Here is a 458,747-nt window from a genome sequence, read left to right as displayed (position 1 = left end):
GGTGTCGCCGTCGACCATGCAGTCGATCCGCTTGGCGTGGCCGCAGATCGTGAAGCGCGCCGATACCGCCTTGCCGCCCGACAGCGCGGATGCGGCGGCAGCGGCGGTCGAGGCGGCGCTCGCGACGCTTGCAGCGGTGGCGAGGGTACCGGTGGTGGGGGCGCCGGGGGTGGCACCGGCCGCGGTGGCTGTCGCGGATGACGCCTCCGCGCTCGGAGCGTCGGTGGCCCCGCCCCAGCCGCCGGGTACGCGGAGATGTCCGGCGGGCCAAGCGATGCCGAAGCCGGTCGGCCATTCGACCTTCAGCCCCGGCGGCACGAGCGCGGACCAGTCGATCTGGCGGATCACCGGCATCATCAGCCCGAGCAGCACGCCGTAGAACACCAGGCGAAGTTGCAAAAGGACGCTCGGCGCCGGTCGGCGGGCCGATCCGCCGCGGCGCGGGGCGCCTGCACGATCGCCGCTCAGCAACCGCATGAAATCAAACACATACTCCATCGTCCCTCGCGCGTACGCGCGCGCGCGACGATGTCACCCTCGCCGCAGGGTGGGTTGCGGCAAGCGGAGTCGGAAACAAGGCGAACGCATCGTGAACATCGTGCGAGCCAAGTCCGTGACGATCGTCGGGAGAAGCAATCGCCGCGCCTTGTGAGATGCACGGGGCGAAAAGCCCGGGATTCCGTCCTGCCTCACAGTCCGACTTGCCGAGTTCGGCGCACGTACCGCTCATATCCAGTTCCGCGCCGCGACGTACGGGCTGGCCAGCAACCGCCCTTCTACGCTGGTCATGCGAGCGCCTGCACTTCCACCATGTCCCGTCTCGCCGGGAAAACGCCGGACACACGAAGGGCAGGAAATGGCCCTAGCCACTCCCCGCCCCCGTTACGCGTCCAGCTTGTACCTCTTGCGAGGCAAAGGCTTAGAAGTGCGTGATGATGCCGAGCATCGGACGGAAGCTCTGCGCGTCGCCGAAGGTGTTGACCTCGGCGCGGATGCGGAAGCCTGCGTTACCGGTGATGCCCTTCAGGCCGATGCTCTGCGGACCGACTTCGGCGCCGATGCCGTAGGTGATCGCGCTGTAGTCACGGCTGGTGTCGCCACCGTTGGTCGAGCGTGCCGAGAACTTGTCGAAGTTCACCCACTGGTAGCCGACCTTGCCGTAGATCAGGCCGCTGTCGCCAGCGCGGAAGCCGAAACGGCCTGCTGCGCCATATTCCCAATCGATGTTGCCTTCGATGCCCTTGATCACGTTGCCTTCAGCGCCGACGAAAACCGGGCCGAGCGGCACGTTCACGCCGAGCACGCCCTGGACCAGCGAGCCCGACGGACGATAGTTGTTACGCAGCGTGTTGTCGGCGTTCAGCGCCTGCGGGATGCCATGGCCGCGCTCGTTGTCGAACTGCTCCCAACCGCCCATGATGCCGAAATACGGCTCGATGCCGAATGCCTTCGAGCCGTCCGGCGCTGCTGCCTCACCGGGCTGCGCGCTGTTGTCGGTGGGGGCCGGCGCCGACATGTCCTGCGCGAAGGCGGGAACTGCGACCGTTGCAGCGGCGAGGGCGATTGCCAGGGAAAGCTTACGCATGTGAATTTGACCTTATACCGTGTTGTTGCGTGGATCGCCGACTGCACGGTGCGTCGGGTCGGTCCAGGCAAGTCGAAACAGGCCGGCGGGCACATGGTTGCACAAAAAACGTCACATTCAGGGAACTGTTCGGCTGTGTTGCGTAACAGCAACGGTTCCTGTCAGTTTGATGAACGAACCATGGCGCTTTCGGTCAGGTATGGGTCGAAATACAGCGGAAAAGTGGCAAAAAACAGTCGCCACGCGCGTTAAGGCTGTCCGTTCACAGACCGGTGAGATGCGTTGTGCGATGCAGCATGAATGGGGTTTTCGCGTCTTTTTCGCAGCCGCTGGGCAGCGCTGTTCTGGTCGGCAGGGGTCCTGTGGACCGCCTATGACATAGCCAACGACGCCCCCGAACCGCCGACGAACGCGGACTCGGGAACTGTAGCCACGCAACCAACCGATGCGGCCGGCGCAGCCTTCGACGCCCACGATCTTGCCGTGCTGGCGAACGCGGGCGGATAACGACGCGCCCAGCCGGAGCGCGTCGTACAAAGGTCAGGGTTTCAGCGCGACGTCGTCGGCATCGTCCAGGTCTTCGTCGTCGTCGATGCTGCCATCGTCGAGTTCGTCCTGAACGTCGTCCTCGTCCATGTCGTCCTCGTCCATCGTGACGGACGCGTCGGTCTCGCCGACTTCCTCCGAGTCCATCTTGGTCTCGTCGATCGACTCGTCATCGGTGTCGTCCTCGCCCAGATCGGGTTCGAGATCGGTCAGGATGATACCGTCGCTCGGCCCGTTGCGCGTGGCTTCGAGGATTTCGGCGCGCTGGCTCTCGTCATAGCCTTCTTCGTCATAGCCGTCGTCGCCCGAACCGGCACTCGGCACCTGATGTCCGCCCATGGTCACACTCCCTCGTTCCAGGACGCCCGCGTGTTGCGGGCCTACCGGATGCGAACGGTGGACGCGTGCGGTGGTTCCTTCAAGCGCGCGTGGGCGCCGTGGACGCAGGGCGGAACAACCGGCCCCGCTCGGTGACCAGGATCGCAAGGAGCGCGGCGAGCCCTGCGATCAGGAATCCGGCGACCAGCGGCACCGTCGTACCGTTGAACGCCTGCCCGATCAGCGCACCGATCACCGCGCCGACGGTCACGCTCAGGAATCCCTGCACGCTCGACGCGGTGCCGGCGATCCGGCCCATATTCTCCATCGCCATCGCCGAGAAGTTCGACGTCGCCAGCCCGAAACACCCGAGCGTCAGCGCCTGGAAGACCGCAAAGCTGACGAGCGTCTCGAACCCTATCTCGATCGCGAACAGGTGGACGAGCGACACCAGGATCAGCACCGACAGCGCGCCGTGACTGATCAACCGGGTCCCCAGCCGCATCACGATGCGCGAGTTGAGCAGGTTGCACGCCGCCATCGTCACCGAGGTCGTCGCGAAGATCAGCGCGAGCAGCGTCGGCTTTTGGAACACGTCCGCCATGATCTGCTGGATCGAATTGAGATAGCCGTACAGCGCGCCCATCAACGCGGTCGAGGCGAGCGTATAGCCGAGCGAATTGCGGTCACTCAGCGTCAGGCGCCAATCGCTCAGGATTCGCCCGGGCGTGATCGGCAGCACGTTCTCGGGCGCCAGCGTCTCGGGCATCCGCAGATAGAACCACACGAGCACGCCCAGCGTCAGCACCGCCACCGTCCAGAAGATCGCGCGCCAGTCACCGAACTGGAGCACGGTCCAGCCGAATGTCGGCGCGAGGATGGGCACGATCATGAACACCATGAACGCGATCGACATGACCCGCGCCATCGCCCGTCCATGATAGCAATCGCGGACCAGCGCGATCGTCGCCACGCGCGCCGCTGCGATCACCGCGCCGCCGAACACCCGCGCCGTCAGCAGCAGCGCGAAGCTTCCTGCGGTCGCGCACGCGACGTTGGCGATGATGTAGAGGACCAGAGACCAGAGCAGGACGGTCCGCCGCCCGAACCGATCGGCGAGCGGCCCGTGGACGAGCTGTGCGACGCCGAAGCCGATCACGAACGCCGTCACGACGAACTGGCGGCTGTTCTCGGACGCGACGCCGAGCGAGTCGCCGATCGCCGGCAGCGCGGGCAGCATCGAGTCGATCCCGAGTGCGGTGAGCGACATCAGCGAGGCGACGAGCGCGACGAATTCGACGAAGCCGATCGGCGCGCCACGCATCGCTGGCGCGTCGGAGTGTTGGTCCTGGGTCTGCATGATGCCAGCGCCTTTACCCGCTCGGGCGATCGCGCGAAACCCGCTAACCATCGCAATACGTACCGGCAGTACAGCTCGGCAGCACAGGATTGTGGATCGCGACGCACGTCTTATCTGTATTACGATACCAACACACTCGGGAGATTGCCATGTTCCGCCCCCTGATTCTCGCCACCGTCGGCGTGCTCGCCTTGTCCGGCTGCGATCGTTCGAACGAGGGGGCATCGGTGTCGATCAATGCCGATGGCGGCAACGTCCTTGGCGCGATCGACGGCGAGACCGGCGAGATGAAGATCGACGTCCCCGGCTTCCAGGGCTCGGTGAAGCTGCCGAAGATCAAGATCGATACCGGCGATTTCGATCTCAACGGCGTGCGACTCTATCCCGGCTCGTCGATCAAGACTTTGAACATCGTCGGCAACGACAACACCGGCGGGCTCCGCGTGGCCTTTGCCAGCCCCGCCACACCCGCCATCGTCCGCGACTGGTTCGCGCAACGGCTCGGCAAGGTCGGCTATCAGGTCCATCCCGAAGGCGCGAACCTGATCGGCACGACCGACGAGAACAAGCCCTTCCGCCTCGAACTCGCCCCCGACGGCACGGACAAGGCGACCGGCACGATCGTCATCAGCGGCTAACCCGGACACCCCGCCGTACCTTAACCCAGGCATTTGGCACGACACCCCCGATCCCCTATATTGGGCACAACCCCAAACCGGACACGAACCCCATGCTCGACACCCCCGCCGCCCAGGTCCCGACGCTCAGCCTCGCCACGCAGGACACCGACCCCGAAGGCTTCGCCGCCGCGTTCGGTGAATCGTTCGAGCGCTACGGCTTTGCGATCGTCGCCGATCACGGCATCCCCGCCGACCTGATCGAGCGCGCCTGGGCCGAGACGAAACTCCTGTTCGACCTGCCCGAGGACGAGAAGCGCGGCTATTTCACGCCAGGCGGCGGCGGCGCGCGCGGCTATACGCCGTTCAAGACCGAGATTGCCAAGGACGCCAAGGTCGTCGACCTGAAGGAATTCTGGCACGTCGGCCGCGAACTGCCCGAGGGCCATCGCTACTCGGACACGATGGCGCCCAACGTCTGGCCGACGCGCCCGGAGGGCTTCAAGCCGGTCTTCCTCGAACTCTTCGCCGCGTTCGATCGCGCCGGCGACAAGCTGCTCTCGGCGATCGCCCGCCATCTGAAGCTCAAGCCCGACTGGTTCGATCCGGCGGTGAGGGACGGCAATAGCATCCTCCGCCTGCTCCACTACCCGCCGATCCCCGCCGATGCGGAAGGCGTTCGTGCCGGCGCGCATGAGGATATCAACCTCATCACGCTGCTGCTCGGCGCCGAGGAAGCAGGGCTCGAACTGCTCGACCGCGCGAACGGTCGCTGGCTGTCGATCAAGCCGCCCGAGGGCGCGATGGTCGTCAACGTCGGCGACATGCTCCAGCGGCTGACCAACAACGTCCTCCCCTCGACCACCCACCGCGTCGTCAACCCGCCCCCCGAACGCCGCGGCCATTCGCGCTACTCGATGCCCTTCTTCCTGCATCCCGCGCCGGACTTCCTGATCGAGACGCTGCCGGCCACGATCACGCCCGACAACGTGAACCGCTATCCGACGCCGATTACGGCGCATGATTACCTGTACGAGCGGCTGGTCGAAATCGGCCTGATCAAGAAGTAGGAGGGCCATATCGATCCTCCCCCGTCAGGGGGAGGTGGCTGGCACTTGCCAGACGGAGGGGGAGGATAGGGGTAACCGCCGTTCCGCTTCCCTCCCCCTCCGTCACCTGCGGTGCCACCTCCCCCTGGCGGGGGAGGATTGAGATAACGGGCACGCCCAGCCCCCTGCGCTTTCCGTCTCAACCCCGGCTTCCTTCTCCACCCCGGCGGAGGCCGGGGCCCAGTTGGAAAGGTTGCAGTAACGATACGCACTGCTTCATTATCACCGTCCCCCAACTGGGCCCCGGCCTCCGCCGGGGTGGCGCCTGTGACAGGCCTGGGATAGCTCCCCCAAACGCCCCACCGCTTTTCCCACCACCTGATACCCAACAACCACGCTTCGCCCATTGGTCCGCGCCCCCGCATCCGCTAGACCGCGCGCGATGCCCCATCTCTATCTCGTCGACGGCTCCGGCTATATCTTCCGCGCCTATCACCGGCTGCCACCGCTCACCAACAAGCATGGCGAGCCGGTCGGCGCGGTCTATGGCTATACCACCATGCTGTGGAAACTCGCCGACGAGGTCCACGCGGCGGACGGCCCGACCCACATGGCGGTCATCCTCGACAAATCGTCCAAGACCTTCCGCAACGATCTCTACGACAAGTACAAGGCGCAGCGGCCGCCCCCGCCCGAGGATCTCATACCCCAGTTCCCGATGATCCGCGACGCCACGCGCGCCTTCTCGCTGCCGTGCATCGAGACCGAGGGGCTCGAGGCGGACGACATCATCGCCTGCTACTCGAAGGCGGCGCTCGCGCAGGGCTGGTCGGTCACGATCGTCTCGTCCGACAAGGATCTGATGCAGCTGATCGAGCCCGGGCTCGACATGTACGACACCATGAACAACCGCCGGCTCGGCCCCGAGCATGTCGCGGAGAAGTTTCACGGCGTCACGCCTGCGCAGCTCGGCGACGTGCTCGCCCTGATGGGCGACAGCGTCGACAACGTCCCCGGCGTCCCCGGCGTCGGACCCAAGACCGCGGCCAAGCTGATCCTCGAACACGGCGATCTCGAATCCGTGCTCGCCGCTGCCGACGGCATGAAGAAGGGCAAGCTGCGCGACAATCTGATCGAGCATGCCGAGATGGCGCGCCTGTCGAAGATACTCGTCACGCTCAAATGCGACGTGTCGCTGCCCGAGCCACTCGAAGACCTCGAGCTCAAGGGCATCCCCGACGCACCCCTGCGCGCGTTCCTGGAGCATCACGGCTTCAAGTCGCTGATCGCAAAGCTCTCCGCGGTCGCCGACGCGCCAGTCGCCGAGTCGCCCGTCGTCGCGGACATGGACGACGACGAGCCCTGCAAGCACGACGATTACGAGACCGTCGTCGACGAGGCAGCACTCGATCGCTGGATCACCGTGGCGAAACATCAGGGCTGGATCGCGATCGATACCGAGACGACCGGGATCGACGCTACGCGCGCCGATCTGGTCGGGATCAGCATGGCGCTGCATCCGAACCTCGCCTGCTACGTACCTATCGCGCATGGCGGGACGGATTTGCTCGCGGAAAACCCGGTCCAGCTCGATCGCGCACTTGTGCTCGCGAAACTCAAGCCGTTGCTCGAGGATCCGAGCATCCTGAAGATCGGCCACAACCTCAAATACGACATGATCGTACTCGGCCGCGCCTACGCGTCCACCGGTGGCGTGCAGATCGCACCGTTCGACGACACGATCGTGATGAGCTTCGATCTCGACGCTGGCCTTCACGGCCACGGCATGGACGAACTCGCGACCACGCATCTCTCGCATAGCTGCATCGCGTTCAAGGACGTGGTCGGCACCGGCAAATCGCAGCGCACCTTCAACGAAATCGATCTCAAGACGGCGACCCATTACGCTGCCGAGGACGCAGACGTGACGCTACGCCTGTGGCGCCGGTTCAAGCGCCGCCTGCCGGCCGAGGGCTCGACGCGCGTGTACGAGATGGTCGACCGCCCGCTCGTCCCCGTCATCGCGCAGATGGAGATGCACGGGATCAAGGTCGACGCCGCCAAACTGTCGAAGCTCTCGACCGAGTTCGCGAGCCAGATGGCCAGCCTCGAAACCGAGATCCACGCGCTCGCCGGCGGCCCGTTCACGATCGGCAGCCCCAAGCAATTGGGCGACGTGCTGTTTGAGAAAATGGGCATCAAGGGCGGCCGCAAGGGCAAGTCCGGCGTCTATTCGACCGACGTCACCGAACTCGAGCGGATCGCCGGCGACAAGGACTCCCCGGGTGCAGTGATCGCCCGAAAAGTCCTCGACTGGCGGCAATTGTCGAAGCTGAAATCCACCTATACCGATGCGTTGCAGGCGCAGATCAACCCGGCGACGGGCCGCGTCCATACCTCGTACAGCCTCACCGGCGCGCAAACCGGCCGCCTGTCCTCGACCGATCCGAACCTCCAGAACATTCCGATCCGCACCGAGATCGGCCGCCAGATCCGCGACGCGTTTGTGGCCGAGCCCGGCAACGTCATCCTCGCCGCCGATTACTCGCAAATCGAGCTGCGGCTCGCGGCGCACATGGCCAACGTCCCCGCGCTGAAGCAGGCGTTCGCGAACGGCGACGACATCCACAGCCTCACCGCGCAGGAGCTGTTCGGCGAGGTCAATCGCGACACGCGCGGCCGCGCCAAGACGATCAACTTCGCGATCCTCTACGGCATCTCGCGCTGGGGCCTCGCCGGCCGGCTCGATGTTTCGGCGGACGAGGCGCAGGCGATGATCGACCGCTATTTCGATCGCTTCCCCGGCATCTCGACCTACATCGTCGAAACGACGGAGAGCGTCCGCGCGACCGGCTACACCACGACCCTGTTCGGCCGAAAGACCCACTTCCCGCGCATCCGCTCGAAGATCCAGCACGAGCGCCAGGGCGCCGAACGCGCCGCGATCAACGCACCGATCCAGGGCACCAGCGCCGACATCATCAAGCGCGCGATGGTCCGCATGGGCCCGGCCTTGCTAGAAGCGGGCCTGCCGAACGTCCGCATGCTCCTCCAGGTCCACGACGAACTCGTGTTCGAATTGCCGGAAGGCGATGTCGAGGCGGCCAAGCCGGTGATCGAACGCGTCATGGCCAACGCCGCACAGCCTGCGGTAATGCTAGACGTACCGCTGGGCATCGAGATCGGCACAGGTTTCAGCTGGGGCGCAGCACATTGAGCCGGTCTTCTCCGTCATGCCGGGCTCGTTCCGGCATCCACCGTTCCGCAAACTCGCCGACCTATAGTCACGCGGAACCGTGGACCCCGGAACACGCCCGGGGTGACGGAGGCTATTGGCAGTGACCGCAGCCACGCAGGATATCGACACGCTCGCCAAGGGCGGTCGGACCAACATCGCCGGCTTTGTCCTGCGCCTTGCCGCGCGCATCCCCTTCCTGTTCATCGCCGGCCGCATCTACGGCCCTGACCTTGTCGGCCGCTTCGCGATCGCGGTCGTCGTCGTCGAACTCGCGGCGCTTCTTGCCACGCTCGGCCTCAAGCGCGGCCTGGCCCAGGCGCTCAGCAGCACCGATCGCCCCCACGCCAACGTCGTGTGGGACGCGATGGCGGTGGCATTCGTTGCCTCGCTTATCGCCAGCGCAGTGCTCTGTACGTTCCCGCAGATCATGTATCCGAACAGCGCGATCACCGGGCTCGACCGGTTCCTGCCGCTGATCATCGTCGCGATCGCCTGGTCCGACGTCAGCCTCGCGGCGCTCGCCTACCGGCTCAACGTCAAGGCCGCGGTCACCGCCCGCGCGGTCGTCGAGCCTTGGACGATCTCGATCGCCGCCTGGGCGTTCTCCTATTTCACGATCCGCGACGGCCTCGTGCTCAGCTACGTCGCATCAATGACCGCGGCGCTGATCGCGAGCCTCGTGCCGTTCGTGCGCAGCTACGGCATCCCCCGAGGCTGGTCGCCACACCTGCGCCCGCTCTACGCGCTCGCCCGCGCCAACGTGCCGCTCGCCGGTGCCGACATCCTCGAATGGGGCAGCCGCAACGTCGATCGCTTCATCCTCGGCGTGATGTTCGAGCCGAAGGTCGTCGGCATCTATTACATGGCGCAACAGGTCGCCTCCCTGCCGCAGAAGCTCAAGACCAGCTTCGACCCGATCCTCGGCCCCGTCATCACGCAGAGCCTCGCGATCAACGACCGTGCCGCCATCGCCAACCAGGTCCGCCAGGTCGCGTTCTGGATCATGGCCGCGCAGGGCGGGCTCGCGCTGATGGGCTCGATCCCCGGTGAAGCGGTGATGGGCGTGGTCGGGCCGCAGTTCGTCGCCGGCACCGCCGCGCTCGCATTCCTGCTGACCGCCGAAGTGCTCGCCTCGACCGGCGCGGTCAGCGAATCCGCGCTCGTCTACATCGCGCGCCACCGCAATCTGATGATCTCGGCAGCAATGCTCGCCTTCCAGGTCGGCCTCAGTTTCACGCTGATCTTCACGATCCGCGCGCTCGGCTATCCGGTCAATTACCAGGCAGCAGGTCCGGCAATCGCGCTGATGTTGTCGGTAGGCGTGACCTCGATCATCAAGGCCAGACTGCTCGGCCATCTGCTCGGTGCGAAGGTCTCGCCGTGGCGCTGGCCGCTGGTCTGGGCGGCCGGCGCCGCGATCCTGGTCGGCGGTGCGTTCACCGCGCTGCCCAAGCGTTACGAATGGGTCGAACTGGCCATCGGCGAACCCGCGATCGCCGCGACCTATCTCTACATATTGTGGAAATATGCGTTCGGCCCAGCCGACCGCGCGCTGTTCAGCAAGAAGCCCGAAACCGTCGAGGCCACCCTACCGCAGCCGGGAACGGCGGTCCTTTAGGGCGTCAATATGCGCGGGCGACGGCGAACTCGACCGCCTCGACCATCGCGTCCTTGGCGGCACCGTTGGCGAAGCCGCCGATCGAGTCGATCGCGCGCTGGCCATAGTGACGCGCCCTGGCAAAGGTGTCGTCGATCGCGCGGGTCGAGCGGATCAGGCGGACAGCCTGTTGCAGGTCGGCATCGCTGTCGCGGCGGCCTTCGACCGCATCCTTCCAGAACGCGCGATCCTCGGCCGAGCCGCGCGCATAGGCGAGGATCACCGGGAGCGTCATCTTGCCCTCGCGGAAATCGTCGCCGGCATCCTTGCCCATCGTGTCGGCGTCGGAGACATAGTCGATCGCGTCGTCGACCAGCTGGAACGCGATGCCGAGGTTGCGGCCATACGCGTCGAGCGCGGCTTCCTCGGCTTCGGGTCGATCGGCGACGACCGCCGAAATCCGGCAGGCGGCGGCGAACAGCGCGGCGGTCTTCGCGCCGATGATGTCGAGATAGCGCTCCTCACCGAGATCGACGCGGCGGGCGGCGGTAAGCTGGTTGACCTCGCCCTCGGCGATCACCGCGCTGGTCGACGACAGGATCTTCAGCGCCTTGAGGCTGCCCGCCTCGACCATCAGTTCGAAGCTGCGGCTGAACAGGAAATCGCCGACCAGCACGCTCGCCGGGTTACCCCAGATGATGTTGGCGGTGCGATTTCCCCGGCGCAGGTCCGAGCCGTCGACGACGTCGTCGTGGAGCAGCGTCGCAGTGTGGATGAACTCGACCGCCGCGGCGAGCAGGTGATGCTGCGTGCCGGCATAATCGATCAGCTGCGCGCTCGCGAGCGTCAGCATCGGCCGCATCCGCTTGCCGCCGCCCGCGATCAGGTGACCGGCGAGTTCGGGGATCAGCGGGATCTCGGACTGCATGCGGCCGCGGATGACCGCATTGACCTGATCCATGTCGCCAGTGACGAGCTTGACCATCGGGTCCAGCGAGGGCTGGGACTCGGGATTGGGACGTACGGTTTCGAGGCGGTGGACGGTGGCGCTCATCTTCCCGAGCCTCTGACGCCTATGCCCCTGCAAAGCAACCCTTGCCGACCCTCGGCGTGCCCCGACTCGCCCCAGTCTGCCTTGCGACACCTTGCCGATCCGGCCGCGTCCTCGCAAAAGGCGCCCCGAACCAAGGAAAGGGCACGTAGAGTGGCTGACGACCTGTTGACCGGATACCGCCAGAGCATCGACAATATCGATGCGGCGCTGATCCACATGCTCGCCGAACGCTTCAAGGTGACCCAGGCGGTCGGCCGGCACAAGGCGACGCACGGCCTGCCCCCGGCCGATCCCGGCCGCGAGGAACGCCAGATCGCCCGGTTGCGGCATCTCGCCGCGGAGGCTCAGCTCGATCCGGAATTTTCCGAGAAGTTCCTGCGCTTCATCATCGACGAGGTGATCCGTCACCACGAGCGTCTGGCACACGAGCCGGGCTGAGGACGAGAAAATCCGCATCGCTCCCCGCCCTTTCGGAGAGGGGAGCGATGCGTGAAGAAAACGTCATTTCGGCTCCACCTGTCGATCATCCGCCTGGGTGCAACCGGTTGCGAATGACGTGGCCCTCCCGATTCCTGCTCGTGCTAGTGCTGCTCGCGATCGGCGCCACCGGCTTCATGGGCTGGCTCGGCTATTTCGGCGGGCCGCTGTTCGTCGATGTCCCCGCCATCACGACGCCGAGCAAACCCCAGCGCCGGTTCGCCGCCGTCCTGCTGACCGGCGATCTCGGTTACAAGATCGGCATGGCACCCCAGATCGCCCGACGGCTCGCGGCGGACGGCGTGCCGGTCGTCGCCGTCAACATGCTCAGCTACATGCGCAAGACCCGGACGCCAGCGGACATCACGGTCCTGATCGCCCGCGCCGAACAACGGGCGCTGCGGCTCGGCCAGGCCGACCGGGTCGTGCTGATCGGCCAGTCCTTCGGCGCGGACATGCTGCATGTCGGGCTGGTCGGGCTGCCCGCCGATCTGCGCCGGAAGATCGCCCGGGTCGCGCTGATCGTGCCCGAGAACACCGTCCAGTTCCGTGCCTCCCCCAGCGAAGTGTTCGATTACTGGACGCCGACGACCGATGCGCTGCCTACGGCGCGCCGGCTCACCTGGGCAGCGCTGCTCTGCGTGCAGGGTGTCGAAGAGGCGGAGAGCCTGTGTCCGTTACTGACCCAAGCCAATGCGCGGCGAGTCGCCTTGCCAGGCGGGCACCCGCTTCACCGCGACGCCGATGCGCTCTACGACGTGCTGTCGCGGTTCGTATTCGCGGATTGAGGATCGACCGATGGTTGCTGCAGTGTTGGCGCCCGCGATAATCGCGGGGAGTCCCCTTCCCGCGCCCGCGGTGGAAGGCGTCCGGCATGATCCGAAGAATAGCGTCGCGGTGAAGGGTGATCTGATCCTATGCCCGACCAAGACATGGCGGCACGGTTGACGCGCGCGAACCGGATCCGCGTTTGGATCGTGCATCGCCGCGGCACGCTGATCGCGCTGGCCGTACTGCTCGTCGCGGTGCTTGGCTTCGCGGCGATCCACAAGCTGACCGCCGAGATCCGCCTGTCGGAGGTCCGCGCGGCGTTCGCGGCGCTTGGCTGGCCCGAATTGTCCGCATCGATCGCGCTGACGGTCGTCAGCTATATCGCGCTCACCTTCTACGACACGATCGCGCTCCGGGTCATCGGGCACCCTCTGCCGTGGCGCACTGCGGCGGTCGCCTCGTTCACGAGCTACACGATCAGCCACAATCTCGGCCTCGCGATGCTGACCGGCGGGTCGGCGCGCTACCGCGTCTACAGCCGCGCCGGGCTCGACGAGGCGGCGGTGGCCCGCGTCGTGCTGATCGCGGGCGTGACGTTCTGGGCGGGGGTGATCACCGTCGCCTGCCTGTCGATGGCGATCCATCCGGGGATGCTGCCGATCGTGAAATGGACGATGCCGCCGTTGCTGGAGCGCGCGATCGGGATCGGCATCCCGCTGGCGATGCTGGCGATCGTGCTGTGCTATCGGCAGGGCGGATCGATCGGACTGCTTGGCTGGCGGCTGCCCTTGCCCAACGCGCGGCAGGCACTGGCGCTGGTGCTGGTGTCGACGGTCGACTTGGCGGCGGCGAGTGCGGCGCTGTTCGTGCTGCTGCCGAACGCGTCGCCCGATCTCTATCCGGTGCTGTTCCTCGGCTATGCGGTGGCGATCGTCGTGGCGCTGATCAGCCACGTACCAGGCGGCCTCGGCGTGTTCGAGGCGGTGATCATCGCGACGATGCCGCAGGACAACGCGACCATCCTCGCCGCCCTGCTCGCCTACCGAATCATCTATTACGTCGCGCCGCTGATCCTGGCGGCGGTGCTGCTCGCGTTCCACGAGGGCCGGCAATGGCGCAAGCGCCCTCGCACGCCGGATCAGGCGCGCGGCGGCCCCGATCCGCTCGCGATCGCGCTGCCGCTCGCGCCTTTGCTGCTCGGCGTGCTCGTGTTCATGAGCGGTGCGATGCTGCTTGTCTCGGGCGCGCTGCCCGCTGCGCCCGGCCGGATGGACGCGCTGGCGATGATCCTGCCGCTGCCGATCAGCGAAATGGCGCATGTCGCGGCCAGCCTCGTCGGCGTCATGCTGCTGTTCGTTGCGTTGGGGCTGTACCGGCGACTCGACGGCGCGTTCTGGGCAGCGCGGCTGCTGCTGGTCGCGGGCGCGCTGCTGTCGATCGCCAAGGGCCTCGATTACGAGGAGGCGGCCGTCCTGCTGCTGACCGCCGCGGCGCTGCAATGGACGCGCGGTGCGTTCTACCGGCGGACGCGGCTGACCGCCGAGCCGCTGTCGCCCGAATGGCTGGTCGGCGTCGGCGCCGCGATCGGCCTGTCGGTGCTGATCGGCTTCTTCGCGTACCACCGCGTCGGCTATTCGAGCGATCTGTGGTGGCGGTTCGAGACCGACGCCAACGCCTCGCGCTTCCTGCGCACGAGTCTCGCGGTCGGCCTGCTGCTGATCGGCGCGGCGATCTGGCGGCTGTTCGCGGCGGCGCCCGTGCCGATGGTGCACGACGTGCTGCCCGACGACGTCGCCAAGGCTGCGCTCGCACACGCCGACCGGACCGACGCCATGCTCGCCTTCACCGGTGACAAGCGCTTCCTGGTGTCGGACAGCCGCGATGCGTTCCTGATGTATCAGGTCAAGGGCGCGAGCTGGATCGTGATCGGCGACCCCGTCGGCCCGGCCGAGGCGTGGTCCGAACTGCTCTGGGCGATCCGCGCGCGCGCCGATGCCGCGCAAGGAAGGCTGCTGCTGTACCAGATCGGCCTGCGGATCGTGCCGATCGCGATCGAGATGGGGCTGAAGCTCGTCAAATACGGCGAGGAGGCGACCGTCGAGCTGGGCGGCTTCACGCTCGAGACTCCCGACATGCGCAGCGTCCGCAAGGCGAGCCGCGTCGCCGAACGCGCCGGCGCCGCGTTCGCGGTCGTGCCCGCCGCCGAGATGCCCGCGATCATCCCCGAATTGCAGGCGATCTCCGACTGGTGGCTGGCCGACAAGGCGCACACCGAAAAGAGCTTCAGCGTCGGCCGGTTCGAACCCGGCTACCTGACCAAGTTCGACTGCGCGGTGGTGCGGATCGAGGGACGGATCGTCGCCTTCGCCAATATCTGGGCGACGCCGAACGGCCAGGAGCTGTCGGTCGACCTGATGCGCCACGCGGAATCGATGCCGCAGGGGGGGATGGATTTCCTGTTCACGCGGCTGATGCTGTGGGGGCACGAGCATGGCTATCGCAATTTCTCGCTCGGGATGGCGCCGTTGTCGGGGATCGAGGCACGGCGGCTGTCGCCGGCCTGGTCGAAGGTCGCGGCGTTCCTGTTCCGCCACGGCGAGCGCTTCTATGGGTTTGCCGGGCTGCGCGCGTACAAGGAGAAGTTCCGGCCGAACTGGACGCCGCGCTACATCGCCTCGCCGGGCGGCACGTCGCTGTTGCGCGGGCTCATCGATTTGCAGGCTTTGGTGAGCCGGTAAGGCTTGCTAGGGCTCGCCTATGAGCTTCCTCCTAGCAATCGAAGGCGCCGACGGCGCGGGCAAGGCCACCGCCTCGGCATTGGTGGTCGAGCAATTGCGCGCCGCCGGTCGCACCGCCGAGGTCGTGTCGTTCCCGCGCTATGCCGAGACGGTCGGCGGCTGGGCCTTGGGCGCGATGCTGGCGGGCACCCTGCCGCGCGGCACGTCGCCCAAGGCGGCGGCGGTGCTCTATGCGCTCGACCGGATGGAGTCGCGCGATCACCTGATGGCGACGATCGCGGCGAACGACGTGGTGGTGTTCGATCGCTATATCGCGTCGAACATGGCGTATCAGGCGGCGCAGGTATCCGCCGACGAGGCGGACGCGATGATGACGTGGATCGCCGAGCTCGAGACGGGATCGTTCGCGCTGCCGACGCCCGACCTGTCGGTGTATCTCGACACCCCTGCCGCGATCGCCCGCGGACTGATCCTGAAGAAGCGCAAGCGCTCGTACACCGACGACGCGTTCGATGCGTACGAGGCGGATACCGGGCTGCAGGACCGTGTGCGGACGAACTATGCGGCGATGGCGCAGGCCGGGTTGCTCGGACGCTGGGCGACCGTGTCGACGGTGGCGGCTGGGGAGTCGCGCTTACCGGCCGAGATCGCCGCAGAGATCGTCGCGCTACTCGACTGAGGCCTTCCTTCCCCAAATTCCACCCCGGCGAAGGCCGGGGTGGTGTTTGAACACGCGCGCCAGCACGCCTTTTTCTTACCCACCCAAAAATACTGCATTGCAGCATTTCTAAACGTCATTACTTAGCACGCTAATGACTTCTCCCCGCGCCCGTCTCGAATCCGCCTATGCCCGCACGCTGATGCCGCTCGCGCGTCTGTGGCGGCAGGCGGCGGATCGGGCGCTCAGCGACATGTGCGTGTCGGCCTCGACCGGCTGGGCGCTGGTCCAGGTAGGACGGCTCGGCGACGACGTCCGCCAGACCGATCTTGCGAACGAACTCGACGTCACGCAGGCCTCGCTGGTCCGCTCGATCGACCAGATGACCGCCGCCGGGCTGGTCGAGCGCCACCGCGATTCCGCCGACGCGCGCGTCAGCCGCATCCGCCTGACCGACCGCGGCCGCACGCTCGTCACGACGATCGAGACCAAGTTCGCCACGCTGCGCCACGAAATGCTCGACGGCGTATCCGACGACGACCTCGCCACCGCGCTGCGCGTTGCCGACCGGCTCGGCGCGCGTTTCCAGGCGGATCGCGCGCGATGATCCTCGCGCGGTTCGGCAGCAAGGAGGCGCTGTTCACGGTCAAATGCTTCGTCGCGGCGATGCTGGCCTATTACATCGCGCTCCGGATCGGCCTGACTCGGCCCTATTGGGCGGTCACGACGTCGTACATCGTCGCGCAGCCGCTGGCGGGCGCGGTGCTGTCGAAGGCGGTGTTCCGCGTCGCCGGCACCGTGCTCGGCGCGGTCGCGGCGGTGGTGCTCGTCCCTAATCTGGTCAACGCGCCCGAACTCCTGTCGCTCGGCCTCGCGCTGTGGCTCGGCCTGTGCCTCTACATCTCGCTGCTCGACCGCACCCCCCGCGCGTATCTGTTCCTGCTGGCAGGCTATACCGCGAGCATCATCGGCTTCCCGTCGGTCGCGGCGCCCGGCGCGGTGTTCACGACGGCGGCGTTGCGTGTGCAGGAGATCACGATCGGGATCCTCTGCGGCAGCCTGGTCCACGGCTTCGTCTTTCCGCAGACCGTGACCGCGACGTTACTCATGCGGATCGACGCGATTCTCGGCGACGCCGAGCGCTGGTCGCGCGATTCGCTCGCGGGCGAGTCCGACGCGCAGCTCAATCGCGACCGGCGCCGGCTCGCGCTCGACATCAACGAGCTGCACCAGCTCTCCATCCATCTGCCGTTCGATACCGCGCGGCTGTTGCCGCGCGTCCGCACGCTGCGCGCGCTCCAGGCAGAACTGTCGATGCTGCTCCCGCTGGCGAGTGCAGTCGACGACCGGATCGTGGAGCTCAGGCGCGGTGCCGATGCTCCCCGCCCCGAAGCGCTCGCGCTGATCGAGGACGTCCGCGCATGGCTGCGCGATCCGCTGCCGCTCGCCGAACGGGCCGAGACCGCCAACGCGCTGATCGCCCGCGCCAAGGCGCTCGAGCCGTCCGTCGGGGACACGCTGATCTGGCGCGATGCGTTGCGGCTGAGCCTGCTCGCACGGCTCGCCGAGCTGGTCGACGCGCATCGCAACGCGCGCGACCTGCGCGACCAGATGCGCTCGCCGTCCCGAACGCCGGTCACCCCCGCCGTCACGCGGCTGCTGGCGCGCACCACCAAGCGCCCGCTCCACCGCGACCGCGGCATCGCGCTCCGGGCGGCCCTCGGCACGATCGCCACGATCCTTCTCGGCTGCATCTTCTGGATCGGTACCGGCTGGGCAGACGGCGCAGGCGCGGTGCTGATCGCCGGCGTGTGCTGTGCGCTGTTCGGCAACAGCGACAATCCGGCCCCGGCGATCATGGCGTTCTTCTACGGCACGATCCTCGGGCTTGCCGTGTCCGCGGTCTACGCCTTCGCGATCCTGCCGCGGGTGACCGATTTCGTCACGCTCGCCGCGGTCCTCGCACCACCGATGCTGATCGGCGGGATGTTCCTCGCGCGGCCGGCGACGTTGCTGGTCACTCTCGGCGCGCTGCTCGGCGGATTGAACACGGTCGGATTGAACGACCGCTTCGGCAGCGATTTCAGCGCTTTCATCAACGGCGGCATCGCGCAGCTGGTCGGCACATTGTTCGCGGTCGTCACGGTCGGGCTGTTCCAGACGGTCGGCGCGGATACCAGCGCACGGCGGCTGATCCGCGCGGGCTGGCGCGAACTGGCGACACGCAGCGACTCGCCCGGGCGCCCCGACGCTGCCGGCTGGATCGCGCGGATGCTCGACCGCATCGGCTTGCTCGCGCCGCGCCTGGCGTTGCAGGGCGAGGATCCCGGCAAGCCGCTGCTCGATGCGCTGACCGATCTGCGCGTCGGCGTCTCGGTCGGCGAACTGCGCCAGTTGCGGCTCGACGGTACGCCGGACGAGACCGCGATGATCACGCCGGTATTGCGCGGGATCGGCCAGCACTATCGCGCGCTGCGGCCTGACGAGCCGGCGCCGCCCGAACCCGAATTGCTCGCCGGGATCGACACCGCGTTGGCCGGGTTCGCGAGGAGCACGCCCGATCGCCACCGCACCGGCGTGTTGGCTTTGACCTCGCTCCGGCGCAACCTGTTTCCCCGAGCGCCAGCCTATGGAGCGACCGCATGACCGGCGAAATCTCGATCGGCGGTGTCTTCCTGCCGAGCATCCTGTTGCTCGCAGTCGCCGCCGTCCTGCTGACCGCAATCGCGACTCGCCTCCTCGCCTTCGCCGGCGCGTACCGCATCGTGACCTATCGGCCGCTCGTCGACCTAGCATTGTTCATCCTCATCCTCGGGCTGCTCGCCCTGCTGACCGGACCTTCCGCATGACCTCCTCGCGTTTCAAATCGCTGCTCGCCCCGCTTGGGCGTTCCGCCGTCACGATCGTCATCGTCCTGCTGGCAGTGCTCGTCGGGATCTGGCTGTGGAAGCGGTACGAGACCGATCCGTGGACGCGCGACGGCCGGATCCGCGCCGATATCGTCCGCGTGACGCCCGACGTCGCGGGGCTGGTGACTCAGGTCGCGGTGCACGACAACCAGGCAGTAAAACCCGGTGACATCCTGTTCGTGGTCGATCGCCCGCGCTTCCAGCTGACGCTCGCGCAATCGGACGCGTCGATCGCAAGCGCGCGCGCGACGCTGCTGCAAGCGCGGCGAGAGTCCCAGCGCGATCTGGCACTCGGCGATCTGGTCGCCAAGGAAACCCACGAGCAGAACGTCGCGCGCGTCGCCACCGCATCCGCATCTCTCGCGCAAGCTCAGAGCGCCCGCTCGACCGCCGCGCTCAACCTCGCGCGCACCACGGTCCGCGCGACGGTTCACGGCATCGTCACCAACCTCGATCTCCACCCCGGCGACTATATCGCGACGGGCGCGCAGGCGATGGCGCTGGTCGACACCGATTCGCTCCGCGTCGAGGGCTATTTCGAGGAAACCAAGCTCGGCAGCATCCATGCCGGCGATCCGGTGATCGTCCACCTGATGGGCGAACCGCAGGCACTGCACGGCCGCGTCGACAGCATCGCCGCGGGCATCAACGACAGCGAGCGGACGAACACGACCAACCTGCTGCCCAACGTGAACCCGACGTTCAACTGGGTCCGCTTGGCGCAGCGCATCCCGGTGCGGGTGAAGCTCACGCATGTGCCGAAGGGCGTGCAACTGATCGTCGGCCGCACCGCGACGGTCACGGTGCAACCGCGCGTTCAGCCGGGGGCCCAGACGGGGGCAACGTCGTGATGCGCGCGCCCGCTAGCCTCACCCACTCCGTCACCCCGGACTGGTTCCGGGGTCCACGGTCCCGCGTACTCACCGCTATCGATCATGCGGAACCGTGGATGCCGGAACGAGCCCGGCATGACGGAGGTTCGCGTTCGCGCTCCACCACGATATTCGCGCTGGCCGCCGTAACCTGTCTCGCGGCCTGCACGACCGCCGGCCCGAACTACGCCCTCCCCGAAGCCGCGGTCGTCAACCGCCCCTCCGCACAAGGCGCATTCGACAGCGGCAAAGAAAAGGCGTTCGCCGACACCCCGCTCCCCGATCACTGGTGGCAACTCTACGGCGACACCCGTCTCGACTCGTTCGTCACCGAAGCGCTCGCCGCCAACACCGACCTGCGCGCCGCCGACGCCAATCTCCGCCGCGCGGATGCGGTCGTCGCCGAGGTCGCCGCGGGGCGTACATTGTCGACCGCGCTAGGTGGCGGAACGTCGCTCGACCGGCCCTACACGACCGGCGGCAATTTGCCCGGCACGCTTGACTACAACCTCGGCATCACGCTCGCCTACCCGCTCGACCTGTCGGGCCGGATCCGTCGCGGGATCGAGGCCGCGCAAGGCGACGCCGAGGCAGTCACCGCCGCGCGCGACAATGTCCGCGTCACCGTCGCTGCCGAAACCGCGCGCAGCTATGCCACCGCGTGCACCGCCAACATGGTGCTCGCCGCGAACACCCGCATCCTCACGCTGCAACGCCAGACGCTCACCGTCACGCAGCGGCTGCAACGCGGCGGCCGCGGCACCGCGTTCGACGTGACGCGCGCGCGGACCGCGGTCGACCAGAGCGAGGCGCTGATCCCGTCGCAGGTCGCGACGCGCACCGCCGCGCTGTACCGGCTCGCAACGCTGATGGGCCGCGCCCCCGCCGATTATCCCCGGGACGTCGAGACCTGTGCCAAGCCCCCCGCGCTAGATCGACCGCTGCCGATCGGCGACGGCAGCGCGCTGATCCTGCGCCGCCCCGACATCCGCCAGGCCGAGCGCTCGCTCGCCGCCGCCACCGCGCGGATCGGCGTCGCCACCGCCAACCTCTATCCGCAGGTCAGCCTGGGCGGGTCGGCCGGGTTCACCGGACCGGTGTCGTCGCTCGGCTCGACCAACGCGTTCCATCTCGGGCTCGGGCCGCTGATCAGCTGGAGTTTCCCCAACCGCCCGGTCATCCGCGCGCAGATCGCACAAGCCGGCGCCGCGGCGGATCAGGCGCTCGCACAGTTCGATTCGACCACGCTCGAGGCGCTGCGCCAGACCGAGACCGCGCTGTTCGCCTATGCCCGCGAAGGCGACCGCAACGCGGCGCTGCGCCGCGCGCAGGCGAGCGCCGCGCGCGCCGCCGATCAGGCCGGCACGCTCTACCGGTTCGGCCGCACCGATTTCCTGTCGCTGCTGACCGCGCAAGGCGCGCTGACCACTGCGCAGGCGAACCTCGCCGCGTCCGACGCGCTGCTGGTCGATCGCCAGGTCGACGTGTTCAAGGCGCTCGGCGGGGGGTGGCAGGCTTGAGGCTGCGCCGCCGCGGGCTGGCGTCGATCAACAGCGAAGTCCGCGACGGCATCATGCCCGCCGCCGACACCATCGCGCGCGTCGCCAAGGATCCGGACGCGCGACCACACACCCCTAGCAACTACCGCATCACCGCGCTGATCATCGCCTGCGCGCTGTTCATGGAGCAGATGGATTCGACCGTGCTGGCGACCGCGCTGCCGACGATGGCACGCGATTTCGGCGTCCCCGCGACCAGCATGAGTTCGGCGCTGACCTCGTATCTGCTGGCGCTTGCGATCTTCATCCCCGCCAGCGGACGCCTTGCCGACCGGTTCGGCTCGCGCACCATCTTCCGCGCGGCGATCCTGATCTTCGTCGGCGGATCGATGCTGTGTGGCCAGGCAACCAGCCTGCCATTCATGATGGGCGCGCGCTTCCTGCAAGGCTTGGGCGGCGCGATGATGATCCCGATCGGCCGCCTCGTCCTGCTCCGCAGCGTCGCCAAGGAGGACATGGTCCAGGCGATGTCGTGGTTGATCATGCCCGCGCTGATCGGCCCGATCCTCGGGCCACCGGTCGGCGGCGCGATCGTGACGTATCTCGACTGGCGCTGGATCTTCTACCTCAACGTGCCGATCGGCCTGCTCGGCGTGGTGCTGGTGACACGCTATATCGGCGAGGTGCGCGAGGACAAACCGGCACGGTTCGACGTGCCCGGCTTCCTCCTGTCGGGCGTGTCGCTCGGTTGCCTGTTGTTCGGGTTCGAGATGACCAGCCGCACCGGCGAACTTGCGCAAGCGGTGGGGCTGATCGCGATCGGGCTGATCGCCGGCGTCGCGTACGTCCGCCATGCCAAGCGACGCAGCGACCCGATCCTCGATCTGTCGCTGATGCGGATTCCGACCTTCCGGCTGTCGGTGATCGGCGGCTCGCTGACCCGTATCACGCAGGGCGCGCAGCCGTTCCTGTTGCCGATGATGCTCCAATTGGGCTTCGGCATGACCGCAGCGGCCAGCGGCGCGATCACGATCGCCGGCGCGATCGGCTCGCTGATGATGAAGAGCCTCGCACCGCGCATCCTGCGCCGCTTCGGGTTCCGCAACAGCCTGATCGTCGGCGGTCTCTGCGCGAGTTCGGGCTATGCGGTCGCCGGCCTCTTCCGCCCCGACTGGCCGATCCCCGCGATCTTCGGCGTGCTGATGCTCTCCGGCTTCTTCATGTCGTTCCAGTTCTCGGCGTACAATACGATCGCCTATGACGAGATCCCGTCGTCGCGGATGAGCAGCGCGACCAGCTTCTACGCCACGTTCCAGCAACTGATGCTGTCGCTCGGCATCTGCGTCGGCGCCGCGTCGCTGCATGTCGGGATGCTGGGCACGGGGGCGACGCGGCCGGCGCTCGCGAACTTCACGCTGGCGTTCCTGGTGGTGACGGCGGTGTCGGCGTCGGCGACGATCTGGAACCGCCGGTTCGCGGTGGATGCGGGCGCTGAGTTGAGCGGGCATCGGGCCTAACCCGTCATCCTGACGAAAGTCAGGATGACGTGGGGGCCGGCAACGACGGTCGCGACAGCACCGAGACATGCTCGCCGGGCTCGACGAACATGCCGTGCGACTCCGCCCAGCGACCCGCCTTCTCGCTCGCGGTCAGCATCGTCAGAAACGGGCTGAGCAACAGCCCCAGCGTCACCGGCGCGAGCCACGCCGCGGTGATCGGCGCGAACGGCGTCACCGCCAGCAGCGCGACGCCGACCCCGACATGCCAGCGATAGCGCGGCATCACGTCCGCCAGCGACAGCTCATGCGCATCGCGGTTCTGTGGCGCCCAGCCGGACTTGCGCCCCATCAGGATCCCGGCAAGATCCATCGTCTGCGTCAGCGCGATCACCGGCGCGGACAGCATCGAGAACGGCACGTCGATCAGCACCGACCGGACGATCCCGCGCCGCCCGCCGAACCCCTCGCGCCGCTCTGCATTCGAGACCGCCCAGATCACGCTCAACACCTTGGGCCCGAACAGCAGCAACAGCGTCACCGCCAGCACCTGGAGCGAGGTCTGCGCCTCGACGATGTTGCGCTCGCCGATCAGCGCCTGCACGACGCTCGTCGCGATCATCAACAGCCACACCGGCGAGGTGATGAACGCCGACGCGCCCATCAGCAGTTGCAGCCGGCTGACCCAGTGAAACCCAGACGACGTCAGCAGGCTGAGATGCTGGATATTACCCTGTGCCCACCGCCGGTCGCGCACCGCCGCATCGATCAGCGTCGGCGGATATTCCTCGAACGTCTCTTCGGTCATCAACATGTGGACACGCCAGCCGCGCCTGCGCAGCAGCGCCGCCTCGACCATGTCGTGGCTCATGATGACGCCGCCGAACGGCGCGCGCCCGGGCAGGTCGGGCAGCCCGCAGCTGGACGCGAACGCCTCGATCCGGATCAGCGCGTTATGGCCCCAGAAGGTCGCCTCCGACCCAGACCACCAGACGAGCCCCGCGGTCGAGATCGGGCCGTACAAGCGGCTCGCGAACTGCATCCAGCGCTGGAAGAACGTCACGCCGTTGATCACCGCGGGCACGGTCTGGAGCAGCGCCACCGCCGGCCGGCGTTCGAGCACCTGCGCCATGCCGATGATCGTGTTGCCGCCCATCAGGCTGTCCGCGTCGAGCATCAGCATATAGCGATAGCCGCCGCCAAACCGCCGGATCCACTCGGCGACATTGCCCGGCTTGCGGCCGACATTCACCGTGCGACGCCGGTAGTAAAGCTTGCAGTCGAGCGTCGGCGCGAGCCGCTGCCACGCCGCGACCTCGGCAGCCTCCGCCGCTTCGCCCGAGTCGCTCAGGATGAAGATATCGAACCGGTCGGCGACACCGCCATCGGCGATCGCGCGCGCCATCCACGCGATCCGTTCGAACACCGCATCGATGTCCTCGTTGTGGACCGGCATCAGGATCGCGGTGCGGCCCTCGAGCGGTTCGGACTGGCGCGGCGTCGGCACGAACCCGGGATGGCCGCCGGTCATGAGCAGCACGAAACCGATCGCGGCGTTCATGAAACCGAACGCGATCCACGCGAACAGCGGGAAGAACAGCGCCAGCAATACCCCGTCCCACAGGCTGAGCCCGTCGGCGAGCAGCGATTCCTGCACCGCCGACGACGCTGCGGTCGCCAGCAGGCCGGTCATCAGCACCAGCATGATCCGGCGCGCGAGGATATCGTCGGGCGAAATCACGCGGCCCTCCCCCGGTTCGGGCGCGGACCAGGGCGGCGGCGGGCCGTCAAACCGCTGCGCCGGCATCTCGATCGGCGACTCGCCGGGCATCATCGACGGCACCATGCCAGGAAGCGCAGGCATCAGAAGATCGGCGTCAGGACGGTTTCGCTGAGCGCGCGACCGCTGCGCGTGAGGAACAGCCGGACATCGGCGGGCCCTTGCGCGTCGGGGGCAACGTCGGCGGTCACGCGCCAACGGTTTTTCTGGCCGACCACCGGATACGCGGCATTGCTGAGCAACTTGCCGCGCACCACGTCGATCTTCGCGGTCACGCCGCTCTGCCGGTCGAGCCCGGCAAGGCCGTCGCCGAGGAAATCGACCACCAGCTTGCGCGCGCCCTTGATCGCCTCCGCGCCCGGTCGGCCGGCGACGCCCTGCCAGCAATCGACGACATGCGCGGTCGCGGCGACCGCGGTCGGATCGGCCGACTTCCACGACAGCGTATAATCGAACTGCAACCGCTGCCCCGCCTTGGCGGGCGCGGCGGGCGTCCAGAACGACACGATATTGTCGACCGTCTCGCTGCTGGTCGGGAACGCGTACAGCATCACCGCGCCCTTGCCCCAGTCACCCTGCGGCTGAATCCACAGGTTCGGCCGGCGATCGTAGAACGCGCCGTCGTCCTGGTAGTGATCGAAATTCCGGTCGCGCTGGATCAGCCCGAACCCCTTCGGCGCCTGGTCCGCAAAACTGTCCAGCGTATCGTGCGACGGATTGTTGAGCGGCCGCCAGATGCGCTCGCCGGCGCCGGTGAGCAGCGCGAGGCCGTCCGAATCGTGGATCTCGGGTCGCCAGTCGACCGCAGCGGCGCGGTTGCCTTCGCCGTACCAGAACATGCTGGTCGCCGGTGCGACGCCGAGCCGTTCGATATCGCGGCGCAGATTGAGGACCGACGAGACCTGCTGCTCGACGCCTGCCCCTGCGACGTGCCGCGACTGGAACCGGTAGGCGCCGGTCACGCTGACGCCGTCCATCAGCGCGTAGATCGTATAGGCATCGTTGCCGGTGCGCTCGATCCAGAATTCGGTGAAGTCGGGAAACTCCTCGCGGCCGGGCAAGCCGGTGTTGATCGCAAGCCCACGTGCCGACAGGCCGTACTGATCCTGCGACCCGGCGGTGCGGAAATAGGACGCGCCCTGAAATGCCATCCAGTCGCTGGTGCCGCCCGGCGCCATCGCGCGGAAGCCGGCGATGCCGAGCGCGGCGGCGTGGCCCTCTTCCGCCTCGAACAGGTCGCGCGAGAATTCGATGCGTCGCGCCTGCCCACCCTCGACGACGTTGATCGCGACCGGCATCGGCGCATAGCGGCCTAGCGGGAACAGGCGGATGCCGCCGGCGAGCGTCTTGTCGGCGCGGAACCGGATGCTGCCGACCTTGTCGTAATCGATCGCGGCGGCGGCGGCGACCTTGGCCGGCGCGCGGTACGGCTTGGTCGCGAGCGTCGCTGCACGTTGCTGAAGCGCCTCCCACGAAAACGGCTCGGCCTTGCCAGGCGCGGCGCGCATCGCCGCGGCGGCCTGCGGGAGGACACCCAACAGACCCAGCGCGGTCATTACTTCGCGTCGACCGATCATGCGGAGTGCTCCCTAGTCATCATGCTGCAACGCGGTAGCATAAGGACTTCGCGCGCGCGCGTCGACAGGTCCCACCACGGGCGCGCCCTGTCGCTCGGCGCGTTGCCAGCGGGCGCTGACCTGGATGCGGTCGTGGATGTGGTGGCCAACGATCGCCAGCATCGCACCCGCACTCGCGCAGAGGAAGCCGATCGTGGCGAGCAGGAACGCGAGTACGCTGATCGGAGGGTGAAGGCGGGCGAGCGTGTGGATCGCGGTGACGGCGACCGCGAGCAACGGGATGCCACTCGCGCGGAGGCTGAGGTCGGTGCGGAGGCGGCGGAGGTCGGTCATGCGACGCCTGAGCTATCGCTAGCCGCATAAGCGTTCGAGATTGATTCCAAGGGAGAGCCATAGTGTTCGCGTAGTGCGCAACCCCGTCATCCCGGCTAAGCCCGGGACCTCGCGCGGCAGGGGCGACCTGTTACGGGGAGATCCCAGCTTTAGAGTGATGGTGTGGGACCAAATTACCAGCGAACCGACCGCTCCCTTGTTCTCCCGCGAAGGCGCGAGCCCGGTCTGGGTCCCCGCCTTCGCGGGGAAACATGCTACCTCCCGTCAAATGCTCACTGATCGACGAGAAGCCGGTATCCAATGCCGAGTTCGTTCGCGATGACCGTGCCGACTCCCCCCGTTCCCTCCAGCTTCTGGCGAAGGTTGCGCACCACGATGCGGAGATACTCGATCCGACGATCGTGATCGGTCGGCCACGCCGCCTCCAATATCCGCTGGTGCGTCACGACCCGCCCGGGATGCGCAGCCAGCGCCGACAGCACGTCGAACTCCTTCCGCGTCAGATGCGCCTCCTCGTCCCCACGCCGAACGAGGCGGTGCTCGAAGTCGATCTCCACCCCGTGCGCATGCAGGATCGTCGGCCGCGACGTCGCCTCGCCGCGTCCCCGCAACGCCACGCGCAAGCGCGCGAGCAGTTCCTCGGTATCGAACGGCTTGGTCACGTAATCCTCGGCCCCCAGATCGAGCGCCGCCACCTTCTGGTCGGTCGCCTCGCGCGCCGAGACGACGAGGATGATCGGATCGCCAAGCGTCTTCAACAAAGGCACCAGTTCCAGCCCGTCACGGTCGGGCAAACCCAGGTCGAGCAACACCGCGGTCAACGGCCGGCTCCCCGCGATCCGCAGCGCCTCGCGCGCATCGACCGCCTCCTCGACACCGTAGCCGGCGCGCTCCAGCGTATTCTTCAGCAGCCTGCGGATATGCAGCTCGTCGTCGACGATCAGCACCGTCTGCCCGCTCATACGTTGGCTCCGTCGGCGTCGCGGACGAGCAGGGTCGCGGGGAAGCACAGGCTGAACTGCGCGCCCGTCAGGTCTTCGCGGTTGCTGGCTTGCGCGGTCATCCCCATCGCTTCGGCGAACGCCTTGACGATCGCAAGTCCCAACCCCGTCCCGCCGACCGCCCGGTCGGAGCCCTCGAGGCGGCGGAACGTCTCGAACACCTCCTTCTCGCGACCCGGCGGCAGGCCCGGCCCCTGGTCGATCACCGACAGCCGGAGCACGCCGAACCGGTGTTCGCCCCGCACCACGATCGGCGTGCCGGGATCGGCATAACGGCCGGCATTGTCGAGCAGGTTGAGCAGGCAGTGGTGGAGCAGTTGCGGATCGACGCGCACCAGCGGCAGGTTCGGTGCGACGTCGAGTTCGATCGCATGCCCCTCCAGCACGCGCTTGGTATCATGCACCGCCCCGGCCACCGCATCGGTCAGGTCGGTGGGCTCCAGCCGAAGCCGGAGCGCCCCCGCCTCGACCCGCGCCATGTCCAGCAGATTACCGACGAACCGGTTGAGCCGCGCCGCCTCGGTCTCGATCGTGTCGATCAGCTCGGGCGTGACGCCGCGGTGCAGTTCCGCCGCCGCCGCCATCACCGACGTCAGCGGCGTGCGCAGATCGTGGCTGACCGACGACAGCAACGCCTGCCGCAAGCGATCGCGCTCGTGCACCGCATCGACGTCGCGCATCTCGACCTCAAGCCGCGCGCGTTCGAGCACCAGCGATGCTTGGTCGACCAGACTCATCAGCAGCGGCAACTGGTCCGACCGCACCGGATCGCCCCCCGCCTCGCGCGCGAGGCCGAGCACTGCCAGCGTCCGTTCGCCGGAACGCAGCGGCTGGAAGAACCACTCCGACGCTGCCAGCGTGCCCGACCCGCGTCCGGCCGGGGCGCCGGTATCATACGCCCATTGCGCCGCGGCCATCTCCATCGTCTCGAGCCGGTAATCCGCGCCATTCGCCGCCTGAACCGCGAGCCCCGGATTCTCTGCGACGAGGATCACCGCGCGCACGCCGAACAGCCGTCCGACTTCGTCGCAGATCGCGCGGGCCAGCGCGACCGGCTCGTTGAGCGACGTCAGCTGGCGCAGGAACCCGGCGAGCGCGGCGTTGGTCCGCGCGCTGGCCGCAGCAATGTCGGCCTGCGCGCGAACCCGAGACGTGAGCTGGCTCGTCACGAAGGCGATGCCGAGCAGCACGAGGATCGAGATCACGTTCTCGGGATTGTTGATCGTCAGCGTGCCGGTCGGCGGCAGGAAGAAGAAGTTGTACGCGACCGACGAAGCGATCCCCGCGAACAGCCCTGTGCGCAGGCCGAACAGGCTCGCCGCCGCCATCACCGGCAGCAGGTAGAGCAGCGCGACATTGCCGAGGTTGAGGATGTGGAACAGCGCGCTCGCCACCCCGGTGACGCCCGCCACCATCGCCGTCGTCCAGCCGTACCCAGCCCGGCTACCCCAGCTGCCGACGCGTTTGCCGCTGCCGGGTGAGGCTGTGCCCGTCTCCATCGGCAGGACGTGGACCGCGACCCCCGGCGTCTCGCGGACGATCCGGTCGACGACCGAGCCGTGGCGTAGTTCGAACCACCGCGAGCGGCTCGACTTGCCGACCACGAGCTGCGTGGCGCGCGCCTCGGTCGTGAAGGTCTTCAGGCCGTCGACCACCGATGTCGCGGGAACCGTCGCGACGTCGCCACCGAGCTGCGTCGCGAGATTGAAGACCGCGGCGAGCTGGCGGTGCTCGGCCTCGCCGAAACTCTGTGCGCGCGGCGTCTCGATATACACCGCGGTCCACGGCGCGTGCATCGCGTCGGCGACCCGCTTGGTCGCGCGGACGAGGCCGAGCGCGGCTGGCAGTTCGCTGATCGCGACGACGATCCGCTCGCCGCCCGCCCACGTCCCGCCGACGCCGAGCGCGCGGACATGTTCGAGCATCTGCGCATCGACGGCTTGCGCCGCACGCCGCAACGCGAGTTCACGCAGGGCCGAGAGGTTCGATTTGGAGAAGAAGTGCGACAGCGCCCGCGTCGCTTCGTGCGGCAGGTAGACCTTGCCCGCCTTCAGGCGCTCGATGAGTTCATCCGGAGGGATGTCGACGACCTCGATCTCGGCCATCTCGACGATGCTGTCCGGCACCGTCTCGCGCACCCTCACGCGCGTGAACGAGGCGACGACGTCGTTGAGGCTCTCGATATGCTGGATGTTGATCGTCGAATAGACGTCGATCCCGGCGGCGAGCAGTTCCTCGACATCCTGGTAGCGTTTCGGATGGCGGCTGCCCGGCGCATTGGTGTGGGCGAGTTCGTCGACCAGCACGAGCGTCGGCGCGCGCGCGAGGATCGCGTCGAGGTCCATCTCGTCGAGCATGCGGCCTTCGTAGAGGATCGCCTTGCGCGGGACGATCTCATGGCCCCGCGTGAGCGCTTCGGTTTCGACGCGGCCGTGCGTCTCGACCACGCCGATGACGACGTCGACACCCGCGCGGCGGCGTTCGGCGCCCTCGGAGAGCATCTCATAGGTTTTCCCCACGCCGGGCGCGGCGCCGAGGAAGATCTTCAGACGGCCGCGACCCTCCTGCGACGCCTGTCGCAGAAGGGCCTCGGGAGAGGGCCGTCCGTCGTCGTTCAACGTCCCGCTTGCCGACCTAGGGCGTCGAGGGCGCGATTGAGCGCGAGCACGTTGACGCGCGGTTCGCCGAGGATCCCGAGCAGCGGGCTATCGACGTTCGCCGCGACCAGCGCGCGAACGCGGTCGGCCGGCAAGTTACGGATACGGGCGACGCGGGCGACCTGCGCATAGGCGGAGGCCGGCGACAAATCGGGGTCGAGACCCGAGCCCGAGGCGGTGGCGAGATCGGCGGGCAGCGGCCCGGTCACGCCTTCCGCGCGACGCTCGGCGACGTCTGCCTTGGTCCGGTCGACGAGCGCCTGGCTGGTCGGCCCGAAGTTCGAGCCCGACGACGCCAAGCCGTCATAGCCCTTGCCGGCGGCCGAGGGGCGCGTCTGGAAATAGCGGTCGCTCACGAACGCCTGCCCGACCACGGTCGAACCGATCGCCTTGCCGTTCTCGACGACGAGGCTGCCGTTCGCCTGGGCTGGGAAGAGGGTCTGTCCGATCCCGGTCATCGCGAGAGGATAGACGATCCCGAGCAACAGCGCGAACAGGATCGTCATGACGAACGCGGGACGGAGCGCGGAGGTGATGTCATTGGTCATCGTGCAATTCCTTGTATCCCCGCGAAGGCGGGGACCCAGTCTGGGCTCCCGCCTTCGCGGGAGAACATGTCTTTTGGGGTGAGGTCGGCATTCCACCCACCTCCGTCACCCCGGACTAATTCCGGGGTCCACCGTTCCGCGAACTCACGACGTAGTGGCTGCGAGGGAATGTGGATGCCGGAACAAGCCCGGCATGACGGAAGGGGCGCAGGCATCACGCCAGCCCCAGCGCACCGACCAGAAGGTCGATAAGCTTGATCCCGACGAACGGTGCGATCAGCCCCCCCAAGCCATACACGGCCAGGTTGCGCGCCAGCAGCGGCCCCGCCGCCATCGGCTTGTACGCCACCCCCTTCAGCGCGAGCGGCACCAGCATCGGGATGATGATCGCGTTGAAGATGATCGCCGACAGGATCGCGCTCTGCGGCGAGCCCAGCCGCATCACGTTGAGCACGCCGAGCCCCGGATAGAGCGCGACGAACATCGCCGGGATGATCGCGAAATACTTCGCCACGTCGTTCGCCACCGAGAAGGTCGTCAGCGCCCCGCGCGTCATCAGCAGCTGTTTGCCGAGCCCCACGATCTCGATCAGCTTGGTCGGATCGCTGTCGAGGTCGACCATGTTGCCCGCCTCGCGCGCGGCCTGCGTGCCGGTGTTCATCGCCACGCCGACGTCTGCCTGGGCCAAAGCCGGCGCGTCGTTGGTGCCGTCGCCGCACATCGCGACCAGCCGCCCGCCCTGCTGTTCCTTGCGGATCAGCTCGAGCTTGTCCTCCGGCGTCGCCTGCGCGAGGAAGTCGTCGACGCCGGCCTCGGCCGCGATCGCCGCGGCGGTCAGCGGGTTGTCGCCCGTGATCATCACTGTGCGGATACCCATCGCGCGCAGTTCGCCGAAGCGTTCGCGGATGCCCGCCTTGACGACGTCCTTGAGGAAGATCGCGCCGAGCAAGCGACCATCGCGTGCGACCGCCAGCGGGGTGCCGCCAGCACGCGCGATCTCGTCGGTGATGCGGCGCAGTTCGGTCGCGGCGGCGGTCGTCCCTGCCCCCGGATTGGCCTTCAGGATCGAGTCGACCGCGCCCTTCTGGATCAGCGAACCCCCGACGATCACGCCCGAGATACGCGTCTGTGCGGTGAACGGGATGACCTCCGCATCGCTCGGCAGGACGTTCGTCGTGACGCCGAACTTTTCGCGTGCCAGCACGACGATCGAGCGGCCCTCGGGCGTCTCGTCGGCAAGGCTCGCCAGCAGCGCCGCCTCGGCCAGTTCCTCGTCCCGCGTGCCGCCGACGCTGCGGAACTCGCTCGCTTGACGGTCGCCGATCGTGATCGTGCCGGTCTTGTCGAGCAGCAGCACGTCGATATCACCCGCCGCCTCGACTGCACGCCCCGACTTCGCCAGCACGTTGAAGCGCACCAGACGGTCCATGCCGGCGATACCGATCGCCGACAGCAAGGCGGCGATCGTCGTCGGGATCAGCGTGATCAATAGCGCCGCGAGGATCGCGACCGGCACGCGGCCGCCCGCATAGCTTGCGAACCCGGGAATCGTGCCGACCGCGATCAGGAAGATGATCGTCAGGCCGACGAGCAGCAATGTCAGCGCGATCTCGTTCGGCGTCTTCTGCCGCTCGGCGCCCTCGACCAGCGCGATCATCCGGTCGAGAAAGCCTTCGCCCGGATTGGCGGTGATCTTCACGCGGATCTCGTCGGAGATGACGCGCGTGCCCGCGGTGACGGCGGAGCGATCGCCACCCGCCTCGCGGATTACCGGTGCACTCTCGCCGGTGATCGCCGCTTCGTTGACCGAGGCGACGCCCCAGACGACTTCGCCATCGGCCGGGATCAGGTCGCCCATCGTTACCAGCACGATGTCACCGGACCGCAAAGCGCTCGCGGGAACGGACTCGACCTGGTCGCCCTTCATGCGGCGGGCGGTCAGTTCCGCCTTGGTCGCGCGCAACGACGCGGCCTGCGCCTTGCCGCGGCCTTCCGCGATCGCTTCGGCGAAGGTGCCAAACAGGACGGTCAGCCACAGCCAGATGACCAGCTGTATCTTGAAGCCGACCGACAGCCCGTCGCCACCGACATTGACGAGGATCGTCAACAGCGTGGCGACCACGGCGGTGACGAACATCACCGGGTTGCGGACCAGCTGCCTCGGGTCGAGTTTCCGGAAAGCGTCGCCGATCGCCGGGATGATCAAGTCGGCCGTGAACAGCGACTTGGTAGGGGTGCGTGCCATTTTGGCTTGTCCCGTCAGAAGGTTTTGCCGCTGATCATCGCGAGATGATCGGCGATGGGACCGAGCGCGAGGCTCGGCAGGAAGGTCAGGCCACCGACGATCAGGATGATCCCGACCAGCAGGCCGACCCACAGCGCGCCCGTCGTCGGGAACGAGCCCGTGCTTTCCGGCGTGTGCTTCTTGGCGGCGAGCGACCCGGCGATGGCGAGCATCGGCACGATGATGAAGAAGCGCCCGAGCCACATCGCGACCCCCAGCAACCCGTCGTAATAGGGTGTCGCGGCGGTCAGGCCGGCGAACGCCGAACCGTTGTTCCCGACGCCGCTGGTGAAGGCGTAGAGGATCTCGGTGAACCCGTGCGGCCCCTTGTTGAGCGGCCCCGCGAGCCCGGCCGGCAATACGGCGCTGAGCGCGGTGAAGCCGAGGATGACGAGCGGCAGGATCGCGATCGCCAGCACCGCCAGCTTCACTTCTCGGGCTTCGATCTTCTTGCCGACATATTCGGGCGTGCGGCCGACCATCAGGCCTGCGACGAACACCGCGAGGATGGCGAACAGCAGGAAGCCGTAGATGCCGGCGCCGACGCCGCCGACGACGACCTCGCCGAGCTGGATGTTGAGCAGCGGGATCATGCCGCCGAGTGCTGTGAAGCTGTCGTGCATCGCGTTGACCGCGCCGCATGATGCCGCCGTCGTGACGACCGAGAACAGCGCGGACGCGGCGATCCCGAAGCGGACCTCCTTGCCTTCCATGTTCCCGCCCGCGACGCCGATCTGGTGGAGGATCGGGTTGCCCGCGGCTTCCTGCGCATAGGTCACGGTGACGCCCGCGAGGAACAGGATCAGCATCGCCGACAGGATCGCCCAGCCCTGGCGCGTGTTGCCGACCGCCTTGCCGAACGTCCAGGTCAGCCCGAAACCGATGACGAAGATCGACAGCATCTGGATGAGGTTGGTGAGCGCGCTCGGGTTCTCGAACGGATGCGCCGAGTTCGCGTTGAAGAAGCCGCCACCGTTGGTCCCGAGCATCTTGATCGCTTCCTGGCTGGCGACCGGGCCGAGCAGCAGCGACTGCTTCGCGCCCTCCAGCGTCTGGATGTCGACGACGCCCGCGAGCGTCTGCGGCACGCCGCTGGCGATGTAGACGAGCGTGAGCACGATGCAGAGCGGCAGCAGCAGGTACAGCGCGACGCGCGTCACGTCGGCCCAAAAATTGCCGATCGTCGTGGCGGACCGCCGCGCAAAGCCGCGGAAAAGCGCGAACGCCAGCGCGATGCCGGTCGCCGCCGACAGGAAATTGTGGATCGCCAGGCCGAACATTTGGGCAAAGTTCGACATGGTGGATTCGCCACCATAGCTCTGCCAGTTGGTGTTCGTCGTGAAGCTCACCGCGGTGTTGAACGCGAGGTGCGGCGCGAGGCCCGCTAGGCCCTGCGGGTTACCCGGCAACACGCCCTGAAGACGCAGCACCGCGTAGGTCAGCGCCATCAACGTCGCGTTGAAGAGCAGCATGTGCAGCGCGTAGCGACGCCAGCCCTGCTCCTGCTTCGGGTCGATACCGGCGAGCTTGTAGAAACCGGTCTCGACCGGGCCGAGCACCGCGTGGATCGGTGTGCGTCGGCCTTCGTACAGCGCGAACAGCCACAGGCCGACGGGTTTGGTCAACGCCAGCAATATGCCGACGAAGCCGAGGATCAGAATCCATCCTTCGAGTGTCATTGCGACGCGCTCCTAAAAGCGTTCGGGGCGGATCAGCACCGCCACGAGATAGAAAAGCAGCCCGAGCGCGACGATCGCGGCGAGCCAGAGGTCGAGGGTCATGATGTTTTCCTCACGGGCTCAGGCTTTGTCGCACAGGCGGACATAGGCGAGCGTCGCCGCCACCAGCCCGATCATGATCGCGATCCAGAGTAGGTCCTGCATGGCTCGGGTCCTTTCAGAACGCGGCGGTAAGGGAGGCGACGATCGTGCCGTCGGCGATCGATCCGGTGCCGTCCTGCCCATGCGAGAAGCTCGGCTGGAGATAGGCGGCGCTGCGGCGGGTGATGTCGGTGTCGACATAGCTGACGTTGAGCGTCAGGTTTCGATACGTGGCGTCCGCACCGAGCGACCAGTCCCAGTAATCGCCGGTCGGTGTCACGCTGGTCGCGTTGGGGCCAAGGCCGTCATTGCCCCAGCTATGGCCGATATGCGCCTTGGCGGTCAGCGGCGTGCCGGGAATCGCAAACGCGCCGTCGCCGGTGAGGTACAGGTTGTCGGTCTTGGCGCCGGGGTTCGTGTAGACGCCCGCGACGGCATCGGCGCCGGTGCGATACCATTTGCCGAGCGCCTGCTGCTTCGGCGCGTAGAACGCGCTCGCGGTCAGCGTCGCCGGGCCGGTCGTGCCGCTCAGCTTCACATAGGGTTCGGGATAGTCGGTCTTCGAGGCGCCGCCCGGATACATGTACCACGTCAGCCCGACGTCGAGCGTCGCGTTGTCGGCGAGCTTGTGCTTGTAGCCCGCGATCAGGTCGAGCTCCATGTTCGAGCCGCCAAACGTGCCCCAGCCCGACAGGTTCGAACCCCAGGCGCCGACATACACGCCGCTCTGGTGCGCGATCGTCAGCCCGCCCTGGATCGCGCCGTTCTTGTCCGATTGCGACACGCCGCGCAGGCGGTAGTCGGTCGCCAGCGTCACCGAACCGCTGACGGTGACGGGAGCGGGCGGCGCGGTGTCCTGCGCGAACGCGGGTGTGGCGAGGCCGGCGACCATGCCGCCCGCGATGAAAAGGCCGGCGACGAAACGAAGACTGTGCATTGCTATCCCCATGCGCGACCCTGCCGAATGGAATGGCGGGCGTATCGCGAGGACTGGCAATTAGGCGGCGTGCGCGTAGCAATTCGAGATCGATTGCCGCGCCACGCATATGTTTAGCGTAGTATTGTCGGAATTATTCGGGAGCGCGGCCCTGTTTCGCCGCCGCGCTTACAACCCCTCGCCGCCGACCCATTGCGCGTTCGACAGGCGCCGCGCGAGGTCCCAGCTCTGGACGCGGATATCGGGCACCGCGACGACTTCCCACAGGCCACCGCGGGTCATCGGGCCGATGCAGTGGATGCGGTCGTCGGGCGTGCCATCGGCCCGGATCGCGCGCGACTGCGCATCGACGTCGACACCGAGCCGCAGCGGATCGGGCCGGATCGCGCCCACCGCGATCAGATGTCGGATCAGCGGCTCCTCCGACCGCAACAGGTCGCCTTGCGGGCCGGTGCAGTTCACGATCCGCGCAGCCTGTGTGACGACCGGCTCGCTCGTGCCGCGCGGTCGCCACGTCAGCTTTGCGCCGCGTCCATCGGCTTCGGCGGAGACGATCTTGCCAGCCGCGAACGTCAATTGTCCGCTGGCGACGAGTGCCTCGACCCGCTCGGCGACACGCGGCGCGAGGCGGTGGCGGTGGACGTCCCAATAGGGCCGCAGATGCCGCAGGAACCGCCCGCGCATCTCCTGCGAGGCGGCGGCCCACAGCATTTGCGTCACCGGGCGAAGCTCGTCGACTGCGCAGCGCCACCCGGCGTCGGCCGCGCGCGCGCGGACGTGACGGACGAGGTCGGTCAGCCCGCCCTGCGGCTTGTCGGCGACACCGCGATGCGCTGGCGCGCCATCGACATGGCAGCGCGGCGACAATCCGCGGCGCGACATGGCGAGGATATGGCCCGCAAACCCCTGCGCATCCAGCAGCAACGCCGCGTCGATCGCGGTCAGCCCGGTGCCGACCAGCACGACCGTGTCGGCTGCGCCCAGTCCCTCGGCAAGGTCGGCTGCCCAGGGATCGGCGCAGTATACACCGGTCGGCAGCGCGTCGGGCTTCAGGCCCGGCGGTGTGTGCGGCGGCAGATTCCCGAGCGCGAGCACCGCGGTATCGGCGGCGATTTTCCGCCCATCGGCCATCGTGAGCGTGACACCGTCGCCGGTCACCGGCTCGATCGCACAGACCTCGCCCTCGACATGGACGAGCCTTCCGTCCGACCCCGCGATCGCCGCATCGAGCAGTTCGCGCAGATAGGCGCCGTACGTGGTGCGGGGCACGAAGGTCTTGCGGTCGCCCTTGCCACGCGCCTCCAGCCAGCGGACGAAGTGATCGGGATCGTCGGGCAGCGCGCTCATGTTGCCCGCGCGGACGTTGAGCAGATGATCCGGATGCGCCGCGCTATACGCGACCCCGCGCGCCAGCTGCCGGTCGCGCCGCTCGATCAGCGTGACGCGCGGCCCCGCGTGCCGCATCAGATTGACCGCGAACAGCGCGCCAGAGAACCCGCCGCCGACGACCACGACATGATCCTCGGGCCCTGCGATCCGCGCCAAGGTTGCTGATTGGTCCATCTATTCGCTCACCCGCTCTATCGAGTAGCCCATGCCCGATCGGAGCCGGCTAGCCCAGCCCTTGGCGACGGGCTGCTTCACCGTCCTGACGAACGTCAGGATGAAGGATTTTCAAGCCGCGCGCGCCTTCTCCGTCATGCCGGACTCGTTCCGGCATCCACGGCTCCGCGTGGGCGAAGCCGTCAAGTTTGCGGAACCGTGGACCCCGGAACGAGTCCGGGGTGACGGTGAGAGGTGTCTATCCGTCAACTTCTCCACCCCGGCGAAGGCCGGGGTGGTGCCTTACTTTGATGTCGCCCCCCTTACGGCCGGAACGCCCCGATCCCGGCGATCGCCATCTTCGGCTGGTCCGTCGCCACCCGCGTGAAGCCCAGCATCAAGTACCGCGCCTCACGCGCCTTTGCGAAGGTGATGCGCTGCGTCGCCCGCGCATAGGCGATGTTGCCGAACTCGCCCTCCTCGGCCGGCGTCCAGGTCTTGCCGTCGGCGCTCGTCTCGACGCGGTAGCGCCCCGGCGGCCCCGCATCGGGCAGCGCGTGACGCGTCGGCGTCAGGCTGAACCCGGCGACGGTCTCCGCCTTGCCCATGTCGATCATCAGCATGACCGGGCTGGTCTGCGTCGCCGCGGGCGTCGTCCAGACGGTGGCGAGATCGTCGTCGAGCACCGCCTCGGCGCCGGCCAGCGGCGGCTTCACCGCATTCGCCAGCGACATCGCCTTGGCGGGATCGAGCGACGCCGGACCGCCTTGCGTCGCCGCCGCGATCGTCCAGCCGGTCTTGGCGATGATCTTCGACCCCGTCGCCTGCGATGCCTCTACCGCGACCGGCGCAACGGCCAGGAACAGCGAAATCTCGGTGATCGCTGGGCACGCCGGCGCCTCGACGATCCGCAACCGCACGCGCCGCGCGGTGACGGGCTCGGGCAGGCGGACGATCCGCTGCGCACCGATGCACTCATGCGCCGCAACCTCGCGCCACGCCCCCTTCGCGTCTGCCACGTCGATCGCGAACTTCGTCACCCGCACGCCTAGGTCGAGCGCCTCGCGGATGCGGATCAGGTCGAAGCGACGCCCCGGCGGGAGGTCGAGCACCAGCGACGGCGTCTTCACCGCATCCGGCGTGCTCCAATAGGTCTCGCGATTGCCGTCGAGCACGTTGCCGGGCGCGAACCGTGGGCCCCGCGAAGGCCCGCTAGCCACCGCGCCCTTCGCCAGATCGGTCGCGAAGCTCGCGCGCAACGCATCCCCGAACGATTTCAGCGACGCGAGATCCGGTTCCGCGATCAGCCCGCGGCGATCGGGCGGCAGGTTGAGCATCATGTTCGTCCCGCGCCCGACCGACTCGTCGTGGAACTGCATCAGCCGCTGCGGCGACTTCACCTGCAGATCCTCGTCGGCATGATAGAACCAGCCCGGCCGGATCGACGTGTTCGTCTCCGCCGGCCACCAGAGCGGCGCACCGCGCACGCCCGAATTGCCCTCGCTCTGGACGTACGGATGGTTCGGCATCGTCGGCCAGCACGGATCGCCCGCGCGCCCATCCTCGTTCCCCACCCAGCGGATATCCGCGCCGAGCGGATCGAAGGTGCACGCCATCGGCTGCAATTTGTGCACCAGCGCGATGATCGACGGCCAGTTGTAATATTTCGGCGCATCGATCTTCCGCGCCTCGCGCGCGCCGCCATAATAGCCGTCGCCGCCGTTCGCGCCGTCGAACCACACCTCGAACAGCTCGCCGTAATTGGTGCACAGATCGGTCAGCTGCGCCCGGAAATACTCCACATAGGCAGGCGTCCCATAATCGGCGCGGTTGCGATCCCACGGCGACAGATACAGCCCATAGGAGATCCCGCCACGCCGACACGCGTCGCCCAGTTCTCGGACGATATCGCCCTTGCCGCCCTTGTACGGGCTGTTGCGGATGCAATGCTCGGTCAGCTTGGTCGGCCACAGGCAGAAGCCGTCATGATGCTTGGCGGTCAGGACCAGCCCGGTCAGCCCCGCGCTCTTGGCCGCCGCGACGATCTGGTCGGGATCGAACGCGGTCGGGTCGAACAGCTTGGGGTCCTCGTCGCCATAGCCCCATTCCTTGTCGGTCCAGGTGTTGAGCGTGAAGTGGACGAAGCCATAGCGTTCGCGCTTGTGCCACGCGAGCTGACGCACGCTCGGCGTCGCGCCCCAGGGCTTGGGCGCACCGACCGGTGCGGCGGCACTCGCCCGCCCAGCGGCAGCGGTGGCAAGCGTGCCGGCGATCAACGCACGGCGATTGAGATCGAGGGTCATCGCGAAACTCCGGGAGAAACGGGGGGCCGGTCGGCAGGCGCACGACCGAAATCACGGTTGGGTGTGTCGCCCATTTCGAACACGAGCCGCCCGCCACGCACGATATCGGCATGCGCGATCCAGCTTTTCGTCCAGGGACGGCCGTTCCACGTCACCGACTGCACATAGGGCCGATCGGCGGCATTACCGCGCGCCTCGACGACCAACGTCTTCCCCGCGCCCACCTGCATCTCGGCCCGGTCGAACAGCGGCGAGCCCAGCACGTAATTCGCGCTCACCGGATCGACCGGATACAGCCCGAGCGCACTCAGCACGAACCACGCGCTCATCTGCCCGCAATCGTCGTTGCCGATGATGCCGTCGGGATCGTCCTTGTACATCTCGGTCAGCAGCCGCCGGACCATGGCTTGCGTCTTCCACGCCGCGCCGCAGTACGCGTACATATAGGCGACGTGGTGGCTTGGCTCGTTGCCATGCGCATACTGCCCGACCAGCCCGGAAATGTCGGGCGGCGCGTCCTTGGGAAGGATCGACGGCGCGTTGAACAGCCCGTCGAGCTTGGCCTCGAACTGCGCATCGCCGCCCATCGCCGCGATCAGGCCGTACACGTCGTGCTGGTTGAGAAACGTCGCCTGCCAGCCATTGCTCTCGGTATAATCGCGCCACTTCGACGCATGGCCAAGCGCGATCGGATCATAGGGCGTGGTCCACGTCCCGTTCTCGAGCTTGGGCCGCGCGAAGCCGATGCTGGAATCGAACACGTTGCGCCAGTTACCGCTGCGCTTGCGCAACCGTGCGGCATCCGCGCTCGCGCCCGCCGCGTCCGCCAGATGCGCTGAGGCGTAATCGTCATACGCATATTCGAGCGTGCGCGAGACCGACTCGAACACCGTGTCCGCGGGCACATAACCGAGCGTGTCGTACGGCTTGATCCCCAGGCTGTTGTCCATCGTCGGCATCGCGAAATCGAACGACCGGCGCCGCACGTTCGGCCACGCCGCGGCATAGTTGGCGGGCACGCCCTTGGCGCGCGCCTCGGCCATCACCGACACCGAATGCCAGCCGATCATGCACCCCGTCTCGACGCCCTGGAGCGGCCAGACCGGCGGGCCGTACGCGCTCTGCTGCGTCTGCCGGATCAGGTCGCCGACCAGTTCGGCGGTCCGCGCCGGCTCGATCAGCGTCAGCAGCGGATGCAGCGTGCGATACGTGTCCCACATCGAATAGGTGCTGTACGCGCGGTCCTTCGTGGCACCGTCATGCACCTTGCGGTCGAGCCCGACATAACGCCCGTCGACATCCGAAAACAGCGTCGGCGCCAGTTGCGCATGATACAGCGCGCTCGCCATGATCGTGCGCTGCGCCGCCGTGCCGCCCTCGACGCGAACGGCATCGAGCGCCGGCGCCCAGCTTTTGGCCGCATCGGCACGATAGCGGTCGAAATCCCAATGCCGCGCCTCGGCCGCCAGGTTCTTGCGAGCCCCCGCGACGTCGACCGCGGAGATGCCGGTGCGGATCACGACCGGCGCGGCGCCCGCATCGTCATAATGCAGCACCGCCTTCACGCGCTTGCCCGCAACGCCCTTCGATCCCGCCGCCTGCGCTATGTCGCCATCGCCGTAGAACACGATCCGGTCGGGTTTGCGCGACAGCTGCATCGCGAAGTGGATCCGCCGCCCCTTCGCCCAGCGGAACACGCGCCGGCTGCCGGTCAGCATGCCCGCCGCATCGACGTTCAGCGACGCATCGTCGATCAGCACGCCGTTGTCGGTCTTGTCGAGCACAAGGTGCGACAGGTTGACGAGGATATGCCCCGCGCCCGCCGGGAAGACGTGGCGCTGGATCCCGGTCCGCTCGGTCGCGGTCAGCTCCGCGCGCACGCCCGATTCGAGCGTCACGCGGTAATATCCCGGCTCGGCATGCTCGGCCGAGAAGCGCTGGCGATACCCCGCATCAGGCTCAGCCAGTGTGCCCGGAATCAGCTGCACCGGCCCCCGCGTCGGCACCACCAGCACGTCGAGCATGTCGCCGATCCCGGTGCCCGACAGATGCGTGTGGCTGAACCCCATGATCGACGTGTCGGTGCGGTGATAGCCCGAGCACGCATCCCAGCGCTCGACATCGGTATCGGGGCTCAGCTGCACCATCCCGAACGGCAGCGTCGCGCCGGGATAGGTATGGCCGTGCCCGCCGGTACCGACGAACAGGTCGGGCGCCGTCGTCTTGAGCGGCGAAGCAGCGAACGATGCGCGCGCGGTGAGTGCGAGCGCGCCCGTCCCGGCGAGCAACGTGCGGCGGGTCAAGTTCATGCGCGGGCTCCCAGAAGCGCGGGGTTTTTGGCGGCGGTGTCGACGATCAGCTCGCCGAACAGCCCGTTGGCCCAGGCGAACCAGTCGCGCGTGAATTTCGCGCCGTCGTCCTGATTGAACGATTCATGCATGAACCCGGTGCCGCCATGCGTCGTCTTCAGCGCGGCGAGGCTGCGCGCGACGGTCGCGTCGTCACCCGTCTCCAGCGCGTTCAGCCCGTGCATCACGATCGCCATCGGCCAGATTTCGCGCAGGCCCGTATGCGGGCTGCCGATCCCTTCGGCCGCCTTGCCGCGGAAGAAATACGGATTGTCCATGCTCCATGCCCGCGCCGCCGTGCGCCGCCACAGCGCATCGTCGGGCTTCACCGCGCCCAGATAGGCGAGCCCCGACAGGCTCGGCACGTTGGCATCGTCCATGAAGATCGCATTGCCATAGCCATCGACCTCATACGCCCAGACCGGCTGGCCGTCGGGCCCCCGCATCGTGCCATGCTGCCGCAACGCCGCCTCGACCTCGTCTGCGAGCGACGTCGCATCCGCCGCGAGCGCCGTGTCGCGCCGCACGCGCGTCGCGAGTTCCGCCAGCTGGCGCAGCGCGCGCACCGCGAAGATGTTCGACGGGATCAGGAACGGCAGCGTGCACGCATCGTCCGACGGCCGGAATCCGCAATGGATCAGCCCGACCGGCCGCGACGGTGGGCCATAGCCGTCGAGCATCATCGTCTCGCCCGGAATCGGCGACGATCGGCGGAAGCGATACGGCCCCGGGCCGTCCTTGCGCTGCTGTTCGCGGAACGTCCGGATCGACGCGCGCGCGCCGTCTGCCCACAGCGCGTCGAACGGCGCGACGTCGCCCGTCGCCTGCCAATAGGCATGCGCGATCCACATCGGATAGCAGAGCGAATCGATCTCCCATTTCCGCTCACCGACGCCCGGCTTCATCACCGTATCGTCGTGCAGCGACCAGCTCAGATCGGTCTTCGCCGACGGGTCGTGCATGAACGCGTTGGCATAGGGGTCGATCAGGATGCACCGCGCCTGTCGCGCGATCAGCCCGCGGAACAGCGTGCGCAACGCCGGATCGCGCTTCGCCAGCGGCAGATAGGGATGGACCTGCGCCGAGCTGTCGCGCAGCCACATGCAGTCGATATCGCCGGTGATGACGAACGCGTCGGGCTTGCCGTCGACGCTCCCCATGAACACCGTCGTGTCGAGCGTGTTGGGATAGCAATTGCCGAACAGCCAGGCGAGTTCGGGATCGCCGATCTTCGCCGTGACGCGCGCGATCTCAGCCTCGACCGCGCGGCTGGTGTAGCGGCGATCGGCGAGCTTCGGGCGCTTGCTGACGAACGACGGCGCCGCAGCGCGCAGCGGTCCGGCCAGACCGAGCGTCGCGGCGCCGGCGATCAGCATGCGCCGGTCGATCATGGTGGAGTCGATCATTTCGGCAGGTCCTTCGTGCCCGTCACGGTAAAGACGGTATCGACGCCCGGCCCGTCGCCGGGCTGACCGCCACCGATATGCAGCCGGTATTCTCCCGGCACGACGCGGCGATTGCCCGCCGCATCCACGCTGCTCATCCCGCGCGGGTCGATCGTGAACTTCACGCGCGCCGTCTGCCCGGGCTTCACTGTCTCGCGCCTGAACCCGACGAGCTGACGTTGCAGCACGGGATCGTTGAAGCGCGGTTTCACCGCCGGTTCGGGCGGCACGAGATACGCCTGCACCACTTCGTCGCCGCCGACCTTGCCCGTGTTCTGCACCGGCACCTCGACCGTGAAGCTCTCGCCCGCGACAATCGTGCTGCGCAGCAATTTGGGTGCAGCATAGGCGAACTGCGTATAGCTCAGCCCGTGGCCGAAGCCCCACAGCGGCGTGCCCGTGAAGTAGCGATAGGTCCGCTCGCGCATGTTGTAATCGATGAACGCGGGCAGATCGCGCGTCTTCGCGTAGAAGGTCACCGGCAGTCGCCCGCCGGGATTGTTCGTGCCCGTCAGCGTATCGGCGATCGCCTGACCGCCCGCCTGCCCCGGATACCAGCCGACCAGGATCGCGTCGGCATGCGCCTTCGCCCAGGTCATCGCGACCGCGCTGCCGGTCATCAGCACGACCACCAGCGGCTTGCCGGTCGCCTTGGCGGCCTCGAGCAGTTTCACCTGCGCGGCGGGCAACCCGATATCGGTCCGGTCGCCACCCGAGAAGCCGGCCACCTCGATCTGCAACGCCTCGCCCTCGACCGCGGGCGACAGCCCGACGAACGCGACGATCGCATCGGCATCCTTGGCGGCCGCAACCGCTTCGGCGACCTGCGCGTCGGCCGGCGCGGTCCAGGTCAGCCGCAGCCCCTGATCCTCGCCGCTATGCGCCAGCTCGACGCGGATCGCATGACGTCCCGCGGTCAGCGTGATCGGTGCCTCGACGTTCTTCCCGCTGCCGTCATCGTCGGCGACCAACTTGCCATCGATCCACAACCGCGAGGGATCATGCCCCTTGCAGTCGAAGCAGCGCGGCACGTCGAGCCGGAACACATAGTCACCCGACGCCGGCGCGGTGACCGTGCCGGTCCAGCGCACCGAGAATGCGGTCGGATCGATGCCCGGCGCAGGCGCGGTGCGATCCCAGTCGAAATCGATCGTCCGGTCGGCGCGCACGACCGGCGTCCCCGCGAAATCGCTCCCCCGGAAATATTCAGCCCGCAGCGACAGCGCGGTGTCGGGCACCGGCACGGGCACGCCCTCGGCGATGCTCGACCCTTGGGCATAGCGCACGCCGCCGAACGCCGTCCGCAGCGCGGCCAGCGGCGTCACCGGCGCGGCGGCGGTGCCGTGATAATTCGCCTCCAGCACGTCGATGCTGTCCGCATTCGGCCCGATCACCGCGATTCTGGCAGACGGTTTCAGCGGCAGCACGCCGTTGTTCTGGACCAGCACCATCGCCTTGCGCGCCGCCTCCAGCGCCAGCGCGCGGTGCGCGGGCGTGTCGAATTCGGTCGGCTTGATCCTGTCCCACGGGCTCGTCGCGCCGAACGCGCCGCCCAGCATCCGCCGCACCGCAAACGTCCGCGTCAAACTCGTGTCGAGCGTCGCTTCGGGCACCAGCCCCCGCCGCACCGCATCGCCGAGCGCCGCGTAGGTCCGCCCACAATTGAAATCCATCCCCGCCGAGATGGCCGCCGCGGAGCCGCTTGCCGCATCGGGCCGGTAATAATGATAGTTGGAGATATTCCCGACCGCGTCGCAGTCCGACACGATCAGCCCCTTGAAGCCCCAGTCCTTGCGCACCGTCTGGTTGAGCAAAGGCTCCGAAGCACACACGGGAACCCCGTGGATCGCATTATACGCGCACATCGTCGACAGCGCTTTGCCCTCGGTCAGCGCCATCCGGAACGCCGGCAGGTACGTCGCCTCCCGGTCGTGCGGCGAAATGTCGACATCGAACCCGTCCCGTCCCGCCTCGGGCCCGCTATGCGCCGCCAGATGCTTCGGCGTGGCAATGACCTTGGGATGCGCCAGATCCGGCCCCTGCAACCCGCCGATGAACGCGATGCCCAATCGCCCCGTCAGATACGGGTCTTCGCCATAGGTCTCCTGCCCGCGCCCCCAGCGCGGATCGCGGAAGATGTTGATGTTGGGCGACCAGATCGTCAGCCCCTGATAGCGTTCGCGATCCCCCACCGGCAGCGCGTTGGACTTAGCCCGCGCCTCGGTCGAAACGACATCGCCGACGCGCCGGAGCAGCGCCTCATCCCACGTCGCGGCCAGCCCGATCGCCTGCGGAAACACCGTCGCCACGCCGTTGCGCGCGAGCCCGTGCAGCCCCTCGTTCCAGTAATCATAGGCGGGCAACTGCAACCGCGGGATCGCCGGCGCGACGCTCTGCAACTGCGCCGCCTTCTCGTCGAGCGTCATGCTGCGCACCGCCGGATCGACCGTCTGCGCGAGCGCGGACGACGCGAGCAGCAGGCCGATCGGGGCAAGCGCGAACCGCATCACGACTTCACCGCCGCAACGCCCGCCAGTGTGCGGACCGTCAGCGCACGCCGCAGCGCCGCCTCGGACACCTTCGACGCAATCGTCACCCTGATACTCTCCCCCGGCAGCAGATCGAACGCGTTGTCCGACGGCGTCGCCTCGACCTTGCCGAAGTCGAGCCACACCGCGCGCGCCAGCTTGCTCGCGGTCAGCGTCAGGCGATTGCCCTCCCATGTCGCGGTGAGCCCCGGATCGGGCAATGTCATCGCCTTGGGCGCCGCCGACACGAGCGTGCGCGACACGACGCGATTATCCACGACCAACTCGGCCACTGCGATCGTCCGCGCCGGATCGCCGCCCGCGAACAGCGTCGCATCGGGCAGCGTCGCGACCGGGGTCGAAGACAAGGGCGCCACCGTCGCCGGCGTCTCGGTCTTCGCCAGCACCTTCCCGTCGACGTCGAGCGTCCGCACCCGCCATACCGCCTGCGTCGGCGTCGTCGCGTCGGAGATCAGGCTGACCTTCGTCGATCCGTCCTTGCGCTCCGCCGCGATCGCCAGCGGCGCGTAGAAATGCCGCGCCCGGAATTGCAGCGCCTTCCAGCGGCCGTAATAATCGATGCTCGACCACGACGCGCCCGGCCAGACGTCATTGATCTGCCAGAACAGCGACCCCATCGTCACCGGCCGGCACGCGCGGTGATGCAGCGCGGCGATCTCGATCCCCTCGGCCTGCATCACCTGGCTCAGATACACGAAGTCGGCGAAGTCGCGCGGCTCGCGGTATTTTTCGCGGATGTAGAACAGCAGCCGGTCGTTGCCTTCGCCCTTCAAGAACTTCTGGTGCGCCTTCATCACCGGCGAGGTGGGCGAGAAGTCCGCATCGGTCGCAAACGTCCGGATCGTCTTCATCTCGGGCATCGACTGCAGGCCGTATTCGGACATGAACCGCGGACAGCTGTCGAGATACGCCTCGACCGGTTTCTTGCCGCCCCACACGTCCCAGTAATGCCGGTCGCCATCGCCATCGATGTCGGGCTTGTCCTCGTAATTGCTGCTCGGCGAGCCCGGCCAATAGACCGCATCCGGATCGCGCCGCTCGGCGGCGTCGCGCAGCACGCGGTCGAAGATCACCGCCATGCCGACGCCGATCCGCTCCTGCTCGTCCGCCCCGACCGTCTTCTTGTACGCGATCCGGTCCGACCAGTTCGCCCAGCCGCTGAGCACTTCGTTGTTACCCGCCCACATCACGATCGAGGGGTGCGCCTGGAGCCGGTCGACCTGCTCCTCCGCCTCGATCCTGACGGTCTCGCGGAACTCGCGGTCGGGCGGCGTGACCGAGCCGCCGAACATGAAGTCCTGCCACACCATCAGCCCCATCTGGTCGGCAATGTCGTAGAACGCGTCGTCGAGATAATAGCCGCCACCCCACACGCGGATCATGTTCATGTTCGCGTCGCGCGCGCCGGCCATCACCGTGCGGATCTGGCTCTCGGGAACGCGCGCCGGAAACATGTCGAACGGGATCAGGTTCGCCCCCTTGGCGAACACCGGAATACCGTTGACGACGAACGCGAACCCACGCCCCTGCGCATCCTTCTCACGGCGCAGTTCGACGGTGCGCAGGCCGGTGCGGCGCTGTGCGGTGTCGATCGTCGCGCTACCGTCGGTCAGCGTCGCCTTCACCGTGTAAAGCGGCTGCGCACCATAGCCCGCGGGGAACCAGCGCTGCGGATTGGCGATGCTCACGGGCACCGCAACATGGCTCGCGCCTGCCGCAACGGTGACGGTCCGCGCCGCCTGCGACACCTGACCGTCGGGCCCGGTGACCGCGACCTGCACCGTGACCGGACGCTCCGCGCCCGCGACCACGTCGAGTTCGGCCGACAGCCGCGCCTCGGTCCTGGTCAGCGCCTCCTGCGTCACGCGAAACGCCTCGATCCGCGCGTCGTCCCACGCCTCGATCCGCGCGGGCCGCCAGATCCCCTGCGCGACGATCCGGGGGCCCCAGTCCCAGCCATAATGATATTTCGGCTTGCGGATATAGGGCGAGGTCTGCTTGCCCATCGGCTCGTCGCCGAACACCGAATCATATTCGCCGGGCAGCGGGTTCTTCGCCTTCAGCACCATCGGCTGCAACGTCCGGATCGGTGAACGGAAGGTCACGAGCAGCGCGTTCGCACCGGGCTTCAGCACCGCCTTGACCGGCACGCGCCAGCGGCGGTGCGCATTGTCCGCGGCGAGCAGCTTCGTCCCGTTCAACCGCACCTCGGCAAACGTATCCAGCCCGTCGAACACCAGGTCGATATGGTCGCGCGCAAGCTGCTCGGGCGTCATGCGCAAGGTCGTGCGATACTGCCAGTCGGTCAGCCCGACCCACTGGATCTTCGCCTCGTTCAGGCCCTTGTACGGATCCGGCACGATCTTCGCCGCCATCAGGTCGGTCTGCGCACTGCCCGGCACGGTCGCGCGTAACCAGCGTGCCGCCTTCGGATGCGCGTTGGCCGCAGCCGTGTCGGCCGGATCGATCCGCATCGACCAGCCGCTGTCGAGCACGACGCTGGTCCGCGGTGCGGCCCAGGCGGGGGTGGCGGCGCTCGCGAGCAGGAGAAGTACAGTCCAACGCATCAGTTCGTCTCCGTCAGCTGCATCGATTCCACCGCGTAGATCGGTGATTCGAGCGACTGGGTAAATTGCAGGCAAAGGTCGGCGTCACCCTTCCCCTCGGGAAGTTTGCCGCGGAACGTCATGCGGTTGGGGCTGGTCGCCGGATCGGGCAGCGGGAAGGTCGCCGCGATCGTCCCCTTGCAGCCGCCCGCGCGCACGACGAGTTCGCCGTAGGTCGTCACCGCATAATGCGGCACCAGCTTGGCCGCGTCGTGCGCCAGCCCGTAATGCCGGGCGAGCCGCGCGACATCGACGCTGAATCCGCGCGCCACGTCGAGCGGCGCGGCCGGATACATCGTGCACGAGTCGAAGATGTTGATGTTGTACACCGGCGCCAGCGCGGTCGCCTCCGCAGTCAGCGGCACGCGCAGGTTGAGCGAGCCGCCCGGGCACGCCACCATCTCCGAATTCGACCGGCGCAACAGCGCGGCACGGCTCGTCTCGAACAGCCGCGGCGTGGCGGTCGGGCGCCCGTCGCTGGTGAAGGCGGCGGCGCGGACGACGACGCCCGGCTTCAGCGACAGCGGCGACGCATAGGCCTTCGATCGCGCGGTCGGCGCCTTGCCGTCGAGCGTGTAGCGGATCGTGCCGTACCCCGCCTGCGTCGCCAGCGTGACCGGCACCTTGCGTGTCCGCAACGCATCGCCGCGCGTGCCCCGCACCACGAAGTCGACCGCGAACGCGCTGTCCGCCGCCGCGATCCCGGCCCGCGTATACCGCCCCATCTGAGGCTCCAGCCGCGCGACGAAGCTTGCATAGTCCTGCGTGGTTTTCGGCGACCATGTACGCTCGGCCAGCGCCGACAGTCGCGGGAACGTCGCGTGCTGCAACTGTTCGGGCGTCACGAAATACTCGCTGAACGCATTGATCTGCGCGCCCATCACATGCTGCGCCTTGTCGGGTGCGAGGCCCTTCGGCTCGGGATCGTATTTATAGAGATCGGCGAGCGTCACGATCGCATCGCCGCCCGAGATCCGGCCCGCCGGCTCGTCGCTACGCGTGCTCTGCAAGCTGTCGAGATACAGCGTGGGCGCGGGACTGAGCACCACGTCATGGCCTTGATTGGCGGCCTCGACCGCGCCCTTCTCGCCGCGCCACGACATCACCGACGCGGACGGCGGCAACCCGCCCTCCAGAATCTCGTCCCAGCCGATCAGCCGGCGCCCGTGCGTCGCCAGATACTCGCCGAGCTGGTCGATCATCCAGCTCTGCATCTGCATCTCGGTCTTCAGCCCGAGCGTCTTCATCTTGGCCTGCACCGCGGGCGAGCGTTCCCACTGGTCCTTCACCGCCTCGTCCCCGCCGAGATGGATGAACTGCGACGGAAACACCGCCATCAATTCGTCGAGCACATGCTTGATGAAGGTCATGCTGCGATCCTCCGGGCTGAACAGCCACGGGTTCACGCCCCAGTCGTGGCTGACCGCAGGACGATCGCCGAGCACGCCGACCTCCGCCGGATAGGACGCGACCGCCGCCTGCGCATGGCCCGGCAGGTCGATCTCGGGGACCACCGTGATCGCGCGGTCCTTCGCATAGGCGACCAGCGCCTTCAGCTCGGCCTGCGTGTAGAAGCCACCGACCCTGGGCCCCGGCGCGCCACCGCTCGACGGCGGCGTGCGCCAGGCGCCGATCCGCGTAAGATCGGGATAGCGCTTGATCTCCATCCGCCAGCCCTGATCGTCGGTCAGATGCAGATGCAGCACGTTCATTTTCTGCGCGGCGAGCTGATCGACCATCGCGTACAGCGTCGCCATCGGCACGAAATGCCGCGCCGGATCGATCATCAGCCCGCGCCACTTGAAGCGCGGCGCGTCGCGGATCGTCATCGCCGCCAGCACGACCGGCTTGCCGAACGCCGCGTCGGGGCTGAGCAACTGCGCCAGCGTCATCGCGCCGTGGACGAGCCCCGCATCGCCGCTCGCCGCGATCGTCACGCCGTTCGTGTCGACGCTCAGCGTGTAGGCCTCGTCACCCACAACGCTCGGATCGCGCACGAAGCGGATCGGGCCGGTGCCGGCATCAGTAGCAAGCGACAGCCCGCGGACGACCTTGACCTGCTGCACCAGCAACCGCGCCGCGGTCTTCGCGCCCGCATCGCCGGCGACAATGCCCGCGCCGTCACCGATCGTCAGCGCTCCCGCCCGCATCTCGATCGAGGCCGGCGCAGGAATCAATGGGGCAATCAGCTTCGGCCCCTCGGCCAGCGCCGCGGTGGAGGACATCAGCAGTGCGAGCACCAAAGGGCGGAAACGGATCATGAAGGAGCCTTCGGCAATTGCGCAGGGTCTGGCGGATACGCGGCCGACCCCGCCTTGAACGGTTCATAGTCGCGGACGACGCCGCCCGCGCGCGCGCCCTCCGCGGTCAGGATATCGACCGTCACCGTGACGGGCGACAGACGACCGGGCCACGACGCGGAAACCTTAGCGGTGCCACCCGGCGCGATGACCGGCAGTGCCGCCTCACCCTCGCCTAGCAGCACGCGGTCGCCGCCCATCGCGCGCCAGTGCAGCCGCGCACCGATCAGCGGATAGGACGGCAACGCATCCTTCGCGGCGCCCATGACGGTCGCGGTGAACCCGGTCGGCGTCTCCCCCGCCATCGTCAGGTCGACGGTCGCCGACACCGCGCGATTGGCCGCCTCCCACGCGAAATAGCTCGGGCGACGCTGGCGATCGGCATCGACCAGCCCGTGATCGACATAGCCGTCCGCCAGCCCCGCGAAGAGGTTCTTGTTCGAGCGGTAATCCGAATAGCTCCAGAAAATCGCGCCGCCGACCCAGGGCCGCGTCGCGAACGCCGCGAGCTGATCCTTAAGGTTCTCGGTGCGCGCCACATCGGCACTGGCGCTGTCCTTCGAGAACGGCCCCGGCCAGCCGAACTCCGATATCACCAGCATCCGGTCCGGATACGCCTTGCCGAACGCATCGAGCCACGGACCGACGCCAGACGCCGCGCCGCTCCAAGTGCCGAAATAGGCGTTGGCCATCACGAAGTCGGCCTCGACCAGCGCGGGCACGCGGACCGGCCGGATCGCGATCTCGGAGTCCGCGAAGGTCACGAAACGGCCGGGATCGATCGCGTTGATATGCGCCTTCATCGCCTTGACGAACGCCAGCCCCTGCGGCGTCGCGGCCTCGCTCTCGTTCATGATGCTCCAGGCAAGCACGCTCGGATGGTTGCCGCTCTCGGCGATCATCTCGGCCATCATCGCCTTGGCGCGGACCAGCAGCCGCGGGTCGCCCAATTGCGCCGCGGTCATCTGCCAGATCGGGATTTCGGGGATCAGCAACATGCCGGCGCGGTCGGCGGCGTCGAACACGCTTTGCGGCTGCGGATAATGCACCGGCCGCGTCAGCGTGACGTGCAGCGCGTTCAGGTCGCGCATGTCGTGCAGGATCGTACCGCGCGTTTCGGCGGCGCCTTCCCACGGCGAATCCTCATGCCGCGTCACCCCGGTCAGCCGCACCGCGACGTCGTTGACGTACAGCCGCCGATCGCGGATCGCGAGCGTGCGCAGGCCGACGGTATCTTCCCGCCGATCGAGTAGCACGCCGCGCTCGTCGCGCAGTTCGGCGACGATCCGGTACAGCTTCCCCGCACCGATCTGCCACCGCTCCGGCTTGGTGATCGTCAGCGCGGCATCGGGCGTCGCAGCCGAAGACGCCGCAACCGCCAGATCCTTGGACGCCCGCGCAACCTCACGCCCGTCCGGATCGATCGCGACTGTCGTAAGCGAATAGCGATGCGCCTTGGTATCGATATTCTCGATCGCGACACCGCTCGTGACGGTCGCGCTATCGGCGCGCAAAACCTGGCGAATGCGCTGGCGCCGGATCAGCCCGCCCTCGGCGATCCGCAGCGACACGTCGCGCGTGATCCCGCCGCTATGCCACCAATCGTACCAGACGTTCCCCGAACCCTGGAGACGCATCGCATAACCCGGAATCGTCGCGAAGCCCGGCCGATCGTCGGCAGACACGACGATCCGGTTCGCGCCCGGCTTCAACACCTTCGAAACGTCGAGATCGAACGCGGTATGCCCGCCCTCGTGGCTGCCGACGAGCGTCCCGTTCACCCACACCCGCGCGGCATAGAATACCGCGTCGAAATGCAGTTCGAGATGCTTGTCGACGATCGCCTCGGGCACAACCAGCGTCCGCGCATACCAGCCGACGCCCTCGGCACCCGCACCGCGCGACAGCGGCCAGCTATGCGGGACAACGACGCTTTCGGCCCCCGCCGGATCGGCTTTCAGCCATGCCGGATCCAACACTGCCGGGTCGGCCGGCGCATCCTTCGCCAACCAGAAACTCCACCCCGCATCGAGGTCGGTTTGTTCCGCCGCGGCGGGCATCGGCACCAATAGCGGCACCAGCATCAGGACGGCCGAGGCGAACCCGACACTCCAGTGCCCGATCCGCTGCAACCCTGTCCTGATCCGTCCCGATATCATGCGTGGCAGTGTGCTTCCGTCAAAAGGGGGAGTCTAAAGAAGGGGGCGCGCCGATCCCGACGCGCCCCATATTACATCCTGAACGATACCGACGCGACGAACGTACGGCCGTTCTTGTAGAACGCCGTCGGCCGATCGCGCGAGCCGCTATACTGGGTATAGGTCGAGTCGAGCAGGTTCTGCGCATTGACCGTCAGCGTGACCGCCTTGGTCAGGTTGAAGCCGGCCGAGAAATCGAGCTGGCTGTACGGCGCGACCATGTCGATCGAGTTCAGGCGGCCGATCGCGCGGAAATACGACGACCGGTAGTTATAGCTCAGTCGCGCCTGGAACGGCCCGTTCTCGTAATACGGGATCACGTTGACGGTGTGCTTCGACAGATAGGGCAGGTTCAGCCCCTCGTCGGTCGAGCTCTCGGCGTAGGAGTAGTTCGCCTGCAGGCCGAAGCCGTGCCAGATCTCGCCCTGTGCCGAGACCAGCGCACCGTTGACGTTCGCGTTGCCGCCGTTGAGCGGCTGCGACACGAGATAGGACGCATTGCTCTGCGTCAGTTCGTTGAAGAACGTCTGGCGGCTCAGCCCGTTGAGGATGTAGTCCTTCACCTCGCGACGGAACAGTTCGAGCGACAACAGCGTCCCTTGGCGCGGATAATATTCCGCCGACAATTCGTAGTTGGTCGACTGATACGGCTTCAGGTTCGGATTGCCGCCGCTCGCATCCAGCGTGATGTCGTTGCGACCGACCGACCCGCCAAGCTGCTCATAACGCGGACGAGCGATCACCTTGGCGACGCTGCCGCGGAAGATCAGCTGCGTGCCCGCTTCATAGGCGACGTTCAGGCTCGGCAGGAACTTCAGATAGTCGTTCTCGGCCCGCTGCGGCACGATCGTCGGCAGGCTGCCGTCGGTGCCGGAGACCTGGTTGGCATAGTTCGACACGTTCTTGGTGTAGACCAGACGACCGCCGATGTTGCCGCGGAAGCCGCTCTGGTCGAAGTTCAGCTGGACGTAGTTCGCCGCGACCGTCTCGTCGACGATGTACGACGCGGTCGGCTTGGCGACGGCGACGTTCACCGAATTGGCGAGGATGTCGATCACGGTCTGCTGCGACAGGTTGATGTACTGGGTCGCGTTGCCGGTACCGCCGGTGCCATCGAACGTGCCGTTCGGCGTCGTCATCGTATCGACGCCGAGGCTCGCCAGCGTGTAGTTCGAGGTCGAGTAGTTGTTGAAGCCGCTCGCGTTCAGGCGGTTGCGGTGATCGGTGAACTTGCCGCCGATGCGGATGTCCTTGAACGGCCCCGCCTCGAACGGAATGACCGCGTCATAGCCGGCGTAATAATCGCGATCGATCGTCTTGGAGAAATCGATGCCGCCCGCGCGTGCCGCGTTCAGCTGCGTGCCGTTGACGATCACCGGCGCACCGTCGATTGTCTGGAGCTGCGGGCTGTTGCTGCGGCGATAATTGGCGGGGTTGGTCAGGTCGCCGACATAGTCGACGTTCGCGCTGTCCGAGGTAAAGCCGTAGCTGTACGGAAGGTCGGTCCGCACATCGAGCAGATATTCGGGATTGCGCCCACCGATCGCCTTGCTCCAGCCGGCCGTCGCCGACACGCTCGCGCCGCCCGGACCTTCCCATTCGCCGACGAAGTTGAGGTTGTCGGTGGTCAGCTTGGTCTTGCGGATCAGCAGATCGAGCTGTGCGCTCTGGCTGTTCGCCGAGGCCGCACCGAAGCTCGCATTGGTGACGACGCCGTTCGCGAGCGTCGCCGACTGGAGAACGTCGCCGCTCCACGCGCCGGGGATGACGTACATCGACTGGCTGGAGTTGTTGTAGTTGCCGTCGATATGCAGGCCGTTGAGCGTCAGCGTGATGTCGTCGGTCGGCTTGGCCTGGACCGTGCCGACATAGCTGATGCGCTTACGCTGCTGCGTGAAATACGCGTAGTTGATGCCGAACGGCGATACCGCGTTGGCGAGATCCTGGCGCGTGCCGCCGGTGATCGTCGCATTCGGATTCTTCAGGACGGGCTGCCCGCCCGCGTCGAGGACCAGCGCGTTGTTCGTATCCTTCTGGAAGAAGCGGTCGCCGGCATTCTCGAAACCGAAGAATTCCACGCCGGCGCGGGTCAGGTTCTGCTTGTCGTAGGTGACGGCGCCGAGCACGCCGAACGTGCCGCCCTCGTTGTGCCAGCTGTACAGGCCCGACGCGCGGACGTTACCCTTGTCGGCACGGTCGTTATACGAATAGCCGCCCGACGCGAAGATCGAGTTGGCCGGCGTGTCGAGCGGACGGCGCGTGCGGACGATGACCGTGCCGCCGATGCTGCCTTCTTCGATACGTGGCTCGGGCGACTTGTAGACCTCGAGGCGCTCGACGAGTTCGGGCGCGAGCAGCGAATAGTTGAAGGTACGGCTGGTCGGGTCGTTGTCGTTGCCGCCCCAGTCGGCCGAGGCGACCGCGTGGCCGTCGAGCAGCATGCGGTTCAGCGCAGGGTCGGTACCGTGGATCGCGACCTTCTCGCCCTCGCCGAAGCGACGATCGATGCTGACGCCGGGAACGTGCGACAGGGATTCGGCGACGTTGCGGTCAGGGAACTTGCCGATCGCCTCGGCGCTGATGACGTCGACGATCGCGTTGGCCTGACGCTTCACCGCGATCGCGCTGCGCAGGCTGCCGCGGATACCGGTGACGACGATGTCCGCGCCGGTTTCGTCGGCGACGGGCGCGTCGGGGGTGACGGTCTGCGGCGCTGCGGCGGCCTCAGCCGCTGGCGCGGCGACGGGATCCGCCGCTGGCGCGGTCGCGACCTGCGCGAACGCACTCGGCGTCGCGGCGACGAGGACGACTGCGCTCGAAGCCAACAAAATCTGCTTACGGAAAATCATTGTCAAAGCCCCTTCCCTTAGACGCCGCAGCGCCACCCCGACGCACGCCGCGCCCCTTTGATCACCCGCCGCTTGGTACTGTTTTGGTTATTATGTGAGCAGCTTGGCAGGACAACCGTATAACCAATTTGATTGAGGAATCCATCGGAAATTACAATTTGGTTACCAATCCGATGCGCGCGCGACCCGTTGCTTTTCTCGTTATTTTAGAATGCCTTACGGAATTATCGCGCCGAAAAAGGCACCCCGGTGGCATTCTGTCGCCCCGGACCACTAATACCATTTCTTGCCGACCCTTGCGCTTTTGGGGATTGAAGCACGTGATTCGATCGGCCAAACGTAATATTATTGCTGTTCGCTGAAGGCCGCCTGATGACCCTCGAAATCTGTGTCGACGATATCGCGGGGCTGGATGCGGCCGTCGCGGGCGGCGGCGACCGGATCGAGCTGTGTGCCGCCCTGGCGCTCGGCGGTCTGACCCCTTCGCCTTCGCTGATCGCGGCCGCGACGGCCATCCCGATCCCCGTCCATCTGCTCGCCAGACCCCGCGAAGGTGGCTTCCACTATACCGCGCGCGAGGCGGCGATGATCGCGGCCGACATGACCGCCGCCAGCGACGCAGGGCTTGCGGGCGTCGTGATCGGCGCGAGTCGGGCGGATCATACGCTCGATCTCGATCTCCTCGCGGCGCTCGTCACGCATGCCCGTACATTGGGTACGGCGCGCGGCGCACCGCTATCGCTGACGCTGCACCGCGCGATCGACCTGTGCGACGACATGCCTGCAGCACTCGACGCTGCGATTGCGCTTGGTTTCGATCGCGTCCTGACGTCCGGGGGCGAACCGAAGGCGATCGATGGTCTTGCGATGCTGACCGCGCTGCATCGTCGCGCCGCGGGCCGCATCGGCATTCTCGCCGGCAGCGGCGTCGACGCGGGCAACGTCGCGGAAATCCTCGCGACGGGCATCGGCGAGGTGCACGCATCCTGCGGCAGTCTCGTCGCTTCCGAAGGCGAGGACGGCGCGTCGGAAACGGCCGCGCGCGAACGCCGGTTCGGCTTTGCAGCGGCCGGGCGTCGCCATACCGACGTCACCCGCGTACGAAATCTCAAGGCCGTACTTCGCAACACAGTCGGTCAAGTCACTTGAACAATACCAATACATAACGTATCCAAGATCGGTTGCCGGGCCATTCTCGTTTCGAGGCCCGCTCCGGCATCATCGAAAGTCGCCTTCATGTCCTTTTCAACGAGCATTGGCAGGTTCCGGGATGGCAATCCCGCGCCGTTGTATGTCCAGCTTCAGCAGTTGATCCGCGATGCGATCAACCGCAACGTGCTGGCCAAGGACGACGCGCTGCCGGCCGAACGCGATCTTGCGATAGAATACGACGTGTCGCGCATCACCGTCCGCAAAGCGATCGGCGGGCTGGTCGAGGAAGGTCTGCTCACCCGCCGCCGCGGCGCAGGCACGTTCGTCGCCACTCGCGTCGAGAAGAGCTTCTCGAAGCTGTCGTCCTTCTCGGAGGACATGCAGTCGCGGGGCCGGACGCCGAGCAGCGCGTGGGTCAGCCGCACGATCGGCATGGTGACGCCGGAGGAATCGCTCTCGCTCGGCCTCTCGCCGGGTTCGGCGGTCTACCGGTTCCAGCGCATCCGCTACGCCGACGACACGCCGATGGCGCTCGAATATTCGACGATCGCTGGATACTGCCTGCCGACCATCGATGCCGTTCAGGACTCGTTGTACGAAGCGCTCGAAGCGGCGGGCAACCGTCCGGTGCGCGCGCTGCAACGCCTGCGCGCCGTCCACTTCAGCCCGGAGCATGCCAAGATGCTCGGCGTCGATGCAGGCCATGCCGGCCTGTTCATCGAACGCCGCGGCTTCCTGCGCGATGGCCGGGCCGCCGAATTCACCCAATCCTATTACCGTGGCGACGCCTACGATCTCGTCGCCGAACTCAACGACATCTGACGCCGGCGCACGGGCGCCGGCCGGGGGGCATACCGTGACCGAGATTACCACTGCGACCACCGCGTCGTCGCCGACGCTGATCTCCAATGCGTCGCCGCCGACGCTGATGTTCAGCGAAGCCGCCGAAGCTGCCGACGCCGTCGCGCGGCTGCTCGCCGCCAACCGTGAGGCGCTGACGGCACTTGGCGAGCGCCTCCGCGCCGCGCCTCCCGCGGTGGTCGTCACCTGCGCGCGCGGGTCATCGGATCATGCAGCGACTTATGGCAAATACCTGATCGAGACGCTGCTCGGCGTGCCGGTCGCGTCGGCCGCTCCGTCGGTATCGTCGGTCTATGCCGCACCGATGGCACCCGGCACCGCATTGGTGATCGCGGTGTCGCAGAGCGGCCGCAGCCCCGATCTACTCGCTACCGTGTCCGCCTATCAGACGGCCGGCGCGCATGTCGTCGCGTTCGTCAACGACGAGACGTCGCCGCTCGCCGAGATGGCCGACACGATGATCGCGCTGAAGGCGGGGCCAGAGCGCTCGGTCGCGGCGACCAAATCCTATATCTGCGCCCTCGCGGCGTTCGCGGCGCTGACCGCGGCCTGGTCGCAGAACGACGCGCTGACCAAGGCGATCGATACGCTCCCCGACATGCTCACGCTCGCATTCGGCGCGAACTGGACGTCGGTGGTCGATGCGCTGGCCGACGCCAACAACCTCTTCGTGATCGGTCGCGGCTATGGCTACGGCATCGCGCAGGAAGCGGCGTTGAAGCTCAAGGAAACCTGCGCGCTCCACGCCGAGGCGTTCAGCGCCGCCGAGGTCCGCCACGGACCGATGGCGATCGTCAACGACGGCTTCCCGGTGATCGCGTTCGCCACCTCCGACACGGCCGGCGACGGCGTGCGCGAGGCCGCGGCGGAGTTCCGCGCACGCGGCGCGGTCGTCTGCCTCGCCGATGCGAAGGCAAACTGCGAAGCCGATCCGGCCGCCTATACCGGTCACCCCGCAATCGAACCGATCCTCATGATCCAGAGCTTCTACCGCATGGCCAATTCCCTGTCGCTGCGTCGCGGGCTCAATCCCGATGCGCCACTGCATCTCAGCAAGGTCACGAAGACGGTATGAGCGGGAACGGTATGCGCATGCACGGCATGAACGAGTCCCAGTTCCACGTCGTCAACGGCATCGTCGTCACGCGCGACGGTCTGCTGAACGGCGCGACGATCCGTGTCGTCGGCGACCGGATCGCCTTGATCACGCCGCTCGAGCGGGTCGCGTCCGAGGCGATCGACCTCGACGGTGGCTGGCTGGTCCCCGGCTTCGTCGACACGCAAGTGAACGGTGGCGGCGGCGTGCTGCTCAACGACCAGCCGACCGTCGAGGGCATCGCCGCGATCGGCGCCGCGCACATGCCCTACGGCACGACGGCGTTCATGCCGACGCTGATCAGCGACACGCCCGAGGTGATCGAGGCGACGCTCGACGCGATGGACGCCGCGATCCTGGCGGGCGTGCCCGGCGTGGTCGGCGCGCACATCGAAGGGCCGTGCATCAACCCCGCACGAAAAGGCATCCACGATCCGGCCAAGTTCCGGCTGCTCGACGACGCCATGATCGAGTTGCTGATCCGGCCGCGCAAGGGTCAGGTGATGGTGACGCTCGCCCCCGAACTGACCGACGCGGCGTCGATCGCGCGACTGGTGGCGGGCGGCGTGATCGTCAGCGCAGGCCATACCGACGCGGACTATGAGACGATCGTCGAGGCGATCGGCGGCGGCCTGACCGGGATCACCCACCTGTTCAACGCGATGTCGCCGCTGCTGCACCGCGCGCCCGGCGTCGTCGGTGCGGCGCTCGACGATCGCCACGTCTATTGCGGGCTGATCGCCGACGGTCTGCACGTCCACGATGCCGCGCTGCGTCTCGCGCTCAACGCGCGGCCCAACGACCGGCTGATGCTGGTCAGCGACGCGATGCCGTCGGTCGGCGCGGTCGACAAGGATTTCCGCCTGCAGGGGCGACTGATCCATGTCGAGGAGGGCAAGTGCTTCGGCGAGGACGGGACGCTCGCCGGCTCCGATCTCGACATGGCCGGCGCGGTCCGCAACTTCGTCGCGCGCACGCACGCCGAAGTGCCCGTCGCAGCAGCGATGGCGGCGACCAATCCCGCCGCGTTCCTCCGCCTCGGCCACGAGCGCGGTGCGCTCGCCCCCGGGTTGCGCGCCGACTGGGTCGTCCTCACCGCCGATCTGATGCCCGCGGGCACATGGATCGGCGGCCAACTGGTCGCAGGCAGGACGTAAAGCCATGAAGCCTATCATCCTGACGTCGCCCCTCCAGGGCTGGGCATCGCCACTCGAGGCGGTTCCCGACCCGGTCTTCGCCGAACGGATGATGGGCGACGGGATCGCGGTCGATCCGACCGGCGATTGCCTGTACGCGCCGTGCGATGCGGTCGTGCTGAGCGTGCATGCCAGCGGTCACGCGATCACGCTGCGCACACCGGAAGGCGCCGAGATCCTGATGCATATCGGGCTCGACACGGTCGGGCTTGGCGGTCGCGGGTTCACCCCGTGTGTTGTCGAGGGTGCGACGGTGCAGCGGCTCGATCCGCTGATCCGCTTCGATCTCGACCTGCTGGTCTGCGAAGCGCGCGCGGTCATCACGCCGGTGATCGTGACCAATCCGGAGCGTTTCACGATCGTCCGCCGCGAGACCGACCGGTTGGTCGGCGTCGGCGAGGCGATGATGACGCTCGAACCCCGCGATTCCGCCGATGTGGCCGTGGTCGAAGGCGATACGGTCCGCCGCACGATCGTCGTGCCCTTGGTCCACGGCATCCACGCCCGGCCCGCCGCACGCATCGGCGAGACCGCGCGGAAGTTCGTCTCCGAGGTCAAAATCTCCAAGGACGAGCGCGACGGCAATGTCCGCAGTCCCGTGGCGCTGATGGCGCTGGGGGTAAAGCTCGGCGACGAGATCACGCTCGCAGCCACGGGCCCAGACGCAGCCGACGCGCTCGCCGCGATCGGCGACCTGATCCTCGGCGGCATGGGCGAGAAGGCCGGATCCGGTGCGGCTCCCGCCCCGACCGCCCCCCTGATGCCCCGCGAAGGCGGGGGTCCAGGACCCAGCAGCGCCACCGCTCGTGGCTCCTGGGCCCCCGCCTTCGCGGGGGAACAAGCAGCTGTCCGAAAACACGTCGCGACCCTGCCCGCGGATGGCCGCCTGCCCGGCGTCACCGCCTCCCCCGGCATCGCGATCGGCCAGGCCGGGCTCTTCCGCCTCGCCGAGATCGCCGTCGTCCACCAAGGCGCCGACCCGACCACCGAACGCGCCGCACTCGACGCAGCGCTCGCCACCGTCGCCACCCGCCTCGCCACCAAATCGGCCACCGCGACCGGCGCCGAACGCGCGATCCTTACTGCGCACGCCGCCCTCCTCGACGACCCCACGCTCACCGACGCCGCTTACGCCGCGATCGCCAGCAGCGACAGCGCCGCCTATGCCTGGCGCACCGCGATCCGCGCGCAGGCCGATACGCTTCACGCAACCGGCGACGCACGCCTCGCCGAGCGCGCCGACGACATGCTTGATCTCGAGCGCCAGCTGCTCCGCGCACTCGCCGGCGAGGATCTCGACGAGCGCCTGAGCTTCCCGCCCGGCACGATCCTGTTGGCGGACGATCTGCTCCCCTCGCACCTGCTCGGCCTCGACACCGCATCGATCGTCGGCTTCTGCGTCGAGCGCGGCGGGCCGACCTCGCACGTCGCGATCCTCGCCGCGACGATGGGCCTCCCCGCACTGGTCGCGGTCGGCCCGGCGCTTGCCGAAATCGCTACCGGCACGCCGCTGATCCTTGATGCTGGCGCCGGTCTGCTCCACGTCGCCCCCGAGCCTGAGACGCTGGCAACCGCACAGACCGCGTACGACGCGCAGACCGAACGCCGCCGCGCAGCCCTCGCCAACGCCGCGCGCGAATGTCGCACGCAGGACGGCGTCCGCATCGAAGCCTTCGCCAATCTCGGCTCGGCCGACGACGCCGAAGCCGCGGTCCGTAACGGCGCAGAAGGCTGCGGGCTGCTCCGCACCGAATTCCTCTTCCTCGAACGCGACAGCGCGCCGAGCATCGAGGAACAGACCGCCGATTACCAGCGCATCGCCACCACGCTCGACGGCCGCCCATTGATCGTCCGCCTGCTCGACATCGGTGGCGACAAGCCCGCGCCGTATCTTCCGATCGCCGCGGAAGAGAATCCCGCCCTCGGCCTGCGCGGCATCCGCGTCGGCCTCGCGCACCCCGAGATGCTCGACGCACAGCTGCGCGCGATCCTAGCGGTCCGCCCAGCCGGCCAGTGCCGCATCATGGTGCCGATGATCGCGAGCCTCGCGGAACTGCGCGCCGTCCGCGCCGCGCTCGATGCCGCCGCCGCCGCGATCGGCCACACCGATCACGTCGCGCTCGGCATCATGATCGAGACGCCCGCCGCCGCGATCACCGCCGACCTGCTTGCCAGCGAGGCCGACTTCTTCTCGATCGGCACCAACGACCTGACGCAATATGCGCTCGCGATGGACCGCGGCAATCCGGCGGTGGCGAGCGACCTCGACGGTCTCCACCCTGCCGTCCTCCGCCTGATCGCGCGCACCTGCGAAGGTGGCGCGGTCCACGGCAAATGGACCGGCGTCTGCGGCAGCCTCGCCTCCGATCCGCTCGCGGTGCCGATCCTGATCGGCCTCGGCGTCACCGAACTCTCGTCCGCGCCCGCACTCGTGCCCGAGATCAAGGCGCTGGTCGCGACGCTCACGATCGACGCGTGTCGCGCGCATGCCGCGGCCGCGATGACCTGTATCTCAGCCGCGGACGTGCGAACGCTCGCCCGGGAGTTCCACCCATGAAGTCGCTGCTCGAAGCCCTCCAGCCGCTCGGCCGCGCGCTCATGCTGCCGATCGCGGTGTTGCCCGTCGCAGGGCTGCTACTGCGTCTCGGCCAGCCCGACCTGCTCGACATCGCAGTGCTCAGCGCGGCAGGTGATGCGATCTTCTCCCACCTAGGCCTGCTCTTCGCGATCGGCGTCGCCACCGGCTTCGCGCGCGACGGCAACGGTGCCGCGTGTCTGGCGGGCGTGGTCTGCTACCTCGTCTCGACGCAGGGCGCGCAGGCGTTGATGACCGTCCCCGCCGACGCGCTAAAAGGCTTTACCGGCGACGCGGTCGCGATGGCCACCGCGGCGTGGAAGGCCAAGGCGATCGCCCGGCTCGACGTGCCGATCGGCATCCTCTCGGGCCTGATCGGCGGCAGTTTCTACAACCGCTTCTCGACCATCGCGCTCCCCGAATACCTCGCCTTTTTCGGCGGCCGCCGGTTCGTGCCGATCGTCAGCGGCGTCGCGGGCCTTGTGCTCGGACTGATCGTAGGCCTCGGCTTCGGCGCGCTGAGCGCTGGCATCGACGGCCTCAGCTACGGCATCAGCGGCGCGGGCGGCTTCGGCCTGTTCGCGTTCGGGCTCCTTAACCGCCTGCTGCTCGTTACCGGGCTGCACCATCTGCTCAACAACATCGTCTGGTTCGTCGCCGGCGATTATAACGGTACCACGGGCGATCTCCGTCGCTTCTTCGCGGGCGATCCGACCGCGGGCGCGTTCATGGCCGGCTTCTTCCCGGTGATGATGTTCGGCCTCCCCGCCGCCTGCCTCGCCATGTACCACGCCGCGTTGCCAGAGCGGCGCAAGGCGGTCGGCGGCATGCTGCTCAGCCTCGCGCTCACGTCCGCGCTGACCGGCGTGACCGAGCCGATCGAGTTCAGCTTCATGTTCCTGGCGCCCGTGCTCTACGCGATCCACGCGGTGCTGACGGGCGTGTCGATGGCGTTGATGAACGCGCTCGGCGTGAAGCTCGGCTTCGGCTTCTCCGCCGGGCTGTTCGATTACGTGCTGAACTACGGCAAGGCGACCAAGCCGCTGCTGCTGATCCCGGTCGGCCTCGCCTATGCCGCGATCTACTATGTCCTGTTCCGCACCGTCATCAAACGCCTCGACCTGCCGACGCCGGGTCGCGAGCGCGATGCGCCGGTAGCGGCCGCTATGATCGCCAAGAGCGAACGGGGTGCCGCCTTCGCCGAAGCACTCGGCGGGGCCGCCAACCTGACCAGCGTCGGCGCCTGCACGACCCGGCTACGGCTGATCGTCGTGAACCAGAAGCACGTCGACGCGGCCCGTCTCAAGGCGCTCGGCGCACGCGGTCTGATCCGCCCTTCGGCCAACGCACTGCAGATCGTGCTCGGCCCGATCGCCGATTCGGTCGCAGTCGAAATCCGCGACGCGATCGCAGCGCCGATCGAGGCGACTAGCCCTCCCCCTTCGGCCGCAGCACCGGCAACCGCCGCCACCAACGACGTCCGACTGACCCCCGCCACCGTCGCCGCACTCGGCGGTGCGGAGAATGTGGAGGCGGCCAGCCAGCACGGCACCCGCCTGCGGATCCGCCTGAAAGATGTCGACCGCGCTTCGACCCCCGCACTCGAGGCGCTGGGCATCCACGCGATCGCACGGCCGGCGCCCGGCCTGCTCCACCTGCTGCTGGCCGGGGACGCCGACGCGGCGATCATCGCAGTCTGACCGCGCGCCCTGTCGGCATCCCCGGTCTGGAGGATGCCGACAGGTTATGAACCCGGGCGGTCAGGCGGCGAGTGCGTCCAGCAGCGCCCGTGCGGCGGCGGCCGACGAACCGGGGTTCTGCCCGGTGATGAGCAGGCCGTCCTGCACCACGTACGAGCCCCAGTCCGGACCCCGCGAATAGACGCCGCCCTTGGCCGTCAGTTCGTCCTCGACGAGGAACGGCACCACGTCGGTCAAGCCGACTGCATCCTCTTCCGAATTGGCGAACCCCGTCACTGTCTTGCCCTCGACCAGCGGACGACCGTCGGCGGTCTTGACGTGACGCAGGACACCCGGCGCATGGCACACGAGCGCCACCGGCTTGCCGGCCGCGAGCGTGGTTTCGATGAGATCGATCGAGGTGGCATCCTCGGCCAGGTCCCAGAGCGGGCCGTGCCCACCGGGGTAGAACACGGTGTCGAAGTCGGTCGCCGAGACGTCCGCCAGTTTCACGGTGCTGGCCAACGCCGCCTGGGCCTCGCCGTCCGCTTCGAAGCGGCGCGTGTCGTCGGTCTGGCTGTCGGGCTCGTTGCTCTTGGGATCGAGCGGCGGCTGCCCGCCCTTGGGCGAGGCCAGCGTGATCTCGGCGCCGGCATCCTTGAAGATGTAATAGGGCGCCGCGAGCTCCTCGAGCCAGAAGCCGGTCTTGCGTCCGGTGTCGCCAAGCGTGTCGTGCGACGTGAGTATCATCAGGATCTTCATGCGATGTCCTTGCATATCTTGGAGCGGCCAAGCCGATGGATGATACCTAGGCATCATTAGACCGGTCGTCTAGTAACAATCTTGAGTCGATTACGTTCCTTTGTTCTTGTGTGACGGCCGATGCAAGCAGCGCAGCGACGCCAAGCCGAAGATTACTAGACGATTGGTCTATGGCTCGATAGGGAGTGCCATGGTACCTTCAGAACACGAACCCGGCTCACGATCGACGATCCTGGCGGCGGGCCAGAGGATCATGAGCCGCAAGGGCTTTTCCGCCGTCGGCCTGACCGAAATCCTGAAGGAGGCGGGCGTCCCCAAGGGGTCGTTCTACCATTATTTCGCTTCGAAGGACGCATTCGGCGAGGCCATGCTCTCGGCCTATTTCGAGGGCTATCACGACGACATGGACGTGCTGTTCGCCAAGCCCGGCCTGACCGCGGCGGAGCGACTGATGCTGTATTTCGCGGCATGGCGCGAGACCCAGGGGGCGTTCGAGTGCCAGGGGCGCTGCCTCGCCGTGAAGCTGGGTGCCGAAGTCGCCGATCTGTCCGAGCCGATGCGCCTCGCCCTGAAGGCCGGGACGACCGGCATCGTGGCGCGCATGGCCGAAGCGATCGAGGCCGGCGTGGCGGACCGCTCGCTCTCCACGGTCGAGCCACCGGCCGAACTCGCCGCATCGCTCTATCATCTGTGGCTCGGGGCCAGCGTGATGGTCAAGATCGTCCGCACGCAGGATCCGTTCGAGACCGCGCTCAGAACCACGCGTCGGTTATTGGGTATGACGCTCCCGCCCCGATAACCCGGCGACCGCGTCGGCATACGAACCCGATTGACCGGCGGCGGCGGCAACCGATCCGCGAACCGGAACCGATCGCCGCGATCCGTCATTCACATGGCCTTCGCAGCGTTTGCGACCTAGGCGAACCCGATGACCGACAAAACCTCCGCCCCCTTGATGCAACCCGGCGAATTCATCGCCTTCGTCGCGGCGCTGATGGCGGTCAACGCGCTCGGCGTCGACCTGATGCTGCCCGCGCTCGCGGATATCGGCCATCAGCTCGGCATCGCCACCGCCAACCACCGGCAATGGATCATCACCGCGTACATGCTCGGGTTCGGCGCTGGCCAGCTCGTCTACGGTCCGTTGGCGGATCGGTACGGGCGCAAGCCGATCCTGCTGGTGACGCTCGCCGACTTCGTCGCAGCCAGCATCTTCGCCGCCGGATCGCAGACCTTCGCCGCGTTGCTCGGCGCCCGTGTCCTCCAGGGGCTGATGTCCGCCTCCACGCGCGTGCTCGCCGTCGCGATCGTCCGCGACCGCTATTCCGGACGCCAGATGGCGCGCACGCTGTCGGTGGCGCAGATGATCTTCTTCCTCGTGCCGATCATGGCGCCCAGCCTCGGCCAGCTGCTGCTGGCGTTCGGTCCGTGGCGGTTCATCTTCTATGCCCTGGCCGGGTTTGCGGCGCTGGTACTCGCCTGGTCCGCTATCCGGCTCGGAGAATCACTGCCGGTCGACCGTCGGACTCCCTTGTCGCTCGGCGCACTGCGCGCCGCCTACACGCTGACGCTGACGAACAGGTTCTCGGCGGGATATGCGGTCGCCGCGTCGATGACCTTCGGCGGCATCATCGCCTTTGTGTCATCGGCCCAGCAGATCTTCGTCGACGAGTTTCATGCCGGCGAGCGTTTCACCATCCTGTTCGCGGTCTGCGCCTTTTCGATGGGGTGTGCATCGTTCGCCAACAGTCGGCTGGTCGAGCGCCTGGGGACGCGACTGATCTCGCAAGCCGCGGTATTCGCGCTGATCGGCCTGTCGCTGCTGCATATCGGCGTGATCGCGACCGGGCTGGAATCGCTGTGGACCTACATGCTGTTCCAGGCGCTGAGCATGACCTGTATCGGCCTGTGCGGCTCCAATTTCGGTGCCATGGCGATGGAGCCGGTAGGGCATATCGCGGGGACCGCCTCGTCGATCCAGGGGTTCATCACCAGCGTCGGCGCAGTGATCGTCGGGTCGCTGATCGGGCAGTCCTATAACGGCACCACCTATCCCCTGGCGATCGGATATCTCGCGATCGGCCTGGGTGTCCTGGCGGTCGTCTACGCCGTCGAAGGCGGCAAACTCTTCCGCGCACGCCACGCCGGCGCCGAGCAGCCGCCCACGCCCTAGACCGACACTCCTTGCCCTACGGCGCTCTTCCGCCGACCATAAACGAAGTAGAGCGCCAGCCCGGCGGCATTCCAGATGACGAAGCGCACGAGCGTCGACGTCGGCAAGCTCGCCAGCAGATACAGGCAGCCGAGCACGGTCACCGCGCCGACCACATACGCGGCCGGGCAACGGAACAGGCGCGGCAGATGCGGCGCGGTGCGGCGCAGCACCATCAGGCACACGCCCACCGAGATGAACGCGATCAGCGTCCCCGCATTGGCGAGTTCGGCAATCTCGTCGAGCCGGAAGAAGCCCGCGACCGCGGCGATCGACAACCCGGTCAGCAGCGTGATCAGCGTCGGCGATCCGGTCCGCTTGCTGACCTTGGCGAGACCGCGCGGGAGCAGGCCGTCGCGCGCCATCACGAAGAAGATCCGGCTCTGCCCGTACATCATCACCAGGATCACCGACGGCAGCGCGATCACCGCCGCCAGCGCGATGATCTGCGCCGCGAACGGCTGGCTCAACTGGCGCAGCACCAGCGCGAGCGGCTCGGGCGAATTGGCGAGCTGCGTGAACGGCACCGCGCCGATCGCGCTGACCGCCACCGCCATGTAAATCACCGTGCAGACCAGCATCGAACCGACGATGCCGATCGTCAGGTCGCGCTTGGGATTCTTGGTCTCCTCCGCCGAGGTCGCCACCGCATCGAAGCCGTAGAAGGCGAAGAACACGATCGCCGCGGCCGCCATCACGCCGCGCTTGTGCCCGCCGACCTCGGTCGATCCGAAGCCGTAGGGCATGAACGGGTGGAGGTTGTCGGCCTTGAACGCGGGCGCCGCGTAGATCACGAACACCGTCAGCGCGACGAGCTTGATCAGCACCAGCACGATGTTCAGCGTCGCGCTCTGCCGCGTCCCGAGGATCAGCATCCCCATCACGCCAAGCGACACCAACACCGCCGGCATGTTGACGAGCCCGCCGCCATGCGGCCCGACCAGCAACGCTTGCGGCAGGTGGATCCCCGCCGCCTCGATCCAGCCGACCAGATAGCCCGACCAGCCGACCGCGACCGTCGAACACGCCAGCGAATATTCGAGGATCAGGCTCCAGCCGACCACCCAGGCGATACCCTCGCCCAGCGCGGTGTAGCTGAACGTGTACGCGCTCCCGGCGGCGGGGATCAGCGTCGCGAGTTCGGTGTAGGCGAGCGCGGCGCACGCGCAGATCACGCCGCAGATCACGAAGGCGAGGATCACGCCCGGCCCCGCGCGTTCGGCGCCGACGCCGACCAGCGTATAGATCCCGGTGCCGACGATCGCGCCCACCCCGAGCGCGATCAGATGCGGCCAGCTCAGCGTCTTGGCGAGGCTGTGTTCCTGGCTATGGGCTGACGATTCGAACGATTTACGCGGTCCAAACATGCCCATCCCCGGTTGTGATCTCTAGTCGCGCGCTGTTACGAACTGGAAGCGCAGGTCGGTCAGCGTCGATTGAATATGGCTGGTCAGCAGCGTCAGCATGCGATCGTCGTCGCGCGCGAGCCATGCGTCGAGCAACTGGCGATGCTCGAGATGCGCGCGATCCTCACGCCCCGCCGGCCGCAGATGCGCGACGACATAGCGCTCGGCGAGGATCGCCAGCCGCTCGACCATCTGCGTGGTCAGCAGGCGACGGCCGGGCCGGACGAGCGCGGTGTGGAACACGCGGTTGCGGATCGCGACCTCAGCCAGCCGCTCGCTCGCGGCGTTGTCGAGTTCCTCAAACGCAAGGATGGCGATCGCGCGATCCGAATCGTTCGCGACGGTCGACGCATAAGCCGCCGCCTGCGGCTCGATGCTGAGGCGGAGCGCGAAGATGTCGTCCGCCTCGTCCGCCGACATCGGCTGGACCGAATAGCCGCGATTGGCGTGGCTGGTCAGCAGGCCCTCCTGCTCGAGCCGCGCAAGTGCCTCGCGCAGCGGGATCTTGCTGACCCCGAGTTCGGTCGCCAGCGCATCCTGGCGGATCGCGGTATGCCCCGCGAGCTTGCCCGTGACGATCTGTTCGCGGACGATCTCGAACACCTGTTCGGACAGCGTGCGGACGACGATACTCATAGGAAGAAGGCTCCGGGGGCAGAAGTGCTGCACCAGCATAGCCTACACTTCATGAAAAACGGCTCACGAAACTTGGAACCCTTCCCAGAAGGCATCCTCGCGGTCGATCCAGATCGTGTTGAACCCCGTCGCGACCGCCGATCCCTCGATCGACGGGATGATCGCGGGGGTGTCGCCGAGCGTAGTCTCGGCCTCGACACGGCCGATGAAGCGGCTGCCGATATAGCTTTCGTGGACGAACCGGTCGCCGACCGACAAACGCCCCTTGTCGGCGAGATGCGCGAGCCGAGCGGAGGTGCCGGTGCCGCACGGGCTGCGGTCGATCGCCTTGTCGCCGTAGAATACTGCGTTGCGGCCATCCGCGCCGTCATGGCGCGGCACGTCCGCCCACAGCACGTGGCTCACGCCGCGGATCGTCGGGTCGAGCGGGTGGACGGGTTCGAACTTGGCCCGCACCGCCTCGCGAACGCGGCCGCTGAGCGCGATGATCTCCGCGGCACCCAGGTCGTCGAGGCCGGTATAGCGCCCCTGCCGCTCGACGATCGCGTAATAATTGCCGCCATAGGCCACGTCGATGACGAGCGGCCCGATCCCCTCGATATCGACGGCGATCCCGCGCGCCGCGACGTAGGACGGGACGTTGGTGATCCGTACCGACGTCACCTTCGCGCCCCGCGTCTCGTAGGCAACGTCGATCACGCCCGCCGGCACCTCGATCCGCAACCGGCCCGGCACCGCAGGCTGGATCAGCCCGTGTTCGAGCCCGAACGTCACCATCCCGATCGTGCCGTGCCCGCACATCGGCAGGCATCCGCTCGTCTCGATGAACAATATGCCGATATCGGTGTCGTCACGCGTCGGCGGGTAGAGGAACCCGCCCGACATCATGTCGTGCCCGCGCGGTTCGAAGCAGAGCCCGGTCCTGATCCAGTCGAACCGGTTCAGGAAGTCCTGCCGCCGCTCCGACATCGACGCCCCCTTCAGCAACGGCGCCCCGCCCGCGACGAGGCGGACCGGATTACCGGCCGTGTGGCCGTCGATGCAGAAGAAGGTGTGGCGCATCAGGCCGAGAGCGTCGGGCGCGTCGCCGCGGCCTGCTCGACCATCGCGATCACCTCGGCCCGACGCGCACCGATGAGCGGATAGCGCGGTGGCAGGACGCGTTCGGAGCCACGCCCCATCACTTGCTCGGCGAGCTTGATCGACTGGACCAGGTCATGCTCGGCATCGAGATGGAGCAGCGGCATGAACCAGCGATAGATCTCCATCGCCTTGGCATGATCGCCGCGCTGGAACGCGTTGACCAGCTCGACCGATTCCCGCGGAAACGCGTTGGTGAGTCCGGACACCCAGCCCTGCGCTCCCAGATACAGCCCCTCGAGCGCGACGTCGTCGAGCCCCGCGAACAGCACGTACCGATCGCCGAACGCCGTCTTCACGTCGGTGAAGCGCCGCGTGTCGGGCGCCGATTCCTTGACCGCGACAATGTTCGTCACGTCGACCAGCGCCGCGAGCACCTCGTTGTCGATCTGGGTCCGGTACGCGGGCGGGTTGTTGTACAGCATGATCGGCAGGCCGACCGCATTTGCGACGCCCTTGAAATGCTCGACCAGTTCGTGCGGCTTGGGCACATAGACCATCGGCGGCAACAGCATCAGACCGTCCGCGCCGACCTTCTCGGCGGCTTGCGCATACCGCACCGCGCGGCGCGTATCATATTCCGAGACGCCGGTGATGACCGGCACGCGGCCGTCGACCGCCTCGACGATCGCGGTCAGCACTTCGACCTTTTCATCATAGTCGAACGAGTTATTCTCGCCGACCGTGCCGAGCGCGATCACCCCGGTCACACCGTCGCGGATGAGATCGTCGACGACACGTTGCGTATCGGCAAGATCGACCGTCAGGTCCTCGCGGATCTGAGTCGTTACGGCCGGAAATACACCCTTCCACTCGACGGACATTCTGTATCGACCTTCCTGCGTTTCAATATATATACCGTATACGAAACTGATTGATGCGGTGCAACAGGAGAATAGGTTGAAAACGATCGGTATAGTGGGAGGCGGCGTCGTCGGCTTGAGCTGCGCCGTCGCGCTCCTCGATCGCGGGCACGGCGTGAATGTGTTCGACCCCGACGCCGATTACAACGCCGCATCCTGGGGCAATGCCGGGCATATCGCGGTCGAGCAGGTCGAGCCGCTCGCCTCCCCCGCCGCGCTGCGCTCGGTGCCGAAGCGCGTGTTCAGCGTGGGTGGCGCGCTAGGTTTGCCCCTGTCGATGGCGGGACGCTGGCTGCCGTTCGCCGCCCGGCTGATCGCCGCCTCGACACCGGCGCGTTTCGCCGCTGGAACCGCCGCGCTGACTCCGCTGCTGGCGGGCGCGATGCCGGCGTGGCGCGATCTGGTCGAGACGCTCGGCGCGCGCGACCTGCTCCGCGAGGACGGGCATATCGTCGTGTGGGATACGCCGACCAGTGCGCAAATTGGCCGCAAACGCTGGTCGCGCACCGCGATCGGCACCGCCCGCATCGCTGACGCGGACCCGGCCTTGCTCCGCCGGCTGGGCTTTCTGGCCGATCCGGTCGGCGGCGCGATCCGCTTCTCGGGCAGCGGCCAGATCGCCGACCTGCGCCGGCTCGCCACGACGCTCGAAGCCTCGGTCGAGGCGCGGGGCGGTCGGATCGTCCGCCAAGCCGCAGCGCTGGCGGAAGACGGCGACCGGATCGTCATCGTCGGGCATGATGTTGATCGCGTACTCGTGACCGCTGGCGTCCGCTCGCGCACGCTGCTCGAACCGCTCGGCTACCGCGTACCGATGATCGCCGAGCGCGGCTATCACATCCGCGCGCGCGCCGACGGCTGGCCCGCAGACCTGCCACCATTGGTGTTCGAGGATCGGTCGATGATCGTCACGCGCTATGCCGATTGCGTGCAGGCGGCGAGCTTCGTCGAACTCGGCGATCCCGACGGCCCGCCCGATCCGCGCAAATGGGACCGGCTCGAGCATCACGTCCGCACGCTCGGCCTGCCGATCGAGGGGCCGTTCGAGCGCTGGATGGGCGCCAGACCGACGCTGCCCGACTATCTTCCCGCGATCGGCCGCTCGACGCGCCACGCGAATCTCGCCTATGCGTTCGGGCATCAGCATCTCGGGCTCACGCTGGCCCCGGTGACCGCGACCCTCGTCGCGGCGATGCTCGCGGACGAGACGCCCGCGGTGCCGCTCGCCCCGTTCGACCTCGACCGCTTCGGCAAAAAAGCCCGCTTCAGTCAGAAAGGACATCACGCATGACCATCGGCGGATCAACGATAGCCGACGAACTGTCGACCATTGCCCCCTGGGCGACCCCGGCGCCGCGCATCACGTCGACCGAACGCGCCGCCCGGCTCGACAAGGCGCGCGCGCTGACCGAGGCGGCGGGCGCCGACGCGATCCTGATCGGTGCGGGGGCGAGCCTGCGCTATTTCGCCGGTATCCCGTGGGGCGCGACCGAGCGGCTCGTCGCGCTGCTCCTCCCGGTTAAGGGCCAGCCGATCCTGATCTGTCCGCGCTTCGAACAGGGTTCGCTGGAGGCGGCGGTCGAAATCGACGCCGACCTGCGGCTCTGGGAAGAAGACGAGAGCCCGTACGCGCTTGTGGTCGACGCCGTCGACGGCACGCTGCTGATCGACCCGCAACTCCCCTACGGCATGGCGACCGCGCTCGCCGCCACCGGCCTCGATCTCGGCGACGGCGCCTCGGTGATCGACGCGTGCCGGATGATCAAAAGCCCCGCCGAAATCGCGCTCCTGTCGCAAGCCAAGGCTATGACGCTCGACATCCAGCGCCGCGCCGCGCGCATCCTCCACCCCGGTATCGCCGCCAGCACGGTGATCCGCTTCATCGACGAGGCGCATCGTGCGATCGGATCGTCGGGCTCGTATTTCTGCGCGGTCCAGTTCGGCCGGGCGACTGCCTTCCCGCACGGCATCCCCGGCGACCAGCTGCTCGAAGACGACCAGCTCGTGCTGATCGACACCGGCTGCCAGGTCGAAGGCTATCATTCCGACATCACGCGGACGTATGCGTTCGGCACCGTCGGCGACGAAGAGCGCGCGATCTGGGACATCGAACACGAAGCGCAGGCCGCGGCATTCGACGCGGTCCGGCCCGGCGTGCCATGCGAAGCGATCGACGCCGCGGCCCGCGTGGTGCTGGAGAAAGCCGGGCTCGGCCCCGACTACCGCCTCCCCGGCCTGCCGCACCGCACCGGCCACGGCATCGGCCTGTCGATCCACGAGCCCGCCTATCTCGTCCGCGGCGACCGCACGCCGCTCGCGCCCGGCATGTGTTTTTCAAACGAACCGATGATCGTCATCCCCGACCGCTTCGGCATCCGGCTCGAGGATCATTTCCACGTGACGGACACCGGCGCGGCGTGGTTCACCGAGCCGCAGCCCTCGATCTACCGCCCGTTCGGCTAGGGGTTCGACAGTCGCTGTTTCCGATCCTCCCCCGCAAGGGGGAGGTGGCTGGCACTTGCCAGACGGAGGGGGCGGTAGGCGACGACCTCGGTTGCGTGTCCTCCCCCCTCCGACGCCTACGGCGCCACCTCCCCCTGGCGGGGGAGGATCGTTGCGGTTCGTCCGCATGACGGACGCCCAGCCAGCGCTCACTCCTCGTCGGGATACGGCCCCTTGCCGCCCGCCGCGATCAACTGGTCGGTGCGCGCCTCGATCACCGGCACCGGCACCGATCCCATCTCCAGCATCGCGTCGTGGAACGCGCGGATGTTGAACGTCGGCCCGAGCGCAGCCTGCGCCTTCTTCCGCGCGGCCTGGAACGCCATCTGTCCCATGTAATAGGACAAGGCCTGCCCCGGCCACGCGATATACCGATCGACCTCGGTCTCGATCTCGTGGTTCGACAGCGCGGTATTGTCGCGCAGATAGTCCTGCGCCTGCTTCCGGCTCCAGCCCTTCGAATGAATCCCCGTATCGACCACCAGCCGCGCCGCGCGCCAGGCCTGGTAACTCAGCATCCCGAACAGGTCATACGGGGTCTCGTACATCCCCATGTCCTCGCCGAGCGTCTCGCAATACAGCGCCCAGCCCTCGCCATAGACCGACAGATACGTATCGCGCCGGAACGCCGGCAGCGTCTTGTTCTCGGATGCGAGCGGCATCTGGAACGCATGCCCCGGTGCGCTTTCGTGCAGCGTCAGCGCGACCTGCGAATAGAAGGGCCGCGACGGCAGGTCGTAGGTGTTGACCAGATAGATCCCCGGCCCGCCGCGCCCGCCGGTGTAGAATGGCGCGATTTCGGGCGCCACCGGCTTGATCGCAAACCGGCTGCGCGGGAGGTGGCCGAACCACTGCGACGCCTTGCCGTCGAACGTCTTGGCGATCCATGCCGCGCGGTAGAGCAACTCGTTCGGCGTCTTGGGATAGAATTGCGGATCGGTGCGCAGGTGGTTGAAGAACGCCTGCAGGTCGCCCTGGAACTTCACGCTGCGCATAACGCCTTCCATCCGGCCGCGGATCTTGGCGATCTCGGCAAGCCCGAGCGCGTGGATCTGTTCGGGGGTGATGTCCTGCGTGGTGTATTCGCGGACCTTCGACATATAATAGGCGTGACCGTCGGGCAGGTCGTACGCGGCGAGGCCCTCGCGGGCATGCGGCATATAATCGGTACGCAGGAATTTCAGCAGCGTCGCATAGGCCGGCACCACCGCCTGCGAGATCGCCGCCGCGCCTTCGGTCCGCAACGTCGCCTGATCCGCCGCGGAGATCGTCGGCGGGAAGCTCTTGAACGGTTCGTAGAACGGCGAGTCCTGCGGCGTCTTCGCCTCCGCCACCTGCGCGACGCCGATATCGCGACCCGTCAGCGTCACGCGCGCCGGCGTGAACCCGCGCGCGAGCCCGGCGCGCATATTGCCCGTCTGCTGCTCGAAATAGCGCGGAATCTGGCGCATGACGGCGATGTAGTCGCGATAGTCCTTCACCGACTTGAAGGTGCCGCGCGCGCTTTCCGCGACATCGCCCCAGAAGCTCGTGTCCGCGGTCAGTGGCTTCTCGTAATCGCGATAGCGTTGCTCGGTCAGAAGCGCGTCGATCTGCTGCGCATAGACCGCATAGTTGATGCGATTGGCGGGCGACAGGCTGGCCGGCGTGATCGCCGCGAGTTGCCGCGACACGGCGGTCCAGCGCGCGAGCCGCTCCGCCTGCGCCTTGGGCCCGACATCAGGCAGGCGCGCCGCCGCGGTCGGATTGTCCTCGCCCTGCGCCATCTGGAGTTGCCGCCACGCATATTCGGATGTGTAGAGCGCCTTGAACCGGGCATCGGCCGAGGTTGCTGCGGCCGTCTTCGGCGGCTTGGCGGGCACGGCACCGACCGCAGTCGAGCTGAGCGCAAGCAACAGGATCACAGCCTTCATCGTCATTCTCCCGGCACCAACGCCATAATGTCCTGGTAGAGCGCCGCCGGAATGACCACGCCCTCGGTCACGCTCCGTGCCCGCGCGGCATAGCGCCGCTGCGACGGCAATCGCGCGCCCTGCCCCTCGATCGCCGCGAACATCGTCTCCGCGCGCGCCAGATGTTCGGCCACCGCGTCGCCGAGGAACCCGGCGGGATCGATCGCGAGGATCAGCTCGCCCCCGATCGGCGATCCACCGCGCCCGGCATCGGCGGTCAGCGACTCCCGGCTCGTCATGTCGCCGATCAACGGCCCCGCGAGCAACTCGACCATCGCCGCCAAGGCCGATCCCTTGTGTCCGCCGAACGTCCGCATCGCGCCGTCCAGCACCGCCGCCGCATCGGTGGTCGACTGCCCGCCCGCGTCATAGCCCCAATCGTCGGGCACCGGCTTGCCAGCGCGGCGGTGCAGCTCGATCTCACCGCGCGCGACCGCACTCGTCGCGAAGTCGAACACGAACGGAGGCCCGCCGGGTCGCGGCCAGCCGAACGCGATCGGGTTGGTCCCGAACACGGGGTCTGTGCCGCCCGCGGGCGCGACCCAGGCGTGGCTCGGCGTCACCGCCAGCGCGACCAGCCCCTCGTCCGCCAACGCCTCGACCTCGGGCCAGAGCGCCGCGAAATGCACCACGTTGTTCAGCGCGAGTGCGGCGATACCATAGCCCCGCGCCTTCCTCGCGAGCAGCGGCCGTCCCCGTTCGAACGCGAGCTGCGCGAACCCGCCGCCGCCATCGACGCGGACGAGCGCGGGTGAGGGTTCGCTGACCACCGGATCGGCATCGACCGCGACGACGCCCTTGGCGACGCTGTTCGCCGCCACCAGCAGGCGGTAGATGCCGTGGCTCGCGCAGCCGTCGCGCTCGCCCGCGACCATCGTCTCCGCCACCGCCTCGGCATGCGCGCGCGACAGGCCCGTCCCGAGCAGAACCTTCCGCGCCAACGCCCGCACCTCGTCGAGCGTCATCCGCACCCCGTCTTCCCGCGCATCGGTCATGCGAAGACTCCCCGGTTCTCCGTCATGCCGGGCTCGTTCCGGCATCCACGGTGCCGCACAATCGATAGGATTTGGTTCGCGGAACGGTGGACCCCGGAACCAGTCCGGGGTGACGGAGTGGGTTTTAAGGCCGTAGCAGGCCTCAAGCGGTGATTGTCGATCAGCCCTGACACGTCGCTCACGCTGCGATCCCGGGCTTGGCCGTGACCATCCTTACCCCGAACACCGGCCCTGCCGACGACCGGTCATGCGGCACGAACCGCACCTTCACGCTCGCCTTGCCCTTGGTCAGCGCGATCGGTAGCGGGTAATCCACGTCGAAGAACTTGCCGGGCTGGTCCGCCTCGAGATGCTGCGTCGCCACCTTCACGTTGTCGACCAGGATGTCGAAATCGCGCGCGCGCTCGTCGCCCCAATAGGTCGCCTGCAACACCAGCGACCCGGAGCGCGTCTTCAGGGCGAACTCGAAATACCCGCCCGACCGCGCATCGCGCCCGTTCCGCCCGCGATAGCTCACCGGATACGAAATCTCCGACGTCAGCGCGTGATCGCGTTCGGGCTGCATTTCGCCGAGATGCATCACGTCGACCGACCGCGCGGCGATATCCTTCAGCCGCGCCTGCTCGGTCAGGAACGCCGCCTCCTGCGTCTTCCACGCCGCCTCGCCGAAGCACTTGAAATACACCGCGCTGCGCCGCTCATACTGGCTGTAGAACGGCACGAAGTTCAGATCGCCCGGCCGGATGATGCCGCGCGTGGCATAGGTCGCGTTCGTCCCCGCGACCGGCGCGAACGCGGCGAGCAGGTCCGCGCCGACCATCGCCGGATCCGCCTGCTCCCACTTCGCCGCATTCGGGCCGAGATCGGCGGCCATCACCATCGGCCCGCGCAGGACGGCGACCGTATCGACATCGCCCGGCGCACTCTCCAGCCGCAGATCGAGCGGCACGGCGATCGCGACCACGTCGCCCGCCTTCCATGTGCGCTCGACGATCGCATAGCCCTTGGCCAACACCGGCTCGACCGCCGCGCCGTTGACCGTCACCGTCGCGCGCCCGCTGGCCCAGCCCGGTAAGCGCAGCGCGATCGGGAAGCGCCCGGGCTTGGCGAGTTTGGTCAGCGTCAGCCGCGATTCCGGCTCGAACGGATAGCGCGTGTCGAGCGTCAGCATCGCGCCGCGCGCCTGCCACCGCGCCTCCGCCGGGATGTAGAGATTGACCAGCAGCGTGCCGTCGCCCTCCCAGAAAATCGCCTCGCCGTGCTTGGCATGGCTCTCCATCCCGCTGCCGACACAGCACCAGAACGCGTCGTCCTTGGGCGTCGAAAACTCGCGCGCGGTGCCCGTCATCAACGGCGTCATATAGCTGAACCCGGCATCCTTCGGATTCTGCGCGGCCATCACGTGGTTGAGATGCGCACGCTCGTAATAGTCGAACAGGGCGCCGTCGGGCGCCCAGCCGTACAGATGCTGCGTGAGCTTGAGCATGTTGTAGCTGTTGCAATGCTCGCACGTCTGCTCGGTGATATGCGTCGCGATCGTGTCGGGCGCAGAGAAATACTCGCGGTCGGCATTGCCGCCGATCACATAGCTGTGGTGCTGCGTGACGGTGTCCCAGAAAAACCGCGCGGCCTTGGCGGGCGCGGACTTGCCGTTCAGTTCGTGAATCCGCGCAAGGCCGATCAGCTTCGGCACCTGCGTATTCGCATGGAAGTTCGCGAGCTTGTCCTCGCCCGCGACCATCGGATCCAACACCTTGCGGTCGTACAGCCGCTCCGCAACGTCGAGCCATTTTTTGTCACCGGTCCGCGCGGACAGTTCGGCATAGCTCTCGTTCAGCCCGCCATATTCGCACCCGAGCAGGGTCTGCATCTGCGCATCGTCGAGCGTCGCGAACACTTTCGCGAAATAGGTCGCGAGGCCGGTCGCCACCGTCAGCGCCTGCGTGTTGCCCCACGCGCCGTGCACGTCGAGGAGCCCGGCGAACACCTTGTGGACGGTATAGAGCGGCGACCACGATCCGTTGAGATCGAACCCGCCCGACTTGATCTCGCCGCGCATCACCTCGGGGAAGATCTCCTCGCCGTCGACGATGGTGCCGTCCTTCCGCTTGCGCCCGAGCGCACCGACATAGCCGGTCCCGCGCTTCGCCTGCGCCCGCGCCAGTTCGGCGACGATGTAATCCGCCCGCGTGCGGCACTCGGCGTCGCCGGTCTGCGCGTGCATCAACACCAATGCGGTCAGGTAATGGCCGAGCGTATGGCCGGCGATCGTGTCGCTCTCCCACCCGCCGTAGATCGGCGCCTTCGCCGACAGCCCGGCATAGACCATGAAATTGTGCAGCAACCGGTCCGCGCTCAACCGCAACAAATAGCCGCGATTGACCTCGACCGCGGTCGCATAGGCGGACGGCAGCAACCGCACCGAAGACAACGGCAACGGCTTGGCGCGCAACGGCAGCGCAGTCGTACCCTTGCCAAACGCCTGTTCGCCCACCGACAACAGCGTCACCGCCGTCGTCCCCATCAATACGTCCCGGCGGCTAGCGAACATCTTTATCTCCATTCGGATATCGTATACTATACGTCTAGTGGAGCGTTGCAAGTGACACTTTATCGTAACCTTTGAACCAGCGAGCACCGTCATGACCGCCTTCCGCCTGCTAGCGCTGCTTCTCGTCACCACCGCGACGCTCCCGATCGACGCTCAGCCCAAGCCCGCCAAACAGACCTACCGCCCGATCGCCCAGACCGCGATCCGCACCCCCGCCTTCCGCTTGGCGCTCCGCACCGACACGCAGACGCTCGCCCGGCTCTCGCCAATCGCGGACCCCGGCTTCGACTTCGTCCCCGGCGCGCGCGAAGCCGAGCGTGCGGGCGACGGCTATGTCCATATCGGCGACATCCACCTGCGCGTCCGCACACCCGGCGGCGCCTGGACCGACTTCGCCTCCGCGCAGCACCGCAAGGCCATCCGTCGCCTGCCCGCGACTGGCACGACGCTCGCCGCCGCCGACATCACCGCGTCGCTCGGCCCCGCCAGCCCCATGCGCGTCGAGCGCCGCTGGGTCGACGACCACGGCGTCCTCGCGCTCCGCTTCACGCTGACCAACACCACGAGCGCCCCCGTTGAGATCGGCGCACTCGGCCTGCCGATGGTGTTCGACAACATCATCACTGATCGCAGCCTCGAACAGGCGCATGCCCAAGCGAGCTTCGTCGACCCGTATATCGGCCGCGACGCCGGCTACCTCCAGGTCACCCGCCTCAACGGCGCCGGCCCCGCACTGCTGGTCCTCCCCGAAAAGGGCACCCCGCTCGAAGCCTATCGCCCGATCCTCCAGGCCGGCGCGGCACCCGCCGGCGACATCTTCACCGACCGCAGCAAGCGCAGCCAGACCTCCGAAGGCTTCTACGACTGGACCGTCGCGAGCAAGGCGTTCGCGGAGAAGGAATGGGCCAAGGCCGGCGCGCAATGGAACACGCCGACCAGCATCATGCTCGCCCCCCGTGCCAGCCGCACGATCGGCGTCCGCTTCGTCACCGCGCCCTCGATCGCCGCGATCGAGGATACGCTCGTCGCCAACCGCCGCCCGGTCGCGGTCGGCATCCCCGGCTATGTCGTTCCGACCGACCAGGACGCCTCGCTGTTCCTCAAGACGCCGCACCCCGTCGCGAAGATCGAGAGCCTTCCCGTCGGCGCGCTCACCGCAACGCCCACAACCAGCGCAAAAGGCTGGGCTCGCTACACCGTCCGCAGCAAGGGTTGGGGCCGCGCGAGCTTGGCGATCACCTACACCGACGGCAGCGTCCAGACGGTCAGCTACTTCATCACCAAGCCGCTCGACCAGACGATGGCCGATCTCGGCCGTTTCTCGACGACGAAGCAATGGTATGAGGACAAGGCCGATCCGTTCGGGCGCAACCCCGCGATCCTCACCTATGACCGCGAGGCCGAAAAGGTGGTCACGCAGGACCCGCGCGTCTGGATCTCGGGGATGAGCGACGAGGGAGGCGCCGGCAGCTGGGTCGCGGCGATATCCAAGCAGCTCGACAATCCCGACCCCGCCGAACTCGCCAAGCTGCAACGCCTCGTCGACGAGACCATCCAGGGCGACCTGCAAGTCGCGGACGGCCCGCACGCGGGCGCGGTGCGCAAGAGCCTGTTCTACTATGATCCCGCCGCGCACCCCGGCTATTACGACCCGACCACCGACTGGAAGACCTGGACCTCCTGGTCGAAGAAGGACGCCGGCGATCTCGGCCGCGCGTACAACTACCCGCACGTCGCGGTCGGCCACTGGGTGCTGTACCGCGTCGCGCGCAACCATCCCGGCATGGTCACCGCGCATCCATGGCGCTGGTATCTCGACCACGCCTATCAGACGACCACCGCGATGATGCGCGACGCGCCCTATTACACGCAGTTCGGGCTGATGGAGGGCGACGTGTTCGTCGATATCCTGAAGGACCTGAAGCGCGAAGGCCTGACGGCGCAAGCGACCGAGATGGAGCGCCTGATGAAGAAGCGCGCCGATCACTGGCGCACGCTGCGCTATCCGTTCGGCAGCGAGATGGCCTGGGATTCGACCGGCCAGCCCGAGGTCTACGCGTGGATGCGCTATTTCGGCTATCAACCGCAGGCCGACGTCACCGAGAAGGTCATCCTCGCCTATGATCCGACGATCCCGAGCTGGGGCTATAACGGCAATGCGCGGCGCTATTGGGACTTTCTCTACGGCGGCAAATACCCGCGGATCGAGCGCCAGATCCACCATTACGGCTCTGCGCTCAACGCCGTCCCGCTGTTCGACGCCTACCGCGCCGATCCGACCGACCTGCGGCTGCTGCGCATCGCGTACGGCGGCATGATGGGCGGCATCACCAACATCGACCGCGACGGCTTTTCGTCCGCCGCGTTCCACTCCGCGCCCGACATGATGCGCTGGGACCCGTATAGCGGCGACTATGGCATGGGCTATTACGGCCACGCGATCACCGTCGCGAGCTATCTGGTGAACGATCCGACCTTCGGCTGGCTAGGCTTCGGCGGCACTGTCGAGCAGGGCGCAAGCGTGGTCAGCATCGCCCCCAAGGACGGCGCCCGCACCCGCCTCTTCATCGCGCCTGCCGGCCTTTGGGTCACGCTGGAAGCCGGCAAGATCGCGCGCGCGACCTATGCACCGACAAGTGGGGCGGTAACGCTGACCCTCGATCCGGCAACGCCGTCCTCGCCGACGGCGCGCATTTTCGTCGAGACGACGACCAAGACCGGCCGCCACTACGGGATCGCTGGCGGCACGATCGAACGCGGCGGCTACACAGTCTTACTGAGATCGACACCGTCCGAGTTGATCCTCCTACCTCGGTGAACTTCCGTCGTCCTGGGCTCGACCCAGGATCCAGAATCAAGCAGCACGCCGCTCAGTGGCTCTGGATCCTGACTTTCGTCAGGATGACGTGAGTTGCGTCAGGATGACGGACGCGCATTCCAATCCGGCGTCCCCTCCCCCGCCAGATTCCGTACGAAAAATCCGAACTGCCGCCGCGCGACATAATCGATCGGGCCAGTCGAGCGCCCGACGCTATGCTCCGCACCCGGCACCACCAGCAGCTCGAAATCCTTGTCGGCGCGGATCAGTGCGTCGGCGACCTGCATCGTCGAGGCGGGGTCGACATTGCTGTCCTGCTCGCCGACAATCATCAGCAGCTTGCCGGTCAGTTGCGCGGCGTGGTCGACGCCCGACGCCGCCGCGTAGCTCGCATCGACCGGCCAGCCGAGCCACTGTTCGTTCCAGCTGATCTTGTCCATCCGGTTGTCGTAACAGCCGGCATAGGCCACCCCGACCTTGTAGAAATCGCCGTGGAACAACAGCGCGTTCAGTGTGCTCTGCCCGCCGGCCGACGCGCCGTAGATCCCGACCCGGCCGACATCGTAGGACGGGTCCTTCGCCGCCATCGCGCGGTGCCAGGCGATCCGGTCCGGAAAACCGGAGTCCGCGAGGTTCTTCCACGCGACGTCGTGGAACGCCTTCGAGCGGTTGGCGGTCCCCATCCCGTCGATCTGCACGACGATGAAGCCGAGATCGGCCTGCTCCTGCATCCCGATGACCTTGTCGCCACCGGAATGGAACCCGAACGGCCAATATTGCTTGGGCACGAAGCTGTCGTGCGGCCCGGCATAGATGTTCTCGATCACCGGATAATGTTTGCGCGGATCGTAATCGCGCGGGCGGACGACGACGCCCCGGATGTCGGTATTGCCATCGCGGCCCTTGGCGACGAACGTCTCGGGCGGCCGAAACCCCGCCGCCCGCAACGCGCTGTCGTCGCCCTTCGTCACCGTCGCGATCAGCGCGCCGTCGCTCGACCGGTGGAGTTCGCTGACCGTGGGCAGGTCGACGCGCGAATAGGTGTCGACGTAGAGCGTCCCGTCGGGCGAGAAACGCGCGTCGTGATCCGCCTTGGCAGGCATCAGCGCGGTCAGATGGCTGCCGTCGAAATCGATCCGGTAGACATGGCGGAAATACGGATCCTCGCCCGCGTTCATCCCGCTCGCGGAGAAGACGATCTGGCGCTTGGCGTCGTCGACGTCGACCACGTCGCGAACGACCCAGTTGCCGGTGGTGATGCGGTTCTTCACGGCGCCGGTGCGGCCGTCGATCAGGTACAGGTGGTTCCAGCCGTCGCGCTCGGACGCCCAGACGATCTCGCGACCATCCGCGCCGACATCGTGCGCGTAGCGGCGATCGGCATAGAAGAAGGTCTTGGCATCCTCGGTCACCGCGGCATGCGCGGCGCCGGTTTTGGCATCGACCGCGATGACGCGCGCCTGCCCGAAGCCGCGCCGGACATAGTCGAACGCCACGCTGCGCCCGTCGCTCCGCCAGCGCGGGCGTGAGAGTTGGTACGGGTTGGGGAACAGCGCATCGTCGATCACCATCTGCTGCCGCGTCGCGACGTCGAACAGCACCGGCCGCTCCTGATCGATCGCGTCGCCGGGCTTGGGATAAAGCTGGCTCCGCAATTTCGGCTGGAGCTGGTCGCGGGGCGACGATTCGACGCGCAGCACGTGCCGCTGATACCCCGGCCGGACGCGGTAGATCATGATGTGACGGCTGTCCGGCGACCAGCGCAGCGTCTCGGGATCGTAGAAATCCCCCGCGGTCCCGTCGACGCTGAGCGGCACGACCGCCACATCGCCGGACTTGCGCACGACGAGATTGTCGCCCTGCACGAACGCGGTCCATTTGCCGTCCGGCGAGACGTTCGGCGAATTGTCCGCCGGCACCGCCATGTCGCGGACCACGCCAAACCCGCGCGGCCGGCTGCGATCGACCTCGGCGGCGCAGCGGTACGTCACGATCCCACACTGCCACCGCGTTTCGTCCAGCGAGAACGCGATCGCCTTGCCGCCCTCCGCATAGTCGAACTCGGCAAACGGCAGGTGCATCGGATCGACCGGTTCGTGCCTCGCCTCCCCCAGCGCGATGGCGAGCTTTGCCGTATCGAACGCCGGAGACTTGGCGAGCGTCTGCGCGTCCACCGTCTCGAACGCGAACCCGCCCGCCACCGTCTTGCGGTACGAAAAGCGCCGCCCGTCCGGTGTCCAGTGCGCCGGCCACGCCACCTCGCGCGTCAGGTCCTGCCACGCGCGGCGCAGTGCGATCGACCGCCGGAACGCAGCCCCGTCGGGCGCGGCCTGCGCCACCCCGGATGCGCAAACCAGCAGCACCGCAGCGGCGCGCGAAAAACGACGTGAAACAACCATCAACGATCTCCGGCCTTGCCGATCAACGGCAGCATCGCCGACGCCAGGCCCTCGCCTCGCGCCTCCAACCGGACCGGCCCGCCCCGCTCGCCCGCCTGCACCAGCGCCATGCACAGCCCGTTGAACGCCGAGCGCGATGTAGCGTGATCCGGCTCCAGACTGCGCGGATCGCCGTTGCCGACGCCGAGCAGCTTCGCATCGCCCGACAGCGTGAACGACACGCGGTTGGACGCGGTCGGCATCTCGCGCCGTTTCGCATCGAGGATCGCCACGCGGACGACCGCCACCTCACCCGGCGCCAACTGCCGCCGATCGCTCGACAGCCCGATCCGCGCCGGCGCGCCTGTCGTCTCGCGCGCTGCACGCATGATGCGCTTGCCGTCGCGGTAGCCATGCGCCTCGATCCGGCCGGGCGCATAGGCCACCTGCCATTCGAGATGCGTGTTCTTCGCCACCGTCTTTCGCTCGAGGCTGCGGCCGTTGACGACCAGCTCGACCGCCTCGCAATTGCTGTGCACCCACACCGAGACCGGCTGGCCCTCGCGCCCCGCCCAGTTCCAGTGCGGGAACAGATGCAGCACCGGCTCGCCGCTCCACCAAGCGCGATAGTAATAGTAATTGTCCTTGGGGAAGCCGCACAGGTCCATCTGGCCAAAGTTCGAGACGTTCTCGGGCCAGCGCTCGAACGGGGTGGGCTCGCCGCGATAATCGAACCCGGTCCACACGAACCCGCCACTCAGGAACGGCCGCGCGTCATAGAAACTCCACCATGTCTCGGCTGTCGTCGCCCAGCGCGGAAACTCGCGGTCGTACGCGGGCACGAAACCCTGCTTGTCGTCGCGCGCATATTCGCCCCGCGTCATCACCGTGCTGCCCGTCTCGGTCCCGATCATCGGCATGGCGGGATGCGCGGCATGATACGGGTCGATCGCGTCGAGGTAATAATTGCACCCCATCACGTCGAGGACACGCGACGCCCCCTCGCCGAACTTCCCGTTAAAGCCTTCCGTGACAGGGCGCGTCCCGTCCAGTTCGTACACCTTGCGCTTCATCGTCTCGGCGATGCGCGCGCCTGTCTCGGTGCCGCGGTGGATCTCCTCGTTGCCGATGCTCCACAGGATGATGCTCGGATGGTTGCGCCCCTGCCGGACCATGCGTTCGAGCTGGCTCAAACCCTCCGCGTTGCTCGACATCTGCCGCGTCTCGTCCATGAGCAGGATGCCCATCCGGTCGCACGCATCGAGGATCGCGGGCGACGGCGAATGATGCGTCGAGCGATAGGCGTTGCTGCCCATCGCCTTCAATTGTTCGAGCCGCCAGACGTGCAGGCTGTCGGGCACCGCAAAGCCGACCCCGGCGTGATCCTGATGGTTGCAGGTGCCCTTGATCTTCACCGGCTTGCCGTTGAGAAAAAAGCCCTTATTCGCGTCGAAGCGGATCGTGCGAATACCGAAGGTGCAGGTGTCGCGATCGACCACCACGCCGTCGACCAATATCTCGCTGACGAGGGTATAAAGATGCGGCGTCTCCAGCGACCAGAGCGCGGGCGTGCTGACGCGCGTCTCCTGCTCGGTCGTCATGCTACCCCAGGCCGGCAAGCCGAGCGGGTCCGCGAACAGCACCGCGGCGGTCTTCCCGTCCGGACCGATCACCATCGAGCGAACCCTCGCCGCGCACGCAGGGCCGTCATTCTCGATCTCGGTCGCGACCCGTACCGTCGCGCCGCCGGCCTCGACCGAACAGCGCACCGTCGCACCCCAACGCCGGACATGCGTCGGCGCGGTCTTCACCAGCCGGACGTCGCGGTAGAGCCCCGCCCCCTCGTACGACCACGCCTCGCCCAGACTTACGTCACAGCGGACAATCAGGATATTGTCCTCGCCCGGCTTGGCGAAATCGGTGACGTCGATCTCGAACGGCGCATAGCCGCTCTCGTTCGATCCGACGACGAAGCCGTTGAGGATCACGATGCAGTCGCGCGCGACCCCGTCGAACTGGAGCAGCAACCGCCGCCCCGCATCCGCCTTGGCGAGCGGGACGACGCGCCGATACCAGCCGACGCTGGTCGCCGGCCACATCCGCCCGACCGGCTTGAAACCCTGGAACGCACCGGTGCGATCCGCGTCGCTTCCCGCCGGACCGAACTCCGCGAACGGAAGATCGACCGCCCAATCATGCGGCAGAGTCACCGCCTCCCAGGCGCTATCGTCGAACTTCGGTTCGGCGACAGGCGTGCCGACATCGCCCGATTTGCCATAGGTGTCGTGCGAACGGCCGAAGCCGAAATCCTTCACCGGATCGCTCGCATGGCCGAGATGGAACCGCCATCCCGTCCCGAGCGAAACGATCTCCCGCGGCCCGACCGGGCGCGCGGCTGACGCCGCACCGGTCGGCACCGCAGGAACGATCGCGGCCAGCGCCGTCACGCCGCCCGTCTTCAAGACGTCGCGGCGGACCAAGGTCGTCATGTCATCACCCCAACCGTCACCGTCAGAAATTCACCGTAGCCCCGACGAACATCGTCCGCCCCAGCGTATCGTACACGCCCGGATAGGTGTTGCCGTTGCCGAACGACGACAGGATGCCCGCTGCGATCGCCGGCGGATCCTTGTCGAACAGGTTGTTGACGCCCGCCCGCAACTGAAGCCCCCGACCGACCGCGACGGTGCCGGCGAGATCGATGTAATTATACGCGGCGATCTTCTTGTTGATGATGCTTCCGGTGCCTTGAAGGAAGCTGTTGTCGGACAGCGACGACAGCGTGACCGCATCGGTATGGCGCCACGACACCGATACCGATGCGCCCTCCGGCATCTGCCACGTCGTTCGCATCGCATGCCGCCATGTCGGGTTGGGCTGGCCGCAGGTATAGCCGTAAAGCCCCCTGCAGTCGTAGCTGCCCAGACCCGCCAGCGGTTCGGCGGCCTGCTCGATCAGGCGTGTGCCGACCAGATTGAGGTTGATCTTGCCGAGCGCGCCGATGCCGACCGTATAATCGGCGGTGATGTCGACGCCGGACGTTGTCAACGATCCGGTATTGTAGGTCGTCGACACGATATAGCCGTTGGTCCCGAAGATCGCGCCGGACCGCGGATCGCGCGTGAATAGTCCGCAATAGAACGGATCGCCGCCCGCAACGCACTGGCTGATCGCGAGCGAAGGATCGACCGAGCTGATATAGTCCTTCACCTTGACGTGGAAATAATCGACGGTCAGCGTGAAGTTGCGCACCATCCGCGGTGTCAACACGATCCCCGCCGTATAGGTATCCGCCTTTTCGGGCTTCAGCGCGACGTTCCCGCCGAACTGTGCCGAACACGTGTCGGACGGACACTCGATGATGCTGCCATATTGCGCCTGCGTCACGCCCGTCAGGCGGCACACATCGAACGATGCGGTCGGCGATGCGCCCGAGCATGGATCCTGTGCGGCGACGTTGCCGATCGACCGAGATCCGAACAGCTCGCCGATATTGGGCGCACGGATCGCGCGATTGTAGCTGAATCGAAGACGCGCATCCTCCGACGGCGCCCAGCTCGCTTCGCCCTTGTAGGTCCAGACGTTGTACTTCGACTTCAGCCCGGTCGATTGCTGGTCGTTGCGATACGCCGAATAGCGAAGGCCGCCGTTGATCGTGAGCGCATGCGCGAACGGCAGGTCCTGCAGGATCGGAATTTCGATCTCGCCATACGCTTCGTTGACGGTGATGCGGCCATCGGAGTCGGTCGCGCCACCCTGTTCGGCGACGGCGTCCGCGGTGTAGTTCAGAGTCTCGCGCCGGCGCTCCGCACCCAACGCGATGTTGACGCCGCGCTTGGCCCAGGGGCTGGTGATGCCGAACGTGCCGAGGTCGCCGTTGACGTTCGCGGAGATCACCGTGAGCGCATTGCGCGACGCGGTGTTGCTCTCCGAGAACAGATAGGCGGCCTGCGTGTCGGTGATGGCATTGGGCTGGAACACGTTGATGGGGATGCAGGCCGGATCGCTGCCGTCGATCACCGAACGGCAGGTCGCCACGCCGTTGACGTTGACCACGTCTAGCGCGCGCTGCGCCTTCACGTTGTCGACGTTGTTCATGTACGTTTCGTTGAACTTCACCAACGAATGCAGATAGTTCACGTCGTACTGAAAGCCGTGGCCGAGATCGCCGCGCACACCGGCGGAATAGCGGTAATCCTGGTGGCGAAGGTCGTCGCGACGCGACTGGCCATCGCCGAGCCGGTAGCCGATCAGCGTGTCCTGCGTCGTCCCGGTCCCGGCGCCCGCTCCGCATAGCGACTGCTGTTGCGCCGCGCTCATCAGCGGATTGTCGCACGGCACGGTGAAGCTCGTTCCCAGGAACAGCGCGGACGGTGCGACCTGCGAGAAGGTGTGATCCTTCATGTACATGAAGCTGCCATAGACCTCGGCGATCGGCGCGATCTCGAACTTGGCGAATGCGCCGCCGATGTAGCGATCGTCGGAACGCTGGAGGTAGTTGGTCGGCGAGTAGTTATAGGCGTAGGCGGACGTGTAGGGCACCCAGTTCTGCGTGCCGTTCATGTTGTTGGTCAGCGTCTTGCCGGCATTCGGCCCGCCCAGTGGCGCAAACGTACCATAGGTCGAATTGCTCGACCCGCCGCAGACCAGACCGGTCCCGGCGTCGTCGGCCTGGTTCAGCGCGCACGCGGACACGTCGCGATTGGCCTGGAGGACGGGATCGGTGTGACGATATCCACCATAGACGGTGATGTTGCCGCGACCGTCGGCGAAGTTCTTCCCATAGGCGGCGTTGATATCCTGCTTGCCGCCATCCGCGACGCGGCGCGGTGCATTCGCATACCCCGCCGCCGAGACGATATCGCGTACCCCGCTATTGTCATTTGTATGAACGCCGAGACCCGATTGGACATCGATGCGAAGGCCATCGAGATGATCCTTCAGCACGAAATTGACGACGCCCGCCACCGCGTCGGACCCGTACACCGCCGACGCACCGCCGGTCACCACATCGACCCGGTCGATCAGCGCGGACGGCACGAAGTTCAGATCGATCGCCTGCTGCGGCAGCAGTCGCTGGCCGTTGAGCAGGATCAGCGTCCGGTTCGACCCGAGGTTGCGCAAGTTGATGTTGGCGGTGCCGTCCGATCCGTTCGAGACGTTCTCGTTCGCGTCGGCGGTAAACTGCGGCAGGCGGTTCAGCACGCTCTCGACGTTGACCGCGCCCTGATATTTGATCTCCTGGTCGGTCACCGACGTGATCGGGCTGTTGCTCTGCAGATCGGGGCGTCGGATGCGCGTGCCGGTGACAACGATCGCGCCATCGGCGGTCGAATCGGCGCTCGTTTCCGGTCCCGGCCCCGGCTCCGGAGTGACCTGCGCGTACGCCCCCGACGAAAGCAGCATGGCAACCATCGCCCCGATCCGCGAGTGCCGCCGAAATTTCTCAACATAAAATGTCATGGGTGCCCGCGCTCCTGTTTCGATGTTGCGCGCAATCCATCACGACACCGAAACTAAGTCAAATATAATATACGATATCCTATATTTGATTTGAGCACGAAGCGTCGGCTCAGGACGCTAGGCCGCCGCATCGGTAAGGCCACGCACGCTTGCAAGCGGGCGGATTGGGATGCGGGGTCCGCCGGGCACTCCGTCCCGGCTCACCGCATGGTCTCAAGATCGAGGGGGCGCCGCTTTTCTGGAGTCCAGTTTCCAGGACAATGCCCAGATTGCGAAGCCGCCAAGCGCCAGCGCGGTGCCGACCCAGCCGGTCGAGGGCAGGCCATAGCCTCCCGCGATCGCCAGACCGCCGAGCCACGGCCCGATCGCGTTGGCCGTATTGAACGCCGAGTGGTTGAGTGCCGCCGCCAGCGTCTGCGCGTCTTCCGCCACGTCCATCAGCCGGGTCTGGAGGATCGTCGACAGCCCTCCGCCACAGCCGATCAGCAGAACCACCGGCAGCATCGCCCACAGATGCGGCGTCGCCGGTGCATAGAGCGCCAGTGCGCCGGCGCCGAACAGCAGGGTTATTCCCGCCGCGGGCATCAGCGCAACGTCTGCGGCTTTCGCGCAGACCAACGTGCCGATCGTCATGCCGACACCGAACAGCGCGAACGCGACCGGCGTGAAGGCGGACGACACGCCCGTCACCTCGGTCAGCGTCGAGGCGAGATACGTGTAGACGCAGAAGATGCCGCCGAATCCAACCGCACCGATCGCGAGCGTGAGCCACACTTGCCCGTTGCGCAGCGCCGCCAGTTCGCCGAGCGGGCTAGCATCGCTGGCCGGGCGCAGGACCGGCGCGAACCGGACCAGCATCGCCACCGTCGCCGCTGCGATGATCGCGACGATCCCGAATCCCCAGCGCCAGCCAAACCACTGACCGATACCGTTGGCGAGCGGCACGCCCGCGATCGTCGCGATCGTCAATCCGAGCATCATCCGCGATACCGCACGCGACCGCTTCTCGCGCGGCACCATCGACGCCGCGACCAGCGATCCGACCCCGAAATACGCGCCATGCGGCAGGCCGCTCAGGAACCGGGCGAACAGCATCAGGTGATAGGTCGGCGCGAGCGCGGACAGTCCGTTGGCGATCCCCAGAAACGTCATCAAGGCGATCAGCAGTGTCCGTCGCTCGATCTTCGCCGCCAGCACGGCGATCGTCGGCGCCCCCACGACCACGCCGAGCGCATAAGCACTGATGACGTGGCCCGCGGTCGGCTCGTCGATCCCGAGACCCCGCGCGAACTGCGGCAACAGGCTCATCGCGGCGAATTCTGTGGTGCCGATCGCAAACCCGCCGACGGCGAGCGCGAGCAGCGCCATGCGCGTATCGACTGGTTTCATGCGGAGGTGGCTTTCGTAAATCGGTGCGGCAGCAACATGCTGCGCCGCAACATACGCCTCCTATCAGCCCGGCCGACGCATTTTGAACAAGGAATCCTCCGTGATGGCAAAGTAATCCGCGGGGCCGCCGCCGCGCAGGATCGGTTGTGCGCGGGCGGTCTGGTACACGCCGTCCTCCAGCATCGCGGAGTCGATGTGGATCGCGACCGCTTCGCCGAGCACCAGCCACTGGTCGAGCTCACGGCCTTCCTTGGTTTCGAGTCGGATCAGTTGGGTGAGCCTACATTCGAACTGCGCGCGGCTGGCGGCGACGCGCGCCGGCTTCACCCTGGTCGAGGGTGCCATGTCGAGCCCGGCCAGCGCGAACTCGTCGACATCGGCGGGCACGGTTGCCGAGGTCGCGTTCATCGCCTCGCCGAGATCGCGGGTGACGAGGTTCCAGACAAACTCGCCGGTCGCCTCGATATTGGCGACGCTGTCCTTCCAGCCCATCGACGAAAAGCCGATGATCGGCGGGTTATAGTTGAACAGGTTGAAGAACGAATAGGGCGCGAGATTGGGAACGCCGTCCGCCGACACCGTGCTGACCCAGCCGATCGGCCGCGGCGCGACGATCGCGTTGAGGGGATCGTGGGGCAGGCGGTGGCCATTTGCGGGTTCGTAAGAATGCCATTCGGTCATAGGCTTATCCCTGCTATTGAACGCTTCGACAGGCTAGAGCGAAGACCGAGCATGAACGATCCCATCACTACCCCCAAATCCGTCATGGTCGTCAAGCGCCACCGTCTGGCGACGCGCATCTGGCACTGGGTGACGGTGGTGACGATGTTCATCATGATCGGGAGCGGCATCGGCATCCTGAAGGCGCATCCTCGACTGTACTGGGGCAAATACGGCGCGAATTTCGATACCGCCTGGACGACGCTGGACCAGTGGCCGGGATGGGTGGTGACGCTCCTCAACCTGCTGACGATCCCGGCAAGCTACAACCTGGCCATTTCGCGGCGCTGGCACCTGTTGTTCGCGCTCGTCCTCTCGTTCGCGCTGCTCGGGTTCATGATCGTCAGCCTAATCAACAAGCATTTCCAGCGCGATCTCCGCGTCCGCGCCAGTGAGCTTTCGCCGCGCGAAGTGGCGCATGACGTAAAGGAGCATCTCGCCTTCCGCTTCCATGATCCGAAGCGGCCGGGCGCGTACAACATCCTCCAGAAGCTGTCCTACGTGGCGACGATCTTCGTGCTGATCCCGGTGATGATCCTCACCGGGCTGGCCATGTCGCCCAACATGGACGCCGCGTGGCCGTGGCTGCTGGATATTTTCGGTGGGCGGCAATCGGCACGCTCGATCCACTTCATCGCGGCGACCGGGCTGGTGCTGTTCATCATCGCGCATCTCGCGCTCGTGATCCTCGCGGGGACGTGGAACGAGGTAAGGTCGATGATTACCGGGCGCTGGGCAGTTCCCGCGCATGCCGAGGAGGACGTCGCATGAGCACGATCATCACCCGCCGTACGGTCGTAACCGGTGCCGCGATCGGCGCGGGCGTGCTGCTGACGGGGTGCGACAAGATCGCCGCGAACCCGGAGGCGCGAAAGATCCTGTTCATGGGCGAGGACATGAATCGCGGACTGCAACGCGCGCTTACCAACCGCAACGCGCTCGCACCCGAGTTCAGCCCTGCGCAGATGTCGCCGATCTTCCGATCGAACGGCACGCGCGATCCGGGGACGGCGGACTATACCGCGATGGTCGCCAACAATTTCGCGGACTATCGGCTGAAGGTCGGCGGGCTGGTCGATCGGCCGCTGTCGGTGACGTTGCCGCAACTCCGCCAGATGCCGTCACGCACGCAAATCACGCGGCACGATTGCGTCGAGGGCTGGAGTGCGATCGGCAAGTGGCATGGGCCCAAGCTCGGCGCGCTGCTCCAGGCCGCCCGGATCCGCGACACTGCCCGTTACGTCGTCTTCACCTGCGCCGATCTGTACCGCGGCACGCCCTATTACGAGTCGATCGACCTGATCGACGCGTTCCATCCGCAGACCATCCTCGCCTGGGCGCTCAACGACCGCGTCCTCGACGTCGCGCATGGCGCGCCGGTCCGGCTCAGGGTCGAACGACAGCTCGGCTACAAGCACGCGAAATACGTCATGGCGATCGATGCGGTCGCCAGCCTCGCCGGGATCGGCAAGGGCAAGGGGGGGTATTGGGAGGATAACGTTGATTATGATTGGTACGCGGGCATCTGAGCCGCGGCGGGGGTAGCGCAATTCCGTACCAGTCATTAGCTATTGCACCATGGCTCTTTTCGATCGTTTCCTGGCCCGGCAGGTGAAAACCGGCGAACTCACTTTGGTCCATGCGGACGGCACGACCAACCATTTCGGCAAGCCCGACCCGGCCTATAATCCGGTCACGATCCGCCTGACCGAGCCCGGTGTCGCCGGCGCGATCGTCCGCCATCCCGCGCTGGGCGCGGCGGAAGCGTTCATGGACGGTCGCCTGGTGATCGACCGCGGCGACATTCGTGATCTCGTCAATCTGCTCAAAGGCAACAGCCCGTGGGAACTTGGCGGCGGCCTCAACCCGTCGTTGCCGATCAAGCTGCTCGGCAAGGTCGTCCACCGGGTCGACCGGGTGAACATGGCGCGTCGTTCGAAGAAGAACGTGGCGCATCATTACGACCTGTCGGACCGACTGTACGACCTGTTCCTCGATGCGGACCGGCAATATAGCTGCGCGTACTTCACCGATCCGGCGAACAGCCTGGAACAGGCGCAGGACGACAAGAAGGCGCATATCGCCGCCAAGCTGGCGATCCAGCCGGGCATGCGCGTGCTCGACATCGGTTGCGGCTGGGGCGGGATGGCGCTGTACCTGCATGCCAAGACCGGCGCCGAGGTGCTGGGTGTCACGCTGAGCGAAGAGCAACTGAAGGTCGCGCGGCGGCGTGCGGAAGAGGCCGGGGTCGCCGACAAGGTGAAGTTCGAGCTGATCGATTACCGCGCGCTGTCGGGCACGTTCGACCGGATCGTCTCGGTCGGGATGTTCGAGCATGTCGGCCCGGCGCACTACAAGGCGTTCTTCCGCAAATGCCGCGACCTGTTGACGCAGGACGGCGTGATGCTGCTCCACACGATCGGCCGGATGGGCGGGCCGGGCGTGACCGACACGTTCACGACGAAGTACATCTTTCCGGGCGGCTATAATCCGGCGCTGTCGGAAATCGTGAAGGGATATGAAGGGCTGAAGTTCTTCCCGACCGATATCGAGGTGCTGCGCGTCCACTATGCGCTGACGATCGACCACTGGTACGACCGGACGGTGGCGGCGAAGGACGCGATCGTCGCGTTGTACGACGAGCGATTCTACCGGATGTGGACGTTCTATCTCGCGGGTGCGGCGGCGGCGTTCCGGACCGGGGGCATGGTCAACTACCAGATTCAGCTGTCGAAGAGCCGGATGACCCTGCCACTGACGCGCGATTACATGCTCGAGGGCGAGCGGGCGTTGCGGGAAGCCACTGCCGTTCGTCCTGAGTAGGGACTGAGCGAAGCCGAAGACCCGTATCAAAGGACTTGCCCCAATCGGACCAGTCCTTCGATACGCCGCTTCGACAAGCTCAGCAGCTACTCAGGACGAACGGAGTTCTCTGGTACTTCTTCCTTCCTGTTCCCCCGCGCAGGCGGGGGTCCAGGGTCAAGCAGGGATACGGTACTTAGCTGGGCTCCCGCGTCCGCGGGAGAACAGTGTCGCTTGGGATAGGCTGCTCAGCGCGGCCCCTGCACCTCCGCCTTGGCGGCAGCACGCTCGTCGCCGCCGATCTTGCCATCCTTGTTCGCGTCATACTTGGCGAACGTCGCCGCGAGCAGTGCCTGCGCCTCGCCTTGCGTCACCTTGCCGTCCTTGTTCTTGTCCGCGCTGGTGAACCACAGGTCCGCGAGGCGCTTGGCGTGGACCGGATCCGGCCGGCCCGGTCCGACCTTCATGTTGCCGATCCGTGCCTGCACTTCGGCGCGCGTGAGGACACCGTCCTTGTTGGTGTCCGACGCGGCGAATTCGGTCTTGAACTTGGCGGAAGCAGACGCGCGGGTTTCCTGCGCGAGCGCCGGGGTCGCGAGACCCGCGAGAACGAGAACGGTGAGCGTTTGGCGTAGCACGGTTGCGTAAACTCCAGAGGATTTGCGGCGCGAATAGACCGGTTCGGTTGTACGCGCCATGAACGCCATAGTTGCAGGGTCCGGATGCAGGGCGCGGTTGCAGGCGCCGGTTGCATGAAGGGGTCCCAGCGCATAGGGGCGCGGGCATTGGATATTGCCGAAGGATTCTGCCCGTGACCGATCAGATCAATCGTCCCGCCGGCGACGCCGGCATCAATCGGGTCGTGCTAGCCTATTCCGGTGGCCTGGATACCAGCGTGATCCTGAAATGGCTCCAGCAGACGTATAACTGCGAAGTCGTGACGTTCACCGCCGATCTGGGCCAGGGCGAAGAGCTCGAGCCGGCGCGTGCCAAGGCCGAGATGATGGGCGTGAAGCCCGAGCACATCTTCGTCGACGACCTGCGCGAGGAGTTCGTCCGCGACTACGTGTTCCCGATGATGCGCTCGAACGCGCTGTACGAGGGGCTGTACCTGCTCGGCACGTCGATCGCGCGGCCGCTGATCGCCAAGCGCCAGATCGAGATCGCCAAGATGGTCGGCGCCGATGCGGTCAGCCACGGCGCGACCGGCAAGGGCAACGACCAGGTTCGCTTCGAGCTCGGCTACTACGCGTTGTCGCCCGACATCAAGGTGATCGCACCGTGGCGCGAATGGGACCTGACTAGCCGCACCAAGCTGATCGAGTTCGCCGAGCAGCACCAGATCCCGGTCAGCAAGGACAAGCGCGGCGAGTCGCCCTTCTCGACCGACGCCAACATGCTGCACACCTCGTCCGAGGGTAAGGTTCTCGAGAACCCGTGGGACGAGGTCCCCGATTACGTCTATTCGCGCACGGTAAACCCCGAGGACGCGCCGGACACGCCCGAGTACCTCACGATCGATTTCGAGCGCGGCGACGGCGTCGCGATCAACGGCGAAGGCATGTCGCCCGCCACGTTGCTGTCGACGCTCAACGAGTACGGCCGCCGCCACGGGATCGGTCGTCTCGACCTGGTCGAGAACCGCTTCGTCGGCATGAAGAGCCGCGGCATGTACGAGACGCCGGGCGGCACGATTTATCAGCTCGCGCATCGCGGCATCGAGCAGCTGACGCTCGACCGCGGCGCCGCGCACCTGAAGGACGAGCTCGCGCCGCGCTATGCCGAGCTGCTGTACAACGGCTTCTGGTTCTCGCCGGAGCGCGAGATGCTGCAGGCGGCGATCGACCACAGCCAGTTGAAGGTGTCGGGCACCGTGCGCCTGAAGCTGTACAAGGGCGGCGTGTACGTCGTCGGCCGCAAATCGCCGAACTCGCTGTATTCGGAGAAGGTCGTGACGTTCGAGGACGACCAGGGCGCGTACGACCAGCGCGACGCGGAGGGCTTCATCAAGCTGAACGCGCTGCGCCTGCGCCTGCTCGCACGGCGGGACCGATAAAACTCCGCCCCCCCCCCGCTGAGCCGGGGGGGGGACAAGCGCCACCAACGGTATCGCCAATAACCCTGTTCTCCCGCCTTCGCGGGAGAACGGTGAAAGCGCGAACCGGTGCGTTAACCACGCCTTAGGCGTCGTGCTCCATACATCCCGCACCTTGTGGGAAAAGCCTGGATGCCGAACACACCTGTCGACGTCGCGATCATCGGAGCCGGCCCCGCCGGGCTCACCGCGGCGTACCTGCTCGGCAAGGCGGGCTATTCCGTCACCGTGATCGAGAAGGATCCGGTGTATGTCGGCGGGATCAGCCGGACCGTCGAGCATCACGGCTTCCGGTTCGACATCGGCGGACACCGGTTCTTCTCGAAATCGCAAGCGGTGGTCGATCTGTGGAACGAGATCCTGCCGGACGACTTCATCGAGCGCCCGCGGATGAGCCGCATCTACTACGAGGGCAAATTCTACAGCTATCCGCTGCGCGCGTTCGAGGCGCTCGGCAATCTCGGCATCTGGCGCTCGACGCTGTGCATGGCGAGCTACGCCAAGGCCAAGCTGCGCCCCAAGGCGAACGTCCGCAGCTTCGAGGATTGGGTCATCAACCAGTTCGGCCGCACGCTGTATTCGATCTTCTTCAAGACCTATACCGAGAAGGTGTGGGGGATGCCGTGCGACACGATGTCGGCGGACTGGGCAGCGCAGCGGATCAAGGGCTTGAGCCTTGGCGGGGCGGTGCTCGATGGGCTCAAGCGATCGCTGGGACTGAACAAGCGACCCAACGACGGCATGCAGACCAAGACGTTGCTGGAGAGCTTCCGCTATCCGCGGCTCGGGCCGGGCATGATGTGGGATGCCGCGCGCGACAAGGTCCTCGGCCACGGCGACACCATCCTGATGGGGCATGCGCTGAAGCAACTCGCCGAGGATGCCAGCGGCCGCTGGCGCGTCACCGCGACCGATCGCGAGGGCAAGAGCGTCACCATCAACGCCGGCCATGTCATCAGCAGCGCCCCGATGCGCGAACTGGCGGGGCGTTTGCACCCGTTGCCGACGACCTTGCCGCAGGCGAGCGCACTTCGGTACCGCGATTTCCTTACGGTCGCGCTGATGATCAAGTCGCCCGATCTGTTCCCCGACAACTGGATCTACATCCACGATTCGAAGGTGAAGGTCGGACGGGTCCAGAACTTCCGCAGCTGGTCGCCGGAAATGGTGCCCGATCCAGATATCGCGTGCGTCGGGCTCGAATATTTCTGCTTCGAGGGCGATGGTCTCTGGGCCTCGAGCGATGACGACCTGATCGCGCTGGCGACCAGGGAGATGGCGATCCTCGGACTCTGCGATCCGGCGCACGTGACGGGCGGCGCGGTGGTCCGGCAGGAGAAGGCTTACCCCGTGTACGACGAGGACTATCGCGACAATGTCGACGCGCTGCGCGAGGAGATCGAGACGCGGCATCCGACGCTGCACTGCGTCGGGCGCAACGGGATGCATCGGTACAACAACCAGGATCACGCGATGATGACTGCGATGCTGACCGTGCGGAACATCCAGGCCGGCGCGCGCGTGCACGACATCTGGAGCGTCAACGAAGACGCGGAATATCACGAGGCGGGGAACGAAGGCGAGCAGACGGGCATCGCTGCAGCGCTGGGGAGCGTGCGAGCGGTGCCGGAGCGCTTGAAGGCGGCGTGACGGGCTGTTTCTTCGTCATATCGGTGTGATCGGTGCGGGGCACTCCCGATAAGCCCTCCCGGCGAAGGCCGGGGTCCAATTGGGAAGGTCGCAGTAACCGTGCGGGTTCCCCTAGTTGATCACGCTCCCCACTTGGGCCCCGGCCTCCGCCGGGGAGGTGCAAGTGGGGGTGCCGTGGCTGCCGGGGCAGTCGTTGGAACGGACATCACATGACGGACACGACATCGCCCCCGGAAGCTGATCTGCAGCCCCCCAGCCTTTGGCCGACCATCCTAGGCGGCTGGTCGCTTGCCGCGCTCGTTCTCTGTCTAGCCTCCGCGGGCGCCATCGCGACGCTGCGCTTTCCCGATCCCGACGATGCGATGCGGCTGCTGGAAGTGCGCGACTGGCTTGCCGGGCAGAGCTGGTGGGACGTCGGCCAGCACCGACTGAACGGCGGCGACTTCGCGATGCACTGGTCGCGCCTCGTCGACCTGCCGATCGCGGCGGCGATGCTGGTGCTCGATCCGTTCTTCGCACGCGACACGGTCAACCGGATCGCGATGACGGTCGTGCCGCTGATCACGTTGCTGGCGCTCATGGCGCTGGCGGCCGAACTGACGCGGCGGGTGAGCGACGTGGATCGCGCGAAACTCGCGCTGTTGCTTGCGCCGCTGTCGATTCCGATCGCCTATCAGATGCGGCCGTTGCGGATCGATCATCACGGCTGGCAGGTCGTGCTGGCGGTGGCCGCGACGACGCTGCTGGTCGGACGGGCGACCGCGCGGAGCGGCATGCTGGCGGGACTGGCGCTCGCAAGCCTCGTCACGATATCGCTGGAGGGCCTTCCCATCGCGGTGGCGATCACGGCGGTCGCCGCGCTCGCCTGGGCATGGCAGCCGGACCGCCGAAACTTGTTACGCGCGCTTGCCGCGACCTTCTTCGTCGCCGCGCTTGCGCTGCACATCGCGACCCGCGGACCCGGCATGTTCGCGCAGGCCTGCGATGCGCTTTCCCCAGCTTGGCTGGCCGCACTCGGGGTCGCCGCCGCGTCGCTCATTGCCGCAACGTTTCTCGACAACCGCCCGCTGTTCGTTCGGGTTGCCGTCCTCGTTGGCGGCGGAGCCCTCGCGCTGGCATTAATAAAACTGATCGCACCCGACTGCCTGCGCGGCCCGTTCGCGACGCTCGATCCGCTCGTCTACCGTCTCTGGTATCTCAACGTAGCGGAAGGCCTGCCGATCTGGCGACAGGCGCCGGCATGGGCGTCGATGACGATCGGCTTTCCGATCGTCGGGCTGATCGGGACGGTTCTCGCCTGGCGTCGCGCGGAGGGCGCGGTGAAAACTCGCTGGGCGATACTGCTCGCCATCCTCGGTTTTGCGAGCGCGCTGTCGTTGCTGGTGATGCGAACCGGTGCGACCGCGAACGCCCTGGCGCTTCCGGGGGGCGCCTGGGCCTTGCTGGCGATGCTGCAACGGACGCGTCGCATCGGTTCAGTATCATTACGCACGCTGGCGACCGCGGGCGCCCTGCTTCTAGCTTCGCCGGGTCTCGTCGCCGGCGCGCTGTTCGCCGCCTTACCCGGCTCGACGTCGCATCCGTCTACCAGCAAGCCGGGCTACCCCGCCTGCCACAGCGTCGCAGATGTCCGCGCGCTGGCGCGACTGCCAGCGAGCACGCTTTTTGCGCCGATCGACGTCTCGCCGGAGATCATCACGATGACGCATCATCACGCGATTTCAGGCGGCTATCATCGCAACACCGGCGCGCTCCACCGCGTCATTGCGGGATACACCGATACGCCCGCCGCAGCGCGCGCGGAAATCGTGGCGAGCGGCGCGACGTATCTCGTCGCCTGCCCCGGTGCGATCGAAATGGATATCTATCGCGAAGAGGCGCCCAACGGCTTGTGGGCAAGGCTCGATCGCGGCGAACGGTTCGCCTGGCTGACCCCAGTGCCGATCACCGGATCGCCGGTTCTTGCATGGCGAGTTAACAACTCATCGCGCACACCCTTGTCTGGAACGCCCGTCCGCCCCTAGGGTCGGATGGTATGAACATTCCGGGGGAAAAGCTGCACTGGTGGCAGACGCGGGGCTTTGTCGTCGCGGTCGCGCTTGCGTCGATGATACCGCTGCTGTGGCCGGAGATTCCGCCGCTCGTGGACCTGCCCGGCCATATGGGGCGCTACCGCGTCCAGCTGGAGATCGGCGAAAATCCTTGGCTTTCCCAGTGGTATGACTTCCATTGGCAGATGATCGGCAACCTCGGGATCGACCTTTTGATCGAGCCGCTCGCGCCGATCTTCGGGTTGCAGCTGGCGGTGAAGCTGATCGTGATGGCGATCCCGGTACTGACCGTCACGGGCCTGTTGTGGATCGCACGCGAGGTTCACGGGCGAATCCCGGCGACCGCGCTGTTCGCTTTGCCGCTTGCCTACAGTTATCCGTTCCAGTTCGGATTCGTGAATTTCGCGCTGGCGATGGCGCTGGCGCTCAACCTGTTTGCGCTGTGGCTGCGGCTGGGGCGGCTCAAGCGCGAGCGGCTGCGCGCGATTATCTTCGTGCCGATCTCGTGCCTGTTGTGGCTGTGCCATACGTTTGGCTGGGGCGTGCTGGGCGTGCTCGCCTTCTCCGCCGAGCTCATTCGCCAGCACGATATCCGCCGCGACAGCGATCCCAAGAACTGGGCGCATGGCTGGTTCTCGGCGTTCGTCCGGGCGGGGCTGAACTGCCTGCCGCTCGCGTTGCCGATGGTGATGATGGTGGTGTGGCGGTCGGGCGATCATGTCGGCGGGAAGACGCAGGACTGGTTCAACTGGCGCTGGAAGATGAACTGGATCACGATGGTCCTGCGCGATCGGTGGATGGCGTTCGACATCGCATCGGTCACCGTGCTGTTCGTGATCCTGTTCCGCGGCGTGCGCGACCAGACGATCGAATATTCCCGCAACCTGGGTCTGTCGGCGCTGTTCCTAGCGCTGGTCTATGTGCTGTTGCCGCGGATCGTGTTCGGATCGGCCTATGCGGACATGCGCTTGGCGCCGTTCGTGCTGGCGATCGCGGTGATCGCGCTGCGGCCGCGGCACGGGCTGTCGTTGCGCGGCGCCGCTGTGCTCGCGGTGCTGGGGTTTGCGTTCTTCGGGGTGCGGCTGGCGGGGACGACGGTCAGCTACCTGATGTACGATCGCAGCTACGATCAGGCGATCGCGGCGATCGATACGGTGCCCGAGCGGGCTCGCGTCGTGTCGTTCGTCGGGCGGCGGTGTCGCGACGATTGGGCGTATTCGCGGCTGGAGCATGTCCCGGCGTTGCTGCTAGAGCGGCGGCTCGCGTTCACCAACGACCAATGGTCGATGGCCGGTGCGCAGTTGCTGACGACGAACTACGCGGCGGCGCGCGGCTTTGCGCATGATCCGTCGGAGATCGTCAGCGACATCAAGTGCCGCGGACAGTTCTGGCGGCCGATCTCGATGGCGCTGGAGAAATTCCCGCGCGATGCGTTCGATTATGTCTGGCTGATTCATCCGCCGAAGTTCGATCCGGCGCTGGTGCGTGACCTGACGCTGATCCGCCGCGACGAGACCAGCCTGCTATACCGGGTCAACCGACCCCTTAGCCGCCCCGCCGGAACGGAGTAAGCTCGCCGAGATACTCCTGCTGCTCGGCGACGGCTTCGCGTTCGCGGACGAGATAATCGGCGATCGCGCGACGAAAGTTCGGGTCAGGAATGTAGTGCGCGGAATAGGTCGCAACCGGGGCGTAACCGCGGGCGAGCTTGTGTTCGCCCTGCGCGCCCGCCTCTACGGTCTGTAAGCCTCGCGCGATGGCGGCGTCGATCGCCTGGTAATAGCAGAGCTCGAAATGGAGAAACGGCACCTCCTCGGTCGCGCCCCAATAGCGGCCGTAGAGCGTGTCCGCGCCGATCAGGTTGAGCGCGCCCGCAATCGGCACATCGTCACGCTCGGCAAGGATCAACAGGATCTGGTCGCCCATCGTCTCGCCGATCTGGTCGAAGAATGCGCGCGTCAGGTAGGGCTGGCCCCATTTGCGGGCGCCGGTGTCCTGATAGAACACCCAGAACGCGTCCCAATGCTCGGACGTGATCTCGGCGCCGGTGAGGTGGCGGATAGTCAGCCCTTCGACGGCAGCGGCGCGCTCCTTGCGGATCGCCTTGCGCTTGCGGCTGGCGAGGACGGCGAGGAAGTCGTCGAAGCTGGCGTACCCGTCGTTCTTCCAATGGAACTGCGTGCCCTGGCGGATCAGCCAGCCTGCGGACTCGAATAGCACCACTTCGTCGGGGTCGATGAAGGTGGCGTGCGCGGAGGACAGCCCGCTCTGGTCGGTCACCGCTTCCAGTGCGGCGATGAGCGCGGGGGCCTGGTTGCGATCGCCGAGCAACAGGCGTGGGCCCGGGACAGGGCTGAACGGCGCGGCGATCTGGAGCTTGGGATAATATTGCCCTCCTGCCCGTTCCCACGCGTCGGCCCAGCCCTGATCGAAGACGTATTCGCCTTGGCTGTGGCTCTTGGCATAGGCGGGCGCGATCGCCGCGGGCTTGCCGTCGGGCCCGTCGACCACGACCGGCAGTGCCTGCCAGCCCGAGCGGCCGCCGACGCTTTTCGACGCTTCGAGCGCGGAGAGGAAGGCGTGGCCGACAAACGGGTTGGCACTGCCGGCGCAGGCGTCCCAATCCTCGGCCGCGATCGAGGAGACACCTTGGGCGATGCGAGCGGTGACGGCGTTCATTACCGTCTAGGTAGAGACGCCGGGGCGCGCCTCCAAGGTGGTCAGGCGGAAACCTGCACGATCGCGTCGATCTCGACCGCCGCACCGAGCGGGAGGACGGCAACGCCGACCGCCGAGCGCGCGTGCTTGCCGCTATCGCCGAACAGGTCGACCATCAGCTCCGACGCGCCGTTGGCGACCTTCGCCTGATCGGTGAAGTCGCCGGTCGAGTTGACGAACACGCCGAGCTTCACGATCCGCTCGACACGGCCGAGCGTACCCAGCGCCGCTTTCATCTGCGCGACGAGCATGAGCCCGCAGAGCTTGGCCGCCTCCTGCGCGTCTTCGCGCGACACGTCGTCGCCGACGCGGCCCTTGACGAGCGCGCCGTCCTTGAACGGCAACTGGCCCGAGATGTGGAGCATGCCGTTCGCCAGCACGGTCGGGACATAGGCGGCGACGGGCGCGGCAGCCTGCGGAAGGGTGAGGCCCAGCTCTTCGAGCTTGCGGTCGATACGATCGGTCATGACGGGGTATCACCACAGGGGTGGGGGATGGGTCAAGTGGCCCCTCCGCTAAGCCCCTTGGTTCGAACCGACTTTCGTTCAATCCTTCCCTGCAGGGGGAGGATCGAGGCGGTCAGGCGTCCGCAGCCACGCCCGTTTCGAACCGCGCGGCGATCCAGTCCGCGGCTTCGCGCCAATCGTCGATTCGCGCATGGGCGTGGTCCGCTTTCGGGACCGTCACCGCGAGCGTCGGCTCCGAGACCATGTGCAGCCGATGCACCCCCGGCGCGTGCTTCGCGACCGACTCGTGATGCACCGCGAGATCGTCCACGAACACGGTGACTGGCGCCCCATATTCCTCGACCAGTCGCGCCACCGGCGTCCCCTTGCCGCCTTGGTTGCACTCCACCCGGTGGGCGATGCCGAACTTCGCGAGCTGGTCGATCCGCGGCTGGCGACATTCGTCCTGCAGGTTGGTGAGGATGACGATGTCCGCTACCTGCGCCAGCCGCTCCAGCGCTTCGACCGCGTGCGGCACCAAGGTCTGGCGATGCATTTCACCCGGGAAGAACTCGCTCAGCATCGCCCACATATCCTCGCGCGACGGCGGCGGGCCGCCATCGCGGCGCGTCATCGCGGTCGAGAAATCGCCGTGCTGGATCGCGAAGTCGATATCGTGGCGCTCGTCGAGCCAGACCCCGAAATGCTTGACCATGTGCAACAGCACTTCGTCGCAATCGCTGATCAGCAACGGCCTCATGCTTCAAGCTCCCCCTGATCCAGTTTGGCATGGGCGCGGACCAGCGCCTCGGGCTTCACGCCGAGCGATTCGGCGCATGCGATCAGGTCGGGCTCGTGGTTTTCGAGGAAGCCGAGCGCCGCGGACAGCACCGTCGGATCGCTCGCCCGTGCGCGCAGGTCATGCGGCTCCAGGCCGGTCACCGACAACAGTCGCATCGCCCGGTCGGGCTCGACCAGGGTCCATACCAGCGCGCGCAAGGCGAGCGCTTCGGCGTCTTCGTTTGAATCGCGGTCGCGCATTGCCTATCGTGCCCTCTTTCCGGATAAGGTGCGGCGGTGACAAAGAAGGTGCTCGTTGTCGAGGACAACGAACTGAACCTCAAACTATTCTGCGATCTGCTGCGCGCGCACCAGTTCGCCGTCGAACCCGTGCGCGATGGCCGCGAAGCCGTTGCGCGGGCGCGCGATTTCACGCCCGACCTGATCATCATGGACATCCAGATGCCGCATGTCACGGGGTACGAGATCATCCTAGAACTGAAGGCCGACGAGGCGCTCAAGGCGATCCCGGTGATGGCGGTGACGGCATATGCGGGGCGCGAGGACGAGGAGCGAATCCGCGCGGCGGGGGCGGATTCGTATGTCTCCAAGCCGATCAGCCTGGCGCGGTTCATGGATGCGGTCGGGGCTTTGGTTTGAGGTAGGGTACGTCTCGCCACCCGCTGATCCCGAACTGCGCCGTCCGCACACGCCGCTCCAGCGCGTTGACCCCAAACCCGCTCGTGCTGAGTAGCGACCGAGTAGCTGCGCCAGCAGCGTATCGAGGGCGCGTATCGAAGCATGGGTTCCACGCGCCAACCAGTCCTTCGATTCGCCGTCTCGATACGCCGCCTTTGGCGACTACTCGACAGCTACTCAGGACGAACGGGAGGGGACGAGCGGACGGCTGGAGGAAGAAGCAACCACCCCGTCACCCCAGCGAAAGCTGGGGTCTCCCCGTTTCAGGCGCGCCCCCGCGGCGGGAGAACCCAGCTTTCGCTGGGATGACGGGCATAGGAACTGAACCACCAACGCCAAAAGCCGCGGGGGCTGCCCGCGGCTTTTCGGATCGCTGCAATCAGACGACGGTCGAAACCGCCGACCGGATTACTTGATCTTGGCTTCCTTGAACTCGACATGCTTGCGCACGACGGGATCGTACTTCGAGAAAGAGAGCTTCTCCGTCTTGGTACGGGGATTCTTCTTGGTGACGTAGAAGAAGCCGGTGTCAGCAGTGCTGAGCAGCTTGATCTTTACGGTGGTCGGCTTGGCCATGAGCCCAATTCCTATGGCTTGAAAATGCGAAAGCGGCGAACTGACGCCGCCGCTCCATCAAGGGCGGCGCATGGCGGACGCCTGCGACGAAGTCAAGCTTTACGCCCTCCCGGACGGTCAACATACCGCATTTAACCCGCTATTCACTACCCGAGGCGCTATATGTCGACAGACAAAAGGGAGCGGGGATCATGGGGCAGGCGCTGAGAGTCACCGAGATCGATCGAATCGACGATATGATCGCGGTAAAGGCCGACCTCGCCGCGCGAATCGCCGCGATCGACATTCGAGCCCCCTATTCCCGCCCCTGCGACATCGCCACCGAGATCGATGCGATCCGGGTGATCGCGCACAGCAACGGCCTCAACCCAGCCGTCACCGTCGCACACTTCGTCGACTCGGCGCTGTCTCGCGGCGAACATGGCGCGCTGGTCCATGGCTGGCTGGCGATCCTGCGCGACGCGGTCGGTTGCGAGCGGCAGGACGTCCAGGCGTGCCACGCGTTCGCCGCCGCCTGTTCGGTGCGCCTTGCGGGATAAATCATGGACGCCTTGATGGCGGCGCTCGTCGCGGCGGCGCTGGCGCAGGTCGGCGATCGCACCGCATGGCTGGCCGCGATGCTGTCGGACCGTCACGGCAGGCCGGGGCTCGTCATCGCGATGGCGGCGCTCGCGCTGCTCGCCGCGAGCGGTCTCGCCGCCGCAATAGGCGCCGTGATCGGCCCCAAGCTCGCGCCCAACGCGCAACACCTCATGCTGGCGCTCGCGCTGCTGTTGCAGGGCGGCGGGTCGTTCTTCCCCGCCAAGTCACCCGACCGGCTCGATCGCTGGCGGATCGGCGCGACCGCCACGGCATTGCTCGGCCTCTTCATCCTGGCATTCGGCGACGGCGTGCAGTTCATCGTCCTGACGCTCGCCGCTCGGACGCCCGTTCCTGCCCTCGCCGCGATCGGTGCGACGATCGGCTCGCTGGTTGTGATCGTCCCCGCCGCACTGATGGGCGAGGCCGCATGGCTGAAACTGCCGCTGAGGCCGCTGCGCATCGCCATCGGCATCGTGTTCGTGATCTTCGGGATCGTCCTCGCGCTCGGCGCGCTGCGCCTGATCTGATCTGATCTGATCTGATCTGATCTGATCTGACGGGCGGGCGGGCGGGCGGGCGGGCGGGCGGGCGGGCGGGCGGGAGCAATCCGGCGTTCGGATCGTTTACGCAACGACTTTCAAAAACCGGAGCTAGACATGGCCGACATCAATCCCGCCCTCGACACCCCGACCGACCTGCCGAGCAACAGCACCAAGTCCGTCGCCGACGCGCTGAACGCCGCGCTGGCCGATTGCTATGCGCTGTATCTCAAGACCAAGAACTTCCACTGGCACATGTCGGGGCCGCATTTCCGCGATTACCACCTGTTGCTCGACGACCAGTCCGCGCAGATCCTCGGCATCACCGACGCGATCGCCGAGCGCGTCCGGAAAACCGGCAACACCACGCTGCGCTCGATCGGCGACGTCTCGCGTCACCAGACGATCGCGGACAACGACATGGCGTTTGTCGGCCCGACCGAGATGCTCGCCGAACTGCGCGAGGACAATCTTACGCTCGTCGAGCAGTTCCGCATCGTCAAGGATGCCGCCGACGCGGCCAAGGACAATGCGACCAGCGGCATCGTCGACGAGTGGACCGACCACGCCGAGGAGCGCGCCTGGTTCCTGTTCGAAGCCAGCCGCAAAGCCTGATCGTTACAGGCCAGGAACAAACCCGTCGTCGCACCGGTTAAGTGACCTTATCGTAAACTGGAGGCCGCCATGCTGAAGCTCGCAATCACCTTTCTCGTCATCGGCGCCGTTCTCGCGCTACTCGGCTTCGGCGGCATCGGCGGCGCGTTCATCGGCATCGCGAAGATCCTGTTCTTCATCGCGATCGCATTGTTCGTGATTTTCCTCGTGCTCGGCCTGCTCGCCGGCAAGGGCATCAAGAACGCGATCGACTGACGCGACTGCCTCGAACGCATGACCACGACCGCCGTCGGGCCCGCCCGACGGCGGTCGTTTCATCTGCATCCCTTAGGGCGGCAGAGGCGTTGAACGGGGATGCACGCTTTCGCCGCCCTGCTCGATTCGCTCACCTACACCCGGTCGCGCAATGCGAAGCTGAAACTGATTGCGGACTATCTGCGGGCGACGCCCGATCCGGACCGCGGCTGGGCGATGGCGGCGCTGACCGGTGACCTTGATCTCAAGGGCGTGAAATCGGCGGTAATCCGCGGGCTGATCGAGGAACGCGTCGATCCGGTGCTGTTCCGGATGAGCCGCGATTATGTCGGCGATACCGCGGAGACGGTGGCGCTGCTCTGGCCCGAACCGACGGTTCCGGTCGACCCCACTCCCTTGTCGATAACCGACGTCGTCGAGCGCTTGGCGGCCTCGTCGCGTGCGGATGCTCCGGCGGCGTTGGCTGACATGCTCGACCGTTCGGATGCGGAGGAACGGTTCGCACTGCTCAAGATGGCGACGGGCGCGCTGCGGATCGGCGTGTCGGCACGGCTCGCGAAGACCGCGCTCGCCGATGCGTTCGGGCTCGACGTCGATGCGGTGGAGGAGGTCTGGCACGGACTCGATGCGCCGTATCCGAGCCTGTTCGCCTGGGCCGAGGGGACAGGCGAGCAGCCGACGCCCGCCGACGTGCCTGTGTTCCGCCCGTTCATGCTTGCGCACGGGCTGGAGGAGTTGCGCGTCGATCTCGCCGACTATGCCGCCGAATGGAAATGGGACGGCATCCGCGTCCAGATCGTCCACGTCGCCGGCGAAACGCGCCTCTACAGCCGCACCGGCGACGACGTGACCGGCAGCTTCCCTGAGATCGCCGCCGCGTTCCGGACGCCGGGCACGGTCGATGGCGAATTGCTGGTGAAGGGCGAGCATCAGGGCGGCACGCTGGAGGAGGGCGGCGGTGCTGCCAGCTTCAATGCGCTCCAGCAAAGGCTTGGGCGCAAGACCGTGTCGGCAAAGATGCTGGCGGAGTATCCCGCGTTCGTCCGGCTGTACGACCTGCTGATCGATGGTGACGAGGATTTGCGCACGTTGCCATGGACCGACCGCCGCAAGCGACTCGAAGCGTTCATGCCGCAACTCGATTCCGAGCGGTTCGATCTCAGCATGGTCATCGCGGCGGACGATTTTACTGCGCTGGAGGCGATCCGTGCCACCGCCCGCGATTCGGCGATCGAAGGCGTCATGCTCAAGCGTCGCGACTCACCGTATGTCGGCGGTCGTCGTGCCGGGCTCTGGTACAAATGGAAGCGCGATCCACTGACCGCCGACTGCGTGATGATGTACGCGCAACGCGGCTCCGGGCGGCGCTCGTCTTACTATTCGGACTACACCTTCGGCTGCTGGACCGAGGACGGCGAACTGCTCCCCGTCGGCAAGGCCTATTCCGGGATTACCGACGAGGAGTTGAAGATGCTCGACAGCTTCGTCCGCAACCATACGCAGAACCGGTTCGGCCCGGTGCGCGAGGTGGAAAAGACGCTGGTGCTGGAGATCGCGTTCGATTCGCTGCACGATTCCAAGCGCCACAAATCGGGCGTGGCGATGCGCTTCCCCCGGATCGCGCGGATCAGGACCGACAAGCCCGCGGCGGAAGCGGACCGGATCGAGACGTTGAAGCGGATGATTACGTAATCCGCGCGTCATCGAAGCACGCGACCTGACGGGCTATCGCACCCGATCTTGGTACGCGTAAGGACGGTCCGGTGAAAAGTTCGCGACATCCCCGTACGGTAGCGGCACGGCCTTGGCGGCGCGGCGCGTGGGTGACAAGCATCGTCTCCGCGATCGTCGTGCTGTTCGTCTATCTGGCTGGCTATTTCGATCGCGATCCCGTGCATGTGTATCCCGCCATCGGTGTCCACACTTCGGGCGCACCGCCGGTCGCGGTGGTCAATTTCTCAGGCGACATGGGGCTGCGCTTCCTGCTCGGTGCATCGACGTCACGGGGGCTGACGGAGCACGGCTTCCCGGTCGTCGGGATCACGACGCCTGCATTGTTCGCGCGATCCCGGACGCGAGGCGAACTGGACGCGATCGTCGCGGACGGTATTCGGACGGCGCTGGCACGGACCGGGGCGAAGCGGATCGTCGTAATGGGCCAGTCGTACGGCGCGGACATCGTCCAGACCGGGCTGGCGGACCTGCCGCCGTCGTTGCGCGCTCGGGTGGCGGCGATCGTGTTGATCCTGCCGGGGGATACGGTCTTCTACCGCGCCGATCCGTCCGGGCTGCTGTACGATCATGGGAAGCCGGACAGCATGGGGGCAACGACCGGTAACCGGCTGACCTGGGCGCCGCTCACGTGCATCTATGGGATCGAGGAAACGGACAGCCTGTGCCCGCTGCTGTCGCCGACGAACGTGCGGAAGGTCGGGATGCCTGGCGGGCACAACATTCGCCACGATGCGGACGGGCTTCTGGCGCACGTGCTGGCGGCGATCCGGGCGGTGGCGCCATAGGCTGGGCGGGGAGTTTAGGGAGGGTAACACGGACCTGATTCCGGGCCGGTTACGCCAAGTCCCGTCATTCAAGTTCCGTCACACCAAATTCCGTCATCCCAGCGAAAGCTGGGATATCATCGTGTAGGCCATGGCGCCCGCCAAACCAGGATACCCCAGCTTCCGCTGGGGTGACGGATGAGGGCGGGGTGACGATTGGCCGCTGGAATAACGCGTATAGGCTGGACGAACGGAAGCAGGTGACGGGCGAGGGAGGCTGTTGGGTGAAGGATCTCGCGCCTCCCTTGTTCTCCCGCGAAGGCGGAAGTCCAGTCTGGGCTCCCGCCCTCGCGGGAGAACAAGGGAGCCGGGCAGCGTCTAGTGTCGAGACACCCCATCGCTCACTGCGGTGCGGTGGCGATCTTGATCTCGAATAGCGTCGGCCAGTATTTGCCCGTCACGAACAGCCGATCCGCCTTGGCGTCCCAGGCGATGCCGTTGAGCACCGCTTCGCGATCCGTAGCCGCGACTTCAGCGACCAGCGGGCGCAGGTCGATCACCGCGGTCACCTTGCCGGTCTTGGGGTCGATGCGGACAAGGAACCCGGTGTGCCAGACGTTCGCCAGCAGCGCGCCGTGGACATATTCGAGCTCGTTGATGTCGCGCAGCGGCCGCCCGTCGATCGTCACCGCCACGCGGCGACGCTCGGCCAAAGTCAGCGGATCGCGGACGATGATGTCGGAACTGCCATCGGACTGGAGCAGCGAAACGCCATCGCTTGTCAGCCCCCAACCCTCGCCGGTATAACGGTTCTGCCCCTTGGGCTTCAGCGTGCGGACGTCCCAGCGATGAGCGATGCCGTTATGCCAGGTCAGGCTGACGAGCTGGTCTTTCCATAGCGCGAGGCCCTCGCCGAACTGCGCCGGATCGATTCGCGCCCTCGCGAGGATCTTACCATCCGTTAGCGAGACGCGGCGGACGTCGGATTGCCGCTCCTGCCCCGTACTCTCGTACAGCGCACCGTCATGCCATAGCAGTCCTTCGGTGAACGCGGTCCGATCATGCGGATAGCGCGCGACGATCGTCGCCGACAGCACGGGGACACGCGTAGGCGCCGGCGCGGCAGGCGTGGCGGCCTGCCCGGCGCGCGCCGCGGACGAATAGAAAGACGATGAAACGAAAACGGCCGGCCCCGCCAAAGCGAGACCGGCCGCAATCGTTATCCTACCGAACACGGTACGGATCAGCATTCTGAAACGGTCAGCTGGATCAGCCGCCTGCACTCAGGTTTACCGCTGCATACTTGCCGCGACGATCGACCTCAAGCTCGAACTCGAGCTTGTCGCCCTCGTTCAGCGTCGCCATGCCGGCGCGCTCAACGGCCGAGATGTGGACGAATGCGTCAGGCTGTCCGTCGTCGCGCTGGATGAAGCCGAAGCCCTTCATCGCGTTGAAGAACTTGACCGTACCGGTCGCCTTCTCGCCGGTGAGCTGACGCTGCGCGCCACCTGCACCACCGTCACGGTCGCGATCGCCACCACGGGGCGCGCCCGGGCCGGCATCACGGTCACGCGGCGGGCCGCGATCGGTGACCGCCATCGGCTCGCCGTCGATCTTCAGATCGGTTGCCGAGATACGGCCACCGCGATCGACGAGCGTGAAGCCGAGCGGCTGACCCTCTGCGAGCGCGACCATGCCGGCCTGCTCGACTGCGCTGATGTGGACGAACACGTCCTCGCCGCCGTCATCGCGAACGACGAAGCCGAAGCCCTTCTGCGCGTTGAAGAACTTTACGACACCGGTGCCTTCGCCGACAACCTGGGGGGGCATGCCGCGACCACCGCCGCCGCCGCCGCCGCCCGAGAAGCCGCCGCCACCGCCGCCGCCGCGGTAACCACCGCCGCCGCCGCCGCCGCCGAAGCTGCTACCGCCGCCGCCGCCGTAGCTGCTGCCACCGCCGCCGCCGTAGCTCGAACCGCCGCCGCCGCCATAGCTGTTGCCGCCGCCGAACCGGTCGCCGCCGCCACCAAAGCTGCTGCCGCCGCCGAACTCGTTGTCGCCGCCGCCGAAGCTGTCGCGCTTATCGCGGCCACGCCCGCCACGGTTCCCGCGGCCACCTTTATCGAAACCCATAAGCTCTGTTCGTCTTCCCGGTTCGCCCGCAAATTTCTCAAAACCCTTGTGCCGGACGACGAACGCGGGTTTTCCAGCGCGAAACCTTTTGCGCCTTGAGGGGACCCTTAGCGCAAAATACAAGCGGTCGCGAATAGAATCTGATGCGACGGCCAGCGAATTGGACCGATACTGACGCAGGTGTCGCTCGTCGGCCACGACTCGTCGCACCCGGAGCGTGCAAGCCATCTTATCGCCCGATTCGATGCGGCACCGTATGACAGAGCCATTGAGCGTTCAGCCGCGGACCGCTACGGCGCTCGGCATGACAGTTTATCTCCACGAAGGCGACATCCCCGCCGATCTGTTCGCGGCCGGTGCCGCGATCGCCGTCGATACCGAGACGATGGGGCTCATCACCCCGCGCGATCGGCTGTGCCTGGTGCAGCTGTCGGACGGTGGCCCCGACGAGCATCTCGTCCGCTTCGCCGCGGGCGCCGGCTATGACGCCCCCAATCTGAAGGCGCTGCTGGCCGACCCGGCGCGCGTGAAACTGTACCATTTCGGACGATTCGATATCGCCGCGGTCCAGCATTATCTCGGCGTCGTCGCGGCACCGGTCTATTGCACCAAGATCGCGTCCCGGCTGGTGCGGACCTTCACCGATCGCCACGGCCTCAAGGAACTGGTCCGCGAGTTGCTCGGCCAGGATATCTCGAAGCAGCAGCAATCGTCCGACTGGGGCAGTCCAGAACTGTCGGAGGCGCAGAAGGATTATGCCGCGTCCGACGTCCGCTTCCTCCACCGGTTGCGGACCGAGCTCGACAAGCGGCTGATCCGCGAAGGCCGGATGGAGCTCGCCCAGGCCTGCTTCGACTTCCTGCCGACGCGCGCCGCACTCGATCTCGCCGGATGGCCCGAGATCGACATTTTCGCGCACGCATGATCCCCGCGTGATCGACGTTCCGCCGCCTTCTCCGGTCGCCCGCCGTGCACGCACCGCGCGGCAGGACTGGGCCGCGCCCGGTGGCAGCCACGATCGCTTCGTGGCGATCGCCCGCGTCGCGCTGCCGACCGCGATCGGCGTGCTGGCGGCGTTCCTGGTGATGGCGCCGCTGACCGCGGGCGGCGACGTGTCGTTCCTGCTCGACAAGAACAAGGTCGACGTCGCGCAGGAGCGGATGAAGATCCAGGCGGCACGCTATCGCGGCGAGGATTCGAAGGGCCAATCCTTCACGCTCGACGCGAAATCCGCGATCCAGAAGAGCTCGGCCGAACCGATCGTCGAGCTCAACCAGCTCGCCGCGCAGATCCAGCTGACCGACGGCCCCGCCAACATCAAGGCCAACACCGGTCGCTACGACATGGACACCGAGAAGGTGCAGCTGTTCGGCCCGCTCAACGCCACGGCTGCGGGCGGCTACGACCTCAAGACGACCAACGCGACGATCGACATGAAGGCGCGCACGCTCGAAAGCGGCGGCGCGGCGACCGGCACCGTCCAGCAAGGCACGTTCAGCGCGAACAAGCTGCGCGCCAACCTTGAAGAGCGCACTGTTACGCTTGACGGCAATGCCCGCTTGCGGATCATCCCCAGAGGGCCGAAATAGCTGCCATGCGCGCTTCCCAAATCCTTGCCGGCCCGATCCTTCTCGGGATATCCGCCGTCCTGCTCTCCACGACCGCGGTCGCGCAGCAGTCGCACGATTCAAACGCCCCGATCGATTTTGGTGCGGATCATATCGAGCTGCAGGACAAGGCGAACCGCGCCATCCTGTCGGGCAATGTCGCGGTCAAGCAGACCGATATGACGCTGAACTCGGCGCGGATGACGGTCGCCTATACCGGCCAGGTAATCGGTGGGAACCCGCAGGTCTCGCGGCTCGACGCGTCGGGCGGCGTCACGGTCAGGCGACCAGACCAGACTGCCAAGAGCCAGTACGCGATCTACGACCTCAACAAGCGCGTGATCACGATGCTCGGCGCGGTGACGCTCAACCAAGGTGGCAACGTCGTCAATGGCGGGCGCCTTACAATGAATCTCGACACCGGTCGCGCGGTGATCGACGGCTCGTCGGTCGGCGGCAGCACCGGCGCGACCACCGGTGGCGGCACCGTGACGCAGTCGGGCGGACGCGTGACCGGCACCTTCTCGGTCCCCAAGCGCAACTGATCGCTCAAGCGTGTCCGCGGGGGCTTCCCTCCGGCGGCGCGCTCATGCATGTTTCCTGCCAACCTCTTGCCGCCAACCTCCAGCCGGAGCGCCGGCGACTGACTTTTGCGAGGGCCTGATCCCATGGACGCCACCACGCTGCCCCCGATCGAAGCGGTAGAGCCGATCTCGGAGCCGCCCGTCAGCAACGGGCTGCAGGTCGTCTCGATCGCCAAGTCCTACGACAAACGTGTCGTGCTGACCGACGTGTCGGTCACGGTTGGCCGCGGCGAGGTCGTCGGGCTGCTCGGCCCGAACGGCGCGGGCAAGACGACGTGCTTCTATTCGGTGATGGGTCTCGTGAAGCCCGATTCGGGCCGCATCATGCTCGACGGCGAGGACATCACGAAGCTGCCGATGTACCGGCGTGCGATCCTGGGCCTCGGCTATCTGCCGCAGGAGACGTCGATCTTCCGCGGCCTCACGATCGAGAAGAACATCCTGACCGTGCTCGAGCTGTCCGAGCCGGACAAGGCGGCGCGTCAGCGGAAACTCGATACGCTGCTCGAGGAGTTCGGGCTGACCCGGCTGCGCGCGGCACCCGCGATGGCGCTGTCGGGCGGCGAGCGGCGGCGTGCGGAAATCGCCCGCGCGCTTGCGGCCGATCCGTCGATCATGCTACTCGACGAGCCGTTCGCGGGCATCGATCCGATCTCGATCGCGGATATCCGTGATCTGGTGAAGGACCTCAAACGCCGCGACATCGGCGTGCTGATCACCGACCACAACGTCCGCGAGACGCTCGAGATCGTCGACCGCGCGTATATCATCTATGACGGCCGGGTGCTGTTCTCGGGCTCGCCGGAAGAGCTGGTCGCGGATGCGAACGTCCGGCGCCTGTACCTCGGCGAAGGCTTCTCGCTTTAAGCCTGAACGATATTCAATTTTTACGATCCTCCCCCGCTAGGGGGAGGTGGCGCCAAAGGCGTCGGAGGGGGAGGACATGAAACACCGGTTGGCTCTTACCGCCCCCTCCGTCAGGCTATGCCTGCCACCTCCCCCTTGCGGGGGAGGATTTGAACTCACCTTGGCGTCATGAGCCTCGTCCCTCGCCTGGACATCCGCCAGTCGCAGTCGCTGGTGATGACCCCGCAGCTCCAGCAGGCGATCAAGCTGCTGGCGCTGTCGAACCTGGAGATCGAGGGGTTCATCGCCGAGGAGGTCGAGCGCAACCCGCTGCTCGAAGCCAGCGCCGCCGAAAATAGCGATGCACCGGACCGCGAGCCTGTCGCCGAAGTCCGCGACGAACGCGTCGCCGCCGACGAACTCGTATCGGGCACCGGCTCGGGCGACGAACCGACGCTCGACGTCGACTACGCCACCGAGAGCCATCAGCAGGACAGCGTGGCCGACGGCGGCAGCGGGATGGACGGCGCGCTCTCGATGACCGGCGCGAGCGCAAGCGGCGTCGGTGGCGAGGACGGCCCCGATCTCGACGCGTTCCCCGATACCAGCCTCAGCCTCGCGGATCACCTGCTCGCCCAGGCCGGCCCGGCAATCCCCCACGAAGACGCGTTCATCGCCGCGCACCTGATCGACCAGATCGACGAGGCGGGCTATCTGACCGTGTCGCTGCTCGATATCGCCAACCGGCTCGGCGTGCCGCTGGTGCGGGTCGAGGGCGTCCTGGCGACGATCCAGACGTTCGATCCGACCGGGGTCGGTGCGCGCGATCTCGCCGAATGCCTGACGCTGCAGGCGAAGGAGGCGGACCGCTACGATCCGTGCATGGCATTGTTGATCGCCAATCTCGACCTGCTCGCACGTGGCGAGCTGACCCGGTTGAAGCGGATTTGCGACGTCGACGACGAGGACATGGCGGACATGATCCGCGAGCTACGCGGCTACGATCCGAAACCCGGCTGTCGCTATGGCGGCGAGCCCGCGCAGTCGGTGACGCCGGACCTGTTCGTCGCGCGCACCAAGGCGGGCTGGGCGATCGAGATCAACGCCGCCACCCTGCCCCGCGTGCTGGTCAATCGCAGCTATTATACCGAGCTGTCGGGCGGGCAGCAGGACAAGGCGTCGAAGGCGTGGCTGAGCGATTGCCTCGCCAGCGCGAACTGGCTGGTGAAGGCATTGGACCAGCGCCAGCGGACGATCATCAAGGTCGCGACCGAAATCGTGAAGCAGCAGGAGGCGTTCTTCCTGAAGGGCGTCTCGCATCTCCGCCCGCTGACGCTGCGGCAGGTGGCGGACGCGATCGAGATGCACGAATCGACCGTCAGCCGCGTGACGAGCAACAAATACGTCTCGTGCGCGCGCGGGCTGTACGAGCTGAAATACTTCTTCACGAGCGCGATCCAGTCGGCGGATGGCGGCGAAGCGGTGTCGGCGCAGGCGGTGAAATCCGCGATTCGCGCGCTGATCGATACCGAGGGCGCGAAGATCCTGTCGGACGACACGCTGGTCGAACTGCTCAACGCGAAGGGCTTCGACATCGCGCGCCGGACGGTGGCTAAATACCGCGAGGCGCTGGGGATCGGCAGTTCGGTGCAGCGCCGCCGCGCGAAGGCGCTGGAGGGGGTGCGATAGCTTCCCGCCTCGCAATCCTCCCCCGCCAGGGGGAGGTGGCTGGCCCTTGCCAAACGGAGGGGGAGGTAAGGAGCCACTTCCGCTCCGTGTCCTCCCCCTCCGTCGCCTTCGGCGCCACCTCCCCCTGGCGGGGGAGGATCGCGAGAGCCGGCGTATAGTCCGGTGTGCGGGGACAGTTAGTTCGGCCCTTGCCCCGAACCCTCCGCGCTCGAAACACTGGCCCCACCCGGCGGCGTCGAGCTCCGTGCCTCGCCAACCGCCTGGTCGTACCAGGACGCCAGATCCGCCTTCATCTGATGCAGCGCCGCCGGATTGAGATACGTCATGTGTCCCGCGGGATAGTAGCGAAATGCCAAATTCCGCTGCCGCGCGGGATCGAGCATCATGTGATTGAGATCGTTCTCCGTTCCAAAAAACGGCGTCGCCATATCGTAATAGCCGTTCATCGACAGCACGTTGAGATACGGATTTTCGCGCATCGCCGCGGCAAGGTCGACAGCGGTATTTGGGTTGTTCTGCGACTGGCCGCCACGACCGGGGGCGTCATGCTTCCAGTTCCACGTCCAGCCCGGCGCGTCGCGGGCGCTTAGGCGGTAGGGCATCTCGGTCTTGTAGTTGAGCGTGTGCGTCACATAGTCGTTGAAGGTCGCGATGAACGCGCCCGCGATCGCGGTGTCCGACGCGTCGGTCTCGGGCCGCTCGCCCGCCGCATCGCTGTCGACGCCGGTATAGCGCGAATCGAACCGGCCGAGCGTGAGCCGCTGATCGCGCAGCAGCTCCTTCTGGAAGCGGGCGAGATCGATCCGGAGGTTGGCGCGCTTGATGAAGTCGGGCGAGATGCCGATCAGCTGGCTCATCCGCGTGGCGACCGTATCGCGTTCCGCATCGGAGATCGTCTGCCCCTTCGACAGCGCCGCCGCATAAGGCCCGGTGGCGAACGCACGCGCCTCGGCGACGATCGTCGCGACGTCGGCGGGGCGGTTCTGCAAGCGGTTGTGATACCAGGCGCTTGCCGCATAGCTCGGCAGGTAATTGAGATAAATCTCGTCGAGCCCCGGCTGGCGATACCCATAGTTCATGATCGACGACAGCAGCACGACCCCGTTCAGCGCCATCCCGCGATCCTGCAACTGATACGCCAGCGCGCCCGACCGCGTCGTGCCGTAGCTCTCGCCGAACAGGAACTTCGGGCTGTTCCAGCGGCCATATTTGGTCGCGTAGCGCAAAATGCCCTTGGCGAACGCATCGGCATCCTCGTCGACGCCGTAGAAGGCCGACGGCTTGGTATCACCCAACGGCCGCGAATAGCCGGTGCCGACCGCGTCGATGAACACCATGTCCGTCTTGTCGAGCAACGTGTCGGGGTTGGGTCCGAAGTCGTAGGGCGCGGGCCGGATATATTCGGGGTTGGCGGTGCGCAGCCGGACCGGCGCGAACGACCCCATGTGCAGCCAGAAACTGGGCGATCCGGGTCCGCCGTTATAGAAGAAGGTGACCGGGCGCTTCGTGCCAGGCTTCACCCCGTCGAGCGTGTAGCCGGTGTAGAACAGGCTCGCGGTCGGCTTGCCCTCGGTATCGCGCAGGGTCAGCGTGCCGACGGTCGCGGTATAGCCGAGCGACTTGCCGCCGACCGTGACGCGGCCTTTCGTCTTGACCTCCTGCTCGGCGACGGGGGGATTGGCGTAATCCGCCTCCGCCTCGGCCTTCATCCGCTCGGCGTTGGTCTCGACCTTGTCCTTCTTCGGCGCGTCCTGCGCGATGGCGGTGGTCGAAAGCGCGAGCAGTAGCAGAGCGGCAATATTGGTCGAACGGGCCACGGATCATCCTTGCGACAGGGGCAATGCCCTATTCTGCCGGTTGGGCCGTAAAGCGCAAGCCTGCGGATCCAATCCTCCCCCGCAAGGGGGAGGTGGCGCGAAGCGACGGAGGGGGAGGACTCGGAACATCGGTCGTCCCTTACCGCCCCCGCCGTCTGGCAAGCGCTAGCCACCTCCCCCTTGCGGGGGAGGATTCGGGGCTCAGTCGTCCTCGTCCTCAAACCCCACCAGCGCCAGCGCGCGGGCCTTGATCTGGCGGGTCATGCACCAGTGAACCAGTGCGTCCTCGCGGCCATGCGTGACCCAGACTTCCTGTGGCGCGATCTCGGTCAGCGTGGTCGTCAACTCGTCCCAGTCGGCGTGATCGCTCAGGATCAGCGGAAGCTCGACGTTCTTCTGCCGCGCCCGCCCCCGTACCCGCATCCATCCGCTCGCCATCGCGGTGATCGGATCGGGCAGCCGCCGCGACCAGCGATCGTTGAGGGCGCCGGGCGGGCACATCACGACGTGCCCCGCCATGTCCGCCTTCTTCGCATCCGCCACGGGGAGGAGTTCGCCGAGCCGCACGCCGTGCTCGGCATACAGGTCGCACAGCTTCTGCAGCGCGCCGTGGATGTAGATCGGTGCCGTATGGCCGCGCTCGCGCAGTTCGGCGATCACGCGCTGCGCCTTGCCGAGCGCGTAGGCGCCGACGACGACGCAGCGATCGGGGTTGGCGTGGAGCGCCGCGATCAGCTTGTCGATCTCGTCGCCGGTGTCGGGGTGTCGGAATACCGGCAGGCCGAACGTGGCCTCGGTGATGAAGACGTCGCATTTGACGGGTTCGAACGGCGTGCAGGTTGGGTCGGCGCGGCGCTTGTAATCGCCCGAGACGACGATCCGTTCGCCACGATAGTCGAGCACGATCTGCGCGGAGCCGAGGACGTGGCCGGCGGGCACGAAGCCGATATCGACCTCTCCCATCTTGATCGTCTCGCCGTACGTGACCGGGTTGCCGGATTGCGGACCATAGCGCGCGTCCATGATCGCGAGCGTTTCGGGGGTGGCCCAGACCGCCTCGTGACCGCCGCGCGCGTGATCGGCGTGGCCATGCGTGACGAGCGCCTTTGCGGTCGGGATCGAGGGATCGATCCACGCGTCGATCGGCTTGACGAGGATGCCGTGCGGATGCGGTTCGAGCCAGTCGCCAAGTTTTGCCATGGGGGAGTAACGCGTGACGTAGGGGTGCGGTGCCGTGAACCTCGGCCTCGGCCTCGGCCTCGGCGTGATGCCGTGACCCGTAGTCCTCGTCAGGCCGGACTGGCTCCGGCATCCACGCCTCCCGACAATCGAGAGCGGTGAGGTGGCGGAACGGTGGACCCCGGAACGGGTCCGGGGTGTCGGAGTGGCGGTGGGGTCTGTCATCCCCCTGTCTAGGACGCGCCGGAGTCGACGTTGCGGGCTCGTATTGGCGGCAAACAAACGTTCCCCCCCGCCAGGGGGAGGTGTCGCCGCAGGTGACGGATGGGGAGGATTCGGGGCAGCGGTTACCCTTTCCGCCCCCTCCGTCTGGCAAGTGCCAGCCACTTCCCCCTGGCGGGGGAGGATCGATCGGTTACCGCCGCCCGCCGACCTTGATCGTCGCCAGAATCGCGTCCATTCGCGCCGCGGCCACCGCCTGAGGCGGTGCATTCCGACCCGCGGGCGCCGCCGCCTTTACCGCGTAGGTGATCCGGTCGATCGCATAGCACGCACCGTTGATGACGCTGCGGAAGTTGGTCGCGTTCACCTGCTGGCTCATGCCCGCGTCGCCGTTGGTGTAGACCGTCCAGCGGTGGCCGCCGAGCATGCGGTTGGGAAGCCGCCTCGCATGGCCGGCAACCAGACCCTCGGTCCCGCATTTGGCGACCACGCTTGCGGTCCGGCTGAAGCCGACCTGAAGCATCTCGGTCACCTGCCCTTGGCCGTCGGTCGGCTTGGCCACCTGCCAGAAGCGGACGATGCCGACGCCGCGGCCGACCGGCGTACCATCCCACATCTGCCGCCAGCCGCTGTTCAGCAGCGTTCGCCCCGCAAAATTGCGCGTCGGCATGACGATCGACGGATAGGACAGACGCACCATGCCACCCGCGCCAACGAACGACTTGGTGGCGGCGGTCGCATTGGCGAAGGGCAGGAACGCGAGCAACGACAGGGGCATCATATAGCGTAGCAACGACAAGAGCGGTCTTTCGGAAGAGGGACGTAGTCAAATCGCTGGACCCGAGCATGTGGTCCATAGCGGTGCGGCGCGTTGCCCCCATATGACGACGATGCGTGAACAGGCCGTGAGCGACCTCCCCCCTCCCTTGGAAAACTGGTTCGAATCCCGCGGCTGGCGGCCGCGGCGGCATCAGCGCGAGATGCTGGACGAAGGACGCGCGGGGCATCATGCGCTGCTGGTGGCCGCGACCGGCGCAGGAAAGACGCTCGCCGGGTTCCTGCCGACGCTCGCCGAACTGATCGAGGCGCCGACCAGCGGCCTGCACACGCTCTACGTCTCGCCGCTTAAGGCGCTCGCGGTCGACGTGCAGCGCAACCTGCTGACGCCGATCGACGAAATGGGCGTCGATATCCGTGTCGAGACGCGCACGGGCGACACGCCCTCCGACCGCAAGGCACGGCAGCGGATCAAGCCGCCGCAGATCCTGCTGACGACGCCTGAGTCCTTGTCGCTCTTGCTGAGCTACCCGGACAGCATCACGATGTTCGACACGCTCCGCACGATCGTCGTCGACGAGGTCCACGCATTCGCGACCGGCAAGCGCGGCGACCTGCTCTCGCTGTGCATGGCGCGGCTCCAAAAGATCTCGCCAGGGATGCGCCGCGTCGCGCTGTCGGCGACGGTGGCGGATGCGGACGGCTACCGCGCGTGGCTCGCGCCCGACGGCGATATCGACCAGGTCACCCTCGTGCGCGGCGAGCCCGGTGCGGATCCCAACATCGCGATCCTGCTGCCCGAGGGGCGCGTGCCATGGTCGGGGCATTCGGGCCGCTATGCCGCCGCGCAGGTGATGGCCGAGATCGAGGCGCACGAGACCTCGATCGTGTTCTGCAACACGCGCAGCCTCGCCGAACTCATCTTCCAGGATCTGTGGAAGGTGAACGCGAACAACCTCCCGATCGGCGTGCATCACGGCAGTCTCGCCAAGGAAGCGCGACGGAAAGTCGAGAACGCGATGGCCGAGGGCAAGTTGCGCGCGCTGGTCGCCACGTCGAGCCTCGACCTCGGCGTCGACTGGGGCAATGTCGATTGCGTGATCCAGATGGGCGCGCCGAAGGGATCGTCGCGGCTGTTGCAGAGGATCGGGCGCGCGAACCACCGGCTCGACGAATCGTCCGAGGCGATCGTCGTGCCGGGCAACCGGTTCGAATATCTCGAGGCACGCGCGGCGCTCGACGCGGTCGAGGCGGGCGAACTCGATTCGGACATTTTCCGCGTCGGCGCGCTCGACGTGCTGGCGCAGCATGTGATGGCGTGCGCGTGCGCGGCGCCGTTTCGCGAGGCCGATTTGCTCGACGAGATCCGCTCCGCACTGCCCTATTCCGCGCTGCCGACCGAGACGTTCGAGCGCGTGCTGCACTTCATCAGCGACGGCGGCTATTCGCTGAAGGCGTATGACCGGTTCAAGCGGCTGACCAAGGACGCGGACGGGACGTGGCGCGTCAGCCATCCCAAATTCATCGGCCAGCACCGGCTTAACGCGGGAATCATCGTCGAGGCGACAATGCTCAACGTGCGGTTCGGCAATGGCCGCGTGCTGGGGCGCGTCGAGGAGGCGTTCGCGGCGCAATTGAGCCACGGCGACACGTTCTTCTTCGCGGGGCTCAGCCTGGAGGTGATGAAGATCGACCTCGAGGACCTCGTGGTGCGCGCGACGTCGAAGCCCGCGCGGATTCCGACCTATGGCGGCAGCCGGATGCCGCTGTCGACCAACCTAGCCGACCGGGTCCGCGGGTTCCTGGCGCATCCGGGCGACTGGGCGCGGTTCCCCGACGACGTGCGCGAATGGCTGGAGATGCAGGCCTATCGTTCCGTGATGCCCGAGCCCGGCCAGCTGCTGGTCGAGACGTTCCCGCGCGACGGGCGGCATTACATGATCGCCTACAGCTTCGAGGGCTGGAACGCGCACCAGTCGCTCGGCATGCTGATCACCCGACGGATGGAGACGCAGGGGCTCAAACCGCTCGGCTTCGTCGCCAATGATTATGCGCTGGCGGTGTACGGGCTGGAGAAGATCGTCGATCCGGCGGCGCTGTTTTCGGCGGATATCCTCGAGCATGAATTCGTCGAATGGGTGCAGCAATCGCACCTGCTCAAGCGCGCGTTCCGCGAGGTGGCGGTGATCGGCGGGCTGGTCGAGCGGCAACATCCGGGCAAGCGCAAGACCGGCAAGCAGGTGACGTTCTCGACCGACCTGATCTACGACGTGCTGCGCAAATACGAGCCGACGCATCTGTTGCTGGAGGCGGCGTGGGCGGATGCGCGCGCGCGGATGACCGATGTCGGGCGGCTGGCGTCGCTGCTCGACCGCGCGGCGGCAACGATGGTGCATGTCGATCTGGAGCGCGTGACGCCGCTGGCGGTGCCGGTGCTGACGCTGATCGGGCGCGAGAAGGTGGCGACCAGCGGGTCGGACGATGCGCTGCTGATCGAGGCGGAGGCAATGATCGCGGATGCGATGCGCCCTGATTGAGCCGGGTTTGATCCTCCCCCGCCAGGGGGAGGTGGCTGGCACTTGCCAGACGGAGGGGGAGGTAAGGGCAAACCCCTGTTGCGTGGTCCTCCCCCTCCGTCGCCTTCGGCGCCACCTCCCCCTTGCGGGGGAGGATTTTGGGATGGCTCAGCTCATGCCCGACAACGCCAAGCAAACAGTTGCACGCTCCCAATAACCGCTGCCGCCCTGTTCTCCCGCGAAGGCGGGAGCCCAGTCTGGATCCCCGCCTTCGCGGGGAAACACACTTACGATAACCGTCATGACATTCGGGGCCGTCCGCCGCTAACAACGGTAGTTGCGCACACATTGGAATGAGCGCAGCATTTGCAGCATGCACAGGTGGCTAGCCCCTCTATTGCTGGTAATTTCCGCCCAGGCCCGCGCCCAGGACACCGCCCCGCCGCAACAATATGCTGCACCCTCGCCAAGTGCAGCATCAGCAGCAGAACCCGACCCCGCCACGCTCCTGTTCGCCGAAGACGAAACCCGCATGACGGTCCCCGTCACGATCGCCGGCGCCGGCCCCTTCCCCTTCGTCGTCGACACCGGCGCGCAGCGCACCGTCATCTCGCGCGAACTTGCCGCCACGCTCGGCCTCGCTCCCGGCCGCACCGTGCGCGTCACCGGCATGACCGGATCGGCCAACATCGCCACCGTCATCATCCCCTCGCTCAAGGTCAGCGTGATCGGCAGCGCGCCGATCGAGGCGCCGGCGATCGCCGCGCAAAATCTCGGCGCGCTCGGCCTGCTCGGGATCGATACGTTGCAGGGTCGCGCTGTCTCGATCGACTTCGACACGCGGACGATGACGGTGACGCCGTCACGGCGCCGGTCGACGCGCGAGCGTGCCGACCGCGACGAGATCGTCATCCGCGCGCGCAGCCTGTTCGGCCAGTTGATCGTCACCGATGCCTATTGCAACGGCGTGCGCGTCCGCGTGATCCTCGATACCGGATCGTCGGTCAGCATGGGCAACGCCGCGCTGCGCCGGAAGGTCGCGCGCAAGGGCACCCGATCGCAACCAGTGGCGCTGACCGGCGTCACGGGGGAAACGGTGGTTTCCGATTACACGACGATCGAGCGTATCACGATCGCCAGCGTGACTTTGGGGGGGCTGCCGATCGCCTTTTCCGCGGTCGATGCGCCGCCGTTCCGCCAGTTTGGCATGAGCGGAAAGCCGGCGATCCTGCTGGGCATGGATGCGCTGCAACTGTTCCGCCGCGTCGACATCGATTTCGCCAACCGTGAAGTCCGCCTCGCCGTCCCGCGCGACACGCGCCGCAACTGAGGTTGCGCGATCGAAACTTCCCTGCGACGTTCGCGACATATACGATCAAGGGGGCGATAATGCGCGTAACGAATTGGCTGGCCACGGCAGCGATACTGACGACACCGATTGCCGCGCAGGCGCAATCCCGGCCCGACCAGAAGGCGTTTTTCGGGCTGTACAAGGAACTGGTCGAGACCAACACGACACTGTCCGCGGGCAGCTGCACGCAGGCGGCGGCGCAGATCGGCGCGCGGTTGAAGAGCGCCGGCTATGCCGATGCCGACATCACCTATTTCTCGGTGCCCGAGCATCCCAAGGACGGCGGGCTGGTCGCGGTGCTGAAGGGATCGGATGCGTCGTTGAAGCCGATGCTGCTGCTCGCGCATCTCGACGTGGTCGAGGCCAAGCGCGAGGATTGGGTGCGCGATCCGTTCAAGCTGGTCGAGGAAGGCGGCTATTATTACGCGCGCGGCACCGTCGACGACAAGGCGCAGGCGGCGATCTGGTCCGACGCGATGATCCGCTTCAAAACCGGCGGCTACACGCCAAAGCGCACGATCAAGCTCGCGCTGACCTGCGGCGAGGAGACGACGTTCGCATGGAACGGCGCGGAGTATCTGGCGAAGTCGAAGCCAGACCTGATCGCGGCGGAGTTCGCGCTGAACGAGGGTGGCGGCGGGCGGCTCGACGACACTGGCAAGCGCCAGTTGCTCGCGATTCAGGTCGGCGAGAAGGCCGCGCAGAACTACACCTTCCTCGCGACCAACCCCGGCGGGCACAGTTCGCAGCCGACGCCCGAGAACGCGATCTACGAACTCGCCGACGCGGTAAAGGCGGTGCAGGGCTATGAATTCCCGGTGACGTTCACCGACACGACCAGGGCGTTCTTCACGGCGAGCGCGAAGGCGATGCCGGGCGAGATGGGGACTGCGATCACAAAGCTGCTCGCCAACCCCACGGACAAGGCGGCGGACGCGATCGTCAGCCGCGACAAGGCGATGCACTCGACACTGCGCACGACCTGCGTCGCGACGCTGCTGAACGCAGGCCATGCCGAGAACGCGCTGCCGCAGCGTGCGACGGCGAACATCAACTGCCGGATCTTTCCGGGGGAGACGGTGGAGGGCACGCTCGCCAAGCTGAAGGAGCTGGCGGGGGCCAAGGTAACGGTCACGGCCAACCAGCCGGTCCGCCCGACCGCGATTCCGCCGACGCTCGACCCCAAGATCATGGCGCCGGTGACCAAGGTGGCGGCGAAGCACTTCCCCGGCATCCCGATCCTGCCGATGATGTCGACGGGCGCGACCGACGGCATCTTCTTCGAGGCGATCGGGATCCCGGTCTACGGCGTGCCCGGCGTGTTCATCGACAAGGACATGGGCGGCATCCACGGCCTCAACGAACGCATCCGCGTGGCGTCGCTGTATGACGGCCGCGATTACCTGTTCGATCTGGTGAAGGCGTTCGCGGGGTGAGTGTCCTGTCCCTCGCCCCTTCGGGGAGAGGGACATTCTGGTCGTCACATTCCCCCCCCGTCACCCCGGACTAGTTCCGGGGTCCACGGTGCCGCGAACCCCATTCTATGGAGAGTGTGCCACCGTGGATGCCGGAACCAGTCCGGCATGACGGAGGATGCGGTGGACGATCCGCCTCGAGGCGCGCGGCGACACCTGCCGTCAGCTTACACCGTGACCTGTTCGCCCAGCTCCAGCACCTTGCCGGGCGGGATCTTCAGGAAGTCGGTCGGGTCGCTCGCGTTGCGCTGCAGGAACATGAAGATCCGGTCCTGCCAGGGCGGCATGCCCTTCTCCGCATCGGGCTTCAGCGTGTTGCGGCCGATGAAGAACGAGGTGCGCATCGGGTCGAGCCCCAGCTGCTCGGTCTTGTTGCCGACCCCTAGGTCACGCGGCACGTCCGGGGACTCCATGAAGCCGTAGGTCAGGACCACGATCGAGAAATTCTCGTCGACGCGCTCGACCTTTGCTCGGCTCGCCTGATCGACGAACGGGCGGTCGGCGGTGCGGATGCTGCAGATCAGGTTGCGCTCGTGCAGCACCTTGTTGTGCTTGAGGTTGTGCAGCAGCGCGCCGGGCGTCGCGTGCGGGTTGGCGGTCAGGAACACCGCGGTGCCCGACACCCGCTCGGGTGGGCGTTTTTCGAGCGCGGCGGCCAGATCGCTTAGCGGAATGCTCTGCCGCTTCTCGAACGCGCTGACGATCTTCTTGCCGCGCACCCAGGTGAAGATGACCAGCCCGATCGCGGCGGCAATGACGAGCGGGACCCAGCCCCCCTCGATCACGCGCAGGATGTTGGCGCCGAAGAAGATCAGGTCGAGCGTCAGGAACGGCAGGATCGCCGCGAGCGCCAGCGGGCGCGACCAGTTCCAGCGATGCCGGACGACGATGTACGCAAGCAAGGTGGTCACGACCATCGTGCCGGTCACCGCGATCCCGTACGCCGCGGCCATCGCCGACGACGTCTTGAACTGCACGACCAGCACCAGCACGCCGATCAGCAGCAACCAGTTGATCGCGGGCAGGTAGATCTGGCCGGCGAACACCGCCGATGTCTGACGGATGCGCAGCCGGGGGAGCAGACCGAGCTGGATCGCCTGCTGCGTCAGGCTGAACGCCCCGGTGATCACCGCCTGGCTGGCGATGACGGTCGCGAAGCCGGCGAGGATGATCAGCGCGGGGCGAAGCGATTCGGGCGCCATCAGGAAGAACCAGTCCTGGTTGACGAACGGAATGCCTTGGCGTGCCGCGTCCTCGAGCTTGGCGAGCGCGAACGCGCCCTGCCCCAGATAGTTGAGCGCGAGCGCCGGGAAGACCAGGAAGAACCAGCCGATGCGGATCGGCAGCTTGCCGAAATGGCCCATGTCGGCCGTCAGTGCCTCTGCGCCGGTCACGGTCAGGAACACCGCGCCGAGCACGAACAGCCCCGTGACGCCGTGCGTGGCGAGGAACGAGACGCCATAGGTCGGCAGGAACACGCGGACGATCGAGGGTTCATCAGCGATGTGCCAGATACCGAGTGCCCCGATCGATACGAACCAGAGGATGCAGACCGGGCCGAACAGCTTCGACACCTGCGCCGTGCCGCGCGCCTGGAGCAGGAACAGCGCGATCAGGATGCCGATCGTCAGCGCGCGGACGACGCCTTCGCTGAAGATATGCGCCGCGCTCGGGATCGTCCGCAGACCCTCCATCGCCGACAACACGGAAAGAGCGGGCGTGATGATCGCATCGCCGTAGAACAGCGACGCGCCCGCCGCCCCGAGCACGATCGCGATCTTCGACCGCATGCCGAGCGCACGGCGGGCGAGTGCTGCGAGTGCCAGCACGCCGCCCTCGCCCTGGTTGTCGGCACGCATCAGGAAGATGACGTATTTGACGGTGACGACCAGGAACAGCGACCACAAAGCGAGGCTCAGCACGCCGAGGATCTCGGACGGATCGATGCCGCCCGCGGACGTCTGGCCGAGCGCCTCGCGGAACGCATACAGCGGGCTGGTGCCGATATCGCCGAACACCACGCCGATCGCGCCTACCGTCAGCGCGGCCAGTGCGGGATGCGGGTGGAGATGCGCCGCCGACAGGTCGGCGGACGTTTCGGGCAGTGCGGCAGTGTCGGGTGTTCCGGCTGCGGACGACATGGCGCGAGAAGCGCTCCTCATGGAGGGACGGGTCCTCGAGGGACGGGGCGCTTTACGCCGATTGGGGACATGCGCAAGTCCTGCCCTGTTTGAGCCCTGATCGGCGCGATGGTCGCTTGCTTCATGGGCAGCGCGGCGGCATGGCGGGCGGATGGTTCCCTTTTCGTTCGGCGGACACGCGCTCATGGCGCTCGCGCAGGGAGCGCTGTTCTGGCCCGCCCGGCAGGCGCTGCTGGTCGCCGACCTGCATTTCGAGAAGGCGAGCTGGTTCGCCAAACGCGGCCAGATGCTGCCACCCTATGATTCGATCGCGACGCTCGCCGACCTGACCGCGCTGGTCACGGCGACCGGCGCGCGCGAGGTCTGGTGCCTAGGCGACAGTTTCCACGACAGCGACGGGTGCGAGCGGCTGCCACAGCGGGCGCAGGACATGCTGCGGACGCTGACGGATGGCACGCGCTGGACGTGGATCACGGGCAATCACGATCCGGCGATCCTCGATCGCTGCGGGGGCGAGGTGGTCGACGAGGCCATCGTCGACGGGCTGGTGCTGCGCCACGAGGCGGACCCGGCGGAGATGCGGCCGGAACTGTCTGGGCATTTCCACCCCAAGCTGCGGTTGCGCGTGCGGGGAAAACCGGTGGCGCGGCGGTGTTTCGTGGCGACGCCGACGAAGCTGATCCTGCCGGCATTCGGGTCGCTGACCGGGGGGCTGGATGTTGACCATCCGGAGATCGTACGGGCGGTTGGCCGCGGGGCTCAAGCGCTGGTGCCGGTTGCGGATCGGATGTTGAGCTTTCCGGTCGCGGCGTGACAGTTGCGGTAGGGCGGCACCACCCCGGCGAAGGCCGGGCCCGAATTGCGAGCCGCGCGTAACGGATCGCTGACGACCGTTACTTTAGCCTTTCCAATCGGGTGCCGGCCTTCGCCGGGGTGGACGCTGCGACTGTGTACTGCCTCAGTTGGAAATCGTCGGAAAAGCCGCGCGGAAGGCGGCGACCTTCGGCTTGTCCCACATCACGATGTACGGATGCGTCGGGTTCCGGTCGTAGAAATTCTGGTGATACGCCTCAGCCGGATAGAACGTACCGGTCTCCAGCTTCGTCACGATCGGCCGTGGAAAAGCGCGGGTCTGGTCGAGTTGCGCGATGTACGCCCGCGCGACCTGCGCCTGCGCCGGCGATTGCGGGAAGATCGCCGATCGATAGCTGGTCCCGCTGTCCGGCCCCTGCCGGTTCAACGTCGTCGGATCGTGCGCAATCGAGAAATATACCCGCAGCAATGTACCGTAGCTGACGACGCGGGGGTCATAGGCGATCTTGATCGCTTCGGCATGCTTGGTCGTTTCGGCGGACACCTGATCGTAGGTCGCGGTCGCCTTCGTGCCGCCGGCATACCCGGCAGTGACGGACTTGACGCCCTTCACATGCTCGAACACCGCTTCCATCGTCCAGAAGCAGCCGCCGGCCAGAACAGCCGTCTGTAGACCGGGGGCGGCGGGAAGGTCCGTCTTCACCGCGGGAATGACGACTGCCCGGGCGCCTTGCGCGGGACCGGTGACCATAAAAGCACCGGCGATACCGACGGCGGCGAGCGTGGCGAGGAGCGGCTTTTTCATGTTTGGATACATGGGGTTACCGCTGCGCTTCGCTAGGTCTCTGGTAAGATTAGCGGGCTGTGGAAACGCTGTGCTCGAAATGGCTGGCGAAGGTCTGGCGCGCTTCGGCGGGCTGGAGCGCGAGCAAGCCGATGGCGCCGAGGACGAAACCGCCGCTGAACTGCCAGAAGAAACTCGACTTTACGATGCTGCGCATGATGCGATCCCAATGAAACCAAGTGACGACACCGACCGGGTGGGCCGATGTCAGCTACGTACCGGCATGTCGTAGAGATGCCGGTTATCTACAATGTCGTTTTTAGAAACTCTCGATTAACGCGCCGTGGCCGATGCGTTCATCTTGCAGCAGGCATCGTCCGGCAGGATTGCAGGGAGATGTCACCACGTGTCTCGAATGTTGCGCGAACATAGAATCCCCCCCCGCCAGGGGGAGGTGTCGCCGAAGGTGACGGAGGGGGAGGACACGACACGGCGGTTTCTCCTTTCCTCCCCCTCCGTCTGGCAAGAGCCAGCCTCCTCCCCCTGGCGGGGGAGGATCGTTTGGTGACGCCTTACCGCAGCGCGGCGCACGCCGTCTGGATCCGCGTGCAGGCCTCGCGCAGCAGCGCGTCGGAGGTCGCATAGCTGATCCGGAACGCGGGGCTGAGGCCGAATGCCGCGCCCTGCACGACGGCCACCTTGGCGTCGTCGAGGAGATAGCCGACCATCGCCTCGTCGGTGTCGATCAGGCGGCCGTTCGGCGTCGTCTTGCCGATCAGCGCGGCGAACGACGGATAGACGTAGAATGCTCCCTCCGGCGTCGGGCAGTGCATGCCGTCGATCTCGTTGAGCATCGCCACTACCAGATCGCGACGCCCCTGGAATGCGATGTTGCGCTCCTGGAGGAAGGACTGGTCGCCGTTGAGCGCGGCCACGGCCGCCGCCTGCGCGATCGAGCACGGGTTCGAGGTCGACTGCGACTGGAGCTTGGCCATCGCCTTGATCAGCCACGTCGCGCCCGCGCCGTACCCGATCCGCCAGCCGGTCATCGCATAAGCCTTCGAACAGCCGTTGACGGTCAGCGTGCGGTCGTACAGCTCGGGGCAGGCCTCAGCGATCGTCGCGAACTTGAAGCCGTCATAGACGATGTGCTCGTACATATCGTCGGCGAAGATCCAGACGTGCGGATGCTTCGCCAGCACCGCGCCGAGTGCCTTCAGCTCGTCGATCGTGTAGCCGGCGCCGGTCGGGTTGGACGGCGAGTTGAGGATCACCCACTTGGTCTTGGGCGTGATCGCCGCGTCGAGCGCCGCCGGATCGAGCTTGTAGCCGACCTCCGGGCCGGCCTTGACGATCACCGGCACGCCGCCCGCGAACTGCACGACGTCGGGATAGCTGACCCAGTAAGGCGCGGGGATGACGACCTCGTCGCCCGGATCGATCGTCGCGACCATCGCGTTGAACAAGGTGTGCTTGCCGCCGACGTTCACGCTGATCTGGTCGGTGGTGTAGGTCAGGCCGTTGTCGCGCGCGAACTTGGCGACGATCGCCTGCTTCAGCTCGATCGTGCCGTCGACATTGGTGTATTTGGTCTTGCCGTCGCGGATCGCCTGGATCGCGGCCTCTTTCACGAAGTCCGGCGTGTCGAAATCGGGTTCGCCGGCACCAAGGCCGATCACATCGACGCCTGCGCGCTTCAGTTCGAGAACGCGCGACGTGATCGCGAGCGTCGGCGAGGGGCTGATGCGGCCGAGCGCGGCGGATGCGTGCATGGTGAAACCTTTGCGGTTGCCCGCGAGCGTCGCCGCGGAATTCGCGCGGGCTATACGCCGTGGCTGCCCGATTTCGCAACCGCAACGATCGCCGGAATCAGGCCCCGGACGGCATTTCCGATGAAGAAACCGGCGGTAAGGTCGGCCCGGGTGAGCGGAGCTTCGGTCGCCCGGCCCGATTCGAGAAGTTCGGCGCGCAGAATGCCGGGTAATAGGCCATGCCGTAGCGGCGGCGTGACGAGGCCAGTCCCACGTTGCACGAACAGCGAGGTGAAGCTGCCTTCGGTGAGGAAGCCGTCGGCATCCTCGAACGCGACTTCGAACGTGCCCGCGTCGATGCGCGCGCGATCGTAGAAGGCACGCGCACTCGTCTTGTGGCGGAGGCGGAAGTCGGCGGGCGCGACCGGCAGCGGCACGATCGCGACGCTCGCTTGCGCGGGCGATTGCGGAAGCGGGCGGGATTCGATCGCGATCGCCCCCGTTGGGCTAAGCAACAGGCGAACGCGGCGGGGCCCGCGCAACCGGAAGGTCGCGGCCTGGAGTTCGTTGCGCGCGGTGTGGCGATCGAAGGTGAAGCCGAGCTTTTCCGCGCTGGCCTTCATCCGTGCGAGATGCGCTTCGAGGCGGACCAGTCCGTCGTCGGGATCGAACGCCATCGTCTCGATCAGGTCGAAGGGACGCTGGCCTGCGGTGACGAACGCGCCCTTGGCGTGGCATTCCGCCCATTCCGCGTCGGCCGCGCTGTCGGCGACGATGCCCGAGCCGAGACTCATCGCCGCCGCGCCGTCCTGGATCGCAATGGTGCGGATCGCGACGTTGAAGATGGCGTCGCCATCGGGATCGAGGCGGCCGATCGACCCGGTGTAGACGCCACGGGTGCGCGCGTGCTCGACCTCGGCAATGACCTCCATCGCGCGCTGTTTGGGTGCGCCGGTGATCGATCCGCACGGAAACAGCGCGGCGAGCACGTCGACCGCGTCGCAGTCCGGCTTCAACGTGGCGGTCACGGTCGAGGTCATCTGGTGAACGGTCGGATAGGTCTCGACCGTGAACAGGTCGGGGACCGCGACATGGCTGGCGACGCGCGACAGGTCGTTGCGCATCAGGTCGACGATCATCAGGTTTTCCGCGCGCTGCTTGGGATCGGCGGCCAGCGCTTCGGCAAGCGCGCGGTCGGCGTCGGGGGTCTCGCCTCGCGATGCCGTCCCCTTCATCGGGCGGCAGGTGAGCGTGTCGCCATTGAGCGCGAAGAAGAGTTCGGGGGAGAGCGACAGGAAGCGCGTCTCGCCGGTGTCGATCAGCGCGCCGTATCCTGCGCCGGCCTGGAGGCGGAGCCGGGCATAGAGCGCGAGCGGGTCGCCGACGAACGGCACGGTGGCGGCGAAAGTGAGGTTCGCCTGGTAGATGTCGCCCGCCGCGATCAGGTCGAGCACGCGCGCCAGGCTGGCGTCATAGGTCTCGCGATCGATCAGCGGGCGGGGGGCGCCGGTCCACGCGCCGTCGGGATCGGGGAGCAAGGGGGCAACGTCGTGTGCGGCGATCGTCTCGTATCCGGCGAACAGGCCGAACCAGAGCAACGGCGCCGCCCCGCGCACCTCCATCGGTTTGGACGCGAGCGCGGCGCCGGCTTCGTAGGTGAGATAGCCGGCGGCATGAAGACCCTCCGCCCGGGCGGCGCGGAGGGCGTCGAGCGCGGGGCGGACCTCGACGAGCGTGTCGGCATGGACGATCCGGACGGGATCGCGGTACAGCCGCGCCGGGGCCCCGCCGTCACGGGCATCGTCGAGCAAAACGAAGGGCGCAGTCCACATCGTTCCCACTGTTGCACGGGGCGCGGGGCAAATCGCAAGCGGCGATTGCTCCAACGCGTCCGTCATCCTACTTTGCGCGCATGACAAATCCCCCAAATGTCCCGCCCCTGCGCGCCGCGATCGTGCCGGTCACGCCTATCGAGCAGAACTGCACGCTCCTGTGGTGCACCGCGACGATGAAGGCCGCCGTGGTCGATCCAGGCGGCGACCTGCCGCGGATCATGGCGGCGGTCGAGAAGGCCGGCGTCACGGTCGAGAAGATCCTGCTGACTCACGGCCATATCGACCATGCCGGCGGCGCGAAGCGGCTGTCGAACGATCTCGGCGTGCCGATCGAGGGCCCGCACGAGGCGGATCGCTTCTGGTTGCAGCGGCTCGACCAGGACGGACCGAAATACGGCATTTCGGGGGTCAATTTCGAGCCCGACCGGTGGCTGGTCGAAGGCGACACGGTGTCGGTCGGCGATCTGACGCTCGATGTCTACGAGACGCCGGGGCATACCGAGGGCCATGTGATCTTCCACCACGCGCCGTCGAAGTTCGCGCAGGTCGGCGACGTGCTGTTCCAGGGCTCGGTCGGGCGATCGGACATGCCGGGCGGCAACCACCAGGTGCTGGTGAAGTCGATCGTCGAGAAGCTGTGGCCGCTCGGGAGCGATACGAGCTTCATCCCGGGGCATGGACCTGCGAGCACGTTCGGGCATGAGCGGGCGAACAACATGTTCGTGAGCGATCGGGCGCTGGCGGCTTAACCGCGTCGGTCCGGCGGTTCGACGGAGCGCAGTCCCCCGCGGACGCGGGGAGACAAGAATAAGCAGAAAGCGCGACCGACCCGATCACTCCACCCCGGCGAAGGCCGGGGCCCAATTGGGGGACGGTGGTTGGCTGTCGTCGCGCTCCGTTACGGCAACCTTTCCAATTAGGCCCCGGCCTTCGCCGGAGTGATTGCCAGTGCGACGGGAGCTATTGCCGCGCCGCCGCCGTCTCGGCCCGCACCGACTTGAACTCCGACCCGGCGCTCCATTCCGGCCACAGCCGACTGTTCGCCAACTTCGTTCCGATCGTCTGGAACAGCCCCACATCCTGTGCAGCACCGCGCAGGTCTGAGTCGGCACCCCATGCGTCACACGTCTGGTGATAGCATTTCATATAGCCGTCGAGCCACGCCTGCCCCGCGGTCCGGCCACCAGCGACCAGATCGGGCGCACCGCTGATCGCCATCAGCAGCAACGTCGGCACGCCGCGCCGCGCGACCGAGAAATGGTCGGCACGGTAGAACAGCCCGCGTTCGGGCAAGGCCTCAGGTGTGACCACCCGGCCCTGCGCCTTCGCCGCGTCGCCGAGCATCGCCTCGAGGCTGTTCTGCCCCGCACCGACCAGCATCACGTCCTTCGCCGGCCCCGCCGTCTGGAGGATGTCGAGCGTCAGATTGGCGACCGTCTTGGCCGCCGGATAGACCGGGTTCACCGCATACGTCTCCGACCCGAGCAACCCCCGCTCCTCGCCGCTCCACAGCGCGAAGACGAGGCTGCGGTCGGTGCGCGGGGCCTTGGCGAAGGTGCGGGCGAGTTCGAGCACGCCCGCCACGCCGAGCCCGTCGTCATTGGCGCCGGGACGGATCGTGCGGCCCTGCGCGTCGGGAGCGCCGATGCCGTAGGCGTCCCAGTGCGCGCCGAACATCACGACCTCGTCGGGATGCGTCTTGCCCGGCAGCACGGCGAGCACGTTCTGGCTCACGGCGGTGTCGTGCTTGACCGGCAGGTCGGTCGTGAACGCCTGTTTCAGCGCGACCGGGCGGAAGTCGCTGCGTCGTGCCGCCTTGCGCAAGCCTGCGAGGTCGAGGCCCGAGGCTGCGAACAGCCGCGTCGCCGCGTCGCCCTCGAGCCAGCCCTGGAGCATCACCCGCGACCCGGGATCCTTGCGGACGATGTCGTAATTCTCGCCGGCCGGCGCCGTCACCGTGCTCCAGCCATAGCCCGCCCCCGGCGTGTCGTGGACGATCAGCGCGGCGACCGCACCTCGCCTTGCGGCCTCCTCGTATTTGTAGGTCCAGCGGCCGTAATAGGTCATCCGCCGATCGCCGAACTTGCCCTTCGAATCGTCGCCGGCGATCGCCTCGAAATCGGGATCGTTGACGAGGAACACCGCGACCTTGCCCTTCAGGTCGAGTCCCTTGAAGTCGTCCCAGCCGCGCTCCGGCGCGGTGACACCATAGCCGACGAACACCATCGGCGCGTTCGCGATTCCGACGCGGTCGATGCCGCGCACGGTGCTGAGATAGACGTCGCGGCTCTGCACCAGCGGCGTGGTGCCTGCGCGGACGGTGCCGGTGCCCATCCGGGTGTGGACGAGTGGTACGGGTTGGGTCCAGCTGCCGTTCGGGCCGCCGGGTTGCGCCTTCATCGCCTTGAACTGCGCGACGAGCCAGTCGATCGTCTTGGTCTCGCCCGCCGTGCCCGGTGCCCGTCCCTCGAACGCGTCGGATGCGAGCGTCTTCACGTCCGCCGACAGCCGATCGGGGGAGATCGTGGTCTGCGCCACCGCGGGCCCGGCTACGGCGAACAGCGCGGCCGCGGCGGCGGTTCGCAGCGCGCTCATGCCTGCGACCCCGACGGGACGACCTGGAACGTCTTGGCCGCTGGCACCGCGTTCGCCTGATACGCGATCGCGACCGCCCAAACGGCAAGCAACGCCATCAACGCCCAGGTCGCAAGTGCACCCCCGGCCCGCGCCGGGCTCGACGTCGTCCGGTCCATCCCGAACGCATGGGCGATTCGCGCGATCACGAAGACCACGCCGGCGATCCACAACCATAACGTCGAGCCGCCCGCCAATTCGATAAGCCCGAGCAGGATCAGGATGAACGGCGCATATTCGGTGAAGTTCGCATGCGCACGCATCCGCCCCTGCAACAGCGTGTCGCCATTGTCCCCGAGCAGCACCTTGTCCTTCAGCCGGATCGTCACGATTCGGAAGGCGAGCCACAGATTGACGACGGCCGCCGCAGCGGCGATCGTCAGCGTCACGGGTAATATCACGGCGTTGCCCCTCGTTCAGTGTCGGATCGGGTCCTGCCACTCGCGACCAATGGTTGCAACGCAGGGGCGAAAGCTTGCAACGCGGGACGAAATCGCTATAGCGCCACGCTTCGCGAGCGTCAGGCCGCATGGGTTGCTTCAGGCGGCCGGCATTCATGTCGGTTGCCGAGTTCCGTGTCCGGGCGTACTCGGAGCCCCGAACTTTAGATTGAACAAGGTGCCGAAATGGCCGTCCCCAAAAGAAAAACCTCGCCCTCCAAGCGCGGCATGCGCCGTGGCCACGATTCGCTGACGATCGCGTCGTTTCAGGAATGCCCGAACTGTGGCGAACTGAAGCGTCCGCATAACCTCTGCGGCTCGTGCGGCCATTACAATGGTCGTGAAATCCTCTCGGTCGAGGGTTGAGGTCCAAAGCCTCTAACTTGAACGAGGGATAGACAATGCCCGACAGCGGCTGGATCGCGGTCGATGCGATGGGTGGCGATGACGGGCTGGCAGTGATGCTCGCCGGTGTCGCACGCGCGCGCCATCGGTACGAGGGCATGCACTTCTTCCTGGTCGGCGACGAAACGGCGATTCGCGAAGAACTGAAGTCGCATCCGAATCTCGCGCAGAATTCGGAGATCGTCCACGCACCCGAAGTCGTCGGCTCGAGCGAAAAGCCGAGTCAGGCGATTCGGCGTGCGAAGACGACATCGATGGGCATTGCGATCGACCTCGTGAAAAAGGGTCGCGCCGCAGCCGCGGTGTCGTCGGGTAACACCGGCGCGTTGATGGCGATGGCGAAGATCTCGCTGCGGATGCTGCCTGGGATCGACCGACCCGCACTCGCAGCCCGTCTGCCGACGCTCGGCGACACCGACATGGTGATGCTCGACCTCGGTGCGAACACCGAGTGCGATTCGCGCAATCTTGTCCAGTTCGCGATTATGGGCGCCGCCTATGCCCGCACCGCGCTCGACATCCCGCACCCCCGCGTCGCGCTGCTGAATATCGGTAGCGAGGACATGAAGGGCACCGACGAGATTCGTGACGCCGCCGCGCAGCTGCGCGCGACGCCATCGGTCGACATGAAGTTCGAGGGCTTCATCGAGGGCGACCGGCTGTCCCGCGGCGAGGTCGACGTGGTCGTGTGCGACGGTTTCTCGGGCAACATCGCGCTGAAGACCGCGGAGGGAACCGCGCGATTCGTCGCCGACCTGCTCAAGCGGGCGTTCCGCAGCTCGGTCCGCTCGAAGCTCGGCTTCCTGATCTCGAAGCCCGCCACCGAGTTGCTGCGCGATCACCTCGATCCGAACAATCACAACGGTGCGGTCTTTCTCGGGCTGAACGGCATCGTCGTGAAGAGCCATGGCGGCGCCAATGAGCGCGGCGTGGCGACCGCGATCGGCAACGCTGCGAAGATGGTCCGCAACGACCTGGTGCGGCGGATCGCCGACGATCTCGGTAACGTGGAGAAGGCGGCATGATCCGTTCGGTCGTCCTGGGCACCGGATCCGCCCTGCCCGCCCGCCGCGTCTCCAACGCCGAACTCGCGGAACAGGTCGACACGACCGACGAGTGGATCGTCGAGCGTACCGGCATCCGCTTCCGCCATATCGCCGGCGAAGGCGAGACGACCGCGACGCTCGCCGCCGATGCGTGCCGTGCCGCGCTGTCCGCCGCGGGGATCGAACCAGAGAGCATCGACCTGATCGTGCTCGCCACCGCGACTCCCGACCAGACCTTTCCGTCCAGCGCTACCAAGGTGCAGGCGATGCTCGGGATCGACGATTGCGTCGCGTTCGACGTGGCCGCTGTCTGTTCGGGTTTCCTCTACGCGGTCCAGGTCGTCGACAGCATGATCCGCAGCGGCGTCGCCAAGCGCGCGCTGGTGATCGGCGCGGAGACGTTCAGCCGCATCCTCGACTGGGAAGACCGGACGACCTGCGTGCTGTTCGGCGACGGCGCCGGCGCGATCGTACTGGAAGCGCAGGATAGCGCCGACGAGGGTGGCCGCGGAATCCTGACCACGAAACTGCACGCCGATGGCCGCCACAACGAGCTTCTGTATGTCGATGGCGGCGTGTCGACGACCGGCACCGTGGGCAAGCTGCGCATGAAGGGCCGAGAGGTGTTCCGTCATGCGGTGACCAACCTGGCCTCGGTCATGACCGAGTCGCTGGCGATGGCCGGGCTGGAGTCTTCGGCGGTCGACTGGGTCGTGCCCCACCAGGCGAATGCGCGGATCCTCGACGCGACCGCCCGCAAACTGGGCCTCGCACCCGAGAAAGTCGTCGTCACCGTCGATCAGCACGCCAACACGTCGGCCGCTTCCGTGCCGCTCGCCCTGGACGTCGCGGTGCGCGATGGACGTATACGGCAGGGCCAGATCGTCGTGCTCGAGGCGATGGGTGGCGGGTTTACCTGGGGTGCCGCGGTTATCCGCTTCTAATCGTTTCGAAACATGTCGATTCGCTTGTAGAACAAATCCCTTCCGATCGTCTCCGCGCCTGTGTAGGAGGAGCGCCGAGTGTGGGAGCTTGCAAATGACTATGACTGGCACTTTGACGCGGGCCGATCTGGCCGAGTCCCTTCACCGCGAAGTCGGGCTGTCGCGTGCGGATTCATCGAAGATCGTCGAACAGATCCTCGCAGAAATGTGCGGCGCCCTGTCGCATGGTGAGAACGTGAAGATTTCGGGGTTCGGTACGTTCGTGCTCCGCGACAAGGGTGAGCGCGTCGGTCGCAACCCGAAGACCGGCATCGAAGTGCCGATCGCACCGCGCCGCGTCCTCACGTTCCGCGCGAGCCAGATGATGCGTGAGCGCATCGTCGGTGCCGGCTGAGCCAATGCCTGGCGACGCCGACGACGGCGCGCCCTCGACTGGTGAGGCTGGCTCGACGCCTGCCACCAAGACCGAGGCGGCGTTTCGCACGATCGGCGAACTATCCGCCGATACCGGACTGCCGCAGCATATCCTGCGCTATTGGGAAACGCGGTTCCCGCAGCTCCGACCGTTGCAGCGCGCCGGCAATCGTCGCTATTACAGGGCCGAGGACGTCGCGCTGGTGCGGCGGATCGACACGCTGCTGAACCGCGAGGGCTATACGGTGCGCGGCGTGCAGCAGTTGCTTGCCGGCGAGAAGTCCCCACCGGCCGCGCCTCCTTCAGATCGCCCCGCACAAGCGGACTCGCCGATCCCCGCATTGAAGGCGATCCGGGCGCTTCTGGCACAGGCTCTGATCGAGGACGCCGCCTAAGCGCGTTGTTCTGGATCGGCCATGGGAAACGGGGGAAGGCTAGGCCCTCCCCCGCATATCTCAGGCGTCGCTGCCCAGCGTCTTCTTGGCGGCATCGAGGGCTGCCTTGCCGGTCTTGCGCACCGTCTTGGCGGTACCATCGGCAGCCTTTTCGACGGTCGAGCCGGCCTTGCGACCCAGACCGATCGACTTGGCCATCGCGCGGCGCGCTTCCGAATAGGTCGCAGCGACCATCGGATAGTCGGGCTTCAGGTTGAAGCGTTCGCGGTACTGCTCGGGCGTCAGGCCGTTGGTCGAAAGATGACGACGCAACGTCTTGTACTTCTTGCCGTCCAGCATCGAGATGATGTGATCCGGCGACGCGAGCGACTTGCGCACCGAAACCGCCGGCTCGGCTGCAGGAACCGCAGCAGCTTCGGGCTCGGCTTCGCCGTTACCGGACAGCTTTGCGACAGCGGCATGCATCGCCACCAGAAATGCCGGCACGTCATCGGCCGCAGTGCGGGTGTTGGGGTTTGCGAGCCATGCTGCCGTCAGTTCGGCAGCCAATTCAACCGTGTTAATCGTATCCGTCACGCTATTTCCTTGAATTCATCATGTATCCCCCGGCGAACGCCTACAGCCTTTGCTGGCGAATGAACACTGTATGTTTGGGTGTACTCGCGATCCAATACTCAGACCGAAAGAAGAATAGGTTTCCCGTTTTTCAAAACGACCGCGATCCCCAACATTGTGGATGGGTCGTTTTGTTTCCGGTCTATTCGACCTCCGCCAATGCACCGAGGATGCTGGTATCGGGTTGATAAGACTTCACCGCGCCAGTCGTTCCGGAACGCCACGGAAATATTTGCCGCCACCGCCGCCTGGTCCGCCGGGATCCGCGCGGTGGCGGCCATGATCGCGTGCATCCCGTCGCAATTGCCTTGCCGGCCGGGCTCGCCATTGGGTCGTCGCCGTTAGTCAAGGCGCGGGCCGGTCGGAGCGCTCCCTTCCCTGTCGATCGGGCGGCCGGGTCGTCGGACCCCAGCCGCCCGACCAGCCGCCCGACCCGTGTCAGCCCAGCGTCAGACCAGCGTCAGACCAGCGTCAGACCTACATCGACGTTACCGCGCGTCGCATTCGAATACGGGCAGATCTGATGCGCCGCATCCACCAGCTTCTTCGCCTGATCGCGCTCGATACCCGGCAGCGAAACGGCAAGATCGGTCGTGATACCGAAGCCACCCTCCGAACGCGGTCCGATGCCGACCTTGGCAGTGACCGCGACGTCGTCGGGAATTTTCATCTTCAATTGCTGGCCCGCGACCTTCAGCGCGCCGATGAAGCAGGCGGAATAACCTGCTGCGAACAGCTGCTCGGGATTGCTGCCGTCGCCGCCCGCGCCGCCCAGTTCCTTAGGGGTCGAAAGCGCGACCTCGAAACGGCCGTCCTGCGAGCGCGCATGGCCGTCACGACCACCGGTCGCGGTGGCTTCGGTGCTGTACTTGACATCGATCGACATGATGCATCTCCGTAATTGTTATCGCGATAATAGATTTAGGTAGCCCTAGTGCTGACGTCCAGTATATTTGTCGCGATAAGCATTTTTGTGATACTCGGTGGCCATGAAGAGTTCTGCCGTGTCCGATCCGCTCCCGTTGCCGCTGGACGACCAGCTCTGCTTTTCGCTCTATGCCACGACGATCGCGATCAACCGCGCGTACAAGCCCGTGCTCGACCGCCTGGGGATCACCTATCCGCAGTTTCTCGTGCTCCAGACCCTGAACGAGGCGGGGGACGGCTGTTCGATCGGGGCGATCGCCGACCGACTGGCGCTCGAACCGAGCACCATCACGCCGCTGGCGAAGCGGCTGGAGGTCGCCGGGCTGGTGACGCGGGTGCGTAACCCTGCGGACGAACGCCAGGTCCGGGTGCGCCTGACCGAAGCCGGCAAGTCCCGCTGGGCGGAGACCGGATGCCTCGGACCGATGATCGTGAAACGCTCGGGGATGACACCCGAGCGTCTGGCGGCGCTCAATACCGAAGTGGCCGCGCTCCGCCGTGCGCTGGCGGACAGTCGACCAGTCCCGTCCTGACCGTTCCCGTGGTCAGGGCCCCGCGTTCAGGGACCCGCGTTCAGGGAATTGCCCGGATAGGCGACAGCGGCTCGATCGTGCAAACAGCCGACGATGACTCCGCGCGCGCCCGTCCCTGCCCCGTTTCGTGTATCCCTTCCCGATCTGCCATGGTTGCTCGGCTATGCGGTGGCGTTCTGGGTGGCGCACCATATCGCCTCGGAATGGGGCGGTCGGGGCTTCTATTCTCTGCTCTATCCGGCGGCGGGTTTCCGCATGGCGCTGCTATGGCGGCGCGGTCCCCGGCTACTTCCGGGGTTGGTGATCGCCGAAATTCTGGTGCAGTGCACGACGGGCGTGATCGATCTCCGTTCTCCAGAATGGGCAATCCACCTGACCGGAGTTATCAGGCCCCCGCTGGCTTATAGCCTGGTCGTCCTGCTCGTTCGCAACCTCGCGGGTCGCGCCCGTACGAGCATGAGCGTGGCGCCGATGCCACTCGGGCTGGCGTCGGTCGGCGCACCGATCGCCGCGGCCCTGGCCGCCTTGCCATGGTCGTTGCTGCGTCCCGATCTCACCGGCGTTTCAGGGCTGCGCGAGGTGGTGACGTCGCTGACCGCGTTCGTGGTCGGCGACCTGCTGGGGGTCCTGCTGCTCACGCCGCCGCTGCTCTGGCTCGCCGAATTCCTGTCCGGCACCGCATCGCGGCCGGAGAAGCCGCGGACATCCGCCGTGATCGAGGCAGTCGGCGTTCTAGCAACCTCGATCGGAACCGAGATCCTGCTCGCGAAAATCGGCCTCGGGACGCCCCATACGCCCGTCCTGCTGGCGGTGGCGTGGATCGGCCTGCGATCCGGCCGCACCGCAAGTTGGCTTGCCATCGTCGTCGTTGCCGCGATCGTGCTGCCGCGGACCGCGATGCCGATGCGGATGGACGAACGGCTGGCCCTGCATATGAGCCTCGCATCGATCATGGTCGTCGGGTATCTCGCCGGCAGCTTCGCCGATGCGCAGACCCGCGCGCGCGGCGACCTCGAACGCCGGGATCGCCTGCTGTTCCAGGCCGAGCGGCTGAAGACGTTGCGGGCGATGTCGGTCGCGGTCATCCACGAGATCAGCCAACCTTTGTCCACGCTGGCGATCGAGGCCAAGCACCTGCACGAGATCACCGTGTCGGCCGACCCTGAGATCGCCACGACCGCCGCCTTGGTCGATCGCAAGGCAGCCGCGCTCTCCACGCTGGTCCGTCGATTGCGGCGCTTCGGAGGACGGGCGGTCGATGAACCGACGCCGTTGCCGCTCGCTGCGCTGATCGATACCGTCGCGGCGTTGTCACACCCCGAAGCGAAATCGCGGGGCGTGGCGCTCACGATCGAGACGGTCGACCCGGACCTCGTCGTGCTCGCACAGGAAGTCGAACTCGCGCAGGCGATCGTCAACCTCGTGCGCAATGCGGTCCAGGCCCAGGGCAACGGCGCGGTCTCGCTTGGCGTGGCCAGCGCGGACGGCGAAGCGCGGATCGTCGTGACCAACCGATGTCGGCCCGATCGCCAGCCACAGCCGGGCATGGGTATCGGCGTCCTCGTGGCCCGCGCGATCGTCGAGGCGCATGGCGGCAGGCTTACCAGGACAAGCGATGACACCGGCGAAACCCGCGCGACGATCCTCCTCCCGTTGCTGGGTGAAACCGAATGACCGATCCTGCCTGCGGACTCGTCTATGTCGTCGACGACGATCGGGATCTCGGCGCTGCCGTCGCCCGGTTGCTCGGTCGCCACGGCCATGTCGCCGAGCCGTTCCTCGATCCTGTGCCGCTGCTTGCGGTATACGGGCAGGCACCCGCGCATTGCATCGTCACCGACGTGATGATGGGCGATATCGACGGATTCGACTTTGCCGATCGGGTTCGCACCGTCGACCCGGCCGTCGCGATTGTCTTCATGACCGCGTGGCCGACGACCGCCAATGCGGTCGACTCGGTGCGCCGCTATGGCGGCCTCGATTATCTCGAAAAACCGATCGACGAGGATCGGCTGCTGGCCGCCGTCTGCGAAGGCGTCGCCTGGTCCAAGGCACAGCGCTCGGCGCTCGCCCGCACCGCGGCGCTGACACCGCGCCAGCGCCAAGTGTTCGATCTGCTGGTCAAGGGACACAATAACCAGGCGATCGCCGCCGCACTCGCTATCAGTCCCAAGACGGTGGAGGACCACCGGGCCGCGATCGTCGCGAAGACCGGTACCAACGGCATCGCCCAGTTGATCGCCCTCGCCCGGTAACCCGCGCAGATCATAACGCGGGCGCAGATCGGTATATTTCCCGGATTGGGGGCAGCGTACCTTCGAGATACCGATCGTCGATGATGACGTCGCTAGATCGGTTATGAATTGCCAGCCTTGAAAGAACTGTCGGTTACCTGCCGGATGAACGTCAATGGCAGATGGTCGGACGGGTGTATCCATGACGTCTCCGATCGGGGACTTCTCGTTTCCAGCGCGATGCCCCCCGCTATTGGCACCTATGTCGATATCCGGCGCGGGGCGCTCGTGATCATCGGACGTGTCGTCTGGAGCGGTGGCAGTCGCTTCGGGGTGCGGACCCAGGACCCGGTCAGCGTCGCCGCGCTTTTGAACGAATCCCCGCCGAACCGTGGCCCGGCAAAACCCGATCGGCGTAGCCATATCCGCGAAGACTTCAGCCGGCACACTGTCCAGCAAGCCGATCGCAGCAGACGCCACTCGTCGGCCTTGCAGTTCATATGCCTGACGCTCATCGGCATGGGGATGGCGGGCTTCGCCGCAATCCTCTGTTATCGGGCGCTCACCACACCATTCGGCGCAGTTGCCGCGCTGCTTGGCGGCCCCGTGACATGAGCGCCGCCGGCTAAGCATCGGCACCGAAAGGTCATATAAAGAATTCCTTATATGTCGCTTGACCGTCTTCCTGGAAGCTGGGACACCGGCGTGTCGAGGTTCTTCGGTCGCGCAATCGTCCAGAAGCTAAGACGGGAAGCCGGTGCGGATCTCCTTTGAGGAACCAGATCCCAGGCCGGCGCTGCCCCCGCAACTGTAAGCGGCGAGCGACGGTCGATGAGTGTCACTGGCGGTAGACCCCGCCGGGAAGGCCAGACCGGCGTTATGACCCGCGAGCCAGGAGACCTGCCTCCGACGCGATAACGTCCACCGGCGGGGATCCCGGGCTGGCTGCTTGCATGCACGCGGCCGGACATTCCGAACGCGGCCTGTTTCGTGTCCAACCGTCTTCTTCGCCCTTCACCGGGGTATGAAGACCATGACCGTCACGATCGGCGCTCGCCGCAAACGCCACTACGCCTGCATCGCCGCCGGCTTCGTCATCGGTCTGCCGTCGACGGCTAACGCGCAAGCCGCCGAACCGACATCCGAGGACATTCTGGTTACCGGTCGCCACGAAGCGGACCTGACGGTGCCCAACGAAACGGCCAGCCGGCTCAACCTATCGCCGCTGGAGACGCCGGCGACGTTGTCGGTCATCGACGGCGCCACGATCCGCGCGCGCGGCGACATGGCGATCGCCGATGCGGAAAGCCGCGCACCGGGCATCACCAGCGTCGGCAATCTCGGCAATGGCGGCACTGCACTCGCGGCGCGTGGGTTCAGTGGCCAGGGGTCGGTGCTCCAGCTGATCGACGGCGTGCGCCTGTTTCCCGCAGCCGGGACGGTTACTTTCCCGACCGATCCGTGGATGGTCGAGCGGATCGACATCCTCAACGGGCCTGCGTCGGTGCTGTACGGCCAGGGCGCGCTGGGCGGTGCGGTCAACGTGCTGATGCGCCAGCCGAACGCCCAGCGCATCGAAATCGACGGCGAGATCGGCTATGGCTCGCAAGACACCGCCCATGTCGCGGCGGGCGTCGGGGGGCCGGCAGGCGAGCGCCTGTCCTACCGCGTCGACGGCAGCTACCGCCGGTCCGACGGATATGTCGACCGAGGGGAATCGCGCAGTTACGCACTGTCCGCGACGGTGCGCTGGAGCCCGACCGATACGCTCGCCGTCACGGTTCGCGACGATTACGGCAACCAGAACCCGATGCGCTATTTCGGCACGCCATTGATCGGCGGCCGGCTCGACGACGACAATCGTCGCCGCAACTACAACACGCGCGACGGCTATGTTCGCTCTCGCGACCACCGCACCAGCATCCAGGCCGACTGGACGCCATTGACGGCGCTGACCGTCAGCAATCAGGCGTATCGGCTGACGTCGAAACGGTCCTGGCTCAACCTCGAAAGCTATTGCTGGGTCGCGACGGACGGCGCCTGCCCGAACGGCAACGGTGGCCGCGCCGCCACGCCCGGCCGCATCTACCGCACGGACATGACCGGCATCGTCCACGACCAGACGCAATGGGGCGATCACGGTAGCGTGACGGTCCGCACGCCGATCGCGGACGGCCTGTCCAATGACGTCGTCGTTGGGTTCGACGTCAACTTGGTCAAGCTGACCTACTCGCATAATTTCGGGGCCGAGCCGCAGGTGTCGCAGGTCGACCCGTACGATTTCGATCCGGGCGTCATCGTCGACACGCAGGGGGTCGCGCCGCGCTATCGGACGCGGACCACCGAATATGCGGTGTTTGCCGAGGATCGGCTGAAGCTCGGCGAGCATGTCTCGATCGTCGGCGGGATCCGCTACGAACGCGACCGGATCCAGCGCTGGACGATCGATGGTCCGACCGACGCCTTCGCACTCGACAAGCGCCTGCACAACACGACCTGGCGCATCGGCAGCGTCTACCAGCCGGTCCCGACCGTCTCGCTCTATGCGCAGTACGCGACCGGGGTCGACCCGCTGGGGACGCTGACCACCTATTCGACCGGGCAAGTCCAGTTCGGCAACGCCGTGGGCGATCAAGTCGAGATCGGCGCCAAGGCGGTGTTCCTCGACGGCCGGGGTACGGCGACCTTGGCGGCGTACCGTATCGTCAAGACGGGACTGCTCGCGCAACGCACGCCGACCAGTCCGATCGAGCAGGTCGGGCAGCGATCCGCCAAGGGCATCGAAGCCGCGGTCTCGATCGACCTGCCAAAGGGTCTCGGGATCGACGCGAACGGCAGCGTTCTGAACGCCCGGTTCGACGACTTCATGTCGGGGCCCGCGAACTATGCCGGCAACACCCCGCCCGACGTGCCCGAGACGATGGCGAACCTGTGGCTGCGCTGGACCGCGACGCCGACCGTTCAGGCCCGCGCCGGACTGCGCTGTGTCGGCCGCCGCTTCTCGGACAACGCCAACGATTTCCGGATCCCGGGATACGTCACGGTCGACACCACGCTGTCCTATGCGGTGACCCCGCGCGTCGCCGTGGATCTTCACGTCTATAACCTGTTCGACGCGGCCTATGCGATCAACAGCTACGGCGTGCAGCAATGGATCCTGGGCCGGCCTCGCGCCGTGGACGTCTCGCTCCGTGCCGGTTTCTAGCCGCCGCCACCCCGCATCGCTCGCCAAGATGAGCCGGCGCTGGCTCTATCTCGTGCACCGCTGGATCGGGATTGCGAGCTGCCTGCTGTTCGCGATGTGGTTTTCGTCGGGACTCGTGATGATCTACGTCCCCTACCCCTCGCTCTCGCCGGCCGAGCATCTCGCGCATGCCGAGCCGATCGACTGGCGGGCGGTGGACGTGCCGCCGCCGCTCGATACCGGGCGATGGCCCCAGGGCCTGCGGCTCGAAATGCGCGACGACGTGCCGGTCTGGCAGATCGAGCCATGGGCGGGCGAACGGCGGACCATCGCCGCACACGGTGGGGCCGTCCTCGCCCCGGTCGATGCCGGATACGCCGCGCGCATCGCACGCCGCTTCGGTCATGCCCCCGTCGCCGGCACCGAACTCCTAGCGCGCGACCAGTGGACCGTGGGCGGCGGCTTCGACCGGCATCGCCCCTTGTGGAAGGTGACGCTTGCAGACCCGCCGGGGAGCGACGTGTACGTTTCCTCCTCGACCGGCAGCGTGGTACAGGCGACGACCCGACATGAGCGGCTGTGGAACTGGCTCGGGTCGGTGCCGCACTGGCTCTACCCTACCGTTTTGCGGCAGGATAACGCCGCATGGCGCCAGGTCGTGATGTGGGTCTCGGGACCCTGCATCGCGGCAGCCGTCGCAGGCATGTGGATCGGGATCCTCAGAACGCGGCTTGGCCGGCATCGGTTCAGCGGAGGCCGCATGTCACCCTATCGCGGCTGGATGCTGTGGCACCATCTGGCGGGACTAATCGGCGGGGGCTTCCTGATCGCGTGGATCGTCAGCGGGTGGCTCTCGGTCGATCCGGGCCACCTGTTCCGCAGCGTCCCGCCGGCCGAAGCCGCGGTTCGGGCCTATGTCGCGTCGGATCAGGTCCCCGCAGTGCAGTTCGATCGGCTCGCCACCGCTGGCGCGGGCGCCGTCCGCGCGCGTCTGACCGACTATGCGAACACGCCGCTCGTCGTCCTCGACTATGCAGACGGCCGAAGGACCACGCTGAGCGCACTCTCGCTCGCGCCCGCGCGTCCTACAACGACCGCCATCGCCGCCACCGCGCGCCGTCTTCAGGCCGGCGCATCGCTGATCGCGCTCGATCGGCTGACGACGCCTGACGCCTATTGGTACGAGGTCGGCGGCACGCCGCGCCTGCCGATCCTGCGCCTGCGGTTCGACGACCCGGCCTCGACCTGGCTCTATGTCGATCCTGCGACCGGCGAGGTGCTGGCGACGGTCGACCGTCGCCGGCGCGCCTATCGCTGGGCGTTCGACCTGTTCCACAAATGGGATCTGAACACGCTGACGCAGCATCGCCCGGTCTGGGATCTGTGGCTGTGGCTCGCGTCGATCGCCGGGCTGGTCACGTCGATCAGCGGCGTCTGGCTTGGCTGGAAAAGGTTGAAGCGCCGACGGCCGTAAGCAGTCGGCGAACGCCCTCAGATCTTGTAGTAATCGCGGTACCAGCGGGCGAAGCGGGTCAGGCCTTCTTCGAGCATCACCTGCGGCTGGTAGCCGGTCAGCGCCTTGAGCTTCGATACGTCCGCATAGGTCGCGGTGACGTCGCCCGGCTGCATCGGCTTCATGATCTTCACCGCCTCGCGGCCGATCGCGGTTTCCAGCGTCGAGATCATCGCCATGAGTCCGACGGGATGGCTATCGCCGATGTTGAGCACGCGGTGCTCGCGCAATGCCGGGGGATGATCGAGCGCGCCGACGATACCGGTCACGATATCGTCGATATAGGTGAAGTCGCGGGCCATCTTGCCCTCGCCGTAGACCTCGATCGGCTGCCCGGCCAAAATCTTGTCGGTGAAGGAGAAATAAGCCATGTCCGGCCGGCCCCAGGGGCCATAGACGGTGAAGAACCGCAGGCCAGTCTGCGGAAAACCGTAGAGCGTCGCATAGGACTGGCTCATCAATTCGCATGCGCGTTTGGTCGCCGCATATAGCGACACCGGCATGACCGATGGCTCGTCCTCGCTGAACCCCTGCCCGCCCATCGGCTTGTCGCCGTAAACCGAGCTCGACGAGGCATAGACCAGATGCTCGAACTGCGGCTGGTGCCGGCATGCTTCCATCACCGCGAGATGACCCGCGAGGTTCGACTTCTCGTACGCGAACGGGTTTTCGATGCTGTACCGAACCCCCGCCTGCGCCGCGAGATGCACCACCCGGGTCACGCCGTTGTCGGATACCAGACCCGCCACGCCCTCGACATCCGACACGTCCATCCGGTGGAAAGCGAAGTTCTGCTTCCCCTCGAAGGTCGCCAGCCGCGCCTCTTTCAACCTTGGATCGTAGTAATCGTTGACGTTGTCGATACCGATCACCGTCTCGCCGCGATCGAGCAGACGGCGCGCCGTCGCATGGCCGATAAAGCCTGCGACGCCGGTGACGAGAACGGGTGCGACCACGATCAGCGGCCCACCGCGATGTAGGTGAAGCCGGCATTCTCGACGATGTCGCGCGGGTAGATGTTGCGGAGATCGATCAGGATCGGCTCCGACAGCAACGACTTGACGCGCTTCAGATCGAGCGCGCGGAACGCGTCCCATTCGGTGACGATGACGAGCGCATCGGCACCTTCCATCGTCGCATAGGTATCGTCCTTGAAATCGACGTTCTGGAGCAGCTTGGCCGCCTGTTCCATGCCCTCGGGATCATAGGCCTGGACGCGCGCGCCCGCATCCTGGAGCAACTGGATCACCGCGATCGCCGGGCTGTCGCGCATGTCGTCGGTATTCGGCTTGAACGTAAGGCCGAGCACTGCGACCGTCTTGCCGCGCACTTCGTCGCCCATCGCCGCGATGACCTTACGGCCCATCGCACGCTTGCGGTTCTCGTTGACCGCGACCACGGCCTCGACGATCCGCTGCGGGGCTTCGTAATCCTGGCTGGTCTTGAGCAGCGCCAGCGTGTCCTTGGGGAAGCACGAGCCGCCATAGCCCGGCCCTGCGTTGAGGAACTTCGCGCCGATCCGGTTGTCGAGCCCGATGCCGCGCGCGACCTCCTGGACGTCCGCCCCGACCTTTTCGCACAGGTCGGCGATCTCGTTGATGAAGGTGATCTTGGTCGCGAGGAAGGCGTTACCGGCATATTTGGTCAGTTCTGCGCCGCGCCGCGACATCTCGATCACCGGCGAGCGGTTGAGGCTCAGCGGGCGATAGATTTCGCGCATCACCGCCATCGCGCGCTCGTCGTGACCACCGATGACGACGCGGTCGGGCCGCTTGAAGTCGTCGATCGCGGCGCCTTCGCGCAGGAATTCGGGGTTGGAGACGACGGCGAATTCCGCATCCGGGTTGTTCTCGCGCAGGATCCGCTCGACTTCGTCGCCGGTGCCGACCGGAACGGTCGACTTGGTGATGACGACGGTGAAGCCGCTGACCGCCTTTGCGACCTCGGCAGCAGCCGCAAAGACATAGCCGAGATCGGCATGGCCGTCGCCGCGCCGCGACGGCGTACCGACCGCGATGAACACCGCTTCGGCACCCTTTACGCCTTCGGTCAGATCGGTGGTGAACGCCAGGCGGCCGCCCCTGACGTTGGTTTCGACCAACGCCTGAAGCCCGGGCTCGAAGATCGGAATTCGACCGGCATGCAGCGCGTCGATCTTGCTCGCGTCCTTGTCGACGCAAACGACGTCATGACCGAAGTCGGCGAAACACGCCCCCGACACCAGTCCGACATACCCTGTTCCAATTACCGCGATCCGCATGGTCGTTTTCTCACATCTGGCACGGTCTGCGGACAGACCAACTCTGCTGCATAGCAGCGTGTGGGGCATGCTGGTGCGGCCTTTCCCGCATTTTGGCAAGGGGCCGAGCGATAGCCTGCCCTCCAGTCGGGACGCATTTCGTTTCAACAATCGGGGCGCTACAAATTTGCTGCACCGCAAAATTTATTGTAAAAAAAAGACAGTGAACGCGATTTTAACGGTTTTGATTAGCCTCGGTGCCATGAGTTTCTGCGAGGTACACGGGCGACGTTATGGAGATGCCCCATGCCCAACTCGACCGCTTCCGCCAGCTCGTTCCTGTCGACATTGGGCGTTAACGCTCACTCCGGAAACGCTAATAATGCGTACGGCAATGCCAGCCTGACGATCAGCAGCCTGAACTATCTGGGTATCGGCACGGTGCGCGACACGTTGCCGGGATCGGGAGTCGGTAACGCAGTCGTTAACGCGATGGCGGCCGCGGGGGTCAAATTCGACTTCGTGACGTCGTCGGGCCTGCCCGCGACCGGGGCTTCGGGGCTGGCCAACTATGTCGCGTCGCTGGAGGACTTCCAGACCCGGCATGCGGGTAGCATCGTCGCGGTCGAAGGGCTGAACGAGATCAACACGCAGGAGTTCAGCTACAACGGCAGCGGCTCCCTGGCGGCGGCTGTCGAGTATCAGAAGGCGCTGTATACCGCGGTGAAGGGCAATGCCGGATTGTCGGGCGTGTCGGTCATCAACCTGTCGGTCGCGCTGGAAAGCCCGTCGGCCTATGCAGAGATCGGCGATCTCGGCGCGTATTCCGACTTTGCCAACGCCCACGCCTATACCGCGTCGGGCGGACTGTCCGATAAGGTGATGGAAGCGTCGATGGCGCGCGCGGCGGCGGCGTCGAAGGGCGACAAGATCGTCATCACCGAGACGGGCTACACCACGCTGTCGAGCGATCCGGGCCTGGGCGTCAACGAAAGCGCGCAGGCCAAGCTGACGGTGAACGCATTGCTCACCGCGTTCGAGAACGGGTCGAGCCAGACCTTCCTGTACGAGCTGTTCGACAGCAGCCTCAACCCGAGCGGCTCCGAAAAGGAGTTCCACTTCGGCCTGTTCAACGCCGACGGCACGCCCAAGCAGGCGGCGACCGCGGTCCATAACCTGACCAGCCTGCTCTCCTATGTCGATGCCGGAACCGGCACTGCGGCATCGGCCGCGACCGCCTATTCGCTCGGCGGCATGCCCGCGGACGGCCATTCGCTGACGCTGACCAAGACCAACGGCGCGTATGACATCCTGCTGTGGCGCGATGCCAATCTGTGGAACACCACGACCCAGTCCGAAACCGCGCTGGCGACGAAGACCGTCACGATCGATCTCGGCGGCATGCAGAAGACGGTATACGTCTACGATCCGCTGCGGGGGAGCGCGCCGATCGCGAGCTATACCAACGTCAGCCAGATCACGCTGGCGGTCGGCGATCGCGCCCTGGTCGTCGAAGTCGGGTCGAAGTCCGCCTATACCGAGACCGCCACTGCCGTCCCCGCCGCGCTGAGCACGACCGCGGACGGTCTGGTCGCGCAGATCGACAAGCTGGCGGGATCGACCGGGTTGAAGACGATCACGCTGAGCGACAGCGCGGTGCTGAACGTCGCCTCGGTATCGACGATGCGGTACATGATCGCCAATTACGGCGCGGTGCTGGCGAAGGTCGAAGGCGGCTATTCGTTCAAGGTCACAGAGACCGGCGTCGGCTGGAAGGAAGAACAGGCGTTCGATGCCAAGGGCATCCTCGTCTCGACCGCCGATTACGGCTATCTCGGCGGCGTCATTTCGAACGTCCACACCGAATATGCGACCGGCGTGATCAGCGACCAGAGCTATACCATGGGCAAGCTGTCGGCGACGATCGTCGACGATCCGAAGCTCGGGCGGACCGTCACCAGCTACGACATCGCGACCGGCAAGCCGACGACGATGACGGTCGCGGGCAAGGACGGCAGCAATGCCGCGACGGTGTACAAGAACGGTATCGTGTCGACCTACACGATGACCGCGGCGGACGGTTCCAGGGTCACCGATACCTATGACGCCGCCGGCAAGCGGATCAGCGAGGTCCAGGTCGATACCAAGAACGTCTGGACGACGCTGCAATATGACGCGAGCGGCGACGTCTCGCGCAAGTTCGTGCAGCGGCCCGACGGCAGCAGCGAGAGCTATGCGTACAAGCTGACCGGCCTCGCATACGTGACCGAGCATCAGGTGGTGAACACGAAGGGCGTGGTGACGCTGGTCGAGCGGCTGCGCGGCGACGGCACGCCGGTGACCACCGCGCAGACCTTTGCCGATGGCGGCAAGATCTCCAGCACGTTCGGTACAAACGGCCAGTTGCTGACCAAGGTGACGAACGCGGCGGACGGCACGCGCACCTCGCTGACCTACGACGCGACCACCAGCAAACTGGCGTCGAGCGTGGTCCAGACTTCGGCCGGCGCGACCACGACGATCACCTATGTCGGCGGCGCGATGAGCGACCGGACGCTGGTCCGCGCCGATGGCAGCCGGACCTCCGAGACGTTCGACGCGACTGGGCTGAAGACCCGGCAGGTCGATGTCGATACCGCCAAGACCTACACAACGCAGGTCTTCGACGCGACGACCGGCAAGCCGCAGCGCACCTATGTGCAATATACCGACGGTCGCAGCATCGTCACCAGCTACAACGTCACCGGCAAATCCTATGTGACCGAGGTCCAGACCACCGACAAGGCGGGCAAGGTCGTCTCGGTGGTGCGGCGCCATGCCGACGACACGCTCGACTACACCGACTCGTACGCGACCGACGGCAAGCGCACCACGACGGCCTATGACGCGAAGGGCCACAGGCTCAACCAGACCATTACCGCGGTCGGCGGCGGGCGCATCATCACCACCTACGACCCGACCACCGGCGGGCTGAAGAGCCTCCTCGAACTGGCGGCCAACGGCACGATCATCCGCAGCCAGACCTATAGCGGCGGCGGCCTGGTGAACGAGGACATCGTCAGCGAGCAGGGCAAGGTCACCTATACCTACAACAGCGCGGGTGCGAAGATCTCGCAGTTGCAGACCGATCCCGACGGCACGAAGACGACGACGCTGTTCAACGCGACCTCGGGCGCGGTGACCAAGGTGTATGTGGCCAATCCCGATGGCAGCGGCGTAACCCGCGCCTACGGCCTTACCGGCCTCGCCTGGAGCACCGAGATCCAGGTGACGGACGCCACCGGCAAGATGGTGTCGCTGACCCGCAGCGCCGCCGATGGCCGGCTGGTCTCGACCGATATCGTCCAGGGCAGCTCGAAGATCACGACGGCGTATGACTCGCAGGGTCGCCGCCAGACCGAAACGACCGTCACCGGCGACGTCGCCAAGGACGGTACGCGGACCGTGCTGACCTATGATCCGACGACCGCGACATTGGTGTCGCGCGTCGTCCAGTCCGCGATCGGCGGCACGGTCACCACCAGCTTCAAGGCCGGGGTCGTCGCACAGATGGTGTCGGTACTGCCCGACGGCAGCCGGTCGACGGTGACGTATGACGCCGCGGGCAAGAAGACCAACGAAGTGACCGTCGATACCGCGGGCACCTGGACCACGTCGGTGCTCGACGGTGCGGGTGCGGTCTCGAAGCGGTATATCAAGAATGCCGACGGCAGCGGCGAGACGCAGTCGTTCGGCATCACCGGCCAGGCCTGGACCACCGAGCGCAGCGTGTTCGACGCCATGGGCAAGGTCACGCTGGTCGTGCGCAGCCATGCCGACGGCAGCCCGGCATATCAGGAAACCAACGCCGCAGACGGCGCGCGCCTCCTCCAGACCTACGACGCGGCGGGCAAGCTCGCCCAGTCGGTGGCGATCGCGGCGACCGGCGAAACGCATACGCAGCAGTTCGATGCGACCACCGGGCTGATCACGCGCGACATCGGCCAGCTGGTCAACGGCGATGTCGCCACCTCGCTCTACGAGGACGGCAAGCTCGCCAGCCGACGGACCCAGGTCGCGGCCGGCGGCAAGATCGTCGAGGCGTATAACGCCGACGGATCGCGCACCGCCGACACCTATACCGCAGCCGGGATCCGGACGAGCGCGGTGGTCGTCGACGCGGCAGGCAGCTGGAACACGACGCTGTACGCCCCGACGACCGGCAAGCTGGCGAGCAACTTCATCGAGCGCGCCGACGGCACCGGCGAGAACACGCTGTATAACGTCACCGGCAAATCCTACGTCACGCAGACCCAGCTCGTCGACGGCAAGGGCGTGGTCGTTTCGGTCGTGCGCAAGCATGGCGACGGGACGCTCGACTATACCGAGACGCGCAATCCCGACGGCACCAGCCTGCTGACCTATTACGATGCCAAGGGCCGGAAGACGAAGGCCGCGACGATCGGCGACGGCAGCACGCAGACCAGCGAATATGATGCTGCGACCGGCGCGCTCGTGACTCGCACCGACGAGGCGAACGGGATCAAGCACAGCCGCGGCTTCGACACCGCGGGTCGGATGGTCAAGGACGTCACCGTCGATGCGCAGGGGCAGTGGACGACTCTGCTGTACGATCAGGCGGGTACGGTCACGCGCAAATACGTGACCGCGCCGGACGGCTCGGCAGTCAACACGGTCTATATGCCCGCGGGCTCCGACTATGCGGTCGGCGTGGTCAAGACCGATACGACCGGCAAGACGATATCGGTCGATCGCACCCATGCCGATGGCAGCCGCGCCTATGCGGAAGTGAACGATGCGACCGGCCGGACGCAGCAGTATTTCGACGTCGCCGGCCGCGAGCAGAGCAAGGCCGTGACCGATGCGGCCGGGCGTACGACGATGAACTTCGACACCGCGAAGGACCAGTTGTACGCGAGCAAGACCGAGCTTGCTGGCGGCGGCAGCATCGTTCGCAGCTATACCGCGGGTGTCATGACGGGCCGTACGACGACGACCGCCGCGGGCGTGGCGACCACTGAGAGCTTCGCCACCGCAGGCCATGCGATCGCCGACGCCCGGAGCGCGGCCAGCGGTTATGACGCGATCCTGGTCGGTGGCGCAGGCGGCGTTACCGGCTCGGTGGCGGACGAACTGCTGCTGGTCGACCGTAGCGGTGCGACCGTCGCGGGCGGTGGTGGCGACGATCGCTTCCTCGTCACGCTCGGCACCTCGGCGACGATCGCCGACTTCGGTGCGGGTCACGACCTGCTCGATCTCTCGGCGTTCGCCAAATCGGGGTATCAGCCGATGATGGAAATCTCGGGCAGCGACCTGACCGTGAAATACGATCAGGGCGCGACGATCACTCTGACCGGGGCAGCGGCGCACCGACTCGTGCAGACCTCGGCAAACAGCGGCGTTTACGCTTTCGGCTGACGCTTTGCGGCGCGCCTACCGGTTTAAGCGGTGAAGCGCGCCGCACCGCAACATCCGCTTAGGATTTAGGGCTTAACCATAACTCCACCGAATCGGTTTTGTGGAAGATGTTATGACCCCAGTCCGTATTCCCGCCGTCCGAGATCGGGCCGCATGAAGCATCAGACGATTCAGGACGATAGCGGCCTCGTAGCGCTGACCGCGTTGCTGGCAATCCATCGCATCGCGGTGGACGCCGATCAGCTGCGCCACGGTCTGGGGCATTTCCATTCGCTCGACGCCGACGCGCTGGTCCGGCTGGCGGGCGGCATCGACGGGGTCCGCGCCAAGACGCGGACCGCCAAGCCCGAGGATCTCGCCCGCCTGCCGCTGCCGGCGCTGGCGGACGGGCCCGAGGGGTGGTTCCTGATCGGCCGGATGCAGGGCGACGAGGTGCTGATCCAGCGCGCGCACGAGCCGGTCGCCAAGATCGACCTCGCGACGCTCGCAACGCTGTGGTCAGGCACGCTCGTCCTCGTGACCACGCGCGAGAGCGCGGCGCTGGCGAGCAAGGGCTTCGACTTTTCGTGGTTCATCCCGCAGATCGTCCGCTATCGCCGGCTGATCGGCGAGGTGCTGCTGATCACGCTGGCGCTCAACCTGCTCGGGCTCGCCGCGCCGCTGTTCTTCCAGAGCGTGGTCGACAAGGTGCTGGTCCACGGCACGCTGTCGACGTTGTCGGTGCTGACGTTCGGCTTCGTCGCGGTGTCGTTCTGGGAGACCGCGTTCGGCTGGCTGCGCACGCGGCTGTATTCGGAGACGAGCCAGAAGATCGACGTCGAGCTCGGCGCGCGGCTGTTCCGCCATCTGCTGCGGTTGCCGCTGAGCTATTTCGAATCGCGCCGCGTCGGCGATACCGCGATGCGCGTGCGTCAGCTCGAGACGATCCGCGAATTCCTCACCAACGCCTCGCTGACGGTGCTGATCGACCCCGTCTTCGCGGTCGTCTTCCTCGCAGTGATGGCGCTGTATTCGGTCAAGCTGTTCTTCGTCGCGGTGCTCGCCATCCCCGCCTATCTCGCGGTCGCGCTGCTGGTGACGGGGCCGCTGCGCAGCCGGCTCGACGAGAAGTTCGAGCGCGGTGCCGCGAACAACGCGCTGCTGGTCGAGAGCATCGCCGGGATCCAGACGGTCAAGGCCGCCGCGGTCGAGCCGCAGTGGCAGGACGCGTGGGAGCGCCGGCTGGCGGGCTATTCGGCCGCCAACCAGCGCGTCATCGACCTCGGCAATACCGGCAACAACGCGATCCAGCTGATCTCCAAGCTCAACATGGCGGCGATCTTGTATTTCGGCGCGCAGGCGGTGATCGCGCACGACCTGACGGTCGGCGGGCTGGTCGCGTTCAACATGTTCGCGCAGCGCGTCTCGGGCCCGGTGATCCGCATGGCGCAGCTGTGGCAGGAGTTCCAGCAGGTCCGGATCGCGGTCGAGCGGCTCGGCGACGTGCTCAACCACCGCGTCGAGCCGGGCGCGGGCAGCCAGACCGCGCTGCCCGCGATCCGTGGCAGCGTGACGTTCGAGAATGTCCGCTTCCGCTATGCCGATGATGGGCCGTGGACGCTCGACGACATCGACCTGGCGATCCCCGCCGGCTCGACGCTTGGCATCGTCGGCTCGTCGGGATCGGGCAAGTCGACGCTGACCAAGCTACTCCAGCGGCTCTACGTCCCCGCCAACGGCCGCGTGCTGGTCGACGGCGTCGACGTCGCGCAGATCGACCCGGCGTGGCTGCGGCGCCAGATCGGCGTGGTGTTGCAGGAGAACGTGCTGTTCAACCGCACGGTGCGCGAGAATATCGCGCTCGCCAACCCCGCGCTCCCGATCGACAAGGTGATGGCCGCCGCCGAAATGGCCGGCGCGCACGAGTTCATCTCCCGGATGCCGCAAGGCTATGACACGATGATCGAGGAGCGCGGCGCCAACCTGTCGGGCGGCCAGCGCCAGCGGCTCGCGATCGCGCGCGCGCTCGTCACGCAGCCGCGCATCCTGATCTTCGACGAGGCGACCTCCGCGCTCGATGCCGAGAGCGAGGAGATCATCCAGACCAACCTGAAGCAGATGGCGGTCGGCCGCACCGTCATCATCATCGCCCACCGCCTGTCCGCGATCCGGCAATGCGACCGGATCGTCGCGCTCGAAAAGGGGCGCCTGGTCGAACAGGGCTCGCACGACGAGCTGCTAAGCCATGGCGGCCGCTACGCCGACCTCTACCGACGCCAGATGGGCGTCCTGTACGGAATCGCCTCATGACCGCGCTCACGCACCATCTGTCGCTCGTCCGTCGCGCCTGGATCGAGGATCGCGCCACCCGCCGCGACCGTCGCATCCCGCTGGAGACCGCGTTTCTGCCCGCGGCGCTCGAGGTGATCGAGCGCCCAGTGTCGCCGACCGCGCGCATCACCGCGTGGCTGCTGCTCGGCGGGATGGCGGCGAGCGCGCTGTGGCTGACGCTCGGCCATGTCGATATCGTCGCGACCGCGGAGGGGCGGACGATCCCCGCCGACAGCGTCAAGCTGGTCCAGTCGGTGAGCGGCGGTCTGGTCCGCCGGATCTGGGTGCATGACGGCGACGTCGTCAAGCGCGGCCAGCCACTGGTCGATCTCGATCCGACCCTGTCCTCCGCCGACGAAGCGCAGGCGCGTCAGGCGTTGCTCACCGCCGAGATCGACGTGGCACGCAACGCCGCGATCGTCGATGGCCTCAGCGGCGGGCGCGGCGTCTTCACGGCGCCCCCCGGCACGCCCGCCGACGTGCTCGACACGCAGCGCCGGCTGGTCGCCGCCCAACTCGGCAGCGCCCGCGCGGCCGATGCCGGGCTCGCCGCCGCGCGTCGCTCCGCGCTCGCCGATGCGGCGGGGGCCGCGGATCAGGTGCGCGCGCTCGATGCCAACCGCCCGCTGATGGAACGCCAGGTGAAGGCGATCGAAACGCTGGGCGCGCGGGGCTATGCCAGCGGCCTGCGCGTGCTCGACATGCAGCGCCAGCGCCGTAGCGAAATGGGCAGTCGCGACGTCGCCGCGCAACAGCGCACGCGCGGGTTGTCCGAGGCGCAGCGCTATGGCGAGGAACTCAACCATTCGCGCGAACAGGCGCGCCAGATGGCGCTCGGCGATCTCGCCAAGGCGCAGTCGGATGCGATGCAGCGCCGCCAGGACCTCGCCAAGGCGAGCCAGCAGAGCCGGATGCAGCGGCTGGCCGCGCCGGTCGACGGCACCGTCCAGCAACTCGCGATCCACACCGTCGGCGGCGTGGTCGAGCCGGTGCGTACGTTGATGGTGGTGGTGCCCGACGGCAAGCTGACCGTCGAGGCCAAGCTGCTCAACCGCGATGCGGGCTTCGTCCGCGCCGGCCAGCCGGTCGCGCTCAAGCTCGAGGCGTATCCGTTCACGCGCTTCGGTACCGTACCCGGCCGGATCGTGTCCGTCAGCCGCGACGCGGTGCAGGACGAGAAGGGGCCGTCCTACTACATGGCGCGGATCGCGATGGACCAGCGGACGGTGAAGGCGGACGGACGCCAGATGACGCTGACGCCAGGTCTCGCCGTCACCGCGGATATCCGCACCGGCCGCCGTCGCCTGCTCGACTATATGCTCGACCCGGTATCGCGCGATGTCTCCGAAGCCGCGCGCGAGCGGTAGGGCAAGACGCGGCGTTACCCGGTAGGTAGGTCGTCGCAATCCATTCGAGACGGTCGCTCGTCATGCGGCCGATCGCCACTTGTGCGTCCAGCCCCCGCCCTGTCGCTCATGAAACAACGGGCTACTTCTTGTCGATGCTCGATCCGCTGATCGGACGAACCGACCGCTTCGTCTGGCGAGAGATTTCGGGTCGCATCATCTAGGACAGCTCTCCGTACCTTGGTCTCGTACTTTTTAAAGTGACCCAAGGGAGCTGCCGTGTCCGACATACTAGAACCGATCGACTATGAGGCATTGGTGCTCGCCAAACTCGAGGACGCAGCACAATCTTCATCGTTGAGCGAGCGGCGCGGGCATCTGGACCAGGCTGCGGTATTCGCCGCGAAGGGTGAAGCGGCCCGGTACGCAGGAAACGGCTGCCGCTCCTGAACGACCATGCGGCGCGACGACGGGATACGCCGCGCCCCAAGTATTGCCGCTGTGAAATCTACCCCCGCGGCTGATCGTTTCTCGTCACGCGCTACCTCCGTCTTACGCTTAGGGAGCGTGAAACGGAGAAATGCGATGATAGCTGCTGAGGATTGTAGTGCTCCCGGCACCGACCGGATTTGCGAGAATAGCGCCTATCGTGCGGCCCGCGCGCAATGGCATCGCCAGCGCGCCGCGATCGCGACGGACAGCAGCATCAGGCTGCTCCACGAAAAGTTCGCGGCCCTGTACAGCGCGTGCACCGAAACCGAGCAGGCGGTGTAGCGCTGGATCGGCACGGACTCCGGTCCGGTCCTGATTCCACACGGTCTCGCCCGGATTCCGGAGACCTTTCTGCGGCTGTTAGGACCGGTCCGCGTGCCCCATGCGGTCAGGACGTGGCCAATATCGTCTCGCCCGACCCTTGCGGCTTGCGGATGCGGCGCCACCCGCCGGTCTCGGTCATGAACGCGTCGCTGAACGCATAGCCCATCATCAGCGTGGCGAACGCCGGGCCATAGCACTGTACCGTGATCGCGTAGACGTTCAGCATCATCAGCAGCAGCAGCTTGGTACGGTCCACCGTCCTGAAGCACGAAACGAACACGCCCGCGACGATGACGAGGAATGGAATCCCCAGCATCAGATAGGTCGTCATGTAGAAGTTATCGACCGGCACGTTGTAGTTGGCCATTTCGGAGAACTTCATTGGATAGGCGAAGCAGCCAAGCCCGCAACCGATCAGGAGCCCGGCCGGGAATATCTGTTGGAGATAGGTGAAGGGCAGCTGCCAGCTGTTGTCGATCCGGTCCTGGAGACTCATCAGCTTGGACGACACGTTCTGCAGGTCCGCACCCGCCAGGGCAAAGACGAGCACGAACGGCACCAGCACGGTCAGGAACGAGAATTTGGCGAGGAGACGATCGACATCGAGCCGATTCTTCGCCGGGATCAGGACGTCGACCACGATGAGATGCAGCGTGAACATCGCCAGCGTCAGCAACGCGGTGCGGTTGGTCGAGATCTGGATCGCCCACAGCATCAGCGGGATGATCAGGAGATTCATCCATTTGGGCACCCAGCGATAGACCATCATGTACGGGAACAGCACCATGAACGCAGCCATCGTGCTGTCGCCCGCGAAGCCGCCATATCGCACCTTGCCGTCGATCCACCACACGCGCGAGATGTTGCGCAGGCCGTTGAAGCTATCGATATCCGCGCCAACCCAGGGATAGTCGATATGCGGCGCGAAGATCAGGCCGATGATCGACACCGCCGACATGACCGCGAGGCAGATCCGCACTGCGGGCAGGCGCACGACGCTGCGTCCGCAACAGATGAACCCGACGAAGATCGGCATGAACGACTTGACCGACGACGCGAACATCGCCGGCGTCCAGGACATGAAGATGATCGACACGGCGGCCGCCGAGATCGTGCTCAACGTCGCGACGATCGCAAACGCCGAGCGCTTCTGGATCGCGTAATGCCAGATGAAATAGGCGAACGCGGCCATCGCCAGAAGATCCGGGACGAACCACAGCGGCGACAGATGCGCCAGCTGCAGGAGATACCGCAACATCCCGGTCAGCGCGTCGCGGATCGCGAACATGCAAAGCACGACGGCAGCGCATGTGAGCGCCAGATCGTTCTTGGCGACCGTGCTGCCGGCATCGTCCGTCATGTCGGACTTATACCATAGACTTGCCATCAGCGAGATTCCGGTTCTGCGGTGACGATGACGCCGGCACGGCCCGGCGCGGGTTGGCCGTCTCCCATACCGGTACTGCCGAAGCGGCTCCAGCGTCGGTTGAGAAAGGCGAGCATCGGCTTTTCGATCACGCGGTGGACGATCACCGCGCCGATCAGCGCACCGACGATCGCGATCGGCAGGAGCAGCACGGGCGCACGCTCGAACAAACCAAGCTTCTGGGTGATCACCTCGGCCACCTTGATCGCGATCGGGTGCGACAGATACAGCGCGTAGGAGGCATCGCCGCCAGCGACCAGCAGCCGGGTCAGGCCGGACGGCGCGACATGCTGCCCGCCGACCGGTTCCAGCCCGAGCACCGCGGCGGCCATGATCAGGGTCGCCGGAATGCCGCCGGTCACGATCCGCCCGATCGTGTCGTACGCGCCGGTCTGATACCCGATCACCGCAAGCACCAGCGCGAGCGGCAGCATCGCGAACGCGATCGGGCGGGGAATGCGGACGCCCTTGAGGAACAGGTGCGCGAGCACGATCCCCGCAAGGAACTCGCCGGTCAGCGGATAGCCCCAGAAATGCAGCATCCGCCAATCGAGCGGTGCGAGATGCGCGACCGCCATCAGCCCGAGGATCGCGGCGAAGATGATCGCCAGCCCCGCGGTGCGGCGAAACGGCAGCGCGACCGCGAACACGACGTAGAACATCATCTCGTAATTCAGCGTCCAGCCGAGCGTGAACACCGGAAAGCAATAGTCGCCGCACACCGGGCCGGGCAGGAACAGATAGGAGAACAGGATGTTCGTCGCCCCCGGTCGCGGCGCACCGCTCGCGATCAGGACGACCAGCGCGAGCGTCGTGAACAACCAGTAGAGCGGCGCGATCCGGATCAGCCGGCGGCGCAGGAAATCGGCGGCGGCGCCGGCATTCCCGAACCGGTCGTGCATCATGTAATACATCACGAAGCCCGAGATGACGAAGAAGACGTCGACGCCGAGCCCCCAGTCGAACGGAATGAAGCCCCAGGTCCCCGCACGCGCGCCGATATGGTCGACCAGCGCGTGCTGGCTATGCCCGCACAGCACCAGGAACGCCGCGAGGAATCGCAGGATCTGGAGGCTGTCTATCCGGCCGAGACGCATCGGGAACACCTTCGTTTTTGGGCAGAAAGACCGTGGTCCGGGACCTCGCGCCCCGGACATGCTCACTGCGGAATGGACTATAGAAGGTCAATTGCGGAAAACTATGCCGCAGTGCAGCACGACCCGAAATGAAGCAGCGGGCATGCGACGCGCCGACCGGATTTGGCGACGTAGCGGGGGATACGGCCCCGTCCCGCGATCGCCGCGGGTGGACGTAGAGGGCCGAAATCGCCTACGGGCATGCTGTAGTGCAGTATGACCCGGCAGTCGGCCGGCGATCGGATCTGCGCCGATGCCCTAGCGGAGACGCTGCCTCCATCATGTCTGTGTTACTGACACGATTGATCCGCGGCGGCGCGCCGAACATGGCTCTGCGCGGCTCGACGCTCTTTCTGCGATTCGCCCTGTCCTTCTACATCGTCAGCCAGTTGGGCCTAGCGTCGGCGGGTGTCTACGGCCTGGCGATCGGCGCGATCGGCATCGTTCCGGCGACGGTTGGCTGGGGCCTGAACTATTTCGTGTCGCGCGAAGTGGTAGGGCATACCCCCGCGACCGCGGCGCCACTGATCCGCGATCGCCTGATCATCACCGTCTCGTCGTTGCTGGCAGGCACATTGATCGCGGTGCCCGTACTGATCTGGCAGACCGGCGGGATCACGCAGACCCAGATCCTGATCCTGATCCTGCTGTGGCTGGAGACGCTCGCGCTCGACATCTACATGCCGATGATCGGGCTGGAACTGGCGCTGTTCGCCAACGTCCTGGTGTTCGTGCGCTCGGCGCTGTGGATTCCGATCGTCGTTGGCATCGGGTTCGCCGTGCCGGCGCTGAAGACCCTCGACATGATCTTCATCGGCTGGATCCTCAGCCACCTGCTCGCGATCGCGATGCTGTTCGTCTATCTCCGGCGCTGGCCGATGAAGGCGGGCCTGCGCGAGGAGAAAAAGCTGCGGGTGCTGGTCAACCGCGCGCGCCGCGCCTGGTACATCTATTTCAGCGATCTCGGCATCGTCGGCTTGGGCTATGCCGACCGCTTCATCCTGAACGCGCTGCTCGGTCTGGTCGCGACGGGTATCTACAGCTTCTATTTCTCGATCACCAACGCGCTCCAGACATTGATCTCGACCGCCGTGGTGCAGCTTGCGCTCCCGCGGATGGTGCGCGCGTTCCGCGGCGGCAATCCGGCCGAGTGGCAGGCCGAACTGCGCCGTCAGATGATCAAGACGCTGACCTTCGCCGCGGTGTTCAGCATCGGCATCTTCCTGGCGACCGAGTTGATCTTCTACTTCGCACCGCCGGGCCGCTTCCCGGTGTTCCGCGTGCTGCTCGCGATCATGCTGCTCGCGGCGACGATCCGCTCGGGGTCGGATCTGCTCAACGTGTCGATCACCAGCATGGGGCGCGACCGCATGTACGCGGTCAACAACGTCGCCGGCGTGATCGTCGCGATCGCGTTCGGCACGGGCTTCATGTATTTCTTCGGGCTGATCGGCGCCGGCCTGTCGGCGGCCGCGACCGCGAGCACGCTGTTCATCGTTCGTTTGGTGTACCTGCGCCATGTCCTGAGCAAGATGAAGCAGCCCGATCCCGCGCCCGGCCCACGAATGGCTACGGCAAACGATCCGGCAACGGGGATGCCGCAGCCATGACCGATACTCGTTCGCAGTCGGCGTGGCGCGCCTGCGTCGACCATGTCCGCGGTGATCTGATCCGCGTTGCCAAGGTCGGCGGCCGGCGGCCGGGCAGCGCGTTTTTCGTCTACGCGTGGCTGTTCCTCCCCGGCTTCCGCTTCATCCTGGCACACCGTATTCAGCGGCTGCTGGCAGCGATCCCGGTGGTCGGCCGGGTCGTGGCGCGGTTGTACTGGGCACGGACCTGTCGGCGATCCGGATCGGAGATCGCGGCGATCGCGAGCGTCGGTCCCGGCTGTTACATGCCGCACCCCTATGCGATCGTGCTCGGCGACTGCACGGTGGGGCGCAAAGTCGTGATCCTGCAATGCGTGACGATCGGCAAGCGCGGCGACGATGCGCCGCGCGGACCGATCATCGGCGACGATGTCGAGATCGGCGCGGGCGCAACCATTCTCGGACCGATCACGATCGGCCACGGTGCCAAGATCGGTGCCAATTCCGTCGTGTTGAAGGACGTGCCGGCGGGCGCGATCGCGGCCGGATCGCCGGCGCGGATCCTCGGCGCCGCCATCCGTTCGAGCATCGGCGCGCAATGAGCGAGCTTGCGGCGTCAGGTCGCGCAGTTTTGCGCGTCTTCTATATCGGTGCCGGCGATCCTGTCGCCCCGCGATCGGGGATGGACGTCGTCGCCCGTGCGCATATCGGCGAACTGGCAGGGTCGCCCGCGGTCGCGCTGACCGGCGTGTTCGTGACGCTGCCCGCCGATGCTCCTGCGCCCGCGTTCGGCGGCGTCACCGGCTATCGTGCGGATACCAGGACGCCCTCCAAGGCCCGCAAGCTGGCGCACCTGCTGTCGGGCAAGCTGCTGATGAGCATCGGCTTCGTCTCGACACCGGCGCGGCAAGCGATCAGCGCGGGGTTGGCGGCGGGACCAGATTTGATCGTGGTCGATCATATCCAGGCGCTGGCGAACGTATCGATGTGGCGGCTGGTGCTGGGGCGGACACCGTTCGTGTTCATCGCGCACAACGTCACGCCGGACACGCTGGTCGACGGCGCACGGTTGCGCAAATCGCGTCTGTCGGCGCTGTTCCTGCGCATCGAGGCGGTCCAGGCGTGGCTGATCGAGGCGCTGCTGTTGCGGCGTGCGGCGCGGACCGTGTTCATCTCCGACAGCGATGCGCGCCAGTATCGCGGGTTGACCGGCGCGCGCGGCGTCGCGCTGTGCCCGGTGATCAATCGTGCGGACGTCGCCCCGGTATCGGCCACCCTGCCCGTGCCACAGGACATCGCGCGCGACCGCCGGCGGGTCCTGTTCATCGGCAGCCCGGGCTTCCCGCCCAATCGTGCGGCGATCGACTGGATCACGCGCTCGCTCGCGCCGGCGCTGCTCGCGCTGGATGCACCGGCGATCGTGACGTTCATCGGCAAGGGAACGCGCGATCACATCGGCACGCCCGCCGCGAACGTCGAAACGCTGGGCTTCGTTGCGGACGACGAGATGGAGCGGCTGCTCGGCACCTGCCTGTGCATGCTCAGCCCGGTCGTCCATGGCAGCGGGTTGAAGATCAAGATGCTCGAGGCGTTCGCCGCCGGAGCGCCCGTGATGGCGACCCCATTGTCGTTGCAGGGATTCGATTTCATGGGCGTGGACGCAGCGCTCGACCTCGACCGGCCCGAAGCCGCCGCCCGCCATATCCTGGCGTTGGCGCAGGACCCCGCGGCTGTCGAGGCGGCGCGGACGCAGGTACGCGAGCGCTGGGCCGCGCATAGCCGGCAGCGCGAGGGCGCACTGGTCGATACGCTGATCGATGCACGCGCGACCCGGGCCGGATGATGGCCCCATGCCGAACCCCAGCCACGAACACGGAGCGGGCATCGTGATCGAGACGCAGACGCGCGCAGCATCGACCGGGCCCAGCGGGACGTCGCGCGGGACGCTCCGCGGGACAAAGATCAGGGTGCTCGATCCGAACCTGTCGATCTATCTCGATCTGCTGCGCCTGGTCGCCGCGTTCGAGGTGGTGCTGGGCCATGCCCGGCATTTCGTGATGCCCGGGCTGCCCGGTTTCATCTCCGGCCATACCGGCGAAGCGGTCGCGGTGTTCTTCGTGCTGTCGGGGTTCGTGATCGCCTTCGTCGCGGAGGAGAAGGAGCACAGCCTTCGCGCCTATGCGACCGCGCGCCTGTCGCGGCTGTATTCGGTGTGCCTGATCGCGCTGTTGGTGGGCTTCGCGTGCGACATGATCGCCAACCGCTTCGGCGTGGTACCGTTGCGCACCCATAGCTTCTACGATCCCGCCTATCTGGCCAATTTGCCGTTCGCGCTGACCTTCACCAACGAACTCTGGTTCAGCCACCGCGTGTTCGGCAGCAACGAGCCCTATTGGTCGCTCGGGTTCGAGGCCGCCTATTACGTCATCTTCGCGGCGTTCTTCTATCTCGGCCGCATCCGCGGCGCACTGATCGGCGTCCTGCTGATGATCGCCTTCGGGCCAAAGGTCGTCGCGTACATGCCGATCTGGCTGTTCGGCCTGCTCGCCTATCGCTTCGTCCGCGCGGGTCGGGTGACGCTGTCGAAATGGCTGGCGCTCGGCATGTTCGTCGCGACGATCCCCGCGTATTTCCTCGTCAAGCGGACGATGGAGCATTGGGCGTGGCCGATGTACGAGCCGGGCAGCGCATCGGAACTGGCCAGGAGCTTCGTCTATTTCGCGCTGGTCGGCGTGGTGATCACCATCAACATCGTCGCGTTCCGCCGTGCCGCCGAAGGCCGCACCGTATTCCCCGCGACTCTCGCGCGCGCGATCCGTTGGCTGGCGGGTGCGAGCTTCACGCTCTACCTCATCCACCAGCCGTTCCTGATCATGCTGACGTCGCTGTTCCCCGGCTTGCGCACCCACCTGCTCGGCGGACCGGTCGCGATCGGCGGCGCGGTCGTGCTGGCCTTGCTGATCGCCGAGGTTTCGGAGCGCCGCAAACGCGTGTTCCAGCGGATCGTCGGCAGCCTGCTCGGGGCGCCCCCTCGCCACGAGCAACCAAAGTCGGCCGGCTAGTTCGCGCTAATATTAGTTAATAAAAGAGTAACGATGAAATAATAGGATTTCGTCAATCCATGCCACCTAGATCGGCCGATGGGTCAGCGGTCTGCCCCATTTAGGGAACGCATGGTGGCAACTGCTCATAATCTAATCTCGTTTGCCGATACGGTCGAGCGCCGCGGCGAGACCCGGGTGTCGCTGGCGCGGACGGGCACGTTGCGCCTTGCGGAGGAGTTGCCCTCACGCGAAATTCGTATCGCCGATCTCAATCGCGATGGCTGCCGGATCGAGTCGCTCCTGCCGCTGGCGATCGACCAAGCCGTGACGATCGGGATCCCCGGCGTGGGTCAGCGGTCCGCGCGAATCTCCTGGGCCGGGCGTTCGGATTATGGCTGCCACTTCGACGTCGCGCTGCCCGCCGGTAGCGTGACGGCTGCGATGACCGACAACGTCCATGACCTAAGCCAGACCCATGCCGCGTTCCGCGCGCCCGCGACGTTCAAATGGGCACCGCGCGGTCGCCTGGTCCTGCTCGGCGCGCTGAGCCTGGCAGGCTGGACGGCGGTCACGATCGTCGCGGCACGCCTGCTGGCCTGATCCCCCCGAGCCACGGTGCGCCCGTCCGGCACGCTCGCCGGACGGGCGCACCGTCGACCAGATCGTCACATCATTCGATACCGGATCGGTGTGGCTTTACCGGCCAGCGATACCACCACCGGTCGCGACCCGATCGGGATCGTCGTGTCGCGTGGCCCGTCGGGCGCGCAGACCGTGCGATAGGGCGTCGGGGCGCCACCGAGCACGAGTTGCGCCGTCTGCGACGGCCGGTCGGTCCAGGCGATCAGCTTGCGCGACTGGCCATCGTCCATCCGGATCACGGTAAGCCCGGGTTGTGGCTGATCGACCCGCCAGCTCTTGGCGCGACCGATCAGGCGCGTGACGTCGCGGACCATGCAGGCGGCCGGCTTGGGCTTATAATCATAGGTGAACAGCCCGAAATTATCCTCGATATCGTCGGGACGCTTACCCTGGTCCTTCAACTGGTAGATCCAGACGCCGCGCATCCAGGGCGTCGCCGCCGACCAGAGCAGGAACTGCGCGATATTGTTGCCCGAATCGTTGCGCGCGATGTCGCAGGATCCGCCGTGCGTCGTCGGCCAGCCGATCTCGGTGACGTAGATCGGCATCGCCCGGCCGCCGCGGGTCGGCATCGCGCCGTGCAACGCCTGCATCTTGTCGATCGCCTCGTCCGCGGTGCGGTTCTCTGGACGCGCGCAATGATTGTAGTAATGCACCGACAGGCCGTCGGCACCCCGCAGTCCGCCGCCGCCCGCGACCGAGCGGACCCATTGCCAGCCATCGTCAGTGCCCGCCGCGCCGGCGAGAATCGTCGCGCCGGGCTGGGTCGCGCGGATCGCCGCAGTGGCCTGCGCGGCCAATCGGGCATAGGCATCGCCGCCGCGAGGATCGCCGGGTCCGGCGCGGCCGACCAGCTTGCCCATCGCCGGGGCGGCGTTGAGATTCCACTCGTTCCAGATCTCGTAGATCGGGCGACGCGCGGCCGTCTGCTGCGCGGCATCGCGGGCGAACCCGGCAAACGCGGCGCGGCCGGCATCGGTCACGGGAACGCCATCGCCGCCGATCGCGGGATTGGGATGATCGAGGATGAACAACGGGCGCGCGCGCGTCGCGGCGAGGAACGCGGCCTGACCCGGGCGCATGGTGCCCGGGGCGTTCATCCCTGCCCCCTTGAAGCCCGCCCACGTCAGGTCGTCGCGGAACGAAGAGGCGCCGACGGTCTGCATCGCCTGCGCGGTGCGCGCCGGATCATAACCATAGTCGCCGCCGATACCGAAATGCACGCCGACACCGACGATCAGCGGGACCGGTCGAGCGCTCAGCGGCCCGTCGGGGAGCAGCTTCAATGGACCGGGCGCGGACGTCATGGGCGCCATCGAGGCGAGGGCGATCGCTCCCCCCACCAGGCCGGAGACCGCGATCGCGGTTCGGGCAAGGATTTTCCAGGATGCGCGCGGCGACGCAAGGGATCGGTTGGACGGCATAGACTTCTCCTCGACCCCCGGATTTGGCGCTTAGCTCCCCCCGAATATCGGCTCAATAGGCGTTGCTGTGGACCAGTACGTTCATCGTCCGGAACAGGATCGTCACGTCGCGCATCAGGCTCCAGTCGTGGAGATATTCGAGATCGGCCTGGAGCCGGTTCTTGAGATCGACGTCGCGGTGGGTCGCGCCGCGGAAGCCCCGGACCTGCGCCAGTCCGGTGATCCCGGGCTTCAGCGCGTGGCGATGCCAGTATTCACGGTCGATTTCCCAGAACAGCTGGTTGCCTGCGAGCGACCCCAGTGCATGCGGGCGCGGGCCGACCAAGCTCATGTCGCCGAGCAACACGTTGATGAACTGAGGGATCTCGTCGAGGCTGGTCTTGCGGATGAACGCACCGACGCGGGTGATCCGCTTGTCGTCGCGCTGGGTCGAGGTGGACCCGCGCGAATCCGAATTCTCGACCCGCATCGAGCGGAATTTCAGGATGTGGAAGATGCGGTTGCCGCGCCCGATCCGCTCCTGGCGGAACAGCACGGGGCCGGGCGAGTCGAGCTTGACCGCGAGCGCGATCAGGATCAGCGCCGGCGAGATCGCGATCAGCACGACCAGCGTCACGATGACATCGAGCGCACGCTTTTTTGCCATGTCGGTATAGCTCAGCGGTCCGCGCGCCACGAGCAGCGTCTGCCGGCCCTTGAAGTTCTGCAACCCGAGCACGCCGAGCTTGCCGAAACCGGGCGACAGGATTTCGCCGTCGACATTGGCGCCACGCAGCAGCAGCGACCAGTCGAGCTGGCGATCCGCCGGGCATCGCACGACGACGCGCTCGTATTTGCTGACCATCTGGCCAAAGCGATTGAGCATGTGCGGGTTGCCCATGTCGGGCTCGATCCCGGCCTCCGCCGCAAAGATCGTGTCGCAGACCTGACGCTCGGCCCACTCGGCGCGCGGGACATCGTCGACGATCAGCAATTCGGCCACCAGCTTGGGCGCCGCCGTGCGACGCACGACGATCACGATCGCCATCCTGAACCCGGCCATCAGGATCATCGTGCCACCGAAACCGATTGCGAATGCGACCCGCGAGATCTCGTTGCCGGCCTGAACGAAGAAGATCAGCGTCAGCAGCGAGAACCCGGTGATCGCCAACGGCACGATCGCGCGGAGGATCGACTCCGACCCACTGGTGATCGCGGGCCGCGAATACGCTTTGTTGTTGAAAGCGATCAGCAGGTAGATCGGCAGGACCGGATAGGCGAGATCGATCCCGCTCAACGACAGCCAATTGTCGCCACGGACGAAACTGCCGATCGCGAAGCCGATCGAGATCGCCAACAGATCCGTGAAGATCAGCAGGCAATACAGCCGCAATCGCAAATTGCGTCGGTGGAGTGCACCGGCCAACGAAATCTCGCCGACATGCTCCATGGCTACATCCATCGCGTGACTAAATCCCTAGAAAATCGGCCACTGGTCAACCGACCGGTTTTCGCTGCGACGCAACAATGATAGCGGTTGACCCGTTGTGGATCAATCGCTGGTTATAGCCGGACAGGACCCCATGAAAGCTGAACGAGGTCGCCGAACCGGCCTATGCAACGCACCATGACGTCGCGCGGCCAACCGGCAACCAGATGGCGTCGCGCCGTGCCTATCGACGGACAGAATTGGAAAATAGAGATAATGATTGGGGTTAACGGTCGTTTCCTGGGTCGTACGGTCACTGGCGTCGAGCGATTTGCCCGCATGCTGCTGAACGAGGTCCACGACCGCGTCGCACAGGGCGCAGAGCCGCCGCGCTGGACTTTGCTGCTGCCGCCGGGCGTCGTCGCGCCGGCTGAATGGCCCCATTTTTCGGCCCGGACGATCGGCAAGGGCGGCGGCCATAGCTGGGAGCAGTTCCACCTGCCCCGGGCAGCGCACGGATCGACGTTATTGAACCTTTGCAATTCCGGGCCGGTGGTGCCGCGGCGTTCGCTGACCGTCGTCCACGACGCGCTCGTCTATGACCTTCCGGGCAACTTTTCGCGGCCGTATCGGACCATGCACCGCACCCTTGGACGCCTCATTGCGCGTCGCTCGCGGATTGCCACGGTATCGGGCTTCTCGCGCGATCGGCTCGCCGCGGTGCTCGGTCTCGACCCCGCGACGATCCCGGTCATCCCCAATGCCGCGGACCATGTCGATGCGATCGTGCCGGATACCGCGATCGTCGAGCAACTCAAGCTGACGCCGGGTCGTTTCCTGCTGTTCGTCGGATCGTTCGCGCCGAACAAGAACCTGCCTCGCGCGCTGGAGGCGTTCGCGCGCGTCGCACAGCCCGACGACCGACTGGTGCTGGTTGGCGCGGCGGTCAAATCCTTCTCGCAGAACGGCATGGATACGGTGCCGCCCGGCGTCATCCTGCCCGGCCGGATCAGCGACGCCGCACTGATGGGGCTATACCGCGGCGCGCGCGCACTCGTTTTCCCCAGCCTGTACGAAGGGTTCGGAATCCCGCCGCTGGAGATGATGCGCTTCGGCCGGCCGGTGCTGGCGGGCGACATCCCGCCGGTACGCGAAGTATGCGGGGACGCGGCGCTGTACGTCGATCCGATGTCGGTCGACGCGATCGCTGCGGGCATGGAGCGGATGCTGCGCGACGACGCGCTGGTCGATACGCTGGCGGCTCGCACGGTCGCGCGCGCGCATGCCTATACCTGGGCGGCGAGTGCCGACGATCTGATCGCCGCGCTCGCCACGGTCTGAGGCTGCACCGACCGGCCAGGTCGGCCGGTGCAGCGCGTCCGATCAGGTGGCCGGGTCGGCGGCGTCGCCGGAATAGAGCGCGATGTAGCGCCCGGCGACCGCCGCCTCGGAGAATTGCTCGAGCAAGGCCGGGTCGGCGGACCGCCGTGCGCGCCACGCGACCGGATCGGCCAGCGCGCGGCGAATCTGCGTCGCCAGCGCGTCTGGATCGTCCTTGGCATACATCTCGGCAAGCGGGGCCATCGGGCCGATCTCGGGGGTGCCGCCAGCGTCCGAATACAGCGTCGGCGTGCCCCGGGCGAGGCTCTCGATCATCGTGCGTGGCAGCGGTTCGGGCCAGGTCGAACCGATGATCAGCACGTCGATGCTGTCATAGAAGGCGTCGGCCTTGACGAACCCCATCCAGTCGATCCGGGGATCGGGATAGCGGGCCTTGAGCCCCTCGATATATTCGGTCTGGCCGCCGCCCGCGATCCGCAGGCGCCAGTCGCCCTCGACCCCGGCGATCGCGGTGAGCACGACCTCGATGCCCTTTTCGGGTTCGACCCGGCCGATCACGCCGAACACCAGTCCGGGCGCGTCCTCGCGTCCCGGCCGTTCGGCGCTCGACACCACCGCTGTGACGTCGGCGATGTTGAAGATCACCCGGCTCGGCGTGTCGCGGAAGAAGCCGTGGCGTTCGTGCGTGTCGATCACGTAGCGGCTGTTCGAGGCGACCGCGTCGACCAGCGGCGTGTTGTGCTTCTTGCGGTCGGTCAGCAGGCGGCAATCGCGGCACCGCTCGACGCAATCCTTGCGATCGCGGTACAGCGCCGCGCGCGCACACATCAGGCTGTAGTCGCGCAGCGTATGCACGATCCGGATATCGTTGGCGCGCGCCCAGTGCCAGATCTCGGTCGAGAAGCCCTGTAGGTTGTTGGTGTGCAGGACATCGGGCTTGATGCGCTTGGCCAGCGCGATCAGGTCGCGGGTCGCGCGGCGGTTGCGCCGGTCGCGCAGATGCCACAGCAACCGCGCGGGCTTCGACGGGCGATGATCGGGACGGAACGGCCAATAGAGGTTGCGCAGCGGCAGACGATGGACCGTGACCAGCCCGTCCTGCTCCTCGATGGTCGCGTCGCCGTCATGCAGCGAGGCGACGTGGACGTCGTGGCCCCGGGCCGCCACGGCGCGGCCGAGCAGCGCGACCGACCGCTCCGCGCCGCCGACCGACGACGGGGGGTACAACGTATTTACGATCAGAATGCGCATGCTACCCTTCGGATCGTTCCATGCGGCCACGCCGCCATGCCTACAGCAATGATGCCGCTGATTGAAATTTCCCGCGGACTGTCGCCGTCCCGGTCGATCGTTGCCGAATGCGAACCATGATCCACCGAAAATGACACGCCATCGATGTTCACTTCGCACGTGCGGTATCGCGTCGCCACCACTTCCTGCAACAACGAAGTGCCATGGCAAGAGGAAAAAAGGGGTCGCGCTTGCCCGATCCTTACAAAAAACGATACAAGTTCATCGGCATGGCCTTGCAGGGCTCGATGATTGCCGCAATGCATCAAAACCATCTCCACCGCCTGGGCATGCTGGCGAGCAACAAGGGTATCGTCCGTTCATGAAAACCGAGGGCAATGGCGGAGGAGCCGGTTTTCGTGCCGCCGTTCGTCGCGATCTGGCGTTGTTCGCGCATCACGAATCGACGCCCCTCACCCCGGCGTTCGCGGTGCGCATGGTGCTGTTGACGCAAGGATTCCAGTTCGTCCTGGCCCGACGGATCCAGGATGCGATGGCGCGCATTCCGATCGTCGGCCGGCCGCTGCGGCGAATCTGGTGGTGGTGGACCTGTCGCAAATTCGGGTCGGAGATCGCAATCGGCTGTACCGTCGCGGCGGGGCTCTATATCCCCCATCCGTACGGAATCGTCGTGGGCGTCTGCAACATCGACGAAAATGTCGTTATTTTGCAGAATGTAACGATCGGCTCTAGACATTCGCACAGTCCCGGGCATGCCCGAATCGGTCGCGGTGCCTATCTGTCGGCAGGCGCCGCGATCATCGGATCGGTTACAATCGGAGAGGGAGCCATGATCGGCGCCAATGCAGTCGTGTTGCGCGACGTGCCGGACGGCGCGGTCGCGGTGGGCGTGCCGGCCCGGATCGTCGGCGCGGCATGACCCATCACGTCGTTGCGCCGCGGACCCGCGAAGGGAGGACGCGATGCGCATCCTGAGCATCTCCGCCTTCTATCCGCCCTATGTGATCGGCGGCGCCGAGCTCTGCGCGCACAGCCTGACCTACTGGTTCGCGGCCAATGGTCACGAAGCCGCGGTGCTGACCGCGGCGCCGATGGTCGAGCATGAAAGCTGGGCCACGCCGCAGGACGGCTACACGCTGTACCGCGTCAACACGCCGCACATCTATCCGGTGTTCAGGGCCAGCCAGGCGCCCGGCTGGAAGAAGCCGGTCTGGCATCTCCAGGATCATTACGATCCGCGCAACGAGGCGATGTTCGAGAAGGTCATCGACGATTTCAAGCCGGACTTCATCCACATCCACTGGATTTCGGGGCTCGGCTATAATGGCCTGAAGGTGATCGGCCGTCACGACATCCCCACCGCGATCACGCTGCACGATCTCGCTTATGCCTGCCTGCGGACGACGATGTTCCGCGGCAGCGACGAATGCATCGAGCAATGCACCAACTGCCGCCTGAGCTCGAAGGTCAAGATGGGCCTCCTGCGCGAGATCCCGCGGCTGGGCTTTATCTCGCCGTCGCAGTCCAACCTCGACACGATCTCGACCCTGCTGCCGATCGAGGACTATCCGCGCTTCCATATCCTCAACCCGAATCGCTACCCCGCACCGCGCGTGACGCACCGGCCGGCCAACAAGGTCAGGCTGTTGTTCGTCGGTCGGCTGGAGAAGACCAAGGGGATCAATTTCCTCCTCGACCTGCTCGACCAGCTATCGGCCACCTACGACTTCCACCTCACCGTGCTCGGCAAGGGGCCGGAGGATCACGCCTTGCGCGCGGCCTATGGCGAACGTCCGTGGCTGACGATGCAGGGCCATGTCCCGCAACAGATCGTCGCCGACATCATGGCCGAGAGCGACCTGCTGGTGGTGCCGTCGCTCTGGGCGGAGAACTCGCCGGGCGTCGTCTTCCAGGCCCTGGTCAATGCGTTGCCGGTCATGGGCAGCGACAAGGGTGGCCTGCCCGAACTGATCGAGCCCGGCATCAACGGGATGCTGGTACCGCCCGGCGACGCAGAGCGGTGGCGCGCGGCGATCGTCGACGTGCTCGACCGCCCCGAACAACTGCTCGTGCTGCGCGACCAGGCGGCGAAACAGACCGAGCGCTACGATTATGACGGGCTGGCCAAGCAGATGCTCGGTGCCTTCGAACAGATCGCGGCCAGCAAGCGCTAGCACGGATCGAGTCCCCGGCGATCCCGACGAACATCGCGATCCGGTGCGAGGACGGCTTATAGCAGCCGGGCGTTGACCCCCAGCCGGCTGACGTTGGGAACGTCGATGACGACGGGCATCTCGCCAACCGCGACGCTGCGATCGGCAGAGACCGCGCCCGAGGCCTGGCACAGCGCGCGGCTGGTATAGGTGGCCGAGCCGCCGACGGTGACCCGGCCCTGGCGCCCCGTCACCGCGCTCCACGCCACGATCGCCAGGCCGCGCGGCGTCGTGACCCGGATGACCGTCAGGCCGCCATCGACGGTCTGCACCGCCATCGCCCTGGCCTCGGCGATCAGGGCGCTGGCGTCGGCGAACGCGCACTGCGCGGCCTTGGCGGCGTAATTGGCGTCGTAGAGCCCGAAATTATGCTGGATGTTGGCGGGGTCCGCGCCCGAATCCTTGGTTTCGTAATACCAGCTTCCCGCCACCCATGGCAGCGCGGCGGTGTGCAGCAGGAATTGCGGTACGTTCGTCGCGATCTTTGCCGCGCTCACCGCACAGGACGCCGTGCCCGCGGGCCAGCCCCATTCGGTGACGTAGAGGGGCAGATCGCGTCCGCCATTCGCACTGGCGACCTTGTCGTGCAGCGTGCCCAGGCGGCCGATCGCCTCGGTCGCGGTGCGATTGGCAGTGTTCGCGCAGTGATTGTAGATATGCGCCGACACGCCGTCGGCCTGCGCCGCGCCGCCGCGCGCCAGCACGTCGAGCGTCCACTGCCAGCCTGGATCGTCGCCGGCCGCACCGATCAGCACCTTGGCGCCGGGCGCCACCTGCTTGATCGCACTGGTCGCCCGGGCGGCGAGCGGCGCATAATATAGCGAGGCGCGATAGTCGGAGGCGTCGCCGGGGCCGACCAGCACCGGCCTGTCGCGAACCGCATTGCGGTTCCACTCGTTCCAGATTTCATACAGCGCGTCGCGACCGCCGGTCGCCGCGACCGCGTGCTTCGCATAGGTTGCGAACGCGGTCTGCCCGACCTCTCCCACCGGCGGCGCTGCACCGGGAATCCAGGGATTGCCGTTGTTGAGGATATAGAGCGGGCGGGCGCTGGTCTTGCCGAGGAACGTCGTCAGCGGCGTCGGCAGATGTGCACCGTTGACGTCCCAGTCGGGCGCCAGCGCATTCCAGAAGAGATCCTCGCGGAACGCACGGATGCCGGAGTCGGTGAAGCGTTGCGCGACGCTGTCGGGATCATAGCCAGCCAAGGCCGCATAGGAGAAATGGGTAGCCGAGCCGACGATATAGGCCGTGGTCCGGACGGGAAGGTCGGACGCTGCGAAGACGATCGCGGTCGCGCCGGACTCGATAGGCAGCGTGCTGGCATCGGAAGCACCTGGAGTCGGAGTCGCTGTCGGCGTGGGGGTCGGCACAGGGGTCGGTGCAGGGGTTGGCATAGCAACGGGAACGGTCACGACGGCCTCGGTCGACGCATCCGAACCACCGCCACACGACGCCAGCAACACACTCAACAGCGGCACAAAACGGCGAGCCATATCTTTCCCTCGTTGATGGCTACCCGCTAATTCCCAAGTTTTTAGATGCGGTTAATAGTCCGGACAGAATTAAACGTTTATGCGGCGGTGCAGCGTGATCTGAGACGATGGTCACGCTCGCTTCGACCCGGGCGTCTTGACGTCGTAGATACGAGAAGGCACGCAGACATCATGTTCGGTCGCTCCCCTCCTCGTCGGTCCATGCTGCGCTGCGGCAAGAAAAATGCCGGACGTCTCGGCAATCCCAAGCTGCGTGGTGTCGTGGCACAGGCGCTGGGAGCGACGGTGCTCGCCATGCCGCACGCGGCGCTCGCGCAGACCGAGCGCCTGGGCGTACCGCTGATTCCGATCCCGCTGCTAGGCACGTCGGGCGTCAATCAGCCGGGGCTGAGCGTGACGCCGACGGCGGAGGTCGCGTATGACGACAACATCTTCCGCACCAGCGAGGATCGCGCCGCACCGGTCGACGACATCATCGTCACGCCCGCGCTCCGCGCCTCCTATCAGCGCCAGCTCGGCCAGAACGATCTGCGCGTCGATGGCGATCTCGGGTACAGCTTCTATACCCGGAACACCGATCGCAGCCGGGTCCGCGCCGATATCAGGGGCACCGGGACGATCCGGATCGCCGGCATCTGCCAGATCCAGCCCGATCTGCGCTTGACCCGCCAACAGGCGGATTACGGCGACATCAACGGCCCGATCGACAATTTCCAGACCTTCTCGACGCTGGCGATGAAGGCCAGCTGTCCGCGCGCGGTCGGCTTCTTTCCGCTCGCCGAGCTGTCGCGCCGGACGACCCGCAACGACACGCTGTTCGATTTCGCCGACCAGACGCTCGTGTCGGCGGCCGGCGGCATCGGCTACGCCCGACCGAGCCTTGGACAGGCGGCGCTGTTCTATCGCTACTCGCGCGCGGATCGCCCGACCATCGGCGTCGTCAACCGGATCGACGAGGCCGGCATAACCTTCAACCGCGCGGTCGTCAGCCGCGTCGAGCTGTCGGTCGATGTCCATTACCTGCAGGCGAGCAGCAAGGGCGCCAACGTCCGCCCGTATCACGGTGCGGGCTGGGACCTCGACCTGGTATTCCGCCCGATTCCGCGGATCTCGTTCAAGGGCGAGGCCGGCCGGCGGATCGTCAACGACTCGCTCGTGCCGGCCGGGTTCACCGTCCAGACCGATTATGCGCTCAGCACCGAATGGCGGTTTGCCGAGCGGACGTTCCTGCGCGGCGGGGCCGTTCTAGGGCGGCGCCAGTTTCGCGGCGATCCCCTTGTAATTGCAGGACCTTTTTCGAGCGACCGCTTTTCAAGCCTGACTTTGGGGCTGACCCGTGCCATTGGCGAGCGGCTCAATCTGACTCTGGACGCGCAGCGCACCTCGCGCCGCACCAATACCGGGCTCAACAACTATGACGCCAACCGCGCTGCGGCCGGCGTATCGTACAGGTTCTGATATAATGACGAGGCACATCATGACAGGTAGCTGGCACTTCGTACGCCTGGCTGGCGCTTTTGCGCTGTCAGCGGTTCCGCTCGCCCAGACTGTGCACGCCCAGACTCCCGAGCCTGCACAGGCTCAGATGGCGCCCGGTGCAGCTTCGCCTGGCGCGACCGGGTCGGCGGCTAGCTCGTACGTCCTCGGTGCGAACGACGAGATCGCCGTGACCGTGTTCGGACAGGAAGCGATGTCGTCGAAGACGCGAATCCGCGCCGACGGCACGATCACCGCGCCGTATCTCGGCGTCGTCCAGGCGGCAGGCAAGACGACCGCGCAGCTCGGCACCGAATTGTCGCAGGCCTATGTGCGGGGCGGCTATCTGAGCAAGCCGTCGATCAACGTCGAGATCACTGCCTATGCCAGCAAGACGGCGACCGTGCTGGGCGCGGTCCCCAATTCGGGGCTGTATCCGATCGATCGGCCCTACACCGTGTCGGCGATGGTCGCACGCGCCGGCGGACCGCGGATCGATGGCGCCAATACGGTCATCCTGACCCCCGCCGGTGGCCAGCCGCAGCGCATCTCGCTCGCCGACCTCAGCGGCGGCGCCTCGCGGATGGTCCAGCCCGGCGACACGCTCTTCGTCCCGACCGCCGAGACGATCTATGTCTATGGCGAAGTCAACAAGGGCGGAGCGTTCCCGGTCCAGCCGGGCATGACGTTCCGCCAGGCGCTGGCGCTCGCGGGCGGGCCGACGCTGGCCGGCTCGGTCAAGCGGATCGAAGTGCGGCGCGGCGGGCAGAAGCTCGACAAGCCCGACCTCGATATGCCGGTCCAGCCCGAAGATGTGCTGGTCATCAAGGAAAAGTGGTTCTGATCGCCATGACCTTGCCCTTCATGACCTCGACCGCCGCGGCGCCGTTCAACCCGACAGCGTGGAAAGACCACCGGTGAGCTTCTTCACACGCCTCGGCAACTGGCTGTCGGGCCTGCTCGATCCCGAGCCGCCCATGTCCAGCCTGCCCGATCTTCGCGCGGCCCGCGGCAGCGCGGTGCCCGCGCCTGCGCATCCGGGGCCGATGATCGCGCCGATTCCGGCACGCCCCGCCCCCGCCCCCGCCGCGCCGCCATCGCGATCGTTGAGTTCGGGGCGGACACGAATCCACAGCGCGTTCGACGCGGGCATGCCGGTCGAGAACCGCGCCGGCCTGGCTGGGCGCGCGCGCGAACTGGACCGGCTGGTCGAGGCGGTGCTTGAACATGGCAAGCACGGCATCGTCTTCGGCGCGCGCGGCTCGGGCAAGACGTCGCTGGCGCGCGTGTTCGGCGATCTGGCGGACGAGGCCGGGGCGACCGTGCTCTACAATCTGGCCGGCGGCGATATCGACTTTTCGGAGCTTTGCCGGCCCTATCTGGTCGAACTTCTGTCGATTCCCGGCGAAGGGGTTCGGCGGGCCGATATCCAGCCTTTGCTGGCAGCGCCGTTCGATGCGCGCCAGATGGCGACCATCCTCGCAGAGCAGGTACGTCGCCCGACGATCTTCGTGCTCGACGAGTTCGACCGGATCGAGACGCACGCGACCAAGACCGAGATGGCGGCGCTGATGAAGCTGCTGTCGGACATGCGGTCGCCGGTCAGGATCGTCGCGGTCGGCATCGCCGCCAATCTCGAAGACCTGATCGAGGGACATCCCTCGCTGCGCCGGCATATCGTGTCGGTGCCGATCGGCGGGATCGAGACCGACCAGCTCAAGGCGCTGCTGGTCCGCTGCTGTGACGCCGCGGGGCTGACGATCGACGATGATGCGGCGATGAAGATCGCCCGCTCGGCGGTTGGGTCGCCCTATCATCTGCGTCTGTTCGGCGCGAACTGCGCGATCGCGGCGAGCCGCGCGGGTCGCGATCATATCGACGACACGCTGGTCCAGCAGGGTCTGCTCGACGCGTATGCCGAGTGGGCCGCCCTCAGCCCGCGCGCGGCGGCACTGGTGGTCGATCTCCAGCGTCTGCCCAAGGCGACGACGATGGCGATCGCGGTGATCTGCCTCGCCGCTGCGATGCGGACGCGGATCGAGCGGGGCGACGTGACTCTGGTGCTCAACGAGGATGGCCATGACGACGCGACCATCGCCGCGGCGTTCGCGGCGTTGAGCCCGATCCTTCATGCCAGCGCGATCGAGGGCAGCTATTATTTCGACGATACGCTGGCGCCGCAATTCTATCTGCTCGTCTATAATCGCAGGATCGACCCTGCCCGGATCCAGCCGACCGGGTTCGATGATTTACGTAATATCTTGGTACGAGGAGTGCATGACCAGTGATCAGTTTCGCTGATTTGATAAGCGCGATCCGGCATCGGATCCGCCTTGTCCTGCTGGTCTGCGGGGTAGTGTTCCTCGCCATCGCCGCACTCGGCTTCACCCGTCCGCGCGCCTATACCGCGACATCGTCGATCCTGGTCGATCTGACCGAGCGCGATCCCGTCAGCGCGAACAGCGCCAACGGCTCGGACAACAGCTCGGTCCTCGAATCGGTGATCGGCACGCAGCAGGACATCATCCGCAGCGACGCCGTGTTGAGCGAGGTCGTGCAGCGCAGCCCGCAGTTCCAAAGCGCGGCGCTGGGTGACACGCCGACCGAGCGTAACCAGAACGGGCTGACTATGCTGCGACGCGATCTCGCGATCAGCAGCGAGAAGGGTAGCAACGTCATCCGGCTCAGCCTGACCGCCAAGTCGCCCGAGGCGGCGGCGAAGACGCTGAACCTGATCGTCGATACGTTCCTGACCAAGCAGGTGACTCTGCGCAGCGGCAACGCGCGCGGCAATGCCAAATGGTACGATGCGCGTACCCGTGACGTCCGCGATCGTCTGGAGGCCGCGCAGTCTCGATTGTCCGACTTTCAGCGCCAGCACGGGATCGTCGGCATGAACCGGATGGACGTCGAGGCCGACCGCGTCCGCAACCTGTCGACCGAACTGGTCGCCGCGCAAGCCGCCGCGGCGGTCGCGCAGTCCAAATCCGGCTCGACCGCGCAGCCCGAGGTCGCCCAGTCGACCATCGTCCAGGATCTTCAGCGCGAAAGCGGTCTGCAGGCCGGCAAGGTCGCCGAGTTGTCCAAGACGCTTGGGCCGAACCACCCCGACATGCTCGCCGCCAATGCACAGCTGGCAGCGTTGCGTGGCCAGCTCGCTTCGGCGCGCTCGGTCCAGGCGCAAGCGTTAACCGCCGCGAGCTCGGCCGCGGGTCGCCGTGAGTCGAGCATTCGTGCCGACCTCGCTGCGCAGCAGACGCGTATGCTTGCGCTGTCCGGCGTCCAGGATCAGCTGAACGTCTTGCAGCGCGACGTCGATGCCGCGCGGGCGACGTACGACACGGTACGCCAGCGCTACAATGAGGCGACGCTGCAATCCGAAGTGTCGCAGGCCAATGCGAGCCGACTGGATCGTGCGGTACCGCCGACCTTGCCGTCCAAGCCCAACCTGATCCTTTGGATCATTGCGGCGATCGTGATGGGAGCAGGCGCCGGGCTGGCGGCTGCGATCGGTCAGGAAATGCTGGCGCCCCGACTTCGTACGCCGTCGGGCACCGCACGCGCGCTCGATCTCAGCGTGATCGCCGACATGACCGACGTAAACAGCGGCACCACGGGCTGGCGAGCCCCCCGCAAGGAGGCAATGGCGTGAGGCTTCGTTCGACCACAGGTCCGGCAACGGCCGGTTTCGACCGCGATACGCAAACCGGCCCGACCCATGCTGCCGCGCCCGGCAGCGTCGATCCGCTGGTCGTGGCCGCTTATGAGACCGAAACACCCTATATCGTCGCGGCGCGGGCGATCCGTAGCTCGATACTACAGACCTATGCAGACAATGATCGCGGATCGCGCGCTTGCGCGTTGATTGGGATAGACTGCGACGAGGCGCTCGCCGTGCTGGCCGCCAATCTCGGGGTCGTGATGGCACAAGCTGGATCGCAGACCGTCATCGTCGACGCGAACCGCGCGCATCCACGGATCGCAAGCTTGTTCCAACTCGCTGATCATGCCGAACATCAGGTGACCGCGATTCCGGGCCTGCTGGTTTCGGGCACCGGCACCGCTGGCCATAACGGTAGCGAACCTAGCGAGCGTCGCTCGTTGATCGAGCAGCATGACGCGATCGCGACGTCGGGCAGCCAGATGATCGCGGCCACCGTCGTCACCGCGACCAACGGCGCCACGAGCATCGCCGATGCGCTGACGGGCTTCGACGCCGCAGTGATCGTTATCCGCAAGCATTTCACCAAGCGGAACGTCGTGCGCGGATTGATCGAAGTGCTCGACCAGCATGGTATTCCGATTACCGGCACCGTGCTGGTCTGATCGCATGGCGCCCCCGAGCCGAACGCGCGCCAAAGACGGCCCGCCGCGCGTGCTGCACGTGTGCGACAGCATCATCGGCGGAACGGGAAGCTTTCTCGCCGAGTTGCTCACGCCGCAGGCGGAGCGCTACGGACCCGACGTGCTAACGCTGTTGATGCCCGAACAGCACCGCGATCATATCGAACCGCGGTTGGCTGACAGCGGCATCCGGTTCGAATATTTCGACCGGCCCAACCGACTGCTCGGCATGGCAAAGTTATTCTTTACCTATCACCGCGTGCGCCGCCAGATACGACCCGAAATCGTCCATGCGCACTCGTTCGGCGCTGGCGTGATTACGCGGCTCGGCCGCTTCGGACGCTGGCCACGGCTGATCTTCTGCCCCCATGGCTGGGCGTTCAGCATGCAGGTATCGCCGCGTGCCAAGCGGTTTATCGTCGCGGTGGAACGCTACCTCGCGCGGAAGGCCGACCGCATCATCCTGATCTCTCCGCACGAATGCGAAGTCGCACGGAATGTGGGTTTGCCCGACGATAAACTCGTGGTGATCAACAACGCGATCAGCAAGGCTCCTCCGCCGGTGGCGCCGGCTCGCTGGGACGATGATCGGATCAAGCTCCTGTTCGTTGGCAGGTTCGACCGGCAAAAGGGTCTCGATCTGCTACTCGAAGCGATTGCAGAGCTAGGCGATCGCTATGCACTGCGCGTCGTCGGCCAACCCGTTGTAGCGCCGCAGATCGGCCGGATCACGCCGGATTTCGTCGAGTATGTCGGCTGGCGTGACCGCAATGGCGTGGTCTCGGAAATGATGGCGGCAGACGCCGTCATCGTTCCCTCGCGCTGGGAAGGCTTCGGCCTCGTCGCAATCGAAGCGATGCGCGTCCGGCGAGCGGTCATCGCGTCGGATGCCGGCGGTTTGAACGACACGCTCGACCGCGGACGCTTCGGACTCGCGTTTTCCGCGAACGACGTCAATGCGCTGCGTCAAGTCCTCGAGACACTCGATCCTGCCGAGCTTCCGGGATGGGGGGCGCGGGGTCATGCACGATTTATTGACAAATACACCAGTGAGACGATGGTCGATGCGGTCGACGCGACCTATCGGGATCTGCTGGGTGCCGACGCGCGCAGGGCGGGCGTAGCGGGCTAGAAAAATCGGCCGAATTCCGCTAGGGGCTCGCCCATGCAGACCGCCGCGAACCTCATCCCCATCCCCGGGCACATCGACCCCGTGCCCGTTCCCCGCAGCTTCGTGCCGCGCAGCGATGGGCGTATCGACCTGCTCGGGCTGTCGCTCGCCGATCTGCGGATGGCGCTGGAGACGTCGCAGCTCGAGGAGAAACAGGCCAAGCTGCGCGCGAAACAGCTGTGGCACTGGATCTACAATCGCGGCGCGACCGAGTTCTCGGCGATGACCGACATTTCGAAGACGATGCACCCGTGGCTCGAGCAGCGCTTCGTCATCAGCCGGCCCAACGTGGTCGAGGCGCAGGTGTCGACCGATGGCACGCGCAAGTGGCTGCTGCGATCGGACGACGCGCAGGATTACGAGATGGTTTTCATCCCCGACGCGGATCGCGGCACGCTGTGCGTGTCGAGCCAGGTCGGCTGCACGCTCAACTGCACCTTCTGCCACACCGGCACGATGCGGCTGGTCCGCAACCTGACGCCTGCCGAGATCGTCGGTCAGGTGATGCTCGCGCGCGATTCGCTGGGCGAATGGCCGAGCCAGCCGGAAGGCCGCATGCTCACCAACATCGTGATGATGGGCATGGGCGAGCCGCTGTATAATTTCGAGAACGTCCGCGATGCGCTGAAGCTGGTGATGGACGGCGCAGGCCTCGCGCTCAGCCGCCGCCGGATCACCCTCTCGACCAGCGGCGTGGTGCCAATGATGGCGCGCGCGGGGGCGGAGATCGGCGTAAACCTGGCCGTGTCGCTGCATGCGGTGACCAAGGAGGTGCGCGACGAGCTCGTGCCGCTCAATCGGAAATACGGCATCGAGGAATTGTTGCAGGCGTGCGCGGACTATCCCGGCACCAACAATGCGCGCCGGATCACGTTCGAGTACGTGATGCTCAAGGACAAGAACGACTCCGACGACGATGCGCGCGAACTCGTGCGGTTGCTCCGGAAATACGAGCTGCCGGCCAAGGTGAACCTCATCCCGTTCAACCCGTGGCCGGGCGCCGAATACGAGTGCTCGACGCCGGAGCGGATCAAGTCGTTCTCCAGCATCGTGTTCGGCGCGGGGATATCGGCGCCGGTGCGGACGCCGCGCGGACGCGATATCGATGCGGCGTGCGGGCAGCTGAAGACCGCGTCGGAGAAGAAGAGCCGCGCGCAGCTGGATCGCGAAGCGGCGGCCGAGGCGAATACAGAAACGACCGCCTTTGCTTGAGTGGAGTGCGGTCGCGCTGGCGGCAGGGGCAGGCGTCCTCGGCGGTGCGATGAATGCGTTGGCAGGCGGCGGCAGCTTCGCGACGATGCCGACGCTGATCGGGCTCGGCGTGCCTTCGACCTTCGCCAACGCGACCAGCAACGTCTCGCTCCAGCCGGGCGCGATGGCGAGCGCATGGGCGTATCGGCACGGGCTCCAGTCGATCTCCGGCGTCAGCATGAAGACGATGGCGGGGATCACCTTCGTCGGCGGGCTGATCGGCAGCCTGTTGCTGGTCGCCACGTCCGCGCGTGCGTTCGACCTGATCGTACCGTGGCTGCTGCTGTTCGCGACGCTGGCGATCGCGTTCGGGACGCGCGCGTCGCTGTGGCTGCGCTCGCGGGTCGAGATCGGGCCGAAGTCGCTCGTCGCGGTGCAGGCCTTGCTGGGGATTTACGGCGGCTATTTCGGCGGCGGCGTCGGGCTGATGCTGACCGCCGCCTGGGGCCTGCTGTCGGGTGCGACGCCCGCGACGCTCGCGCCGCCGCGGACGCTGATGCTGGCGGTCGCGAACCTTGCCGCGACGATCATCTTCATCGCCACCGGGATGGTGGTGTGGGCGCTGTGCGTGCCGATGCTGATCGGCGGGATCGTCGGCGGGCATTTCGGCGCGAAACTCGGCCTGCTGCTGTCGCCGCAGGTGATCCGGGTATGGACGCTGCTGGTGACGATCGCGACGACCGTGGTGTTCTTCTACCGCGCCTATTTCTGAGCGCCGGTACTTCTGAGCGTCGGCGGGCGCCGCCCAGAGCGCAGAGGGCGGGCGAGTATCGCGGCCCACGGAGCAATGGCAGGAGCCAGTGGAGGTCGTCGGCGGACACATCGAGGCTGCACGGTCTTCTGATACGAAAAAGGCCGGTACCGCGCGATGCGGTACCGGCCTTTTCTTTGTTCACCCCGGAATGAATCCCGGCGGTGTCGATCAGCCCGCCTGAACTTCGTCTGGCACCGCGCGAACGCGGCGACGGCGGGGCTTTTCCTCGGCGGCGGCGTCGGCGGCAGGAGCCGCTTCGGCTGCCGGTGCCGGTGCCGGCGCTGGTGCGACGGTGGCCGAAATGCCGAGCGAGGGCGGCAGGCGATCCGCGTCGAACGCGGTCGGCGTGCCCTCGTCCTGCGCAACCGGTGCGTCGAGGCTGCGATCGCGGCGTGGGCGACCACGACGACGCGGCTGCTCCTCGGTTACTGCGACGGGCGTTGCCGTGTCGGCAGTTTCGGTCGGCTGGGCACCCTTATCGGTGGCCGGGGCGGCTTCGGTCGTCGAGCGCGGCGCGTCGGCTTCCGAGTCCTGGTTGGCGTTGGCCAACGAGGCGCTCACGCGGGGCGTGCGACGGATCGTCTCACGCTGCGGCGCGTCGCGATAGTCGCTGCGGGGCTCGCGGACCTGCTCGTCGCGCCCATTTTCACGGGCCTGACCCTCGCGGGGCTGGTTCTCGCGCGCTTGTGCCTCGCGAGCCTGACCCTGCTCTTCGCCGCTGCGATCGTCGCGTTGCGCATCGCGGGGAGCATTGCGCTGGTTGCGCTGAGCGTCGCCACGAACGCGGTCCTCGCGCTGGCCCTCGCTGCGGGGGCCCTCGTTGCGCTGGCCCTCGTTACGCTGACCTTCGTAGCGGTTGTTCTCGTACCGAGGGCGCTCTTCGCGCTGGGGACGGTCTTCGCGCTGCGGCCGATCCTCACGATTCTGGTTGTCGCGGCTCTGGCTCTCGCGATTCTGGCCCTCGCGGTTCTGGCGGGGCGCGTTCTGGTACTGGCCGTTCTGCTGGCCGCCATTCTGCTCGGCCCGGTTCTGCTCTGGCGCGCCCTGCTGCTCGCCCGAGCGGATCGGTTCGCCCTCGTCGCCGTAATCGTCGTCGCCGTCGAGATCGAAGGGCTGCTGGCGACGCGGCTGCTGCTGCGCCTGTGGCTGGCTCTCTTCGAAGCGCGCGCGGGTTTCGCTCAGGACGCGGAAATAATGGTCCGCGAACTGGAGGTAATATTCGATGTTGACGCGGTCGCCCTGCTGCTGCGCGTCGCGCGCCAGATTCTTGTACTTCTCGTACAGCTGGCTCGCGTTGCCGCGCGCACGGCTGTCGATGCGGTTGCCGGTATCGCGACCACCCTGGCCACCACCGCCGCCTTGGCGTTGACCGCCACCACCGCCACCGCCGCCATTATTATTGTTGCCACGACCGCGACGGCGGCCGGCTTGCCGGTTGTTGATCAAGCTTGTGTCCTCAGTCGTCGAACCAAAATCTGGTCGTGCTCCGAAATGCGGTGCAAACCCCCCGCCGCGCAGCGATGATCCGATCGAGATCGCTGTGTCGGACTTCCCAGGGCCGCCGGACTGCAGCGACTTCAAGGCGAAGGATGCGGGTCATCGCTCAAAACCGACCAATATGTCGAGTGTGCGTGCCCCTGCCCGCGTGATAGCGGCCCCGAAGGGCTTACTACAAGCGAAATGTACGTATTCGCGCCATATTCTTCAAGTCGCGGCTTTGGTCGCGACGAGCGCGCGCGGGTTATCGCCATAGTCGTGGTGGAGCGCGACGTGCAGACCCTGCGCTTCGAGCAGGGCCGTGACGGCCGGGGCTTGCGTCGATCCGATCTCGATCACCGCTGCGCCGTCGGGAGCGACCAGCGCGGGGATCTGGGCCGCGAGGATGCGATAGTCGTCGAGGCCGTCGGTGCCCGCGAAGAGCGCGGCGTGCGGTTCGTGATCGTGGACCTCGGGCGGGAGCGCCTCGTCGGTGGCGATGTAGGGCGGGTTGGCGAGGATCAGGTCGAACTGGCCGACGATGCCGCTCGCCCAACTGCCGCGGAGGAAATGGGCGCGGTCCGCCATGCCGAGGGTGGCGGCGTTGACGCGAGCGTAGGCGAGCGCCTGTTGGGAATAGTCGACGCCAAGCCCGTGCGCGGGCCATTCGTCGAGCGCGGCGAGGAGCAATGTGCCGGGGCCGGTGCCGAGGTCGAGCACCGTCGCGGGGGCGCGGCCGGCGAAATGCGCCTGGGCGGCGATCAGCAGCGTCTCGCTGTCGGCGCGGGGGACGAGCGCGCCGGGGCCGATGGCGAGATCGATCGACCAGAAGCCGCGGGTGCCGGTGATGTAGGCGATCGGCTCGTGGCGGAGGCGCCGTTCGACGAGGGGAGCGAAGGTGTCGGGGACGGCGTAGCGGGTCGGGTCGAGGAGGATGGCGTTGCGGTCTACGCCGAGCGCGTGCGCCATGAGGAGTTCGGCGTCGAGGCGGGGAGTGGTGGAGAAGGTGAACCGCGCGGCGGCGGTGGCGATCGCGGCGTTTACGGCTCCCCTTCCGCTTGCGGGAGGGGTCGGGGGAGGGGCTATCACCGGGGGATGCCCTCGACAGGAAGCCCCTCCCCTAACCCCTCCCGCAAGCGGAAGGGGGATGCCGTCGCGACCGGGTAAACGTCACCCATCCAGCTGCGCCAGCCGGTCCGCCTCGTCCTGCGCGACCAGTGCGTCGATCAGTTCGGCCATCTCGCCGGCGACGATCTCCGGCAGGCGGTGGAGCGTCAGGTTGATGCGGTGATCGGTCACGCGGCCTTGCGGGAAGTTGTAGGTGCGGATCCGCTCCGAGCGATCGCCCGAGCCGACCATCGATTTCCGGGCGCCGGCCCGCTCGGCGTGCAGCCGGTCGCGCTCGGCCTCGTAGAGACGGGTCCGCAGCACGCGCAACGCCTTGGCCTTGTTCTTGTGCTGCGACTTCTCGTCCTGCTGGATCACCGTCAGGCCGGTCGGGATGTGGACGATGCGCACCGCCGAGTCGGTCGTGTTGACCGACTGGCCGCCGGGGCCCGACGAGCGATAGACGTCGATGCGCAGGTCCTTGTCGTCGATCTTGACGTCGACCTCCTCCGCCTCGGGCAGCACCGCCACCGTTGCCGCGGACGTGTGGATGCGGCCGCCCGCCTCGGTGGTCGGCACGCGCTGGACTCGGTGGACGCCGCTCTCGAACTTCAGTTTCGCGAACACGCCCTGGCCGGTGACGCTGGCGACGACTTCCTTGAAGCCGCCAGAGTCGGACGACGAGCCGGAGATCATCTCGACCCGCCAGCCCTGCGATTCGGCGTAGCGCTGATACATGCGGAACAGGTCGCCCGCGAACAGCGCCGCCTCGTCGCCACCGGTGCCGGCGCGGACCTCGAGCATGGCCGAGCGTTCGTCAGCGGCGTCGCGCGGCAGCAGCGCGAGCGCGAGCTTGCGGTCGGCGGTTTCGAGCAGGCCGCGATTCTCGTGCAGTTCGTCGGACGCCATCGCGCGCAGTTCGTCGTCGGCGTCCTCGGCCATGAACGCGAGGCTCTCCGCCTCCTGCCGCAGCCGGCGCACTTCGGTCGCGGCCTGCGCGACGGGTTCGAGCTCGGCATATTCCTTCGACACCGCGACGAAACGGTCCGACGGGAGGTCGCCGGTCGACATCAGCGCCTGGAGCTCGTCACGCCGAGCCTCGATCGCGCGGATGCGGTCGGGGGAGATCTGGGTCATGCGGGCATACCGGTGCGTGCAGACAGCCCCTCCGCACCCGTCACCCTAGCGAAAGCTGGGGTCTCAATGGGGCGGGTGTCACGTCCGCCAACGGGGATATCCCAGCTTTCGCTGGAATGACGAATGGGGGGCATCAACGCAGCGCCTCCGCCAGATCGGCGAACGCGACTTCCGCCTGCGTACCGGCGCCGAGCGTCTTGACCGCCGCGACTCCCTTGGCCAACTCGTCGTCGCCGATGATGATTGCAAACCGCGCACCGAGCGCATCCGCCTTCGCCATCCGCGCCTTCATCTTGCCCTTGTAGGCCATCTCGACCGCCACGCCTGCGCGGCGTAGGTCGGCGACGATACCGGTCGCGCGCGCTTCTGCCGCCTCGCCCATCGGTACGACGACTGCATCGATCGCTGCCGCCGCCGGTTCCTCAACCAACATAGCCAGCCGCTCGACACCTGCCGCCCAGCCCACACCCGCCGTCTCCGGCCCGCCGAGCGAGCCGATCAGCCCGTCATAGCGGCCGCCGGCCAATACCGTGCCCTGCGAGCCCAGCCGGTCGGTGACGAATTCGAACGCGGTGTGGCGGTAGTAATCGAGACCGCGGACGAGGCGCGCGTTGCGCTCCCACGCGACGCCGGCCGCATCGAGGCCCGCCGTCACCGCGTCGAAGAACGCGCGCGCTTCGGGGGTGAGGTATGCGTCGATATCCGGCGCGCTGTCGGCGATCGGGCGGTCGCGCGGGTCCTTCGAATCGAGGATCCGCATCGGGTTCTTCTCGAGCCTGGTCAGGCTGTCCTCGGACAGCTCCCCGCGGTGCGCCTCGAAATGGGCGACCAGCGCCGCGCGCCACGCCTCGCGCGTTGCCGCGTCACCAAGCGTGTTGAGCTGGAGCGTCACGCCCTCGGATAGGCCGAGTTCGCGGAGCAACTGGTCCGCCAGCACCAGCAGTTCGACGTCGGCTGCCGGCTCGGCCGCACCGATCACCTCGGCGTCGATCTGGTGGAACTGCCGAAACCGCCCCTTTTGCGGGCGCTCATAGCGGAACACCGGGCCGCTCGTCGTGATCTTGAGCGGCGCGAACTGCTGCCAGCCTTCGGTCAGATAGGCGCGCGCGATGCCGGCGGTGAATTCGGGCCGCAGCGTAAGCGAATCGCCGCCGCGATCCTCGAACGTGTACATCTCCTTCGACACGACGTCGGTCGTCTCGCCGAGCGAGCGCGCGAAAACCGCGGTGGATTCGAAGACGGGGATGTCGACGCGCTGGAAGCAATAGAGCGCGCGGACGCGTTCGAAGGTCGAGAGGACGTGCGCGAACCGGCGCTGCTCGTCGCCGAAAATGTCCTGGGTGCCGCGAATTCGGCGGGGTGTTTCAATTCTTGCCATGATGCGCGCGTATCTAGGCGACGTGCTTACGAAGCGCTAGCGCTGTGGCATGAGCAATCCCGCCAGATATTGGGGCCTGGGCCAGCGCGTCGCGCCGCCGCGCTTCGTCCTGTTCGTGCTGGTCTTCGGACTCGGGCTGGTCGCGATGATCCCGCGCTTCGGGCTCGGACGCGGCACGATGGGGGCCTTCGACCTTGCCGCCGCCGTGTTCCTGATCGCGGTCTCGACGCTGTTCCGCAACGCCAGCGCCGAGCGGATGCGCCGCGCCGCCGAGGAGAACGACGCCAACCGCGCAGTGCTGCTCGGGTTCAGCGGCACGATCATGCTCGTCATCCTGGTCGCGGTGGCGAAGGAACTGCAGGGCAAGAACGATGCGGTCGCGATCGCGCTGACGATCGCGACGCTGGCGCTCGCGTGGCTGTTCTCGAACATGATCTACACGCTCCACTACGCGCATCTCTATTATGTCGACGATCCGGACGGGAAGGACGCGGGAGGCCTCGACTTCCCGAACTGCCACGAGCCCGATTACTGGGACTTCGCCTATTTCGCGTTCACGCTGGGGATGACGTTCCAGACCTCGGACGTACAGATCACCTCGCGCCGGGCGCGCAAAGCCGCGCTCGGCCAGTGCATGGCGGCGTTCGTGTTCAACATCGGCGTGCTGGCGTTCACGATCAACGTGCTCGGGAGTGGTTGAGCTCCTCCTGTAAAGGACTGGACGGCTGCCCTTTCCGACGATTACACCTTGTGACATCGTCTCTCAGCCGGAAGGCCCTTCCTTGATCCGCAAGCTTCTCGTCGCATCCCTGCTCGCGTCTGCACTTCCCGCCGCCGCGCAGGTCCCCGCGGGCAACACCGCGCCGCAGCCGGTGCCGTTCGTCGACACCATCCCCGACGCGGTCGACACGCCCTATCCCGGCACGCTTCTGCTCGACGTCGATGCGACCGACACCGAGCGCGGCATCTTTCGCGTGAAGCAGACGATCCCGGTCGCCAAGGCGGGGCCGATGGCGCTGCTCTATCCGAAATGGCTGCCCGGCGCGCATAGCCCGCGTGGCGAGATCGAGAAGCTCGCGGGTCTGGTGATCCGCGCGAACGGCAAGATCGTGCCCTGGACGCGCGATCCGGTCGACGTGTTCGCGTTCCACATCGACGTGCCCACCGGTGTGAAGACGCTGGTCGCCGAATTCCAGTTCATCTCCGCGACCAAAGGCGACCAGGGCCGCATCGTCATGACCCCGACGATGATCAGCCTTCAGCCGAACCTCGTCAGCCTGTACCCGGCGGGCTATTTCACGCGCCAGATCCCGATCAAGATGACGGTGGAATATCCGACCGGCTGGACCGCGGCGGGCGCGGTGCCGGCCAAGGTGTCGGGCTCGACCTACAGCTACGACACGACGAACTACGAAATCCTCGTCGATTCGCCGACGCTGGCAGGCAAGTACGGCAAGGTCTGGCCGCTCAGCCCGCGCGTCGACCTCAACGTCTTCGCCGACAGCCCCGACCAGCTCGCCGCCAAGCCCGAGCAGATCGATGCGCACAAGCGGCTCGTCGACCAGGCGGTGAAGACGTTCGGCGCACAGCATTATGATCGGTACGAATTCCTGCTGTCGATCACCGACCAGCTTGGCGGCATCGGCCTGGAGCATCATCGCAGCTCGGAAAACGGCGTGAAGCCGGGCTATTTCACCGAGTGGGAAACGGGTGCTGCAGGGCGCAACCTGTTGCCGCACGAGTTCACGCATAGCTGGGACGGCAAGTTCCGCCGCGGCGCCGATTTGTGGACGCCCGATTTCCGCACGCCGATGCGCGATTCGCTGCTGTGGGTGTATGAGGGCCAGACGCAGTTCTGGGGCTATGTGCTCCAGGCGCGCTCTGGGCTGGTCAGCAAGCAGGACACGCTCGACGGCTATGCCTCGATCCTGGGCCTCTACGATACCGCGCCGGGCCGCCAGTGGCGCCCGCTGATCGATACCACCAACGATCCCGTCATCTCCGCGCGCAAGCCCAAGGGCTGGAGCAGCTGGCAGCGGTCGGAGGATTACTACAATGAGGGCCTGATGGTCTGGATGGAGGTCGACGCGATGCTCCGCCAGAAGTCCGGCGGGACCAAGTCGATCGACGATTTCGCCAAGGCGTTCTTCGGCGTGCGCGACGGCGATTACGGCGAACTGACCTACACCTTCGCCGATGTCGCCAAGACGCTGAACGGGATCGTCCCCTATGACTGGGCGACGTTCCTCAACACGCGGCTGACCGAGACGGGCAAGCCCGCGCCGATCAACGGCTTCGCGATGAACGGCTACAAGCTGGTCTACGGCCCCGAGCAGAGCCCGTATCTGAAGCAGGCGGAGAAGACGCGCGGCACCGATGTCAGCTATTCGCTCGGCATGGTCGTCAACAAGGAGGGCGTCGTGACCTCCTCGATCTGGGACAGCCCCGCGTTCAAGGCGGGACTCGACGTCGGCACCGAGATCGAGGCGATCAACAGCGAGGCCTATTCGTCCGATCGCCTGAAGGCGGCGATCGTCGCGGCGAAGGGAACGAAGCTGCCGATTCGCCTCACGGTCAAGAACAATGACCGATTCCGGGATATCACGCTCGATTACCATGACGGGCCGCGCTATCCGCGCCTCCAGAAGGTCGGTACAGGGGACGGTGGGCTCGACAAGCTGCTGACGCCGCGTTGAGCCTTTGAAATCTATCGGTGCCGGCCGCTCCCCCTGACGAGGAGCGCCGGCACCGTCATATTCGAAAGGACCGCCATGCGTATCGATCTCATCCCGACCGGCAAGAACCCGCCCGAAGACCTGAACGTCATCATCGAAGTGCCGACCGGCGGCGAGCCAGTGAAGTACGAGTTCGACAAGGCCTCGGGCGCGCTGTTCGTCGATCGCATCCTGCACACGCCGATGCGCTATCCCGCGAACTACGGTTTCGTGCCGCACACGCTGAGCCCCGATGGCGATCCGCTCGACGCGCTCGTCATCGCGCGCTCGCCGTTCATCCCGGGCTGCGTCGTCCGCTGCCGCCCGATCGCAGTGCTGAACCTGGAAGACGAGGCCGGCGGCGACGAGAAGCTCGTCTGCGTCCCCGTCGACGCCGTGTTCCCCTATTATGCCAATATCGGCGAGCGTGCCGACATGCCCGAGATCGTGTTCGAGCAGATCGAGCACTTCTTCACCCACTATAAGGACCTCGAGAAGACGAAGTGGGTCCGCGTCGGCAAGTGGGGTGACGCCGAGGAAGCCAAGCGCGTCACGGTCGAGGCGATCGAACGCTATGAGGCCGAGAAGGCAAAGGGCCAGGAGCCGATGAATTCGGACGACGCCGCAGGGCGGTAAGCGACGGCCCCAGCACAGGATACCATCAGTATCCTGTGCCGAAAGCTCACCTCCCCGGCGCAGGCCGGGGTCCAAGTGGAAAGGTCAAAGTAACGGAGGGTTATCCATCGTTACCTCTGGCTCCCAATTGGGCCCCCGCCTGCGCCGGGGAGGTAGTATTTGACCGGACGGCACGGGATCAGCTCGGTACAGGCGCCGGCCCTCTGGCCCTCCTACCGCCCCGCCAACCGGACCAGCGCGTCCCCGGACATCCGCTGGATCGTCCAGTCCTCCATCCCGACCGCGCCGACTTTCCGATAGAACGCGATCGCGTCGGCGTTCCAGTCGAGCACCGACCATTCGAACCGCGCGCAGCCGCGATCGAGCGCCATGCCGGCGAGATGCGAGAGCAACGCACCGCCGACGCCCTGCCCGCGCGCTTCGGGTGTCACGTACAGATCCTCCAGATACAGCCCGCGCTTGCCCGTCCAGGTCGAGAAATTGTGGAAGAACAGCGCGAAGCCGAGCGGGCCGTCTGGGCCGTCAGCTATCAGCGCCTCGGCGGCCGGGTGAGCGCCGAACAACGCCTCCGTCAACGTCGCTTCGGTCGCCTCGACCGCATCGGGTTCGCGCTCGAACGCGGCGAGTTCGCGGACGAAGCGCAGGATCGTGCCGACATCGGCAGCGGTGGCGGAACGGATATGGGTCATGCACTTGCCTCGATCGAACTCTGCGCGATGTCACGCCGCCGCGCCGCGTACAGGCACGCGACGACGATGATCGCCGCGCCTGCCAGCGTGAATGCCGATACCCGCTCGCCGAACACCAGGAAACCCAGCACCGCGGCATAGACGAACGAGGTGTATTCGGTGGTCGCGAGGAAGCCGGTGTCGCCGTGCGCATAGGCCCAGCCGAGCAGCCACAACGACGCGGTGGCGAGCCCGGCGGCGAGCACGAGCTTGGGCCACTGCGCCGCCTCGGGAACCACCGCCAGCCACGGCGCCGCCAGCGCCAGCGTCGCGGTGATGACGAGCGCCTGGAAGAACGCGATCTCGCCGGGCCGTGCCGCCTGACTCTGCATCCGCGCGATCACGAGGTTGACCGCATACAGCACCGCCGACCCGAGGATCGCCAGCGTGCCATGGAACGTCTCGGGTCCAGGCACCTCGCGCCCTTGCCCGATCATCACCACCAGCACGCCGCCAAGCGCGGCGATCGACGCGACGAACGTCTTCCACCCGACGCGCTCACCCAGCGTAAGCGCCGCGAGCAGCAACGCGAGGATCGGCGCGATGTAGGTCAGCGAAATCGCCTGCGCCATCGGCACGCGGGCGAGCCCCCAGAAGAACAGCACCGCCATCGCGGTCGTGACCAGCCCCCGCGCGCAGTGCAGTTTCAGCGCCCGCTTGCTCGGTCGTCCGCTGTTCCCGAGCTGCCACGCGACCGCGCCGAGCCCGACGCTGATCATCTGCCGCCACAGTAGCGCGTTATAGACGCCGATCGCGAGAACGAGCGACTTCATCACCGCGTCCATCATGGAGAACAGCCCGATGCTGAACGCGGCTACGGCGAAGGCCAGTGCGGGGGAGACGGTGCGCGAGGTCATCAGACGAGGCGGATATCCAAGTCCAATCCCAGCGTCACCCAATCCTTGTCCGCCGTCCACAACGTTGCAGCCTGATCGACGGCCAATGCCAGGCAGACCCGGTCGGCGATCGACACGTCCTTGCCTTTGACGACGGGCCATAAATCGGCGGCGATCTTCGCCTGGGTCGCGGTGAACGGCATGATCACGATCTCAAGCCGTTCGAGGTTTGCGATCACCGCCTCCACGTCGGACACGATCTCGAACAATTTGCTGCGCACCTCGATCAGATTGACGCTGGACAGCATTGCGCCACGCGCATGCTCGATCGCCAAGTCCGCTCCGGTTTCATTCTTGAGGATCGCCAAGACGGTGGACGCGTCGAAAACGACGGTCACGAAGTCTGGCGCGACTGCCATTCCTCGAGCTTGGCATTTTCGCGCGCGGCGTCGGCGCGGCGTTCGGCAATCAGTTCGTCGACAAGATTGCGATCGTCCGGCGCCGACCCCGGCACTGCCATAGCGCGAAACTCGGTCTGCACCTCGCGCACGACCTGCGCGTAGGTTTTCATCGTCAGGCCGCCATTCGGATCGACTTCGACGACCAGAGAATCGCCGTCTTCGATCCCCGCTTCCCGGCGCAGGTCCTCGGGCAAAGCAACATGCCCACCGACGACTTTAGCATGATAGGTCATGGCCGGCCTCCAACGAGGCTGGAGCCTATCACGGGACCTACTCCGCCGCCACCGGCACCAGCGCCGCGGCGGCTTCGTCTGCCGCCTCGATCTCGGCGGCCTTGGCTTCGACCAGGCGGACGATGTGGTCGACCATGTCGGCGTCCTGGACGTGGTGGTCGGTGACGCCCGAGAGGTACACCATGTGCTTGCCGTTGCCGCCGCCGGTGATGCCGATATCGGTCTCGCGCGCTTCGCCCGGGCCGTTCACCACGCATCCGAGCACGGACAGCGACATCGGCGTGCGGATATGCTGCAAGCGCTCCTCGAGCGCCTGGACGGTGCGGATCACGTCGAACCCCTGGCGTGCGCAGGACGGGCACGACACGACGCGGACGCCGCGGTTGCGGATGCCGAGCGCTTTCAGGATCTCGAACCCGACGCGGACCTCTTCCTCGGGCTCGGCGGAAAGCGAGACGCGGATCGTGTCGCCGATGCCGTACCAGAGCAGGCTGCCCATCCCGATCGCCGACTTCACCGTGCCGCCGACGAACCCGCCCGCCTCGGTGATGCCGAGATGCAGCGGGCAATCGACCTGTTCGGCAAGCTGCTGATACGCCGCGACCGCGAGGAACAGGTCGGAGGCCTTCACCGCGACCTTGAACTCGTGGAAGTCATGGTCCTGCAACAGCTTGATGTGATCCATCGCCGACTCGACCAGCGCGTCCGGGCAAGGCTCGCCATATTTCTCGAGCAAATGCCGTTCGAGCGAGCCGCCATTGACGCCGATCCGGATCGCGCAGCCGTTGGATTTCGCCGCGTCGACGACTTCCTTCACGCGCGACGCGGAGCCGATGTTGCCCGGGTTGATGCGCAGGCAGGCCGCGCCCGCATCGGCGGCTTCGAGCGCGCGCTTGTAGTGGAAATGGATGTCCGCGACGATCGGCACGCGGCTCGCGCGGACGATCTGCTTGAGCGCGGTGGTCGATTCGACGTCGGGGCAGCTGACGCGGATGATGTCGACGCCGGCGTCTTCGCAGCGGCGGATCTGATCGACCGTCGCCTTGACGTCATCGGTCGGGGTGTTGGTCATCGTCTGCACCGTGACCGGCGCGTCGCCGCCGACGGGGACGTTGCCGACCATGATCTGGCGGCTCGTGCGGCGGGTGATATCGCGCCAGGGACGAAGGGACATGGGGATTCCTCGGGAGGTTCGCCGCCGTATATAGCGACTTGAAGGCAGGAACGGAACATCGCTGGTCGAGGCTGCCGCCGTCCTCCATAACAGGGCCTATATTGCAGGAGAGCGATCGATGACCTTTTCCCTCTACGATGCGACGATTCCCTCGAACCTACAGATCCTGCGCGCGGTCGATGCGCTGATCGACAAGGCCGAGGCGTTCGCCGTCGAACGCGGCATCGAGCCTGCGGCGTTGATCGATGCGAAGCTCGCCGAGGACATGCTGCCGTTCGGCTATCAGGTGAAATCCTGCGCGGCGCATTCGGTCGGTGGGATCGAAGGCGTCCGCGGCGGCGTCTTCTCTCCCGATCGAGGCGCGTGGCCGACCGATTTCGCAGGGCTGCACACGGTGTTGCGCGACGCGATCACGACGCTGGAGGCGATCGACAAGGACGAGTTCGACACGCTGGCGGAGAATGATACGAAGTTCGAGTTCGGCACGTTCGTCATGCCGTTCACCGGCGCGAACTTCCTGTTGTCGTTCTCGCAGCCCAATTTCTATTTCCACGCGACCACCGCCTACGCGATCCTGCGCGCGCAGGGCGTGCCGATCGGCAAGCGCGACTTCCTCGGCACGCCGCGCATGAAGGCCTGAGCCGGCCAAGGCTCGGCCGACACCGGGAACGGATGAGCCGCCGCACGCTTGCGGCACCGCGCCCCGCCCCGTAGGGCCGCGCGATGACGCGGCATTACGGCATGGACTGGCTACGGATCGGCGCGTTCGCGCTGCTGATCGTGTACCATATCGGCATGGTGTTCGTGCCGTGGAACTTCCACGTGAAGTCGCTGCACGTCGAGGATTGGGTGCGGCTGCCGATGCTGGCCAGCAACGCGTGGCGGCTGACGCTGCTGTTCGTCGTATCGGGCTATGCCAGCCGCGCGTTGCTGGCGCGGTCCGGCAGCACGGGCGGGTTTTTCGCCAATCGCTGCAATCGGTTGCTGGTGCCGCTGGTGTTCGGGATTGCCGTCATCGTCCCGCCGCAACCCTGGGTCGAGCTGGTCACCAAGCATGGGTATGCCGGCAGCTACTGGACGTTCTGGAGCCACGACTATTTCCGTTTCAGCAAGCTCGCCGGGCTGTCGCTGCCGACCTGGAACCACCTCTGGTTCGTCGTCTACCTCTGGGCGTACACCGCGGTATTGACGCTGGGGCTGATCGTCGTCCGCGGTGACTGGGTGCAGCGTGTGTTCGACCGGGTGTTTGCCGGCTGGGCGGTCTTCGTGGTTCCGCTCGCGTGGCTCGTCTTCGTCCACGCCTGGTGGCTGAACATGGTCGGCGAAAGTCAGGCATTGTGGGGCGACTGGATCGCGCACGTCACCTATTTCCCGGCCTTTCTGTTCGGCTTCGGTCTCGCCCGGTCCGGACCGGCGATGGCGGCGATCGCGCGCTGGTGGAAAATCGCGGCCGTCACCGCCGTGGCGGGCTATGCCGTCGTCATCGTCATCGAGCTACGCTGGGCCGCAGGCGTGGTCACGCCGCGATGGGTCTACTTGCCCTACGGCGCAGCGCACGCGTTCGAGCAATGGGGCGGGATCATCGCGCTGATCGGGATCGCCGAACGTCATTGGAACCACGATCATCGCTGGCGCCCGATGCTGACCGAGGCGGTGCTCCCCTTCTACCTGATCCACCAGACGATCATCGTCCTCGGCATGTACGCGCTGCTTCCCGCCGGCCTGCCCGGCTGGGCGGAGTTCGCGTGCCTGCTCGCCGCGACGATCGTCGGCTGCCTCGCCTTCTACCTGATCGGCCGGAGCATCGCTCCGCTCCGCCCGCTGATCGGCTTGCGTCCCCTCCTCCCGAAAGCACCATCATGACCTGGACTCTCGTCATTCACGGCGGCGCCGGCAAACTCGATGCCGAGATGGTCTCGCCCGACCAGGACGCGGGGGCACGCGCCGGCCTGTCGCGCGCGCTCGATGCCGGATCAGCGGTGCTCGCGGCCGGCGGGGATGCGCTCGACGCGGTCGAGGCGGCGGTGCGGGTGCTGGAGGACGATCCGCACTTCAATTCGGGACGCGGCGCGGTGTTCACGCACGACGGCACGCTGGAGCTCGATGCGGCGATCATGGACGGGCGCACGCGGGCGGCGGGGGCAGTCGCGGCGGCCACCGCGACGCGCAACCCGGTCGGGCTCGCGCGCGCGATACTCGACGACGGCCGGCATGTGTTCCTCGCAGGGGCAGGCGCCGACGCGTTCTCGCGCGACCGAGCATTGCCGCAAGCGGACGCGGACTGGTTCGCGACCGACGAACGCCGTCGCCAATTCGCCGAGTTCCAGGCCGATGGCGGCGGGTTCGACGTCGACATGAAATACGGCACGGTCGGCGCTGTTGCCTGCGACTCCCACGGCCATGTCGCCGCTGCCACCTCGACCGGCGGGGTCACCGGCAAACGCTGGGGCCGGATCGGCGATACGCCGGTGGTCGGCGCGGGCACCTTCGCCGACGACCGCGCCTGTGCGGTATCGTGCACCGGCTCGGGCGAGTATTTCCTGCGCGTCGGCGTCGGCCACGAGATTGCCGCGCGGGTACGGCTGGCCGGCGAATCGCTGCAGGTCGCCGCCGACGCGGTGCTGGCCGAAGTGAAGGCGCTCGGCGGCACGGGCGGGGTGATCGTCGCGGCGCCTGACGGTGGCATGGCCTGGGGGTTCAACACCGTCGGCATGTACCGCGGCACGGCGTCTTCGCAGGGTAGCCGGACCGTCGCGATCTACGCTAACGAAGCGGCATGAAGCGCCATGTCCTCGCCGCGATCGCCTTGCTCGGCCTCGCCTCCCCCGCCAGCGCCTATTGGGAATATGGCCACGAAACGGTCGCGCAGATCGCCTATGCCAATGTCACGCCGAAGACGAAGGTGGCGATCCGTCGACTGCTCGCGCAACAGGCGCTGCTCGACACGCCCGAATGCCCGGCGGGGACGATCGAGGAAGCGAGCGTCTGGGCCGACTGCGTCAAGCCGCTCAAGACCGCCGACGGCAAGTCGCGGTTCGGGTTCGCGTATAGCTGGCATTACCAGAACGTCGACGTCTGCGCGCCGTTCGACCTGACGCCCGCGTGCAAGGACGGCGATTGCGTGTCCGCGCAGATCGACCGCGACGTGAAACTGCTGCGGGATCGCGCCACGTCGCCCAAGGACCGCGTCCAGGCGCTGGCGTTCCTGATCCATTTCGTCGGCGATCTGCACCAGCCGCTCCACGCGGGCGACCGCCACGACAAGGGTGGCAACGACGTGAAGGCGGATTACGGCATCTACGCGCCTGCGCGGTTCAATCTCCATTCGATCTGGGACGGGCCGCTGCCCGAGCGCGCCATCTCGGCGCCGCCATCGCTGGTGCGCCGGTATTCCGCGGCCGAGCGGGCGAAGGTCGGCGCGGGCACGGTTGCAGACTGGAGCCGCGAGGGCTGGGAGGTTTCGCATACCGCCTATGCGGCGGCGCTCGGCGGGGATGCGTGCGGTACGGTGCCGGCGCGGGTGAAGCTGGACCAGGCGACGATCGCGAAAATGGTGCCGGTGTCGCGCGAGGAGGTTCGCCGCGGGGGTATCCGTCTGGCGAAACTGCTCGACAGGGCTTTGGGGTAAATCTTTCGCGAAGGTCCGTGCGTTGCACCGAGCTTCCAAATCCCGTCATCCTGACGAAAGTCAGGATCCAGAGTAACGGGCGTCGTCCATCATGGCTCTGGATCCTGACTTTCGTCAGGATGACGGCGTGTAGATGGCGCGTGCTGGCATCCTAATGCCTTACCAGCACGCGCGGCACTCTCGTCAGTTCAGCACCACCGTGACCGCGCGACGGTTCGCCGCCCAGCTCTGGTCGTCCGAGCCCATCGCCACCGGGCGCTCCTTGCCGTAGCTGATCGTCGTCATCCGCGACGCCGACACGCCCTTGGCGGCCAGATAGTTCTTGGTCGCGTTCGCACGACGATCGCCAAGTGCCAGGTTATATTCGCGCGTGCCGCGCTCGTCGGCATGGCCTTCGATCGTGATGCGCTGGTTCGGGAACTTGGCCAGCCACTGCGCCTGGCTGTCGAGGATCGCGCGCGCGGTCGGATCGATGTCGTACATGTCGAGACCGAAATTCACCGTGTTCGAGCTGACCGAGCGCTGGAAGTCGGCATCCGACCCCGGCACGATCGCGCCGCCGACATTGCCGTTGTTCATGCCGGCATTGGGATCGACGGCCGCGTTGTTGTCGACCGGTGCGGGCGGCAGCACGGCGGGACGCTTCTTCGCGCAACCGGCGACGGCGATGAGCGCGGTACACGCGAGCAAGATGTTGGAAAGCTTCGACATAGATAGTCTCCCGTAGAAAGTCATATTCCCCGTCCTGCCCCCATAGCAGGTTTATGGGCGAAGCGGGCCCCAGGCCGGATCCGACCCGTCGAGCGGCGTCGGGATCTTGCGCTCGTTGACGCCCGTCAGGTCGACCGACCAGAGATCCGCCTTGCCGCCGCTGCCACGTCCAGAGCGATAGAAGTTGATGACGCGACCGTTCGGCGACCAGCTCGGCCCCTCGTCCTGCCAGTCGTTGGTGAGCAGTTTCTCGCCGCCGCCGGAGGGGCTCATGATGCCGATCCGGAAGCCGCCGCCGAGCTTGGTGAACGCGATCAGGTCGCCGCGCGGGCTCCAAACCGGCGTCGCATAGCGCCCGCCGCCGAAGCTGATCCGCTGCTGGTTCGAACCATCGGCGTTCATGACGTAGATCTGCTGCCCGCCCGAGCGATCGCTCTCGAACACGATTCGGCTGCCGTCGGGCGAATAGCTGCCGCCGGTATCGATCCCCGGCGAGTTGGTCAGGCGTTGTGGGCTGCCGCCCTGGCTCGACACACGGTAGACGTCGGTATTGCCGCCCTGCGCCATCGAGAACAGGATGTTGCGGCCATCGGGCGAGAAGCGCGGCGCAAAGGTCAGGTTCGCGTTCGCCACCACCAGCCGCTGTTTGCCCGAGCCGATGTCGTAGACATAGATTGCCGGGCGATTGTTGAGATAGCTCATATAGACGATCGACTGCTGGTTCGGTGCGAACCGCGGGGTCAGGACGATCGACTGGCCGTTGGTCAGGAAGCGGTGATTGGCGCCGTCCTGGTCCATGATCGCGAGCCGCTTGATGCGGCGACCCTTGGGCCCGGTCTCGGACACATAGACGACGCGACTGTCGAAATACGCGCCCTCGCCGGTCAGCCGGGTATAGACCATGTCGGCGCATTTATGCCCCGCACGGCGCCAGTCGGAGGGCGATACGACGAACCCGGTGCGGGTCAGCTCGGCCTTGGACGACACGTCATAGAGGTAGCAGCCGACCGTCAGATTGCCGTCGCCATTGGCGCGGATGAAGCCCTGCACCAGCGCCTGCGCGCCGGTGCTGCCCCAATAATCGAACCCGGGTGCGGTCACTTCGGGGAAGGTGACCGGGCGAAGCTGGCCCGGCGACAGTGGGGTGAACAGGCCGGAGTTGCGCAGATCGTTGGTGACGATTTCGGACAGCTGGCGGCCGAGCACGTCGGTCGAGCCGGCGGGTGTCGACACCACCGCAGCGGTCGGCATGACGGGAATCGCGATCGGCATCGGTGCGGAGATGCCGCCGGTGACGTCGACCACTAGGCCGCCGGACTGGTCGCCAGCGGCTGCGGGGGTTGGCGCGGCCGGGTCGGCGGGAGCTTGCTGGGGTGCTGGCGCGTCCTGCGCGCTGGCCGCCCCGCTCATAACGACAGCCATCAATCCGACCGACGCGAGAACCGATCGAGCCTCACGCCCACGCAACACAGCCTTCACCCCGGCGTAGGCCGGGGCCCAACCGGGGGACGCCGCTGAAAGTGCGCTGCGCATCATTACGTTGGCCTTCCCAATTGAGCCCCGGCCTACGCCGGGGTGATATTCTTCAACCGGGGTTGGGCGCGAAGGGAAAAACCCCAGGATCGATCGAGTCATAACGGACATCCTCAGCCGGGAAGTTTGTAGCGCAGGCTGAAATTGCTCCAGCCGTTCTGCACGTCATACAGGTCGTCGGGCAAACCGCGTAGCGGCGAACACCCGACAAAGGTCGCGATCGCGAGATCGTCGACGCGGTCGACATAGCGCCGGTTGTCGTCGTCGACGCCGGCATGCCCGCTGATCGTCGGCCGCGACTTGAGCGTCCCGTCGCGGTTGAGCTTCAGGTTGATCGTCACCCGGATCCGCTCGGCGCCCGGCCCCGGCGTGACCTGCCGGTTCGCGCAGGGCTGCACCTGGCGCAAGATCGCGGACCCGATGTTCGCGGCCGCCTGCGCGCCGAGCTTGGCGGCCTTGGGCGCCTCCGACTTGCTCGGTGACGGATCGGCCGACAGCCCTTTCAGGAAATTGTCGCCGAGCCGCGAGCCGCGCGGACGCGAGGTCTTGGCGTTCGCGGTCGATCCGCTGCCCTTGGTCGAGGACGGCTTGGCGGACTTGGCCGAACTCGACGAAGACTTGGCGGGGGAGTCCTTCGATTTCGTCGCCGTCTTCGCAGGGGCTGATTTTGCAGGCGCGGCCTTGGTCGGCTTGGCCTTGGCCGGTGCGGGTTGCGGTTTCACGACGGGCTTGCGCACCGGCGCCGGCTTGGCGGCGGGCTTGGGTGGCGCGGGCCTGGGTTTGGGCTGCGGCTTGGGCTCGGGTTTCGGTTCGGGCGCAGGCTGCGGCTTGGCCTTCGGCGGAGCGGGCTTGGGCTGCGGCGCGGGCGGTGTGGGATCGGGCTGCGGCTCGGGCTCCGCCTCTTGCGGGGCCGGCGGCGCGGCATCTTCGGGAGCGCCCTCGTCGGGGGCCACCGATTCGGCGGGCGCCTCGGTCGATTGCGGCGCGGTCGCCTCCAGCGCGACATCGGGCACCAGGCTGACGTCGATCGGCTGCTGCGTGATCTTGGGCGGTTCGGGCGCGCTGAGGAAGCCGAGCGACAACAGGCCGAACAGCACCACGTGCCCGACCACCGCGACGCCCAGGCCGATCTTCTCCGAACGATCCATCACCGGAGACCCATCAGTTCTGGTTGCCCTCGACGGTGACGAGCGCGACGCGGTTGAGACCGGCACGGTTGAGTTCGCCCATCACGCGCATCACGCGGCCGTAATCGAGCTTCCGGTCGGCGCGCAGCAACACCTGCGGCTCGTCGCCCACCGCGCGGCTGGCAGCGATCGACGCGAGCCGGATCGGCAGCGCGTCGTCGGCCACCTGATCCTTGTCGATGAACAGTGCGCCGGTCTCGTCCATCGAGATCTCGACGGGCTTCTGCTCCTGGTCGAGCGCCTTCGCGCGCGCGTCGGGCAGGTTTACCGGCACGCCCGCGGTCATCAAGGGCGCGGTCACCATGAAGATGATCAGCAGCACCAGCATCACGTCGACCAGCGGCGTGACGTTGATATCCGCCATCGGCGCGCGGCGCCCACGGCCGCGCGACGAAGGAAGGTTCATCGCCACCTTAGCGCGACCCGTCCAGCTGGCGGCTCAGCGTCGTGTGGAAGCCGTCGGCGAAGCGGTTGAGGCTCGCCTCGATCCGGTTGATGCCGTGGCTGAAGCGGTTGTACGCGATCACCGCGGGGATGGCCGCGAACAGGCCGATCGCGGTCGCGAACAGCGCCTCGGCGATGCCCGGCGCGACCACCGCCAGCGACGTATTCTGCGCGGCGGCGATGCTGGTGAAGCTGCGCATGATGCCCCACACCGTGCCGAACAGCCCGACGAACGGGGCGACCGAGCCGACCGTCGCCAGCACGTTCAGCCGGTCCGACAGCTTGTCGATCTCGCCTGCGACTGCTGCGCCCATCGTCGTCGCGAGCCGCTCGCGCGTGCCGCTCTTGTCGATCGTGCCGCCCGCGGTGGAGCGCCGCCACTCGGTCACGCCGGCGGCGAACACGCGCGCCGACGGAAGGTCGTTCTCGCCCTCGGCCTTGTAGAAGACGTCGATATCCTCGGCCTTCCAGAAATCGCGCTCGAACCGCACCATGGCCTTGCGCGTCTTGCCGATCCGCCGCCAGAACGCGCCGATCAGTGCCCACGTCCAGATGCTGGCGAGCAGCAGCCCGATCATCACGCCCTTCACGACCAAATCGGCCTGCAGGAACAAGTGGATCGGCGACAGCGTCGCGCTATCCATAGTCAACACCGGATTCATGCTTCCCCCTGCCAGACTAGGCGTTCGTAGATATCGATCCAGGCGCGCGGCTGGCGGCGTGGGCGACCATTGGGAGCGACCAGCGCCGCCACAATGTCCGCCTCGGCCAAGACAAGCCCGTCGCGCATGACCCTTTGATGAATGGCGACCCCGGCCGCGCGGACCTGCACGATCCGCGAGACGACCAGCAAGGCGTCGTCGAGCCTGGCGGGTGCGGCATAGCGGATCGTGACGCTGGCGATCGCGTACGAGCCTTCGCCCGCCTCGAACGCCGCGCGCTGGTCGATCCCGCCGACCCGCAGCATGTCCGAGCGCGCGCGCTCCATGTAGCGCAGGTAATTGGCGTGATAGACCGCACCCGACAGGTCGGTGTCCTCGAAATACACGCGCACCGGAAACCGGTGCTCGCGTCCATCGAAGCGGCCGCCGGTCGGTTGATCCTGTCCCTCTGCCATCGCCGCGGCTGTTAACCCAGTCTTTGCGGGGAAGCCAACCTTAAGGCGCAGCGATCGGCCGAGGCTGGAGGCTTACCGGAAGACGCTGGGGTCGAGCTTCAGCCGGGGCTGCGCGGGGGGTACCGGCTGGGAGATCGGCTGGAGCCGCGCCTGCGTGATCGTCTGGACCGGCATGTTCGCGGCATATTGGCGCGATGCGACCAGCTGTGGCGGGACCGGACGCACCGTGCGACCGCGCCATGCATCGACCGCGCGGTAGAAGTCGGTGAACGGACGCTCGAGCAACGGCAGGTTCTGCGCCGCGAACGCAGGCAGCGCCTCGGCGGTCAGACCTGTGCTCTGCGCAAGGACGGTGCCCGCCGCCGCGCAGAACCCGTCGCGTGCGGGCGACTGCGAGAAGAAGTTGTAGAGGCGGGTCATCGAATCGTCGTAGCGATCCTGCCAGTCGCCGCCGCCTGCCTTGTATTCGCTGGCATAGGTCGCCTCGGCCTTGGCGAGCACCGGCTTCTGTGCCGACAACAGCGCGTTGTAGCCGGCGACGATCGTCAACTCCTGCGAACCCCGGCAGGCGAGCGCGGCGACGTTGAGCGCGGCGCGCAGATGCCAGACCTTGGCCGACGTCGTCAGGTTGCGATTCGGCGTGGGGTAGGTGCCGTCGGCCAACGCGACCGGGATGACGATGGTCGGCGATGCACCCTTGGGCATCGTCGGCGCGGGGACCGGAACCATGATGACGGGGGGCGCGACGACCGCCACGGTCTTCGGCTTGGGCGCACACCCGGCCATCAAGCCCAGCGCGGTAAACGACAGCAATGCAAAACGACGACTCATCGCAACCACCTCATAACGTCCCCCGACGGGACACTCTTTGCAGGGATTAGGTTAACGAGACGTAAGCCGTACGCGATTTGCGGCGAGTGGAGAGGGGCTGGGGTTGGGGATTGTGCTGGGGTCGGGGGGCTGTTCATGGGATTACTTCCACCCCGGCGCAGGCCGGGGCCCAATTGGGAAGGTCGTGGTAACGGAGCACGAGCCGCACCAGCAGCGTCGCCCAATTGGGCCCCGGCCTCCGCCGGGGTGGTCCGCATATCCGCAAGGAGGTGCGTGTAGATGTCGGAAAGAGGCTTCCCTCAAGCGCCCGCCATCGCAGAAAACGCCGCCCCCTCGATCCTCCCCCGCCAGGGGGAGGTGGCGCCGCAGGCGTCGGAGGGGGAGGACACGGAACGGCGGTTTTCCTTTCCTCCCCCTCCGTCAGGCAGGAGCCTGCCACCTCCGCCTGACGGAGGGGGAGGATCAGGCGTTACGTTGCGCGCGCTTCCAGTGCGGCGGCCGCCTGTGCCATCAGCCCGGCGATGATGTCGGCGACCGGCTCCTCGCGCTTGACCATGCCGACCGACTGGCCCGCCATCACCGAGCCATGCTCGACATCGCCGTCGATCACCGCGCGGCGCAGCGCGCCTGCCCAGTAATGCTCGATCTGCAACTGCGCCTCGGCCATTTCCACGCGGCCGCCGTCGAGATGCCCGGCGACTTCGCGCTGCTTGGCGGTGAACAGCTCGCTCGACGCGTTCTTCAGCGCGCGCACCGGAATGACCGGAAGCCGCGCGTCGATCTGCACGCTGGCGATCGCATCGCGCGCCGACGCGCGGATGAACGCCTTCTTGAAATTGGCATGCGCGATCGATTCGGTCGCGCACACGAACAGCGTGCCGAGCTGGACGCCCGCCGCGCCCATATCGAGATAGCCCGCAATCGCCTCGCCGCGGCCAATCCCGCCGGCGACGAACACCGGCACCTGCTCGGCGATCTCGGGCAGCATTTCCTGCGCGAGCACGCTGGTCGAGACCGGGCCGATATGGCCGCCAGCCTCCATGCCCTCGATCACCAGCGCGTCGACGCCCGAGCGGATCAGCTTCTTCGCGAGCGCCAGCGCGGGCGAGAACGCGATCAGCTTCGCGCCGGTTTCCTTGATCGCCTCGATGCTGCCCTTGGGCGGCAGGCCACCGGCGAGCACGACATGCCCGACCTTATGCTTGGCGCAGACCGCGATCAGCTCGAACAGATCGGGGTGCATGGTGATCAGGTTCACGCCGAACGGCTTGTCGGTCAGCGCCCTGGTCGCGGCGATCTCGGTATCGAGCAGCGCGGGCGTCATCGCGCCGCACGCGATCACGCCGAACCCGCCCGCGTTGGAGATCGCGGAGACGAGGTGACGCTCGGACACCCACGACATCGCGCCGCCGAGGATGGCGACCTCGGACCCGAGGAACGCCGCCCCGCGGGCCATCCGGCGCTGGAGCCGGTCGCTACCGATGGTCATTACAAAACTCCCGTTCGTGTCGAGCCGAGTCGAGAAACCCCGCGCGATATCCGTGACATATTTCTCGACTACGCTCGAAACGAACGGACGGTGTCCGTCAAGCGGCATCCTCGGCATCGAGGCCGTACGCCGTGTGCAGAACGCGCACCGCGAGTTCGGTATAATCTTCCTCGATCAGCACGCTGACCTTGATCTCCGAGGTCGCGATCGCCTGGATATTGATGCCGCGCTCGCCGAGCGTGGTGAACATCGTCGAGGCGACACCCGCATGGCTGCGCATGCCGACGCCGACGACCGACACCTTGGCGACGCGCGTGTCGTGGACGATCGTCGCATAGCCGATCGCGTCCTTCGCCTTGTCGAGGATATCGAGCGAGCGCGCGAGATCGGCGGCGGGGACCGTGAAGGTGACATCGGTCGAGCCGGTCGAATGCGCGACGTTCTGCACGATCATGTCGACGTTGATCCCGCCGTCCGCGAGCGGCGCGAAGATCGCCGCGACCGAACCGGGACGATCGCTGACCTGCGTCAGGGTGATCTTCGCCTCGTTCTTGTCGTGCGCGATGCCGGTGATGAGCTGGCGTTCCATATCGTCGATTTCCTCTTCGCCCACGATCAACGTGCCGCGGTGACCGTCGTTAGTATCGCCATCCTCGAACGAGGACAGCACCCGCACGCGCACATTCTCTTTCATCGCCAGGCCGACAGAGCGCGTCTGCAACACCTTGGCACCGACGCTGGCGAGTTCCAGCATCTCTTCATACGTGACCTTGCTGAGTTTGCGCGCGCGGGGCACGATCCTCGGGTCGGTCGTGTAGACGCCGTCGACGTCGGTATAGATGTCGCAGCGATCGGCCTTCATCGCCGCCGCCATCGCCACCGCCGACGTGTCCGAGCCGCCACGGCCCAAGGTGGTGACGCGCTGGCCGTCCGCGACGCCCTGGAAACCGGGGATGACGGCCACGACGCCGTCCGCGAGGCTCGCGTCGAGCGCGACCGTATCGATCTCGCCGATCCGCGCCGAGCCGTGCGCGTCCGACGTGTTGATCGGCAGCTGCCAGCCGAGCCACGACCGCGCCTTGCAGCCCGCGGCCTGGAGCGCGATCGCGAGCAACCCGCTCGTGATCTGCTCGCCGGCCGAGACGACGACGTCATATTCCTTGGCATCGTACAACGACGACGCCTCGCGGCAGAAGCCGACGAGCCGGTCGGTCTCGCCGGCCATCGCCGAGACGACGACGGCGACCTGATTGCCGGCATCGACTTCGCGCTTCACGCGCGCGGCGACGTTGCGGATGCGTTCGATCCCCGCCATCGACGTGCCGCCGAATTTCATCACGATACGGGCCATGAACTGCGCAAATCCCTTTGGGTCGAAGCGGCAGCCCTGATAGGTAGCGCGCATGAAACTGGCAAGCGACACGCTCATGAACGCAACAATCGATCCGAAAGAGGCCGCGCATTTCGGCACGATGGCCGCGGACTGGTGGGATCCGAAGGGCTCGTCGGCGCCCTTGCACAAGCTCAATCCGCCGCGGCTGCGCTATATTCGCGAGCAGGTCGACGCGCATTGGGGCGGCGACGGTTCGAGCTTCACGCCGCTGGAGGGCAAGACCGCGCTCGACGTCGGGTGCGGCGCGGGGTTGCTGTGCGAACCGCTCGCCCGGCTCGGTGCGGCGGTGACGGGGATCGATGCCGCGCCCGAGAATATCGCGGTGGCGGAGATCCATGCAGGCCAGAGCGGACTGGCGATCGACTATCGCGCGGGGGGTGTCGAGGGGTTGGTCGGGCAGTATGATCTGGTCACCAGTCTGGAAGTGATCGAGCATGTCAGCGATCCGGCGGGTTTCGTGCGTGGTCTGGCACGGACGCTGGCGGAGGGCGGGTTGCTGATTTTGTCGACGCCCAACCGGACGCCGTTGTCGCGGATCGCGATGATCACGGTGGCGGAAGGTGCTGGGGTGATTCCCAAGGGGACGCACGACTGGAACAAGTTCCTGACGCCTGAGGAGCTGACTGCGCTGCTGAAGGATGCGGGGCTGCGCGTGACGGATATGCGGGGGCTGAGCTTCTCGCCGGCGACGGGGTTTGCGCTGAGCGACTCTACGAGCCTCGATTACTTCCTGACCGCGGTGAAAGTCTGACCTTGCCCGACACGCCCCCACCCCGGCGACGGCCGGGGCCCAATTGGGAAGGCCGGGATAACGAAGCACCACCCTCAGTCATAACCGTCCCCCAATTGGGTCCCGGCCTTCGCCGGGGTGGGGCTGAGTAATGGAGCGCACTTCCTCCCAAAGCTGTTCACCCGCGAAGGCGGGTGCCCAGGCTGGGCACCCGCCTTCGCGGGTGAACAGGCTTCTGCTGTATCCAGCACTACTCGCAGCGCTGGCGATCCTGTTCGTCGCCCTCGCGCTCCTCCGCCCGGTGGACCACGACGAATCGCAGTACGTCGCCGCCGCCGCGCTCACCGCGCACGGTCTGCTCCCCTATCGCGACTTCGCCTATCTCCAGACCCCGCTCCAGCCCTATCTCTTCGCGCCCGTCGCGCTCCTCGCCGGCAGCTGGACCTGGCCGGCGCTCCGCATCCTCAACGCCCTGCTCGGCGTCGTCACGATAGCCTGCGTCCACACCGCCGCCCGAACCCTCGGCGCCAAACCCGGAACCGCACTCGCCGCCGCAACCCTGTTCGCGACCTGCGACATCCTGCTCTTTAGCATCGGCACGGCGCGCAACGACGCGCTCCCCGCCGCGCTGCTGGCAGCCGCCCTCCCGCTGATCGTGCGCCCCGACACGACGCGCAAGACCGCCGCGCTCGCCGGCTTTCTCCTCGCCGCCGCTGCCGCCGCGAAAATCTCCTACGCGTTCCCGGCGCTGGCATACGGCCTCTACGCGCTGGTCCACCGTCGTCACCGCCCCGTCGCAATCCTGCTCGGCACGCTCCCGGTGATCGCCTTCGTGGCTTGGAGCTATGCGACGAGCCCGGCCGGTTTCGTGTTCGGTACGCTGACTTTTCCGGCGCGCGGCCCCGCCGAATATTATGCGCTGCGCCCGTGGAAAATGTCGCTGCCCGCCAAGGCGATCGACACGCTCAAATTCCTCGCGCTCGGCGCCCCCCTGCCTGCGCTCGCACTTGTCGCCCGCGATATCGCGCGCCGCCGCACGGTCGGATTGCTCGACTGGTTGATCCTCGCGGGCCTGATCGCCGCACTGCTGCCGTTCCCGACTTGGCGGCAATATCTGCTGCCCGCCCTGCCTGCGCTGTTCGTCCGCCTGTCGTTGGTCCCGTCGCCCGGCCGTGCGTGGCGGATCGCGTTCGCGATCTTCGCCACCGCCGGCCTCGCCCCCTCGATTGCAGCGCTGGCGGACTCGGACGGCCTGTCGCTCAGCCAAGCCCTGCGCGAAGGCCGGGCGATCGGCCGCACGCTCGACCAGCACGGACTCGACGGCCCGATCGCCACGCTGTCCCCACAAATCCTGCCCGCGGCGAACCGCGTGCCGGATACCGATTTCGCGACCGGCCCCTTCTATTTCCGCAGCACCACCCTGCTCGACGCGTCCCAGGAACGCGCGCTCCACCTGGTCTCCCGCGTGCGCCTGAAACTCGACGGATCGACGATCCTCACGGGCGGCGAAGGCCCGGCGACCAGCGGCGACGCCCGCCTCGACCACGCCCTCGCCACCGCCGCGCTCGACGCGGGCTATGACGCGATTCCGATCCCCGGCACTAGGTTCACCGCGTTCAGGCCGCCAGCTCGCGCCCGTGCTTCGCCGCGACCAGTCCCGCATAATAGTCCATGAGTTCGACCGCGTGCTCCCGATCGCTGCGCACGTGCCGCGCCGCCACCGCCGCCGCGCGCCGTAACAAGGCCGAATCCCGCGCGAACAACCGGCCGATCGCCGCCGCCGCACTCTCGGCATCGCGCGCCGCGTAAAGTTCGCTCGCATGGCGGTCCGCGACTTCCGCGCAGCCACCCGTATCCGGCACGATCAGCGGCAGGCCCGACGCCATCGCCTCCGACGCGACCAGCCCGAACGGCTCGGCCTCCGACCCGTGGATCAGCGTATCGCAACTCGCCATGATCCGGGCGAGCCGCTCGCGGTCATAGACGGGCGCGAACATCCGCATATGCGGCGATCCGCCGATCCGCCGCTGGATCGCCTTGGTCTGCGCACCCGCGCCGATCAGGATCAGCCCGACCGGCAGCGTCGCCCCTGCGCGCGCCACCGCATCGACGACCAAAGGCCAGCGCTTCTCGCCGTGATGTCGCCCAAGCCCGAGGAGGAGCATGCCGTCCTCGGGCAACCCGCACTGCCGCAGCAGCGCCGCGCGCAACCGCGGATCGCGCAAGTCCGGCGAGAAATGCCCGCGCTCGATCCCCAGCGGCATCGCCGCGTCGATCCGGACGCCGCGCGCGCGCAATCGCTTCTCCAGCGCCGGGCCGTTGGTGACGACGACATCGTATTTCTCGAGAAAGCGGTTCATGTACCGGCTGTACCAGGCGAAGCCGCGCTCGATCTGGTCGTGGCTCGCGACGCCTGCGAACCAGCGCTGGGCGTAGGCCGCGATATTGTCGTTGTGCATGAAGAAGGATTTTACCGCGCGTCCCTCCCAGTCGCCGACGAACCACGCGGGCCGCCACGGCGAACAGCATTCGACGACATCCGGATCGAGCTCGTCGAGCACGCGGTGGATCGCGCGCTCGTCCCAGAACAGCCCGTAGTTGCGATCGAACGGCATGCCCGGCGACTTGAGATAGATGATGCGCCCGCCGCCGGGGCGTTCCTCGACGCGGTCCTCTTTGCCTGGGGCGACGACGATCAGTTCATGGCCGAGATCCGCCATGATGCCCATCTTGCGGTCGACATAGGTCCGCACGCCGCCACCGGTGGGCGAATAGAATTCGTTGACATCGACGATCCTCACCGCTCGGCCCTCACCGTGTCATCAGCCGAGCGGTCCGAAGCCGCCGAGCCCGCGGAGATATTGCGCGGTGACATGGACGACGGTGACGCCGGTACCGGCCTCGACCAGCGCCTGCTCGACCTTGGGGCGCGACCGCCCGAGCTTCGTGTTGCTCGCGAACCCGGCGCCGTCGCTCCAGAAGCCGAACTTGCTCTTGCCGTCGCGATTATGCGTCATCAACACCGCGTAGCGGCCCGGCCGCGGCACCCGGATGCACATCGTCGTCGGTCCCGTCGCGGGCGTCGGCACGGTCACCCGCCGGAACGTCTTGCCCTCGGCGATCAGCTTGTGGCGGTTCTTCAGGAAGTCGGCTTCCTGGTCCGGATAGAGTTCGAGCCGCAACTCGCCGGTGCGATCCTTGAGCCCGGTGATCTCCACGGCGATCGCGGGGCCTTCTCCAGGCCGACACGCGGCCGCATCGCTGCCGAGCATCTGGGCATCCGCCGGGCTCGCGAGCAGCAACGCTCCGGCGATGGCGTATCGAATCATGCACGACTCCTATTGGCAATGACATGCGCGCCGAACGCCACGATCAGCGCGACATGCACCAGCAACGTCAGCGCGGCAGTGAACGCGATCAGTTCCGAGAGCGCCTGATCCTGCCCGATCAACAGGATCGCGGCGTTGGCGAACAGCAGGTCCTTGTTCGGCACCAGCGGCAGGCGCGACACCAGCAGGCGCCCGGCGGCAAGGAAGAGCCACATGCCGACCGGCACGCCCGGCAAGGCGAAATGCCAGGCGAACGCGATCAGCACCGATCCGCACAGCAACCGGATGCAGTGGATCCCGAACACCCACCACAGCTTGGCTCTCGGCAACGAGAACACGCGCCGCGATAAGATCAGGAACGGCAGCGAGATCGCCAGCGTGACGCCTGCCGAGGCGAGTACGGTGCGGAACTGGTCATGCGTCAGCAGATGCCGCCCGAGCGGCAAGGCGATTGCGACCAGCAGCAGGGTGATCGCGTTGCCGGCGATGGCCGACAGGATCGTGACGTCCTTCACCGCGCCGAACGGCGACGCCACCATCCGCGCCTTCGCCCGCGCCCAGGCGTAGAAATACGCGTCGCCGGAATAGCCGAACACCACTTCGTTCGCGATCCGCTTCTTGATCAGCGCGACGAGGCCGCCGAGCGGAATCCCCCACAGCCTGCGGAAGATGACGTAATCCCCGGTCGGCGGCGACATGTAGAGCAGGCCGAAGCACAGATAGAAGCGCGGATCGTGCGGCACCGAGCGGGTGAGCCCGGCCAGCCCATGCCCGAGCAATTCGCGACCGAGCCCGGCGATCATCGCCAGCGTCAGCACCGCGCCGATGATCGCCGGCCAGCGGCTGCCGATCGTCTTCAGCGGCTCGAGGCCCGCGCGCGCGATATCCGCATAGCCGTCGCGATCGGCAGTTTTCGCACGGAAGTTCAATCGCCGGTCCTCAAACCATTGTCCTCAAGCCGTTCCGCCGCCCGCCATCCACGACCTGTCGCGCGGTCCAATAGCCGCCCGGCGGTGCGCATGCACGTAAAGTCGGTTTCATTCGATCGCGATCTCCGCTCTATCAATCGCGCATCATGATGACCCCCATATGTCACTCCTGAGCGGGCCGCCGACCGCGCGGCACATCCTGACCTATGCCGAGGACCTGCGCGGCGGCGGGGTCGAGCGCGCGCAACTGCGTCTCGCGCGCGGCTGGCTGGCAGCGGGGCGGCGGGTGACGCTGGCGATCGAGGATGTTTCCGGGCCGCTGGCCGCCGAACTGCCGGAAGGGCTGGAGATCGTTTCGCCGTCGCGGTTGCTGGCGCTGCCAAAGGTCGTCCGCCGGTTGTCGCCGGACGTGATCTTCTGCGCGGGCAATTTCTATACCGGGATCGCGGCCTGGACCCGGTTGCGGCTGGGCAAGGCCTGTCCGCCGATCGTGGCCAAGATGTCCAACGCCCCCGCGCGCGCCGATCATGGCCGGATGATGCACGCTGCGCACCAGCTTTGGCTGGCGCGGCACGGGAGCTTCCTCGATCACCTCGTGGCGATGACTCCCGCGACCGCGGACGAGGCGGCGCGGGCGACGCGGATGGTCGGGCGGACCAGCGTCATCCCGAACCCGCCGGCGGTGGCGATTCCGGGCGCAATGACCGATCTCCCCGCGCATTTCATGCTGGGCGTCGGGCGGCTCGAACCGCAGAAGCGCTGGGACCGGCTGATCGCCGCGCTGCCGCTGTTGGCGGACCGGACGATACCGCTCGTCATACTCGGCGAAGGGAGCGAGCGGGGGGCGATCGAGGCGCAGATCCGCGCGCTCGGCTTGGGAGACCGCGTCCTCCTGCTCGGCCATAGCAGCGACCCTCTCCCGGTGATGGCGCGCGCGGCCGTGCTGGCGCTGACCTCCGACTATGAAGGCGTACCGGGGGTGTTGCGGGAAGCGTTGTCGGTCGGGACGCCGGTGGTGTCGACCGATTCGAGCGCGGCGGTGGCGGAGATCGTCGACCGTCCCGCGCGGGGCACGGTTGTCACGAGGGACGACGCGGCGGGCCTGATCGCGGCGTTGGATGCATGGCTGGTGCGGACCGCGCAGCGACCGGAACCGGTGCCGCAACCCGGGACCGATTCGGCGGACCGCTATCTTGCGCTATTCGACCAGTTGGTTCGGATATAGTCCCCATTCCGTCATCCCCGCGGACGCGGGGACCCATACTGGCAAACTCCTGAGGATATGGGTCCCCGCCTCCGCGGGGATGACGAAGGGGAGGTTAGGCGGTGGACCCGGCTTCAGCCGAAACCTCGGTCTTCTCTTCTTCCCGATCCGACCGCCGCTCCAGCGCGGTCTTCAACATCGCGGTCATCGGATCGGCCAGTGCCAGCCCCAAAATCCCGAACAGCGCGCTCGCCATGATCTGCGCACCCAGCGTCAACGCTGGCGGCAGATCCACCGTCCGCTTCGCCACCATCGGCACGATCACGTACCCGTCGATCGTCTGCACCACGAAATACGTGCCGATCGCCCAATAGCCGGTGTCGACGCCCGCGCTGAACCCGACCGCGACCATCAGCACGCCGGTCACGATCGCGCCGACGTTCGGGATGAACGCGAGAATGCCCGCGATGATGCCGAGCAGCATCGCCATCGGCACGCCGCCGATCGTCAGCGCGATACCCGTCGCCACACCCTCGACCGCCATGCCGAGCAGGCGCCCGGCGAGGAGCTTGCGCAACGTGTCGCCCATCTTGACCAGCGTTCTGGCGAATTCGGGGCGCAGGTCGCTCGGCACCATCCATTGAAGCCCGCGCGAATAGGTGCCCGGATCCATTGCGATGAACAGCCCGAGGATCAGGATCATGAACATGCTGGTCAGCGCGCCGATCGCGGTGCCGACCCACGACGTCACCCGTCCGACCGAACCGAGCGCCTGCTTGACGATGCCGTTGACGTCCGACGCGCCCGGCATCAGCCCCTGCGAGGTCAGATAGGTGGTGAAGCGATTGGCCTGCGATTCCAGCGTCGAGCGCAGCTGCATGACCTGTTCGGTCACCTGCACGCCGGTCAGCACGAACGTCCCCACCAGGAATGCGAACGTCAGCAGCACGACGATCAGCAACCGCCAGCCCCGCCCGATCGGCAGCACCCGCCCGAGCAGCCGCACGCCGCCATCGAGCAAGGCTGCGAACACCACGCCGGCAAAGATGATCAGCAACGGCTGGACGAGGACGATCAGCAGCGCGATCACGCAGGCAAGCCCGAGCCAGATGACGGCGCGCTTCAGTTCCTTGCGCAGGAACGGATCGCGCATCTCGACCGGGCTGAGTTCGGTGACGGCGGTCTCGTCGGCCACCTCAGCTGACCTTGGCGGGATGCAGCGAAGTGCCGGCGCGATCCGACCGCAGCGATCCCAACCAGGTCAGCGGGTTGAAATTCGCGTCGCCGTCGAGGCTGAAGGTGATGAACTCCGCACGGCCGCCGAGATTTTCGTACGGCACCGGCCCGCCAAGCCCCAATTGGCTCAGCGCGAACCGGCTGTCGGCGGAGCGATCGCGGTTGTCGCCCATCAGGAAGACATGGTTCGCGGGGATCGTGATCTCGGAGAAATTGTCGCCCTGGCTATCGGACTCGAGGTCGATCGTCTCGTAGCGGCGGCCGTTCGGCAGCGTCTCGGTATAGGTCGGCAGGCGGCACATCTCGCGACCATCGGGCAGCGTCTCGCGCGCGCCGGGATAGTCGATCTCGCTGCACGGGCTGTTGGTGTCGACCGGGATCAGCGTGTCGTGGAGAGGGCCGCGCTTCACCGCGACGCCGTTGAGGAAGACGATCCCGTCGCGCACCGCGAGTTTGTCGCCCGGCAGGCCGATGACGCGCTTGATATAGTCGTTATGCGTGCCCGGCGGCGTCACGATCACCACGTCGCCGCGGGTCGGCAGCGAGCCGAACAATCGGCCGTGGATGAACGGCAATTGGACGCTCCAGCTCTCTTCCTGCTGGCGCAGCACGACGCCCTTGAAGATCGCGACCGGGTTCGGGATCGTCGGCGAGACGAACGACCAGCCATAGGCGAACTTGGTCACCACCAGCCGGTCGCCGATCCGCAGGCCCGGCAGCATCGATTCGCTGGGGATATAGAAGGGCTTGGCGATGAAGCTGTGAAAGCCGAGCACGACCAGGATGAGCCAGAAAATGCCCTTCACCTCGCCCCACCAGTCGGTGCCGCGGCGGCGGGTCGTTTCCGGTGTGGCGGCGGCCGGTGCGACGGGATCGACCGCGCTGCTCTGCGCGAGGGGCTTTTCGGGGAACTCGTTGCCGTCCAACGCCGCGTCCTTCATCGATTCATATCCTGGCCCGTATCCGGGGATATCAGAGGTATAGCTTCGATAATCACGAAGGCCTGCGCCCAGGGATGATCATCGGTCATGGTCAAATGCACGCGGGCGGCGTGGCCTTCGGGGGTCAACGCGTCAAGCCTCGCTTTGGCGCCCCCGGTCAGCGCCAGCGTCGGCGCGCCGCTCGCGGCGTTGACCACGCCGATATCGCGCATGAACACGCCGGCGCGAAACCCGGTGCCGACCGCTTTCGAAAACGCCTCCTTCGCCGCGAACCGCTTCGCCAGCGTGCCCGCCTTGGTGAAAGGCCGCCGCGCTGCCTTGGCCCGCTCGACATCGGTGAACACCCGCTGCTCGAACCGCTCGCCGAACCGCTCGATCGAGGCTGCGATCCGCTCGATATTGCAGAGGTCGGATCCGAGCCCGATAATCACGACAGGGCCTGCGGTCGGAAGACAAAAGAGTTTGTTCGCGCGGAGACGCGGAGACGCGGAGAGTATGAGGGCCGCAAGTGCGGCGAAGCAGAAGTGGAGACGGTAGCGATCGCCGCTCGGACCGAAGCCTCCTTCTGCTCCGCGTCTCCGCGTCTCCGCGCGAACAAAACCTTCTTAAGGCTACCGCGCCGCATCCATCGCCTCACGCATTAGCCGGACGGCTTCGCCGAGACCTACGAACAACGCCTCTCCAACGAGGAAATGCCCGATGTTCAACTCGCGCACCTGGCGGATCGCGGCGATCGGCGCGACGTTGTCGTAGGTCAGGCCGTGCCCGGCATGGACCTCGATGCCGTTCTTCGCCGCGAGCGCCGCCGCGTCGGTCAGTCGCCGCAGCTCGACCGTGCGCGCTTCGCCCGACAGCTCCGCGTAGAGCCCCGTGTGCAGCTCGATCACGGGTACCTTGAGCCGCACCGCCGCCTCGATCTGGCGCGCATCGGGCTCGATGAACAGCGACACGCGGATGCCCGCTCCCGCGAGTGCGTCGACCAGCCGCGCCATCCGGTCGTAATGCCCGGCGACGTCTAGCCCACCCTCGGTGGTCAGTTCCTCGCGCTTTTCCGGCACGATGCACGCGGCGTGCGGCTTGTGACGCAGCGCGATGCCGAGCATCTCGTCGGTCGCCGCCATCTCCAGGTTGAGCGGGATCGCAAGCTCCGCCGACAACCGCGCGATGTCGTCGTCCGTAATGTGCCGCCGGTCCTCGCGCAGGTGTGCGGTGATCCCGTCCGCCCCCGCCGCCGCCGCCACGAGCGCCGCGCGCACCGGATCGGGATACCCCGCCCCGCGCGCGTTCCGTACGGTCGCGACGTGATCGATGTTCACGCCGAGGCGGAGGTGCTCGTTGCCGAGGGGGCTCATGCCGCCCTGCTACCGGGCTTGATCGCCGGGATGGCGGCCAGTTCGGGCGGCAACGCGTCCGCTGGGTAGGTCGGAACGTCGAGCCGGATCAGCGGGAAGAACGGTACGCCCAGGTCCGCCTGCCCGTTCGAGCGATCGACCAGCGATGCCGCGGCGACCGTCACGCCGCCCGCGCGTCCGATGGCGGCGATCGCCTCGCGCGACGAGAGGCCCGTGGTGACGACGTCCTCCATCATCAGCACACGCTGGCCGGGGGCGAGGCGGAACCCGCGGCGCAGTTCGAACACGCCGTCGGGCCGCTCGAGGAACATCGCCTCGACGCCGAGCGCACGCGCCATCTCGTGCCCCGCGATCACGCCGCCCATCGCCGGCGACACCACAACGTCGATCTGCGCGCGCAGATCGGCCGGGAGCGATGCCACCAGCGCCTCCGACAACCGAGCGCCGCGCGCGGGGTCCATCAAGACCCGCGCGCATTGCAGGTAGCGCGAACTGCGCAAGCCCGAGGACAGGATGAAATGCCCTTCGAGCAACGCCTCGGCAGCACGGAATTCGGCGAGCACGTCGTCTTCGGTCATTGCGGGTCATCGCTCCAAAAAGGTCTGCCCGCGCTGATACGAGCGCGCGAAACCGCACGCAACGACTACCGGCGCATTAGTACACCTACGCTCCCCACTCGCTTCGTCACCCCGGGCTCGTTCCGCGGCTCACCATTCCGCGCGCCGCATTCTCTCGATAATGCGGCACCGTGGATGCCGCAACGAGCCCGGCATGACGGGTAGTCGAGACAATGCTTGAGGCGAGCCCCCCCGCTGGGTATAGCCCTTCCCAAATGATAAACAGACATCCGCGCGTCCGTGATATCGGGTTCGCTATAAACCGGGGTCAAGAATAACGATGCGCAAGATGGGGATGAGAGGATTTGCGATGGCAGCGGGGCTCGCACTGGCGAGTCTCGGTGGTGTCGCCGGGCAGGCGGCCCAGCCCGCGGGCCAGCCAGCGGCACCGCAGGCAGCGGCAGCGCCGGGCGGCGTGTCCAACACCGCGCCGACCACGTCGGCCGCGACGCCGACCGCCAACCCGTCCAGCCCCGAACTCGCGATGGACGGTGCGCCCGCGATGACGGCCAAGCCGATGATCGGCCAGCCGACCGACGGCCTGTTCGGCCTCCAGCCACAGGTGACCAAGAACGGTCAGTTCGCCCACTGGATGCACAATTCGATCCTGGTGCCGACGATCACGATCATCTCGCTGCTCGTCCTGCTGCTGCTGTTCTGGGTGTCGTTCCGCTATCGCCGCGCCGCCAACCCGGTGCCGTCGAAGACGAGCCACAACACCTTTATCGAGATCATCTGGACGCTCGCGCCGGTCGTGATCCTCGTGCTGATCGCGGTCCCCTCGATCGGCCTGCTGCAGGCACAGTTCAAGCCCGCGCCATCGGGTGCCGTGACGCTGAAAGCGATCGGCAACCAATGGTATTGGACGTACCAGTATCCCGACAATGGCGGCTTCGAGATCACCGCCAACATGCTGAAGGAAAAGGGTGAGGTCGCCGCGGGCGAGCGTGCCCGTACCGACGCGGACGGCCCCAAGCTGCTCGCCACCGACAACCGCATCGTCCTCCCGGTCGGCGTGCCGATCCGCCTGATCACGACGTCGAACGACGTGATCCACAGCTGGGCAGTCCCGGCGTTCTGGATCAAGCTCGACGCGATCCCAGGCCGCCTGAACGAGACGAGCTTCACGATCGACAAGCCCGGCCTGTATTTCGGCCAGTGCTCCGAACTGTGCGGCGCGCGCCACGGCTATATGCCGATCGCGGTCGAGGCCGTTCCGCCCGCCGAATATGCAGCCTGGGTCCGCGCCAAGGGCGGCACGATGCCGACCCCGGGCAAGGCCTCCGACAAGGTCATCCCGCAGCCCGGCGCCGACGGCTCCGCGGCGAAGGTCGAGGAGGCCGCGGAAACCGCCAACGCGACCGGCCCCGTCGAAAACGTGACCACCGCAGCCCCCGCGACGACGCAGGGCGCCACCTCAAACCCGGCCGGCGCCGGCAACGCGGGACTGTAAGATGACCGACACCGCTCTCAATCCGTCGGCGTTCGTAAGCCACGACGCGCACGATCATCATCACGATACCGATCACAAGCCGGGCTTCTTCGCGCGTTGGTTCATGTCGACCAACCACAAGGACATCGGCACGCTGTACCTGATCTTCGCGATCGTCGCGGGGATCATCGGCGGCTCGGTCTCGGGGCTCATGCGCGCCGAGCTGGCGCATCCGGGCATCCAGTATCTCCAGGGCTGGGCGTCGATGCTCCATGGCGGCAGCGCCAGCCTCGATGAATCGCTCCATCTCTGGAACGTGCTCATCACCGCGCACGGGCTGATCATGGTGTTCTTCATGGTCATGCCGGCGATGGTCGGTGGTTTCGGCAACTGGTTCGTGCCGATCATGATCGGCGCGCCCGACATGGCGTTCCCGCGCATGAACAACGTGTCGTTCTGGCTGCTGATCCCCGCCTTCACGCTGCTGCTCGCCTCGCCGTTCTTCGGAGGTGCTGGTAACGGCTGGACGCTCTACGCCCCGCTCTCGACGTACGGCGAGCCTGGGCCGTCGACCGACATGGCGATCCTCGCGCTGCATCTGGCCGGCGCGTCGTCGATCCTCGGCGCGATCAACTTCATCACGACGATCTTCAACATGCGCGCGCCGGGCATGACGCTGCACAAGATGCCGCTGTTCGTCTGGTCGATGCTCGTCACCGCGTTCCTGCTGCTGCTGGCGCTGCCGGTGCTCGCAGCCGCGATCACGATGCTGCTGACCGATCGCAATTTCGGCACGACCTTCTTCGATCCGGCCGGCGGCGGCGATCCCGTCCTCTACCAGCATCTGTTCTGGTTCTTCGGCCATCCCGAAGTCTACATCATGATCCTGCCGGGCTTCGGCATCGTCAGCCAGATCATCTCGACGTTCAGCCGCAAGCCCGTCTTCGGCTATCTCGGCATGGCCTATGCGATGGTCGCGATCGGCGTGGTCGGGTTCGTCGTGTGGGCGCACCACATGTTCACCACCGGTCTCAGCGTGAACACCAAGATGTACTTCACCGCGGCGACGATGGTCATCGCGGTGCCGACCGGCATCAAGATCTTCTCGTGGATCGCGACGATGTGGGGCGGTTCGCTGACCTTCAAGACGCCGATGGTGTGGTCGATCGGATTCATCTTCATGTTCACCGTCGGCGGCGTGACCGGCGTGGTGCTCGCCAATGGTGGCATCGACGACTACATGCAGGACACGTACTACGTGGTGGCGCATTTCCACTACGTGCTGTCGCTGGGTGCGGTCTTCTCGCTGTTCGCCGGCTTCTATTACTGGTTCCCGAAAATGTCGGGCAAGATGTACAACGAGTTCCTCGGCCAGCTGCACTTCTGGGTGTTCTTCATCGGCGTGAACGTGATGTTCTTCCCGATGCACTTCCTCGGCCTGCAGGGCATGCCGCGCCGTATTCCGGACTACACGCCGGAATACGAGCATTGGAACACGGTGGCCTCGGTCGGCTACATGATCATGGGTGCGGGCATGGTGGTGTTCTTCGTCAACCTGATCTGGTCGATGATCGCGGGCAAGCCGGCCGGCGACAATCCCTGGGGCGAAGGCGCGACGACGCTGGAGTGGACGATCTCCTCGCCGCCGCCATACCACCAGTTCGAGACGCTGCCGAAGATCGATTAAGGCGGAGAAAGGGCCATCAGGCCCCCGCCCGGCGCGGCAACGCCGCGTCCGACGACACGGGATTTACGCCCGTGTCGGGGCCAGCCAAGCAGGAGAACGCCTCGGGGAAACCCGGGGCGTTTTTCGTTTTGCGGCGGTTTTCGTCTGGTGGTGTCAACGTTATCCCCATACCCCCACCCCCACGTCATCCTGACGTGGGGGTGGGCCGTTCGCCGATCTTGCAGGGTCCTGCTACTGGGCTATCCGGTAGAGCCGCGAGCGAGCCCATGCGCTGAAGCCTGAAAAAGCCAGCGCCCCCAACCTCGATGCCGTCACCCCAGCGAAAGCAGGGGTCTCCCGTTTGGCGCGGGGCGGGAGTCGCGGTGGGAGATCCCAGCTTCCGCTGGGATGACGGGTTGGGCTGCGATGGTAACCCACCCCGACGCCGTGCCGAGCGTCCGCCCAACCCCTTGAACCATCACGACGCGGAGGCTTTCCGACGTGCGCCGCAACGCGTATAGCGTACCCGAACCATGACTCCTGCCACCCCCCTCCTGCCACCGGCGCATTGGCGCGATTTCCTCGCGCTGACCAAGCCGCGCGTGATGACGCTGGTCGTCTTCACCGGTCTTTGCGGCATGCTGGCCGCCCCGGTCGGCGTACATCCGGTCATCGGCTTCACCGCGATCCTCTGCATCGCGCTTGGCGCCGGTGCGGCGGGGGCGCTCAACCAATGGTACGAGTCGGACATCGACGCGGTCATGCGCCGCACGCAGAAGCGTCCCCTCCCCGATGGCCGGATGGATCGTCAGGCGGCGCTGCATTTCGGCGTCGGCCTCGGTGCGTTCTCGGTCCTTTTCATGGGGTTCGCGGTCAACGCGGTCGCGGCCGCGATCCTGACCGTCTCGATCCTGTTCTACGTCCTCGTCTATACCGTCTGGCTCAAGCGCCGCACGCCGCAGAACATCGTCATCGGTGGTGCAGCCGGCGCGTTCCCGCCGCTGATCGGCTGGGCGGCGGCGACCGGCGACGTCGCGTTGCTCCCCGTCCTGCTGTTCCTGTTCGTGTTCCTGTGGACGCCCCCGCATTTCTGGGCGCTCGCGCTGTTCATGAAGAGCGATTACGCCGCCGCGGGGGTGCCGATGCTGCCGGTCGTCGCGGGCGAGCGGACCACGCGGACTCAGATCGGCCTGTACACGATCCCGATGGCGGCGGTCGCGATCCTGCCCTGGCCGCTCGGCCTGACCGGCGCGATCTACGGCATCGCCGCGATCCTGCTGACCGGCTGGTTCGCGCTGCTCGCCGTCCGCGTCGCCAAGCGCACCACGCATGCCGACGATGCGATGAAACCGGAGAAGGCCTTGTTCAAATACTCGATCCTGTATCTGTTCGTGATGTTCGGCGCGCTGGTCGTCGACCGGTGGTTCGCATGACGCCGTCGGACCCGAACCAGGCCGACCTGATCCGCAGCCGCCAGCGGGGTCGCGCGCGTGTCATGGCGTTGCTGCTTGGTGCGTTCGTCATCCTGATCTTCGCCATCTCGATCGCCAAGATCCGCGCGGGGATGCCGCACTGATGGCGTTCCTGAAAGGCATGTCGCGCACCAACCGCACGGCGGCGCTCGCGGTGCTCTTCATCTGCTTCATGACCGGGCTCGCCTGGGCCAGCGTGCCGCTCTACCGGCTGTTCTGCTCGGTCACCGGCCTCAACGGCACGACCCAGCGCGGGCTCGTCGCGCCCGGCGCGGTCGATCACAAGATCACGGTCGATTTCGACACCAACGTCAGCCCCAAGCTGCCGTGGAAGTTCAAGCCCGAGCTTCGGTCCGACACGATCGATATCGGCGCGCGCGACATGGCGTTCTTCACCGCGACCAACACGTCGGACAAGCCGCTGACGGGTACCGCGACCTTCAACGTCCAGCCCGCGCAGGCCGGGAAGTATTTCACCAAGATCCAGTGTTTCTGCTTCACCCAGCAGACGCTCAAGCCCGGCGAGACCGCGCGGATGCCGGTGATCTTCTTCGTCGATCCGAAGATCCTGACGGACCCGGACGCGGCCGATATCCAGACGATCACGCTCAGCTATACGTTTTACCCGGTGGATTCCGCGAAAATCGCAAGCTAGGGTGCGGCAAAACGACTAGGGGAGTTACGATGGCTGGCGCCAAGAACCATGATTACCATATCCTGCCGCCGAGCGTGTGGCCGCTGGTCGGCTCGTTTTCGGCGCTGATCATGGCAGTGGGCGGCATCATGTGGATGCATGGCGGCCATATCGACAAGCCCAATGGCGGCGGCTGGATCTTCTTCATCGGCCTCGCCGGGCTGTTGTTTACCTTTTACAGCTGGTGGGCTCAGGTCATCCAGGAGGCCCGCGCGGGCGATCACACCCCCGTCGTCCAGCTCCATTTCCGCTACGGCATGATCCTGTTCATCGCCTCCGAGGTGATGTTTTTCGTCGGCTGGTTCTGGGCGTTCTTCGACTTCTCGCTGTTCCCGACCGCGATGACCTATGCCGATGGCAGCGTCACGCGCGCGGTCGAGGGCGGTGCGGCGATGATCGCACAGTGGCCGCCAAAGGGCCTGACGGTCATCAACCCGTTCGAACTGCCGCTGCTGAACACGCTGATCCTGCTGACATCGGGCACCACGGTAACCTGGGCGCACCACGCGCTGATCCACAACCAGCGCGGCGGCGAGAAGACCGGCGCATGGGGCCTGATCGGCGTCGGCAACCGCGACGGCGTGCTCAAGGGCCTGTGGCTGACGGTGATCCTCGGCGTGCTGTTCAGCGCGATCCAGGCGTATGAGTATGTCCACGCGCCGTTCCCGTTCAAGGGGATCAACTACGGCGCGGCGTTCTTCATGGCGACCGGCTTCCACGGTTTCCATGTGCTCATCGGCACGATCTTCCTGATCGTCTGCCTGGTCCGCGCCTATCGCGGCGACTTCACCCCGAAGCAGCATTTCGGCTTCGAGGCCGCGGCCTGGTACTGGCATTTCGTCGACGTCGTGTGGCTGTTCCTGTTCGTCACCGTCTATGTCTGGGGCGGCTGGGGCGCCCCCGTCCACGGCGGTTGATCGTCGACCCGCGCTCCGAAGGCTACCACCCCGGCGCAGGCCGGGGCCCAATTGGAAAGGTCGCTGTAACGAAGCGACCTCCTCGGTTAGCAATGTTCCCCAATTGGGCCCCGGCATTCGCCGGGGTGGTGTATAACGGTCGGGCATCAGTACACCCTCCCGCCGCCACCGTGTTCTCCCGCGAAGGCGGGAGCCCAGTCCGGGTTCCCGCCGTCTCGGGGAAACGAGCGACGGAGGCGATGACGGCATGACCGACGACCCATACCCGCTCGCCAACGCCCCCTCGATCGCCCAGGTCGCGCTGAAAGGCCTGTGCCCGCGCTGCGGCAAGCCGACGCTCTTTGCGAAATGGTCGAACTTCGCCGATCGCTGCCCGAACTGTGGGCTCGACTTTAGCAAGTTCAACGTCGGCGACGGCCCGGCCGCGTTCCTCACGCTGATTCTCGGCGCGATCGTCGTCGCGCTCGCGATCATGCTCGAGCTCAAGGTCCATCCGCCACTCTGGGTGCACATGCTGATCTGGATTCCGTTCACAGCCGGCGGTGTCGTGCTTTCGCTGAGAGCAGCCAAGGGCGCGCTCATGTCCGCCGAATACCGCAACGCGGCGCGTGAAGGTCGGATCGAGCCGTGACCCGACCCGCACGACGCATCCCGATCATCCCGACCATCCTCGTCACGCTCGCGATCGCGGCGATGATCGGGCTCGGGCTGTGGCAGTTGCTCGACCGCCTCCCGAAAAAGGACGCGTTCCTCGCCCAGCTCGCCGCCAATCCCGCCAAGCCGCCGATGGCGTTCCCGCGCTTCCCCGACGAAACGCTGCTGTTCCGCCGCGCGTCCGGCCTCTGCCTCCAGCCGACCGCGATCAAGCTCGCCGGCGCCGGCAAATCCGGTTTTCGCGCGATCGCGGAGTGCAAGACCGGTGCGGAGGGGCCCGGGATGGTCGTGCAGCTCGGCACCACGCGCGATCCGATGACCAAGGTCGCCTGGGCCGGCGGCGAAGTCTCGGGCTATATCAGCCACGCCCCCGACGGCCGCTCGCTGATCGGATCGCTATTCGATCGCACGCCGCAGCGCCTGATGCTGGTCGCCGACACGCCGCAAGCCGGGCTCAGCCCCAACGGCAAGCCCGACATCGCGTCGGTCCCGAACAACCACCTCGCCTATGCCGGCCAGTGGTTCTTCTTCGCCGCCATCGCCGCGATCATCTACGCGCTCGCGCTGCGCCGGCGGCCCCGCTAGCCGTTCTCCAATACCGCCCCCCGCCCCGCCGTCATCCCAGCGAAAGCTGGGATATCCCCGTTTGACACGCGCCATCTGCCTCGCGGGATACCCCAGCTTTCGCTGGGGTGACGGATTTGGAGTGGGCGCGCATCGGGATTGGTAGAGGTAGTGGCCAGCGACCAGATCACCCCCACGACACCCGAACGCTTGTCCCGTCCCGCCCAGCCCGCTAACCGACAGGCCATGCGTTACATCAGCACCCGCGGCTCGGCGCCCGTCCTCGATTTCGAAGCGGCGACGCTTGCCGGCCTCGCCTCCGATGGCGGCCTGTACCTCCCCGAGGCATGGCCGACGATGACGCGCGACGAGATCGCCGCGCTTGCCGGATTGTCCTACGCCGACACCGCCGTCGCGGTAATGACGCCGTTCGTCGGCGACGCGATGACCCGCGAAGAGCTCAAGGCGCTCTGCGACCAGGCGTATGGCCGTTTCTCGCATGCGGCCGTGACGCCGCTGGTCCAGCTCGACCACGACCAGTGGCTGCTCGAACTCTTCCACGGACCAACGCTCGCGTTCAAGGACGTCGCGCTCCAGCTGCTCGGGCTGTTCTTCGAGCGCTTCCTCGCGGGCACGGACAAGCGCTTGACCATCGTCGGCGCGACCAGCGGCGACACCGGTTCGGCGGCGATCGACGCGGTGGCGGGGCGCGAGGGCATCGACATCTTCATGCTCCACCCGGTCGGCCGCATCTCCGACGTGCAGCGCCGTCAAATGACCACGGTGCTCAGCCCCAATGTCTACAATATCGCGATCGAGGGCAGCTTCGACGACGCGCAGGCGCTCGTGAAGGCGATGTTCAACGACCCCGCCTTCTCGGACCGGTTCGCCCTGTCGGCGGTGAACTCGATCAACTGGGCGCGGTTGATGGCGCAGGTGGTGTATTTTTTCTACGCTGCGGTCCGCCTGGGGGCGCCCGATCGCGAAGTCGCGTTTTCGGTGCCGACCGGCAATTTCGGCGACGTCTTCGCCGGCTATGTCGCGGCGAAGATGGGGCTCCCGGTCGCCAAGCTGGTGGTCGCGACCAACGTCAACGACATCCTCCACCGCGCGCTCAGCAGCGGCGATTATTCGAAGGGCGGCGTCCGCCAGACCCCGACCCCGTCGATGGATATCCAGGTCAGCTCGAACTTCGAGCGCCTGTTGTTCGACCTCGGCGACCGCGATGGCGCCGCGCTGGCTGCACAGATGGCAGGCTTCGAGGCGTCGGGGGCGATGCGGCTCACCAACGCGCAGTCACAGGGCGCCTCCGCGCTGTTCCAGAGCGACCGCGTCGACCTCGACGACATGACGCTGGCGATGCGCTGGGCGCATGACCGCGCGGGGCAGGTGATCGACCCGCATACCGCGATCGGCCTCGCCGCCGCGCTGCGCACCGAGCTGCCCGCCGGCGTGCCGATGGTGACCTTGGCGACCGCACACCCCGCCAAGTTCGGTGACGCGGTAGAGCGCGCGACCGGCGTGCGTCCGTCGCTGCCTGCGCGCGTCGGCGATCTGTTCCAGCGGGAGGAGCGGTACGCGACGCTGCCTGCAACGTTCGACGCGATCACGGCGTACATCGCCGAACGGGCAACACCCTCGGCATGAAGCTCGACACCCTCATCGGCGAACCGTGGGCGGATTACGGCCTGATCGATTCGGGCCACGGCAAGAAGCTCGAACGCTATGGCCGCTTCCGCTTCATCCGCCCCGAACCGCAGGCGATGTGGGCGCCCGCCTCGACCGACTGGACCGCGCAGGGCGAGTTCGTGCCCGGCTCGGACGAGGATGGCGGCGGTCGCTGGGAATTCTCTGAGCCCGTCCCCCGCGAAGGCTGGACGCTCAAGTGGAACGAGGTCTCCTACACCGCGCAGACCACGCCGTTCCGCCACCTCGGTTTCTTCCCCGACATGGCGCCGGTGTGGAGCTGGATGCGCGAACGCGTCGCCGGGCTCGACAGTCCCGAGTGCATGAACCTGTTCGGCTATACCGGCGTCGGCACGCTGGCGATGGCGACCAAGGGTGTCCGCATGGTCCATGTCGATGCGTCGAAGAAGTCGGTCGAGGCGGCCAAGGCCAACGCCAAGCTGTCGGGCATGGCCGACGCGCCGATCCGCTGGATGACCGACGACGCGGCGAAGTTCGTCGCGCGCGAGGTGCGGCGCGGGCGGCGTTATGACGGCATCCTGCTCGACCCGCCGAAATATGGTCGCGGGCCGGAGGGCGAGGTCTGGCGGCTGGAGGAAGACCTGCCGAAGCTCATCGCCGATTGCCGGAAACTGCTCGACGAGAATTCGCGTTTCCTGTTCCTGACGGTCTACGCGGTGCGGATGTCGGCGCTGGCGATCGGCGAATTGCTGAACCAGGTTTTCGCGGATCTGCCGGGCAAGATCGAGGTCGGCGAACTCGGTGTTCGCGAGGAAGCGCGCGGGTTGGTGCTACCGACAGCAATCTGGGCGCGCTGGAGCCGCTGAGGCCCACACACACTACCACCCCGGCGAAGGCCGGGGCCCAATTGGAAAGGCGGAAGTAACGACACGCCGTCCGTCCTCAGCGACGTTACCCAATTGGGCCCCGGCCTTCGCCGGGGTGGTGATACATTACCGATTCGGGCCCGTTGGAGTCGCTGACCCGCATTACCGTTCGTGCCGAGTAGAGACCGAGTAGTCCCGAAGGGACGTATCGAGGGCTCGTATCGAGGTACAGGTTTCGCGCGCCAACCTGTCCTTCGATACGCCGTCTCGATACGCTCCTTACGGAGCTACTCGACGGCTACTCAGGACGAACGGCCGTGGGGGCTATCCCGGAATCTGCTGCGAGATGCAGTGGAAGCTCCCGCCCCCCGTCAAAATATGATCCGCCCGCTGGCCGACCACCACCCGGTCCCGGAACAGCGCCTGGATCGCCACCACCGCCGCCGCATCATTCTCCGCGCCATAGAGCGGCACCACCACCGCGGCATTGCCGATATAGAAGTTCATATAGCTCGCCGGCACGACCTCCTCGTCGCGCAGCACGCGGCCCGGCGACGGGATCGTCACCACCTCCAGCCCCGCCGCCTGCGCGTCGCGCGCGGCGTTCTGGTACACCTGCCAGTTCGGGTCGTTGTCCGTCGCCTGCGGGATCGCAACGCGCCCCTCGCCGACGAAGCGTGCGAGGTTGTCGACATGGCCGTCGGTGTGATCGTTGACCAACCCGTCCCCCAGCCAAACCACGCGGGTATACCCCAGGTCGGACGCCAGCCGGGCTTCGATATCCGCCTTGCTCAGCGCCGGATTGCGGTTGCGGTTGAGCAGGCACTGCTGGGTCGTCACAACCGTCCCGGTGCCGTCGCCATCGATCGCGCCACCTTCGAGGACCCACTCACACGCCTCGACGCGCTTGTGCCGGCTCGCCGCCAGTCGCTGCCCGATCGTGTCGTCGCCGGGCAGGTCGTACTTCCCGCCCCACCCGTTGAACTGGAAATCCCGCGCGCTGCCGTCGGCGACGATGATCGGTGCGGTGTCGCGCAGCCAGATGTCGCCGAACCGCTCGACCACCACCTGCGCGAACGGCGCCAGCCGCTTGGCGGTGGTCGCAGATCCGACGTCCGCCGCGACCAGGATCACCGTCTCGCCTTTACCCTCGGCATGGACCGCCTTGGCGAACGCGACGACCTCGTCGCGCGCGGGCTCCAGATCGTCGAGCCACAGGTCCGCATGGCTCGGAAAGCCGATCCAAACGGCCTTGTGGTGTGCCCATTCGGCTGGGGTAGAGACGGTCGTGGTCACTTACTTGGCTCCTGCGCGATCGCGGTCACGAATGCCGCGGAATTCGGCGCTCTTATACCAGTTCGGCCAAAGCGCGGTATCGTCCGCGAGCTTGCGCCCGAGCCCGTAATAGATCGTCAGATCCTCGACCGCGCCCGACCAGTCCCATTTGGCGTCATATTCATCGGCCGGCTTGTGATAGCGGTGCGCGACATAATCCTCGCGCGCGGCATGCCCCGCCGTGGTGCCGCCGACGACCAGGTCCTCGCCGCTGCCGCCATCGAGCATCGGCACGCCGAGCTTGGCGAAACTGAAATGATCCGACCGGTAATAGCCGCCGCGCTCGGGGTTCGCCTCGACGCCGATCACGCGGCCCTCGGCAGCGACGAACGGCTTCACCAGGTCTTCGATCTCCGACTTGCCCGCACCGATCAGTACGAAGTCCTTGGTGCGGCCATTGGTGTTGAGCACATCCATGTTCACGCCGCCGACGGTATGCGCGAGCGGATAGATCGGATGCTCGGCATAAAAACGCGATCCGAGCAGGCCGGACTCCTCCGCGGTCACCGCCAGGAACGCGATCGAGCGCTTGGCCGGGCCCGCCTTCGCCTGCGCTTCAGCCAGCGCGATCAGCCCGGCGACTCCGGTCGCATTGTCCGCAGCCCCATTGCAGATGTCGTCGCCATCCACCGCGTCGCAGCGCCCGAGATGATCCCAATGCGCCGAATACATCACGTAATCGTCCGGCTTTGCGGTCCCCGGCAGCACGCCGATGACGTTCTTCGACGCCTGCCGCCGAATCGTGTTGGTGAACCCGCCCGACAGCTTTAGCCCGAGCGGCACCGCCTTGAACCCCTTCACCTTCGCCGCCGCGGCCAGCGCCGCGTAATCCTTGCCTGCGCTCGCGAACACGCGCTCGGCTGCCGGGCGCTGCATCCAGCCGACGATCTGCGACTGGTCGAGATGATCGCCCTTTTCGTCGAGCTCCAGTTGCGGCCCGGTCCAGGACGACTGCACCACCGCCCACGGATAGGCGGCGGGCTCGGTATCATGGACGATGATCGCCGCCGCCGCGCCGTGCTTGGCGGCATTCTCGAACTTGTACGGCCAGCGCCCGTACCACGTCATCGCGCGGCCTTCGAAGGGCCCCTCACGCGACATCGTCTGCCAGTCTGCATCGTTGATGAGGATGACCACGGTCTTCCCCTTGACGTCGACGCCGGCGTAATCGTCCCAGCCCTTTTCGGGCGCGGTGATGCCGTAGCCGACGAACACGACGTCGCTGTTCGCCACCGACACCTTCGGCACGACGCGGTAGGTGCCCGCGACCATGTCGGTACGATAGGCGAGGCTGACCGGAGTCTTGCCACCGGTGAACACATAGGGCTGCACGTCGCCGGCGGTGATTTCCACCATCGGCACGTCCTGCGTCCACGCGCCCTTGTTGCCGGGCTTGAGCCCCGCCGCCTTCATCCGCTCGACGATATACGCGACCGTCTTGGCCTCCCCGGGCGTCGTCGGCGCGCGACCTTCATACGCGTCCGATGCCAACACCTGCGTAACGGTTTTCAACGTCTCGACCGAGATCGCAGGGGTGGTCTGCGCGGACGCAGCGGTCCCGAGCAGCAACAGAGACAGGATGGCAGCGCGCATGGTCATTTCCCCAATGAGTTGCGCGGGTTCTGGCAAAGGTAAGCGTCCCTGTCCATGCAACGAAACGGGGCAACGAAAAAGGGCGGCCCCGCAGGACCGCCCTTCTCTGCCTCGAACCGCGCCGTGGCGAAGCCACGTCGTCGGACGGTGCCTAAGCACCGCCGGCCGGTCTCGTTCCACTCGACTCAGCGCGAATAGAACTCGACGACGAGGTTAGGCTCCATCTTCACCGGGTAAGGCACTTCGTCGAGCGTGGGCACGCGCGTGAAGGTGACCTTGGCGGCGCCGTCGGTGGCGACATAGTCGGGGATTTCGCGCTCGGCGAGGCTCTGTGCTTCCATCACCAGCGCCATTTCCTGCGCCTTCGAACCCAGCGTGATCTCGTCGCCGACGAAGCAACGACGCGAGGCGATGTTGCACTTCACGCCGTTGACGCGGATGTGGCCGTGCGAAACGATCTGGCGAGCCGCGAAGATCGTCGGCGCGAACTTGGCGCGGTAGACGATCATGTCGAGGCGCTGCTCGAGCAGGCCGATCAGGTTCTGCGACGTATCGCCCTTCAGCCGTGCGGCCTCATGGTAGCAGGCGCGGAACTGCTTCTCGGTCACGTCGCCATAATAGCCCTTGAGCTTCTGCTTGGCGCGCAGCTGGATACCGAAATCGCTGACCTTGCCCTTGCGGCGCTGGCCGTGCTGGCCCGGGCCGTATTCGCGCTTGTTGACCGGCGACTTGGGGCGACCCCAGATGTTCTCGCCCATACGGCGATCGAGTTTGTACTTCGCGCTTTGACGCTTCGACATAATATAACCTTTGCAAATGCAAACAACGTTGGTCCCGGTATCGCTCTGCTGGTCGTCGTGAGACCCAAAGGTCCGGACAAGGCAGGGCCACCGCTTCACCGGGGTGCAGGGCCATTGCGAAGGCGGGCGCTTAGACGGGGGACGGCTAAGAGTCAATCTGGACAGGCCGCTGGGCGCTCGGCAAGAGGCGGTGCATGACCATCCTCCCCGGCCCCGACTGCACCACGATGACCGAAGTCCGCGCAGGCGTCGACGCGCTCGACCGCGACCTGGTCGCGCTGCTCGCCCGGCGCTTCGCGTACATGGACGCCGCCGCGCGCATCAAGCCCGAGCGCGGCCATGTGCGCGACGAGGCCCGGAAAACGCAGGTGATCGACAACGCGCGGGCCGAAGCGGTGAAGCTTGGCGTTCCCGAAGCGGTGGTCGCGGAGCTCTGGGAGCGTCTGGTCGAAGCTTCGATCGCCTACGAACTCACCGCGTTCGACCGGCGGTAGAAAACGATTAGGCCTGCGTTCCGCCAAGTCCGTCATTCCCGCGGAGGCGGGAACCCATATTGGCAGACTTCAGTACCTCTAGCGTCTACGTTCGCCAGTATGGATCCCCGCCTGCGCGGGGATGACGGAGCTCAGGGATTCGGGCCGGTATACTGATCAGGCCCGCGGCTTCTTCCCTGCCAGCGACGACAGAACCCCGCGGAGAGTCCGGATCTCCTGGCTCGACCAGCCCGGCTTGGTCAGCAAGGTGCGCAGCGTCCGACGCGTCGACTGCATCTTGTCGGGCAGGTGGAAGAACCCCGCCCCCACCAGCATCGCGTCGAGTTGCCCGATCATCCCGTCTAGCTCCTCCTGAGGCGCGGGCGGCAGAATCGGATTGATCGACGGCTGCGACAACTCGTGCTCCGCGGTCAGCCCCTTCGACCATTCATAGGCGACCAGGATCACCGCCTGGGCGAGGTTGAGAGATCCGAACTCGGGGTTGATCGGCACCGTGATGATCGTCCGCGCGACCGCGACGTCGTCGGTTTCGAGCCCGGAGCGCTCGGGGCCGAACAGGATCGCGGAGCGGCCGGGTGCTGCGTGGATCTCGGTGGCGGCCTGCTCCGGCGTCACGACCGGCTTGGTGATGCCACGCTTGCGCACCGTCGTCGCGAACACATGTTCGCAGTCGGCGGTGGCGGCGGCGACGCTGTCGTACACCTGCGCATTTTGCAGCACGACATCCGCGCCACTGGCGGCGGGGCCGGCGGAGGGGTTGGGCCAGCCGTCGCGCGGGGAGACGAGGCGCATCTCGGTCAGCCCGAAGTTCAGCATCGCGCGCGCGGCCTTGCCGATGTTTTCACCGAGTTGGGGGCGGACGAGGATGATGACGGGGGGTGGGGTTACGCCTGCCAAGGTGCTTCGACTTCGCTCAGCACGAACGGAGGTGGGGAGCGGCACGTCCTCCCCCCCTTCCGTTCGCCCTGAGCGAAGTCGAAGGGCCCGTTCCCGCGGGGGAATGGCTGCATCGTGCAGATCCGCCCAGTCCTGACGCGCGAGCGCTTCCTTCTTGCGCCGCGACCAGCCCTTCACCTGAAACTCTGCGGCGAGCGCTTCCTGCCGGCTGCCAAAATCCTGGCTCCACATCAGTGTCACGGGTCGGCGCTTCTGCGTGTATCCGGAAACCTCGCCGAGATTATGTTGGCCGATCCGGCGCTCCAGATCGTCGGTGTGTCCGGTGTAATAACTGTCGTCGGCGCAGCGCACCACATAGGCCCAGAATGTCATGGGTGGGGCTTACGCGGGCGAGCTGCGTCCGGACAAGTCCTTCGACTTCGCTCAGGACGAACGGGAGGGGGTGGAGAGCGTCTGCAAAGCGGAGGGTCCTCCACCGTTCACTCCTTCTCCGTTCGCCCTGAGCGAAGTCGAAGGGTCTCTCTCCTCATGGGGGAACCTCACGCGAACCGACACGGTTCAGCCCTACCCCTCGCGCCCAACCTCCTCGACACTCCCGGCAAACGCCTCGAAGTCCTTCGCCTCGTTGAAATCGCGATACACACTTGCAAACCGGATATACGCGACCGAGTCGAGCCCCTTGAGCCCGTCCATCACCATCTCGCCGATCCGCTTCGACGTGACATCGTTCTCGCCCAGCGTCTCCAGCCGCCGCTGAATGCCGCTCACGAGCTTCTCGATCCGCCCCGCCTCGATCGCGCGCTTGCGCGTCGCGATCGACAGCGACCGGAGCAGCTTCTCGCGGTCGAACGGCTCCCTGCGGCCCTCGCTCTTCAACACGAACAACTCGCGCAACTGGATGCGTTCGAACGTCGTGAAACGCGCGGCGCACCCCTCGCATTGCCGCCGACGCCGGATCGCCGCCCCGTCTTCGGTAGGGCGGCTGTCCTTGACCTGGCTGTCTTCATGTCCGCAGAAAGGGCAGCGCATTCAGACCTTCTTCTTGCCCTTGTAGTAGGCGTAGCCCGCGCCCGCGAGTGCACCGAAGATCGGGCCCACGACGGGCACCGGGATGGCTACGACCGCACCGAGCGCGCTCCACTTGGCCATGCTCTTGCCGAGGCCGGGGGTGCTCTTCACGTCGTTCTGGATGTCATCGAACTTCGACATGTCTTATCCTTGATAGATGGGGAAGCGCGCGCACAGGGCCCGCACGCGAGTCCGAACGTCCGCCTCGACCGCGGGGTCCCCATGCTCGCCCTTTTTGGCGAGGCCGTCCAGCACATCGGCGACCATGTTGCCGATCTCGCGGAACTCGGCCGGGCCGAAACCGCGCGTCGTGCCCGCGGGCGAGCCGACACGGATGCCGCTGGTCTTCATCGGCGGCAGCGGATCGTTGGGGATGCCGTTCTTGTTGCAGGTGATGCCGGCACGCTCGAGCGCCTCGTCCGCATCGCGGCCCGTGATGCCGAGCGGCGTCAGGTCGATCAGTGCGAGATGCGTGTCGGTGCCCCCGGAGACGACGTCACTGCCGCGCTCCTTGAGCGTCGCGGCCAGCACCTTGGCGTTTTCGACGACCGCGGCGATGTAGCTCTTGAAGTCGGGCTGCAACGCCTCGCCGAACGCGACCGCCTTGGCTGCGATCACGTGCATCAGCGGCCCGCCCTGGAGCCCCGGGAACACCGCCGAGTTGATCTTCTTCGCGATCGCCTCATCGTTGGTCATGATCATGCCGCCGCGGGGCCCGCGCAGCGTCTTGTGCGTGGTCGTGGTCACGACATGCGCGTGGCCGAACGGCGTCGGGTGCAGGCCGGCGGCGACAATGCCGGCGAAATGCGCCATGTCGACCATGAAATACGCGCCGACCTTGTCCGCGATCGCGCGAAACTTGGCGAAGTCGATGACCCGCGGATAGGCCGAACCACCCGCGATGATCAGTTTCGGCTGATGCTCGACCGCCAGCGCCTCGACGGCATCATAATCGATCAGGTGCGTCTCGGCATCGACGCCGTACTGGATCGCGTTGAACCACTTGCCTGACTGCGCGGGCTTCGCGCCATGCGTCAGGTGACCGCCGGCATCGAGGCTCATGCCGAGGATCGTGTCGCCCGGCTTCACCAGTGCCAGCATCACCGCACCGTTCGCCTGCGCGCCCGAATGCGGCTGTACGTTGACGAAGCCGCAGCCGAAGATCTGCTTGGCGCGATCGATCGCGAGCGTTTCGACGACGTCAGACGGCGCGCAGCCCTGGTAATAGCGCTTGCCGGGATAGCCTTCGGCGTATTTGTTCGTGAACACCGAGCCCTGCGCCTCGAGCACTGCCTTCGAGACGATGTTCTCGGACGCGATCAGCTCGATCTGAGTCTGCTCGCGGTCGAGTTCGGCCTCGACGCCGGCGAACACGGCCGCATCGGCATCGGCCAGGCCGCGGGTAAAGAAGCCATCAGGCTGGACGTCGTGGAGTTCGCGGGGCTGGGTGCTCATGCGGGGACCTTTAGCTTGTCGACACGGAGTTGATGACGGCCGCCAGCGAAATCGGCGGAGAGAAACGCTTCGACGCACGCCTTGGCCATTTCCTCGCCGATCAGGCGGGCGCCCATTGCGATGGCGTTGGCGTCGTTATGGATGCGGGCGAGGCTCGCCGACAGCGGTTCGGACACGAGCGCGCAGCGGCAGGCCGGATTGCGGTTGGCGGCGATCGAGATGCCGATCCCGGAGCCGCACAGCGCGATGCCGCGTTGCGCGCTACCATCGGCGAGCGCCGACGCGAGCTTGAAGCCGTAGTCGGGGTAATCGACGCTGGCGGTGCCTTCGGGGCCAAGGTCGAGGACATCATGCCCCATATCCCGCAACCATGTGGCGAGCGCCGCCTTCAACGAAACGGCGGCGTGATCGGACGCGATGGCGATGCGCACCTGGCGTAATCCTGTGACGGGAGATCGGGTGCCCAGCCCCTTACCGGCCCGGGGCGGGATTTGCCACACCTGTTCGGAGACTCAGTTCCGTCATCCTGACGAAATCCAGGACCAAGGATAACACAAGGTAACGTAGCGTGTCCTTCATCGCGCTAGGTCCTGACTTTCGGCAGAATGACGCGCTAGGATGGGGATCTGCGCTGAACGCCGACCGTGAAGGAAACATTCATGAAAGCCGCTACCCTGCTCGCTACCGTAGCACTTGCCGCCTGCTCGGGTCCCGCGCCGGACACCAGCCGCGACGGCAACATGACGTCGGCAGGGTCGGTCGAGCGAAAGGCTCCCACTTCCGCCGCTGCATCCGCACCGGCGCCGCGCGACTATGCCGGCCGCTGGGTCGGGGTTGAGGGCATGGTTCTCGATATCGCCCATGCCGGTGCGCCCGGTCACTACGACCTGACGATGCAGTGGGACCTCGACAACAAGGGCACCTTCGACGGCACCGCGAACGGCAGGACCATCACGTTCATCCGCAACGAGATTCCCGAGACCCTGCGCCCGACCGACGGCGATGCAACCGGGCTGAAATATCTTGCCGGCAAAACCGACTGCCTCACCGTAAAGCCCGGCGAAGGCTATTGCCGCGACGGACTTAGCCGCTAGGTTCGTGGTCGTGACAACAGCCCACCTGAACGCAGACGCCGCCCGCGCGCACCTCTCCGAAGTGCTGCTGCGTACCGGCCAGGAGGATCGCGAGGCGTTTCGTGAACTCTATACACTGACCAGCGCGAAGCTTTTCGGCATCACCCACCGTATCTGTGGCAACGCCCAAGCCGCGGAGGATGTGCTGCACGAGGTCTATCTCACGATCTGGAAACGCGCCGGTGCCTGGGAACCCGGCCGCGCGAGCCCGATAACCTGGTTGGCGACGATCGCGCGCAACCGCGCCATCGACTGGCAGCGCGCGCAGGGCGTGCGCCGGACCAGCACGCTCGACGACGCGCCCGACATCGCCGACCCCGGCGAGGGTGCCGAAGCCGGCATGATCGCCACCGAATCGTCGCGCGAACTGATCGAATGCCTCGAAGGCCTCGAACCGCAACAGCGCGACGCGATCCGCACCGCGTTCTTCGACGGTGTCACCTACGCCGAACTCGCGATCAAGCGCGCCGTGCCGCTCGGTACGATGAAGAGCTGGGTTCGTCGCGGTCTCGCACGCCTGAAGGAATGCCTGGGTGGCTGATTCGACCATCGATACCCCCCGCGACTCGGGCGTCCCCGAAGACGTGGCCGCCGCCGAACTCGCGCTCGGGCTGCTCGAAGGCGACGAGCGGAGCGTGGCGCTGCGTCGCGTACTCGCCGAACCCGGTTTCGCAGCGCAGGTCGAATGGTGGCGGTCGCGTCTGGCCGCGTTGTTCGACCTGTGGCCCGAGCGCGCCGCGCCCTCGCATATCGGCGAGCGGATCGAAGCCAGCCTCGACGGCGCGGCGAACGTCACGACGACACCCGCCAAGGTCAGCCGCATGCCGTGGCCGGCGCTTACCGCCTTCACCAGCGCGATCGCGGCGTGCCTGCTCCTGTTCGTCATGCTCCGTCCCGAGCCTAGCGTACCGGTGTCGCAGCCGATCCCGGTTCCGCGGCCGACCAGCGTACTCGTCGCGATGCTGGGCGATGCGAAGTCGCCGATCGCCGCGGTCTATGATCCTGCCAACGGCGCGCTCCGCGTCGCGGCAGGTCCCGGCGTGCCGAACGCGCGTGTCGCGGAACTCTGGGTTATCGGCGGGGACGGCGTGCCGCATTCGCTTGGCCTGCTGTCGGGCCAGCCGACCGTGCTGGCGCCAAAGGGTGTCGACCGCGGTCGCATAGCCACGGGCGCGACGCTCGCCATCTCGGTCGAGCCGCTCGGGGGTTCGCCGACCGGCCTGCCGACCGGTCCGGTCGTCGCCACCGGCGTGGTCGCTCGCGTCTGATGACCGAGCGATCCGTCGCGGGGGGCGGCATTCCGCCGATCGCGCGGCTGCTCGGGCTGAGCGGGCTGCTGCCGCAACTGGCCGCGGTCGCGTTGCTGCTGAGCGGCGATCCGCAAAGCCGCTACGCCGCGCTGGCGATCGCCTATGCCTATGCTGCGATCATCCTGAGCTTCCTCGGCGGACTGTGGTGGGGGCTCGCCGCGCGCACCGACTCGCCCCCGCGCTGGCTCTGGTTCGCGAGCGTCGCCCCCTCGCTGATCGCGCTCGTTACCGCGTGGCCGTGGATGGTCGGTCTGCGCTGGCCCGGCCCATCGCTTGTCGTGCTCGGCATCAGTCTGATCGGCGCGCTACTGATCGACCGTGCCTTGGTCCGCGCCGGCATCGCGCCACCGGGATGGATGGCGTTGCGCGTGCCGTTGTCGCTTGGGCTCGGCGTCCTGACAATGCTCGCCGCCGCGCTTTAAAGCCGCGCCGCACGATTCGCTGGCCGGCTCGATCCATGATACGAATTGGTCATGAATACATCCGCCGCGAGTCTCCTCACCGATCGGCAGGAAAAGGCGCGTTTCACCACCGCCGAGTTCCTGCGCATGGGTGAGTCCGGCGCGTTCGACGACATGAAAGTCGAACTGGTCGACGGGGAACTCGTTCGGATGAATTCGCCAATGTCCGCGCACGCCGCGCGCCAAGCCAAGATCGCAATCCGTCTCGCACGCCTATTCGACGAGTCGCGGATCATGGGGGAAGTCGGAGTCGATCTTGGCAACGATACCGTACTCGGTTGCGACGTCGCCGTTGTGCGCGAGCCGGTCGGAGCAAATCGTCTGCTGGTCGCCGCCGACTTTCTGCTCGTGATCGAAGTGGCGGAAACGTCGGCCGCGCGTGACACCACCATGAAGCGCTTCGCTTATGCCGGTGGCGGCATCCCCCATTACTGGGTTATCGATGGCAGCCGGTCCGTCGTCCATGTTTACGGCGCGCCGATCAAGGGTGATTACACCAAATTTTACTCAGTCGGTTTCGGGGAGGCGTTTGCCGTTCCCGAAACGGACGGCACCATCACTATCGACTGACACCGCCCCGCCCCAGGTCGCTCCGTCTCAAGCCGCCTTGCGAAGGTCCAGCCGGCTCCAGATCTCAACCAGCGCATCGGTCAGTTCGCGCATCATCGCCTCGGTATGCGCAGGCCCCGGGGTGAACCGCAGCCGCTCGGTGCCGCGCGGCACGGTCGGGTAGTTGATCGGCTGCACATACACGCCGTATTCCGCGAGCAGGACGTCGCTGATCTTCTTCGCCTTGACCGGATCGCCGACCATCAAAGGCACGATATGCGTGTCGCCGATCATGACCGGCAGCCCGGCATCCTTCAGCATCGCCTTCAGCATCGCCGCCGACGCCTGCTGCCCCTCGCGCTCGACGCTGGACGCCTTAAGATGTCGCACGCTCGCGAGCACGCCGGCGACCAGCACCGGCGACAGTGAGGTCGTGAAGATGAACCCTGGCGCGTACGAGCGGATCACGTCGACGATCGTGCGATCGGCGGCGATATAGCCCCCCATCACGCCGAACGCCTTGCCGAGCGTGCCCTCGAGGATCGTGATCCGGTGCGCGACATCGTCCCGCTCCGAAATGCCGCCGCCCCGCGCGCCATACATCCCGACCGCATGGACTTCGTCGCAATAGGTCAACGCGTTGTAGCGATCGGCAAGGTCGCACACAGCCGAGATCGGCGCGATGTCGCCCTCCATCGAATACACGCTCTCGAACGCGATCAGCTTCGGCGCCGCCGGGTCTTCCGCGGCCAGCAGTTCCTCGAGATGCGCGAGATCGTTGTGCCGAAACACGCGCTTCTCGCAGCCCGAATTGCGGATGCCCGCGATCATCGAAGCGTGGTTCAGCTCGTCCGAAAATATGATGCAGCCCGGCAAAACCTTCGCCAACGTCGCCAACGTCGCCTCGTTCGAGACGTACCCGCTGGTGAACAGCAGCGCCGCTTCCTTGCCGTGCAGGTCGGCGAGTTCGCCCTCCAGGTCGACATGGTAATGCGTATTGCCGCCGATGTTGCGCGTGCCGCCAGAGCCCGCACCGACGTCGTGCAGCGCCTCTTCCATCGCCGCGATGACCTTCGGGTGCTGGCCCATTGCGAGATAATCGTTCGAGCACCACACCGTGATCGGCTTGGGCCCATTATGCCCGGCAAAACAGCGCGCGTTCGGAAACGCGCCCTTGTTGCGCAGGATGTCGATGAACACACGGTAGCGCCCTTCGGCATGCAACCGGTCGATCGCCTGCGTGAACACGCGTGAATAATCGACTCGCGGACCGCTGATGCCGTCCGTTGCCGTTTTGCCGTCGATACTCATAGGCTTGGGCACTACGCCTCACTTTCACTCAGTTCCAGCGTAATACCGCTCTTACGGTGATCGCTTTCCTCGTCCTGGCAGCACATTGCCACGATGCGCCCGCGAAGCAAGGTGCCAGATTGTCCCAGGTTAACGCTTAAAGCTGTTCGAGCTTGGCGAATCCCCGCGCCGCCAATGCCGATGATAGCGCGCGCTCGTCGTCACCAAGCCGGGTGAAGACGGCGATTCCCTCGCCCGCTCCGCTCCAATTCTGCCCCTGCGTCAGGTGAACGATCCGCCGCGCGATACCAGGTCCGCCATCGACGAACCGTACGCCGGGGGCCGCGATCGCCAGTTCCGCCTCGACCAGCGGAAAGTGCGTGCAGGCGTTGACGATTACATCGACCCGATCGCCGCCCGCTTGCGAGAACAGCCCGTCGAGTACCGCCGCATAGCGCTCCGGCGCGACCGGCCGTCCATGCAGCTTGGCCTCCGCCATCTCGACCAGCGCCGCCGATCCGTAGCGCAGCACGGTGCAATCGCCCGCGAACTTCGCGGCCAGATCGTCGACATACGCCTGCCGCACGGTCGCCTCGGTCCCCAGCACCCCGATCGTCCGCGTGCTTGAGAGCAGCGCGGCCGGCTTGATCGCCGGCACCGTCCCCACCACCGGCAGGTCGAGCGCCGCGCGCACCACCGGCAGCGCGATCGTCGAGGCCGTGTTGCACGCGATCACGATCAACCGCGGCCGATACCGCTCCGCCAGCCGCCCCAGCAACACGGGTACGCGCGCGGCGATCTCCGCCTCGCTCTTGGTCCCGTAGGGAAACCCTGCCGAGTCGGCGGCGTAAACGAACGGGGCATCGGGCAGGGCCGCGCGCGCAGGCCCGACGATCGAAAGGCCGCCGACGCCGGAATCGAAGAACAGGATGGGGCGCTGGTCCATGTCTCGCTCTTAAGACGGATCAGCGTTAGTAGACTAGGCCAGATCGAGTTTAGTGATTTCGTGAGAACACTCCACCACGCTTCGTCACCCCGGACCTGTTCCGGGGTCCACCGTGCCGCAAACCAAACCTTGACGAGGACGCGGCACAGTGGATGCCGGAACGAGCCCGGCATGACGGAGCGTTTCGGCGATCCCGCGCCAAGCCTCGCGAGACGCCCATTTGCCGTCCGCTCCGGGTGCCTTATAAGCGCCGTCAGAACGGGGGACCTACTTGCAGACGGAAATTCTCTGGGTCGCGCCCACGCTCTCGCTCGTGCTGAGCTATCTGCTCGGTTCGATCCCGTTCGGCGTGATCCTCACGCGTCTCGGCGGCGCGGGCGATCTGCGGACGATCGGCTCGGGCAATATCGGCGCCACCAACGTCCTTCGCACCGGACGCAAGGGCCTCGCCGCCGCCACGCTGCTGCTCGACATGGCCAAGGGCGCTGTCGCCGTGCTGCTGGTCGCACACCTGTTCCCCGGCAACGCACTCCTTGCGGCGGCTGGCGCCTTTATCGGCCATTGCTACCCGATCTGGCTCAAGTTCAAAGGCGGCAAGGGCGTCGCCACCCTCATGGGCATCGTCGTCGCGCTCTACTGGCCGCTCGGGCTGGTCTATGCGGTCGTCTGGCTGGGCCTCCTCGCGGGCCTGCGCATCTCTTCGGTCGCCGGCATGGCCGCCGCGCTGAGCGCGCCGTTCGCCGCCGCCCTGTTCGATCGCTTCGACCTCGTCCTGCTGCTGCTCGCGCTTGCGCTGATCGTCTTCTGGAAGCACCGCGAGAACGTCGAGCGCCTGTTCTCCGGCACCGAACCACGCATCGGCCGCTCAAAACGACCGCCGGGTGACTGACCCGACGGTCTCACGTCTTCGGCTCATCCGAACGACCGGGATCGGACCGGTCACCTATCGCCAGCTCATCGCCCGCTTCGGCAGCGCGGACGCCGCCATCGAAGCGCTCCCGATGCTTGCGCAACGCGGCGGCGGCCGCAGCCCCCGAATTGCCGACACCACCTTGGCCGAGCGCGAGATCGCCGCCACCGCCAAGCTCGGCGCCCGCTACCTCTTCCTCGACGATCCCGATTACCCCCGCCTGCTGGCCGAGATCGAGACGGCCCCGCCCGCGTTGATCTTCCGCGGTGATCTCGCCCACGCCACGCGTCCCTGCATCGCGGTGGTCGGGGCGCGCAACGCGTCCGCCGCCGCCTGCCGCTTCGCCCGCCAGCTCGCGTTGCAACTCGCCGAGGAGGGCACGACGATCGTTTCCGGCCTGGCCCGCGGGATCGACACCGCCGCGCATATCGGCGCGCTCGGCGCCGGCAGCAGCGGCGCGACGATCGGCGTCATCGCCAGCGGCATCGACATCGCCTATCCGCCCGACAACACCGCCTTGCAGGAGCGGATCGCGACCGACGGCCTCCTGCTCGCCGAACAGCCGCCCGGCACCGAACCCAAGGCGCGCAACTTCCCGTCGCGCAACCGCATCATCGCCGGCCTCGCGATCGGCACGGTGGTGGTCGAAGCCGTGCCCAAATCCGGCTCGCTGATCACCGCAAGGCTCGCCAACGAATCCGGCCGCGAAGTGATGGCCGTCCCCGGCAGCCCGCTCGATCCACGCGCGCAGGGCTGCAACCTGCTGATCCGCGAGGGCGCGACGCTGGTGCAATCGGCGGCCGACATCCTGGAACAGATCCGCCCGTTCGATCCACGCTCGGTGCGCTCCCCGCTCGACGTCTACGCCGCCGCGCCGCCAGAAGACGCGACCGACACCGACCGCCGCCGGATTGCCGACCTGCTCGGCCCGGTACCCGTCGCGATCGACGAACTCATCCGCCAGTCGCATCTGGGCCCGGCGGTCGTCCATACGGTGTTGCTGGAACTCGAACTCGGCGGCCGACTGGAACGCCATGCCGGCGGCCGGGTAAGCATGATCTAGTCCCGCCGATATTGCCTCAGGCTAGCATCGCCGCCAAGGTCCTGCCCCGATGGCGGCGAGCCTCCACCAGCGTCGCGGTCGTCCGTCCGCGTATGCGCCTTCGCCCAATCTTCGGCCCACTCCTTAGCGTCATGCGTCTTTGCAATCGCCGCGAGCAAATCGTCCAGTTCGCTCTGATGCAGGGCGATCAAAGCGAGGATATGCGGCTCTGCAGCCGACTGGCGAAGAAGGACGATCTTCTTGGCGAGGAACGAACACTTCCATTTCGCGATGGCGAGATCATGCCGGGTCATCCGAGAGAATCCTTGACCAACGCAATGCTCTCACCCCTACCTTCGGGCAACAAAGCGTGATGGTTCCGCTGCACGGCGAGCCCCTGCCGGAAAGACGTATCCCGTTTCGGAAACCACGGCGCGGGACGAAAATCCTGCGAAATGTCCGAACCTTCAGTCGATGAACTGGATCCGTGGACGAGCGCAATTGTAACGATCTCCGCACCTGTTTCGGTCGAAGACACTGGAACGCGCGGTTTTACTGTCATCATGGCGACATCGATACTGTGCCAACAACGTATTCATAATCCGGGAAATACCCCGCCCCTAGAAAGCCTCTTTGGATACTCCCCTCTGGAAAACCTGCACCGACGGTCGCATCTCGCGGCGGTCGATCTCGAACCCACCGCGGGTTGACGGCACCGCCCCTGCGCCGCCACCCTCGTACGCGTACACGTAAGGACCCCGGTTTTCCCATGCAGCTTGTCATCGTCGAATCGCCCGCCAAGGCCAAAACCATCGAGAAATATCTGGGCAGCGATTACCGCGTCCTGGCCAGCTACGGTCATGTCCGCGATCTGCCGCCCAAGGACGGCTCGGTCGATCCCGACGATGCGTTCGCGATGACGTGGGAGAATTACGCGGACAAGTCGAAGCAGCTGAAGGCGATCACCGATCTCGCCAAGCTCGCCGACCGCCTGATCCTCGCGACCGATCCGGATCGCGAGGGCGAGGCGATCTCGTGGCACGTCCGCGAGGTGCTGCGCGCACGCAAGGCGCTGCCCAAGGAGGTCGAGCGCGTCACCTTCAACGCGATCACCAAGGCGACGGTGACCGAGGCGATGAAGAACCCGCGCGAGCTCGACGACGATCTGATCGACGCCTATCGCGCCCGCCGCGCGCTCGATTACCTCGTCGGCTTCACGCTCTCGCCGGTGCTGTGGCGCAAGCTGCCCGGCGCCAAGTCCGCCGGTCGCGTCCAGTCGGTGTCGCTGCGCCTGATCGTCCAGCGCGAGCGCGAGATCGACGTCTTCAAGCCGCAGGAATATTGGTCGGTGACGGCCGATATGGAGCATGACGGCACCGCGTTCCAGTCGCGCCTGACCCAGTTCGAGGGCGCCAAGCTCGACCGCCTGTCGATCGGCAACGAAGGCGACGCGCTGCGGGCGAAGCAGGCCGTGCTCGACGGCAATTTCTCGGTCCAGTCGGTCGAGACCAAGCCCGCCGGCCGCAACCCGCCGCCGCCGTTCACGACCTCGACGCTCCAGCAGGAGGCGTCGCGCAAGCTCGGTTTCTCGGCCGATCACACGATGCGGATCGCGCAGGGCCTCTACGAGGACGGCGCGATCACGTACATGCGTACCGACGGCGTGCAGATGGACGGCAGCGCGATTTCCGCCGCGCGCCTCGCCGTCGCGAACCGCTTCGACGCGAGCTACGTCCCCGACAAGCCGCGCCAGTACCAGTCGAAGGCCAAGAACGCGCAGGAAGCGCACGAAGCCATCCGCCCCACCGATTTCGGCAAGGACAAGGCCGGCGGCGGCGATCATGCCCGCCTCTACGACCTGATCTTCAAGCGCGCGCTGGCGAGCCAGATGGCGTCGGCGCGGATGGAGCGCACCACGGTCGAGATGGCCGACGGCACCGGCCGCAACATCCTGCGTGCTACGGGCCAGGTCGTGCTCTTCCCCGGCTATCTCGCGCTCTACGAGGAAGGGTCGGACGATTCCGCCGACGAGGACGCGCGTCGCCTGCCGCGGATGAAGGACGGCGATTCGCCCGCAAAGAAGAAGGTCGACGCCGAGCAGCATTTCACGCAGCCGCCGCCGCGCTTCTCCGAAGCCTCGCTGGTCAAGCGGATGGAGGAGCTCGGCATCGGCCGCCCGTCCACCTACGCGTCGATCATCAAGACGCTGAAGGACCGCGCCTATGTCCGGATCGAGAAGAACCGCTTCTTCGCCGAGGAATCCGGACGTCTCGTGACGGCGTTCCTCGAACGCTTCTTCGAGAAATATGTCGGCTACGACTACACCGCCGAACTCGAGGAGGAACTCGACGACGTCTCGGGCGGCCGCGCGCAGTGGCAGTCGGTGCTCGACGCGTTCTGGCGCGACTTCAAGCCGCGCACCAACGAGGTGATGGAGCAGCAGCCCAGCGCGATCACCGCCGAGCTCGACATCTTCCTCGCGCCCTACCTCTTCCCCGCCAAGGCGGACGGCGGCGATCCGCGGCTCTGCCCGAACTGCGGCGAGGGCCAGCTGGCGCTACGCGGCGGCAAGTTCGGCGCGTTCATTGCCTGCTCCAACTATCCCGAGTGCAAATACACCCGCCGCTTCGCGCAGCCCGGTGGCGAGGCCGAAGCGGATAGCGGCCCGTCGACCTTGGGCGTCGATCCCGAGACGAACCTGCCGGTCGAGCGCAAGTCCGGACGGTTCGGCCCGTACATCCAGATCGGCGAGGGCGAGACCCGGAAAATGGCGTCGATCCCCAAGGATATCGGCGAGCTGAACCTCGAATGGGCGCTGAAGCTGCTGTCGCTGCCGCGGACCATCGGCACGCATCCCGAGACCGGTGAGCCGATCACCGCGGCGATCGGCCGCTATGGTCCGTATCTGAAGCACGCGGGCAAATACGCACGCCTCACCTCGACCGCGGACGTGTTCGAGACGGGCATGAACGCGGCGGTGGTCAAGCTCGCCGAAGCCGCGGCGGGTGGCGGACGCACCGCGCGTGGCGCGCAGGCCCCGCTGAAGATCCTCGGCAACCACCCGCGTACCGAGGCGGAGATCAAGCTGATGGAGGGCCGGTACGGCGCCTACGTCACCGACGGCACGACCAATGCGACCTTGCCCAAGTCGATCGAGAAGGACCAGCTGACGCTGGAGGAAGCCGCCTCGCTGATCGACGCACGCGCCGCGGCGGCACCGGCGACCAAGAAGAAGAAGGCGCCTGCCAAGAAGCCGGTGGCGAAGAAGGCACCGGCCAAGGACGCGGCTGAGGCGAAGGCCCCAGCGAAGAAGGCTCCGGCCAAAAAGGCGCCTGCGAAAAAGGCTGCCCCGAAGAAGAAAGCGGAAGCCTGAGGCTGACCGGAGTTCGGGTGTCTCCCGACCTCCCCTTCTCCGTCACCCCGGACTTGGTCCGGGGTCCACGGTTCCACATCCTCACGACTATCGGGCGTGGGGAACCGTGGATGCCGGAACGAGCCCGGCATGACGGAGGGTTGTCGGCTCGTCGCTTAGCCGAGCCTCGGCCCGCTTAAGCCGCGCGGCGTTGCGTCAGTTGCATCCAGTCGCGCGCGGCGCGCTGCGCCACCGAGATTTCGCGCGCGGTCATGTCCTCGGCGATCTCCGCGCGGCATTCCTGCGCGGCGATGTTCCCCGACACTGCTGCCAGGTTGAACCATTTGTGCGCCTCGATCAGGTCGAGCACGACGCCCGACGTCCCCGTCGAATACACCATGCCCAGTTCGTAACACGCCCGGTCGTCGCCGCGCGCGGCCTCTGCCAGACGGCGTTCGATCGTAAAATTCGCGCTCTTGAGATTGCTGCCCATGGTCTGCCCCCAATGTTCTTGAAGGCATCCTGCGGTGATTCGGGCTACGAAATGGTTAATGGGTTAACGCATGATTTTTACAACGCGCTACGGCTATTCGATCGCGATGTTGTCGATGAGCCGGGTGGACCCCATCCGCGCCGCCGCCAGCAATCGCCGCGGCCGATCCGGCGCCGGGTTTTCGGTCAGCGTCTCCGCATCGGCAAGGGCAACATAATCGATCGTGAACCCCGCGCCGACGAGCGTCGCATGTGCATCCTCGAGCACCGAACCGACGTCCTCGCCCTTGACGATCGCGCGCGCCGCCACGCCCAGCGCACGCGGCAAGGCGATCGCCTGCCTGCGCTGCTCGTCGTCGAGATAGATGTTGCGCGACGACATCGCGAGGCCGTCATCGTCGCGCTGCGTCGGCACCCCGACAATGTCTATCGCGAAGTCGAGATCGGCGACGAAGCGGCGAATGACCGCCAACTGCTGGTAATCCTTCTCGCCGAAATAGGCGGCGTCGGGCTCGACCTGGTTGAACAGCTTCGACACGACCGTCGCCACACCGTCGAAATGGCCGGGCCGCGAGGCGCCGTCGAACCCGTCGCTGACGCCCGTCACGTGCACCGTCGTCGCGAAGCCATCGGGGTACATCGTCTCGACCGACGGCAACCAGAGCAGGTCGCACCCGGCTTCGTTGAGCATCCGGATATCGGCCATCTCGCGCCGCGGATAGCGCGACAGGTCCTCGTTCGGGCCGAACTGCGTCGGGTTCACGAAAATCGACGCGACGACCTTGGTGCCCGGCCGCTTCGCCGCCTCGATCAGCGCGACATGGCCTGCGTGGAGCGCGCCCATCGTCGGGACGAGCGCGACGCGCTGCCCCGCCGCACGGAAGGCAGCGACGCTTTCGCGCAACGCGTTAAGATCCCGGACGGTGTCCACGTGAAACTCCTACTCGATAAGTGCGGTCGCGGCTTCTATGAAGGGTGACTGTTACGATCAATAAGGAAACGCGCGTTGGCCATGGGCCCGGATTCTTCCCAACCTTCGACGCATGTTGCCCCGTCGGTACCGACGCACGTCATCGTGTTCGCCAACGAGAAGGGCGGTACGGGCAAGTCGACGACCGCAGTGCACGTCGCGATCGCGCTCGCCGCGAAGGGTGCGCGCGTCGCGTGTCTCGATCTGGATCACCGCCAGCGCACCGTCGGCCGCTATCTCGACAACCGCGCCGAGACGATGAAGCGCAACGGCTCGATCCTGCCGATGCCGCGCCACGCGACGCTGTCGGCGCAGACCGAGGACCAGTTCGAGGATCTGTGGCATTCGCTGAGCGCGGGGTCGGACTTCCTCGTCGTCGACACGCCGGGCCGCGACGATCCGTTCGCGCGCACCGCTGCGGCGCTGGCGAACACGCTCGTCACGCCGATGAACGACAGCTTCGTCGACTTCGACCTGATCGGGCAGGTCGATGCCGAGACCTATCAGGTGACGCGCCCGAGCTTCTATTCCGAACTCATCTGGGATGCGCGGAAACAGCGCGCGCGCGCCGACGGCACGACGATCGACTGGGTTGTGCTGCGCAACCGCCTCCAGCATATCGAGGCGCGCAACATGCGCCGCGTGTCGGATGCCTTGGCGCAACTCGCCAAGCGCGTCGGTTTCCGGATCATCCCGGGGCTCGGCGAGCGCGTGATCTACCGCGAGATGTTCCCCGCCGGCCTGACGATGATCGATTCGAAGGCGTTCGGCAGCATGGGCCTGGCGCATGTCGCCGCGCGCCAGGAGCTGCGCGAGATGATGGCGGCGTTGCAGCTGCCCGAGGTGATCGCCGAGCGGGCCCCGGACGTGGCAGCGTGAAGTGGATCATCGCCGCGCTCTTCATTTGGGCGGCGTGGCATTATCTCCGGCCAAAGCCGAAGCAGCGGGTCGTGACCGATGAAACGGAAGCCCTTTCTATTTTGGGTATCGATCGCGGCGCGGACGCCGACGCAATCCGCAGCGCGCACCGGCGGCTGATCGCGTCGGTCCACCCCGACCGCGGCGGATCGACCGACCTGACCCGCCGCGTCAACGCCGCGCGCGACCTGTTGCTCAAGCGGCGCGGCTAACCCTGCGCCATGCCGGGCTCGTTCCGGCATCCACCGTTCCGTGCGCTCGATAGTCTTGAGTGCGCGGTCCCGTGGCCCCCGGAACAAGTCCGGGGTGACGGTGGTAAGGCAATCCCATACGCCACTGAAATCGGAGAGAGGCCAATGACGCATCAGTTCGACCCCACCTCGCTCCGCGAATACGACATCCGCGGGATTGTCGGGAAAGCGCTCGGTCCGGCGGATGCAATCGCGATCGGTCGCGGGTTCGCTACCCGTATCCGCGCCATCGGCGGCCGCCGCGTCGCCGTCGGCTATGATGGCCGCAATTCGTCGCCGGAACTGGAAGCCGCGCTCGTGTCCGGCCTCGTCGCAGGCGGCGTCGACGTCGTTCGGATCGGCCTCAGCACCTCACCGATGCTATATTTCGCCGAGGCGACGCTAGAAGTGGATGGCGGCATCCAGGTAACCGGCAGCCACAATCCCCCCGAGTATAACGGCTTCAAGATGGTGCTGCGCCACGCCCCATTTTTCGGCGACGACATCCAGGATCTCGCCGCCCTCGCCGCGTCGGGCGCGTGGAGCGAAGGGGCCGGCGAAGTGACGACCGCCGACGTGATCGACGCCTATGCCGACCGGCTGATCGCGGGATACGAGGGCGGCGCATACCGGATCGGCTGGGACACCGGCAACGGCGCCGCCGGCCCGATCATTGAGAAACTCGTCCAGCGCCTGCCGGGTGAGCATCATGTGATCTTCGCCGATATCGACGGCAATTTTCCCAACCATCATCCCGATCCTACCGAAGAGGCGAACCTCGCCGATCTGCAACGCCTGGTCGCGGACAAGAACCTCGATTTCGGACTGGCGTTCGACGGCGATGGTGACCGAATCGGTGCCGTCGACGCGGTGGGCCGCGTGATCTGGGGCGATCAGATTCTCTCCATATTGGTCGAGCCTGCGCTGCGCGAGCACCCCGGCGCGCCGATCGTCGCCGACGTGAAGTCGAGCCAGGCGCTGTTCGACCGAATCGCGGAGTTGGGCGGCGAGCCGGTGATGGCCGCGACCGGCCACAGCCTGATGAAGCAGGCGATGACCCGTACCGGGGCACCTTTGGGAGGAGAACTCAGCGGGCATTTGTTCTTCGCTGGCGAGTATTATGGCTTCGACGATGCGCAGTACGCTGCCGTCAGGTTGATTCGCGCGGTGCATCTGTCGGGACGCTCGCTGACGGAATTGCGCGATGCGATGCCGGCGCTGGTGGCGACGCCGGATTTGCGCTTTCCGGTTGCCGACGCGCGCAAGTTCGCGGTCGTGGACGAGGTGATCGCGCGGTTGGAGAGCGAGGGTGTGGAGATGGACCTCACCGACGGCGCGCGCGTGACGACCGCCGACGGATGGTGGCTGCTCCGCGCGTCGAACACGCAGGCAATGCTCACGGTTCGCGCTGAAGCGAAGACGGAGGCGGCGCTGGCTGCGCTACTTGCCGAGGTCGATGCACAGCTCGCGAAAAGCAGCGTGACCCGGGTGGCTGCTTAACCAAATCCACCACCCCGGCGAAGGCCGGGGCCCAATTGGGGAACGTCGCTAACGGAGTGCAGCACGCCGTTACGCCCACCTTTCCACTTGGGCCCCGGCCTTCGCCGGGGTGGTGCAGTCGGGGAGGTTCGCTAGCCCAGCCACCCGCACAACCGAACCGATTGACACACCACCCCCCACGCCTACCGTCCGCTCAACCCCCAGGAGACACCCCCACGTGGAGCGCCCAGTCGACGAATTCCGGTCCAGCACGCGCCGCTGGCTGCTCGGCAGCTTCGCGGGTTGGGGAACGCTACTCGCCTGCCTGGCCGGCGTCGGTTTCGTCATCATCGGCGTACGCTGGCTCAAGAACCGCAGCGCCTCCTACGAGATCACCGACCAGCGCCTGATCATCAAACGCGGCATCCTGTTCAAGACGATCGACGAGATCGAGCTCTACCGGATCAAGGACGTCCGGCTCGGCTATTCGCTGCTCAACCAGATGACCGACATCGGCACGATCATCCTCACCTCCAGCGACCGCACCACGTCCGGCGGCGAGTTTACCCTGCGCGATATCCCGATGGCACGCGACCGCCGCGAAGGCCTGCGCAAGCTCGTCGACCGCGCGCGCCAGCGCCGTGGCGTCCGCGAGATGGATATCGACCATGAGGACGCATACGCGCTGGATTAAGCGCGCTTTTGTCCCCACATGGCGGGCATGGCGCCACCCTATCCAAAGCCCAAACCGCAGCCGCAGATGATCCGGGTCGTCGACCTGGAGACCACCGGCTCGGCCCCGCCCGCGCACGGCGTCTGCGAGATCGGCTGGCAGGACGTCGCGCTCGGCGAGGACGGCCGCTGGGAGATCTACGGCGAAGGCGGCAGCCTGCTCGTCAATCCCGGCCGCCTGATCCCGCCGGTGACGCAGGCGATCCACCATATCCTCGACGAGCATGTCGCCGAAGCGCCGTGGTGGCACGACTGCGCCCGCCAAGTTCTCGATCCCTGGCCGCGCCGTCTCGCGCTCGCCGCGCACCGCGCCGATTTCGAGCAGAAATTCTGTACCCCCGCGCTGACCCGCGACGCCGAATGGATCTGCACCTGGAAATGCGCGTTGCGGCTCTGGCCCGACAGCCCGAGCTTCTCGAACCAGGTTCTGCGCTATTGGCGCACGCCGCAGGGTTTGGAGCATGAGCGCGGCCTGCCCGCGCATCGTGCGTTTCCCGACGCGTATGTGACCGCGTTCCACTTGCGCGACATGCTCAACGAGGCGAGCTTCGCGCAACTGGTCGAATGGTCGCGCGATCCGGGGCTCATCCCTCGCGTCCGCTACGGCCCAGATCGCGGCAAGGAATGGTCCGAACTCGATCACGAGACGCTGATGGCGTTCCTCACCGATCGCGACCCCGACATCCGCTTCACCGCCAACCATGAGGCGGACCGGCGCAGCGGCGGCGGCCGCGTCGGCAAGGCCAGCGCGCAGGATCTGCTGTTGTAGAGTGGCGTTCGATCCTCCCCCGCCAGGGGGAGGTGGCGCCGTAGGCGTCGGAGGGGGAGGACCCGGAACACACGTTTCATCCCCCTCCCCCTCCGCCTGGCAAGCGCCAGCCATCTCCCCCTGCCAGGGGGAGGATTAGGACGACCCGGCAAACCCCCGATTACTCTGCGGCAAGGCAGTATCGCTGGTGTAACGATCGGCACTCCCTTACAGCGCAATCCATGGTCCGCGTACGCCTGAATTTGCCATCGTCCGAAGGTCGGGTCGCGCGGTGGCTGGTCGCTTTCATGACTCTCGGCTTCGTCGCGCTGGCTGCCGCGGCGATCGCGATCGGCTGGATCACGGTCCGCAATCGCACCTTCACCGCGCAGATCCTGCACACGCAGGACGTGCGTCAGGCGATCGCCACGCTCCAGGTCGAGATGGAGCAGTCCGAAACCGCGCGCCGCGGCTATGTCCTGACCGGCATGCCGCTTTTCGCCACATCCTATGCGCGAACGTCGGGCTTGCTCCGTCCGTCGATCGACGGCCTGCGCGACCAGACCCGCGACAATCCACGCCAGACGCAGCGGATCGACCTGATCGAGCGCCGGCTCGATCGGTTGCGCGCATTGCGGGCGGAATCGATCGCGCTGGTCGCAGGCGGTCGGCTCGCCGAAGCGCAGCGTCGGTTCGCGGTCGATGCCAGCGTGCCGCTGATGCGCGGTATCCGCTACCGGTTGCAGGCGATGGCCGCCGACGAAGTGCGCCTGCTCGCGATCCGCAGCGAGCGCCAGCAACAGACCAGCGCGTTGTTCCTCTCGGCCGCCGGGCTCGCCGCGATCCTTCTGCTGGTGGTCGCGATCCTCGCGATCCTGGTGATCCGCCGCTACACCGCCGATCTCGCCACCTCGCGCGACAGCCTGCGCGATCTGAACGAGACGCTCGAGGAGCAGGTCACCGAGCGCACCGCCGATCTCAGCCGCGCGAACGAGGAAATCCAGCGCTTCGCCTATATCGTCAGCCACGACCTGCGCTCGCCGCTGGTCAACGTGATGGGCTTCACCGCCGAACTCGCAACCGCCGCCGCGCCGCTCGCCGAGTTGATCGACCGGGTCGAAGCAGATGCGCCACAGCTGATGACCGAGGATGCCCGGCTGGCCGCGCGCGAGGATTTGCCCGAGGCGATCGGCTTCATCCGCACCTCGACGCAGAAGATGGACCGTCTGATCAACGCCATCCTCAAGCTTTCGCGCGAAGGGCGCCGGACGATCGCGCCCGAGCATGTCGACCCCGCGCAACTGGTCGACACGATCATCGGATCGATCCAGCACGTCATCGACGATCGCGGCGCGGCCGTTCGCGTCGAGCGGCCGATCCCGGCGGTAGTTACAGATCGCCTTGCGCTCGAACAGATCCTGTCGAACCTGATCGAGAACGCGACCAAGTATCTCAAGCCCGGCCGTCCCGGCGAGATCGTCGTGACCGGGCACAAGGATCGCAACCGCGTGATCCTGTCGGTGATCGACAACGGCCGCGGCATCGATCCGCGCGACCATCAGCGCGTGTTCGACCTGTTCCGCCGCTCCGGGCAACAGGACCAGCCCGGCGAAGGCATCGGACTCGCGCATGTCCGCGCACTCGCCTATCGTCTCGGCGGCACGATCGACGTCCAGTCGACGCTCGGCGACGGCGCCACCTTCCGCCTCAACCTTCCCACCGAATTGTCGATTCAGGATATCAAGGCATGAACCAGCACCAGACCGTCGGGATCGTCATGATCGAGGACGACGAGGGCCATGCCCGGCTGATCGAGAAGAACATCCGGCGCGCGGGTATCCTGAACGATATCAAGCATTTCACCGATGGCACCACCGCGCTGGATTTCCTGTTCAACGCGGTCGACGGCCCGGCCAAGAGCGGCCCGGCGATGATCCTGCTCGATCTCAACCTGCCCGACATGAGCGGCACCGATATCCTGGCGCGGATCAAGGCCGAGAACAGCCCGCTCAAGCGGACGCCGGTCGTCGTGCTGACCACCACCGACGACAAGGTCGAGATCGAGCGCTGCTACGATCTCGGCTGCAACGTCTACATCACCAAGCCCGTGAACTATGAGAGTTTCGCGCAGGCGATCCGCCAGCTCGGGCTGTTCCTGTCGGTGATCCAGGTTCCCGACGTCGAGAGCTGATGCCGACGTCCGCCGCCTTGCCCATAAGCGTCCTCTACATCGACGACGACGCCGGTATCCGGCGGCTGGCGGCGCGTGCGCTCGAACGTCGCGGCTACCGCATGACGGTCGCCGAGACCGGCGCGGAGGGCGTGGTCAAGGCCGCCGGCGAGCGCTTCGACCTGATCGCGGTCGATCACTACATGCCCGGCATGGACGGCCTGGAGACGCTCGAAGCGCTCCGTCGCCTGCCCGATCACCCGCCGATCGTGTACGTCACCGGCTCCGAGGAAGGCCGCATCGCGGTCGCCGCGCTCAAGGCCGGCGCCGCCGATTACGTCGTGAAGACGGTCGGCGACGATTTCTTCGACCTGCTCGCGGCCTCGTTCGAACAGGTCCGCGCCCGGTCGGTGCTGGAACAACAGAAAGCGTCCGCCGAGGCGGATTTGCGCGCCAGCAACGCCCGCCTCGAGGCGTTGCTCGGCGAGGTGAACCACCGTGTCGCCAACTCGCTGCAGCTCGTCTCGGCGATGGTTCGGCTCCAGGCGACCGCGCTGACCGATCCGTCCGCGCGAGAGGCGCTGGAGGATACGCAGCGCCGCATCCAGGCGATCGCGCAGGTTCACCGGCGGCTCTATACCAGCAACGATGTCGAGAGCGTCGACATGCAGGAATATCTCGGTGCGCTGGTCGACGAACTCGCCGAGACCTGGTCGACCGACGCGCTCCCTCGCGCGCTCAGCCTCGCTGCCGAACCGATCCGCCTACCCACCGATCGCGCGGTGTCGCTCGGCGTGATCGTCACCGAACTCGTCACCAACGCGTGCAAATACGCCTACCCCACCGGCGGCGGCGAAGTCCGAGTCGCGCTACGCCGGATCGACGACGATATCTTCTTGCTGGCGGTGGAAGACGATGGCTGCGGCATACCGGAAGGCGCCGTGCCCCGCGGCACAGGGCTCGGCACGAAACTGATCAAGGCGATGGCGCAGAGCCTGCAGTCGATCGTCGAATACGACCCCAGCCACACCGGCGTCCGCGCCACCCTGCGCGCGGCAGTAAAATAGCCGTCTGATCCTCCCCCGCCGGGGGGAGGATTTCAGAGCGCGCGTACCGCTGCCAGGATCATGCGGCCAGTGAGCCGCGCTGTCTCGTCATCCGACAATTTCGGCCGCGACAAGGTCCGGTGGCCGAGGCCGAACATGAAGGCGAGGATCATCTCCTCTGCGCCCTCGAGGCCGTCGTCGGACAGGTCGGGATTGGCGACGCAAGCGAGATCGCGGATTATCCGTCGAAACCCCCTGCACAGGTCGGCGATGGTGTCGGCGACTTCGGTGTTGCGGTGCGCCTCCGCCATGATCTCGAACGACAGCGCCTCGTCGCCCTTCGACAAGGCGCGTCTGGTCAGCTCGATGAATCCGTCCTCGATCGACAATCTGCCCGACTTGACCGAGTCGTTCGTCGTCTGCATTTCGGCGGCCTTGCCGATCGCATCCTGCATCACGATCGCCTGGATCACCGCATTCTTGCCGGTGAACAGACGATAGATCTGACCCACCGACACCTCGGCGGCCTGCGCCAGTTCGGACATCGGCGTCTGGTGAAAGCCTTGAGTCGCAAACAGATGTCGGGCCGTGGCGACAATACGCTCCCGGCTACACTTCTCTTGCTGCACTGCACTCAAAACAGAATTCCCGATGCGTTTTTTAATTGACCCGCCGCTCGCACAATCCTAGCGGGCAGGCAAGCGGAATGAACGTTCATTCCGCACGAACTCATCTGCACGGACGTCGGGATGCTCAACATGCAGCGATTGAACCTCAAGGGATCTGTGGCACTGGCCGCGCTTGCCCTGCTGTCGGCTTGCAACAAGGAGCAGGCGCCACCACCCCCGCCGACTCCGACGGTCGGCGTCGTCACCGTCGCCGAGGAACCCGTGGTGCTCACGTCCGAGCTGCCAGGGCGTATTGCCGCGGTAGAGACCTCGGAAGTGCGTCCGCAGGTCAGCGGCGTGATCCGCGATCGCCTGTTCACCGAAGGCGCCATGGTCAGCAAGGGCCAGGTCCTCTACGCGATCGAAGACGCGCCCTATCGCGCGGCTCTTGCCAGCGCGCAGGGCCAGCTCGGGGCCGCGCAATCGCAGATCAATGCGACCCGTCTTCAGGCTCAGCGATACGGCCAGCTCGTCGCGCTGAACGCGGTCAGCAAGCAGGAGGCGGACAACGCCACCGCGTCCGCGCAGCAGGCTCGCGCCAATGTTGCAGCGCAGCAGGCAGCGGTCCAGTCGGCCCGCGTCAACCTCGGCTTCACGCGCATCAAGGCGCCGATCTCGGGCCGCATCGGCCGCTCGCTGGCGACCGTCGGCGCGCTCGTCCAGACCGGCCAGGCCGATGCGCTCGCGACGATCCAGCGCACCGACAGCGTCTATGTCGACGTCAACCAGTCGGCGGCGCAGCTGCTCGATCTCAAGCAGGCGATGGCGACCGGCGGCGTGGTCCGCGGCGACGGCAGTGCGCGCGTCCAGCTGATCCTTCCCAACGGCACGACCTATCCGATCGAGGGTCGTCTCCAGTTCGCCGAAGTGACCGTCGACCAGACCACCGGTGCGGTCACGCTGCGCGCGCGCTTCCCCAACCCCAACGGCCTGTTGCTGCCTGGCATGTACGTCCGCGCCAAGCTGGTCGAGGGTACGCGCCGCAACGCGATCATGGCCCCCACCGCAGGCATCACGCGCGATCCGCGCGGCGGTGCGACCGCACTGGTGGTCAACGCGCAGAACAAGGTCGAGCAGCGCAACGTCACTACCGATCGCGTCATCGGCGACAAGTGGATCGTTACCAGCGGCCTCAAGCCCGGCGACAAGCTGATCGTCGAAGGGCTGCTCAACCTGCGTCCGGGCGCGACCGTCAAGGCCGGCGCTCCGCAGCAGATCGGCAAGCCTGCGGGCGGCGCCCCCGGTGGTGCCGCGGCGGGCGGGGATCCCGCTGCCGGCAACGCGTCCGCGCAGGCCGGAAAGTAACCGCCCATGTCACGCTATTTCATCGATCGACCCATCTTTGCATGGGTCATCGCCATCATCCTGATGCTGGCCGGTATCCTCGCGATCCGCTCGCTGCCGATCGCGCAGTTTCCTGAGATCGCCGCCCCCAAGGTGACGGTCGCGACGTCCTATCCGGGCGCCGACGCACAGACGCTCGAGAACACGACGACTCAGATCATCGAGCAGCAGATGAAGGGCATCGACAACCTTCGCTACTTCGCCTCGACGTCTGACGGCTCGGGCAACCTCGCGATCACGCTCACCTTCGAGCAGGGCACCGATCCCGACATCGCGCAGGTCCAGGTGCAGAACAAGCTGCAACAGGCGACTCCGCTCCTGCCGCAGGAAGTGCAGCAGGCCGGTCTGCGCGTGACCAAGGCGACCGCCAACTTCCTCCTCGTCATTGCCGCCTATTCCGAGAATGGCGCGCACGACCAGGTCGATCTCGGCGATCTGATCGCCTCGAAGCTCCAGGATCCGCTGAGTCGCATCAAGGGCGTCGGCGACACGCAGGTGTTCGGCGCGCAATATTCGATGCGGATCTGGGTCGATCCGTTCAAGATGTCGAACCTCGGCGTCACCGTCACCGACATTACCTCGGCGCTGACCGCGCAGAACGCGCAGGTCTCGGCGGGTCAGGTCGGCAGTCTGCCGGCGGTGAAGGGCCAGTCGCTCAACGCCACCGTGACCGCGCAGACGCGTCTCCAGACCCCCGAACAGTTCCGCGCGATCATCGTCCGCTCGGCGACCAGCGGCGCGACCGTGCGCCTGTCGGACGTCGCCCGTGTCGAGATGGGCTCGGAGAATTACTCCTTCCAGGCCCGCTACAACGGCAAGCAGGCGGCAGGTTTCGGCGTGAAGCTGGCACCGGGCGCCAACGCGCTCGATACCGTCAAGCTGGTCAAGGCCGAGGTCGACCGGATCGCCAAGCAGTTCCCGTCCGACGTCAAGGTCGCCTACCCGATCGACAATTCGACGTTCGTGCGGCTGTCGGTCGAGCAGGTCATCCACACGCTGATCGAGGCGATCGTCCTCGTCTTCCTCGTGATGTTCCTGTTCCTTCAGAACTTCCGTGCCACGTTGATCCCGACGATCGCGGTCCCGGTCGTGCTGCTCGGCTCGCTTGCCGTGCTGTATGCGGCGGGGTTCACGATCAACACGTTGACGTTGTTCGGCATGGTGCTGGCGATCGGTCTGCTCGTCGATGACGCGATCGTCGTCGTCGAGAACGTCGAACGCCTGATCCAGGAAGAGGGGCTGAGCCCCAAGGAAGCCGCCAAGAAGTCGATGGACGAGATCAGCGGCGCGCTGGTCGGGATCGGCCTCGTCCTGTCCGCCGTGTTCCTGCCGATGGCGTTCTTCAGCGGCTCGACCGGCGTGATCTTCCGCCAGTTCTCGATCACCATCGTGTCGTCGATGGCGCTCTCGGTGCTGGTCGCGTTGATCCTCACGCCCGCACTCTGCGCGACGATCCTGAAGCCCGCCAAGGACGGGCATGGCGAGAAGAAGGGCTTTTTCGGCTGGTTCAACCGCACCTTTGACAAGGGCGTCGGCAAATACGGCAACGGCCTGCGCCGCGTCGAGAAGGGCTGGGTCCGCACGATGCTGGTCTATGCCGTGATCGTCGTCGCGATGGCGTTCATCTTCCTGCGCCTGCCGTCGGGCTTCCTTCCCGAGGAGGACCAGGGCGTCATGTTCGCGCAGGTTTCGATGCCGTCGGGTACGCCGATGGAGGAAACCGCACGGACGATGGACAAGGTCCGCGATCACTTCCTGATCGACGAGAAGGCCAACATTTCTGGCATCTTCACGATCAGCGGTTTCGGCTTCGTCGGCCAGGGCCAGAATGTCGGCATCGCCTTCATTCAGCTGAAGCCATGGGAAGATCGCGAGGGCGCGGAGAACACCGTCGCCGCAGTCGCCGGGCGCGCCAACCAGGCGCTCGCCGGGATCCGTGCCGGCATGGTGATCGGCTTCGTGCCGCCCGCCGTGCAGGAACTGGGCAACGCCAACGGTTTCGACTTCATGCTGAAGGACAATGCCGGCGTCGGTCACGAGAAGCTGCTCGAGGCGCGCAACATGCTGCTCGGCATGGCCAGCCAGGACAAGCGTCTGATGCAGGTCCGCCCGAACGGCCTGGAGGATGCGCCTCAGCTGAAACTGAACGTCGACCAGGCGCAGGCGGGGGCACTCGGCCTCAGCCAGGCAGACATCAACACCACCGTCAGCACCGCGTTCGGTGGTGCCTACATCAACGACTTCATCGACCGCGGTCGCGTGAAGAAGGTGTTCGTGCAGGCCGACGCACCGTTCCGCACCTCGCCTGCCGATCTCGGCAACTTCTACGTCCGCGGCACGACCAGCAACGCGATGGCGCCGTTCTCGTCCTTCTCGACGACCAACTGGCAGTATGGCCCGTCGCGTCTCGAGCGTTACAACGGCGTGGCCTCGTTCGAGATCATGGGCTCGCCGGCGCCGGGCGTCAGCAGCGGTACCGCGATCAAGGCGATGGAAGAGATGGCGGCCAAGCTGCCACCCGGCATCGGCTATGAGTGGACCGGCCTGAGCTACGAGGAAAACCTGTCCTCCGGCCAGTCGACCACGGTCTATGCGCTGTCGCTGCTGATCGTGTTCCTCTGCCTCGCGGCGCTGTACGAGAGCTGGTCGATCCCGATCGCCGTCCTGCTGGTGGTGCCGCTCGGCGTCCTCGGCGCGGTGGCCGCGGCGATGATCTTCGGGCTGAACAACGACATCTACCTCCAGGTCGGCCTGATCACGACGATCGGCGTGGCGGCGAAGAACGCGATCCTGATCGTAGAGTTCGCCGAGGAGAAGATGGGCGACGGGATGAACGCGGCCGATGCCGCGGTCGAGGCGGCGAAGCTTCGCCTTCGCCCGATCCTGATGACGTCGTTCGCGTTCATCTTCGGCGTATTGCCGCTCGCGCTGTCGAGCGGTGCGGGTGCCGGCGGCCAGAACGCGATCGGCTGGGCGGTGGTCGGCGGCATGCTGTCCGCGACCGTCCTTGCGATCTTCTTCGTGCCGCTGTTCTTCCTGCTCGTGAAGCGCGTCTTCAAGCAGGACAAGGCAGGCTCCGGGCAAGACCGCGATCACCAGCACAACGACGACACCCGTGACGATAACCGTGACGGCGGCCATGACGATAACCGTCATCCGCCCCACGACCAGCGGCCGCAGGAGGCCTGATCCAGATGTTCTCGACCAAGATCTCCAGCCGCACCGCCCTGACGTTCGCCGCCGGGCTCACGCTCGCCGGCTGTAACCTCGCCCCGAAATACGTCCGTCCCGAATTGTCGGTGCCGGCGGCAACGCCCGCCGGTCCTGCCTATGCAGCGACCGATGCGGCCGGCGCGATCATGCCGGCGGATACCGCGTGGGAGGCGTTCTTCACCGACGATCGCCTGCGTCGCGTGATCCGCACCGCGCTGGACAACAACAGAGACCTCCGCGTCTCGGTCGCCAACGTCGCGCAGGCCCGCGCACAATACCGCGTCCAGCGCGCCGACCTGTTCCCGACGCTCGCCGCCAACGGCGGGGCAACCTACCAGAAGTCACCGTTCGGCGTAGTCGGTGGCGGCACAGGCGGTGGAACGGGCGGCACAGGCGGCACGGGCGGCGGTACTGGTGGCGGTGCTGTCTCCAGCGGCCGTGCAGACATCTACACGGCGAATGTCGGCGTCTCCGCCTGGGAGATCGACCTGTTCGGCCGCGTCCGCAATCTGACGCAGGCGCAGCAGGAACAGTATTTCGCCGCCGAGGAAAACCGCAATGCGGCGCAGGTCTCGCTGATCGCCGAGATCGCGACGCAGTGGCTGACGATGGCCGCCGACCAGGATCGCCTCAAGATCGCGCGCGATACGGAGCGAGCTTTTGGCCAGACCGTCAAGCTGACGCAGGATCGCTTCCGGATCGGCATCGCGTCCGAACTCGAAGTGCGGCAGGCCAGCACCAGCTACGATCAGGCGCGCTCGGACATCGCCGAGGCGACGACGCTGATCGCGCAGGACCAGAACGCGCTGAACCTGCTCGCCGGCACCTCGCTGACCGCGGACATGCTCCCGGCACGGCTCGAGGAGACCAGTCCGACGCTGGAGAATCTGCCCGCCAACCTGCCGTCGGAGGTGTTGTTGCGCCGTCCCGACATCGCCTCGGCCGAGCATCAGCTGGTCGCGGCCAACGCCAATATCGGTGCGGCGCGCGCGGCGTTCTTCCCGAACATCTCGCTGACCGCGGCGTTCGGGACGATCAGCCTCGGCCTGTCGAACCTGTTCGGCAGCGGTACGCAGAACTGGTCGGTCGCGCCGTCCGTCAGCCAGACGTTGTTCGACTTCGGCCGCAACAAGGGCAATCTCCGCTATGCCCAGGCTACGCGCGACGCCGCGGTCGCCACCTACGAGAAGAGCATCCAGACCGGCTTCCGCGAAGTTGCCGATGCTCTTGCGCGGCGGGGCACCATCGGTGCGCAGTTGCAGGCGCAGACCTCGCTCCGCGACAATGCGGCGGGCGCGTTCAAGCTGTCGGAACTGCGCTTTCGTGCGGGCATCGACACGTTCCTGAACACGCTCGACTCGCAGCGTTCGCTCTACACCGCGCAACAGAGCCTGCTCGCCGCCCGCCTGACCCGCGACAGCAACTCGGTGGAATTGTACCGCGCGCTTGGCGGCGGGGTCACGACCACCCAGTCCACCGACACCCGCCGGCCAAACTAAACTAACGATCCTCCCCCGCCAGGGGGAGGTGGCTGGCGCTTGCCAGACGGAGGGGGAGGTAAGCGAAACCGCTGTTCCGTACCCTCCCCCTCCGTCACCTACGGCGACACCTCCCCCTTGGGGGGGGAGGATCGAACGTCGCCCTAGTTCGCCGGTTCGGACAAGGGCGCGAACCGTGCAACCTGTCGCCCGACCAGACGCAATTGCTCGACCACCGCAGGATCGCTCGCGCCACCTTCGTCGTCGAACTTGGTCGCCTGTGTGTTGATCGCGGCGGCAAACGGCGTCGGCCATCCCCGCAACGCATGGACGATCGAGCGCAGTGCGGCGATCGTGCTGCCCGTCGCCTGCCAACCATAGGCGGTGGCGATGAGCCCGACCGGCATGTCCGCCAGATACGGCCGCTCATCGCGCGCGGTTTCCTCCAGCAGGTCGAGTGCGTTCTTCACCACGCCGGAAATGCTGCCGTGATAGCCCGGACTGGCGATGATCACCGCCGATGCACCGCGTACGGCCTCGACGAACGCCTGCTCGTCCGCGGTCCGCGTCGTCGCCTTCGGATCGTAGAGCGGCAGGCGGGCCATGTCGGCGCCGCCGAACATCTGCGTGCGATAGCCCTGCTTCTCGACCGCATCGAGCGCGATCCGCAGCGCGCGCTCGGTCGACGAAACGCCGCCAATCGTGCCGCCGATACCCACGACCAAGGGGCCAACTGCCAAGGGAAGAGTGTCGGGAGCGGCCACGGTTTCATCCTGTTCGAACGTCATCGACACGCTCTTCCCCGTTTCGTCGCGCGATGACAACAGGGCTTGGGTCCGTTCTCGCTCCCCGACCACCGCCACGCCCAACTCGCAAGCCTGGCCACTTGCAGGTCCGCCCGCCCGCAAACGCTGTCGCTAAGCCCCGGTACACGTTAAGCATGTGCATACGCCGGACGCTCACGGGCTTGCCCGAGCTGTCGTAGAACGATAATACACTTGATGTCCGCCGCTTGGCCGACCCGCTGGAACGACCGATGCGCCCCGATCCCTTCGACACTTCCCGTTCCAGCTCAAGCGGCGACCGCGAGCCCTATGCCTATGAGCGCGAGCGGCTGATCACCGAACGCGAACGCCTGCGCCAGAAATACGAGGCAGAGCGGGACGGCGAAGATCCGTACCCGTATGATCGCGACCCAAGTGCGGGCTATGTTCCGCCCCGCACGCCGCGCCCGCGTCGGCCGATCGGTCGGTGGATCCTGCGCGGCCTTGGCATCGGCATCGTCCTGCTGGTGATCGCGATCATCTGGCTGGCGATCACCGCGCCGTTGTCGAAATCTCTCCTGCCACCGACGCCCCCCTCGATCACGCTGACCGCGGACGACGGTACGCCGATCGCAAGGCGTGGCGCGATCATCGGCAAGCCGGTCGATGCCGCCACGCTGCCACCGCATGTCACGCAGGCCTTCCTCGCGATCGAGGACCGGCGCTTCTACTCGCACTGGGGCGTCGATCCGCGCGGTATCGCGCGTGCGGCCTGGGCCAACATGGGCTCGGGCGGCGTGCGCCAGGGCGGCAGCACGATCACGCAACAGCTTGCGAAGAACGCCTTCCTCGATTCGGACCGCACCGCGACGCGAAAGATCCGCGAGGCGATGATCGCCTTCTGGCTCGAGGCATGGCTGTCGAAGGACGAGATCCTCTCGCGCTATCTGTCGAACGTCTATTTCGGCGACAACACCTACGGGATCACCGCGGCGGCCAAGCATTATTTCGGCCGCACGCCCGACAAGCTGAACGTGGGACAAGCGGCGATGCTCGCCGGGCTGGTGAAGGCACCGTCGCGCCTCGCGCCCACCTCCAACCTGGAAGGCGCGCGCAAGCGGGAGGCCGTGGTCGTCGGCGCGATGGTCTCGGCGGGCTTCCTCACCAAGGCGGAGGGCGACGCGGTCCAGCCGCAGCGCGTGCTCGCAAGCCGTCCCGGGCAACTCCCCAACGGGACCTATTTCGCCGACTGGATCCTGCCAGAGGCGCGCGACCAGGCGGGCGAGGTGAAGACCGAAACGACCGTCCAGACGACACTCGATCCCCGCCTGCAACGCGCCGCCGAACGGACCGTCGCGCGCGCGGGGTTGCGTCAGGCACAGGTCGCGCTGGTGGCGATGCGGCCCGATGGCCGGGTGGTCGCGATGGTCGGCGGCAAGAATTACCGCAAGAGCCCGTTCAACCGCGCGACTCAGGCACGACGCCAGCCCGGTTCAACGTTCAAGCTGTTCGTGTACCTTGCCGCGATGCGCCAGGGGCTGACCCCCGATTCGACCATCGAGGACAGCCCGGTGACGATCGGCGACTGGTCGCCCAAGAACAGCGATGGTCGCTATCAGGGGACGATCACGCTGCGCCAGGCCTTCGCGCGCTCGTCCAACGTCGCGGCGGCACGGCTTACGCAACAGGTCGGCGTGAAGGCGGTGATCAAGGCGGCGCGCGATCTCGGCATCTCGACGCCGATCCCGAGCGAGGCGACGATCGGCCTCGGCACCTCGACCGTGTCGCTGCTCGAGCTGACCGCCGCCTATGCCGCGGTCGCGCGCGAGCAATATCCGGTCCAGCCGCGCGGCCTCGCCGATGTGCGCGAAAAGGGCTGGTACCAGTCACTGACCGGCGGCGCGACCGCGATGCCCGACAAGATCCACGACGAGATGCTCGACCTGCTCGCCGCGTCGATCCGGAACGGCACCGGGCGGCAGGCGAACCTGACCGTCGACGCGTTCGGCAAGACCGGCACGACCTCGGACAACAAGGATGCGCTGTTCGTCGGCTTCGCGCGCGACCTGGTGGTCGGCGTGTGGGTCGGCAACGACGACAACAGCTCGAACCCCGGACTGTCGGGTGGCGGCATCCCGGCGCGGATCTGGCGCGACTTCATGCAGTCCGCGCTGGGCATCGCGCCCGTCGCCGCGCCGCCGCCCGCGGTCGAGGAGGTCGATCCGGACGCGCTGCCTGCGGACGAGCAGGACAATTCTATGCTGCCGCTGGGCGGCGAGATCGAAGGGATGGGCTTCAACCTGAAGATGGGCGAGGACGGCACGATCTCGGTCGGCCCCTCGCGCCGCGACCGCGAGGAGGGCCCGCCGCCCCGCGACGATCGCCGCCCGCCCGAGGAAGAGCCGGGGTATGACGGGGGGCAGTGATCCCCTCCCCCCCCCCCACCGTCATCCTGACGAAAGTCAGGATCCAGAGCCACAAATGACCCCGCCCGTGGCTCTGGATCCTGGGTCGAGCCCAGGATGACGAAGTAGAAGGGGACAGCTCGGTCGAAGCCCCCGTTGACGCCATCACTGCATCGCAGCATGTCCTGACCATGCGCTTTTTCTCCGACAACGCCGCCACGATCCATCCCCACGTCATGGCCGCGATGGCCGCCGCCGACACGCTCGACACCGCCTATGCGGGCGATGCGTGGAGCCAGCAGCTCGACGGCCGCCTCTCCGCGCTGTTCGAGACCGAGGTCGCCGTCCTCTGGGTCCCGACCGGCACCGCGGCCAACTGCCTCGCGCTCGCCGCGCTCTGCCCCCCGCATGGCGGTATCGTCTGTCACCGCGACGCGCACATCCAGAACGACGAGGGCGGCGCGCCCGAATTCTACACCCACGGCGCCAAGCTGTTCCTCGCCGACGGCATCGGCGCGAAGCTGACGCCCGAGACGATCCGGACCGTTCTCGATGCGATCCCCGACGACGTCCACCGCGTCCAGCCGCACGCGATCTCGATCACCAACGCCACCGAATATGGCCGCGTCTACCAGCCGCACGAGGTCGCCGCGATCGGCGCGCTGGCGAAGGACCGCGGGCTCGGCTTCCACATGGACGGCGCGCGGTTCGCCAACGCGATGGCGCGGGTCGGCTGCTCGCCCGCCGACATGACGTGGCGCGCCGGCGTCGACGCGCTCAGCTTCGGCTTCGTCAAGAACGGCGCGATGAGCGCGGAGGCGCTGGTCTTCTTCAAGCCCGACCTCGCCGCCGTCACGCAATATCGCCGCAAGCGCGCGGGCCTGTTGCTGTCGAAGGGGCGCTATCTCGCCGCGCAGATCCTGGCGATGCTCGACGACGACCTCTGGCTTGCCAATGCCAAGGCCGCGAACGACGCCGCAGCCCGGCTTGCCGCAGCGGCCGGCGACCGCCTCGTCCACCCGGTCGAGGCGAACGAAGTCTTCCTTCGCGCGACGCCCGACGAAGCCGCCGCCCTCCGCGCGAAAGGCTTCGACTTTTACGACTGGGCGGCAGGCGAAATCCGGCTCGTCACGGCATGGGACAGCCCGGCGGACGCGGTCGACCTGCTCGCCGACGCCATCCGCGAACTGTGACAGGCCCGACCGACCCGCCCCAGTCGACCCGCGCCGCGGTGCTGATCCCGTTCGGGATCGTCACGCTGATCTGGGGGTCGACCTGGCTCGTCATCCGCGACCAGATCGCGGTCGTGCCGCCAAGCTGGTCGATCAGCTACCGCTTCCTCGTCGCGGGAATCGCGATGGCGATCTACGCGAGCGTCAAGCGCGAGAGCTTCAAGTTCGACGCGCGCGGCTACGCCTTCGCCGCCGTGATCGGCATCGCGCTGTTCACGCTGAACTTCAACTTCGTCTACCGCGCCGAGCATTATGTGACGTCGGGGCTGGTGGCAGTGGTGTTCGCGCTCCTGCTCGTCCCCAACGCCATATTCGGCCGTATCTTCCTCAAGCAACGCCTCGGGCGGCAGTTGATGGTCGGGTGTGCGGTCGCGATGGCCGGGGTCGCGTTGCTGTTCGTCAACGAGGCACGCGTCGATCCGCACGGGCCGCGCTCCGCCACGATCGGCATCCTCCTGACGCTAGGCGGCGTGATGGCCGCATCGGTCGCCAACGTCATTCAAGGCAGCGCGTTCGCGAAGCGCTATCCGATGGCGCCGACGCTCGCGATCGCGATGCTGATCGGCGCGACGCTCGACGCGACGTTCGCGTGGATCACGACGGGGCCGCCGGTGTTCGAGCCGCGCTTCGGTTACGTCGCCGGCATTCTCTATCTCGGCGTGTTCGCGTCGGCGCTCGCCTTCCCGCTCTATTTCAACGTCATCCGCGCGATCGGCCCCGCCAAGGCGGCCTATTCGGGCGTGATCGTGCCGGTGATCGCGATGCTGCTATCGACGATCTTCGAGCGCTATCACTGGTCGACGCTGGCCGTCGCCGGCGCAGTCTTGTCCGGCATCGGGCTCGTCATCGCACTCAGCGCGCGCAGGCCGGCACGGTAGTCGGGCCAGGCGGGCGTCCAGCCGAGCACGCGCTTGGCCTTGCCGTTCGCCACCCGCCGGTTCTCCGCATAGAAGCCGCGCCCCATCGCGGTCAGTTCCTCGAGCGTCACGAACGGCGGCGCGGGCATGCCGAGCAGCATCGCCGCGAACGCCACGACATCGTTCTGCGACGCGGGCACGTCGTCCGCGAGATTATACGCCCCCGCCGGCGCATCGAACCCGGCGATCACGCCCGAGACGATATCGTCGACATGCGCGCGGCTGAACACCTGCCCCGGCTGCTCGATCCGGTGCGCCTTGCCCGCGCGCACGCGGTCGAGCGGCGAGCGACCCGGCCCATAGATGCCGGGCAACCGGAATGTCCGCGCGCCAAGCGCCAGCCAGTCCGCATCCGCCGCCGCCCGCGCGCTGCGCCGGCCGCCGCCGATCGGCGCGGTCTCGTCCACCCACGCGCCGCGCGCATCGCCGTATACACCCGTCGACGACAGATAGCCGACCCACGCCCGACTCCGCAGCAAAAGCGCGCCATAGCGCCCGAGCACGGGGTCCGCCTCATGCTCGGGCGGCACCGACGACAGGATATGCGTCGCCGCAGCGATCTCCGCGGTCACCGCGTCGGTATCGTCGAACCGGATCGATTCGCCGCGACCGTCGCGCGTGGTGCCGACGACATGCCAGCCGTCCGCCGCCAGTCGATCGGCAAGCCGCCCGGCGGTGTAGCCGAGGCCGAAGACCAGCAGCCGGCTCATTTGCGCACTGCCTTATCCGCCATCGGCCCCTTGTAGAGCGTCCCGAAATAATCGCCCGCATTCCACACCGGCCGCTGTGCGCCGTCGGCGATCTCGCGCGCGATCCGGTAGTTCGCATCGACGAACCGCACGCCCTGATCCCACATAATCGGCTGCGACAGGTCGTCCGACGGCTTGTGATAATTGTTCGCCATGAAATACGCGACCGCGGCCTTGCCCGGCCCCTTCTGACCCGGCCACAGGAACACCGCCGGAATACCCTTCTGGACGAAGCGGAAATGGTCCGAGCGGACGAAGATGCCCTCTTCCGGCATCGGATCGGGCGACAGGCCGACGCCGATCGCGGCCACCGCCTTTTGCACGATCGGGCCGATCGTCGAGCGCTCTGCGCCGAACACGACCATGTCCTCGAACTTGTAGGTCAGGATCGGCATGTCGAGATTCACGTCCGCGACGATCGAGGAAAGCGGCACGGTCGGATGGTTGGTGAAATAGTCGCTGCCGACCAGCCCCTTCTCCTCGCCGGTGACCGCGAGGAACATGATTGTGCGCTTGGGTGCCTGACCGCTGGCGGTGAAGCGCTTCGCTTCCTCGATCAGGCTGGCGATGCCGATCGCGTTGTCGAGCGCGCCGTTGTTGAGCGCGTCGCCCCCCTTCTTGTCAGAGGCGACGGGCTTCGTGATGCCGATGTGATCGAGATGCGCCGACAGCACGACGACTTCCTTGCCGACCACCGGATCATTTCCGGGGATCATGCCGACGACGTTGCTGCTCTTGGCGGGGACGAAACTGGTCTTGGTCGCGACCGACAGCGTGCCGACCAGCGGCTCCGCCTTGAACTTGGCGTTGGCGCCCATCGCCTGCTTGGCGACCTTGGTCCACGGCGTGCGTGCGCCGACGAACAGCTTCGCCGCACCGGCCATGCTGACCGTGCCGAGCGACGGCGCGCGGGGCGCGTCGACCTTGCCGGTGCCGTCGGGGTTCGCCCAGGTCATCCGCGGCGAGGCATAGGAGTCCGCCAGCTTGGCGAACGTCCGGACCTTGGCGGTGCGCGGGCTCTCCAGCGTGATCACGCCGACCGCGCCCTTGGCTTGCGCGACCGCTGCCTTGGTGCCGCCCGAGCCGAAGAAGGCGCGCTCTTCGCCGCCGAGGCGCGCGGGTGCGCCGCCGAAATAGGCGACGATCTTGCCGCGGACGTCGACGCCCTTGTAATTGTCCTGGCCATATTGCGGCGCGTCGATCCCGTAGCCGACGAACACCACCGGGGCCGACACGCTAGTCTCGGCCTTCGCGCCGTTTGCGGAAGGCACGTAATCCTGGCCGAAAACCAGTGGTTGAGCCGCCTCACGCCCCGTCCAGACGAAATCACCCTTGCTCGCCGCCTTGTACGACACGAGCGGCACGGTCTGGAGATACCCGCCGGCATCGCCCCCCGGCCGCAGCCCCGCGGCGTAGAATTGCGCGGCGACATATTGCGCGGCGATGTCGAACTCGGGGCTACCCGCCTCACGCCCTTTCATCGCATCGGACGCGAGGAAGAGCACATGCGCCTTCATCGCCGCCTGGTCGGCCGGCAGCGGCGCGGCAAGCTTTGCGTTCAATGCGGCAGGATCCGGAGCAGCCACGGGCGCCGTCTGTGCGAGAACCGACGTGGAAAGCGCGAGCAACGCGAGCGCGCCAAAAGGACGAAACATCCGGAAATCCTTGCAAAGGGAACGTGTTGCATCCGCCTAGCATGCACCGACCCCGGCGCAAGCTTTGGCTGGCGATAGGCAGCCACGGCCCTATATTCGAAAGCATATGCTCGATATCCAGAACAGTCTCGCCCACCCGCTCGTCATTCGCCGCGAGGATTATACCCCGCCCGAGTGGCTGGTCCTCGAGACGAAACTGGATTTCGCCCTGGATCCGTCGATTACGCGCGTCACCGCGACGCTGTCGGTGACGCGGAACGGCGATCACGACACGCCGCTGCGGCTCGACGGCGCGGGGCAGAAACCACTGTCCGTGACCGTCGACGGCGTAGCGATCAACGATTGGCGGATCGACGGCGAGCAGCTCGTCATCCCGCTCCCCGGCACCGCCCATGTCGTCGAGACGCAGGTCGATATCGCACCCGAGCGCAATACGCAGCTGATGGGGCTCTACGCGTCTGGCGGCAATCTCTGCACCCAGTGCGAGGCGGAGGGCTTCCGCCGCATCACCTATTTTCCCGACCGGCCCGATGTCCTCAGCGTCTATTCGGTGCGGATGACCGCGGACAAGGCACAATTCCCCGTGCTGCTGGCGAACGGCGATCCGGTCGCACAAGGCGATCTCGACGACGGGCGGCATTGGGCGACCTGGCACGACCCGTTCCCCAAGCCCTCCTACCTGTTCGCGCTGGTCGCCGGCGACCTGGCGGTCAACAGCAGCAGCTTCACGACAATGTCGGGCCGCGAGGTGTCGCTCGGCATCTGGGTCCGCGAGGCCGACCTGCCCAAGACCGACCACGCGTTGAAGGCGCTCGAACTCGCGATGGCGTGGGACGAGACGACCTATGGCCGCGAATATGATCTCGACGTGTTCAACATCGTCGCGGTCGACGATTTCAACTTCGGCGCGATGGAGAACAAGGGCCTCAACATCTTCAACTCGCGCTACATCCTGGCCGACCCGGATACCGCGACCGATTACGACTATGACGCGATCGCCGCGGTCGTCGCGCACGAATATTTCCACAACTGGTCGGGCAACCGGATCACCTGCCGCGACTGGTTCCAGCTGTCGCTGAAGGAAGGCTTCACCGTCTACCGCGACCAGGGCTTCTCCGCCGACCAGGGGTCGCGCGCGGTCAGGCGCATCGAAGACGTCCGCGGCTTGCGCGCGTCGCAATTCCCTGAGGATTCCGGCCCTCTCGCGCATCCCGTGCGACCAGAATCCTACCAGGAGATCTCGAACTTCTACACCGCCACGATCTACAACAAGGGCGCCGAGCTGATCCGGATGATGGCCGCGATCCTCGGCCCCAAGGGCTTTCGCGCGGGCACCGACCTGTATTTCGACCGCTACGACGGCACGGCCGCGACCTGCGAAGATTTCGTCACGTCTATGGAGGAAGGCGGCGACGTCGATCTCACCCAGTTCCGCCTCTGGTATTCGCAGGCGGGGACGCCGCGTGTTTCGGCCAGCCTTTCGCAGGACGGTGACCGCGCCACGTTGCGCCTCGCCCAGCAGGTCCCCGCCACGCCCGGCCAGCCGGTCAAGTCGCCGATGGTTCTACCGCTGCGGATCAAGCTTTTCGGCGCGGACTCGGGCCAGCCGCTGATCGAAGAGCGACTGGTGATGTTCGACGACACGCTCGACACAATCATTTTCGAAGGCCTCGCCGAGCGGCCCGTACTGTCGATCAACCGCGGCTTCTCCGCACCCGTGGTGGTCGAGAGCGACCGCACCGCCGCCGATCTCGCCTTCCTCAGCGCGCACGACGACGATCCGTTCGCGCGGTATGAGGCAATGCAGCAATTGATGCTCGACACGCTGGTCGCCGCGGTGGAAGGCCGTGCAGATCATGAGAGCGTGATCGCCGCCGTCGCCAACACGCTGGATAATCCGGATCTCGACCTGGCGTTCGTCGCAGAGGCGGTGTTGCTACCGTCCGAGAGCTTCATCGGTGACCAGATGGCGGTCGTCGATCCCGAGGCGATCTTCCGCGCGCGCGAGGCTTTGCGCCGCGATCTCGGCACGCGGCTCGAAGCACAATGGCGACAAGCGTATGGACGCGGCGAGGGCCAGCCCTATGCCTACACGCCCGAGGGCAAGGGGCTACGTCGCCTGCGAACCGTCGCGCTCGGCTACATTGCGGCGAGCGGCGCGGACGATGCCGCAGACCTCGCGTTCGCGCAGTTCGATTCGGCGGACAACATGACCGACAGAATGGGTGCGCTGACGACGCTGGTGAGCAGCGAGTCCGACATCCGCACCACCGCGCTCGACATCTTCTACAGTCAGTATTGCGACAATCCACTGGTGCTCGACAAATGGTTCCAGGCGCAGGCGCAGTCGTCGCGCGACGATACCGGCGCGGTCGTCGCCGCACTTGCCGAGCATGCCGACTTCACTTTGACCAACCCCAACCGCGCCCGCTCGCTGATCGGCGCGTTCGGCGCGAACCAGCGCGCGTTCAACACTGCCGATGGAAGCGGCTATCGGTTCCTCGCGGACCAGCTGATCGCGCTGGATCGCCTGAACCCGCAGACCGCGGCGAAGCTCCTCCCGCCGCTCGGTCGCTGGCGGCGGTTCGATGCCGCGCGCGCCGGGTTGATGCGGGCGGAACTGGAGCGGATCGTACGGACGCCGGGGTTGTCGAAGGACCTGTTCGAACAGGCGTCAAAGAGCCTGGAAGGCTAACCCAATCCTCCCCTGCAAGGGGGAGGTGGCTGGCGCTCGCCAGACGGAGGGGGAGGAAAGCGACGAACTATCGTGTCGTGTCCTCCCCCTCCGTCGCCTTCGGCGCCACCTCCCCCTGGCGGGGGAGGATCACGGATCGCATCGTCCTACCGTCGCTTCGCGAAGAACTCCCGCAGGATCCCCGCCGCCTCGGACTCGGCGATCCCTGCGTAAACTTCAGGTCGATGATGGCACGTAGGCTGGCTGAAAAACCGCGGCCCATGCTCGACCGCCCCGCCCTTCGCATCGGCGGCCCCATAATAGAGTCGCGCAATCCGGGCATGCGCGATGGCCCCGGCGCACATCGCGCAGGGCTCAAGCGTCACCCACAGGTCACAGCCTTCGAGCCGATCGCTACCCAACGCCAAAGCCGCGGCGCGAATCGCCTGGATCTCGGCATGTGCTGTCGGATCGCACAACGCCCGAGGCGCATTGGCCGCGGTCGCAACAATAACGCCGTCCTTCACGACAACGGCGCCGACCGGGACTTCCCCGGCCAGCGCCGTAGCGCGCGCCGCGTCGAGCGCGCGGCGCATGGGTTCGGGGACGGGGAACATGGCCTCAGCCCCTGCCCCGCCGCCCGCGTCCCGTAAAGCTCAGTTCGGCGCCTGGCTGTTGCCCGGCTTTTCGACGTTAAGCGTCGGCACCGCGACCGTCTTGTTCTCAGTGCCGAGCGTGACCTTGGCAACGTCCGCCTGGAACTTCGGCGCTTGGACGACGCCCTGGCGGGTCTGGTCGATGTTGATGATCCCGAAATACATCAGCCCGACCACCACGAGAATCACGATAGCCACTAGTGACAAGAGCGTACGCATAGGACATCCCCTTTTTGAACGGCTCGCAGTGAACAGTTCGATAGCGTAACAACGTCCTCGAATGCCGCGGGTTGCACAACCGGTTTGTGCACAATCGGTTGACGAAAGCCGGCGTGCCAGCTATCCGCGCGCCTTTCCGGGGTTCCTCCCGACACTTGAATAGGTAATCACATGTCGCGCATTTGCGAACTGACCGGCAAGGGCCGGATGGTCGGGAACAACGTCTCCCACGCCAACAACAAGACCAAGCGTACGTTCCTGCCGAACCTGCAGAACGTCACGCTGCTTTCCGATTCGCTCGAGAAGGGCGTCAAGCTGCGCGTCTCGACGCACGGCCTGCGTACCGTCGAGCATAACGGCGGCCTCGACAACTGGCTGGTGAAGACCTCGGACGACAAGCTGTCGCTGCGCGTTCGCCGCCTGAAGCGCGAAGTCGTCAAGAAGATCGCAGCCTCGGCGGTCGCCGCCTAACAGCGACGCTCGAGACGACACCGCGGCCCGTCCTGCATTCGCAGGGCGGGCCGTCGGCGTTTGTGGGCTATCGATCCAACCGGAACTTCAGCAGCAGCGTCCGCTGGAGGAACATCTGGTTGTCGTCCGACACGATCCATACGATTGTCGCGCCGTCGTCCTGCGTCGTGTCGATCCCCTCGAAATTGTCGTGGATCAGCGGCGCATCGATCGTCGCGATCAGCCGCCCCCTGGCGATTCGCCCCGCAGCCACGTCCCGCGCTGCTACCCGCGATATCCGCGCCGAGAACGTGAACGGCAGGCGAAACCCACGATCGAGCACCAGCAGGTCGCCATTCGGCAACGCGGTGACGTCCGAAGGATCATACCGGCCATACGGCGCGTAGGCGAAACGCGACGGCGGCGCGGCCCGGGTCGGATCGCCCGCGAAGATCAACGCCTGCCGCGTGTGCAGTCGCTCCTTCTCCGACCCGGTCCAGTCCGATCGACGCACATGCGCCTCCTCGCTGATCACGACGAATCGGCCATCCGGCAGCCGAACCATCGATTCCGCGCCCCCGTTCGCTGGCCATTTGCGCATGGCGTCCGGCGCCACACGCGCCTCGTACCGCGCAAACCCCGGCGAATAGCGCCAGATCGCATCGCTATCTTCGAACCCAACCCAGACCTGCCCCGTCCTCGGATCGATCGCCATGGATTCGCTGTCGCGGTCGCGCTTTTCCCAGCCGATGCCGGGCCCCGCCGGCAGGTTGGTGAAGGCGATGCGGTGCGGGCGCCAGTCCGGCCCCATGTCGAACTGCACGACATTGCCGCCGTCGCTGAGCAGCGTGAAGCGATTCCCGGTGACCGCAGCGGCGACGTCCAGCGACGAGAACCCGCCAAACGCCCGATCGCGGCTGGCAAGCGCCACACCGCCAAGATAGGTCAGCCCCCCGACGCGAACATGCCGCGGGTTGGTCCGATCGAGCATGACGCGCGTCGCGGTCAGCTGCGGGCGCGTGCCAAGCAGATCGAGCCGCGCCTCACCCGACCAGGTCGGGACGATCGCGCAGACGCCGACGCACACGAGCAGGATAGTGGTCAGGCGCCGCATCTCGCCCTCATAGGGTCTCAGGCCGCGCACGGAAGCATGAACGGCGGATAACGGTCGCATTCAGGCTCGGCTCAATGCGAATCACCCATAAGCGTCTCATCGAGGATGGAAGCACGGCAAACGCCGCCGCCGAAATCCCCAACGGGAGACGCACGATGTTCAAGACTTTTACCCTCGCCGCCAGTGCCCTCGCATTGGGTGCGACCGCCCTCGTTCCCGCAGCCGCCGATGCGCAGCGCTGGGGTCCGCGCTACGAGCGTGGCTACGATGGTTATCAGCGTGGCGGCTACGACCGTGGCTATCGCGAGTATCGCGGCAACGATCGCCGCTACAACTACAACGCGCGCAGCCGTCGCGGGTGCGACAACAGCGGCGGCACGATCGTCGGCGCACTCGCAGGCGGCCTGCTCGGCCACACCATCGCCGGTCGCGGTGATCGGACGCTCGGCGCGGTCCTCGGCGCAGCCGGTGGTGGTCTCGCCGGCAACGCGATCGATAAGTCGGACAACCCACGGTACTGCCGGCGCTAAGCCCGGCAACGCCCGGGCCGGTGCTCGCCGCAAGGCGGCCGAGCAACCGCCGGCCCGGACGGCGGGCGGGCCCAGCCCGACCCGACCGACGACGGCTTTGCCGACGTCGCGCCCCGCTTAGGCCACCATACCAGTTTCCCAGTTCCCTCGCGTAGCGTATCGAGGGCGAGGGCCGGTTTCCCGTTCGGAAACCGGCCCTTTGTTCGTCTACGACCTAAGCAATCCGCGCAGGCACCTCTGCGGCGTCCTCGGCGATCGCAGCAGCCGGCGCGACCGCTTCCCACGGGAACACGAACCAGTCCTTCGTCACAGTCCGGTCGATAACCCGCGCGCTGTAATCGATCCGCTCGGCGGAGCTGGCGTTATCGATCAGCATCGCGAACCGCACCGATCCTTCCACCGCCCCCGCGGCGGCGAGCGCCCCGCGCAGATGCGTGATCGTCCGCCCCGAATCGTTGATGTCGTCGAGGAACAGCAGTCTCTCGCCATCACGAGTCCGCTTGGCCAGCTTCACCAGCGGTTCGTCGGCAAAGTCCTTCACCTGACTGGAATAATCGACTGACAGCGTCGGCAGCCCGATCGCATGGCTGAGGAACACCGCCGGCACCAGCCCGCCGCGACCGACGCCAATGATGTAATCGGGCCGCCAATCGACGTCCTCGACCAGCTTGGCGGCGAGGATATGGATCGCAGCGACGAACTCGTGCTGCGGGATGGGGGTGAAGATCGGCATGGATCTACGCTAGCGGCTCGGTGCGGAGACTTCACCCCAAAAACCCCGCCCCTTGTTCCCCCGCCGAGGCGGGGGCCCAGACTGAGCTCCCGCCTTCGCGGGAGAACAAGGGGGGAGGAATCGTTGGTTCAGGTCAGATCGTCTCCAGCGCCTGTTCGAAATCGGCAATCAGATCGTCCGGATCCTCGACCCCGATCGAGATGCGGACGAGGTTATCCGTGATCCCCAGCGCCTGCTTGCGCGCATCGGGCACTGACAAATGCGTCATCCCGGCCGGATGGCTCGCCAGCGTCTCGGTCCCGCCGAGCGACACCGCCAGCTTGGCGATCTTCAGCGCGTCGAGGAACGCGAAGCTCTCGCGCTCGCCGCCCTTGAGGTACAGCGAGAAGGTCGAGCCACCCCCGGTGCAATGGCGGCGATAAATGTCCGCCTGCCGCTCCATGCCCTTCTCGTTTTCGAGGAAGCCGAGATACGCGACGCGCTCGACCTTGGGATGATGGCGCAGGAAGCCGCAGACCTTGGCGGCATTCTCGCCTGCGCGGCTCATCCGCAGCTCGAGCGTCTCCAGCGACCGCAACAACATCCACGCGGTGTTGGGATCGGTGATCGTGCCGATCGTGTTCCGCATCGTCCGGATCGTGTTGATGTGCTCCTTCGTGCCGAGCACGCCGCCCGCGACCAGATCCGAATGCCCGCCGACATACTTCGTCAGCGAATACACCACGATATCCGCACCATGCTTGAGCGGCTGGAACCAGAGCGGCCCGAGGAACGTGTTGTCGATCGCGATCGGTGGCTTTTCATCCTTGAAGATCGCGTCGCGGCTCGCAGCCACGGCCTCGACATCGACCAGTGCATTGGTCGGGTTCGCCGGGCTCTCGAGATAGATCAGCGCGACATTGCCGGTCGCCGCCTCGGTCATCACCGCGTCGATCTCCTCGCGCGTCGCACCGGCGGGGAAGTCGAGCCACTTCACGCCGAACTTGCCGAGCACGCGGCCGATCAGCGTCTCGGTCGCGGCGTAGAGCGGCCCCGAATGGACGATCGTGTCGCCCGGCTTGACCATCGCGAGGAACAGTGTCGCGATCGCCGACATGCCCGACGAGAAGGCGAGCGCATCCTCCGCTTCCTCCCAGACGCCAAGGCGATCCTCGAGAATTTCCTGGTTCGGCCCGTTGAAGCGCGAATAGACGAGTCCCTCGGCCCCGCCCGGTCGCTTGCCGGTGACGCCTTCGAAATGGCGCTTGCCTGCGGCGGCGTTGGGGAAGACGAAGGTCGAGGTCAGGAAGATCGGCGGCTTCAGCGAACCTTCCGACAGCGACGGATCATAACCATGGCCCATCATCAGCGTCGACGGCTTCAGCTTGCGCCCACCGATCTTCTCGACCGCGGGCTTGGGCGCGACGCGCGCGGCGACCCCGGTCAGGTCTGCTTCGGTTTCGGTGGGGATGGCGCCGGCGTTATTCGGGGTATCGGACATCATTAGCTCCTGCGTGGCCCGTCTGACGCGGGCCGATGGATGGAGCCTAAACGAGCAATGCAGGATTTGGGACCCGTTACAGTCCCTCGTTACAGGCCGATGATGCTGATCTGGCGTCCATAGGAGGGTTCGCCGCGGTGGGTCGCGCGCCGATAGCTGAAGAAGCGATCCGCGTCGGTGTAGGTGTCGAGCCCGAGCGCCTCGATTCGGCCGATCCCGGCAACCGCGAGGCGGCTGACGACATAGGCTTCGAGATCGAACTGGTAATGGTCGGCACGGCCATCAGCGAAGAAGCGTTCGTTCTCCGGATCCGCCTCGCAGAACCGGCGGATGAAGGCGTCGTCCACCTCGTAACTGGCACGCGCGATGCACGGCCCGACTGCGGCGACGATGCGGTCGCGGTGTGCGCCGATCGCCTCCATCGCGAGGATCGTCGCGTCGGTCACGCCGCCGAGCGCGCCCTTCCAGCCGGCATGCGCGGCGGCGACGACGCCGGCTTGCGCATCGGCGAACAGCACGGGTGCGCAGTCCGCGGTGAGGATAGCTAGCGCAAGGCCGGGCCGGTTGGTGACCAGCGCATCGGCGTGCGGGCGCAGTGCATCGTCGAACGGTTCGATCACCGTCACCGCGTCGGCGGAATGAACCTGATACAGGCCGACGAGCCTAGCGCCGGGCAGCACAGCCTCGGTCGCGCGGCGACGGTTTTCGGCGATGTTTGCGGGCTCGTCGTCCGATCCGATGCCCACATTGAGGCTCGCATAGGCACCAGTCGAGGCGCCACCGCGACGGCCAAGAAAGCCGTGCGGGATGTCGCCGAGCGACTTTGCGCGGATTACGTCGACGGTCATAATTCAAGCCTCATGATCCGATCATCGTCCGGCTGCTCGCCGACCATGAACACATACCGCCCGATCTCGACGAACCCGTAGCGCTGATAGAACCGGATCGCGCGCGCATTGTCGACAAACACGCTCAGGATCATCTCCGTGCGGCCGCCCGCGCGTGCGGTGGCGATCGCCCAGTCCATCAGGGCGGGGCCGATCCCGGCGCCATGCTGATCGCGCAGGACGTAGAGTTGGTAAAGCTCGACAGCCGTCGCGGGCCAGTCGCCAGGGAACGCGACCGGGCCGGTCTTGGCGAATCCGACGATCCTGCCGTCGGCCGTCGCGATTCGGATCTTGTAGGTCGGGTCCGAGAGCTGCGCAGGCAAACCTGCCGCGCCGAATGCCTGGTCGAGAAACGTGGCGAGGTCTTCGGGGCGATACAGCGTGCCAAACGTCTCGGTGAACGAGCGTTTCGCCATCGCGGCAAGCTCGGGCCCGTCCGCGGGAACGGCGTCTCTGTAAGCGATCACGCAAACGCCGCCGGGTTCGGCCAGGACGGCGCGGTGATCGCCAGCGCTTTGAACAGCGTGCCCATGTCGTCCATCAGCCGCTGTCGATCCGCACCGAGCGCATCGGCGCGATCGGGGGACGCTTTCGCCAGCGCCGAAGTGCGCGAATCGATGCCGAGCCCGCCGAGCAAATCGCGCTGCGTGACGGGACCCCAGGCGACCGCGCCCCCGGCCTGCGCCGCAGCGGCGAGCGTGGTGAAATCGACATGCGCGGTGAGGTCATGCTCGCCGGGCGCCTCGAACGGGTTGGCAAACGCGTGGCCCCGCACCGCCTGCAAGCTGTCGCCGAGCGCCGGGCCTTCATAGCCATAATCGATCGCGATCAGCGCGCCGCCCTGCGCGGCGATCCGCTGAGCGAGGCCGCGGACGATCGTCACGGCCGCGGGCGAGGTTTCGAGGATCGAGCCGGCCGGCGCATCGCGGAATGGCTCGGGAATCACCGCGTCGGGAAGCGGCTTGCCGGCGATCGGCAGGAACAGGAGGTCCTGCGCGGCGACGAGGCGTTCGTGCCATTGCTCGCGCTTCACCAGCTGGCGGATCGGGAGCGCGTCGAAGAACTCGTTGGCGACAACGATCAGTGGTCGATCGGTCGGCAGCGTGTCGATCGCATCGTGCCACGTCGCGACCGGCACGCGCTCCGCCTGGGCTTTCCGCAACGCCGGACTGGTTTCGACCAAATGCACGTCCGGGTGAAGGCCCGCCTTCGCCATCGCCCGCATGGCGTCGGCGGCGAGCGTCCCGCGGCCGGGGCCGAGCTCGACCCATGCCACGTCCACGCGGCCGGCGCGGTCCCACAGGTCCGCGCACCACAGGCCGATCAGTTCGCCGAACATCTGGCTGATCTCGGGCGCGGTGGTGAAATCGCCCGCCGCCCCCAGCGGATCGCGCGTCGCGTAATAATGCGCGTTGGCCGCCGCCATATACTGCGCGACGGGGATCGGCCCCGCGAGCGCGATCGCTCGAGCGAGACGTTCGGGAAGGGCAGTGTTGGGTATGTCGACCATCTTAAAGCTCTCTACCACCCCGGCGGAGGCCGGGGCCCAATCGGGAAGGTCGAAGTAACTGCGCGCAACGCGTGTCACGACCGACGTTCCACTTGGGCCCCGGCCTCCGCCGGGGTGGTACTTAATTCACAAGGGAACGCGAGTCAGGCAACGCTCTGCGTCCCTGCGATCGGCTCGACCCGCACGCGGCGCTTGGCCGAGGTCGCCACCAGATACGCACCGCCGGCGATCATCGGCACGCACAGCCACTGCCCCATGTGCAGCCCGGTATGCTCGGCAAAGGCGCGCAACTGCGAATCGGGTTCTCGGAAGAATTCCGCCGTGAACCGCGCGAGGCCGTAGCCGAGCACGAACAGCCCGACGAGCTTGCCCGGATCATAGCGCGCCTTGGTCTTCCAGAACGCGAACCAGAGCAGCGCGAACAGGAGGATGCCTTCGAGCCCCGCCTCGTACAGCTGGCTCGGGTGACGCGCCGGCTCGACCATGCCGAACGGCACGGTGCGCTCGAAGATGATGCCCCAGGCGACGTCGGTCGGCTTGCCCCAGAGCTCGCCGTTGACGAAGTTCGCAAGCCGCCCGAAGAACAGGCCGAACGGTACGCAGCACGCGATATAATCGTGGACGCGCAACCAGTTGAGCTGATGCTTCCGCGCGAACAGGATCAGCCCGATCGACGTGCCGATCACCCCGCCGTGGAACGACATGCCGCCATCCCAGAGCCGGAAGATGCGCAGCGGATGCAGGAACATCTCGGGCGCGTAGAAGATCACATAGCCGAGCCGCCCGCCGAGGATGATGCCGAGCGTCGCGTAGAAGACGAGGTCGTCGGCATGGCGCCGCGCCATCGGCGCGCCGGGCTGTGCAAGCAACTTGAGCAGATACCACCAGCCGAGCAGGATCCCGCCGATATAGGCGAGGCTGTACCAGCGCAGCGTGAAGAACCCGATCGAGAAGACGTCGGGGTGGAGCCCCAGATCCTCGAAGCGGATGTGACTGCCGACGGCAGCAGAAATGGTCGACAGGATCAAAGGCTTTTCCCCACGCGTTCGCCCCTGCATAAAGAGCGATAACGATAAGACCAAGTAGGAGAGCGATATGCGGACCGAGCTCGATGCGGCTATGGATTCGACGATGGCTGCGCTGACCGCGCCCGACGGCATGCTGGCGCTAGGGTCGGCCGAGCGATTCGGGGTGACCCTGCCGACGATCGCCGCCGCCCCGCCCGCGCTCAGTTACTATTTCGCGCATTACGCCAACGAACACCGCGACGCCGTCTTCCTGGTCGCGGGCGACGAGCGGCTGACGTTCGGCGAGGTCTATGCCGCTGCCGAACGAGTCGCGCGCGCGCTGGTCGACGGACACGGCATGACGAAGGGCGACCGAATCGGCATCGCGATGCGCAATTCGCCGTCGTGGATCGTGCTGTACATGGGGATCGTCATGGCGGGCGGTGTCGCGACGTTGCTCAACGGCTGGTGGCAAGCGGAGGAGCTGGAAACGGCAATCCGCGACGTCGACTGCGCGCTCGTTTTCGCCGATCCGCCGCGGATGAGACGCCTCGCGCAGATCGCCAGCCTCGCGGCTCCGGTGGTCGAGATCGACGATACGCTGCCGATTGCCGAGGCGCTCGGCGCGGTTTTCGCAAAGGATCACCACACCGCCGACCTGCCCCCACTCGGCCCCGAGGATCACGCCACGATTCTCTTCACCAGCGGTTCGACGGGCCAATCGAAGGGCGCCTTGTCCGAGCACCGCGCGATCGTGCAGGGCGTGTTCAACTATCTGGCCCAGGTGATGATGATGGTCGGCATCTCGACCGCACAGGGCAATCCACCGGTCGGCCAGCCTGTCACGCTGCTGACGATCCCACTGTTCCACATCACCGGCGAAGTACCGGTGTTCCTCCAGAGCTTCGCGATGGGCCGCAAACTGGTCCTGATGCCAAAATGGGATGCGGGCGAGGCGATGCGGCTGATCGAGGCGGAGGGTGTTACCTATTTCGTCGGCGTGCCGCTGATGAGTTTCGAGATCCTCAACCATCCCGATCGCGCGAATTACGACCTGTCCACCGTCACCGACTTCGCGGCGGGCGGCGCGCCGCGCCCGGTTGATCACGTCCGCCGGCTCGATGCCGAAATGGGCGGAAGCGCGCCGCTGATCGGGTACGGGCTCACCGAGACCAACGCGGTCGGCACCGGCAACTGGCGCAGCAACTACCTCGCCAAGCCCAATTCCGCTGGCCGCGCGGGCGCACCGCTGGTCGACCTCGCGATCCTCGACGATGCCGGCCACCCGGTCGACCAGGGCCAGCGCGGCGAGGTGTGCATCCGCACGATCTGCAACTTCAAGGAATATTGGAACCGCCCGGATGCAACCGCCGCGGCGTTCACATCGGACGGGTATTTCCGGACCGGCGACATCGGCTATCTCGACGAGGACGATTACCTGTTCATCGTCGACCGCAAGAAGGACATCATCATCCGCGGCGGCGAGAACATCTCGTGCCAGGAGGTCGAGGCGGCGCTCTACGAACACCCCGCAGTCGCGGAGGCTGCGGTGTTCGGGCTGGCCGACGAGCGCTTCGGCGAGGTGCCGGGCGCGGTGGTCGTGGTGCGCGACGGCGAGACGCTGACGGCGGACGATCTCTGCGCGTTCCTCTACCAGCATATCGCCGCGTTCAAGGTACCGCAGCGAATCTGGATGTCGGATACACCTCTCCCCCGGTTGGGGACGGAAAAGATCGACAAGGTCTCGCTCAAGACCACGTACCGCGCGCTGGCCTGAACTTTCGCTGCGCTAGGCACATCCCGTGCTTGGGATATGCCCAGCCCCACCGCCGTCATCCTGCCGAAAGTCAGGATCCAGGATAACAAGCGCAACCTGTTTGGCTCTGGATCCTGACTTGCGTCCGGATGACGGCCGCGCCGGCCCTATGTCGCGCTCCACCTTCTCGACGTCGGGGAGAAGGATTAAGGCCACGGCATGATCACTAGGCGCAGCATACTAGTCGGCGGGGGCGCAGGCGTCGGCCTGGTCGTCGCCTGGGGCCTGTGGCCGCGCAGCTACGCGCCGAACCTCGTCGCCAACCCAGGCGAAACCCCGTTCGGCGCCTGGCTGAAGATCGGCACCGACGGCCATGTCACCGTCGCGGTCCCGCAGGTCGAGCACGGGCAAGGCGTCTACACCACGCTGCCCCAGATCGTCGCCGACGAACTCGGCGCGGACTGGCGGACGGTCGGCGTCGAACCGGCACCGCTCAACCCGCTCTACGCCAACCCGCTCGGCACGCATGACCTGTTCGAGGGGCTATTCGATCGCCTTCCCGGAGGCACGGCACAGCCGCCGATGCTGACCGGCGCATCCAGTTCGATCCGGATGTTCGAACAAGCCTGCCGCCAGGCCGGCGCCGGCGCGCGGGCGCTGCTTTGCATGGCGGCGGCGAAGCGCTGGGATGCCGACTGGACTGTGGTGAACGTCGATGCCGGCTTCTGCACGCATGCGGGTAAGCGCATCCGCTTCGCCGAACTTGCCGAAGAGGCGGCGGCATTTACCCTTCCCGATCCACTGCCGCTCGGCATCCAGGGCGCTGGCAAGCTGGCTGGCACGTCGGTGCCAAGGCTAGACGCACCCGCCAAGGTCGACGGATCGGCGAACTTCGCCGGTGACGTACGGCTTGCCGACATGGTCCATGCCGCGATCCGCCAAGGCCCTGTCGGCAGCCGGCTGGTGAAGGTCGACCGCGCCGCCGCCGATCGGATCCGCGGCGTGCTGTCGGTCGTGGAAAATCCGGATTGGGTGGCCGCGGTGGCGACGACCGGGTGGGCGGCGCAGAAGGCGCTCGATGCACTCGCGCCACGGTTCGAGAATGACGGCCCCCTCCCCGATTCGGCGTCGATCGACTCGGCGCTGGACGGCGCGCTCGCGGGCCCTGGCACGCGGATGACCTCGACCGGCGATGTCGAGGCGACGTTCCAGGGCGCCAAGCTCGTCACCGCGACCTACCGCGCGGGTCTCGGGCTGCACGCGGCGATGGAAACGCGCAGCGCGACCGCGTCCTTCTCGAATGGCCGGCTCGAACTCTGGCTCGCGACCCAGGCGCCGGGCCTGGCCCGTGCCGCGGCGGCACGCGCGGCGGGTCTGAGCGAGGGTGCTGTCGTCGTGCATCCGATGCTGGTCGGCGGATCGTTCGGCGCCGCGCTCGAGCACGACGTCGCCGAGCAGGCCGCGATCCTCGCGGTCAAGCTCCGGCGTCCCGTCAGCCTCGTCTGGTCGCGCGGAGAAGACTCGCTCCACGACCATTACCGCGCGCCAGCAGTCGCGAAAATGGCGGCGCGACTTGCCCCCAACGGCGCGATCATGGGCTGGAGCGCGACCATCGCCGCACCCGCGACCGGCGCCGCAATGGCGCGACGGATGCTGCCGGGGCTTGCGACCGAGGCGGCGCTGATTGGCGTGGCAGGCGACCGCTATGCCGTGGCAGGTGCAACGCCGGTCTATCGCATTCCGGCCTACGCGATCGATCATCATCCCGCCGAGATCGGCATACCGACGGGCCACCTCCGCGGCGGCGCGCATGGCTATACCGCGTTCTTCACCGAATGCTTCCTCGACGAACTGGCGCACGCGGCTCAGTCCGAACCGCTGTCGTTCAGGATCGGCATGCTCGGCCAAGAACCACGTCTGGCGCGCTGCCTGTCGACCGCGGCGGCGCTCGGCGGCTGGAACGGCGGCGTGGCCGGCAGTGGCCAGGGCATCGCTTGCCATGCTTTCCGGGGCAGCTACATCGCCGTCATGGCCGAAGCGCATCTCGGCGCAGACCAGAAGCCGGTGGTCGACCGGCTCGTCGCCGCGGTCGACTGCGGCGCGCAGATCAACCCCGACATCGTCCGCCAGCAGATCGAGGGTGGCCTGATCTTCGGCATGGCCTCGGCACTGGGCGCGTCGACAGGCTTCACCCGCGGCCTCGCCGACGCACGCGGGTTCGACACGATCGCGTTGCCTCGCCTTGCCGACACCCCCGACATCACCATTGAACTCATCCGCAGCGAAGACGCGCCCGGCGGAATCGGTGAACTCGGCGTCCCGGCGGTCGCGCCGGCAATTGCCAACGCGCTCCATGCCGCAACGGGCTTTCGCATCCGCCATTTGCCTTTAAGACCAGCATCATGACCCTACCCCCCGATCATCCGCCGATTCCCAAGCCCCGCATCGGCGTCTTGCTGATGAACCTCGGCACGCCCGATGGCCCCGATGTGAAATCGGTGAAGCGCTATCTCGGCGAATTCCTGTCCGACGGCCGTGTCGTCGAGATCCCGCAGATCGCCTGGCAGCCGATCCTGCGCGGGATCATCCTGAATACGCGGCCCAAACAATCCGCGCACGCCTATGCGCAGGTCTGGCGCGAGGACGGTTCGCCGCTGGCCGCCATCACGCGGTTGCAGGCGGCGGCGTTGAAGGACGCGTTCGGACCGGAAGTGCTGGTCGACTGGGCGATGCGCTACGGCAATCCGTCGATCGCCGACCGGCTGACGGCGATGAAGGCGGCGGGCTGCGAGCGCATTTTGCTCGCGCCGCTCTACCCGCAATATTGCGCGGCGACGACCGCGACCGCGAACGACAAGGCGTTCAAGCATCTCGCGGGCTTGCGCTGGCAGCCGGCGATCCGCACGTTGCCGCCCTATTACGACGACACGCTGTATATCGATGCGTTGAAGGACTCGCTCGAAGCGGGACTGGGCGCGCTCGATTTCACGCCCGACGCGATCGTCGCAAGTTTCCACGGGATGCCGAAGCGGACGTTGCAGCAGGGCGATCCCTATCACTGCCACTGCCAGAAGACCGCGCGGTTGCTCGGCGAGCGCATGGGGCGCGAGCTGACGATCGCGTTCCAGTCGCGGTTCGGGCCGCAGAAATGGCTGGGTCCGGCGACCGACGAGACGCTGGTCGCGCTCGCCAAGGCCGGCAAGACCAAGGTCGCGATCTTCGCGCCGGGCTTTTCCGCCGATTGTCTCGAGACGCTGGAGGAGCTGTCGATCCGCGGGCGCGAGAGCTTCGAGGAGGCGGGCGGGACGCATTTCGCGTACCTGCCGTGCCTCAACGACAGCCCGGTCGGCGTAGAAATGCTGCGCAGCATTTTGGCGCGCGAGCTTGAAGGATGGGTACGGCCCGGTTAACCTTGCGCAAAATCTACGAGGAGAGAGACTGATGGCACGCGTCGCAATTGTAACCGGTGGTACGCGCGGAATCGGCGAAGCGATCAGTCTCGCATTGCAGGAGATGGGCCTGACCGTCGCCGCAACCTATGCCGGCAATGACGAGCGCGCGCGGGAGTTCACCGAGCGGACCGGGATCAAGGCGTATAAGTGGGACGTCGCCGATTACGACGCATGCCAGGCGGGCTGCGCGCAGGTCGCGGCGGATCTCGGCGATGTCGATATCGTCGTGAACAACGCCGGCATCACTCGCGATGGCACGATCCTGAAGATGACCTACCAGGATTGGAAAGAGGTGATGGACACCAATCTTGGCGGTTGTTTCAACATGGCCAAGGCGGTGTTCCCCGGCATGCGGACGCGCAAATGGGGGCGTATCGTCAATATCGGCTCGATCAACGGGCAGGCCGGACAGTACGGCCAAGTAAACTACGCCGCAGCGAAATCGGGCATCCACGGGTTTACGAAGGCTTTGGCGCAGGAGGGCGCGCGCGCTGGCGTGACAGTTAACGCGATCGCGCCGGGCTATATCGATACGGACATGGTGGCGGCGGTGCCAGCCGACGTATTGGAGAAGATCGTGGCCAAGATCCCGGTCGGGCGGCTGGGCCAGGCGACCGAGATCGCGCGCGGCGTGGCGTTTCTCTGCTCCGAGGAGGGCGGGTTCGTTACCGGGTCGACGCTGAGCATCAATGGCGGGCAGCACATGTACTGACGGGCGCAGGCGCGGGAAACCGCGCCGTCGCCTGTAAGCGAAGCGAGCGGGCAGCGACCGGCACGGCCGGCGGGTCGGTTCACCGAACCCGTCCGACGGCGGCTTTGCCGGCGGCGCTGAGTAGATGTGTACCAGATTACCAACGACAGCACTGCTTGATTCTGGGGCCCCGCCTTCGCGGGGGAACTGCTTAGTAACACCCCTAAGCGCGTATCAGAGAAGGCCTTGCCAACTGGGCCCAGGCCTCCGCCGGGGTGGTGGAAAGGTCCAACCCTCACCCGTCGCTTGCGCGCTCGATATCCGCACCCACCGCCGAAAGCTTTTCCTCCAGCCGCTCATACCCGCGGTCGAGGTGGTATACCCGCCCGACCGACGTCTCGCCGTCCGCCGCGAGCCCGGCCAAGATCAAGCTCATCGACGCGCGGAGATCGGTCGCCATGACCGGCGCCCCGACCAGCTTGTCGACGCCGCGCACCACCGCGGTCCGCCCGCGTACCTGGATATCTGCGCCCATCCGCGCCAGTTCCGGCACATGCATGTAGCGGTTCTCGAAGATCGTCTCGGTCAGCACGCTGGCGCCGTCCGCCTTGCACAGCATCGCCATGAACTGCGCCTGCATGTCGGTCGCGAAGCCGGGGTACGGCGCGGTCGAGAGCGTCAGCGGCTTCAGCACGCCGTCCGACGCGACGCGCACGCCGTCCTTGGTCGGCGTCACCGACACGCCCGCCTCGACCAGCGCGTCGAACGTCGCCCCCATGTCGGGGATCGCCACGCCGACCAGTTCCAGGTCGCCGCCGGTGATCGCCGCGGCGCAGGCATAGCTGCCCGCCTCGATCCGGTCGGGCATCACCGCATAGGTCGCGCCGTGCAGCCGGTCGCGGCCTTCGATCGTCAGCGTCTCGGTGCCGATCCCGTCGATCGACGCGCCCATCGCGACGAGGCAGTTGCACAGGTCGACGATCTCGGGCTCGCGCGCGGCGTTCTCGATTACCGACGTCCCCTTGGCGAGCACCGCCGCCATGATCACGTTCTCGGTCGCGCCGACCGAGACGATCGGGAAACGATAGCGTCCGCCTGGCAGACGCCCGCCCGGCGCGGTCGCCCTCACATAGCCCGCCGCCATCTCCAGCTCCGCACCAATCGCCTCGAGCGCGCGCAGATGGAGATCGATCGGCCGATTACCGATTGCGCAGCCGCCCGGCAGCGACACCGTCGCCTCGCCGCCGCGCCCGAGCAGCGGCCCAAGCACGAGGATCGACGCGCGCATCTTCCGCACGATGTCATAAGGCGCCTCGGTCGAGGTCAAATTGCCCGCGCGGATCGTCATGACGCGACCGAAATCCTCGGGTCGCGTGCCTTGGATCGCGGTCGACGCGCCGAGTTGGTTGAGCAGATGGCCAAACCCGTCGACGTCCGCCAGCCGCGGCAAATTGCGCAGCGTCAGCGGCTCTTCGGTGAGCAGCGCGCATGGCATCAGCGTGAGTGCGGCGTTCTTCGCACCGGAAATGGGCAGGCGCCCGGACAGGCGATTGCCGCCGCGAATGAGAATACGGTCCATCCCGGGGTGTCTATCGTGGCTGACGGTCCGCGCAAGGGGCCCGCGCGCCACGACATGCCGGGAGACGACGAGAGGAGCCAAAGTCCGGGTCGCGCTAATGCCCGCGCTTGATCGACTTTAATGCGCGGGAATCATAGCTTTGCTCTGTGTCTCCACCAACATGGGGGACCATTTCAGAGTGCCGGACAGCTGCTTCGCCGACCGCGTCGGCGATCTCATCGACCTGTCGATGAACGAAAGGGCTGCGCTAGCGCGGTTTGAGGATCGGCCGCGCGAACTGCGTCGTGGTGCGATCCTGCTGCGGGAGAACGATCCGCAGGCCGAACTCTTCATCCTCCAGCGCGGCATGGCAATGAGCTATGTGCTGCTCGACGACGGCAGCCGCCAGATCCTCCGCTTCCTCTATGCCGGCGACATGCTGGCAGTGTCGGCGCTCGTCTATCGTGACTCGCCCGAAACGGTGGTCGCGCTGACCGACTGCACGGTGTGCCCGTTCGATCGCGCGGCGATGACTGCACTGGTCACGGATCATCCTAGGCTGTCGGCGATCATCATGGTGATGAACCAGATGGAGAAGGTGGCGCTGACCGACCGGCTCGCCGCGCTCGGCCGCACCTCGGCGAAGGCCCGCATCGCAGCGCTGCTGATCGAAATGCGCAACCGGATGCGGCTGCGCGACCAGGCGCTCGGCGACAGCTTCACTCTGGGACTGACCCAGGAGGAGATCGGCGACGCGACCGGGCTGACCGCGGTGCATGTCAACCGGATGCTGCGGCAGTTGGATGAGGACGGGCTGATCCGGCGCGAGGCTGGCCGGGTGACGCTGCTCAACGAAACGTTGCTGGCGCAGGCGGCGAATTACATCGACCGCTTCGACGGCCTCGATCTGCGCTGGTTGCCGCCCGCACGGTAGCTATCGATCCCCCCCGCCAGGGGAGGATCAGGGGTATCAGCCCCTCACGCCTTCTCGAGCGTGCACTGCAGCGGATGCTGGTTCTGGCGGGCGAAATCCATGACCTGCGACACCTTGGTCTCGGCCACCTCGTAGCTGAACGTGCCGCATACCCCGACGCCCTTCTGATGCACGTGCAGCATGACGCGAGTCGCCGCCTCCATGTCCATCCGGAAGAACCGCTGGAGGCACAGCACGACGAATTCCATCGGGGTATAATCGTCGTTGAGCATCAGCACGCGGTAGGGCGTGGGCTGTTTGGTCTTCGCGCGCGTCTTGGTCGCGATGCCGGTGCCCGTGCCACCGGTGCCGTCTTCGCCATCGTCACGGCGCTCGGCCATCCGTTCGGCGGCCATCGTTTCTACGGCCATCATTTCAGAGTTCACCACCATGCTGCCAAAATATGGCATGCCCGGGGGCAAGAGCAAGGGGTCGACCGTAAACGCCGCGGTAAAACACGGACGTAAAAAAAGGGGCGACCGTCGCGTGACGGCCGCCCCCTTTTCCCGTCACACCGCCCGGAGGCGGCGCGGCGTCGGCTCAGGCCGAGATCTTCATCTTGTCGGTCGCGACCGCGACGCGGTTCGAGATCGGCTGTGCGAACTCACCGAACATCTTGAGCATGCGCTCGGTCGAGCGCGAGCCCTCCGCGATCATCGCGTCGAACGCGGTGCGCGCGTAATCGCTCTGGAGCTTCATGAACTCGGTCGGCGACTTGGCAGCGGCGAGCGTCTTGGCGGCTTCGGTCGCGCTCTCGAACGAGGTCTTGGCGTAATCAGCCGCTTCCTGGCCGAGCGCCTCGACGTTCTTCGCAGCGATCTTCGACGATTCGACCAGCGCCTCGACATTGCCCTTCCCGAAGGCGACGAAATCTTCGGCCATCTTCGCCGACTTCTCCATCGCGCCCTTGGCCTGCTCGTTGAACTCGGCGGTGTTCGCACCCGTGAAAAGGGCCTTGGTCTTCTCGGTGATGCTGTGAATCGTTTCCATCGTGGCGTCCTTCGTTTCGCTGACAGGGATCCCCGACGGCGCAATGGCCTCGATCGGGGTGGGGGAGTCCGGGTGCGGCGATACAAAAGCAGCCGCGGGAGGTGAGTCGATCGCCGGCGTCTTGGCGGCCGGCCTGGGTGCCGGTTTTGCCGGCTTGGCGACTGTCCGACGAGCCTTCGCGGTGGCGACAGGCTTCGAACCGGCCTTGGCCGTCCGTTTCACGATATCCACCATCCACGCACCTCTCTTCGGAGTTATGTCGCGGTCTTTATACACGATTTGTGGCGTCGCACAATAAAATTGTGCAGCGCACCATGACGTTAACGGAAGGTAGCGCTATCGGGTTTTGACATACTCGCCGGGAGCCTCGCCAAGTGCCGCAAGCGCCCCCTTGCCGGGTTGCCTAACCCCTTTAGCCGAAACGGTTTTCGGACCGATCCCCCGCAACCACTCGACCCAGTCGGGCCACCAGCTTCCCTTGGTCTCCGTCGCCCCCGTCACAAAGTCCTCGAGCGTCGTATGCGGGGAGGGATTGGTCCAATACTGATATTTCCCCGCCGCCGGTGGATTCACGACTCCGGCGATATGCCCGGACCCTGCCAGCACGAACTTCAGCGGCCCGCCGAACAGCTGCGTCAGCTTCCACACGCTTTCCGCCGGCGCGATATGATCCTCGCGCCCGGCCTGGACATAGCTCGGCGTCATCACCGTCGTCAGGTCGAGCGGCGTCCCGTCGACGCTGATCGCCCCCGACTTCACCAGCAGATTGTCGCGGTACAGATCGGTCAGATAGCTCAGATGCCATTTTGCCGGCAGGTTGGTGGTGTCGCCGTTCCAGTGGAGCAGATCGAACGGCACGTAATCCTGGCCCAGCAGATAGTTCTGCGTGACGTAGTTCCAGATCAGGTCGCGCCCGCGCAGCAGATTGAACGTCGTCGCCATGTAGCGCCCGTCGAGGAACCCCTCGGGCGACAGCGACGCGACCATCTTCAACTGCTCGTCGTCGATGAAATACTGCAGCTCGCCGGCCTGCGCGAAATCGACCTGGGCGGTGAAGAACGTCGCGCTCGCTACCTTTTCCGCCTGCCCGCGTGCCGTCAGCAGCGCGAGCGTTGCGGCGAGCGTAGTCCCCGCCACGCAATAGCCGATCGTGTGGACCGCCGGCACTTTCAGCGCAGTCCGGACCGTGTCGATCGCCTCGACCTGCGCGCCGACATAATCATCCCAGATCACGTCCTTCATGCTCGCGTCGGCCGACTTCCACGACACCATGAACACCGTGATGCCCTGCTCGACCGCCCAGCGGATGAAGCTCTTCTCCGGCGTCAGGTCGAGGATGTAGAAGCGGTTGATCCACGGCGGGAAGATGACGAGCGGGGTCGCCAGCACCTTGTCCGTGGTCGGGCTGTACTGGATCAGTTCGTAGAGCGGCGTGCGCTTGATGACCTTGCCCGGCGTCATCGCCAGATTGCGCCCGAGTTCGAACGCGCCGTCAGGGGTGTGCGTCACCTGCCCGCGGGCGAGGTCCGCCATCATGTTCTGCAGGCCTTTGAGCAGATTCTCGCCGCGCGTCTCGATCGTCTTCTCGATCACCTGCGGGTTGGTCAGCGCGAAGTTGGTCGGGCTCATCGCGTCGACGAACCCCTTGGTCGCGAACCGCAACTGCTCCTTCTGCTTGGGATCGAGGCCGTCGACCGCCTCGACGCCGCGGATCATGTGGTCGCCGATCAGTTCGTAGCTCTGGCGGATCAGGTCGAACACCGGCTCGCGCCACTGCGGCGCCTTGAAGCGCTTGTCGGTGACCGGCGCAGGCTCGGGCGCCTTGGCAGGATCGAGAAAGCGCTGCCACAACGTCAGGCTCTCGGTCCAGAAATCGCGCGTGCGCTCCAGCGTGGCGGGATCGGTAAAGCCGGGGATCGCCGGCACCCCCTCGGGCGGCGCCTGCATCGCGGCGAGCCCCTGCTCCATCATCATTTGCTGCGCACGGCCCATTACCCAGGTCCAGTGCTGGAGATCGGGCAGGGTCGGGGTGGGAGGAGTTTCGGCCATGGCATCCTCTGATTTTTCTGGAGCTTAGCGGAGGTGTGCCGGTCGCGAAACCCAACCAATGTCCGTCACCCGCATCCCCGGCTCGTCACCCCAGCGAAAGCTGGGGTATTCCGGTTCGGGCCACACCATCCGCCAACAGGGAGACCCCAGCTTTCGCTGGGGTGACGGACATGGGGCCGGGGTACCACCCGAACCCGAATACTCCAGCTTTCGCCGACCCGACGAATGAGGCGGATGACGGCCAACCTCGCGTGCGGTACAGAACGCCTTCCTCCAACATGAGGCCTTCCATGTCCGAAGATTTCTACCGCATCAAACGCTTGCCCCCCTATGTCATCGCCGAAGTGAACGCGATGCGAGCGGCGGCGCGTGCGGGCGGTGAGGACATCATCGATCTCGGCATGGGCAATCCCGATCTGCCGCCCCCCGAGCACGTCATCGAGAAGCTCGTCGAAGTCGCGCGCAAGCCGAGCGCACACGGCTATTCGCAGTCGAAGGGCATTCCCGGCCTGCGCAAGGCACAGGCGAACTACTACGGCCGCCGGTTCGGCGTCGACGTCGATCCCGAGACCGAAGTCGTCGTGACGATGGGCTCGAAGGAAGGCCTTGCGAGCCTGGCCACGGCGATCACCGCGCCCGGCGATGTCGTGCTCGCGCCCAACCCGTCCTACCCGATCCACACCTTCGGCTTCATCATCGCCGGCGCGACGATCCGCGCGGTGCCAACCACCCCCGACGAGGCGTATTTCGAGAGCCTCGAGCGCGCGATGGCGTTCACCGTCCCAGCGCCCTCGGTGCTGGTGATGGGCTATCCGTCGAACCCGACCGCCGAAGTCGTCGATCTCGCCTTTTACGAGCGCGTCGTCGCGTTCGCCAAGAAGCACAAGCTGTGGGTGATCTCCGACCTCGCCTATTCGGAGCTGTATTACGACGGCAAGCCGACGCCTTCGATCCTCCAGGTGCCGGGCGCGAAGGATGTCGCGATCGAGTTCACGTCGCTGAGCAAGACCTATTCGATGGCCGGTTGGCGGATGGGCTTCGGGGTCGGCAACAAGACGCTGATCGCGGCGATGACGCGCGTGAAGTCGTATCTCGATTACGGCGCGTTCACGCCGATCCAGGCCGCGGCCTGCGCCGCGCTCAACGGCCCGCAGGATATCGTCGCGCGCAATCGCGAGCTGTATCACAAGCGCCGCGACGTGCTGGTCGAGAGCTTCGGCCGCGCCGGCTGGGATATCCCGAGCCCACGCGCGAGCATGTTCGCCTGGGCGCCGCTGCCGCCCGCCCTCGCGCATTTAGGCAGCCTTGAGTTCACCAAACAATTACTCACGCACGCTCACGTCGCGGTGGCCCCAGGGGTGGGCTACGGCGAAAACGGCGAGGGCTATGTGAGAATCGCGATGGTCGAGAACGAACAGCGGCTCCGCCAGGCGGCGCGCAACGTGAAGAAATACCTCACGAGCATGGGCGTCAACACGCCCGCGCGCGGTGCCGGCTAACCGCTTAGTGGATATCAATCCGTTATATTCGGTGGCCGGCGTGCTCGTCGGCCTCATCGTCGGGCTGACGGGTGTCGGGGGTGGATCGCTGATGACACCGCTGCTGGTGCTCGTCTTCGGCTTCCACCCCGCCACCGCGGTCGGCACCGACCTGCTTTACGCGTCGGCGACAAAGACCGTCGGCACGACCGTGCATGGCTGGCGCGGCACCGTCGATTGGCGCGTCGTCCGGCGGCTCGCCACCGGCAGCGTCCCCGCGGCGATCGCGACGTTGCTCGTGCTCAACCATCTCGGCGAGGCATCGTCCGACACGGGCCACGCGATCACCGTCGTGCTCGGGCTCACGCTTATCCTGTCGGCGGTCGCGACGTTCTTCCGCGGGCAGATCGTCGCGTGGCTGACGCCGCGGATCGGTACCGTCGGCGGCGAACGCCAGGCGATGCTGACGATCCTGCTGGGGGCCGTGCTCGGCGTGCTCGTGTCACTCACCTCGGTCGGCGCCGGCGCGCTGGGGATGACCGCGCTGCTGATCCTGTACCCGACGCTGCCCATCAACCGGCTGGTGGGCTCGGACATCGCTCATGCCGTCCCGCTGACGTTGCTCGGCGGGATCGGCCACTGGATACTCGGCTCGGTCGACGTCGACCTTCTGGTGTCGCTGCTGATCGGCTCGATTCCGGGGATCATCGTCGGCAGCCTGATCGCGACGCGCGTGTCCGACCGCGTCCTAGTGCCGGTGCTGGCGACCGTGCTGGCGATCGTCGGCGTCCGGCTGATCTTCTGATGGGGAGTTTTTGATGCGGCCGGGTTTCGCCTTCTCGACGCGGTTTCGCGTGCGCTATGCCGAGATCGACGGGCAGAAGATCGTCTTCAACTCGCGCTATCTCGAATATGCCGACGTCGCGGTGACGGAGTTCTGGGAATGGACCGGGATTGCCGAAGCCTTGCCCAATGTGTGGCCAAGCACCGAGTTCAACGTGCGGCGGACGGAGATCGATTACCTCAAGCCGTTCCGCCTCGGCGATACGGTCGAGGCGTTCGTGCGGATCGAGAAGCTTGGCACGACTAGCCTGACGAAACGCTTCGAACTCGCGGATGCGGAGACGGGGGAGTTGCATACGGTGATCACGATGGTCAGCGTGCACGTCGATCTGGAGACGGGACGCCCAGTGCCCCTGCCGGACGCGATCCGCACGGTGCTGGAAGAGTTACCTACTCGATAATCACAAGACAGCATGGTTCCCCCGCGAAGGCGGGGATCCAGACTGGGCTCCCGCCTTCGCGGGAGAACTAAGGAGGAAAGCGCGAAGGCCGTTACTCCGCCGCCTCTGCCTCCACACCGGCAACTTCCCCCGGCAGCGCCCAGATCAGGTCGTCCTTCCCCAGCACGCGCCCGTCATGCGCGCGCACCGAGACCGGCTGCAACGGCCGTCGATCGCGCGCATCCACGAGGATCGGGAACGCCGGCACGCATGTCTCCCACCGCTCGCCCCATTGCCGCAGCGCGATCATCGTCGGCAGCAGCGCAAAGCCCTTGTCGGTCAACCCATAGGCGATCTTGCGCCGATCTTCGGGGATAGGCTCGCGCGCGAGGATGCCGTGCTCGACCAGCCGTGCCAGCCGGTTCGCCAGGATGTTGCGCGCGATGCCGAGCTCCGACTGGAACTCCTCGAAATGATGCAGACCGTTGAACGACGCGCGCATGATCAGGAACGACCAGCGCTCGCCCATCGCCTCCAGCGCGGCGGGCAGGCTGCATTCCAGCAATGGTTCGCGCAATTTGCCCATCACGTCATCCTCGTCCGCGGGCGAACGTACCGCATAAGCCGCAGAAGCGAAACGCCCCGGTTATCCTGCGTTATGCGCCGCCGACTCGACGAATGGGTGATGCAACCATTTGATCACAGTGATCCGACGCTTTTTGTTGCCAAAAGTCCCCGCCCGGCCCCATCTATGGCGGGTGCTGCGACAATATGAGCTGGTCGATCGCGTCCTCGACTACGATCCCGACGCCGACGAGGCGATGCTGAACCGCGCCTATGTGTTCTCGATGCAGGCGCATGGGAGCCAGAAGCGCGCGTCCGGCGATCCGTATTTCAGCCACCCGATCGAGGTGGCGGGTATCCTGACCGATCTGCATCTCGATGCCGAGACGATCGCGACCGCGATCCTCCACGACACGATCGAGGACACGGTCGCAACGCCCGAGGAGATCGAGCGGCTGTTCGGCACGTCGGTCGCGCGGCTGGTCGATGGCGTCACCAAGCTCAGCAAGATCGAGGCGCAGACCGAGAACGAGCGCGCCGCGGAGAATTTGCGGAAGTTCCTGCTCGCGATGTCGGACGACATCCGCGTGTTGCTGGTGAAGCTCGCCGACCGGCTGCACAACATGCGGACGCTGCACCACATCGCGAAACCCGAGAAGCGCCGTCGCATCGCCAAGGAGACGATGGACATCTACGCGCCGCTCGCCGAGCGGATCGGCATGTACGAGTTCATGCGCGAGATGCAGTCGCTGGCGTTCGAACAGCTCGAGCCCGAGGCGTCCGAATCGATCAACCGCCGCCTCGAACAGCTGAAGAAGGGCGACGGCGACCGCATCGCCAAGATCGCCTCCGGCCTGAAGCTCGTGCTGTCGCGCGCCGGGGTCGAGGCGGACATTTCGGGGCGCGAGAAGCATCCCTATTCGATCTTCCGGAAAATGTCCGAGCGGCACATCAGCTTCGAACAACTCTCCGACGTGATGGCGTTCCGCGCGATCGTCCCGACCGAGGAGGATTGCTACCGCACGCTCGGGATCATCCACCAGCGCTGGCCGATGGTGCCGGGGCGGTTCAAGGATTACATCTCGACGCCCAAGCGCAACGGCTATCGATCGCTGCACACCTCGGTGATCCATGCCGACAGCGCGCGGATCGAGATCCAGATCCGCACCGCCGACATGCACGCGCAGGCGGAGTTCGGCCTGGCCGCGCACTGGGCGTACAAGCAGCAGATCAACGGCAGCGACCGACAGGTGAGCTGGATCCGCGACCTCGTCGAGATCCTCGATACGGCCGAAAGCCCCGAGGAGCTGCTCGAACATACGCGCATGGCGATGTACACCGATCGCATCTTCGCGTTCACGCCCAAGGGCGAGCTGATCCAGCTGCCCAAGGGCGCGACCTCGATCGATTTCGCCTATGCGGTGCACACCGATCTCGGCGACCAGGCGGTGGGCGCGAAGGTCAACGGCCGCGTCGTGCCGCTGTCGACGGTGATCGAGAATGGCGACCAGGTGCAGATCCTGCGCTCGAAGGGCCAGTCGCCGCAGCCGCAATGGCTGAACGTCGCGACGACCGGCAAGGCGCTCGCCGCGATCCGCCGGCATCTGCGCCAGAAGGAGCGGGTCGAGCAGATCGCGCTGGGCCAGAGTTTGTACGAGGACATCGTCACGCGGTTGCCCGCGCAGATCGGCACCGATGCGCTGAGCCACGCGCTCAAGCGGCTGAAGCTGCCCGACGAATCGTCGCTGATGGTCGCGATCGCGCGGCGCACGCTGTCGGATGCCGCGGTGATGGAGGCGCTGATGCCGGGCTCGGCGGGCGCGGACGTCACGCATGCGCTCGCACCGCAATCGAGCGCGATCTCGATCAAGGGCCTCACCCCCGGGGTCGCCTACGACCTTGCGACCTGCTGCCATCCGGTCCCGGGCGACCGGATCGTCGGGTTGCGTCGGCCGGACGCGGGGATCGAGGTGCATGCGATCGACTGCCGCGTGCTGGGCGAACTGGCCGAACGATCGGAGAACGAGACCGACTGGGTGGATGTCGCGTGGGGCGACGAGACCGAGGGCGCCGTCGCGCGGATCTCGGTGATGGTGAAGAACGAGCCGGGCTCGCTCGGCATCGTCTCGACGATCATCGGCGGGCACAAGGCGAACATCATCAACCTGCGGCTCGATACGCGCGACAAGAGCTTCCACACCAACGAGATCGACGTCGAGGTGCACGACGTGCAGCACCTGATGCGGCTGATGGCGGGGCTGCGCGCGGCGGATGCGGTGCACACCGTCGAGCGGGTGTAGAAACATCTGTCGATGACGGCGGGCGCAGCGGGCGCTAGACGGGGGCGATGAACCGTCCGTCCCTTTCGATCGTCGTCCCCTGCTACAACGAGGCGGCGTGCCTCGACATCCTGCATGCGCGCATTTCCGGCGCGGCCAAGGTCGCGGTCGGCGACGATTACGAGATCGTCCTGATCAACGACGGATCGCGCGACGACAGCTGGCACGTCATGCAGCGCCTCGCCGCCGCCGACCCGCGGCTGGTGGCGATCAACCTGTCGCGCAACCACGGCCACCAGCTCGCGCTGACCGCCGGGCTGGACCTGTGCGCGGGCGAGCAGATCCTGATCATCGACGCCGATCTGCAGGATCCCCCCGAACTCCTGTCCGACATGCGCGCGGCGATGGCGGCGAGCCAGGCCGACGTCGTCTATGCGGTGCGCCGCCAGCGCGCGGGCGAGACGGTGTTCAAGAAGGCGACCGCCGCCGCGTTCTACCGCCTGCTGACCCGCATGACCGAGACGCCGATCCCGCTGGACACCGGCGATTTCCGGTTGATGAGCCGGCGTGCGCTCGATGCGTTCCTGAGCTTGCCCGAGCAGGCGCGCTTCATCCGCGGGATGGTCGCGTGGATCGGCTTCCGCCAGGTGCCGTTCCCCTATGATCGCGCCGAGCGGCTGGCGGGCGAGACGAACTATCCGCTCGCCAAGATGATCCGGCTCGCCTTCGACGCCGTCACCGGTTTCTCGACCGCGCCGCTGCGCTTCGCCAGCCACGCAGGACTCGCCCTCACCGGCGTATCGCTGCTGCTGTTCGTCTACATCGCGATCGGCTGGCTCTCGGGCAGCGCGGTGCAGGGCTGGACCTCGACGATGCTCGTCACGGTGTTCCTCGGCGCGGTGCAGATGTTCGTGCTGGGCATGATCGGGGAATATCTCGGGCGGCTGTACGTCGAGTCGAAGCGGCGGCCCTTGTATATCGTCGCGGACGTCGCCGGCCCGATCCAGGGCAAAGCGACCTTGGGGTTCCGCGCGGAGCCGATCGAGGTCCCCCTCCCGGAATGAAGCGGGCGTCCCAGGCGTTTGAGTAACGCCCGTCCCCGATCGCACGCGACATGGGCCGTCGACACTACGGCGCAGCTTTCAGGACAGTGGAATCCGTTATCGAAGCTGCCGCGGCCACCTTCAGCCCAAAGGTTACGATAAAGTCACACCAAGGAGCGCTTCGCTGGACCATCGGGATCGGCAAGCGTGACGCTGCGCATGCGACGTCTGCCAGCGTCGCAGGTGCGAACGGTATCGACGGTTTGAAAGAGCCGAATACTGAGTGTGACATCGGCACCGCGTGTAGGACAGCGGAAAATGGATCGTTTTCGCGGCATAGGTTTTGGCCGAAGACACCCACTTGCGGATATTCAGGTCGTCGACCCGCGAACCCTGAGGCAGCCTTTCGTTGCGGGCGATCATTCCCGTTTGCCCATCTCCGATGCGATGTTTCGGGAAAGAGTAGTCGGGAATAGATTTCGGGAAAGCGGATGCCTTGAACGACTTTTGGAGCGGTCGACGTCGCGACGGTCCCTCTATGGGTTCGTTTGCGGGAAGGCCAACAGAGGCGCGTCAGATGGGTTTGACCGCCTCGTAATAGTTGTTCCCGCCTTCGTCGGATCGGCAGCCGTCTAACCGCAGCCCAACGCTGGTAAGATGCGCAGCATATGCGTCCGCTCCCAGCGACATTGATGCACGGCCCGTTAGCGTATCATTCCAACGGCAGACCTCACGTGGAGCGCTGAACAGAAATCGTCCGCCGGGTTCCAGCACATTAGCGACGCTGGTGAGAAGCTTCTGCTGGTCGCCCTCACCAAGCAGAAAGATGAGTCCGATCGAGATCACACCGACGAAGGTTCTGTCGAAGAAGGAACTGTCCTGAGCCGGTTTGCAGACCGCAGGCATGTCGGGAAGGTTGATCCTGTATGCCGAAATTAGCGAAGGTGATGCATCAACTCCCCATACGGAAAAACCAACGTCCACCAGCCCTTTAGCGATTGGCACACCGGAGCCGCATCCAATGTCCAAGATTGCAGTCGATCGCGGGAGACGATCTGTTGCCCATCCCAGAACCAACTCCGCCCCGACTTCAGAGCGGACGGCTATGAACTGGTCAGAGACTGCCTCCCAGCCAGCGGAGTGGTCCGTCGTCATCCGTCACCTCGTGATGGATCGCCCTTTAGCGGATCAGGCAACGGCGTGCACGATTCCCTTTTCTCGATCGAATTTCGGGAATGAGCCAACGTCGCCTGTCGATTGCGAACTGCTGTGACAGCAGGATGGCCGCCGCTCTTTTTTTGGGTGTACAATAATTGTTGTTGCCGTGATTAACTGGGTGTACGGAAATCCATGAAGATCGAGTCCGACCCTGCCAAGGACCGAGCGAATGCCGCCAAGCACGGCATGTCGCTGGTGGCAGCGGAAGGGTTCGATTGGGATACGGCATTGGAGCGCGAGGACGATCGTTTCAATTACGGGGAAGCTCGGTTCGTTGCCCTTGGTCTGATCGGTGACCGCCCGCACGTGCTGGTGTTCGCCGAAGGCTCTCACGAAGATGCGGTGCGCGCCATCAGCCTGCGTCCCGCAGAGAAACATGAGGCGAGGTTCTACTATGGGAAAGTTTGATCCCGAAATTCACGACGATAGTCCACCGCTCGATGCTGCGTTCATGGCTGGAATGACTCCGTCCCGTCGCGGTCGGCCAAAGCTGGAAACGCCAAAGGTCGAAATCAAAATCCGCTTGGATGCCGCAACGGTCGAGCATCTGCGTGGCAGCGGCCCTGGATGGCAGACCCGCGTGAACGCCGCGCTAGGCCAACTCGTCGAGTCGGGGCAAATTTAGCGACCCATCCGCCTCGAAAACGACCGTTTTCGGGGAAGCCGGCGCCGCGCCATGTCGGCTATCGGCACCAGCCTTTCCGTAAGCAGCCAGTCCGCGAACCAGCCGAGGCCGCCATTCCTGACCGCCCCTCTCGGCGAGTGACCTAACGCGGCACCGCGAGCGTCACGATCGAAACCCCCGGCGTCATCGGCATGCGGCCGACCAGATGCCGCTCAAGCCGGAAGATCTTCTCGAACAGCGCGTTCACCAGCTTGGGTGGCGGGGAGTCGTCGCTGTCGTCGCGGCCGGAGAGGCGTCCGGCGATCCGGGCCGCCGCCGCCAGCGGGAAGAGCAGCGAGTTGAAATAGCCGAGCTTTTCGGGCTTCAGCCCGGCCGTCTCGATCGCCGTCTTGAGCGTCGCCTTCGAGTAGCGGCGGTGGTGGTGGTTGACCGTGTCGTGCGCGCTCCACATCCACTGGTGCGCCGGGACCGCGATCAGGATCTTGCCGCCGGGGGCCAGGCAATCCGCCATGGCTTTGAGCGCGGCGACGTCATCCTCGATATGCTCGACGACGTCGAGCACCGCGATCAGGTCGTAATGGCCGCGGGGGACGCCGGGGAGTTCGGGCAAGGGTGCGGCGCCGACCGGCTTGCCGAGGCGTTCGCTGGCGATCTCGCGCGCGGCGGGGTCGATCTCGATTGCGTCGATGCTGCCGGACTCGGCGAACTCGGCGAGCATCGGCAAATTGTGGCCGGTGCCGCAGCCGATCTCGAGGATCTTCGCGTCCTTGGGCAACGCGCCGTAGCGGGTCAGGTAATCGGCGAGGATGTCGCGACGCGCGCGGTACCACCAGTGGGTGGAGTCGTGCGCGGCCATCCGGTCGTAGACGATGCGGTCCATCAGTAAGTCGTCCAGTTCGTTGGCAGCATCAGTTGAAAACCCAGAGACGGTTGAGCACGAAACTCACGATCGCGGCGAGCAGCACGGCGGGGACGAGCGGGATCCACGGGTGGAGGTGGAACAGCGCGGTGCCGATCCACGTGATTAGCGCGTTGAGCGAAAGCCCGGCGCCCTGGACGATCACGAACTTCACATGCCGGCCCGCGCCCGGCTCCTGTGCGTGCCCCTTGAAGCTCCAGCGGCTGTGCAGGAAGAAGCCGACGACCACCGCGACGGCGAACGCGAACGGCACCGCCGCCACCGCCTGGCGCGGCGGGAAGACGTAGGCGGTGAGCGGGAGGTAGACGAGCGAATAGACGACGCTGGAAATCCCGCCGGCGATGCCGAAGCGCACGAGCTGGCCGAGCATCCCGCTCGCCCGCATCTGCTCCATGTGTCGCCAAATCGCCTGCATGCCCGCCTTGTTCTTTACCGATACCGCGATAGAGCGGCCCCGAAGACAAGCCCGCGCATCTAGAGTGCGTGCGGGCAGGAGGAAAGCGTTTTGGATCAGGCCCCCGCTTCTCGGCAGCGCACGCTGCTCGACGAACTCGATCGGCATTGGATCGCGCTGACGCTGCTCGCCTGGGTGGCGGTGGCGGCGTGGTCGGTGTTCGATCGCTGGGGCCAGATCCGCTGGCTGTCACTCGGCGATACCGACGACAACATGCGCCTGATGCAGGTCCGCGCGCTGCTCGACGGCCAGGGCTGGTACGATCTGCGCAATTACCGGCTGAACCCGCCGGTCGGGTTCAACATCCATTGGAGCCGGATCGTCGACCTGCCGATCGCCGGGCTGATCCTGTTCTTCCGGCTGTTCACGAGCAACAGCTGGGCGGAGCGGCTCGCCTGCGGGATCGCGCCGCTGCTGCCGCTGTCGATCGCGATGCTGGGCATCGGCGCGACGGTGCGGCGGCTGATCAGCCCCTATGCGTGGCCGCTGGCGGTGGTGTTCATGGTCGGCGCGACGGGCACGATGCTGATGTTCATGCCCGAGCGGATCGATCATCACGGCTGGCAGCTGGCGATGCTGAGCCTGACGGTGGCGGGGCTGTGCGACACCAAGGGTCGGCGCGGCGGCGCGATGGTCGGGATCGCGAGCGCGGTGTCGCTGTCGATCGGCCTCGAACTGCTGCCCTATGCGGCGATGGCGGGGGCGATCATCGGCCTGCGCTGGGTATGGGACCGGGCCGAGGCGGAGCGGTTGTCGATCTATGCGCTGACACTGGGCGGCGGCAGCACGCTGGGGTTCGCGCTGTTCGCGTCGAACGCCAACCAGGCGATGCGCTGCGACGCGCTGACGCCGGTGTGGCTGAGCGTCATGATTGCGGCGGGGATGCTGTTGTTCCTGCTCGCGCGGTTCGGGCCGGCGTCGCGCGGGGCTCGGTTGGCGCTCGCGGTCGCGGCCGGCGCGGCGATCGTGGTCGGCTTCGCCTTGGTGTTGCCGCAGTGCCTGGGGCGGCCGGAAGGCGTTTCGCCTGAGCTGCAGCGCAACTGGCTCGACAATGTCCGCGAGGCCAAGCCGATCTACAAGCACAGCTTCCGCGTCGGGTTCGCGCTGGCGACGTTGCCGATCATCGGCCTGATCGGGGCGATCTTCGCGGCGGTGCGCGCGCGGCGCGATCCGCGCGCGGTCGGCTGGGCGGCGGTGGCGCTGTTCACCGCGTTCGCCTGCGCGATGCTGTTGTGGCAGGTCCGCGCCGGGCCGGCGGCGCAGTTGCTGGCGATTCCGGGGGCGACGGCGCTGGGCTGGCTGATCCTGCCGCGGCTGCTCGGCAATCGTTCGATCGCGGTGCGCGTCGGCGGGACGGTCGCGGCGTTCCTGGTCGTGTCCGGGCTGTTCGCCGGGATGGTGATCAAATACCTGCCGATCGACCGGCCGAAACCGTATGAGAAGCGCGTCAATTCGGCGACCGGCAATTGCCTGCGGACGACCGTGCTGCTCGCGCTGAACAAATATCCTGCGCAGACGATGTTCACCTTCGTCGACATGGGGCCGCGGCTGATCACGATCACGCATCACGACGCGATCGCCGGGCCGTATCACCGTAACGGGGACGCGATCCTCGACGTGCAGCACGCGTTCGGGCGGACGCCGGACGAGGCGCATGCGATCATCAAGCGACACGGCGCGACGATGCTGTTGCTGTGCCCGAACGCGGCGGAATCGACCAACTACAAGGCGCGCAGCCCGAACGGCTTTTATGCGCAGATGGCGAGGAACGAGGTGCCAGCGTGGCTGACGCCGCTGCCGTTGCCGCGTAAATCGCCGTTGCGGTTGTTCAAGGTGGACTAGCGCAGGACCTCGGTCAGCCCGTCGATTACGAACTGCACGGCGAGCGCGGCGAGCAGCACGCCGAGCAGTCGCGTGATCACCGCCTCGATCTTGGCGCCGAGGATCCGCATGATCGGGCCTGCTGCGAGCAGCGCGACCAGCGTCAGCAGCAGGATCGTCACCATCGCGCCGAGCACCACGAGGCTGCGCTCGATCCCGCTGTTGCGGCTCATCAACAGCATCACCGACGCGATCGAGCCGGGGCCGGCGATCATCGGCATTGCCATCGGGAAGATCGAGACGTCCTCGGCCTCGGGATCGCTCGCCACCTTGGCGGCACGATCCTCGCGGCGCTCGGTGCGCTTTTCGAACACCATTTCGAGCGCGATCAGGAACAGCATGATGCCGCCGGCGATGCGGAAGCTGGCCAGGCTGATGCCGAGGCCCTTGAGCAAAGCTTCGCCGAACAGCGCGAACACGAACAGGATCAGCGCGGATACGCCGACTGCACGGATCGCCATCGCCCGCTTCTGGAGGGACGAGGCGCTCGCCGACAGCCCCGCATAGATCGGCGCGCAGCCGGGCGGATCGATGACCACGAAGAACGTGATCAGCGACGAGATATAGAGTTCGATCATGCGGTGCCTCCGTCGATGCGCGCGATATCGATCGCGACGCCTTCGCGATGCCCGGCGGAGACCAGCGTATTGCGGAGCAGGCACGCGATCGTCATCGGACCGACGCCGCCCGGCACCGGCGTGATCGCGCCGGCGACCTCGACCGCGCTCGCGAAGTCGACGTCGCCGACGAGACCCGTATCGGTGCGGTTGATGCCGACGTCGATGACGGTCGCGCCCGGCTTGAGCCAGTCGCCCTTGATCATCTGCGGGATACCGACCGCGGCGACGACGATGTCCGCGCGGCGGATGTGCGCGGGGACGTCCTTTGTGCGGCTATGGACGATGGTGACGGTGCAGCTCTCGCGGAGCAGCAGTTGCGCCATCGGCTTGCCGACGATGTTGGAGCGGCCGACGACCACCGTTTCGAGCCCGCTGAGCGAGGGCAGTACGCTTTTGAGGAGCAATATGCAGCCGAACGGCGTGCAGGGCACGAACCCCGGCAGGCCGGTGGCGAGACGGCCGGCGTTGATCGGGTGGAAACCGTCGACATCCTTGTCGGGGTCGATCGCGGATATGACCGCTTGCTCGTCGATATGCTTGGGCAAGGGCAGCTGGACGAGGATGCCGTCGATCGCCGGATCGGCGTTGAGCGTCGCGACCAGTGCCAGCAGGTCCTCGGCGGGCACGTCTGCGGGGAGCCGGTGTTCGATGCTCTCCATGCCGGCTTCGCGCGTGGCCTTGCCCTTCGACCGGACATAGACGTTCGAGGCGGGGTCCTCGCCGACCAGCACCACCGCCAGGCCGGGCGCTCGGCCCGTTTGTGCCCGGAAGGCGGTGACGCCGTCTGCGATACGGGCCCGGAGGCCGGCGGCGAAGGCCTTGCCGTCGATGATGGTCGCGCTCATGCCCGCGGCCCATAGAGCGCGGACGCGATTTCCGCCAGCACAGTGGCATCGCCCGCGATGTGGAGGCGCTTCAGCCTGGCGGTGTCGCCCGAAATTATCGTGACGGCACGCTTGGGTACGCCGAAAGTCTTTGCCACGAGGACGACCAGCCCGGCGTTCGCGGCCCCATCGACGGGCGCCGCCGCCAGTCGCGCGGCGAAATGCTCGGCGGTTCCCGCGGCGAGCGCATCGCGACCACCGCGCGGGGTTACCCGGACGGCGATCGCCAAGCCGTCATCGACGGCGCGCCACGCAGCGGGGCCGCTCAATAGGCTGCGACGAGATAGTTCTGGGCGATGTTCGGGATCACGATGTTGGTCAGGATATAGAGGATCAGCAGCACGACCAGCGGCGACAGATCGAGCGCGCCGAAATCGGGCAGGATGCGGCGGATCGGACGGTAGAGCGGCTCGGTGATCTTCTGCAGCGCGTTCCAGACCGTGCGGACGAAATCGCTATGCGTATTGATGACGTTGAATGCGATCAGCCACGACAGGATCGCCTGGATGACGATGACCCACCAGACGAGGTTGAGCAGCAACTGGACGATCTGAAGAAGGGCGATCAAGGCAAGGGTCTCCGCTGGGTGTATTGCCGATATAGGGGGGCGACGGGGGAACGAGAAGCCCTGCGTCGGTGATCGTTACCCCAGCCGCCCTCACCCAGCCCCACCCCGTCACCCCAGCGCACGCTGGGGTATCCCCGTAGGCGGGCGCGCGGCTCGAACTGGAAGATCCCAGCTTTCACTGGGATGACGACGTGGGGTTTGGCGTCGGGTGGGGGTCGGGTGACGGATGGGCAGGAAAACTCAAGCCTCGTCGTCCCTACCGCGGCCGGCCCTTCGCGCTCACCAGCGTGCCTGCGCCTTGCTTGGTGAAGATCTCCAGCAGCATCGCGTGGGGGACGCGGCCGTCGATGATCACCGCGGCGTCGACGCCCGAGCCGACCGCCGCGACGCACGTCTCGAGCTTGGGGATCATGCCGCCGGTGATCGTGCCGTCGGCGCGCAGTTCGGCGATCTTGGCGGGGTCGAGGTCGGTCAGCAGCTCGCCCTCCTTGTCGAGCACGCCCACCACGTCGGTCAGCAGGAAGAAGCGCGCGGCGCCCATCGCCGACGCGATCGCGCCGGCCATCGTGTCGGCGTTGATGTTGTAGGTGTGGCCGTCGGCACCGATGCCGATCGGGGCGATCACCGGGATGATGTCGGCCTTGATCAGCGTGTCGAGGATCGTCCGGTCGACCGCGATCGGCTCACCGACGAAGCCGAGATCGACGTGCCGCTCGATCCCCTGGAGCTTGTCGGGCTCGCGGCCGTGGCCGACCTTCTGCGCGAGGACGAGGCCGGCGTCCTTGCCCGAGATGCCGACCGCGCGGCCGCCGGCCTGGCCGATCCACCCGACGATTTCCTTGTTGATCGAACCCGCCAGGACCATCTCGGCGATCTGCGCGGTCTCGGCGTCGGTGACGCGGAGACCATCGACGAAGCGCGATTCGACGCCCAGGCGCTTGAGCATCGCGCCGATCTGCGGGCCGCCGCCATGGACGACGACCGGGTTGATGCCGACCGCCTTCAGCAGCACCATGTCCTCGGCGAAATCGCGCTGGAGCTCGGGGTCGCCCATCGCGTGGCCGCCATATTTCACGACAAACGTCTTGCCGGCGTAGCGCTGGAGATAGGGCAGCGCCTCGGTGAGCGTTTCCGCCTTGGCGAGCAGGGCGGGATCGGGCGTGTGATCGGTCATGGCCGCGCTTTAGCCAGTCGCGATCCATTCGTCATCCGGTGAACGTGTGCGCCCTCCCCGTCATCCCGGCCCCCTTCCCCGTCATCCCAGCGAAAGCTGGGATCTCCCGGTTCAAGCCGGGCGCCTGCCAACGGGGATACCCCAGCTTTCGCTGGGGTGACGGGCATAAGGTGGGGACGAAAGGCCTTACGTGTCGAGACGGTTCAAACCCGGTCCAGCCGCCGGCCCAGTCGCACGAAGAAGGTGATCATGAACGGCACCAGCACGATCGACAGGACGACCTTGGTGAGCATCTGCCCTTCCATCAACGCGAGGATCGGGCGCTCGCCGAGGAACGAGATGGTGATGAACAGGATCGTGTCGATGATCTGCGAGATAATGCTCGCGATCATGCCGCGGAGCCACACCAGCTTGCCCTCGCCGCTGCCGACCTGACCCGACAGCTTCGAGAAGATCAGCACGTTGAGCGTCTGCGAGATTCCGTAGGAGATCAGCCCGGCGATCATCATCCGCGAGCTTTGGCCGACCACGATCGGGAACGCGTCGATCGCGGGCGGGTACATGCCCGGATCGTGCGGCAGCGCCAGCACCAGGTGGATCAGCGCCGCCGACACCAGCAGCGGGATGAAGCCGAGGCGCACCAGGAACGTCGCGGTCTTCTGGCCGTGCAGCTCGGAAATGGCGCTGCTCAGCACCACCAGCAGGAGGAAGCCGAAGATCCCCGCCTCCACCGCGAGCGGCCCGAGCGCGACCTGTTTCACCCCCAGCACGCCGGCGATGCACACCATGCCGCCGTACAGGACCGAGAAAACGAAGAGCGAACGCGGGAACGCGGGAATAGGCTTGTCCATCGCCCGGGACGCTAGCGCAAACCGCCGCGCCGTCAAATGACTAGCCCTCAAATGACTGGCGAGCGCCGCGCACCCGTGTCATGTCGGCAGCTTGCGCGGCCGGGGGGCGGCGCGTGTCAGTCAAAAATGCAGGGCGTCCATGGAAAGACTAGTCATCGGCCTTGCAGGCATCGCCGTCATTCTGGGCATCGCCGTGCTGCTGTCGAGCGACCGCCGCGCGATCCGCCTGCGCATCGTCGGCGCCGCGTTCGCGTTGCAGGCCGGGATCGCCGTCCTCGTGCTGTATTCGAGCTTCGGCAAGGTCGTGCTCGGCGAGATGTCCGGCGGCGTCGCCAACCTGCTCGGCTATTCGCAAAAGGGCACCGAGTTCCTGTTCGGCAAGATGGCGACGCCAGAGATCGGCGGCCAGAGCTTCGCGATCGCCGCGCTGCCGGTGATCATCTTCTTCGCCAGCCTCGTCTCGATCCTCTATTATCTCGGTATCATGCAGTTGGTGGTGCGCTGGGTCGGCGGCGGGATCGAGAAGGTCATCGGCGTCTCGAAGGTCGAATCGCTGTGCGCGGCGGCCAACATCTTCGTCGGGCAGAGCGAATCCCCGCTCGTCATCCGGCCGTATCTGGCTGGCCTTACCCCGGCACAGCTGTTCACCGTGATGACCAGCGGCATGGCCGGCGTCGCGGGGACGATCCTGGCCGCCTACGCCTCGATGGGGATCCGGATCGATTATCTGCTGGCCGCCAGCTTCATGGCCGCGCCGGGCGGCATCCTGATGGCCAAGATCATCATGCCCGACCGCATCACGCCGCCCGAGGGCGAACTCGCGCTCGGCGACCTGCCGGGCGAATCGTCTGCGGGCGAGCCGATGCCGCAAGCCACGCACGACGAGGAAAAGCCGGCCAATCTGATCATGGCGGCAGCCCAGGGCGCGCAGACCGGCGTGCGTCTTGCGGTGGCGGTCGGCGCGATGGTGCTGGCGTTCGTCGCGCTGGTGGCGCTTGCGAACGGCCTGCTCGGCGGGCTCGGCAACATGATCGGGCTGCCGGGGCTGAGCTTCCAGGGGCTGCTCGGCTATGTCTTCGCGCCGATCATGTTCCTGCTGAACGTGCCGTGGAGCGAGGCGGGGATCGCCGGCGGACTGTTCGGACAGAAGATCGTGCTGAACGAATTCGTCGCGTACATCTCGCTCGGCACGCAGCAGGGCCTCAGCCCGCGGACGATCGCGGTCATCACCTTCTCGCTGTGCGGTTTCGCGAACTTCTCGTCGATCGCGATCCAGATGGCGGTGACCGGCAGCCTCGCGCCGAACCAGCGACCGATGATCGCCAAGCTCGGCCTGCGTGCGCTCGCCGCGGGGAGCCTCGCGAACCTGATGTCGGCCGCGCTCGCTGGCCTGCTGATCGGCTGACTTCTACGGTCATCCTGACGAAAGTCAGGATGACGGAGGTCAAGACGCCTCTGCCGAGCCGACACGGCCTGCTGAAACGCAATCGGGCCCGTCACCTTTCGGCAACGAGCCCGACGATGGCCGCCTCGCGGGGGAGGACGAGACGGCTATGCTGTCGCGGGATACCGGATTTACGGCAGCATCACCGTGTCGATGACGTGGATCACGCCGTTCGACTGCATGACGTTGGCGATCGTGACGCGACCCTTGTGGCCCTTGCCGTCCATGATGCCCCAGCCGCTGCCGGCCTTCTTGAACATCAGCGGCTCGCCCTGCACGGTGGTGTAGGTCGCGGTGCCGCCGTTCGCCTTCGCCTTGGCGGCGATGTCGGCGGCGGTGATCGTGCCGGGGACGACGTGGTAGGTCAGCACGGCGGACAGCTGCGCCTTGTTCTCGGGCTTGAGCAGCGTGTCGACGGTGCCGGCCGGCAGCTTCTTGAACGCGGCGTTGGTCGGTGCGAACACCGTGAACGGGCCGGGGCCCGACAGCGTCTCGACGAGGCCGGCAGCCTTCACCGCGGCGACCAGCGTCGTGTGATCCTTCGAATTGACGGCGTTCTCGACGATGGTCTTGGTCGGATACATTGCGGCGCCACCGACCATTGGATTGGTCTGGGCGGCGACGATCGCGCTACCGCTGACGGCAATGGCGGCGGCGACGATCGCGGTACGAAAAATGGGATTCATGGCAGGCTCTCCTTCACGGCGCCGTTCGTCCGGCGCAACTGCTAGAAGATACGGCCGGATCGGAATAATGATGCAGCCGCGTTTCAGATCGTTGCCAGAAGCCTGTCCCAAGCCGCGATCTCATCGTCATGCCGCGTCGTGATGGTCAGGTCGGTTGCCGTCGCCGTCGCGAGATCGACCTCGATCGATCCGCTCCATTCGAACGTCGCATTGCCCGACAGCGTGACCATCGCCGCCTCGCTCGCCTCGGCGCGGACGAGCCCGCCCTTGTTGAAGACGGTCGTCGGCGTGTCGTACGCGATCCGTCCGGTCAGGCACGCGGCATAGGTCGATGCGGCCATCGCGCTGCCGCAACTGTCGGTCAGCCCGACCCCGCGCTCGAAGGTGCGGACGAACAGATCCGCACCGCGGACCTCGACGAAGCTGACATTGGCGCGGTTGGGCAGCCAGTCGGGCGCGGCCTCGCATACCGCGCCGACGCGGACGAGCTCGGCTTCGTCGATCGCGTCCACGAACGTCACGAGATGGGGATTGGGCATGGCCACGGCGGTGAAGGCGCGGGCCGTGGGCAAGCCGGCGATCGGCTGGTCGACGACGCGATCCGCACCCGCCTCCATCGGCCAGGCTTTGACGTCGAGCGACGCCGGCCCCGCGATCTCGCGCACCGTGAACACGCCCGGCGCGATATCGGCATCGTGCACGACGACCGCATCGCTGGTCTTGAGCAACGCCGTTGCGGTCTCCACGCCGGTCGCCGCGAACCCGGCGCGTGCCACGCACCGCAGGCCGTTGAGGCACGTCTCGGACTCGCTGCCGTCCGAATTGAACATCCGCATGCCGAATGCGTGGGTCTCGTCGCCGGCGCTGAGCAACAGCAGGCCATCGCCACCAACCGGCCCGTCGCGGTCCGCGAGCGCACGCGCGACCGCAGCCCAAGCGGCATCGTCGAGCGTCGACGCACGCGCGTCGATCAGGGGGAAGTCGTTGCCGGAGCCGTGGCATTTGATGAGGTCGAAGCGCATGGCTGCCACTTAGTGCCGCGGGGCCGGCAAAGCGAGTGCGGGTCGGGGTCGCGATTGCGCTGGTTTAGGCTGACACGCTGGGAAGGCGTGCGGCCTGCACGCTACCTCGACCGCGCAGAGCTCGCCGCCCGGATCGCCCTTCGATCCTCCCCCGCCAGGGGGAGGTGGCTGGCTCTTGCCAGACGGAGGGGGAGGTAATGAATACCTCTGTTGCGTATCCTCCCCCTCCGTCGCCTCTGGCGCCACCCCCCCCCGCCAGGGGGAGGATCGAAAAGAGTGCGTGGCTTCACGGATGTATGCGACCGGGTTCGCAGCCCCTAACCAATCCCGTAATGCGCGGCCAAGCGATCGAGCGCGAGCGTCAGGACCAGTCGTCCTGCCCGCGCGGGCCATTGCAGCGCCTTTTCCGCCGCAGGGAGCCCCTCTCCCGCGCAGACCACGCGCCACAGGATATCCGCCAACCCCGGCCCCGCCGCCGCGATCGCGGTGTCGAACCGTCGCTTTGCCGCGATCTGCGCCGATGTCGGATCGAGCCCGTCATGGCCGCCCCCGTCGACACGTTCCGCCCAGCGCATCGTCACGCTCGGCGCGATCGACGCCCGCTCGTAATCGGCGCGCAACCGCTCTCCCGCCGCAAATTGCCGCGCATCGACCAGTCCACGCGACCGCAGCCACCCGAGCGGCGATTCGGCGAGATTGACCGTCACCATCCGTCCGCGCCGCGCCCCCGCCAGCTGGGGAACCCCTTCCGAATCGATCGATCGCTCCACCAGTTCGCGCATCCGTCGTCTCCCGTTGCCGCTCCACGTCATTTGCACCGGTTGCCATATCGACACGGTTGTAGGACAGAGGAATAACCCATCTGGTTTGGAGCGTTTCGATGATCACCGCCATTCGCGAAGTCCGCCGCGCCAAGGGCTTGACGCTGGAGGATGTCGCGCGGCGCTGCACGCCACCGACGACCGCGCAGACGATCGGCCGGCTCGAAACGGGCACGCGCACCGTGTCGGTCGGCTGGCTCAACCGGATCGCTGCGGCGCTGGGCGTCGAGGCGGCCGATCTGGTGACCTTGCCCGACCGGACCGACCTGCCCGTCACCGCGATCCTCGACGGCCGCGGCGTCCACGCGCCGCGCCGGACGACGACCGTTCCTCCACCGCAGGTCGCACCCGGACAGATCGCGGTGACCGTGGGGGGCGGAATCGGCGACTACCGCGCAGGCGACGTGATCTGGTGCGCGATGCTGGCGCCGGAGCGCTTCGCAACCGCGCTCAACCGCGACGTGCTCGTCCCGCAACCGGCGGGACAGTTCGCCTTCGGACGACTGATCGGATGCGAAGCCAAGGTGACGCTATTGCCACCGGGCACGGGCACACAGCCCCAGGCGACCGAAAACCCCGCTTGGATAGCCGTTGCCACACGGCTCGTCCGCGACCTCTAGCGATCGGTTACGGGAATGGTGGGCGATGACCGACCATTCCCCTTGCAATGCCGCTTTGGCGATCACAGCCATGGTACTTCCCTCCTCACCACGATCTCTGACCTTGCAGAGCGAAACGGAAGCCGTAGGGTGCCGCCATGGCTGACTTCGATGATTCCGCAGACCCAGAACTTGGCGCGGCGTGCAACCGTTTGGCGGCTTGGGTCGAGCCGATGCCAGAGGGGCAGGTCATCGACCGTGCTTCCGGCCTTACGGAGCGCGACCTCGCGATGATACTGCGCCGCCTCTACGACACGCGAGAGTATGGAGACATCACGGTCCCTGACATTGACGAACCCGAGGAGCGCTACGGGCGCCCCTCGGTTCCCGTCACCAAGAAAGGGCCATGGGGTTGACCGCCTGATGTCCGGCTCGCGCTGGCCTACCTCTACTCGATCGCCCCGACTAAGAACCGCGAGCCGTTTGACGAGCTATGGCGAGCCCTTGTGGGGCGCGGCCAGCCACTGAAGGAGAGTTTCCGATCGACTTGGGCGGACACGCCGTTCGCCGGGCTATGTCGGAAGGTGGGTGTCGCACGCGATATCGACCCCGGCGCGACACCAGCCCGAGCAAGCAGAGCCGCTGCGCCCGATACGGTTCGCTGCTAGCGCGCTATTCGCCAGGCAATTTCCCCGAGGCGGAAGCGTTGGCCAATTGCGATCGACCCACGGGCCAGGGCGCAGGGCTTCATCGAAGCGTGATTGTGATCGAGGCCGACATCAGGCTCGCCGCATGATCATTGACACGCTTGATCTATGGGAAAGTCGCAGTCGCGAAACTCGCCTACAGAATTCTCCGAGCCCGCTTCCCCGAGGTCGGGCTATCCAAAGTCTTCCATTCATCAGGAAAGAACGTCACGTATCACGCCGTGCGTGCGTTCTGACTGGCTTCAGCGGTGTTGCCGCTCAACCGTACGGCGACGTTGAATGCACTGCGGTCTGCGCCGTAATGTGCTCCGCGATGGCAGTTTGGACAGATACCGCCAACATGACGGGGATCGTCAGGACCTAATGCGTGGGGATCGTACACCTGCCGCCGCACCGGCCGCATCTGGCGGGGAGGCGCGGGCTTTGGAACGTCGGGCACCGGGTCGGACAGGGTAAGTAACCCGCCTACGAACCGGATCCAGATATATGGAGCCCTCCTAACGACCAGCGTCCTTCTTAACCCACCCGCTTATCGATCAGCGGCTCGAATGGGCGCAATTTTCGCTTCGAAACGGCATACCCCATTCGTACGATCGGTATACCCGAACACCCCCCTACTAACGTCGTGCTGGGACGGAGTGGAATGATTGCGCATGAAAAGCCGTAATGGCGCAGTTCTGGGCATTTTGAAGCCCTTTGACCTTCACTGTCAGATGACGACATGAGGGAATGGTGGGCGATGACGGGCTCGAACCGCCGACATTCTCGGTGTAAACGAGACGCTCTACCAACTGAGCTAATCGCCCCCTCTGGGGATAACCGCGTAATACCGCCGTTTTTGGTGAGTGCAAGAGACGGTTTCGCAGACCTGAGCAGAACAGAAGGGACACAGGCGGAGCTGAGAGTCCCGACCTAGTCGCGACCCAAATTTGCCCCCTTTCCGACCAAGCGCCAGAGCGTCAGAGCGCGCGAACTGTCGCTGAACGACCGGAATGGAGAAATTAGCGGACTGTCCGCTATCGGGAACGCGGACGGCATTAGCGGGCGTCCCTGACGCAGCCGCCCCTTCCCGATTAGGATGGTGAAGCGGGAAAACGTCTGCCGGCCCATTAACGGGCTGACGGCTGCATAAGCTCTATTGTGATATGATCGGGGCCTGAAACGTAGGCCACCAACGTTCCCTTTCTTGGCCCACCCGCGATCGGCAACGGACTACCCTTCGCCTTCCATCCTGCTGCCTCGACGCGGGCAATAGCGGCATGGATATCGTTTACGGCCAGAGCCAGGTGGGCCGCACCGATCGCCCCCGCGCTGTTGGGCACCGCACCGTTCTGCCGCCCTTTTGAATATTGCAACAGTTCGACCACATAGCCGTCCGGTGCCCTGACGATCGCCGTTTTGACATTAGGATTATCGACACCGGTCACCTGATGCAGGAAATCGCCCCCCATCTCCGATTGCCGCTCAAGTGTGAAACCGAGCGCTTCCGTCCAGAAGCGAACGGCTTCGTCTAAAGACGATACGGCGAAGCCTGTATGGTCCACGGCAATAACGTTTGCGGCGTCTGTCATTACTTCTCTCTTACTTGGCCGTGCTTGCGATGTCGGGGCCTGCGCCGGCTTCAACCGACACCAACAGCATGGCGGATATGATCTTCATGGTGACGCTTTAACGCTTGAGCTTCTTCCCGAAAAGGAACCCATAGCGGGACAGTAGCCCGGGCGTTCGCGCCGGCAGTTGTCCGGGACACCCCCTTTCCCAAAATCTGTTCCCAATTGCTCTTTCCCGAAATGGGCTGTTGGAGACGGAGAAACGGGAAAAATCGTGCTTAACGAATTGCCGGTTTCGGGAGCCCGGATCGCCATCCCCAACGTCCGCTAATGGGCGTTCAGGGCAGTGCGGCAGTAGTACGCGCAAGGCCAACCGAACGGCTGGGGTATCCCCGCGCACGGTGCCAGCCGCTTCCATCGCCTCACGAGCGACGTCGACGGCGAGCTTCACGAGCGTTCTTTCTCGGGGATCTAGTGGCATGACCGCCGGAAACTGACCCTCAGGTTGGATGAGAAACCGGGGGACCCTCATGGCCTGATGGGAGAGCGTGATCGCAAAACGCCACAGTTCGGATCGATTCCAGCGCGATTTTGCGACTTAAAAGGCGGCAGCGCGGACGATCATGGCGGCTTTATTACGCTGCACGGTGCCGGCGGCAACGATGTCCTCGTTGGCGGTCAAGGGAACGATGGCCTTGTCGGCGGAAGCGGTGCCGATATCCTGACCGGAGGGCTGGGTGCCGACGTATTTGCCTATGCGGGTTTTGATGAAGGTGGCGATGTGATCGTCGATTTTGCCACAGGCGTGGATCACATCCAGTTAAACAGGACCGTCGATCCGTTTGCATTCCTCGGCAACTTCGAAAGCCTTGCAGCCGCTCAGACAGCGTTGTCCGCGGCCGGCCAGGGACTCCACGCGGCGTTTGTACAGAGCGCTCATACGCTTTGGATCGACAGCGACAACACCTGTGAATTTTCCACCGACGACTTTCGGATTTCGTTGACAGACGTCACGCACATCGACGCTCATGACTTTATTATAGCGTAGGAATCCAATAGAATCTTATCATTGGTTCCGGCAAGATTTCCTCCTTCACGGAGGGGGCGAAGATTGGGCGGTAGAGCGCGTTGCTCTGCCTCTCGGACGAGCATGGGCGGCGATCGGTAATACTCAAAGGGTTTGCACGATCATGGAATTCGCAGGTCGGCGCCTCTGGTGGCCACGATGTATCCCCGCATCGCCTCGCTCGCGCGGTCGGACAGCACCATGAACGCCCGTCGGCGGTCATGCATATCGGGGCGGCGTTCGAACAATCCGGTGTCGGTCATCCGCGCGATCCAGCGCAGCGCGGTGGTCGGCGCGACCGCGGCGGCGATGCACAGGCTCGACACCGACACCCGCCCCCGCTCGAGTTCGGCGGCGTAGAGATCGAGCAGCATGTCCCAGCCGGGATCCTCGAACAGCGCGGTGCCGAAGAACTGGTCGCGCAAACGCCGCGCACGGATGGCGCGGCGGACATCAGCCGCGCTCGGCTCGACCAGGGACGGCGGCGCGCCGTAGCGGTTCGTCCGATCCCCGACGATCGGCGCGGCGGGGGCATCCTCCTCGATCTCCGCACGCGTCAACCGCGCCAGCGCCTCGGCGATCCGCGCGACTTCGGTGTTCAACCGTTCCAGCCGCATACCATCGGTCTCGCGGCTGATGTCGAACACACCCGCCGGGATGCGCGCGGCTTCGGCGGCGACCACGATCGCCGCGACGCAATCACCGACGGTGGGATCGACCAGCAACCGCGTGCTGCCGCCGAGCGTGGCTGCAGCGACGACGTCGATCTCGTCCACCCCCAAGGCGACCACCAGCCTCGCCTGCAACGCTGCCGCCTGATCGACGATGACGGGCAAGCGCTCGGCAAGCAGGGCGGGATCGACCCCGGCGGCTTCGACGACGATCACTTGCGGCGTCGCATGATCGCCAAACGCCGCCTGCCAGTCGAGCCGCGCGACGATCCGGCCGCGGAGCGCGATCAGCGCATCGGCAAGCCGGTCCGGCGCACCCGCCGCGGCAATGAGGACCGCGTCGATCCCGGTATCGTAGTTTGTCGCATCGGGCGGGCCATCCGGTCGAGTCATCACGATCTCCGTTGTGATACGGAGACTATCCTGCGTCAGGCCAGGAGTTACACCCGAACTGGATCGAGTTTCGTTGGAATTGGGAACTTCCTGCGCATGACGTGATCGGGTGCCTAGTCGAGCGCCTTGACGATATCCTCGACCATCTTCTTGGCGTCGGCGAGCAACATCATCGTATTGTCGCGGTAGAACAGGTCGTTATCCACCCCCGCATAGCCGACGCCGCCCATCGATCGCTTGATGAACAGCACCGTCTTGGCCTTTTCGACGTCGAGCACGGGCATGCCGTAGATCGGCGAGGTCTTGTCGGTCTTGGCGGCCGGGTTGGTCACGTCGTTCGCGCCGATCACGAATGCGACGTCGGTCTGCGCGAACTCGCTGTTGATGTCCTCCAGCTCGAACACGTCGTCATATGGCACGTTGGCCTCAGCCAGCAGCACGTTCATGTGCCCCGGCATGCGCCCTGCGACGGGGTGGATCGCGTATTTCACGCGGACGCCCTCCGCCTTCAGCTTGTCGCCCATCTCGCGCAGGACGTGCTGCGCCTGCGCGACCGCCATGCCGTAGCCCGGGACGATGACGACCTGCTCGGCCTGGCTCATCAGGAACGCGGCGTCCTCGGCCGAGCCGCGCTTCCACGGCCTATCGCTGGCCGCCGCGGGGCCGCCGGCATCGGACGACTGACCGAAGCCGCCGGCGATCACGCTGATGAAGCTGCGGTTCATCGCCCGGCACATGATGTAGCTGAGGATCGCGCCCGAGCTGCCGACCAGCGCGCCGGTGATGATCATCGCGCTGTTGTGCAGCGTGAAGCCCATCGCCGCCGCCGCCCAGCCCGAATAGGAATTGAGCATGCTGACCACCACCGGCATGTCCGCGCCGCCGATCGGGACGATCAGCAGGAAGCCGATGACGAAGCTCAGCAGCGTGATCGTCCAGAAGATCCAGGCGCTCTGATCGGTGACGAAATACGCGATCAGGCCGACGATGGCGGCGAGCAGCGCGATGTTGATGACGTGGCGGCCGGGCAGCATGATCGGCTTGCCGCCCATGGTGCCGTTCAATTTCAGGAAGGCGATGACCGAACCGGAGAAGGTGATCGCACCGATCGCGACGCCGAGCCCAAGTTCGATCCGGCTGACCGGGTGGATGACCGCGAACGGCTGGCCGATGAGCGGGATGACGAGATCGGAAATCCCGAACGCCTGCGGGTTGAGATAGGCGGCGACGCCGACCAGCACCGCGGCAAGGCCGACGAGCGAATGGAAGGCGGCGACGAGCTGCGGCATCGCGGTCATGGCGATGCGGCGTGCGGTGATGAGACCGATCGCCGCGCCGACGCCGATCGCGGCAAGAATTTCGACGACCGTGATCCAATCGATCGTACGCACGGCTATCGCAGGTCCGCTGTCCGAAACGAGCAGGTGCTGTACGAATGGTACATGCGTCACCAGCGTCGTCACGACCGCGATCGTCATGCCGATGATGCCGAAGCGATTGCCACGCTGGCTCGACGCCGGGCTCGACAGCCCGCGGAGCGCGAGGATGAAGCACACCCCCGCAACCAGATAGGCGAGCGATGCCCAGGGGCTGACCGTCAGTTCATGCATCGCGCGTCCCCCTTACGTACCGTATCGCTCACTTGCTCGCAGCAGGTGCGACCGGCCGCTCCTTCTTCTTGTACATCGCCAGCATCCGCGCCGTGACCGCGAAGCCGCCGAAGATGTTGATGCTCGCCAGCACCACCGCGAGCAGCCCGAGCGCCTTCGCCACGCCCGACCCGGCGCCGATACCGGCAGCGGCTGCGGCAATCAGCGCGCCGACGATGATCACGCTCGAGATCGCGTTGGTCACCGCCATCAGCGGCGTATGCAGCGCCGGCGTCACCGCCCAGACGACGAAATACCCGACGAAACACGCGAGCACGAAGATCGACAGGATCGCGATGAAGTCCATATTATTCGGTTCCCGATTCCATCACGCTGCGGCGCGTGTCGCGGCGGGGACGGTGCGCCCCAGTTCTTCGGCGGCTTCGATCCAGCAGGCGATTGCATCATAAGCGTTCGCGAGCGCGTCCTGAGGCGTGTCGCCATCGGATTTGCAGCCAGGCAATTCCGGCACGGTGGCGAGGTAGCCGCCACCGTCCGACGCCGGGAGCGGCCGGATCACGACTTCATAATCCTCAGGTTTCATGACTCCATCCTCCGCACCGCATCGATGAACCTGACGAGATCGCGAATATACACCGGCTTGATCGGCCGATGCGCGGGGATCGTCAGGATTTCGATCTGGCCTGCATGCTTCACCTTGTAATGTGAGCCGTTGCGCGGGGCACTGCAAGCGATGCCAAACGCTGCACATGCCGCGACGACGTCCTGAATACGCCAGTCCCGCGGGTTCGCGCGCATGGCCTCGAGGAGACGGTCGCCACGGCTCACGCGCCCCGGATCATGACAACAGCCGCGGGTTCACGATCTTGCCGCCTTGCGTCAGGCGGATCGCGTCGCCGATCTCGGCGTCGAGGACAGGCTTGCCCGCCTCCTTGTCCCAGAAGGCGTTGAGGAAATTGTACAGGTTGCGGCTGAACAGCGCGCTGGCGTCGGCGGCGAGCCGCGACGGTACGTTGCGGTGGCCGACGATCTTCACGCCGTTCACCACGACCACTTCGCCCGCGACCGAGCCTTCGACGTTGCCGCCCTGCTCCACGGCAAGATCGACGATCACCGAGCCCGGCTTCATGCTCGCGACCTGCGCCGCCGAGATCAGCCGCGGGGCCGGACGTCCCGGGATCAGCGCCGTGGTGATCACGATATCCTGCTTGGCGATATGGCCCGACACGAGTTCGGCCTGCGCCGCCTGGTATTCGGGCGACATCTCGCCGGCATAACCGCCGGTCCCCTCGCCCTCGATTCCCGCGACATTCTCGACGAAGATCGGCTTCGCACCGAGCGACTGGATCTGCTCGCGGGTTGCGGCGCGCACGTCGGTGGCCGACACCTGAGCCCCCAGCCGCCGCGCGGTCGCGATCGCCTGGAGTCCGGCGACGCCGACGCCCATCACGAACGCCTTCGCCGCACTGATCGTCCCCGCCGCGGTCATCATCATCGGAAATGCGCGACCATATTCGGCTGCCGCGTCGAGCACCGCCTTGTAGCCCGACAGGTTCGACTGCGACGACAGAATGTCCATCGACTGCGCGCGCGTGATGCGCGGCATGAATTCCATCGCCAGCGCTTCGTACCCGGCCGCCGCGTACGCCTCGACCCGGTCCCGCTCGCCGAACGGATTGAAACTGGCAACCACCCACGCCCCCGACGATACGCCGACGAGCGTCGCAGGATCAGGCCCCTGCACGCCGAGCACGATATCCGCCCCCGCCAGCGTTGCCGCACGGTCGGCAACGGACGCGCCCGCATCCGCATAGGCGGCATCGGCGATCGACGCGGTTTTGCCCGCCCCGGCTTCCACCGCCAGCACCGCTCCCAGCGCGATGAGCTTCTTCACGGTTTCCGGCGTCGCGGCGACCCGCCGCTCGCCGTCCGCTTGCTCTTTCAGGACGGCGATCTTCATGATGTTACGAAATCAACCAGATCACGAGCGCGACGACCACCGCGCATCCGACCGAGCCCCATTTCATCATCCCCGTCACGCTCGAATAGGTCGCCACATGCGCCTTCATGTCCCCGTTGCCGGCCATGGTTCGTGCCCCAATCCTTTGAGTGTCATCCTCTATGCGGCCGACCTTAACCCGCACATCCGGGATCGCCAAGCGCGACATTTAAGGCGCCCTTTACTCGGTTGCGCTATTGCACGTACCGGAACGGGACAGGATTCGCCATGACGCGTAACGGCCAGCGCCTAGTATTGCTGATCGACGACGAGCCCGCACAACGCCGGCTGGTCGCCGCGCTTGCCGCGCGTGGCGGCTGGCGCGCGGTGTTCGCGACCGACGGCGAGATGGCGATCGCGACGCTCGGCACGCAGGACGGGATGCAGCTCGACGCGATCCTACTCGATCATTCCGCCCCCGATGGCGATGCGACCGCGTTGATCGCCGAACTCCGGGAGCGCCGCCCTGCGCTGCCGATCCTGATGCTCACCGCCAATGGATCGGTCGCGCACGCCGTCTCAGCGATGCGCGCCGGTGCCACGGATTTCCTGGTCAAGCCGCTGGCCCCCGATCGCGTGCTCGCCGCGCTGGAGGCGGCCGTCGCCGGCACCGCCGCGGGCGAACTGCGCCCGCTGACCGAAAAGATCCCCGCGCTGCTCGCGTTCGACGAGATCGTCGGTTCCTCACCCGATTTCCGCGCCGCGCTGGCGATCGCGGCAAAGGCGGCACGCGCCCGTGTCGCGGTGCTGGTCGAGGGCGAGAGCGGGGTCGGCAAGGCGGTCGTCGCCGAGGCGATCCACGCCGCCTCGCCGCGCGCCAAGAAGCCGATGATCACCGTCAATTGCGCGGCGATGCCCGCCAACCTGATCGAATCGGAGCTGTTCGGCCACGAGGAGGGCGCGTTCACCGGCGCCTTCGAGCGCAAGGTCGGCCGGTTCCACGATGCCGATGGCGGCACGCTGTTCCTCGACGAGATCGGCGAGATGCCGCTGGAGGCGCAGGCCAAGCTGCTCCACCTGCTCCACACCGGCGAGGTCCAGCCGATCGGCGCGCGCCATTCGCGCGACGTCGACGTCCGGGTGATCGCCGCGACCAACCAGCGGCTGCTCGACGAGGTCGAGGCGGGGCGGTTTCGCGAAGACCTGTATTACCGGCTGAACGCGGTGCAGGTGACGATCCCGCCGTTACGCGAGCGTACCGGCGACATTCCCGCGCTGGCCCGTCACCTGCTCGCGCGGATCGCCGAGCAACCGGGGCTGCGGCCGCTCGGGATCACCGACGCCGCGCTGAAGCTGCTGGTGCACTACGACTGGCCCGGCAACGTTCGCCAGTTGCAGAACGCGCTCTTCCGCGCGGCCGTGCTGTGCGAAGGTGCCGCGCTCACCGAAGAAGATTTCCCGCAGATCGCGGCCCTCGGCAATCGCCAGCGCGGCCCCGCGACCGTGGCCGCAGGTGGCGGCGGGGTCACGCTGTTCCGCCCCGACGGCAATTTGCGTGCGCTCGAGGAGATCGAGGCCGATGTGATTCGCCTCGCGATCGGCCACTATCGCGGTCGCATGACCGAAGTCGCCCGCCGCCTCGGGATCGGCCGCTCGACTTTGTACCGCAAGCTCAGCGACCTGGGGATCGACAACGCCGCCTGAGGTGAGGACCACGCCGGTTCCGGTGCATTTTCTCGGGCGGGGATACGCTATATCGACGGGGCAACCGCGAGCGCTGTCATGAGCGCAACCACGGCGATTGGCGGCAGTATCCAGACGGTCAGCAGAACGAAGCCGGCAGCGGCGATCGCGAAATCATCGGGGCTGACGACCGCACTGATCACGACCAAGCTTCCGATCCTGTTGGGGCATGAGCTTGGACCGTTCAATCTCCCCGACTTCAAGCGCTACGGCTTCTGGAGCGCACAGCACGAGAGCCGCGCGGATCTCACCATGCTGCTCGGATGCCTGTATCTGCTGATAGTCGGCAGCGGACGCTGGTCGATCGATCGACTGCTCGACCGGGACGCCGTGCCCCCGGCCTGAGCCGGGGGGCTAACGATCGATCAGCCTACCAGAGCACGCCCTTCACGGGCTGCAACGGCTCGGGCGCAGGGTCGCCGATCGACTGGAGCAGGTCGATCTCGACCGTGCGGCACATCGCGTTGAGCGGCACGTCGTGGATCGTATCCGCGAACGGATCGACCAGATCGTCGCCGATCTGCAGGACCGCCAGGAACATCAGGCCGGCGATCGTCGAGCCGACCGGGGTCGCATAGCCCAAGGTTTCGACCAGACCGATCGGGAGCAGGACGCAAAACAGTCGCGTGAACAGGCTCGGGAAGAAGCGGTACTGGTTGGGCAGCGGCGTATTCTTGATCCGCTCCATGCCGCCCTGCGCGTTGGCGATATCGACGAGGATCGCCTCGAACTGCGTCTGCTGGATCGTATCGATCCAGCCGTTGCGCCGCGCCAGATCGATTCGGCGGCCAGTGCCGTCGAGCAGGCCGTTGGCGACGTTGCTCCGCTCGAGCGCAAACGAGGCCTCCTCCTGCGACAGAAAACGCAGTACTTCGGGCGCGGGCGGCTGCTTGCGCAACTGACAGCGCAGCGCATTCACATACGCGATCTGGCGGAGGACGATGGTCCGCTTCATGTCGTGGCCCTCGGGCTCGGGCAACATGTTGCGCGCCATGCGCGCCAGACTGCGCGAGGCGTTGATCATCAGCCCCCACAGGCCACGGCTTTCCCACCAGCGCTGATAGGCCGAATTATCGCGGAAACCGAGGAACAGCGCGAGCGCCGTACCGAACAGCGTCAGCGGCAAAGCCGGCGCGTGGAACGGCAGGACGTAGTAGGTGATCGTGACGACCACGTCCCAGACGAACAGGCCGAGCAGCGGGCGCCAGACCTCGCGCATGATCTGGCTGACTCGTGGTGTTGCAGTGACGATCAAGCGACAGCTCCTTGTTAACGCTCGTGTCTAATGCGCGAAGAGGCGTTTCGCTGCAATGCAGCGGTGATCAGCCGCCCCGCTTGACCGCCCGGGTTACCCGCCCCGATTACCCGCTGACCAGAGACTGATCGCGCAAGCCGCGCCAGACTTTCACCGCCTGCACCGTCTCGGCGACGTCGTGGACGCGCAGAATCTGGACGCCCGCCTCCGCGCCTTTCAGCGCCAGCGCTAGCGAACCGGCCAGGCGCTGATCGACCGGCGCTTCGTTCGACAATGCCCCGATCAGCCGCTTGCGGCTCGCGCCGAGCATGATCGGGCAACCGAGCCCGTGGAAGATCGCAAGGCCGTTGAGCAGCGCGAGATTCTCGGCCAGCGTCTTGCCGAAGCCGACGCCGGGATCGACCAGAATACGTGACCGGTCGACGCCGCCTGCAACGACGGCGGCGATGCGGGTTTCGAGCCAGTCGAACACTTCGGTGAGGACGTTGGCGTACCCGCCGTCACCGTGCCCGCCCTTCTTGGGGTCGGGGGAATGCATCAGCACCACCGGGCAGCCACTCTTCGCGACGACATCGAGCGCACGGTCGTCCCATAGCAGCGCGGCGACGTCGTTGACGATGTGCGCGCCGGCGGCGAGCGTCGCCTCCATGACGGCGGCCTTGCGCGTGTCCACCGAGACGATCGCACCGGCGCGGGCGAGGCGTTCGACGACGGGAACGAGCCGCGCGATCTCGTCGCCTTCCCACACTGCGGCGGCGCCCGGGCGAGTCGATTCGCCGCCGACGTCGATCAGCGTCGCACCCGCGGCGGCCATGTCGATGCCGGCTGCGGCGGCCGCAGCAGGATCGTCGACATGCCTGCCGCCGTCGGAGAAGCTGTCGGGGGTGACGTTGAGGATGCCGGCGACGATCGGCTGGTCGAACCGGAGCGTGCGTTCGCCGAGCCGGAGTGCGGCGCGGGGGGCGGTGATGGCAGCGTGGAGATGCGCGGCGCGATCGCCCAGTGTCGCGATCTCGGCGACGGGGATCGTCCGGCGGGCGCGGCCTTCGATCACGTCATAGGCGGCGAACCACTGCATCCCGCCGGCGAGGCGTGCGACGCTGCCGTCTGCGTGGCCGATCGGGGTGTCGACGAACTGCGTCGGGCGGAGGTGGAGGCTGGTCATGATGATGCCGCCCTACCCCGGTCCGTCATCCCAGCGAAAGCTGGGATATCCCGCCGCATCCGTCTCTCCCTGCCGAGGGAGACCCCAGCTTTCGCTGGGGTGACGGTTTTGGCTGGTGGCGGATCTGGCAGGTGACGGGTCTGGTCGGGGTGACGGATCGCGCCTCAGACCGTGGTCGCCAGCAGGTACGTCTGGCGCAGGTCGTCGATCGGCTTCAGGCCCTTGTCGCTCTCGTAGTGCCAGAAGCTCCAGCCGTTGCAGGCGGGCGCGTTCTGCAAGGTGGAGCCGAGCTTGTGGATCGAGCCGATCGTGCCGCAATCGCTCAGCAGCGAGCCATCCGCACGGATCGTCGCGCGCCACCGCCGCTTCGAATCGGTCAGCACCGCGCCGGGTGTCAGATACGCGTTCTCGACGAGCACGCCGAACGCGACCTTGGGCTGCGTGCGCGGGCTCATCATCGTGCGGATCGCCGATTCGTCGAGCGGCAGCGCGGCCTCGATCCGCTCCTGCGCGGCCTCGATGTAATCGCCTTCACGGTCGATGCCGATCCAGCTGCGACCGAGACGCTTGGCGACGGCGCCGGTCGTGCCGGTGCCGAAGAACGGGTCGAGCACGACGTCGCCGGGCTTCGTGCACGCGAGCAGGATGCGGTACAGCAGCGCCTCGGGCTTCTGAGTGGGATGCACCTTGGTGCCGTTCTTCTTGAGCCGCTCGGCGCCGCCGCAGGTCGGGAATTCCCAGTCGCTGCGCATCTGGAGCTCGTCGTTGAGCGTCTTCATCGCGCGGTAGTTGAAGTGGTACTTGGCCTTTTCACCCTTCGACGCCCAGATCAAAGTTTCGTGCGCGTTCGTGAAGCGGGTACCACGGAAGTTCGGCATCGGGTTGGTCTTGCGCCAGACGATGTCGTTGAGGATCCAGTAGCCGAGATCCTGCACCGCCGCGCCGACGCGGAAGATGTTGTGATAGCTGCCGATCACCCAGAGCGAACCATCGTCCTTGAGGATGCGGCGCGCTTCCTTCAGCCAGGCGCGGGTGAAGTGGTCATAGGCGGCGAACGTGTCGAACTTGTCCCAGTCGTCGGTGACGGCGTCGACGTGACTACCGTCGGGGCGATAGAGTTCGCCGCCGAGCTGGAGATTATACGGGGGATCGGCGAAGATCATGTCGATCGACTTCGACGGGAGCGCTTTCATGCGCTCGATGCAGTCGCCGCGCAGGATCTGGTCGAGTGGAAGGACGGCCTGAACCGCCGGCTCTACTGCTTTCTTCGCACGCGGCCGTGCGATCGTGTCGATCAAACCCATGATTTCCGCCCCTTGTCGCTGCCTATAGCTGCGGAATTGTCCGACTCCGTCAAGCAAACTTTCTCTAGCGGCGTTTGGACCGGATTCCTTCGCTGCGACCAAACGAGTCGCCATTGCCCAGATGTTGAGTCGTGGGAGACTCGCGGCTCAAGCCCTTGGGGTGTGGCGCGAAAGACTCAGCTCGTCGTTTCCTTCGCGAAAAGTCCCTCGCGCGCCAGATAGGCGGCGGCGACCGGCGCGAAACTGCGGCGGTGAATCGGCGTCGGGCCATGATCGCGGAGCGCGCGCATGTGGTGCGCGCAGCCATAGCCCTTGTTCGAATGCCAGTTATATTCGGGATGCACGTCGGCGGCGGCGATCATGATGAGGTCGCGGGTGTGCTTGGCGACGATCGACGCGGCGGCGATCGACAGCGACTTGGCATCGCCGCCGACCAGCGGGGTGGCGGGGTAGGTCCAGCGTGGCAGGCGGTTGCCGTCGACCAGGACGTGGCCGGGCGCGTGGCCGAGCTCGACGGCGAGCGCGTCGACCGCGAGCGTCATCGCCTTCATCGTCGCCCAGTAGATGTTGAGCGTGTCGATCTCCTCGGGCTGGACGATGCCGATGCCGACGATCGCGCAGCCTTTCAGGCGCGCGCAGAGCCGTTCGCGCTCCGAGGCCGAGAGTTTTTTCGAATCGTCGATGCCGCGGGGTACGCCTTTCGGGGGCAGGATCACGGCGGCGGCCACGACCGGGCCGGCGAGCGGTCCGCGGCCGGCTTCGTCGACGCCAGCGACGGGGCCGACGCAGAGCTTTTCGTGTTTCATGCCGGGCATTTCAGCTCCATCGCGCGGCGAAAGCCTGCGCATCCCAGCCGTCGGACTCTATTGCCGCCAGCAGGTGGTAAAAAGGGATGGTGTCGAGCGCGTGACCCATCGGGCCGTGCCCTTGGCCGATACCCGCAGCGGCTGCAAGCGCGGCGCGGACGAACGCGATGGCACGATCGGTTGCGGTGTCGAGCGTCAAGCCTTGCCCCAACCCCGTCGCAATGCCGGTTGCGAGCGTGCAGCCGGTGCCGTGGGCGTGGCGGGTTTCGATGCGGGGATTGGTCCAGACGGTTTCTGCGACGTCGGTGACGAGGCGATCGGTGACTTGGTCGCCCTCGGCGTGGCCGCCTTTTATGAGAACTGCGGGCCCGAGGGCGCGGATCGCGGTCTCACCGCCCAGCGCTGCGAGTTCGGGGAGGTTGGGCGTTACGAGGGCAGCGATGCGCATGAGCCTTTCGAAGGCTGCGATCGTGGCGGCGTCGGCTAGGATGGAGCCGCTGGTCGCGATCATGACGGGATCGAATATTATGGGGACGCGCCTAGCGTGTTCTCCCGCGAAGGCGGGAGCCCAGTCTGGGCCCCCGCCTTCGCGGGAGAACAAGGAGGTCAGGCGATCGGCGACTGCGCGCGCTGTTTCTGCCGAGCCGATCATGCCGATCTTGATTGCGTCTACGCCAATGTCCGAGACGACCGAGTCGATCTGCGCGAGGACCATGTCGGTCGGGACCTGGTGCACCGCCTGCACGCCGAGCGTGTTCTGCGCGGTGATGGCCGTTACCGCGGTCATAGCGTGGCCGCCGAGCATCGTGACGGTCTTGATATCCGCCTGGATCCCTGCGCCGCCGCCCGAATCGGAGCCGGCGATTATGAGAATTCTGGCGGTCATCGCGGGGTACGGATTGGAGTGAAGTGCAGACGCTGGTGCGGGTCGGTGGCCGTTGTGCACTTCGGTTGGATTTGGGGTGTGGCGAAGGTGGGGGTCATGGTTTGCGGTATGCCATGATCGCGGCAGTCTAGGACATAGGGGATCATCTACCAACGTCACCACGCCACCCCGGCGAAGGCCGGGGCCCAATTGGGAAGGTTCAAGTAACGGAGCGGTGCCCTTCGTTATCACCGTCCCCCAATTGGGCCCCGGCCTTCGCCGGGGTGGAGAAAGTGGAGAAGGTCGCGCTCTAGTGTCGCCGGCCGTCTGCGGGGCGTTGCGGCGGCGCTTTGCCCAACCTTGTCGGGCGGTCGAGCAGTTCGCCGCCGCAATTCGGGCAGCGCTCGTCCAGCGCGTCCGCACATTCCGCGCAGAAGGTGCATTCGAACGAGCAGATGAACGCGCCCGGCGCATCCGCGGGGAGGTCCGTGGCGCAGCGTTCGCATGTCGGGCGCATTTCGAGCATCAGGCGGCGGCTTTCCGCACGGCGTCGCAGATCCGGTCGACGACCTGTTCGACCTGGCCGAGATCGTCACCCTCCGCCATGACACGGATCACCGGTTCGGTGCCGGACGGGCGAATGACCAGCCGTCCCTTGCCGGCGAGCTCGGCTTCGGCTCCGGCGATCACCGCCTTGACCGCATCGTGGTCGAGCGGCTTGCCACCCGCGAACCGCACGTTCTTGAGCAACTGTGGCAAAGGCTCGAACCGGTGGAGCACTTCGCTCGCCGGGGCGCCAGAGCGCTTCACTTCGGCGAGGATCTGCAACCCCGCGACGAGGCCGTCGCCGGTGGTCGCATAGTCGCTGAGGATGATGTGGCCGGACTGTTCGCCGCCGACGTTATAGCCGCTGGAGCGCATCTTCTCGAGCACGTGGCGGTCGCCGACCGCGGTGCGGACCAGCCCCAGCCCCTGTGCCGCGAGATGGCGTTCGAGGCCGAGGTTGGACATCACCGTCGCGACCAGTCCGCCGCCGGCGAGCCGGCCCTGCCGCGCCCAGCTGGCGGCGATCGTCGCCATCAACTGGTCGCCGTCGACGATCATGCCAGTCTCGTCGACGACGATCAGCCGGTCCGCATCGCCGTCGAGTGCGATGCCGATATCGGCGCCGTTGGCGATAACGGCCTCGGCGAGCGCCTGCGGGGCGGTCGAGCCGACGCCGTCGTTGATGTTGGTACCGTTGGGCGTGACGCCGATCGCGACGACGTCCGCGCCGAGTTCCCACAAGGCCGAGGGGGCAACCTTGTAGGCGGCACCGTTCGCGCAATCGAGCACGATCCGCATGCCGTCGAGGCGCAGGTTCTCGGGGAAGGTCGATTTGGCGAAGTGGATGTAGCGCCCCTGGGCGTCCTCGATCCGGCGCGCGCGGCCGATCTGGTCGGACGGGACGAGCGGGATGTCGCCGTCGATCAGCGTCTCGATCGCCGCCTCGGCCTCGTCGGACAGCTTGTAGCCATCGGGGCCGAACAGCTTGATGCCGTTGTCCGCATAGGGATTGTGGCTGGCGGAGATCATCACGCCGATGTCGGCGCGCATCGACTGCGTCAGCATCGCGACCGCGGGCGTCGGCATCGGCCCGACCATGACGACGTCCATGCCGACGCTGGTAAAGCCCGCGACCAGCGCGGATTCGAGCATATAGCCCGACAGCCGCGTGTCCTTGCCGATCACGACGCGGTGGCGGTGATCGCCCCGCTGGAAGTACGCGCCCGCCGCCATGCCGACCTTCATCGCCATTGCCGCGGTCATCGGCGAGACGTTGGTGGCGCCACGAATGCCATCGGTGCCGAAATATTTCCTTGCCATCGCTTGTACTTTCCGTCCGGTATCGGGTTCGCCATCGCTGATAGCGCGATGCAACACGAAGGGCGAGCATGTCGCAGGCAACACGGATTCTGATCGCCCTGGTTGGTGGTATCGCGATCGGCATCCTCGCCGCCGCGCTGGCGCCGACGCAGGCGATCGCGGTGACCGCGGTGTCGCAGCCGATCGGGTCGGCGTGGCTGCACGGGTTGCAGATGGTGATTGTGCCTCTGATCGTCTCGCTGCTGGTCACCGGGATCGGCGCGACCGCGGAGGCCGCGCGCGCCGGGCGGATCACCGTGCGCGCGCTGGCGATGATGGTCGCGATCCTGTGGGCGGCGACGATCATGTCCGCGCTGGTCACGCCGCTGCTGCTCGAGGCGTGGCCGCTGCCCGCTGGGCTCGCGACCGCGCTGCGCACCGCGCTGACGACGAGCGCGCCGGTCGGGACGGTGCCGGGGATCGGCGCGTTCTTCGATACGATCGTGCCGACCAACGTCGTGGCGGCCGCTGCGGGCGATGCGTTCCTGCCGCTGACGGTGTTCGCGCTGGCGTTCGCGTTTGCGGTCACGCAGCTGCCCGAGGCGCAGCGCAGCATCCTGACGGGGTTCTTCCAGGCGGTGGTCGCTGCGTTGCTGATCGTGATCGGCTGGGTGTTGAAGCTCGCGCCGATCGGGATTTTCGCGCTGGCCTACGGCGTCGGCGCGCGGACCGGGACGGCCGCGTTCGGTGCGCTGGTCCATTACATCGTCTGCGTCTCGGCGATCGGGGTGGTCGTGCTGATCGCGGCCTATCCGGTCGGGATGATCGGCGGGCGGGTGCGGTGCGGGCGGTTTGCGCGCGCGGTCGCGCCGGCGCAGGCGGTGGCGATCAGCACGCAGTCGTCGCTCGCGTCGCTGCCGGCGATGCTGAAGGGCTCGGTCGATCTCGGCGCATCGCCTGCGACCGCGGGGATCGTGCTGCCGCTTGCGGTCGCGGTGTTCCGCGCGACCAGCCCGGCGATGAACCTCGCGGTGGCGCTGTACGTCGCACATCTCGTCGGCGTGCCGATCGGGCCGGGGCAGCTCGCCGCGGGGATCGCGACCGCGGCGATCACGACGATGGGATCGGTATCGCTGCCGGGAACGGTCAGCTTCATCGCCTCGGTCGCGCCGGTGGCGATCGCGATGGGCGTGCCGATCGAGGCTTTGGGGCTGTTCATCGCGGTCGAGACCGTTCCCGACCTATTTCGCACCGTCGGCAACGTGACGATGGATACCGCCGTCACCATCTCCGTTTCAGCGCGCAGTGACGCCAAGGAGATTCCCCATGAAATATCGCACGCTCGGCCCTGATTTCGAGGTTTCCGCGCTGGGCCTAGGCTGCATGCCGATGGCCGGTATCGGCAAGGGCATGTACGGCGAGGCCAATGCCGACGAGAGCATCGCGACGATCCACCGCGCGATCGAGCTCGGCGTGACGCTGTTCGATACCGCCGAAATCTATGGCCCGCTGATCAACGAGGAGCTGCTCGGCAAGGCGATCCGCGGCAAGCGCGACGGCGTCGTGATCGCGACCAAATTCGGCTTCCGCTATGACGACAAGGGCATGACCGGCGTCGACAGCACGCCTGCCAATGTGCGGCGTGCGTGCGAGGGATCGCTGAGGCGTCTCGGGGTCGAGACGATCGACCTGCTGTACCAGCACCGTGTCGATCCGGGCGTGCCGATCGAGGACACGGTCGGCGCGATGGCGGAGCTCGTTCGCGAGGGCAAGGTGCGGCATCTCGGGCTGTCCGAAGCGGGGCTCGACACGATTCGCCGTGCCGCGGCGACGCATCCGATCGCGGCGTTGCAGAGCGAATATTCGCTGTGGGAGCGCGGCGTGGAGGACGAGATCCTGCCGCTGTGTCGCGAACTCGGGATCGGCTTCGTGCCGTATTCGCCGCTGGGGCGCGGGTTCCTCACAGGGCAGATCACCGCCCGGTCGGATTTGCCGGAGGGCGATTACCGGCGCAACGATCCGCGCTATTCGGAGGAGAACTTCGCCAAGAACATGGAGATGGTCGCGGTGGTGAAGGGAATCGCCGACGCGCATGGCGCTTCGCCCGCGCAGATCGCACTCGCGTGGCTGCTGGCGCAAGGCGACGACATCGTGCCGATCCCGGGATCGAAGCGGCGGGTTACGCTGGAGGACAGCATGAAGGCCGCGGACATCACGCTGACGGCCGACGACCTGGCGAAACTGGATGCCGCAGCACCGCGGGGCGGTACGGCGGGGCCGCGTTACGGCGAAAAGGCGTTGTCGATGACGCGGATCTAGCGGCCTCGCGCTGGTGAGGCGGGGCGGATCGCCATTCGCGGTCGTCGCAAACGATCCCCCCGCTACAGCCAGGCAACCCGGACCAAGTCAGGACTGCGGTCGAACTGCCCGGCGAAGTGGGCGCGATTGGCGATCTGGGGAACGGTGAACTCCGGAAAAGCCTCGCGTGACGGGGGACTAGGCCGTCTCGCGCAACTCCAGTGCCCGCTTGAACACTGCGTCGAACATCTCTGGAGTCAGAACACCCGTATTCACGTTGTAGCGCGAGCAGTGGAAGCTATCGATCAGGATGCGACCGTCGGGCATCACGTGCTCCGCTCCATGCGCGAACCGCGCCTTGGGCAGCCGGCCGCCGAGCATCTTCACCGCCGACTGATGCGCGATGTGACCGAGCGCGACGAACACGCGCGCGGTCGGCACGGCATCGGCCTGCGTCTCCAGGAACGGCCGGCAGGTGCGAATTTCCTCTGGGGTCGGTTTGTTTTCGGGCGGCAGGCACTTCACCGCGTTGAGGATGATCGCGCCGTCGAGCGCAACGCCGTCCTCCGCCTTCGCCCCATAGGTGCCGGTCGCGAGGCCGAACCGCCCGAGCGTCTCGAACAGGAACTGTCCGGAATAATCGCCGGTGAACGCGCGGCCCGTGCGGTTCGCGCCGTGCTTGCCGGGTGCGAGACCGATGATGCCGAGCCACGCCGCGGGATCGCCGAACGCCGGCACCGGCGCGTTCCACCAACTCGGAAACTCGGTCCGCAACGTCTCGCGCAACCCGACCAGGCGCGGGCAGAGCGGGCAATCACGGGGCGGCTCGGTCTCGGGCAGCGCGGAAACGGGCGCGAAGACGGTCGTGACGTCGACCGCATCGGCCTCGTCGACGTTTTCGGGAAGCTCGGTGGTGTAAGGTGTGGAATCCATGGGATTGCGCTAGGCGGACCAAATGTCGCCTGCAACCCCGCTCCCGCCGAACACGCAGGCCGCAACCACATACGCCATAGCGCTCGGCTCCAATCGACGCGGCCGTCACGGGAGCCCCGAGCGCGAGATCGCGGCCGCGCTGAACACGCTCGGCGGTGTCGTCGCGCGATCACCGACCGTCGCCAGCGCGCCGCTAGGGCCATCGAACCGCCGCTATGCCAATGCCGTCGTGCTGATCGAAACGCCGGAGGACCCCGCCACGCTGCTCGTCCGCCTGAAACGGATCGAACGCAATTTCGGCCGTCGCCCCGGCCGCCGCTGGGGCAGCCGCGTGATCGATCTCGACATCATCCTCTGGTCGGGCGGCGCCTGGTCGTCGCCGGGCCTGACCGTGCCGCACGCCGCCTTCCGCACCCGCGACTTCGTGCTCGGCCCGCTCGCCACGCTGATCCCCCGCTGGCGCGATCCGCTGACCGGCCGGACGATCCGTCAATTGGCGCAATCGGTTGACCGAAAGCGGCCACGCGATTAGGTGCGCGGTCCACGATGGCGGGGGTCCGTAGCTCAGTTGGTAGAGCAAGCGACTTTTAATCGAGAGGTCCCGGGTTCGAGCCCCGGCGGACCCACCATCGGCAGCGCGCCCGAAAAGGGCGAGCGCCGACACGTGCCCGCGATCCTCGCCGGCGCTTCGGTCGCGGCGGTCGGCATCGTCTTCATCCTGCTCGTCGGTCTCGCGGTCGATCATTGGCTGTTCGCGTTCGATCGCTCGATCATCCTCGGCCTGCGTGCCTGGGGTGGTCCGTCCTGGTTGCCCAAGGTCGCGGCAGACGTCACCGCGCTCGGCGGCGGCATCGTCCTGACGATCGTCGTCGTCGCCGTCGCGGGGCTGTTGATCGTGCAGCGCCTGTGGCTGACCGCATTCGCGATGGTCGCGGCGAGCGTCAGCGGCAACATCATCGTCGAGTTGGTCAAACTGCACGTCGCCCGCCCGCGCCCCGACATCGTCGCGCACCTCGTCACGGTGTCGCATATGAGCTTCCCCAGCGGGCATTCGGCCAACAGCGCGATCGTGTATCTGACGCTCGCCGGCCTCGCCTCGCAGGTGACGCCGGACCGCGCGACGCGGCGCTACATGCTCGTCGTCGCGATCCTGCTGGTCGGCGCGATCGGGTGCAGCCGGGTGTATCTCGGCGTGCATTGGCCGAGCGACGTGCTCGCCGGCTGGAGCTTCGGCACATTGTGGGCGCTCGCCTGGTGGCTCGCGACCGCCCGCGTGCGGACCTCAATCGGCGGCGAGCGCTAGCACGGCCTTTGCCGCCTTCAGGTGCGGGGCATCGACCATCTTGCCGTCCATCTGGAGTGCGCCCGCACCGGGATTGGCGGCGAACAGGTCGACGATCTTCTGCGCATGCGCGCGTTCTTCGAGGGACGGCGTGAAGGCGGCATTGATCACCGCAACCTGGCTAGGGTGGATCGCCATCATCCCTGTGAAGCCGTCGCGCCGACCCCGCGCGGCATAGGCCGCGAGCCCGTCCAGATCGCGAAAGTCCGGATAGACCGTCTCGATCGCCGGCACGCCCGCCGCATGCGCGCCGAACAACGTCAGCGATCGCGCGAGCTGGTACGGTGCGGTGTACGATCCATCCGCCTCGCGCGACGTCGCCGCGCCGATCGCGGCGGGCAGGTCCTCCGCGCCCCAGGTCAGCCCGATGAGACGGGGGGAAACTCCGCCATAGCTGCCGAGCGCGAAGACCGCCGCGGGCGTCTCGGTCGCGATCGGCAGGATGGCGATGTCGCCGCTGAGCTTGGCGTCGAGCGCGGCGAGCGATGCGGCGCCTTCCGCCTTTGGGAGCATGATCCCGTCAGGCGCGCCGGATAGAACCGCAGCGAGATCGTCGTCCGCCAGCCCCGAATCGAGCGGATTGATCCGCACGAACAGCGGCATCGTCCGCGGCTCGGCAAGGAAGGCGGAAACGTGTTCGCGCGCCGCCTCCTTACCCGCGGGCGCAACCGAATCCTCCAGGTCGAGGATCAGCGCGTCGGCACCAAGCCCAAGCGCCTTCACCATCCGTTCCGGCCGATCGCCGGGCACGAACAGCAGCGAGCGCAATCTCGGCTGCAGTCTCACCGGCCCTTCTCGGCCAGCGACCGCTCCCACGCCAGCGCATCGCGGACGATCCCGTCGAGATCGGCATGGCGCGGCGTCCAGTCGAGCCGTTCCAGGATCGCGCTGTTGTCCGAGATCAGCATCGCCGGGTCGCCCGCGCGACGCCCTTCGAGGCGACGTTCGATCGTCCGGTTCGTGACCTTGTCGACGGCGTCGAGCACTTCGAGCACCGAGAAACCCTTGCCGTAGCCGGCGTTGAGCGTGTGGCTCTTGGCGGGTTCTGCGACCAGCACTTGGAGCGCGGCGACATGCGCGGCAGCGAGATCGGTGACGTGGATATAATCGCGAACACCGGTGCCGTCGGGCGTGTCGAAGTCGGTGCCGTAGACGCCGACCGCGTCGCGTTTGCCGGTCGCCGCCTCGACCGCGATCTTGATCAGGTGGGTTGCGCCAATCGTCGACTGGCCGCTGCGCCCCTGCGGATCGGCGCCCGCGACGTTGAAGTAGCGTAATGCGGCGTAGTTCATCGGGTGCGCCGCCGCGACGTCGCGCAGCATCGCCTCGGTCATCAGCTTCGACATGCCGTAGGGGTTGATCGGCACGGTCGGATCGCCCTCCGCGACCGGCACCTTCTCGGGCGTGCCATAGGTCGCCGCGGTCGACGAGAAGATGAAGTGGGCCACGCCCTCAACCACCGCGCTCTCGATCAGTGCGCGGCTCGCGGCGGTGTTGTTGCGGTAATATTTGAGCGGGTCGCTGACCGATTCGGGCACCACGACCGAGCCGGCGAAATGCATGATCGCGCGGACGTTATGCTCGCGGATCGCCGCGCGGACCTTCCCGTCGTCGGCGACGTTCGCCTCGACCAGTGCGGCGCGGCGGTCGACCGCCCAGTCGAATCCGGTGACCAGATTGTCGAGCACGACGACCTCGTAGCCTGCGTCGAGCAGCGCCAATACCGCGTGGCTGCCGATATAGCCGGCGCCGCCGGTGACCATAACCTTACCGTCGATCATGTACGTCTCCTCTTTGTTGCGCGGTAGCGGCTTCCTATCTTGGGAGAAAGGAGATCGTGATGACGGATTATGTAACGCTCGCCGGCGGCTGCTTCTGGTGCACCGAGGCGGTGTTCAAGAACGTGATCGGCGTGGAGAGCGCCGAGAGCGGCTATATCGGCGGGCATGTGCCCAACCCGACCTACAAGCAGGTCTGCGGCGGCGACACCGGCCATGCCGAGGCGATCCGGATCGGCTTCGACCCAGAGCAACTGAAGCTCGGCGACCTGCTGGATATCTTCTTCGCGACGCACGACGCGACGACGTTGAACCGCCAGGGCAACGACGTCGGCACGCAATATCGCTCGGCGATGTTCCCTGCTGACGATGCGCAGAAGGCCGAGATGCAGGCCGCGCTGGAGCGGGCGCAGGCGGATTCGCCCAAGCCGATCGTGACGACGATCGAGCCGATGGACACGTGGTACGAGGCGGAAGGCTATCACCAGGATTACTGGGAAACGTCGGGCCGTTCGAACCCGTACTGCATGGCGGTGATCCCACCGAAGCTCCAGAAGCTCCGCAAGAGCTTCGCCGCGCGGTCGAAGGCGGCGGTCAACGCGTAACGTCAGGAGAGTAGCTGTTCCCCCGCGGACGCGGGGGACCAGCTAAATACCGTATCACTGTCAGACCCTGGCCCCCGCCTGCGCGGGGGAACAGCATCAGCGATGTGCGGCGCGGCGCAGGCGGTCGTTGATCGCCTCGCCGACACCGTCGAGCGGGATCGGCGCGATCGCGATCCGTGGGCACGCGTTTGCGTCGGCAGCGTGGAGCAGGTCGAACAGCCGAGCGGCGGCTTCGACGAGGTCGCCCGACGCTGACAAGGTAACATCTCCCAAGACATCGCCGAAACCGATCAGCCATTCGTCCGACGCGGCCTCGGTAGCATTCAATCTCAGCAACTTGCTCGGCGCATAATGGCTCTCAAGCTGCCCCGGCGAGGTCACCACCTCATCACCCCCCCCCGGCGAAGGCCGGGGCCCAATTGGGGGACGGCCATGATGCACGTCGCGCCCAGTTACATCCGACGTTCCAATTAGGCCAAAGCCTTCGCCGGGGAGGTGTAGCGCGATCATTTGCGAAGTAATCGGCCCTGGCCGCAGCACTGTCCGCCCCGCCACGATCGTCGACTCCAGCCCAGCCTCGGTCGCCCCATCGTCAAGGATCAGCGGCACGTTCCCTCCCAGACTCCCCGCCACATGCGCCGCGCAAGTCGGAGAAATCCCCCCGCTCGCATTCGCCGACGGCGCTGCCAGCGGCCGCCCGGACGCCGCGATCAACCCCTGCATCGCCCGATGTCGCGGCACCCGGACCGCGATTGTCGCCAGCCCTGCCGTCACCAGCGAAGCAATCCCCGCATCCCCCCGCACCGGCAACACCAGCGTCAAAGGCCCCGGCCAGAACGCCGCCGCCAGCGCGCGCGCATCCGCATCGAACACCGCGATCCGCTCCGCCGCCGCCAGATCCGCCACATGCACGATCAGCGGATTGAAACTCGGGCGGCCCTTGGCGGCATAGATTCCCGCCACCGCCTCGGCATTGGTCGCGTCCGCCGCGAGTCCGTAGACCGTCTCGGTCGGCACCGCGACGAGTCCCCCATCGCGAATCAGCGCGGCCGCCTCGGCGAGCGCGGCCGTGCCGTAAGGTAAAATCCGAGGGTGTGGACGGGTCATTTTACAGGCGTATAGCGGGTCCAAACCGTAGCGATAAGAGGATGCGATGGCCTTCACTCCAGCAACCACCGAACAGCGATTCCTGCTCGACCACGTCGTACGGATCGGCGAACTCGCCGCGACCGAACGCTATGCCGCCGCCAGCGACGACGTCGTCGACGCGGTGCTCGAAGGCGTCGGACAGCTCGCGGCCGGCGAATGGGCGCCGCTCAACCGCGCCGGCGACACGGTTGGGGCGAAATGGACCCCCGACGGCGTCGTCATGCCCGAAGGCTTCGCGCAGGCGTACAAGGACTATGTCGAGGGCGGCTGGGGCACGATCGGCGTCGAGGAGGAATGGGGCGGGCAGGGCCTTCCGTTCGCGATCCAGACCGCGGTGCTCGACACGCTCGGCTCGGCCAACATGGGCTTCGCGCTCTGCCCGACGCTGACCGTTGGCGCGATCGAGGCGCTCCAGCATCACGGCTCGCCCGAGCAGCAGGCGCTCTACCTCCCCCATCTCGCGACCGGCGAATGGACCGGTACGATGAACCTGACCGAGCCCCAGGCGGGCTCCGACGTCGGCGCATTGCGTGCAACCGCGACTCCGCTCGGTGACGGCAAGTGGTCGATCAAGGGCACCAAGATCTACATCTCGTTCGGCGATCACGACATGGCGCCGAACATCGTCCACCTCGTCCTCGCGCGGACACCCGGCGCACCCGCGGGCACGAAGGGCATCTCGCTCTTCCTCGTCCCCAAATACCGCCTCGCCGAAGATGGCACCCCCGGTGATTTCAACGACGTCCGCGTCGTCTCGATCGAGCACAAGATGGGGCTCCACGCGTCCCCCACCTGTGTGCTGAGCTTCGGCGACAATGACGAGTGCGTCGGCGAGCTGATCGGCGCGGAGCTCGGCGGCATCCGCGCGATGTTCACGATGATGAACAACGCGCGGTTGAACGTCGGCCTCCAGGGCGTGCAGGTCGCCGAGGGCGCGACTCAGGGCGCGGTCGCCTACGCGCTCGACCGCGTGCAGTCCGCCCGCGCCGGTTCGCCCAACAAGGGCTCGGTCAAGATCGTCGAGCATCCCGACGTCCGCCGCATGCTGATGCGGATGAAGGCGCAGACGCAGGCGGCGCGCGCGCTCGTCTACTACGCCGCGGGCCAGGTCGATCGCGCCAATCTCGGCGATGCCGCGGCCCGCAATCGCCTCGAACTCGTGACCCCACTCGCCAAGGCGCACGGCACCGATCTCGGCAACGAAGTCGCCTCGCTCGGCATCCAGGTGTTCGGCGGCATGGGCTATGTCGAGGAAACCGGCGCCGCGCAGTATTTCCGCGATGCCCGCATCACGCCGATCTACGAGGGCACCAACGGCATCCAGGCGGCGGATCTCGTCGGGCGCAAGCTCGGCCTCGACAATGGCGGCGCGTTCGCCACGCTCATCGCCGACATCCGCGCGGAATCGAAGGACGAGCGCCTGCTCGCGCTGGTCGACGCCTGCGACGCGATCGGCCGTCGCCTCGCCACCGCGGATGCCGACGACAAGCTCGCCGCGAGCTATCCGTTCCTGACGATGCTGTCGGTTGCGACCTGCGGCTGGCTGATGGAGCGGCAGGGCGGCGTCGCCGGCACCGACGATTTCGGTCGGATGAAAACCGCGGCGGTGCGCTTCTACCTCGATCAGATCGTCCCCGAGGCAATGGGCCTCAACGCGGCGGCAAACGCCAGCGCGGCGGTGCTGTACTCGATCGAGCCGGAACTGTTCGCCGCCTGAGAGCCCCTGACGAAAGCCCGGACCCAGCGTCCGCCAATCCTCGCCCGCAAGGGGGAGGATTGGCGCTTGCCAGACGGAGGGGGAGGAAAGGAGAAACCTCGGTTGCGTGTCCTCCCCCTCCGTCGCCTTCCGCGCCACCTCCCCCTGGCGGGGGAGGATGAATGTGGCGTCTCCCTACTCGACGGCTGCTCGGGGCTGACGGTATGGGGCGGGGGAATCATGGGAAACCCTGCCTGATGTTCGATCTCGACGCCTATCTCCAACGTATCGCCATGCCCGCGCGGCCGACGCTCGACTCGATCGGCCTCGGTCGCCTGCAACATGCCCACCGGCTTGCGATCCCGTTCGAGGATCTCGACGTCGTCCTGGGCCGCGGCATCGCGATCGACGGCGCCTCCGTCTTCGCCAAGCTCGTAACCGCCCGCCGCGGCGGCTATTGCTTCGAGCATAACCGGCTGTTTCTCGATGCGCTGGCGGCACTCGGCTTCACCGCGCGGCCCTTGCTCGCCCGCGTCTGGCTCGTCGCGACGGACGTGCCGCCGCTCACCCACACGTTCGCGCTGGTGACGATCGATGGGCAGGAGTGGATCGCCGACACCGGCTTCGGCGGCAGCTACACGCCCGTCCTTCCGCTAGCCGATGGTGCCGAGGCGACTGCACCCGACGGGGCACGCTTCCGGCTGGAAGCGACCGAGCAGGGCTGGATGCTGTTCCGCGATGGCGATCCGATGACGACGGACGGCCGCGGGTCGGGTGAAGGGATCCAGCCGCAGTACAGCTTCACGCTGGCGCCGGTGTTCGACGCGGATCTCGCGCAATCGAACCACTGGACCTCGACCGCACCCGCCAGCCGCTTTACGCACACGGCGATCGCGAGCATCGTCCTGCCGAACGGCTTCGCATCGCTGACCGGGCGGAACTATCGCCGACGTTCGGGGACGGATACGACGGTTGGTGAGATCACCGACCCGCGGGTTTACCGGATGCGGATGAGCCTATTGTTCGGAATCGACCTGAGCGTCGAGGATGTCGCGGCGTTGGGGCTGTTCTGAAGCCCAACACTCCCGTTCGTGCTGACTAGCGACCGAGTAGCTCCGTTAGGAGCGTATCGAGGGCGCGTATCGAAGCAGGGGTTCCACGCGCCAACCTGTCCTTCGATACGTCCTCTCGATATGCGGCTTCGCCGCTACTCGATGATTACTCAGAACGAACGGATGGGGGATGTGGGAGAACTCGAGGCAGGCGCTCAGACCCGCTCGCGCTCCAGCAGGTCGTGCACATCAAGGCCCAGCAAGTCGATATGCCCCAGGATTCGCGGCCACTGCGTCGTCACGAAATTCTCGCGCTCCGCCACACGCAGCGCCTCCGCCGCACCCGGCAGCACGAACATGCCGACGCCGCGCCGGACCTCGACATAGCCGTCGTCCTGGAAGCTCTGATACGCCTTGGCGACCGTCAGCGGGTTGGCGCCCTGCTCGGCGGCGAACGCGCGCACCGACGGTAACTGGTCGCCTGCGCCATAGTCGCCACGCAGGATGCCAGCGGCAATTGTGCTGCGAAGTCTGATATATACGGGGCTGTCGTCGCTGCTGAGCGCTGTCATGCTGTTCTAATACAGCAATTAGGCGATTAGTCGAGTCTCACGATCCCCAGTGCGAGACAAGACGTGCCATATCGGGGCGGGGCCGTTCGTCGAGCGCGCGCGACGGCGTGCCGATGAACATGAACCCGGCGATCCGCTCCGATGCCGAGCCGAATGCATCGCGGACCGCGTCCGAATAGGCCGCCCAGCCGGTCAGCCAGCCGCCCGCAAAACCCTCCGCATGGACCGCATGGAGCAGGTTCATGCACGCAGCTCCTGCCGACAATTCCTGCTCCCACACCGGGATCTTGCTCTCCTTGGGCGACGACAGGACCACCACCAGGGTCGGCGCCTGATGCGCGAACTGATCGAGCGATTCGAGTTCCAGCCGCGACGCATCCGGTCGTTCGGCGAGATAGGCGTCGGTGATCAGCCTCGACAGCGCCGCGCGGCGTTCGTCGCCGACCACTACGAACCGCCACGGCGCCAGCTTGCCATGATCGGGCGTGCGCGCCGCGATCTCCAGGATCGTCGCCAGCTGATAGGAATCGGGGCCGGGCGCGATCAGGTCGCGCGGCTTGCCCGAGCGGCGGGTGGCGAGGAGCGAGAGTGGCGTCGAGCGGTCGTTGAGCATGTCTCGGCAGATAGGCTTTGGCGTCTGATATTTACAGTCCGGGCTTTGTCGTTAAGTTGCGCGCAATCAAGCACCCGTCAGCGGCGCACACACGGAGCATCACCACCACATGGCCAGCGCAATCCCCAAAGCGAGCAGGGGCAGCGGCGTTCCCGCCGATGCGAAGACGTTTTTCGGGCACCCGCGCGGGCTGTTCATGCTGTTCTTTGCCGAGATGTGGGAACGCTTCTCGTTCTACGGCATGCGCGCGATCCTGGTGCTGTACCTCACCAAGCATTTCCTGTTCGCCGAACAGCCCGCCTACGCGATCTATGGCGCCTATACCTCGCTGGTCTATATCACGCCGATCATCGGCGGCTATCTGTCCGACCGGTTCCTGGGGCCACGCAAGGCGGTGCTCGCGGGCGGCGTGTTCATCACACTCGGCCATCTGCTGCTCGCGGTCGTCGAGGCGCCGCAGGGCGTGCAGGGCAACGCGCTCAACGGCTTCTACCTCGGCCTCGCCTTCATCATCGTCGGCACGGGCTTTCTGAAGGCGAACATCTCGGTGCTCGTCGGCAATCTCTATGCGCGCGACGACATGCGCCGCGATGGCGCGTTCTCGATCTTCTACATGGGGATCAACACCGGCGCGTTCGTCGGCCCGATCGCGGTCGGCATCCTCGGCGAGACGGTCGGCTGGTCCTACGGGTTCGGCGCAGCGGGCATCGGCATGGCCTTGGGTCTGGTCGTGTTCGTGCTGTTCCGGCGCGAACTCTACGACGTCGGCGAGTCCCCCGCCCCCGAAAAGCTTGCGTCGAAGCCGGTTGCCGGCCTCTCGATCGAGTGGCTGATCTATCTCGGCGGCCTGCTCGGCGTCGCGGTGTCGTGGTGGCTGGTGCGCAGCCAGGGCGTGGTCGGCACCGCGCTGATCGTCGCTTCGCTCGTCACGGTCGGCTACATCCTGTGGACCGCGGTCGCAAAGCTGCCGCGCGTCGATCGCGACCGGATCTTCGCCGCGCTGTTCCTCATCGCGCTCGCGCCGCTGTTCTGGGCGCTGTTCGAACAGACCGGGTCGTCGCTCAACCTCTACACCGACCAGTCGGTCGACCGCGTCGTGTTCGGCTGGACCATCCCGGCGTCGGTGTTCCAGTCGGTCAATCCGTTCTTCATCATCACGCTGGCCCCGGTGTTCGCGGCGATCTGGACCAAGCTCGGTCGGGCGGGACGCGAGCCCAGCGCGCCGTTCAAGTTCGGCATCGGCCTGATCCTGGTCGGCGCCGGCTTCTTCGTGCTGACGCTCGGCGCGCCGGCGCAAGGCCTGACTCCGGCGATCTTCGTCATCCTGCTCTACATGCTGCACTCGATGGCCGAACTCTGCTTCTCGCCGATCGGCCTGTCGTCGATGACGCGCCTGTCGGTGCCGAGCATGACCGGGCTGATGATGGGCACCTGGTTCCTCGCGACCGCGGGCGGCAATTTCCTCGCCGGGCTGATCGCACAGGCGACCGGCGGCGAAGGTGCCGGCGTCGAGCGGGTGCTGGAGGTGTACGGCCGTATCGGCTGGGTCGCGATCGGGATCGGCGCGGTCGTGCTGGTGCTCGCACCGTTCGTCACCAAGCTGATGCACCTCGACCAGCTGGGCACGGTGGATCATGCGATGGCGGGGCAGAACGAGCTGGGCGAGCCCGGCGCCGCAGGGCTCGATACGCGCGGCGAGCAGATCCCGCGGGGGTGATGCTCGCCCCCCTTCCGCGGGGCGAGCGCTATCCTCGGCAGGCGACCTGCGCGGTCCGTGCCGGGTTTCAGATGTCCTGAACGAGGCGGCCGTACAGGTCCGGGCGGCGATCGCGGAAGAAGCCGAAGGCGGCGCGGTGGCGCTTGACGATGTCGAGGTCGATCGTTGCGGTGATCACGCCTTCGTCGTCGCGGCCTAGCTCCGCCAGGATGTCGCCGCGCTCGTCGGCGATGAAGCTGGTGCCGTAGAAGGTCTGGCCGTGCTCGACGCCGACGCGGTTGGCGGCGACGATCGGTACGACGTTCGACACCGCATGGCCGACCATGGCGCGGCGCCAGAGCCGGGCGGTGTCGAGCGAGGTGTCGTGCGGTTCGCTGCCAATCGCGGTCGGGTAGAACAGCACTTCGGCACCCATCAGCATCATCGCGCGGGCGGTCTCCGGGTACCATTGGTCCCAGCAGACGCCGACGCCTAGCTTGCCCGCAGTATGTGGCCAGACCTTGAAGCCGGTGTTGCCGGGGCGGAAATAGAACTTTTCCTCATAGCCGGGGCCGTCGGGGATGTGGCTCTTGCGGTAGACGCCCTGCACGGCGCCGTCGGGGCCGATCATCGCGAGGCTGTTATAGTGATGCGGACCGTCCGCCTCGAAGAAGCTGGTCGGGATCGTCACTTTGAGGGCCTCGGCGAGCGCCTGCATCGCGAGCACCGCCTTGTGCTCGCCGACGGGCGCGGCGTTGGCGAAGAGGCCCTCGTCCTCGACGCGGCAGAAATACTCGCCCTCGAACAGCTCGGGCGGGAGGATGACCTGCGCGCCCTTCGCGGCGGCCTCATGGACGAGCCGCGAGACGTTCGCGATGTTGCGGTCGATGTTCGGGGTGAAGCCGAGTTGCAGCGCGGCGACGGTGATCTTGCTCATGGCGGCGCATATAAGGAGGGCGCGAGGGTTGTGCGAGCCTTTGGTGATCCGGTCCATCCGCAAAGCTGTTCCCCCGCGGAGGCGGGGGTCCAGGGTTGCGGGCGGTAGCGTGTGTGATCCTGGCCCCCCGCCTCCGCGGGGGAACGGGGGTGATTGACACTGCCCTTCCCTCTCCGACATGCGCCGAGGATGATCGACCATACGCTCCCGCCAAGCTGGCAGACGCTCGCCGCCGAGTTCGAGGCGCCGTACATGCAGGCGCTCGATGCGTTTCTGGACGGCGAGCGGGCTGCGGGCGCTCGCATCTTTCCCGAGGGGGCGGACCGGTTTCGGGCGCTCGAACTGACACCGCTCGATCAGGTGCGGGTCGTGATCCTGGGGCAGGATCCGTATCATGGCGAGGGGCAGGCGCATGGGCTGAGCTTCTCGGTCCGCCACGGCGTGCGGACGCCGCCTAGCCTGGTGAACATCTACAAGGAGCTGGAGGCGGACCTCGGGATCCCGCGGGCCTCTCATGGCATGCTCGATCATTGGGCGGCGCAGGGCGTGCTGCTGCTCAACGCGGTGCTGAGCGTGCGGATGGGCGAGGCGGCGTCGCACGGCAAGCGCGGGTGGGAGCGGTTTACCGATGCCGTGATCGCGGCGGTGAACGCGCAGGACAAACCGGTCGTGTTCCTGCTGTGGGGGGCGTATGCGCAGAAGAAGGCGGCGTTCGTCGATGACATCGCGAAGGGCGGGCGGCATCTGGTGATCCAGTCGGCGCATCCTTCGCCGCTGGCGGCACGGACCGGGTTCTTCGGATCGCGACCGTTCAGCCGGGCCAATGCCTTTCTCGAAACCCATGGGCGCACCCCGATCGACTGGGCGCTGCCGGAGACTGAATGATGAGCGACGGCGAATATGTCTATGACGAGGCGACCGGCGAGTGGGTCGAGGCCGGTGCTGCGACTGACGCGGCCTCTGGCGCGGCGGCGGACGACGGCGCGGTCGTGGTGCGGGACTCGGTGGGCAACGTGCTGGCGGACGGCGATCAGGTGACGCTGATCAAGGACCTGACCGTGAAGGGCGCGGGCCAGACGCTGAAGCGCGGGACGCTGATCAAGTCGATCCGGCTGACCGGCGACGCGCAGGAGATCGACTGTCGCTACGAGGGGATCAAGGGCCTCGTCCTGCGCGCGGAGTTCGTGCGCAAGCGGTGAGCGGGATGGCGCGCGCCTGGCGGGCCGGTCCAAAGGTTACAATAAAGTCAAACCTAGAACGTATCCGCGTCATCGTCCTCGACAGGGCGGAGGCGCGGGATCGTGGCCTTGGCGGCGGCGAGTTGCGCCTCGAACGCGGCACCGAGCGGCGACGGATCTTCGGCCGACTTTGGCCGGCGCGCGGGCCCCGCATCGCCGCGGATATCGGCGACCTGGAGCGCGATCGCGAGGTCGTCGGGCGCCATCAGCCGGTGCGGCTCGGGCGGTAGCGGCGGCGCGAGCGCGGCTAGCGCGGTCTCGACCGAGGGTGCCGTCAGCGCCGACTTGGCCGGGGGCGCGGCCGGGTTGGGCGATTGGCCGGGGGTGCGATAGCGATCAGGCTGGTGCGCGCGCAGGAGGAACATCAGCAGGCGATCATTGTAGCGGACCCGCTGGCCGACGCGGTTGCCTTCGCGGTCGAACACCGGCTCGGGCGATCCGTTGACCGCGCGGTCGAAGGCGAGATCGACCAGCCGCAGCGACGCGGTCTGCACCGCCGCATCCCAGGCCGCGGCAAACGCCCGGCCATCGGCCGAGCGCCGCAGCCGGTAGCAGGAGGTCGGCGACATCTGCACCTCGATCGCGGCCTGCGTGACCGAGCCGGTATCCGCCAGCACGCCGATGAAGCTCTCCTGCGCGGCGACCGTCCAGCCATCGCGCCGCGGCTTGCGGCGGACCGGCACCCAGTCATAGTCGGCGAGATCGAAATCCTCGGGCACCGGCGCCTCCACGATTTCGACTGCGCGCCCGGGCTTGGACCCGGCTTCCGGCGCGATGACGGTCAGCGCGTTGGCCGAGTCGGGCGTGGGAACGGGGACGATGTCGAGCATGACATCGAGCGTTTCGGGGAGCGCTACGGGGAGCGGTGCGGGCGCGGTGCGCGTGGGTTTCGTGTCCATCCGCGAAACGGATCAGGGCGGGGGCGTGTAGGACAGCGGTTTCGTGGCGTGTTGGACTTTTTGCGCGAGGAGTGTGGCGTGGGGGCATCCATCAGATGTGAACGGGATGAATTTTGACCTTCGCAGTAAGGTATTAAATTATCCCAAGAAAGCGACGTTCTCTACGACCGAGCTTGCTGACTTGCTCTCCTAGCGCTTGCTCTAACACATGCGTCAATGCAGCAGCCTTCATCGATCGAATTTCGGCTACTAGCTCAGCGTGATTTTCAGCACCTTGATAAGCCTGAATATATCCTGACTCCATTGCGTCCACGTAGTTGCCAAAACGAAGCAATGTGACCCTTCTTTGAAGCAAAGTATCTATGTTGCCTATCTCGGCGAATTTCGATCCCACTTTCTCGATGCACTTTTGACTGATCCGCAAATCATACTTTGCATTGCGCGTGGGACATATTTCCATGCCCAAAAATTCGGCAGCTTTGCTTGGATGATAAGTCGCTGTTTTCGCACCAACGGTGTTAATTGATCCTACTGATAATCCCATCTCACCTAGTAATGACCCTAGAAAATCATGAAACGCTAGGCATTCCTTCTCTGTGTCGAAAAACGCCACAATGTCGTCGATGTACCGAATTGCTGGCGTGCCGCGTTTTTCAATAGCCCGATCCAGATCGCGCAGTAGCATCCCCGCGAAGTAAGGAGAAAGAGGCATACCCTGCCGGACTCCAACGCCCTTAGATATGCCTGCTTTTGTAACAATATCTTGCCAATTCTGATCAAACCCATCCTCGATTTCTGCATCGACAAATGGTAGAATAATCTTATGCAAAGAGCGCTGTGAAATAATCGAGGTAACAGCATTCCGAACGGCTTCACGAGGAATTTTATCAAAGAATTTTTCGATATCAGCTTTATAGACCCAGCCGTGCAGATCACGGAGGGCAACGGCTCGTTTCCTAGCATCACCAACGCCTCGGCGAGCACTACGGATCAGTCCGTAGCTAACCGAATTCAAAAGACCCCGCGCTTCAAGCTTTGGGCGAAACTCATTGAGCAAACAAAATTGCAGAACACGGTCGCTCACGGTCGGTACGCAGATTATCCGATTCCCACCGTTCGGCTTTGGCTTGGCAATTGCCAACAAGCCCTTGGGCTTAAAACTTCCTGCGACTTGCTGACGGATTTTAAAGAATTCGTAGTTGAGTCTAGCTTCAAACTCTTTTCCGGTCTGACGGTCGATCCCGAAGCAGGATTTTCGCAGTCGCGCCTTCTCAAAGCGCCATACTATTTCCATATTAGCGACGGATAGGGCGGTGGTGAGAGAGTTTTTCATCTAGTTGCCGCCAGCCTCACCTAAATCACCCAGGCTGGCGGATCACCAGGAGCCGAGCATCCGCAATCGGACGATCGGCATTCGCCATGTGCCCGAGGCCTCGGCTACCCGCCTCAACGGAGACTTGGGCCGAAACCTCGATCTGACTCTTAACCAAAAAGGTCTTTGGAGCCAGGCCGCACATTAGCACAAACAGGGTGGCCACGAAAAGCACCGCCTGGAACAAACCATGAACGGCGCCGCGTTTATTCGCGACCTCGCTGGGCGTTACGGCCAAAACGGCCGATTTGCGCGGCCCGACGCGAGAAAGCCCCTCACAGATTTGTTTCCGCTCCTCGCAGGATCGAAGGGTGATACGAGGCATTTTACAGTCTCCAAGATCAAGGCTGAGCCGAGCATCCGCAATCGGACGATCGGCATTCGCCATGTGCCCGAGGCCTCGGCTACCCGCCTCAACGGAGACTTGGGCCGAAACCTCGATCTGACTTTAGAGACCGGGTGAACGGTTTCTGTGGAGCAAACCCACATCGGGTCGTACTGCCGTTGCAACGGTTACCATGAATTTTACCAACAGGCTAGAATTACTCTGCCGGCAGGTAGATCTCGCTGCCTCTTTCTCGGAATTTCTCGCTCATGTCGGCCATACCCTTCTCCGCTTCGGCTTGGGTACCCTTGGCGAAGATCGCTCGGTTGGCGTCGGCCTGATCGGCGTCGGCCGCGAGGAACGTGTCGGCCGGGCTGTTCTGCTTTGCCGCGAAGTCGCGCACCTCTTGCGTGATCTTCATCGAGCAGAATTTTGGGCCGCACATCGAGCAGAAATGGGCGGTCTTGGCGCCTTCTGCGGGGAGGGTCTGGTCGTGATATTGCTCGGCCGTATCCGGGTCGAGCGAGATGTTGAACTGGTCTCGCCAGCGGAATTCGAACCTTGCGCGGCTCAGCGCGTCGTCGCGCATCTGGGCGGCGGGGTGGCCTTTGGCGAGGTCGGCGGCGTGGGCGGCTAGCTTGTAGGTGACTACGCCGACCTTCACGTCGTCGCGGTCGGGGAGGCCTAGATGCTCCTTCGGCGTGACGTAGCAGAGCATCGCGGTGCCGTACCAGCCGATCATCGCGGCGCCGATGCCGCTGGTGATGTGGTCGTAGCCGGGGGCGATGTCGGTCGTCAGCGGCCCTAAAGTGTAGAAGGGCGCTTCGCCGCAGACTTCGAGTTGCTTGTCCATGTTCTCCTTGATCTTGTGCATCGGCACGTGGCCGGGGCCTTCGATCATGACCTGGACGTCGCTCTTCCACGCGCGGTGGGTGAGTTCGCCGAGCGTGTAGAGTTCGCTGAACTGCGCTTCGTCGTTGGCGTCGGCGATGCTGCCGGGGCGCAGGCCGTCGCCGAGGCTGTAGGCGATGTCGTACGCCTTCATGATCTCGGTGATCTCGTCGAAGCGCTCGTAGAGGAAGCTCTCCTTGTGGTGGCTGAGGCACCATTTCGCCATGATCGAGCCGCCGCGCGAGACGATGCCGGTTACGCGTTTGGCGGTCATCGGGATGTAGGCGAGGCGGACGCCGGCGTGGATCGTGAAGTAATCGACGCCCTGCTCGGCCTGCTCGATCAGCGTGTCGCGGAAGATCTCCCAGGTGAGGTCTTCGGCCACGCCGCCGACCTTTTCGAGCGCCTGGTAGATGGGGACGGTACCGATCGGGACCGGCGAGTTGCGCAGGATCCATTCGCGGGTGTCGTGAATGTTGCGGCCGGTGCTGAGGTCCATCACCGTGTCGGCACCCCAGCGGATCGACCAGACGAGCTTGTCGACTTCGGCGGCGACGTTGCTGGCGACCGCGCTGTTGCCGATGTTGGCGTTGATCTTGACGAGGAAGTTGCGGCCGATCGCCATCGGTTCGGATTCGGGATGGTTGATGTTGTTGGGGATGATCGCGCGGCCCCTCGCGATTTCATCGCGGACGAACTCTGGCGTGACGTAGTCGGGGATGCTGGCGCCGAAGGATTCGCCGTCCCTGACGTAATCCTTGAGCATGGCGCGGCCGAGGTTTTCGCGGGTGGCGACGTATTCCATTTCGGGGGTGATGATGCCGCGGCGGGCGTAGTGCATCTGGCTGACGTTGGCGCCGGCGCGCGCGCGCAAGGGGCGCTTGATGCTGCCGGGGAATTGGGGGACGCCGCCGGAGCGGTCGGGGCCGAGTTGGCCGTTGTCCTCGGGGCGGAGTTCGCGGGCTTCGTAGGATTCTACGTCACCGCGCGCTTCGATCCACGCGCGGCGGAGTTGGGGGAGGCCGGCGTTGATGTCGATCGTCGCGCGCGGGTCGGTGTAGGGGCCGCTGGTGTCGTAGACGCGCAGGGGGGGCTCGGAGCAGGATGGGTCGAGGACGATCTCGCGCATGGCGACGCGGACGTCCGGGCTGGAGGGGACCGCGACGTGGATCTTGCGGGAGCCGCGGATCGGGCCGGTGGTTACGCCGATGTCTGCTGTCGGGGTGCGTGCTTCGATGTCGGCCATGCGCTTGCTCCTAAAGGTGTCGGAGCAAGGCTTGCGGTTCTGTGGCGACCGCTCCCTCCCTCCGCCGGTATCAACCGGATCAGGTTCAGCGGGTCGAAGGCTCCTGCCTTCCTCTCAAGCGCGGATCAAAGCGCTCCCCCGGGGTGGGGTCAGCATAGGGGGATGGGGTTGGGGTGCAATGGCAAACTTGGTGGTGTTGATCGGCGATGCACCTGCGCTTGGGGCACACCCTTCGACTTCGCTCAGGGCGAACGGGAGTGGGAGGTGGTGCCTTTTGCGATCCTCCCCCGCCAGGGGGAGGTGGATGGCGCTTGCCAGACGGAGGGGGAGGTAAGGGATAACCTCTGTTGCGTGGCCCTCCCCCTCCGTCACCTTCGGTGCCACCTCCCCCTGGCGGGGGAGGATTGAGGTTGTGCAGACAAAGGAAAAGGCCGCTGCCCTGGTTTGGGGCTGCGGCCTTTTCGACGTGTATTAGTGATCGGCATCCCCCCTCGCCCGTTCGTGCTGAGCGTAGTCGAAGCACCTGCGCTTGGGGCTTACCCTTCGACTTCGCTCAGGGCGAACGGGGATGGAGGGTGCGCTACTTCAGAACCGGAAAGAAACGGTGCCGCGCAGCGAGTGCCAGCGGAAGTTCTCGTCGCTGCGGCGGAAGGTGGTGCCCGTGGTGTTGGGGGCGAGCACGAACGGGTTGTTCGCCAGCAGGACCGGGCTGCCCGCAAGCGCGGTGCCAGCGGTGACGAGGACGCGGGCTTCGTCGTCCTTGTACTGGTGATAGGTGTATTCCATGCCGATCGAGATGTTCTTGGTCAGCTTCTGCTCGATGCCGCCGCCGCCGACATAGCCCCAGCGGTTGTTCGAGCCGGTGGCCGCGAACGCGTTGGCGGTGTTGGTGGTGAAGAACAGGTTGTCGATCTTCGCATAACCGGCGCCGCCGGTCGCGTAGAACAGCGTGTTGCGCGCGGCGAGGCCGGCGCGGACGCGGGCCGAAGCTTCCCACTTCAGCTTGCGTGCCATCGTGTAGCTGGCGGGCGTGGTCGAGAAGGCGGCGACGCTGTCGGTGATCTCGGCCTTGCCGAATTCGCCGACCAGGCCGACCACGAACGGACCGCTCTGCACGTCGAAACCGGCGCGGCCGTAGTACGACCAGCCGTCATCGTCGTTGCGGCAGCCATAGGCCGGCACCGCGGTGCGGGCGGAGCCGTTGCAGAAGCCCGGCGAAAAGGCGTTGGCGCCGGTGATGGTGTTGACGCTGTCGCTGAAATTGCCGTCGGCGTTGCGATCGAACTGGATCGACGAGCCGACGTCGTTGGGCTGCACGTCATAGCCGCCGGCCGCGCCGATATAGACGCCCGAGAACGGCTTGCTGTCGGTGGTCATGTCCTGCGCCTGGGCCGGGACGGCAAAAACGCTCGCGACGGCGAGGCCGGCGAGCGCGGTAAGCTTCGTGTAATGAGTCATGGTCGTTCCCCAAACGAGGGGCCGCGACGCGCATGATGTGCGTCGCGACCCAGTTTTCCTGTTTTAGTGTGCGGTGACGATCACGCGTTGGCGCCACTGCTCCGAAGTGCATCGGTGCGGTTGTTGGTGCCGTTGGGGAAGAAGCCCCCGCCGATCTTCGCGGTGTTGGTCAGGTAGACGATGTTGTGCACCTGCGCGACCGACCGGCTGTACGCGAGGCCGTTGGCGTCGGTGGGCACGATGTTCGACACGTTTGGATCGGTGCCGGTGATGCCCTGATCGATGTCGCTGCTGCCGTCGAGGCTGTCGCGCGCGTCGCTGATCTGGCCGGCTGCCGTGCGCAGCGACGGTGTCGTCAGACCCTTGCGGTACAGGATCGTGCGGATCAGGCCTGCGTGATACGCCTCTGCCGCGAGGATGCCGGCGGCCGCCTCGAGATAGGTCTTGTTGGCGATCAACGCTGCGCCGCCCTTATAGGCCGAAACGCCGACGTCCTCGAAGATGTACGCACCGAGCAGGAAGCTGTTGTCGTCGGCATAGGGGTTGAACACGCCTGTTGCGGGCACGACGCCCGCCGCGCGAGCTGCCAAGGTGAAGGCACCCGGTGCAGCCGCGGTGCCGGCCGAGATGTCCAGCGCCGGCTGGGCGACGGCGGCGCTGCCGAGCGCGGTGCGCAGGAAGGCAACGTGCGCGATTTCGTCGATCGCGATTTCGCGCGCATATTCCCGCACGATCGGATCCTGGAACGGCACCTGTGCGCCACCCGTCACGCCGCCCTGCGTACCGGTACCGGTCAGCAGGCTGGCATTGAGGCCAACGCCGAACGTCGCGAACGCGTAGAACTGCGCTTCGAGATATTCGAGGTTTAGCGCGAAGTTGAGGACGTCGGCGTCGTTGAGGGCCGCGACCGGTGCCGGACCTGGAACGGGTACAGGCGCGAGGTCGGCGTCGTCGTTGCCGCATGCGGACAACAGCGTCGCGCCACCGATGGCGAGCGCGCCGCCACCGGCGAAGCGGAGGAAGCCGCGACGCTCGTTACGACGAGCGGCGATCGCGTCGAAGATTTCCAGCTTGGTATTGAGATCGGTCATTGGGTTAATCCCCTGAATATCGAAGAAGAGCGAAAGGCGATGCTGATCGGATCAGACCGCTGCGGTGCTCGTCTTGATGTTGCCGTTCATGCCGGCCGGGAAGAACCCGCCCGCGGAGGCTGCGCCACTGGTGAGGTACACGATGTTGAGCACCTGGCTTGCCGAGCGGCTATACGCGACGCCGTTTGCGTCGAGCGGAACGATGTTCGACACGGTGACCGCGGCCTGCGTGGTCGCCAGGTTCGTCGGCGTCGCGCTGTACGACGAGATGCCCTGATCGATATCGCCTGCGCCGAAGATCGTGGTGTTGGCACCACCACCGTCGAGGCTGTCGCGCGCCCGCGAAATGGCATCCGCCGACGTGCGCAGCGACGGCGTGTCGATGCCCTTGCCGTACAGCGTCGTGCGGACGATCGCAGCGTGATACGCCTCGACCGCGAGCAGGCCGGCTGCAGCCTCGAGATACGCCTTGCTGGTAAGCAGCGGGGCGGCACCCTTGTACGCGGTCACGCCGACGTCCTCGAAGATGAACGCGCCGAGCAGGAAGTTCTCGTCGGTGGCGTACACGTCGAAGGCAGCGCCCGCGCCGATCAGGCCAGATGCGCGTGCGGCATTCGAGAAGGCGCTGGTCGCGGTGACGCCGACGTCGATCGCCGGCTGGGCGACGGCCGCGGTACCGAGCGCGGTGCGCAGGAAGTTGACGTGCGCGATCTCGTCCGCCGCGATTTCCCGGGCATATTGCGCGACGATCGGGTCGGTGAAGTTGACCCGACGGCCACCGAGAACGGCGCCCTGCATGCCGGTGCCGGTCAGCATGCTGTTCGGCAGGCCGTTACCGGTGGCGGCGTAGGAATAGAATTGCGCCTCGAGATATTCGAGGTTGAGCGCGAAGTTCAGGACATCGGCATCGGTGATGGTCTGTGCCGACGCGGAGCTGGAAAACGACAGCGCGGTCGCACCGGCTGCGGTGATCGCAGCGGCGCCCAGCGCGTTCTTGAAAAATTCACGGCGCTCGCTGCGTCGCTCTACGCGAGCATCGAGGGCTTCGATCAGGTGCACGCTCTCGGTCATATCAGGGTCCTCCCCCTTGTTGTTACAGACGTCGGAGTTTTTAAAACAATCGAACGATCCGGACCGATAGCAGCACGATCCTGTCGCCAGGACCCCACTCATAACGCGCTCAATTGCGGGCAAAAATATGCCGTCCAGGTCGAGAAACGAGCGTGCATGAATTATGGACGCACGTTTCAAGACGACCGCGTGAAATAAATTTCACGGGGGGTGCGCGGGGTTTTTGGGGAGGCCGTGGGGTTGGGGCGCGGGCCGGCGACAGGCGCTCGGGGTTCACTGCGGCGGTTTGTGGCGGGCTCTGCCCGAGGCGTCATGGCGTGGAGCGCGGCGCGTGGAACGAGGAGAGTTCTGCCCGCGCAATCCTCCCTCGCCAGGGGGAGGTGGCTCGCGCTTGCCAGATGGAGGGGGAGGTAGGCGCAAACCCTCGTTGCGTGTCCTCCCCCTCCGTAGGCTACGGCGCCACCTCCCCCTTGCGGGGGAGGATAGCGGGGTTTGGATCAGAAGGTGTAGGTGAGTCCGATCGCGCCGAGCCACTGGTCGGCGTCGCCGACGTCGGCGACGATCGGGCTGTCCTTGTACTTGCCGACCATGCGGCCGTAGAGCACGCCGGCGCCGACGCCGAGGCCGTGGCGGAGATCGCCCGACAGGCTCTGCACCACGAACAGCGACGCGTTGACGCGGCGGAAACCGCTGTCGTTGACGTCGTAGGTGCGCAGGCCGCTGGCGAGCGTGCCGATCGGCGTGACCGCGGCATAGGTCCGGCCAAAGCCCTTGCCGGCATAGTCCGCGGCGATACCGAGCGAGACGAGCGTGCGCACCGACAGCGGCGTGGTGTAGTTCACCTGCGGCGTGATGACGTAGCTGTCATAGGTGCCCGAGACGTCGTGAACATAGGCGACGCGCGCGGTGAGCGTGTCGTAGTCGCTCGTGATGACGCCGGTGCGGGCGATGCCGACATAACCACCCAGCTCATAGGCGGTGTCGATCTTGCCGAGCGCGCGGACCTGGCGGTTGTCGATATCGCCGGTGCGATCGCGGCGGACGCCACCGATGACGCCAACTTCGTAGTTGATGCCGACCTCGCCCGTGTTCGGGATCAGGTTGAAATACAGCTGTGTGCCCCGCAGGAACACGTCATGCCCGCGCACCGCGCCGACAAAGGCACCGGCGGGCGTGAAGGAATTGCTGTCCGCGCCTTCGTAATCGGGCATCGACACCACGCCGAGCGCGACGGTGAGACGGTTATTGTCCCGGGGATCGGTGACCGGCGGCGAGGGGTTTGGATCGGTCTGGGCAATCGCGGGCGTGGCGGTCGCGAGCACCGCGATTGCGGCAGACGTGAAGAGGGTGAGTGCGCGCAATGAAATGCTCCGGACATAAAGGTTCCCCGACGCAACGCGGCCAGCCCCTTTTCGGTCCGCCACGATCGGTCAGAAGATGTAACGCATTTTCACCTGTTGCAATTCGGCATCACCGGCAACCATGAACCGGGCGGCGGAAAAGCGCGGCGGACCGAACCGCACGGCGGCGTTGCGCGAGAAGCCATAGCCTTCGCGCGGGATGCCCGCGAGCGTATCGAGCTTGGCATTGTTGTTCTCGTCGTGGATCACCGCGAGCGCATAGCCGCGCTGTGGAAGACCCGGAAAGCTGGTGATATGGATGTTGGCGGGGATCGACCGGGTCAGCGCGTTGGCGTCATCCACACAGGCGGGGAAATTGTCGGGATCGGCGGTGAGGCAGATCCGGATCACGCCCTTTGCCGAGCGGATATTGTCGATCTCGACGTCAAGCCGCGTGACGGGTGCCGTCGCTGCCAGCGTCAGCCACGCCAGCGCGCCTGCGGCCACCAGCGGCAACCGCGACACGGGCGGCCGCTTTCGCGTGCGACTTGGTGAAGTCGCCGAGTCCGTTGTCGGTGCCGCAGAGCCGATCCCAAAAGCGGAAATAGAGGCCATAGTTGCACCCGTATTGTTCGTGATGGCGCTGATGATGGCTCGCCGTGATCAGCCAGCCCCCCAGTGCGCCGCGCCACATGAACCGGGGGAAAACCTCCCACCCCATGTGATTGGTTACCCCCATAACGGTCATGATCGTCAGTACCATACCCAGTGCGCCGACATGGATCGGAATCAGGAAGACCAGTAGCGGAATTATCACAGCGCCGGTGATCGCCTCGATCGGGTGAAACGCCATCGCCGCCCACGCGGTCGGCGGGCGGCTGGCATGATGGACCGCATGCGCGAGCTTGAACGGCTTGGGCCGATGCATCCAGCGATGCGTCCAGTAGAACCAGGCGTCGTGCGCGATCATGTAGGCGAGAACCGACACCGGCAGGTACCAGAGCGGATAGGCGTGGACGTCGCTATAGACCTGCGTCCAGCCGCGATTCTGCCAGCCCCAGGCGACGATTCCCGCGGGCACGCCGTAGATCGCGGCGGAGGCGATGCTCCACCAGATCTCGCGCCGCATCTGCGCATCCAGGCCGCGATAGAGCCCCGGATGACGCGCGCGCGTGACGGCGGCGAACGCGCCGGAGACGATGAGATAGCGGACCCCGACGATCACGGTCATCGCGATCGCGGAGAGGAGGATGGCGAGCCACATGCGCGTCTCATAGGGGATTTCGGGGGGTTGGGTAATGGGGGTTGTGGGATGTGGGCGTGGTGGGTGCCTGCTTCGCCGATCGACGCAGGCCTGATGCAAAAATTAAAAGTTCTGCATCAACAGGATCAGCATGCTGGTTTTCGTCGCTCTGGGTTCGCGATCATGGCTGGTCAGAATGCTGTGCATCAAAACAGTTGGCGAATGACCAGAACACATCTTGCTCGTCGAACGTACACTCTGGTTTTGTCGATACAGCCAATCTTGCTAGTTCGGAAGCGAGATTAAGCTTCGCGTCTTGGCTACCACCACACGCACCCCAGCTTGCGCTTTTTGTGGTGGACGCGTCACCAGCCCCGAGAAGCACGCCCCATCCATGACAAATTGACGGAGGTGGTTCGTTAGTTTCTGGCGGGTCCCACGGAACGTATGGGCGTGGGTCCAGTGACGTACCCTGAAGGCGGTTCAAACGCGCCCAGACCGACCCCGGAAGAAGCGATGAGGTAGGTGCTCCTACCGTACGGATCACATTTAATTTAACCGATCCATCCGATGTTCGTTCGACCTCCACGCCGGGAAGTGAAATCATCCCATACGGATCTGAGAACAGTGCCCGCTTGACCTCTCTTTTCTTTGCTCTCAATTTTGAAAGAGGTTCAAAACCAGCTCGAGTAAATCGACTCTCATCATAGCTGGCTTGATTGGCTTTTCCCCGCTCGAAGTTGGCGCGCTGCTGAGCAGAATCTTTCGGTGGAAAGTTGACTTGGCCGGTGGCCCAGGAGCCTGTCAAAAGAACCAGAGCGAAGACGATCTTCAAATCGTGCTCCTTTCAGGAAAAGCGGAAGTAATTATCAACGCGGTATAAACCACACGCCACCCTAAAGCATCCCGTCTCGACCGCTACTTACCGCGTTGGTGATGCGGAAATCACAATCTTTGCATCGGCCGGACAATGACTGAAAACAGCACATCCGGGCGATGTCGAAATCCGATGTATCAACCGGACGCGAGACCATGGACGAACGGTCCCCCGTCCGGAGTGCCCTGTCTTCCACAATAGTATCGGTGAAGGTGGGAGTGCGGCTGGTGACATTGCGGGCACGGTTCAAGGCCGCGCGTGGCGCATGATTCGCGGGATACCCCAGCTTTCACCGGGGTGACGGACTGGACCCATTACCGAAGAATACCGGGGGGTTGCGATAGGCTCTATGCAGGGTGCGGAAAGATGTTAGCCTCACTTCCAGAGCAGGACGACCTGCCAATCGGAGAGTGATGCATGGCAAACCACAGCGCCGCGCGCGGGGATACTGGCGGGGATACGGACCGGGACATTCGCCAGGATACCGGCAAGGACCATAAGGGGCTGATCTACGTGATAGCCGGCAGCATCCTGGCCCTGGGGCTGGTGTTGATGGCGTTCTACGACCGGGCGGGCGATCCGATGCCGATCGCTTCGGTGCAGAAGCCGGTCGTTACCGCGCAGCAATAGCCCCGGGATTTACCAAGGGCGCGGCGCGGTCGAAGATCAGGATCGGGGCGTCCCGGTAGGTGCCCGTGGTGCGCAGTCGGTAGCCAAGGCGCTCGGCAAGCCGGATCGAGGGTGCGTTGGCGGGGTCTATGATGCAGGTCGTCGCCGGAATGCGCGCGTCGGTCCAGGCGAGGATCGCGGCGAGCGCTTCGGAGGCGTAGCCCTGCCCTTGTGCGTCGCCCGTGAGCGTCCAGCCGACTTCGGGCGCAGCGTCGATCGAGGGCGTGATCGCGCGGCGAGTCTCCATCAGCCCGAGTTCGCCGATCAGGCGGCCCGCGGTGTCGCGCGCGACCCAGGTGCCGTAGCCGAACGCCGTCCATTGGCCGATCGCGCGCAGGAGGCGGATCCAGACGTCCTCGCGCGATCGCGGCTGGCCGCCGATCATCGTGTAGACGCGCGGGTCGGTCCACATCGCGGCGCAATCTTCGAGGTCGGCGGCGGCGTGGCCGGTCAGGGTCAGGCGGGCGGTGGTGAGCGTGGGGGCGGATGCGGGCATTTGCATAGTCTAAGGGCGTTCCTGGTGGAGGGGTATCCGTTACGGGGTACCTCCATTTCTCGGATGAGGGCGTATTCGTTGCGGGGTTCTCCCCTGCCTGCAAGGAGGGAGCCCGTTGCCGAGGATTTGTCCCTCGCTGGAAGGGAGGAGTTGGTGGTGGGTTGGCCGGCTTGAGCCACTTGCGTTCGAACGGGCGGTCGCCGACCCACCCCCGGGCCGCTTTCTTCCAGGGAGGGGGCAGGTCCGGTCTTGCCCCAGCATTCGTTATCGCTTGCCGGCTTGTCGCTCGTATCGCGCCGCCCTGCCGCTCGTCTTTCCACTCTCGCGCCTTCCTCCCCCTTCCGCCTGGCAAGTGCCAGCCACCTCCCCCTGGCGGGGGAGGATCGTAAGTCGGCCCCCTGCCCCTTCCCGGCAACGCAGGTTGTCTTCGCGCGCGATTGCTTTGCAAAGGTTGTTTTCGAGGCTCTCGCTTTGCGCTAGTCGGAGGCATGGCATCGACGATCTCCTGCGACGTTGCGATCGTTGGCGCGGGTTTGGCCGGCGGGATGATCGCGCTGGCGCTCAAGGCCAGGCATCCGGCGCTCGACGTGCGGCTGATCGACTCCGCGCCGGTCGTCGGCGGCAATCACCTCTGGTCGTTCTTCGGCAGCGACGTGGCGGCGGAGGATCGGTGGATCGTCGCGCCGCTCGTGGTGCATGCGTGGCAGGGCTACGACGTGCGCTTTCCGGGCCACGAACGAACCATCGACGCGACCTATTATTCGATCGAGAGCGAGCGGCTCGACCGCGAAGTGCGTCGCGTCCTGCCGCCGCATGCGCTGATGCTGGGGAGCAAGGTGTCGGGCGCGAGTGCCACCGCGGTGGTGCTGGCGAACGGCGACCGGATCGAAGCCAGGGGCGTGATCGACGTGCGGGGACCGGGCGACCTGTCGCTGCTCGATCTGGCGTGGCAGAAATTCGTCGGGCGCGAACTGGTGCTGAGCGCGCCGCACGATAGCCCCAAACCGACGGTGATGGACGCGACCGTGCCGCAGATCGACGGCTATCGCTTCGTCTATTGTCTGCCGATGGCAGACGACCGGATGTTCGTCGAGGACACGTATTACAGTGACACCCCCGATCTCGATGTCGAGGTGCTGACGACGCGCATCCACGACTATGCCGAGGCGCGCGGCTGGCGCGTGGCGCAGGCGTCGCGGCAGGAATCGGGCGTGCTGCCGGTGGCGATGGGCGGCGATTTCGAGGCCTATTGGCGCTCGGGCGGCGCGAAAGTCGCCAAGGCCGGGATGCGCGCGGGGATGTTTCACCCGACCACCGGATACTCGTTGCCCGACGCCGTGCGGACTGCAGCGATGCTGGCGGCGTCCACCGATTTTTCGGGCGCGGCGCTGCACGATGCGACCTATGCGATGGCGCGCGCGACGTGGCAGGCGCGCGGCTTCTACCGGATGCTCGACACGATGTTGTTCCGCGCGTCCGAGCCCGAGGAACGCTATCGCATCCTCGAACGCTTCTACCGCCTGTCGCCCGCACTTATCGGGCGGTTCTATGCCGGACGGTCGACGATGACCGACAAGGCCCGAGTCCTCACCGGCAAACCGCCAGTCCCCATCTCGCGCGCCGTTCGCGCCATTATCGGAGCACGCTCTTGAAGACCGCAATAGTCATCGGCGCAGGATTTGGCGGGCTGGCGCTCGCGATCCGGCTGCAATCCGCGGGCGTGCAGACGACGATCGTCGAATCGCGCGACAAGCCGGGCGGGCGCGGCTATTATTGGGAGCGCGACGGATTTACGTTCGACGCGGGCCCGACGGTGATCACCGATCCGGATTGCCTGCGTGAGCTGTGGGCGCTGAGCGGGCGCGACATGAGCGCGGACGTGACGCTCGACCCGGTGCTGCCGTTCTACCGGCTGAACTGGCCGGACGGGACGAATTTCGACTACACCAACGACGACGTCCAGATGCGCGCCGAGATCGAGAAGCTGCATCCCGGCGACTGGGCGGGCTACGAGAAGTTTCTCGAATATTCGGCCGGCGTGTTCCACGAGGGATACGAGAAGCTCGGACATGTCGCGTTTCTCGACTTCGGGTCGATGATCAAGGCGGCGCCGGCGCTGGCGAAATACCAGGCGTGGCGCTCGGTCTATTCGATCGTGTCGAGCTATGTGAAGTCGGAGAAGCTGCGCGAGGCGTTGAGCTTCCACACGCTGCTGGTCGGTGGCAACCCGATGACGACGAGCGCGATCTATGCGTTGATCCACAAGCTGGAGCGCGACGGCGGGGTGTGGTTCGCGCGCGGCGGCACCAACCGGCTGGTGGCGGCGTTGGTGACGCAGTTCGAGCGGCTGGGCGGCGTGCTGCGGCTCGACGATCCGGTGACATCGATCGAGACGCTTGGCGACCGCGCGACCGGCGTGACGACCGCGAGCGGTTGGTCGGGTCAGGCCGATGCGGTGGCGGCGAACAGCGACATCATGCATACCTATCGCGACCTGCTGGCGACGTCGCGTAGCGCCAAGCGGAAAACCGGGTCGCTCGAGCGGAAGAAATACTCGCCGTCGCTGTTCGTGGTGCATTTCGGGATCAAGGGCACTTGGCCGGGTATTCCGCACCACATGATCCTGTTCGGGCCGCGCTATAAGGGGCTGCTCGAGGACATTTACGACCACGGTGTGCTGAGCGAGGACTTCTCGCTGTATCTGCACCACCCGACCGTGACCGATCCGAGCCTCGCGCCGGAGGGGCATTCGACGTTCTATGCCTTGGCGCCGGTGCCGCACATGGGGAAGTTCCCGGTCGATTGGGACGAGATCAAGCCGATTCTCGAAAAGCGCATCCTCGACGAGATCGGGCGGCGGCTGATCCCGGATATCCACGAGCGGATCGTGACGAAGTTCTCGTACGCGCCCAATGATTTTTCGCAGGATCTGAATGCGCATCTGGGGTCGGCGTTTTCGCTGGAACCGGTGCTGACGCAGAGCGCGTATTTCCGGGTGCATAACCGGGACGAGCATATTCCGAACCTCTACTTCGTGGGGGCGGGGACGCATCCGGGCGCGGGGATTCCCGGGGTCGTCGGGAGCGCCAAGGCTACGGCTCGGTTGATGCTCGAGGGCGATAAGTAAGGTTGGTTCACGCGGAGACGCGGAGGCGCGGAGGTGTTGCGTCCGGCCTCTCGGTCGGGAGACACCAACTTCTGCTCCAGCGAAGGTGATTGAACGGTCGCTACGCGACAAGGACAACACCTCCGCGTCTCCGCGCCTCCGCGTGAACCCATTCTTCCCTTGCGGCACCGTGCGCGCATCTCGTAGCGGGGACGGATGAAACGTCTTGCTGTGTATTGTGGGTCGGCGACGCCGGCTGATCCGATCTATATCGAAGGCGCCCGCGCGCTGGGGCTGGCTTTTGCCAAGCGGGGGATTGGCCTCGTTTATGGTGGCGGGCGGACCGGGCTGATGGGCGCGATCGCGGATGGGGCGCTTGAGGGCGGCGGCGAGGTTATCGGCGTTATTCCGCAGGCGCTGGTCGATGCGGAGGTCGCGCATCGCGGGCTCACCGAGTTGCACGTCGTCACGGGCATGCATCAGCGCAAGCAGATGTTCACCGATCTCAGCGACGGGTTCGTGACGATTCCCGGCGGGACGGGGACGATGGACGAGCTGTGGGAGGCGCTGAGCTGGGCGCAGCTTGGCTATCATGCGGATCCGGTGGGGCTGCTGAATACCGCGGGCTATTATGATCACCTGATCGCGTTCTGGGAGAAAATGGGCGAGGTCGGGTTTCTGCGGCCGCAGCACCGCGATCTGCTGATCGTCGCGGATACGCTGGATGTGCTGCTCGACCGGATGCAGCGCCACGTGCCGACGCAGCCGATCGTGCGGATGAACGCGGCCGATTTGTGAAGCAGCCTGAGTTGACGCCCGATCTCAACCTACACCGCCACCCCGGCGAAGGCCGGGGCCCAGTTGGAAAGGTTGAGGTGACGACGCGCAACGCCAACCAATATCTGTCCCCCAACTGGGCCCCGGCCTTCGCCGGGGTGGTAGCATGGGGGCGGGTATGACTCCCCCCACCCTTTCCCGTGCGGAGATCGTCGCGGCGGCCAAGAAGTCGATCGCGATAGGCTCCAAGAGCTTTGCCGCGGCCAGCCTGTTGTTCGACAAGCCGACGCGCGAGCGGGCGTGGCTGCTCTATGCGTGGTGCCGGCGGTGCGACGATATCGCCGATGGACAGGATCATGGGCACGGGATGACCGTGGTCGACGACGCCCCGGCGCGGCTGGTGGCTTTGTCGGCGATGACCGAGCAGGCGCTGGCGGGCCAGGTGGTCGGCGAGCCGGCGTTCGATGCGCTGCGAATCGTTGCGGCCGAGACCGGCATGCCCAAGCGGTTCGCGCGCGATCTGGTCGAGGGGTTCGCGCTGGATGCGCGCGAGTGGCGGCCGCGGTCGGAGAACGACCTGTACAAATATTGCTACCATGTCGCGGGCGTCGTCGGCTGCATGATGGCGATCGCGATGGGCGTCGATCCCGATGACGAGGACACGCTCGATCGCGCGTGCGACCTGGGGATGGCGTTCCAGCTCGCCAACATCATGCGCGACATCGAGGAGGATGACCGGGTCGGGCGCTGCTACGTGCCCGAGGAGTGGCTGGTCGAGATGGACTTTCCACCGGGCCAACACATGAAGCCACCGTTCCGATCGCGCCTCGCGGTGCTGACCAAGCGGATGGCGGAGCGCGCGGCGGCGTTCGAGGCGAGCGCACGCGAGGGGACGCCGGCGTTGTCGTTCCGGTCGGCCTGGGCGGTGCTATCGGCGGCGGGGATTTATGGCGCGATCGGGCGCGCGGTGGCGACGCGCGGCGAACATGCGTGGGATCACCGGGTGACGACGTCGGGGGCGCAGAAGCTGGGGTTTATCGCCAAGGCGGCGCGGGAGGCGGCGCGGCGGGAAACGCTGTATCCGCGGGCTCCTAGGGATGCACGATTGTGGACGCGGCCTCGGGACTGACGCGTCCCGACCATCCGTTCCCGGACTTGTTCCGAGATCCACCGTTCCGCACATCCTCACGCACTAGGTCCGGGGACGAGTGAATTCCGGAACAAGCCCGGCATGACGGACGGTGTACGTGACGGACGGGGGCGTGACGGAAGGGAGCTTAGCCCTGCGACTTTGCCTTGCCCGCCTTCGCCATAAGCTGCCCGCTCGCGCGGCAGTTCGCGCCGATCATCGGATAGGGAACGTCGGTATTCTGCGCGAGCTGATCGGGCAATGCCGCGCGGCACTGCGCCATCGTCTCGTACCGTGCCGGGATAACGCGCGCCTCGGTGCACCTGACGTTGCCGTCGCTGCATCCCAGTATCGCCATGACGTAGAACAGCGGTTCCATTGCACTCTCCAGTTACGGACAAAAGCGGCGAACCGGGCGAATTGTTCCGTCAAACTGCTTTTACCGGGGCTTGACCGCGCCTACATCGCATCGATCGATGCCCCCTGACAGCTACACCTCCACGCGCGCGGATCAGCCGTTGCTGCCGACGCTTCGCCGTTTCCTGCCGTTCCTGTGGCCGGCGGGGCAGCCCAAGCTGAAGGCGCGGATCGTCGTCGCGATGCTGCTCGTGATCGGCTCGAAGCTGATCCAGGTGTTCGGCGCGGCATTCACGCTGAAATACGCGGTCGACGCGATGGCGGGGAACGACCGGACCGCGCTGACGCTCGTGGTGCTGCTGGTGATCGGCTACGCGGCGTCGCGGTTCGGGACGACCTTGTTCGACAACTTACGCAACGCGGTGTTCGAGCGGGTCGGGCAGGACGCGTCGCGGCGGCTGGCGGCGCAGGTGTTTCGGCATTTGCATGCGCTGAGCCTCGATTTCCATCTGTCGCGGCGGACGGGCGCGGTCACCAAGGTGGTCGAGCGCGGCACCAAGAGCATCGACACGATGCTGTATTTCCTGCTGTTCAACATCGCGCCGACGGTGTTCGAACTGGTGCTGGTGCTCGGGCTGTTCTGGACCAAGTTCGGCTGGCCGCTGGTGATCGCGACGATCGTGATGGTGGTCGGCTATATCCTCTTCACGCGAATGGTGACCGACTGGCGCAATGCGCTCAGGGCACGCATGAACGACCTCGATACCGGCGCGGTGGCGCATGCGGTGGATTCGCTGCTGAACTTCGAGACGGTGAAGTATTTCGGCGCGGAGGAGCGCGAGGCGCGGCGCTACGACGACGCGATCTCGGCCTATTCCGAGGCCGCGGTGAAGAGCGAGAATTCGCTGGCGTGGCTGAACCTCGGCCAGGCGCTGATCACCAATGTGATGCTGGCGGGGGGCATGGGCTTCGTCGTGTGGCGGTGGAGCCGGGGCGAGGCCTCGGCGGGCGACGTGGTGTTCGTGTCGACGCTGCTGGCGCAGCTGTTCCGACCACTCGACCTGCTCGGGATGGTGTACCGGACGATCCGGCAGGGTGCGCTCGACATGGCGGCGATGTTCGACCTGATCGATACGCCGGCCACGGTCGTCGACGCGCCGGGTGCGCCGGCGCTGGCGGTGAGCGCGGGGCATGTGCGGTTCGAGGGGGTGTCGTTCGGCTACGATGCCGGGCGGCCGATCCTGCGCGACCTCGAGCTGGACGTGCCGGCGGGATCGACGCTGGCGGTGGTCGGGCCGTCGGGCGCGGGCAAGTCGACGCTCGCGCGGTTGCTGTACCGGTTCTACGACCTGACGGGCGGGCGGATCACCGTCGACGGGCAGGACATTTCGCAGGTCGCGCAGGCGTCGTTGCGCGCGGCGATCGGGATCGTGCCGCAGGATACCGTGCTGTTCAACGACACGATCGGCTACAACATCGCCTATGGCCGCGAGGGTGCGGACATGGTGGCGGTGGAGACGGCGGCAAAGGGCGCGGCGATCTCGGGCTTCATCGAGCGCCAGCCTTTGGGATATGAAACGCGGGTCGGCGAGCGCGGGTTGAAGCTGTCGGGCGGCGAGAAACAGCGCGTCGCGATCGCGCGAACGCTGTTGAAGAACCCGCCGATCTTGATTCTGGACGAGGCGACGTCGGCGCTGGACAGCCGGACCGAGGCAGAAATTCTCGATACGCTGGAGGCGATCGAGCGCGGCCGCACCACGATCGTGATCGCGCACCGTCTGTCGACCGTGGTGCATGCGGACCAGATCGTCGTGCTGGAGGCGGGGCGGATCGTCGAGAAGGGGACGCATGGCGAGCTGCTGCGCCGGGCCGGCGTCTATGCGGAGATGTGGAACCGGCAGGCGCAGGAGCGCGCGGGGGACGATGCGGGGGCGCTGGCGGCCGAGTAGCGACGCGTTCCGAACCGGCAATAACGATCGACGCATCGCTACCGCGCTAGTCCCAACCAAACTCACCCCGCCCGGTGAGTCCGCCGCCAGTAGAAGAACGAGTAGAGGATCGGCGTCGTCACCATCACCAGCAGCAGCGCTGTGACGAACGACGTGCGCGTTTCGCCTTGCATCGGCAGCAGTGCGACCAGGACCAGCCCGAACCCCGCCCCCATCATGATGCGGCCGCCATAGCGGTGCGTGGCGATCCAGTTGTCGGCATCCATGATCGCCCAGGGCGTGCGGATGCCGACGAAGAAGCCGGGGCGCGACTTTGGCAGGACGTTGCCGAGCGCCACGAACAGCACGCCGATCCCGACCAGCATCGTCGTCGCGGGCAGCGCGAACCCGAAGGCCGGCGCGGCGACCATCGCCTCGACCAGGATCAGGATCCCGAGCATTCCGCCCCACGCGGTGCGAAAGAGCGGCGCGGATTGTTCGAGCTTGTGCTGCATCGGTTCGAGCGACGGCAAGGCCGCCATGACCAGCGACACCACGACGCTCAGCGCAACGGGCATGAACAAGGCGGTCCCCGCATTGGCGAAGCCGTCGGGCAGTCCGTCGGCGCCCCAATGCGTCGGCAGCTTCGTACCCGCCGGCAAACGCCCGAGCGCGACCGCGGCGACGATCGCAAGCCCCGCCGCGGTCACCGCAGAGGCTATGATGAGGTTTCGGTAGCGCATGTCTCGTCCCCCTTATCGTCATCCGCGGCGCCGACGCGGAGCCGCCCCATGAAGCCCATCACCACCTCCTCCATCACCGACAGGTCGAGCGTGTAGACGATCGACGTCCCCCGGCTCTCGGCCTGGATGAGGCCGGCGGCCTTCAGCTTGGCGAAGTGGTTGGACATGGTCGGTTTCGACACCGCGAACGCATCGGCCAGCGCCCCCGCGGTCATCGCGCCGCTTTTCAGCAGTTCGAGAATGCGGCGGCGAGTCGGATGCGCGAGAGCGTCGAAGACCGAATCCATCGATCATATCTATTAGCCATATCGCTAATTAGCAAGATCGCTAAATGATCGGTATTGGACGGATCGACCCTAGCCGCAGGTCAGCCGGACCTGTTTCGCCGGTTTGTCGAACACGATTTCGGAGCACCGATCGAGCACATCCGCGCCGAGCGTCAGGCGGTCGTGTTTGGGGTCGCGCTTGCCCTTGGCGGTGACGACGATCTCGTCGGGGTCGGGCGGGGCGGCGTCGGCCTCGGCCTCGGGGATCGCGGCGGCGCTGCCGACGTCGCCGGTGCGGACGCCTAACGTCGATAGCAGCAGCGGGCCGACCGCGAGCGGGGTCGCGAGCGTCATCGTACGGACGGGCCGGACGATGCCGAAGGCGATCTCGACCGGTTCGGCGGTGCCGGTGAGCGTGCCGCGCTGCGCCTCGGCGATCAGCGATGCGGCGTTGGCGGTAACCGTGGTGCGCGGGTGATAGGGATCGAAGCGGACGCGCACCGGCTGGCCGCCGATGACGATCTGCGCGAACACGCCCGACAATCGCCCGAACAGCCCGCCGCCATCGACCATCGGCAGCGCGACCGTCCGTTCGCCGGCGCGGGGCGCACGGAGGGCGATGCGTACGACCGGCTCGGGCAGCGAACCCGGCCCGATACTGCCGTCGCCCACGGTCGCATAGGCGCGGCCGACCCAGAGACCGTCGGCGGACCCCTTCCTGCGGCTGGGAAAACCAATGCGGCGTTTTACGGGGGTGGTTCCGAACGTCATCGGCCGCACGGTCGTGGCCTGCATCGCGCCCTGCCCGCCGACCGAATAGCCGAGTTCCATCATGCCGCCTTTCAATCCCAGTTGCTCGGCGGCAGGCGTCGTCATCAGTATGAGCCCGGGTGCGCCGGGATCGACGCGCAGGCTGACCGGCTTGCCGTCGATCGTCGCGGCGATCATGCCGCCGATCGGCACGTCGCGAACTGGCGGCGCCTTGTCCGCAGCCAAGGCCGCGCTTCCGGCTAGGATGAGTGCTGCGGCAATCCCGCGTGAAACCGAGCCTGTCATGCCATCTCCAACACCCCAATGCGCAGGGTGTCGCACATCGTGAAACGGCGGCAACGCCTTTCCGCGCGAGTATGAATGTATTCGCGCCCTCGACGCAGCGGCATGCGGGGCCTAGATCGCCGGGGATGCTCGACCCCCTTCCCGACCTGCAGCGTATCTTTGGTTTTCCCGAGTTTCGGGGGGTGCAACGCGATGTGGTCGATCGGGTGCTCGCCGGGCAGCGTACGCTGGCCGTCATGCCGACGGGCGCGGGAAAGTCTCTGTGTTACCAGTTGCCGGCGACGATGCTGGAGGGGACGTGCGTGGTCGTGTCGCCGCTGATCGCGCTGATGCACGACCAGTTGCGCGCCGCGACCGCGGTCGGGATCAAGGCGGCGACGCTGACCTCGGTCGATACGAACCGTGAGGAGACGATCGCACGGTTTCGGGCGGGCGATCTCGATTTGCTGTACGTCGCGCCGGAGCGGGCTTCGAACGAGAGTTTTCGCAATCTCCTGAGCCAGGCGAAGATCAGCCTGTTCGCGATCGACGAGGCACACTGCGTCAGCGAATGGGGGCATGACTTCCGGCCGGACTACCGGTTGTTGCGGCCGTTGCTCGACAGCTTTCCGGACGTGCCGCGGCTCGCGCTGACGGCGACGGCGGATGCGCATACTCGGGCGGATATCCTGGAACAGCTGGGGATATCGCGCGAGGGGCTGATCGTGTCGGGGTTCGACCGGCCGAACATCCGCTATGCGATTTCCCCCCGCGACAACGTCAACCGGCAGATCGCCGACATCCTCGAGAAGATCCCGGGGCCGGGCATCGTCTATGCGCAGACGCGGGCTGCGACCGAGAAGCTGGCCGAGGCGCTGGGGCGGAGCGGACGGCCGACGCGCGCCTATCATGCAGGGCTGGACCCGCACATCCGCGCGAAGAACCAGGCGGATTTCGTCGCGAGCGAGGACATGGTGATCTGCGCCACGGTCGCGTTCGGGATGGGGATCGACAAGCCCGACGTGCGGTTCGTGGCGCATGCCGGGCTGCCGAAATCGATCGAGGCCTATTATCAGGAAACCGGGCGCGCGGGGCGCGACGGCGATCCGGCGATCGCGCATCTGTTCTGGGGCGCGGAAGATTTCGCGCGCGCACGCCAGCGGATCGGTGAGGTCGAGCCCGAGCGGCAGGCGGGCGAACGCCAGCGGCTGGCGGCGATGGGCGGGCTGGTCGAGACCGCAGGGTGCCGGCGACGGATCCTGCTCAAGCATTTCGGCGAGGAGCGGCTGGAGGATTGCGGCAACTGCGACAATTGCCTCGGCAATGTCGATGCGGTGGACGCGACCGAGACGGCGCGGAAATTCCTGTCGGCGGTGTTTCGGACCGGGCAGATGTACGGCGTCGGCTATATCGAGGGGATCCTGACGGGGGTATCGTCGGAGCGAAGCCTGATGAACGGGCATGAGGCGCTGTCGGTGTACGGGATCGTCGATGGCGACGAGGTGGCGCTGCTGAAGCCCGTGTCGCGCGCGCTGATGCTGAAGGATGCGCTGCGCACCAATCCGCATGGCGGCCTCGAATTCGGGCCGGCGGCCAAGGCGATCCTGAAGGGCGAGTCGGCGCTGTCGGTGATCGTGCCGCCCAAGCGCGAGCGGCGGCGCAAGGCGGCGCCGGGCGCGACGCCGAACCCCGTGGACGATCCGCTGTTCGAGGCGTTGCGGGTGCGACGGCGCGATCTGGCGAAGGAAGCGGGCGTTCCGCCGTATGTGATCTTCCACGATTCGGTGCTGCGTGACATTGCCCGGCAACGGCCCGGATCGCGGGCCGAGTTGAGCCTGCTTTCAGGCATTGGCGCGCGCAAACTCGACGCCTATGGGGATGCCTTCCTTGAGGTGATCCGCGAGTCCGCATGATACGGCAAATCAACGAAAGTATTTCGGTCGCGCCGCAGATCGCGGTCGAGCATGTCGCAGAGCTTGCGGCGGCGGGATACACGACGATCGTCAACAACCGGCCCGACGACGAGGATGCGGGGCAGCCTTCGGGTGACTCGATCCGCGCGGCGGCGGAGGCGGCGGGGCTGGCCTATGTCGCGATTCCGGTGACGCATGCGGGGTTCTCGCATCCGCAGATCGACGCGATGACGCAGGCGCTGACCGAGTCTAAGGGGCCGGTGCTGGCCTATTGCCGGTCGGGGACGCGGAGCTGCAATCTGTGGGCGCTGGCGGCGGCGAAGGCGGGGCGCAACCCGAACCTGCTGCTCGCGCAGGCCGAGGACGCAGGGTATGACCTGCGCGGTATTCGCCCGATGCTGGACGCGCTCGCAGGGCCGCGATGAGCCCTGTTGCGATCGGGCCCTATCTGGTCGGGCCCTATGCGATCGGCGGCGTGGTCGTTGCGCTTTTGGCGATCATCGGCATCTGCGCAGCGTGGGCGATCGTCCGGGCGCGCCGCGTGGTGAAGATCGAGACGCCGGAAGAGGCGGCGGATGCGGCGCAGGCGCAGTTGCACGGGTTTGCGGTGGCGGGGGCCGTCGTGGGCGCGGATGGCAAGGGTGCTCTGGCGGTGGCGGACGATGGTCGCGTCGCGGCGGTGAAGCGGGTCGGCAAGCGGCTGGCGGTACGCGAGGTCGCATGGCGGACGGTGCGCGCGACGCATGAGGGGATCCTCGTCGAGACCGGAGACAAGGTGCTTGGCGCGGTGATGCTGGCGCAGGTCGATGTGCTGGATATCCGGCGGTTGGCGCCCAAGGGTGTGCGGGTTTAGTCGGGGACACCCGTTGCGGTCGCGCCTTGCGCGCCCTGGCCCTGGCCCGGGCCCCGGCCTCCCTTTCCCACCCGTTCGTCCTGAACAGCTGCTGAGCTTGTCGAAGCGGCGTGTCGAAGGACAGGTTGGCGCGCGCGGCCTTATGCTTCGATACGAGCCCTCGATACGCTCCTGACGGAGCTACTCGGTCTCTACTCAGCACGAACGGGTGGGGTGGTCTGAGCTCTTGATGTCCGACCTCTTTACCACCCCGGCGGAGGCCGGGGTCCAATTGGTGAGGTCGATGTAACTGGGGATCGTCCTTCGTCATCGCCGTTCCCCAATTGGGCCCTGGCCTTCGCCGGGGTGGTACTGGCGGCTAGGGCCTGAGGGTCGAACGCAAGCAGGTGGCGGCACTTTCGGCTCCCCTCCCGCGGGCGGAAGGAGCATTCCATCAGTGTCGCTTTGCTTGGTCCTGGGCTCCCGCGTTCGCGGGAGAACAAGGGAGGAGTGCCCTCCCCCTACCCTGCTCGCTGACCTCGGTCGAAGTACTACTTCGATAGACCAACAAAAAATGGCCCGGTGTGTCGCCACACCGAGCCAAGGTTGTCCGCAGGAGGAACGTCGTGGGTGCGGGCTCGGGTGGCGCGCTACCGATCAGGTGTTCAGTTGTAGGCGCGTTCGCCGTGTTCGCCGATGTCGAGACCCTCGTGTTCGACTTCCGGCGAGACCCGAAGACCGGTCGCTGCCTTGGCGATGAAGATCGCGATCGCGGTGCCGACCGAGGCCCAGATGATCGTCACGATCACCGCCTGGAACTGCACCAGCAGCTTGGCACCCATCGCATAGTCGACCGGACCAGGTCCGCCGAGCGAGGGAGCGTAGACCACCGCGGTGCCGATCGCGCCGATCATGCCGCCGATGCCGTGGATCCCGAAGGCGTCGAGCGAGTCGTCGTAACCGAGCATCGGCTTGAGCTTCGACACCGCCATGAAGCAGACGAGCGAGGCGATCGCGCCAAGGACGATGGCACCGAACGGGCCGGAATTGCCCGCGGCCGGCGTGACGGCGACGAGGCCGGCGACGATGCCCGAGCAGAAGCCGAGCGCAGACCCCTTGTGACCCGAGAGCTTCTCGGCAAGCATCCAGAACAGCGCGGCGGATGCGGTGGCGACGAAGGTGTTGATCATCGCGAGCCCGGCCGAACCGTTCGCCTCGAGCGCGGAGCCGGCGTTAAAGCCGAACCAGCCAACCCAGAGCAGCCCGGTGCCGATGCCGGTCATGACCAGCGAGTGCGGCGCCATCGGCTCCTTCGGATAGCCGATGCGCTTGCCCAGGATCAGCGCCGCGACCAGTGCCGAGACGCCGGCGTTGATGTGGACCACGGTGCCGCCGGCGAAGTCGAGTGCGCCCGCCTTGAAGAAATAGCCGCTCGATGCCCAGACCATGTGCGCGATCGGGAAATAGACGATCGTCAGCCAGACGAGGCCGAACACCATCACGGCCGAGAACTTCATGCGCTCGACGACCGAGCCCAGGACCAGCGCGATGGTGATCGCGGCGAAGGTCATCTGGAAGCAGATGAAGACATATTCGGGGATCTCGACGCCGGCGGTGAAGGTCGCCGCCTGCGAGGCTGGCGTGACGCCCTTGAGGAATGCCTTGTCGAGGCTGCCGATGAAGTTGCTGAGCAGCGGGTTGGTGACGTCCGGACCGAATGCCAGCGTATAGCCCCACATCACCCAGATCAGCATCGCGAGCGCCGCGACGGCGCCGATCTGCGTCATCGTCGACAGCATGTTCTTCGAGCGGGTAAGACCGCCGTAGAACAGCGCGAGACCCGGCAGGATCATCATCAGGACGAGGACCGTCGAGGTCATCATCCAGGCGGTGTCGCCCTTGTTCACGGTGGCAACCACCGGTGCGACGACGGGCGCCGCGACCTCTTGCGCCCAGGCGGGCACGGCGGCGATCATCGCCGCTCCTAACCCTAGAACCGCCGAGGCGGTTGTCTTCATATCATGCTTCATCGTGTCCCCCCTCAGAGCGCTGAATCGTCGGTTTCGCCGGTGCGGATGCGCACCGCCTGGCCGACGTCGAGCACGAAGATCTTGCCATCGCCGATCGCGCCGGTGTTCGCCGACGCCTGGATCGCCTCGACCACGCGGTCGGACAGGCTGGCCGCGCAGACCACCTCGATCTTGATCTTGGGCACCATGTTGGTGCTGTACTCGGCCCCCCGATAGATCTCGGTCTGGCCCTTTTGACGGCCGAAACCCTTGACTTCGGTGACCGTCATACCCGCCACGCCGATCGTGGTGAGCGCTTCGCGCACCTCGTCCAGCTTGAACGGCTTGATGATGGCAATGACGAGTTTCATCGCGCCCCCTTCCCCAGTTGTATGGGGGGAGCCTCGCAATGTGCGTGCCAGTTGCGGTATGGAGGGGTGAGGTGTGCTTTGCGGGCGAGCAGAGGGAAGTTTGCGGTTAAAACTTGTGCAGTGCGGTGAAGGTGCCCGAAAAACGGGCATTTGCTGTCCCGTCATGCCGGGCTTGTTCCGGCATCCACCGGACCGCGTACTCAGGTACGTTTGGTTTGCGGGACCGTGGATGCCGGAACGAGCCCGGCATGACGGGCGGGTGGGGCGGCGGAGGGTACCGCCTCACCCCTACCGGCCAACCCTAACTCAATGCCGAAAGTGGCGCATGCCGGTGAAGACCATTGCCAGGCCGGCTTCGTCGGCCGCCGCGATGACGTCGGCGTCGCGGATCGAGCCGCCGGGCTGGATCACCGCGGTCGCCCCCGCCTCGACTGCCGCCAGCAAACCGTCGGCGAAGGGGAAGAACGCGTCGGAGGCGACCGCCGAGCCGATCGTGCGCGGGGTCGACCAGCCGGCCTTGTCGGCGGCGTCCTTCGCCTTCCACGCGGCGATGCGCGCGGATTCGAGGCGGTTCATCTGGCCCGCGCCGATCCCGGCGGTGCTGCCGTCCTTGGCGTAGACGATCGCGTTGGACTTGGTGTGCTTGGCGACGGTCCAGGCGAAGCGGCAGTCGATCAGCTCCTGCTCGGTCGGCTGGCGCTTGGTGACGACGGTCAACTCACCCGGCGTGCCGTTGTCACGACCCTGGACGAGCCAGCCGCCGGCGATCGACTTTGCCGTAAGGCCGGTGCGGGCGGGATCGGGGAGGTCGCCGGTCAGCAGCAGGCGGAGGTTCTTCTTGGCGGCGAACAGCGCGATCGCGTCGTCGTCCGCGTCGGGGGCGACGACGACCTCGGTGAAGATGCCGGTGATCGCGCGCGCGGTTTCGGCGTCGAGGCGACGGTTGACGGCGATGATGCCGCCGAATGCGGAGACCGTGTCGCAGGCGAACGCGGCGGCATAGGCTTCGGCGAGCGTCGACGCGGTGGCGACGCCGCAGGGGTTGGCGTGCTTGACGATCACGACGGAAGGCTCAGCGTCGCGGAATTCGGCGATGAGTTCGAGGGCTGCGTCTGCGTCGTTGAGGTTGTTGTAGCTGAGCGCCTTGCCCTGGAGCTGGCGGGCCTGGCCGATACCGCGGACGTTTCCTGTTGCCGTATAGAAGGCCGCGGACTGGTGCGGGTTTTCGCCGTAGCGCAAGCTGTCGCCGCGCTTCAGCGTGATCGGCAGCGTGGCGGGGAATTCCTCGGCCTGGTCGACGGTGCCGAACCACGTCGCGATCGCCGAATCATAGGCGGCGGTGGTGGCGAACGCCTTCGCGGCAAGGCGCTTGCGGTCGTCGAGCGTCGTGGTGCCGCCCGCGACGAGCGCATAGTCGGCAGGGTCGGTGACGATCGCGACATAGGCGTGGTTCTTGGCCGCCGACCGCACCATGCTGGGGCCGCCGATGTCGATATTCTCGATCACGGTGTCGCGGTCCGCGCCCTTCGCGACGGTGGCTTCGAACGGGTAGAGATTGACGATCACGAGGTCGATCGCGCCGATCTTGTGCTCGGCCATCGAGGCGGCATGGCCGGCGTCGTCGCGGACCGCGAGGAGGCCGCCGTGGACCATCGGGTGGAGCGTCTTGACGCGGCCGTCCATCATCTCGGGGAAGCCGGTGAGTTCGCTGACGTCGCGTACCGTCAGGCCGGCGGCGCGGAGGGCGGTGGCGGTGCCGCCGGTGGAGACGAGCTCGACACCGTGGCTGGCCAGCGCCGTGCCGAGATCGACGATTCCGGTCTTGTCGGAAACGGACAGGAGCGCGCGCCGAATAGGCAGGGTGATCGGGATGCTGGTCATGGGGGTCTTTCGTGGAGTCGCCGTGCGGCGGGCCTTAGCGTCGGTTGACGTTGGGGAACAGGGGGCGGGACTCATTGACCAACGCCGTCATCCCCGCGCAGCCGGGGATTCATATCCTCTGGAGCCAGCGCTTCTATCGCAAGGTTCGCCAATATGGGTTCCCGCCTCCGCGGGAATGACGAAGTAGGAAGACCGTGCTGCCGCCGCGAAAAGTACCGCCCCGGCGGAGGCCGGGGTCCAATCGGGGGAGGTCGCTAACGGAGGATCGCGCTTCGTTATTGCCACCTTTCCAATTGGGCCCCGGCCTTCGCCGGGGTGGAGGTCAAAAAGACCGTCAGGCCTTTTTCAGCGCCCAGCTTACACTGGCGCCGCCGGCCGCCGCTTCGCCGGTGATCATCAGCTGCTGCGTCGCGACGGGGCGGCCGTCGGAGTCGATCCAGACGCTGTCCTCGACCACCAGCGCGCCGCCGCGGCAGCGGAACTGCCATAGCGGTCCGCCTGGCAGGCGAAGGATCGCGCCTAGGCCGTCGGCGGTGGGCGACACTTGGACACCTGCGCCCAAATGGAAGCGGATCGAGAACAGCGACAGGCCGACGCGGCGCTTGCGGCCCTGCGGGAGCAGCGCGTCCTCGCCGCGGAGTTCGCGGCCGTCGCCGGTCAGCATCAGCTGGCGGCGGTGGAGGAAACCCCAGCGGCGGACATAGCCGTCATGGCTCGCCTCGATCCGGCTCGCGGCCTCCGATTCCTGGCGGCTGAGCTCGACCTCGGCGACACCGCGGCCGAGCGTGCCGTCGGCAAGGATCGCGGTCGAATTGCTGTCGGCGATCGTCAGCGTCGAATGCGCAGCGGTCGAGCGCAAGCCTTCGACCATCGCGGGCGGGAGTTGCGCGACGCCAGCGCGCGCGCCGCCGCAATTGACGACGATGCGCGCCGGGCCGTCGGAGAATTCGAACGCGAGCGTCGAGGCGCAGCCACCCTCGACGAGGCGCGCGATCGGCGGGGGCGCCGCATCCACGATCAGCACGGCGGTGCCGGCGGCGAGGCGTTGATAACCCCAGTCGCGCGCCTGGCGCAGCGGGCGGGTGCGGACGCCGCTGGCCTCGATCACCGCCGCGACCTGCGTTTCCGAGGCGGGACCGCCGCCCTGCCAGCTCGACAGACCGCGATCGGCATGCGCGACGCCGAGCAGCGCCGCGACCATCTTGTTGAGCGCCATCACCGCGGTCTCGGGCAATTCCAGCCCGCGCGCCGCGTAGCTTTCCTGGAGCAGCGTGAGCAACTGGATCGAATCGAGCAACATCGCCGGGCTGCGCGAGACCGAGCCGCCATCGTCGAACAGGCCCGTGCCAAGTGCGCGGAGCAGGCCCGCCTCGCCGAATTGCTGGCGCGGCTCGCCGCCGGGGATGAGCAGGCCGGCCGCGACGACACCGCACCATGCGGCGATGCGGGGGGCACCCGCGGGTGCCTTGTCGGCGGCACGATCGAGATGCAGCGCGCCTTTGGCGAGCGCGTTGAGCACTTTCGAGCGGTAGATCAGGTCGGACGAGGACAGGATCAGCGGCGCGTGCGCGGTCCAGGCGAGGATGCGACGGCCCCACATATCAGGCCGCCACGCGATCCCGCCGGGCTTGTCGGCATAAGCGGTAAGCCAGAGCCCCATCAGATATTCGGCGATCGGTGCGCCCCGCGCGCGGGTGGCGACGGTCGACAGGTCGCGCAGCCAGGCGAAACTATGGAGGTATTCGGCGAACGGCTTCGGCAAGGGCTTGGCGAGATCGAGCGTTTCGATATCGCGCGCCTCGCCGCGGAACGACAGCACGCCCTCCAGCAGCAGATGCCCGCGCGGAATATCGCCGAGGATGGGATCGTCGGGCACCGCGATCAGCTTCAGCGGGTATCGTCCCCGCAAGCGCAGCGTGTGGATAGGCGTGCGCCAGGTCAGCCGGTGGAAGCGCTCGGCAAGGCGATCGGCAAGCGACAGCCCCTTGTCGCCGCCGAGCCGGATCAGGCGGCGACCTTCCTCGATCCCGTCGGGGGCGGGCTCGGTTACTGGATCAGGCGTGTCGTTCACCCCCGCAACGCGGCGATGTTGGCGGCATAATGATCGGGGCCGCCGCGGAACACCGAGGTGCCGGCGACCAGCGCGTCGGCACCGGCCTCGATACAGCGCTTGGCCCATTCGGCGTCGACGCCGCCATCGACCTCGAGATCGATGTCGCGGCCGCTCTTCTCGATCATCGTGCGGATCGCCGAGATCTTCTTGAGCTGGCTCGGGATGAAGCTCTGGCCGCCGAAGCCCGGGTTGACGCTCATCACCAGCACGAGGTCGACCATGTCGATCAGGTAATCGAGCATCTTGGCGGGCGTGCCGGGGCAGATCACGATGCCCGCGCGCTTGCCGAGGCCCTTGATGTGCTGGAGCGAGCGGTGGATGTGCGGGCCGGCCTCGTAATGCACGGTGATGCAGTCGGCGCCGGCGTCTGCGAACGCGTCGAGATAGGCGTCGACGGGCGAGATCATGAGGTGGACGTCGAACGGCTTGGTGGTGACGCCGCGGACCGACTTCATGACCGCGGGGCCGAACGAGATGTTGGGGACGAAATGGCCGTCCATCACGTCGATATGGATCCAGTCGGCACCGGCCGCGTCGATGGCGCGGACTTCGTCGCCGAGTTTGGCGAAATCGGCGGAGAGGATGGAGGGGGCGATACGGACGGGATGCATGCGAAGTGTCCTAGCGCGGGATTCACGTGGTGCGAAGTGTTTCAATCCTCTCCCGCCAGGGGGAGGTGGCGCGAAGCGACGGAGGGGGCGGTAAGCGACACGCCCGTTCCGTGTCCTCCCCCTCCGTAACCTTCGGTGCCACCTCCCCCTGGCGGGGGAGGATTTATTAGCTGCGCTTCAATCGGGTGATGAAGAAGCCGTCGCAGCCGCCCTGGTCCGCCAGCATGCCGGGGAGCGTGCGGATGGTGCCGGCCTCGGTGGGGGTGATGCCGGCGGGAAGTTCGGACGGGTCGATTGGCGCGATCGTGTAGTCGCTGCGGGCGGCGAGGAACGCATCGAGTTGCGCTTCGCCCTCCGATGGTTCGAGCGAGCAGGTGGCGTAGACGAGCGTGCCGCCGGGCTTCACCCAGTCCGCCGCCCTTGCGAAGATGCGCGCCTGGAGCGCTGCGGTCTCGGCGATGATCGAGGGGCGGACGCGGTGGAGGACGTCGGGGTGGCGGCGGAAGATGCCCGTCGCGCTGCACGGCGCGTCGATCAGGATCGCGTCGGCGGGCTCGGCCGGGGCCCATTCGAGGATGTCGGCGTTGACGACCTCGGCCTTCAGGTGCGTGCGATACAGGTTCTCGCGGAGGCGCTTGATGCGGCTCTGCGAATTATCGACCGAGGTGACGGTCCACCCTGCCGCGGCGAGCTGCAGCGTCTTGCCGCCGGGGGCTGCGCAGAGATCGAGGACGTGGCCCTCCCCCTTCCCCAGCAGGCGCGCGGGGAGCGAGGCGGCGATGTCCTGCACCCACCAGGCGCCGTCGCCAAAGCCTGCCATGTCGGGGACCGAGTCGTGGTCGCCGAGACGGAGGTGCCCGGGCATGAAGCTTTCGCCACCGAGTTTCTCGCGCCAGCCTTCGGTTTCGGCCGGGTCGGCGATCGTCAGGTCGAGCGGCGGCACCTGGGCGATCGCGCGGCCGGCGGCGTCGACCATTTCCTCGCCCCACGCGGCTTCCCAGCGGAGTTCGACGGGGGCCGGCAGCGTCGGCACCTCGGGGAGCAGCATGTTGGCGCGGAACAGCGTGCCGAACACGCCGTGGACGAGTTTGCGCGGGCCGCCGTCGACCAGCGGCAGCACGGTCGAGATCGCGGCGTGCGAGGGCGTGCCGAGGATCAGCACCTGGACCAGCGCGATCCGCAGCGCCATCCGCGCCTTCGCATCGTCGGGCAGGTTGGTCTTGGTCACCGAATCGATCATCGCGTCGAGATCGGGGAGGCGGCGCAGCGTCTCGGCGGCGATCGCGTGGGCGAGGCCGCGATCGGGGCCGTGGATCGCGCGCGTGGCGGCGGGGAGCGCGGATTCGAGCGACTCGCCGCGACGGAGCACGGCGTCGAGCAGGCGGAGCGCGGCGCGGCGGGTGGGGACGCCGAGCGGCTCGGGGGCGTGGGTGTAGTCGGGCATCAAAGGTCCTTCGCGTTCGGGTCGCGTCGCTTGCCCAAGCATGGAAAAGCGGCGCGAGAGGGCCCATGTGGCGGTTACGACCGAAACACGCAAATCCGGAGAGCCGCGATGGGCCAGCGCCCCGATCATGTGAAGCCACCCGAATATCTCGCGAAGACCACGCCGGTGCCCGAACCCGAGGTTGCACCGCCAGCAGTGGATCCGGAGGAGCGCGATCCCACGCGCTACGGCGACTGGGAGCTGAAGGGCATGGCAATCGATTTCTGATCTCGGGTTTTCGGGCATCGACTGTTCCCCCGCGAACGCGGGGATCCAGGGTCACGAACGGCAACGCTGCTGGCTCCGGATCCTGACTTTCGTCAGGATGACAGGGCGGGGTTTGCGGCTCTGTTCCCCTAATCCTTTCCCCGCCCCCTTCTTCCACCCCGGCGAACGCCGGGGCTCAATTGGAAAGGTGTGGTTGAGCGCTACCCTTCGTTAGCGACGTCTCCTAATTGGGCCCCGGCCTTCGCCGGGGTGGTGTTCAGCAATCCGGACCGGCGCGCACGAAATCCGCGGCAGTGACCCTGACGCAGGCGGAACGATTCCCCATTCGGCGCGTCGCGATACGATGAGGGGATTTTTCGCAAAGCGCTGGGTGCGGGTCACCGGAATCGTCGTGGCGGTCGTGCTCGCGGTGGCGCTTGTCACGCTCGCCGCATTCCCCTGGGGCTCGCTGAAGGGTGTGATCGAACGGCAGCTGACCGCGCGGTTCGGACGGCCGGTGACGATCGGCGGGATCGAGCGGGTCGATGCGTTTGGGTTCAATCCGACGATCCGGATCACCGATGTGCGCATTCCGCAGGCGGACTGGGCCGGCAAGGGCGACTTCGTCCGACTGCGCGAGGCGGAGGCGACGTTTTCGAGCCTAGCCTTGCTGAAAGGCGCCTTTGGGCCGCGCGACGTGAAGGCTAGCGGGCTGCACCTCGTGCTGGTCCGCGATCGGAACGGCCGGACCAACTGGGAGCGGCCGGGCAAGCCCAAGGGCGGCGGGAGTTCGACCGATCTCGACGGGCTGACGATCAGCGACAGCGTGGTCGAGTACCGCGACGACAAGCAGGATCGTTTCGTGACAGCGCGGTTCGTCTCGGATCCGGTCCACGGCATCCGCGCGAACGGCAGCGGTACAATCCGCGGCGCGGCGGTGCGGATCGCGGTCACCGGGCCGTCGATCGAGCGGTTCCAGGGCAAGCCGTGGCCGTTCACCGCGTCGATCGAGGGCGAAAAACTGTCGGTTTCGGCGAAAGGCCAGATGGACCGGCCGCTCGATACCGATGCGATGGACCTCGACGTGACGGCGCGCGCGACCGACCTGAAACTGATCGATGCGGTGATCGAGGCGGGGCTATTCCGGACGCAACCGGTGTCGTTCAGCGCGCATGTCCGCCACGACCAGCCGAAATGGACCGTCACGCAATTGAAGGGCGTCGTCGGGCGCTCCGATTTCGCGGGGCACGTCACGGTCGATAAGCAGGCGGGGCGCAGCAAGGTCGACGGCGAGATCGTCTCGCGGCAGTTCGATTTCGGGGACCTGGCGTCGGACGAGGGCAAGGCGCAGGGCGCCGCGCTGGAACGGCGGATCGGGCCGCGACTGGTGCCCAATACGCGGATCGATATCGGCAAGATCGACACCACCGATGCGCGGATGGCGTTTCGGATCGGGCGGATCGTCAGCGGCAAGGGCGCATCGCCGATCCTGTCGGCCAAGGGCGTGCTGGCGATCGATCGCCAGTTGCTGACGCTGAACCAACTGGTCGCGCGGCTGCCGCACGGGGTCGTCACGGGGCAGGTCACGGTCGACCAGCGGGGGGATCGGAAAACGCCGACCGTCGCTATCGACCTGAGGTTGCGCGGGATCGGCGTACAGGCCGTGGAGGCCAGAGGCGGGAATTTCAGCGGCAACCTCAGCGCGCGGGTGCGGCTGAAAGGGCCGGGCGAGACGATCCGCGCGGCGGTCGGCAATGCGAACGGCACCGTGGGGTTCGTCGCGCGCGATGGCGAGTTGCCGCAAGGGATTGCCGCCGCGCTTGGGTTCGATGCGGCGCGAGCGTTGCTGGCGAAGGACGGCGAGCGCGCAGGGTTGCGCTGCGTGGTGCTGAAGCTCGACGTGACGGGCGGGCGCGGGCGGGTCGATCCGATGATCGTCGATACCACCGCTAGCCAGTTGCGCGGGCAAGGGAGCGTGGTGTTTCCGGGCGAGACGCTGGATATCCGGCTGACGGGTGCGCCGAAGCAGCATGCGCTGCTGCAACTGCCAGGGTCGGCGTATCTGACGGGCACGATCGAGCAGCCGGCGGTAACGATCCCGCCGGAGACGAAGTCGGTGGGGAATATCTTCAAGGCGATCGGGCGGGCGATCTCGGGTAAGCAGGGGCCGGTGGCGGGGGATGCGGATTGTGCGGGGTTGGCGGCGCGGGTTTTGCGATAGGGGCGCCTCCCCCCACGCCGTGACCCCGGATGCGTTTCATTTGTTCAAATACCACCCCGGCGGAGGCCGGGGCCCAATTGGGAGACCGAAGTAACAGCGGACATCCCTTCGTTACACCGACCTTGCCAATTGGGCCCCGGCCTTCGCCGGGGTGGTGGTGAACAGCGCGCGGTTCGAGCGTGGTAACGGTAGTTTAGCCCGCCTCGTCCTTGAGCGGACGCGCGAGCAGGTCGCCGATGACGTCGGCGACGGGGGCGCCCTCCAATAAGCGGCAGACGGCTTCGGTGATGGGCATGTCGACGCCTGCGTCGCGGGCGGCTTCGCGGAGGACGGGGGCGGTGAAGGCGCCTTCCGCGACGGTGCGGCGGTCGGCCAATAGCGTGGCGGCGGAGTCGCCTCGGCCCAAACCTACGCCGAGCGAGAAGTTGCGCGAGCTGGTCGAGGAGCAGGTCAGGACGAGGTCGCCCAGCCCTGACAGCCCAGCGAGCGTTTCCGCGCGCGCGCCCCTCGCGAGGCCGAAGCGCGTCATCTCGGCGAAACCGCGTGCGATGAGCGCGGCGCGCGCGTTTTGGCCGAGCCCGGCGCCTTCGACGACGCCGCAGCCGATCGCGAGGACGTTCTTGACCGCGCCGCCGATCTCCGCACCGGCGACGTCGCTCGAGGCGTAGGTGCGGAAATGACGCGCGGCGAGGCGGGTGGCGAGACGCTCGCCGAGCGCTTCGTCCTCACAGGCGAGCGTGACGGCGGTGGGAAGGCCGGCGGCGACTTCGTGCGCGAACGTCGGGCCGGAGAGGACGGCGATCGCGGCGTCGGGATGCACCGCGCGGGCGACTTCGCCGACGAGACGCTTGCTGCCGGCTTCGATCCCCTTGGCGCAGAGGACGAGCGGGATGCGGCCGATCGGCGCCGAGGCGAGGACGCTGCCGACATGCTGCGCGGGCGCGACGACGAGGATCGCGTCCATGTCGGCGAGCGCGGCGAGGTCTTCGGTGGCGCGGATCGTCGGGGAGAGCGCGACGCCGGCGAGGAAGAGACTGTTCTCGTGGACCCGGTTGATCGAGTCGACGACCGCGGATTCGCGGGCCCAGAGGATGACGTCGCGGCCTTCGTGCGCGGCGACCTGTGCGAGTGCGGTGCCCCAGGCGCCGCCGCCGATGACGCCGATCTTCATGCCTTCACTCCTGCGCCACGCACCGCTTCGGCAGTGGGATCGAGTGGCCAACGCGGGCGGGCGGCGACGTCGAGCGGGTCGGTGAGGCCGGCGGCGAAGCGCTCGGCGCCCGCCCAGCCGATCATCGCGGCGTTGTCGGTGCAGAGCCACAAGGGCGGCGCGACGAAGCGGAGGCCGTGGGTCGCGGCGAGCGTTTGCAGCGCGGTGCGGACTGCGGTGTTGGCGGCCACGCCGCCGGCGACGACGAGCGCGGTGGGGCGGCGGCTTCCTGACTCCACCCCACCGTTCGCTTCGAGCGAAGTCGAGAAGTCACCGCATGAGGCCGGTGTCTCGACTTCGCTCGACACGAACGGTAATTTTTCGAGCGCCTTGGTCGTGCGGTCGATCAGGCAGTCGACGACGGCGGCTTGGAACGACGCGGCGAGGTCTTCGGGCGAGTATTGGCCGACGACGCGCGCGACCGCGCTTTTCAGGCCGGCGAACGAGAAATGCGGTTCGGCCGAGCCCTTGAGCGGACGGGGCAGCGGGACCGCCTTCGGGTTGCCGAGCGCGGCGGCACGTTCGACCGCCGGGCCGCCGGGGAAGCCCAGGCCGAGCAGCTTGGCGGTCTTGTCGAAGGCTTCGCCTGCCGCATCGTCGATCGTCGTGGCCAGCCGGCGATAGGCGCCGACACCCTCGACCAGCAGCAACTGGCAATGCCCGCCGGACACGAGCAGCAGCAGATACGGGAATTCGAGATCGGGGTCGGACAGCCGCGGCGAGAGCGCGTGGCCTTCGAGATGGTTCACCGCGATCAGTGGTTTGCCCGCGGCGTGCGCGAGCGCCTTGCCCGTGACGAGTCCGACCATCACGCCGCCGATCAGCCCCGGCCCCGCGGTCGCCGCGATCGCGTCGACATCGGCCAGCGTCAGCTTCGCGTCGGCGAGGGCCGCGACGATCAGCGGCTCGAGCGCCTCGACATGCGCGCGCGCGGCGATTTCGGGGACGACGCCGCCGAACGGGGCGTGCGCGGCTTCCTGGCCCAACAGCCGGTGTGCGAGGACCTGCCGGTCGCCCGTCACGAGCGCAGCGGCGGTTTCGTCGCAGGAGGATTCGATGCCGAGGATGATCATCGCCTACCTCTATCGCGGCGCGCCGAGCTTGTCGAAGTCGCGCGGGTTATGCATGACGCGCAGGATGACACGGTTTCGGCTTGGTACGCGGGGGTCACCGCTGGCGCTCACTCAGGCGGGCATGGTGCGCGACGCATTGTGCGCGGCGCATGACTGGTCGGACGACGCGGTCGAGATCGTCGTGATCCGCACCACCGGCGACCGCGTGCAGGATCGCGCGCTCGCCGAGATCGGCGGCAAGGCGCTGTGGACCAGGGAACTCGATCGCGCGCTGCACGACGGCGATATCGACTGCGCGGTGCATTCGATGAAGGACGTCGAGACGATCCGGCCCGGCACGCTGCGGGTCGCGGCGATGCTGCCCCGCGCCGACGTGCGCGACCGGCTGATCGGCGCGGAGACGCTTTCCGACCTGCGCCAGGGTGCGGTGGTGGGGACGAGTTCGCCGCGGCGGCGCGCGCAGATGCTGCGGCTGCGACCCGACCTGGAGATCGTACTGATCCGCGGCAACGTGGATACGCGGCTCGGCCGGGTGGCGCGCGGCGAGATGGATGCGACGTTGCTGGCGGCCGCGGGGCTCGACCGGCTCGGGCGCGACGACGGCCATGCGATCCCGACCGACGTGATGCTGCCGGCGCCCGCGCAGGGTGCGGTCGGGGTCGAGGTGCTTGGGGCGGGACTGGCCGGGGCGATCGTCGCGGCGATCGACCACCGCGATACGAGCCTGTGCGTGCTGACCGAGCGCGCGTTGCTCGCGCGGCTGGGGGCGGATTGCCATTCGCCGGTCGCGGCGCTGGCGTCGCTTGCAGGCGAGACGCTGACGTTGCGCGCCGAGCTGATCGCCGAGGACGGCGCGTGCGACGTGTCGGGGTCGATCGAGGGAACGGTCGACGACGACCTCGGGACGGCACTGGCGGAGGACCTGCTGACCCGTGCCCCTGCCAGCGTCCGGCGACTGTTCGCGGCATGAGGACGATCGTGGCGCTGCGGCCGGAGCCCGGCAATACGCGCACCGCGACGGCATTGCGCGCGCTGGGACTGGAGGTGCGGCAGGTTCCTTTGTTCGCGGTGGTACCGGTCGACTGGACCGCGCCCGATCCTGCCACGTTCGACGGGCTGTTGCTCACGAGCGCGAACGCGGTGCGGCACGGCGGCACCGCGTTCGCCGCGTTCAAGCGCCTGCCCGTCGTCGCGGTCGGCGCAGCGACGGCGGCGGCGGCGAGCGAGGCCGGGCTCGCGGTCGCGGTGACGGGCGGCGAAGATGCCCGCGCGGTCCTAGCCGAGGCGCGGGACCGCGGGTTTGCGCGGTTGCTGCACCTCGCCGGACGCGATCGTGCGCCGACCGAGGACGGCGTCGAGGCGATTACCGTCTATGCGAGCGAGGCCGTACCGGTACCGGCGGACGTCGCGCGGTCGTTCGAGGATGCGCTGGTCCTGGTGCATTCCACGCGCGCCGCCACGCGGTTGGTCGAGCTGGTCGATGGGGCGGGCGCGGATCGCTCTCGCATTGCGCTGGTCGCCATCAGCCGGTCGGCCGGCGACGCGGCCGGTACGGGCTGGGCCGACGTCGCGATCGCGTCGGAACCGAGCGATTCGGCGGTCGTCGCGACCGCCGCTGCGTCTGCGAACACGCGCGCGATTGACCATCCGGCGCGCGGCGGGGATAAGCGGGCCATGAGCGACTACGTGCCGACCGATCGCCCACGGGCACGCGGACCCAAAATGGGTGTCATCCTTGCCTTGGTGGGCCTTGCGTTCGTCGCCGGCCTCGCGCTGATGGCGTATGCGGCCAAGACCGTGCCGTGGTTCGGTTTTACCCGTTCGACCACCGCGTCGACGACCGCGCAACAAAAGCTCTCGTCGTCCGCGACCGGCTATATCCCGTCGCAGCCGCTGGGCCCCGACGGCGAACCGCAGGCCGCCGCGCCGGTCGATACCGCGGTGCTGGCGACGCGCGAGGCGACGCTGGCGGCGCAATTGGCCGCCCTCGAGGCGCGCACCGCGGCGATCACGACGGATGCCAGCGCGGCCGGCGGACAGGCGACGCGCGCGGAAGGGCTGATGGTCGCGTTTGCGGCGCGCCGTGCGCTCGATCGCGGGGTCGGGCTCGGCTATCTCGAAGAACAGTTGCGACTGCGCTTCGGCCAGGCCCAGCCGCGTGCGACGATGCTGCTGATCCAGGCCGCGCGCCAGCCGGTGACGCTGGAGGATCTGCGCCAGGGCCTCGACACGATCGCGCCGGACATCACGACCTCGACCGGCGAAGGCTGGCTCGACGCGATCCAGCACCAGATCGATTCGCTGGTGGTGCTGCGCAAGGCCGGCACGCCCTCGCCGATGCCCGCCGACCGTCTCGCGCGCGTGCGCCGGTTGCTCGAAGCGGGTCAGGTCGAGGCGGCACGCGCGGAAGTGGCGCGGTTGCCGGGTGCAGCGCAGGCCAGCAACTGGATGAACGCCGCCCGCCGCTATGTCACCGCACGCCAGGCGCTCGACGTGATCGAGAACACCGCGCTGATCGGCCAAGCCGGGCAGCCGCAACCGGCGCCCGTGGTTATCCCGCCGCCAGTTGTGGAAACGACGACGCCGGACGAGGGCGCCGCCGGCATATAAGCGGGCAAACGTCGTTTCGGGTGTGGTGTTGATCTAAGTTGTTATCATTGCTGGCGACTTGCTAGCACGAGATTAACCCGCCGAGCCCAACCTGCGCCCATGAACCCGGTCATGCCCCGCAGTCCCAAGGACCTAGAACTCTGGCATGGGCGCCATATCCAGCTCGCCACCCTGGCGCTGACCGCGCAGGTGATGGAGATGCATCTCAGCCTTGCCGCATTATACCGAGAACAGATCGCCGTGATCCTGCTGGGTAGACTCTAGCGATATCGCCGGGAGCACGCGCGACGACGTGCTCGCTGCCGACGGGACCAAATCAACCGGCTACCCGCTCGATCAGCGCCATTGCCGCATGGGGCGCGCGGACCTTGGCGCCGTTGATGAAGAAGACGAACGTCTCGCGGGGGGGCTTCGCCGGGGCGGTGTCCTCGACATAGGGCAACCCGTCCGGCCGCCCGCCCGCCGCCCAAGTCTTTGCTTTGATGGCCCAGTCGTCGAGCGTGGTCGGGGCGTAGCCGGCGACGAAACGCTCCTCGGCATCCTCCAGTCGTGCGTAGACGAAATCGCCGGTGACGTCGGCGATCGCGGGGTATTCGGCGGACTGGGCGAACACGATCGCGACGCCCGCCGCGCGGCACATCGCGACGAACTCCGGCACCGCGAAACTCTCGTGCCGAACCTGGATCGCGTGGCGCAGCGCGAGGCCGTCCTGCTTGGCGGGCAGCAGTTTCAGGAACGCGCCAAAGTCGTCCGCGTCGAACGTCTTGGTTGCCATGAACTGCCACAGGATCGGCCCAAGCCGGTCGCCGAGCTCGACGATCCCCTGCCCGGCGAACTTTGCGATCGACTCGCCCGCCTCCGCCAGCACCTTGCGGTTGGTGCAGTAGCGCGAGGCCTTCAACGCGAAGACGAAGCCGTCGGGCACGGCCTTCGCCCAGGACGCGAAGGTCGCGGGCTTCTGGCTGCCGTAATAGGTGCCGTTGATCTCGATCGCGGTGACGCGTTCGGCCGCATAGTCGAGCTCGCGCTTCTGCGGCCATTTGTCGGGATAGAAGGTCCCGCGCCACGGCTCGTAGGTCCAGCCGCCAATACCGATTCTGATCGTCATGCGCCCGAGTGTAGCGCGGCCGGGACCGGATTGGCGATGGCGTATGCGTGCTCAGCCGAGCGTCATGCCGTTTCACCGTACGAGGCGAGCGCGGCGCGGGCGCCGGTGCGTTCGAGCCGGTCGAGACGCGCGACCAGCACGCTGCGCAGGTCCGGATCGGGGCGGAAGGCGAGCAGCCCGAGCAACGCATCGACGCGCTCGGTCGACATCGTCGCGCCTGCCACCGCTGCACCGAGCCGATCGGCGATCGGATCGTCGATCGCGAACGCCTCGCCCGCATCCGTCACGCCCGATTGCCAGCGCATCCAGGCCGCGACCGCCAAGCCAAGCGCATCGACCGACTGCCGCTTCGCGCGACGGTCGGCGATCGGTGCGAGCAGGCGCTGGGGGAGTTTCTGCGAACCATCCATCGCGATCTGGCGGGTACGATGCTGGAGCGCGGGGTTGGCGAAGCGCGCCATCAACGCCGCGCGATAGTCCGCAATGTCGAGCGCGGCGGGGGGATCGAGCGTCGTCGCGCTCTCGTCCCAGAGCGCCTCGACGAAGGCGCGCGCCTCGGGAAGTGCGACGACCTCGTGGACGAAGTCGAGCCCTGCCAGTCCACCGAGATAGGCGATCGCCGAATGCGCGCCGTTGAGCAGCCGCAGCTTCGCGTCCTCCCACGGCGCCACCGCGTCGGTCAGTTGCACGCCGAACGCCGCCAGATCGGGGCGTTCGCCGGCAAAGCGATCCTCGATCACCCACTGGGTGAACGGCTCCGCCTTTACCATCGCGTGATCCTCGACGCCGAGCGTATCCGCCAGCGCCGCGATATCGTCGGGCGTGGTCGCGGGTACGATCCGGTCGACCATCGTCTGCGGGAACGTCACGGTGGCAGCGATCCAGTCGTGCAGATCCGCATCGTGCGCCGCCGCCATCGCCAGCACCGCATCGCGCAACAGCGTGCCGTTGTGCGGCAGATTGTCGCACGAGACTATCGTCAGCGGACCGGTGCCCGCCGCATGGCGCGCGGCGAGGCCTGCAACGAGGAAACCGGGTGCGGTCCGCGGTGCGGCGAGCGAGGCGAGATCCTGTGCGACATCGGTATCGCTCGCGTGCAGTTTGCCCGTGGCGCGGTCGAGCTTGTAGCCCTTCTCGGTGATCGTCAGCGTGACGATGTGCGTGTCCGCCGACGCCAGAGCCGCGACGACAGCCGCCGGATCTTCGGGTGCCACGAGCATGTCCATGACCGCGCCGATGACCTGCAATCGCTCGCCGTCACCATCGCGTACGACGAGCGTGTAGAGACCGTCCTGCGGCGCCAACTGGTCGCGGACGCCGGCCGAGCGCAGCGATACGCCGGTGATACCCCAGCGCAGATCGCCGGCCGCCAGCGCCTGTTCGAACACCGCCGCCTGATGCGCGCGGTGGAATGCGCCGATGCCGAGATGGACCACGCCGCGCTTCACGCGCGACCGGTCGTAGCGCGGCCGGACGACCTCGGCAGGCAGCCCGTCGAGCGTGGCGGTCGACAGCCTCACAGCCGGTACGCCTGTTTGACGAGATCATAGGCGAGCGCGCGGGCCACCTCGTGGGCTTCGTCCTCTTCGAGCCGGTGTTCTGCCACGAGCCTGGCGAGGAACGCGCAGTCCATCCGGCGCGCGACATCGTGGCGCGCCGGAATCGAGAGGAAGGCGCGCGTATCGTCGTTGAAACCGACCGTGTTGTAGAAGCCCGCGGTCTCGCTCGCGCGTTCGCGGAAGCGGCGCATCCCCTCCGGGCTGTCGTGGAACCACCAGGGCGGGCCGAGCTTCAGCGCCGGATAATGGCCGGCGAGCGGGGCGAGTTCGCGCGAGTACGTATCCTCGTCGAGCGTGAACAGGATCAGGGTCAGCGCCGGGTTGTTGCCGAAGCGGTCGAGCAGCGGTTTCAATGCGCGGACGAACTCGCCCGGCAGCGGGATGTCGCCGCCCTTGTCGCGGCCGAACCGCGCCAGCACCGATGGATTGTGGCTGCGCGATACGGCGGGGTGAAGCTGCATCACCATGCCGTCCTCGACCGACATCGCCGCCATCTCGGTCAGCATCTGCGCGCGGAAGAGTTCGGCTTCCGCGGCGGTCGGCTCCGCCAAGACGCGGGCGTAGAGCGCCTCGGCTTCGGCAGGCGTCAGGTCCGCGGTCGCGGCCGAAGGGTGGCCGTGATCGGTCGAGGTGGCGCCCGCATCGCGGAAGCGGGCGCGGTGGAAACGGTGCGCGGCGAGATAGCCGGCATAGCTGCCGACATCCGCGTTCGCGGTCTCGCCGAAGCGGCGGACGTTGGCGGCGAAACCGGGCGTTTCCGGATCGACGACCGGGTCCGGGCGATAGGCGGTGACGACGCGGCCGTTCCAGTCGCTCGCGCGGATCGCGGCGTGATGCTCCAGCGGGTCCAGCGGGCTTTCGGTGGTCGCGATTACTTCGATGCCGAACCGGTCGAACAGCGCGCGGGGGCGGAAGGCTGGCGTCTTCAGCGCGGCGTCGATCGTGTCGTAATACAGGTCCGCGGTCGCGGGTTCGAGGCGGACGTCGATCCCGAACGCCTCGGCGAAGACCCAGTCGAGCCACATCCGCGACGGCGTGCCGCGGAACAGGTGATAGTTGGCGGCAAAGAGGCGCCAGATCTTGCGCGGGTCGGTTTCGGTCCTGCTGCCGTCGACTGTTGGCACGCCAAGCGCGTCGAGTGGCACGCCCTGGCTGTAGAGCATGCGGAACACGTAATGATCGGGCACGATCAGCAGCGATGACGGATCGCTAAATGCCTCGTCGCGCGCGAACCAGGTCGGATCGGTATGGCCGTGCGGGCTGACGATCGGCAGGTCCTTCACTCCGGCATGCAGCGCGCGCGCGATATCGCGGGTGCGGCCGTCGGCGGGGAACAGGCGGTCTGGGTGCAGGCGTAGCGGCTGGGTCATGCGAGGCGTTCCGGATCGACGGGGGTGTAGTGCGGCACGAGTAGATGGATAACCAGCAGTGCGACCAGATAGGCGCACCCGGCAACCGCGAAAATAGGGCCATAGCTGCCGACGCCGGCGAGGATCGTGCCCGCGAACTTCGCCATCAGCATGCCGCCGCACGCGCCCGCCAACCCGCCCAGACCGATCACCGAACCGCCCATGCCGCGGGGGAACAGGTCACCGGGGATCGCATAGACGTTGGCGGAGAACCCCTGGTGACACGCGCAAGCGAGGCCGATCGCCGCGACCGCCCACCACAGCCCGGGTGCCTGCGCCGCGAAGATGATCGGCAGCGCGAACAGCGAACAGGCGAACAACGCCGTTTTCCGCGCGCGGTTGGGCGTCTGTCCCTTCGCCAGTAGCCGCGACGAGAACCAGCCGCCCGCGACCGATCCGACATCGGCGAGCACGTACACGGCCACCAGCGGCGGCCCGAAATCGAGCATCTTCACGCCATATTGCCGATTGAAGAAATCGGGCAGCCAGAACAGGAAGGTCCACCACACTGGGTCGATCAGGAACCGGCCGAGCATGTACGCCCAGGTCTGCCGCAAGCGCAGCAGCGTGCGCCAGCGGACCGGCTTGGCGGGCGGCACCGGATCGGCCTCGATCCACGCCAGTTCCTCAGGCGTCACGCGGCGGTGCTTGCGTGGTGAGCGGTAGAAAGCGAGCCACGCGACCAGCCAGATCACCGTCAGCGCACCCGTCGCGACGAACGCCATCCGCCACCCGAACGTCACCGCGATCACCGGCACCAGCAACGGCGTCAGGATCGCACCGATGTTGGAGCCGGCGTTGAAGATGCCGATCGCCAGCGCGCGCTCGCGTTGCGGAAACCATTCGTTGGTCGCCGCCAGCGCGGCGGGGAACGCACCGGCCTCGCCGATCGCGAGCGGGATGCGCGCGAAGATCATCATGCCGGCGCTGGTGAACAAGGCATGCGCGACATGACCGACCGTCCACAAGGTCACCGCGACGGCATAGCCGATCTTCGCCCCGACCCGGTCGACGAACCGGCCGAACAGGACATAGGCGATGCCGTACGCCGCCTGGAACGCGATCGCGAGATCGGCATAGCCCTGCTCGCTCCAGTTATAGCGCGCCTGGAGTTCGGGCTTGAGCACCGGCAGCACGAGCCGGTCGATATAGCTGAGCGCGACGGCGACGAAGAGCAGCGCGCAGACGATCCAGCGGATTTTCCCGCGCGGTTTCTCGGGCGGGGCGGCGGGAGCGGATGCCATGACCGGGCTCACCAGTTGCACAGCGTGCCATCCTCGAGACGCGCGACCGGAAGATACGCCCGCTTGTAATCGTAGGTCGCGGCGAGATCCTCGTCGATGTCGACGCCCAGCCCCGGCGTCTCGCCCGGATGCATCATCCCGTCGTCGAAGCTGTACGCGTGCGGGAAGACCGCATCGGTCTCGTCGGTGTGCGGCATATGCTCCTGCACGCCGAAATTGGGCACCGACAGTCCGAAATGCAGCGCCGCCGCCATCGCCACCGGCGACAGGTCGGTCGCGCCGTGGCAGCCGGTCCGTATCTGATACAGATCCGCGAGCGCCGCGATCCGGCGCAGGTGCGTAATGCCGCCCGCATGGACGACGGTCGCGCGGATATAGTCGATCAGCTGGTTCTGGATCAGGTCTTTCGCGTCCCAGATCGAATTGAACACCTCGCCCACCGCGATCGGCGTCGTGGTGTGGTGGCGGATCAACTTGAACGCCTCCTGATTCTCGGCGGGCGTCGGATCCTCGATCCAGAAGAGATTATAGGGCTCGAGCGCCTTGCCCAGCCGCCCCGCCTCGATCGGCGTCAACCGGTGGTGGATGTCGTGCAGCAGGTGGACGTCCCACCCCATCGCCTCGCGCGCCGCCTTGAACAGGTCGGGGACGATTCGGAGGTATTTCTCGGTCGACCAAACGCTTTCGCTCGGCAGGTCGGCATCGGCGGGCTCGTAGCGCGCACCATGCTTGGCGACGCCGTAGGTCGAGGCGAGGCCGGGCACGGCGCATTGCAGCCGGATCGCCTTGTAGCCCTTGGCCTGCTCGGCCCTGGCGACGGCGATCGTGTCCTCGATCGTCGTGCCGTTGGCGTGCGCGTACACCATGCACGCGTCGCGCGCCGCACCGCCGAGCAACTGGTACACCGGCATCCCCGCGAGCTTGCCCTTGATGTCCCACAAGGCGGTATCGACCGCGGCGATCGCCGCCATCGTCACGGGCCCGCGCCGCCAATAGGCGCCCTTGTAGAGATACTGCCAGATATCCTCGATCCGGTGCGCATCGCGGCCGATCAGGCACGGCACGACATGATCGGTCAGATAGCTCGCGACGCTCAGTTCGCGGCCGTTGAGCGTGGCGTCGCCGAGCCCGGTGGTGCCGTCGTCGCAGGTGATCTTCAGCGTGACGAAATTGCGCCCCGGACAGGTGACGATGACGCGGGCGGAAACGATTCTGGGCATCGCAGGTCCTTCAAGCGATTTCGAGGATTGCGGTTTTCAGATGCGCGGAATCGGGTCCGGCCATGATCGTGAACAGGCCGGGTTCGACGACCTCGCGCATGTCGACATCCCACAGCGCGAACGCGTCGGGCCCGAGCGTGAAGCGCAGCGTCTTTCGCTCGCCGGGCGCCAGCGTGACGCGTTCGAACCCCTTCAGCTCCATCACCGGCCGCGCGACCGACGACACCTGATCGCGGACATAGACCTGCACGACCTCGTCGCCGGCGCGCTGGCCTATATTGGCGACGTTGACCTCGACGGTCACGCTGCCGGCGATGCCGATCTTCGCCGCCGACAACCGCGGCGCGCTGACCTCGAAGCGCGTGTAGCTGAGCCCGTGGCCGAACGGGAACAGCGGCGCGGTGTCCGCGAACAGATAGCCGCGCTGCGTCGACGGCTTGCGGTTGTAATAGAGCGGCACCTGCCCGACTTCGCGCACCACGGTGACGGGCAGCTTGGCGCCCGGATTGATCCGCCCGAACAGCGCCTCGGCCATCGCGGTGCCGCCCTCCTGCCCCGGATACCAGCATTCGAGGACCGCGTTCGCTTTCGCGATCACGCCCGGCCAGCTCGGCGGACGCCCGTTGATCGCGGCGATGACGATCGGCTTGCCCAGCGCGTGCAGCGCGTCGAACAGCGCGTTCTGTTCGCCCAGCAGGTCCAGCGTGGTGCGGTCGCCGAGATGATTCGCCGAGAACCCCTCGCGGCTGGTCTGTTCGGTATCGCCGATCGCGAGGATGATCGTATCGGCGCCGCGCGCGACCTCGACCGCCTCGGCGATCAGCGCGCGGTTCCTGGCGGGGTCGGCGAGCAGCACCTCGTCCTGCGACCGGTCCTCGCTCTGGGTGATGAACACGCCCTGCGCATGGACGACCGTCGCCGCGCTGCCGACCAGCGCCCGCACGCCGTCGAGCAGCGACACCGTCTGGCGTGGCGGCGCCGAATAGCCACCGAGCCGCGCGATCGCCGCGTTCGGGCCGATCACCGCGATCCGGCCCTTGGGCGCGAGTGGCAGCGTGCCGTCGTTGGTGAGCAGGCACATCGATTTCCGCGCTGCGTCCAGCGCTATCCCGCGTGCCTCGGCATTGCCGGTCAGCCGCGCAGCCGCTCGTGCATCGACCGACGACTCCTCGAACATGCCTGCACGAAACTTCAACGCCAGCATCCGCGCGCAGGCCGCGTCGACCGCTGCGATCGGCACCGTCCCCGCCCGGACCTGCGCCGGCAATGTGCGGAACGCGATCCCGTCCGGCAGCGCGCTGTCGACGCCCGCCGCCAGCGCCAGCCGCGCGGCATCGCCAAGATCGCGCGCGATGTGATGGATCGTGTCGAGTTCCTCGATCGCGCCATAGTCGCTGACGATCGCGCCCGAGAATCCCCATTCGCCGCGCAGCACGTCGCCGAGCAGCCAGTGGTTCGCATGGCTCGGCACGCCGTCGATCTCGTTATACGACGGCATCACCGCGCCGATCCCGGTGCGCGTCACGACCGCGCGGAACGGCGGGAAGAAGCTTTCGCGGAGTTCGCGCTCGCCGATCGGTGCGGGGCCGATATTGTTGCCGGCCTGGGGCTGGCCGTGGCCGGTCATGTGCTTGAGCGTCGCGAACACCTTGCCAGGTGCCAGCGTCGTGCTGTCGCCCTGCAGTCCCTCGACCGCGGCGACGCCCATTTCGCCGCACAGATACGGGTCCTCGCCGAACGTCTCCTCGATCCGTCCCCAGCGCGGATCGCGGGCGATATCGACGACCGGCGACAGCGACAGGTGGCTACCGTGCGCGCGCACCTCGCGACCGATGATCACCTGCGCGCGCCGCATCAGGTCGCGATCGAACGCGCCGGCCATGCCGATCGCCTGCGGGAACATGGTCGCGTCGGGCGCCATATAACCGTGGAGCGATTCCTCGTGAAAGATCACCGGGATGCCGAGCCGCGTGCCTTTCGCCCAGCGCTGGACCGCGTTGACGAACGCGATCGTCGAGGTCGAGCCGCGGAACCGTGCACCGGTGCCGCCTGCCACCGCCGCCACCGATGGGCCGCCGCGCAGGTCCGACGGGCGCGTGACCTGGCCGAAGCCCGCCGGATACGCCGCGGTCGCCCGCGCCGGATCGAAATCGAGCCCGCCCGGCGTCATCACATCCGCCTTGGTCGCCCACAGCGAAATGGTCTGGCCAACTTTCTCTTCCAACGTCATCCGCGCCATCAGGTCGCGGACCCTGAGATCGATCGGCGCGCGAGCGTCACGGTAGACAGCCGACGCGGTCGCGGCATGGGCGACCGCGGGGATTAAACCGACGACGGAAACCGAGGCGAACAGCCCCAAAAGGCCGCGGCGGGTCGGCGCGAGCGAGGTGGTCTGCGTGCCGAACATCCATTATCTCCTGAAATGAAACGCAGCATTGCTGTCGAAGCCGTCGTCGTGATAGCGATAACATGGCTGATCATCCGCGATCCTGTCAATGTGGCGCGGAACGGCGGGAGAGGATTATGACGCAATTCGGCCGATGGATCGGTAAGTTCGCGCTGCTGTTCGGTGCGGTAATTGGTTTGACCGGACCGGCACAGGCCGAGGACGGCTACGACCTCTGGCTGCGCTATCATGCCCCGGCGGCAACGCCTGCGCGGCGCGCCCCGACGGTCGAAGTGCGCGGCGATACGCCGACGCTCCGTGTCGCTGCGGAAGAATTGCGGCGCGGCGTTGGCCTGTTCGGGACGAACGCACCGCCGATCCTGTTGGCCACCGCCAACGATCGCGACGTCGCGGCACTTCGCTTGCCCTTGGCCGCGCTCGGCGACGAGGGATACCGGGTCGGCCAGGTCACGCTCGGCAACCGCCGTGTCCTCCTCGTCACCGGCAACACCGATCGCGGCGTGCTCTACGGCAGCTTTGCGCTGCTGCGTCACCTCCAGACCGGCGGCAGCCTCGACCGGATCGCCCTGACCTCGATCCCCCGCGTGAAACTGCGCGTGCTGAACCATTGGGACAATCTGGATGGCGTGGTCGAGCGCGGCTATGCCGGCGTGTCGCTATGGGACTGGTGGACGCTCCCCGATTTCCGCGACCCGCGCTACACCGATTACGCGCGCGCCAACGCATCGATCGGGATCAACGGCACCGTCCTCAACAACGTCAACGCGAAGGCCGACAGCCTGACCGCGCCGTATATCGCCAAGGCGGCGGCGCTGGCCGACGTGTTCCGGCCGTACGGTATCAAGGTGTATCTTTCGGCGCGCTTCTCGGCCCCGATCGAAATCGGTGGCCTGAAGACCGCCGACCCGCTCGACCCGCAGGTCGCGGCGTGGTGGAAGGCAAAGACCGACGAAATCTATCGCAGCATCCCCGATTTCGGCGGCTTCCTGGTGAAGGCGAACAGCGAGGGCCAGCCGGGACCGCGCGATTATCACCGCAGCCACGCCGACGGCGCCAACATGCTCGCCGCCGCGGTTGCGCCGCATGGCGGGATCGTGATGTGGCGCGCGTTCGTCTATGCCGAGACCGACCCGGACGACCGCGCCAAACAGGCCTATACCGAGTTCAAGCCGCTCGACGGCAAATTCGCGTCCAACGTCATCGTCCAGGTCAAGAACGGCGCGATCGACTTCCAGCCGCGCGAACCGTTCCACCCGCTGTTCGGCGCGATGCCGAAGACGCCGCTGATGATCGAATTCCAGATCACCAAGGAATATCTCGGCTTCGCGACGCACCTCGCCTATCTCGGCCCGCTGTTCGCCGAGACGCTCGGCAGCGAGACGTTGCAGACGCCTGGCGAGACCGTCGCGACGGTCGTCGATGGGGCAGCCGAGGGTCACACGCTGACCGGCATGGCGGGCGTCGCCAATATCGGCCGCGATCGCGACTGGGCTGGCGCGACGTTCAACCAGGCGAACTGGTACGCGTTCGGCCGGATGGCGTGGGATCCGACGCTCGGCGCCGCGCCGGTCGCGCGAGAATGGGCGGCGATGACCTTTGCCCCCTCTCCCAAGATCGTCGATCCGGTTGTCGCCATGATGATGGGATCGCGCGAGGCGGTGGTCGACTATATGACGCCGCTCGGCCTCGCGCACGTCATGGCGACAGGGCATCATTACGGCCCCGCCCCTTGGGTCTCGGACCTCAAGCGGCCCGAATGGAACCCGGTCTATTACCACCGCGCCGACAAGGCAGGGATCGGTTTCGACCGGACCAAATCTGGCAGCAACGCAGTCGTGCAATACGCCCCCGCCCTCGCCCGAAAGCTCGCCGATCCGGCGACCACGCCGGAGCGCGACCTGCTGTGGTTCCACCATGTCGCGTGGGATCGGCGGATGGCGTCGGGCCGGACCTTATGGGCGGAGATGGTCCATGATTATGATTCGGGCGTCGGTTACGTCGCGGACATGCGCCGGCAATGGGATGCGCTGAAGCCGCAGATCGACGCCGAGCGCTGGGGCAAGACCGCGACCTATCTGGCGGTCCAGGAACGCGAGGCACGGTGGTGGCGCGATGCGAGCCTTGCCTATTGGATGTCGGTCAACGGCCTGCCGCTGCCGGCCGGCGCGGCCGCACCGGCTCATGACCTGGCCTGGTACAAGGCGCAGCGCTTTCCGTACGCGCCCGGCAATCCGCAATAACTGCGCGCTGACACCACAGAAGAGGACGAGAACGCGATGACGAGACGGTGGCCGGTAGCGCTGATGTTGGGCGCCCTGATCGTGACGGGCGCAGGCGCGCGGGACACCGCACGGGATACTGCGCCGGCACGGAACACGCACTGGATCGCGACATGGGGATCGTCGCAGATGATCGCCGAGGGTGACAATGCGCTCCCTGCCAGCCGGGCCGGCGCGATCACGCTGCGTCAGGTCGTACGCGTATCGGCCGGCGGTGAGCGCGTGCGCATCAGGGTCTCCAACGCGTTCGGTACGCGCCCGCTGGCGATCGGCGGGGCGCACCTTGCCCGGTCGGTCGCACCCGGCACGCCGCGCATCGAAGGCGGCGCTCGGCTGAGCTTCTCGGGACAGAGCGACGCCGTGATCCCGGCCGGTGCGGAAATCTACAGCGACCCGGTCGCGCTCCGTGTCGCAGACGGCGCCGATCTGGCCGTCAGCCTCTATTTGCCGGAAGCCGCCAGCCCGCAGACCGGCCACCCCGGCTCGCGTGCGACGAGTTTCACGCTGGCCGGAAACGCGGTTGCGGACGCGACGCTGGCGGGCGCGACGCCGACGACACACTGGTATGCGCTCGCGGATGTCGAGGTCGCCGGTGCACCGACCGCGGGTACGATCGCCGCGATCGGCGACTCGATCACCGATGGGTACGGCGTGAAACCCGAGCGCAATACCCGCTGGACCGACGTGCTGGCCGAGCGGCTACGCGGCACTGCGGCGACCCGCGCGATCGGCGTCGTCAACGCGGGGATCGGCGGCAATCGCATCCTGCTCGACGGTCTCGGCCCCAATCTGCTCGCACGCTTCGACCGCGATGTCGTCGCGCGCAGCGGCGTGCGCTGGGCGATCGTACTGGAGGGCGTGAACGACCTTGGCGTGCTGACCCGCGAGGCGCCTGCCACCCCAGCGCAGCATGCCGCGCTGGTCACGCAGCTCAAGGCCGGCTTCACCCAACTCGTAGCACGGGCGCATGCCCACGGGATCAAGGTGATCGGCGGCACGGTCATGCCGTTCGCGGGCAACACCTATTACCATCCCGATGCCGCCAACGAGGCCGATCGGCAGGCGGTCAACGCGTTCATCCGCACATCCGGCGTGTTCGACGCGGTGATCGATTTCGACCGGTCGATGCGCGATCCGGCGCATCCCGACCGACTGTCGCCGCGCTATGATTCGGGCGACCATCTTCACCCGTCCGAGGCCGGATACCGTGCGATGGGCGAGGCCATACCCCTCGCCCTCTTCCGCTAGCCGGCGTCTAGATACCGGTCGCGTACAGCGCGTGGTGCGTCAGGATGAACAAGGTGCGGCGGTCGGCCCCGCCGATCACGAGTTGCAGCGGACGCTCGGGGACGTCGATGCGGCGGGCGAGCGTACCGTCGGGGGCGTAGACGAACACCTGGCCGTTGGCGACGTAGAGGTTGCCCGCCGCATCGCGCGCGACGCTCTCGCCGCCGCGATCGGCGACGACCTTGAGGTCGGTCAGGCGACCCTGATCGCCGACGACGCCGCTATAGGTCCGGTTCTCCGAGGCGTTGGTCAGGACGACGCGTTCGCCGGGCGCGGCGGCGACGAAGCCGTAGCTGTCGAGCGTGTCGGACCAGCGCCAGCCGCGGTGATCGTCCGGCCCCTGGTTCCAGACGCGGAACGCCGGGAGGACGAGCGATCCGTCGGGCGAGACATAGTCCTGCGGCTTGGCCTCGCCCATCTTGCCGGTGAAGAAGTCCGCCATCGTCGGGTAGGTGTAGGTCGCCGGGTCGATCCGGTCGGCGAACTCGCCATTCGCCCAGACGTTGACGGGCAGCAGGGTGGCCGCGCCGCGGTGCCGGCCGGCGGCTGTCGGGGCGATCACCGTGACCTCGGCGGGCTTGGTCGGATCGATGCTGTAGACGGTGCCGTCGCGTCCCGCGGAGGACTGGACGAGCAGCTTGCCCGAACGATCGACCGCGAGGTTCACCGCATCGAGTGGCGCATCCGCGACGATCGACAACCCCTCGGCCTTGGTCCAGCCATGGATCCGCTGGAACTGCCGATCGATGAAATACAGTTTCCCCTTCGCATCGACCGATCCGCCGGCGATCGAATAGAAGCCGTCGGCGAGCTTCTCGACGCCAGGCGATACCGGGATCGCCGGCTGGGTCGCGGGGGTCGCGGGGGCGGCCGGCACGTCGAGCCGGGCGAACTCGCGCTCGCGCACCTCCTGCTGGCGGGTCATGTCCTTGATCGCGTTCTCGAACGGGAATTTGCTGGCGCGCAGATACGTGCCGCAGCCCTTCGCGTCGCAGCTCGCAAAGCCGCTTTCGGCGTTCACATGGACGTTGCGAAAGCGGATATCGCTGGAATTGTAGAGCTTTACGGCGGCATCCATCGGCTTGATCGTGCGCGTTACGCGGTAGCCATGGTAGTTGGCGAACAGGATGTTGCGCGAATTGCGGATCTCGGTCGAGATGGCATCCACCCCGTCGCGCACCTCCTGCTCGGTCTGCGGCGCGAGAAACTCCCAGTTCTCGACATTGTCGAGGACGATCTCGGCGCGATAATGGTGCTCGGCGGAGAGTTCGTAGACATGGCCAGGGGTCTTGGTGTTCGAGACCTGGAAGCCGGCCGAGGCGAGCGTGTTCGGCGACCAGATCGCCGCGAAGGTGCCGCCGCCGCCGTCCGTCACCCAGATGCTCGGATGCTGCCCGTCGAAGCGCGCGCGCGGATCGCCGAAGCCGATCGGGCTGCCCTTGGTCAGCACGGTGCCGCCGCCGCCCTGAATCTTGACGTCGTTGACCATCGACGCTTCGCCGGCCTTCCAGAGAAGCGCGGTCGCGCGCGGGTTCACGCCGCCGGTCCACAGACCGAGGCCGGAGACGATCGCGTTGCCCCCCTTCGCGCTCTGCAGCAGTGCCTTCGGGCCGCCAACGCCCATGTACGCAGGCGTCTCGTCGGGCAGATAGAGATGCGTGAGGCTGGGGTGCAGCGAGATCAGGACGCTGTCGGGGCGTAGTCTGATCGTATCGGTGACGCGGTAGCGACCGACCGGAAGATACAGCACGCGGTGCGTATCGATCGCGCGCTGCAACGCCGCGGTGTCGTCGGTGGTATCGTCGCCCTTCACGCCAAGATCGTGCGCGTTCGCCCAGTCTCGGACCGGTGGCATCGCGCGGATCGCCGAGGTGCGCCGGGCGGGCATGCGCGCGAGCGGCGCCATCTGGATGTCGGTCGCATAGTGGCCGATCGCGCCCAGCCCGGCGAGCTTCAGGCCGTAGGAGAAGTCGCTGACCCGGTAGTTTGGCCCCGCGCCCGCCACGGCCTTTCCGCTGTCGCGGAAGCGGACGAAGGTCGGCGTGTTCGACGCCAGCGCATTGTCGAAGCCGATCTGCGTGAAGACGCTGTTCTCGGCCGAGACGATCACGCCCGCCTGCGACACGTTCTCGAACCGGACGTCCTTGCCCCAGAGCGAGTCGGAATAGCCGCGGTCGATCTCGATCCCGACCGGCGTGTCGCGGATCGCGACGTTCACGAGCGTCAGGTCGACCTCATGCTCGCGGATCGCCGCATCGCGCTGACCCTGGAACTCGGAATCGATCAGCGTGAACTGCCACGCGGGCGAGGTCTTCTCCGACATGATGCCGTAGCGACCGCCGAAGAAGCGCAGATTCTCGAATTCGTTGCCCGCCTGGTAGACGCCGGCGAGACCCGAGCCGATGTGGAAATCGACGTGGCGAAGATAGCCGTGCTGCGCGACGCGAAAACGGACCGCGACCGCACCGGCATTGCCCGCGCCGATCCGGAAATCGACGTTGGACAGCGCGGAATAGAAGGTGCTGGAGGTCGCGTCGAAGATCGACGGATCGAACGGTACGCTGGTGCGCGGCGGCACGGGCGCCTTGCCGACCCGGTATTGATCCTCGCCGGTGAACGCGACCATCGCCGCGACGCCCGACGCGTAGCCCGCACTGTTGTCAGCGAGCACAATCTCCGGCCGGGTCGGGCCGATCCCGAAGATGCGGACGGCGGAACGGACGAAGATCGTCCGGCTGATCCGGTAGCGACCCGAGGGCAGGAACACGACGCCGCCATGGCCACCGGCCGCCGCCGCATCGATCGCCTGCTGGATCGCCGCGCTGTCGTCGGCGCGACCGTCGCCGACGCCCTTGACGGTGATCGCGCGCGGATCGTCGGGCTGGGTGAGATAGACCGAAACGGACTTCGTGGGCGTCGCCGGTTTTGCGAATGCGGGCGCGGCGATCAGAAGCGCCGTCCCGCAGAGCAGCCATTTCGCAACCATCGTCCGTCTCCCGTTATCAGGACAGCAGTCCTACCGTTCGTGGGGGCCTGCTTCATCTGCGACGAAGGTCGTATCTTTGGGGGGCTTTCCGATCCTCCCCCTGGCGGGGGGAGGTGGCTGGCGCTTGCCAGACGGAGGGGGAGGAAAGGGAAAACCCCGGTTGCGTGTCCTCCCCCTCCGTCGCCTCCGGCGCCACCTCCCCCTGGCGGGGGAGGATAAAAAAGGGGCGTCAGATCGCTAGTGTCTGTGCGAGGATCGCCGCCTGGGTGCGGTTGCGGACGTTGAGCTTGCGCATCAGCGCGGTCATGTGGACCTTCACGGTGGCCTCGGCGATGCCGAGATCGAACGCGATCTGTTTGTTGAGCAGGCCGGAATGGACGCCGCGGAGTACCCTGATCTGCGTCGGTGTCAGCGCGACGTGGGTCGCGGCGATCGTCGCAGCTTGGGGTTGGCGCGTGTCGTGTGCGGTCCCTTCCATGGTCATCCTCCCTGTGCTTTGGCCAGTGTCGCGACGGGTCATCACCGCGACATCGTGGTTTGCGCTACCGATCCAATGCTCCGCTTAATACGGATTCGGTTGGACAGGTTTTGAGTATGGGCCGCGGATTTGCACGCAATCAAGCCTTTTCTGTTGTCAGACTGAAAAGACCTGTCGTACAGATATCGGATATCATCAGCAGGCGAAGGCGCCGCTGGGCGACGGGAGGGGCGTGATGCCACGAGGACGGGACGCACGGGACGAGCGCGCGCGAACCAGGGCAGCACGCCGATGATCAGCGCCGACATGCGGCTGGTGATCGCCGCGCTGGCCGGCATCGCGCTCGCCGTCGTGATGATCGTCCGCGGCCGGCTCCACCCCTTTATCGGCCTGTTGTGCGGCGCGTTCACGGTGGGACTGCTCGCTGGTCTGCCGCTGCCCGACGTGGCGAAAGCGGTGCAGAAGGGCGTCGGCGACATCATCGGCGGCACCGGGCTGGTCGTGGCGCTGGGCCTGTCGCTGGGCGCGATGCTGCATCTGTCGGGCGCCGCGGCGTCGCTGGCCAGGGCGGCGCTGCAGATGACCGGTGTCCAGGCCGCGCCCTGGGCGACCCTGGGCATCGCGATCGTCGTCGGACTGCCGCTGTTCTTCGAGACGGGTCTCGTCCTGCTGCTGCCGATCGTCGTCGCGGCGGCCGAGGAGATGACCGGCAAGGACGGCCCGGAACGCGACGCGGCCAAGCTGAGGCTGATCATGCCGGCGCTGGCGGGGCTGGGCGTCGTCCATGCGCTGGTGCCGCCGCATCCGGGACCCTTGCTCGCGGTCGAGGCGCTCGGGGCCAGCCTCGGCAAGACGATGGTGTACGGGATCGCGATCGCCATCCCGACGGCGATCATCTCCGGCCCGCTGCTGGCCAAATTCACGACTCGCGGCGTGCGGCTGGAGGCGCCGGTGCTGCACGATCATGCGCTCGCCATCGCACCGCCGGCGCGGCTGCTGTCGCTGTTGATCGTGCTGCTGCCCGTGCTGATGATCGCGACCGGCGAGCTGGGCCAGATGATCCCGGGGATGAAGGGCACCGCCTGGCTGGTCGCGGCGAGCAATCCCGTCGTCGCGCTGTTGCTGACCAACCTGATCGCCCTGCCGCTGCTGTTCGGACGGCGGCTGCGCGATGCCGCGATCCAGAACGCGGTGTGGCACGAGACGATGGGGGCGGCGGGCGCGATCCTGCTGGCGATCGGCGCGGGCGGTGCGCTGAAGCAGGTGCTGGTGACCGCAGGGCTGTCCGACCTGCTGGCGCGCACGGTGCTGATGTATTCGATCTCGCCGCTGCTGCTCGGTTGGCTGGTCGCGGTCGGCATACGCCTGGCGGCTGGCTCGGCGACCGTAGCGACGATCACGGCGGTCGGGATCATGCCGGGCGTGGTCGCAAGCTCGGGCGTTTCGCCGGAACTGGTCGTGCTGGCGATCGGCGCGGGCTCCGTATTCTTCAGCCACGTCAACGATCCCGGCTTCTGGCTCGTCAAAAGCTATGTCGGCACCAGCACCGCGGATACGTTCCGGACATGGTCGATGCTGGAGACGGCGATCTCGGTGGTCGGCCTCGCGCTGGTGATGGCGCTCAGCTATGTCGTCTGACGATGCCGCAGTCCCCCTTGAGAAGCCGATCTTGAACGGCGGCGTACGGCTGGCGGATCGGGCCTATACCGGCATCGTCCAGATCATCCTCGACGAGCAGCTCGCGGTCGGCGACCGGTTGCCCGCGGAGGACAAGCTGGCGGCGATGTTCGGCATGTCGCGGACGATCGTGCGCGAGGCGCTGGCGCGGCTAGCGTCGGACGGGATCACGCAGGCGCGGCGCGGGGCCGGGTCCTATGTCAAACGGCGTCCGTCGGAACGGCTCGGGTCGCACATGCCGATGGCCGACATCGCGGCGACGCTGGGCACCTACGAAGTGCGCTTCGTGCTGGAGGCGGAGGCGGCGCGGCTGGCGGCACAGCGCCGGTCGCATCACCAGATGGACGCGATCGAGCGCGCGCTGGAGGCGTTGCGGACCGCCCTGCTGTCCAATGCGCCGGCGCATGACGAGGACTGGATCCTGCACCGCGCGATCGCCGAGGCAACCGCCAATGCGGCGTTCCTGCCGGTGTTCGATCATCTCCAGGACGCGGTGATGCGGATCCTGCGTGCCGGGGTCGATATCTCACGGTCGCGCGCGCCCGACGTGATCAAGGCGATGATGGACGAGCATGACGCGATCGTCGAGGCGATCCGCGCGCAGGATGCCGATGGCGCCGCGCTCGCGATGCGCTGGCATCTGTCGCAAGGGCGCAAGCGGCTGATGCCCTGACGCGGTCGATAGCACCGCACTGCGACCATGGTCGTAGATGATACGCCCGGCAGCCTACGGTAGAGTGCCCCTCGCAACGACACGTCGCCAAGCCGGATACACGGTACCCGCACGTGCAATTAGGGGATGGACTGATGTACAGCGTCACGCGCGATCGGCGACTTACCGGTATCTTGAATGGTAACGCTACCAGTTTAGCGGTCCTCGCCGTCGCGTTGTTGTGCACGCCCGCCCCGGCCCTGGCCCAGACCACGCCGACCGCGGACGCCGATCTGCCCGCCCCCGTCGGCACCGCCGACCAGACACTCGCGCCGCAGGCGTCCATTCAGGGCGATGACCGGGCTGCGAGCACCAACGACATCGTCGTGACCGGCACGCGCATCACGTCGAGCGGCTTCAACGCGCCGACGCCGACGACGGTGATCGGCGAGGAACAGATCCTCAAGAACGCGCAACCCAACATCTTCACGACGGTGGCGCAATTACCCTCGCTCCAGGGCTCGACCGGCGCCAACACGGGCACGTTCAGCACGTCGAGCGGATCGCAGGGGCTGAGCTCGTTCTCGCTGCGTGGTCTCGGCACGATCCGGACGCTGACGCTGCTCGACGGCCAGCGCGTCGTCGGCGCCAACGTCACCGGCGTTCCCGACATCAGCCAGTTCCCGCAACTGCTGATCAAGCGCGTCGACATCGTCAACGGTGGCGCGTCGGCTTCGTACGGGTCGGACGCGGTCGGCGGCGTGATCAACTTCATCACCGACACGAAGTTCACCGGGTTCAAGGCGAACGTCCAGACCGGCGTGACGACCTATGGCGACGACGGCCAGGTGCTGTTCCAGGCGGCGGTCGGCAAGAGCTTCGCGAACGACAAGCTGCACGTCATCCTCAGCGGCGAATACGCCAAGGAGCAGGGCGTCGGCCCGGGCAATTTCGGCGAAGACCTGGCTGGCAGCCGCGACTGGTACCGCGCGACGACCCTGGTCGACACCGGTATCCGCAACAATGGCTCGCCGCAGTTTCTCTACCGCGACAACGGCCAGGCCTATCAATACACCAAATACGGCCTGATCAGCGCCGGGCCGCTCCAGGGCACCGCCTTCGACGCCAACGGCCAGCCGTTCCAGTTCCAGTACGGCTCGAACGGCGTCCCCGCGAAGAATGCGGCGGGGACGGTCAATGGCTGCTTCGTCGGCTTCTGCGTCGGCGGCGACCAGTCGGGGCATGTCGGATCGGGCACCTCGCTGCAATCCGCGGTCCAGCGCCTCAACGGCTATACCCGCATCGGCTACGACATCGCCCCTGATACCGAGCTGTATGTCACCGCCAACGTCGCGCAGGTAAAGACCAGCAACCAGCCGAATCCCGGCTCCGCCAAGACCGGCCTGACGATCCAGTGCGCCAACCCGTATCTGCCCGCCTCGATCAGCGCGGCGTGCGCGGCGAACGGCATCACGACGTTCCAATACGGCCTGAGCAACGCGATCCTGCCCAACATCAAGGTAAACACCGACCGTCGCCAATACCGCTTCGTCGGGGGGCTGAAGGGCAAGGCTGATCTGCTCGGGACCAACTGGAGCTACGACGCCTATTACGAGCATGGCATCAACATCACCGACATCGACGTCGACAATATCAGCCTGACCGGGCGCTACAACCAGGCGATCAACGCGACGCGGATCAACGGCCAGATCGTCTGCGCCAATGCGGCCGCCCGCGCCGCCGGTTGCCAGCCGATCAACATCTTCGGCGGCGCCACGCCGTCGCCGGGTGCGCTGGCGTACGTCACGCCGGCCGCAGGTCCGTTCCAGCACACCAAACAGACGCAGGACGCTGCCGCGGGCAGCATCTCGGGCGAGCCGATCACCTTGTGGGCAGGCCCGCTCGCGGTGGCGGCGGGCGTCGAATGGCGTCGCGAATTCTACCGGGTGAATGCCGATCCCTACGGCGCCGGCGTCTCCGACATCAGCCCGAATTCGGCGCTGTATCCGACCGATCCGAACCTGAATTCGACCGTCGGCAGCAACTGGTATGCCGGCAATTACAAGAACGGGACGGGCAAATACACGGTCCTCGAGAGCTTTCTCGAGATGAACCTGCCGATCCTCAATTCAGAGACGCTGGGCCGCGCGAACATCAACGGCGCCGGACGCGCCACCCGCTATTCGACCTCGGGCGTCGTCTATGCCTGGAAGGTCGGCGGGACGTGGGAGACCCCGCTCGACGGGTTCCGCCTGCGCGCGGTGACGTCGCGCGACGTCCGCGCGCCGAACCTGTCGGAACTGTTCGCGGCACCCGTGACCACGACCGTGCCCAACTTCACCGATCCCCGCCAGACCGCCCAGAACCCGAACGGACGGCAGGTCCTGATCATCCAGAACACGATCGGCAATACCGCGCTGCGCCCGGAAATCGCGCGCAATACCGAGTTAGGCGTCGTCTATGCGCGCCCATCCTGGCTACCCGGCCTCAGCGTGTCGTTCGATTACTACAAGATCAACCTGAAGGACGTGGTGTCCAGCCTGTCCGCGCAGCAGATCGTCAACCTGTGCGTCGTCGAGAAAATTCCGGACACCTGCGGCGCGTTCGATCTCGATAGCGACTCCAAGTTCGTCAATGTGCAGTCCTTCAACCTCGCGTCGATCAAGACCGACGGGTTCGACATCGAGGCGAGCTACCAGTGGCGCAAGCCGCTCGGGATCGAGGGCAACTTCACGGTCCGGGCGCTTGCCACCCACGTCATGAAGTTCGTCACAGATCCCGGCCTGCCCGGTACCATTCCGGTCGACACGGCAGGTGCCAATTCAGGCGCGACCCCCGACTGGAAATGGCTCGCGACCGAAAGCTACGACAACGACCAGTTCAGCATCACGCTGCAGCAGCGCTGGTTCAGTGACGGCGTGATCGGCAACCAATATGTCGTGTGCCAGCCCGGCAATTGCCCGGTGTCGACCGCGAACAACCCCACCATCGATTTCAACCGCATAAAGGGCGCGTTCTACTTCGACGTCGGCGGTGCGCTGAACGTCACCAAGCAGGTCAGCATGTTCTTCAAGGTCGACAATCTGTTCGATCACGACCCCGAGCCTTCGCCGCAGACCAATACCGGGCTCGACGTGAATCCGGCGCTGTACGACACGCTGGGGCGCTTCTTCCGGATCGGCGCACGCGCCCGGTTCTAAACGAAGCGCTCCGCTGGCAAATCCTCTAGACACTTATCTCCCGGCGGCCCTCCCGGCTGCCGGGAGCGGCGCGTCCGCACTCGGGCAGCCGTGATCGAACAGCCGCGGAGTCCGCAGCGCCACGCAAGGTGTCAACGCTGATAAAGCCGATCACCCGCCTCGGTTTCACCATCACCACGCGAGATTTCTACGAAGTTCGCCGCACCGGCTGAGGCGCGAGGGGGGCAGGACCGCGATCATCGCACACGATGTGACCCGCGGGGTGTTGGTATGTGTTGGGAAGGCCGCATCGGCCTCGACAGCTGTTTTCCGTAAGAAAACTGGAGCGGGCGAAGGGATTCGAACCCTCGACCCCAACCTTGGCAAGGTTGTGCTCTACCCCTGAGCTACGCCCGCTCTGGCGCCTATGTCTCCGGTCTGAAGCGACACGGTGACTGGGTGAGGCGCGCTGTTAGCCCGGGGTTTCGGGAACGGCAAGCGCCTTCTGCGTTCTTGCGGTAAAAATCTGGTCGGGCGCCCGGTCCGGCGGCGCGACCGGCATGAAAAAGGGGCGGACGTTGCCGTCCGCCCCAAGGCCTTCGATCAGGTGTGACGGCTCAGAACTGGAAGTTCGCGCCGATCCGCATCGTCCGGCCGACCGCGCCGATCTGCGTGTAGGTCGGGTTGTAGTTGACCGCGGCATAGTTGCCCGCGTTCAGCGGCGCCTTCTGGTCGAGCAGGTTGACGACGTTGAAGTACAGGTTGAACTTTTCGTTCACCTTCACGCTGCCGGTCAGGTCGACGTCGACGAAGTGCTTCACCTTGCAGTTGAAGTCGGGATTGGTGCCCTGATAGGTGCTGCTGGTGGCGCAGTCGACAACACCGGTATCCGGGTTTGCCCCGTATTGGTCGAACGCCACCGCCTTGTATCCCGACGTGTAATAGGCCGTCGCGGTGAGCGTGTACGCCTTGTAGTCGATGCTGTTCTGCCAGTTGCCGCGCCATGCCGGCGTGCCCGCGCCCGACGAGGTGATGTATGGCGCCTGCGTGCCGACGAAATCGACGAACGGATCGGCATCGCTCTGCTTGAAATCGTAATGCAGGATGTAGGTCGCCTCGGCGCGGCTGGTGAAGTGGAAATCGTCGCTCGGCTTCAGCTGGACGAGCGCCGAGAAGTCGAGCCCCGAGGTCTTGAGCGCCGCCGCATTGGCATAAGGCGAGTTGACGAACAGCGCGCGGGCCGGGGCGTTCGGGTAGGACGGGTCGATCGCGTCCGGCGTCACGCTGTAGCCGTTCGGCAGCGCGGTGCCTGCGTAATAGGCGGCGAGCGCCTGGTTGGCGAGCGGACCGCCGGTGATCACGCGCGTCTTCTTGATGTTGTAGTAATCCGCCGTGAAGCTCAGCCAGGGTGCGGGCTGGACGACCACGCCGCCGGTGAAGCTGCGCGACAGCTCGGGCTTGATGTCCGGGTTGCCGGCAGTGTTGAAGCCGATCGAATAGGACTGGTTGTACGCGCTGCCGCCCGAGCATGTGTTGCCCGTGACCGTCGCGCCGTGTTGCGCCTGGACCGAGCAGGGTGGCACGGCGGTGGTGAAGCCGACCACCGAACCCGATGTCTCGGCGAAGCTCGGTGCACGGAAGCCCTTCGAGAAGGTGCCGCGCAGCGCGACCTGGCGGATCGGCGTGAACTTCACCCCGATCTTCGGCGAGAAGTGGCTATACCCTTCCGAATAATGATCGAAGCGACCCGAGCCGTCGATCTCCAGGCTGGTGAAGATCGGCGCGTTGACCTCGAAATAGGCCGATTCGACCGTCCGGTCGCCGACTGCGGAGAACTGGTTGAGCCCGATCGTCGTGAAGTCCGGGTTCTGGCTCGGATCGTTCTGCGCCTCGTAGCGGACCGAACCGCCGACGCCGACCTGGAGCGGGCCACCGGGAAGCTGGAACAGGTCCTTGGTGATCACGCCCTGGACCATGTCGAGATCGCTGGTCGCCTGCGAACGGACGGTCGGCGAGATCGCCGCGCGGACGGCTGCGGTGTTCAGTTCGGGATTGGCGAAGTTGTACGAGCCCGTGTTGATCGCGGTCGTGAGCCCGTCGAGGTTCAGATAGCCGTTCTGCGTGATGTCGAGCCACGAATGCGCCGCGGTGATCGAGGCCGAATAGCCCCAGCCCTCGCCGAACTGGCCGTCGATGCCGGCCGCCGCGCGGATCACGTGATTTTTATACTCGGACGAACTGGCGATATCGCCGAACCGGTAGCGGATCGCCGCCCCCAACCCCTGGGTCGCGAACGGATTGTTGGTGGTGTTGAGCGTGCCGTTCGCCAGCACCGCCGGCAGGACGATGTTCTGCGTGTTGACCGGATTGGCCGAGCGGATCAGCGCAGGCGTGCCCTGCGCCTTCACGTCGTTCTGGAAATACGACGCGATCAGATAGGCCTGCGTCCTGTCGTTGATCTGCGCGGTGCCGTGGACGGTGACGCCGAAGCGGGTCTGTTCGGGCTGGATCTGGCTATAGTCGGAAACGAGGTTCTGCTCGCAGCCCTGATCGATGAACGCAGTGCCCGAGCGCGGCGTCGTGACGAGCGTTTGTCCGGCCGCGCAGCCATTGGTGTTGAGCACCTGGAACGCGCCGGTGGCGAGACCGGTGCCCGACAGGATGTTGCCCGGCGTGGTCTGCGTGGTGGGTGCGACGACCGCGCTGGTCGTGCTGCTCGGCGCGACCGAGCCGGCATTGTTGTTGTCGCCGCCGATCGAGCTCAGATCGTTGGTATTGTACGGGAAGCCGCGGTTGCGATTGTAGATCGCGTCGTTGTGCTGGTATTCGCCGCTGACGTAGAAATTGAAGCCCTGCTCCTTCAGACGCCCGGTGCCGAGCGTCAGCGTCGCGCGCTGGCTGCCGCCGTCGCCGCGCTGCGTCACGCCGCCTTCGACCGTGCCGTACGCGCCGACGATCTCCTTCTTCATGATGATGTTGACGACGCCGCCGATCGCATCCGCACCATAGCTCGACGAGGCGCCGTCCTTGAGCACTTCGACGCGGTCGACGATCGCGTTCGGGATGGTGTTCAGATCGACGAACGAACGCTGGCCGTCATCCGAGAGGGGATAATTGGCGGTGCGAAGGCCGTCGACCAGCGTCAGAGTCGAGTTTACCGACAGACCGCGCAACGACACGCCCGACGAGCCCGCGCCGAACCCGTTGGTGAACGAGGTCGGGACCGAGCCGCTGCTGTCGGCGGAGATCGAGCGGACCGCGTCGGACACGTTGTTGATGCCGGCCTTGGCGAGCGAATCCGAGGTCAGCACGGTAACCGGCGACGGCGTCTCGGTGTCGGTGCGACGGAACAGCGTACCGGTGACGACGATGTCCTGCGGCTGATCGGCGTCTGCCTGGGCCGCCGGTGCAGCGGTGGGTGCCGCGGTCGGGGCGGGCGAGACGTCCCCCTGGGTGGGCGTCGACACCGAGGTGCTGGGCTGGACCTGGGCATCCTGCGCGAAGGCAGGCGCGGTGCCGATCAGCCCGGCGAGAACGAGCGCCGACAACGCCGAAGTCCGGAGCAGGATCGGCCGGGAAGTGATGATGGTCATGGTAAGCGGTCTCTCACAAGGCCCGTCCCCTCCCCCCTTTGGGGATGGCGCGAGCGCGTTCCGTCATGGCCGCGTTGTCCGGGGAGGAATGCGGCGCTGGGACAGGACTGCGACCATGTCTCAAAACTGTAAATACTCGCGGGAAACTGCGGAATTATCCGCGCAATCGTGTCACAATAAAGACACTGTTCCTGACGTATTTTTCATGTCGGCGTCATACTCGCGGATGAAGCGTGCATCATCTGCGAGAGACGGAAATGCCCTTTCATGGTGGTTTAATCGGCGCGATCCCGGCTCTGGATCGGCGACCGGAAAAAGATTCCGCTTGGCGACTCACCGTGTAGAACATTACAAGAACAGTTGTGAACGAGTCGTCTGCCCTGATCGCCCGCCTGAAGCGGATCGCCACGACCGGGATGCCGACCCAGGGTGACGGCCGGCCCGACGATGCGTGGCTGACGCAAGGGATGGCCAAGGCGCAGTTGCACGAGATTTTCGCGACCGTCGACGATTCGGCGAGCGGCGCGGGGTTCGCAGTCGCGTCCACATTGGCGGCGCGTGCGGCGCCGGTGATGTGGCTGCGGACCGCGGCGAGCGAGCGGCAGGGCGGGCGATTGCACGCGACCGGGCTGGTCGAGATGGGGCTCGACGTGACCTCGCTGGTGCTCGGGCTGGTCGATGACGAGGCGAGCTTGCTGCGTGCCGCCGCCGATGCCGCGCGCTGCCACGGGCTTGGCACGCTGGTGATGGAATCCTGGGGCCGCGCACCGGGGATCGACCTGACCGCGACGCGGCGGCTGATGCTGGCCGCCGAAGCCTCTGGCGTGACGATCTTGAGTCTGCGCGTCGGCGCGGAACCGGTGCCGAGCGCCGCCGCATCGCGCTGGCAGGTGGCGTCGTGTCGGTCGCGACCGCTGGAGGCCGACGCGCCGGGCAAACCTGCCTTCGACATCGAATTGCTGCGTCGACGCGGAGGCCAGGCCGGGCTTCGCTGGCGCGTGGAGTGGAACCGTGACGCGTATTTCTTCGACCAAACCGCCTTCGCCCTTGGTGATCCCGCGGCGCTACCTGGCGCTGGTATTCCCGTGGCTGCCGATCGAGCGGCTGCGGACGATGCGGCCACATCTGTTCGTCGGACGGGCTGAAACGCCGATCGCGTTCGTCGAGACGGTGTCGGGGGGTGTCCGGCTGAAGGCGCTCGACCGCGAGGCGATGCGCGCCGGACTCGTGCCGGGCCTGACGCTGGCGGATGCGCGGGCGCAGGTGCCTGAGCTGGAGGTCTACGAGCATGACGCGCATGCCGATCACGAATGGCTCGAGCGGCTGGCGGATGGGTGCCAGCGCTATACGCCGTCGGTCGCGCTCGACGAACCCGATGGCCTGATCCTCGATATCGCCGGGTGCGTGCACGAGTTCGAGGGCGAGCGGCGACTGGCGGCCGATCTGGAGGAGCGGCTCGCGCGGCGCGGACTGCTGGTGCGGCACGCGTTTGGTGACACGCCCGATACGGCGCGGGCGCTCGCGCGCTTTGCCGGCGCGCCTGCCCCCGATGAAAAGCGCGCGGTGAAGCGGTTGCCGGTCGCCGCGCTCGGGCTCGACGAGGATGCGACCACCGCCTTGTCGCGCGCGGGGCTCAAGACGGTCGGCGACGTGATGGCGCGCCCGCTCGCCACCATCGCGGCGCGGTTCGGCGAGGAGGCGGCGATGATGATCCGCCGGCTCGACGGGTCGGTGAAGGGGCCGATCGTCGCGCGGCGGACGGTGGCGAAGATCGGTGTCGAACGCCGCTTCGCCGAGCCGATCGCGCGCACGGACTATGCGCTGGAGGTGATCGCGGAGCTTGCCGCCGAAGCCGCCGAACAGCTGGCCGAGCGTCACGAAGGCGGGCGGCGGTGGGAGGTGCGGCTGTTCCGTGCCGACGGGCTGGTCCAGCGCCTCAGGATCGAGACCGGCCAGCCGATACGCGACGTCGCGCTGTTGATGCGGCTGTTCCGCGAGCGGATCGACAGCCTCGCCGATCCGCTCGATCCGGGGTTCGGCTATGATCTGGTCCGGCTGGACGTCGCGCTCGCCGAGAAGCTCGATGCGTCGCAACTGAAGCTGGAGGGCGGCGAGGCGCAAAAAGGAGAGGTCGCGCAGCTCGTCGACCAGCTCGGCACGCGGCTGGGGCGAGCGCGCGTGCGCCGCTTCTCGCCCCGCGACAGCCATATTCCCGAACAGGCCGAGCTCATGCTGCCCGCCGCCGAGGCCCCTGCCCCGACGCCGTGGGTCGCGCCCGAAACCGGAGAACCGCCGCTCCGCCCGATCTATCTGTTCGATCCGCCGCAGCCGATCGAATCGATGCTGGCCGAGGTGCCCGACGGCCCGCCGCACCGGTTCCGCTGGCGCCGCACCGTGCACGACGTCGCACATAGCGAGGGGCCGGAGCGGATCGCGGGCGAATGGTGGCGGCGCCAGGATATCCCGACGCGCGATTATTACCGTATCGAGGACCGGCGCGGCCGCCGCTTCTGGATCTTCCGCCACGGGCTGTATTCGGAGGTGGAGACGCCGCGCTGGTATCTCCACGGCCTGTTCGCGTGATGCGTATCGATCGCCTCGCACCATGACCCGCTTCGCCGAACTGGTCGCGGCGACCAATTTCTCGTTCCTCGACGGGGCCAGCGATGCGGGCGCGATGGTCGGCCGCGCGGTGGAGCTCGGGCTCGGCGGGATCGGGATCGCCGATCGCAATACCGTGGCGGGCGTGGTCCGCGCGCATCAGGCGTTGAAAAAGGCCCGCGACGGTTTGCTGGGCATGGCGATGCCGCCGATCGACTTCCGGCTGGTGGTCGGCGCGCGTCTCGTGTTCGCGGACGGCACGCCGGACATCGTCGCCTATCCCGCGACGCGACGCGGCTGGGGGCGGCTGACCCGGTTGCTGACGGTCGGCAATCGCCGTGCCGAAAAGGGCGGCTGCATCCTCGGGCTCGGCGACCTGATCGCGCATCACGCCGACATGATGCTGGTGGTGATGCCCGAGAGCAGCGCGCGCGGTGCGACGCCGGTGTCGCCGCTGCCGGACGGCGACGCGCTGCCCGAACGGATTGAGCGCGATCTGCCGACGGTCCTCCAGGCGGTAAAGCGATTGGGCGCGGATGCGGTGTGGCTCGGCGTGACGATGCCGCGCGGCGGTCGCGATCGGCGGCGGCTGGCGCAGTTCGGGCGGATTGCGGATTCGGCGGGCGTCCCCGTGCTGGCCACGACCGATGCGCTCTACGCCTATCCCGACGACCGCGACCTGCACGACGTCGTCACCTGCATCCGCGAGCGCACGACGATCCACAAGGCGGGTCGGCTGCTCGCGGCGAATGGCGAGCGGCATCTGAAACCCGAAGAGGAGATCGCCCGGCTGTTCCGCGATCGCCCCGACGCGGTAGCGCAGAGCGCGCGGCTGCTGGGCCAAATCACCTTCACGCTCGATGACCTGAAATACGAATATCCGCACGAGCCGATTCCGGCGGGCTGGGATGCGCAGGCGTGGCTCGAGCATCTCGTCTGGCAGATCGCGCTAGACCGCTACGACTACCTAGTGCCGGCCAAAATGCTGAAGCTTTTGTACGAAGAGTTCGTGCTGATCCGCGAGCGCAAATACGCGTATTATTTCCTGACGGTGCACGACATCGTCCGGTTCGCGCGCGCGCAGAACCCGCCGATCCTGTGCCAGGGGCGCGGCTCGGCAGCCAATTCCGTCGTGTGCTACCTGCTCGGCGTCACCTCGGTCGATCCGATGAAATACGACCTGCTCTTTTCGCGGTTCGTGTCGAGCGAGCGCGACGAGCCGCCCGATATCGATGTCGATTTCGAGCATGAGCGGCGCGAGGAGGTGATGCAGTATATCTATCGCCGCTATGGCCGCGAGCGCGCCGCGATCGCCGCGACCGTCATCCATTATCGCCCCAAGAGCACGGTGCGCGAGGTCGGCAAGGCGCTGGGGCTGACCGAGGACGTGACGCAGCGGCTGACGAGCACGGTGTGGGGGAGCTTTTCGAGCCGGTTCCAGGAACAGCGCTTTGCCGAAACGGGGTTCGACGTCGACAATCCCGAGATCGCGCGATTGCGCGAGATGGTCGACCGGCTGCTCGAATTCCCGCGCCATCTGTCGCAGCATGTCGGCGGGTTCGTGCTGACGCAGGGGCGGCTCGACGAGATGGTGCCGATCCATAACGGCGCGATGGACGAGCGGACGTTCATCGAATGGGACAAGGACGACATCGACGCACTCGGGCTGATGAAGGTCGATATCCTCGCGCTCGGGATGCTGACGTGTATCCGAAAGGCGTTCGACCTGATGCGCCAGCATGGTCACGGCGATCACCTGCTCGACACGATCGCGGTCGCCGAGGACCCGCGCGTCTACGACATGCTGTGCAAGGGCGACAGCATCGGCGTGTTCCAGGTCGAGAGCCGCGCGCAGATCAACATGCTGCCGCGGCTCAAGCCCCGCGTGCTGTACGATCTGGTCGTGCAGGTAGCGATCGTCCGGCCCGGGCCGATCGAGGGTGACATGGTGCATCCGTATCTGCGGCGGCGGAGCGGCAAGGAGAAGGTCGAGTTCCCCTCGCCCGATCCGAAATTCGGGCCGCCCGACGAATTGCAGCAGCTGTTGCGCTTCACCTACGGCGTGCCGCTGTTCCAGGAGCAGGCGATGAAGCTGGCGATCGTCGCGGCGGGGTTCACGCCGAACGAGGCGAACCAGCTGCGCAAGTCGATGGCGACGTTCCGCAAGGTCGGCGGCATGGACAATTTCCAGGCCAAGCTGGTCGGCGGGATGGTCGCGCGCGGCTATCAGGCGGAGTTTGCCGAACGGTGCTTCAAGCAGATCGAGGGGTTCGGGTCGTACGGTTTCCCCGAGAGCCATGCGCTGTCGTTCGCGCGGCTGGTGTATGTGTCGTCGTGGATCAAATGCTTTCATCCGGCGGTGTTCTGCTGCGCGTTGCTCAATTCGCAGCCGATGGGGTTTTATGCGCCGGCGCAGTTGGTGCGCGATGCGGTCGAGCACGGGGTGACCGTGCTGCCGGTCGATGTGAATGCGAGCGGGTGGGATAATGCGCTCGAATCCTCGGGGGCGGATGTGCGGCTCGGGTTTCGGCAGGTCGACGGGTTTCGGCAGGATTGGGCGGACGAGATCGCCAAGGCCAGGGCGAGCGCGCCGTTTGCGGGAATCGAGGATCTCGCGCGGCGGGCGAATTTGCCGCAGCGGGCGATGAACCTGCTCGCCGATGCGGATGCGTTTCGGTCGGTCCAAAAGGAACGCCGCGAGGCGTTGTGGGACGTGCGTCGGACGCCGCCCCGGCAACTCGCGCTGTTCGCCGCCGCCGAGGTGCCCGAATTGGGCGAGGAGCCCGACGCGCATCTGCCGGCGATGCCGCTGTCCGAACAGGTGGCGGCGGATTACCAGACGACGCGGCTGTCGCTGAAGGCGCATCCGATGAGCTTTCTCCGCGCGCGGTTCGCGGCCGAGGGAATCCTGTCGAGCGCGCAGGCCAATGCGACCAAGGACGGGCGGCGCGCGAAGGTGGCGGGCGTGGTGCTGGTCCGTCAGCGGCCGGGCAAGGGCAATGCGATCTTCGTGACGATCGAGGACGAGACGGGCGTCACCAACGGCTTGATGTGGGCGCGCGATTTCGAGGCGAACAGGCGCGCGGTTATGGCGTCACGGCTGATGGTGCTGGAGGGCGTGATCCAGCGCAGCGAGGAAGGCGTCACGCACCTGATGACCGCGCGCGTGCAGGATCGCAGCGACATGCTGCGGCTGTTGTCGGAGGATCATGCGATGGAGCCGCCGCTCGCGCGCGTCGACGAGGTGATCCGCCCGGTTGCGACGCGAAGTCCGGACGCGCGCACGCACCACCCGCGCGCGACGCATCCGCGCGACGTCCGTGTCCTGCCCAAGTCTCGCGACTTCCATTGACGCCGTCATCGAAGCGCAGGCTGGGATCCAGAGCCAAACGCGGCGGGTTCTATGGCTCTGGATCCTGGGTCGAGCCGAGGATCACGGGTCGTCGGCGCGGTTTGTCGTGCGTACCGATCCATCCTAGAGGTGGCATTCATCGCGCGCGCCCCCAAATAGCGGGCAGAACCACACGGGAGTTGAACTTGGCCACGCTTGGAATGTCCCCCGCCGAGAAGGACGCCGTCGAGTCGTTCCGTCGCGATGTCGTCGAACCGTCGATGACGAAGCTCGTGATCATCGATTTCTGGGCCGAATGGTGCGGGCCGTGCAAGGCGCTGACGCCGACGCTGGAAAAGGTCGCCGCGGATTATGCCGACAAGGGCGTCGTGCTGGCGAAGGTCGATACCGACAAGAACCAGTTCATCGCCGCGCAATTCCAGATCAAGTCGATCCCGACCGTCTATGCGATGTTCCAGGGCCAGCTGGTCGCCGACATGACCAGTGCGCGCACAGAGTCCCAGTTGCGCGTGATGCTCGACCAGTTGCTCAAGCAGCTGCCGATCGAGGTCGAGCCGGCGGACGCCGCAGCGGATGTCGAGCCGCTGATCGCGATCGGCGAAGAGGCGCTGGCCGCGGGTGACGGCGAGCGCGCGCTCGGGATCTTCCGCGAGATCGCCGACATCGCGCCCGAGCATCCGCAAGTCCATGCCGGCTTCGTCCGCGCGCTGGTCGCGACCGGGCAGCTCGACGAGGCGGCGGACTGGCTCGCCAATCTCGATCCGGCGATCGCCAAGGATCCCGCGATCCACCGCGCGCAGGCGGCTCTGGCCTTGGCGCAGTCGGCGCCGCCGGTCGCGGACCTGTCGCCGCTGGTCGCCGCGGTAGAGGCGAACCCGGACGATCTGGCCGCGCGGTTCGCGCTCGCCAACGGCCAGATGGCGGCCAACGACCGGGACGCCGCCGCCGACACGTTCCTTGGCATCATCGCCACCGAGCGCGACTGGAACGAGGGCGCGGCGCGCGCGCAATTGCTCAAATTGTTCGAGGTCGTCGGGCTAGAAGACCCATGGGTCTCTGGACAACGGCGGCGTCTGTCTGCGATCCTGTTCGGATGACCACCGAGTCGTCTCCTCGCGCCACCTCTCCGCGCGCCACCACGCGGCTGTCGATCTTCCCGCTGCCCGGGGCCTTGCTGTTCCCGGGCATGCATCTGCCGTTGCACATGTTCGAGCCGCGCTATCGGGCGATGATCAGCGATGCGATGGCGCGCGACCGGCGGATCGGAATGATCCAGCCGCGCGGCGGGCCGCATGACGACGCCGATGCGCTGTACGCCATCGGCTGCGTCGGCAAGATCGCCGAGGTCGAGGCGCTCGACGACGGGCGGTACAATGTCGTGCTGGAGGGCGTCGCGCTGTTCCGGATCGTCCGCGAACTGGATGTGTCGACGGCGTTTCGACAGGTCGAGGCGGAATTGCTGCCGGCGATCGAGGACGATGCGCTGTCGCTCGGGCGGCGCTCGTCGCTCGAACTCGAGTCGCGGCGGTTTGCCGACATGCAGGGCTATGCGGTCGATTGGGATGCGGTGGGTCGGCTCGACGACGAGAGCCTGGTCAACGGCATCGCCCAGATCGCACCGTTCGATGCGGCGGCCAAACAGGCGTTGCTGGAAGCCGCGAACATCGAGACGCGCGCGGAATTGATCATCCAGTTGATGCAGTTCTTCGGGCGGCATGACGGCGACGAATCGGTGACGTTGCAGTGAAGGGCACCAGCCCCACCGGTCGTTTCGAGCGCAGTCGAGACACCCGCTCCGCAGCAACCGGTTTCTCGACTTCGCTCGAAACGCACGGATTTCCAGCGTGACGCTCGACCCCTGGCTGCTCGAACGCCTCGTCTGTCCGGCAACGCGCACCCCGTTGCGGTATGACGAAGCGGCGCAGGAACTGATTTCCGACGCCGCCGGACTCGCCTATCCGATCCGCGAGGGCGTACCGGTGATGCTGGTCGAGGAAGCGCGACGGATCGACGCGGCTTGAGATCGGCCTAGCGGCGGGTGACGTCGATCGGTCGCCGGTGTTCCCAGCCTTCGCGTTCGAGTTCCGGCGTTTCGCTGTCGATCGCGGGATAGCCGATGCAGACATAGCCGATCAGTTGCCAGTGATCGGGCACGTCGAGCGCGACACGGACGCGGTCGGCGTCGAGGATCGAGACCCAGCCGAGCCCGAGGCCGACGCAGCGCGCCGCCAGCCATAAGGTGTGCAGCGCCATCACAGCCGAATAGGCTGCGGTTTCGGGCATCGTCTGTCGGCCCAGGCCGTGGCCTTGGTGCGGGTCGGGGTCGACGAAAACCGCGAGATGGCAGGGCGCATCATCGAGGCCGGCTAACTTCAGCCGCGCGTACCGGTCGGCGCGCGTCGGCGACTGTGCCGCGAGGGCCTGGCCGTTGCAGGCGGCGAAAATATCGCGGATGGCCGCGCGACGGTGGGAATCGTCGACCGTGACGAAGCGCCATGGCTGGCTGAGGCCGACCGAGGGGGCGAGGTTCGCCAGATCGAGCAGTTTGGGTAGCAGGACGGGGTCGATCGGATCGCGCCGGAAATGCCGGACGTCGCGGCGCCAGCGGATCAGTTCGGCGAGTTGGCGCTCGAAGGTTTCGAATGCGGGCATGGGGGGTGTGCGATGTTCGGAGGCCGACATGGTGGTCATCACGCTTCCTCGGGGCAGTTTCCCCTCCATACATCGGCCTACGCCCAAGCTCTACGACGTCATTCCCGCGGAGGCGGGAACCCATATTGGCTGGCCTCTGAGTATCTGGGTCTCCGCCTGCGCGGGGATGACGATGGGGTTTGCGCAACGACGACAGGGTGTGGAGTGGCACGAAATTAAACGGTGGAGCCTATCGACAATTGCGAATGTCGAATCGCCTTAGACCGTCATCCCCTGGAGCAGCTTCGGCAAATCGCCGCTCTCGCCGCGCGCCTCGGCCATGAAGCGGTCCTTGAGCGGCGGGATCGCGTTCACGGCGCTGATGCCGAAGCGGCGCACTGCGCTGGCGGTCTTGCCGGGGATGCCGAACAGGCGCGTCAGCGTGTCGGTGGCCGCCGCGGTCATGAACGTGTCGAGGCCGCGCCAGCGCTGGTAGCGGGCGAGCAGCGCCGCGTCGCCCAGGTCCAGCCCGAGGCGCTTGCCCTCGACCAGCACTTCGGCGAGCGTCGCGACGTCGCGGAAACCGAGGTTGAGACCCTGCCCGGCAATCGGGTGGATGCCGTGCGCGGCGTCGCCGACCAGCGCCATGCGCGTGTCGGTAATGCGGGCCGCGTGATGGAAGCCGAGCGGATAGCTCGACCGCGGCGTGGCCATCGACAGCTTGCCGAGGAAACCGCCCATGCTCTTCTCCGCCTCGGCGAGGAACGCGCGGTCGCCGAGCTTGAGCATCCCCGCGGCGTCCTTCGCATCGACCGTCCAGACGATCGCCGAGCGGTGGCCGTCGGCATCGTCGGGCAGCGGCAACAGCGCGAACGGGCCGCTCGCGTAGAAGATCTCGTACGCCACGTCGTTATGCGGCCGCTCATGGTGGAACGCGCCGATGATCGCGGCGTGATCGTAGGACCAGCGCGCGATCGTGATGCCGGCGGCCTCGCGCGTCGGCGAATTGCGGCCCTCTGCGACGATCACCAACGGTGCGCGGACGGTGTCGCCCGAGTCGAGTGTCGCGGTGACGCCCCAGTCGGCGCGGTCGAGCGACGTCGCGCGCGTCTTCATGCGGAGGTCGACATGCGGCGCGGCGGTGGCGGCGTCGAACAGCGTGCGGCGAAGCAGCTTGTTCTCGTACATCGTGCCGAGCGCGCCATCGTCGGCGTCGGGGACGAAATCCAGCTTGCCCGGCTCCAGTCCGTCGCTGACCCGGATCTGGCGGATCGCACAGCCCTGCCCCGCCAGCGTCGCGCCGATGCCGATCGCGTCGAGCATCCGGTGGCTCGCGCTCGCCACTGCCGACGCACGGCCGTCGAAGCCGGGCGCCAGCGTCACCGCGGGGTCGGCCGGATCGACCACGATCGTCGAAATGCCGTGCACGTCGAGCGCCACGGCGAGCGTCGCGCCGACCAGCCCGCCACCGAGGATGAGTACATCTGTGTCCATGCCGCTGCTCTATCCCGCCGGCGGACCGCTGCCAACGGCGATCCGAGTGCGGTTTAACCCGTGTTGCCGCACCCTCGCCTTGACGGCGCACCCGCCCGGCGCGATGAAAAGTCGGGATTTCGTACATTGAAGGATTGAGGGTCATGGCCAGCCGCGCGCAGCCAGCCTTGTGGCGTGAGACGGTGAAGGCGGGAGCAGTGCGCAGCGGCGCGCTGATCGCGGCGATCGCATTGTTCGTCGGCACGCTGCTGATGGCGCTGGCGCTGGCGAGCTATCATGCGAGCGACGCCGCGCTCAACACCGCGTCGGGCGCCTCTCCCGCCAATCTGGTCGGACCGCCGGGCGCGTGGTTCGCCGATATCGCGCTCACGGTGTTCGGGCCGGCGGTCGCGCTGCTGCTGCCGATCGGCCCGATCCTCGGCATGCGGTTGTGGCGCGACCTGCCGGTGGGACGCTGGGGCCGGATGGTGCGCGGCGCGGCGATCGGCGTCGCGTTGATGGCGACCGCGCTGGCGTTCGTGTCGAGCACGTCGGTGCTGGCGCTGCCCGCCGGATGGGGCGGCGTGGTCGGGCTGTCGGTGGTGAGCGCGGTGCACTGGGCGCTGAGCTTCATCGGCCAGCCGGTCGCCGAGCTGTGGTCGGCGCGCGCGATCGGGCTGGTCGCGGCGATCGCCGGCGCGATCGTCTGGGGCAAGAGCGTCGAGATCGAACTCGGCGAGCGCAAATGGCGCCTTCCCCGTCGCAATCGCACCAAGGCGCTGGGCTATGACGGCTTCGACGATGTGGTCGACGACGAGGAGCCTTTGACGTTGACGCGCAAGCCGGTCGAGCCGCGCGCGGTCGCCGAACCCGACCAGCGGCCTGCACCGGTGATCGCGGATCGCCAGAACGCGCCATCGCAGGCCAAACCCAAGGAGCGCCAGTCATCGCTCGACCTGCGCGACAATTTCACGCTGCCGAGCCTCGACCTGCTGACGCCCTCGCCGCCGAGCCAGGGCAATGTGATCGACAAGGCGGGCCTCGAGCGCAATGCGCGGCTGCTCGAGAACGTGCTCGACGATTTCAAGGTGACGGGCTCGATCATCGAGGTGCGGCCGGGGCCGGTCGTGACGATGTACGAGCTGGAGCCCGCCCCCGGCGTCAAGGCGAGCCGCGTCATCGCGCTGGCCGACGACATCGCCCGCAACATGTCCGCGATCTCCGCGCGCGTCGCGGTGATTCCGGGGCGCAACGTGATCGGCATCGAGCTGCCCAATGCGCGGCGCGAGGCGGTGTCGCTGCATGAGCTCGTTGGCAGCCAGACGTTCGAGGACCAGTCCGCGCAGTTGCCGATCATCCTGGGCAAGAACATCGCGGGCGATTCGGTGATCGCCGATCTCGCGCCGATGCCGCATCTGCTGGTCGCGGGGACGACGGGCTCGGGCAAGTCGGTCGGGCTGAACAGCATGATCCTGTCGCTGCTGTACAAGCTGACGCCGAACCAGTGCCGGATGATCATGATCGATCCGAAGATGCTCGAACTGAGCATGTACGACGACATTCCGCATCTGTTATCGCCGGTCGTGACCGATCCCGCCAAGGCGGTGCGCGCGCTGAAATGGGCGGTCGAGACGATGGAGGATCGCTATCGCCAGATGTCCTCGGTAGGCGTGCGCAGCCTCGCCGGGTTCAACGACAAGGTGCGTGGCGCCAAGGCCAAGGGGCAGCCGCTCGGGCGGAAGGTGCAGACCGGCTATCACCCGGATACCGGCGCGCCGATGTACGAGGAGGAGAAGCTCGAATACGACGTGCTGCCGCAGATCGTGGTGATTGTCGACGAGCTGGCCGACCTGATGATGACCGCGGGCAAGGAGGTCGAATTCCTCATCCAGCGGCTCGCGCAGAAGGCGCGCGCGGCGGGCATCCACCTGATCATGGCGACGCAGCGGCCGTCGGTCGACGTCATCACCGGCGTCATCAAGGCCAATCTGCCGACGCGCATCAGCTTCCACGTCACGTCGAAGATCGATTCGCGCACCATCCTGGGCGAACAGGGTGCCGAACAGCTGCTCGGCAAGGGCGACATGCTCTACATGCCCGGCGGCAAGGGCATCGTTCGTGTCCACGGGCCGTTCGTGACCGATGACGAGGTGCGGCTGGTGGCGGATCACTGGCGCTCGCAGGGGCTGCCCGATTACATCTCGTCGGTGACCGAGGAGCCCGAGGAGAGCTTCGCGCTGGAGGGATCGCCTACGGGTGAGGATTCGGCGGAGGACCAGCAATATCGCCAGGCGATCCAGCTGGTGTGCGAGTCGCAGAAGGCCTCGACCTCGTGGCTGCAGCGGCAGTTGCGGATCGGGTACAACTCCGCCGCGCGGTTGATCGAGCGGATGGAGAAGGACGGCATCGTCGGCCGGCCCGACCATGTCGGGCGGCGCGAGGTGCTGCGCGATACCGAAGGGCATGCGATCTGATCTTTGGGCAACCCGATCTTTGTGCAGCACGGCGCGACCGTCGATGAGGGTCAGGCGGCATCGCGCTTCGAAACCATGATGAGCAGCCATCCGGCCAGCCCCGCAAGGATCCCGAGAATACCACCGACCATATAGGCGCCGACGGCGTGGTTCGGCGTGAACAACCCGCCGGTCAAATATCCGAGGATCGCGGCCGAACTTGTTCCCGCGCCGTAGATCGCCGCGACCCTTCCCACCGCCGCGGCCGGCGCCTCGCGCTGCAGCAGGGTCCGCACGGCGACGTTGTGCACACTGTTCGAGGCGCCGCCGATCACGAACGCGATCCCGACCAAGACCAGCCCGGCGGTTGTCGTCATGTCGGTCATCGTCAAAATGCCGATACCAATCGCCAGCATCGTTGCCCCCATCACCGCGAGGGACGCAAACGCGATCGGCGCCGGGCGCTGCAGGACGCTGCTGCCCGATGCCGCCGCGCCCGCCATCATCCCGCCTGCCCAGCACGCAGTCAGCACCCCGAAAGCGGTCGGGCCAGCCGCCAGCGTGACGGTAATAAGGAACACGAACGCGACGTCCGCGATCGCGGTGGCGTAGACCCCCAGGGTCATCGTGCCGATCATCACCCTGATCCGCCGATCCCGCAGGACCGGCAGATACTCGGAAAGCAGGGTCGCGCCACCGCGCCCGCGCGCCTCGTCGGACCGATCGACCGGCCGGCGCAACCCGCTTCCCAGCACGACGGCCGCTAGCACAGCAAAGCTCGCCGCATCGATCAGCAGCGCGTTGGCAGTACCGCCCCATGCGACCAGCGTACCACCGACGACCGGCCCGGCCAGCATGCCGACGCTGCGGACGAACTCCACAACCGCGTTCGCGCGCGACAGCGCCATGCCGAGCGCTGTCGCCAGCACGGGAATCAGCGTGAAACTCGCGGCACCGCCGATCGCGAACGAAATCCCCAAAATACCGGCGCCGACGATGGTGGAGAGCATATCCGGATGCCGCGCCATCCAGGCCAGGATCACGGCGTTGGCAAGTGCGGTGGCGGCGAGCAGCTTGCCCGCGTCCCGCGTATCGACCAGCCGGCCGATCAAAGGGGCAGCCAGCAGCCCTGGCAGGAGCTGTGCGACCAGCAGCATCGGTATCGCGAACGGGGTACGATCGCCTGCCGTCCGGAACATCAGCGTGATCAGCGTGATCTCATCGCCGATCGTCGACAGCGTGACCGCGGCGAGCAGCAGCCATCCCCATCCCGCTCTGATCCGTACGGCCTGCATGACGATTATCTCCGAAACATCGGCCGGACCGAAGCGCGACGGGCCAATACGGTCCGTCGGCTGGCGTTATGCAAGGTCGCCACCGGAAACCGCGGCATCGTTGCACGCGGTCTATCCGGTTTGCGCATTCCACCGCCAGTACGACATCGCTATCCCATCGGTGTTCGGTCTCACGCTTCAACCTGCGCCCGGGCCGGGGATCACGACACGCCTCTTCCCTTCCGTCGCCCCCAGGTTCAGTCGCCGTTCAAGCCAGCCGAGCCAGTGCCCGGCCCAAGGAGATTACGATGTTCAATACCCGCCCTGCGCTGATCGCGACGATCGCCGCCCTCTCGGTCGCCGCGATCCCGGCGCCCATTGCCGCGCAGGCCACCGGCGATCTCGCGGCCGTGCAGAAGCATCTGCAATCGGTCGAGACGATGACCGCCAATTTCTCGCAGGCGGATCGCAACGGCAAGGTGCTGACCGGCGTGCTGACGCTGAAGAAGCCCGGCAAGCTGCGCTTCCAGTACGAAAAGGGCGTGCCGATCCTGATCGTCGCGGAAGGCGGCGCGCTGACCTTCATCGATTATTCGGTGAAGCAGGTGCAGCGCTGGCCGATCAAGAACTCGCCGCTGGGCGTGCTGCTCGATCCGACGCGCGACATCACGCGCTATGCCAAGCTCGTTCCCGGCTATGACCAGCGGATCGTGTCGGTCGAGGCGAACGATCCGAAACACCCCGAATATGGCCGGATCACATTGGTGTTCGTGCGCAACGCGGGCGCGCCGGGCGGGTTGATGCTGCAGGGCTGGGTCGCGCTCGACAGCCAGAACAACCGCACGACGATCCGCCTGACCAACCAGAAATTCGGCGTGCCGGTCAGCGACAACACCTTCCGCTGGAACGATCCGCGACGCACGGGTGGACGAAAATAACACAACCTGTCGCTCATTCATGCAAGCGACAGGTTGCGGCTCCTAGAGGGTGGCTCGCGGATGTGGGGCATTCGGGATTTTTCCCCCTGTTGCCCGGATGGTTTCCCCATTTCCTGCCTGCGTGACGAACGCTGAGTTGGCCCTCGCTCCATGCCCCCGGAGCGAGGGTCTTTCGCGTTAAGCGGCCAGCAGAAGTATTTTGCCAGCTCGTTCGCCGTCGCCCCTCACCGTTTCCCCGCAGACCCCATCTGCGCGCGAATCATCCGCGCCTGGAACTTCACGCGTTGCCAGAAGGTCGCGTCGTCCAGCCGCCATTGCCGGATCGCCTGCGTCGCCAGCGTCTCGATCAAAGCCTCGCTGCTCGCTGCGTCCTGCGCCGCGAATGCCCGCGCGAGATCCTCGACGCACGGACCGTGATCGGTGAAATCGCGCGGCAGCGGCATGGGGGTGGGGGTGGGGATGGGGGTGGGCTGGTTCGGCGTCGGCATATCTCTCTCCCTGTGATTTATCGCCGCCCGCCGAACAGCGCGCGCGTGGCGCCGCCCAGCACGGGGCTCAGACTGGTCTGGTCGAACTTCAGCCGCATCGTCACGTACGGCCCCTGCCGCGTGTAGCGGTCGTCCTCGAAATCGCGGTCGCGGTAGCCCGACACGTTGTAGCCAGCGCTGAGCCACGTGTTCTGCACTGGCGACACGCCGATCGACGGCCCGCCGCTCCATGACCATGCACCGCGCGACCACGCATGCTGCACCGATCCGCTGACGCCGATATCGAACCGCGTGCCGACGTCCTGGCGCAGTTCGATCCCGGTCACGTCGATATATCCGTCATAGCTGTCGTCGGCGAACCGCCCCGCGACGTATTTCGCGCCGTAATACAGCGTCGCCTCGGTCCCGTGCCCGAGCCCTTCGGGGCCGGTGCGATAGTTCACGGCAAGGTTGTTGATGATCCGCGACGTCACCTGATCGCCGCTGCCATAGGCCGGCACGCCCAGCGCATTGGAGTCGGTGAACCCCGCATCCGCGCTCTCGTGCCGCAGTTCGAGCCGTTCGAGCACCGACCAGCGGCTGTCGAGCGGACGGAAGGCGAGCGCGACGTCGGCGGTGGCATAGGTCGCGACGGCGCCGCTCCGGTCCTTGATCGTGTACGCCTTGATGCTCGACGCGAGTGTCTTGCCCTGCCCGAGCGTGCGCAGGAAGTTGGTGGTGATCCCCCAGCGATCGCCGCTGTCGGCGTTGCGGTATTCGAGCCGCCCGTTCACCGACCACAAGGTCTGGCGATAGGTCGCGCCAAGCGTCGCGGCGGCATAATCGCCGTTGATCTGGTCCTGCCCGACATAGCCACCCGACGTGACCGGCTGGAACGGGTTCACCACCGCACCCTCGGGGATCTCGCCCTTGAGCGTGTTGCTCGCATCGAGCGTGCCGTCGACGGTCCAGTTCTTGCCGAGCGGCACCGACTGGCTGAGGCCGTATTGCGCGAACGTCCGCGCACCATTCTCGCCGCCCAGGCCACTGGCGGCCTGCTGGTTGAGAGTGCTCATCAGCTTGGCCCCGGTCCAGGGCGCGACGTCGACGCCGAACTGCTTGGTATGCGCGACATAGCCGTCGCCGTTGGCGATCTCGTATCCGCCGATCAGCCGGATACCGGGCTTGATCCGGTAGGACAGCTGGATCTGGTGGCGGACGGGGAAATCGACGCTGTCGCTGTCGCCGCCGGGCGCGAACTGGGTCTGGCCGGTAAGCGTCACCTTGTCGCCGAACAGCGCCTGCGTCCCACCGAGCGTCAACAGGCGGCTGTCGCGGTCCTTGCCGTCGATCCCGCGATCGGATGCATATTGCCCGCCGACGAAGATCGTGCCGCTATCGCGCCGATATTCGAGCCGGACATCGCCTGCGGTGCGCGTGCCGGGATTGTCGAGCTGCTGCTGATGCCACATTACCCCCGTCACGCTGATCCGGTCGGTCAGCCGCAGGCGACCATCGAGACCGAATTTGCGTGTGCCCGCCTCGACCAAATTCTGCTGGCCGACACCGAACGCGGCATCCTGCTGGCGCGCATAGGCGAGCAGATCGAGTTTCTTCCCGTGGTGATCGGCTTCGGCCAGGTACGCGAGCCCCTGCCCCAGGCCGCCGCGGCCGCCCCTGGCGATCTCGCCGCGCAGTTCGGTGGTGGCGTTCACGCGTGCCTTGATATCCGCACCGACGACGGTGGCCTTGGCGATGGTCTCGTCGCGAATGACCGCGGCCCCCACCTCGACCCGGCCGTTCACCAGCTTTGTCGCAACGCGTGCGGCGGCGGCCAGCTTGGCGGATCGGCCGCTCTCGACCTCATAGTCGGCAACGATGAAATTCGGGTTCAGATTGCTGTCGCGGCTGAGGATAGGCTGGCGAAACCGCACCGTGCCCATCGCCGTATCGATGTCGTAATCGATGTGGCGCGTCAGTTGGGTGGTCGCGATGATCAGCTCGGACCGGAAGCGATCGCGCGTTTCCAGTCGCAGTTTGTCGCTGTTGGGGACGATGTTGCGCCCCGCCAGCCGATAGGGACCGCTCAGGCCGTTGCCCTGGATCTCGTCTCGCGAATACAGCGTGTCGGTATGCGCTGCGAACCCGGTCGCGCGGATCCGCTCGCCCTCATAGGCGGTCTTGATGCCGTTGAGCGTGCGATTGTAGCGGGTCAGCTGCGTGTCGGTGAAGCCGGTCTCGAAATCGCCGAACAGCGCATAGAATTCGCGACGCTCGAGCCGCAGGTACAGCTTCCGGCGCGTGGCGGCGTCATAGCCCTGGCGCGCGCCGTCGCCATAGACGGTGTAATAGCGATCGGGGTCGATCGTGCCGAGCAGGCCGCGATCGGGGTCGTATTTGCGGTCGCTGTCATAGGCGATCGTCGCGAGCCACGATCCCTTGACGCGACCCTTGGCATAGAAAGCGAGCTGCCCGTCGGTGACGACGCTGTCGCGCTCCGACCGGGGCAGTCCCGACTGGCGCTTGCTGAGCATGTCGTAACCGAGCGAACCTGCACCGAAGCCGACGACGACCCAGTCCTTCACGGATGCCGCGAGCCAGGCGCGAACCTCGTGGGCGTGGACGATCTTGTCCTCGGTCAGCGAGACGACGACGCGGACCGCACCCGCCTGCGTGGTCGGCTGCAGCGCGATGAAGGCCAGCCCGTCGTCGCCGACCACCTGCGCGGTGGTGGAGGAACGATCGCGACCGGCAAGCTGGCGGCCCTGTTCGAGTTCGGCCTCGACCGCGGCGGCATAGGGCTGGTCGACCTTGAACGGCACGAGCGTGCCGGCGCGGACCGGACGGCCGGTCTTGTCGGTCACGCGCACGGCGATCAGCGGGCGGGTCAGGCCATCGGCGACCAGCCGGCTGCTGGCGGCGTCGAACACCGCGCGCACGCCGGCACCGGAGTAATGCACGACCCGTTCGAGCGTCTTCACCACGCTGCCATCGGCGGCGAGCACGCGCGCCTGGAGACGATTGTCGCCATCGATCAACGGGATGCCGGTCCAGCGCGACACAGCGATAGCGGCGCCATCGCGCGTATCCGCGCCGTCGAACGCGAGTGGTTCGACTTGCTTGCCGTTGATCGTGAGCGCGATGCGCTGGCCTGGCGCGTGCTTGACCACCGCACGGACGATCGGTGCGCGCGGGTTGTGGTCGGCGCTCGGGAACAGCCAGTCGATGCCGGCCGTCTGCTCGCCCGCCAGCCAGTCGCGATTCCCCGCAGCGATGGCGGCATCCGCGACCGCGACGGGCAGGCCGGCATCCGCGGCCTTGGCCTTGCCGGTCGGCTTCAGCTGAAAATCCACGCGCTTCAGCAATCCGCCATCGCCCTCGACGAAGCGCGAGATCGCACTGTTGGCTTGCCGGGTGTCGATATCGCAGGCGACCGGGGCGTGCGTCGCGGGGATGCTCGACGTATCGATCTGGACGACATGGCGACCGGCGCGGACGCCTTCGAAATGGTACAGCCCGTCGCGGTCGGTGGAGACGAACGTTCCGTCTTCCATCAACAGGCGGATCCCGGCCACGCCCTTGCGCTTGTCGACCGGATCGCCGCAATTTCCTTCGGTCACGCGGCCTATGATCGTCATCGCGTCGGAGAACAGCAACGGACGCAGGCGGACCGACGCCGCTGCCTCGTTGCTGGTGACCGTGCCCTGCCCGACGACGCGCGCGCGATTGAGCGCTTCCCCGGTCGGTGCGCCAGGAGCGATGCTGACGACATATTTCAGCTCGGTCGAGGCGCCGGCGGCCAGCACGGGGATGACGAAATCGAGGGTGCGGCCGTCGGACGACACGGTCGGCTCGTCACCGCCGCGCGCGGAATTGCGTTCGTAGCGCAGCCCCTTTGGCAAGGTATCGGCAACGTGCAGCCCGCGTGCCGGGACGGCATCGCGGTTGGTGATGCGCAGCAGATACTGGACGAAATCTCCCGGCGACGCCTCGCGGACGGACGCGACCTTGGTCAGCAGCAGCGTGCCGGCGCCCGGGCTGTCGAGCGGAATGTCGGCGGAGAAGGGTTCGGGCGTCGACAGCGTCAGCGCGCCGCCAAAGCTCGTGTCGTTGAGGATGAACGGCGTGCCCTGCGGGTCCTTCAACGCCGCCAGCGTCGCGCGATCGACCGTCGACGGCGCGGTGTAGGTGCCGGGCGGTACGAGCTTGAGGAAATAGCGCCCCGGTAGGGTTAGCGGGAAGCGGTATCGCCCGGTCTGGCTCGGATAGACGCGGCCGCTGGCGTCGGTGACCGCCTCGCCGGTAATCACGGTGGAGGGATAGCGGCTGACCCCGTCGTCGCCGAAGACCGTGGCGCGCTGGCCGGTCTCGTCGACCAGCGACACGGTAGTGCCGTCGATCAGCGCGCCAGTCCGCGAATCGAAGGTGTAGCCGGCCGGGTCGATCAGCAGCGACGCCGTCGACCCGAGGCTGTAGCCGTCCTCTGCAAAGCCGAGCCTGATCGCCACGCCCCGCTGGTTGCGGATATCGCACGCGGCCAGTTCGGGATGCTTGCCGGTCGCGACCGCGGGGATGCCGCCTGCGAAGATGCCGCTGGCGACTGCCGTCTCGGTCAGCGTCAGCGTGGTCCGGATGGTGCCCACCTCGACCGCGATGATCGCGGTTTCCCGCAAGTCGGGATCACGGTTGCCGGCCTGGTTGTCGAGCACCAGGATCATGTCGGCATAGATGTCGACGGTCGCGATCGGGGTCGATGCGGCATAGGTCGCGGCGTCGATCGGGGCCGGCGTGAAGAGAAGCGTCGGCACGGTCTGGCATTGGGCGCCGGTCATCGCGTAGTTGGGCGGTGGCAGGCGAAACGTCAGCGTCGTCGGGCGCTTGGCCCGGTTCACGTCGAGCGCGACCGTGTTGGACGGCACGCTGCGCGATCCGGTCGCGCTGGCCGTATCGTCGAACGAGAGCGTCGCGGTGTTCTCGATCCGCGTCTGGCCACCTGTTTGGCCACCCGTCTGGGCTGCGGCCGGCAGGCAGCCGAGCGCGAGCCCGTACAGCATCGTCAGGAGCAGGGCGCAAAGGCGCAGAAGACGGTGGACGCTGAGCATGAAGGGCCCTTTCCCGCCGCGCGTCGCCACGCGCGCCGGGATCGGTGGTTCCTTGGTCGCGAGGGGCGGGGTCTAGTTGATCGTCACGCGGAAACTTGCCGCGACCGCGGTCCCGCCGAGCAGAGTCGGGATCGTCGCCGTCACCCGCCTCGCCCCCGAATCATACGAGCCCGTGAAAGTCGTGCCGGCGATCGGCGTGCCGTTGTCGTTGGCGATGAAGCCCGCCACGGTGCAGATCGGCTGGACACCGGGCACCCCGATCACGATCGAGCCTGGCTGATAGGTGGTATTCGCCGGGACGATGTCGGTCAGGTTGACGTTGTTCGCAGGCGTCAGAAGCGTCCCGTTGGACACCGTCAGGCAATATTGGACGACCGCGCCGGGGATCGCCTTGGGCGCGACGAGACCGCTCACGGGGTCGGAGATCACGAGCTGCGTCTTGGCGACGCTGAGCGCGACGTCGCGCGTGGCGATTTCGTAGGCGAGCGAGGCACGTCCCTGCCCGTTATTGGCGATGTCGAGGCCGAGCAGGTCCGAATCATTGTCGGCGAAGACCACGTCGACCACCGCATCGTCGTTGAGCGCGAGGCTCGGCGTCAGCGGTGCGCCCTGCGCGGCGCCATCGCCCCCCGCCGCGACCTGCGCGATCAGGGTTATGCCGGCGAGCGCGGCGGACTGGACGTCGGGAACGTCGCCGACGATGAACACGACGGCCGACAGATCGGCGGCGAGTTCGTTGATATAGGTCCCTGTGTCGACGCCCGCGTCATAAATGCCATTGCCGTTCGAATCGACGAACACCCTGACGTTGGTCACGTCGAAATTGTCGCCGGCAAACAGGTTCTGGATCGGCAGCTGGCTGGCCGTCAGGATGAAATCCTGCGTGCCGTTGGTGTTGTTGGTCACCGTGAACGTCGTTACCGCCGCCGGCTGGCCGATCGCGACCTCCGTGTTGGCGGGCTGGTTGGTGGTGACGGTCAGGTTGACCTTGCGATCGACCACGAAGCTGACCGCGTTCGACGTCGTCGATTGCTGGACGCCGTTGACCGAATAGCTGGCCTGCGCGGTGTTGGTGACGGTCGTGCCGGCGGCCGTACCCGCCGGCCCCGGCGCTTGCGCGCTCGCCGTTTCCGCCGCGATGCCGATCGACACGACCGCAGCCGTACCGGCCATCAGCGTGCGAATTACCCCTTTGACGTGCATGTTTAAGCCTATCTTTTATGTGTTTGCGGTGTGGCGGAATGCCGGATCACTTGAGCACGGCCTGGAACGCGAATTGACCTTGCGAACCGGCCGCCAACGGGCTTGCGAGGCGCCACCGGACGCTGGTGACATCGTTGGGACCCGCCGCGCGCGTGCTGCCGTCGAGGCTGCGGACGCGCAGGGAATCGAGCGAACCGAACGTCTTGCCGTCGACCGACACGTCGGGTGCGGGCGACCCGGGATTGGCCGAACGGTAGGCGATCTGGCGCGGCAACGGGTTGTCGAGCACCACGTTGGCGAGCGGTTGCGCGCCGATGTTGCGATAGCTGAGGACGAAGATGACCTTGTCGCCCGGCGTCACCTTCGACGGTTTGACCAGTGCGATCCGGGTGGTGCCGTCGGCGGCGGCAGCGCGGCTCTCGATCAGGATGCTGCTGGTCACCTGCAAGGGGCCCGCAGCCGCGGAGGCGACGGCAGCGGTGGCCGCCAGGACGGCGGCAATCATCGGACGCGTGATCATGGGTGTACTCCTCATTGGATCTTGGCTTTGAACTGGACGGTGTGGACGGACGCGGCAGCGACCTGCCCAAGCGCAACGGCGATTCCCGGACCTTGTGCGCCGCCAGTCGGTGCGTTGCCGGCCGCGTCGAAGCGGCCTGCGTCGCCGTCCGCCGCGTCGCTCAACGGCGCGCCGTCGAGCGTCAGGCTGCCGGGGACGAAGACCGTGCCGACAGGGATCGGGTCAGCGATCCGGGCACCGGTGACGGCATCGGTGAAGCGCGCCTCCAGCGTATAGGTGATGACTGAATCGCGGACCGCGTTCGGCGACCCGTCGGCGGCGCGCACCGACTGGCTCTTGAAAAGAGAGGGCCGGGCCGGGCCGGTGCTCAGCGGGATCGTGACGCTGGCGCTGGCGCCGGTCGTCCCGACCACGGCATCGCCGCCACCGTCGCCAGCCTGGGCGTAGGTCGTACCCGCCGTGCCCGATCCGGTCGTGGATTGCGCGGTCACGGTCAACGTCGCGGTGGCGGGCGCGGGAGCGGTCGACGTCGCAACCAGTATCGCCAGCAGCTTGATCGACTGGCCCGGCGCCAGCACCGGCGTCCTGCCATCGACCGGTGCCGGATCCCGCACCGGATCGTACGTCCCATCGCCGTCCGCATCGATCACCAGGGTCCGAAGCGTGACCTCGCCCGGCGAGACGGTCGCCACCAGCGTGAAGGATTCGTTGCCGTTGTCGAGGTTCGTCAACGTCAGCGTTATCGCGGTCGGGGCTGACCTCACCACCACCGCATCATGGCCATCGCGCATCAGCGCCACGTCGAGGCGCTCGGCGACGACGATCGTCACAGTGTTCGAAACGGTCGACAGGGATGCGCCGTCGAGATCGTAGCGCAGGCCGGCCGTGTTGACGATCGACGTGCCTGCCACGGTCCCGACCGCCGGACGGTCCGGCATGGTGATCGCGGTCTGGGCGAATGCGGGAACCGCCAGCGCAGCGGCGATCAAGCCGGTCCGCACGCTACGCAAAGCGGCAAGGGCAAGCCGGTCCCGGCCCCCCTTCTCTCCATGCGCAGACGTACGACGATCCAATGTTTTGCCCCGATCCTTTTGTCGGGAACAAATTGGCTACGGGCGATTAATCAAATACTACGAAATCATAATGGCGTTATTAACACCGTATCCATGATCCAATAAAACTGGATCAAGTCTATCTTGCGACGATGGTATAATTTATCAACTTGATTGATAAACACGGATTTGCGGTTTTAAACGGCGGTATCATCTGCCGTTCCCGTTCTACTGTTCTGACTTAGGCGACGAAAAATCCCCCTTTCAGCGCTCCAGGCACAGCGTGGTCGCGTGCATCATCGTCGCGCGAGCGCCCGCAGATACGAACGCATCGCCTGCTCACCGCTGTCGCTGAGGGATATCTCGACCCTGCGGCGATCGGTCGGGTCGATCACGCGGTCGATCAGCTTCAGCTTGTGGAGATGCTCGATCCAGCGTTGCGACGTCGTCACGGGGGCGTCGGACATGCTGACCAAGGCCTTGATGTTCATCGGCGCCCGGTCGTCGCGCGAGACGAATAATGCGAGCAGCATATCCCAGGCAGGTTCGTGAAACAATTCCTCGGGCAGGAACTGACGCCGCATCCGCCGGTCGGCAAGAACCGCATTGGCTCGTTCGACCAGCATCGCCTCGCTCGGCACGTCGCCGGCGGGTTTGGGTTCCGACGCCTCCGCGACACGACCGTTGAACTCCTCGGCCACAGCGGAAAGCTTTGCGGTCAGATCCTTGATCAAATCGACTACGGACTCGTTCTTCACCAAAAGCCCCTCTTTCTCGCTCGATCCGGACTTCGACATTCGACCCTCTATGCTCACGGACGTGTGCCGTTTTCGCACAGGGATCGAACCGAACCGAAACCGCATACGACCTAGATCCAGGTCAAATGCGATGTTATTCTCGACTTATGCACCAAAATATCAACCTAATCCTTTGAAATCAGGTAATCCTGGATAAAACCAATGCACGATCGCGTCGATTGCTCCCTGCTGATCTTGCTGCAAACGATTTAATTAGGTTCAATATGGTTCGGTTCGGGCGGTGGCGGCCCTCAAGGTATGTTTTGCAGTAACCAATATTTACAGAACCGCCGAAAAACCGCGCAGTATCGATCGTGACGTCGTACCCCGTCCTGCGACCACCGATTCGCCTGGAATCCCGGCCTTGATAGGCGCAGGCCGATTGGCCACGTCACGCGTTGACGGGTCGGTCGTATGGGAAAGGGTGTCGTGTCCGCTTATCTGAATGCCGTTGGTTCCGCCGTTCCGGGTCACGATATCCACGATGCTTTCATAGCTTGGGCTCGGTCGCGCATCGAACCGCGATCGCAGCGCGTCTTCGACCGGATGGCGTCGCGGTCGGGCATCGCGCATCGCTGGTCGGTATTGCCGCCGACTGCGGACGGAGGCTCGCCGGTCGACGAAGCCGGCTTCTACGCCGCCGAGCCGCATCCCGGCACCGCGGCGCGGATGACGCTCTATGCCGAGCATGCGCCCGACCTGGCGATCCGCGCGATCGAGGCACTCCGCGGCAAAATTGCCGTCGAGGGGATCACGCATCTCGTGGTCGCGAGCTGCACGGGCTTCGTCGCGCCCGGCATCGATCAGATCATCGCGCGGCGCCTCGGACTCGCGTCCAGTGTCGAGCGACTGCTGATCGGCTTCATGGGATGTTACGCGGCGGTCGTCGCCCTGCGCAGCGCACGTCACATCGTCCGATCCGAGCCCAAGGCGCGCGTCCTGGTCGTCACGGTCGAGCTCTCGACGCTGCATCTCCAGCCGGCGAACGAGATCGAACCCTTGCTGGCCATGCTTCAGTTCGGCGACGGGGCCGCCGCTGCGCTGGTGACCGCGGAGGTGCGCGGGCTCGAACTCGGTACGCCGTTCGCGGCAGCGCTGCCCGAAACCGAGACGCTGATCCGCTGGGACGTCACCGATGCCGGCTTTGCGATGCACCTGTCCGGCGAGGTGCCCGCGCGGATCGCCACGGCGTTGGCGGATACCGAGTTTCGCGCGATCGTCAGCGATGGCCAGCCGCCTGAGTCGATCGACGGCTGGGCGGTGCATGCCGGTGGTCGATCAATCCTCGATGCGGTCGAGCACGCGATGCAGCTGAAACCCGAGGCATTGGCGGCATCGCGGCAGGTGCTGGTGGACAATGGCAACATGTCGTCGGCGACGTTGATGTTCGTGTTCGAGCGCCTGCTCGCCGGCCCACCGATCTCGCACGGCGTGGCGCTGGCGTTCGGGCCGGGTCTGGCCGCGGAGGGCTTCGGATTCCGAAGCGCGACATGACGCTTGTCGCCCGCAGTCAGGCCGAAGAACTGATGGACGCGGACGATCTCGATGCTGCGACCTACGCCGACGTGGTCGGCGATCTCGCGACCGTAAACACGGTGACGATGGCACGCCGGCCGACGCTCGACTTCCTCGCGCGGGCGACGGCCGGACGGCAACGCTTCCGGTTGCTCGACGTCGGGTTCGGCGATGGCGACATGCTGCGCCGGATCGCGCGCTGGGCCAAGGCGCGGGGGATCGAGGCGGAGCTGGTGGGGGTCGATCTCAACCCGCGCAGCGAACAAGCCGCGCGGGCGCACGGCGGCGATATCCGCTACGTCACTGGCGATTATGCCGATCGTGCCCAGGAGCCGTGGGACGTGATCGTCAGCAGCCTCGTCGCGCATCACATGACCCACGACCAGCTCGTGGCGTTCCTGCGCTTCATGGAGCGTCATGCGAGTGCAGGGTGGTTCGTCAACGACCTGCACCGCCATGGTTTTGCGCATTGGGGCTTTCCGATCCTCGCCCAGATCGCACGCTGGCATCCGATCGTGCGGCACGACGGCACGCTGTCGATCGCACGCAGCTATCGCCCCGACGAATGGCCGCCGTTGCTCGCCGAAGCCGGTATCACCCAGGCGAAGGTCCGCCGCGTCTTTCCGTTCCGGCTATGCGTCGAACGCCTGCGCTGATCGTCGGCGGCGGGCTCGCCGGAGCCGCGACCGCGATCGGGCTCGCCCGCGCCGGCCTGCCGCATTTGCTTGTCGAGCGATCGCGCGAGACGGGTGACGCGATCTGCGGCGGCTTCCTGAGCTGGCGGACGCTGGAGACGCTTGCGGGGCTCGGCATCGATCCCGACACGCTCAACCCCGCACGTGTCACGCGCGCCCGCATCTACGCCGGCACGCGACGCGCGGATGCCACCCTGCCCCATCCCGCGGTGTCGGTTACGCGGCACCGGCTGGATACGGTCATGCTGGCGGAAGCGGCACGGCTCGGCACGCCGGTCGAGCGCGGCGTCACGGTTCGCGAGATCGACGGCATGACGGTTCGCACGGCGGATGGCGCGTCGTTCGCCCCCGACGCCCTGTTCCTTGCCAGCGGCAAGCACGACGTTCGCGGAATGGCGCGGCCCGAGGACGCCCGCGGCGCAGACCCGACGCTGGGATTACGCATCCGAATCGCGCCCTCCCCCGCCCTCCGCGCGTCGCTCGACGGCGGGATCGAACTGCACCTGTTCGACCGCGGCTATGCCGGCCTCGCGATGCAGGAGGACGGCACCGCGAACTTGTGCATGGCCGTGCATCGCTCACGCCTTCAGGCCGCGGGATCTCCCGCACAATTGCTCGCGGTACTGGGCCGCGAGATGCCCGCGCTCGGCGAATGGGTAGCCCTGATCGACGGCTGCGCGCCGATCGATGCGATCGCCAACGTCCCCTATGGCTGGCGGCAACGCGAGGGCGTCGATGCGACGTTCCGGCTCGGCGACCAGGCCGGCGTCATCCCCTCGCTTGCCGGCGAAGGCATGGGCATCGCGCTCGCCAGTGGAGTCGCGGCCGCCGAGGCCTATGTCCGCGGCGGCCCCGCTTCGGCAACCCGTTGGCAAGAGGACTTCGCGCGTCGTCTCGCCCGCCCGATCGGCATTGCCAGCATCGTCCGCCATGTCGCCGAAAGTACGCGTGCGGCATGGTTGCTCCCGATGCTGCGCCCCGCCCTGATCCAGGTGATCGCCAATGCGACGAGAATAGGTCAGACCTAAACGCCGTCCCTACGCCATATTGAAATCCGTCCCGCCAGCACGAGATTGACACCCATGGACCAACTCAATCTTTCCGAAGCCGAGTGGCGCAAGCGGCTGACCCCCGAGCAATATCACGTGCTGCGCGAGGCGGGCACCGAGCGCGCATTCGCGGGCGCACTCAACGACAACAAGGCCGACGGCATCTATCGTTGCGCGGCGTGCAGCAACGAACTGTTCGACAGCGCTGACAAATATGATTCCGGCTCGGGCTGGCCCAGCTTCACCCAGCCTATCGGCCCCGATGCGGTCACCGATCACGCCGATCGCAGCCACGGCATGACCCGCATCGAGACGCGGTGCGCACGCTGCGACAGTCATATGGGCCATGTCTTCCCGGACGGCCCGCCCCCGACCGGCCAGCGCTATTGCATGAACTCGCTCTCGCTCGAATTCCGACCGCGCAAAGCGAACGCTGCGGCTTGATGCTGCTTGTAGGGCGGGGATATCGCGCGTAATTCTGTGGCCACATGGCTCGTACGCGTTCTGCTTCCCCGTCCCGTCGGTCCCCAACTCCACCGGCGTCACGCTGGCGGCGGCGGCTGATCGTTGCCTCGCAGCTCATTGTCGGGATCGGTGTCCTCGCGCTCGGCGCGCTGGCGATCGCGGTATATGTCGCGATGTCGCAACTCCCCAGTTTCGACAGCCTGAAGTCTTCGCCCAATGGCCAGATGATCCGCGTCCACGCCGCCGATGGCACCGTGATCGTGTCGATGGGGCCGAGCTTCGGCGAATGGCTGCCTTACGGACAGATCCCCAAGGTCATGCGCGACGCGACCGTCTCGGTCGAGGATCGCCGCTTCCGGTCGCATATCGGCGTCGATCCGGTCGGAATCGCGCGCTCCGTAAAGGTGCGCTTCGATCGCGGTCACTGGACGCAGGGTGGCTCGACGATCACGCAGCAGCTCGCGCGCACCGTCTTCCTCAACAACCAGAAGAAGTTCGGTCGAAAATTCCGCGAGGGCATCCTGGCGTTCGCGCTCGAATGGAAGTTTTCGAAGGATCAGATCCTCGAACTCTATCTGAACAAGGTCTATTATGGCGGCGGCGCTTACGGGATCGACGCCGCGAGCCGCAAGTTCTTCGGCCACGGCGCGGATCATCTGAGCCTACCCGAAGCCGCGGTCATCGCCGGCCTCGTCAAGGCGCCGTCCAACTACTCGCCGACCGCCGATGCCGAGGCCGCGATGGGCCGCGCCGGCGTGGTGCTGGAGACGATGCGGGAAACCGGCGCGATCACCGCGTCCGAGGCGGCGGATGCCGACGTATCGGGCCTGAAACTCGCGCCCGAGCCCAAGCAGAACAGCGTCCGCTACTTCACCGACTGGGCACTGCCGCAACTCGATACGCTGATCGACGAGACCACCGAGCCGCTCGAAGTCTGGACGACGCTCGATCTCAACATGCAGCGGCAGGCCGATGCAGCGATCCGCGCCAACGCGCCCGCCGGCGCGCAGGGCGCGCTGGTCGCACTCGATCGTGGCGGCGAAGTGCGCGCGATGGTCGGCGGGAAGGATTACGTCTCGTCGATCTACAACCGCGCGACGCAGGCGGTCCGCCAGCCGGGCTCGGCGTTCAAGCTGTTCGTCTATCTCGCCGCGCTTGAGGCAGGCCACAAGCCCGCGGATTCGATCGTCGACGAACCCGTCACGATCCAGGGCTGGAGCCCGCGCAACGATTCCCGTCGCAACTCCGGCGCGGTCTCGTTGCGCACCGCGTTCGCCTATTCGCTCAACACCATCGCCGCCAAGCTGGGCCAGGAAGTCGGCTTCACGACGGTCGCCGACATGGCCCGGCGGTTCGGGATCACGACACCGGTCAACGTGCATCCGTCGATGGTCCTGGGCACGTCAGAGGTCCGCGTGATCGACATGACGCGCGCGTTCGCGAGCGTTGCCAACAAGGGCGTCGCGGTCACGCCGTACGGGATCACGCGCGTCACCGCGAACGGCCAGACGATCTACACGCATGAGGTAGATCGCAGCCACGTGCTGGTCGCGCCCTATGTTGCCGCGGAGATGACCGACCTGTTGCAGACCGCAGTCAACACCGGCACCGGTCGCGCGGCGCAGATCGGTCGACCGGTCGCGGGCAAGACCGGCACCACCTCAGCCTCCAAGGACGGCTGGTTCCTGGGCTTTTCCAGCGGCATCACGACGGGCGTGTGGATGGGTCGCGACGATGCCAAGCCGATCGCCGGCCTGCACGGCGGCACCGCGCCGGCAAAGGCGTGGGCGGCGTTCATGAAGCCCGCCACCGCGAGCCGCCCGATCGAGCAGTTCGATACGAAGGTGACCCTGCCCGAGTGGCAGCTCGAACCCGACGAGGAGAGCTATTTCGGCCAGCCCGACAATGACCAGATGGCCGTCGACGCGGACGGCAACCCGATCGAGCCGGGCGAGCCGCCGGTGCCGACCGACGCGCAGACCGGCGACACGATCCCGCGGCCCGATATGGATCAGCCCGAGACGCCGGCGGCTCCACCAGCACCGCCGCAGCAGATGAACCAGGACTGGATCGACCGTGTCACCGGCCGCAACCAGCCACGTCAGGAGCAACCGGCCGGACGTCAGCCACTAACTCGGGACGTGCCCCGTGATCGGTATCAGGATGGCCGTTACCAAGATGGCCGTTACCAAGATCGGCGCTACCAAGATGGCCGCTATCAGGACGAGCGCCCGAACCAGTGAAGCCCGGCTCCGTGCGTCCGTAGCCACACGCGCGCGGGCGTAGGGTCTTCGCCGTAGAGTTGCTCGACCAGCGCGTGGAAGACCGGCGCGTGGTTCATGTGGACGCGGTGCGCGACTTCATGCGCGACGGTGGCACGGCGGACCCAGCTTGGCGCGAGGATGAGGCGCCAGCTGTAGCGAATGACACCACTCGACGCGCAACTGCCCCAACGGCCCTTGGCATCGCCGACCGCGACCTGCGCCACGCTCACCTTCGCCTTGACGGCGTATTCGGCGGTTTCGATTTCCAGCACGGCGAGTGCGGTGCGTTTCAGCCATGCCTCGACGCGGCGTGCGATCGTTTCGCGCGGTCCCGACAGCGATAGTATCGAGCCGTCGCGTACCACGGTCCTGCGACTGCCCGGCGTCCAGTCTATCGTCAGCGGTTCGTCGGCGACCATCAGGACTGCACCGGGGACGAACGGGCGGGGCTGGGGAAGCAACGCGCGCTGTTCGGCGATCCAGCCTGCCTTGTCCTCGGCCCAGGCCAGCGCCTGCTTCAGCGCGGCACGCTTGGGGAGGACGAGCCTTGCCCGGCCACTCGCAGGATCGATCGACAGACGCGCGCGACGGGCGCGCGGGTGACGGACGATCTCCAGGCCTTCTATCACCGGCTTACAGTTCGCGATCGATCACGTGATATTCCAGCTCGCCAGCCTCGTCCTCGCTGACCGTCCAGCCGCGCACCGATTGCTTGGCGCGGTGGACGGCCTCGCGGTCGCCGCAGACAAGATAGTGCCACTCGGGCAACTGCTCGCCGGCCGCGCGCAGGCGGTAGGCGCAGGTCGAGGGCAGCCAGTCGATGCCGTGGACGTTGCCGGTCGTCAGCCGGACGCATTCGGGCACATAGGCGTGACGGTGGCGATAATCGGAGCATTGCCCGCTACGACGATCGAGCAGGCGGCACGAGACGTTGGTCGCGACGAGCTCGCCGGTCTCTTCATCCTCGAGCTTGTGGATGCAGCATTTGCCGCAGCCGTCGCACAAGGCTTCCCATTGGCCGCGATCGAGCTGCTCGATCGGCGTATCTTCCCAGAAGCGCGCGCTCACCGTACCCAGCGCTTGATCTCTGTCGCCACCGCGTCGGGCCCTTGTTCCTGTGGCAGCAAAGCGATGGGCTTGCCGTCCGGGTCCATCAGATAGGCTTGGCGCGAGTGGTTTACGAGGTAGCCGCCACCCGGCGAAGCGTCGCCCTTGCTCGAATACACCGCATATTCGGTCTTGATCCTGGCAATCTGGTCGTCGCTGCCGGTCAGCCCGACCATCCGCGGGTGGAACGCCGCGACGAACTGCTTGAGCACCGCGGGCGTATCGCGTGCCGGATCGACCGTCACGAACACCGGCACGATCTTCGCGGCGAGCGCTGGATCGCTCGTCTCGAGCTTTTTCACCGCCGCACCGATCGCCTGGACATCCGTCGGACACACATCGGGACAGAAGGTGTAGCCGAAATACATGATGCGGTATTCGCCCGCGAAATTGCGCTCGGTGACGGTCTGGCCGTTCTGGTCGGTCAGCGTGAAGGGACCGCCGATCCGGGCGCCTTCGAGCGGCGGCTTGGCAGGGGGGGCCGACGCATTGCATGCCGACAGCGCGAGCGCAGGGATAAGGAGAAAACGCAGGTTCATGATGCCGCCAGCCTTGATCTGTTAGCCCCGGCGGCGCAAGCGTCGCGCCAGACCATGACCGGCGCAAGCGTCGCGCCAGACCATGACCGGCGCAAGCCGTCGCGCCAGACGACAAACGGCGCTAGCGTAGCGCCAGACCACGAGCGGCGTATGCGTCGCCCGATATCCAGGACGAACCAAGGAAGTCTCTCGATGCGTATCCGCCTGATGCTCGCCGCCACCCTCCTGACACCCGCGATCGCCTGCGTCGCGACGCCCGCGTTCGCGCAGGGCCAGTCGGAGGGGTACAAGTTCCTGTCCGCGGTGCGCGATACCAAGAACAACGAGGTGCTGGAGATGCTCGGCCGCCCGGGCAGCAACATCATCAACACGCGTGACGTGACGAGCGGGGAGGGGGCGCTCCACATCGTCATCAAGCGCGGCGACGAGGTGTATCTGCGCTTCCTGCTGCAAAAGGGCGCGGACGCCAATCTGCGCGACGGCAAGGGCAACACGCCGCTGCTGCTCGCCGTGACGCTGGGGCAGACGGGCATGATCCCGATCCTGACGGCGGCAGGGGCGAACCCGAACCTCGGTAACTCCGCGGGCGAGACGCCGCTCATCCGCGCGGTGCAGCGGCGTGACGTGGGCATGATCCGGACGTTGCTCAACGAAAATGCCGATCCCGACCAGGCCGATATCATCGCCGGCATGTCGGCGCGAGACTATGCCAAGCAGGACGGGCGTAATCCGGTCGTGTCGAAGCTGCTGGCGGATGCCCCGAAGAAGGTCCGCAAAGCGGTATCCGGGCCGAAATTCTAATCGTCTTCCGATCCTCCCCCGCCATGGGGAGGTCACCGAAGGTGACAGAGGGGGAGGACACGGAACGGCAGTCGTACCTTTCCTCCCTCTCCGTCTGGCAAGCGCCAACCACCTCCCCCTGGCGGGGGAGGATACGTTAGAACGGCAAGCCGTCCGCTTCCGGATCCATCTGCGCGATCAACCGCCGCGCGGCCCGCCTGGCGAACGCCAGCGTGCCCCGCTTGCGCACATGCGCGGGGAGGGGCGTGGTATGCGCCTCGCGGACGATCGCCGCGTCGTAGCGGTCCGCGACGATAATTCCGGTGCGCTCGGGCAGGAACGCGGGGCCGTTCAGCGGCCCGACATCGAATCCCGCCGGCACCGCCCAGAAATACCGGTCGCAATGCCCGAGATAGTCGGGCCACTTGCCGTCGCCGAGCAGGTCGGCGCGCGACACCTTGATCTCGACGATGACGATCTGCCCGCGTGCATCCACCGCCATCAGATCGGCCCTGCGGCCGCCATCGAGCGGCACTTCGGTCATCGCGGTGAGGTCGTGACGCAGCAACATCCGGATCACGCCGCGTGCCACGTCAGCGGCGCAGACCAAGGGCGTGGCGGGCGATCCCGGTTGGTCGATGCAGGAGTCCGGCGGCATGTCGAGCATGCGCCGGAAATAGAACAATCCGCGAACGAGGCAAGCTCATTCGCGGATTGTGGCAGTGTTCTGGCGATTGTTGGCTCGCCCCTTACCCATTCGTGCTGAGCGAAGTCGAAGCACCTGAGTTCGGGGCATACCCATCGACTTCGCTCAGGGCGAACGGGGTTAGAGTGAGGAGGGGGCAGGCTGACTCGAGAGACCGTCAGGTCTCAGCGATAGAAGACGTGGTTGCCGATCGAGGCGACCTTGACCGCGCGGACGCTGGGGCGACGATCGGGCGTGTTGAAATAGAGTGCCTTGTCGGCAGGGCTGTTCCAGGCGCTCGCGAGCGCGACCTTGGCGACGGCGATCGCGGTGCGATACGACGCGCCCTTGGTGATGGTCGGGATCTGGCCACCGCGAACGAAGCTGAACTGGCCGCGCTGCTTGACGACATCGCAGACGTCGGTGGGGAAACGACCAGACTTGGCGCGGTTGATGATGACTTCGGCAACCGCGAGCTGGCCGGTCAGCGGCTCGCCCTTGGACTCGAAATAGATTGCGCCGGCAAGGCACTGGAGCGCTTCGTCGGCGGCGGCGCTATCCTGCGCGGCAACGGCCTGGGCGAGCGTATCGAATTCTTCCTGCTCGGCGGGAGCGATCTGCTCGATGGCAGTCTTCTCGACGGCGGCAACGGGCGTTGCGGCGGGAGCGACCTGCGGAACATTCTGCGGGGAGAGGGCGTTTAGATTTGCGAGAGCGGTCAGGCTGACCGTGGTACGATCGATACCGGTCGCATGGCCGGGTGCGCTGTTGCCGAGCAGGCCGGCGAGCGAGAAGGTCATGGCTGCGATAGTCGCGGCCCGCTGAAGAATTGTCATTCAAACTTATTCAGATGCGGTGAGACCGTGAAGCAATCGTACGAGCCGACCGTCCAGGCATCCCCCCGACTGCGTAACTGATCCGGATCGCACCCGTCCCAGCACAACGCCGATAAATGTTGCAATCCCCCTCTATTGGGGGGGCTTTCGAGTCAATCGTTCAGGATTGTTTCAGCGGCGAACCGTTCCGCCGCTGCGACATCCACCTCGACCACCCACAAATCGGGGTCGCGCAAACGCCTGCGCCGCCAGTAACCGTCGAGATCTTCGGCCGGAGTCGAGTCGATCAATGCGGTCCGTCCGTCGGGGCCGATTCCGCGCTCGAGCAGACGGGGAGAGGCGCCTTTGTCGACCGCGATGACGAGGATTGCACCACCCTGCGCGTCGCCTTTCGCCATCACCGCACCGAACCCTCCGGCGTCGTTGACGCGGCGCAGGAGTGCGCTGACGAGCATGCCGCTCGGGAGTCGATCGCTCATGACGCCGCCCGATATCCAGGCAGGCCGGCAAGCGCGATCCGCGAGCGCATGAACGTCCCCGTACCGCGCGCCGCCTCCTCGCCATCGGCATCGATCAGCCGCGCATCCGCGACGAACACGCGCCGCTTGCCGCTGATCCAGCGGCCTTCGGCAATCACCGGCCCGACCTTCAGCGGACGAGTGAGCAGCAGGTTGAACGCGGTCGTCAGCAGGAAGCGGTCGGTGACCAGGCTGTTCGAGGCGTAGAAGGCCGCATCGTCGAGCATCTTGAAATAGCTCGTGCCATGCGCCGCGCCGCCTGCGTGATAATGCCGCTCGTCGATCGTAAAATGGATCCGCGCCACGCCCGCCTCGGGGATTTCCAGCGACGATTCGAAGAACCGGTTGATCGGCGCCTGAGCGTAGAGCGACTCGAGCGCGCGAAAATGCGCCTCGGCGCCAGCGGTCTCCGGCTCAGGCGGCATCGCGCACCTCGTCGGCGGTGAACAGCGCATAGAGTGCATCGCGCGAGCCGGCGCCGCGCAGCTTCTCCAGAAACGCCTTGTCCCGCAGCCGTCGCGAGACGCGCGCGAGCGCCTTCAGATGGACCGCGCCGGCATCGGTGGGGGACAGCAGCATGAAGACCAGATCGACCGGCAGATCGTCAACCGCCTGGAAATCGACCGCCTGCGCCAGCCGCACGAACACGCCGGTGACCTGCGCCAGCCCGTCGAGCTTGGCATGCGGGATCGCGACGCCGCCGCCGAACCCGGTCGACCCGAGTTTCTCGCGCGCGGCCAGTCGTTCGGCGATCAGCTTGGGGTCCGCGTCGACAATCTCGGTGGCGATGGCTGCGATATGATGGAACACCGCCTTCTTGTTGGTGGCGATTACGCCGGTCTGCACTGCGTCGGGACGCAGCATATCGCTGAAGTCGGTCATGCTATTCATCGTTTCAAGGCGCCCCCGCGCGCATCCGCCTTAGCGGGTTGCGCGGGGGCGTAAAGGCGCGGCCCTGAGACCTACACCTTTATGGACCCTTCTTACTGCGAAGGGGAGGCGGGGGCAGCCGCACGCTGTGGCTCGACCCAGCCGATCGTGCCGTCGCCGCGCTTATAGACCATGTTGTGCGCACCTGTACCTGCATTCTTGAACAGCAAGGCGGCGGTGTTGCGCAGATCGAGCATCATCACTGCGTCGGATACGCTGGCCTCGGGAATATCGACGCGCGTTTCGGCGATGATCAGCGGTGCATCAGCGACGTCGTCCTGTTCGACGCTCTCCTGGAACAGCGTGTACCCCGCATTATCGTACCCGTTGCTCTCGGCCATCGCGACGGCTTCACCGGCATGGCGATCCTTCAGGCGGCGCATGTAGCGGCGGAGCTGGGTTTCGATCTTAGCCGCAGCCCCGTCAAAAGCGGCGCGGGCGTCATAGGCATCCGAATGCCCCTTGAGCACCAGGCCCTTCATCACATGCGCGACGATATCGCATTTGAAGCCGGCATCGTGCGGCCCCTTGCCGAACGTGACCTCGGCCGAGATGGCGCGTGAGAAATACTTGTCGGCGATACCCTGGAGTCGGTCTTCCACATGGCTGTTCAGCGCTTCGCCAGTGTCAACCTGATGACCAGAAATCCGGATATCCATTGTCGTCTCCTTCGTATCGGACGGTCCTGTTGGCTCCGTCCGTCAGCGTCATCCGGACGCCGCGGCCCCCCAAATCGGATCCTTGATCCCCTTCATAAACGCAGCATGCGCCGCAAGGTCTCCGTCGCTCACCGCGAAAACACGCGGGGGACGAACGACCCGAGGCACCTGTGCGACGATCGGAGTCGCGGTGGTGCTGGTGGTATCGCCGAGCAGCCCCAGGCCGATCTGGCGACCGCCCATCAGCTCGACATAGACCTGTGCCAGCAACTGCGCATCGAGCAGCGCGCCGTGCAGGACGCGGTGGCTGCGATCGATTCCGAACCGCGAACACAGCGCATCGAGCGAATGCTTGGCACCGGGATGGCGGCTGCGCGCGATCTGCAGCGTGTCGACCATCCGCTTCATGTGGATGATCTGACGCCCGCACTTGGTCAGCTCGCCATTGAGGAACGAGAAATCAAAGCCGGCATTGTGCGCGATCATCGGGGAGTCGCCGACGAATTCGAGCAGGTCCTCGACAGCGTGGGCGAATTTCGGCTTGTCGGACAGGAACTGCGCGCTCAGCCCGTGGACGTTGAACGCCTCGACCGGCATGTCGCGCTCGGGATGATAATAAGCGTGGAAGGTGCGGCCGGTCTCGACCCGGTTGACCATCTCGACACAGCCGATCTCGACCATGCGATCCCCGCCCGAAAAACTGAGGCCGGTGGTTTCGGTGTCGAAGACGATCTCGCGCATGCCTATGGTATCGGCTCAGATTCGATATCGTGCAAGCACCGCACGGACTTGCGCGCGGGTTTCGTCGAAACTCGTATCGGTGCGGATCACGTGGTCGGCGCGCGCGCGTTTTTCGGCGTCGGGGGTCTGGCGGGCGAGGATCGCCGCGAACTTGTCGGCGGTCATGCCGGGGCGGGCGAGCACGCGTTCGCGTTGCACGTCGGGGGCTGCGGAAACGACGACGATCACGTCGACATTGCGGTCGCCGCCGGTTTCGAACAGCAGCGGCACGTCGAACACCACGAGCTTGCCAGCGTGGTGCGCGAGGAAAGCCGCACGCTCTTCGCCGACGGCTGGGTGGACGATTGCTTCGAGTCGCTTGATGGCCGCATCATCGCCGAACACCACCGCGCCGAGTCTGGCACGATCGACCGCGCCGTTGATCGTCGTTCCGGGAAACGTCGCTGCGATTGCGGGAACAAGTCGACCGCCGACACCCTGCAACCGGTGGACGGTTGCGTCGGCGTCGAACACGGGGACCGCTTCGTCGGCGAACATCGCCGCGACCGCGGATTTGCCCATGCCGATCGAGCCGGTCAGCCCGATGATCATTTGGTCAGCAACGCGCGGAGTTCCTCGTCACGGTCACGCGGAGGTTCCACGTGGAACAATATCTCGAATGCCACCGCCGCCTGGCCGATCAGCATCTCCAACCCGTCCACCGTTTCCAGGTCACGCGCACGCGCCGCCTTGAGCAGGCCGGTTTCGAGCGGCGAGTAGACGATATCGTAGACCAGCGAGTCGGGATCGAGCGCGCCGAGGTCGATATCGAGCGGCGGTTGACCCGACATGCCGAGCACACTGGCGTTGACGAGCAAGCGGGAGGGCGGGGCGGCTGGGCCGATCGGCAGCGCCTGGCCCTTCAGCCCGAACGTCGAAAGCAACGCCGCGCCCTTCAATGGATTGCGGTTGAGGATCGTCACCGGGCCGACCCCCATCCGCGACAGCGCGAACAGGATGGCGCGCGCTGCACCGCCGGCGCCGATCACCGTCACCGGCTGGCCGGCGATGTCGAGGTCGTCGATCGGCGCCCAGAATCCGGCAGCATCGGTGTTGGTGCCGATACAGTCGCCTGCCTTGTTGCGAAACACCGTGTTGATCGCGCCGATCGTCCCGCGGACGTTGCCGGGATCGGAAACGTGGTCGAGCGCGGCGAGCTTGTGCGGCATCGTGATGTTGCACCCGCGCCACGCGGGGTCTGCCTTGCGCTCGGCGAAATAGGCAGGGAGCGCGTCGGCGGTAACGTGCTTGTGGCGGTATTCGGCGTCGATCCCGAGCGCGTCGAGCCAGAAGCCGTGGATCAGCGGCGATTTCGACTGCGCGATCGGATCGCCGATCACTTCGGCATAGGGGCGGACAGGGGTCATTCGAAGCTCCGTTGGGAGAACAGCATCTAGTCGATCGCGCCGCGATTGCCACGTAGCGCCGTTCGTCTCGTACAGCCCGCCGCCCGTCCGTCATCCCAGAGAAAGCTGGGATATTCCCGTGTGGCGAGCGTGACCTGCAACGAGGGAGACCCCAGCTTTCGCTGGGGTGACAATATTGGTCGAAGGCCTGACCCTTTATGCCGGCAACTCGCCGCGCACCCGAAGAAAGTCGAGGACGTTGAGCAACGGCATGCCGAGCACGGTGAACTGGCTTCCCTCGATCTTCGCAAACAGCTGCGCACCAGGTCCCTCGATCCGGTAGCACCCGACACAGCCCTCGATCGCCGGCCATTCCGCGTCGAGGTACGTCTCGATGAACGCCTCGGACAACGGCCGCACATGCATCTTCGCGCGCTCGACATGCCGCCAGATCGCCTGGCCGTTCTCGGCGATCACCGCCGCGCTCCATAGGTCGTGGCGCTTACCCGACATCAACCGGAGATGCGCCGCCGCGTCCGCCCGGTCGATCGGCTTGTCGAGGATACTGCCATCCTCCAGCGCGACCAGCGAGTCGCTGCCGAGCACCAGATACCCCGGCATCCGCGCGGACACCTTCAACGCCTTCAGCTGTGCCAGCGCGTCCGCCAGATCGCGCGGCGACAGGTCGCGCAACGCCGCCTTCGCCGCATCCTCGTCGACGGCCGCAAAGGTGGCCTCAAACGGCACGCCGGCCGCCGTCAGCATCGCGCGACGCGACGCGCTCTGCGAGGCGAGGATCAGGCTCACGCTCCCTCCTCGGACGGGCGATCATTGCAAAGCGCGATGATCGCCGCCGCGGTTTCCTCGATCGAACGCCGCGTGACGTCGATCACCGGCCAGCCATTGTCCGCGAACATCCGCCGCGCAAAGGCGAGCTCGCGCATCACCGCCTCCTCCTCGACATAGGAGGTATCCGGCTGCTGGTTGAGCGACAGCAACCGGTTGCGCCGCACCTGGATCAGCCGATCGGCGCTCGTGGTCAGCCCGACGATCAGCGGGTTCTTCAATTTGTAGAGGATCGTCGGCGGCGGACTCTCGACGACGATCGGGATGTTCGCCGTCTTATACCCGCGGTTGGCGAGATAGATCGAGGTCGGCGTCTTCGACGAGCGCGACACGCCTGCGAGCAGGATATCAGCCTCTTCCCATTCGTCCCACGCGATCCCGTCGTCATGCGCGATCGTCCACTGGATCGCATCGACGCGCGCGAAATACGCCGCGTCCAAGACATGCTGGCGCCCGGGCCGCGCCTTTGCCTGCTGGCCGAGCAACCCAGACAAGGCATCATTGACCGGATCGAGCGGTGCCACCGCAGGCAGCCCAAGCGCGAGGCATCGTTGCTCAAGGATGCGCCGCGTCGCCGGGTTCACCAGCGTGAAGATCACCAGCCCCGGGTTCTGCGCTATCTCCTGGAGGATGCGTTCGAGATGCGCCTCGGTCCGCACCATCGGCCAGAAATGACGGACGGTCTCGACGTCGTCATATTGCGCCAGCGCGGCCTTCGCGATGTTCTCCAGCGTCTCTCCGGTCGAGTCCGACAGGAGATGAAGGTGAAGCCGCATCATCGCCGTTTTATCCCCGGCGAGACGGTAGGGCGGAATGGATCTGTGGATAACATGGGGAGAAGGGCTAGCGTAACTCGTCCCCTCCGCCAAGCGACCCTCACGCCGTGGATAACGCTGATTCTATCCACATCCCTGCACACAGGGATCGATTTTATCCACAGGCTGTGGATAGTGGGGAGCCTTGAATCGAATCAGCGCGTTCGTGCGGGTGTCGGGGCGTCAAGCTGTTGGCATTTCGGGGATCACAGCATAAGTCCCGGGTTCAACCGCCCAACCACTGCAACAACCTATTTCTAGAATCTTCTTATAGTAGAAGAAGGGTGCTCCGCTGACCGATCCGACCCCCAAAAAACTCCTGGCGACCCTGCGCGGCGAGCGACAGACCGTACCGCCGCTGTGGCTCATGCGGCAGGCCGGGCGATACCTGCCCGAGTATCGCGAACTGCGCGCCGAGAAGGGTGGCTTCCTCGCGCTTGCTACCGATCCCGAGGCGGCGGCCGAAGTGACGTTGCAGCCAATCCGCCGGTTCGGGTTCGACGGATCGATCCTGTTCTCGGACATTTTGATGATCCCGTGGGCGCTTGGCCAGGATCTGAGCTTCGGGGTCGGCGAGGGGCCTCGGCTCGAACCGGCGCTGGTCGATCATGCGCTCGATCGGTTGCAGGCCGTTCCCGACCGCCTGGAGCCGGTCTACGGCACCGTTGCGAGGGTCGCCGCAACCTTGCCGCCCGAGACGACGTTCCTGGGCTTTGCGGGCTCTCCCTGGACGGTCGCGACCTATATGGTGGCGGGGAAGGGGAGCAAGGACCAGTCGGAGACGCGGCGCTTCGCGTATGCCGACCCGGACGCGTTCGGCGCGATCATCGATGCGATCGTCGACAACACGGTCGAATATCTCGCGCGGCAGATCGAGGCTGGCGTCGACGCGGTGCAGCTGTTCGACAGTTGGTCGGGCTCGCTGTCGCCGGCGCAGTTCGAACGCTGGGTGATCGCGCCGACCGCGTCGATCGTCGCGCGGCTGCACGCGCGCTGCCCCGGCGTGCCGATCATCGGCTTTCCCAAGGGGGCAGGGGGCAAGCTGCCCGCCTATGCGCGTGAGACGGGTGTCGATGCGATCGGGCTGGACGAGACGGTCGATCCGGTCTGGGCCGATGCATCGCTGCCCGCCGACATGCCGGTGCAGGGCAATCTCGATCCGCTCGCGTTGATCGCGGGCGGTGCTGATCTCGACGCGGCGATCGACCGGATCCTGGCGGCATTTCCCACCCGACCGCATATCTTCAACCTCGGCCACGGCATCCTGCCCGACACGCCCGTCGCGCATGTCGAGCAGCTGATCGCCCGCGTTAGGAGCACGACATGAGCGGTTTTCTCGGGGCAGCCTATGACTGGGTGAAGGCCGCGCATCTGATCTTCGTGATCTTCTGGATGGCGGGGCTGTTCATGCTGCCGCGCTACCTCGTCTATCACCAGGAGGCGCTGGCGGCCGGCAATGCGGGCGAGGCGGCGAACTGGGTCGAGCGCGAGGGCAAGATCCGCAGCATCATCCTGACCCCGGCGATGATCGTGGTGTGGGTGCTGGGGATCGCGCTCGCGCTGAACCTCGGGCTGGCCGACGGTGCGCCGGGGCTGGGGTGGCTGCACCTCAAGCTGCTGCTGGTGTTCCTGCTGACCGGCTATCACGGCTGGATGGTCGGCTATTCGAAGAAGCTGGCGGCGGTAAAGCCGACCTTGACTGGTAAGCAGTTGCGAATGTTGAACGAGGTGCCCGCGCTGGCGGTGACGCTGATTGTTGTGCTCGCGATCGTGAAGCCGTTCTAAATCCCTCCCGTCATGCCGGGCTTGTTCCGGCATCCACCGTTCCGCACGCTCGATAGTCGTGAAAGAGCGGGACCGTGGACCCCGGAACAAGTCCGGGGTGACGGAGTGGGGAGGGGGATTCTCCTTACCATCGTGGCTCCCGTCCCCGCTTGACTAACCGCCCCCCCAATTCTACCCCTCCCTGCAACACGGCCTCCTGGCGTCCTGCCCGGTCGTGGGTTCCTGCCAGTCTCGTATCGCCCAGTTCCGCTTCCCAAGCGCACCGCCGACCGAGCTTTCGCCCGTTGATTAGTATCCGGAAATCCCCATGCATCTCAAAGACCTGAAGAAAAAGAAGCCTGCCGAGCTGGTCCAGCTGGCCGAGGAACTGGGGGTCGAGAGCGCCTCGACGCTGCGCAAGCAGGACCTGTTGTTCGCGATCCTGAAGGTGCAGGCGGACAATGGCGACCAAATCATGGGGCTCGGCACGATCGAAGTGCTGCCCGACGGCTTCGGCTTCCTGCGCTCGCCGGAATCGAACTATTTGGCCGGCCCAGACGACATCTACATCTCGCCGAACCAGGTGCGGAAGTTCGGCCTGCGTACAGGTGACACGGTCGAGGGCGAGATCCGCGGGCCGAAGGATGGCGAGCGCTATTTCTCGCTGGTGAAGCTCACGGCCGTCAATTTCGACGACCCCGACGTCGTCCGCCACCGCGTCAATTTCGACAATCTCACGCCGCTCTACCCCGAGAGCAAGCTGACGCTCGATCCCGCCGACCCGACCGTCAAGGACAAGTCGGCGCGGGTGATCGACATCGTCTCGCCGCAGGGCAAGGGCCAGCGAACGCTGATCGTCGCGCCGCCGCGCGTCGGCAAGACGGTCATGTTGCAGAACATGGCCAAGGCGATCACCGACAATCACCCCGAGGTGTTCCTGATCGTCCTGCTGATCGACGAGCGTCCCGAGGAAGTCACCGATATGCAGCGCAGCGTGAAGGGCGAGGTCGTCAGCTCGACGTTCGACGAACCCGCGCAGCGCCACGTCCAGGTCGCCGAGATGGTGATCGAAAAGGCCAAGCGCCTGGTCGAGCACAAGAAGGACGTGGTGATCCTGCTCGACTCGATCACGCGTCTGGGTCGTGCCTACAACACCGTGGTGCCGTCGTCGGGCAAGGTCCTGACCGGTGGTGTCGACGCCAACGCGCTCCAGCGTCCGAAGCGCTTCTTCGGTGCCGCGCGCAACATCGAGGAGGGCGGTTCGCTCTCGATCATCGCCACCGCGCTGATCGACACGGGCAGCCGCATGGACGAGGTGATCTTCGAGGAGTTCAAGGGCACCGGCAACTCGGAAATCGTGCTCGATCGCAAGGTGGCGGACAAGCGCATCTTCCCGGCCCTCGACGTCGGCAAGTCGGGCACGCGCAAGGAAGAGCTGCTGGTCGACAAGGCCAAGCTCTCCAAGATGTGGGTCCTGCGTCGCATCCTGATGCAGATGGGCACGATCGACGCGATGGAGTTCCTGCTCGACAAGATGAAGGATTCGAAGACCAACGAGAATTTCTTCGATTCCATGAATCAATAACCGGGTGCGGCCTGCGCCAAGCTGGCGCAGGACTCGCACCGGTTCGGCCGGCGGGGCGAAGCTCCGACCGACGACATGGGCTTCGCCCATGTCCGCCCAGAAGACCGACCAGGCGGCACGCGAGAGCAATGGCTTTCGCGTGCCG

Annotated in this window: 406 protein-coding genes, 3 tRNA genes and 2 riboswitches (1 of these 411 cut by a window edge); of the genes, 195 read left to right on the top strand and 214 right to left on the bottom strand. The window is 66.6% G+C overall.

Features of this window, described 5'->3' with window-relative positions; translation table 11 throughout:
- Nucleotides 1-489, bottom strand: the 5' portion of a protein-coding gene (locus EQZ23_RS20050; RefSeq protein ID WP_240663597.1) for a thermonuclease family protein. Its footprint begins 300 nt before the window's first position; 489 of the gene's 789 nt are visible here — the first part of the coding sequence; it begins with the start codon at nt 487-489; its stop codon lies beyond the left edge, outside the window.
- A gap of 430 nt (nt 490-919) precedes the next feature.
- Nucleotides 920-1,585, bottom strand: coding sequence for an opacity protein (locus tag EQZ23_RS14895; protein WP_128455204.1), 666 nt, complete (start codon nt 1,583-1,585; stop codon nt 920-922).
- A 300-nt stretch (nt 1,586-1,885) separates the two neighbouring features.
- Between EQZ23_RS14895 and EQZ23_RS14890 the strand changes: the two genes are divergently transcribed.
- Nucleotides 1,886-2,092, top strand: a complete 207-nt coding sequence (locus tag EQZ23_RS14890; protein WP_128455203.1) for a hypothetical protein — start codon at nt 1,886-1,888, stop codon at nt 2,090-2,092.
- 33 nt (nt 2,093-2,125) lie between these two features.
- On the opposite strand, the gene EQZ23_RS14885 is transcribed toward EQZ23_RS14890, so the two are convergent.
- Together EQZ23_RS14885 and EQZ23_RS14880 are read right to left on the bottom strand one after the other, a co-directional pair.
- Entirely contained in the window at nt 2,126-2,470 is a 345-nt protein-coding gene (locus tag EQZ23_RS14885; RefSeq protein ID WP_128455202.1) for a DNA primase, read from the bottom strand.
- Nucleotides 2,471-2,549: 79 nt separating this feature from the next.
- On the bottom strand, nt 2,550-3,809 hold the full coding sequence (locus EQZ23_RS14880; protein WP_128455201.1) for a multidrug effflux MFS transporter: 1,260 nt from the start codon (nt 3,807-3,809) through the stop codon (nt 2,550-2,552).
- A 149-nt stretch (nt 3,810-3,958) separates the two neighbouring features.
- Here EQZ23_RS14880 and EQZ23_RS14875 point away from each other — a divergent pair, with 149 nt between their 5' ends.
- From EQZ23_RS14875 to EQZ23_RS14860, 4 genes are all read left to right on the top strand, one after another.
- Complete coding sequence (locus tag EQZ23_RS14875; protein ID WP_128455200.1) at nt 3,959-4,447, top strand: hypothetical protein; 489 nt, start codon at nt 3,959-3,961, stop codon at nt 4,445-4,447.
- A gap of 92 nt (nt 4,448-4,539) precedes the next feature.
- Nucleotides 4,540-5,496: a 2-oxoglutarate and iron-dependent oxygenase domain-containing protein gene (locus EQZ23_RS14870; protein WP_128455199.1), complete on the top strand. Its 957-nt coding sequence runs from the start codon at nt 4,540-4,542 to the stop codon at nt 5,494-5,496.
- 421 nt (nt 5,497-5,917) lie between these two features.
- Nucleotides 5,918-8,692, top strand: coding sequence for a DNA polymerase I (polA, locus tag EQZ23_RS14865; RefSeq protein ID WP_128455198.1), 2,775 nt, complete (start codon nt 5,918-5,920; stop codon nt 8,690-8,692).
- 115 nt (nt 8,693-8,807) lie between these two features.
- Nucleotides 8,808-10,331 carry an oligosaccharide flippase family protein gene (locus EQZ23_RS14860; protein ID WP_128455197.1) on the top strand — a complete coding sequence of 508 codons (1,524 nt, stop codon included), beginning with the start codon at nt 8,808-8,810 and terminating at the stop codon, nt 10,329-10,331.
- 4 nt (nt 10,332-10,335) lie between these two features.
- Here the strand turns inward: EQZ23_RS14860 and EQZ23_RS14855 are convergent, their stop codons facing one another.
- Complete coding sequence (locus EQZ23_RS14855) at nt 10,336-11,364, bottom strand: polyprenyl synthetase family protein (RefSeq protein WP_128455196.1); 1,029 nt, start codon at nt 11,362-11,364, stop codon at nt 10,336-10,338.
- 150 nt (nt 11,365-11,514) lie between these two features.
- Here EQZ23_RS14855 and EQZ23_RS14850 point away from each other — a divergent pair, with 150 nt between their 5' ends.
- The 10 genes from EQZ23_RS14850 (at nt 11,515) to EQZ23_RS14805 (ending at nt 22,805) form a co-directional block, all read left to right on the top strand.
- A complete protein-coding gene (locus EQZ23_RS14850; protein WP_240663596.1) occupies nt 11,515-11,802 on the top strand; it encodes a chorismate mutase in 288 nt (95 codons plus the stop codon).
- Between the two features lie 113 nt (nt 11,803-11,915).
- A complete protein-coding gene (locus tag EQZ23_RS14845) occupies nt 11,916-12,629 on the top strand; it encodes an AcvB/VirJ family lysyl-phosphatidylglycerol hydrolase (RefSeq protein WP_128455194.1) in 714 nt (237 codons plus the stop codon).
- A gap of 129 nt (nt 12,630-12,758) precedes the next feature.
- Entirely contained in the window at nt 12,759-15,350 is a 2,592-nt protein-coding gene (gene mprF / locus EQZ23_RS14840) for a bifunctional lysylphosphatidylglycerol flippase/synthetase MprF (protein ID WP_240663595.1), read from the top strand.
- Nucleotides 15,351-15,369: 19 nt separating this feature from the next.
- The gene (locus EQZ23_RS14835) at nt 15,370-16,029 is read left to right on the top strand and encodes a dTMP kinase (protein ID WP_128455193.1); all 660 of its coding nucleotides are present in this window, start codon (nt 15,370-15,372) and stop codon (nt 16,027-16,029) included.
- A gap of 133 nt (nt 16,030-16,162) precedes the next feature.
- A complete protein-coding gene (locus tag EQZ23_RS14830) occupies nt 16,163-16,615 on the top strand; it encodes a MarR family transcriptional regulator (protein WP_206364267.1) in 453 nt (150 codons plus the stop codon).
- Nucleotides 16,612-18,654 carry an FUSC family protein gene (locus EQZ23_RS14825; protein WP_128455192.1) on the top strand — a complete coding sequence of 681 codons (2,043 nt, stop codon included), beginning with the start codon at nt 16,612-16,614 and terminating at the stop codon, nt 18,652-18,654. Before EQZ23_RS14830 ends, EQZ23_RS14825 begins: the two co-directional genes overlap by 4 nt.
- A complete protein-coding gene (locus tag EQZ23_RS14820) occupies nt 18,651-18,857 on the top strand; it encodes a DUF1656 domain-containing protein (RefSeq protein ID WP_128455191.1) in 207 nt (68 codons plus the stop codon). The genes EQZ23_RS14825 and EQZ23_RS14820 overlap by 4 nt, the downstream gene beginning before the upstream one ends.
- Complete coding sequence (locus EQZ23_RS14815; RefSeq protein WP_128455190.1) at nt 18,854-19,768, top strand: efflux RND transporter periplasmic adaptor subunit; 915 nt, start codon at nt 18,854-18,856, stop codon at nt 19,766-19,768. The genes EQZ23_RS14820 and EQZ23_RS14815 overlap by 4 nt, the downstream gene beginning before the upstream one ends.
- A gap of 98 nt (nt 19,769-19,866) precedes the next feature.
- Nucleotides 19,867-21,309, top strand: coding sequence for an efflux transporter outer membrane subunit (locus EQZ23_RS14810; RefSeq protein ID WP_128455189.1), 1,443 nt, complete (start codon nt 19,867-19,869; stop codon nt 21,307-21,309).
- On the top strand, nt 21,306-22,805 hold the full coding sequence (locus EQZ23_RS14805) for a DHA2 family efflux MFS transporter permease subunit (RefSeq protein ID WP_206364266.1): 1,500 nt from the start codon (nt 21,306-21,308) through the stop codon (nt 22,803-22,805). Before EQZ23_RS14810 ends, EQZ23_RS14805 begins: the two co-directional genes overlap by 4 nt.
- Before the next feature lie 19 nt (nt 22,806-22,824).
- Here EQZ23_RS14805 and mdoH read toward each other — a convergent pair whose 3' ends face one another.
- The 19 genes from mdoH to EQZ23_RS14710 all read right to left on the bottom strand — a co-directional run bounded on the left by mdoH (nt 22,825) and on the right by EQZ23_RS14710 (nt 55,861).
- Nucleotides 22,825-24,648 (bottom strand): glucans biosynthesis glucosyltransferase MdoH, encoded by a 1,824-nt coding sequence (mdoH, locus tag EQZ23_RS14800; protein ID WP_240663594.1) that lies wholly within the window; start codon nt 24,646-24,648, stop codon nt 22,825-22,827.
- Nucleotides 24,648-26,141, bottom strand: a complete 1,494-nt coding sequence (locus EQZ23_RS14795; protein WP_128455188.1) for a glucan biosynthesis protein — start codon at nt 26,139-26,141, stop codon at nt 24,648-24,650. Before EQZ23_RS14795 ends, mdoH begins: the two co-directional genes overlap by 1 nt.
- Nucleotides 26,142-26,153: 12 nt before the next feature.
- Entirely contained in the window at nt 26,154-26,474 is a 321-nt protein-coding gene (locus EQZ23_RS14790) for a hypothetical protein (protein ID WP_128455187.1), read from the bottom strand.
- A gap of 272 nt (nt 26,475-26,746) precedes the next feature.
- Nucleotides 26,747-27,436, bottom strand: a complete 690-nt coding sequence (locus EQZ23_RS14785; protein WP_128455186.1) for a response regulator transcription factor — start codon at nt 27,434-27,436, stop codon at nt 26,747-26,749.
- Nucleotides 27,433-30,093 carry a sensor histidine kinase KdpD gene (locus tag EQZ23_RS14780; RefSeq protein WP_128455185.1) on the bottom strand — a complete coding sequence of 887 codons (2,661 nt, stop codon included), beginning with the start codon at nt 30,091-30,093 and terminating at the stop codon, nt 27,433-27,435. Before EQZ23_RS14780 ends, EQZ23_RS14785 begins: the two co-directional genes overlap by 4 nt.
- Nucleotides 30,090-30,680 (bottom strand): potassium-transporting ATPase subunit KdpC, encoded by a 591-nt coding sequence (gene kdpC, locus EQZ23_RS14775; RefSeq protein WP_128455184.1) that lies wholly within the window; start codon nt 30,678-30,680, stop codon nt 30,090-30,092. The genes EQZ23_RS14780 and kdpC overlap by 4 nt, the downstream gene beginning before the upstream one ends.
- A 214-nt stretch (nt 30,681-30,894) precedes the next feature.
- Nucleotides 30,895-32,925 carry a potassium-transporting ATPase subunit KdpB gene (gene kdpB, locus EQZ23_RS14770; protein ID WP_128455183.1) on the bottom strand — a complete coding sequence of 677 codons (2,031 nt, stop codon included), beginning with the start codon at nt 32,923-32,925 and terminating at the stop codon, nt 30,895-30,897.
- A gap of 14 nt (nt 32,926-32,939) precedes the next feature.
- A complete protein-coding gene (gene kdpA, locus EQZ23_RS14765; RefSeq protein ID WP_128455182.1) occupies nt 32,940-34,643 on the bottom strand; it encodes a potassium-transporting ATPase subunit KdpA in 1,704 nt (567 codons plus the stop codon).
- Nucleotides 34,644-34,655: 12 nt separating this feature from the next.
- A complete protein-coding gene (gene kdpF / locus EQZ23_RS14760) occupies nt 34,656-34,745 on the bottom strand; it encodes a K(+)-transporting ATPase subunit F (RefSeq protein ID WP_055875324.1) in 90 nt (29 codons plus the stop codon).
- 115 nt (nt 34,746-34,860) lie between these two features.
- Entirely contained in the window at nt 34,861-35,676 is an 816-nt protein-coding gene (locus tag EQZ23_RS14755) for a TorF family putative porin (protein ID WP_128455609.1), read from the bottom strand.
- A 213-nt stretch (nt 35,677-35,889) separates the two neighbouring features.
- A complete protein-coding gene (locus EQZ23_RS14750) occupies nt 35,890-37,284 on the bottom strand; it encodes an FAD/NAD(P)-binding protein (protein ID WP_128455181.1) in 1,395 nt (464 codons plus the stop codon).
- Nucleotides 37,285-37,586: 302 nt separating this feature from the next.
- Nucleotides 37,587-39,566 (bottom strand): alpha-L-fucosidase, encoded by a 1,980-nt coding sequence (locus EQZ23_RS14745; RefSeq protein WP_128455180.1) that lies wholly within the window; start codon nt 39,564-39,566, stop codon nt 37,587-37,589.
- The gene (locus tag EQZ23_RS14740) at nt 39,563-41,875 is read right to left on the bottom strand and encodes a GH92 family glycosyl hydrolase (RefSeq protein WP_128455179.1); all 2,313 of its coding nucleotides are present in this window, start codon (nt 41,873-41,875) and stop codon (nt 39,563-39,565) included. The genes EQZ23_RS14745 and EQZ23_RS14740 overlap by 4 nt, the downstream gene beginning before the upstream one ends.
- Nucleotides 41,872-43,290 carry a glycoside hydrolase family 125 protein gene (locus tag EQZ23_RS14735; RefSeq protein ID WP_240663642.1) on the bottom strand — a complete coding sequence of 473 codons (1,419 nt, stop codon included), beginning with the start codon at nt 43,288-43,290 and terminating at the stop codon, nt 41,872-41,874. Before EQZ23_RS14735 ends, EQZ23_RS14740 begins: the two co-directional genes overlap by 4 nt.
- 26 nt (nt 43,291-43,316) lie before the next feature.
- Complete coding sequence (locus EQZ23_RS14730) at nt 43,317-45,866, bottom strand: glycoside hydrolase family 3 C-terminal domain-containing protein (RefSeq protein WP_128455178.1); 2,550 nt, start codon at nt 45,864-45,866, stop codon at nt 43,317-43,319.
- Nucleotides 45,866-48,475, bottom strand: a complete 2,610-nt coding sequence (locus EQZ23_RS14725; RefSeq protein ID WP_128455177.1) for a glycoside hydrolase family 2 protein — start codon at nt 48,473-48,475, stop codon at nt 45,866-45,868. Before EQZ23_RS14725 ends, EQZ23_RS14730 begins: the two co-directional genes overlap by 1 nt.
- Nucleotides 48,475-50,775, bottom strand: coding sequence for a family 20 glycosylhydrolase (locus EQZ23_RS14720; protein ID WP_128455176.1), 2,301 nt, complete (start codon nt 50,773-50,775; stop codon nt 48,475-48,477). The genes EQZ23_RS14725 and EQZ23_RS14720 overlap by 1 nt, the downstream gene beginning before the upstream one ends.
- Entirely contained in the window at nt 50,772-52,973 is a 2,202-nt protein-coding gene (locus EQZ23_RS14715; protein WP_128455175.1) for a glycoside hydrolase family 2 TIM barrel-domain containing protein, read from the bottom strand. Before EQZ23_RS14715 ends, EQZ23_RS14720 begins: the two co-directional genes overlap by 4 nt.
- A 71-nt stretch (nt 52,974-53,044) precedes the next feature.
- The gene (locus EQZ23_RS14710; protein ID WP_128455174.1) at nt 53,045-55,861 is read right to left on the bottom strand and encodes a TonB-dependent receptor; all 2,817 of its coding nucleotides are present in this window, start codon (nt 55,859-55,861) and stop codon (nt 53,045-53,047) included.
- A 372-nt stretch (nt 55,862-56,233) separates the two neighbouring features.
- Between EQZ23_RS14710 and EQZ23_RS14705 the strand changes: the two genes are divergently transcribed.
- The 6 genes from EQZ23_RS14705 (at nt 56,234) to nagE (ending at nt 64,441) form a co-directional block, all read left to right on the top strand.
- Nucleotides 56,234-57,010 carry a copper homeostasis protein CutC gene (locus EQZ23_RS14705; RefSeq protein ID WP_128455173.1) on the top strand — a complete coding sequence of 259 codons (777 nt, stop codon included), beginning with the start codon at nt 56,234-56,236 and terminating at the stop codon, nt 57,008-57,010.
- An 87-nt stretch (nt 57,011-57,097) separates the two neighbouring features.
- Entirely contained in the window at nt 57,098-57,835 is a 738-nt protein-coding gene (locus tag EQZ23_RS14700; protein ID WP_128455172.1) for a GntR family transcriptional regulator, read from the top strand.
- A 106-nt stretch (nt 57,836-57,941) separates the two neighbouring features.
- Nucleotides 57,942-58,949, top strand: coding sequence for an SIS domain-containing protein (locus EQZ23_RS14695; RefSeq protein WP_128455607.1), 1,008 nt, complete (start codon nt 57,942-57,944; stop codon nt 58,947-58,949).
- 26 nt (nt 58,950-58,975) lie between these two features.
- Entirely contained in the window at nt 58,976-60,127 is a 1,152-nt protein-coding gene (gene nagA, locus EQZ23_RS14690) for an N-acetylglucosamine-6-phosphate deacetylase (RefSeq protein ID WP_128455171.1), read from the top strand.
- A gap of 4 nt (nt 60,128-60,131) precedes the next feature.
- Complete coding sequence (gene ptsP, locus EQZ23_RS14685; protein ID WP_128455170.1) at nt 60,132-62,723, top strand: phosphoenolpyruvate--protein phosphotransferase; 2,592 nt, start codon at nt 60,132-60,134, stop codon at nt 62,721-62,723.
- Nucleotides 62,720-64,441, top strand: coding sequence for an N-acetylglucosamine-specific PTS transporter subunit IIBC (gene nagE / locus EQZ23_RS14680; RefSeq protein ID WP_128455169.1), 1,722 nt, complete (start codon nt 62,720-62,722; stop codon nt 64,439-64,441). Before ptsP ends, nagE begins: the two co-directional genes overlap by 4 nt.
- Nucleotides 64,442-64,501: 60 nt before the next feature.
- Here the strand turns inward: nagE and EQZ23_RS14675 are convergent, their stop codons facing one another.
- On the bottom strand, nt 64,502-65,182 hold the full coding sequence (locus EQZ23_RS14675) for a type 1 glutamine amidotransferase domain-containing protein (protein WP_128455168.1): 681 nt from the start codon (nt 65,180-65,182) through the stop codon (nt 64,502-64,504).
- A 190-nt stretch (nt 65,183-65,372) separates the two neighbouring features.
- Here EQZ23_RS14675 and EQZ23_RS14670 point away from each other — a divergent pair, with 190 nt between their 5' ends.
- Together EQZ23_RS14670 and EQZ23_RS14665 are read left to right on the top strand one after the other, a co-directional pair.
- Nucleotides 65,373-65,981, top strand: coding sequence for a TetR/AcrR family transcriptional regulator (locus EQZ23_RS14670; RefSeq protein WP_128455167.1), 609 nt, complete (start codon nt 65,373-65,375; stop codon nt 65,979-65,981).
- A 156-nt stretch (nt 65,982-66,137) separates the two neighbouring features.
- Entirely contained in the window at nt 66,138-67,355 is a 1,218-nt protein-coding gene (locus EQZ23_RS14665; protein ID WP_128455606.1) for a multidrug effflux MFS transporter, read from the top strand.
- Here EQZ23_RS14665 and EQZ23_RS14660 read toward each other — a convergent pair.
- The 4 genes from EQZ23_RS14660 to EQZ23_RS14645 form a co-directional block, all read right to left on the bottom strand.
- The gene (locus tag EQZ23_RS14660; RefSeq protein ID WP_240663593.1) at nt 67,352-68,761 is read right to left on the bottom strand and encodes an amino acid permease; all 1,410 of its coding nucleotides are present in this window, start codon (nt 68,759-68,761) and stop codon (nt 67,352-67,354) included. The genes EQZ23_RS14665 and EQZ23_RS14660 overlap by 4 nt on opposite strands.
- 21 nt (nt 68,762-68,782) lie before the next feature.
- On the bottom strand, nt 68,783-69,436 hold the full coding sequence (locus tag EQZ23_RS14655) for a GntR family transcriptional regulator (protein WP_128455165.1): 654 nt from the start codon (nt 69,434-69,436) through the stop codon (nt 68,783-68,785).
- Nucleotides 69,437-69,499: 63 nt separating this feature from the next.
- Entirely contained in the window at nt 69,500-70,498 is a 999-nt protein-coding gene (locus tag EQZ23_RS14650; protein WP_128455164.1) for a 4-hydroxyproline epimerase, read from the bottom strand.
- The gene (locus EQZ23_RS14645; protein WP_128455163.1) at nt 70,498-71,400 is read right to left on the bottom strand and encodes a dihydrodipicolinate synthase family protein; all 903 of its coding nucleotides are present in this window, start codon (nt 71,398-71,400) and stop codon (nt 70,498-70,500) included. The genes EQZ23_RS14650 and EQZ23_RS14645 overlap by 1 nt, the downstream gene beginning before the upstream one ends.
- Before the next feature lie 76 nt (nt 71,401-71,476).
- Here EQZ23_RS14645 and EQZ23_RS14640 point away from each other — a divergent pair, with 76 nt between their 5' ends.
- Together EQZ23_RS14640 and EQZ23_RS14635 are read left to right on the top strand one after the other, a co-directional pair.
- Nucleotides 71,477-72,730, top strand: coding sequence for an FAD-dependent oxidoreductase (locus EQZ23_RS14640; protein WP_128455162.1), 1,254 nt, complete (start codon nt 71,477-71,479; stop codon nt 72,728-72,730).
- Nucleotides 72,727-73,902: a Xaa-Pro peptidase family protein gene (locus tag EQZ23_RS14635; protein WP_128455161.1), complete on the top strand. Its 1,176-nt coding sequence runs from the start codon at nt 72,727-72,729 to the stop codon at nt 73,900-73,902. The genes EQZ23_RS14640 and EQZ23_RS14635 overlap by 4 nt, the downstream gene beginning before the upstream one ends.
- Nucleotides 73,903-74,090: 188 nt before the next feature.
- On the opposite strand, the gene EQZ23_RS14630 is transcribed toward EQZ23_RS14635, so the two are convergent.
- From EQZ23_RS14630 to EQZ23_RS14620, 3 genes are all read right to left on the bottom strand, one after another.
- Complete coding sequence (locus EQZ23_RS14630; RefSeq protein ID WP_346427829.1) at nt 74,091-75,854, bottom strand: DUF885 family protein; 1,764 nt, start codon at nt 75,852-75,854, stop codon at nt 74,091-74,093.
- 2 nt (nt 75,855-75,856) lie between these two features.
- Nucleotides 75,857-76,888, bottom strand: coding sequence for an Ldh family oxidoreductase (locus EQZ23_RS14625; RefSeq protein ID WP_128455159.1), 1,032 nt, complete (start codon nt 76,886-76,888; stop codon nt 75,857-75,859).
- 178 nt (nt 76,889-77,066) lie between these two features.
- Entirely contained in the window at nt 77,067-79,439 is a 2,373-nt protein-coding gene (locus EQZ23_RS14620) for a glycoside hydrolase family 127 protein (RefSeq protein ID WP_128455158.1), read from the bottom strand.
- 91 nt (nt 79,440-79,530) lie between these two features.
- On the opposite strand from EQZ23_RS14620, the gene EQZ23_RS14615 reads away from it, so the two are divergent.
- A complete protein-coding gene (locus EQZ23_RS14615) occupies nt 79,531-82,257 on the top strand; it encodes a DUF5695 domain-containing protein (RefSeq protein ID WP_128455157.1) in 2,727 nt (908 codons plus the stop codon).
- Nucleotides 82,258-82,355: 98 nt separating this feature from the next.
- Here the strand turns inward: EQZ23_RS14615 and EQZ23_RS14610 are convergent, their stop codons facing one another.
- The 5 genes from EQZ23_RS14610 to EQZ23_RS14590 form a co-directional block, all read right to left on the bottom strand.
- Nucleotides 82,356-84,656 carry a DPP IV N-terminal domain-containing protein gene (locus EQZ23_RS14610; RefSeq protein WP_128455156.1) on the bottom strand — a complete coding sequence of 767 codons (2,301 nt, stop codon included), beginning with the start codon at nt 84,654-84,656 and terminating at the stop codon, nt 82,356-82,358.
- The gene (galA, locus tag EQZ23_RS14605) at nt 84,656-87,124 is read right to left on the bottom strand and encodes a beta-galactosidase GalA (protein ID WP_128455155.1); all 2,469 of its coding nucleotides are present in this window, start codon (nt 87,122-87,124) and stop codon (nt 84,656-84,658) included. The genes EQZ23_RS14610 and galA overlap by 1 nt, the downstream gene beginning before the upstream one ends.
- 22 nt (nt 87,125-87,146) lie before the next feature.
- Nucleotides 87,147-90,098, bottom strand: a complete 2,952-nt coding sequence (locus EQZ23_RS14600) for a TonB-dependent receptor (protein WP_240663592.1) — start codon at nt 90,096-90,098, stop codon at nt 87,147-87,149.
- A 213-nt stretch (nt 90,099-90,311) separates the two neighbouring features.
- Nucleotides 90,312-91,487 (bottom strand): MFS transporter, encoded by a 1,176-nt coding sequence (locus tag EQZ23_RS14595; protein ID WP_128455154.1) that lies wholly within the window; start codon nt 91,485-91,487, stop codon nt 90,312-90,314.
- A 63-nt stretch (nt 91,488-91,550) separates the two neighbouring features.
- Nucleotides 91,551-92,168, bottom strand: a complete 618-nt coding sequence (locus EQZ23_RS14590) for a flavin reductase family protein (RefSeq protein ID WP_128455153.1) — start codon at nt 92,166-92,168, stop codon at nt 91,551-91,553.
- A 51-nt stretch (nt 92,169-92,219) separates the two neighbouring features.
- Here EQZ23_RS14590 and EQZ23_RS14585 point away from each other — a divergent pair, with 51 nt between their 5' ends.
- The 3 genes from EQZ23_RS14585 to EQZ23_RS14575 are packed head-to-tail and all read left to right on the top strand — an operon-like array spanning nt 92,220 to nt 95,030.
- Complete coding sequence (locus tag EQZ23_RS14585; protein ID WP_128455152.1) at nt 92,220-92,978, top strand: cytochrome b/b6 domain-containing protein; 759 nt, start codon at nt 92,220-92,222, stop codon at nt 92,976-92,978.
- On the top strand, nt 92,975-93,736 hold the full coding sequence (locus EQZ23_RS14580; RefSeq protein WP_128455151.1) for a molybdopterin-dependent oxidoreductase: 762 nt from the start codon (nt 92,975-92,977) through the stop codon (nt 93,734-93,736). The genes EQZ23_RS14585 and EQZ23_RS14580 overlap by 4 nt, the downstream gene beginning before the upstream one ends.
- Nucleotides 93,737-93,785: 49 nt before the next feature.
- Nucleotides 93,786-95,030: a cyclopropane-fatty-acyl-phospholipid synthase family protein gene (locus tag EQZ23_RS14575; protein WP_128455150.1), complete on the top strand. Its 1,245-nt coding sequence runs from the start codon at nt 93,786-93,788 to the stop codon at nt 95,028-95,030.
- Nucleotides 95,031-95,257: 227 nt separating this feature from the next.
- Here the strand turns inward: EQZ23_RS14575 and EQZ23_RS14570 are convergent, their stop codons facing one another.
- On the bottom strand, nt 95,258-95,707 hold the full coding sequence (locus EQZ23_RS14570) for an EF-hand domain-containing protein (protein ID WP_164913467.1): 450 nt from the start codon (nt 95,705-95,707) through the stop codon (nt 95,258-95,260).
- 113 nt (nt 95,708-95,820) lie between these two features.
- On the opposite strand from EQZ23_RS14570, the gene EQZ23_RS14565 reads away from it, so the two are divergent.
- From EQZ23_RS14565 to EQZ23_RS14550, 4 genes are all read left to right on the top strand, one after another.
- On the top strand, nt 95,821-97,065 hold the full coding sequence (locus tag EQZ23_RS14565; RefSeq protein ID WP_240663591.1) for an argininosuccinate synthase: 1,245 nt from the start codon (nt 95,821-95,823) through the stop codon (nt 97,063-97,065).
- Nucleotides 97,066-97,236: 171 nt separating this feature from the next.
- Nucleotides 97,237-98,754, top strand: a complete 1,518-nt coding sequence (locus tag EQZ23_RS14560) for an NAD(P)/FAD-dependent oxidoreductase (RefSeq protein ID WP_128455148.1) — start codon at nt 97,237-97,239, stop codon at nt 98,752-98,754.
- Nucleotides 98,755-98,963: 209 nt separating this feature from the next.
- On the top strand, nt 98,964-100,778 hold the full coding sequence (locus EQZ23_RS14555) for a hypothetical protein (protein WP_128455147.1): 1,815 nt from the start codon (nt 98,964-98,966) through the stop codon (nt 100,776-100,778).
- 11 nt (nt 100,779-100,789) lie between these two features.
- A complete protein-coding gene (locus EQZ23_RS14550; protein WP_240663590.1) occupies nt 100,790-102,376 on the top strand; it encodes a hypothetical protein in 1,587 nt (528 codons plus the stop codon).
- Here the strand turns inward: EQZ23_RS14550 and EQZ23_RS14545 are convergent.
- The 4 genes from EQZ23_RS14545 to EQZ23_RS14530 all read right to left on the bottom strand — a co-directional run bounded on the left by EQZ23_RS14545 (nt 102,351) and on the right by EQZ23_RS14530 (nt 105,010).
- On the bottom strand, nt 102,351-103,484 hold the full coding sequence (locus tag EQZ23_RS14545; protein ID WP_128455146.1) for a GNAT family N-acetyltransferase: 1,134 nt from the start codon (nt 103,482-103,484) through the stop codon (nt 102,351-102,353). The genes EQZ23_RS14550 and EQZ23_RS14545 overlap by 26 nt on opposite strands.
- 41 nt (nt 103,485-103,525) lie before the next feature.
- On the bottom strand, nt 103,526-103,990 hold the full coding sequence (locus EQZ23_RS14540; RefSeq protein ID WP_128455145.1) for a RidA family protein: 465 nt from the start codon (nt 103,988-103,990) through the stop codon (nt 103,526-103,528).
- A gap of 112 nt (nt 103,991-104,102) precedes the next feature.
- A complete protein-coding gene (locus tag EQZ23_RS14535; protein ID WP_128455144.1) occupies nt 104,103-104,729 on the bottom strand; it encodes an HAD family hydrolase in 627 nt (208 codons plus the stop codon).
- The gene (locus EQZ23_RS14530; RefSeq protein ID WP_128455143.1) at nt 104,726-105,010 is read right to left on the bottom strand and encodes a DUF3572 domain-containing protein; all 285 of its coding nucleotides are present in this window, start codon (nt 105,008-105,010) and stop codon (nt 104,726-104,728) included. Before EQZ23_RS14530 ends, EQZ23_RS14535 begins: the two co-directional genes overlap by 4 nt.
- A gap of 36 nt (nt 105,011-105,046) precedes the next feature.
- Here EQZ23_RS14530 and EQZ23_RS14525 point away from each other — a divergent pair, with 36 nt between their 5' ends.
- Complete coding sequence (locus EQZ23_RS14525) at nt 105,047-105,409, top strand: response regulator (protein WP_128455142.1); 363 nt, start codon at nt 105,047-105,049, stop codon at nt 105,407-105,409.
- A 447-nt stretch (nt 105,410-105,856) separates the two neighbouring features.
- Here EQZ23_RS14525 and rpmG read toward each other — a convergent pair whose 3' ends face one another.
- Nucleotides 105,857-106,024: a 50S ribosomal protein L33 gene (gene rpmG / locus EQZ23_RS14520; RefSeq protein ID WP_055881863.1), complete on the bottom strand. Its 168-nt coding sequence runs from the start codon at nt 106,022-106,024 to the stop codon at nt 105,857-105,859.
- Nucleotides 106,025-106,215: 191 nt separating this feature from the next.
- Here rpmG and EQZ23_RS14515 point away from each other — a divergent pair, with 191 nt between their 5' ends.
- The 6 genes from EQZ23_RS14515 (at nt 106,216) to EQZ23_RS14490 (ending at nt 110,534) form a co-directional block, all read left to right on the top strand.
- Nucleotides 106,216-106,563, top strand: coding sequence for a hypothetical protein (locus tag EQZ23_RS14515; protein WP_128455141.1), 348 nt, complete (start codon nt 106,216-106,218; stop codon nt 106,561-106,563).
- A gap of 3 nt (nt 106,564-106,566) precedes the next feature.
- Nucleotides 106,567-107,133, top strand: a complete 567-nt coding sequence (locus tag EQZ23_RS14510; RefSeq protein ID WP_128455140.1) for a TMEM165/GDT1 family protein — start codon at nt 106,567-106,569, stop codon at nt 107,131-107,133.
- Between the two features lie 129 nt (nt 107,134-107,262).
- Nucleotides 107,263-107,760: a DNA starvation/stationary phase protection protein gene (locus tag EQZ23_RS14505; protein ID WP_128455139.1), complete on the top strand. Its 498-nt coding sequence runs from the start codon at nt 107,263-107,265 to the stop codon at nt 107,758-107,760.
- Between the two features lie 69 nt (nt 107,761-107,829).
- Entirely contained in the window at nt 107,830-108,015 is a 186-nt protein-coding gene (locus EQZ23_RS14500) for a DUF1328 family protein (RefSeq protein WP_055881870.1), read from the top strand.
- A gap of 99 nt (nt 108,016-108,114) precedes the next feature.
- Entirely contained in the window at nt 108,115-109,707 is a 1,593-nt protein-coding gene (locus EQZ23_RS14495; protein WP_128455138.1) for a cisplatin damage response ATP-dependent DNA ligase, read from the top strand.
- Nucleotides 109,708-109,838: 131 nt separating this feature from the next.
- The gene (locus EQZ23_RS14490) at nt 109,839-110,534 is read left to right on the top strand and encodes a virulence factor (RefSeq protein WP_240663589.1); all 696 of its coding nucleotides are present in this window, start codon (nt 109,839-109,841) and stop codon (nt 110,532-110,534) included.
- A gap of 380 nt (nt 110,535-110,914) precedes the next feature.
- On the opposite strand, the gene EQZ23_RS14485 is transcribed toward EQZ23_RS14490, so the two are convergent.
- Both EQZ23_RS14485 and EQZ23_RS20500 read right to left on the bottom strand, forming a co-directional pair.
- Nucleotides 110,915-111,763, bottom strand: a complete 849-nt coding sequence (locus EQZ23_RS14485; protein WP_128455136.1) for a glutaminyl-peptide cyclotransferase — start codon at nt 111,761-111,763, stop codon at nt 110,915-110,917.
- 19 nt (nt 111,764-111,782) lie between these two features.
- The gene (locus EQZ23_RS20500) at nt 111,783-112,646 is read right to left on the bottom strand and encodes a cold-shock protein (RefSeq protein ID WP_128455135.1); all 864 of its coding nucleotides are present in this window, start codon (nt 112,644-112,646) and stop codon (nt 111,783-111,785) included.
- A 304-nt stretch (nt 112,647-112,950) separates the two neighbouring features.
- Here EQZ23_RS20500 and EQZ23_RS14475 point away from each other — a divergent pair, with 304 nt between their 5' ends.
- The 5 genes from EQZ23_RS14475 to rpoN all read left to right on the top strand — a co-directional run bounded on the left by EQZ23_RS14475 (nt 112,951) and on the right by rpoN (nt 117,372).
- Nucleotides 112,951-113,571 carry a ribonuclease D gene (locus EQZ23_RS14475; RefSeq protein WP_128455134.1) on the top strand — a complete coding sequence of 207 codons (621 nt, stop codon included), beginning with the start codon at nt 112,951-112,953 and terminating at the stop codon, nt 113,569-113,571.
- Nucleotides 113,572-113,578: 7 nt separating this feature from the next.
- A complete protein-coding gene (gene lptC, locus EQZ23_RS14470) occupies nt 113,579-114,235 on the top strand; it encodes an LPS export ABC transporter periplasmic protein LptC (RefSeq protein WP_240663588.1) in 657 nt (218 codons plus the stop codon).
- 5 nt (nt 114,236-114,240) lie between these two features.
- On the top strand, nt 114,241-114,798 hold the full coding sequence (locus EQZ23_RS14465) for an LptA/OstA family protein (RefSeq protein ID WP_128455133.1): 558 nt from the start codon (nt 114,241-114,243) through the stop codon (nt 114,796-114,798).
- 123 nt (nt 114,799-114,921) lie between these two features.
- Entirely contained in the window at nt 114,922-115,704 is a 783-nt protein-coding gene (gene lptB, locus EQZ23_RS14460; protein WP_128455132.1) for an LPS export ABC transporter ATP-binding protein, read from the top strand.
- A 168-nt stretch (nt 115,705-115,872) separates the two neighbouring features.
- The gene (gene rpoN, locus EQZ23_RS14455) at nt 115,873-117,372 is read left to right on the top strand and encodes an RNA polymerase factor sigma-54 (RefSeq protein WP_128455131.1); all 1,500 of its coding nucleotides are present in this window, start codon (nt 115,873-115,875) and stop codon (nt 117,370-117,372) included.
- Nucleotides 117,373-117,548: 176 nt separating this feature from the next.
- On the opposite strand, the gene EQZ23_RS14450 is transcribed toward rpoN, so the two are convergent.
- The 3 genes from EQZ23_RS14450 to EQZ23_RS14440 all read right to left on the bottom strand — a co-directional run bounded on the left by EQZ23_RS14450 (nt 117,549) and on the right by EQZ23_RS14440 (nt 121,389).
- Nucleotides 117,549-119,189, bottom strand: coding sequence for a peptidase S10 (locus tag EQZ23_RS14450; RefSeq protein WP_240663587.1), 1,641 nt, complete (start codon nt 119,187-119,189; stop codon nt 117,549-117,551).
- 201 nt (nt 119,190-119,390) lie between these two features.
- Nucleotides 119,391-120,389, bottom strand: coding sequence for a ligase-associated DNA damage response exonuclease (locus EQZ23_RS14445; protein ID WP_128455130.1), 999 nt, complete (start codon nt 120,387-120,389; stop codon nt 119,391-119,393).
- A gap of 394 nt (nt 120,390-120,783) precedes the next feature.
- Nucleotides 120,784-121,389, bottom strand: a complete 606-nt coding sequence (locus tag EQZ23_RS14440; protein ID WP_128455129.1) for a hypothetical protein — start codon at nt 121,387-121,389, stop codon at nt 120,784-120,786.
- A 91-nt stretch (nt 121,390-121,480) separates the two neighbouring features.
- Between EQZ23_RS14440 and EQZ23_RS14435 the strand changes: the two genes are divergently transcribed.
- From EQZ23_RS14435 to EQZ23_RS14425, 3 genes are all read left to right on the top strand, one after another.
- The gene (locus EQZ23_RS14435) at nt 121,481-123,904 is read left to right on the top strand and encodes a ligase-associated DNA damage response DEXH box helicase (protein ID WP_128455128.1); all 2,424 of its coding nucleotides are present in this window, start codon (nt 121,481-121,483) and stop codon (nt 123,902-123,904) included.
- 511 nt (nt 123,905-124,415) lie between these two features.
- Nucleotides 124,416-125,213 carry an aspartyl protease family protein gene (locus EQZ23_RS14430; protein ID WP_164913466.1) on the top strand — a complete coding sequence of 266 codons (798 nt, stop codon included), beginning with the start codon at nt 124,416-124,418 and terminating at the stop codon, nt 125,211-125,213.
- Nucleotides 125,214-125,272: 59 nt separating this feature from the next.
- A complete protein-coding gene (locus EQZ23_RS14425) occupies nt 125,273-126,670 on the top strand; it encodes a M20/M25/M40 family metallo-hydrolase (RefSeq protein ID WP_128455126.1) in 1,398 nt (465 codons plus the stop codon).
- Between the two features lie 206 nt (nt 126,671-126,876).
- Here the strand turns inward: EQZ23_RS14425 and EQZ23_RS14420 are convergent, their stop codons facing one another.
- Nucleotides 126,877-128,850 (bottom strand): potassium transporter Kup, encoded by a 1,974-nt coding sequence (locus tag EQZ23_RS14420; protein ID WP_128455125.1) that lies wholly within the window; start codon nt 128,848-128,850, stop codon nt 126,877-126,879.
- Nucleotides 128,851-129,001: 151 nt separating this feature from the next.
- On the opposite strand from EQZ23_RS14420, the gene pdeM reads away from it, so the two are divergent.
- Nucleotides 129,002-129,664 carry a ligase-associated DNA damage response endonuclease PdeM gene (gene pdeM / locus EQZ23_RS14415; protein ID WP_128455124.1) on the top strand — a complete coding sequence of 221 codons (663 nt, stop codon included), beginning with the start codon at nt 129,002-129,004 and terminating at the stop codon, nt 129,662-129,664.
- Nucleotides 129,665-129,808: 144 nt separating this feature from the next.
- Here pdeM and msrA (EQZ23_RS14410) read toward each other — a convergent pair whose 3' ends face one another.
- The 4 genes from msrA (EQZ23_RS14410) to pabB form a co-directional block, all read right to left on the bottom strand.
- Nucleotides 129,809-130,468 (bottom strand): peptide-methionine (S)-S-oxide reductase MsrA, encoded by a 660-nt coding sequence (gene msrA, locus EQZ23_RS14410; RefSeq protein WP_128455123.1) that lies wholly within the window; start codon nt 130,466-130,468, stop codon nt 129,809-129,811.
- Nucleotides 130,469-130,517: 49 nt separating this feature from the next.
- Entirely contained in the window at nt 130,518-130,664 is a 147-nt protein-coding gene (locus EQZ23_RS19870) for a hypothetical protein (protein ID WP_164913465.1), read from the bottom strand.
- Between the two features lie 355 nt (nt 130,665-131,019).
- Nucleotides 131,020-132,219, bottom strand: coding sequence for a pyridoxal phosphate-dependent aminotransferase (locus EQZ23_RS14405; protein ID WP_128455122.1), 1,200 nt, complete (start codon nt 132,217-132,219; stop codon nt 131,020-131,022).
- Between the two features lie 50 nt (nt 132,220-132,269).
- On the bottom strand, nt 132,270-134,030 hold the full coding sequence (gene pabB / locus EQZ23_RS14400; RefSeq protein WP_206364263.1) for an aminodeoxychorismate synthase component I: 1,761 nt from the start codon (nt 134,028-134,030) through the stop codon (nt 132,270-132,272).
- A gap of 80 nt (nt 134,031-134,110) precedes the next feature.
- Between pabB and EQZ23_RS14395 the strand changes: the two genes are divergently transcribed.
- On the top strand, nt 134,111-134,782 hold the full coding sequence (locus EQZ23_RS14395; RefSeq protein WP_128455120.1) for an MBL fold metallo-hydrolase: 672 nt from the start codon (nt 134,111-134,113) through the stop codon (nt 134,780-134,782).
- 211 nt (nt 134,783-134,993) lie between these two features.
- On the opposite strand, the gene EQZ23_RS14390 is transcribed toward EQZ23_RS14395, so the two are convergent.
- Both EQZ23_RS14390 and EQZ23_RS14385 read right to left on the bottom strand, forming a co-directional pair.
- Complete coding sequence (locus EQZ23_RS14390; RefSeq protein WP_128455119.1) at nt 134,994-136,628, bottom strand: M28 family metallopeptidase; 1,635 nt, start codon at nt 136,626-136,628, stop codon at nt 134,994-134,996.
- Nucleotides 136,625-137,068, bottom strand: a complete 444-nt coding sequence (locus tag EQZ23_RS14385; protein WP_128455118.1) for an MAPEG family protein — start codon at nt 137,066-137,068, stop codon at nt 136,625-136,627. The genes EQZ23_RS14390 and EQZ23_RS14385 overlap by 4 nt, the downstream gene beginning before the upstream one ends.
- 225 nt (nt 137,069-137,293) lie before the next feature.
- On the opposite strand from EQZ23_RS14385, the gene rpmF reads away from it, so the two are divergent.
- The 5 genes from rpmF (at nt 137,294) to EQZ23_RS14360 (ending at nt 140,311) form a co-directional block, all read left to right on the top strand.
- Nucleotides 137,294-137,473, top strand: coding sequence for a 50S ribosomal protein L32 (gene rpmF, locus EQZ23_RS14380; RefSeq protein ID WP_128455117.1), 180 nt, complete (start codon nt 137,294-137,296; stop codon nt 137,471-137,473).
- A gap of 35 nt (nt 137,474-137,508) precedes the next feature.
- Nucleotides 137,509-138,537: a phosphate acyltransferase PlsX gene (gene plsX / locus EQZ23_RS14375; protein ID WP_128455116.1), complete on the top strand. Its 1,029-nt coding sequence runs from the start codon at nt 137,509-137,511 to the stop codon at nt 138,535-138,537.
- A complete protein-coding gene (locus EQZ23_RS14370) occupies nt 138,534-139,502 on the top strand; it encodes a beta-ketoacyl-ACP synthase III (protein ID WP_128455115.1) in 969 nt (322 codons plus the stop codon). The genes plsX and EQZ23_RS14370 overlap by 4 nt, the downstream gene beginning before the upstream one ends.
- A 94-nt stretch (nt 139,503-139,596) precedes the next feature.
- Nucleotides 139,597-139,896 (top strand): integration host factor subunit alpha, encoded by a 300-nt coding sequence (locus tag EQZ23_RS14365; protein ID WP_128455114.1) that lies wholly within the window; start codon nt 139,597-139,599, stop codon nt 139,894-139,896.
- A 4-nt stretch (nt 139,897-139,900) separates the two neighbouring features.
- The gene (locus tag EQZ23_RS14360) at nt 139,901-140,311 is read left to right on the top strand and encodes a MerR family transcriptional regulator (protein ID WP_128455113.1); all 411 of its coding nucleotides are present in this window, start codon (nt 139,901-139,903) and stop codon (nt 140,309-140,311) included.
- 60 nt (nt 140,312-140,371) lie between these two features.
- Here EQZ23_RS14360 and EQZ23_RS14355 read toward each other — a convergent pair whose 3' ends face one another.
- Nucleotides 140,372-140,887 carry a MucR family transcriptional regulator gene (locus tag EQZ23_RS14355; RefSeq protein ID WP_128455112.1) on the bottom strand — a complete coding sequence of 172 codons (516 nt, stop codon included), beginning with the start codon at nt 140,885-140,887 and terminating at the stop codon, nt 140,372-140,374.
- Nucleotides 140,888-141,386: 499 nt separating this feature from the next.
- Nucleotides 141,387-141,812, bottom strand: coding sequence for an organic hydroperoxide resistance protein (locus EQZ23_RS14350; protein WP_128455111.1), 426 nt, complete (start codon nt 141,810-141,812; stop codon nt 141,387-141,389).
- Between the two features lie 103 nt (nt 141,813-141,915).
- Here EQZ23_RS14350 and EQZ23_RS14345 point away from each other — a divergent pair, with 103 nt between their 5' ends.
- From EQZ23_RS14345 to EQZ23_RS14320, 6 genes are all read left to right on the top strand, one after another.
- Entirely contained in the window at nt 141,916-142,386 is a 471-nt protein-coding gene (locus EQZ23_RS14345) for a MarR family transcriptional regulator (RefSeq protein WP_128455110.1), read from the top strand.
- A gap of 93 nt (nt 142,387-142,479) precedes the next feature.
- Nucleotides 142,480-144,060, top strand: coding sequence for a HAMP domain-containing sensor histidine kinase (locus tag EQZ23_RS14340; protein ID WP_128455109.1), 1,581 nt, complete (start codon nt 142,480-142,482; stop codon nt 144,058-144,060).
- Complete coding sequence (locus EQZ23_RS14335; RefSeq protein WP_128455108.1) at nt 144,057-144,641, top strand: response regulator; 585 nt, start codon at nt 144,057-144,059, stop codon at nt 144,639-144,641. Before EQZ23_RS14340 ends, EQZ23_RS14335 begins: the two co-directional genes overlap by 4 nt.
- A gap of 117 nt (nt 144,642-144,758) precedes the next feature.
- Nucleotides 144,759-145,235 carry a PilZ domain-containing protein gene (locus EQZ23_RS14330; RefSeq protein ID WP_128455107.1) on the top strand — a complete coding sequence of 159 codons (477 nt, stop codon included), beginning with the start codon at nt 144,759-144,761 and terminating at the stop codon, nt 145,233-145,235.
- A 79-nt stretch (nt 145,236-145,314) separates the two neighbouring features.
- Nucleotides 145,315-145,543, top strand: a riboswitch (cobalamin riboswitch).
- A 101-nt stretch (nt 145,544-145,644) separates the two neighbouring features.
- Nucleotides 145,645-147,825 (top strand): TonB-dependent receptor, encoded by a 2,181-nt coding sequence (locus EQZ23_RS14325; RefSeq protein WP_240663586.1) that lies wholly within the window; start codon nt 145,645-145,647, stop codon nt 147,823-147,825.
- A gap of 28 nt (nt 147,826-147,853) precedes the next feature.
- Entirely contained in the window at nt 147,854-149,278 is a 1,425-nt protein-coding gene (locus EQZ23_RS14320) for a PepSY domain-containing protein (protein ID WP_128455106.1), read from the top strand.
- 17 nt (nt 149,279-149,295) lie between these two features.
- Here the strand turns inward: EQZ23_RS14320 and EQZ23_RS14315 are convergent, their stop codons facing one another.
- Both EQZ23_RS14315 and EQZ23_RS14310 read right to left on the bottom strand, forming a co-directional pair.
- Nucleotides 149,296-150,273, bottom strand: coding sequence for an NAD-dependent epimerase/dehydratase family protein (locus tag EQZ23_RS14315; RefSeq protein WP_240663585.1), 978 nt, complete (start codon nt 150,271-150,273; stop codon nt 149,296-149,298).
- Between the two features lie 2 nt (nt 150,274-150,275).
- Nucleotides 150,276-151,577: a UDP-glucose/GDP-mannose dehydrogenase family protein gene (locus tag EQZ23_RS14310; protein WP_240663584.1), complete on the bottom strand. Its 1,302-nt coding sequence runs from the start codon at nt 151,575-151,577 to the stop codon at nt 150,276-150,278.
- A 285-nt stretch (nt 151,578-151,862) separates the two neighbouring features.
- On the opposite strand from EQZ23_RS14310, the gene EQZ23_RS14305 reads away from it, so the two are divergent.
- From EQZ23_RS14305 to EQZ23_RS14290, 5 genes are all read left to right on the top strand, one after another.
- Complete coding sequence (locus EQZ23_RS14305) at nt 151,863-156,974, top strand: hypothetical protein (protein WP_128455104.1); 5,112 nt, start codon at nt 151,863-151,865, stop codon at nt 156,972-156,974.
- A 153-nt stretch (nt 156,975-157,127) separates the two neighbouring features.
- Nucleotides 157,128-159,263, top strand: coding sequence for a type I secretion system permease/ATPase (locus EQZ23_RS14300; RefSeq protein ID WP_128455103.1), 2,136 nt, complete (start codon nt 157,128-157,130; stop codon nt 159,261-159,263).
- On the top strand, nt 159,260-160,651 hold the full coding sequence (locus EQZ23_RS14295; protein WP_128455102.1) for an HlyD family type I secretion periplasmic adaptor subunit: 1,392 nt from the start codon (nt 159,260-159,262) through the stop codon (nt 160,649-160,651). The genes EQZ23_RS14300 and EQZ23_RS14295 overlap by 4 nt, the downstream gene beginning before the upstream one ends.
- 258 nt (nt 160,652-160,909) lie before the next feature.
- On the top strand, nt 160,910-161,080 hold the full coding sequence (locus EQZ23_RS19865) for a hypothetical protein (protein WP_164913464.1): 171 nt from the start codon (nt 160,910-160,912) through the stop codon (nt 161,078-161,080).
- Nucleotides 161,081-161,215: 135 nt separating this feature from the next.
- Entirely contained in the window at nt 161,216-161,404 is a 189-nt protein-coding gene (locus EQZ23_RS14290) for a hypothetical protein (RefSeq protein ID WP_128455101.1), read from the top strand.
- A gap of 106 nt (nt 161,405-161,510) precedes the next feature.
- Here EQZ23_RS14290 and EQZ23_RS14285 read toward each other — a convergent pair whose 3' ends face one another.
- Both EQZ23_RS14285 and EQZ23_RS14280 read right to left on the bottom strand, forming a co-directional pair.
- A complete protein-coding gene (locus tag EQZ23_RS14285) occupies nt 161,511-162,833 on the bottom strand; it encodes a hypothetical protein (protein WP_128455100.1) in 1,323 nt (440 codons plus the stop codon).
- Complete coding sequence (locus EQZ23_RS14280) at nt 162,833-163,969, bottom strand: acyltransferase (protein WP_164913463.1); 1,137 nt, start codon at nt 163,967-163,969, stop codon at nt 162,833-162,835. Before EQZ23_RS14280 ends, EQZ23_RS14285 begins: the two co-directional genes overlap by 1 nt.
- Before the next feature lie 320 nt (nt 163,970-164,289).
- Between EQZ23_RS14280 and EQZ23_RS14275 the strand changes: the two genes are divergently transcribed.
- From EQZ23_RS14275 to EQZ23_RS14255, 5 genes are all read left to right on the top strand, one after another.
- Nucleotides 164,290-165,618: a hypothetical protein gene (locus EQZ23_RS14275; protein WP_128455098.1), complete on the top strand. Its 1,329-nt coding sequence runs from the start codon at nt 164,290-164,292 to the stop codon at nt 165,616-165,618.
- Nucleotides 165,615-166,199, top strand: a complete 585-nt coding sequence (locus EQZ23_RS20495; protein ID WP_128455097.1) for a DapH/DapD/GlmU-related protein — start codon at nt 165,615-165,617, stop codon at nt 166,197-166,199. Before EQZ23_RS14275 ends, EQZ23_RS20495 begins: the two co-directional genes overlap by 4 nt.
- The gene (locus EQZ23_RS14265) at nt 166,196-167,440 is read left to right on the top strand and encodes a glycosyltransferase (protein ID WP_128455096.1); all 1,245 of its coding nucleotides are present in this window, start codon (nt 166,196-166,198) and stop codon (nt 167,438-167,440) included. The genes EQZ23_RS20495 and EQZ23_RS14265 overlap by 4 nt, the downstream gene beginning before the upstream one ends.
- The gene (locus EQZ23_RS14260; RefSeq protein WP_128455095.1) at nt 167,415-168,659 is read left to right on the top strand and encodes an acyltransferase; all 1,245 of its coding nucleotides are present in this window, start codon (nt 167,415-167,417) and stop codon (nt 168,657-168,659) included. Before EQZ23_RS14265 ends, EQZ23_RS14260 begins: the two co-directional genes overlap by 26 nt.
- A 111-nt stretch (nt 168,660-168,770) precedes the next feature.
- The gene (locus EQZ23_RS14255) at nt 168,771-169,241 is read left to right on the top strand and encodes a hypothetical protein (RefSeq protein WP_128455094.1); all 471 of its coding nucleotides are present in this window, start codon (nt 168,771-168,773) and stop codon (nt 169,239-169,241) included.
- 65 nt (nt 169,242-169,306) lie between these two features.
- Here the strand turns inward: EQZ23_RS14255 and EQZ23_RS14250 are convergent, their stop codons facing one another.
- Nucleotides 169,307-170,599: a glycosyl hydrolase family 17 protein gene (locus EQZ23_RS14250; RefSeq protein WP_164913462.1), complete on the bottom strand. Its 1,293-nt coding sequence runs from the start codon at nt 170,597-170,599 to the stop codon at nt 169,307-169,309.
- Nucleotides 170,600-170,759: 160 nt separating this feature from the next.
- Nucleotides 170,760-172,148 carry an exopolysaccharide biosynthesis polyprenyl glycosylphosphotransferase gene (locus EQZ23_RS14245; protein ID WP_206364262.1) on the bottom strand — a complete coding sequence of 463 codons (1,389 nt, stop codon included), beginning with the start codon at nt 172,146-172,148 and terminating at the stop codon, nt 170,760-170,762.
- Nucleotides 172,149-172,454: 306 nt separating this feature from the next.
- Here EQZ23_RS14245 and EQZ23_RS14240 point away from each other — a divergent pair, with 306 nt between their 5' ends.
- Nucleotides 172,455-173,456, top strand: a complete 1,002-nt coding sequence (locus EQZ23_RS14240; protein WP_164913461.1) for a glycosyltransferase family 1 protein — start codon at nt 172,455-172,457, stop codon at nt 173,454-173,456.
- A gap of 42 nt (nt 173,457-173,498) precedes the next feature.
- Here EQZ23_RS14240 and EQZ23_RS14235 read toward each other — a convergent pair whose 3' ends face one another.
- Nucleotides 173,499-174,707 (bottom strand): glycosyltransferase family 4 protein, encoded by a 1,209-nt coding sequence (locus EQZ23_RS14235; RefSeq protein WP_128455091.1) that lies wholly within the window; start codon nt 174,705-174,707, stop codon nt 173,499-173,501.
- A 230-nt stretch (nt 174,708-174,937) separates the two neighbouring features.
- Between EQZ23_RS14235 and EQZ23_RS20490 the strand changes: the two genes are divergently transcribed.
- From EQZ23_RS20490 to EQZ23_RS14225, 3 genes are read left to right on the top strand one after another with little or no spacing between them, the layout of a single operon-like run.
- Nucleotides 174,938-175,072: a hypothetical protein gene (locus tag EQZ23_RS20490; protein WP_276318476.1), complete on the top strand. Its 135-nt coding sequence runs from the start codon at nt 174,938-174,940 to the stop codon at nt 175,070-175,072.
- Nucleotides 175,069-175,626 carry a hypothetical protein gene (locus tag EQZ23_RS20485; protein ID WP_164913460.1) on the top strand — a complete coding sequence of 186 codons (558 nt, stop codon included), beginning with the start codon at nt 175,069-175,071 and terminating at the stop codon, nt 175,624-175,626. The genes EQZ23_RS20490 and EQZ23_RS20485 overlap by 4 nt, the downstream gene beginning before the upstream one ends.
- Nucleotides 175,627-175,669: 43 nt before the next feature.
- A complete protein-coding gene (locus EQZ23_RS14225; protein ID WP_164913459.1) occupies nt 175,670-176,881 on the top strand; it encodes a glycosyltransferase family 4 protein in 1,212 nt (403 codons plus the stop codon).
- Nucleotides 176,882-176,937: 56 nt separating this feature from the next.
- Here EQZ23_RS14225 and EQZ23_RS14220 read toward each other — a convergent pair whose 3' ends face one another.
- Nucleotides 176,938-178,416 (bottom strand): hypothetical protein, encoded by a 1,479-nt coding sequence (locus tag EQZ23_RS14220; RefSeq protein WP_128455088.1) that lies wholly within the window; start codon nt 178,414-178,416, stop codon nt 176,938-176,940.
- Between the two features lie 171 nt (nt 178,417-178,587).
- Here EQZ23_RS14220 and EQZ23_RS14215 point away from each other — a divergent pair, with 171 nt between their 5' ends.
- The 8 genes from EQZ23_RS14215 to EQZ23_RS14180 all read left to right on the top strand — a co-directional run bounded on the left by EQZ23_RS14215 (nt 178,588) and on the right by EQZ23_RS14180 (nt 187,370).
- The gene (locus EQZ23_RS14215; RefSeq protein ID WP_164913458.1) at nt 178,588-179,874 is read left to right on the top strand and encodes an outer membrane beta-barrel protein; all 1,287 of its coding nucleotides are present in this window, start codon (nt 178,588-178,590) and stop codon (nt 179,872-179,874) included.
- A 19-nt stretch (nt 179,875-179,893) separates the two neighbouring features.
- Nucleotides 179,894-180,736 (top strand): polysaccharide biosynthesis/export family protein, encoded by an 843-nt coding sequence (locus tag EQZ23_RS14210; RefSeq protein ID WP_128455086.1) that lies wholly within the window; start codon nt 179,894-179,896, stop codon nt 180,734-180,736.
- Nucleotides 180,737-180,809: 73 nt separating this feature from the next.
- Nucleotides 180,810-182,180, top strand: coding sequence for an ATP-binding protein (locus EQZ23_RS14205; RefSeq protein ID WP_164913457.1), 1,371 nt, complete (start codon nt 180,810-180,812; stop codon nt 182,178-182,180).
- Nucleotides 182,177-183,544, top strand: a complete 1,368-nt coding sequence (locus EQZ23_RS14200) for a GNVR domain-containing protein (protein ID WP_128455084.1) — start codon at nt 182,177-182,179, stop codon at nt 183,542-183,544. The genes EQZ23_RS14205 and EQZ23_RS14200 overlap by 4 nt, the downstream gene beginning before the upstream one ends.
- Nucleotides 183,541-184,218, top strand: coding sequence for a hypothetical protein (locus EQZ23_RS14195; RefSeq protein WP_128455083.1), 678 nt, complete (start codon nt 183,541-183,543; stop codon nt 184,216-184,218). The genes EQZ23_RS14200 and EQZ23_RS14195 overlap by 4 nt, the downstream gene beginning before the upstream one ends.
- A gap of 4 nt (nt 184,219-184,222) precedes the next feature.
- Nucleotides 184,223-185,368, top strand: coding sequence for a glycosyltransferase (locus tag EQZ23_RS14190; protein ID WP_164913456.1), 1,146 nt, complete (start codon nt 184,223-184,225; stop codon nt 185,366-185,368).
- Between the two features lie 33 nt (nt 185,369-185,401).
- Entirely contained in the window at nt 185,402-186,619 is a 1,218-nt protein-coding gene (rlmN, locus tag EQZ23_RS14185) for a 23S rRNA (adenine(2503)-C(2))-methyltransferase RlmN (RefSeq protein ID WP_128455081.1), read from the top strand.
- Nucleotides 186,612-187,370 carry a sulfite exporter TauE/SafE family protein gene (locus EQZ23_RS14180; RefSeq protein ID WP_128455080.1) on the top strand — a complete coding sequence of 253 codons (759 nt, stop codon included), beginning with the start codon at nt 186,612-186,614 and terminating at the stop codon, nt 187,368-187,370. The genes rlmN and EQZ23_RS14180 overlap by 8 nt, the downstream gene beginning before the upstream one ends.
- A gap of 210 nt (nt 187,371-187,580) precedes the next feature.
- Here the strand turns inward: EQZ23_RS14180 and EQZ23_RS14175 are convergent, their stop codons facing one another.
- The 4 genes from EQZ23_RS14175 to hisS form a co-directional block, all read right to left on the bottom strand.
- Nucleotides 187,581-188,858 carry a DUF4167 domain-containing protein gene (locus EQZ23_RS14175; protein ID WP_128455079.1) on the bottom strand — a complete coding sequence of 426 codons (1,278 nt, stop codon included), beginning with the start codon at nt 188,856-188,858 and terminating at the stop codon, nt 187,581-187,583.
- 258 nt (nt 188,859-189,116) lie between these two features.
- Nucleotides 189,117-189,977: a peptide chain release factor N(5)-glutamine methyltransferase gene (gene prmC, locus EQZ23_RS14170; RefSeq protein ID WP_240663583.1), complete on the bottom strand. Its 861-nt coding sequence runs from the start codon at nt 189,975-189,977 to the stop codon at nt 189,117-189,119.
- An 81-nt stretch (nt 189,978-190,058) separates the two neighbouring features.
- Complete coding sequence (prfA, locus tag EQZ23_RS14165) at nt 190,059-191,132, bottom strand: peptide chain release factor 1 (protein WP_128455078.1); 1,074 nt, start codon at nt 191,130-191,132, stop codon at nt 190,059-190,061.
- 133 nt (nt 191,133-191,265) lie between these two features.
- On the bottom strand, nt 191,266-192,510 hold the full coding sequence (gene hisS / locus EQZ23_RS14160; RefSeq protein WP_128455077.1) for a histidine--tRNA ligase: 1,245 nt from the start codon (nt 192,508-192,510) through the stop codon (nt 191,266-191,268).
- Nucleotides 192,511-192,559: 49 nt separating this feature from the next.
- Between hisS and EQZ23_RS14155 the strand changes: the two genes are divergently transcribed.
- The 3 genes from EQZ23_RS14155 (at nt 192,560) to ppa (ending at nt 195,860) form a co-directional block, all read left to right on the top strand.
- The gene (locus EQZ23_RS14155; RefSeq protein ID WP_128455076.1) at nt 192,560-193,210 is read left to right on the top strand and encodes a DUF1345 domain-containing protein; all 651 of its coding nucleotides are present in this window, start codon (nt 192,560-192,562) and stop codon (nt 193,208-193,210) included.
- Between the two features lie 82 nt (nt 193,211-193,292).
- A complete protein-coding gene (locus EQZ23_RS14150) occupies nt 193,293-195,206 on the top strand; it encodes a M61 family metallopeptidase (protein WP_128455075.1) in 1,914 nt (637 codons plus the stop codon).
- Nucleotides 195,207-195,281: 75 nt separating this feature from the next.
- On the top strand, nt 195,282-195,860 hold the full coding sequence (ppa, locus tag EQZ23_RS14145; protein WP_128455074.1) for an inorganic diphosphatase: 579 nt from the start codon (nt 195,282-195,284) through the stop codon (nt 195,858-195,860).
- A 212-nt stretch (nt 195,861-196,072) separates the two neighbouring features.
- Here ppa and EQZ23_RS14140 read toward each other — a convergent pair whose 3' ends face one another.
- Genes EQZ23_RS14140 through ispG form a run of 5 tightly spaced genes read right to left on the bottom strand, consistent with a single transcriptional unit; the run spans nt 196,073 to nt 199,292 of the window.
- A complete protein-coding gene (locus tag EQZ23_RS14140; RefSeq protein ID WP_128455073.1) occupies nt 196,073-196,549 on the bottom strand; it encodes a GNAT family N-acetyltransferase in 477 nt (158 codons plus the stop codon).
- On the bottom strand, nt 196,546-197,445 hold the full coding sequence (locus EQZ23_RS14135) for a DMT family transporter (protein ID WP_128455072.1): 900 nt from the start codon (nt 197,443-197,445) through the stop codon (nt 196,546-196,548). The genes EQZ23_RS14140 and EQZ23_RS14135 overlap by 4 nt, the downstream gene beginning before the upstream one ends.
- A complete protein-coding gene (locus EQZ23_RS14130) occupies nt 197,445-197,843 on the bottom strand; it encodes a type II toxin-antitoxin system VapC family toxin (protein ID WP_240663582.1) in 399 nt (132 codons plus the stop codon). Before EQZ23_RS14130 ends, EQZ23_RS14135 begins: the two co-directional genes overlap by 1 nt.
- Nucleotides 197,819-198,118 (bottom strand): AbrB/MazE/SpoVT family DNA-binding domain-containing protein, encoded by a 300-nt coding sequence (locus EQZ23_RS14125; protein ID WP_128455071.1) that lies wholly within the window; start codon nt 198,116-198,118, stop codon nt 197,819-197,821. Before EQZ23_RS14125 ends, EQZ23_RS14130 begins: the two co-directional genes overlap by 25 nt.
- Nucleotides 198,119-198,155: 37 nt before the next feature.
- The gene (ispG, locus tag EQZ23_RS14120; RefSeq protein WP_128455070.1) at nt 198,156-199,292 is read right to left on the bottom strand and encodes a flavodoxin-dependent (E)-4-hydroxy-3-methylbut-2-enyl-diphosphate synthase; all 1,137 of its coding nucleotides are present in this window, start codon (nt 199,290-199,292) and stop codon (nt 198,156-198,158) included.
- A gap of 118 nt (nt 199,293-199,410) precedes the next feature.
- On the opposite strand from ispG, the gene EQZ23_RS14115 reads away from it, so the two are divergent.
- From EQZ23_RS14115 to EQZ23_RS14100, 4 genes are all read left to right on the top strand, one after another.
- Nucleotides 199,411-199,932 carry a DUF1993 domain-containing protein gene (locus EQZ23_RS14115; protein WP_128455069.1) on the top strand — a complete coding sequence of 174 codons (522 nt, stop codon included), beginning with the start codon at nt 199,411-199,413 and terminating at the stop codon, nt 199,930-199,932.
- Nucleotides 199,933-200,015: 83 nt separating this feature from the next.
- A complete protein-coding gene (locus tag EQZ23_RS14110) occupies nt 200,016-201,155 on the top strand; it encodes an acyltransferase (RefSeq protein WP_128455068.1) in 1,140 nt (379 codons plus the stop codon).
- A complete protein-coding gene (locus EQZ23_RS14105; RefSeq protein WP_128455067.1) occupies nt 201,152-202,072 on the top strand; it encodes an isoaspartyl peptidase/L-asparaginase in 921 nt (306 codons plus the stop codon). The genes EQZ23_RS14110 and EQZ23_RS14105 overlap by 4 nt, the downstream gene beginning before the upstream one ends.
- Complete coding sequence (locus EQZ23_RS14100) at nt 202,069-202,920, top strand: S1/P1 nuclease (protein WP_128455066.1); 852 nt, start codon at nt 202,069-202,071, stop codon at nt 202,918-202,920. The genes EQZ23_RS14105 and EQZ23_RS14100 overlap by 4 nt, the downstream gene beginning before the upstream one ends.
- A 183-nt stretch (nt 202,921-203,103) precedes the next feature.
- On the opposite strand, the gene pal is transcribed toward EQZ23_RS14100, so the two are convergent.
- From pal to EQZ23_RS14055, 9 genes are all read right to left on the bottom strand, one after another.
- A complete protein-coding gene (gene pal, locus EQZ23_RS14095; protein WP_128455065.1) occupies nt 203,104-203,631 on the bottom strand; it encodes a peptidoglycan-associated lipoprotein Pal in 528 nt (175 codons plus the stop codon).
- Nucleotides 203,632-203,682: 51 nt separating this feature from the next.
- Nucleotides 203,683-205,053 (bottom strand): Tol-Pal system beta propeller repeat protein TolB, encoded by a 1,371-nt coding sequence (gene tolB / locus EQZ23_RS14090; RefSeq protein WP_128455064.1) that lies wholly within the window; start codon nt 205,051-205,053, stop codon nt 203,683-203,685.
- Nucleotides 205,054-205,277: 224 nt separating this feature from the next.
- Nucleotides 205,278-206,312, bottom strand: coding sequence for a cell envelope biogenesis protein TolA (locus EQZ23_RS14085; RefSeq protein ID WP_128455597.1), 1,035 nt, complete (start codon nt 206,310-206,312; stop codon nt 205,278-205,280).
- A 13-nt stretch (nt 206,313-206,325) separates the two neighbouring features.
- Nucleotides 206,326-206,763 carry a protein TolR gene (gene tolR, locus EQZ23_RS14080; protein WP_128455063.1) on the bottom strand — a complete coding sequence of 146 codons (438 nt, stop codon included), beginning with the start codon at nt 206,761-206,763 and terminating at the stop codon, nt 206,326-206,328.
- Nucleotide 206,764: 1 nt separating this feature from the next.
- Complete coding sequence (gene tolQ / locus EQZ23_RS14075; RefSeq protein ID WP_128455062.1) at nt 206,765-207,457, bottom strand: protein TolQ; 693 nt, start codon at nt 207,455-207,457, stop codon at nt 206,765-206,767.
- Complete coding sequence (locus EQZ23_RS14070) at nt 207,454-207,912, bottom strand: YbgC/FadM family acyl-CoA thioesterase (protein WP_128455061.1); 459 nt, start codon at nt 207,910-207,912, stop codon at nt 207,454-207,456. The genes tolQ and EQZ23_RS14070 overlap by 4 nt, the downstream gene beginning before the upstream one ends.
- A 72-nt stretch (nt 207,913-207,984) precedes the next feature.
- The gene (locus EQZ23_RS14065; protein ID WP_128455060.1) at nt 207,985-208,743 is read right to left on the bottom strand and encodes a hypothetical protein; all 759 of its coding nucleotides are present in this window, start codon (nt 208,741-208,743) and stop codon (nt 207,985-207,987) included.
- A gap of 469 nt (nt 208,744-209,212) precedes the next feature.
- Entirely contained in the window at nt 209,213-210,232 is a 1,020-nt protein-coding gene (locus EQZ23_RS14060) for a nitronate monooxygenase (RefSeq protein ID WP_128455059.1), read from the bottom strand.
- Nucleotides 210,233-210,329: 97 nt separating this feature from the next.
- Complete coding sequence (locus EQZ23_RS14055; protein ID WP_128455596.1) at nt 210,330-211,583, bottom strand: aspartate kinase; 1,254 nt, start codon at nt 211,581-211,583, stop codon at nt 210,330-210,332.
- A 52-nt stretch (nt 211,584-211,635) separates the two neighbouring features.
- Between EQZ23_RS14055 and ubiG the strand changes: the two genes are divergently transcribed.
- Together ubiG and EQZ23_RS14045 are read left to right on the top strand one after the other, a co-directional pair.
- Nucleotides 211,636-212,376 carry a bifunctional 2-polyprenyl-6-hydroxyphenol methylase/3-demethylubiquinol 3-O-methyltransferase UbiG gene (gene ubiG, locus EQZ23_RS14050; protein WP_240663581.1) on the top strand — a complete coding sequence of 247 codons (741 nt, stop codon included), beginning with the start codon at nt 211,636-211,638 and terminating at the stop codon, nt 212,374-212,376.
- A 202-nt stretch (nt 212,377-212,578) separates the two neighbouring features.
- Nucleotides 212,579-214,030: a DUF2029 domain-containing protein gene (locus EQZ23_RS14045; protein WP_206364261.1), complete on the top strand. Its 1,452-nt coding sequence runs from the start codon at nt 212,579-212,581 to the stop codon at nt 214,028-214,030.
- Here EQZ23_RS14045 and EQZ23_RS14040 read toward each other — a convergent pair.
- Genes EQZ23_RS14040 through EQZ23_RS14030 form a run of 3 tightly spaced genes read right to left on the bottom strand, consistent with a single transcriptional unit; the run spans nt 213,972 to nt 216,613 of the window.
- Nucleotides 213,972-215,156, bottom strand: a complete 1,185-nt coding sequence (locus tag EQZ23_RS14040; RefSeq protein ID WP_128455058.1) for a glycosyltransferase — start codon at nt 215,154-215,156, stop codon at nt 213,972-213,974. The genes EQZ23_RS14045 and EQZ23_RS14040 overlap by 59 nt on opposite strands.
- A gap of 21 nt (nt 215,157-215,177) precedes the next feature.
- Nucleotides 215,178-215,684, bottom strand: a complete 507-nt coding sequence (locus EQZ23_RS14035; protein WP_128455057.1) for a DUF2141 domain-containing protein — start codon at nt 215,682-215,684, stop codon at nt 215,178-215,180.
- Nucleotides 215,681-216,613, bottom strand: coding sequence for a hypothetical protein (locus EQZ23_RS14030; RefSeq protein WP_128455056.1), 933 nt, complete (start codon nt 216,611-216,613; stop codon nt 215,681-215,683). Before EQZ23_RS14030 ends, EQZ23_RS14035 begins: the two co-directional genes overlap by 4 nt.
- 160 nt (nt 216,614-216,773) lie before the next feature.
- Between EQZ23_RS14030 and EQZ23_RS14025 the strand changes: the two genes are divergently transcribed.
- Entirely contained in the window at nt 216,774-217,838 is a 1,065-nt protein-coding gene (locus EQZ23_RS14025; RefSeq protein WP_128455055.1) for a glycosyltransferase, read from the top strand.
- A 94-nt stretch (nt 217,839-217,932) separates the two neighbouring features.
- Here EQZ23_RS14025 and EQZ23_RS14020 read toward each other — a convergent pair whose 3' ends face one another.
- From EQZ23_RS14020 to pyrE, 5 genes are all read right to left on the bottom strand, one after another.
- A complete protein-coding gene (locus EQZ23_RS14020; RefSeq protein WP_128455594.1) occupies nt 217,933-218,970 on the bottom strand; it encodes an AI-2E family transporter in 1,038 nt (345 codons plus the stop codon).
- Between the two features lie 43 nt (nt 218,971-219,013).
- Nucleotides 219,014-219,994, bottom strand: coding sequence for a signal peptidase I (gene lepB, locus EQZ23_RS14015; RefSeq protein ID WP_128455054.1), 981 nt, complete (start codon nt 219,992-219,994; stop codon nt 219,014-219,016).
- Nucleotides 219,991-220,425, bottom strand: coding sequence for a holo-ACP synthase (acpS, locus tag EQZ23_RS14010; RefSeq protein ID WP_128455053.1), 435 nt, complete (start codon nt 220,423-220,425; stop codon nt 219,991-219,993). Before acpS ends, lepB begins: the two co-directional genes overlap by 4 nt.
- A gap of 180 nt (nt 220,426-220,605) precedes the next feature.
- Complete coding sequence (locus EQZ23_RS14005) at nt 220,606-221,346, bottom strand: pyridoxine 5'-phosphate synthase (RefSeq protein ID WP_128455052.1); 741 nt, start codon at nt 221,344-221,346, stop codon at nt 220,606-220,608.
- On the bottom strand, nt 221,343-221,924 hold the full coding sequence (gene pyrE, locus EQZ23_RS14000; RefSeq protein WP_128455051.1) for an orotate phosphoribosyltransferase: 582 nt from the start codon (nt 221,922-221,924) through the stop codon (nt 221,343-221,345). The genes EQZ23_RS14005 and pyrE overlap by 4 nt, the downstream gene beginning before the upstream one ends.
- A gap of 349 nt (nt 221,925-222,273) precedes the next feature.
- Between pyrE and coxB the strand changes: the two genes are divergently transcribed.
- From coxB to EQZ23_RS13955, 10 genes are all read left to right on the top strand, one after another.
- Nucleotides 222,274-223,416, top strand: a complete 1,143-nt coding sequence (coxB, locus tag EQZ23_RS13995) for a cytochrome c oxidase subunit II (RefSeq protein WP_240663580.1) — start codon at nt 222,274-222,276, stop codon at nt 223,414-223,416.
- 1 nt (nt 223,417) lies between these two features.
- The gene (gene ctaD, locus EQZ23_RS13990; RefSeq protein WP_128455050.1) at nt 223,418-225,082 is read left to right on the top strand and encodes a cytochrome c oxidase subunit I; all 1,665 of its coding nucleotides are present in this window, start codon (nt 223,418-223,420) and stop codon (nt 225,080-225,082) included.
- A gap of 512 nt (nt 225,083-225,594) precedes the next feature.
- Nucleotides 225,595-226,494, top strand: a complete 900-nt coding sequence (locus EQZ23_RS13985) for a heme o synthase (RefSeq protein WP_128455049.1) — start codon at nt 225,595-225,597, stop codon at nt 226,492-226,494.
- Nucleotides 226,491-226,637, top strand: coding sequence for a hypothetical protein (locus EQZ23_RS19860; protein ID WP_164913455.1), 147 nt, complete (start codon nt 226,491-226,493; stop codon nt 226,635-226,637). Before EQZ23_RS13985 ends, EQZ23_RS19860 begins: the two co-directional genes overlap by 4 nt.
- A complete protein-coding gene (locus EQZ23_RS13980; RefSeq protein ID WP_128455048.1) occupies nt 226,637-227,188 on the top strand; it encodes a cytochrome c oxidase assembly protein in 552 nt (183 codons plus the stop codon). Before EQZ23_RS19860 ends, EQZ23_RS13980 begins: the two co-directional genes overlap by 1 nt.
- Before the next feature lie 29 nt (nt 227,189-227,217).
- Nucleotides 227,218-228,144 (top strand): cytochrome c oxidase subunit 3, encoded by a 927-nt coding sequence (locus EQZ23_RS13975; protein WP_128455047.1) that lies wholly within the window; start codon nt 227,218-227,220, stop codon nt 228,142-228,144.
- Nucleotides 228,145-228,391: 247 nt separating this feature from the next.
- Nucleotides 228,392-228,775, top strand: a complete 384-nt coding sequence (locus EQZ23_RS13970; RefSeq protein WP_128455046.1) for a DUF983 domain-containing protein — start codon at nt 228,392-228,394, stop codon at nt 228,773-228,775.
- Complete coding sequence (locus EQZ23_RS13965) at nt 228,772-229,383, top strand: SURF1 family cytochrome oxidase biogenesis protein (protein ID WP_346427828.1); 612 nt, start codon at nt 228,772-228,774, stop codon at nt 229,381-229,383. Before EQZ23_RS13970 ends, EQZ23_RS13965 begins: the two co-directional genes overlap by 4 nt.
- A 225-nt stretch (nt 229,384-229,608) precedes the next feature.
- Complete coding sequence (thrC, locus tag EQZ23_RS13960; RefSeq protein WP_128455045.1) at nt 229,609-231,009, top strand: threonine synthase; 1,401 nt, start codon at nt 229,609-229,611, stop codon at nt 231,007-231,009.
- Nucleotides 231,006-231,875 carry a class I SAM-dependent methyltransferase gene (locus tag EQZ23_RS13955; RefSeq protein ID WP_128455044.1) on the top strand — a complete coding sequence of 290 codons (870 nt, stop codon included), beginning with the start codon at nt 231,006-231,008 and terminating at the stop codon, nt 231,873-231,875. Before thrC ends, EQZ23_RS13955 begins: the two co-directional genes overlap by 4 nt.
- 324 nt (nt 231,876-232,199) lie before the next feature.
- Here EQZ23_RS13955 and EQZ23_RS13950 read toward each other — a convergent pair whose 3' ends face one another.
- The 3 genes from EQZ23_RS13950 to rpsD all read right to left on the bottom strand — a co-directional run bounded on the left by EQZ23_RS13950 (nt 232,200) and on the right by rpsD (nt 235,603).
- Complete coding sequence (locus EQZ23_RS13950) at nt 232,200-233,171, bottom strand: agmatine deiminase family protein (protein ID WP_128455043.1); 972 nt, start codon at nt 233,169-233,171, stop codon at nt 232,200-232,202.
- The gene (locus tag EQZ23_RS13945) at nt 233,172-234,803 is read right to left on the bottom strand and encodes a M28 family metallopeptidase (protein ID WP_128455042.1); all 1,632 of its coding nucleotides are present in this window, start codon (nt 234,801-234,803) and stop codon (nt 233,172-233,174) included.
- A gap of 185 nt (nt 234,804-234,988) precedes the next feature.
- Nucleotides 234,989-235,603: a 30S ribosomal protein S4 gene (rpsD, locus tag EQZ23_RS13940; RefSeq protein WP_056053294.1), complete on the bottom strand. Its 615-nt coding sequence runs from the start codon at nt 235,601-235,603 to the stop codon at nt 234,989-234,991.
- A 194-nt stretch (nt 235,604-235,797) separates the two neighbouring features.
- Here rpsD and EQZ23_RS13935 point away from each other — a divergent pair, with 194 nt between their 5' ends.
- Nucleotides 235,798-236,097, top strand: coding sequence for a chorismate mutase (locus tag EQZ23_RS13935; protein WP_128455041.1), 300 nt, complete (start codon nt 235,798-235,800; stop codon nt 236,095-236,097).
- A gap of 156 nt (nt 236,098-236,253) precedes the next feature.
- Here the strand turns inward: EQZ23_RS13935 and EQZ23_RS13930 are convergent, their stop codons facing one another.
- The 5 genes from EQZ23_RS13930 to rpiB form a co-directional block, all read right to left on the bottom strand.
- Entirely contained in the window at nt 236,254-237,366 is a 1,113-nt protein-coding gene (locus EQZ23_RS13930; protein ID WP_128455040.1) for a TrmH family RNA methyltransferase, read from the bottom strand.
- 192 nt (nt 237,367-237,558) lie between these two features.
- Nucleotides 237,559-238,023, bottom strand: coding sequence for a transcriptional regulator NrdR (gene nrdR, locus EQZ23_RS13925; protein ID WP_128455039.1), 465 nt, complete (start codon nt 238,021-238,023; stop codon nt 237,559-237,561).
- Nucleotides 238,024-238,203 carry a hypothetical protein gene (locus EQZ23_RS13920; RefSeq protein WP_128455038.1) on the bottom strand — a complete coding sequence of 60 codons (180 nt, stop codon included), beginning with the start codon at nt 238,201-238,203 and terminating at the stop codon, nt 238,024-238,026.
- Between the two features lie 3 nt (nt 238,204-238,206).
- Complete coding sequence (gene glyA, locus EQZ23_RS13915) at nt 238,207-239,517, bottom strand: serine hydroxymethyltransferase (protein WP_128455037.1); 1,311 nt, start codon at nt 239,515-239,517, stop codon at nt 238,207-238,209.
- Nucleotides 239,514-239,948: a ribose 5-phosphate isomerase B gene (rpiB, locus tag EQZ23_RS13910; RefSeq protein ID WP_128455036.1), complete on the bottom strand. Its 435-nt coding sequence runs from the start codon at nt 239,946-239,948 to the stop codon at nt 239,514-239,516. The genes glyA and rpiB overlap by 4 nt, the downstream gene beginning before the upstream one ends.
- A gap of 228 nt (nt 239,949-240,176) precedes the next feature.
- On the opposite strand from rpiB, the gene EQZ23_RS13905 reads away from it, so the two are divergent.
- Genes EQZ23_RS13905 through EQZ23_RS13885 form a run of 5 tightly spaced genes read left to right on the top strand, consistent with a single transcriptional unit; the run spans nt 240,177 to nt 242,991 of the window.
- The gene (locus tag EQZ23_RS13905) at nt 240,177-240,611 is read left to right on the top strand and encodes a hypothetical protein (protein WP_128455035.1); all 435 of its coding nucleotides are present in this window, start codon (nt 240,177-240,179) and stop codon (nt 240,609-240,611) included.
- Between the two features lie 10 nt (nt 240,612-240,621).
- A complete protein-coding gene (locus tag EQZ23_RS13900) occupies nt 240,622-241,191 on the top strand; it encodes a sigma-70 family RNA polymerase sigma factor (RefSeq protein ID WP_206364260.1) in 570 nt (189 codons plus the stop codon).
- The gene (locus EQZ23_RS13895) at nt 241,184-241,918 is read left to right on the top strand and encodes an anti-sigma factor (protein ID WP_240663579.1); all 735 of its coding nucleotides are present in this window, start codon (nt 241,184-241,186) and stop codon (nt 241,916-241,918) included. The genes EQZ23_RS13900 and EQZ23_RS13895 overlap by 8 nt, the downstream gene beginning before the upstream one ends.
- Entirely contained in the window at nt 241,918-242,382 is a 465-nt protein-coding gene (locus EQZ23_RS13890) for a DUF3429 domain-containing protein (RefSeq protein WP_128455033.1), read from the top strand. The genes EQZ23_RS13895 and EQZ23_RS13890 overlap by 1 nt, the downstream gene beginning before the upstream one ends.
- Nucleotides 242,383-242,433: 51 nt before the next feature.
- On the top strand, nt 242,434-242,991 hold the full coding sequence (locus EQZ23_RS13885) for a Uma2 family endonuclease (protein WP_128455032.1): 558 nt from the start codon (nt 242,434-242,436) through the stop codon (nt 242,989-242,991).
- Nucleotides 242,992-243,018: 27 nt separating this feature from the next.
- On the opposite strand, the gene hemA is transcribed toward EQZ23_RS13885, so the two are convergent.
- Nucleotides 243,019-244,281, bottom strand: coding sequence for a 5-aminolevulinate synthase (gene hemA / locus EQZ23_RS13880; RefSeq protein ID WP_128455031.1), 1,263 nt, complete (start codon nt 244,279-244,281; stop codon nt 243,019-243,021).
- Between the two features lie 136 nt (nt 244,282-244,417).
- Nucleotides 244,418-245,206, bottom strand: coding sequence for a glutamate racemase (murI, locus tag EQZ23_RS13875; protein ID WP_128455030.1), 789 nt, complete (start codon nt 245,204-245,206; stop codon nt 244,418-244,420).
- A gap of 271 nt (nt 245,207-245,477) precedes the next feature.
- Here murI and plsY point away from each other — a divergent pair, with 271 nt between their 5' ends.
- Nucleotides 245,478-246,095, top strand: coding sequence for a glycerol-3-phosphate 1-O-acyltransferase PlsY (gene plsY / locus EQZ23_RS13870; protein ID WP_128455029.1), 618 nt, complete (start codon nt 245,478-245,480; stop codon nt 246,093-246,095).
- Nucleotides 246,088-247,179, top strand: a complete 1,092-nt coding sequence (gene dprA / locus EQZ23_RS13865) for a DNA-processing protein DprA (protein WP_128455028.1) — start codon at nt 246,088-246,090, stop codon at nt 247,177-247,179. The genes plsY and dprA overlap by 8 nt, the downstream gene beginning before the upstream one ends.
- On the opposite strand, the gene EQZ23_RS13860 is transcribed toward dprA, so the two are convergent.
- Complete coding sequence (locus EQZ23_RS13860; protein ID WP_128455027.1) at nt 247,176-247,472, bottom strand: hypothetical protein; 297 nt, start codon at nt 247,470-247,472, stop codon at nt 247,176-247,178. The two genes, dprA and EQZ23_RS13860, sit on opposite strands and share 4 nt — an antisense overlap.
- 455 nt (nt 247,473-247,927) lie before the next feature.
- Here EQZ23_RS13860 and topA point away from each other — a divergent pair, with 455 nt between their 5' ends.
- Nucleotides 247,928-250,531, top strand: coding sequence for a type I DNA topoisomerase (gene topA / locus EQZ23_RS13855; RefSeq protein WP_128455026.1), 2,604 nt, complete (start codon nt 247,928-247,930; stop codon nt 250,529-250,531).
- Nucleotides 250,532-250,706: 175 nt separating this feature from the next.
- On the opposite strand, the gene EQZ23_RS13850 is transcribed toward topA, so the two are convergent.
- Both EQZ23_RS13850 and panC read right to left on the bottom strand, forming a co-directional pair.
- Nucleotides 250,707-251,003: a sel1 repeat family protein gene (locus tag EQZ23_RS13850; protein WP_128455025.1), complete on the bottom strand. Its 297-nt coding sequence runs from the start codon at nt 251,001-251,003 to the stop codon at nt 250,707-250,709.
- A gap of 93 nt (nt 251,004-251,096) precedes the next feature.
- The gene (gene panC / locus EQZ23_RS13845) at nt 251,097-251,933 is read right to left on the bottom strand and encodes a pantoate--beta-alanine ligase (protein ID WP_128455024.1); all 837 of its coding nucleotides are present in this window, start codon (nt 251,931-251,933) and stop codon (nt 251,097-251,099) included.
- An 81-nt stretch (nt 251,934-252,014) separates the two neighbouring features.
- On the opposite strand from panC, the gene EQZ23_RS13840 reads away from it, so the two are divergent.
- From EQZ23_RS13840 to EQZ23_RS13805, 8 genes are all read left to right on the top strand, one after another.
- Nucleotides 252,015-252,851: a division plane positioning ATPase MipZ gene (locus EQZ23_RS13840; RefSeq protein ID WP_128455590.1), complete on the top strand. Its 837-nt coding sequence runs from the start codon at nt 252,015-252,017 to the stop codon at nt 252,849-252,851.
- Complete coding sequence (locus tag EQZ23_RS13835; protein WP_128455023.1) at nt 252,848-253,102, top strand: DnaJ domain-containing protein; 255 nt, start codon at nt 252,848-252,850, stop codon at nt 253,100-253,102. Before EQZ23_RS13840 ends, EQZ23_RS13835 begins: the two co-directional genes overlap by 4 nt.
- 144 nt (nt 253,103-253,246) lie before the next feature.
- Nucleotides 253,247-254,620 (top strand): phosphomannomutase/phosphoglucomutase, encoded by a 1,374-nt coding sequence (locus EQZ23_RS13830; protein ID WP_128455022.1) that lies wholly within the window; start codon nt 253,247-253,249, stop codon nt 254,618-254,620.
- Nucleotides 254,621-254,837: 217 nt separating this feature from the next.
- Entirely contained in the window at nt 254,838-255,293 is a 456-nt protein-coding gene (locus EQZ23_RS13825) for a PH domain-containing protein (protein WP_128455021.1), read from the top strand.
- A 27-nt stretch (nt 255,294-255,320) separates the two neighbouring features.
- A complete protein-coding gene (locus tag EQZ23_RS13820; protein ID WP_128455020.1) occupies nt 255,321-256,100 on the top strand; it encodes an exonuclease domain-containing protein in 780 nt (259 codons plus the stop codon).
- A 221-nt stretch (nt 256,101-256,321) separates the two neighbouring features.
- Nucleotides 256,322-257,830 (top strand): sensor histidine kinase, encoded by a 1,509-nt coding sequence (locus EQZ23_RS13815; RefSeq protein ID WP_128455019.1) that lies wholly within the window; start codon nt 256,322-256,324, stop codon nt 257,828-257,830.
- Complete coding sequence (locus EQZ23_RS13810) at nt 257,827-258,270, top strand: response regulator (protein ID WP_128455018.1); 444 nt, start codon at nt 257,827-257,829, stop codon at nt 258,268-258,270. Before EQZ23_RS13815 ends, EQZ23_RS13810 begins: the two co-directional genes overlap by 4 nt.
- Complete coding sequence (locus EQZ23_RS13805; RefSeq protein WP_128455017.1) at nt 258,270-259,316, top strand: histidine kinase dimerization/phosphoacceptor domain -containing protein; 1,047 nt, start codon at nt 258,270-258,272, stop codon at nt 259,314-259,316. Before EQZ23_RS13810 ends, EQZ23_RS13805 begins: the two co-directional genes overlap by 1 nt.
- A gap of 32 nt (nt 259,317-259,348) precedes the next feature.
- On the opposite strand, the gene EQZ23_RS13800 is transcribed toward EQZ23_RS13805, so the two are convergent.
- Nucleotides 259,349-259,924 carry a helix-turn-helix domain-containing protein gene (locus tag EQZ23_RS13800; RefSeq protein ID WP_346427827.1) on the bottom strand — a complete coding sequence of 192 codons (576 nt, stop codon included), beginning with the start codon at nt 259,922-259,924 and terminating at the stop codon, nt 259,349-259,351.
- A 129-nt stretch (nt 259,925-260,053) separates the two neighbouring features.
- On the opposite strand from EQZ23_RS13800, the gene EQZ23_RS13795 reads away from it, so the two are divergent.
- From EQZ23_RS13795 to EQZ23_RS13785, 3 genes are read left to right on the top strand one after another with little or no spacing between them, the layout of a single operon-like run.
- The gene (locus EQZ23_RS13795; protein ID WP_128455015.1) at nt 260,054-261,268 is read left to right on the top strand and encodes an efflux RND transporter periplasmic adaptor subunit; all 1,215 of its coding nucleotides are present in this window, start codon (nt 260,054-260,056) and stop codon (nt 261,266-261,268) included.
- Between the two features lie 6 nt (nt 261,269-261,274).
- Nucleotides 261,275-264,496, top strand: a complete 3,222-nt coding sequence (locus EQZ23_RS13790) for an efflux RND transporter permease subunit (protein WP_128455014.1) — start codon at nt 261,275-261,277, stop codon at nt 264,494-264,496.
- Nucleotides 264,497-264,501: 5 nt separating this feature from the next.
- Complete coding sequence (locus tag EQZ23_RS13785; RefSeq protein ID WP_128455013.1) at nt 264,502-266,019, top strand: efflux transporter outer membrane subunit; 1,518 nt, start codon at nt 264,502-264,504, stop codon at nt 266,017-266,019.
- A gap of 143 nt (nt 266,020-266,162) precedes the next feature.
- On the opposite strand, the gene EQZ23_RS13780 is transcribed toward EQZ23_RS13785, so the two are convergent.
- Nucleotides 266,163-266,786, bottom strand: coding sequence for an NAD(P)H-dependent oxidoreductase (locus EQZ23_RS13780; RefSeq protein ID WP_128455012.1), 624 nt, complete (start codon nt 266,784-266,786; stop codon nt 266,163-266,165).
- A gap of 248 nt (nt 266,787-267,034) precedes the next feature.
- On the opposite strand from EQZ23_RS13780, the gene EQZ23_RS13775 reads away from it, so the two are divergent.
- The 3 genes from EQZ23_RS13775 (at nt 267,035) to EQZ23_RS13765 (ending at nt 271,277) form a co-directional block, all read left to right on the top strand.
- Entirely contained in the window at nt 267,035-269,188 is a 2,154-nt protein-coding gene (locus EQZ23_RS13775; protein ID WP_128455011.1) for a transglycosylase domain-containing protein, read from the top strand.
- A gap of 170 nt (nt 269,189-269,358) precedes the next feature.
- Nucleotides 269,359-270,360 carry a beta-eliminating lyase-related protein gene (locus EQZ23_RS13770; RefSeq protein WP_128455010.1) on the top strand — a complete coding sequence of 334 codons (1,002 nt, stop codon included), beginning with the start codon at nt 269,359-269,361 and terminating at the stop codon, nt 270,358-270,360.
- The gene (locus tag EQZ23_RS13765) at nt 270,357-271,277 is read left to right on the top strand and encodes an EamA family transporter (protein WP_240663577.1); all 921 of its coding nucleotides are present in this window, start codon (nt 270,357-270,359) and stop codon (nt 271,275-271,277) included. Before EQZ23_RS13770 ends, EQZ23_RS13765 begins: the two co-directional genes overlap by 4 nt.
- Here the strand turns inward: EQZ23_RS13765 and EQZ23_RS13760 are convergent.
- Both EQZ23_RS13760 and EQZ23_RS13755 read right to left on the bottom strand, forming a co-directional pair.
- Nucleotides 271,190-272,026 carry an NAD(P)-dependent oxidoreductase gene (locus EQZ23_RS13760; RefSeq protein WP_128455008.1) on the bottom strand — a complete coding sequence of 279 codons (837 nt, stop codon included), beginning with the start codon at nt 272,024-272,026 and terminating at the stop codon, nt 271,190-271,192. The two genes, EQZ23_RS13765 and EQZ23_RS13760, sit on opposite strands and share 88 nt — an antisense overlap.
- Nucleotides 272,023-273,720, bottom strand: coding sequence for a M28 family metallopeptidase (locus EQZ23_RS13755; RefSeq protein WP_128455007.1), 1,698 nt, complete (start codon nt 273,718-273,720; stop codon nt 272,023-272,025). Before EQZ23_RS13755 ends, EQZ23_RS13760 begins: the two co-directional genes overlap by 4 nt.
- Before the next feature lie 106 nt (nt 273,721-273,826).
- On the opposite strand from EQZ23_RS13755, the gene pepN reads away from it, so the two are divergent.
- Nucleotides 273,827-276,415 (top strand): aminopeptidase N, encoded by a 2,589-nt coding sequence (gene pepN / locus EQZ23_RS13750; RefSeq protein ID WP_128455006.1) that lies wholly within the window; start codon nt 273,827-273,829, stop codon nt 276,413-276,415.
- 146 nt (nt 276,416-276,561) lie between these two features.
- Here the strand turns inward: pepN and EQZ23_RS13745 are convergent, their stop codons facing one another.
- Nucleotides 276,562-277,011, bottom strand: a complete 450-nt coding sequence (locus EQZ23_RS13745; RefSeq protein ID WP_240663576.1) for a nucleoside deaminase — start codon at nt 277,009-277,011, stop codon at nt 276,562-276,564.
- Nucleotides 277,012-277,050: 39 nt separating this feature from the next.
- A complete protein-coding gene (locus EQZ23_RS13740) occupies nt 277,051-277,269 on the bottom strand; it encodes a hypothetical protein (protein ID WP_128455005.1) in 219 nt (72 codons plus the stop codon).
- Nucleotides 277,270-277,440: 171 nt separating this feature from the next.
- Between EQZ23_RS13740 and rpmB the strand changes: the two genes are divergently transcribed.
- Nucleotides 277,441-277,740 carry a 50S ribosomal protein L28 gene (gene rpmB, locus EQZ23_RS13735; protein ID WP_055874131.1) on the top strand — a complete coding sequence of 100 codons (300 nt, stop codon included), beginning with the start codon at nt 277,441-277,443 and terminating at the stop codon, nt 277,738-277,740.
- Nucleotides 277,741-277,807: 67 nt separating this feature from the next.
- On the opposite strand, the gene EQZ23_RS13730 is transcribed toward rpmB, so the two are convergent.
- The gene (locus EQZ23_RS13730) at nt 277,808-278,833 is read right to left on the bottom strand and encodes an esterase-like activity of phytase family protein (protein ID WP_128455004.1); all 1,026 of its coding nucleotides are present in this window, start codon (nt 278,831-278,833) and stop codon (nt 277,808-277,810) included.
- 155 nt (nt 278,834-278,988) lie between these two features.
- On the opposite strand from EQZ23_RS13730, the gene EQZ23_RS13725 reads away from it, so the two are divergent.
- Nucleotides 278,989-279,363 carry a glycine zipper 2TM domain-containing protein gene (locus tag EQZ23_RS13725; RefSeq protein WP_128455003.1) on the top strand — a complete coding sequence of 125 codons (375 nt, stop codon included), beginning with the start codon at nt 278,989-278,991 and terminating at the stop codon, nt 279,361-279,363.
- Between the two features lie 214 nt (nt 279,364-279,577).
- On the opposite strand, the gene EQZ23_RS13720 is transcribed toward EQZ23_RS13725, so the two are convergent.
- From EQZ23_RS13720 to lgt, 6 genes are all read right to left on the bottom strand, one after another.
- A complete protein-coding gene (locus tag EQZ23_RS13720) occupies nt 279,578-280,096 on the bottom strand; it encodes a phosphoribosyltransferase family protein (RefSeq protein WP_128455002.1) in 519 nt (172 codons plus the stop codon).
- A gap of 133 nt (nt 280,097-280,229) precedes the next feature.
- Complete coding sequence (locus EQZ23_RS13715; protein ID WP_128455001.1) at nt 280,230-281,576, bottom strand: cystathionine gamma-synthase family protein; 1,347 nt, start codon at nt 281,574-281,576, stop codon at nt 280,230-280,232.
- Between the two features lie 89 nt (nt 281,577-281,665).
- Complete coding sequence (pgeF, locus tag EQZ23_RS13710) at nt 281,666-282,424, bottom strand: peptidoglycan editing factor PgeF (RefSeq protein ID WP_206364259.1); 759 nt, start codon at nt 282,422-282,424, stop codon at nt 281,666-281,668.
- Nucleotides 282,421-282,930, bottom strand: a complete 510-nt coding sequence (locus tag EQZ23_RS13705; protein WP_128454999.1) for an N-acetyltransferase — start codon at nt 282,928-282,930, stop codon at nt 282,421-282,423. Before EQZ23_RS13705 ends, pgeF begins: the two co-directional genes overlap by 4 nt.
- Nucleotides 282,927-283,973, bottom strand: coding sequence for an SAM-dependent methyltransferase (locus EQZ23_RS13700; protein WP_240663575.1), 1,047 nt, complete (start codon nt 283,971-283,973; stop codon nt 282,927-282,929). Before EQZ23_RS13700 ends, EQZ23_RS13705 begins: the two co-directional genes overlap by 4 nt.
- 143 nt (nt 283,974-284,116) lie before the next feature.
- On the bottom strand, nt 284,117-285,031 hold the full coding sequence (lgt, locus tag EQZ23_RS13695; RefSeq protein ID WP_128454998.1) for a prolipoprotein diacylglyceryl transferase: 915 nt from the start codon (nt 285,029-285,031) through the stop codon (nt 284,117-284,119).
- Nucleotides 285,032-285,068: 37 nt separating this feature from the next.
- Here lgt and EQZ23_RS13690 point away from each other — a divergent pair, with 37 nt between their 5' ends.
- The 4 genes from EQZ23_RS13690 to phbB all read left to right on the top strand — a co-directional run bounded on the left by EQZ23_RS13690 (nt 285,069) and on the right by phbB (nt 290,900).
- The gene (locus EQZ23_RS13690; RefSeq protein WP_206364258.1) at nt 285,069-286,757 is read left to right on the top strand and encodes a class I adenylate-forming enzyme family protein; all 1,689 of its coding nucleotides are present in this window, start codon (nt 285,069-285,071) and stop codon (nt 286,755-286,757) included.
- 198 nt (nt 286,758-286,955) lie between these two features.
- Nucleotides 286,956-289,142 (top strand): molybdopterin cofactor-binding domain-containing protein, encoded by a 2,187-nt coding sequence (locus EQZ23_RS13685; protein WP_128454997.1) that lies wholly within the window; start codon nt 286,956-286,958, stop codon nt 289,140-289,142.
- Nucleotides 289,139-290,146, top strand: coding sequence for a ferrochelatase (hemH, locus tag EQZ23_RS13680; RefSeq protein ID WP_128454996.1), 1,008 nt, complete (start codon nt 289,139-289,141; stop codon nt 290,144-290,146). The genes EQZ23_RS13685 and hemH overlap by 4 nt, the downstream gene beginning before the upstream one ends.
- Nucleotides 290,147-290,177: 31 nt before the next feature.
- Entirely contained in the window at nt 290,178-290,900 is a 723-nt protein-coding gene (gene phbB / locus EQZ23_RS13675; RefSeq protein ID WP_128454995.1) for an acetoacetyl-CoA reductase, read from the top strand.
- 274 nt (nt 290,901-291,174) lie between these two features.
- Here the strand turns inward: phbB and murA are convergent, their stop codons facing one another.
- On the bottom strand, nt 291,175-292,458 hold the full coding sequence (gene murA, locus EQZ23_RS13670) for a UDP-N-acetylglucosamine 1-carboxyvinyltransferase (protein WP_128454994.1): 1,284 nt from the start codon (nt 292,456-292,458) through the stop codon (nt 291,175-291,177).
- Nucleotides 292,459-292,687: 229 nt separating this feature from the next.
- On the opposite strand from murA, the gene EQZ23_RS13665 reads away from it, so the two are divergent.
- The gene (locus EQZ23_RS13665; RefSeq protein ID WP_240663641.1) at nt 292,688-293,371 is read left to right on the top strand and encodes a Crp/Fnr family transcriptional regulator; all 684 of its coding nucleotides are present in this window, start codon (nt 292,688-292,690) and stop codon (nt 293,369-293,371) included.
- A gap of 44 nt (nt 293,372-293,415) precedes the next feature.
- On the opposite strand, the gene clpS is transcribed toward EQZ23_RS13665, so the two are convergent.
- The 3 genes from clpS to phaC form a co-directional block, all read right to left on the bottom strand.
- The gene (gene clpS, locus EQZ23_RS13660; RefSeq protein ID WP_128455586.1) at nt 293,416-293,751 is read right to left on the bottom strand and encodes an ATP-dependent Clp protease adapter ClpS; all 336 of its coding nucleotides are present in this window, start codon (nt 293,749-293,751) and stop codon (nt 293,416-293,418) included.
- 199 nt (nt 293,752-293,950) lie between these two features.
- Nucleotides 293,951-294,400: a phasin family protein gene (locus tag EQZ23_RS13655; protein ID WP_240663574.1), complete on the bottom strand. Its 450-nt coding sequence runs from the start codon at nt 294,398-294,400 to the stop codon at nt 293,951-293,953.
- A 336-nt stretch (nt 294,401-294,736) separates the two neighbouring features.
- Complete coding sequence (phaC, locus tag EQZ23_RS13650; protein WP_128454991.1) at nt 294,737-296,449, bottom strand: class I poly(R)-hydroxyalkanoic acid synthase; 1,713 nt, start codon at nt 296,447-296,449, stop codon at nt 294,737-294,739.
- A gap of 290 nt (nt 296,450-296,739) precedes the next feature.
- On the opposite strand from phaC, the gene EQZ23_RS13645 reads away from it, so the two are divergent.
- From EQZ23_RS13645 to EQZ23_RS13635, 3 genes are read left to right on the top strand one after another with little or no spacing between them, the layout of a single operon-like run.
- Nucleotides 296,740-297,948, top strand: a complete 1,209-nt coding sequence (locus EQZ23_RS13645; RefSeq protein WP_128454990.1) for an LL-diaminopimelate aminotransferase — start codon at nt 296,740-296,742, stop codon at nt 297,946-297,948.
- Nucleotides 297,949-297,955: 7 nt separating this feature from the next.
- Nucleotides 297,956-298,732: a sulfite exporter TauE/SafE family protein gene (locus EQZ23_RS13640; RefSeq protein ID WP_128454989.1), complete on the top strand. Its 777-nt coding sequence runs from the start codon at nt 297,956-297,958 to the stop codon at nt 298,730-298,732.
- Between the two features lie 13 nt (nt 298,733-298,745).
- Nucleotides 298,746-299,171, top strand: coding sequence for a thioesterase family protein (locus tag EQZ23_RS13635; RefSeq protein ID WP_128454988.1), 426 nt, complete (start codon nt 298,746-298,748; stop codon nt 299,169-299,171).
- A 91-nt stretch (nt 299,172-299,262) separates the two neighbouring features.
- On the opposite strand, the gene EQZ23_RS13630 is transcribed toward EQZ23_RS13635, so the two are convergent.
- Nucleotides 299,263-299,736, bottom strand: a complete 474-nt coding sequence (locus tag EQZ23_RS13630; protein ID WP_128454987.1) for a helix-turn-helix domain-containing protein — start codon at nt 299,734-299,736, stop codon at nt 299,263-299,265.
- 172 nt (nt 299,737-299,908) lie between these two features.
- On the opposite strand from EQZ23_RS13630, the gene EQZ23_RS13625 reads away from it, so the two are divergent.
- Complete coding sequence (locus EQZ23_RS13625; protein WP_128454986.1) at nt 299,909-302,014, top strand: bifunctional (p)ppGpp synthetase/guanosine-3',5'-bis(diphosphate) 3'-pyrophosphohydrolase; 2,106 nt, start codon at nt 299,909-299,911, stop codon at nt 302,012-302,014.
- 47 nt (nt 302,015-302,061) lie between these two features.
- Nucleotides 302,062-303,057: a glycosyltransferase family 2 protein gene (locus EQZ23_RS13620; RefSeq protein WP_128454985.1), complete on the top strand. Its 996-nt coding sequence runs from the start codon at nt 302,062-302,064 to the stop codon at nt 303,055-303,057.
- Nucleotides 303,058-303,609: 552 nt separating this feature from the next.
- On the opposite strand, the gene EQZ23_RS13615 is transcribed toward EQZ23_RS13620, so the two are convergent.
- Nucleotides 303,610-304,113, bottom strand: a complete 504-nt coding sequence (locus EQZ23_RS13615; RefSeq protein WP_276318486.1) for a class I SAM-dependent methyltransferase — start codon at nt 304,111-304,113, stop codon at nt 303,610-303,612.
- A 273-nt stretch (nt 304,114-304,386) separates the two neighbouring features.
- Here EQZ23_RS13615 and EQZ23_RS13610 point away from each other — a divergent pair, with 273 nt between their 5' ends.
- Both EQZ23_RS13610 and EQZ23_RS13605 read left to right on the top strand, forming a co-directional pair.
- Nucleotides 304,387-304,662 (top strand): BrnT family toxin, encoded by a 276-nt coding sequence (locus tag EQZ23_RS13610; protein WP_128454983.1) that lies wholly within the window; start codon nt 304,387-304,389, stop codon nt 304,660-304,662.
- Complete coding sequence (locus EQZ23_RS13605; RefSeq protein ID WP_206364257.1) at nt 304,649-304,879, top strand: BrnA antitoxin family protein; 231 nt, start codon at nt 304,649-304,651, stop codon at nt 304,877-304,879. The genes EQZ23_RS13610 and EQZ23_RS13605 overlap by 14 nt, the downstream gene beginning before the upstream one ends.
- A 142-nt stretch (nt 304,880-305,021) precedes the next feature.
- Here the strand turns inward: EQZ23_RS13605 and EQZ23_RS13600 are convergent, their stop codons facing one another.
- Both EQZ23_RS13600 and EQZ23_RS13595 read right to left on the bottom strand, forming a co-directional pair.
- Nucleotides 305,022-305,759: a class I SAM-dependent methyltransferase gene (locus EQZ23_RS13600; protein WP_128454981.1), complete on the bottom strand. Its 738-nt coding sequence runs from the start codon at nt 305,757-305,759 to the stop codon at nt 305,022-305,024.
- 28 nt (nt 305,760-305,787) lie between these two features.
- Nucleotides 305,788-306,213 (bottom strand): GtrA family protein, encoded by a 426-nt coding sequence (locus tag EQZ23_RS13595; RefSeq protein ID WP_240663572.1) that lies wholly within the window; start codon nt 306,211-306,213, stop codon nt 305,788-305,790.
- Between the two features lie 90 nt (nt 306,214-306,303).
- Here EQZ23_RS13595 and EQZ23_RS13590 point away from each other — a divergent pair, with 90 nt between their 5' ends.
- Nucleotides 306,304-308,094 carry an AcrB/AcrD/AcrF family protein gene (locus EQZ23_RS13590; RefSeq protein WP_240663571.1) on the top strand — a complete coding sequence of 597 codons (1,791 nt, stop codon included), beginning with the start codon at nt 306,304-306,306 and terminating at the stop codon, nt 308,092-308,094.
- Here the strand turns inward: EQZ23_RS13590 and EQZ23_RS13585 are convergent.
- The 6 genes from EQZ23_RS13585 to EQZ23_RS13560 all read right to left on the bottom strand — a co-directional run bounded on the left by EQZ23_RS13585 (nt 308,091) and on the right by EQZ23_RS13560 (nt 312,230).
- Complete coding sequence (locus EQZ23_RS13585) at nt 308,091-308,711, bottom strand: MarC family protein (protein ID WP_128454980.1); 621 nt, start codon at nt 308,709-308,711, stop codon at nt 308,091-308,093. The genes EQZ23_RS13590 and EQZ23_RS13585 overlap by 4 nt on opposite strands.
- On the bottom strand, nt 308,708-309,598 hold the full coding sequence (gene folD, locus EQZ23_RS13580) for a bifunctional methylenetetrahydrofolate dehydrogenase/methenyltetrahydrofolate cyclohydrolase FolD (RefSeq protein WP_128454979.1): 891 nt from the start codon (nt 309,596-309,598) through the stop codon (nt 308,708-308,710). Before folD ends, EQZ23_RS13585 begins: the two co-directional genes overlap by 4 nt.
- Nucleotides 309,595-309,906 carry a DUF167 family protein gene (locus EQZ23_RS13575; RefSeq protein ID WP_128454978.1) on the bottom strand — a complete coding sequence of 104 codons (312 nt, stop codon included), beginning with the start codon at nt 309,904-309,906 and terminating at the stop codon, nt 309,595-309,597. Before EQZ23_RS13575 ends, folD begins: the two co-directional genes overlap by 4 nt.
- Nucleotides 309,903-310,205, bottom strand: a complete 303-nt coding sequence (locus EQZ23_RS13570) for a YggT family protein (RefSeq protein WP_093398362.1) — start codon at nt 310,203-310,205, stop codon at nt 309,903-309,905. Before EQZ23_RS13570 ends, EQZ23_RS13575 begins: the two co-directional genes overlap by 4 nt.
- Nucleotides 310,206-310,461: 256 nt before the next feature.
- Entirely contained in the window at nt 310,462-311,379 is a 918-nt protein-coding gene (argB, locus tag EQZ23_RS13565) for an acetylglutamate kinase (RefSeq protein ID WP_128454977.1), read from the bottom strand.
- Nucleotides 311,380-311,582: 203 nt separating this feature from the next.
- A complete protein-coding gene (locus tag EQZ23_RS13560; protein ID WP_128454976.1) occupies nt 311,583-312,230 on the bottom strand; it encodes a queuosine precursor transporter in 648 nt (215 codons plus the stop codon).
- A gap of 139 nt (nt 312,231-312,369) precedes the next feature.
- Here EQZ23_RS13560 and EQZ23_RS13555 point away from each other — a divergent pair, with 139 nt between their 5' ends.
- Nucleotides 312,370-313,635: a nucleoside transporter C-terminal domain-containing protein gene (locus EQZ23_RS13555; protein WP_128454975.1), complete on the top strand. Its 1,266-nt coding sequence runs from the start codon at nt 312,370-312,372 to the stop codon at nt 313,633-313,635.
- A 170-nt stretch (nt 313,636-313,805) separates the two neighbouring features.
- Here EQZ23_RS13555 and EQZ23_RS13550 read toward each other — a convergent pair whose 3' ends face one another.
- From EQZ23_RS13550 to EQZ23_RS13540, 3 genes are all read right to left on the bottom strand, one after another.
- The gene (locus tag EQZ23_RS13550; RefSeq protein WP_128454974.1) at nt 313,806-314,360 is read right to left on the bottom strand and encodes a fasciclin domain-containing protein; all 555 of its coding nucleotides are present in this window, start codon (nt 314,358-314,360) and stop codon (nt 313,806-313,808) included.
- Nucleotides 314,361-314,443: 83 nt separating this feature from the next.
- The gene (gene dapF, locus EQZ23_RS13545; RefSeq protein ID WP_128454973.1) at nt 314,444-315,382 is read right to left on the bottom strand and encodes a diaminopimelate epimerase; all 939 of its coding nucleotides are present in this window, start codon (nt 315,380-315,382) and stop codon (nt 314,444-314,446) included.
- Nucleotides 315,383-315,699: 317 nt separating this feature from the next.
- The gene (locus EQZ23_RS13540) at nt 315,700-316,164 is read right to left on the bottom strand and encodes a DUF6456 domain-containing protein (RefSeq protein ID WP_128454972.1); all 465 of its coding nucleotides are present in this window, start codon (nt 316,162-316,164) and stop codon (nt 315,700-315,702) included.
- A 98-nt stretch (nt 316,165-316,262) separates the two neighbouring features.
- On the opposite strand from EQZ23_RS13540, the gene EQZ23_RS13535 reads away from it, so the two are divergent.
- Nucleotides 316,263-316,823 carry a helix-turn-helix transcriptional regulator gene (locus EQZ23_RS13535; protein ID WP_128454971.1) on the top strand — a complete coding sequence of 187 codons (561 nt, stop codon included), beginning with the start codon at nt 316,263-316,265 and terminating at the stop codon, nt 316,821-316,823.
- Nucleotides 316,824-316,960: 137 nt separating this feature from the next.
- Nucleotides 316,961-317,218 carry a hypothetical protein gene (locus EQZ23_RS13530; protein ID WP_128454970.1) on the top strand — a complete coding sequence of 86 codons (258 nt, stop codon included), beginning with the start codon at nt 316,961-316,963 and terminating at the stop codon, nt 317,216-317,218.
- 1,021 nt (nt 317,219-318,239) lie between these two features.
- On the opposite strand, the gene EQZ23_RS13525 is transcribed toward EQZ23_RS13530, so the two are convergent.
- Nucleotides 318,240-318,315: transfer RNA gene (locus tag EQZ23_RS13525), tRNA-Val, on the bottom strand.
- Between the two features lie 303 nt (nt 318,316-318,618).
- Entirely contained in the window at nt 318,619-319,080 is a 462-nt protein-coding gene (locus EQZ23_RS13520; RefSeq protein WP_128454969.1) for a VOC family protein, read from the bottom strand.
- Nucleotides 319,081-319,597: 517 nt separating this feature from the next.
- On the opposite strand from EQZ23_RS13520, the gene EQZ23_RS20480 reads away from it, so the two are divergent.
- Nucleotides 319,598-320,107, top strand: a complete 510-nt coding sequence (locus EQZ23_RS20480) for a M10 family metallopeptidase C-terminal domain-containing protein (RefSeq protein WP_128454968.1) — start codon at nt 319,598-319,600, stop codon at nt 320,105-320,107.
- 140 nt (nt 320,108-320,247) lie between these two features.
- Here the strand turns inward: EQZ23_RS20480 and EQZ23_RS13510 are convergent, their stop codons facing one another.
- The 7 genes from EQZ23_RS13510 to EQZ23_RS13480 form a co-directional block, all read right to left on the bottom strand.
- The gene (locus tag EQZ23_RS13510) at nt 320,248-321,189 is read right to left on the bottom strand and encodes a MarR family winged helix-turn-helix transcriptional regulator (protein WP_128454967.1); all 942 of its coding nucleotides are present in this window, start codon (nt 321,187-321,189) and stop codon (nt 320,248-320,250) included.
- Between the two features lie 113 nt (nt 321,190-321,302).
- Complete coding sequence (locus EQZ23_RS13505; protein ID WP_128454966.1) at nt 321,303-322,799, bottom strand: NAD(P)(+) transhydrogenase (Re/Si-specific) subunit beta; 1,497 nt, start codon at nt 322,797-322,799, stop codon at nt 321,303-321,305.
- 28 nt (nt 322,800-322,827) lie between these two features.
- On the bottom strand, nt 322,828-323,145 hold the full coding sequence (locus EQZ23_RS13500; protein WP_056064542.1) for an NAD(P) transhydrogenase subunit alpha: 318 nt from the start codon (nt 323,143-323,145) through the stop codon (nt 322,828-322,830).
- Nucleotides 323,146-323,166: 21 nt separating this feature from the next.
- Nucleotides 323,167-323,382, bottom strand: coding sequence for a type II toxin-antitoxin system HicB family antitoxin (locus tag EQZ23_RS13495; RefSeq protein ID WP_128454965.1), 216 nt, complete (start codon nt 323,380-323,382; stop codon nt 323,167-323,169).
- The gene (locus EQZ23_RS13490) at nt 323,379-323,627 is read right to left on the bottom strand and encodes a type II toxin-antitoxin system HicA family toxin (protein ID WP_128454964.1); all 249 of its coding nucleotides are present in this window, start codon (nt 323,625-323,627) and stop codon (nt 323,379-323,381) included. The genes EQZ23_RS13495 and EQZ23_RS13490 overlap by 4 nt, the downstream gene beginning before the upstream one ends.
- 10 nt (nt 323,628-323,637) lie before the next feature.
- Nucleotides 323,638-324,759 carry an NAD(P) transhydrogenase subunit alpha gene (locus EQZ23_RS13485; protein ID WP_128454963.1) on the bottom strand — a complete coding sequence of 374 codons (1,122 nt, stop codon included), beginning with the start codon at nt 324,757-324,759 and terminating at the stop codon, nt 323,638-323,640.
- Nucleotides 324,760-324,763: 4 nt separating this feature from the next.
- Nucleotides 324,764-324,886, bottom strand: coding sequence for an aa3-type cytochrome c oxidase subunit IV (locus EQZ23_RS13480; RefSeq protein ID WP_128454962.1), 123 nt, complete (start codon nt 324,884-324,886; stop codon nt 324,764-324,766).
- A 140-nt stretch (nt 324,887-325,026) separates the two neighbouring features.
- On the opposite strand from EQZ23_RS13480, the gene EQZ23_RS13475 reads away from it, so the two are divergent.
- Both EQZ23_RS13475 and EQZ23_RS19855 read left to right on the top strand, forming a co-directional pair.
- A complete protein-coding gene (locus EQZ23_RS13475; RefSeq protein WP_128454961.1) occupies nt 325,027-326,442 on the top strand; it encodes a sigma-54 dependent transcriptional regulator in 1,416 nt (471 codons plus the stop codon).
- Nucleotides 326,443-326,520: 78 nt separating this feature from the next.
- A complete protein-coding gene (locus tag EQZ23_RS19855) occupies nt 326,521-326,826 on the top strand; it encodes a hypothetical protein (RefSeq protein ID WP_164913454.1) in 306 nt (101 codons plus the stop codon).
- Between the two features lie 25 nt (nt 326,827-326,851).
- On the opposite strand, the gene EQZ23_RS13460 is transcribed toward EQZ23_RS19855, so the two are convergent.
- The 7 genes from EQZ23_RS13460 to glmM all read right to left on the bottom strand — a co-directional run bounded on the left by EQZ23_RS13460 (nt 326,852) and on the right by glmM (nt 333,742).
- Entirely contained in the window at nt 326,852-327,736 is an 885-nt protein-coding gene (locus EQZ23_RS13460) for a bestrophin family ion channel (RefSeq protein WP_128454959.1), read from the bottom strand.
- A 106-nt stretch (nt 327,737-327,842) separates the two neighbouring features.
- Nucleotides 327,843-328,901, bottom strand: coding sequence for a dihydropteroate synthase (gene folP / locus EQZ23_RS13455; RefSeq protein WP_128454958.1), 1,059 nt, complete (start codon nt 328,899-328,901; stop codon nt 327,843-327,845).
- Nucleotides 328,902-329,065: 164 nt separating this feature from the next.
- Complete coding sequence (locus tag EQZ23_RS13450) at nt 329,066-330,205, bottom strand: site-specific DNA-methyltransferase (protein WP_128454957.1); 1,140 nt, start codon at nt 330,203-330,205, stop codon at nt 329,066-329,068.
- A gap of 176 nt (nt 330,206-330,381) precedes the next feature.
- Nucleotides 330,382-331,020 (bottom strand): ribonuclease HII, encoded by a 639-nt coding sequence (locus EQZ23_RS13445; RefSeq protein WP_128454956.1) that lies wholly within the window; start codon nt 331,018-331,020, stop codon nt 330,382-330,384.
- 1 nt (nt 331,021) lies between these two features.
- Nucleotides 331,022-331,897, bottom strand: coding sequence for a bifunctional hydroxymethylpyrimidine kinase/phosphomethylpyrimidine kinase (locus EQZ23_RS13440; protein WP_128454955.1), 876 nt, complete (start codon nt 331,895-331,897; stop codon nt 331,022-331,024).
- 289 nt (nt 331,898-332,186) lie between these two features.
- Complete coding sequence (locus EQZ23_RS13435; RefSeq protein ID WP_128454954.1) at nt 332,187-332,402, bottom strand: DUF1272 domain-containing protein; 216 nt, start codon at nt 332,400-332,402, stop codon at nt 332,187-332,189.
- A complete protein-coding gene (gene glmM, locus EQZ23_RS13430; RefSeq protein WP_128454953.1) occupies nt 332,402-333,742 on the bottom strand; it encodes a phosphoglucosamine mutase in 1,341 nt (446 codons plus the stop codon). Before glmM ends, EQZ23_RS13435 begins: the two co-directional genes overlap by 1 nt.
- Before the next feature lie 68 nt (nt 333,743-333,810).
- Between glmM and EQZ23_RS13425 the strand changes: the two genes are divergently transcribed.
- Both EQZ23_RS13425 and EQZ23_RS13420 read left to right on the top strand, forming a co-directional pair.
- A complete protein-coding gene (locus EQZ23_RS13425; RefSeq protein WP_128454952.1) occupies nt 333,811-335,073 on the top strand; it encodes a cation:dicarboxylase symporter family transporter in 1,263 nt (420 codons plus the stop codon).
- Nucleotides 335,048-336,040 carry an aldo/keto reductase gene (locus EQZ23_RS13420; protein WP_128454951.1) on the top strand — a complete coding sequence of 331 codons (993 nt, stop codon included), beginning with the start codon at nt 335,048-335,050 and terminating at the stop codon, nt 336,038-336,040. The genes EQZ23_RS13425 and EQZ23_RS13420 overlap by 26 nt, the downstream gene beginning before the upstream one ends.
- Before the next feature lie 177 nt (nt 336,041-336,217).
- Here EQZ23_RS13420 and EQZ23_RS13415 read toward each other — a convergent pair whose 3' ends face one another.
- Nucleotides 336,218-336,952 carry a uracil-DNA glycosylase gene (locus tag EQZ23_RS13415; protein WP_128454950.1) on the bottom strand — a complete coding sequence of 245 codons (735 nt, stop codon included), beginning with the start codon at nt 336,950-336,952 and terminating at the stop codon, nt 336,218-336,220.
- Between the two features lie 22 nt (nt 336,953-336,974).
- On the opposite strand from EQZ23_RS13415, the gene folK reads away from it, so the two are divergent.
- The 3 genes from folK to EQZ23_RS13400 all read left to right on the top strand — a co-directional run bounded on the left by folK (nt 336,975) and on the right by EQZ23_RS13400 (nt 338,255).
- A complete protein-coding gene (gene folK / locus EQZ23_RS13410; RefSeq protein WP_128454949.1) occupies nt 336,975-337,484 on the top strand; it encodes a 2-amino-4-hydroxy-6-hydroxymethyldihydropteridine diphosphokinase in 510 nt (169 codons plus the stop codon).
- Nucleotides 337,485-337,505: 21 nt separating this feature from the next.
- Nucleotides 337,506-337,581, top strand: a tRNA-Lys gene (locus tag EQZ23_RS13405).
- Nucleotides 337,582-337,616: 35 nt separating this feature from the next.
- Complete coding sequence (locus EQZ23_RS13400; RefSeq protein ID WP_128454948.1) at nt 337,617-338,255, top strand: phosphatase PAP2 family protein; 639 nt, start codon at nt 337,617-337,619, stop codon at nt 338,253-338,255.
- Here the strand turns inward: EQZ23_RS13400 and EQZ23_RS13395 are convergent.
- Together EQZ23_RS13395 and galE are read right to left on the bottom strand one after the other, a co-directional pair.
- Nucleotides 338,235-339,080, bottom strand: coding sequence for a CoA ester lyase (locus EQZ23_RS13395; protein ID WP_276318475.1), 846 nt, complete (start codon nt 339,078-339,080; stop codon nt 338,235-338,237). The two genes, EQZ23_RS13400 and EQZ23_RS13395, sit on opposite strands and share 21 nt — an antisense overlap.
- The gene (galE, locus tag EQZ23_RS13390; RefSeq protein WP_128454947.1) at nt 339,077-340,075 is read right to left on the bottom strand and encodes a UDP-glucose 4-epimerase GalE; all 999 of its coding nucleotides are present in this window, start codon (nt 340,073-340,075) and stop codon (nt 339,077-339,079) included. Before galE ends, EQZ23_RS13395 begins: the two co-directional genes overlap by 4 nt.
- A 59-nt stretch (nt 340,076-340,134) precedes the next feature.
- Here galE and msrA (EQZ23_RS13385) point away from each other — a divergent pair, with 59 nt between their 5' ends.
- Nucleotides 340,135-340,677 carry a peptide-methionine (S)-S-oxide reductase MsrA gene (gene msrA / locus EQZ23_RS13385; protein ID WP_128454946.1) on the top strand — a complete coding sequence of 181 codons (543 nt, stop codon included), beginning with the start codon at nt 340,135-340,137 and terminating at the stop codon, nt 340,675-340,677.
- 96 nt (nt 340,678-340,773) lie between these two features.
- On the opposite strand, the gene EQZ23_RS13380 is transcribed toward msrA (EQZ23_RS13385), so the two are convergent.
- A complete protein-coding gene (locus EQZ23_RS13380) occupies nt 340,774-341,784 on the bottom strand; it encodes an L-threonylcarbamoyladenylate synthase (protein ID WP_128454945.1) in 1,011 nt (336 codons plus the stop codon).
- Between the two features lie 46 nt (nt 341,785-341,830).
- Here EQZ23_RS13380 and EQZ23_RS13375 point away from each other — a divergent pair, with 46 nt between their 5' ends.
- The gene (locus EQZ23_RS13375; RefSeq protein ID WP_128454944.1) at nt 341,831-343,543 is read left to right on the top strand and encodes an acyl-CoA dehydrogenase; all 1,713 of its coding nucleotides are present in this window, start codon (nt 341,831-341,833) and stop codon (nt 343,541-343,543) included.
- A gap of 236 nt (nt 343,544-343,779) precedes the next feature.
- Nucleotides 343,780-344,595 carry an arylamine N-acetyltransferase gene (locus tag EQZ23_RS13370; RefSeq protein ID WP_128454943.1) on the top strand — a complete coding sequence of 272 codons (816 nt, stop codon included), beginning with the start codon at nt 343,780-343,782 and terminating at the stop codon, nt 344,593-344,595.
- Nucleotides 344,596-344,789: 194 nt separating this feature from the next.
- On the opposite strand, the gene EQZ23_RS13365 is transcribed toward EQZ23_RS13370, so the two are convergent.
- Both EQZ23_RS13365 and EQZ23_RS13360 read right to left on the bottom strand, forming a co-directional pair.
- Nucleotides 344,790-345,146: a GntR family transcriptional regulator gene (locus EQZ23_RS13365; RefSeq protein WP_128454942.1), complete on the bottom strand. Its 357-nt coding sequence runs from the start codon at nt 345,144-345,146 to the stop codon at nt 344,790-344,792.
- A gap of 37 nt (nt 345,147-345,183) precedes the next feature.
- Entirely contained in the window at nt 345,184-345,759 is a 576-nt protein-coding gene (locus EQZ23_RS13360) for a nitroreductase (RefSeq protein WP_128454941.1), read from the bottom strand.
- A 109-nt stretch (nt 345,760-345,868) separates the two neighbouring features.
- Between EQZ23_RS13360 and EQZ23_RS13355 the strand changes: the two genes are divergently transcribed.
- On the top strand, nt 345,869-347,476 hold the full coding sequence (locus tag EQZ23_RS13355) for a peptide MFS transporter (RefSeq protein WP_128454940.1): 1,608 nt from the start codon (nt 345,869-345,871) through the stop codon (nt 347,474-347,476).
- A gap of 67 nt (nt 347,477-347,543) precedes the next feature.
- Here the strand turns inward: EQZ23_RS13355 and aguB are convergent, their stop codons facing one another.
- A complete protein-coding gene (gene aguB / locus EQZ23_RS13350; RefSeq protein ID WP_128454939.1) occupies nt 347,544-348,392 on the bottom strand; it encodes an N-carbamoylputrescine amidase in 849 nt (282 codons plus the stop codon).
- 189 nt (nt 348,393-348,581) lie between these two features.
- Here aguB and ung point away from each other — a divergent pair, with 189 nt between their 5' ends.
- Both ung and EQZ23_RS13340 read left to right on the top strand, forming a co-directional pair.
- The gene (gene ung, locus EQZ23_RS13345; protein ID WP_128454938.1) at nt 348,582-349,277 is read left to right on the top strand and encodes a uracil-DNA glycosylase; all 696 of its coding nucleotides are present in this window, start codon (nt 348,582-348,584) and stop codon (nt 349,275-349,277) included.
- Nucleotides 349,277-349,591: an alkylphosphonate utilization protein gene (locus EQZ23_RS13340; RefSeq protein WP_128454937.1), complete on the top strand. Its 315-nt coding sequence runs from the start codon at nt 349,277-349,279 to the stop codon at nt 349,589-349,591. Before ung ends, EQZ23_RS13340 begins: the two co-directional genes overlap by 1 nt.
- A gap of 53 nt (nt 349,592-349,644) precedes the next feature.
- Here the strand turns inward: EQZ23_RS13340 and EQZ23_RS13335 are convergent, their stop codons facing one another.
- The 11 genes from EQZ23_RS13335 to EQZ23_RS13285 all read right to left on the bottom strand — a co-directional run bounded on the left by EQZ23_RS13335 (nt 349,645) and on the right by EQZ23_RS13285 (nt 361,401).
- Nucleotides 349,645-350,529 carry a hypothetical protein gene (locus EQZ23_RS13335; protein ID WP_128454936.1) on the bottom strand — a complete coding sequence of 295 codons (885 nt, stop codon included), beginning with the start codon at nt 350,527-350,529 and terminating at the stop codon, nt 349,645-349,647.
- A 133-nt stretch (nt 350,530-350,662) separates the two neighbouring features.
- Nucleotides 350,663-351,862 (bottom strand): reverse transcriptase domain-containing protein, encoded by a 1,200-nt coding sequence (locus EQZ23_RS13330; protein WP_128454935.1) that lies wholly within the window; start codon nt 351,860-351,862, stop codon nt 350,663-350,665.
- A 25-nt stretch (nt 351,863-351,887) separates the two neighbouring features.
- Nucleotides 351,888-352,289, bottom strand: coding sequence for a hypothetical protein (locus EQZ23_RS13325; protein WP_164913453.1), 402 nt, complete (start codon nt 352,287-352,289; stop codon nt 351,888-351,890).
- Nucleotides 352,290-352,443: 154 nt separating this feature from the next.
- Nucleotides 352,444-354,363: a phosphomethylpyrimidine synthase ThiC gene (thiC, locus tag EQZ23_RS13320; protein ID WP_128454933.1), complete on the bottom strand. Its 1,920-nt coding sequence runs from the start codon at nt 354,361-354,363 to the stop codon at nt 352,444-352,446.
- A gap of 39 nt (nt 354,364-354,402) precedes the next feature.
- Nucleotides 354,403-354,514, bottom strand: a riboswitch (TPP riboswitch).
- Between the two features lie 434 nt (nt 354,515-354,948).
- Nucleotides 354,949-355,821: an outer membrane beta-barrel protein gene (locus EQZ23_RS13315; RefSeq protein ID WP_128454932.1), complete on the bottom strand. Its 873-nt coding sequence runs from the start codon at nt 355,819-355,821 to the stop codon at nt 354,949-354,951.
- A gap of 80 nt (nt 355,822-355,901) precedes the next feature.
- The gene (locus tag EQZ23_RS13310; protein ID WP_128454931.1) at nt 355,902-356,912 is read right to left on the bottom strand and encodes a ferritin-like domain-containing protein; all 1,011 of its coding nucleotides are present in this window, start codon (nt 356,910-356,912) and stop codon (nt 355,902-355,904) included.
- A gap of 51 nt (nt 356,913-356,963) precedes the next feature.
- A complete protein-coding gene (locus EQZ23_RS13305) occupies nt 356,964-357,983 on the bottom strand; it encodes a ferritin-like domain-containing protein (protein ID WP_128454930.1) in 1,020 nt (339 codons plus the stop codon).
- 497 nt (nt 357,984-358,480) lie between these two features.
- Nucleotides 358,481-359,344, bottom strand: a complete 864-nt coding sequence (locus EQZ23_RS13300) for a MipA/OmpV family protein (RefSeq protein WP_128454929.1) — start codon at nt 359,342-359,344, stop codon at nt 358,481-358,483.
- 69 nt (nt 359,345-359,413) lie between these two features.
- Nucleotides 359,414-359,800 carry a DUF2141 domain-containing protein gene (locus tag EQZ23_RS13295; protein ID WP_128455582.1) on the bottom strand — a complete coding sequence of 129 codons (387 nt, stop codon included), beginning with the start codon at nt 359,798-359,800 and terminating at the stop codon, nt 359,414-359,416.
- Nucleotides 359,769-360,587 (bottom strand): sterol desaturase family protein, encoded by an 819-nt coding sequence (locus EQZ23_RS13290; protein WP_128454928.1) that lies wholly within the window; start codon nt 360,585-360,587, stop codon nt 359,769-359,771. The genes EQZ23_RS13295 and EQZ23_RS13290 overlap by 32 nt, the downstream gene beginning before the upstream one ends.
- A 160-nt stretch (nt 360,588-360,747) precedes the next feature.
- Nucleotides 360,748-361,401, bottom strand: a complete 654-nt coding sequence (locus EQZ23_RS13285; RefSeq protein WP_128454927.1) for a hypothetical protein — start codon at nt 361,399-361,401, stop codon at nt 360,748-360,750.
- A gap of 459 nt (nt 361,402-361,860) precedes the next feature.
- Between EQZ23_RS13285 and EQZ23_RS13280 the strand changes: the two genes are divergently transcribed.
- Nucleotides 361,861-362,073, top strand: a complete 213-nt coding sequence (locus tag EQZ23_RS13280; protein WP_128454926.1) for a hypothetical protein — start codon at nt 361,861-361,863, stop codon at nt 362,071-362,073.
- Here the strand turns inward: EQZ23_RS13280 and EQZ23_RS13275 are convergent.
- Nucleotides 362,057-362,608, bottom strand: coding sequence for a GNAT family N-acetyltransferase (locus EQZ23_RS13275; protein WP_128454925.1), 552 nt, complete (start codon nt 362,606-362,608; stop codon nt 362,057-362,059). The genes EQZ23_RS13280 and EQZ23_RS13275 overlap by 17 nt on opposite strands.
- Nucleotides 362,609-363,096: 488 nt before the next feature.
- On the opposite strand from EQZ23_RS13275, the gene crtY reads away from it, so the two are divergent.
- The 4 genes from crtY (at nt 363,097) to EQZ23_RS13255 (ending at nt 367,620) form a co-directional block, all read left to right on the top strand.
- A complete protein-coding gene (crtY, locus tag EQZ23_RS13270; RefSeq protein ID WP_128454924.1) occupies nt 363,097-364,260 on the top strand; it encodes a lycopene beta-cyclase CrtY in 1,164 nt (387 codons plus the stop codon).
- A complete protein-coding gene (locus EQZ23_RS13265) occupies nt 364,257-365,735 on the top strand; it encodes a phytoene desaturase (protein WP_128454923.1) in 1,479 nt (492 codons plus the stop codon). The genes crtY and EQZ23_RS13265 overlap by 4 nt, the downstream gene beginning before the upstream one ends.
- A gap of 195 nt (nt 365,736-365,930) precedes the next feature.
- Complete coding sequence (locus tag EQZ23_RS13260; protein ID WP_128454922.1) at nt 365,931-366,512, top strand: TIGR00730 family Rossman fold protein; 582 nt, start codon at nt 365,931-365,933, stop codon at nt 366,510-366,512.
- A gap of 157 nt (nt 366,513-366,669) precedes the next feature.
- A complete protein-coding gene (locus EQZ23_RS13255) occupies nt 366,670-367,620 on the top strand; it encodes a phytoene/squalene synthase family protein (protein ID WP_128454921.1) in 951 nt (316 codons plus the stop codon).
- A 148-nt stretch (nt 367,621-367,768) separates the two neighbouring features.
- On the opposite strand, the gene EQZ23_RS13250 is transcribed toward EQZ23_RS13255, so the two are convergent.
- Nucleotides 367,769-367,999, bottom strand: a complete 231-nt coding sequence (locus tag EQZ23_RS13250; RefSeq protein ID WP_128454920.1) for a hypothetical protein — start codon at nt 367,997-367,999, stop codon at nt 367,769-367,771.
- A gap of 97 nt (nt 368,000-368,096) precedes the next feature.
- Between EQZ23_RS13250 and EQZ23_RS13245 the strand changes: the two genes are divergently transcribed.
- A complete protein-coding gene (locus EQZ23_RS13245) occupies nt 368,097-369,926 on the top strand; it encodes an ABC transporter ATP-binding protein/permease (protein WP_128454919.1) in 1,830 nt (609 codons plus the stop codon).
- Nucleotides 369,927-369,988: 62 nt separating this feature from the next.
- Here EQZ23_RS13245 and EQZ23_RS13240 read toward each other — a convergent pair whose 3' ends face one another.
- From EQZ23_RS13240 to EQZ23_RS13230, 3 genes are all read right to left on the bottom strand, one after another.
- On the bottom strand, nt 369,989-370,648 hold the full coding sequence (locus tag EQZ23_RS13240) for an SdpI family protein (RefSeq protein ID WP_128454918.1): 660 nt from the start codon (nt 370,646-370,648) through the stop codon (nt 369,989-369,991).
- Nucleotides 370,624-370,935: a metalloregulator ArsR/SmtB family transcription factor gene (locus EQZ23_RS13235; RefSeq protein ID WP_128454917.1), complete on the bottom strand. Its 312-nt coding sequence runs from the start codon at nt 370,933-370,935 to the stop codon at nt 370,624-370,626. Before EQZ23_RS13235 ends, EQZ23_RS13240 begins: the two co-directional genes overlap by 25 nt.
- A 69-nt stretch (nt 370,936-371,004) precedes the next feature.
- A complete protein-coding gene (locus EQZ23_RS13230) occupies nt 371,005-371,970 on the bottom strand; it encodes a hypothetical protein (protein ID WP_128454916.1) in 966 nt (321 codons plus the stop codon).
- 125 nt (nt 371,971-372,095) lie between these two features.
- On the opposite strand from EQZ23_RS13230, the gene recQ reads away from it, so the two are divergent.
- Genes recQ through EQZ23_RS13215 form a run of 3 tightly spaced genes read left to right on the top strand, consistent with a single transcriptional unit; the run spans nt 372,096 to nt 374,715 of the window.
- Nucleotides 372,096-373,862 carry a DNA helicase RecQ gene (gene recQ, locus EQZ23_RS13225; RefSeq protein ID WP_128454915.1) on the top strand — a complete coding sequence of 589 codons (1,767 nt, stop codon included), beginning with the start codon at nt 372,096-372,098 and terminating at the stop codon, nt 373,860-373,862.
- On the top strand, nt 373,859-374,287 hold the full coding sequence (locus EQZ23_RS13220; protein WP_128454914.1) for a TIGR01244 family sulfur transferase: 429 nt from the start codon (nt 373,859-373,861) through the stop codon (nt 374,285-374,287). The genes recQ and EQZ23_RS13220 overlap by 4 nt, the downstream gene beginning before the upstream one ends.
- The gene (locus tag EQZ23_RS13215) at nt 374,284-374,715 is read left to right on the top strand and encodes a hypothetical protein (RefSeq protein ID WP_128454913.1); all 432 of its coding nucleotides are present in this window, start codon (nt 374,284-374,286) and stop codon (nt 374,713-374,715) included. The genes EQZ23_RS13220 and EQZ23_RS13215 overlap by 4 nt, the downstream gene beginning before the upstream one ends.
- A gap of 644 nt (nt 374,716-375,359) precedes the next feature.
- Here EQZ23_RS13215 and EQZ23_RS13210 read toward each other — a convergent pair.
- The 6 genes from EQZ23_RS13210 to EQZ23_RS13185 form a co-directional block, all read right to left on the bottom strand.
- Nucleotides 375,360-376,712 (bottom strand): ammonium transporter, encoded by a 1,353-nt coding sequence (locus EQZ23_RS13210; protein ID WP_128454912.1) that lies wholly within the window; start codon nt 376,710-376,712, stop codon nt 375,360-375,362.
- 23 nt (nt 376,713-376,735) lie between these two features.
- On the bottom strand, nt 376,736-377,074 hold the full coding sequence (locus EQZ23_RS13205; protein ID WP_056053652.1) for a P-II family nitrogen regulator: 339 nt from the start codon (nt 377,072-377,074) through the stop codon (nt 376,736-376,738).
- A gap of 306 nt (nt 377,075-377,380) precedes the next feature.
- On the bottom strand, nt 377,381-378,955 hold the full coding sequence (gene purH, locus EQZ23_RS13200) for a bifunctional phosphoribosylaminoimidazolecarboxamide formyltransferase/IMP cyclohydrolase (RefSeq protein ID WP_128454911.1): 1,575 nt from the start codon (nt 378,953-378,955) through the stop codon (nt 377,381-377,383).
- Nucleotides 378,956-379,289: 334 nt separating this feature from the next.
- Complete coding sequence (locus EQZ23_RS13195) at nt 379,290-381,026, bottom strand: heparinase II/III family protein (protein ID WP_240663570.1); 1,737 nt, start codon at nt 381,024-381,026, stop codon at nt 379,290-379,292.
- Nucleotides 381,023-381,679 (bottom strand): ribulose-phosphate 3-epimerase, encoded by a 657-nt coding sequence (rpe, locus tag EQZ23_RS13190; RefSeq protein ID WP_128454909.1) that lies wholly within the window; start codon nt 381,677-381,679, stop codon nt 381,023-381,025. The genes EQZ23_RS13195 and rpe overlap by 4 nt, the downstream gene beginning before the upstream one ends.
- 166 nt (nt 381,680-381,845) lie before the next feature.
- Nucleotides 381,846-383,123 carry a transcription antitermination factor NusB gene (locus EQZ23_RS13185; RefSeq protein ID WP_128454908.1) on the bottom strand — a complete coding sequence of 426 codons (1,278 nt, stop codon included), beginning with the start codon at nt 383,121-383,123 and terminating at the stop codon, nt 381,846-381,848.
- Nucleotides 383,124-383,231: 108 nt separating this feature from the next.
- On the opposite strand from EQZ23_RS13185, the gene EQZ23_RS13180 reads away from it, so the two are divergent.
- Together EQZ23_RS13180 and EQZ23_RS13175 are read left to right on the top strand one after the other, a co-directional pair.
- Nucleotides 383,232-383,390, top strand: a complete 159-nt coding sequence (locus tag EQZ23_RS13180) for a DUF1674 domain-containing protein (protein ID WP_128454907.1) — start codon at nt 383,232-383,234, stop codon at nt 383,388-383,390.
- Nucleotides 383,391-383,733: 343 nt separating this feature from the next.
- On the top strand, nt 383,734-385,590 hold the full coding sequence (locus EQZ23_RS13175; RefSeq protein WP_128454906.1) for an AsmA family protein: 1,857 nt from the start codon (nt 383,734-383,736) through the stop codon (nt 385,588-385,590).
- Nucleotides 385,591-385,783: 193 nt separating this feature from the next.
- Here the strand turns inward: EQZ23_RS13175 and EQZ23_RS13170 are convergent, their stop codons facing one another.
- Together EQZ23_RS13170 and tsaD are read right to left on the bottom strand one after the other, a co-directional pair.
- Nucleotides 385,784-386,761 (bottom strand): NAD(P)H-dependent glycerol-3-phosphate dehydrogenase, encoded by a 978-nt coding sequence (locus tag EQZ23_RS13170; RefSeq protein ID WP_128454905.1) that lies wholly within the window; start codon nt 386,759-386,761, stop codon nt 385,784-385,786.
- On the bottom strand, nt 386,758-387,873 hold the full coding sequence (gene tsaD, locus EQZ23_RS13165; RefSeq protein WP_128454904.1) for a tRNA (adenosine(37)-N6)-threonylcarbamoyltransferase complex transferase subunit TsaD: 1,116 nt from the start codon (nt 387,871-387,873) through the stop codon (nt 386,758-386,760). The genes EQZ23_RS13170 and tsaD overlap by 4 nt, the downstream gene beginning before the upstream one ends.
- A 64-nt stretch (nt 387,874-387,937) precedes the next feature.
- Here tsaD and hemC point away from each other — a divergent pair, with 64 nt between their 5' ends.
- The 3 genes from hemC (at nt 387,938) to EQZ23_RS19850 (ending at nt 390,747) form a co-directional block, all read left to right on the top strand.
- Entirely contained in the window at nt 387,938-388,843 is a 906-nt protein-coding gene (gene hemC, locus EQZ23_RS13160; RefSeq protein ID WP_128455581.1) for a hydroxymethylbilane synthase, read from the top strand.
- On the top strand, nt 388,840-390,483 hold the full coding sequence (locus tag EQZ23_RS20315) for a uroporphyrinogen-III synthase (RefSeq protein ID WP_240663569.1): 1,644 nt from the start codon (nt 388,840-388,842) through the stop codon (nt 390,481-390,483). The genes hemC and EQZ23_RS20315 overlap by 4 nt, the downstream gene beginning before the upstream one ends.
- 99 nt (nt 390,484-390,582) lie before the next feature.
- Complete coding sequence (locus EQZ23_RS19850) at nt 390,583-390,747, top strand: hypothetical protein (protein WP_164913452.1); 165 nt, start codon at nt 390,583-390,585, stop codon at nt 390,745-390,747.
- A 52-nt stretch (nt 390,748-390,799) separates the two neighbouring features.
- Here EQZ23_RS19850 and EQZ23_RS13150 read toward each other — a convergent pair whose 3' ends face one another.
- The 6 genes from EQZ23_RS13150 to EQZ23_RS13125 all read right to left on the bottom strand — a co-directional run bounded on the left by EQZ23_RS13150 (nt 390,800) and on the right by EQZ23_RS13125 (nt 399,430).
- A complete protein-coding gene (locus tag EQZ23_RS13150) occupies nt 390,800-391,591 on the bottom strand; it encodes a DUF72 domain-containing protein (protein WP_128454903.1) in 792 nt (263 codons plus the stop codon).
- A 62-nt stretch (nt 391,592-391,653) separates the two neighbouring features.
- Nucleotides 391,654-393,111 (bottom strand): mannitol dehydrogenase family protein, encoded by a 1,458-nt coding sequence (locus EQZ23_RS13145; protein WP_128454902.1) that lies wholly within the window; start codon nt 393,109-393,111, stop codon nt 391,654-391,656.
- Nucleotides 393,108-394,520, bottom strand: a complete 1,413-nt coding sequence (gene uxaC / locus EQZ23_RS13140) for a glucuronate isomerase (protein WP_128454901.1) — start codon at nt 394,518-394,520, stop codon at nt 393,108-393,110. The genes EQZ23_RS13145 and uxaC overlap by 4 nt, the downstream gene beginning before the upstream one ends.
- Nucleotides 394,517-395,803, bottom strand: a complete 1,287-nt coding sequence (locus EQZ23_RS13135; RefSeq protein WP_128454900.1) for an MFS transporter — start codon at nt 395,801-395,803, stop codon at nt 394,517-394,519. Before EQZ23_RS13135 ends, uxaC begins: the two co-directional genes overlap by 4 nt.
- Before the next feature lie 8 nt (nt 395,804-395,811).
- The gene (gene manD, locus EQZ23_RS13130; protein WP_128454899.1) at nt 395,812-397,023 is read right to left on the bottom strand and encodes a D-mannonate dehydratase ManD; all 1,212 of its coding nucleotides are present in this window, start codon (nt 397,021-397,023) and stop codon (nt 395,812-395,814) included.
- A 10-nt stretch (nt 397,024-397,033) separates the two neighbouring features.
- Entirely contained in the window at nt 397,034-399,430 is a 2,397-nt protein-coding gene (locus tag EQZ23_RS13125) for a glycoside hydrolase family 3 N-terminal domain-containing protein (protein WP_128454898.1), read from the bottom strand.
- Between the two features lie 116 nt (nt 399,431-399,546).
- Here EQZ23_RS13125 and EQZ23_RS13120 point away from each other — a divergent pair, with 116 nt between their 5' ends.
- Both EQZ23_RS13120 and EQZ23_RS13115 read left to right on the top strand, forming a co-directional pair.
- The gene (locus tag EQZ23_RS13120; protein ID WP_128454897.1) at nt 399,547-401,670 is read left to right on the top strand and encodes an alpha-glucuronidase family glycosyl hydrolase; all 2,124 of its coding nucleotides are present in this window, start codon (nt 399,547-399,549) and stop codon (nt 401,668-401,670) included.
- A 36-nt stretch (nt 401,671-401,706) separates the two neighbouring features.
- Nucleotides 401,707-402,957 (top strand): SGNH/GDSL hydrolase family protein, encoded by a 1,251-nt coding sequence (locus tag EQZ23_RS13115; RefSeq protein WP_164913451.1) that lies wholly within the window; start codon nt 401,707-401,709, stop codon nt 402,955-402,957.
- A 7-nt stretch (nt 402,958-402,964) separates the two neighbouring features.
- Here the strand turns inward: EQZ23_RS13115 and EQZ23_RS13110 are convergent, their stop codons facing one another.
- Both EQZ23_RS13110 and EQZ23_RS13105 read right to left on the bottom strand, forming a co-directional pair.
- On the bottom strand, nt 402,965-405,982 hold the full coding sequence (locus EQZ23_RS13110) for a glycosyl hydrolase family 28-related protein (protein WP_128454896.1): 3,018 nt from the start codon (nt 405,980-405,982) through the stop codon (nt 402,965-402,967).
- Nucleotides 405,983-406,211: 229 nt separating this feature from the next.
- The gene (locus tag EQZ23_RS13105) at nt 406,212-406,460 is read right to left on the bottom strand and encodes a LuxR C-terminal-related transcriptional regulator (RefSeq protein ID WP_240663568.1); all 249 of its coding nucleotides are present in this window, start codon (nt 406,458-406,460) and stop codon (nt 406,212-406,214) included.
- 291 nt (nt 406,461-406,751) lie between these two features.
- On the opposite strand from EQZ23_RS13105, the gene EQZ23_RS13100 reads away from it, so the two are divergent.
- From EQZ23_RS13100 to EQZ23_RS13090, 3 genes are all read left to right on the top strand, one after another.
- Nucleotides 406,752-408,098, top strand: coding sequence for a gluconate:H+ symporter (locus EQZ23_RS13100; protein ID WP_128454895.1), 1,347 nt, complete (start codon nt 406,752-406,754; stop codon nt 408,096-408,098).
- 31 nt (nt 408,099-408,129) lie between these two features.
- Nucleotides 408,130-408,810: an FCD domain-containing protein gene (locus tag EQZ23_RS13095; RefSeq protein WP_128455578.1), complete on the top strand. Its 681-nt coding sequence runs from the start codon at nt 408,130-408,132 to the stop codon at nt 408,808-408,810.
- A 134-nt stretch (nt 408,811-408,944) separates the two neighbouring features.
- Nucleotides 408,945-411,989, top strand: a complete 3,045-nt coding sequence (locus EQZ23_RS13090) for a TonB-dependent receptor plug domain-containing protein (RefSeq protein WP_128454894.1) — start codon at nt 408,945-408,947, stop codon at nt 411,987-411,989.
- Nucleotides 411,990-412,310: 321 nt separating this feature from the next.
- On the opposite strand, the gene EQZ23_RS13085 is transcribed toward EQZ23_RS13090, so the two are convergent.
- Nucleotides 412,311-412,385: transfer RNA gene (locus EQZ23_RS13085), tRNA-Gly, on the bottom strand.
- A 200-nt stretch (nt 412,386-412,585) separates the two neighbouring features.
- On the bottom strand, nt 412,586-415,561 hold the full coding sequence (locus EQZ23_RS13080) for a TonB-dependent receptor (RefSeq protein WP_128454893.1): 2,976 nt from the start codon (nt 415,559-415,561) through the stop codon (nt 412,586-412,588).
- Nucleotides 415,562-415,923: 362 nt separating this feature from the next.
- Between EQZ23_RS13080 and EQZ23_RS13075 the strand changes: the two genes are divergently transcribed.
- The 6 genes from EQZ23_RS13075 (at nt 415,924) to EQZ23_RS13050 (ending at nt 423,535) form a co-directional block, all read left to right on the top strand.
- On the top strand, nt 415,924-416,706 hold the full coding sequence (locus EQZ23_RS13075) for a hypothetical protein (RefSeq protein ID WP_128454892.1): 783 nt from the start codon (nt 415,924-415,926) through the stop codon (nt 416,704-416,706).
- Entirely contained in the window at nt 416,675-418,144 is a 1,470-nt protein-coding gene (locus tag EQZ23_RS13070) for a DNA polymerase Y family protein (protein WP_240663638.1), read from the top strand. The genes EQZ23_RS13075 and EQZ23_RS13070 overlap by 32 nt, the downstream gene beginning before the upstream one ends.
- Nucleotides 418,145-418,166: 22 nt before the next feature.
- Nucleotides 418,167-421,514 carry an error-prone DNA polymerase gene (locus EQZ23_RS13065; protein ID WP_128454891.1) on the top strand — a complete coding sequence of 1,116 codons (3,348 nt, stop codon included), beginning with the start codon at nt 418,167-418,169 and terminating at the stop codon, nt 421,512-421,514.
- 200 nt (nt 421,515-421,714) lie between these two features.
- Entirely contained in the window at nt 421,715-422,611 is an 897-nt protein-coding gene (locus tag EQZ23_RS13060; protein ID WP_128455576.1) for a tetratricopeptide repeat protein, read from the top strand.
- The gene (locus EQZ23_RS13055; RefSeq protein WP_128454890.1) at nt 422,608-423,261 is read left to right on the top strand and encodes an LON peptidase substrate-binding domain-containing protein; all 654 of its coding nucleotides are present in this window, start codon (nt 422,608-422,610) and stop codon (nt 423,259-423,261) included. Before EQZ23_RS13060 ends, EQZ23_RS13055 begins: the two co-directional genes overlap by 4 nt.
- Nucleotides 423,262-423,358: 97 nt before the next feature.
- A complete protein-coding gene (locus EQZ23_RS13050) occupies nt 423,359-423,535 on the top strand; it encodes a Trm112 family protein (RefSeq protein ID WP_128454889.1) in 177 nt (58 codons plus the stop codon).
- Between the two features lie 7 nt (nt 423,536-423,542).
- Here the strand turns inward: EQZ23_RS13050 and bluB are convergent, their stop codons facing one another.
- Together bluB and EQZ23_RS13040 are read right to left on the bottom strand one after the other, a co-directional pair.
- Nucleotides 423,543-424,205, bottom strand: coding sequence for a 5,6-dimethylbenzimidazole synthase (gene bluB, locus EQZ23_RS13045; protein WP_346427826.1), 663 nt, complete (start codon nt 424,203-424,205; stop codon nt 423,543-423,545).
- A gap of 219 nt (nt 424,206-424,424) precedes the next feature.
- On the bottom strand, nt 424,425-425,639 hold the full coding sequence (locus tag EQZ23_RS13040; protein WP_128454888.1) for a UbiH/UbiF/VisC/COQ6 family ubiquinone biosynthesis hydroxylase: 1,215 nt from the start codon (nt 425,637-425,639) through the stop codon (nt 424,425-424,427).
- A 143-nt stretch (nt 425,640-425,782) separates the two neighbouring features.
- Between EQZ23_RS13040 and EQZ23_RS13035 the strand changes: the two genes are divergently transcribed.
- Entirely contained in the window at nt 425,783-428,092 is a 2,310-nt protein-coding gene (locus EQZ23_RS13035) for a DNA translocase FtsK (RefSeq protein ID WP_128454887.1), read from the top strand.
- Between the two features lie 50 nt (nt 428,093-428,142).
- Here the strand turns inward: EQZ23_RS13035 and EQZ23_RS13030 are convergent, their stop codons facing one another.
- On the bottom strand, nt 428,143-429,366 hold the full coding sequence (locus EQZ23_RS13030) for an MFS transporter (RefSeq protein WP_128454886.1): 1,224 nt from the start codon (nt 429,364-429,366) through the stop codon (nt 428,143-428,145).
- A gap of 287 nt (nt 429,367-429,653) precedes the next feature.
- Between EQZ23_RS13030 and EQZ23_RS13025 the strand changes: the two genes are divergently transcribed.
- Nucleotides 429,654-430,283 (top strand): outer membrane lipoprotein carrier protein LolA, encoded by a 630-nt coding sequence (locus EQZ23_RS13025; protein ID WP_128454885.1) that lies wholly within the window; start codon nt 429,654-429,656, stop codon nt 430,281-430,283.
- A 224-nt stretch (nt 430,284-430,507) separates the two neighbouring features.
- Here EQZ23_RS13025 and EQZ23_RS13020 read toward each other — a convergent pair whose 3' ends face one another.
- The 6 genes from EQZ23_RS13020 to EQZ23_RS12995 all read right to left on the bottom strand — a co-directional run bounded on the left by EQZ23_RS13020 (nt 430,508) and on the right by EQZ23_RS12995 (nt 439,385).
- Nucleotides 430,508-430,771: a hypothetical protein gene (locus EQZ23_RS13020; protein WP_128454884.1), complete on the bottom strand. Its 264-nt coding sequence runs from the start codon at nt 430,769-430,771 to the stop codon at nt 430,508-430,510.
- Nucleotides 430,772-430,788: 17 nt separating this feature from the next.
- The gene (locus tag EQZ23_RS13015) at nt 430,789-435,882 is read right to left on the bottom strand and encodes a DUF11 domain-containing protein (protein WP_240663567.1); all 5,094 of its coding nucleotides are present in this window, start codon (nt 435,880-435,882) and stop codon (nt 430,789-430,791) included.
- A gap of 42 nt (nt 435,883-435,924) precedes the next feature.
- A complete protein-coding gene (locus EQZ23_RS13010; protein WP_128454883.1) occupies nt 435,925-437,055 on the bottom strand; it encodes a DUF11 domain-containing protein in 1,131 nt (376 codons plus the stop codon).
- Nucleotides 437,056-437,101: 46 nt separating this feature from the next.
- Nucleotides 437,102-437,575, bottom strand: coding sequence for a DUF11 domain-containing protein (locus tag EQZ23_RS13005; protein WP_128454882.1), 474 nt, complete (start codon nt 437,573-437,575; stop codon nt 437,102-437,104).
- Nucleotides 437,576-437,586: 11 nt separating this feature from the next.
- Nucleotides 437,587-438,576, bottom strand: a complete 990-nt coding sequence (locus EQZ23_RS13000; RefSeq protein WP_128454881.1) for a hypothetical protein — start codon at nt 438,574-438,576, stop codon at nt 437,587-437,589.
- A 347-nt stretch (nt 438,577-438,923) separates the two neighbouring features.
- Nucleotides 438,924-439,385, bottom strand: a complete 462-nt coding sequence (locus EQZ23_RS12995) for a hypothetical protein (protein WP_128454880.1) — start codon at nt 439,383-439,385, stop codon at nt 438,924-438,926.
- Between the two features lie 468 nt (nt 439,386-439,853).
- Between EQZ23_RS12995 and EQZ23_RS12990 the strand changes: the two genes are divergently transcribed.
- The 5 genes from EQZ23_RS12990 to EQZ23_RS12970 are packed head-to-tail and all read left to right on the top strand — an operon-like array spanning nt 439,854 to nt 445,391.
- Complete coding sequence (locus EQZ23_RS12990) at nt 439,854-440,918, top strand: type III polyketide synthase (RefSeq protein WP_240663566.1); 1,065 nt, start codon at nt 439,854-439,856, stop codon at nt 440,916-440,918.
- The gene (locus tag EQZ23_RS12985; RefSeq protein ID WP_128454878.1) at nt 440,915-441,595 is read left to right on the top strand and encodes a methyltransferase domain-containing protein; all 681 of its coding nucleotides are present in this window, start codon (nt 440,915-440,917) and stop codon (nt 441,593-441,595) included. The genes EQZ23_RS12990 and EQZ23_RS12985 overlap by 4 nt, the downstream gene beginning before the upstream one ends.
- Nucleotides 441,574-442,662 carry an FAD-dependent monooxygenase gene (locus tag EQZ23_RS12980; RefSeq protein ID WP_128454877.1) on the top strand — a complete coding sequence of 363 codons (1,089 nt, stop codon included), beginning with the start codon at nt 441,574-441,576 and terminating at the stop codon, nt 442,660-442,662. The genes EQZ23_RS12985 and EQZ23_RS12980 overlap by 22 nt, the downstream gene beginning before the upstream one ends.
- A 54-nt stretch (nt 442,663-442,716) precedes the next feature.
- Nucleotides 442,717-443,127, top strand: coding sequence for a peptide-methionine (R)-S-oxide reductase MsrB (gene msrB, locus EQZ23_RS12975; protein WP_056419196.1), 411 nt, complete (start codon nt 442,717-442,719; stop codon nt 443,125-443,127).
- A 44-nt stretch (nt 443,128-443,171) separates the two neighbouring features.
- A complete protein-coding gene (locus EQZ23_RS12970; RefSeq protein ID WP_128454876.1) occupies nt 443,172-445,391 on the top strand; it encodes a PBP1A family penicillin-binding protein in 2,220 nt (739 codons plus the stop codon).
- Here EQZ23_RS12970 and EQZ23_RS12965 read toward each other — a convergent pair.
- Genes EQZ23_RS12965 through EQZ23_RS12955 form a run of 3 tightly spaced genes read right to left on the bottom strand, consistent with a single transcriptional unit; the run spans nt 445,367 to nt 447,058 of the window.
- Entirely contained in the window at nt 445,367-446,041 is a 675-nt protein-coding gene (locus tag EQZ23_RS12965; RefSeq protein ID WP_128454875.1) for a SprT family zinc-dependent metalloprotease, read from the bottom strand. The two genes, EQZ23_RS12970 and EQZ23_RS12965, sit on opposite strands and share 25 nt — an antisense overlap.
- Nucleotides 446,042-446,045: 4 nt before the next feature.
- The gene (locus tag EQZ23_RS12960) at nt 446,046-446,489 is read right to left on the bottom strand and encodes a YcgN family cysteine cluster protein (RefSeq protein ID WP_128455573.1); all 444 of its coding nucleotides are present in this window, start codon (nt 446,487-446,489) and stop codon (nt 446,046-446,048) included.
- Nucleotides 446,477-447,058 carry an SCO family protein gene (locus EQZ23_RS12955; RefSeq protein ID WP_128454874.1) on the bottom strand — a complete coding sequence of 194 codons (582 nt, stop codon included), beginning with the start codon at nt 447,056-447,058 and terminating at the stop codon, nt 446,477-446,479. The genes EQZ23_RS12960 and EQZ23_RS12955 overlap by 13 nt, the downstream gene beginning before the upstream one ends.
- 192 nt (nt 447,059-447,250) lie before the next feature.
- Between EQZ23_RS12955 and EQZ23_RS12950 the strand changes: the two genes are divergently transcribed.
- Nucleotides 447,251-447,859, top strand: coding sequence for an ankyrin repeat domain-containing protein (locus EQZ23_RS12950; RefSeq protein WP_240663565.1), 609 nt, complete (start codon nt 447,251-447,253; stop codon nt 447,857-447,859).
- Nucleotides 447,860-447,995: 136 nt separating this feature from the next.
- Here the strand turns inward: EQZ23_RS12950 and EQZ23_RS12945 are convergent, their stop codons facing one another.
- The 11 genes from EQZ23_RS12945 to EQZ23_RS12895 form a co-directional block, all read right to left on the bottom strand.
- Nucleotides 447,996-448,505 (bottom strand): MmcB family DNA repair protein, encoded by a 510-nt coding sequence (locus EQZ23_RS12945; RefSeq protein WP_128454873.1) that lies wholly within the window; start codon nt 448,503-448,505, stop codon nt 447,996-447,998.
- Between the two features lie 203 nt (nt 448,506-448,708).
- Nucleotides 448,709-449,323 carry a cell wall hydrolase gene (locus EQZ23_RS12940; protein WP_240663564.1) on the bottom strand — a complete coding sequence of 205 codons (615 nt, stop codon included), beginning with the start codon at nt 449,321-449,323 and terminating at the stop codon, nt 448,709-448,711.
- A 188-nt stretch (nt 449,324-449,511) separates the two neighbouring features.
- On the bottom strand, nt 449,512-449,838 hold the full coding sequence (locus EQZ23_RS12935) for a DUF1491 family protein (RefSeq protein ID WP_128454871.1): 327 nt from the start codon (nt 449,836-449,838) through the stop codon (nt 449,512-449,514).
- Nucleotides 449,835-450,302, bottom strand: a complete 468-nt coding sequence (locus EQZ23_RS12930) for a PaaI family thioesterase (RefSeq protein ID WP_128454870.1) — start codon at nt 450,300-450,302, stop codon at nt 449,835-449,837. The genes EQZ23_RS12935 and EQZ23_RS12930 overlap by 4 nt, the downstream gene beginning before the upstream one ends.
- Nucleotides 450,292-450,759 (bottom strand): PTS sugar transporter subunit IIA, encoded by a 468-nt coding sequence (locus EQZ23_RS12925; RefSeq protein ID WP_128454869.1) that lies wholly within the window; start codon nt 450,757-450,759, stop codon nt 450,292-450,294. The genes EQZ23_RS12930 and EQZ23_RS12925 overlap by 11 nt, the downstream gene beginning before the upstream one ends.
- 101 nt (nt 450,760-450,860) lie before the next feature.
- Nucleotides 450,861-451,466 carry a ribosome-associated translation inhibitor RaiA gene (raiA, locus tag EQZ23_RS12920; RefSeq protein WP_128454868.1) on the bottom strand — a complete coding sequence of 202 codons (606 nt, stop codon included), beginning with the start codon at nt 451,464-451,466 and terminating at the stop codon, nt 450,861-450,863.
- A 48-nt stretch (nt 451,467-451,514) separates the two neighbouring features.
- The gene (gene dnaQ / locus EQZ23_RS12915; protein WP_128454867.1) at nt 451,515-452,207 is read right to left on the bottom strand and encodes a DNA polymerase III subunit epsilon; all 693 of its coding nucleotides are present in this window, start codon (nt 452,205-452,207) and stop codon (nt 451,515-451,517) included.
- 15 nt (nt 452,208-452,222) lie between these two features.
- Nucleotides 452,223-452,798, bottom strand: a complete 576-nt coding sequence (gene coaE / locus EQZ23_RS12910) for a dephospho-CoA kinase (RefSeq protein ID WP_128454866.1) — start codon at nt 452,796-452,798, stop codon at nt 452,223-452,225.
- Nucleotides 452,795-453,613 (bottom strand): shikimate dehydrogenase, encoded by an 819-nt coding sequence (locus EQZ23_RS12905; RefSeq protein WP_128454865.1) that lies wholly within the window; start codon nt 453,611-453,613, stop codon nt 452,795-452,797. The genes coaE and EQZ23_RS12905 overlap by 4 nt, the downstream gene beginning before the upstream one ends.
- A 195-nt stretch (nt 453,614-453,808) precedes the next feature.
- Nucleotides 453,809-454,399: a nucleoside triphosphate pyrophosphatase gene (locus EQZ23_RS12900; protein ID WP_128454864.1), complete on the bottom strand. Its 591-nt coding sequence runs from the start codon at nt 454,397-454,399 to the stop codon at nt 453,809-453,811.
- Nucleotides 454,396-455,217, bottom strand: a complete 822-nt coding sequence (locus EQZ23_RS12895) for a pyruvate, water dikinase regulatory protein (protein ID WP_128454863.1) — start codon at nt 455,215-455,217, stop codon at nt 454,396-454,398. Before EQZ23_RS12895 ends, EQZ23_RS12900 begins: the two co-directional genes overlap by 4 nt.
- Before the next feature lie 328 nt (nt 455,218-455,545).
- Here EQZ23_RS12895 and hemE point away from each other — a divergent pair, with 328 nt between their 5' ends.
- The 3 genes from hemE to rho all read left to right on the top strand — a co-directional run bounded on the left by hemE (nt 455,546) and on the right by rho (nt 458,602).
- Complete coding sequence (gene hemE / locus EQZ23_RS12890; protein ID WP_128454862.1) at nt 455,546-456,580, top strand: uroporphyrinogen decarboxylase; 1,035 nt, start codon at nt 455,546-455,548, stop codon at nt 456,578-456,580.
- The gene (locus EQZ23_RS12885; RefSeq protein WP_128454861.1) at nt 456,577-457,038 is read left to right on the top strand and encodes a CopD family protein; all 462 of its coding nucleotides are present in this window, start codon (nt 456,577-456,579) and stop codon (nt 457,036-457,038) included. Before hemE ends, EQZ23_RS12885 begins: the two co-directional genes overlap by 4 nt.
- A gap of 307 nt (nt 457,039-457,345) precedes the next feature.
- Nucleotides 457,346-458,602: a transcription termination factor Rho gene (rho, locus tag EQZ23_RS12880; protein WP_031395107.1), complete on the top strand. Its 1,257-nt coding sequence runs from the start codon at nt 457,346-457,348 to the stop codon at nt 458,600-458,602.
- The last annotated feature ends 145 nt before the right edge of the window (nt 458,603-458,747 follow it).

The organism is Sphingomonas sp. UV9 (assembly GCF_004101245.1).
GTDB lineage: Bacteria > Pseudomonadota > Alphaproteobacteria > Sphingomonadales > Sphingomonadaceae > Sphingomonas.
This window is presented reverse-complemented; position numbering and strand designations above follow the sequence as displayed.

Bases quoted from the DNA above. Each gene is read 5' to 3' on its own strand.
- EQZ23_RS14290 (WP_128455101.1), top strand. From the start codon at position 161,216: ATGATAGCTGCTGAGGATTGTAGTGCTCCCGGCACCGACCGGATTTGC.
- EQZ23_RS14610 (WP_128455156.1), bottom strand. From the start codon at position 84,656: ATGGTTGTTTCACGTCGTTTTTCGCGCGCCGCTGCGGTGCTGCTGGTT.
- EQZ23_RS12895 (WP_128454863.1), bottom strand. From the start codon at position 455,217: ATGATGCGGCTTCACCTTCATCTCCTGTCGGACTCGACCGGAGAGACG.
- EQZ23_RS14720 (WP_128455176.1), bottom strand. From the start codon at position 50,775: ATGATCCGTTTCCGCCCTTTGGTGCTCGCACTGCTGATGTCCTCCACC.
- bluB (WP_346427826.1), bottom strand. From the start codon at position 424,205: ATGACCACCATGTCGGCCTCCGAACATCGCACACCCCCCATGCCCGCA.
- EQZ23_RS13340 (WP_128454937.1), top strand. From the start codon at position 349,277: ATGAGCGACGGCGAATATGTCTATGACGAGGCGACCGGCGAGTGGGTC.
- EQZ23_RS13205 (WP_056053652.1), bottom strand. From the start codon at position 377,074: ATGAAACTCGTCATTGCCATCATCAAGCCGTTCAAGCTGGACGAGGTG.
- EQZ23_RS13840 (WP_128455590.1), top strand. From the start codon at position 252,015: ATGGGCCCGGATTCTTCCCAACCTTCGACGCATGTTGCCCCGTCGGTA.
- EQZ23_RS13755 (WP_128455007.1), bottom strand. From the start codon at position 273,720: ATGTTTCGTCCTTTTGGCGCGCTCGCGTTGCTCGCGCTTTCCACGTCG.
- glyA (WP_128455037.1), bottom strand. From the start codon at position 239,517: ATGAGCACCCAGCCCCGCGAACTCCACGACGTCCAGCCTGATGGCTTC.
- EQZ23_RS13505 (WP_128454966.1), bottom strand. From the start codon at position 322,799: ATGCATGAACTGACGGTCAGCCCCTGGGCATCGCTCGCCTATCTGGTT.
- tolB (WP_128455064.1), bottom strand. From the start codon at position 205,053: ATGGCTGTCGTTATGAGCGGGGCGGCCAGCGCGCAGGACGCGCCAGCA.
- EQZ23_RS12905 (WP_128454865.1), bottom strand. From the start codon at position 453,613: ATGACCCCTGTCCGCCCCTATGCCGAAGTGATCGGCGATCCGATCGCG.
- EQZ23_RS14705 (WP_128455173.1), top strand. From the start codon at position 56,234: ATGACCCTCGAAATCTGTGTCGACGATATCGCGGGGCTGGATGCGGCC.
- EQZ23_RS13235 (WP_128454917.1), bottom strand. From the start codon at position 370,935: ATGGATTCGGTCTTCGACGCTCTCGCGCATCCGACTCGCCGCCGCATT.
- EQZ23_RS13605 (WP_206364257.1), top strand. From the start codon at position 304,649: ATGGGAAAGTTTGATCCCGAAATTCACGACGATAGTCCACCGCTCGAT.
- EQZ23_RS13795 (WP_128455015.1), top strand. From the start codon at position 260,054: ATGCAGCGATTGAACCTCAAGGGATCTGTGGCACTGGCCGCGCTTGCC.
- EQZ23_RS14585 (WP_128455152.1), top strand. From the start codon at position 92,220: ATGAACGATCCCATCACTACCCCCAAATCCGTCATGGTCGTCAAGCGC.
- EQZ23_RS14435 (WP_128455128.1), top strand. From the start codon at position 121,481: ATGCGTGAACAGGCCGTGAGCGACCTCCCCCCTCCCTTGGAAAACTGG.
- ctaD (WP_128455050.1), top strand. From the start codon at position 223,418: ATGACCGACACCGCTCTCAATCCGTCGGCGTTCGTAAGCCACGACGCG.
- EQZ23_RS14420 (WP_128455125.1), bottom strand. From the start codon at position 128,850: ATGTCGTCCGCAGCCGGAACACCCGACACTGCCGCACTGCCCGAAACG.
- EQZ23_RS14125 (WP_128455071.1), bottom strand. From the start codon at position 198,118: ATGACCTATCATGCTAAAGTCGTCGGTGGGCATGTTGCTTTGCCCGAG.
- EQZ23_RS13315 (WP_128454932.1), bottom strand. From the start codon at position 355,821: ATGACTCATTACACGAAGCTTACCGCGCTCGCCGGCCTCGCCGTCGCG.
- lptB (WP_128455132.1), top strand. From the start codon at position 114,922: ATGGACGCCACCACGCTGCCCCCGATCGAAGCGGTAGAGCCGATCTCG.
- murA (WP_128454994.1), bottom strand. From the start codon at position 292,458: ATGGACCGTATTCTCATTCGCGGCGGCAATCGCCTGTCCGGGCGCCTG.
- EQZ23_RS14320 (WP_128455106.1), top strand. From the start codon at position 147,854: ATGAGCCGGCGCTGGCTCTATCTCGTGCACCGCTGGATCGGGATTGCG.
- EQZ23_RS13245 (WP_128454919.1), top strand. From the start codon at position 368,097: ATGCCCCCTGACAGCTACACCTCCACGCGCGCGGATCAGCCGTTGCTG.
- clpS (WP_128455586.1), bottom strand. From the start codon at position 293,751: ATGGCCGAGCGCCGTGACGATGGCGAAGACGGCACCGGTGGCACGGGC.
- kdpC (WP_128455184.1), bottom strand. From the start codon at position 30,680: ATGACCAATGACATCACCTCCGCGCTCCGTCCCGCGTTCGTCATGACG.
- EQZ23_RS13090 (WP_128454894.1), top strand. From the start codon at position 408,945: ATGTACAGCGTCACGCGCGATCGGCGACTTACCGGTATCTTGAATGGT.
- EQZ23_RS13945 (WP_128455042.1), bottom strand. From the start codon at position 234,803: ATGCGCGCTGCCATCCTGTCTCTGTTGCTGCTCGGGACCGCTGCGTCC.
- EQZ23_RS14025 (WP_128455055.1), top strand. From the start codon at position 216,774: ATGTCACTCCTGAGCGGGCCGCCGACCGCGCGGCACATCCTGACCTAT.
- EQZ23_RS14740 (WP_128455179.1), bottom strand. From the start codon at position 41,875: ATGAACTTGACCCGCCGCACGTTGCTCGCCGGGACGGGCGCGCTCGCA.
- EQZ23_RS13645 (WP_128454990.1), top strand. From the start codon at position 296,740: ATGTCCGAAGATTTCTACCGCATCAAACGCTTGCCCCCCTATGTCATC.
- EQZ23_RS14425 (WP_128455126.1), top strand. From the start codon at position 125,273: ATGCGCGTAACGAATTGGCTGGCCACGGCAGCGATACTGACGACACCG.
- pyrE (WP_128455051.1), bottom strand. From the start codon at position 221,924: ATGACCGAAGACGACGTGCTCGCCGAATTCCGTGCTGCCGAGGCGTTG.
- EQZ23_RS14675 (WP_128455168.1), bottom strand. From the start codon at position 65,182: ATGAAGATCCTGATGATACTCACGTCGCACGACACGCTTGGCGACACC.
- EQZ23_RS12955 (WP_128454874.1), bottom strand. From the start codon at position 447,058: ATGAACCTGCGTTTTCTCCTTATCCCTGCGCTCGCGCTGTCGGCATGC.
- EQZ23_RS13070 (WP_240663638.1), top strand. From the start codon at position 416,675: ATGCGGCCACATCTGTTCGTCGGACGGGCTGAAACGCCGATCGCGTTC.
- EQZ23_RS13290 (WP_128454928.1), bottom strand. From the start codon at position 360,587: ATGTGGCTCGCCATCCTCCTCTCCGCGATCGCGATGACCGTGATCGTC.
- EQZ23_RS13035 (WP_128454887.1), top strand. From the start codon at position 425,783: ATGGCCAGCCGCGCGCAGCCAGCCTTGTGGCGTGAGACGGTGAAGGCG.
- EQZ23_RS13600 (WP_128454981.1), bottom strand. From the start codon at position 305,759: ATGGACCGCATCGTCTACGACCGGATGGCCGCGCACGACTCCACCCAC.
- kdpB (WP_128455183.1), bottom strand. From the start codon at position 32,925: ATGGCACGCACCCCTACCAAGTCGCTGTTCACGGCCGACTTGATCATC.
- EQZ23_RS14670 (WP_128455167.1), top strand. From the start codon at position 65,373: ATGGTACCTTCAGAACACGAACCCGGCTCACGATCGACGATCCTGGCG.
- EQZ23_RS13815 (WP_128455019.1), top strand. From the start codon at position 256,322: ATGGTCCGCGTACGCCTGAATTTGCCATCGTCCGAAGGTCGGGTCGCG.
- pdeM (WP_128455124.1), top strand. From the start codon at position 129,002: ATGGTTCCCTTTTCGTTCGGCGGACACGCGCTCATGGCGCTCGCGCAG.
- EQZ23_RS13780 (WP_128455012.1), bottom strand. From the start codon at position 266,786: ATGACGTTCGAACAGGATGAAACCGTGGCCGCTCCCGACACTCTTCCC.
- ptsP (WP_128455170.1), top strand. From the start codon at position 60,132: ATGAAGCCTATCATCCTGACGTCGCCCCTCCAGGGCTGGGCATCGCCA.
- EQZ23_RS14595 (WP_128455154.1), bottom strand. From the start codon at position 91,487: ATGAAACCAGTCGATACGCGCATGGCGCTGCTCGCGCTCGCCGTCGGC.
- hemC (WP_128455581.1), top strand. From the start codon at position 387,938: ATGACACGGTTTCGGCTTGGTACGCGGGGGTCACCGCTGGCGCTCACT.
- EQZ23_RS13220 (WP_128454914.1), top strand. From the start codon at position 373,859: ATGATACGGCAAATCAACGAAAGTATTTCGGTCGCGCCGCAGATCGCG.
- ung (WP_128454938.1), top strand. From the start codon at position 348,582: ATGATCGACCATACGCTCCCGCCAAGCTGGCAGACGCTCGCCGCCGAG.
- EQZ23_RS14575 (WP_128455150.1), top strand. From the start codon at position 93,786: ATGGCTCTTTTCGATCGTTTCCTGGCCCGGCAGGTGAAAACCGGCGAA.
- tsaD (WP_128454904.1), bottom strand. From the start codon at position 387,873: ATGATCATCCTCGGCATCGAATCCTCCTGCGACGAAACCGCCGCTGCG.
- EQZ23_RS14880 (WP_128455201.1), bottom strand. From the start codon at position 3,809: ATGCAGACCCAGGACCAACACTCCGACGCGCCAGCGATGCGTGGCGCG.
- EQZ23_RS13785 (WP_128455013.1), top strand. From the start codon at position 264,502: ATGTTCTCGACCAAGATCTCCAGCCGCACCGCCCTGACGTTCGCCGCC.
- EQZ23_RS12885 (WP_128454861.1), top strand. From the start codon at position 456,577: ATGAGCGGTTTTCTCGGGGCAGCCTATGACTGGGTGAAGGCCGCGCAT.
- EQZ23_RS13250 (WP_128454920.1), bottom strand. From the start codon at position 367,999: ATGGAACCGCTGTTCTACGTCATGGCGATACTGGGATGCAGCGACGGC.
- lgt (WP_128454998.1), bottom strand. From the start codon at position 285,031: ATGCAGGGGCGAACGCGTGGGGAAAAGCCTTTGATCCTGTCGACCATT.
- EQZ23_RS14215 (WP_164913458.1), top strand. From the start codon at position 178,588: ATGTTCGGTCGCTCCCCTCCTCGTCGGTCCATGCTGCGCTGCGGCAAG.
- folK (WP_128454949.1), top strand. From the start codon at position 336,975: ATGTCGCCTGCAACCCCGCTCCCGCCGAACACGCAGGCCGCAACCACA.
- EQZ23_RS13030 (WP_128454886.1), bottom strand. From the start codon at position 429,366: ATGCAGGCCGTACGGATCAGAGCGGGATGGGGATGGCTGCTGCTCGCC.
- manD (WP_128454899.1), bottom strand. From the start codon at position 397,023: ATGCCCAGAATCGTTTCCGCCCGCGTCATCGTCACCTGTCCGGGGCGC.
- EQZ23_RS12950 (WP_240663565.1), top strand. From the start codon at position 447,251: ATGCGTATCCGCCTGATGCTCGCCGCCACCCTCCTGACACCCGCGATC.
- EQZ23_RS13810 (WP_128455018.1), top strand. From the start codon at position 257,827: ATGAACCAGCACCAGACCGTCGGGATCGTCATGATCGAGGACGACGAG.
- EQZ23_RS20495 (WP_128455097.1), top strand. From the start codon at position 165,615: ATGACCGATACTCGTTCGCAGTCGGCGTGGCGCGCCTGCGTCGACCAT.
- EQZ23_RS13280 (WP_128454926.1), top strand. From the start codon at position 361,861: ATGGCAAACCACAGCGCCGCGCGCGGGGATACTGGCGGGGATACGGAC.
- EQZ23_RS14340 (WP_128455109.1), top strand. From the start codon at position 142,480: ATGACTCCGCGCGCGCCCGTCCCTGCCCCGTTTCGTGTATCCCTTCCC.
- EQZ23_RS14345 (WP_128455110.1), top strand. From the start codon at position 141,916: ATGAAGAGTTCTGCCGTGTCCGATCCGCTCCCGTTGCCGCTGGACGAC.
- EQZ23_RS13630 (WP_128454987.1), bottom strand. From the start codon at position 299,736: ATGGGCAAATTGCGCGAACCATTGCTGGAATGCAGCCTGCCCGCCGCG.
- EQZ23_RS14035 (WP_128455057.1), bottom strand. From the start codon at position 215,684: ATGATTCGATACGCCATCGCCGGAGCGTTGCTGCTCGCGAGCCCGGCG.
- galA (WP_128455155.1), bottom strand. From the start codon at position 87,124: ATGACGACCTTGGTCCGCCGCGACGTCTTGAAGACGGGCGGCGTGACG.
- coxB (WP_240663580.1), top strand. From the start codon at position 222,274: ATGGCAGCGGGGCTCGCACTGGCGAGTCTCGGTGGTGTCGCCGGGCAG.
- prfA (WP_128455078.1), bottom strand. From the start codon at position 191,132: ATGACCCAGATCTCCCCCGACCGCATCCGCGCGATCGAGGCTCGGCGT.
- EQZ23_RS13355 (WP_128454940.1), top strand. From the start codon at position 345,869: ATGGCCAGCGCAATCCCCAAAGCGAGCAGGGGCAGCGGCGTTCCCGCC.
- glmM (WP_128454953.1), bottom strand. From the start codon at position 333,742: ATGGCAAGGAAATATTTCGGCACCGATGGCATTCGTGGCGCCACCAAC.
- EQZ23_RS14855 (WP_128455196.1), bottom strand. From the start codon at position 11,364: ATGAGCGCCACCGTCCACCGCCTCGAAACCGTACGTCCCAATCCCGAG.
- EQZ23_RS13365 (WP_128454942.1), bottom strand. From the start codon at position 345,146: ATGACAGCGCTCAGCAGCGACGACAGCCCCGTATATATCAGACTTCGC.
- EQZ23_RS14895 (WP_128455204.1), bottom strand. From the start codon at position 1,585: ATGCGTAAGCTTTCCCTGGCAATCGCCCTCGCCGCTGCAACGGTCGCA.
- EQZ23_RS14755 (WP_128455609.1), bottom strand. From the start codon at position 35,676: ATGGTCGCCGGCCTCGCCACACCCGCGTTCGCGCAGGACACCGCGCCG.
- EQZ23_RS13180 (WP_128454907.1), top strand. From the start codon at position 383,232: ATGGGCCAGCGCCCCGATCATGTGAAGCCACCCGAATATCTCGCGAAG.
- EQZ23_RS13415 (WP_128454950.1), bottom strand. From the start codon at position 336,952: ATGGATTCCACACCTTACACCACCGAGCTTCCCGAAAACGTCGACGAG.
- murI (WP_128455030.1), bottom strand. From the start codon at position 245,206: ATGGACCAGCGCCCCATCCTGTTCTTCGATTCCGGCGTCGGCGGCCTT.
- EQZ23_RS13905 (WP_128455035.1), top strand. From the start codon at position 240,177: ATGAAAGCCGCTACCCTGCTCGCTACCGTAGCACTTGCCGCCTGCTCG.
- EQZ23_RS13495 (WP_128454965.1), bottom strand. From the start codon at position 323,382: ATGAAACCTGAGGATTATGAAGTCGTGATCCGGCCGCTCCCGGCGTCG.
- coaE (WP_128454866.1), bottom strand. From the start codon at position 452,798: ATGATCATCGGGCTGACCGGCTCGATCGGCATGGGCAAATCCGCGGTC.
- EQZ23_RS14505 (WP_128455139.1), top strand. From the start codon at position 107,263: ATGGCCGACATCAATCCCGCCCTCGACACCCCGACCGACCTGCCGAGC.
- EQZ23_RS13170 (WP_128454905.1), bottom strand. From the start codon at position 386,761: ATGAAGATCGGCGTCATCGGCGGCGGCGCCTGGGGCACCGCACTCGCA.
- lepB (WP_128455054.1), bottom strand. From the start codon at position 219,994: ATGAAGGACGCGGCGTTGGACGGCAACGAGTTCCCCGAAAAGCCCCTC.
- EQZ23_RS13255 (WP_128454921.1), top strand. From the start codon at position 366,670: ATGACTCCCCCCACCCTTTCCCGTGCGGAGATCGTCGCGGCGGCCAAG.
- EQZ23_RS14065 (WP_128455060.1), bottom strand. From the start codon at position 208,743: ATGAGTCGTCGTTTTGCATTGCTGTCGTTTACCGCGCTGGGCTTGATG.
- EQZ23_RS14225 (WP_164913459.1), top strand. From the start codon at position 175,670: ATGCGCATCCTGAGCATCTCCGCCTTCTATCCGCCCTATGTGATCGGC.
- EQZ23_RS13955 (WP_128455044.1), top strand. From the start codon at position 231,006: ATGAAGCTCGACACCCTCATCGGCGAACCGTGGGCGGATTACGGCCTG.
- EQZ23_RS12985 (WP_128454878.1), top strand. From the start codon at position 440,915: ATGACGCTTGTCGCCCGCAGTCAGGCCGAAGAACTGATGGACGCGGAC.
- EQZ23_RS13860 (WP_128455027.1), bottom strand. From the start codon at position 247,472: ATGACCCGGCATGATCTCGCCATCGCGAAATGGAAGTGTTCGTTCCTC.
- EQZ23_RS14820 (WP_128455191.1), top strand. From the start codon at position 18,651: ATGACCGGCGAAATCTCGATCGGCGGTGTCTTCCTGCCGAGCATCCTG.
- EQZ23_RS13185 (WP_128454908.1), bottom strand. From the start codon at position 383,123: ATGCCCGACTACACCCACGCCCCCGAGCCGCTCGGCGTCCCCACCCGC.
- purH (WP_128454911.1), bottom strand. From the start codon at position 378,955: ATGACCAGCATCCCGATCACCCTGCCTATTCGGCGCGCGCTCCTGTCC.
- phaC (WP_128454991.1), bottom strand. From the start codon at position 296,449: ATGGCCGAAACTCCTCCCACCCCGACCCTGCCCGATCTCCAGCACTGG.
- EQZ23_RS13450 (WP_128454957.1), bottom strand. From the start codon at position 330,205: ATGGGTTTGATCGACACGATCGCACGGCCGCGTGCGAAGAAAGCAGTA.
- EQZ23_RS14835 (WP_128455193.1), top strand. From the start codon at position 15,370: ATGAGCTTCCTCCTAGCAATCGAAGGCGCCGACGGCGCGGGCAAGGCC.
- EQZ23_RS13445 (WP_128454956.1), bottom strand. From the start codon at position 331,020: ATGCCCGGCATGAAACACGAAAAGCTCTGCGTCGGCCCCGTCGCTGGC.
- rlmN (WP_128455081.1), top strand. From the start codon at position 185,402: ATGCAGACCGCCGCGAACCTCATCCCCATCCCCGGGCACATCGACCCC.
- EQZ23_RS14825 (WP_128455192.1), top strand. From the start codon at position 16,612: ATGATCCTCGCGCGGTTCGGCAGCAAGGAGGCGCTGTTCACGGTCAAA.
- EQZ23_RS13420 (WP_128454951.1), top strand. From the start codon at position 335,048: ATGAAATATCGCACGCTCGGCCCTGATTTCGAGGTTTCCGCGCTGGGC.
- EQZ23_RS14655 (WP_128455165.1), bottom strand. From the start codon at position 69,436: ATGAGTATCGTCGTCCGCACGCTGTCCGAACAGGTGTTCGAGATCGTC.
- EQZ23_RS13425 (WP_128454952.1), top strand. From the start codon at position 333,811: ATGTCGCAGGCAACACGGATTCTGATCGCCCTGGTTGGTGGTATCGCG.
- EQZ23_RS13135 (WP_128454900.1), bottom strand. From the start codon at position 395,803: ATGGCATCCGCTCCCGCCGCCCCGCCCGAGAAACCGCGCGGGAAAATC.
- hisS (WP_128455077.1), bottom strand. From the start codon at position 192,510: ATGGCAAGAATTGAAACACCCCGCCGAATTCGCGGCACCCAGGACATT.
- EQZ23_RS14635 (WP_128455161.1), top strand. From the start codon at position 72,727: ATGACCATCGGCGGATCAACGATAGCCGACGAACTGTCGACCATTGCC.
- EQZ23_RS19850 (WP_164913452.1), top strand. From the start codon at position 390,583: ATGAACCCGGTCATGCCCCGCAGTCCCAAGGACCTAGAACTCTGGCAT.
- EQZ23_RS14495 (WP_128455138.1), top strand. From the start codon at position 108,115: ATGCACGCTTTCGCCGCCCTGCTCGATTCGCTCACCTACACCCGGTCG.
- EQZ23_RS13380 (WP_128454945.1), bottom strand. From the start codon at position 341,784: ATGACCCGTCCACACCCTCGGATTTTACCTTACGGCACGGCCGCGCTC.
- EQZ23_RS14665 (WP_128455606.1), top strand. From the start codon at position 66,138: ATGCAACCCGGCGAATTCATCGCCTTCGTCGCGGCGCTGATGGCGGTC.
- EQZ23_RS13025 (WP_128454885.1), top strand. From the start codon at position 429,654: ATGTTCAATACCCGCCCTGCGCTGATCGCGACGATCGCCGCCCTCTCG.
- EQZ23_RS13065 (WP_128454891.1), top strand. From the start codon at position 418,167: ATGACCCGCTTCGCCGAACTGGTCGCGGCGACCAATTTCTCGTTCCTC.
- EQZ23_RS19855 (WP_164913454.1), top strand. From the start codon at position 326,521: ATGAGCGCAACCACGGCGATTGGCGGCAGTATCCAGACGGTCAGCAGA.
- EQZ23_RS14220 (WP_128455088.1), bottom strand. From the start codon at position 178,416: ATGGCTCGCCGTTTTGTGCCGCTGTTGAGTGTGTTGCTGGCGTCGTGT.
- EQZ23_RS13240 (WP_128454918.1), bottom strand. From the start codon at position 370,648: ATGCGCTACCGAAACCTCATCATAGCCTCTGCGGTGACCGCGGCGGGG.
- EQZ23_RS14105 (WP_128455067.1), top strand. From the start codon at position 201,152: ATGACCTGGACTCTCGTCATTCACGGCGGCGCCGGCAAACTCGATGCC.
- EQZ23_RS14250 (WP_164913462.1), bottom strand. From the start codon at position 170,599: ATGGCGCCCATGACGTCCGCGCCCGGTCCATTGAAGCTGCTCCCCGAC.
- EQZ23_RS14280 (WP_164913463.1), bottom strand. From the start codon at position 163,969: ATGCGTCTCGGCCGGATAGACAGCCTCCAGATCCTGCGATTCCTCGCG.
- EQZ23_RS14155 (WP_128455076.1), top strand. From the start codon at position 192,560: ATGAGCAATCCCGCCAGATATTGGGGCCTGGGCCAGCGCGTCGCGCCG.
- thrC (WP_128455045.1), top strand. From the start codon at position 229,609: ATGCGTTACATCAGCACCCGCGGCTCGGCGCCCGTCCTCGATTTCGAA.
- EQZ23_RS13060 (WP_128455576.1), top strand. From the start codon at position 421,715: ATGTCCCCCGCCGAGAAGGACGCCGTCGAGTCGTTCCGTCGCGATGTC.
- EQZ23_RS14265 (WP_128455096.1), top strand. From the start codon at position 166,196: ATGAGCGAGCTTGCGGCGTCAGGTCGCGCAGTTTTGCGCGTCTTCTAT.
- EQZ23_RS13040 (WP_128454888.1), bottom strand. From the start codon at position 425,639: ATGGACACAGATGTACTCATCCTCGGTGGCGGGCTGGTCGGCGCGACG.
- EQZ23_RS13725 (WP_128455003.1), top strand. From the start codon at position 278,989: ATGTTCAAGACTTTTACCCTCGCCGCCAGTGCCCTCGCATTGGGTGCG.
- EQZ23_RS13440 (WP_128454955.1), bottom strand. From the start codon at position 331,897: ATGACCGCCAGAATTCTCATAATCGCCGGCTCCGATTCGGGCGGCGGC.
- EQZ23_RS14580 (WP_128455151.1), top strand. From the start codon at position 92,975: ATGAGCACGATCATCACCCGCCGTACGGTCGTAACCGGTGCCGCGATC.
- EQZ23_RS14350 (WP_128455111.1), bottom strand. From the start codon at position 141,812: ATGTCGATCGATGTCAAGTACAGCACCGAAGCCACCGCGACCGGTGGT.
- rho (WP_031395107.1), top strand. From the start codon at position 457,346: ATGCATCTCAAAGACCTGAAGAAAAAGAAGCCTGCCGAGCTGGTCCAG.
- EQZ23_RS14305 (WP_128455104.1), top strand. From the start codon at position 151,863: ATGCCCAACTCGACCGCTTCCGCCAGCTCGTTCCTGTCGACATTGGGC.
- EQZ23_RS14530 (WP_128455143.1), bottom strand. From the start codon at position 105,010: ATGCGCGACCGCGATTCAAACGAAGACGCCGAAGCGCTCGCCTTGCGC.
- EQZ23_RS14620 (WP_128455158.1), bottom strand. From the start codon at position 79,439: ATGTTCGCTAGCCGCCGGGACGTATTGATGGGGACGACGGCGGTGACG.
- EQZ23_RS13210 (WP_128454912.1), bottom strand. From the start codon at position 376,712: ATGAAGACAACCGCCTCGGCGGTTCTAGGGTTAGGAGCGGCGATGATC.
- EQZ23_RS14515 (WP_128455141.1), top strand. From the start codon at position 106,216: ATGGGGCAGGCGCTGAGAGTCACCGAGATCGATCGAATCGACGATATG.
- EQZ23_RS14810 (WP_128455189.1), top strand. From the start codon at position 19,867: ATGCCGGAACGAGCCCGGCATGACGGAGGTTCGCGTTCGCGCTCCACC.
- EQZ23_RS13275 (WP_128454925.1), bottom strand. From the start codon at position 362,608: ATGCCCGCATCCGCCCCCACGCTCACCACCGCCCGCCTGACCCTGACC.
- EQZ23_RS13020 (WP_128454884.1), bottom strand. From the start codon at position 430,771: ATGCCGACGCCGAACCAGCCCACCCCCATCCCCACCCCCACCCCCATG.
- EQZ23_RS12980 (WP_128454877.1), top strand. From the start codon at position 441,574: ATGCGTCGAACGCCTGCGCTGATCGTCGGCGGCGGGCTCGCCGGAGCC.
- EQZ23_RS13325 (WP_164913453.1), bottom strand. From the start codon at position 352,289: ATGGCGAATGCCGATCGTCCGATTGCGGATGCTCGGCTCAGCCTTGAT.
- EQZ23_RS14745 (WP_128455180.1), bottom strand. From the start codon at position 39,566: ATGACCCTCGATCTCAATCGCCGTGCGTTGATCGCCGGCACGCTTGCC.
- EQZ23_RS13260 (WP_128454922.1), top strand. From the start codon at position 365,931: ATGAAACGTCTTGCTGTGTATTGTGGGTCGGCGACGCCGGCTGATCCG.
- EQZ23_RS14790 (WP_128455187.1), bottom strand. From the start codon at position 26,474: ATGACCGACCTCCGCCGCCTCCGCACCGACCTCAGCCTCCGCGCGAGT.
- pabB (WP_206364263.1), bottom strand. From the start codon at position 134,030: ATGTGGACTGCGCCCTTCGTTTTGCTCGACGATGCCCGTGACGGCGGG.
- EQZ23_RS13885 (WP_128455032.1), top strand. From the start codon at position 242,434: ATGAATACATCCGCCGCGAGTCTCCTCACCGATCGGCAGGAAAAGGCG.
- EQZ23_RS13335 (WP_128454936.1), bottom strand. From the start codon at position 350,529: ATGGACACGAAACCCACGCGCACCGCGCCCGCACCGCTCCCCGTAGCG.
- EQZ23_RS14550 (WP_240663590.1), top strand. From the start codon at position 100,790: ATGAACATTCCGGGGGAAAAGCTGCACTGGTGGCAGACGCGGGGCTTT.
- EQZ23_RS14485 (WP_128455136.1), bottom strand. From the start codon at position 111,763: ATGCTGATCCGTACCGTGTTCGGTAGGATAACGATTGCGGCCGGTCTC.
- EQZ23_RS13970 (WP_128455046.1), top strand. From the start codon at position 228,392: ATGACCGACGACCCATACCCGCTCGCCAACGCCCCCTCGATCGCCCAG.
- EQZ23_RS14060 (WP_128455059.1), bottom strand. From the start codon at position 210,232: ATGACCATCGGTAGCGACCGGCTCCAGCGCCGGATGGCCCGCGGGGCG.
- phbB (WP_128454995.1), top strand. From the start codon at position 290,178: ATGGCACGCGTCGCAATTGTAACCGGTGGTACGCGCGGAATCGGCGAA.
- EQZ23_RS14300 (WP_128455103.1), top strand. From the start codon at position 157,128: ATGAAGCATCAGACGATTCAGGACGATAGCGGCCTCGTAGCGCTGACC.
- EQZ23_RS14115 (WP_128455069.1), top strand. From the start codon at position 199,411: ATGACCTTTTCCCTCTACGATGCGACGATTCCCTCGAACCTACAGATC.
- topA (WP_128455026.1), top strand. From the start codon at position 247,928: ATGCAGCTTGTCATCGTCGAATCGCCCGCCAAGGCCAAAACCATCGAG.
- nagE (WP_128455169.1), top strand. From the start codon at position 62,720: ATGAAGTCGCTGCTCGAAGCCCTCCAGCCGCTCGGCCGCGCGCTCATG.
- EQZ23_RS13595 (WP_240663572.1), bottom strand. From the start codon at position 306,213: ATGCAGGCGATTTGGCGACACATGGAGCAGATGCGGGCGAGCGGGATG.
- EQZ23_RS14055 (WP_128455596.1), bottom strand. From the start codon at position 211,583: ATGGCCCGTATCGTGATGAAATTCGGCGGCACGTCGATGGCGGGGATC.
- EQZ23_RS14085 (WP_128455597.1), bottom strand. From the start codon at position 206,312: ATGGATCGTTCGGAGAAGATCGGCCTGGGCGTCGCGGTGGTCGGGCAC.
- EQZ23_RS14335 (WP_128455108.1), top strand. From the start codon at position 144,057: ATGACCGATCCTGCCTGCGGACTCGTCTATGTCGTCGACGACGATCGG.
- EQZ23_RS13100 (WP_128454895.1), top strand. From the start codon at position 406,752: ATGATCAGCGCCGACATGCGGCTGGTGATCGCCGCGCTGGCCGGCATC.
- EQZ23_RS14445 (WP_128455130.1), bottom strand. From the start codon at position 120,389: ATGGCAAAACTTGGCGACTGGCTCGAACCGCATCCGCACGGCATCCTC.
- EQZ23_RS14325 (WP_240663586.1), top strand. From the start codon at position 145,645: ATGAAGACCATGACCGTCACGATCGGCGCTCGCCGCAAACGCCACTAC.
- EQZ23_RS13775 (WP_128455011.1), top strand. From the start codon at position 267,035: ATGCGCCCCGATCCCTTCGACACTTCCCGTTCCAGCTCAAGCGGCGAC.
- kdpA (WP_128455182.1), bottom strand. From the start codon at position 34,643: ATGACACTCGAAGGATGGATTCTGATCCTCGGCTTCGTCGGCATATTG.
- EQZ23_RS14725 (WP_128455177.1), bottom strand. From the start codon at position 48,475: ATGCGTTGGACTGTACTTCTCCTGCTCGCGAGCGCCGCCACCCCCGCC.
- EQZ23_RS13480 (WP_128454962.1), bottom strand. From the start codon at position 324,886: ATGGCCGGCAACGGGGACATGAAGGCGCATGTGGCGACCTATTCGAGC.
- EQZ23_RS14005 (WP_128455052.1), bottom strand. From the start codon at position 221,346: ATGAGCCCCCTCGGCAACGAGCACCTCCGCCTCGGCGTGAACATCGAT.
- EQZ23_RS13520 (WP_128454969.1), bottom strand. From the start codon at position 319,080: ATGACAGACGCCGCAAACGTTATTGCCGTGGACCATACAGGCTTCGCC.
- EQZ23_RS14730 (WP_128455178.1), bottom strand. From the start codon at position 45,866: ATGCGGTTCGCGCTTGCCCCGATCGGCCTGCTGCTCGCGTCGTCCGCG.
- EQZ23_RS14535 (WP_128455144.1), bottom strand. From the start codon at position 104,729: ATGAGGCCGTTGCTGATCAGCGATTGCGACGAAGTGCTGTTGCACATG.
- EQZ23_RS14365 (WP_128455114.1), top strand. From the start codon at position 139,597: ATGACTATGACTGGCACTTTGACGCGGGCCGATCTGGCCGAGTCCCTT.
- EQZ23_RS13620 (WP_128454985.1), top strand. From the start codon at position 302,062: ATGAACCGTCCGTCCCTTTCGATCGTCGTCCCCTGCTACAACGAGGCG.
- EQZ23_RS13010 (WP_128454883.1), bottom strand. From the start codon at position 437,055: ATGCACGTCAAAGGGGTAATTCGCACGCTGATGGCCGGTACGGCTGCG.
- pepN (WP_128455006.1), top strand. From the start codon at position 273,827: ATGCTCGATATCCAGAACAGTCTCGCCCACCCGCTCGTCATTCGCCGC.
- EQZ23_RS13105 (WP_240663568.1), bottom strand. From the start codon at position 406,460: ATGGAAGGGACCGCACACGACACGCGCCAACCCCAAGCTGCGACGATC.
- rpmB (WP_055874131.1), top strand. From the start codon at position 277,441: ATGTCGCGCATTTGCGAACTGACCGGCAAGGGCCGGATGGTCGGGAAC.
- EQZ23_RS14870 (WP_128455199.1), top strand. From the start codon at position 4,540: ATGCTCGACACCCCCGCCGCCCAGGTCCCGACGCTCAGCCTCGCCACG.
- rpsD (WP_056053294.1), bottom strand. From the start codon at position 235,603: ATGTCGAAGCGTCAAAGCGCGAAGTACAAACTCGATCGCCGTATGGGC.
- EQZ23_RS14560 (WP_128455148.1), top strand. From the start codon at position 97,237: ATGCCGAACACACCTGTCGACGTCGCGATCATCGGAGCCGGCCCCGCC.
- EQZ23_RS13975 (WP_128455047.1), top strand. From the start codon at position 227,218: ATGGCTGGCGCCAAGAACCATGATTACCATATCCTGCCGCCGAGCGTG.
- pal (WP_128455065.1), bottom strand. From the start codon at position 203,631: ATGTCGAAGCTTTCCAACATCTTGCTCGCGTGTACCGCGCTCATCGCC.
- polA (WP_128455198.1), top strand. From the start codon at position 5,918: ATGCCCCATCTCTATCTCGTCGACGGCTCCGGCTATATCTTCCGCGCC.
- EQZ23_RS14295 (WP_128455102.1), top strand. From the start codon at position 159,260: ATGACCGCGCTCACGCACCATCTGTCGCTCGTCCGTCGCGCCTGGATC.
- ispG (WP_128455070.1), bottom strand. From the start codon at position 199,292: ATGTCCCTTCGTCCCTGGCGCGATATCACCCGCCGCACGAGCCGCCAG.
- EQZ23_RS14500 (WP_055881870.1), top strand. From the start codon at position 107,830: ATGCTGAAGCTCGCAATCACCTTTCTCGTCATCGGCGCCGTTCTCGCG.
- EQZ23_RS19870 (WP_164913465.1), bottom strand. From the start codon at position 130,664: ATGCGCAGCATCGTAAAGTCGAGTTTCTTCTGGCAGTTCAGCGGCGGT.
- nagA (WP_128455171.1), top strand. From the start codon at position 58,976: ATGAACGAGTCCCAGTTCCACGTCGTCAACGGCATCGTCGTCACGCGC.
- EQZ23_RS12970 (WP_128454876.1), top strand. From the start codon at position 443,172: ATGGCTCGTACGCGTTCTGCTTCCCCGTCCCGTCGGTCCCCAACTCCA.
- EQZ23_RS13305 (WP_128454930.1), bottom strand. From the start codon at position 357,983: ATGACCGAGAGCGTGCACCTGATCGAAGCCCTCGATGCTCGCGTAGAG.
- EQZ23_RS19860 (WP_164913455.1), top strand. From the start codon at position 226,491: ATGACGCCGTCGGACCCGAACCAGGCCGACCTGATCCGCAGCCGCCAG.
- EQZ23_RS12945 (WP_128454873.1), bottom strand. From the start codon at position 448,505: ATGCTCGACATGCCGCCGGACTCCTGCATCGACCAACCGGGATCGCCC.
- EQZ23_RS14795 (WP_128455188.1), bottom strand. From the start codon at position 26,141: ATGATCGGTCGACGCGAAGTAATGACCGCGCTGGGTCTGTTGGGTGTC.
- EQZ23_RS14130 (WP_240663582.1), bottom strand. From the start codon at position 197,843: ATGGCAGTCGCGCCAGACTTCGTGACCGTCGTTTTCGACGCGTCCACC.
- EQZ23_RS14475 (WP_128455134.1), top strand. From the start codon at position 112,951: ATGACAGTTTATCTCCACGAAGGCGACATCCCCGCCGATCTGTTCGCG.
- EQZ23_RS14700 (WP_128455172.1), top strand. From the start codon at position 57,098: ATGTCCTTTTCAACGAGCATTGGCAGGTTCCGGGATGGCAATCCCGCG.
- EQZ23_RS13635 (WP_128454988.1), top strand. From the start codon at position 298,746: ATGCGGCCGGGTTTCGCCTTCTCGACGCGGTTTCGCGTGCGCTATGCC.
- EQZ23_RS14555 (WP_128455147.1), top strand. From the start codon at position 98,964: ATGACGGACACGACATCGCCCCCGGAAGCTGATCTGCAGCCCCCCAGC.
- EQZ23_RS14260 (WP_128455095.1), top strand. From the start codon at position 167,415: ATGCACGCGCGACCCGGGCCGGATGATGGCCCCATGCCGAACCCCAGC.
- nrdR (WP_128455039.1), bottom strand. From the start codon at position 238,023: ATGCGCTGCCCTTTCTGCGGACATGAAGACAGCCAGGTCAAGGACAGC.
- EQZ23_RS13715 (WP_128455001.1), bottom strand. From the start codon at position 281,576: ATGTCCGATACCCCGAATAACGCCGGCGCCATCCCCACCGAAACCGAA.
- EQZ23_RS14885 (WP_128455202.1), bottom strand. From the start codon at position 2,470: ATGGGCGGACATCAGGTGCCGAGTGCCGGTTCGGGCGACGACGGCTAT.
- EQZ23_RS13980 (WP_128455048.1), top strand. From the start codon at position 226,637: ATGGCGTTCCTGAAAGGCATGTCGCGCACCAACCGCACGGCGGCGCTC.
- EQZ23_RS12935 (WP_128454871.1), bottom strand. From the start codon at position 449,838: ATGAGCGATCGACTCCCGAGCGGCATGCTCGTCAGCGCACTCCTGCGC.
- EQZ23_RS13360 (WP_128454941.1), bottom strand. From the start codon at position 345,759: ATGCTCAACGACCGCTCGACGCCACTCTCGCTCCTCGCCACCCGCCGC.
- EQZ23_RS13830 (WP_128455022.1), top strand. From the start codon at position 253,247: ATGACGCATCAGTTCGACCCCACCTCGCTCCGCGAATACGACATCCGC.
- EQZ23_RS14615 (WP_128455157.1), top strand. From the start codon at position 79,531: ATGACCGCCTTCCGCCTGCTAGCGCTGCTTCTCGTCACCACCGCGACG.
- EQZ23_RS14395 (WP_128455120.1), top strand. From the start codon at position 134,111: ATGACAAATCCCCCAAATGTCCCGCCCCTGCGCGCCGCGATCGTGCCG.
- EQZ23_RS13730 (WP_128455004.1), bottom strand. From the start codon at position 278,833: ATGCGGCGCCTGACCACTATCCTGCTCGTGTGCGTCGGCGTCTGCGCG.
- EQZ23_RS13310 (WP_128454931.1), bottom strand. From the start codon at position 356,912: ATGACCGATCTCAATACCAAGCTGGAAATCTTCGACGCGATCGCCGCT.
- EQZ23_RS20485 (WP_164913460.1), top strand. From the start codon at position 175,069: ATGAAAACCGAGGGCAATGGCGGAGGAGCCGGTTTTCGTGCCGCCGTT.
- EQZ23_RS14255 (WP_128455094.1), top strand. From the start codon at position 168,771: ATGGTGGCAACTGCTCATAATCTAATCTCGTTTGCCGATACGGTCGAG.
- EQZ23_RS13535 (WP_128454971.1), top strand. From the start codon at position 316,263: ATGATCACCGCCATTCGCGAAGTCCGCCGCGCCAAGGGCTTGACGCTG.
- EQZ23_RS14815 (WP_128455190.1), top strand. From the start codon at position 18,854: ATGACCTCCTCGCGTTTCAAATCGCTGCTCGCCCCGCTTGGGCGTTCC.
- EQZ23_RS13540 (WP_128454972.1), bottom strand. From the start codon at position 316,164: ATGCGCGAACTGGTGGAGCGATCGATCGATTCGGAAGGGGTTCCCCAG.
- EQZ23_RS14540 (WP_128455145.1), bottom strand. From the start codon at position 103,990: ATGACCGATCGTATCGACCGCAAGCTCGAAGAGCTGGGCCTCACCCTT.
- EQZ23_RS14735 (WP_240663642.1), bottom strand. From the start codon at position 43,290: ATGCTGATCGCCGGCGCCGCGACGCTCGGTCTGGCCGGACCGCTGCGC.
- EQZ23_RS14645 (WP_128455163.1), bottom strand. From the start codon at position 71,400: ATGTCCGTCGAGTGGAAGGGTGTATTTCCGGCCGTAACGACTCAGATC.
- folP (WP_128454958.1), bottom strand. From the start codon at position 328,901: ATGACCAGCCTCCACCTCCGCCCGACGCAGTTCGTCGACACCCCGATC.
- aguB (WP_128454939.1), bottom strand. From the start codon at position 348,392: ATGAGCAAGATCACCGTCGCCGCGCTGCAACTCGGCTTCACCCCGAAC.
- uxaC (WP_128454901.1), bottom strand. From the start codon at position 394,520: ATGACCCAGCCGCTACGCCTGCACCCAGACCGCCTGTTCCCCGCCGAC.
- EQZ23_RS12940 (WP_240663564.1), bottom strand. From the start codon at position 449,323: ATGACCTTCTCGCTCGCCGGCCTGCTCGGCAACAGCGCACCCGGCCAT.
- argB (WP_128454977.1), bottom strand. From the start codon at position 311,379: ATGACCGATCACACGCCCGATCCCGCCCTGCTCGCCAAGGCGGAAACG.
- EQZ23_RS13530 (WP_128454970.1), top strand. From the start codon at position 316,961: ATGGCTGACTTCGATGATTCCGCAGACCCAGAACTTGGCGCGGCGTGC.
- EQZ23_RS14100 (WP_128455066.1), top strand. From the start codon at position 202,069: ATGAAGCGCCATGTCCTCGCCGCGATCGCCTTGCTCGGCCTCGCCTCC.
- EQZ23_RS14715 (WP_128455175.1), bottom strand. From the start codon at position 52,973: ATGATATCGGGACGGATCAGGACAGGGTTGCAGCGGATCGGGCACTGG.
- EQZ23_RS14545 (WP_128455146.1), bottom strand. From the start codon at position 103,484: ATGAACGCCGTCACCGCTCGCATCGCCCAAGGTGTCTCCTCGATCGCG.
- EQZ23_RS14875 (WP_128455200.1), top strand. From the start codon at position 3,959: ATGTTCCGCCCCCTGATTCTCGCCACCGTCGGCGTGCTCGCCTTGTCC.
- EQZ23_RS13690 (WP_206364258.1), top strand. From the start codon at position 285,069: ATGCGGACCGAGCTCGATGCGGCTATGGATTCGACGATGGCTGCGCTG.
- EQZ23_RS20315 (WP_240663569.1), top strand. From the start codon at position 388,840: ATGAGGACGATCGTGGCGCTGCGGCCGGAGCCCGGCAATACGCGCACC.
- kdpF (WP_055875324.1), bottom strand. From the start codon at position 34,745: ATGACCCTCGACCTCTGGCTCGCCGCGATCGTCGCGCTCGGGCTGCTT.
- EQZ23_RS13150 (WP_128454903.1), bottom strand. From the start codon at position 391,591: ATGACGATCAGAATCGGTATTGGCGGCTGGACCTACGAGCCGTGGCGC.
- ubiG (WP_240663581.1), top strand. From the start codon at position 211,636: ATGAAACTGGCAAGCGACACGCTCATGAACGCAACAATCGATCCGAAA.
- EQZ23_RS14570 (WP_164913467.1), bottom strand. From the start codon at position 95,707: ATGGCGCGTACAACCGAACCGGTCTATTCGCGCCGCAAATCCTCTGGA.
- EQZ23_RS14405 (WP_128455122.1), bottom strand. From the start codon at position 132,219: ATGCACGCATCCGCCGCGCTCGGCCGCATCAGCCCCTCGCCGACGCTC.
- pgeF (WP_206364259.1), bottom strand. From the start codon at position 282,424: ATGACCGTCGACGTAATCCGCGCAAAGTCGCTCGGCGACATCCCGCAC.
- EQZ23_RS13820 (WP_128455020.1), top strand. From the start codon at position 255,321: ATGGCGCCACCCTATCCAAAGCCCAAACCGCAGCCGCAGATGATCCGG.
- EQZ23_RS13055 (WP_128454890.1), top strand. From the start codon at position 422,608: ATGACCACCGAGTCGTCTCCTCGCGCCACCTCTCCGCGCGCCACCACG.
- EQZ23_RS14695 (WP_128455607.1), top strand. From the start codon at position 57,942: ATGTTCAGCGAAGCCGCCGAAGCTGCCGACGCCGTCGCGCGGCTGCTC.
- EQZ23_RS14275 (WP_128455098.1), top strand. From the start codon at position 164,290: ATGTCTGTGTTACTGACACGATTGATCCGCGGCGGCGCGCCGAACATG.
- EQZ23_RS14370 (WP_128455115.1), top strand. From the start codon at position 138,534: ATGATCCGTTCGGTCGTCCTGGGCACCGGATCCGCCCTGCCCGCCCGC.
- EQZ23_RS13805 (WP_128455017.1), top strand. From the start codon at position 258,270: ATGCCGACGTCCGCCGCCTTGCCCATAAGCGTCCTCTACATCGACGAC.
- rpoN (WP_128455131.1), top strand. From the start codon at position 115,873: ATGAGCCTCGTCCCTCGCCTGGACATCCGCCAGTCGCAGTCGCTGGTG.
- EQZ23_RS13560 (WP_128454976.1), bottom strand. From the start codon at position 312,230: ATGGACAAGCCTATTCCCGCGTTCCCGCGTTCGCTCTTCGTTTTCTCG.
- EQZ23_RS13740 (WP_128455005.1), bottom strand. From the start codon at position 277,269: ATGCGTACGCTCTTGTCACTAGTGGCTATCGTGATTCTCGTGGTGGTC.
- EQZ23_RS13655 (WP_240663574.1), bottom strand. From the start codon at position 294,400: ATGGAAACGATTCACAGCATCACCGAGAAGACCAAGGCCCTTTTCACG.
- EQZ23_RS14390 (WP_128455119.1), bottom strand. From the start codon at position 136,628: ATGAGCGCGCTGCGAACCGCCGCCGCGGCCGCGCTGTTCGCCGTAGCC.
- EQZ23_RS13920 (WP_128455038.1), bottom strand. From the start codon at position 238,203: ATGTCGAAGTTCGATGACATCCAGAACGACGTGAAGAGCACCCCCGGC.
- rpe (WP_128454909.1), bottom strand. From the start codon at position 381,679: ATGCATCCCGTCCGTATCGCCCCCTCCATCCTCTCCGCCGATTTCGCC.
- ppa (WP_128455074.1), top strand. From the start codon at position 195,282: ATGCGTATCGATCTCATCCCGACCGGCAAGAACCCGCCCGAAGACCTG.
- EQZ23_RS13610 (WP_128454983.1), top strand. From the start codon at position 304,387: ATGAAGATCGAGTCCGACCCTGCCAAGGACCGAGCGAATGCCGCCAAG.
- EQZ23_RS13475 (WP_128454961.1), top strand. From the start codon at position 325,027: ATGACGCGTAACGGCCAGCGCCTAGTATTGCTGATCGACGACGAGCCC.
- EQZ23_RS13120 (WP_128454897.1), top strand. From the start codon at position 399,547: ATGACGCAATTCGGCCGATGGATCGGTAAGTTCGCGCTGCTGTTCGGT.
- EQZ23_RS14590 (WP_128455153.1), bottom strand. From the start codon at position 92,168: ATGACCGAATGGCATTCTTACGAACCCGCAAATGGCCACCGCCTGCCC.
- EQZ23_RS14465 (WP_128455133.1), top strand. From the start codon at position 114,241: ATGCGCGCTTCCCAAATCCTTGCCGGCCCGATCCTTCTCGGGATATCC.
- mprF (WP_240663595.1), top strand. From the start codon at position 12,759: ATGCCCGACCAAGACATGGCGGCACGGTTGACGCGCGCGAACCGGATC.
- EQZ23_RS14235 (WP_128455091.1), bottom strand. From the start codon at position 174,707: ATGCGCATTCTGATCGTAAATACGTTGTACCCCCCGTCGTCGGTCGGC.
- EQZ23_RS13110 (WP_128454896.1), bottom strand. From the start codon at position 405,982: ATGGTTGCGAAATGGCTGCTCTGCGGGACGGCGCTTCTGATCGCCGCG.
- EQZ23_RS13685 (WP_128454997.1), top strand. From the start codon at position 286,956: ATGATCACTAGGCGCAGCATACTAGTCGGCGGGGGCGCAGGCGTCGGC.
- rpmG (WP_055881863.1), bottom strand. From the start codon at position 106,024: ATGGCCAAGCCGACCACCGTAAAGATCAAGCTGCTCAGCACTGCTGAC.
- EQZ23_RS13125 (WP_128454898.1), bottom strand. From the start codon at position 399,430: ATGTTCGGCACGCAGACCACCTCGCTCGCGCCGACCCGCCGCGGCCTT.
- EQZ23_RS13930 (WP_128455040.1), bottom strand. From the start codon at position 237,366: ATGACATTCTGGGCCTATGTGGTGCGCTGCGCCGACGACAGTTATTAC.
- EQZ23_RS20480 (WP_128454968.1), top strand. From the start codon at position 319,598: ATGGGAGAGCGTGATCGCAAAACGCCACAGTTCGGATCGATTCCAGCG.
- galE (WP_128454947.1), bottom strand. From the start codon at position 340,075: ATGATCGACGGTAAGGTTATGGTCACCGGCGGCGCCGGCTATATCGGC.
- EQZ23_RS14070 (WP_128455061.1), bottom strand. From the start codon at position 207,912: ATGGCAGAGGGACAGGATCAACCGACCGGCGGCCGCTTCGATGGACGC.
- EQZ23_RS13080 (WP_128454893.1), bottom strand. From the start codon at position 415,561: ATGACCATCATCACTTCCCGGCCGATCCTGCTCCGGACTTCGGCGTTG.
- EQZ23_RS14430 (WP_164913466.1), top strand. From the start codon at position 124,416: ATGACGGTCCCCGTCACGATCGCCGGCGCCGGCCCCTTCCCCTTCGTC.
- EQZ23_RS14650 (WP_128455164.1), bottom strand. From the start codon at position 70,498: ATGCGCCACACCTTCTTCTGCATCGACGGCCACACGGCCGGTAATCCG.
- EQZ23_RS14510 (WP_128455140.1), top strand. From the start codon at position 106,567: ATGGACGCCTTGATGGCGGCGCTCGTCGCGGCGGCGCTGGCGCAGGTC.
- EQZ23_RS14245 (WP_206364262.1), bottom strand. From the start codon at position 172,148: ATGGATGTAGCCATGGAGCATGTCGGCGAGATTTCGTTGGCCGGTGCA.
- EQZ23_RS13435 (WP_128454954.1), bottom strand. From the start codon at position 332,402: ATGCTCGAAATGCGCCCGACATGCGAACGCTGCGCCACGGACCTCCCC.
- EQZ23_RS14285 (WP_128455100.1), bottom strand. From the start codon at position 162,833: ATGGCAAGTCTATGGTATAAGTCCGACATGACGGACGATGCCGGCAGC.
- EQZ23_RS13745 (WP_240663576.1), bottom strand. From the start codon at position 277,011: ATGTTCCCCGTCCCCGAACCCATGCGCCGCGCGCTCGACGCGGCGCGC.
- EQZ23_RS14845 (WP_128455194.1), top strand. From the start codon at position 11,916: ATGACGTGGCCCTCCCGATTCCTGCTCGTGCTAGTGCTGCTCGCGATC.
- EQZ23_RS14310 (WP_240663584.1), bottom strand. From the start codon at position 151,577: ATGCGGATCGCGGTAATTGGAACAGGGTATGTCGGACTGGTGTCGGGG.
- EQZ23_RS14830 (WP_206364267.1), top strand. From the start codon at position 16,163: ATGACTTCTCCCCGCGCCCGTCTCGAATCCGCCTATGCCCGCACGCTG.
- EQZ23_RS14625 (WP_128455159.1), bottom strand. From the start codon at position 76,888: ATGACCGATGCGCGGGAAGACGGGGTGCGGATGACGCTCGACGAGGTG.
- EQZ23_RS13330 (WP_128454935.1), bottom strand. From the start codon at position 351,862: ATGAAAAACTCTCTCACCACCGCCCTATCCGTCGCTAATATGGAAATA.
- EQZ23_RS13375 (WP_128454944.1), top strand. From the start codon at position 341,831: ATGGCCTTCACTCCAGCAACCACCGAACAGCGATTCCTGCTCGACCAC.
- EQZ23_RS13935 (WP_128455041.1), top strand. From the start codon at position 235,798: ATGACCATCCTCCCCGGCCCCGACTGCACCACGATGACCGAAGTCCGC.
- EQZ23_RS13500 (WP_056064542.1), bottom strand. From the start codon at position 323,145: ATGGACTTCATCGCGATCCTGTCGATCTTCGTGCTCGCGTGTTTCGTC.
- msrA (WP_128455123.1), bottom strand. From the start codon at position 130,468: ATGAAAAAGCCGCTCCTCGCCACGCTCGCCGCCGTCGGTATCGCCGGT.
- EQZ23_RS13850 (WP_128455025.1), bottom strand. From the start codon at position 251,003: ATGGGCAGCAATCTCAAGAGCGCGAATTTTACGATCGAACGCCGTCTG.
- EQZ23_RS13175 (WP_128454906.1), top strand. From the start codon at position 383,734: ATGAGGGGATTTTTCGCAAAGCGCTGGGTGCGGGTCACCGGAATCGTC.
- EQZ23_RS13890 (WP_128455033.1), top strand. From the start codon at position 241,918: ATGACCGAGCGATCCGTCGCGGGGGGCGGCATTCCGCCGATCGCGCGG.
- recQ (WP_128454915.1), top strand. From the start codon at position 372,096: ATGCTCGACCCCCTTCCCGACCTGCAGCGTATCTTTGGTTTTCCCGAG.
- EQZ23_RS13585 (WP_128454980.1), bottom strand. From the start codon at position 308,711: ATGATCGAACTCTATATCTCGTCGCTGATCACGTTCTTCGTGGTCATC.
- EQZ23_RS13985 (WP_128455049.1), top strand. From the start codon at position 225,595: ATGACTCCTGCCACCCCCCTCCTGCCACCGGCGCATTGGCGCGATTTC.
- EQZ23_RS14360 (WP_128455113.1), top strand. From the start codon at position 139,901: ATGCCTGGCGACGCCGACGACGGCGCGCCCTCGACTGGTGAGGCTGGC.
- thiC (WP_128454933.1), bottom strand. From the start codon at position 354,363: ATGGCCGACATCGAAGCACGCACCCCGACAGCAGACATCGGCGTAACC.
- EQZ23_RS14210 (WP_128455086.1), top strand. From the start codon at position 179,894: ATGACAGGTAGCTGGCACTTCGTACGCCTGGCTGGCGCTTTTGCGCTG.
- hemH (WP_128454996.1), top strand. From the start codon at position 289,139: ATGACCCTACCCCCCGATCATCCGCCGATTCCCAAGCCCCGCATCGGC.
- raiA (WP_128454868.1), bottom strand. From the start codon at position 451,466: ATGGATATCCGGATTTCTGGTCATCAGGTTGACACTGGCGAAGCGCTG.
- EQZ23_RS13665 (WP_240663641.1), top strand. From the start codon at position 292,688: ATGAACGAAAGGGCTGCGCTAGCGCGGTTTGAGGATCGGCCGCGCGAA.
- EQZ23_RS13215 (WP_128454913.1), top strand. From the start codon at position 374,284: ATGAGCCCTGTTGCGATCGGGCCCTATCTGGTCGGGCCCTATGCGATC.
- EQZ23_RS13555 (WP_128454975.1), top strand. From the start codon at position 312,370: ATGGAAAGACTAGTCATCGGCCTTGCAGGCATCGCCGTCATTCTGGGC.
- EQZ23_RS13720 (WP_128455002.1), bottom strand. From the start codon at position 280,096: ATGCCGATCTTCACCCCCATCCCGCAGCACGAGTTCGTCGCTGCGATC.
- EQZ23_RS14020 (WP_128455594.1), bottom strand. From the start codon at position 218,970: ATGCGCGATCCGTTCCTGCGCAAGGAACTGAAGCGCGCCGTCATCTGG.
- crtY (WP_128454924.1), top strand. From the start codon at position 363,097: ATGGCATCGACGATCTCCTGCGACGTTGCGATCGTTGGCGCGGGTTTG.
- EQZ23_RS14710 (WP_128455174.1), bottom strand. From the start codon at position 55,861: ATGATTTTCCGTAAGCAGATTTTGTTGGCTTCGAGCGCAGTCGTCCTC.
- msrB (WP_056419196.1), top strand. From the start codon at position 442,717: ATGGACCAACTCAATCTTTCCGAAGCCGAGTGGCGCAAGCGGCTGACC.
- folD (WP_128454979.1), bottom strand. From the start codon at position 309,598: ATGAGCGCGACCATCATCGACGGCAAGGCCTTCGCCGCCGGCCTCCGG.
- plsX (WP_128455116.1), top strand. From the start codon at position 137,509: ATGCCCGACAGCGGCTGGATCGCGGTCGATGCGATGGGTGGCGATGAC.
- EQZ23_RS13115 (WP_164913451.1), top strand. From the start codon at position 401,707: ATGACGAGACGGTGGCCGGTAGCGCTGATGTTGGGCGCCCTGATCGTG.
- EQZ23_RS14240 (WP_164913461.1), top strand. From the start codon at position 172,455: ATGCTGCTGAACGAGGTCCACGACCGCGTCGCACAGGGCGCAGAGCCG.
- EQZ23_RS14630 (WP_346427829.1), bottom strand. From the start codon at position 75,854: ATGAAGGCTGTGATCCTGTTGCTTGCGCTCAGCTCGACTGCGGTCGGT.
- msrA (WP_128454946.1), top strand. From the start codon at position 340,135: ATGACGGATTATGTAACGCTCGCCGGCGGCTGCTTCTGGTGCACCGAG.
- EQZ23_RS14110 (WP_128455068.1), top strand. From the start codon at position 200,016: ATGACGCGGCATTACGGCATGGACTGGCTACGGATCGGCGCGTTCGCG.
- mdoH (WP_240663594.1), bottom strand. From the start codon at position 24,648: ATGCCTGCGCTTCCTGGCATGGTGCCGTCGATGATGCCCGGCGAGTCG.
- EQZ23_RS14785 (WP_128455186.1), bottom strand. From the start codon at position 27,436: ATGAGCGGGCAGACGGTGCTGATCGTCGACGACGAGCTGCATATCCGC.
- EQZ23_RS14890 (WP_128455203.1), top strand. From the start codon at position 1,886: ATGGGGTTTTCGCGTCTTTTTCGCAGCCGCTGGGCAGCGCTGTTCTGG.
- EQZ23_RS13760 (WP_128455008.1), bottom strand. From the start codon at position 272,026: ATGAGCCGGCTGCTGGTCTTCGGCCTCGGCTACACCGCCGGGCGGCTT.
- EQZ23_RS14600 (WP_240663592.1), bottom strand. From the start codon at position 90,098: ATGACATTTTATGTTGAGAAATTTCGGCGGCACTCGCGGATCGGGGCG.
- EQZ23_RS14660 (WP_240663593.1), bottom strand. From the start codon at position 68,761: ATGTTTGGACCGCGTAAATCGTTCGAATCGTCAGCCCATAGCCAGGAA.
- EQZ23_RS14190 (WP_164913456.1), top strand. From the start codon at position 184,223: ATGGCGCCCCCGAGCCGAACGCGCGCCAAAGACGGCCCGCCGCGCGTG.
- hemA (WP_128455031.1), bottom strand. From the start codon at position 244,281: ATGAGTATCGACGGCAAAACGGCAACGGACGGCATCAGCGGTCCGCGA.
- EQZ23_RS12930 (WP_128454870.1), bottom strand. From the start codon at position 450,302: ATGCCGCCTGAGCCGGAGACCGCTGGCGCCGAGGCGCATTTTCGCGCG.
- EQZ23_RS13370 (WP_128454943.1), top strand. From the start codon at position 343,780: ATGTTCGATCTCGACGCCTATCTCCAACGTATCGCCATGCCCGCGCGG.
- EQZ23_RS12925 (WP_128454869.1), bottom strand. From the start codon at position 450,759: ATGACCGACTTCAGCGATATGCTGCGTCCCGACGCAGTGCAGACCGGC.
- EQZ23_RS13700 (WP_240663575.1), bottom strand. From the start codon at position 283,973: ATGGTCGACATACCCAACACTGCCCTTCCCGAACGTCTCGCTCGAGCG.
- EQZ23_RS14140 (WP_128455073.1), bottom strand. From the start codon at position 196,549: ATGACCCATATCCGTTCCGCCACCGCTGCCGATGTCGGCACGATCCTG.
- EQZ23_RS13790 (WP_128455014.1), top strand. From the start codon at position 261,275: ATGTCACGCTATTTCATCGATCGACCCATCTTTGCATGGGTCATCGCC.
- EQZ23_RS13230 (WP_128454916.1), bottom strand. From the start codon at position 371,970: ATGACAGGCTCGGTTTCACGCGGGATTGCCGCAGCACTCATCCTAGCC.
- EQZ23_RS13550 (WP_128454974.1), bottom strand. From the start codon at position 314,360: ATGAATCCCATTTTTCGTACCGCGATCGTCGCCGCCGCCATTGCCGTC.
- rpmF (WP_128455117.1), top strand. From the start codon at position 137,294: ATGGCCGTCCCCAAAAGAAAAACCTCGCCCTCCAAGCGCGGCATGCGC.
- dapF (WP_128454973.1), bottom strand. From the start codon at position 315,382: ATGCGCTTCGACCTCATCAAATGCCACGGCTCCGGCAACGACTTCCCC.
- EQZ23_RS14135 (WP_128455072.1), bottom strand. From the start codon at position 197,445: ATGACCTCGCGCACCGTCTCCCCCGCACTGGCCTTCGCCGTAGCCGCG.
- dnaQ (WP_128454867.1), bottom strand. From the start codon at position 452,207: ATGCGCGAGATCGTCTTCGACACCGAAACCACCGGCCTCAGTTTTTCG.
- EQZ23_RS13510 (WP_128454967.1), bottom strand. From the start codon at position 321,189: ATGACTCGACCGGATGGCCCGCCCGATGCGACAAACTACGATACCGGG.
- EQZ23_RS13770 (WP_128455010.1), top strand. From the start codon at position 269,359: ATGCGCTTTTTCTCCGACAACGCCGCCACGATCCATCCCCACGTCATG.
- EQZ23_RS13485 (WP_128454963.1), bottom strand. From the start codon at position 324,759: ATGAAGATCGCCGTCCTGAAAGAGCAAGCGGACGGCGAGCGGCGGGTC.
- EQZ23_RS13005 (WP_128454882.1), bottom strand. From the start codon at position 437,575: ATGATCACGCGTCCGATGATTGCCGCCGTCCTGGCGGCCACCGCTGCC.
- EQZ23_RS20500 (WP_128455135.1), bottom strand. From the start codon at position 112,646: ATGGGTTTCGATAAAGGTGGCCGCGGGAACCGTGGCGGGCGTGGCCGC.
- tolQ (WP_128455062.1), bottom strand. From the start codon at position 207,457: ATGAATCCGGTGTTGACTATGGATAGCGCGACGCTGTCGCCGATCCAC.
- EQZ23_RS14750 (WP_128455181.1), bottom strand. From the start codon at position 37,284: ATGGACCAATCAGCAACCTTGGCGCGGATCGCAGGGCCCGAGGATCAT.